A 461,373-nucleotide genomic window follows, 5' to 3' on the forward strand; every position below is an offset into this window, starting at 1 on the left:
TTTACGTGGAAAGCATGGCTGACTATGTCAAGATATTTTTGGAAGACCAGGCCAAGCCGGTGCTGACGCTGATGGCCTTAAAAGTAATGGAGCAGAAACTGCCCGCCACCCACTTTGTGCGCCTGCACCGTTCCTTTATCGTGGCCAAAAATAAAGTGACCGCCGTAACCAAAGCATCCGTGCAGGTTAGCCGGGCTGCCATCCCGGTATCTGAACCTTACCGGGAGGCATTCGGCAATTTTATGAAAAGCTGGCGTCAGCCCGGTTCCTGAATTTATTTGGCCTTTTTAATCACATAACTCATATCGCCCATTGGGCCGCCCTTCATGTAGAGTACGATCTGGTCAGCGTTTTTTACTTTGCCGGTCATTTTAAACTGCTGGTCCATGATGGGCAGAGTAAAGGCAAGGCTGTCGTCCTTGAACCAGCCATCAGTTAATTGAACGGTGTTCCCGTCAGGGCCTTTCGTACTGCCGCTTAACTTTTGTCCGTCCACTTTGAAATCATAGGCAACCTCAATTTGATCATTGACGGAACCTTTCCAATGACCGCTGATATCAGTTGCTGCATAAACGAAAGTTACGATGGCCATAGCCATTAGAGCGAGAATCAGTTTTTTAATTTTCATGGTTTTTAGGGTTTATTGGTAATTATTTGATTGATTTATTCGTATCGCAAAGCCTCTATCGGGTCGAGCCGGGAAGCTTTAAGGGCCGGGTAATAGCCAAAGAAAACCCCGATCAGTGTGCAAAAGCCAAATGCTTCCATAATGGATGTTTTATCAATAATAGGTTCCCAGTGCAGCACGTTAGCGATTACAAATGCCAGGGTTTCGCCGATTAGTATTCCGATGAGCCCTCCGGTAACGCTGATGATAATGGCCTCTGTTAAAAATTGATTGAGGATATCCCTTCCGCGCGCACCGATCGACATGCGCAGGCCGATCTCTTTGGTACGCTCGGTTACCGATACATACATGATATTCATAATGCCAATCCCTCCAATGACCAGCGATATGGCCGCTATGGCGGTCAGTAACGCGGTCAGCAGCGTGGTGATCGAGCTCAGGGTTTGTATGAGTTCTGCCTGTGTACGCACCGTAAAATCATTGTCCTGACTCGGGCGGAGACGGTGCGTTTTACGGAGTATCTTTTCCATTTCATCGGCAGCGGCCTGTGACAGGTTTTCAGATTTCGCCGACGCATTAAAACTGCCGAAATAGATGGATGCGATGATCCGTTTCTGAACGGTGGTATAGGGCGCCAGGATAATATCGTCCTGATCCTGCCCGAAGGTATTTTGCCCTTTTTTGTTCAGTATACCGATGACCTGGAAGGGGATCTTGTTAAAACGGATGATCTTGCCGACCGGATCGACACCTTTTGGGAAAACATTGTCTACCACGGTTTGTCCCAGCAGGCAAACTTTTCCATAGGTGTGCACATCACGGTCGCTGAACATTTTACCGTCTTTGAGCGATATGTTTTTGATGGTAAGATAGTCCTGGTTCACGCCTTCTATGGTGGTCGGCCAGTTAAGCGAACCATTGATTGCCTGTCCTTTGGATTGGGATGAGGGCGATATGGCATTAATATAAGTAGCTTCTTTTTTTAAGGCATCAAGGTCTTTCTCAGTCAGTGTTTCCACGTTGGCGCCCTGCAAACGCGCACCACCCGGCGCATTGCTGTTGGGCATAACCATCACCAGGTTAGAGCCCATGCCGGCGAGTGAATTATGTACGCTGGCGGTGGAGCCAGCCCCGATAGCCCCGATGGTAATCACGGCCGCCACACCAATAATGATACCCAGCATGGTCAGCACGGCCCTGAGCTTGTTGCGCTGCAGGGCCAGTAGTGCGAGCCTGATCAGATTGAATAATTTCATACGTGGTAATCTTCGGTTTCGGGTAAGGCCGCCAGCATCTCTTTGGCTGAACGTACCTGCTGGTTAATTTGATCTTTCACTACGCGGCCATCCCTGAGGGTAATCGTACGACTGCTAAAAGCGGCGATATCAGGTTCGTGGGTCACAAAAACAATAGTTTTGCCCTGGCTTTGATTCAGGTCCTGCATTAAAGCCATAATTTCATAAGAGGTACGGGTATCCAGGTTGCCGGTAGCTTCGTCGGCAAGGATCATCACCGGCTCGTTCACCAACGCACGGGCAATCGCCACACGCTGCTGTTGACCACCCGACATTTCGTTGGGCATGTGATTTATCCGGTCGCCGAGTTTTACAGCTTGCAGAGCAGCCGCTGCCCGATCCCGGCGCTCTGCTGCCGTTACTGTTGGGTTATAAAATAGTGGCAGTTCCACATTTTCCAGGGCTGTGGTACGCGGCAACAGGTTATAGGCCTGAAATACAAAACCGATTTTTTCATTCCTAAGCTTGGCCAGTTGATCCCGGCTCTGCTCACGCACCGATACGCCATCAAGCAGGTAAGTTCCGCTGCTGGGTTTATCCAGGCAGCCCAGGGTATTCAGCAAGGTTGTTTTACCCGAGCCGCTGCTGCCCATAATGGTCACAAACTCGCCGGCAAATACATCAAAGCTTACGCCTTTGAGTGCCCGCACAATTTCCGACCCCATCTGGAATTCCCGCATGATATCATGTAACTCTAAGATCTTTTTCATTACGGCTTTTTGTTTTTATCAGCGCCGCCCGGGCTTGGTAGAATAGATGTGCCTGTTTCCGCCTGCACAGGAACAGGGAGCGATGATACGACGGTATCTTTTACAGATAATCCCGACAGGATCTCGGCGTGGGTATTGTCATCAAGCCCGTAGCGAACCGGCGTTTGTATCAGGTCTTTCCCTTTTTTGAGCCATACGCTTCCCAGCTTACCCGGCCCTTTGGCAGCGTTACCGGCATTAGCCTGCGGCATTGGTTTTAAAGTAAATTGTTTCCTAAGCGAGGAATCGGGCGCAAAGTTCAGCGACTTGGAACTGACCATCAGCGCGTTTTTTACCTCTTTGGTATAAACATTGATATTGGCGGTCATCCCGGGCTTAAGCATCAGGCTATCGTTTGGAGCATAGATGATGGTGGTATAAGTCACCACATTAGAGGTGGATTTAGGGTGCAGACGAATATCGGACACAGTTCCCTTAAACACATCATCGATATAAGCATCCACGGTAAAACTTGCCCGATTACCCTTTTTTACATTGCCGATATCGGCCTCGTCTACATCTGCTTGAACCTGCATTTTTGAAATATCTTTAGCGATCACAAAAAGCGTTGGTGTACTGAATGCGGCCGCAACAGTCTGGCCGAGGCTGACGCTACGTGAAAGCACCACACCGTCTACTGGTGAATAGATATCTGTATAAGACAGATTTTTTTCAGCAGAGCGCAGTGCTGCCGACGCGTTATCGACCGCCGCTTTGGACGAATTAAAATTATTCAAAGCCGATTCATAATCCTGTTTACTGATCGAACCGCTGCTGTACAACAGCTTTTGCCGGTTATAAAAATTCTGGTTATAAACCAGCTGGCTTTGCTGAGTGCGCAAAGTAGCGCCGGCCTGATCGACCGTTGCCTGCAAAAGCGATTTATCCAGCTGCGCCAAAAGTTGCCCCTTTTTTACTTTGGAGTTGAAATCGGCATTGATCACTTTAACGATGCCCGATACCTGGGTACCTACTGCTACAGTATCTACAGGCTGAATGGTACCGGTTGCTGTAACTGTTTGAGCAATGTAACCATAGGTAGGCACCTCGGTAGGCAGTGCAACCGGCTTTTCTTTCTTTTTGGTAGTAATGAACCAAATACCGGCAACCACTATGACGATGGTAGCGATAACGAGCGTTCTTTTTGTATTTTTTTTCATAATGATGGTGCGCGGTTAAAGTTTAACAGGAGTGCCTTTATAGAATTCGTAGATCTCTATGGTAAGGGCGGCGTTGTATTTAGCCTGTATATATTGCTGAAGGGCCTGCGTGTACAAGCTTTTTTGTTGCAGGAAATCTACCATGTTTACAATACCTACTTTCAATTGCTCGTTGGCAACACGGTAAGTTTCCTGATTGTATTTAAAAGCCTCAGCAGCCGCATCGTACTGGTTTTGTGAATTAATCACGTTGATGTAAGCCTTTTCAATGGTAAGGGTGAGAGTTGTTTTGGCGTCTTTTAGCGAGAGCTTCGCCTGATCGATGCTGATCTTCGCTTCTGCCCGGTTCACCTGGTTAACTTTACGTGTAAAAATGGGAATGGACAGGGTAAGGCCAACCTGCTGGTTGAAGCCGTTGCTTAATTGGCTAAAATAACCGCTCCCCGCGCCCCGGTAGCTGCTGCCGGCAAAGCCCGAGGCAGTAAGCGTGGGCAGGTATCCGGAATTGGCCTTTTGCAGCCCAAATTCGGCCGATTTTACATTCAGCTCGCTGTTCTTTATTTCCGGGCGGTCTTTAAGGGCTGTTTGCTGTACGCCAATCAGGTTATCTACCGCCTTTTTAGAAATGATGGTATCCGGTGTGATCACATCGAAGGTTGTAGCGCTCAGTTGCAGGAGCTGTTTCAGGCTGATCAGATCTTGCCGCTGCGCATTTTCGGCAGTAACCAGTGTATACTTATCGTTCGCTAATTGGGCTAAAAGCTGGGCAACGTCCTTTTGTGCTATGCTGCCGGCATCCAGCCGTTTTTTTGCCTGTTCTACCTGAGCCTGTGAAGTAGCGACTACGTTTTGCTGGTAAATGATGGTTTCTTTGTCCAGCAGAATATTGAGGTAATATTGGGTGATCTGCAGGGTTAGGTCATTGACCTGTTGCAGAATGTTCAGGTTGGCACGCTCCACCTCCACGTTCTTTTGCTGGATGTCGCTTTTGATGTAGCCGCCCTGGTAAAGAGTCCAGGATGACGAGAGCCCGTAGTTGCCGGAGCCATAAGCCGCTTCGTTGTGATAATGATTGACATATTGGGTGGCCGAGCCATACAAATTGGGTAAAACAGAGACCCGGGAAAGTATCAGTTCCTGCTGGCTGGTTTGCTGGCTTAGCCGGGCGCTGTTCACTTGGATATTGTTTTTTTGGGCGTAGTCCAGGCAGGTTTGCAGATCCCACTTAACAACGCTCAGGCTGTCCTGGGAAAATGCTGTCGTCCAGCTTATCAGGCAGCTAAAAAATAAGAAAATCACCTTTTTGGTCATGTGCTATGATGCGCTTTAAAGGCACAAATGAATAACATAAAACCCGTAAAAAAACAGAGTGCCGATACTAACCCGATTTGTATCGACGCTTTCCGTATTGCATAAGCAATTGCGTTAAACCCGTTTTGGGGTCATCAAACTAACCAATGCGAGAAATAAATATTATTCAGGTGAAATAGATGCGGATGAATACCGAAAATTTAAATCGGATTGTGATCAAAAAATCAGGCAGTTCGAAGTTCAGCTTGAAGGTGTAGTTTCGGGGGCCATCAAGATTGAAAGAATGCTTAAAAATGCCGTTTCCTGCGTTTTAAAGCTGCTTTTATTGTATAAGAAATATGATGCAGTAGGTAAAAGACAGCTAATTATGTATATTTTTCCTCAAAAATTATACTTCGATGGAACACGTTTTTGAACTGTTTTGCTTAATGAAGCTATCGCTGATATATTATTGATCCACAGTAGTTTATGGTCGAAAAAAAAGCAAGAAAGTAAAAATTTTTTTACTTTCTTGCTGTAGTAGCTGGGAGCAGGATCGAACTGCCGACCTTAGGGTTATGAACCTCAATTTATCAGGAGATCTTATTACCAAAAAAATATTGGTCCAGAAATGTTGACTTCAGACAAGTTCCCCATCTTAAAGTACTAAATACAGCCTGATTTGCTTATTAAATCTCTTTTTCATACTTTTAACCTAAGAAAACGATTTACAGTTACAGGGTGTTTCGGGTTGTCCAGACTCGGGCAGTTGATAACTGATGATATAAATAGGAGAGTGGTTTAGGCGTAATTCTGTGGTATTTTCAAGTTCGCGACAAAATCATGGCAACGTGCAAAGAAAATATTGTAAATGCTTGATTTTTAGTTATAAACATACTATGGTTCGAATCCCTCCCTCACCGCTGATAACTTACTCAAAACACATTAAAAGCCTGTGAATCATTTGATTTACGGGCTTTTAAATTTACGTAAACACTCAAAATATTCCCTTTACGTGGATAAAGCACAGATAATTTGACTCTCGTTGGCCGATTTATACTGACCACCTTTAGTATCCGGCGGCTTTTAATGAAATAAAGTCAACTGGTTAAGAGGGGGCAAGGAAATTGATTTTTCCAGGCTATCAATTGCCTGTGGGTTAGCGCAAACCGACGGGCAAAGTCATTCCGTTGCCCCTGTACAAATAAAGCTGAGAAAGGCTGATGTGCATTACGATCAGTCGCTGGCTGCGGCTCCTAACAATGAACATATGGGAATAGGCCGGATGGTGTAAAACCAAGTGCACATGTACTGGTTATAGGAGCGGACCAATAGGCCGCGGAATAATGGAATAATGCCCGCATTACTGACGCTAAAGTAATTGACATGGACCTTAACACAAAAAGGCTTGAATTTTGCAGGGATGGACTGAAGATAGATCATATTATAAACGTATCGACAGCGGATGCGGCATTGCGACTGGCCGCAATAACGAAAGGAGATATGCCTGAAATGACAGTAGATGCCATCGGCAGCTTAAAAGCAATTAATACCGGGTTTCATTATATGGGCGCATGAAGCAAAGTATTTACTGGTTGGTTCGCAAAAAGAAGATATCGGTGTGAGCCACCCCGAACTTCACAAGCATGAAGCCACTTTAATGAGTAGTTTGAATGTTAAGCGGGAAGATTTTGAACATGTTATTGCATCCATAAAAAAGGCTGGGTGTAACCGTTTGATTGCATTACATGTTGTGTACAATTTGATAAGGTACTGGAAGAGTTTGAAAGCTGGTTTGATCCGGTGATCGGCGTAATTAAAGCAATAATAGAGCTATAGGCTGGAAACGTATTTTTAAACCCTTGTCAATAGGGTACAAATGAATACGGTTCAAGAGATATTATTGAAATTTATCCGCAAGCTCATTGCAAAATGGAGTGTTGGATAAAAGAAGGCAGCACATTGCAAACTTCATAGTATATCCTACAACTGCCGGGGAGTTAATGCAATTTATTAATGGCTTTATTTATAACTCATTATATAGGCTTGTACATTTGATCTATATTTTTATTCATCCCTACCCCTTCCATTTTTTTAAGTTGCTTTAGTTTCACCCCCCGGAATATAACTTCAATTCGGTGTCTTTGAAATGCCGATTTTAACAGTATCCACCAATTACCAGTTGAACCGATATTTATTTTTTGACTTAGTGAACAGCTGAGGCTCAGTTTTAATTTTTATAGATATGTTAAAAAACTTACTAATGAACTGTGATGAGCTTTTTAGCGTTGAAGTTTCGCAATCGATTGCGGGCCTGAAAACGCTAACCAATTTATTTATATCACAAAAAATGCTCTGGTTGCTGCCGATGAAAAGGAGATGCACCCCAATGCGCCACCGGCTTATAACAATCTAACACTTAGGTACCAATCTTCTACATCCAGATATTCTAAACCTTAATAATTAACCAATTTGTTTCACTTAAATTAAAAATTCATGAAAAGAAAATTATTTAACCAACTCCTGATTTTTGTCGGGATAACCTTATCAGCTATCATGATAAGTTTGCCGGGCTTTTCGCAAACGGGGAAAATTACCGGCAAAGTGTCGGATAAGGACGACGGATTACCTCTGCCCGGCGTATCTGTCAAAGTAAAAGGAAAGCCCGAGGTTACGGGTACAAATTCCGAAGGTGTCTATTCCATAAATGCGGCCTCAGGCAGTACACTGATATTCTCTTTTGTTGGTTACGAACAAAAAGAAATTGTTGTGCCTTCATCAGGCGCACTTAATGCGGTTTTATCAAAAAGTACCAGCAACCTGAACGAAGTAGTAGTAATAGGATATGGAACCTCCCGCAAAAAAGACCTGGTAGGTGCTGTTAATGTGGTAAACGCGAAAGATGCCGGCGCCAATACATCACTAAGCCCTGCACAACTGATAATAGGAAAGGCCCCCGGCGTTCAGGTAGTGCCGACAAATGGTGTGCCGGGCTCAACTGCGAAAATTATTGTACGTGGTGTGGGTTCTTTCACGGATGTTAGCCCGTTGTACGTTATTGATGGCATTCAGGGTAATGAAGGCTTGTTCAATAGCATCAGCCCACAGGATATTGAGAACATTACCATATTAAAAGACGCAGCTTCTACAGCAATATATGGTGTTGCCGGTGCTAATGGTGTTGTAATTATTACAACAAAAAAAGGTAAAACAGGAGCTCCTCAAATATCGTTTACCTCGCAGGTAGGTTTTGCAACCATACCTAAAAAGCTTGACCTGTTGAAAGCCGCAGATTATGTAAAGCTCCTTAAAGATATTGATGTTACCAACAATAATCCCACACCGGTAAAACTTACAACACCGTATGTTTTGGTTGACAGAAACGACTGGCAGAACCAAATTTTTAAAACAGCTTTATCAACACAAAATGATATAAGTGTAAGCGGCGGAAGTGATAAGATTACATATAATATGTCGGCGGGATACGTAACACAGCAAGCCACTGTTAAAGATTATCAATTAAAAAGGTTTAATAACCGGTTTACATTAGAGGAAAAATTAGGCCGTTTTCGCTTCGGCCAAACCTTAAATTTGAGGTATACCAAAACGGAGGGAATTATGGCAGGCATAGGTAACGCGCTTCAATATGCGCCTTATCAACCCATATATGATTCTTCAATCCGGGGCGGTTACTCCATCCTTACCAATATAGATGATGACAGCAATGCAGTAAATCCATTAGAAGACTTAGGCGTAAAAACACAAAGCGGCCATGAACTGATATTATTTCCGCAAGTATTTGGAGAAGTAAGAATTATAAATGGTTTAACCTTCAGGTCACAAGCATCAGTACAATATGGCAGCAGTGTGAGCAATTCTTATAATATCCCCTACGTAACCGCCAATAAACTGGCTTTCGACCGGCAAGCGGGCCGCAGTTTTAACGACTACTCCAGTTACACCATTGAAAATTATTTTTCCTATAACCGTACCTTTGGCAAACACAATGTTTCGCTAACAGCAGGTACAAGTTACAAAGACGCGGGCAGCAGTAGCTTTGTTAGTCTAACAGGTACCGGTATGCTGACCGATGAAGTAAGGGACATATCCGTAGCCACAAAAATTACCCCTGCAAGTTCCTCAGGCTATGCCAATGGAGCTGGTATAGAACAGTCTTACTACGGACGTTTGATTTATTCTTACGACGATAAGTATATTCTTTCGGCCAGTTTAAGGCGCGACGGGTCTTCCAACTTTCCTAAAGCAAGCCGTTACGGCAATTTTCCTGGCGCGGGCCTGGCATGGCGCTTCAGTCAGGAAGATTTCATAAAAGCAGCCTTTCCATTCATCAGCGATGGTAAACTTCGCGTAGGATGGGGACGTACCGGTAACAACCGGATATCTCTTACCGCCAGCGATGTGTATACCTTCAATGGATCGACTGCTGGAAACCTGGCGTATTCTTTTGGCAGGAACGAGCAATTTGTTAGCGGCACAACACTTACTACTATCGGAAACGGATTATTACACTGGGAAACAACCGACCAAACCGATGCGGGCATCGATCTGGGTTTTCTCAACAACAGAATAACTTTTAATGCCGATTATTACAACAGAAAAAGCAGTGGGTTATTAGTTAACATACCCGTACCACCAAGTTTAGGTATAGGGATAAATACAGGTGGAAGTTCACAGACTGTTAACGCGGCGGATGCACAAAATAAGGGTTTTGAATTTCAGTTAGGTTACCGTTCTGAGGTTAAAAGTGATTTTAGCTATAACATAAGTGTTAACGGTGCTTTTAATAGTAATAAAACAATATCGTTAGGCACCCAGTCGCCGACTCCAATTGTGGGCGGGACAGGTGTTGCAGAAACCCTGACCCAACCGGGTAGCCCTATCGGGGCATATTATGGTTACAGGGTTGATCACGTAGCCAAAGATCAGGCCGAAATTGATGCGTTAAATGCAAAAGCACAACAGAAAACCGGCAATCAGACTGCGGTTTACCAAAGTGGATTAAAACCCGGCGACTTTATATTTAAGGATCTGACAGGCGACGGAACCGTCGATTCAAAAGACCAGCAGGTTTTGGGGAGCGCAATTCCAAAGTTTATGTATGGAATTAATATAGGTGCCAATTACCATAATTTCGATCTTAATGTAGTGTTGTCAGGAGTGCAGGGCGTGCAAATTGGAAATGATCTGAGGTCCAGTTTGGAGTTCGCAGGAACGGGGCATAACGCCTCAACCGCTATATTAAACAGGTGGCAAAAGCCCGGAGACAATGCCGCTCTTCCACGGGCTGGACAGAATGACAATGGATCCGGAAATTTAAGGCCATCGGATTTCTTTATAGACAACGGCGCCTATTTACGTGCCCGTAACATCACTCTGGGTTATACTTTGAGTAAAGCCACTTTGCAATCGTTTTCAGGTAATGTTTTAAGTAGACTGCGCCTATATATTGCTGCGGAAAATTTATTTACGATAACCGGCTATAAAGGGTATGACCCCGAAATAGGTTCAGATGGGGGCGATCTTATTTTTAACCGCAATATAGATCGCGGCCAGGTTCCGCAACCGCGTACCATTTTATTCGGGATACAAGCAGGATTTTAAGTAACATTTTGAAAGATATAATTATGAAAAGATTTATGAAATTCCTTATGACCGGAGGGTTGTTGGTTCTCTCAATAGGGTGTAAAAAAGATTTGAGTTTGGTTAATAAAAGTGCGTACACTTCTGATACGTATTTTACCAGCGATGTTGCCTTAAATGAGGCCGTTGTAGCTACTTACGCTGGTTTGCTGCATAATGGCATGTGGGCACGTGAGTGGTATTTTACTTTTGACCTGCTGGGTTATGACGCCAAAAATAATCAGCCCTTAGTAGGCGATTTGCTTCAATTGGCACAGTATAATTTTGGACCCGACCAGAACCAGGCAGGGCAAATGTGGTCGGCATTATACCAAATAATAGCCCGTACCAATGTGGTTATCGACCGTACGCAGGTATGGAAACCGGATCCGCTTAAACCTACAGAGGCAACGGACCAAAAGCAATATATTGCCGAGGCTAAATTTCTGCGGGCTTATGCTTATTTTCAATTAGTTAATTTATACGGCCGGGTACCACTCCGCACCCACTACATAACACTGCCAACACCTGCAGATATTAACGCGCCAAGATCACCTATCGCCGCTGTTTGGGCGTTTATTGAACAGGATTTGAAAGATGCTGAAGCAGGCCTACCTCTTTCCTATGCTTCTGAAAGTTACGGGCGTGCTACACAGGGGGCTGCGGTGGCGCTTTTGGGTAAATCATATTTATATGAAAAAAAATGGGCCCAGGCACAAACAGAACTTACCAAGTTAACCAAGGCGCCTTTCAGTTATTCGCTTGCACCGGCTTATAACGATTTGTTTGATGATCCGAAGCAGAATGATGCTGCTGCGAATCCTGAAACCATTTTTCAGGTGATGAATCAGAAATGGACAGATTGGGGTGTTGGTAACCAATATTACGTTTTTGGGGGCCAGGAAACCTGGGGTGGCAAAGCAACACACTCAGATCGTGCGCAGGAATACGGCTTTAATGATTGGAACAATGTACATATAACTACAACCGCTGTTAAGGCTTTTACTTATCCTAACCCACAAAACCCGGCTGCAAATTACGTAGATCCCCGCGCTGCTTTCACCTTTTATGGCGATGCTGCAAGTGGCGGGCAAACACAATATTGTCAGCAATGTTCTGCGGGGCCAGTAGATTTTCCCTTCGCTTCAAAAGGGTACGAGTGGCTTAAATATGAATATTATAACAAACAATCGTCCTTTGGCGGACCGCAAAGTGGTATAAATGGCCAGGTAATACGCTATGCTGATGTTTTGCTTATGCTGGCAGAAAGCTATATACAGCAGGGTAACACAGGTGCCGAGCCATTAGCTTTAATTAACCAGGTACGTAACAGGCCAAGTGTTAAAGCACCACTTTATACCTCGCTGGGTAGCCAGGCAGATGCTATGAACATCCTGATGCGTGAAAGGCAGTTGGAACTAACCGGTGAACAAAGCCGTTATTTTGACTTGATACGTTGGGGCATTGCAAAACAAACAATAAATGCTGAAAGGAAGATTGAAGACGGCACACAGCCGTTTCAAGATAAAAATGTGTTGTTACCAATACCTTTAGCCGAGAAGAATTCTAATTCTGCAGTGGCTAAGGATATTTCAGGGGATTGGAATTAAATTGACTAAAGAGCCTGCGACGGTAATGCCGCAGGCTCTTTACACCGATTTTTACTTTAAACCCTTCAGGTATCTGGCATTTACAGCGGATGCAGGAAATTTTGTCAATTTGAACATTTCGTGCCCTATTTATTCACTTTTGTACCCCTTCATCCATTTTTTCGGTCTATATTTTTGGCTGCCCGATCAATAAACCTGAGCGCGTTTTCAAAGTAATGACAACTATTTTTTTTCCGGATATGGAACGAAGGTGCTGTTATTGAAACGAAGATGATATTATCCGCTATCATTTTTATGGCAGGGAACATAAAACTAATTGCCAATTAAATTATCTATCTAATTCAAGTATCGCCAATATAGTTTTATGCATTTGATGATCATGTAATAAGGCGGCTAAATGGATCTTTTACATCCACGATAGCCTACGCGCATTTCATTTTTATCGCTTTTACAAGAAACCAATTTTACATTAAATATGAGAACACTAAACTATTTTTTCGGCATCGCCATCGTTCTGGTGGCGTCGGGATGTCACAAGCAGGAGACTCCCGGTTCGGCAGTTACGCCATTTGTCAAAACCAGTAAAAAGACGTTGACTGCTACCAGTTATCCGAGTTACAACATTTCGCCACTTCCGCCCGATCAAACAGGGATGACGAGTACGGCAGTTCAGCTCGCTGCAAACATGACATTAGGATACAACATCGGCAACACAATGGAAGCCGCTCCTAATGAAAACGGATGGGGAAACCCCAATATTACCCAGGCGTTAATTGATAAGTTAAAGCAAAGCGGTTTTAATGCCATACGGATTCCTTGTAATTGGAATTGGTCACATGTACCTGATTCAACAACTGCAAAAATAGATCCGGCCTGGCTCGCCCGTGTACAACAGGTTGTTCAATACTGCGTTAACGACGGCATGTATGTGATATTAAATATCCATTGGGACGGTGGATGGTTGGATGCCAATATTACCACGGCCGCGCAAGCTGCAGTTAATGCCAAACAAAAGGCACTTTGGGAGCAAATTGCAACGCAAATGCGTGGTTTTGACCAACATTTGATTTTTGCCAGCGCAAACGAACCTCCTGCTTCAGATGCCACAGGGATGAGCATTCTCCTTTCCTATCATCAAACTTTTATCAACGCGGTCAGATCAACCGGCGGGCATAACAGTTATAGAACTTTGCTTATCCAGGGGCCGAGTACAGATATCGTGAAAACAAACAATCTGATGAACACTCTTCCCTCAGATCCCGCATCCAATCGTTTGATGGTTGAAGTGCATTACTATACCCCTTACAATTTTTGTTTGATGGACGGAGACGCATCATGGGGTAACATGTTTTATTATTGGGGTTCGGGGTATCACTCAACCACCGATCCTACGCGTAATGCCACCTATGGCGAAGAGTCGGACCTGAACGGATATTTCCAGTCGATGAAGACGAAGTTTGTTGACCATGGCATCCCAGTTGTAATGGGCGAATTTGCAGCGGGGCGCCGCTCTCTTACAGGAGATGCGTATGATCTCCATATAGCTTCCAGAGCCTATTGGTATAATTATGTTATGCACCAGGCATTGGCAAACGGAATGCTCCCGTTTCTTTGGGACACCGGTTCGATCATTGACAGGTCGACGTACGCTATAAAAGATCAACAGCAGTTAGCTGCGCTTGTGCAAGGAACACAGACAGCCTCCTCCTCCACAATTCAGGTTGGAAGCGTGTATCAGATAGTTAACAGGTTTAGTTTTAAAGCTTTGGAGATTGGCGGCTGGGCAAGTGCTAACGGAGCAACAGCAGATCAATGGGATTATTTGGGCGGACAAAACCAACAATTTAAAGTGCAAGCCGGGAGCGGCGGCCACTATTTGTTAACGCCTATGCATACAAGCGGGAAGTGTCTGGAGATATATAATTGGTCTGGCGCTAACGGAGGTATTGCCGATATATGGGCTTATACAGGTACGGGCGGTAATAATCAAAATTGGATACTTCAGGCAACTGATAATGGATACTACAAAATTATAAACGTAAATAGTGGGAAAGCCCTCGAAGTTGTTTCATCTTCAACAGCAACTTCACTCAGAAATGGTACCGCGGTTGATCAATCGGACTACACCGGTGCCAAAAATCAGCAGTGGGCGTTTGTGAAAATATGAAGCATAAACGGGTACAAATCCATTTATGCAATGTGTTTAAAAATCGCTGTTAACCCAGTTCAAAAAATTAAAGACATCACAATAATAACTGTGATTTAGTTGAAGAAAGACAGGTCAATGCGTCCGGGGTGCGATACGGACGCATTTTTTAAGAGATCATAATAATATTGTGATTGTAATTGAAAAAAGGCTGGTCAATGCGTCCGGGGTGAGATACGGACGCATTTTTATTTTAATAACCCGTCCTTTGAAAATCGACGTAAAAGTTGACACATGTCCGCTTATTATACAACATTTGTGCTACCTTAGTTTACTAACTTTATAGAAGTTAATCTGTTGATTTTGGGCTTTCGATAATGATCTCCATTCGCGTAAAATATTATTTTTTCCTTTTAGTTACATTAATTTTTGGATGTATAAATGTTTTTGGGCAAAGCAGCCAGTACCGGTTTTCGCACCTCGATATTAGCGATGGCTTATCGCACAACCAGGTTAATTGCATTTTTAAAGATTCGAAGGGCTTTATGTGGTTTGGCACTGCAGCTGGCCTCAACCGCTATGATGGTTACACATTTAAAGTATTTAAGCATGATGTAAATAGTAAAACGTCTGTTAATAATGATTATGTAGACAAAATTTTTGAAGGCCCTAATAAAAAGTTGTGGATATTTAGCCGCAGCGGTTTTTGTTTTTACGATCCCGAAACAGAGCAATTTAGCAGTGATATGCAGCCGTTGCTCCGTTCTTTAAAACTCCCCGCTTCTTCCAATGTTTCTAAAATAGTGTGGTCGGGCCCTGCCGATTTTTGGTTCTTATTCCCCGATGGTATTTACAGATACAATGTTATAACCAGGCAAACCAAACGCTATTATCATAGTGTTAATTCCATGCCATCATTATACGCAAATTCCATTGCCGATATTACCACTGATGCGAAGGGCAATGTATGGATTGTTTACAGTGAGGGCACGGTAGAGATGTTTGATGTTAAGCTCAACAAAATTGGCTACCGCACGGATGTTTTTAATAAGGCAACCAATAATAAAAACGGGGCCTACTCTTTAACGGTCGATAGCGATAATGATTTGTGGTTTTATGCACCATACGGTGGGTATGGTGTGTTTTACTATAAACCTTCAACGGGCATTTTGCGGCATATCGATAGGGAATCGGCCGGGGCAAAGTTAAAAGGGAATGCCATTAGCAGTATTATTCAGGCCGATGACGGCCTGATATGGATTGCCATTGACCACGGTGGTATAAATATACTGGATAAAAAGGACTTTAAAATCACCTACCTGCTTAACCGCGAAGATGACCCCACATCACTAAAGCAAAACAGTGCAATACTCTACAAGGATGTTTCAGGTATTATATGGGCCGGTACCTTCAAAAAGGGGATAAGTTATTATCATAAAAACATCATTAGGTTTCCTCTATACAGGCATTTTGCCTCAGACCCGGGTAGTTTAAGTTTTAACGATGTTTACAAATTTATAGAAGACAAACAGGGAAACTTGTGGATTGGCACCAATGGTGGCGGCCTGATTTATTTTAACCGCAAAACAGGCAAGTTTACCCAATATAAGCACGACCCGGGAAACGCAAATAGTTTGAGTAGTGACATTATTGTTGACCTATGTGTTGATCATGATCAAAAATTATGGATAGGTACCTATTTTGGCGGGTTGGATTGTTTTGACGGAACCACATTTACCCATTACAAACATGATGATAAATTAGCCAACAGTATTGCCGAAGACAAGGTATGGAGCATTTTGGAAGATTCGTCGCACCGTTTATGGATAGGGACGTTTGCAAGCGGGCTTGAAATTTTTGACAGGTCCAAAAATATATTTTACCATCCTTTTAAACAGGGTGAAATAAAGTCACCCATGATAATAACCATGTTTGAGGATAAGCGGGGCAACATATGGACCGGAGGATATTTGGGTATTGATGTAATATTAAAAAATGGCAAAGGAGTAACTCACTACAGCTCAAATGGTAGTAATACCAATAGTTTACTTGACAACATGGTAAACAATATCAATGAGGATAGCCGTGGTTTGATATGGATATCAACGGCAAGTGGGTTAAGCGTTTTCAATCCCAATACAAATACTTTTACATCGCTCACAAAAAAAAATGGGCTCCCGGCGAATTCAATATCGAATACGCTGGAAGATAATAAAGGAACGATGTGGGTAAGCACTTCAAATGGGTTGAGCCATATTACCTTAACACCAAAGGCGACTGGTTTTAATTTCCGGTTCGAAAATTTTGACGAAACGGATGGCTTGCAAGGCCGTGAATTTAATATGAATTCCGCTTTGAAAACGCACTTCGGCGAATTGATATTTGGAGGCGTTGACGGTTTTAATATTTTTGATCCTAAAAATTTAGAACCCAATGTTAATAAGCTACAATTAATATTTACCGATTTTCAGCTATTCAATAAAAGTGTATCAGCCAATGAGGCTATTAACGGGCACGTAGTGCTATCAAAAGTAATATCGTTAACTAACAATATCATACTTAATCACAGCGAAAATATTTTCTCGATAGAATTTGCCGCCCTGGATTTTTTCAACCCCGGTAAAGTAAAATATCAGTATATGCTGGAGGGATTTGATAAAGGTTGGGTAAATGCAGATAGTAGGACACGAAAGGCTAATTATACTAATCTGGATGGGGGGGATTATGTATTTAAGGTACGGGCATCCAATTCTGGGGGCGCTTGGAATCCCAATTATATTTTGTTAAAGATCAAAATATTGCCGCCATTTTGGAAATCAACTTTTGCATATGTTGTTTACGTCGTACTGTTTCTGGGCATCCTTTTGCTTATCCGGCAACGCGGTATACAAAAAATAAAAAGACAATTCACCGCTGAACAGGAAAAGCAGGAAGCAAAATTACTAATCGAACAGGAGCGTAAGGAGGTTAAGCGTATGCAGGAGCTTGACCAACTGAAAACTAAATTTTTAACGAATGTAAGCCACGAATTCAGAACGCCCCTTTCACTGATCATGGCGCCGGTTGATAAAATGCTTACCCGTGCCGACCTGGAACAGAAACAACAACTGGGCATGATAAGAAAGAATGCCAGGCGATTATTAAACCTGGTAAATCAGCTGCTTGATTTTCGTAAGATGGAAGTTCAGGAGTTGAAATTGCATAGCAAGCCCGGCGATATTGTGAAATTCATCAGCGAAATAAGCATGTCATTTACAGATATTGCCGAAGAAAAAGGGATTGATTTTGTCTTCGATACCACGATTGATTCGTTGTTTACCAGCTTTGACCATGATAAGATAGAAAGGATATTGTTTAACCTGCTATCAAATGCCTTTAAATTTACGCCATCCGGCGGCCAGGTAAGCGTTCTGCTCAATGTAGATGGGAAGACCGCTGACGCCCCGCTTGAGATTAAGGTGATTGATACTGGTATTGGTATTCCGCTTGAAAAACAAGGTAAAATTTTCGAGCGTTTTTTTCAACACGATATTCCTGAATCGATGATTAATCAAGGCAGCGGCATCGGCCTGGCAATTACACATGAGTTTGTGAAGATGCATGGAGGAGAAATAACGGTTGAGAGTGTGCCAGATCACGGCAGCTGTTTTATCATTAAACTGCCATTTGTTATTTATGCAGGCCTGGAAACGGATATAGTAGCCGGCGACGAGGCTGATATTGAGAATCCGGGTGAAGATAGCCACAATGAAATTAAAACCGTACCAAAACAGCAACGGGCAAATAAAATGCCGGTGGTTCTTTTAGTTGAGGATAACGATGATTTTCGTTTTTACCTGAAAGACAATTTAAAAGAAATATTCTTTTTAATCGAAGCTTCAAACGGAAGGGAAGGCTGGCAGAAAGCTCTTTCGCAACATCCGGATATTATTGTAAGTGATATCAGTATGCCCGAGATGACAGGAATTGAGTTATGCAAAAAACTAAAGAATGATAAACGTACATCGCACATTCCCGTTGTTTTGCTAACTGCATTAACTGGTGATGAAGAACAAATAAAAGGTTTGGAAATTGGCGCTAATGATTACATGACAAAACCATTTAATTTCGAAATACTTCTTTCAAAAATCAAAAATATCCTAACCCTTCGGGACACCTATAAGCGAACGTACAAAAAGCAAATGGACGTGCAACTGCAGGAAACACCTTTACAAAACGAAGATGAGAAACTGTTAAGGTGTATTGTCGAATATATCGAACTCAATATCTTAAACGAAAGCCTTTCGGTAGAAGAATTGAGCCGTAAAATGAACATGAGCCGCGGATCATTATATAACAAGGTTTTGATGCTTACAGGCAAATCCCCGGTTGAATTTATCCGCTCCATAAGGTTAAAAAAAGCGGTGTATTTACTCGAGAATAGCCAAATGACAATTAGCCAGATTTGCTACGAAGTTGGCTTCAATACCCCCAAATATTTTACAAAGTTATTCAAGGATGAGTATAAGACTCTTCCTTCTGCCTATATCAATTCTGTTCGCCAAAAGAAACTATCCCAAACCGAAGAAGAATAACTTCCATATCGTTTTTGCAACAGATGCTGGTCTATATAGCGTAACGTGCAGTTATGCGAGGGCATACCTGCGAAATCGCTTCCAACAAAAATCGGCTGTAATCTCAGCACGCATAATGTAATATGGTATATTTCATGAATCTTGGCGCCAGCCCTACGCATAGTTGCTTCTTCAAGCTGTGGTCTAAACAATCGGCTATTTTGTGTTTGGTTCCAAATGTTGACCAATAGTTCACTGAAACCTGTGATTCTAAATTATTATTTAATTTTCCATAGTCGGCAAAGCATAATTAGGTCCTGTTTTCGTGTGTAAATACCTTATTTATAATATTTTATGATCTGTTGAACATTTGGTCTATATCTTTGTTCAACTCTGCCACTTCTCCTTTTTTAAGTTATTATAGTTTCATCTCCCAGAATATAGTTCAAGACAACGTATTTAAAAAAGTTGCCTTTGAACAATGTTTTACCAATTACCAATAGGACCAACAGTTAACTTTTTTTGAATTAGTAAGCATGCGTCTGGCTGTACCCGAAGTTTTTTACTGATTGTTCGGACAGTAGTATCATGTGCGGAAACGAAGCCGCGGAGTAGTTTCAAATGGCTTTTTGGGGTATTTATTTGCCCGGGAAAATATGATAACAAAAATAAATTATGAATGAAAGAAAAACCAATTAATCACTAACCAAAAGAGACAATGAACCAATTATCAAACCTTAAAATCCTGTTACCAGATGGATAAAAATTTACAAAGAAGAGTGAAATACCAGTTTTCATTAATTATCGCGGGCATATTCCTTTACATTTCTGCCCATGCACAAACCGTAAATATTACGGGCAAAATAACAAGTGCCGACGATGGTGCACCAATACCAGGAGTAAGCATTAAAATTAAAGGCACAGGCCTCGGAACTGTATCCAGCATTGATGGTAGCTATAATATAGCTGCTGAACCAGGAAAAGTACTTGTTTTTAACTTTTTGGGTTATGCACCTCGCGAGGTAACGGTTAAACAAGCCGGTGCAATTAACGTTAAGCTAAATTTAACCTCCAGCAACTTAAATGAGGTGGTGGTTATTGGTTATGCCAAAGTACCAAGAAAAGACGCTACCGGGTCTATAAGTTCAATATCGGGTACCGAATTGCGCAAAACCCAGCCCACCACTTTTGATCAGGCCCTGCAGGGAAAAGTAGCCGGAGTTGTGGTTCAACAAATATCGGGTCAGCCTGGCGGTGGCGTATCCATTCAAATACGTGGTTTGTCGTCAATAACCGGCTCAAATTCGCCACTGTTTGTAATAGATGGCGTCATTATCCCTCCGGTTTCTGACCCCGGTAGTGGTTCCAATCCATTGAATACCATCAATCCCGCCGAGATAGAATCAATAGATGTATTGAAAGATGCTTCGGCAACAGCCATATACGGTTCGCAGGCAACCAATGGTGTAGTTGTTATTACTACAAAAAGGGGTAAAGCCGGACCACCGCAGATAAATTATGAATTCTATACCGGTTACCAGGAATTACCCAAGCGGCTACCAACAGTAGATTTGCAACAGCTTGCCACTTTCATTAACGCCCGGGCCGCCGTCTGGGGCTTCGATTCGCGGCCCGAATTTGCCAACCCCCAATATTTAGGTAAGGGTACCGATTGGCAAAAAGAATTGTTCCGGAAAGCCCCGATGAACAACCATACGCTAAGAATAAGTGGCGGTGATGCCAGAACCCAATATTTGCTATCAACCACGTTTTTTGACCAAACGGGGATAGCCCTTGGATCTGATTTTAAAAGATATTCAGTACGTCTCAATTTGGATAATAAAACCACAAATTGGCTAAAAATAGGGACCAGCCTTCAATTGGCCCACGTTGATGAAAATGTAGCTGCAACCGGCAGTAGTGTAATTAGAACCGCGTTAGACAATACCCCCGATATTCCGGTAACAAACAGTGACGGCTCCTGGGGGGCCGTTACCAACAACAGCGGTTGGGTGCAACCTTCTGCCAACCCGGTAGCATTGGCCACAATTATAAAAAACTTAAGAAAGAGAAATCAGATATTCGGTAACGTATACGCCGAAGTCCAACTTGCTCAAGGTTTATCGTTGCGAAATGAACTATCTGGTAATTTCGATTTTAGTACAGAAGATCATTTTTCGCCATCTTATACTTTTGGTAAAGGTACTCCCAGCCCCAGCAGCGGCTCTTCAGCCTCCGGCCAAAATTTTTATACAGTAATACGCAATTTTTTAACTTATAACCATAGTTTCAGGAAACTTAAATTCGATGCTTTAGCAGGGCATGAATCGCAGGAAAGTACTTTCGAAAATGTTGGTGGCGGACGACGAAATTTTGCTTCAAACAATGTACAGAGCCTTAATGCCGGGGATCCTACCACGGCCACAAACTCAGGCGATAATTCGCTATCAAACCCCACAGGGGGCTCTGCCCAGGAATCCTGGTTCGGTCGTCTGAATTTTTCCTGGGATGATAAATATCTGCTAACCGGCAATATACGGAACGATGGTTCTTCAAATTTTCCAAGCAGCGATCGTTGGGTTACTACTTATTCAGGTGGATTTGCCTGGAAAATTAATAACGAGGCGTTTTTAAAAGGTATAAAAAGTATTGATGAATTAAAGTTGAGGCTTGGGTATGGGCTTACCAACAATCAAGGCATACCAGGCAATACTTTTGTAACTCAACTTACAACAGTATCTAACAGCCTGTCAGGTACAGCACAATTTCAAAGCAATTTGGCAAATCCGTCTGTGAAGTGGGAAAAAACTAATTATTACAGTGCAGGGATTGACGGAACGTTTTTTAACGGGCGGTTAAGTTTGACATTGGATGTTTATGACCGCGAAACACACGGACTTCTATTAAAGGTACCGCTTCCGTTATATACGGGTACTGCTGCTGGTTATTCGCCGGGAACCATGGTGGCACCCTATGCCAATGTGGGTTCGATGAGCAATAAAGGATTTGATTTCCAAATCAACACTACCAATATTACTTCTAAAAACTTTAATTGGAAAACAGGTTTTACCCTTTCGCGGAATATTAATAAGGTGCTTGATTTAGGTTCCGGTGGAAGCCAGGCTAACTTAAGCCAGTCATTTAATAACGATATAATTCAAACAACCAGGGTAGGCCAGCCCATTGGCGAGTTTTATGGCTATATATTTGACGGGATTTTTTCAAAACCAAGTGATTTTCAAACACATGCCCGCCCTGCTAACTCAAGCGGTACCCCATACCCAATTTCTTCGTCGGGCGGTGGGATCTGGTACGGAGATCGTATGTTTAAAGACTTGAATGGCGACGGTATTATCGACTCAAGAGATGAGACTTATTTAGGATCCCCGAACCCGAAATTCCAGTATGGTATCAATAATACATTTAGCTACAAAAATTTTGAATTGAATATCTTCTTCAGCGGCAACTATGGCAACAAGGTGTTTAATCAAGTGCAAGTGTCGCAAACCGATTCGCAAAACAATACCAACTATTTTACAGAGGTATTAAATTATGCAAAATTGGCTTTGGTAAATCCCAACGGCTCTGCATCCGATATTAACAATGTCTATGTTACCAACCCAAACACAACGGTTGTTGGATTGAGACAAGACAATACCAACGGTAATAATCGTCCTAATAGTTTGTTTATCCAGGATGCTTCATTTCTGCGGTGCAAAAACATCACATTAGGTTATGGCATACCAGAAAATATTTTATCAAAAGTATCTGTACAATCTGTTAAAGTATTTGTCACTGTAGCCAATGCATTTGTAATTACAAAATATAAGGGCACAGATCCTGAAATGGGCTCATGGAACCCTCTTCAGTCGGGCTGGGACAACGGTTATTACGCTCAGCCGAGAGTGTTTACGCTTGGTGCAAACATAACCTTGAAATAAGATACGATCACTGATGTTAAAATATATGTTTATGAAATCAACTAACAAAATTATTATCATCCTGCTACTTGCAGCAGCAATTGCCGGATGTAAAAAGAGTTTTCTGGACCGCCCGTCCAACTCGCAGATCAGTTCAAATAATTTTTACAAAACCACCTCTGATTTACGGCTGGCTACTGCAAGCCTATACGCCGGCGGGGAGTGGGGGCGATGGAACAGAAGCGGCATGCTACCACTTGGCGACGTATTGGCCGGCACTGGTAGTTTCGGTTACAGTAACGATTTAGTACAGCTTTTTACACGCACCATTACAGCGCAAAATAGTTATGTGACAGATGGTTGGACCGGCTTGTACAGTATTGTTGCGCAATGTAATACGGTTATTAACGCCATACAGGCGCAGGCTGCTGCGTCCATCCCCCTGGCAGAAAAAAATGCTGCCATAGCCGAGGCGAAATTTGTGCGTGCCGTGGCTTATTATCATTTGGCCGTGTATTGGGGCGCTGTGCCCATTGTTGAAGATAACAGTAAACTGATAGAAAATCCGTTGCTTCCTCGCAATATTGTTTCGGACGTTTATAAATTCGCTGCCAAGGATCTAACATACGCAGCGCAATACCTTCCCAAAACAGACGAAAAAGGCCGGGTAACTACCTGGTCGGCACAGGGAATGCTGGGCAAAGTATATTTAACAATGGCTGGTTGGGGCAAAAGTGGTTCGCGCGACCAGGCACTGCTTGACAGTGCCAAAAAATATGCGGGTAATGTGTGTAAAAATAGCGGATTGTCGCTGCTTCCTAACTACGCCGACCTTTTCAAGTCTCAAAACAACGATAACCAGGAATCATTATTTGCCCTTCAATGGGCTGCGGGTGCTACTTATGGAAACGGTAACGATCTGCAGACTTGGTATGCGCCAACCAACGAGGTACTTCCTTCAAAGAACGGTGGATGGCAATCATTAGCGCCAAGTTACGATTTATACCGGATGTATTCAGCTAAGGATACAGTAAGGCGCAAAGCCACTATTATGCTCAACGGAGATTTTTATCCCGAGTTGAATCAAGCTGCCGGTGGTTATAAGGCTACCGGTACGGGAATGAAAAAACACGTTATTGGCAACGAAAAAGATAACAATGCGCCAACAATGGATATCTGGTCGTCAGTTGAACACAATTCATATCTTAGATTGGCCGACGTGTATTTGATATATGCTGAAGCTATTTTGGGGAATAATACAGCTACGAGCGATGGTGACGCCCTAACTTATTTTAATAAGGTGCGGGCAAGGGCCGGCGTGGATATAGTGACTGCGATAACCCCGGCTTTGCTGCGTGTTGAGAGAAGAGTAGAGCTTGCTTATGAAGGACAATATTGGATGGACCTTGTTAGGTATTCTTATTATGCCCCGAATGACGCTGTGAAGTTACTTAACGACCAGGATGCCACTCACGGTCGTATCTCGTTTACTTATGATCCTAAAACGCGTATTGCAACAAGAGATACTACTGCCACTCCAACTGCGCTCCCTGCCACTATCAGTTCATTTACGCTACCAATTCCGGCATCAGAGTTGGTAAGTGACCCTAAATTGACACAGCCACCGGTACCATATTATTAATTGAAACATTTTAAATAAATTGTTATGAAAAAGAAATCATACCTAAGCTTGTGTTTTTTGCCGCTTTTATTCATGATTGTGGCTTTATCACCAGCTTGTAAAAAGAATGCTGACGCCAGCGGCGCTGCCCCTGTTGTCAAAAGCGTAAGACTTTATCTTGCCTCACCTAACGATGTTGAAATCAGTAACGGTGATCCTAAAACCAGCGGTGCCATATATTCAAATGGCGGCGTATATGTGGCGATAGTTGGGAATAATTTAAAAAATGCGACAGAAATTGATTTTGATGGAGTTCCTGCTTCCATTAACGCTGCCTTTATTTCGCCGAATAACGCTGTGGTAAAATTGCCAATCATCGATTATACCAAGGTTGATACTACTAAGCTCTATAGTCTGGTTTATAAAACACCTGGAGGGTCAACAACGTTTTGGTTTAAATTGGGTCCTTTGATGCCAACTATAAGTGCTATATCCAATGTATTTGCCAACCCAGGCGATTCGGTTTATGTGTATGGTACAAATTTAGTTTTGGTTCAACAGTTTATATATGGCGGAACCAAGATTTCATCGTTCAAATCAGTTTCTGACGGAAGCTCTCTGGGTTTTCTTATGCCGGCGGCAACGCCCACTACCCAAATAGTGATAACCACTAAGTCCGGTACAGCCGTGGATACGATTAAGGCCACACCAACGATTACACGTATTTCTAACGAAAATGCCAGCCCTGGCGATTCAGTTTATGTTTACGGTACCTATTTGAAGAATATTCAATCGCTAAGTTATGCCGGTGCTGCGATTAATTCCTTTAAAACATCGGCTGATTTAAAGTTTGTCGCTTTTGTTGCGCCTGCAACATCGCAAAGCGGACCTGTATCTGTTACTACAAAGTTTGGCACGGGTACTACTATTTACAAGGTTTATACGCCAACATACCTACAAAACGGTGTTATCGAGAACATGGAAGGCGGATGGAGTTTTAATGGTATGAATGGCTGGTGGGCAGCGGGTAGCGGTGGTATTAATAAAGCCTCAAATGATCCATTCGGCTGGCTTACCCACACCACCGACTTTGATGGTGTATTGGGTACAAACAATTCCATATTTATCTTTTTGAATACTGGTATTTTGAATAGCGGTGATGGGGCATGGTATGGCGGTTCCGGAACCCGCTTATCAAGTAATCAATGGGTGCCGGTGGCTAACCTTAATGACGCACCAGGCAACTGGGCCATAAAATTAGAAATAAGTGTTGCAAAAGGCTGGAACGGTGGTGCACTTGATATTACAACAGATGCAGGTGGTGGATATGTATACAGATGGGAACCATGGAAGACCGGAACCGCATACAAAACAAAGGGCTGGATTACTTTAACCATTCCGTTAACGTCGTTCCGTGCAAGTGATCCAACACTTGGTGAGGGCATGGGAGCTTCCATAAATAAAATTACCGATTTGCTTGGCCCAACAGGAAATACCGCCGCCAACATATATGTGCATAATTATGACGCAGCGAAAACTGCTACAGGCTTTTATGGCGCATTTGATAATATCCGTATTGTAAAAATTAAATAAAAAACGAAAATGAAGATATTGAAAATAGAGACGGCGTATAAAATTCTGGGAGTTTTCTTTGCCATTTTAGTGGTGGTTTCCTGTAAAAAATCGGCAACGCCGGCCGCACAACTAACGCTTTCCAATCTGACAGATGCAATACCCGACGGCGGTGGAACTGTAGAATTGAAATTTACCACTAACGCCGCATGGAGCATTGATACTACCGGTATAAGGTGGCTGCATTTAGACAAAGCATCGGGTAGTAACGGGGATGTGACCATTAAATTAACGGCTGCATCAAATTCATCAGGCAGTACCCGGTCGGTGCTATTAAATCTGAGTTCATCTAATGGTCAAAGCAGGCGAATTACCATAATGCAAAATTCCATAATTTATCCATCATATAACACGTCGGCCAAAGCACCCGATGTAACAGGCATGGGCAGCACCGCTTCGCAGCTCGCCGCAAAGATGACAATGGGATGGAATATTTATAACACTTTGGATGCGCCCGGGTGGGAAACCGGATGGGGAAACCCTAAAGTTACCCAGCAACTGATTGATCTGGTAAAATCAACTGGTATGAATTCCATAAGGATTCCTTGCACCTGGAGTAACCACATAATAAATAACCAAACTCAGGAAATAGACCCACTCTGGCTCGCCCGCGTAAAAGAAGTTGTTCAATATTGCATTAACGACAATATGTATGCGATACTTAATACCCACCACGAAGGTTATATCGACTGCACAGTTACAGGTGCTAAACAGGATACTGTTAATGCCAAGCATAAAGCAATTTGGCAGCAAATAGCCACAGCGATGCGTGATTTTGACGAGCATTTGATATTTGCCAGTGCCAATGAACCCAATGCGAGTGATGTACCCACAACTGTTACCTTAATGCGTTATCACCAATCATTTGTTGATGCGGTGCGCAGTACCGGTGGTAAAAATACTTATCGTACTATAGTTATACAGTCGCCTTCTACGTCACTTGATTTGCTTACTTCTTATCTTGATCCGGCTAATGCGTATAAAACACCGACACTACCTACCGACCCTACCCCTAATAAAATGATGGTAGAGTTTCACTATTATAGCCCGTCGCAATTTTGCATATTAAGTGGCGATGCAAGCTGGGGAAAAGAATTGTATTTCTGGGGAAAAGACTTTCATACAACAAACCCACTCTTCCTGGATCGCAACTGCGTAGCTTCAACAGAAGAAGCTTATATGGATAACGCATTTAAAGACGTTAAAACAAAATTTGTCGATAAGGGTATCCCGGTAGTTATGGGAGAATTTGACGTGCAATATCACGCTGATAAATTAAAAGGATACCCGGCTGATTCGATATTGGCATTAAGATCGGGTTGGCATTACTATGCTTATCTCACAAAGCAAGCCAAAGCACATGGTGTGCTGCCGTTTTTATGGGCCAGCGGTATATTTCAACGGCCAAATACCAGTACACCACAGCCCGCATATATAGGAGACCGGCAGGCATTAGATTCGCTAAAAAAAGGTGCAGGGTTTTAAGCATACCAACAATTGATATAAAACCTTTAGTTAAATTCACCTATTGTAGGTGGTAAATAAGATCATCTGAACAGTATTCTGTTCAGATGATCTTTTAGGTAAAGATTAGGAGAAAATGAAAATTAAGTACTCTTTTAAAATAATAATATCTATAATAATGCTCGCGTCTTTTTCTTCATTAAAAAGCGCGAATGCTTACAATAGGAATGCGAGTTTCCCGCGGCCTGCTATTTATCCTTCTTATAACACCTCGCCAAAGGCCCCCGATTCAGCAGGAATGAAAAGCAATGCCGTTCAGCTCGCCGCTAAAATCAGGTTAGGGTGGAACATCGGCAATACTTTTGAAGCACCCGGCGGTGAAACAGGCTGGGGGAGTCCTATCATTACAGAAGACTATATAAAATTTGTAAAACAGCAGGGGTTTAACGCTATCCGCCTGCCATGCGCCTGGAATTTGACGCATTTAGCTGATAAAGACAAAGCGCGTATAGATACAAATTGGCTTAACAGGGTTAAAGAAGTAATAGGATATTGTGTGGAAAACGATATGTATGTTTTACTCAATATACATTGGGACGAGGGGTGGCTCGAAAACAATTGTACTACTGTTAAAAAAGAGTCTGTTAACGCGAAACAAAAAGCGCTTTGGGAGCAAATTGCAACAGCTATGCGCGATTTTGATGAACACCTGATGTTTGCCAGTGCCAATGAGCCGAATGCAGACAATGCGGAAAAGATGGCGACGCTCGCCAGCTATCATCAAACCTTTGTTAATGCGGTTCGATCCACCGGTGGCAGGAACAGTTACAGGGTGCTGGTAGTTCAGGGCCCTTCAACGGATATCGACAAAACAAACGACTTGATGACTAACCTGCCACTGGACCAGGTGGCAGCGCGGATGATGGTGGAGGTTCATTACTACTCGCCGTATCAACTTTGCCTGATGGACGGCGATGCCAACTGGGGCAAAATGTTCTATTATTGGGGGGCCGGGCACCACTCTGCAATAGAACCCAACCACAATGCCACATGGGGTGAAGAAAATGATGTGAATGCAACTTTCCACAAAATGAAGGCGAAGTTCGCCGACAAAGGGATTCCCGTTTTATTGGGCGAGTATGGTGCCTATAGGCGTAACAACAGCAAACATATCCCTTTAGATTTGGCAACGCATAACGATGCAGTGGATTATTGGCTAACTTATATTACTAAACAAGCTAAAGCTAACGGGATGCTGCCATTTTTCTGGGACACAGGTGGTGCTTTGGACAGGCAAAATTATTCCGTAAAAGATCAACGTACAATTGTAGCGCTTAATGCGGGAGCTAACTAAAATATTACACAGAAAAGGTGCAAATTACATTCGAATAATTGCAGAGTCAATATCACCTGCATCTATAACAAATGACATTATTGATAATGCTGAATGAAATTTATGGTGAAACAACTTAAAATAGCTTCTATAGAAAAGCCCGGGACCTTTTTGATGAGAAAATTAATAACTACAATTATGTTAGGGATCTTAATCCCTTCGGCTGCGCTAAAAGCACAGGAAGCCAGTCGGTTTTTCCCGGAAAAAGATTTGGTAACAACCGGTATCTATTATTACCCCGAACATTGGAGTGAAGCCCAATGGGAAAGGGATATTAAAAAGATATCAGACATGGGATTTGAGTTTGTTCACCTGGCTGAATTTGCCTGGTTCAAAATGGAGCCCGAAGAAGGCCGGTTTGATTTTACCTGGCTTGACAGGGTGGTGGGGCTTTGCACAAAATATCATCTCAAGGTGTTGCTATGCACACCTTCTGCAACCACCCCAACATGGATGCGGATAAACTACCCGGAGACGTTTGTTATGGACGGGCATTATATCCGGGCGGAAAATGGTACACGTGGGTTGGAATCAATGGTCAATCCCAAATTCCGTGGCTTTGTACAAAGAATAGTAGCAGAGATGGCTAAACGATACGGGCAGAACAAAAATGTAATGGGGTGGCAGGTAGATAATGAACCCGGTGCGGTATCTGATTATAGTCCGTCATCGCAGGAAGCATTCAGGGCCTGGCTGAAAAATAAATACAAAACCATTGATGCATTAAATACTGCCTGGGGTGCCGCCTTCTGGAGCCAGTGGTTTAATAGTTTTGATCAGGTTATCATCCCTAATACCAACCTGGTAGGCTGGTGGGGTAACAATCCTCACGCATTACTGGATTTTAAAAGATATTCGGCAGATGCCCAGGCTGAGTTTCTTGATTTTCAGGCGGAAGTTTTACGCAATTACGTTTCAAAGGCGCAATTTGTTACCACCAACTATACTGCCGTTTGCACCAGTTCAGATCCTAACCGTACCGCTAAACTGGATTTTGCAACATACACTGCATATCCAAACGGCGGTACTGATAATCTTGGCGAATCGGGTTTCCGTTTAGGCAATAGCGATGTTGTTCTTTTTGCTTCAGAATATTACAAATCTGTGGGTGGCGTGTCAGGCGTTTTGGAAATTCAGCCGGGCCCAGTTAATTGGGGAAGCTACAACCCCCTGCTTTTGCCGGGTACCGTTAGGCTATGGTTATACCACAGTTTTGTGGCTGGTGGAAAGATTGCCTGTTCGTACCGCTTTCGTCAAATCTTGTACGGTGCAGAGCAATATCATGCCGGTGTGATACAAACGGATGGTGTAACACCCTCGCAGGGCGGTAAAGATTACATGCAGTTTATGAAAGAAATAACAGAACTGAGAAGGAAATTTACCCCAGGCACTAAAATGCCCGCAAAGCTGGCCGCACGGTCAACAGCGCTTTTGTGGAACGTTGAAAATTACTGGAGCATTGACAGGCAAAAGCAGACAGGACAATGGAATACCTGGGATTACCCGGTAAAATTCCTTAAAACGGCAAGATCATTAGGTGCACCTGTTGATGTAATTCAGGAAACGGCAGATTTGTCGAAGTATAAGTGTGTAATCGTTCCCGCTTATGAAATGATTGATTCTGTATTGGTAAAAAAATGGAATGACTATGTAGCCAAAGGCGGCCACCTGGTTATTACCTGCCGCACGGGTACCAAAGATCGCAGAGGGCATTTTTGGGAAGGGGAGACCGCCTTACCAATTTCAAACCTGATTGGCGCCCATATAAGCCAAACCGATATGCTTTCGTCATACGGCAAAGGCGATATATTGATGAATTCAAATCATTACCCATGGCATAGTTGGGCGGATTTGCTTGTGCCAAATGATACTTCCGGTGTGCTGGCCACCTATAATAACCAGTTTTATAAAGGAAAAGCTGCTGTAGTAAAACACCGGATTGGCAAAGGCGATGTAACCTATATCGGTGTAGATACCGATGATGCTAAATTAGAAAAGGATTTGTTGAGGCAGATTTATAAAGATGCCGGCGCTACAACGGAGGATTATCCTCCCGGTGTATTTGTTTATTGGCGCGATGGCTTTTATACAGCATTAAATTACTCATCAGAAAATTACACGGTAAACCTGCCGGAAAAAGCAAAAGTTTTAATTGGGGAAAAAACACTAAAACCATCGGGCGTGCTCGTGTGGACAGAATAATTTTAATAAGAATTAACAAAACAGATGAAAAAAATAATTTGGGTATTGGTGGTTTCGCAATTCGCTTTTCTGGCAAATGTAAAAGGGCAAAGAGCGATTAATGTAGATTTAAACAAGACATCGGGTAAGCTTAATACCATGTTTAATACCTGTGTAGGTGCAGGCCGGGCAAATGAAGGGCTACGTGCCGACTGGCAGCAACAACTGGAATACGTAAGAAAACAATGTGGTTTCCGGTATATCCGCATGCATGGCTTACTTACCGATGATATGGCCGTGTATACCGAAGACTCAAAAGGGAAACCTCAGTATAATTATATGTATGTAGATGTCCTATTTGATTTTCTGCATAAAATTGGGATGAAGCCTTTTGTAGAACTGGGTTTTATGCCTAATGCCCTGGCAAGCGGCAGCCAGACAATTTTTTGGTGGCGTGGTAATGTTACCCCTCCAAAAGATTATAACAAATGGCAGGCGCTCATTACCAACCTTGTTCAGCATTTTACAGAACGATACGGTGCCGAAGAAGTAAAATCCTGGTATTTTGAAGTATGGAATGAGCCTAACTTATCTCCCGGATTCTGGACAGGTACACAAGCCGATTATTTTAAATTATACGATTATTCTGTAAAGGCGGTTAAAAGCGTAAACCCCGAATATAAAGTAGGTGGCCCAGGCACTGCAGGCGCGGCCTGGGTTCCCGAAATGATAAGCCATTGCAGCAAGAATAACATTCCAATCGATTTTGTAAGTACCCATTCTTATGGGGTAAACCAAGGCTTTCTGGATGAGTATGGTAATTCGGGCACGGTATTAAGTAAAGATTCGCTGGCCGTGAGTGGCGATGTGTTGAATTCCCGTAAACAAATCTCTCAATCAGCAAAACCTGGCCTGGAACTGCATTATACAGAATGGAGCGCATCGTACACACCGGCAGATCCCGTGCATGATAGTTATCATGAAGCCGCCTATATCCTGGAAAAATTAAAACAGGCTGGCAATGCGGCCAACTCCATGTCGTACTGGGTTTTTACGGATGTGTTTGAAGAACCAGGCCCACGGTTTACACCTTTTCATGGAGGTTTTGGTTTACTCAACATTCAAGGCATAAACAAACCGGCTTTTTATTCCTATAAGTTTATGAATAAACTTGGAGGAACGGAGTTAGCCAATACCGATAAACGCTCATGGATTTGCAAAAATGATAAAGGGGATATCCAGGCATTATTGTGGGATTATACCTATACTTTACCGGATTCTGTCAATAATCAATCTTATTACATAAAGAATTTGCCCGCCAAACCAAAAGGAAAAGTGAAAATAAATCTATCGCATGTACCTGCCGGAAAATATACTATGGAAATTTATAAAGTAGGGTATAGGGTGAACGATGCATACACTGGCTATGTGGATATGGGCAGGCCCGGACAGTTAAACAGGCAGCAGGTTGAAAAGTTAAAACAAGAAAATGGCTCTCCTGTCGCAAAACGGCAAATTGAAATCAAGCCTAATTCTGTGTATTCCCAAGAGCTTGATATCCGGGAAAATGATGTTATCCTGGTAAACTTTATTAAAAAATCTTAACCCATGAATGTAATGATATTTAAAATAGTGGTAAAAAGATGCTGCGTTATGCTTTCCAGTATGTTGCTGATGGTAGGAGTAACAAAGGCACAGCAAAGTTTGAGTAATAACAATCACGAACAAAAAATCCGTTCCCTCATCAGCCAGATGACATTGCTGGAAAAGGTAAGCCTGTTGCACGCCAATTCCAAGTTTTATGTATCAGGTATTAAAAGGTTAGGTATCCCCGAATTGGCGCTGAGTGATGGGCCGCATGGCGTACGTGCGGAAATTAACAGGAACGACTGGGCTTATTCGGGTTGGACGACTGATTCGGCAACCTGCTTTCCTCCGGGAACAGCCCTTGCGGCAACCTGGAATCCTCAACTGGCCTTAAATCAGGGCCTGGTGTTAGGTGAAGAAGCACGGTTCCGGAAAAAAGATGTACTGCTTGGTCCTGGTATCAACATTATCCGCTCGCCGCTTGGTGGCCGTAACTTCGAATACATGAGCGAAGACCCTTTGCTTATTTCAAGAATGGCCGTTGCCTATATCAAAGCCCTGCAGACCAAAGACGTTGCCGTGAGCGTAAAACACTGGTTGGCCAACAACCAGGAAACACATCGCGACTCTATAGATGTATACATGAGCGAAAGGGCCTTACGCGAGATTTATTTACCTGGCTTTAAAGCCGCTGTCACCGAAGGCGGAGCTTATACCGTTATGGCTGCTTACAATAAATTCAGGGGCGACTGGTGTTCGGAAAACGAATATCTCAACAGACAAATCCTTCGGAAAGAATTTGGATTTAAAGGTATTTTAATGACCGATTGGGCCGCGGCGCATACTACGGTAAAGGCTGCATTAAGCGGGCTCGACCTGGAAATGGGTACCGATATAAAAGATTACAACGAATGGTATTTTGCCAATCCGTTAATAAAAGCGGTAGAAGAAGGAAAAGTACCAGTATCGGTAGTTGATGAAAAAGTAGCGGACGTACTGCGTGTAATGTTCAAAACAAAGATGCTTGATGAAGGTAACCGAGAAAAGGGAAAAATGAATACGCCCGAGCATCAAAAGGCAGCTTATAATTCTGCTGCCGAAGCTGCGGTGTTACTTCAGAACAAGGGCGGTATTCTCCCTATCAATTTTAATAAAATACAATCGATTGCGATTATTGGTGATAATGCTACCCGGAAACATTGCGGGGCGGGACTTAGCTCCGAAATAAAAGCGTTATATGAAATAACGCCGTTACAGGCAATTAAGCAAAAGTTTGGCGCCAACGTAAAAATAAATTTTGCTCAGGGGTATGAAAAACAATCTACTTTTAAAGAAGGCAGCAACAAGGGCCAGGGAAATTCGGATAATGTTGACTGGAAATTGATTCAGGAGGCTGTGAAAATTGCCCGGGAATCAGATGTAGTTATCATTTTCGGCGGTTTAAATCATGATTTTGATACGGAATCTTTTGACAAACAAAATATGGACCTGCCTTATGGGCAGGAAGTTTTGATGCAGGAAGTGGCAAAAGCAAATCCTAACACCATTGTAGTAATGATTGCCGGTTCGCCTGTAAAATTAGCAGGCATTGTTAACCGTGTACCTGCTATTTTATGGTCGTGGTATGGCGGCATGGAGGCAGGCAATGCAGTGGCAGATATATTGAGCGGTAAGGTGAATCCATCCGGAAAATTACCATTTACATTGCCAGTTACGCTTGATCAGTCGCCAGCTCATGCATTGGGCAATTTTCCCGGAAAAGATTTGAAGGTAAATTACGAGGAGGATATTTTGGTGGGATATCGCTGGTTTGATACTAAGAAAATCCAGCCCCAGTTTCCTTTTGGATACGGGCTTTCTTACACTGGTTTCGTACTCAGTAATTTTTCGACAGACAAGAAGATCTATGAAAAGAATGATATCATCCATGCAAAATTCGTGGTTAAAAATATAGGTAGCCGTTATGGTGCCGAGGTTGTACAATTGTATGTAAGCGATCCTGTTAGTTCGGTGTTGCGTCCGGAAAAAGAACTCAAGGCTTTCGAAAAAGTTTTTCTACAACCAGGCGAAACGAAAACAGTTGAACTGGATGTAAAAGTTGGCGATTTAGCTTTTTACGATGAAACAAAAAAAGCTTGGAATGTTGAAGCCGGCGAATTTGTTCTTCAATTGGGTAATTCATCACGCAATATTTTAAAAACAGTAAAAATATCCGTTAAATAAACATCAACCTTGATACTGTCATACTCAGAAGCAATTTCCAATTAATAAACAAATGTCGGTTTTGTATAAAAGAAAGTCCCTTTAAATCAAACATTAGGGCATTCTTTAAGCTAAATTTGACTCACCAATTATCAATTCCTTATAATAAATTAAGTGGAGAACCAACTATTGACTGCGATGTGCCTTTCTGCCTGGATTTGCTAGGGCCTGCTCTACAAATAACAAAGGAATTTATTCTGCTTTAGGTAATTCATCACGTAATATTTCAAAAACGGTAAAAATATCAGTTAAATAAATGAAGATACAAATCAAACAGCTTTTGATAATTTCAACGCTGTTGCTTGCTACCTTGTCGATTAAAGCTCAGGAATTATATGTGGGCACCAACTATCATCCACACGATGATAAAGACCAGGAAAAAATAAAAAAGGACATTGGATTGATGAAGGCTGCCGGATTCAAGGTGGTTAGGATGGGCCACCTGGCCTGGGACAGTTATGAGCCCTCTGAAGGTAAGTTTGATTTTCAATGGTTTGATTTTGTGATGGACATGATGAATAAAGCAGGGATTAAGGTGGTCCTTGACATCGCTATTCGTCCGGCACCTATTTGGTTGCACCATAAATATCCCTCAATTGATGTTACCAGCCCAGCGGGCAATGCGCAATACCCTAACCATCGGTATATGGAAGATGTAGGTGATCCGATGTATCAAAAATACGCTGTGCGTTATGCGGATACACTTACAAAACACTATGCTAAACATCCGGCCCTATTAGCTTTTGGTGTCGATAACGAATCTGGCGACGGCCCTATTTCATACTCAGAAACGGTAAGAAAGAGGTTCGTGGTGTGGTTAATGAAGAAGTATGCTACCATTGACAATTTTAACAAGGCCTGGGCTACGCAACGCTGGTCAAGAAGGATTAACGATTTTGATGAAGTAGGGCTACCTGTAACCGGTGAAAAAAATGGCTCCCCGGAGAAAATATTGGATTTCAGGCGCTTTATATCTGACGAAGTTAACCAGATCTTATTTAAGGTACTCGACAAGGTTAATGCCAATGCACCCAATGCGCTAACTAATACCAATGCCTGGTATTACAGTGCGTTGAAGTATTTTGACTATTCGCAGATTGCTTATTCAGGCAAGATGTCACGGGGAGGGGCGGGCTTTTATCCGGGGAATTCTTTAACTACCAATTGGGGGGTGATGAATGCCTTGTTCGGAATTTCCCGTATTCAGTTTGAAAGTACAAACCCCTTCTGGTGCAGTGAATTTACTACAATGACCGCAGTTCCTAATTCGATCAGGAAATCGGCCTATGCCACGCTGATGTACGGCAATCAGGTGGTTTGCGGATGGACCTGGCAAAGTATGTGGTCGGGCGAAGAACAATACCTGGAAGGGATGCTTGACTGGGACGGAATTCCCAACCGCAAATATGACGAATACAAAAAGATAGCAACAGAGTTTAAAAAGATCGAAAAATACTTTCCTTACAAGGCCAGCCCGGAAGTTGGCTTAGCATTTTCATTCCCAAGTCAGATAGCCAGCAGCTCGTTCCCCGAGGCGCAGGACCAACAGTTACAGAGTTGCTGGAATCTGTTTTATAATCGTAATATGGATGCCAATGTTGTTGAGATCAGTAAAAGCCTATTAAAGTATAAATTACTTTTTGTGCCCGGTGTAACAGTAATGGATGAAACCACCGCCAATAAAATAAGGGATTTTGTAAAAAATGGCGGGACAGTGGTAATGACAAGTAATTCTGCCGTGGTTGACGAAACGGGGAGAGTATTTGCATCTACTCATCCGGGGCGTTTAAGCGATGTATTTGGAATACGGGTAGCCGGTTATGAAGAAACAGAGCCGATGAATGAAGTATCGCGCACATCGTTGAGAGGCAAAAAAATTGAACTAAATTACATAGGGAAAACTGTTGGAACAGAATCAACACGATTTGACGTTGTGGAATCCAAAGGTGCCGAAATTCTTGGAAGCATAACCAGCTTAGATAAAGATTACCCGATCATTACTTCTAACAAATACGGCAAAGGCAGGGCAATTTATGTAGGCTTGCCTGCAGGCGGCGATGTATTGGGCCCATTGCTTGATAAACTGATAGATGAACTGGGGATTAAAAAGGGCCCGCAGGTTCCTACGGGCGTTATGGCAAGGCAAATTGATAAGAACCATTTTTTATACCTGAACGTGACCGGAGAACCTAAAGAAATACCAATGAATGGGAAATCGCAGAGTATTCTGTTCGATAAAAGTTATACCGGCAATTTTACCATTGCACCGTACGAACCTGAGTTTATAGAGATAAAATAGCTTTAGTTTCTGGTATACTGAATAAACAAAAAAGATAATTGAATACATCCTGCAATCGATTGAGTATTATAAAATATTCGGCTAAAAAGGCGCGACTGGGCAATGTCAGCATACGGGGTAATTCTTAAACAGCGTTAAATGCAAAAAGTAAAATATTTAATAGTAACGGTGGTTTTATTCGCTGCGTTTCTGTGGCCGGCCGGCAGCAACGCACAAACCAATTTGTATGTCTCCCTCAGGGGTAATGATAGCAATCCGGGTACGCAAAGTAAGCCTTTTGCTTCTATAAACCGTGCAATGATCACGGCACGGAAAATTCCGGGAGCTATTTTCATCAGGCTTTATGGGGGCACATATCATTTGAGTAAACCTGTGGTATTCAGTCCTGCCGATTCCAGGAAGGATAATGAGCCCCTGACTTTGACGAGCGTTGATCGCCAGGAGGTGATCATAAGCGGCGGCGCTAAATTAGACGGCCTGAATTGGACAGCATACAAAAATGGTATCTGGCAGGCTAAGGTCGGTCATGACTTTGTTTTTGATGAACTGTTTGTGAACGGAAAATTGCAGCATATGGCCCGTTATCCAAACTATGATCCTTCGGCACAGTTTCTTGGTGGCGTAGCAGCCGATGCTATCAGCAAAGAACGGGCTGCAAGGTGGAAGTCGCCCGCGGGTGGGTATGTGCACGCATTGCACAGTGCCAGGTGGGGCGATTTTCATTATGTCATAACCGGGAAGGACAGCAGTGGTAACCCTATATTGGAAGGGGGCTGGCAAAATAACCGGCGTTCGGGTATGCATGAAAAATACCGTTATGTAGAGAATGTTTTTGAAGAGCTTGATACCGTCAACGAATGGTTTTATAACAAGAAAACGAAAATCTTATATTATTTCCCACCTAAAGGCCTTGATTTAAAAACTGCAAAGTTTGAAACGCCTCAGATTGCCCATTTATTTGAATTTAAAGGGACGGAAGAAAAGCCGGTTAAAAACATTGCTATCTCCGGGCTTACATTAACAGGAACGGTACGCACCTTTATGCAGAACAAGGAGCCCTTGCTGCGCAGCGACTGGACAATTTACCGGGGTGGGGCCGTGTTATACGAAGGAGCAGTACATTGCCGTCTGGAAAATTGTGTGCTGCATAATTTGGGCAACAACGCCGTTTTTTTTAGCAAATTCAACCGGGACTGTGAAGTGTCAGGGTGCGGGATTTCCGAAATCGGTGCAAGCGGCATTTGTTTTGTCGGCGACCCGGGTGCGGTGCGTTCGCCCAGCTTTGAATATAACGAGTACATACCACCGACAGAAATAGACCGTACGCCAGGGCCAAAAACAAACAATTACCCAAAAGACTGTAAAGTTTATGATAACCTGATGTTTAACCTCGGTTATGTAGAAAAACAATCAGCGGGGGTGGAGCTCTCCATGTGTCAGGACATTGTTGTAAGCCACAATACCATTTACGATGTACCCCGCGCAGGCATCAACGTAAGCGAAGGAACGTGGGGAGGGCATATCATTGAATATAACGATGTGTTTAATACCGTAAAAGAAACCGGAGACCATGGATCATTTAATTCCTGGGGACGCGATCGTTACTGGCAGGCCGATAAGAAAAAACTTGATTCAATTGTTGCCGAAAATCCCGGCATAGCACTCCTTGATGTGGTAAAGTCGATTATTCTTCGTAACAACCGGTTCCGCTGCGACCATGGTTGGGATATTGACCTGGACGATGGATCCAGTAACTATCTTATTTACAATAACCTGTGCTTAAACGGGGGAATCAAGCTGCGGGAGGGCGTAAATCGTGTTGTTGAAAACAATATCATGGTTAATAACACCTTTCACCCGCATGTATGGTTTAAAAATAGCCAGGATGTATTTCGCTATAATATTGTTGGGACGGGATACCTGCCTATCGGTATCTCTGCGTGGGGAAAAGAAATTGATTATAATACTTTTCCCGATTCTGTTTCACTGGCTGAAGCGCGCTTGCGCGGAACGGATAGTCATTCGGTACATGGCCCCCTAATTTTTGAAAATCCTGAAAAAGGGGATTTTCGCGTAAAAAAGGGCGCTGCCGCCTTGTCTGTCGGTTTCAAAAACTTCGCAATGGATAGTTTCGGTGTGGTTTCCGTGCGGCTGAAGGCCATTGCCAAAAAGCCAATCTTCCCGGCAATTGTAGTCACCGGTAATTTAAGCAAAGATGATACGATAGATTTCATGGGTGCCAGGATTAAAAACCTGAGCACAGCCGGCGAGCAATCTGCAACCGGCATGGATCAGATCAGAGGTGTGTTGGTGCTCTCTGTTGTCCATAGATCGGCCGCATCGGCATTCCTTCAGGCCAATGATGTAATACTGACTTTTAATCGCAGGCAGATTAACAACCTTAAAGATCTGCTGGAAGCCCGGAGTGCGGTTGCCGGGAAAAATACCGAAATAGTGGTCTTTCGCAACCAACACCAGTTGAAGCAAAAGATTGAATTAAAGATGTAATAAATATGAATTTATGAATAGAAATTTTTTCCTGGGAATTGTTTTTTCTTTATGGCCGGCAGTGTTTTGCAGCGCTCAAATCAGTGCGCCTAAACCATTTGGCCCGGTGCCAACCAGTAATCAACTGCGTGTGCAACAAATGGAATCTTATGCATTTGTGCATTTTTCATTGAACACCTATACCGATCAATCCTGGGGATTTGGTAACGAAGATGTGAATTTGTTTAATCCAAAAGATCTGGATTGCCGTCAATGGGCACGCACCTGCAAAGAAGCAGGTATGAAAGGAATCATCATTACCGCAAAACATCACTGCGGCTTTTGCCTTTGGCCATCAAAATATACGGCGTATTCTGTTAAAAATTCGCCATGGAAAAATGGCAAAGGCGATGTAGTGAAAGAAATGGCCGCGGCCTGTAAAGAATATGGTTTGAAACTGGGGATTTATTTATCGCCCTGGGACAGAAACAGCCCTGATTATGGCAAGCCCGAATACATTACCTATTTCAGAAACCAGCTTACTGAGCTGCTAACTAATTACGGGCCTATTTTCGAAGTATGGTTTGATGGTGCTAATGGCGGGTCGGGGTATTACGGCGGTGCTAACGAAACCCGTACCATCGACCGGACAACCTATTATGACTGGAAGAATACTTATGCCCTTATCCATAAACTGCAGCCAAATTGTGTAATCTGGAATGATGGCGGCGAGAGGGGCGATCTTCGTTGGGTAGGAACGGAAGCAGGTTATGTAGGCGAAACCAATTGGAGCCTGCTTAATGCTACTGGCGAAGTAACCTGGAATATGTTGCATCATGGTTTAGAAAACGGTAATGCATGGGTTCCCGCCGAAGTAAATACATCTATCCGGCCAGAGTGGTTTTATCATCCCGGTGAAGACACTAAGGTAAAAACGTTGCCCCAGCTGATGGAGACTTATTATCACTCCATTGGTCGTAATGCCACTTTCCTGCTTAACTTCCCTATCATGCCCAATGGCTTGATCAATGAACGAGATGAAAAAGCAGCCCAGGAATTTGGTAAAGCGGTTAAGGAAGCCTTTGCGGTTGACCTTACTAAAATAAAGAAAACAACCGCTTCCAATATTCGGGGCAACAATAAGGAATTTGGCGCCGGTAAAGCTGTCGATAATAATAAAGACACTTATTGGGCAACAGACGATGATGTAAAAACTGCTTCGTTGACTATCGATTTGGGCAAGCCAACTACATTCAATCGTTTCCTGGTGCAGGAGTACATCCAGCTGGGGCAAAGGGTGAAAGCATTCAAAGTTGAAGCCTTTGTTGATGGTAACTGGAAAGAAGTAGCCAACGCAACAACCATTGGGTACAAACGTATCCTTACTTTCCCGAGTGTGAAGGCAACAAAGATTCGGTTAAATATTACGGATTCAAAAAGTTGTATTGTTATTTCCAATATCGGTGTTTATGATGCGCCGCAGATTTTAACTACTCCTTCTATAATCAGGGACCAATCCGGTAAAATCATTATAACCCCGGCAGATAAGGAATCGGTAGTTTACTACACATTGGATGGAAGTGCACCTACCACGGCTTCAAAAAAATATACCGGGGCGTTTCAAACAGATGGGAAATTGGATGTAAAGGCAATTGCCGGCGACCCTGCCACGGGCAAAAGCAGCCCTGAAGTTGAGGAGAAATTTGACCAACCCCGCACGGATTGGAAAATTTTAGGAGTAAGCGACGAAAAGGCTAACGAGATTTTAGATGGAAATCCTGCTACAGTATGGCACCAGGGTAAGGACAAAAAAATGCCGGTTGATTTGGTGATCGACCTGGGAAAAGAAGAAAGCTTGTCGGGTTTCAGGTATTTGCCTGATCCGGGTTTGTGGGGCCCCGGCATTATCACCACCTATCAATTTTATGTATCTGCCGACAACAAAGAATGGAAACTGGTTGATGAAGGGGAGTTCCCCAATATTAAAAACAACCCGCTGATACAAATTAAAAGCTTTGCGGCCGTAAAAGCACGCTATATTAAATTGAGGGCTTTGAAGAATACGGAAGGCAACGATAATACAGGATATGCCGAAGTGGATGTAATTACAAGCCAACCCTAATGTTATCGTCCGGTCTTTAAGGAGCCGGTTATCTATTTAAATGATGAATACACATAGTCATACTAATAATCAGTTATTTAATATGCTACTGCGGGGGATTGCACTCTTGTTTGCAGCTTTATTAGCGTTAAATGCAACGGCCCAGAACACGCCATCGAAAAGGACAAAAGATAATTTTGACTTCAGCTGGCAGTTTCACAAAGGCGATATCGCTATCAAACGGGCAGTTAAAGCTGCTGGATATGGTGGCTTAACAGATATCAATGTCAAAGTTGAAACAAATAAAGAAGCCATTGTTGCTTATACCGATGTTGATAAAGCAGCAACATTTAAACCCGAAGACTGGAAGGAAGTAAACCTTCCGCACGATTGGTGTGTGGAGGGAACTTTTGTTAACGATAAATCAATCGGGAGTTCGCCTGCTGTCAGCGGATATTTGCCCGGTGGGATAGGTTTTTATAGGAAGGAATTTGAAATACCGGAAACCGATAAAGGAAAAAAAATATCCATTGAATTTGATGGAATTTTCAGGAACAGTACCGTTTGGGTCAATGGTCAGCTTTTAGGCACACACCAAAGTGGCTATACACCTTCAACCTATGATTTGACAGATGTTTTGCGCTACGGCAACGAAGGCAAAAATGTTATTCTTGTAAAGGTTGATGCTACCGAATACGAAGGCTGGTGGTACGAAGGGTGCGGAATTTACCGGCATGTTTGGCTCAATAAAACCGACAAGCTCCATGTTGACCGGTTTGGCACCTACGTTACTACATCTTTAGTTTCACCGGGTGAAGCCGCTGTAAACGTAAAAACCAATATTAAAAACGAATACGGTGTAGTTAAAAACATCACGCTCGTGTCTAAAATTGTAGATAATAAAGGAGCGGTGCTTGACACCAAAACTTCATCTCAGGTAATTGAGCCGTTTAGCACATCCGAACTTTCACAAAAAGCAGTTATTCAAAAACCCTTGCTTTGGGCGCCCGAAACACCAATTCTTTACAAAGTACTCACAGAAGTTTCTGAAAACGGGATTGTCATCGACAATTACGAAACAACTTTTGGGGTTAGGACTATCGAAATAAACCGGAATGGTGTATTTTTAAACGGGAAGCTTTACCCGGTGAAGGGCACTTGCAACCACCAGGATTTTGCCGGGATTGGCGTGGCCCTTCCTGATAAAATAAACGAATACAAATTAAAGTTGCTCAAAGAAATGGGCAGCAATGCTTATCGTTGTTCCCATCATCCGCCCACGCCTGAGCTGCTTGATATGTGCGACAGGATGGGGTTACTTGTATTGGATGAGAATCGTATGTTGTCCAGCTCTGAAGAAGGGGTAGCGGATTTGAAATCGATGTTGTACCGGGATCGCAACCACCCGTCGATATTTATGTGGAGTATGGAAAATGAAGAATGGATTCAAGGCACAGTAACCGGGGCCAGGATACTAAAAACACTGGTGGATGTCACGCATAAAATTGACCCGACCCGGCCTGTCACCGCTGCTATGAATCATGGACGGAACGAAGGTGGGTATAGCGATGTGCTGGATGTTGTGGGATATAACTATGGTGATAAGGGATTGGCGTATGTGAAAGACCATGAAAAATATCCCAACCGGGTTGAGTTTTGTACAGAGTCCACAAGTTTCATTTCAACCCGTGGAGAGTATCAGAACGATTGGGGAAAAGGTTTTGTATCCAACCTTGGGTTATGGCAGCCCAACTGGGGGCCGCTGCCTGGTGAAGACTGGGCGGACATTGTTAAATATCCCTATCTCGGCGGCTTGTTTGTGTGGACCGGTTTTGACTACCGTGGTGAGCCTACGCCATACCAATGGCCATGCGTTACCTCTCATTTCGGGTTTATGGATATATGCGGCTTCCCTAAAGACGGATACTACGCTTACAAAGCAGCCTGGACAAACGAGCCGGTGGTTCATATTTTCCCCCATTGGAACTGGCCCGGCAAAGATGGAGACAGCATAAAGGTACATTGTTACACCAACTGTGACGAAGTTGAACTATTCCTCAACGGAAAAAATATAGGTAAGCAAAAAGCAATTCCCTATACCAAACTGATGTGGAACCTTGTATATAAGCCCGGTAAACTGGAAGCCAGGGGATATAAAGGCGGAAAGTTGGTGACCAAAGACGTTGTTGAAACAACAACAGCGCCTGCCCAGTTAGCCTTGAAGAGCGATTGCGGCATACTTAAAGCAGATGGTACAGATGTGGCTGTTATCCAGGTGGCAATTAAAGATGCCAAGGGAAGGGTAGTTCCTACAGCGGCGAACCTGGTAAAGTTTTCAATTGAAGGCCCGGGAACAATTATTGGCACAGGTAACGGTAACCCCAGCAGCCATGAACCGGATAAAGCCAGCCAGCGGATGGCCTTCAACGGATATTGCCTGGTGCTGGTGCAATCAAATAAACAGGCCGGGGAGATTCGGTTAAAAGCCTCTTCCGAAACCCTTAAAGGAACTGAAGTTGTTATTAAAGTCCAATAAGGTTAAAATATTATTTCTTCAAAGAAATTAAAAATCACTATGAAGTTGCATAAAACTTACCGTATTACCTATCACGTTAAAGCAATGGTTACAGCCATGCTGTTTTTGGCTGTTAGCATTGCGTGCCAGGCTCAAAATTTGGTTAAAATTGAACGAAAACAGCTATTTGATTATAACTGGAAATTTTTTCAGGGAGATACCGCATCGGCAAAATCAAGAGATTTCAACGATAGGAGTTGGCGAAGCCTCGATTTGCCGCACGATTGGAGTATTGAAGGCAAAATAAGTCCTAAAAACCCCATGGGAGGCGCCGGCGGATATTTCCCGGCAGGTATTGGCTGGTACAGGAAAACCTTCAAAGTTCCTGGTGAATGGAAAGGCAAAAAAGTCTCCATTTATTTTGAAGGGGTTTACATGAATTCTGAAGTATTTATCAATGGAAAATCACTTGGAATTTACCCTTATGGCTATTCGTCCTTTAGTTATGACCTTTCGCCTTATTTAGATTTTAATAATGAAAATGTAATAACCGTGCGGGTAGACAATTCGCAACAAGTGAACAGCAGGTGGTACAGTGGTTCTGGCATTTATCGCCATGTTTGGATGAATATTACCGACGCTGTGCATATAGCCAATTGGGGAGTCGCGATTACAACCCCTGACGTGTCTTCCAAAAAAGCAACTGTTCAAATAAAAACATTGGTAAAAAACGAAAGTGATTTGCCTCAAAATATTATTCTAAGCACCTGGTTAAAGGATGCAAATGCTAAAAATGCGGGAAATGGGCAAATAAAAATCGAACTGGCTGCCAATAGTGAGAAAGAGGTTGCCCAATCTATCATTGTAGCAACTCCGCAGCTATGGACACCGGAAACACCCCGTTTATACGATGCTCAAATAAGTATCATCCTAAATAAAAATGTAGTTGACAAAACCGAAACGAGTTTTGGCATACGTTCGATAAAATTTACGCCCGAAAACGGTTTCCAGCTTAATGGCAAAACATTCAAACTCAATGGTGGGTGTGTGCACCATGATAATGGTTGCCTGGGCGCCGCCGCTTTTGACCGGGCGGAAGAACGAAAGATTGAGTTACTCAAAGCAGCAGGCTTTAACGCGGTAAGAACTTCTCATAATCCACCTTCCGAAGCTTTTTTAAATGCTTGCGACAAGTTAGGCCTATTGGTTGTTGATGAATCGTTTGATTGTTGGAGAATGGGCAAAAACAAACAGGACTATGCGCAATATTTCGCCCAATGGTGGAAACGCGACCTGGATGCTATGGTTTTGCGCGATAGTAATCACCCGTCAATTGTTATGTGGAGCATCGGTAACGAAATAGTGGAGAGGGGCAGCCCCGGATCTGTAGAGACCGCCAAAATGCTGGCCTCCGCCATAAAAAAAATAGATCCTGTTCGCCCGGTTACATCGGCCATAGTAGAAAATGGTAAGGAGTGGGCAACGCTTGATTCCCTTATGGCAGCCCATGATATCGCCGGTTATAATTATCATTTGTGGAACGCTCCTGCCGATCATAAACGGGTGCCTTCACGAATGATCGTTCAAACTGAGTCATACCCCAAGGATGCTTTTGCCAATTGGAAGCTGGTAAAAAACAACAATTATGTTCTTGGAGATTTTGTTTGGACAGCTATGGATTATCTCGGAGAATCGGGGATAGGCCGTTGGTATTATTCGGGCGACGTGCCTGGCGAACATTGGGAGCATGATTTTTTTCCCTGGCATGGTGCCTATTGTGGCGATATTGATTTGATTGGATGGAGAAAACCGATTTCGCATTACCGTAACCTGTTATACAATAATACCGAAAAACTCTACGTGGCTGTTCGTGAACCTGAGCCGGATCCTTTGGAAATTAAAACAACGTGGTGGTCAGTATGGCCCACCTGGGAAAGCTGGACCTGGCCCGAGCATTTGGGAAAAGCCATTAAGGTAGAAGTTTATTCAAAGTATCCCAGCGTTCGGCTGTATCTCAACGATAAACTCATTGGCGAAAAGTCAACGACTGATGAACAGGAACATAAAGCGGAATTTACCGTGCCTTATTCACCTGGCCGGCTTAAAGCAATTGGTGTGGATAACGATAAGGAAATTGAATCAACCGTTTTGCAAACCTCCGGCGATGCTGCAAAAATCAAATTAACCGCAGATCGGAAAGAGATATTGGCTAATGGACAGGACTTGTCATATGTTACTATAGAGATAACTGATAAAGACGGGATACTTCAGCCAGATGCAGTGAATCGCCTGCAACTAAAAATTGACGGCCCTGGAATAATTGCCGGAGTAGCCAATGCGGATATGAAAGATACGGACTTTTACGTCGGAAATATGCATAAAGCCTGGCACGGACGTGCTTTGGTTATAATTAAAAGTACTCACGGTGCGGGTGATATTAAATTGACAGTTGGCTCAACTGGTTTATCTGAAGCTAGTTTGAACATCAAAGCATTTTACAGGAAAAGCAACTAAAACAACGCGTGGTGGATAAAGACCTTTTGCATTCGGCCATTTGATAAACCTAAATATGGAAAAATTATTGTGCGAAGACCCACCCGACGCAGATCGGATTTAGATGTTAAATTTCCGTACGGGGTTACGCATGGGATGCGTATCTGCAAAACAGCTTTAGCCCCAACAGAAAAGCCGGCAACCATTACAGTTACCGGCTACATTTAACCAATTTATAAATCTATTATTTATCTGTTTTGTACATCGTCAGTTCGCACAGGTGGAAGTAGTTGCCGCCGCCCCATGTTTCCAGTACTTTAAACCGGATGTAGCGGTATGGCGCTAAATTGGCCGGGAAGGTAAATGGCTCGCCGGCGCGTTCAAACGCCAGATCAGCATCAGTGTTTTGGCCAACCGGCAGGCCCGATGGCTTAACCGAGGTAAAGCTGGCAAGCATTACCCAATTGCTAAAGTCGCCGTTTGAGCTTGGGTTGTTGCTGCCGTAAATTTCGAAGCGCTTTGGATTGCCGTAATTATACAGGCCCGATTCGCGCTGCCAGATTTTCATTTTGGCCAGCGATGCCGATTGCCCCATATCAAAGGTGAACCAGATAGGGAAATTTTGGCCGGGGGTATGAAAACCAGGCTCGCCGGTGCTTTTATCCCACAGGTAATAAGTTTCCCAGCCGTAGGCCGATGGCACATCTGTTGGCAGGTTATAGGCCTTGAACAATGATTTATCGCACTCCACAATGTTGTAAATGGTTGGGAAGCTATCTGCTGTTTTTACCGGAAACGCGTCTACCGCGTCGGGCGTTGGTTTATATGCCGACTGGTAACTTATAGCACTGCCCAGCTTATAATCGGTTAAAGTTACCGAGTTATCATTAGGCCCGAATGATTTTTGAGCAGCAACGCCAAACTTATTGGTATACATCATGGTGGTTGATACGTTACCTGTATCGGCCTTGTTAAAGTTTAACGTTACGGTGCCGTCGTCATTTAACGAATATGGGTTTGACGTGTTATAGCCCCGGTTAAACAGCGCTGAGATGTACGATGGGCCGTATACCCGAACGTTGTTTAAATCCTGCCCTACCGATTTATTGCCATCGTTGTCATGTGCCACAATAGTGAAAGTATATACATACTCCTTCAAATTGGGGATTGATACGGTAATTGAATCGGCCGGACTGTGCGAGGTAGCATTAACAACTACCGAATCGCTACCATTATTCCAGCTTACCACATAATTTTTGATACTTGGATCGGGGCTGGGGTGCCAAACCAGTACGGCCCGCAAATTGCCGGTATGGTAGGTAACCCCGCTGGCCAAGCCAGGATAAGTTACCTCGTGATGATCTAAAAAAGATTTATAGTCTGTATCGTACTTTTTGCAGCCGGCCAGCGACAGGTACAGCAAAAAGAAAACAGCAACCTTGAAATTAATTTTCATTTTCTTAATTTTTAATGTTAACAACACGTTGTATTACAAAGGATTGCCATATAACGATACCTCAATTGCGTTTACATAGTTTAAGCCACCAAATGTGCGCGATACATCCAGCCTGATATATTTGGTAGCCGGCGCAGCAAACGGGATGGCAAAGTTTACACCCGCGGCAACAAAGGCCAGATCTGACGCGTTGGCCTGGTTATTTGGCAAACCCGACGGCGGCGGCGGAAACACGAAGTTGCCCAGGTTAACCCAATCGCCGGATATGGTGCCCGGTGCCGAATTTTTTGGCAGAACGGAATCATGCGGGTTATCAACCGTGGTGCCCCATAGGGTGAAGTTCTGGATGTTTTGGTACGAGTAGATACTGTTAAGCCTTTCCCACAGCACAAAGCGGCTCAGCTTGGCGGTTACACCCAAACCGAATGTACACTGGTTGGTTGGCGCGCCTAAAGTATGCCAGCCCGGCTCATTGGTGCTGCCATCAAACAGGTACTTTAACTCCCAGCCGTAACCAATAGGGCTATCGCTGGCCAGGTGGTATACATAAAACTTGCTTTTATCCAGCAGGGTTTCATACAGTGGTGTTAATGTTTTAAACAAGGTATCTGAGTGGTTGCCAAACCTGTCGGTTGTGTAAACGCCAAACTTGGTGGCTACTGCACTAAAACCACGTACCGAAAAGTTAACGGTATCGGTACTGATATAGTTGGGGTCCTGCTCATCGTACTTGTTGGTTTTGGTGTTAAACGTGAGTACGTGCATGGCAATCGGCGCTTTATTGGGGTTGAGGCCAAAAAAGTTTGCGCCGCCAAAATCGGCAGTAATGTTTAGTGCCGCGTTAACCAGCTGGTAGTTTGGCGTAAGCGGGTTTACCTTTACGGTAACCGGATCGGACATGATATTGGCACGGCTTACGGCATATAGCGTAACCGTGTACTCCTGGGCGCGGGCAAAGCCATCAACCGTAATGGTATCGGTATAATAGCTTGCCTTGGTTTCGCGCACGGTTTTATCGTTGATGGCATATTTGGCCAAAACGTACAGCAGGTTTTTTGAACCGGGTAAGGTATAGGTTAACCTGGCGCTGCCGTTTAAATTGGTTACGTTAACGTTGGTTACAGGCCCCGGTTTGGTAGGATCGTTGGATACCACCTCAATGTTCGACTCGGCTTTTTTACAGGATGCAAAAAGCATCATGAGCAAAACGGGCGCTAACAGCAAACCTGAAAGGTATCTGCGGTTATTGATCTTTTTCATAATTTATATTTTAATATTAATCATTTGAAATTTTTACAGCACCGGTAAACTACCAGTATGGGTTTTGGTTAAGGTTGTTATCCACCACAATATCGCTTGTCTGGATAGGCCATAAATAATCCTTAATGCCAAACACGGGTATAATAACCGTTTGCGGGCGATAGTAATTCGCGGCATCGCCTTCGTTAACATTCCAGCCTTGTATAGGCCTGCTCAGCACATCCTGTAATTCTTTCCAGCGGCGCAAATCCCAACCGGCCTGGCCTTCAAAGCACAGCTCAATCCTTCTTTCGCGGTGAATGATCTCGCGCAGGCCATCTTTGGTATTTGGCTTATCGGGTGTTTTTGAATAGCTGCCCCATGACGCCTGTACGCCGCCCAAGCCTGCCCTTGCCCTTACTTTATCTATGTAAGTAAAAACTTCGGCAACAGGGCCCTGCGATTCATTGAGCGCTTCGGCATACAGCAGGTAAAGGCCCGCCAGGCGCATCCGCGGCATATGAAAATCAACCGCGGTAAAAACCTCATCATAAACCGACAGATAGTTGGCCAATTTTTTTGGCCACATACCGGTAATATTGGTGGCGCTTAAACTTTTAGGCCCCGCTAATGCGTAAGGGCCACGGGCCTGCACATAATAAGCGCTGCTTTCGTCAAGCTTGCCGTTGCCAAACCAGATGCCACCGTCGAAACCAATATTGGCATAAAACCTCAACTCGCGGTTAAAGTGTCCTTTTGCCGTTTGATAGCCCGATTTGATGTACGATCCATTGGCATCATCGCCGGTTTGCGGGGTGTAGCGATTGGCATAATCAAAGGTTTTATCCTCGTTAATGGGCACGCCATTGCTGGTATAATACAGCTCGGCAGTTGCAATGGGCACCGCGAATGTTGATGGATAGGTTGAAGCCAGGCTTTCGGATTTATCCGTCATCCTTGGGATAGTAAAGCCCTGGTATCCAAAACCGTAATTTAGGGCCCAGATCAGTTCGGGGTTTTGCTCCCATTTATCGGTGATCATGGCCTGCAGGGTTAATACCTTTTTCAGCTTATCTGATACATTGCCCACACTTACCGTTGGCGGCGTGTTGTACAGGTGCAGGCCCTGCGCCTCGCACTCGGTTATAGCGGCTTTACAGGCATCGGCAGCCAGTTTCCATTTATTGGCATCGGCGCTTGACGAAAAAAGCAGCTTGCCTGTATTATCCTTAAAATTGACATAGTCGGGGTTGCCGTTAAACAGCGGACTTGCAGCCGTGGTTAAAACCTCGGCCTTTACACTCATGGCAATAAATTTGGTAATGCGGCCAAACTCGGTAGCCTGGCTTTCAATAACAGGCGGCAAATCGGGTATGGCATCATCCAATAACGATACCACGTAGGCGAATGATTCATCAACCGACGAGCGGCTGCGTTTTACATCGGCTGTGCTGGCGTTAACCGGGTTATTGGTTTTTATTAAAATGATGGGGCCGTACAACCTTATCATGTAATAATGATAGTAGGCCTTTAAAAATTTAACCTCGGCAATCCATCGTTTTTTTTCTGATGCGCTTAAATCAATAGGCTTATCAATGTTTTCGAGCATGATGTTGCACCTCCTGATGGCCTGGAACAAATTACTGCCCCCGTTGGTGCCGTCCCAGTAGTTGATACTTGGGTTTGCGGTGGTTTGCAGCCCCCTGATGATGTTAAAACCCACCTCGTTAAAGTAGTGGTCGTTAAGGGTGTTGGGGTACACAATTTCTGACGATGTTGCGAAGCCCGGATCATTTACCACGTTGTTCATCTGCGTCATGGTAGCGTAGCACGAAAACAGGTAGTTTTCGGCCTCGTTACGGTTCCTGAAGGCATATTCAAGCGTGCCCACATTATCGGGGGTAACATCCAGGTATTTTTTACATGAAAGGCTCATGGAACACAGCACAATCACACAAATCAATTTATAATATGACGATTTCATATCTTCTGCTTTTTTCTGTTAATTATAAATTCACGTTTAAGCCTATGTTGTATACTTTTTGTATCGGGTACGCAAAGCCGTTACCACCCTGCTCAGGATCCCATAGTTTGAAGGGGCTCCAGGTAAGCAAATTCAGGCCGTTAAAGTAAATTCTTAAGTTAGATACCCTTAATGATTTGGCTATGCGTGCAGGCAGTGTATAACCAACTTCTAATGATTTAAGGCGCATAAAGCTGCCATCGCGCAGCCACCAGGTGCTTGGCTGCAGGTTGTTTGATATCACGTTTGAGTTAACACCCAGGCGCGGATAGGCTGCATACAAATCCTGGTGCTCTTCGCTCCAGTGGCTGTTGGCAAACTCGCTTAATACCTGTGTATTGCCGTAAACATAAGGATCAGGACTCTGGATAAAAGGGCTTACCCTGGTTGGGTCGACAAAGAACGATACCCTTGCCTGTCCCTGGAAAAATGCCGAAAGGTCAAAGCCTTTATAGCCGGTTGAAAAACCGAAGCCATACACAATTTCGGGTGTTTGCGGATAACCAAGATACGCCTGGTCAAGCACATCAATTTTACCGTCGCCATTTAAATCGCGGTATTTAATATCGCCGCCCTGCGGTTTAATACCGCTGCCGTTAAAGATCTGGGTTGGCGAGTTTGCCGCTTCCTGGTCGTCAACAAACAAACGTTCGGCAACGTAGCCGTAGCCGCGGCTGATGGGCTGGCCAATAGCGTGGCGCCATGGTTCTTTATAGTCGGGCTCCTCAATGTAGCTGTATTTGTTATTGGAGTAGGTAAAGTTACCACGGATTGATGCCCAGGCGCTGTTGCCAAAGTTTTGTTTATAATCCATAGATAAATCGATACCCTTTGAATCAACCACGCCAAGGTTGGCGCTGATTGGTGCCTCCAGACCTTCGCTTACAGGGATGCTGGTACGTTGTTGCAAAATATCGTAGCGGTGGTTTTTATAAAACTCGGCCACGATGTTGAAATTTTTCAAAAGTGTCATTTCAACGGCAACGTTGGTTTGCCTCGAGGTTTCCCAGGTTACATCGGTATTCTCGTAGTTTTGGATGGTTACCCCTTTACGCTCGTACTGGTTATTGATGCCAAACTGCGCGTAATTATAACCCTGATTAAACTGCACTACCGATTGGTAGAAGAAACGCTGCGAACCAATGGCATCGTTACCCACCAGGCCATGGCTGGCGCGGATTTTTAAACGATCGACGATACCCGGTGTCCACCAGTCTTCGTTAGATACTACCCATGATGCACCAATGGTTGGGAAGAAACCATAACGGTGATTGGCCGAAAAGCGTTCTGAGCCGTTATAGCCAAAGTTAAACTCGGCAAAATACCTGCTTTTAAAAGAGTAGGTTACCCTGCCTGCCAAACCAAGGTTACGATACGGCAAGGCCGATAACAAATCGCCGGCATTGGCGTACAGCGTTTGCTGTTGTGTACCAATTAAGGTTGTATTTATGGTATGGCTGCCGAATGATTTGGCATACTCCAACGCTCCCTGTAAATAAATAAAGGTATTTACCTGTGTGCCGCCGGGCGAATAGCTCAGGTATTCCTGCGCTACGTTGTAGCCGGTTGGCTGCGGGTTAAGCCAGGTAAGGGTGTACTTGTTGGTTTCTTTATCGTAGGTATTAACGTTATAGTAAAATGGCGAATAGGCCGATTGTGAGGTAAAATAAGAGTACCTGTTGGTATTAAATAGCCCCCTGAACTTTAAACCATCGGTAATAAACTTAAGGTTTTGGTTTAACTCCAGCTGGGCCGACATCCTTGACTCTGACGAGTTTTTATGCCCCCTTAACAAAGCCGCGTAAGGGTTATTATAGGAGATACTGTTGCTTGTAGAGCCACCTGTTAACCCGGTATTCCCAAACAAGATGTGCTGCGCGTTTAGGTTTGCCGAATCGGCCGGGAAATAAGCCGGGAATAATACGGGGCTGGTATGGATGGCCACGTTATATAAATCGGATGCGAAAGAACCATCGGTAGTAATGGGGCCGTTATATTCGCTAAACGTACCGGATAGCCTTACCACCACCTCGGTGGTTTTAGTCATGTTTACGTTGATGTTTGAACGTAACTGGTAGTTTTTAAACTTAACGTTATTGTTGTTATTGTTGCGGATATCGTTCTTTAATACTCCGTTATCCACATTATATGCTCCTGCTATATAGTAGCGGGCAATATTACCGCCGCCGCTTACGCTAAGGTTATTACGCTCGGTAGTGGCACGTTTTTTAAACAACAGGTTAAGCCAATCCACAGCGGGGTATACATATTGGTTGCTGCCGGGCGTGCCGTTTATGGTATTCTGCGTGTTCCTGATCTTGCTTTCGGGGAAAGGCAGCGGCAATTTAGGGTCGCGGGTTAACGTGGCCTCGTTGTACAGGTTCATGTACTGGATCGGGTCCACAAGGTCCAACGTCTTTGTTGATTGCGAGGATGAGTACTCCGACCGGAAATTGATTTTAGGCGCGCCTTCTTTACCTTCTTTGGTGCTTACCAAAATAACACCGTTTGCACCGCGTGCACCATACAGGGCCGTAGCGCTGGCATCTTTCAGGATAGAGAAGCTGGCAATATCATCCACATTTAAGCGTGCCAGGTCATTGGTGGATAGCTCCACGTTATCAATCAAAATAAGCGGGTCGCGCTTGTAACCGAAGGTAGTTACCCCCCTGATGAAGAAGGAGGCGTTATCCTGCCCCGGCTGGCCACTGCGCTGGTAGGCAATAATACCGGCTGCCTGCCCTGCCAAAGCATTGGTTAAGTTACTTGCCGGTATTTTAAGTTCGCCGGGCTTTATGCTGGTTACCGAACCTACCAGCGCTTCCTTGCGTTCCTTTTTACCAAAGGCTGTTACCACAACTTCTTCGGCAATCAGCTTGTTTTCTTTCAGGATAATGTTGAATATCTTTTTATCGGCAGTAACAATTACGTGCTGCTCGGTAAAACCCACAAAGCTTATACGTAATGATGTACCTACAGGCACATCCAGTACAAAGCGGCCGTTCTCATCCGTCGACGTCGAGATATTTTTAACGTTTTCGGCCAATATGGTAGCACCTTGTATTTTTACGCCAAGGGTATCGGTTACCTTACCTGTAACGGTAACCCTGGTTTGCGAATAGGCACTGCCAAAAAACAGGGTAAGCACAAAAAGGATAGTGCAACGCCCCAGCATAAGGTGCCTGTTATTTTTTGAAAGTAGTTTACTAAAAATGTAAAGTGGCTTCATAAAATTTGGTTCATAATTTGTTATTCATTAATTGGTTTGCGATCAAATATTTGTTTTCAAATGCAGGATCAGTTATTGGCGAAAAAAAAGCAATATCTTTTTAAGGAGCGGGCCTGGGTGTTAATTCGGAAATATGAAAATGGTGTACGCCCACTTTTGGGGACACTTGTCAAATTTCATAAATCACATCAGGCGGATACTTCCCTGGCTTTTTATAATTGGTAGTTCTGCTTTTCTCCCCTGGGGTCAAGAGTCAAAATCTTCACATACTTTATGGGTTTAGTTAATAATTGGTTCTGTAAATGTAGGCGGGGAGCACTCACCAAAAAATGGATTTACTTTCAAATAGGATGGACAATTTTATGATTTTTGGCCATCAAAATGGGTTAGTCCATTAATTGCCTGACCCATGAAAAAACAGCACTTTGGGGAGTGCGAAAAAGTTGATACTTTTTTTGTGTGTTTTGAAAAAAAGTATAGCATTAGTATCTCATTTGTATAAAAAAGTATTGTTTTTTTATACAAAAAGAGCTGTTGATAAAAAAGCAGGGAAAACTTAAGCTACCACACCAAATTTGTACACAATAACCTGGCAAAAGGCTTCGCCAGGGTTTAATATGGCCGATGGAAAATGAGCATGATTGGGGCTATCGGGATAATGCTGGCACTCCAGGCACAAGCCGTCAAAAGGCCGGTATGGCCTTGAATAATTTCCGGGAATTTTGCTTCGGAGATAATCGCCGGTATATACTACTACTGATGGGTAGGAAGTAGCTACTTCAACCTGGCGCCCCGAGGCGTTATCTATAAGCAGCGCGGCAGGTTTCAGGGTATGCCGGGCATCGTTTTGCAGTACAAAGCAATGGTTATAACCGTTGATGGTATCGCCGCCGGCAATCATTTTCTCCCTTAAAACCTCCCCGTTTAAAACCCTTTTACCGGCTGGTTTAACCAGGCCGGTTGGTACGTAGGTGGCATCTACATCCAGCATGTTTTCGGCATAAACCTTAAGGGTATGGTCAAAAATAGTACACTCCCCAGCAGATAGATTGAAGTATGCGTGATTGGTAAAACTGGCCACCGTTTGCTTGTCGGCTGTGGCCTGGTATTTGATTTTCAGTTCATTATCATCAGTCCACTCATAAGTTACTACCAATTTAAGGTCTCCGGGGTAGCCGCCATCACCATCCTTACTCAGCAGGCTAAATGATACGCCGCTTTCGGTTATTTGATAATCAAACACCCGGGTATTAAAGCCGGTATTACCACCATGGTTGGAATTGTTACCATCATTAGCGTCCAGGTGATAAACTGTTCCGTCTAAAGTAAATTCTGCCCCTCCAATCCTGTTGGCAAAACGACCTATGGTGGCGCCTAAATAGCATTCGTCGGCAATATAAGCAGGCAATGAATGGTAGCCCAATATCACGTTTTCCAGGTTGCCCGCCTTATCCGGCACTACTGCCGATACCAGCGTTGCACCATAATTGGTAAGCTCCACATATGCCCCTGAACTGTTTTCGAGCCTGAAAAAGTAAACCTTACACCCAGCATGTTCGCCCCATTCCTGTTGCGATATCCTGTTTTGGCTTTGGATCATGATTTGGTTGGTATTATGGCTCAAGGTAAATTATATTATTGTAATTATAACACATATTTAAGCAAGCTAAAACTATTTAGCGTACTTAAATGATGCATAAGGGCAACACCGGTATGCGTTGCATTGTTTATTTAGCCAGAAGTCTTAAGCCCTAAGTCCCAAATACTACCTGGCATTTTTGACTTAAAACTTAAGACTGCGGACTTAAGACTAAATTAATAGTTTGTCACGTTCAATTGCTGTTTGGTCATCTCTAAATGAGCCTTTGCACCGGCATGGGCACTGTCGAGTTGCAGCACTTTGGTAAACAGGGCCAGCGCTGCATCAAAGTCGTGCAAACCCAGCATTCCTAATCCCTGTAAAAAGTACGTGTGAATGGTGTTGCGCAGGTTTAAATCGTCATCAAAAATGAGCAGGTTGGGTAGAGATACGGCAAAGTAATCTATCTTCACAACATCATTCTCATGGGCTTTGCCATAGGCTATCAGCTTATCAAAAATCTGTTTGGCATGTTGCTGGTCGCCCAGTTTTTTCCAGCTTAGGCCCTGGTAAAAAATCTTATCGGGCTGCTGATCGTTATAAAATATGGCCGCCGACGGTTCATCCAAACCGATGGTCGACTGGGTAAAATAGTGTTTGGCGGCGTCAGCCTGGTTTAAACCTTCATAAGCACGGCCCAGCCAATAATCAATATCGTTTTCCTGTGTACCGTAAAGCTTGCCCTCACCTAAATTATGTGGGTAGCTTTTGGCCATGTTTAAATTGGCAACGGCTTTGTTAAAGTCGCCTTCGTCAATATACTGTTTAGCCAACTGCACCAGGCTAAACACGTATTGGCCCGATGCCTTGCCTTCGCCGCCCTCCCATGGGTGAAATTGCCGTTTCATCAATAAACCAAGTGCCTTATCGTACTCGCCCGACAAGTTGTAAAGCGTTACCCGTTCTAAATAAACGTCGTCGCGTTGTTCGGCAACTTCAAGGTTATCTTCCAGCAACTTCAACCGTTTATCAACAGGATAGTTCAGCCTTTTATAAAGCTGATCCAGCTCCATTAATACGCGGGCATCTGTTTTATCCAGTTCAAAAGCCTTTTCAAAATAGTTTAAGGCTTTTTCGGCATTGTTTTGCTTGTTAAAATAGGCAATAGCCAAATTCCTGAACACCGTAGGAAATGTTTCGTCCAGCTTTGCTGCTTTTTCCCAGCTGCTTACGGCATCATCATACTGGCGTTTATCATAAAACAGGTTGCCTAAATAGTAAGGCGCTTTAGCATCAGCCGGGTTAAGCTCCATGGTGAGCTGAAGGATATTCACCTCATCCAAACGGTTAGGAAAGCACAGGTAAGGGTCGGCTACGGCGGCTTTTTTAAACCATTTCTGGGCTTCGTCCTGTGCGCCGTTTTTATGGCAAAAATAGCCCAGGCTGTAATAAACCATCGGGTTGTTGCCATTATCCTTCAACGCCAGTTGCAATAGCTCACCAGCCTCGGTATATAAACCGGCCGCAGCGTAATCAAGGGCGTATTCAATATAGTTTTGATCATCGTTTCTTGACAGGGCTATCAGCTCATCCAGGCATTTGGCAACCATCTCGGCATTGCCTTCCAGCTTATAAAGCTCATTTTTTTCGAAAATAACCCCAAGGTTAAAGCCATCCCTTTCAAGCGCCACACTGGCCACATTTTGTGCTTTATCCAGCTGTTTCAGGTTGCGCAGGGCAGCCATTTTTATCACATAGGCCTTGCTGTTATTGGCGTTTCTATCCAGCGACTGGTTGATATGATCCAAAGCCAATGCAAAGTGACCGCGGGCGATATCTGTTTTGGCCACCTCAAAAAAGCCGGTATCTTTCCAGGCATTGCTCCAGGTTGATTTGTAAAAAAACGTATAAGCTTCATCGGCCCTGCCTAAATATTTTAAGCATAAGCCCAGGTTGTAATAAGGCTCGCTATCATATGGGTTAGGGTTGCGTTGAATGCTGGTTTCCACAGCCTGCCTTAAAAAGGGCTCGGCTTTGGCAAACTGCCCTTTGCGGATATACCATTTACCCAAAGCGTTGTTGTTGCGGATATCGGTTGGTTCGCGGCGAAGGGCTTCTTCATAGTAAGGTACGGGGCTATAGGTTGCATGACGGTATTGCTCCAGGTGCTGCGCGGTTAAAAACAATTGCTCCATGCTTTCCACATTGGCAGGTTCCAAAGCGGGTTTGGCCGGGATAGGCATTTCGTTCTTTTTGTTTTTGGCCGGCTCGTACCGTAGTACTTCCTGGTTACTGCTATTGGTGATGATAAGCAGCAGCGCATTCTCGTCCAAACCTGCAGCTACCGTCAATTCCTGTACAAAAACAACTTCAGGCACAATTGTACCGGTGTGTGCAAACAGCTCTTCGCCGTTATAGCTAAGGTTGATATGCAGGTTTGTTTGGGTCGATGTTACCTGCACTTTGATGGTTACCTTATCCCCATTTTTGCTTAAAGCTAACAGGATATCCTTCGATGCATTTTTTACCATGCCAAGTTCCCGGTAGGGCAAAAAATACTGGGTGAACGTTTTTTCTTCGTAGGGCATCAGCCAGCTAAAATCGGGCTGATTATCGGTAAATACGCCCGTCATCAGCTCGATATATGGGCCGTCTTCGTCGGTGAGGTTCCTGTCCCAGGCCTGGCCAAAATCGCTGTGGCCCCAGGTCCATTGTTTTTTACCGGGCGATACATGGTGGTTGGCTACGTGCAGTAAACCGGCTTCGGTATCGTGCTCGTACCCACCCACAAAATCATAATCAGAGTTAATGGCCATGTACGATGTGGGTACCGGGATGTTTTTATACATCGAGATATCGGTACCGGGCGAATAATCAACCTTGTAGTAAGTACCTGTAGCTATCGGAAAATCGGATACATCGCGCTTACCGTGGTCAAAAACAGCGTTCACATCCGGCGGAAATACCGATTGGTAATAATCATTCACCTTAACTGCCGGGTTTGCCCACCATAAAAAGGTTTGCGGCAGGGCCGATCGGTTAAAAAGTTTCGCTTTTATTTCGATATATGCCGTATCGGGATGCAGGGTAAAACCCGCCATGCCTTTGGTATGGAACATGCGCTCCACCTCGTTTACCCAAACGGTTTTGCTGCCATCGGCATGCTCTTCCAGCTTGTAATCAACAGGATCAAAGGTGCTTGGCCTGTGGTGCTGCGGCCAGTTAAATTCGATACCGCCCGAAATCCAGGGACCGGTTAAACCAACCAATGCAGGCTTAATTACCTGGTTATGGTAAATAAAATGGCGTTGCTTCACCTTATCAAAAGCTGTTTGAATGCGGCCGCCTAACTGAGGCAGTATCATCACTCTGAGGTATTTATTCTCCAGGAACAGGCCTGTGTATTCCTTATCTTCTTTTTCATCGGCAATTTTCTCAATCACCGGGTTTGGATAAACCACCCCGCTGCTGCCCTGGTAAACCCGTTTCTCAAAAAACATAGGGTTTTTATCGGGCTTGCCAACACTATAAGTGGGGATAATTACTTGCTCTTCCCAAACGGAAACAGTTGAACTTTGCATACTGTGTATTATATTTTAATGTCTTATTAAATTGTCTTCTAACTCTTCTAAAGTTTGGCCTTTGGTTTCTTTCACTTTTGCTTTTACAAACAGGAAGCCGGCAAAACAAATGCCCGCGTATAAGTAAAATGGCCCGTAGGCGCCTAATATTTTGGCCAGGATAGGGAATGTAAATACCAGGATAAAGTAAGCCCCCCAAAGCGATACAATGGCCACCGACGATGCCACGCCACGGATTTTGTTGGGGAAGATCTCGGATATAAGCACCCAGGTAACGGGAGCGAGCGAAATAGCATAGGTACTGATAGCCAGCAACACAAATATAGATACCAGCCCCGCCGGGAAATGGTTTTGCAGCAGAAAGGCGAGTATAATGTACAATACAGATAAGCCCAGCGATCCCCAAAGCATCAGCGGACGGCGGCCCAGTTTATCAACCTGCCACATGGCTAACAAGGTAAATACCAGGTTAACTACACCTATGGCCACGGTCTCGAACAATTGCCGGTTCAGGTTAGCGCCTACTGATTCAAATATGGTAGATGTGTAGTTAAATACCACGTTGATGCCACAAAACTGCTGAAACACAGCCAGCGTAATACCCACCACCACAGCCGGGCGTACGGCTTTTTCAAACACCATGGCGTATGATTGTTTGGTTGATCCTATCAATGATTTTTCTACCGCTTTAAAGGTTGATTCGGCAAAGTCAGGTGAGCCAATTTTGTTGAGGATAACCCTGGCTTTATCAGGCTGACCGGATTTCATGAGCCATCTTGGGCTTTCGGGCAGCCAGGTAACACCTATCAAAAATATGGCAGATGGTACGGCTCCCAAACCAAACATCCAGCGCCATGAATCGGCACCATGATTGGCCAAAAAGTAGTTGACCAGGTTGGTCACCAATATGCCAATCACTACCGTAAGCTGGTTAATGGCCACATTACGGCCACGCACTTCGGCCGGCGAAACTTCAGCAATATACATGGGGCAAAGCATAGATGCCATGCCCACGCCTATGCCGGCGGCAAAGCGGAGGATTAGAAAGTAAGTTAAGGATGCAGAAAACGCTATACCTATAGATGATACCGCGAAAATTAAGGCAGCGATAATAAGCCCCGGTTTACGGCCATATTTATCGGCAATGTTACCGGCCAGCAAACAGCCAACTATGCAGCCTAACGCCAGTGAACCTGTTAAAAACCCCTCCCATACCGGCGTTAACGCAAACTGGGTGCGCAGAAAAGGCAAAGCGCCCGAAATTACCGCAAAATCGAACCCGAACAGGTACCCGCCCAGGGCCGAAATAAAGGAAATACCAATAATATAACTACTGTTAAAGCTTTTTGAACTACTCATTTTTTAGGTTGAATATGGTTAACTGGTTGTGGCATAATATTACAGTTTATTTTTATCATTAATTTAGCGCTACTATTTTTACCAGCAGGGCATCGCCCGTATTGGCGACCATGCTAAATGTTTGGGCGTCAGCTTTAAGTTCACCGATTGCCTTATCGGTCATAAAATCGCGGAATTCGTATTTTTTATGCATATCAAGGCCCAAGGCATGCCTGCTAAACGATTGTTTAAAAGCATTTTTAAGGTCGAAATTGAATAGGGCCAGCATGGTGATATCGCCCGGCAGGTAAAACGACAGTTGCTGATCAAAGCTTTCGCCATCGGCTGTTTTAAGGGGGATAAAAGCTTTAGGATCGCTAAAGAATTTGGCGATGTTTTTATTGTTCAAAAATTCCTGTGCACGGTACGCAGCTATTGGGTTCCTGAAATCAGAGCCATCGCCCAGAATACTGCCCATCACCATCATAGCATACAGGCGCACTTTTATTTCCTGCTCGTTCAGATCCGGGTTTTTCTGAAAGTTTTTCATGATGCTTACATCCAGGTTGGTATAAGGGAACAACGTGCCCTGCACCCAGCCCATATGCGATCCTGTGGCTAACGATGCCTCCGTACTGCCCCAGCTAGGGAAACCTTTCTGATCATCGCGCAGGTGCGAGTATACATCGGTAGATACAAACCTGGTGTGGGTGTATTGATGCGGGAACAGCGGCGAGATAGCCTGGGTGATAAAAACATCCTTACCCATAATAGAATCAACCAGGTGCCGCAACGTTCTCATCCCATAATTGTAAGCCTGTATCCCGGTACGGATCTTTGGATCGTAACGTTTGGTACTCTCCAAAGCACCGGCCGTCAAAAAGTCTATCTTGATAAATTTGGCGTTGATGGCTTTTGCCTTTTTCAACTGCGATACGATAGAAAGCCTGACCGCCGGATGCGTGGGATCCATGGCGTAAGCGCCCCAGTCGCCATCTTTGTACATGATGGCCTTACCGTTTTTATCCTGCAAAAGCACATCCTCAAACATTACATCGGTACCCGGCAGCTTGTGCCCTTTGGTGTCATTCTTCCAGCTCCACATGGCAAATGGCGTAAAATAAAACCCCATCTGCTGGCCGTTTTTCGCGCCATATTCTCCTATTGATTTTAAAACCTCGGTAGAATAAATGTCCTGGTCGTACGAATCGATACTTAAAACTGGTTTGGAGTAAGCGCCAAAGTTGGGCATGGAGTGGATGAAATCCGAGATCTGTTTTACAGCAGGCGGCATCATTACCTTTTCGTAACCCAGCACGCCTTCAACCCCAAAACTGTTCCAGTAAACAGGAGCCGGCCCTTCCCAGGTTTGCTTGCCATTGATGATGGAATTTACCCGTCCATAATCCTTAAAAGCCTCGTGCAGATCATCCGATCCGCAGATATAAACAGTGGCCGAGCTTACGGTTTGGCCAAGCATGGTTCCATGGTCGGCATGGTCATGCGTACCATCCAAACCGCCATAACCTGATTTAAGGGACGGATTATCGGCCGTAGCTACACCGCCAAAAACGTTTAATGAATCAACATAGCCCAATTGGGTTCCGGTTTGATAGGATAAACCTGTTTTCCAAAAATCGTGGCTCACGCTACCTATTACCAGGCCCGAATTCTTAAGCTGATCATAAACAGCTAAAAACTCGTAGCTGATGCCTTTGCTCTGGGGCTCGTTGCTTTTTGGCCAGCTTCGCTCTAAAGTTGGCGTCCAATCGTCGTTATCAAAGGGTACATCCAAAATGCGCGGCCCGGTACCGGGAATAAACAACCTGCCTTTATTGGCCGGCAGGATAGCTATGGGGCTGATATCCCGGGTTTCGATAGGTTTACCCGTGGATGTAGCGCTTACGTTAACAAGCGCATACTGCCTGCCCAGGTAAAGGGTGAAGGATTGCGTGATGCTGATGTTGTGCTTTGCATCGCTGTGCTTCACAACAAGGCTTAAGCCTTTACCTACATTATCATTAACCTGCCGGGTTGTGCAGGCATGGTTAGGAAGATCGGTAGTTGATAAACATCCTGAAGTTAAATCGCGCACGTAAGCCACCGTGTTATCCATGTGCATACCATTGGCAAACACATAGCTAATTGTGCCGGTAGTTTTATTAACCGTAATTTTTACCTGCGGGCTGCTAATAGCGGTATTATCTGCACTTTTTTGGAGTTCCTGCGCGCTCAACACAGTCACGGATAATATCAAAAAAGCTATCAGGCCGGAAGTTTTGATGAAGCTGATTTTATAATTACCTGGTGTTTTTTTAAAGTGCTGCATTGGTGTTGTTATAGTTTTTGTTATCGCGATAACCTTGTCAAATCTTTTGAATCGTGTTTGCCGGTACATCTATTCCTGTTATTATCAGGAATAAAAACTGAACCCTTAACACACTAATATTGCCGGCTTATCTCTTTTATGGAAATAATTAAGAAGCATTTGCTATTGTTGGTATCGCTAATTGGTTACTATGCAAATGTCATGGATAAAACAGGATAAAAGAATAGTTAATATTACGGAAATGATGGACTTTATTACGCTACGCCAATTTCAATTATTTTTATTTTTTACCAATGTTTTGATATTTTTTGTGAATGTTTGTATACGAAGATCAATTAGTTAATACCGAGAACTGATTACAACGGTGTCCAATCAAAAAAATGACTAAAAGTACAGCTATCAGGCGGCGGGACGGTTTTGAAGGGCAAAAGCTTATTGTGCTCCCCAAAAAGATTATCACCAACTTTTTAAGTAAGGATTTGGTTACCAAACAGATTTACATTACCGATATTGGTTATTACCCCAAAGCGCGGCACCATTACGCCGAGCGTCCCAACGGTATTAACCAGCATATCATAATTTATTGTACCGAAGGCTACGGCTGGCTCGAGATCAACAAGAAGAAGGTAGAGGTTTCGCCATCGCAATTTATTGCCATACCAGCCAACACCCCCCATAAATATGCGGCGAACATGGACAAACCATGGACGATATACTGGATTCACTTCAAAGGCGAGATAGCATCTTTTATAGTAGAACTGATCCTGAAAAACTCAGAGAATTACAAGCCATACCTATCTTTTAACGAAGACCGGATAAAACTGTTTGAAGACATTTGTTTTAACCTGGAGAAAGGCTATAGCAGCGATGCGCTGCGTTATGTAAATATGATATTCTCGCATTTCCTATCCTCGCTTATTTACGAGGATAAGTTTAACCATGTTGACGACAAACCTGCCGATAACGATATAGTTGAAAAAACCATTCAATACATGCAAGATCATGTTAATACCATGATAAGGCTTGATGACCTAAGCAGCTTTGCCAAGTTATCCACTTCGCATTTTTCGGCCATTTTCCGGGCAAAAACGGGTTACTCGCCCATCGAGTATTTTAACCAGCTAAAAGTTCAAAAAGCCTGTCAGTATATCTCGTTTACTACAATGTCTATCAAAAATATTGCCCTTACTTTGGGTGTGGAAGACCAATATTATTTCTCAAGGATGTTTACCAAACTGATGGGCACTTCTCCCAACGAGTACAGGAAGAAGGTAAAAGCGAGTAGTTGAAAATATTAAGTTAAACGCTAAATCCGTCCAGCAGATAACGGTTTTAGGCAAAAAAAAGCCTGTAAATCATGCGATTTACAGGCTTTTTTTAGGTGGGGAACAAATGCTTCAAATAAAACCAAAATATTGGTTTGTCAATCGTATAGACAACACTTTTCAAAAAGTATTGACTATACGATTGATTTACCCAATCTGCTGAAGGCGATGATTGATAAAGTAACAGCAGCAGGAATGCAAACTTATTTTACCTCATCCTGCAATATCCCATGCAGATGGAAACCCAGTTCAAAAATGGCGCTTCAAATAAAATAATGACCGAAGCTTTTTCTAATGTAACCACAGTGACCCTTGCAAATAAGGTGTCGACGAAAACTATCAGTAAAATGTTGGGGCATAAATCACTGAAGCAAACGCAACATTATGCAAGGCTATTGCATTAAAGATTAGTGAAGATATGGGGATTTAAAGAGAGACTTATTAAAACCAAATTCATCACCAATATCAAAATAGTACAATATATGAAGGATTAGTTATTCAAACTGATTTTTAATTTCGTACCCCATGTCTTTTAGTAGCTTTTGCTTTTCAAAGAGGGTAATATCGGATGTTACCATATCATTAACCAGCATTTTTAAATCGTATTTAATTTTCCATCCCAGTTTTTCAATAGCTTTAGTTGGATCGCCAATTAATAGTTCCACTTCGGTAGGGCGGAAATAAGCAGGGTCTACCGAGATTATTTCTTTACCAATTTCAATCAGATAATCCATATTGTGGCAAGCCGCTACATATCCTTTTTCGTCGACACCTTCGCCTTCAAACACTATCTCTATACCGAGTTCCTGGAAAGCCATTTTAACAAAATCTCTTACCGTTGTAGTTACTCCTGTTGCAATTACATAGTCTTCTGGTTTATCCTGCTGTAAAATAAGCCACATGGCTTCAACATAGTCCTTGGCATGTCCCCAGTCGCGCCGCGAATCGAGGTTTCCAAGAAATAGTTTATTTTGAAGTCCTAACGCAATTTTTACTGCTGCCCGTGTAATTTTGCGGGTAACAAAAGTTTCACCGCGTAAAGGGCTTTCATGGTTAAAAAGGATGCCATTACACGCAAACATGTTATATGCTTCCCTGTAATTAACAGTTATCCAGTACGCGTACAATTTGGCCACAGCATAAGGCGACCGCGGGTAAAAAGGTGTAGTTTCTGATTGTGGTACGGCTTGTACAAGTCCATATAACTCTGAAGTTGAAGCCTGGTAAATCCTGGTTTTTTTTGTGAGTTGCAAAATTCGTATAGCCTCTAAGAGCCGGAGGGTGCCAATTCCATCAGCATTGGCTGTATACTCTGGGGTATCAAAGCTTACTTTAACGTGAGACATCGCACCCAGATTATAAATTTCGTCCGGCTGAACTTGTTGTATGATGCGTATCAGGTTAGTTGAGTCAGATAAATCGCCATAATGCATAATGAAACGTCTGTCTTCATCATGCGGATCCTGGTATAAATGGTCAATACGCTCGGTGTTAAAAAGTGAGCTTCTTCGTTTTATACCATGAACTTCATAGTCCTTTGATAATAATAATTCGGCCAGGTAGGCGCCGTCCTGGCCCGTTATACCTGTTATTAATGCTTTTTTCTTCATGAAATGTAGCGTTTTATTGATTTAGATTATTGCGCGGGGCAGTTACCTTGTAATTAAACAAAGGGATTTCTTTAACTGGAAATTTCGAGGCTTTTATTTATTTGCTGACGCAATAGGTGGCAATAATGCGAAGTAAATACCAGAGCTAACGATACTGCAGCACAGACTGTTAACGCCGACAAGTTAGCATTGTAAAAAAAGAATGAAAATTAAGTAAGATTAGAATTAAGCCTCTTCTATATGAATAACACTTTTGGGCCTTGAAAAGGAAATTTCGACTTCCTGGTACAGGTAATTTGACGAAGAGTATTCATAAACAGCTGCTTCACTCATGCAAATAGTGAGTATCCCGTTATGCTCGGTTAACGATTTTACTGAACCGAAAAATGTCAGATCACGTTCCATATCGGTAACGTAAGCTTTTTGATTTTGGGACGTAGCCATTACAGAAGCACAAGTTAAGAAAAGTTGCATTTGTTTCGCTCTTTTAATTAACCTTTATACGTGAGGCGCCATCATTGGTTGTGTTTTTTTATTCGTTTTATAATTATTAAAAAAAGTGTTGCCTGTTTGATATGGGAGCAACTATTTTAATTCCAGGTATTCAAGAGGCCGTTTTTCATCAATATCAACAGGCGTTCGGTTTTCTAACTTATTAAAGAGTTTATTAAGTATACTATCCTTGTTTAAATAATTTTCCGCGTATTTGCGTCCGTTGAGCTTTAATATTGAGTTATCTGAAGTACAGAACTTTAAAATAGCGTTTTCGAGAGAGTTTAGATTTTCTGAGGCGATAACAACACCCATTTTGTTATCGTTAACAATTTCAAAAAGGTTTGTACCAGGTTCGGCAGTTATAAGCGCCAGCCCCCCTACTGCCAAAATAGTGGTTAGTTTAGAGGGCATAACCAGGTCGCTTGCACTCTTTTTTTGGAGTACCAGATGAATATCGGCCATGTTAAGAAAATTATTGAATTGGTCTGGCTGTTGTAAGGGCAAAAAATGCACATTGTCAAGTTTTTGCTCTTTAGCCTTTGCTATAAGTTTCTCCTTGTATGGCCCGGTTCCGCAAATGACAAATTTTATAAACGTAGATGACTCCAGGTGTTTTGCTACGGTCAGGATGCTTTCTAATCCCTGTTTTTCTCCTATACTTCCTGAATATAAAACAATTTTATCGTCTTCGTGAAACCCCCACAATATTTTCATTTCTGCGTTGTCATATAACGGGCAATAGGCAGTGGTATCTACCCAATTGGGAAAGAATAATATGTCCTTTACAGTTTTTTTTGAGATCTTTTTAAGCATTCCGGTAGATATAGTACTTACGTAATCCACCTTTTTCATGATTAGCCGTTCCATCGCGAACAGTGCTTTAAAAGCTTTGTCCGATTTAATTATTTGCAGGTCGCGGGCCGCTTCAATTTGCAGGTCCTGTATGTGATAAATGATTTTACCCCCTTTGAAAAATCTGTATATCAATCCCAAAAAACCAAGGTGAAAAGGCGGAGCAATACAAAAAATATAGTCTTTTTTGGGCTTAAAAAGCAGGTAAATTACCATCACAAAAGCGGATACAAAAAAACTAAATTCGTGAATAAGTCTTTTTAAGCCGCTCGGTCGTTTTGGTACATACAGCGGACAACGATAAATATTTAGCTTACCATTCTTTAATGTCTCGCGGCTAAAAAAACGATTTTTATACGGCTTTTGAGTTTGCCAATAAGGATAGTAGGGGAAAGCTGTAACCATTGTGCACAAAAAATTATTTTCGGTTAACCACTCAACCATTTCGCCGGTATATTTTCCAATACCGGTTAGCTCTGGTGAAAAGTTTATCCCTATAATGATAACACTCTTGTTTTTTGAAATTGTCATTTTATATAAGTGCAAATAAAGTTAATGCCTGTGCGTGCTGGTCTTCCAGTCGCCTATGCTAATGGCCGTTGTTATTTATATAATGGCTGATGGACTATTGCTTTTGTAAGGGTTTTTGACCAATAATCGCTTACCTTGCCCATATTCATAGCCAGGTTTATCGGTTTTAAAGACGATATTATTGTAAACCTGTTAAATGAGTTCCAATTCGGGAGATTCTTGTTTACTTATCGCGATAGAATTTTGGCCGATATCTTTAGACGTTTTATGCCTTTGTGATAAAACTTCCCTGGTTTTAATCATAATCATATGCTCATAAAAAGAGAGATTAATAGCATAAATAAGTCCCGGTAAACCTTCAGTAAAGCCCAAACTGAATATGTATGTATATATAAATCTTAATAACGGCCAGCCGGGTACTTTGATCATCCATGATTTTAACGCCGGATTTCGTGTACTTCCATGTTTACTGAATATGTTTTTAAACGGCGGGCATATATCCAGTCGCGCAATTGCTTCCAGTGATGAATAGCGGTTATGTCTTTCAATCCAATGAGACCACCCTTTTGAAAAACCGAAGTGCGTATAAGGCTCTTTTATGTATAAAACATTCCCAATTACCTGGTCTTCTTTTTGACCGTGCCCGAAATCTTTAAAAGTTACCCGGCCTTTGCGCAACAAGCGCAACTGCCATTTGGGGAAGTTGTCGCTTCTTTTAAGCCATATGCCTTCAAGCATCATTTTCCAGCAACAGTAAAAGCCGGCTGTTTCCTCATCGGCGTTATCGATAGCCAACTTAATAGCATTGGCAAATGCGGGGGTACTAACTTCGTCAGCATCTAAAAACAGTACCCAATTATGTTTTAAAACAATATTTTCGAGTGCAAAGTTGCGCTGTTTCCCGAAGCTTTCAAATGCGTTCATGCTAATTTTTGCACCATGTTGCCTGGCAATTTCGCAGGTTTTATCCGTGCTGAAAGAATCCAGAACATGAATGTCATCTGTCCACGTTAACGAATTTAAGCACGAGGGCAGGTCCGTATCTTCGTTTTTTGTAAGTATAATTACCGATATCATTTTTGTAATATTAAAACTCCGGCGTCATTAGCCTCGTGATTATTTTGCAGATTGTTTTGTGATACATCAGTTAAATGGCTTGCCAGTCGTACAGCAAATGCACCTAAAAAAAAGGTTGGATTAGCTTGCCCGGATGTCGGAAAAACCGAACTGCTGCATACATATACATTGCCGGTGCCCCAAAGCTTCAGGTTTTTATCAACCACGCCACTATCAGGAAAGTCGGCTATTCTTGTCGTTCCGGATTGATGTAATCCGTCTTTAGTCATGCTTTTAATTGCGGCAGGCAACTGGTTTTTGTCAAACCAATATTCGAGCTCGCCACAACCGCAATCTCTTAACCACTTATCGAGTACATCGTGCAGTTCAATCACCGACGAAACGTCCTGATCGGTAACTGAATAATTAATTTGTAAGGTTTCACCGTCGGCAGCCAGTTCCATGCAATTGCTTGCAGAAGGTATTTGCTCGGCATGAAAATGTAACGCATAAGTGTTTTTAGGGCTGTAAAGAAATATACCGGGCAGTTTACGTTTAACGCAGTACCTTTTATAGAAAATGGCAGCAGGTTTTAACAGCGAATTTGGTAATCCCTTTATAATATTGCCTATATGTGCGGGTACCCTGGTTACTTTACCTTTGGTAATTGAATGTGCAATTGCCGGCGGCGCCAGTTTTTTGCCAAGTACCGGAGTTATCATTGCCATGTACATAAAAGACATCGCTCCGCTCCGGTGCTTAGGATCAAAGTATAAAGGGTTGTCCAGCCATATAGCTGTGTTTAACAGGTTTTTTGCCTTTAAAAAATCGGTCGAAAACTGAAATCTGCGCCTTGTATAAGTTCCATCAGCATGTTTTATGAAAGAATAGTCTGTTTTTTTGGGATTACCATAAAATTTAACGCTGGCAATTTTTCCCGATAAATGGCCCTGGTAATATTTTCCTAAAGCTTGTGGTGTATTGCCTAAATTATTAAATATCTGTGTGTTACGTAGTAATATCCGGGTGCTTTCCTGGGCGCCTGATGCTATAATAAATGAACCGGCAGATATTTTGAATTCAATTTTGGTAGCTACTTCTCTTACTGTCAGGTACTCAACTATATCATTTTCGTTGGGGGCACAAAAATCCCTTGCTTCAAATCCCTGCAATAAAGTCAGGTTTTTTTGGGCTTTGATATCGTTCTCATAACGTTTGCCAAAACGGGTTGGCATACTGTATCTTTCTAATGTATTGTCGGTTACTATGCCCTGTTTAAACCCTTCGGCTATAGTGTTATATCGCACACCAGGTATGGCCGACAAATTAAAATCGGCATTTCCGCATTCAAAGTATTTGGCGGCTGCCGGTGCGTAGGTTTTAACTTCGTTAAACAACGTGCTATCCCATGTACAGTTGCCGTTTAAAATTGGGCGGTCAATAAAATCGATATCATCATACATCACACAACGGCCTCCCCAGGTTGCAGATGTGCCCCCTAAACCTTTATTCGTACACTCCGAAGGAGCGTGATGATTTTCAACATTGGTTATTGTAATGGAACTATCTAAGCTGTTTTCTGCCGGCTGCCCGCTTACACCGTATTCAAGCAATACAACAGATTTATGAGGGTTTAGCCGCGAATATTCAAGAGCGAGGATAATGCCCGCCGGGCCACTGCCAATGATGCATAGGTCGAAATTAAAAGGGAAATCATGTTTACTCATCCTGATTGCTGTTTAGGTTGTCTAAAAAGTTAGTTCGTTTTTTTAAAGGCAGGGCCGGGTGTCCGCCATATACTGTCCAGGGCTCCAGATCGCGAGATGTTACCGATGCCGCCCCTAACACGCTACCATCCATACAACATACTCCTGGTAACACAACCGCCTTCGAACATATCCAGGAATAGGGGGATATGATTATTTGCTTCATGATATATGTAAAATCGGCTGTGTTATAATCATGGGTAGCGCCACATAGGTAAGCGTTTTGGGAGAGGATTGAATGGTGGCCCAAAAAAACACCACCGGGATTATAAATCTCGACCCCCGGGCCAATGGTAACAATATCCTCCGTTTCCAGTAGCCACGGAGCCCATATCTTGCAATCGGGGTAGATGATATTTTTATCGCCAATTTTGCCACCAAATGCTCTTACAATTAAAACCCGCCATTTATGCAGCGGCTTGGGTGTCCATCTGCACAATAGTGACCAACACAGGTTCCAAATGGCCCTTCGTAGCTTATTAGAAAATGAAAATACGGGCCGTAAGTATCCATCCACACTATCCTTACTATGATAAGAAAACATATTTGCTGTTTGATTATGATTATGTTCGGGCAATTTTGCCCCTGGACTTTTTTAATTGAATAAAACCTCTTGAAAACGATTGATGACTGCATTCACTTCAAAATGTTGGTCGTAGCAACGCCGGGCGTTGACTCCCATTTTTTGTTTTTCTACTAATGATAACTTCTGCCAGGTACTAAGCATATCATAAGTCCCGGTTTTATTATCGTCGGCAACCAATGCACCACCGGCTTCGCATAACTCGCGCCAGATGTTTACCTGGTTTGATATGAGCACCGGCTTATTACATGTTAAAGCTTCCACTACAGCTATTCCAAAGTTTTCCTGATGACTTGGCAGCACAAACGCCTCGCACCCGTAAAATGCTCCCCATTTGGCCTCGCCGGTAAGCATACCTGGAAAATAAACAAGGTTTTTTAGGAGTGTCGATTCGGCAACTGTTTGTTGCATTTGTAGCCCATAATTGCTGTCGAGGCCCGGCCCGGCAATTACAAGTTTAGGTAGGTTGCTAACCTTAGCGTTTATTGAACTTAATTGGCTTTCGGCGATTTGTTTGTATGCATCAATAATTAAATCGACCCCCTTTTTCTCGTGTATCCTGCTGAGAAAAAGTAAATAAGGGCTATCACTCAATCCTGGTACCGAGTTTTTAAAAATATCAGCCATTTTTACATTGTAGGCGGGGGGAGCTATTACCCCCAGGCCAACAACAGTCTCAGATTTTGGTTTATATGGCCAGAAAGGCAGCCGGGCAAGAATTAGCTCAGTTTCGCAGGTAAATAAAATTTTATCTGCGCTATTAATAAGTTTTTTTTCAATTAAGCTCCAATAAATTACATTCCTGATTGCTTTTATCCTCCGGCCTTTTGCCCGTTGAAAATAGGGGTCAAGCATGCCATGAGGCATCACAAATAGTTTTGGTTTAATACCGCTTGTCTTTAACGCGTTAAATGCTTTATAAACGGCGAAACCATGATACAACCAAAGGCCGTGAACTATTACAACATCAAACCGGGTAATATTGGCAGAAAGCCACGGCAATAATAATTTGCTATAATGCCAGGCGTTTGCTGCCGGGCCTAATGCGTGCTGAAGAAAGATGTCTGTTTTGTTAAAAATATCTTCGTCTACACTAACAACTTCGTTTTGTATACCCAGCTTTTGCAAACCGCCTGCGCATATTCTCACCGCTTCACATACGCCACCAGTTTCGGGGTTCATACTGCTAATTACGTGGAGTACTTTCATAATTGTACAGCAGCGGTTAAAATGGACGAAGAAACAGGTGCCTTGTTGTTTAATATTTTAAAAACCGATTGTATTACTTCATCTACGGTGATAGACAGAATGCATTTTTTTTGTTGAACCAAGCAAACCTCAAGTCCGCAACCTGCGCACGCTGGCAGCTTGTAAAGTATTTGGTTATTTTCTCCTCGCGGAAACCATTGGCCGGGTAAGTTGCGTGCAGAGTAGATACCTACACACGGTGTACCCACTCCGGCAGCCAAATGTATTGGGCCACTATCATGGCCAATAAAAGCCTTAGCCTTCTTTAACAATGCTGCCGATACCCGGGGTGTTGTTTTGCCGCACAAATTTATCGACTGATGTTTCCAGGCTGATATAAGTTGTGCCGCCGTTTCTGCTTCGTCCGGAGCTCCTATAATCATCAACTGCCAACCCGGAAGCAAATTTGATAGTTGGCTTAATAACGTTTGCCAGTTGCCAACTTCCCAATCGTTCGATTGATTTTTTGTGCCTGTTGAGATAGCCAGTACGGGAGTATCTTTTATTAATAAAAGCTCATAACTATTGGCAATTTCTAATTCGCTTTCGGTTAAATTCAAATCCCAATTTTTGTCATCTGATAAATCAATTGCACCCAAAAGGCTAATCCTCCTGTCTAATCGTTTAGCTTCCCATTCCATGATGCCTGTTTGTGGATCAACACAAACTTCAAAATCTTCCCTGGCTGCATCAAAACCTACCAAATTTGCAATACCTGCAGCTTTGAAAAACAACTTATCTCTTAACAGGGAATTTTTTGATCGGGTTGGATTGATATTTATTACCGTATCAATTTTTAATGCGCGGATTTGCTTAATCAGATCAAAAAGTACTTTAAGGTTCCTGGTGCCCACCGGGTAATTAATGGTGCGGTTAAAAAAGTAATGGCTGCCTAAAATAGCTTCAATTGCAGCAGCTTTGGCCATTACCGGTTTATTGGTAAGCAAAGTAATATCTGCGTGTGGAAACGAATTTCTTATTTTGTGGAAGCTGGGCAAAGCCATTACTGTATCGCCCAGGCTGCCAAGCCTGTATATAAGTACTTTGTTGTTTTTTGAAATGCTCATAATTAATGGCAATTACCGCAAAGGGGAAGCGAATGAATATTTATTATAGTATACTTTGATATTCCATATCGGCTTTAAGCAGCCAATCTTCAAGCTCCTGGTAATCTATAGGCGCAGTACCTACATGTGCAACTACGCAACCTGCGGCAGCGTTTGCAAAGCGGGCCGCCTCTGCTGCATTGGCGCCACTTGCCAAAGCTGCGGTTAAGGTGGCTATAACGGTATCGCCAGCGCCCGATACATCAAAAACCTGGCGTGCAACCGTTGGTAAATGTTCAACCACTTCGCCGCGGTGACTAATTGCCATTCCGTCGGCCCCTAACGTCACTATCAAAATTTCGGGATTATAAATATCATGTATGCGCCTGCAAATTTTTTCTATCGGATATTTTTCTTCCGGTGCAGGTTCTGGCAGTTCTGCAAGTGCAAGTGCTTCGGCACGGTTTGGAGTTAACAGCCCAACGCCGCGAAATGATAACCTCCGGGCCGGCTTCGGGTCGACAGCTACTAACAAGTCCGGTAAATCGCGGGCTATTTTTAAGATAGAGTCAAGTAACGATTGGGAGATAACACCTTTGGCATAATCAGATACGATCACCGCATCAACATCCGAAAGGGCTTGCCTCAGCATATTTTCAAAACCCGGAGCCGAGTCTATGGTATAACACTCGCGAGTATCCTCACGGTCGATACGGCAAAGTTGCTGTGAATGAACAATAACCCTTGTTTTAACAATAGTAGGTGCCTGGAACAGTAATTCGGGCGGTAGATATTTCACACCTTTACCAGACAGAATTCCTAAAAGCTTTTTACCCGCTTCGTCCATGGTGCAATGCCCCATTATTTTGGTTTTTACCCCCAGGTTTGATAGGTTGATGGCAACGTTGGCAGCACCGCCTGCCGTGTAGGTGTCTTTATTTACCTGTACCACCGGGACAGGAGCCTCCGGAGATATCCGGTGTACATTACCCCAGATGTAATGATCGAGCATTAAATCGCCAATGACCAATACTTTAATGGTGGTTAGCCCTTTTAATAAATAAGATAGGTTCATGAGTTAATAATTTAAGGTGCTCCAGTCTGTTATGTCAAGTTCTTCAAGCCACTGATGCAGGATAAGTGTATGCATTTCCTGAATGCGCGCAGTAGTATTGCTTGGTATGATAATTTCATGATCGCAGGTGCCTTTTATGGTTCCGCCGTTTTTACCCCCGAGGTATATGGTGATGATGTTTTGTTTGCGTGCCTGCGCAAATGCTTCGATGATATTAGGGCTGTTGCCGCTTGTACTAAAACCAACCAGCACGTCGCCCGGCCTGCCGAGTCCTTCCAGTTGCCTTGAATAGATAGCGTCGAAGCCATAATCATTCCCAATACAGGTAATTGCGGTTACATCGGCGTTTAAGCAAATAGCAGGTAGGCTGCGGCGTTCGGCTTTAAAGCGGCCAACAAGTTCTTCAGAAAGGTGAAGGGCATCGGCAGCGCTACCGCCGTTTCCGCAACTGATGAGTTTGCCGCCATTTAAAATTGAGTATTTAATTGCCGAACAGGCCGCTAATACAGATTCCTCAAGTTTTTTGCTTGCCGAGATTACGTTTGTTAGTTCCTCAAGCGATTCGGCAAAAGAAGGGGCAGCCACGTTTAATTGGATTAACATAAAAAAATAAATTGAGGTAAGTTATTGGGTTAAATGGCGCGTTGATTTCCGGTTGGGTTAACAGAATTATCCTGCTCAAGGGTTTTTACCACCCATAGTTTGCGGTTTGGTGTGCGTAATGCGGCAAGTGTAATGCCACCAAGCACCACGTCGAAGCCAAGCGACGTTGGCTGGGCCCATTGCCCCTGCATAATGGCCAAAATGCCAATGCTACATATCATCCATGGTAAAAAGTCGCCGATAGCAAGTTTACGGAAGCTATCGATAGCTAAATTCCACACAAAAACAATTCTTATAAAAATAACGGAGAAGCCCATGATAATACCCATTTCGCCAATCAGGCGGCCCCATTCACCTTCGGATATCAGGTAAACAGTATGATCGCCGGCTATGAGCATGCTGCCGACACTCGTTCCCATCCCAATCCCGTAACCAAAAAATGGTTTTTGCGCCGATTCGATAATAGCACCAATCATGCCGCCTAAGAAACGATCAACAAATACGCCTGATACTCCACCTTCAGTTTCGTTGGCACTGGTAAACCTATGTGTAAATACTTCCAGCGGGGTAGCAAAAACACTGAGCTGGCTTAAGGCGGTAAACGTAATTAGCAGTACTACTATCGCCACCAGCATTTTGCCCAGGTATTTTGGATTGCGCGATATGGCTATCAGCGAAAATAGCGTGCAAGCCAGCACAAGAGACAACAGGCTGCGGCTTATTGATAACGGTATAGCCACCATAACACCCAAAGTTGCACCAATAAGCGCCAATCGGTTTATGCTTTTTGGTGTTAGCCAAAAGTAAAATACATACGCGGCCGAAAAACCAAAAAACAAGGCTGTGCCGTTTGTGAATGAGAATGTAGCCGGTGGACGAAAAAATCCCATAGCTCCGTCAAAACCACCACCTTTTAAATCGCCGCCAACACCGCGGTTAACAAATGCCGATTGCGGGCTATAAAACTGCATAGCTATTAATACGGCCATGGGTATTGTTATCCATATAGTTGCTTTGCCAATTTTGATTACATCATCACGGTCAAATACTTTACCGATAACAAACATGAGCGGAAAATGAAACATCAGGATCCTGGCACCGTAAATGGCCACGGCAAAATTGCCATGTCCGAAAGCAAGGGCGGTAACTATGCCTATTGCGCCAATGGCTATCATTCCATTAACGTATAAATTTGACGGTAACAGGTTGCGCTTCCATGCAAGTAAAACCAGCCAAAGAGCTAATGGATCACGTACAACAAGCAGGGGAGTAGACAGGCCGGGTAATACCCATTTGCGTAACGCTCCCTCAAATATCAGCAGTAAAAAGTAAGCCCAGATGCCCTGCTTTAAAAGAAGGTTAGGGTCTTTACGGTCAACCGGCCGGGCAACGTAAAAGCTTTTTGAAAGTCCCTGAAGCGTGGTCATTGTTGTTTTATTACCAGTCATTATGGTGTTAAATAATTTTGGTACCAGCATTAAGATATATACTCATGAAGCGATTGGGCTATTTTATCTCCATAAGCATCCCATGTGTAACCGGCAGCTTTTTTTTGCGCTTTATATCCCATTTCGGGTATCAGGTTACGGTTATCTAAAAACCAGGAGATTTTTTCGGCTATACTATCGGGCGAGGCTGTTGGTATCAAAAAACCGGTTTCTCCTTCGTCAATCAAATCGGCCCCGCCTGTGTTGGAGGTAATAATTAACGGCAGGCCCTGGCTCATCGCTTCCTGCATTACCAGCGCCCGGCCTTCTGCAATTGATGGAAGGCAAAATACATCGCAGGTGCGCATCAGTTCCAACACTTTATCATGTGATCTGCCACTTTCGTAAGTAAAACCCGATAGTTCATTACGGTAAAACTCAATTGGTGCAAGTAACGAACCCATCACAACCAACTCCACATTTTTGCTGTTTATTTTTTTTATAGCCGCAAACAAATCTGCAAGCCCCTTTCGTTGCCCCATCGACCCGGCAAATAAAACGCGAAGCGGGACATTTGTATTTTTTGGGACATTTAAGCCACCTGGCGTTGTTTCCGGTGATCCAAAGGGCGAAACGATCAGTTTTTTATTTGCCCAAAAGGGCAGCGAATCAATGACAAATGACCCCGGCCCAACTACAACGTCGGCCAGTTCAAGTTCCTGTGTTTTTCTTTCCAGTTTGGCTTCAGAATCGCTGATACCTCCGCCCAGTGTAACAGCCCACTGTGGTAGCCTGGCGGCTTCCTGGTTCATGAGTTTTTTAACTGTTTTCCAGTAGGCAATAGGTAAATCATAAATGCATTTAAGCCCCATTTTTTTTGCCTGTTTAAATGTTTCTAAAGCACCGTCTTCATAGGCATAAACAGCGTCTATCTTATTTTTTGCTGCATTATTTACAAGTTGCCGGGCGTTATACTTGTCAAGATCATGGTATACAGCATCAATGCTTGCCCATCCTTTTTCATGTTCAATGCATTTATTATAGCCCAGCCTGGGCATAGTCATACGGGCAAGTTCAAGAATTGGGCGGGTATGAATACTGGCCCTTGATACCGGGAATGTGCGCCGTAGCCATTCTGTGCGGATATTTTGGGGCATTAACTTAAGCCACAAGGCATCCGCATTGGCCACAAGCGTAGTATTAAAGCCGCCGAGCATATCCGCTTTGGCAAGGCTGGTAATAACGGCCCTCACATTGCGGTTACCAGTAGGATGAGAAATATTTATTTTCATGAAACCTTTGAGTAGTTGTATATAAATGCAAAATGTAATTTAACCGTTTATCCAGCTTTGCATGTCAAGGGCGATAGCTTCCCAACTTCTTGTTAACCAAAACCATTGGTGCAGTAACAGTCGTCTTTTTTCTCCTTCAATGGTAGTTAGCAGTGTTTGGTTGGTCATTAACTCGTGCGGGCGAAATATGGCAACACCCGGGGGCTCGTCTAATGTTACAGGTGCCTCGCAAATTACAGGCACTGCATGTGCAGACAGCGCCGCGAAAGTTCCCGATTTGCGAAGACTATCGGCAGTTTGGCCTACCAACGCTGCTTCTGCAGTTAACATCATTGCCGAAACTTCGCCGGGGTCAAGCGTTCCTGTCTGTATTAAAACACCAGGCCCTAATTGGCCCGATGCCAGGCTAAGTTCTTCATCGGCGTAATGATTGTTTAAGGGCCCAATTGCATAAATTTTTTTTATCAAGCCATTATTATGCAGCTCTTTTATCAGCGGCAGATGTTGTTGAAGTGTCCACAAGCGGGTATGGGCTAAGCCAAATATTACCCATTCGCCTGGCTTCCTGATGCTTGTTAATCCATTTTCTTTATCAACCGGCAAAATATTTGCGCCAACCAAACTCAGTCTTACTTTTTTGCTATTGGTTAGCGATATTATTTTTTCTTTTTGCTCGTTGGTTACTACGGTAATGCCATCGGCCAGTTTGCTCAGTTGTTTTACTGTGTACTTTATAAGTTGATTGCGTAACTTATGGTGTATTCTCAAACCAGCGCTATCGTCCCATGTTTCGTGAAAAAAAATATAAAGGTGATTGTATGGCGACTCTTTTTTAAACTTTTTTAATGCCTGCAGCAATTTAAACGGTAACCCTGTTTTGGAATAACTTGTTGGTGTAAAGTTTAAGAGCAAATCGCCGGGAGTGCTGTTTTTTTCAATTTGCTTAAGCAGACTTTGCCAGTATGCTGTTGTTAAAGTTAGCGGAGTATCCCGTATTACTTCGGGAAAATATTCTACCCCGATTTTAACCGATTTGTAAAATTTGTTTAATGCTAATGCTGTTTTATATGCGTGATCGCTTACTCCGCAAACCCCCGGAGGACAGGTAGGCGCGATGATGATCAACTGCCTGTAGGTGCTCGTGTTCATTGGTAAAATGATTTGTTTTTTTGCTTTAGTTATAAACGGCTTCGGGCTCAGGCAGGTCCTCTGGCTTTGTAAGGGGTGTTGGTACAGTTCGTTTTTTTATGAATCGTTTTTCCCAAAACTCGTATGAAAAATGTGCGGTTACGGTAGTTAAGGCAATTACGATTAATAACTCTAAAATTTTACTTCCGGGGAAGGCATACATTTTGGCACTAAATGCCATTACACTAAATATGATAATTGGATGGTAAACATACATGCCGTAGGATATTTTACCTAAATATTGAAAAAGGCGCAGTTTAGTAAAAGAAAACAGCCACACATCTTTTTGTTCTAAAAGGTTAGCTATTATAGCAGCGCTTGTTAAGTTCAGCACCGAATACCCCCAGATCCATTGATAGCCCTGCGGCAGGTTACCTGGCCAGCCAAAAGAAGACCAATGGTAAGATGGAATGGAGATAACCAGAAGCAAACCCGTAACTACGGTTAAAGTAATACATGAATAAACAACCCTGGCTTTACTCATTATCTCCCTGAAAGGTTTGTTACATAACAAAGCGCCAAATACAAATGCATCCAGATGTGAAAATGGCAGCACATAAGGAGCCAGCGCTTCATCAATTGCATTTCCGTCGAAACCTACAAAGTATTGCAGGTGGTTGCACACTAAATATACTACAACCCTTATAACCATTGCTGCCGGCAACAACCAAAGTAATGTTTTTAAAAAGAGGCTTTCGGGTAATTTCCATAAAAACAAAGGCCAAACCAGGTAAAACTGCCATTCAAGAGATAAACTCCATAAGTGGCCGTATATCATGTGAAACGTGTAGCTATCAAACAACCACCTGAAGTTGAGTGTGTAAGTTAACAACCATGGCCATTCGGTACTTAAAGCCTCAGGCTTGTGTATAAACAGGAAGATAACACCCAGTATTAGCAGGTATCCGTAATAAAGAGGAAACAATCGCAACATCCTGCGTTTGTAAAAGTCCTTAAAAAACGTAATCATGCCTTGAGTTTGGTATTGCTGCTTTCCTTTTAGAACGATGCCCGATATCAAAAAACCGGATAGCACAAAAAAGAATTGAACCCCTATCCATCCGGCCGGGAAAAGAAGATAGTGGTGAGCTATTATTGCCAGTGCCGCCAAAGCACGCATGCTATCCAGTTGCGGATTGTATTTCATCTAATTTTTATTAACGCGGGGAAAACGTTTATTTTTTATATAAACACAATCGATTTATATAAGCCGGTGATTTTTTAGGCTGAAACTTTTGCCCACTCTGCAACTTGTTTTAGCCCATCATCCATGCTGTACTTTGGGGCGAACCCCAATTTTGATATTTTACTGATATCTGCCCGCCAATTTAAGGGGTCGCCTTTGGGTACATTACCGTCAAAAGTTATCTCAACATTAATATTTAAATGCTTTACAAGGCAATTAGCAACCTCGGCTACGGTTGTTTCTACTCCTGAGCCCAAATTATATATCACAAAATTTTCATCCGAAGGATGTTTTAATACAGTAAGCACGGCCTGGCATAGATCCTCGACATATAAAAAATCCCGGCTTTCTGCTCCGGTCCCAAACAACCTGATGGCTGGCTGGCCAATTGCCGCGGCGCGGATGGCACGCATGCTTACATCATAAATAAGCTGTTTCCCGAGTCCCGGACCGTATACAGAGAAAATGCGAAAAATAGTAGCCTTTAGTCCCATTGCCCTGGAATAGTTTGATAACAGCGATTCTGCCAGCGACTTGTGAATACCATACGGCGAAATGGGCTGTAACGCTGTAAATTCGGTTATTGGAAGTGTTTTAGGATTACCGTAAACGGCAGCGCTCGAAAAGAAAAATACCTGGGCTTGTGGCTGGTTTTTAGCAAGGTAAAGTGCAATGCGTGCGGTGCCCGGTAATAAACTTGAAAAATCGCCGTAGGGGTCGTTAACTGAAGATGCCACAGAGGCACCCCCTGCCAAATGACATACCGCTGCTAAAGCATCTCCTTTAATTAATTGATCAAGATCGGCATTTTCCAATGATGAGGTTGCAAAGTCGGCCCATAAATGGGGGCGAAGCGGTGCCCGAAGGTCAATACCAATTAACCTGTAACCCTGTTTTGAAGCGGCATCGGCCAGGTAGGTGCCCAAAAAGCCCGATGCACCTGTTATAAGTATAGTTTTTTGGTTATTCATGAAAAGAAAAGTTTAGGGTTATCAAAACACTGTTGCCAGCGGGCGGCCATTACGGTTGTAGAAAAATGCCGGTCATAATATGCCTTTAATCTTGCGGGGTCAAAGTCATTGGTCTCAATTCTTTTTATCAGTAGGTAAAGGCCGATTGTAATATTGTCAAGGGTTGGCTGTACCAGGATAGAATCTGGATTGTTTTGGCAGCAATCTTTTATAGCGCCGATATTTGTTGCCATAAAGGGTAGCCCGTAGGCCATCGATTCTAATAAAATAAGCGGCAGGCCCTCCATCTCTGTAGATGTTAAAACCAGGCTATCATAAGATGCCATTAATTCTGCTCCCTCTCTGTCGCCGGGATATCCTCCCAAAAAATTGATTTTATGTTTAATCCTTAGGTCTTTTGCAAGCTTTAGTAACTTATCTTCTTCTTCGCCTTTGCCCCATAAATCCAATGAAAAATCACCGTGTGATGGAAGCGATGCAATTGCTTTAAATAGTAATGGTAGTCCTTTGTTGCCGGCAAGCCTGCCGAAATAGGCCAGCTTTATTTTTCCTTTGGTTTTATTGGTGCTTGTTTTTAAAACTCCATCTACAGGCGGCTGCGGGAAACATGGCAGCCAATTCACTCCGCGTGGGTTGGCTAAAGTGGTAGTCCAGTATTCAAGCATTGATGGTGCCTGCACAGCAATGCCGTCGAAATTTGTCCTGGTATCGATCCATATTTGTTCATCCTGCGACCTATTGGCTATGAAATCCTGGGCGATTTTAAAACTGCCGGCTTTGAGAAACCGGGTTATAAAAATGGATGAGTTTGATAGTCCAATACTTACAAATATATCGGGCCCATACAATCTTGCCCTCACGCCCGCTAAAATCAACGCAACGTATTTCTTTATCTTTTGAAACAGGCCGGATACTTTGTGAGCAACTATGCCAATTATAGCTTTATAGCCAAATGGTTGGTCGGCAACGGGCCTATCGGTAATGTTAATTATTTTTAGCGTATAGCCGGCCGTTATGGCAAAGTCAAAAAGTTCTCGATAGGCGGTTTGTGCCCCGCCCAAGCCATCGGTATGGCCCATTAATAATATTTTTTTCGGAGATGATTGTGTCATTATTTACTTCGTTAGCTTGATGTATTTAAGCCTTAGATTTGGCTGATCTGTTAAAGACAAAAAGCTGTGTATGCTTCCGCTGCATTTAAGAGATTATTAGGAGCGGTTAATTGATTTTTTAAGGTATAGGCGCGTAAAATAGCGTTGGGTGAACTTGCCTGGTAGATGCCTTGTTTTTCCATCGGCTTTGCGTGGTAGTTTGTATCGGCCGATGAAATCATAACTGGTATCCCTCTCTCCATCCAGGCTATTGCCGAGCCACTTTTGTCAATGCCATCAACAGGGCTGGTTACAACGCCAATATGTACCAGTTGCATGCTGCGGTTTATCATGGCCGGCGACAGCGGACCGGTTTCCCAATAAAAAATGCCTGGTAATTCCCTGATCATGTTGACTGTTTCGAGTTGCCTGTTGTGGCCAATAAACAGTACGCCCAATTGTAAACCCAAAGATTTTGCTGTGCTAACCCCCATTTTGAGCAGGTTATCGAGCCCGGGACAATTATATGTGGTACCAAAAAAACCGAATATTAACCAATCTTTACGGTTTAAGATTAACGGCAACAGATCGGCCCTGGTTGCCAGATCATCCCAATCAGACTGGCTTCCTGATTCGCTTACCGATATGTTTCCAAAAATCGGAACTACCGCGGCTGTGATGCCAATTTGCTTTAAAAAATGCTGGTATGGCTTAATGCTCGTGAAAACAGTCTCGGGTTTTAATGCAAAAACTAAGATTTTTAAAAAAGTCTTCTGAAGCCGGCCTAAAATTTTTTCTTTAAATCCGGCATTAGCTGCCATCCCGCACCACAATTCGTGGAACATAATATGTAGTTTCCTGGCCCCAATGGCTTTGCCAAGTTTTAGTGAAATATCAATTGGCAGGCCGTATTTATCGAATCCAAACCCTACATATTGTAAACTAACCAGGTCGGGGTTAAATACTGCTATTTTTTTTCGCAGTCTGTCATATCTTTCTGTCGTATTTAAATTGGCCGGTAAACGTTGTACAGCTAACCCAACACCATCGATGCTTTGCACCTCATTTTTAACTTCGAATAAATAGCTATCATTTATAGCTATAGCTTCAACCTGATCGCCTCTTTTTATGATCTCGCATGCCAAACGCCGAACATAGTCGCCTACGCCGTCGCTGCCTGTTTGTAATGAGGCGCAGATAAAAGTGATCTTCATCTTTTGAGTTATTATATTTCAATATTCTATATTGATTTCACATACGTTACAGTGTACCACCCCGTACCTGGGTGTGTCAGGGTGTACCACCCCGTACCAGGGTGTACCAGGGTGTACCAGGGTGTACCAGGGTGTTTCACCCCGTTTCACCATGTACCGGTACACACACTTTATTGGTTATACATAGTACCCAAAAACGGGAAAATCACCTGTTTTTAATCATAAAAGACCGCTACCACTATGTTTAACTTTATACAGAAGTTGAATGTTAACGACTGATTCTTGATTAAATACATTTGCCAAATGTGACGTTAACAGAGTTCTTTGATCAACCTTAAGGTGTTGTTGTTTAGTTTAAACTATGCAGAACGCTTCTTTTAAACTTGGTGAAAAAGTGGCGCGTTTGTAATAAGCCGGGTTTCACAAGGGCCAGGCCTAAATAGCTTGATATCCTGGCTGCAAAACTTTTATCCGCATTTTTATACTCCCAATCGCTGATGTGTTTTTCGGGAAGCAGCTGATACTTAAGTGCCGACTTAAGTTGTTTGGTAAAAGGTTTAAATAGCGGTTCTGCTAAGAGTGTCAGGTAGTAATCAATTAACTCGTTTGCTTTGCTGTCCCTGATTACCAAAGTTTTTGATTCATGATGGTATCTGAAATAAACCAATACGTTGTTGGTATATAAAACTGTTTTAAAGCGAACAAAGTAGGAGGTAAAAAAGATTCTGTCGAAATAATAGGATGAATATTCGGGAAACTTACCCGCTGCTTTAATATTAACCAAATCGCACCAAACACCCGGCTGATGGAATGTGCTTTTGAGCGATATAAAATCGCCCGCCGCGAGGCTCTTGTTTTCGATTATATCTTTAAAAGAAGGGTCATTGTCGTAAAAATTAAACACTTTCCCGGCAATGGTAACGCCTTTTTTATAGATAGAGGCAACGTTACAGAGGGCCTCAGGCGCAAGGTAGTCGTCGCTGTTTATCCAATTAAAAATATCTCCGGTACATTTTGTAATTCCCTTGTTTATTGCATTTGCCTGGCCCGAATCTTTCTCGCTAACCCAAAAGCTAATCCATGGCTCGTATTTTTTTATGATATTAACGGTGTCATCGTTACTGCCGCCATCAATAATAATATACTCCAGGTTGGGATAGTTTTGCAATAAAATCGAGCGGATGGTTTCCTCAATAAATTTACCCTGGTTGTAGCTTGGCGTAACAATTGAAATTTTAGGCCATTGCTTTTTTGACTTGTAAATATCGGCGTTTACTTCTTCAGTCCACGGCCAGCCTTCTTTGCTCTCAATGCGCGGCAGTTTATTCAGTAACGACATAGTTTTGGTTTTTTACTTTATTAATCATAATAAGGCTAAAGACAACGTGCATCACTGCCTCAAAGCCGGCAACGTACAGATTTAGTAGCAAAATGCCCCTAAGTGTCGAGATATCAATGAGTGCCGCACATACGGCAATGGCAGCAATACTCGCCGGAATAAGAATTATTGGTTTTATTGCCCAGCCACGATGGGTATACAATGAGAATGATGAACCAGCAATTAAGGCAACGCAACTGCCCGCAATGTTTAAAACCATCTCGTTTTTAAGGTTTGCATATGATGGGCCGAGCACCCACAAAATAGGCACCGGGAACAGCCACACAATGGCTATAATTAACGCCATCAGCACAAACAACAACAATTGTATTTTAAGGTAATTGCTCATTAACACCCTTTTATTATCGGGCAGGCGTGCAAAACGCGGCGATATTAAAGTTGAGAAAAGGACATTGAATAGCCCCAACACCATTACTAACCTGCCAAGCGCGCCAACTTGTGCAACTGCTGTTGTTGAGCCAAAAATTGATATAAGCCAGATGGTTATTTGCCCCGAGGCGCAATAATAAATTGCGCCTGGCAGAATCCTTTTAACAAATTTCAATATTTCCGCACGAACAAGGGGATCAGGCTGCTGATGAATACGGGCATATTTGTAAGATGTTTTTCGCAGTTGAAGGTTTGCCCATATTTGGGGCAAACCCGAAGCAAGCACCGCTATATACGCCCAGGGGAAAACGAATATGGTAAGGCCGGTAAGTATAAGCCTCAAAACGTTGGTTCCAACCTGTATTTTTTGAAGTGGCGCAATATCCTGCTTTAGCTTGGGGGCAACCTCCAGCAATGTACCGGATAACGACATGAAAAATGCCGGTATAAGGGATAATGTTATTAGTGATGCAAATAACCAACCCGCACCGTGATGTATCAAAAGGTACAACAAAACAGGTACGGCTATTATAAGGCTGCCTGCGGCAAACTTTTTTCTTAGGTCTAAACCGGTGGCTATTACCAAACCTAATTTTTCACGATCCATCCATATTTTGCCCCCTTGCGACATTACGCCGGTTGATATTCCGCCATCGGCTAACAGGATCATTGTGCCAAGCATCGTATTTGCCAAAGTATATAAGGCATATTCTTTTGTGGGCAGTAATCGTATAACAATAATAGCGCTTAGAAAGCCAATTACTTGTATGATTAACTGTGCCGATCCGGTTATGGTTATGAGCTTACCCCATTCAATTGCCTTAGCGTATCTTGAATTAATGTTTAAGTTTTGAGCAATAGCTTTCATAAAAAAATAAGTGCCGGTGTATAAACCGATAGGGTAGTTTGGGGTAGTATTAAACGAAGTTTAACCGTTTGATTTGATGTTGGGGCAATGGCTGAAACCGACCAGACTGAGGAGTTAAGCGTGCTGCTTTTTTAATTTAGGGTTGTTGTAATAACTGTTATCGTAGTTATATCCATAACCATATTTTGTGCGTTGAATGCCATTAAAAATAATATACAGATTGGGAAGCTTGTCTTCTTTAGCCATTTGCTTAATAAATGTAAGTTCAGATTTATTGGTATGGCCTTGTTTTACAACGTACAAGGTAACATCGCAAATTCTTGCCAGTATCAGCGCATCTGTTACCAGGTGAATTGGCGGCGTATCAATTAAAATATCATCGTATTCATCCCTTAATTTATTGATAAGTACGTCAAGTTTAATGCTGTCAAGTAATTCTGATGGATTTTCGGGGATAGCCCCGGCACCGATAATGCTCAGTTGCGGATGCACGCCGGACGGCTGGACTATTTCCGATAGCTCAACTTCGCCGTTCAGGTAATTGCTCAACCCTTTATTTTGCGCTGATAAATTAAAAATGTCGGCTATTTTAGGCCGGCGCATGTCAAGCTCTAAAATGATAACTTTCCGGTTGGTAGCGGCAAGTGCTGCTCCCATATTACTGGTGATAAAACTTTTCCCCTCGCCGGCTACGCTCGAAGTAAATAGGGTTACCCGCCCGCTTTGCCTGTTTTGAAATAATAAAAATAAGTTGGTTCGTAACGATCTGAATTGTTCGGCTATCGCGAAGGCATTCTTTTCGAGTACCACAATCTGATTTTTTCCTTTGTTTTGGTTCAATTCGCAAATTACCTCAACTCCAGTAATTTTTTCGATTTCGGCGCGGTTCAATACTTTGTTTTTCAAGAGGTCGCGGCCATATATGAATGATGCAGGCAACCCTAAGCCAAGTAAAAAGGCAAGCACATAAGGGACCTGTTTTTTTGATTTTGGAGCGATGTAGTAAGGATCTTCTACCGTGCGGATTCCGGTAAGTGTAGAGGCGTAGCTCAATGATACTTCTTCCTTTTTTTGCAATAAATAGATATACAGGTTTTCTTTTATGCTTTGTTGTCTTTTGATACTGATGTACTGCCTTTCCTGGCCTGGGATATTTTTTATTGAGGCTTCAAAACCAGAGTTATTGTTTTGAAGTTCGTGTTGAACCGATAATAAAGAGGCCTTAATGCCACTAACTGTTTCTTTTACAGCTGCTTTAGTTGCCTTTATTTGACGATTTAATGGTTCGAATATTGGGTTTTGCTCGGGAGTAGTGGCTAAAAGCCTGTCGCGTTGCAATTGCAATTTAGATAACTGATCTACCAAACTGATAAGCCCGGGATCGGAAATACCAAGCGTTGCAGGTACGTTACCCGAATTATTTCCTGAATTGGCGTAACGTTCAATGCCTTCAATAACATTCAGCTGTACATTAACGTCATTTAAGCGCGAATCATTTGATTGAACGTTATCAAGATAAAATTTTGATTTGGATGAAATGTCCGTTAACCCAATGCTGCTCTTAAACCCTTCAACATCTTTTTCTACATTGGTTAACTCACCTGTAAGTGATGATAACCTGTCGTCTATAAATTTGAGCGTGCTTTGCGTGGCTTTATTTTTATCCTGGATACTCGAAACTTTATACGCCTTTATAAGCTGTTCTAAAATTTCTTTTCCTCTTTCGGGTACTTCATCCTCCAATTCCATATCAACAATGGGAGCATCTTTATTTAAAGATACCAGTATCGAATTTTGATATTGCGTTACAACATCCTCAGGATTTTGAACATTAACACTGATTGTTTTACCAATATAATTATCAAAACTTTTGGTTTTGGTTAGCATCCATGCACCAATACTATTTTTTAGTACTGTATTAAAACGGTAATCGGGCGATTCCGTGTCATCTGTTTTTATCGAAAATGATTGGGCATCTTTAATAAAAACGGTGAGTGAAAAATCCCGGTTTTCGCCCTGGGCTTGTATCAGCTTAAATTTTACCGGGGTTGTGGCATAAATATCCTTACTGCTATAATTGGCTTTTTCCTTATAACTGGTTTGTAGTTGCAAATCATTAACAACCTGCCTTATCAGTGGCCTCGATTTTATTAGTTCCAACTCACTTTCGATATCTTTTGGCTGACCTACAACATCAATTTCGGCCAGGGCCTCTTTGGCATCCGACGATTTTTTTTCGTCTTTTATGGCCAGTTTGGCTTTAATATCATAAACAGGTTTGGTGTTTTTGATATAAAAATAGGCAATACACAAACTGATTATCAAGCAAATGGCGAATAGAGGCCAGTTGTGCAGGTATTTGCTTAATAATCCGCCAAGATCTTTTTGGGTTGGTTCATCTTTGTCATCAAATGATGAGGATAGAAACAGGCGCTCGTTTTTCATAAAATTAATTTTTTAGAACACTGGTGAGAACAATGGTTATTACGGATAAGGCCGATAGTATTAAACTGATGTTTCGGTAACTTCTATCACCGGAATTTGATTTGGTTTTATCCGGCTGAACATAGATTACATCATTATTTTTAAGATAGTAGTAAGGGGATTTAAAAAGATCGGCAGATGTAAGATCAATATTTATGTATTGTCGCTTACCGTCGAGTTCGCGGATAAGAAGCACATTATTGCGAATGCCTGTTATGTTCAGGTCGCCGGCTAATCCTAAGGCTTCAGTTACGCTAACGCGTTCGTTGGCAATTTGGTAAATATTGGGCCTTGCAACATCACCAATTACAGATATTTTAAAATTGGTGATCCTTACATTGACAGACACCTGTTTCAAATATGTAGAGAGCTTCGATTCTATTTGCTGCCTTAGCACATTGGTAGTAAGCCCCTCAGCTTTTAAAGTTCCAACTAACGGTAATTGTATGTTTCCATCCATATCAACCAGGTAGCCGTTTACTTTATTGTTGTCGTCTTTCCAGGCATCGGGATTTAAACTGCTTACAGCTATACTTAAAATATCCTGTTTCTGAATAGTTAGCGAAGAGTAGTTGTCGATAGTTTCGTTTATAGCAGCCGACCGGTTGACATTTTGAAAATAAGGTATGTTTTTATAAGAGTTGCAGGAACTTGCCATAAAGCAAAATGCAACTGAAATTAACACCAGGCAAATAGTAGTTTTAGTTTTCATGAATTTGGATGACCTTAAAATTTGAGTTAGGTGCGTGAAGAAGGAGTTGTATAGTGTGCTATATATGTGCAGTTATTTTACACTTTCTTTCAGCTTATTGTAAAGCTTCGCCATTTCACTTACAGCGAATGTATTTTTATTAGATATTCAAATTGATTAAATCGTCATGTTTGGCGATGTTTTATATGAATATTTGCATAAAAGTAGGTCTTGTGTTATTAATATCGCAATATTATTGCATCTTGATACAATGTGTGAAGATGTGTATAACAAACAGCACGTAAAATGTGAAAAAGTGAGAAGGGAGGCAAATTCTATAAAAACAGCCGATTTTTAGAGTTGTCTGTCGGTACTTGCCAGTTTAATTGATTGCAAAAAAAACAAATGTTGAAAAAAGCATTTATTACATGATGTAACTACCCACGCTACTCTTATTGTAAAAATATTTTATATTAATATGTATATATTCATTGTGTGAAATAATAAATAATAAAATGTCGGGCTAATTTGCTTGTTTAGACATGGAAAAATAAGCAGAGTTTGTTAATTAAAGGGTAAGGCAAATTAAATGGTACGATAATTTATAAAGAGATATTAAAAAAAACCGTGAACCCGAAAATATTGAAACTTAATAATTCCCCAGAGCACTGGATGGTCATTTATACCAGGTCAAATTTTGAAAGACGAATTGATAAAAGCCTGAAAGAGCAAGGTATTTTAGCATATTGTCCGGTGATTACCTCACGAAATAAGTGGGCTGACCGCATTAAGACGGTAGAAAAACCTTTCTTTCCATCTTATTTATTTGTTAAAGCAAATCCGCTTCAATTAAGTAAGATAAGATATGTGCCAGGTGTGATTGACCTGATCTCGAATAATGGAAAACCGGTGATTATTAGTGATAATGAGATTGAACAAATTAAAATTATCACGCAGTCATATACTGATGTACAAGTAGTTAGTTTAAAAAGCTTAAAGGTTGGAGATAAGGTTAAAGTAAACGACGGCGTACTTTTTAACATTGAGGGTTTGGTAAATAAAATAATGGGTACAAAAGTGCTTATGGTAATTGAGCAGTTGGACTGTGCTGTTATTGTAAAAGTTAACGCCGACCAATTAACGTTGAGTACGGCCATCTAACAAAAAAAAGGTCAATTATTATTTCTTATAATAGTTATAGATTAAAAATAATCGTTACTGCTAATTTTTACAAAAATTGATTGCTTTTATGGATATTCATCATGGACAAATCGTTGAATTAGTTGTTAGGCGTGAGGGATATAACATAAGTGAATTGGCCAGACTTGCCAAGGTTAACAGGAGATCCGTGTACTATTGGTTTAATCAGCAATATCTTAAAACAGAGCTGATTTACCAGATTGGCGTACATATTAAACACGATTTCTCGGTAGAATTTCCTCATTTATTTAAACCTGACGACTTTGCTCAGGTGGATTACCAGAGAGGTCCCAAAAGCGGCAATGAATTATCCCATCAAAACGAAGTTAGTTATTGGAAAGATAAGTATTTGGAGACCCTGGAAAAGTATAATTTGCTTTTAACCAAAATGGCCGAAAAATATACCGCGGAGATAGAATCGGAGATGAAAAACCGATCAGATGAAAAATAATTAAAATCAATTAGTTATTTTGATTTATCAAAATCGTAAATACTCTTTAAATAAAAATTAATTTCCCTGAGAAATTTCAGTTGAGGCCTGATCTCTTCGATAGTTGTATTTTGATTTTCGTTATCAATAATGGCGTCTGAAATTGACCCGAGCATGGTATCAAACCCTTCTTTGCTAATGTCCATAAAAGCTGAGCAATGCTTTAAAAAGTCCTTAAATTCATCAATATTAATTTTAAAATTGATTCCATTAAGACCGAAAGTCTGTTCTTTGTTGTCATCGGATGTTGTCGTTCTTTCCAATACCATCAGCTTGGGCTTTTAAAATTTCGCTATAAAAGAATAAAAAACTATAGGACAGCCGTGTTTTACGATTAAAGAATTATAAAGGTTTCAAATATTATGTTTTATTTTCTTGCTAACGCAATCGTAATGTACATTCAGGAATGAATTTTTTGAATTTTTGCGATCAATGGCGACCCCGAATTGTGTAATCATTTTCTTTTTTTGTGTATAAATATTCCCGGTATAAATTCAGGGATTTGAACCCATATAATATATTCTTTATTGAATTTTGTCACATTTTTGTTAAACAAGTATTTAAAATGATGATATTTTTTTTAAACAATTTGTGTTTATTTGATATTTTTTACAATATGTATTGATTTTTTATTGTATTTATACATATATTATTTATATGTTTTTAATTTTTATATTGATTGTGATATGTGGAAAGTGTGCATGAGCTAATTACGTATAATTCAAAAATACCTCAACGAAATTGGTTTATTGTTAATTTGGTGATGTGAATTGTAGCTAATTTAATGAAAATTGAATTGGTAAGGCGAAAGCTATGCCATTGACAATAAAAACCGGTGGATTCTGACTTATTATTATAAGCTGGTGCGATACATAATGTCGTTAATTGAGAAAAGCAAGCGCTGGTATTTGAAAAAGAAATTTACGCACCAATGGAATAATTGGAACCAAAAAGGGCTCTTTGCGGATTATCTTAAAATAATAATGAACAAGAAAGCGATTTTGAAAGGTGAGAGAGTTGGAAACACTACATAGAGTGGGGGAGATCATCCTGGCTGGCAGCCTAATGACAACAAGTCAAGGATATCGAAAACTATTTAGCAGTCTTGATATGCAAACTGATTTTTGAAGATAATAATTGAGCAGCAAGACCTGAATACGAATGATGAAATTTGTAGATATATGTTTTTGAGGCTGGGTGGCGGAAGAGATTTTATCTAAATCACTCAGTGCCTGCGCAAATGTAGCGCAGGCCCAATTTATCGGTGGTCAAACCACAAATGTATTTACACTACCTAATTTTATACAGGCAAATTTGTATAGAATATCGCTGATAGCGAACCGGTAGTGAGGCGTTGTATCGGTCTAATTTACGCCGCCATTTTGCGCGTGAGCCGCAAAAATGAAAAAGATTATTAATGCTGGAACAATTAGCGCCAGAGAAACATTTCTTAGCTGTATGGCGTCTGCATTACCGTAGATTACTGCTTTGAATGATTTAGTTAAGGTTTTCATTTTGTTTTGATTTAGTTAATTATTCAGGTTACAATGTTGATTGATTATGCTCTCAAAAAGTATTGTTAGGTAAAAGAATAGCATAAAAATATATGAAATTTGTCTCAGGAGAATGTAAAGTTGTAAACTGATACAATGTGGGAAAAAGTGTATAACAATTTCACGATATGGTGGATCGTGGGCTTATAAAGTCAAAGCAGAGTTTATTTTACTGTAAAAACGTGTTGCTTAATGTATTTACAGGGATAGTTTGGTGTATGCAACATATATAATATAGAACCTGATTTACAGAAAGCTGCTTTTACTAATATAATCCACGTATAAATAGGATATTGAAGGGCTTATTCCTATTGTTTTATCTTTAATCGCTAAATTCCTTCTATAATATTGCCTCTACAATTAACCAATCTGCAACAAATTGTATCAATGTTTCGTCAAATAGTATCAATTTGTCCTGTGGCGAAAAGTTAGTGCATTTTTTACCATATTTTTATTTCACAATTATAATAATACTATGCCGGCTTAAAGTGATTGAAAACTTCCGGTTTGTACTAATTAACATTTACCAAATTATGAACACAAAAAAAAATGCTATTATGGCCTTTGCGGCTATGGTCGATTATTACTGCCTGCTCCGGGCGGTCACTCCCAAAACACTTTGTAGTGGTTTAAAATGTTAGGATGTAATCCTGAATATTTATCCCTGCCTGCCTGCAATTAAATCAGTAAATCCTTAAACTAAAATCTATGCCCACAAACCTTACTCAACATCACACTTCCCGGGAAAATGCTTCAGATGCCTAAGCAGCATACCGTCTTCGTGAAGGTATAATCCTTTCCAAATCAATTTTTTATATCATTAATCAAATTATCCATTAATTATGCGATACTTATGGCTGTGCTTTGTAGTTTTTTCAGCAATTACTACAAATGCACCTACTTGCTTAGCTAAAGATAATAGGGGAGAGAGAAGCAAAATCAACTATATTGTGTTTAACAATGACACTACAGTTCGTCGCGATACAACTGTTAAAGACTCGTTGTTAAAGGATAGTAGCAACTTTATAAAAAAGCGTACTATTTATAACTTTTTTGTCGATAGCGTTACTAAAAAACCTTATGAATTATCCTTATTTCCGGCAGTTTCATTACAACAACTTTTAAAAGGGAAATTCGCAGGACTGTACGTCCAGGAACCTTCGGGCGAGCCCGGTTCTGTGCAAAACATGTTTATCAGGGGGGCGCCAATGCCCTTGTTATCGCAAAGAGAGGTTTATCAATCACAGCCGCTTGTGGTACTGGATGGTATTCCGATAATAACCGAGCACCCGTTTGCATTTGATATTCAGCAATATGAGTTTAACAGGCCCGGCCCTGCTACTAACATATTTGCCGGTATTGATATGAACAATATTGCTTCTATAGAAGTGTTGAAAGATTTGGCAGCTACTGCGGTTTATGGACCAAGGGCTGTGAACGGAGTAATTGTTTTATCCTCAAAAACACCGGGCGCCTCAAGAAGCATCACTTTTGATTCGTATATCGGTTTAGCGCAACGGCCGCAGGTGACAACCATAAACGGTAAATACGAAAACGCTTTCAGGCAAAGGTTTTATGACCAGTATACTACCAACGGCAGATATTCTGATGATGAAAATTATCCTATTTATTTAAGCGATTCGCTTAACAATGTATATAGCGGGAAAGCCGACTGGAGTGATCTTTACTACCGCAACGCTTTAGTTTATGGTATCAACTTCGGCATCTCGGGTGGTACAAACCGGGCGAATTTTCGCTTTTCTTTGGGCGATATGAAAAACGAAGGGGTTGCTGATGGAACAGCGCTAAATCGGTATAGCGCCATGTTTAACATCAATATGAAACCTGTAAAGTGGCTTTTGTTTTCAACCATGGTAAATGCCAACAGGTTGGACCGCACCCGTAATAAAAATTTACGCGACAGGTTTGCGCAGATTAATTATTTCCCCGACCTGAGCGCTCCCTTACCTCCCAATAAAGATTATTATGCCAACTATCTTAAAGAGTACCAAAAAGGTTTTGACAATAACAAAACCAACATTATTGACGGGTACGCAAGGATTGGCGTTGAATTTGGCAAATTCAATTTCAGTACCACTTTTGGTGTAGATTATAATGAAGGTTATCGCGATGTGTTTTATGCCCGCACACTTTTGCAGGGTAATAGTTACGCATCAAATTACTTTGGCTTTAACCAAAGATTGATGTTGGATAATAAAGCAACCTATTCTTTTAATCTCAATAAAGTACATGATTTTCAACTGGAGGTTGGACAATCAACCCAATGGAACATTTATAAATACAGCAATGCTTATGCGTATAAAGGGGTAAACGATTTTATCAAAATAAACCTGTTAAACTCAGACCCTAATGATCCTAATTATTTAACCCCGGTTGCATTTCCACGTGAATTAACCTACCGCTTTTTGGATAAAACCAGGGATAACCTGGTGTCGTTTTATGGCAAAGTAGATTACACGCTAAAAGAAAAGTACCTGTTATCTGTTACATTACGTGCTGATGGCTCTTCAAATGCTCAGCCAACAAGCCGATGGTTTTATTCGCCTGTAGTATCTGCCGCATGGAATATAAAAAAAGAAATGCTGAAGGATAACACAACCGTGAATGATCTTTTATTGCGTGTTAGCGCCGGTCGGTTAGGGAGATTGAATGCGTATGATAATTATGCACAGGGCCCGCAGTATACTGCATCGGTAGGTTATACCGGGAATTTAACTGTACCTGGTTATAACGCATTTGGTGTATTAACCAGGCCATACTCAACCGGTTGGATTGGTTACGGCATCCCATGGTCGTATTCAGATCAGCTTAATCTTGGTGTAGATGCCGGTTTACTCCACAACCGTTTACACTTATCTGTTGATTGGTATAATAAAGAAGAAAAGAACCAGCTTATTGGCATCCCTGCCTTTGCCGAATACGGTTATAAGCAATCTATTGAAAGTGGAATGGCCGTAAACAACAGCGGTATAGATGTTTCGATAGCAGCCAATATAATCAATCATAAAAACTTTGGCTGGACATCATCTTTAAACCTTAACCACAACACCAATAAATTAAAAGCACTCCCAAGGGGCTTAAATGAAATTATAATTGGCGATAAACTTTTAAAGGTAGGCCAGCCGGTTGATCAATACTGGCTTTTAGTGAACGATGGTATTTATACCTCAAATGACCAGGTGCCGGTGGTTAACGGACAACCCGCTAAGTATAACGGAATTCCATTGCAGGCCGGCGATCCTAAATGGCGCGATTTGAATGGCGATAACGCTATTGACAATAACGACAAAATACTAACAGGCCATTCGTTGCCCAAAATATCGGGTGGTTTTGATAATAATTTCAGATACGGTAACTGGAGCTTAAATCTCAATTTTTATTTTAACCTGGGCCGTGACCTGATTAACCAGGAGATGGCCAACCGGTTTGATTTTATTAACAGGGAAGGCAATAGTGATGTTAACTCAGTTAAAGAGATTACCTATTGGGAAAAACGGGGAGATTATAGCAAGTACCCTTTGTATAATCCATGGAGCACAGTAATTCCGTACCGTGTTGATCAGAATTTATTTCTTGAAAATGCTTCGTTCCTGAAATTGAGGACGGTGTTAGTTGGTTACGACCTTACCAGAACACTGCGTAGAAAAAGCATAAACGTAACCCGGTTTTACGTGTACGCATCAGTTAATAATGTATTTACCATCACACCGTACACCGGCCAGGACCCCGAGCTGGTAAATTATAACGGGTATGATACAGGCTACGGACTGCCAATACCAAGAACGTACACATTAGGAGTGAAAATGGAATTATAGCATGGAAAAACGAATTACAAAAATGAAAAAGATATTATATATCACGCTTCTGTTTTTTGTGGCCTTAACCGGTTGTAATAAAACACTGGATATAAATTCTGTAAGGGTAGTTGCCGAAGTGAATATGTGGAATAAGCTGGAAGATACCCGTGCCGGCCTGCTGGGGGTTTACGCGCTTACCCGTGCCGCATTATCTGATAACGATAGTCATTGGCTATATGGAGATGTTCGGACAGGCGAGTTTATCAGCCCAAACAGGCCCGACCTGAAGGCCATTGCCGGTAATAAACTAAATGCATCCTACCCAACCGTGGATGCTTTATCCGACTGGACCAGGTTTTATGCCATCGTGAATGCAGCAAATATTTTCCTTGAACGCGTTGGCGATGTAAAAGCGGCTGATAAGCGGTATACAGAAAACAATATGATTGTTGATGTTGCCCAGGCCCGCTTCCTCAGAGCCTTCGCTTACTTCTACATGGTTAGGATATGGGGCGATGTACCTTTCATTATCACATCGCACGATGGTAAGTTTGAAAACAAACCCCGTGAAAATCAGGGTAAAATATTGGTTTGGGCTCAGCAGGAAATGTTAACGGCCGCCGCCGATTTGCCATTTATTTATAGTGGCGGCGATGTGCAGCAACCCGGTAACTATTACAACGAGGACAGAACCAGGTGGGGTGGTGCTTTAGCAACAAAAAATACGGCATACGCTGTTTTGGCTCATTTGGCGGCCTGGCAAGGCAATTATACTGATGTTGCCACCTATACCAAATTTGTTGAGGATAACTATGGCAAAAGTGGCATTGGTTTCCAGAATACCGAGGACCTGACCAAATCAAACGGATTCTTTTTTAATAAAAACACCAGCCAGATGTTTGGTTTCAATTCCGACTGGGGGCATATTGACGGTTCCGGAACAGGCCATATAGAAGAGTTGACCCTGGCCGAACCTGTTTTAAACAAAAAGGTTCCTGATATCTATATGCCCAAAGACACCATTTTAAAAATATTTAATCAGCCAAATGACGAACGCTTTAGTGTTGATACACTTGGACTGCCGCGGTCCGAAAGATATTTCACCAATATAAATGGTAAGTACCCCATTTTTAGTAAGATAAAAGTTATACAAGGAGGTACCACCGACCCCACTTTCAGGTATTTCACCAGCGCTTTAATTTTTACCAGGCTTGAAGATATTGTTTTGTTACGTGCCGAGGCATTAGCTGTTTTAGGTGATCAAAACGGAGCTTTGAACGAGCTGATAAACGTAATGACAAGGCGCGGAATAACAACTATCACCATCAATAGCGGAGAGTTGATTGACCTGATTTTTGAAGAACGGCATCGCGAATTACTGGGCGAGGGGCAACGATGGTATGATTTGGTAAGGTATAATAAAATCAAGCAAAATAATCCCGCTTTTTTAAACCTTATAAACTCCCAGGGAATTTACTGGCCGATATCCCGTAAGCTTATTTCACAAAACAACTTATTAACTCAAAATCCATTTTGGAAATAAACAGACCATATATGAAAAACTTTGAAAAATATATGAGCGCCTTAAAGCTATCAGTAGTTATGGCACTATTGCTGTCTGCCTGTAAAAAAGATGGTGGATACCATAGCACCGCAACCAATAGCCCCAGGTTTGCCGGTAACACCTATGAATATTTAAAAAGCAAACCGGGTGTTTACGATTCGCTGATAGCAGTGATTGACCGAATGGGTCTAAAGCAGACTTTAACCGATAGTAATGTAACCCTGTTTGCCGTTACAAACCCCAGTTTTCAGCTGGCAATTAATAACCTGAACACATTAAGAAGACAAGGGGATAAAGACCCGCTTTTTCTTTCAAATGTTGATGGTGTGCAGCTTGATACAATGGCATCCTACTATATTATGAGGGGAAGCCGCACTACCGACTCTTTAACCTTGCAGGATGGGCTTGACTTGACCAGTGTACGGTTTGGCTATCCGATGCATGGTAAAGTTACCAGGGCATCTTCATCTGGTTTGGTTGATGGTGGCCCGCAGGTAATAGAATTCAGTAACACCAAAAAGAGCAAATTTATCCGCTTTTGGTCAACAACAACAACTGGATCTAATAACATCCTGACCAAAAATGGGGTAGTTCATGTGGTAAGCGCCGACCATATCTTCGGTTTTGATGAGTTTGTTCCCCGGCTCACATTTATCCCGCCGCCACCAAACCTGATATCATTAATAGGAGGTAAGCTATCTGTGTTAAGAGATAATAATGGCGGTCCTGACAATGGCGAGGGATCAAAAAAAGTTATTGACGGAGATGATCATACCAAATTCCTGGCAGAACTACAAGGCAGGTTATGGATCAAATTTGAGCTGAATACGCCGGCAGTATCAGGTGTATACACGCTTACATCGGCAAATGACGCACCCGAAAGAGACCCGAGGGCATGGACTTATGAGGGCTCAAATGACGGACAAACCTGGGTTGAATTGGATAGACGCAGCAATTTCTTTTTTGAAGAACGGTACCAGACAAAAGTTTTCAGTTGCCCTAATACAGTAGCTTATAAATTTTACCGCATTGACATTACCGAACTCAGGGACGGCGGGCTTTTCCAGTTAGCTGAGTGGTCAATAAACAAAGCTAAATAAGTGATGAAAATTCAAAAAATTAATACAATTAACCATAAACAGATGCGAACATATTTTAAAAAAGAGTTCATTTTCTTCTTGTTTGCTATTGCTGTATTAAGCAGTTGTAAAAAGATATTTAATCTGCCAAATGAAAAGGACTATTTAAGTTCAAATGTAAATTACAGTAATAAGATATTTGAACCAATTATTGGCCGCACTACAGTGATAGGCGGCTTTAACGGCGATAATTCAACTCAGCCTATAAAGTTTGAAATTGTTAATGCCCGCTTTGGCGATGGCCGGCCGGTAACAGATCTTTTTCAGAAAAAGGCTACTTACGTTTGGACTTCAGCTTACAATGGCCAGGAAAAAAGTTTGGCCGAAATTGAAGCCAAAAGAAAACTGCAGGAGCATCCATTATTTGAGGTGCTCCCATCCGGCGAATTTATTTTGTGGGCATCGTCAACCAATGAACTTATTGCTCCGAGGCCTGCAGATAGCACAAATTTTCCGCAGGATACGCGTTTTTTTGATGTTAAAATCACTAATACGGGTGGTCATACCATTATTCGCGATTTCCAGATAAGGCCTTTCCGGGAGCGCCCTTATGAACCATCTGACGATTTTAATATTTACTCCGGCGGTCCGGCACCTCATCCCAAAACACCTTATAATCCATTAAGCAGGAATTATATAAGGCCGTTTTTAAATAATGTTATAGGAGCCACTACCGATATACCACTTGAAAGTAATGACGATAAAAAAGACGTAGTGGTTTATATACGGCCATTTACAGGTGGCAACGGCAATTCGCTGAGGTTTAAATTTTTAAACAAAGACTCGGTGGAGATGAACCCTGCTTTATTTAATGAAACAGTATGGGATAAAATAGTGCACGGGTTTAACTTTCAAAAAACGCTTACATACGCGCAGTACGATGTGGCTTACCCGATTCCTTTAGTTGAAATACCAACTGTATATGCTCCAGGCGGTACCCGTGATCATGCCGAATTCAGGTATTCAAGAATTGGTTTTGGTGGTGTTAGGGTAGTGGCAAGTTTCGGGATCGATTTTGCCATATACAGAAAAGGCGACTGGGAAATAGTGTTCCATTTCCTGAAGGATAATCCAAAGTTCGAAAACGAATAATAGCATTTAAAGCCACTGAAATGAGAAAATATATACTATTTTATGTAGTACTGATAGTTTGCATAATCTGCAGTGCAGATACATATGCGCAAACAAAAAATATAACGGTTTCTGGTAAGGTACTTGACAAGCCCGAAAATAAGGTGCTTGTGGGTGTAAATATCTCTATAGACAAAAAGGGAATAGCCCAGACCGATGCCAACGGACGTTTTTCCATTACGGTACCTGTCAATTCTGTAGTTTCATTCTCCTTTATTGGGTTTGTTACTCAAAAGTTAAAGGTTGAGGAAAACCAAAAAGACATAATAATCACATTAAGTGAAGACAAAAAGGGGCTTAATGAAATAGTTATTGTGGGTTATCAAAATCGCAGCAAAGAAACCACAACGGGCGCTTCGGCAATTATTACCAATAAGGATATTGCCGATATCCCGGTATCAAGTTTTGAACAGTTGCTGCAAGGTAAGGTTGCCGGCTTAAACATTCAGAACAATACGGGCGCACCGGGCTTCAGGGGCTCGGTACAGGTGCGTGGCTTGTCAACCCTTAGCGTTAGCGGCAGCGGCAACGAATCATTTTTACAGCCAACATCTCCGCTGTACATTATTGATGGGGTGCCTTTAGATGCCGATAAGGCAGCCGAATTTGGTTTTCAAACCCAGGGCCCTGGGGTTAGCCCATTGTCCTTGATCCCGGTAGAAGACATCCAGAGTATCCAGATCATGAAAGATGCCCAGGCAACTTCTCTTTATGGTTCAAGAGGTGCCTATGGGGTTATCATTATTACCACTAAACGCGGAAATTCAAAGGTGCCAAGGGTGCGTTATACCACTAACTTTTTTGTTAACGCGCCGCCAAAACTGCGCGAAACATTAGGAGGTAACGATGAGCGCCGCGCAAAAATTCAGCAAATATTATCAAATGCAACAACTGTTGATGAGTTAAGAAAAATAGGATTGACAGGCTTTTTGGCCGATAGTTTGAACGCTTATTGGAATAATTCAACCAACTGGCAGTCTATATTTTATGCAACTACCTATAACCAAAGCCATAACCTGGCTTTAGATGGCGGCGATCAGAAATTCAACTACAAGGCAAACGTTGGCTACTACTCAGAAAAAGGGGTAATAAAAAACACCGGATTTGACAGGTATAACCTGAATATGAACATGGAGTTTAAACCAAACGACAAGTTTAGGTTTTTCGGGTCCTTATTTGGCTCGGTAGGTAGCCAGGCTAAAGGCGATGGCCTGGGGCTGCTGCAACAAGGTGTTGCTTCAAACGGCCAGGCATCCACGTTATTGCCGCCTCCATCATTCTACCTGTCGTCAGACGGTGTTACATCAGCCTTGAAAACGTTGAACAGCAACAGTTCAAGAAACATAAGGGCCAATGTAGATGGGCGGTACGAGTTTATTCCCGGGCTCGCGTTATCATCAAGTATCAGTTATGATTATACCTCTGATGCCGAATCAACTTTTACGCCTGCGGCAGCCAACTCGCAATTTGCCCAGGTATATGATTTTGAGGGCCGAAACTACACCTTGTATAACCGTAACGCCATTACTTACGCTAAAACATTAGGCGGTAACCATAATATTTTTGTTAACTTATTTAATGAAATATATAAACAGGGCGGTCAAAGTGGTATCATCAGGCAGGAGCGCACGCCCAACGATCAGCTCCAGGGACCGGTAGGTTACGATTCATATAATTCGCGTGGTGGTGGTGTACTTTCAAATTATAAAAATGCCACTATCGCGTCATTTGCCGGGGCAGTAAGTTATGATTTTCAGCGCAAATACGTGGTTGAACTTTCATACCGGTTAGATGGCACGTCATCAAACGGGTTAGAGAATCCTTACTCCAAAAACCCATCGGTGGGTTTAAAATGGAACTACAGTAAAGAAAACTGGTTTAAAGATCTGTCATGGCTTACTTATGGTGGTATAAGACTAACCTGGGGTCAGAATATTGTGCCTACCGGTAGCCTGCAAAGTATTTATGGTATTTATAACCTGAATGGCAACTTTAACAATAATCCAACTATTGGTATAAATTATGATTTTATTCCCAATCCTACATTAAAACCAACTACCACTACACAATACAATTTAGGATTTGATATCGGACTGTTTCAAAGCCGGGTTGATTTAAACTTTGATACCTATTATAAAAAGGTTGATAATTTATTGTTCGACAGGTTTTTATCAAACACTACCGGCTTTAACCGCCGGGTGAGCAATGATGTAGCTATTGCCGATTATGGTTATGAGTTAACGCTTACGGTACGGCCGGTGATTTCAAAAGATTTTAACTGGAGTATCTCGATGAACGGCGCCATCAACCGTGATGTTTTATTAAAGCTGCCTGCCGAGTATAATGGTCAGTACATCAAGTTTGATAACAGTCCTTATTTACAGCATATTGTTTTTAGGGTAGGTCAAAACACGCTGTCAAACTATTTGCACATCAACCAGGGTGTATATTCAACCGATGCTGAAGTGCCGGTAAACCCCGCAACCGGAAAAAAATATTCGTCTAACGGGGTACCGTTTAAAGCAGGCGATCCTATTTTTAAAGATGTTAACGGCGATTATATATTAGACGACAGAGATTATGAAATAACCGGTAATTCACAACCCTTGGTAACCGGCGGTATATCAACCAATATTATATACAAAAATTTTGGCCTTAACATCTACGCAACATTTACCGCCAAAAGAACTGTTTTGAATAATGCACTGGCAGATCGTTTGGCCATATCACGCAATCCTTATGATTTACTGGCTGTTGTGCCTTTAAGTAATATGGATATCTGGAGGCAGCCCGGCGACCATACAGTTTATCCAAACCCTTACTCGTTTTCCACCTATAACCAGATACAGCCTTTAAGGCCCGATCAAACATTATGGGCCGAAGATGGATCGTATTTTAAAATAAATAACGTAACGCTGTCATACTCATTTGATCGCAAGCTTATTCGTAAGATTGGTTTTAACAACCTAAGGGTGTATTTCTCAACCAATAACCTAACTACGTTTTCAAGCTATAAAGGGCCCAACCCCGAGAACGTAACCACGCTGGGGCGGGATATATCCAGCGGATACCCTGTGCCGCGTACCTATAATATTGGTTTAAACTTAGAACTCAACACAAGTAAATAAAACTTAAAATCATGAAAAAAAGTATTTTATACATTTTAGTAATTACAGGAAGTTTCTGTTTACCTGCCTGTAAAAAGTTTTTGAACATTCAACCTATTGATAAGTTAACGGGCAACAATTTTTACCGCTCAAAAGAGGATGTTATTGCCAATATATATGATCTTTCGCGGCTGTTTTTTGGGAAGATCAACGAAACTCATTTCATAGGCGCTACCGGCGAATACCGCTCCGGCGAGGTAATGCACGAAGCACAATCAGATCTGGGGCCAGCCCGTGAGTATGTTGAAGTATTGGGCAGAAACGATTTGCTGGGCCTTATCAACGGTAACCCGCCATGGAATTTTTACAATTTTTATAAAATTACCAACTGGACAGGTTATTACCAGGTAATACAGGGAGCCAATATCCTGATATCTAAACTGGACGAAGGCATACCCGGAGTATCCACCACTGAGAAAAACCAATTTAAAGGCGAAGCAGCTTTTATACGGTCGCTGGCTTATTTCTTTATGGTACGGCTTTATGGCGATGTGCCTTATTATACCGATGCTTTTCATTCCACTTCGTTACCCCGCGAAAACATGGTTTCGGTTTTAAATAAATGCATTGCCGACCTGAAGATATATAAAGACAACATGCCCTGGACTTACTCGGACCCAGCCCTGAAAGGGGTACGGGCAAGCAGGGGCAGCATCATCGCACTGATGATGAATATGAATATGTGGAATGCCGGTTTTGATAAGGCAAATGCCAATAAGTATTACCAGGAAACTGTCGATCTGGGCCAGGAGCTCATTAAAAGCAATGCTTACAGGTTATTGCCAATTGCAGAATGGGCCACGGTTATTAAAGGGCGTTCGGATGAAAGCCTCTTTGAATTTTACCGCAGCATTAACTATGGCGATGCAAACTCAAACATAGCACCCATTGGCGATATGTTTTTGCATTATCCCTACAAACGGCCGGAGTATACGCACAGGATAAGCTTTGCTTATTTCCGCGGAGAATATATGCAAAAACTATATCCCGGAACTGCAGATAAACGGGCGACAGTATGGTTTAATGAAGACATATATGCCGATAACGGAAAATTCATGATGCTAAAATTTGCTCAGAATGCATTTGCAACGGGCGAAGAAGATAGTAACCCCGATAATACTTTTATGATTTTCAGGTATGCCGGCGAAATTTTACTATGTGCCGAAGCAATGGCCGAATTAGGGCAGGATAATGAGGCAATAGCGTTGGTTAACAAAGTGAGGGACAGGGCCGAAGCTTCGCAATATTCCGGTTCGGGCGGCCAGGATCTGAAGGACTTCATCTTTTTAGAAAGATCACGCGAATTGATGGGCGAAGGGCATCATTATTTCGACCTGGTACGCACCCGCAGGATACTTAGCAGCGAGTGGTCATATAATGTGTTAACGTTAGACAAATTTAACCGCGGTGCCTGGACATGGCCTATCAGCAGCGATGCTTTAACCAATAACCCTTTCATGACACTAAATGCCTATTGGGTAAACGGTGGTAATTAAAACATAGTTAATAGAATAATGATAACAATTATGAGAAATATAATTATTGTTTGTGCCGGTTTATTATTGGCACTTACCGGGTGTAAACGGGATGAGTACTATAGGGATGGAGGGAAAGCCAATCCCGATTATCCCGGAGACATGTTTCAATATTTAGAAGCAAAAGCTGTTCCGTTTGATACCATTGCGCAAATTGTGAAGTTAGCGGGACTTGAGAGTACTTTTCACAAGGCTGATTTTACCTTTTTTGCCCCGGATGACGATGTTATAAAAAGAACAATCGGCAATGCAAAAACCCCGGGCTCGTTAAACCAGTTTCTGTTTGATGTAGGGCGCGACACGGTGAAAAGATTAGCGGATATCGATTCATTAATCTGGCGTAAATACCTGCAGCGCTATATGTTTAAAGGGATAAACCGGCTTAAAGATTATCCGCAGATCGACCTCGATCTTCAAAATCAATATCCCGGCGCCTTGTATTATTCATATAGTGGCGATGTATGCAACATCGGGGTTATTTACGGCGATGCGAACAAGGTTAGGTACATAGGGCCTCGTAGCCTCATCATCAGCTATGTGCTTGATATAAACAATGCCGAAAACGCGGTTTTCCGAACATACATATCGTCATCAGATATTAAACCGAAAAATGGGGTGGTGCACACGTTGCAGTATAACGGGGCATACTTTGGGTTCGATAAAAACGATTTCTTCACTGATGTTTACAATACAGGGCTTCATTCATCCAATTAAAATATTTGCGTTGATGTTTGATTAATAACGAATTGACATATGAAAAAAATCAGATACATAATAATACTTGCCATGGCAGCCTTAGTTATACAAAGCTGCAAAAAGACTAAGGAGACCTTTGAAGCTCCTTATGGCGACGGCAAGCCACCGTTAGGCGTTTCTCTTAGCCGCGATGCATTACCAAGCCCCTCATCGGGCGCGGTAGGTGCCGAAATTACATTTAAAGCAACCGGACTCCTGCCTTATAAGGATAAATTGAAATTTATGTTTAACGGCGAGGAGGGGCAAATTACCGAGGTTACCGCAACAGGTATCAAAGTAAAAGTTCCGCCGTTTGGAAGCAGCGGTATTACCTCAATAGCCATAGATGACCAGTTAGTGCTGGGGCCGTTGTTTAAGGTTAACGGACTTATTAACATCGATCCTTCCTTTAGGGCTACCTTGGGTGCAAATAACTTTGTAAGCCAGATATTTCCATTGGCCGATGGCCGGAACCTGGTAATAGGCCGTTTTACCAATTACGATAACAAGGGAATAATTACGCCGCTTAACCGGATTGTAAGAACATCATCCGATGGCGAGTTTGACCGTACATTCAGAACCGGTAAAGCAGCTAACGGTGCTTTAGCCAGGGTTATGCAGATAAACTCGAAGTTTATTATCGCGGGCGGCTTTAGCGGATATAATCAACGGACAGACAATATTAGTAACATAACCAGTTTAGGCGTTGATGGCAGTGTTGATACTATAGGTATAAAAGTATACCGGAGGCCTACACAAAAAGATACCTCGAGGGACACCACCAAATTTTTTCCGAAATTTAACGGCGGTACAAACGAGTTTATAAACAGGGTTTATAATCATCAAAATAAGATACTGGCGACCGGCAACTTCAGGTACTATGTACACCGCACCTATCAAAAGCCCAATCACGACTTTACAAAAGATACGGTTATTGTAGATAGTACCGAAATAAGGCAGGTGCTCCGCTTTAACCTGGATGGATCATTAGATAAAACATTTCGTTTTAACGTGGCTGCCAATAAAGGCCTGCCGGCAGCAAACGGCCCAATAGATTCATATATGCACACAGATGGCGCGCTGATAGAGAAGCTTGTGGTTTTTGGAAGCTTTACAACATTTGATCAAACCCCGGCAGGCCGTATTGTGAGGTTAAATGCCAATGGTGGCATCGATAACACATTTAAAGCAGGCTTGGGGGCCGATAACGGCATATCATCATTAACCTATAACACCGTTACAAAAAAATATCTCATCACCGGGGTATTCAGAACATATAACGGTAAGCCCGTGATAAGTATGGCATTACTTAACCAGGACGGTAGTCTTGATGAGTCATTTGTTCCAAAAGTATTCGAGGGTGGCTACCCGGCCTTTGCAAGGCAACTGGACGATGGCTTAATAGTAGTTAGCGGCGGTTTTAAAAAATATAATAAGGTAACGCGCAACGGATTTATGGTACTTAACTCCAAAGGCGATCTTGCCGGTAACTATAACACTACAGGTCCGTTTTCGGGTGGTCTGTCAGATATCATTGAAACAAAATCGGCCGACGGAAAAAGGGCGTTATACCTGATAGGTGGATTCGACAGGTTTGACAACCAGCCGGTAAATAACATTATACGGGTAACCATTGAATAAATTAAAAAAGAAATTATAACTATAAAAAGATGGGGCAGAAGAAAAAATACCAGGGAATAGTGTTTGGAATAATGTGTTCCATACTGGCCATTGCGGTAATATCCTGTAATAAAGATTTTTTAAAGGCGTTGCCTGATAAAAATTATAGCGATACCACCAGCGTAGCCTACGGTCAACGCAAAGTGTTGTATTTGATTGTTGATGGGGCAAGGGGCGTATCTGTAAACAGCGCCAATGTGCCTAATATTAAAGCCTTATTGCCAAATTCCATTTACAGTTGGGTAGCATTAAGCGATCCTGATTCAACCAGGGATGTTAGTAATTGGGCCAACATGCTAACCGGAGTAAAAAAAGAAAAGCACTTGGTTTTAAATGACAATTTAACCGGGGCGAATTTGGCAAACTACCCGGTTGTGCTTCAAAGAATAAAGGACGAAAAACCTACCGCCAAAATGGTAGCATTTTCGTCTTCGGCAATCTTTAAAAATAATTTTACCACGGGGGCCACTGTAAGTGAATTGTTTGACACCGATGAGCAGATTAAAACAGCTGTTGTAAATGATATCAATACCGATACTGCAAGCTTGATTTTAGGGCATTTTAATGATATCGACGAGGCCGGCGCCAAATACGGTTATGATAACTCGGCTCCCCAATATAAGGCCGCTATTGAAAAGTTTGATGGCCATGTAGGTGCTATAATGGATGCATTAAAAAAACGCAAGAATTATCAGAATGAAGAGTGGCTGGTAGTTATAGCTTCAAGTGGCGGTGGTAAGTTTGCCATACCGGCAAATCAAAACGACAACACAGTTTTTAGCAATACAGCGGCCAATACCTTTACTATTTATTATAGTACAAGGTATAAGCAACGCGTAATAGGAAAACCATTTACCGGAAACCGTTACTTAGGTAAAACAGTAAGGTTGTATGGCGAATCGGTAAGGGCTGAAATTGATACAGCTGATGTGTTTAACCTTGGCGATACTACCAAATTTACCATTGAGCTAAAGGTTAAGAAAAATGAGGATAAGTTTTTTTGGCCAAGCATTTTGGGAAAAAGGCGCGAGTGGTCAGCCGGGCACCCAAGTGTGGGCTGGGTAATTTACCTGGAAGATGCCTATTGGTACTTTGAAATGAGAGGCACAAAAGATGGCGATTACAGGCAATGCAGGGGAGCCGATTTGCAAAAAGGCAGATGGCATAACTTATCTGTTAAATGCGAGATCCGTGCGGGCAAACGCTTTATCAGAACATATACCGACGGTAATTTTAATAACGAAATGGAAATTACATCATCGGGAAGCCTTGATAATAATAACCCCCTGAAATTGGGTTTTTTAAATGGTAACGGACATGGTACACCAGACGTGTATGTAAGCGATATCAGGTTTTTTAAAGTAGATGTACCGGATGCGGTTATTGGCAATTACGCTTGCGAAACGTCTATTTCAGAAGGGCACCCTTATTACAGTTTTCTTGCTGCCTACTGGCCGGGAACCGACGGGCAGGGCGATAAATTGAAAGATGTTGGCCCGCAGGCCCGTGATTTTCAATTAAAGGGAGATTATAAATGGGAAGATTTTAACGACCTGATATGCCCGCCGCCGGCCGAAGCACTTGCTGTATTTGTGCCGCAAACAACAGATATACCTGCGCAAATAATAAACTGGTTCCGGATTCCTAACAGGCAAAGCTGGGGGCTTGATGGCAGAGTTTGGTTAGATCAGTAAAATTAATACACAATAAATTAATTGATGATGAAAAATTATATATACAGTATATTACTTGGGATAACCCTTATCACTGTTTCCTGTAAGCATAATAACCTTGACGACGTAGGTTTAATTAAAAATAATGCAGTAAGTATTTCTGGTGATGGTGTTGTTGTTGCGGGAGTAACAAAGGATAATGAAACGGTAAAGGTTCCGTTTAAAATATCACTGTCTGCGGCTGCAAGTAAAGCTTTTCAGGTAGGTATTACCCTTAATAGTGACACCGTTAATCAACTAATAGCCAACGGCACTTTAAAAAATACTATAGTATTATCTAATGGGGCTATTGATTATCCAAGTGTAATTAATGTGTCGTATGGTTCAGATAGCGCTACGGGAGTTGCAATAGTAAGGCTTACAGCGCTTGAGGCTAATTATGGTAAAAATGTAGCATTTGCTTTTAAACTTACCGACCCCGGAAAAGGTAACCAGGTTAAAGCGTCCAAATCAAATATTATGGTTGTACTTAATACCAAGCAACTGATAGACGAAAAAGATATCCATTATCTTTCCATTGTAAATGGTGGCACTATTATGAGTGTTGATTATAAAAAGAATTACACTACTTCTCCGGCAGGCATTACCATACCGCTGATAGTCAATTTGTCCGGGCAGGCCGGTACTGCATTTAATGTGCACGTAAAGCTAAATACGGATACCATTAACAAGCTTGTAAGCAGCAAAATATTACCGGCTAATTCCATCAACTTAAGCCCGGCCAATTTTACTATTGATACCTTAATCAGGGTAAATTCAAATTCAAATACGGCTCAAATACGCCTACAGATAGGGTGGCCGGTTTTTGATGCCAATATCACGGCAAACAAAAAATTTGCGTTTGCAATAAGCTTAAGCGCCCCAACAAGGCATATTTTACACCCAACAAGCAGCAAAATAATTGTTTTGGTAGAGCCTACGGTTAATCTCGACAACAATTCATACATAACCGGTAATGGCACTGGCCTGAAAGCCGAGTATTTTTCAAACAATCAGCAACTCGATTTTGATGGGCGGGCGCCATCACTGGTAAGGATAGACGAAACTATTGATTTTGGCGGAGATTGGCTGCCCTCATCCATTGTCAGCAATGATAACTATTCATCAAGATGGACCGGCGAGTTTTTAGCCCCGGTTCGCGGCGAGTATATATTTTATCAAACACGCTGGGATGATGGTGCAAGGTTGTTTATTGATGGTAAAGCGGTTATCGATGATTTTACTACCCAATGGGACCTGCCAAGCAGATTTGCCAAAGTGACCCTCGAACGCGGAAAGCGATACAAGATAGAAGCAGACCACCGCGAAAATGTTGGCGGTCAACAGGCCAGGCTTGAATATGAAGTGCCATCGGCAGGCATAAACGGAAGACGGATTGTACCTAAAAGTCAATTATTTCCAGCACAATAATCATTTATAACGATTAATAAAAATGCAAATGAAAAAGTTATTCAGCATTATATCAGCACTTATACTCATTGTAACGTTGTCGGTAGGATGTAAAAAGGATAAACCGGTAGATACTACCGTAGTTGAAGAACCTGTGCCCTTAACAGGCTTTACCGTGGCGAAGGCAGATAGTGTTGATTTTCTGAAATATCAGTTTACCAACACTTCAACCAATTATAAAGAGTTATTATGGCAATTTGGCGACGATAGCACTTCTATCGAAAAGTCGCCGCTGCACAAATATGCATTTGAGGGCATATACCACGTAGTACTAACATCAAGAAACTCGCAGGGGCTTTCGTCGAGCCGGGAAATAATATTGAACGTAGCGGACCCTAATTTTGACAGAACAAAAGTTGGGGAAAGCTATTTTGCCACTATTGGCGGTACCCTTACTGTTTCGCGCGATAATGGCGGTGGCCCCAACTCAAACGAGGGGTCTTTAAAAGTAGTTGACGGTGATCCCAATTCAAAGTTTTTTCAATCCGGCTTTTCCGGCGACCTGGTGTTGAAGTATGAGCTTAAAACAGCTGCCCTTGCAGGGGCGTACACTTTGATAAGCGGTAATGATTCGCCCGATCGGGATCCTAAAACCTGGATATTACAAGGTTCGGAAGATGGGATAAAATGGATAAACTTACATTCGCGCACAGGGGAGTTGTTTTCTGGCCGCGCCCAGCGTAAATTATATCATTTCAATAATAATGTACCCTACAAGTTTTACAGGTTAAGCATCAAGGCAAATAACGGCAGCCGCGATTTTCAAATGGCCGAATGGACAGTAAATAAAAAGCAACCCTAAGTCTAAATATTTATGGTCGCGTTTTACTGACGCTGGACTTTTAATTTCATCAAACTAAATAAAGCAAAGTTGCGGTTGAAAAAACGGAAAATGCTTTGAGCGGCAAGACATTAAAAAGTGTCATTCTGGTTACGGTTTTTAATTTTTCAGGTATCGGCGTTATGACAGATACAATTTTATTACAGGTTAAAATTGTGTTTATCATAACGCCTAAATCCGGTACTTAGCATTAAGAAATACTTTTGACTTGCAAAAGGCTCGGGCGCTAATTGATAATTTGTTTACCCGAAATGGGTTACTGGAGCCATCTTTTATTGCCGAATCATAACCGTTAATTGTTAAGCATCTATAACCGCTCCGGATACACATCTTACTTAGCGCGGCGGTTAATTATTCATTTTTGAACGATAATAAATTTACAAATACATACCATTTAATGAGGACCGAAATCAATAAAATAAAAATACTTGGCTTTATAGGATGCCTTTTTGCCGGCATGTTGCTCAAAGCACAGGATCGAAAGGCGCCATCTTATCCATTGATCACACATAATACCTATTTTAGCATTTGGTCTAATACTGATAAGTTAAACGAGTCGCCTACAACACATTGGACGGGTGCCGAGCAGTCACTTTTAGGCCTGATAAACGTTGATGGCAATGTTTTCCGTTTTATGGGAATGGAAAGCCCCAATTATATAACCATTCTTCCTGCTTCAGATGAAGGCGCTTACCAGGTGCAGTATACAGAAACGAAGCCCCAGGGAAATTGGAATTCACCTGAATATGCAGCTTCAGATTGGAAAACAGGTTCGGCACCAATTGGGGACGATATTAAAAACGTAAAAACCATTTGGCGCTCAAACGAAATATGGGTGAGAAGGTTGTTCAGGGTTTCCAATATGGCGGCAATTAATAAGCTTTTTTTAAAGATAAACCACGATGATAATATCCAGGTTTTTCTTAACGGGAAAAAGGTATATGTTAAAGAAGGCTGGACAAGTGATTTTCAATATATCGTGCTAAATGATAAAAATGTACTTAAGGACGGCGATAACACTATTGCTATACATTTAATGAATACTGCTGGCGGCAGGCATCTTGATTTTGGATTGGTTGACAGACAAAAAGATAAAGCTGGTAAAGTGCAGGTAGCCAGGCAAAAAAATGTTGATGTAAATGCTACCCAAACCATTTATGATTTTAGCTGCGGTAAAATAGACCTGAAATTAACCTTTACCTCGCCGCTATTGATGAACGACCTGCAACTGTTTGCCAGGCCTGTGTCTTATATTACCTGCCGGGTGAAAGCAAATGATGGCAAAACACACCAGGTTAAGGTTTCCTTAAGCGCATCATCTAATATTGCTGTTTATAATCCGACCCGGGAGGTAACAACTCAAAAATACGCTACCAGTAAATTGTCGATTTTAAAAACGGGAACTATTGAACAACCGGTTTTGCAAAAAGCAGGTGACGACATGCGGATTGATTGGGGCTATTTTTATGTTGCTGCCCCCAAAACAAGCAATGCCATTCAATTTGTTACACCCGGAAAAGATGCCGCCAGCGCTTTTATAAAAGGTAATTATCAATCAACGGCTAAGCAAGGTAAAATGCTGGCATTAAATACCATTATACCTTTTGGTGCAGTTGGTAAAGCCCCGGCCGAAAAATTTCTCGAGTTGGGTTATGATGAGATTTACTCCGTTCAATACTTTAACAATAATTTGAGGCCGTGGTGGAACACTTCGGGAAAAGCAACTATTGAAGGGGAATTAACTGATGCCGCCTTGCAGTACAAAAATGTAATGGGTAAATGCGATGATCTTAATAAATCAATTTATGCCGATGCTTTAAAATCTGGCGGCGTGGAATATGCACACCTGTGTATGTTAAGCTACCGGCAAAGTATCGCTGCACATACGCTGGTTAAAAGTCCGCAAGGTGATCTGTTATGGTTGTCGAAAGAAAACAATAGCGGCGGTTTCATCAATACTGTTGATGTAACGTATCCATCAGCACCGTTATATTTAATTTATAATCCGGTACTATTACAAGGGATGCTCAATGGCATTTTTTATTTTAGTGAAAGCGGAAAATATCCCCATCCATGGGCCGCGCATGATTTAGGAACTTATCCGTTAGCAAACGGCCAAACCTATGGCGAACCGATGCCAATCGAAGAATCTGGAAATATGATTATTTTAACAGCTGCAATTGCAAAAGCCCAGGGTAATGCAAATTATGCAAAGCTGCATTGGAAAACACTTAGCACCTGGGTTGATTATTTAGCAAAAGAAGGGTTAGACCCTAAGATGCAGTTATGTACCGACGATTTTGCGGGCCATTTAGCAAGAAATGCTAATTTATCTGTAAAAGCCATTGTGAGTATTGCCTGTTATGCACAAATGGCAGAAACGCTGGGTTATACCGAAATTGCCGGTAAGTACAGGGCCATTGCTGTTAACATGGTGCCTAAATGGATGGAAATGGCTGACGGGGGCGATCACTATGCATTAACTTTTGATGATAAAAGTACATGGAGCCAAAAATATAATCTGGTTTGGGACAAAGTTTTGAACTTAAACTTGTTCCCGCAAAAAGTATATGATACAGAAGTTAAATACTATTTAACTAAGCAAAATAAATACGGTATTCCGTTGGATAGCAGGAAATCTTATACTAAAAACGACTGGATTTTGTGGACGGCAACTTTTGCACCAACTCAGAATGAATTCCAGGCATTGATTCATCCAGTTTATAAACACGCAATTGAAACACAGTCAAGAGTACCTTTGAACGATTTTTATGACTCAAATACAGGCATCCGCGATAATTTTAAAGCCCGGAGTGTAGTTGGTGGTTTTTATATGAAAATGCTGGCTGATAAACTAAAAATTACAAAAAAGTAAATTGAAATAATAGCAGTAAATGAGATTACTCTTTTTAATCTATTTCATAGGGCAAATGTTCCTGATAATTAATAGGCAAATTTATGCTTGCTAAGGATGGACTGGTCTGCCGATGCTAAAGCGATATTTCGTGTGAGGGTAAAAGACAATAAAACCGGTAATCCCCTGCGAGGTAAATTAGAAGTATTATTTGTGTACAAACGGTAGCCTTCGAGAGGGGCGGAGGGGGGGATACAAGCGAACGCTGGGTAACACACTCTTGCCGTGGCTAAATCCGGAGTACCCTCTCTTCAGAAAGGGCCTCAAACAATCGGATATTCTAACAAGGCGTCTTCACTTATTTTTAGCTGTATCCGGGCCGTAAAAAGTTGTTCCGCCAATTTTGGTGGTTACTTTTAGTTTTTGGGTGGTGGCAACTTTATCTTTTTTTACCAAGGCGAGGTATTTTTTTAAGATTGCCTTTTGTTGCGGCGTTCCTTCTTTTGCTACCCTGGTTAACTGGTCGTGAAAGGCATCTACAAACAGGGTGTCGTTGCCAAAATCTCCAAAACAGGCTATCTTTTTGGCATTAAGGTCGTCGGGCGTGTTTTGCCAGGATAGAATTTCAAGCTTATAAATGTGTTGTTTATTATCCCAAATGTACCCTACCCCAGCGTCGCCTTTTACTAATGGGATATCCGGATTTGCACACCATGCACAATCGCCATCTTTTACAGCCCCGGGAAAAAAGCTGTAAACATAATTAACGTCCAGTCTGTCTGATTCGTCGCCGCTGAACTCAAAGCTTGTGGTTACTGCCTGGTTCATATAAAGCCCCCAGCCATAAATATGAACATCATTAAGCAGGTTAAGGCATTTGTAAACCTTGTTATTTATCAGTTTGTAAAAAGTGTAACCATCTTTAAAAATTCCCGAGCCATGTTCATATACCCGTTTGAAATAAAAAACTTTATTTTTTGAAAAGTTATCCGCGATAGAAAGACTTGGCGATGAATAAAATGTATCGATATCTTCAAGGTAAAGCAGGTACCAGCTGCCATTTATTTGCTTAAAAACACAAAGGTAGGGCGACGTAATATCCCAGCCCAATAAACAAATCATTTCATCGCCCGGTTCGCCATCAAGGTTGGCAAATATTGGGTTAAAAACTCTGCCGTAGCCTTCATCAACATGTTGGGCGTGCGGATTAACAAGTGAATCAGGTTTAATGAAGCCTTCAAACTGGGTTAGCAAAGGCTTAATATTTCGGGTGTAATCAAAATGCCGCACCTTCTCTATCCAGGCCGTTGGTATAGCTATCCTCACATTATAATCATCGTGCCGGCTGGTGTCCCGGTAAATATTTTTCTCCGGCTTTGCGGGATTATTGTCATGACGGCCGCAGCCAAAAAACAAGGGAAACAGAAGCAAAATAATAGCAAAAAAGCGGCGCATGGTTAGGTTGGTATTTGGGTATTAATTTAAGGAATAAGTGCCGCATTTATTTAATAAACCTGAAATATTGCACCATCTGCTAAGCCCTCAACCGGGGCTGTTCTCCTGGGCGTTCCGCTTTAGGTCGTGCTTTCTCCTTATACTTACAAGGGCTAAAGCCACCTGCCCTATATTCGGTACAATCACTAACGTGAAATTGAGTTGATAAATGAACTTTGAGTAAGCTGCTAATTCGGTTTAGCGCAACGGCTGGCTATCACCGGATGTGCTTAGAAGCCATAGATATGGTTGCTAATTCGGTTTAGCATTATAACGCTAAATCCGGAGCACCCCTCTCGAAAGCTACAGCGTGTGCACATCTAAGCTTATAGCGTCAAGAAGATATAAGCATCAAACGATACCTTGTTTTTATTGGCTGATAGTGGTTAAATGATCCAGGTACCAGAGGGACTTGCATTGGCCAACAACAGGCACAAATATTTGGATGCTTCTAAATTGTACGATCAGTTTAATGTTAACCATGTTTAAATTTAAAATACTGACTATAAAATACTTAAAAAAAATAAAATTAAAATGTGTTAAGTTATGTTAACCCAATTAGATGCGTTTGCCCTGTACTTTTAGATCACTTTTTTACAAACTCATCTTTTTCCCTATATTTAATCCCAAAGCCGCCCTACATGAAAAAGCTGATCTTATTCATACTCCTTATCTCTCCATTTTTTGTAAACGCCCAAACATTCAGGGTAAACATCGATCCTTCGCTTGGCGAAAGCAAAGAATTGGATGGCAGGCTGTTATTGTTGTTATCAAAAAACAACAAAGCCGAGCCCCGTTTTCAGGTGAGTGACGGTGCCGAATCGCAGCTGGTTTTTGGGATGGATATCAACGGGTGGCAACCTGGTACCAGCCAATTAATAGATGTACAGGCTTACGGTTATCCGCTGGAGCGTTTGAAGGATGTGCCTGCCGGCGATTATTATGTGCAGGTGCTGTTACATAAATACGAGACCTTTCATCTTAAAACCGGCCAAACCGTAAAGCTGCCGATGGATAGGGGCGAGGGCCAGCATTGGAATATGGCGCCTGGCAATATATATTCGGCCCCGGTCAAAATTTATTTCGACCCGGCTGTTTCTAACGAATTAACGCTTAATATCAGCAAGGTTATCCCGCCTATAGAAGCGCCTAAGGATACTAAATACATCAAACACATCAAAATCCAAAGCAAACTGCTGACCGAATTTTGGGGCAGGCCGATGTATCTTGGTGCAAACATATTGATACCCGCAGGTTTCGACGAGCACCCTAATGTGAAATATCCCCTGGCTATTTTCCACGGGCATTTCCCTGCCGACCTGGAAGGTTTCAGCACCACGCCGCCCGACCCGAATTTGAAACCCGATACTTCGGCACGTTTCCATATCACGGGCTATAACAGGATAGTGCAGCAGGAGGCCTATGATTTTTACAAACAATGGACAGGGCCTGCCTTCCCGCGGGTGCTGGCCATCGAAATTCAGCATGCCAACCCGTATTATGATGATTCATATGCCGTCAACTCGGCCAATCTTGGTCCGTACGGCGATGCGATCACTTACGAATTAATCCCCGAGATTGAGAAGCAATTCAGGGGGATAGGTAAAGGATGGGCCAGGTTTATGTATGGTGGCTCCACAGGTGGCTGGGAAGTACTGGCCGCGCAGGTTTTTTATCCCAACGAGTATAACGGCTGCTACGCGGCCTGCCCCGACCCGGTAGACTTTCACCACTACATGACCATCAACCTTTATGGGGATAAAAACGCCTATTTCCTGTCGTCAGATTTTAAACAAACACCCCGCCCCGAAGAGCGCGACTACCTGGGCCATGTAGGATCGACCATGAAAGAGGTAAACCAAAGCGAACTGGCAATAGGCACACGCAGTCGCAGCGGTGGTCAGTTTGATATCTGGGAGGCCGTATTTTCGCCCATGGATAAGGATGGTTACCCCAAACGCATCTACGATAAAAATACCGGCGCTATAGATACTTCGGTTGCCGCCTACTGGCGCGAGCACTTTGACCTTACGCACATCATCCAACGCGACTGGCCAAAAATCGGCAACAGCCTGAAAGGTAAAATTCATATTTACGTAGGCGATATGGACACCTACTACCTCAACAACGCCGTTTACACCGCCGAAGACATGCTCAAAAAGCTCAATAACCCCAACTGTAACTGCGAAGTTGACTACGGCGACCGTGCCGAACACTGCTGGAACGGCGACCATACCCAACCCAACTACATCAGCCGCCTTCGCTACCACCAAATGTTTATCAAAAAATGGGCCGCTGAAATTAAAACCAGGGCACCAAAAGGGGCCGATTTGAAGAGCTGGAGGTATTAGTATAATAACACATAATTTATCTGATAGCTATGCTTAAACATTCATTACCGGCAATACTATTATTTAGTTTTACTTTTTGTTTGGCGGCCACCTTGCCCAATAAACACAGACACGGTAGCAGGCCATCCGATAACAGCCCTATGGTAAAACCACTGCCCCGGATAGCCATTTGCGGACTGGGTATCGAGTCGAGTACGTTTTCGCCGGCACTAACGGATGAAGCCGCTTTTCATGCCAAATACGGGGCCGAAGTTTTTAGTTCGTACCCATTTATGGCTGCCGACTCGCCTTTGCGCAAGAGTGCGGTTTGGTTCCCGGCTTTGATGGGCAAAAGTCTGCCCGGTGGGGCGGTTACCAGGGCTGCTTATGAGTCGCTGGTTGGTAAAACTTTAGATTCGCTTAAAAAACACCTGCCTTATGACGGGTTGTATTTTGATATTCATGGCGCCATGAGCGTTGTGGGATTGGATGACCCCGAGGGCGACCTAATAACCAGGATAAGGAAAGTAGTGGGCACAAAAACGCTTATCTCCACATCTATGGACCTGCACGGCAATGTTTCCTGGCGGCTGGCCCAAAATACCGACCTGATTACCTGCTACCGCATGGCCCCGCATGAAGATGCCATGCAAACCAAACAGCGGGCTGTTGAAAACCTGATCAGCCGGATTGAAACCGGTAAAGGAAAACCGGCGTTCAAGGCCTATATCTCTATCCCTATTTTACTGCCCGGCGAAAAAACAAGCACCCGGATTGAACCCGGTAAAAGCATATACAAGGCTGTAGCCCCGGCTTCGGTACAGCCGGGCGTCATTGATGCCGCCATTTGGATTGGCTACGCCTGGGCCGATGAGCCGCGCAACCACGCCGTAGTAATGGTAACCGGCGACGATAAAGCCGTAGTAACAGCCGCCGCCGAAAAGCTGGCCCAAAACTTTTGGGATGCCCGCAAAGCCTTTGAATTTGTAGCACCTACAGGTACTTTAGCAGAATGCCTTGATAAGGCCGTAGCCAGCCCAAAGCATCCATTTTACATCAGCGATTCGGGCGATAACCCAACTGCTGGCGGGGCAGGCGATGCCACCTGGACGCTAACCCAGATATTGGCCCGGCCGGAGTTTAAAACCGATGCAGGCCCATCGTTGCTGTATGCATCCATCCCTGCGCCGCAATTGATCAAAAGCGCCATTGCCGCTGGTATAGGCGGCCATGTGGATGGTTTGGCCGGCGCAGCAGTTGATGCCCGTTTTGCACCGCCCGTAAGGCTATCGGGCACGGTAGAATCAATCCAATACGGCGATAAGGATGCCGAGGTGGAGGCTGTGATAAAAGTGGGCAGCGTACACGTGATCGTCACCCAAAAACGCAAGCCATATCACAAAGAAATTGACTTTACCCGCCTGGGCTTAAACCCCCGCACCGCCGGTATTGTGGTAGTGAAAATTGGCTACCTTGAGCCCGAACTATATGCCATGCGCGCCGATTGGCTGCTGGCCATAACCCCCGGCGGGGTTGATCAGAACATCGAACGTTTGCCATACCATCGCATCCAGCGCCCCATGTTCCCGCTGGATAAGGACATGAAAGACCCGGATTTGAAAGCGAAGCTGGTGCCGGCGGCGGGTGAATGAATTGGATATATCTATGAGATAAGTTTTGTATATTTGGTAAAAGATAAACTAAAGATGGAAACGGTTTTGCTTCAGATAAATAACAATAAAGCTTACAAACTGATCGAAGATCTTGAGGCTTTACATATTGTTAAGGTTCTTGAGAAAAGTAGTAAGCCAAAACAAAAACTCTCCGAACGATTTGCCGGCTCACTCAATCTTTCTAAAGAGGAATATAACAACTTTCAAAACTCAATCGAACAAGGTAGAAACGAGTGGGAAAGGGATATTTAATAGATTCTAATGTGGTAATAGGGTATTTAGATAATAAATTACCTGAATCCGGCATGAAATTCATGCATGCAATAGTTGACGAAACTCCAAATATCTCAGTAGTTACTAAAATTGAAGTCCTTAGGTTTAATACGTCTGACGATGTTTATAAGACATTACACGATTTTGTTTCAGAAAGTATCGTTTTTGAAATTAATGATCAGGTTGTAGATAAAACGATAACCATATGTAAAGGCCAGCGCATTAAACTCCCTGATGCTATCATTGCAGCTACAGCCATCGTTGGTGATCTGACATTGATCACACGCAACACCTCTGATTTTAAAAATATTACAGATTTGGAGCTTTTAGATCCATGGAAGCAATAACTTTCATCCCTTGATAATATATGTAACTCAATTCAATGAAAACAACCGTACTCATATCCCGCTTGTTGCTTGGCTTTTTATACCTGGTGTTTGGCCTTGATTATTTCCTGCATTTTATACCGTACCAGCCCTTACATACCGGCGCTGCGGGAGCCTTCATCGCCGGGTTAAAAGGTACCGGGTACTTTTATCCTATTCAAAAAGTAATACAGATAACAGGCGGCCTGTCGCTGCTCACTAATCGTTACGCGCCCTTTTCGGCGGTGGTGCTGTTCCCTATCAGTTTAAATGTGTTGTTGTTTCACACCTTCCTGGTGCCGTCGGGTTGGCTGATGGGCGTTTTCCTGGTAGCCCCAAACCTGCTTTTAGGCTTTGGGTATTGGAAGTACTATAAAGCAATGTTTGTTGCAAAGGCGGTGGTGTAACAGCTTAGCTAATACATTTCATTAAATCGCTTCTAATCAGTAATCTCAGCAGCAAAAAACACGGGCCAATTGCTTGTTTGTATGCATCAAATACGCTAAATTCGTTCATGACCAATAATCGACGCAGTTTCATCAAACAGGCGGCCGTACTTACCGGCGCTTTTTCGGCTACAAGCTTGTTTAACCAGGCGCATGCCGCCGACTGGACATCAGCATTAAACAGGGTAAGCCGTTTAACGCCGCAAGAGGTGGCGCAGGACGAGGATTTTTGGGGCGTTATTCAGCGGTCGTACTCGGTAAGCGCCAATATCATCAACCTGAACAATGGCGGTGTGTCGCCATCGCCAATTGTGGTGCAGCAGGCTGTAGAGCGCTACAATCAGCTTACCAACGAAGGTCCGTCGTACTTTATGTGGCGCATCCTTGACCAGGGACGCGAGCCATTGCGCGAAAAGCTTGCCTTGCTCGCCGGTACCCTGCCCGATGAAATTGCCGTAAACCGTAACGCTACCGAGGCGTTAAATACCATCATCTTTGGCCTGCCCTTAAAAAGCGGCGATGAAGTGATTGGGGCAAGGTTAGATTATCCACACATGGTACAGGCTTATCGCCAGCGTGCACTGCGCGAAGGCATAGTTTACAAACAACTCACTTTCGACTTCCCGATTGAGAATGACGAGCAGATTGTAAAAGCTTACCAGGATGCCATCACCTCCAAAACAAAACTGATACACGTTACGCATATAGTAAACTACGTAGGCCAAATTATGCCTGTACGCAAAATTTGCGATATGGCACATGCCCGGGGCATAGAGGTTATTGTAGACGGGGCCCATTCTTTCGGGCTGCTCGACTTTAAGATTCCCGATTTAAATTGCGATTACTTTGGCACCAGTCTGCATAAATTCCTGTCGGCACCTATAGGCAGCGGCATGATGTGGATTAAAAAAGAAAAGATAAGTAAAGTAATGCCGCTTTTGTGCGATGATAACCCGCAGGGGCCTGATATCCGCAAGTTTGAAAACCTGGGCACCCGTAGCTTCCCGATAGAGCAGGGGATAGGCGAGGCCATCAACTTTCAGTTGGCTATTGGCAGCAAACGTAAGGAGGATCGCATCCGTTATCTTAAAAATTACTGGGCTACCAAAGTACAGCACCTGCCCAAAGTAAAGCTGCATACCTCGCTAAAACCCGAATACTCCTGCGCTATCTGCGGCATATCTATTGATGGCATGACTCCCGCGCAACTGGATGCCGCGTTGTTTAACCAGTATAAAATTCACCAGGTATCTATCGTGTTTGAAAACGTAAGCTGTGTGCGCATAACCCCGCACGTATACACTACCCTTGCCGACCTTGATAAGCTGGTAAAAGCAATTACAGAAATAGCCGGCAAAGCCACCTGATATTAGGTTAATCATGATAGTCCTTAGTCGAAAGTTTTAAGTTCTGAAAGGCTGCCTGAAATTAAAAATCAGGCCGTGGTTGCGAGTGACTACCAGCCCTGGCCGAAAAAAACAGTAATGACGTGTTGGCTTATACATATAATGGGCCTGTCACCCTGAGCCTGTCGAAGGGTCGCGCGTAAAGGCTTTTGCCCACTATGCTTCGACGGGGCTCAGCATGACAGCCCTCTTTTAATATTGATTCTACATAGTATCTTTAAATAGTATTACTCACTTAACAATAACATTTGTCTTGGTGCCGAAAAGGCGGTATAAAAAAACTGCTTAACATTTGCTGTAGAAACTGTAACATTTGTGGCATTAAAAAAAAGGGCAATCGCATAGTTTTACGCCATAAACCGTAATTCCAGGTTGCCAATAATTTAAATGTATCAAATGGCGGTTCCTAATGTGATGCGCGAAACTACGTCCCTGAATATGGGCGATTGTTTTTCGATATTTTCGAAAGTAAAGGAGAAGTTTGATTTTCCTTTACATTACCACAACGAATATGAGTTAAACCTGATCATAAATGCCAAAGGCGCCAAACGCATTATTGGCGATAGTATAGAAACTATTGACGATATTGAGCTGGTGTTTATCGGCCCAAACGTTTACCACGGCTGGTTTACGGGCGAATGTACCAGCGAGGCCATTAACGAGGTTACCATCCAGTTTCATACTGATTTATTTGATGAAAAGTTTTTACAACGCAACCAGTTGTTTTATATCAAAAGCATGTTTGAAAACGCCCGGCGTGGCCTGGTTTTCTCGTATGAAACTACCCGCGATATTACCCGGCGTATATTAAACCTTAGCAATAAGGACGGCTTTAACTCGGTGGTGGAGCTGCTTGCCATACTGCATACCCTATCTACATCCAAAAATATGCGGATGCTATCTGATCCTGGCTTTTCGGACGAAAAATTCAGGTATACCAACGGGCGTGTTGATAAGGTTTTTGATTATATGGAAACCAATTTCGACAAGCGTTTAACACTTGCCGAAGTAGCCACGGTTGCCAACATGCCCGAGGCCTCGTTTTGCCGGTTCCTGAAAAAAAATACCGGCAAATCGTTTATTGAAAGCCTTAACGATATCAGGCTGGGCAATGCATCCCGTATGCTCATAAACACCACGCACTCTATTGCCGAAATTGCCTATCAATGCGGCTTCAATAATATTTCAAACTTCAACCGGATTTTTAAGCGCAATAAGCTATGTGTCCCTAAAGAATTCAGGAAGGCATACACGCTTGGTGCCAGGGTAAGTTAATACCATTTTAATAATTAAATATATTGATGTTAATATAACACTTATTATGTAATTTTATAAATCCTATAAACCGGATTATTAAACCCCGCAATCGATTGTTGGTAATTGCTAAATAATGAGTTTTAAAGTTTATATAACATTTATATTTCTTGTTTTTACCCATCAGTGGCTATCTGGCCAAAGTCGCTTATATAAATTTTCGCGGTTAGATATTACCGATGGCTTATCTGATAATCACGTCAATTGTATTTTTAAAGACGAAAAAGGGTTCATGTGGTTTGGCACAAACTCGGGCCTGAGTAGGTATGACGGGTTTAAATTTAAGGTTTTTAAGCACGAGGCCGATAATCCTAATTCGCTAAGTGAAAGCTTTGTCTCGCGCATCAGCGAGGGGCCTGATAAAAAGCTGTGGATATTTACGCACAGCAACATTAGTATTTATGACCCCGCGACCGAAAATTTTGCTATTAACGTTGCCGATGAGCTTAGGCGTTATAAAATTATAACCAGTGATGTAACACTCATACGAAAGGATAAAGACGGCGGCTTTTGGTTTATTACTAAAAATAAGGGCGTGTACAGGTATAACCCGGCTGATGGTTCTACGTCGTTTTATTGCACATCATCCTTTTCAAAAACCATTTTGCATTCAGATGCCATAATGGATGTGGCGGTCACAAAAAACAATGCCGTTTGGTTAATTTACAGCGATGGTATTATCGACTTGTTAGATACCCGGTTAAATAAGATCATCAAGCGTTTTGATGGGCTGGCTAAGGCTAATTTGTATAAACTGGAATCGTACACGCTGGCAGTTGATAATAAAAGTAACCTGTGGATTTATTCGGCCGCGGGGCCTTTTGGCACCTACTGCTTTAATACCCAAAACTATTCGCTATTACACTTTAGTAAAGATACGCCCGATGGCCGGCTAAACTCCAATATTGTAAATACCGTAATACAGGGCGATGATAACAAAATATGGATAGGCACCGATCATGGTGGCATCAACGTACTTGATCCGGTAACCCATAAAGTAAGCTACCTGGTAAATAAAGAGGATGACCCGCAATCCATCAGCGGTAACAGTGTTTTCTTATACCGGGACGATGCGGGCATTGTTTGGGCAGGTACTTTTAAGCAGGGCATAAGTTATTACCACAAGGCTATTATGCAATTTCCGGTTTACAGGCATTTATTAACAGATAAAAACAGCCTGCCTTATGAGGATATTAATGCTTTTGCCGAAGAACGTAACGGTAATTTATGGATAGGTACAAATGGAGGTGGCCTTATTAATTTTAACCCGGAAACAAAAAAATATACCCAATTCAAGCACGATGCTGCAGATCCTAATAGTTTATCAATCGATATTATCATAAGCTTATACGTTGACCATGAAAATAAACTTTGGATAGGCACCTATTTTGGTGGGCTGGATTGTTTTGACGGTAAAAAGTTTACCCATTACCGCCACAGCGATAAAGATAAAACTACCATTACCGACGACCGGGTTTATACCATAATTGAAGATGCTGCCCGGAATTTATGGGTAGGAACCTTTGCAGGCGGATTGAATGTGCTTGACCGTAAAAGCAATACTTTCCGCCATCCCGAGTATAAAATGGTATCTGATTATACCGCTTTTTTTTACAGGGACAGGCAGCAAAATATTTGGATAGGCCGCGATAAAGGCGTTGATGTGATAGAGAGCAAAACAAACCGGGTGCGGCATTACTATTATCAGCCTAAAAAACCAAACAGCCTTGCAGGCAGCGATGTAAATGTAATTACCCAGGATAGCCGCGGATTAATGTGGATTGGCACAAAAAGTGGTTTAAGCATACTTAATACCCAAACCAACACATTTTTAAATGTAGATAAAGGCATGGGTTGGCCGGTAAACAATGTGTCGAATATTTTGGAAGATAACCAGGGCCGGATGTGGGTAAGTACAACCAATGGTCTTTCAAACATCAGCTTAACGGCGGCAGGCGGTCAATATAAATTCCAGGTTGATAATTATAACGAGGCAGATGGCTTACAGGCCCGTGATTTTAATTTATATGCCGCAACAAAGCTGAGGAACGGGCAAATGGCATTCGGCGGCGCACATGGGTTTAATCTATTTGACCCGGCAGTAATAAACACCCTTAAACCCAATACCAAACTGGTATTTACTGATTTTAGGTTGTTTAACAAAAGCGTAGCCGCCGGCGATTCGGTAAAGGGCAGGGTTGTGCTAAACAAAGCCATAGCAGAAACAGAATGGGTAACCCTTAACCATAATGAAAATGTATTTGATATAGAGTTTGCTGCCAACGAGTATTTTTACCCCAATAAAATAAGTTACCAGTATACCCTTGAAGGCTTTGATAAAGGCTGGATCACGTTCCCGGCCAACAGCCACAGTGTTACCTACACCAATCTTGACGGTGGCGATTATACTTTTAAAGTAAGGGAATTAAATACAGCTAAAGAGATCTCGCTAAAAATTACGGTTCAGCCGCCTTTTTGGAAAACACCAATAGCATACATTGCTTACATGCTGCTTGCCCTTGGGCTGTTGTTTTACATCAGGCACCGCGGTATAACCAAACTGGAGCGGCAATTTGAATTTAAACAGGCCGAGATAGAAGCTGAAAGAAAACTTGCCAGCCAGCGCGAAGAAGCGCAGCGCATGCACCAGCTTGATTTAATGAAGATTAAATTCTTTGTTAACATCAGCCACGAGTTTCGTACGCCGTTGTCATTAATCCTGTCGCCAATTGATGATCTTATTAAGGTATCTGATAACCCCGATCAGCAGCATCATTTAACCATGATTAAGCGCAACAGCAAGCGCTTACTTAACCTGGTTAACCAGTTGATAGATTTCAGGAAAATGGAGCATAACGAATTGAAGCTTAGCTTAAACAAGGGCGATATTATTCAATTTATAAAGGAGGTTTCTTCGTCATTTACAGATGTAGCCCATCAAAAGAAAATTCAATACCTGTTTGAAAGCGAGCTGCACTCTTTTACTACCAAATTTGACCAGGATAAAATAGAAAGGATACTGTTTAACCTGCTATCAAACGCGTTTAAGTTTACGCCGGCAGGCGGCAGCATCAGTGTAATTTTAAATACCCCGCAGGTTGCAAATTTGCCGGCTGATAAAAGGATGCTCGAAATCAGGGTAATTGATACAGGTATCGGGATCACGAAAGAAAACCAGGAGATGATTTTTGAACGGTTTTTTCAGGATAATATTCCCGAAAGCCTGCTAAACCAGGGCAGCGGAATTGGCTTATCAATAACAAAAGAGTTTATAAAGATACATGGCGGAACGATAAGGCTGGAAAGCGAACCCGAATATGGCAGTTGTTTTATTGTAAGTATACCATTTGAGGGCAAAACCGAGAAACTGACGCTTGCGCCTGCAATACAGGAAAATAACACGCTGCCAACGTTAAAAAACACCGAAGGTATACAGGGTTCAAACAAAAAACCAACGGTTTTATTAATTGAGGACGATGACGATATGCGTTTTTACCTGAAAGAAAACCTGAAAGATCATTTCCACATTATTGAGGCCATAAATGGTAAAGAAGGTTGGCAAAAGGCGCTTGCCCTGCATCCCAAATTAATAGTGAGCGATGTAACCATGCCCGAAATGAATGGTTTTGAGTTATCGCGAAAGTTAAAGGGAGATAGCCGTACATCGCACATCCCCGTTATATTGCTAACCGCTATGGCCGGCGAAGATGATCAGCTGGTGGGCTTGGAATGCGGCGCTAACGATTATATTGTTAAACCATTTAACTCGGGCATCCTGCTATCCAAAATCAATAATTTATTGCTGATGCAGCAAACGTTTAAGGAAACCTATCAAAAGCAGGTTGATATTCAATCGCAGGATGTGGTGGTAGTATCTGAAGATGAGAAATTCCTGAAAAACGCGCTTGACTTTATTGAGCAAAATATCACCAAACCCAATTTCTCGGTAGAAGAGCTAGCCAGGCACCTGGCGCTAAGCAGGGTATCCCTTTACCGTAAATTATTGAGCCTTACCGGTAAAACACCGGTTGATTGTATCCGCACCATTCGTTTGCAGCGTGCCGTACAGCTACTGGAGCGAAGCAAGCTAAGCATCGCCAATGTTGCTTACGAAGTTGGTTTTAATAATGCCGCCTATTTTGCAAAAGTGTTTAAAGAGGAGTTTGGTATGCTACCATCTGAATACATTGCCGAGCTGAAGAATAAGGAGCACGAAGATATTTTGGCGTAGCAATAGCACAATTGATACCCTTAATTGATAAAATTGTTAATTTGCGCATCATGAGGATATTTAAAACCGCGTTGCTGGTAACATTATTTTTTAGTTTTTTGCTGACAGCCACTGCGCAAACAAAGGCTGTAAATAATCCCATTGTTAAAGGCTACTACGCCGATCCTACAATAATTAAAGATAAAGGGCTTTTTTATATCTATGCCACCATTGATCCCTGGGGAGGCAACGAGTTGGGGGTATTGGTAACCAAAAATTTTGTGACCTTTAAAACAGAACATATTAACTGGCCTACTAAGCAAGCCTGTACAAGCCCCACCTCCAATAATTCCATGGTATGGGCACCATCCATCCGCAAGGCAGCCAACGGCAAGTATTACCTGTACGTAGCAGTTGGCAGCGAGTTGTGGGTAGGGGTGAGCAGTCACCCGCTTGGCCCGTGGAAAAATGCAAAAGCCGATAATACACCCTTGGTTGCAGGCAATAAATACCCTGGTGTTCATAATATCGATCCCGATTGCTTTATTGACCAGGATGGGCAGGCTTATTTATACTGGGGATCTGGTTTTAAATGGGTAAATGGCCATTGCATGGCCGTAAAGCTTAAAAAAGATATGGTCACTTTTGATGGCGAACCAAAGGATATTACCCCTGCCCATTACTTTGAAGCGCCGCATATGGTTAAGCGCGGCGGCTTGTATTACCTGATGTATTCATACGGTAAAGCCATTGATGCCACTTACCAGGTGCGCTATTCTGTAAGTAAAACGCCCTTTGGCCCGTGGACGGAGGGCCAGTATGATCCTATCCTGGCAACCACACCCGATAGTACCACAATCGGGCCGGGCCATCACACCGTGTTTCAGCAAAACGGCCAGTATTATATTTTATACCACCGTATTCATCCCCAGAATAAAGAATATGTATTGCGCGAGCTTTGTTTAGATAGCCTGAACTTTGATAAGCAAGGCAATATTTTAAAAATTAAGCCATCGGCGTTGAGCCGTTTTTAAGTCTTGAGTCTTGAGTTGAAAGTTCTGAGTCGGAAGTTATTTGAATAATTTAAACTACCGTCATTGGGAGTGACCAACAGGTAAAACCTAAAAAAATGGGGATGACGCTGGCTTATGTATATAATTGGCCTGTCACCCTGAGCCTGTCGAAGGGTCGCGCGGAGAGGCCTTTGCCCGATATGCTTCGACGGGGCTACCCATGACATGTTGTACTTTCGAGGTGTGCAGGCCTGTCACACTGAGTAAGTTTTATTTGCGCACAAATAATGTCATTGCAGATGACAAGCTATTCCCGAATTTTGTAAAAAAGCAACTTATGGCAGTGTAGCAGTTTAGCTCCTGGTGTTTTTTACCCGCCCCTGAGTTTTGCTTCAGGAAATAGCGTAAGCATTTTGGTGATACTGTTAGCAGCAGCATTCCCGTATGGCAGCGTGCCTTTTTTATCTATCGCTCTCCTGAGCCATAAGTTGCTTAATTATTAGATCTTAAAAGCAAAGTTATGGCAAAAGAAACAACTTTTGAAACAGTTCATGAAAACGTTGCGGGTATTGATATCGGCGCGGAACAAATTTTTGTATCCCCGGACGGACAAGAAGTGGTCACCTTTGAAACCTTTACATCGAGCTATTATGCCTGTGCAATATATCTGCGGGAAAAGGGGATAAAAAAGGTTGCGATGGAAGCGACAGGGGTATACTGGATCGCTTTGTACTTTCTATTAGAAGAACTTGGCATGCTGGTATGCCTGGTCAACCCTAAAGAAACAAAACAAGCAAAAGGGAGAAAAACAGACGTAAGGGACTGTCAGTGGATCCAAAAGCTATTTGCAGCCGGCATCCTGCGTCATAGTTTCATTCCACAAGGCAAATTCATGGAACTTCGTCACTTAGTCCGTGAGCGGCTGGATATCATAAGCATGGGCAGTACCTATGTTAATAAAATGCAAAAATGCCTGGAACTGATGAACATCAAGCTTCCGGAAGTCCTTAGCCAGATCCATGGCACCAGCGGGATCAATATGATCAAGGCCATATTATCGGGTAGCCGTGATGCTGCTTATTTGCTTAGTCTTTGTGATGACCGTATCCAAAAGTATAAAGGCGAAAAAGTAATAAAAGCTTTGGAGGGGCGATATAATGATACTTACTTGTTTATGCTTGAGCAGAACCTAAAGCTTTGGGAAATTCATCAGCAACAAATAAAAACGATCGATAAGGAAATAGCTCACTTGCTGGATGAACTAAGTGAAGACAAAGAAGAAGTGGCAGCAGGCAAAGCTAAACCAATACGTCACCATGCACCCAAAATAAAAGGGCTTCATGCTACCATGGCCCGTTTATACGGCGTAGATCTTACCAGTATTCCGGGAATAAATGACTACACAGCATTGCGTTTAATTGGCGAAACAGGAACGGATATGAGTCGTTTTGCTACCGCTAAAAACTTTGTAAACTGGGCGAGCCTATCGCCAAAAAGTCACCGGAGCGGAAAAACGAAAAAAAACGTGAGAGGTATGCCTTGCAATGTTGCCGGACAAATCTTTAAACAGTGTGCTCAATCACTATTGAAAAGTAAAGATAGTGCCATCGGAAGTTTTATGAGAAAGCTTCGCGGCCGGAAAGACTCGGGAATAGCCATAAAAGCAGGTGCCAGAAAGCTGGCTATAGCCTACTACAATACATTAACCAAAGGAACCGCGTACGTAGAAGAGGGAACTAGGCGTTATGAAGAGCAACTAAAGAAGAGAGAAATGGCATCATTGAAAAGATTAGCTAAAAAACACAATTTACAACTGATTGAAAATCAAAATGCTGCCTAATGTGTCAATGGCAGCCTGTCGAAGGGTCGCGCGGAGAGGCCTTTGCCCGCTATGGCTCGACAGGCTCACCATGACAGCCCTTTTACCGATATCATTAACCCTCCAGAATTTCACGAAATTTTACCACTCAGCATGACAGCCTTTTCTAATAGTCATTCTACATCTCGCAGCTTAGCCCCCCGCTATGCGGTCTCTGACCTACCCGGAAATCTACACTTATCTCCCAATCTATTTTAACGCTGTTTTGCCTCAAAACACAGCTATAACACCTGTATCAAAAGTTGTATCGGTTTAATGCTTATGGTATTTTTTTGACCATTAATACTCAGTATTCTGTTTATCTAATTGATAATCATTGCTTTAAATGTGTGTAACATTTGTTGTATCAATTTAAACATAAGTAGTACAATCGATTGAGTGTGTTGCATAGTTTTGGTATCAAGGTTCGGTGAAATTTTGCCGACATGAAAAAAGCTGAACCGCTTCGATCGCAAACCAATTTTCAAAATCTAATAATTAATGTATGAGAGGAAAACTACACATCAAAAAGTTTGTGGCTTTAATCTGGATCAACTTAGCACTTATGCTGGTAAGTATGTCTGGATATGCACAAAGCAAAATTACCGGTAAGGTAACCGGAGCCGATGACGGGCTGCCAATACCGGGCGTTACCGTTAAAGTAAAAGGCGGCACTGCCGTAACGAGTACCAATACCGAAGGTACTTATTCAATTACAGCAGGCAGCAATGCTACACTAATATTCAGCTTTATTGGCTACACCAGCCAGGAAGCGTTAGTTGGCGGTAATGCAACAGTAAACGTAAAATTATCTCCCGAAAATAAAGCACTTAATGAGGTAGTTGTTGTGGGTTACGGTAGTGCCAAACGCAGTGATGTTACCGGCGCAATTAGTTCTGTAAACGCTGCAACCATTGCAAAAGTACCCGTTACATCGTTAGACCAGGCTTTGCAAGGCCGTGCGGCCGGTGTACAGGTTACCAATAATGATGCTTCGCCGGGTAGTAACATTACGGTATTAATACGTGGTACAGGTAGCCTGGCCAGTGGCGGTAACACACCGTTATATGTGGTAGACGGTTATCCTATAAATGCAGGTGGTATCAATAACATTAACCCAAGCGATATTGCATCTATAGATGTACTGAAAGATGCTTCGGCAACAGCTATTTATGGTGTTCGGGCAGCTAACGGCGTGGTTATGGTAACCACCAAAAAAGGAAAAAAAGATGGTGGCGCGCAGGTTGAGTTTAACGCTTACAACGCGTTTCAAAGCAAGCCTAAGCAGTACGATTTGTTAAACGCGCAGCAGTTTGCCACCCTGGCCAACGATGTAGCAGCAAATGATCCTAACAAACACTTTACAACTTTAGCCAACTGGGCCAGCCCATCGTCGTTAACCAATGCCGATTGGCAAAATGCCATTTACCGTAACGGTTTAACCCAAAACTATGATTTGGCTATCCGTGGTGGTAACGAAAAAGTACAATCATCAACATCTATCGGTTATTATGATCAAAAAGGGATTGTACTGGGCTCTTACTTTAAAAGGATCACTGTAGGTACAAATTTAGATTATCAGCCAAAAAAATGGCTTAAATCTGCAACCAGTGCCAAATACTCTTACCAAAATTTAAATAACCCATTCGGTACCGGTAATTTAGGTAATATCAACCAGTTGCCACCAACACTTGATGGCGGTAATAAATTAACCAGCCAGATAAAAGACGCTAATGGTAATTACGGTTTTTTTAACCCTATTTACACTTATGTGGCCAAAAATAACAACCCTATCTACTCAATTGAGACCAATAAGTATAAAAATATAAACAACTACTTTTTGGTTAACTCATCATTAGAAGCCACTATTTTTGACGGCCTTAAATTTAAAACCAACGGCGGTATCACTTATACTGGCTACAACGGTTCTTACTTCCAGCCTTCAGATAGCCGTAAAATTGATCAGTATGGCGCTGCTGCAGGTGCATCGGGTACAGCTTTATATTCGCAGCATATCAACAGCACGTTCGACTGGTTGTGGGAAAATTACCTGTCATACGATAAAACGTTCGGTTCACATACCATCAATTTTGTAGCAGGTGTATCTGAACAGGAAAGCGATTACAACAGTTTAGGTGGTAGTGTTACGCCGCCAAACAACACTATTAAAAGCTTAAGCCAGGGTACCAACCTTATATTGGATGCTAATACCAACGGCGTTGTTAATAACGGCGAAGTAAAACGTTCTTACGCTTCGCAATTTGCAAGGTTGGCATACAATTACGGAAGCAAGTATTATTTAACAGGTACGGTTAGAAGAGATGGTTCATCGCAGTTTGCACCAGGCCATCAGTATGGTACTTTTTATTCAGGTGCTGTAAACTGGAATGTTAAAAAGGAATCTTTTCTTACAAACGTTAACTGGCTTTCGGGTTTAAAATTCAGAGGAAGCTATGGCGAGTTGGGTAACCAGCATGGCATCGGCGACTTTACCTACCAATCGTTATATTCTGCAGGCGCTTCTGCAACCGCCAGTGGTAACCTTGGTTATGCATTTGGTAAAGTAGGTGGCTCAAACGGAACTTACCAGGCAGGTGTGGCTTCAATCCAGCCAGAAAATGATAACATCAGGTGGGAAACTGACTACGTGACCGATATCGGTATGGACGCGTCGTTTTTAAATGGCGAATTGAGCCTTACTGTTGATTATTTTAACAGAAGATCAAAAGACTTCCTGTTAAACATTGCAGCATCACCCCAAACAGGTTATACATCTTTACCTTCAAACGTAGGTTCGATGGTAAATAAAGGCTGGGAGTTTGCATTAAACTATAACCATGCGGTAAACAGCGATTTGCATATCGATTTAGGTTTAACCCTGTCGTTCATTAAAAACAAGCTTACCAGTTTATATTCAGGTACCAATGCCATTTCAAACTTTGGCGGTCTTGGTTTAACAGGTGATGGCTGGACAGAATTTACCCGTACTTACATTGGCCAGCCGGTTGGCGAGTTTTACGGCTATAAAGCAATTGGTATTATCCAAAGCCAGGCCCAGTTAAATACTTTAAATACAGCAGCACAGGCTAAAGGCAACGATTTTTACTACAAAGCAACTACAGGTGTAGGCGATAGGTTATATGCCGATGTTGATGGCAGTGGTAAAGTAACTGCTGATGACAGGGTAGCCCTGGGCAGCCCGCAGCCTAAGTTTTTTGGCGGGTTTAACCTTGGCGGTTCGTACAAAGCATGGGATTTTAACGCTTACTTCTACGGAGTTTACGGCAACAAGATCCTGAACTACCAGGAAAGTAACCTGGAAAGCTTTGCGCAAAGAGGATCGGTAAGTATCGAAAACGTGAGCACACAGTATTACAATAACTACTGGACTCCTTCACGTCCGTCAAACCGTTATGCTGCAGTACATTATGATGATACCGATTATGGTAACCTGTTACCATCAAGCGCCTGGGTTGAAAACGGTAGTTTCCTGAAACTGAAAACCGTTACTGTTGGATACTCATTACCACAGGATTTGGTAAAGAAACTTACCTTATCAAAAATCAGGGTATATGTTTCGTCACAAAACCTGTTCACCATTACCAAATACACAGGTCTTGATCCCGAAATTGGTGCTCAAAACGCCAACCCAACCCAAAACGGAGTTGACAATGGTACTTATCCATCATCAAGGTTTTACACTATCGGCTTAAACGTAGTATTCTAACCAAGGACAAAAAAATTAATGATATGAAAATCAATAAAAAATATTTCACTATAGCGGCCTTGTGTGGGGCTATGCTGATCCCGCTCAGCTGTAAAAAGAATTTCTTAACACAAACCAATACTACAGCATCAAACGCCGATGCAACCTTCGAAAAATCGCAGGATGTAGTAGCGTTGGTAAACAGTATTTATGATGGTTACCAAAACAGCGATTTGCTGAAAAAATCAATCTGGTACTATGCCAATTTTACAACGCATGATTGGTTTAATGATGGTGGTGATATTGCCTGGAACAACTATACCATCAGTCCGACTTTTGGCGCATTGTATACCTTTTGGCAAAATGCTTATTTTGACATCATCAGGGCAAACTCTGCGTTAGAGATTATTGCTACTGCAAAAACAAAAGGTGTAGTAACCGCCGAATTGGGTAACCGCTTATTAGGCGAAGCCTACTTTTTACGGGGCATGAGCTATTATTACCTGGCAGGTAGCTTTGGCGGTGTGCCCTTGGAGTTAAAAGCATCCACAAATGGGTTAACGCCAAGAAATACGCAAGCCGAAGTATTTGCGCAGGTTGTAGCCGATATGAAACAGGCTGAAACCCTGCTGCAATCAAAAACGGTATTACCGGCAACTGAAAAAGGCCGCGCAACTAAAGGCGCCGCGTATGCATACGAAGGTTCGGCGCAAATGTGGTTAGGTAAATATGCTGAAGCTTTGGCCGCGTTTAACAATACTGAATTGACAGCCAATTACCATTTATTGCCAAAATTTATTGATGTACATGAATTTAGCAATCAAAATAACGACGAATCGTTATTTGAAATTCAGTTCGATATCCAGGGCTCACAAAGCTGGGATGGCGGCTGGCAAAATGGTGGCGAAGTTGCCTGGATAGATGACTTTAGCTGGCCACATGAGTTAAGCGGTTTTGGTTACGATTATGGTAACCCCGGTTTAGAATACTCATACCAAACAGGCGATTTACGTAAAAATGCAACTATCATTGGTCCCGGCGATCAAAACATCAGCCCAGGCATTATTGCCAAATGGGGTGGTATAAAAGGTTACCAGGTGGTTATTGACGGTTTCAAAAACGGAACAAAAGATAACTCGGCTCAAAAATATGGATCATTTGTTGGCGATGACGGCAACATTATTAATACCTGCGGTGCCTTAAGGCAGCCATGGTATGGCGATGACCTTACCCGGTCTGGTTACTATTGCGCAAAAAAATGGCGCGATCCAAACCTTACAGGTGCCAACGGTTCATCAACTATATTTGGTTCACAAAACCAAATCCTGATGCGGTATGCCGAAGTTTTGTTGTCAAGGGCCGAGTGTAAAGTGCGTACCGGTGATATTCCTGGTGCCATGGCCGATTTGAAATTGGTTAGAGACAGGGCTTTTGGTGGTTCGGCACCGGCAGTTATGCAGGATGGGCTTACTTATGATGGTAAACCAACTACACCTATAACCGACCCATTGCAAATGGTATTAAGCGAGTACAGGCACGAATTAACCGGCGAGTATTCATTATTTTACTTATTACGTAGGGCAGGTCCTGGTGTGGCTGCCACATTTATTCAAAAAAACTACGGTACCGATGCTACAGTAACCCCGCAGCCTTATCCTTACGGCCCAACTGCTGATGGAAAACTGCATGGCGTTTGGCGCACATCGTTACCTGCAAACCACGACATATTGCCTATACCGCAAACCGCTATAGGGCTTAACCCTAACCTGAAACAAAACCCAGGTTATTAATAAAGGGTTATATAAATTAAAATGAAATAAGTTTAGTTATATAATTGGTTTCCTTGTTTTGGCTTTCTCCTTCGGGAGAAAGCCTTTTTAAATTCTGAGAAGAGCGGAAGGCATGACGTAGCCAAGCGGCGACGACTCACCCCGACGAGGCTGCGCCCGTCTGCCCCTCTCTCCGACTGCGTCGCATAGAGGGGCGAGAAAGGAAAAAAGAAAATAAAGAAAAAAATATTTAAACCCTCTTTGCGGCGCAGCCGAAGAGAGGGTCGGCCAGCGCAGCGTTGCCGGGGTGAGTCGGTGGCCAGCGTTCAAACCAGCATTTAATAAACGTCATGGTTAAGCACCAGTCATCTGTGAAATATTCTATCGGCTATACATGTCGGTAAGCTATCATGAAGAAAACACTAATAGTAACAAGCATATTAATTATCCTATTGGTAGTTATCTACTTCCAGTTTAGGGGTAATAATGCCTATGTCGATCCCCGCGGCCCGTTATACGCTGGTTCAAAAGCCTGTGCCAAATGTCATGGTAAGCTTTATGATTCGTACCTGCACACCGCACACTTTATGGCGTCCTTACCCGCATCGGCAAATACGGTGCACGGCAGTTTTGCGGCAGGCTTTAACGTGTTTAACATCAGCCAAAACCAAAAAATAGTGATGGAGAAACGCGATAGCGGCTTATACCAAACCCTTTACCAGGATGGCAAGGTTAAGCAAAGCAACCGTTTTGATATTGTTTTTGGCGGGGTAAAAGGCGAAAGCTATTTATACTGGAAAAACAACCAGCTTTACCAGCTGCCATTATCTTATTATAATAAACAGGAGCAATGGTCAACCAGTCCAGGCTATCAATTTAATTTTGTCAACTTCAGGTCGATAGGTAAGCGTTGCCTGGAATGCCATGTATCATATGTTGATGAGCTGCCCCAGGAAAACCAGCAGTTAAGCCGCGATGAGCAATTTGATAAAAGCACCATGGTATATGGTATTGATTGCGAACGCTGCCACGGTCCCGGTGCACAGCACGTCGATTTTCAGGCTAACAATCCCGGTGTTAAAACGGCAAAATTTATAGCCCGCTACGCAAATTTAAGCAGGGAGCAAAGGATGGACATGTGTGCGGTATGCCACTCAGGTATCCATACGGCATTGTTAAAAACAACATTTGGCTTTATGCCCGGCGATACCTTTGCCAAATATAAACTTCCCGAATTTCAGCGCACGTTGGATACCAGCCATTTAGATGTGCATGGCAAGCAGTTGCAGCTATTACAAAGCAGCAAGTGCTACATGAACAGTACCATGGATTGCGCAACCTGCCACGATACGCACCAGAATACGCGCGGCAACGATGTTTTGTATACCCAAAAATGCCTCAGCTGCCATAACAAGCCCAATCATGTTTATTGCAAAATGACAGATAAGCTGAGCGTCGGTGTGCTTAAAGATAAGTGCATCAGCTGCCACATGCCCGAATTAACTACCAATGTAATATCTGTGCAAACTGCCGATAAGGCCCCGCCTGTAAGGTTTTTTGTGCACACCCATCATATAGCCATATATCCGAAGGAGGTTAAAAAGATAATGGCATTTGTTAACAAATAATTGAATATCCCCCATATGAATAAGATCCATTTCCCGGTGCTGCTTTTATTGTCGATATGCTTGTTTTCCTGTAAAAAGCATACGTTGTTTCAGCAAATTTCTTCGTCGCATTCGGGCATTCATTTTAATAACCAGATTGTCGAAACCGATACCATTAACCCCATCGATCTCACCAATATTTACAACGGTGGCGGCGTTGGCGTAGGCGATTTTAATAACGATGGCTTACAGGACCTGTACTTTACCGGCAACCTGGTGTCAAACCGGCTTTATCTGAATAAAGGCGATTTTAAATTCGAGGACATTACCGATGTGGCAGGCGTAAATGGCATGGGCCGCTGGGGCAGGGGCGTTGCAGTTGTTGATATAAATAACGATGGCCTGATGGATATTTACGTATGTAATACTATATACCCCGATTCGCTGCGCCGTAAAAATATTTTATACATTAACCAGGGGCTTGATAAGGATGGCATCCCTCATTTTAAAGATGAGGCAAAAGCCTATGGTTTGGAGCTGACCAAGCAATCGACCATGGCCAGCTTTTTTGATTACGATAACGATGGCGACCTGGATATGTACCTCACGGTTAATACCGCGTCATCGGCCTATTACCCCAACGTTTTTGGCAAAGCCACCCGTACCAGCAATAGCAGTACGGGGCAGTTGTACCGTAACGATTGGGACGAAAAACTGCACCATGCCGTTTTTCATAATGTATCGGCACAGGCCGGCATCAATTTAGATGGCTTTGGCCATGCAGCCACAACGATTGATATTAACGGCGACGGCTGGAAAGATATTTATGTATCTGATGATTTTGTATCCAGCAATATCCTGTATATCAACAACCACGATGGTACATTTACAGATCGGTCCAAAGAGTATTTTAAACATACATCCTACAACGCTATGGGGCAGGATATTGTGGATATTAACAACGATGGCCTGGCCGATGTGATAGAGCTGGACATGAACCCCGAGGATAATTATCGTAAAAAAATGATCCTGGGCGCCAACAGCTATCAAACCTTCCAGCTTTTTGATATGTTTAAAACGCAGTATCAATACGTACGCAACACACTGCAGGTTAACCAGGGGCCGCGTTTGGGCCAAAACGGAACCATTGGCAGCCCGGCATTCAGCGAAGTAGGTTTCATGAGTGGCCTATCCCAAACCGACTGGAGTTGGACACCCCTGGTAACCGATTTTAATAACGATGGCTTCCGCGATGTAATTGTAACCAACGGTTTCCCCAAGGATGTATCCGACCGTGATTTTATGACTTACCGCAGCCAGGCCTACGCAGCCGTGCCGAAGAAAAAAGTGCTGGAGCAAATCCCCCAGATCAAGATCCCCAATTATGCTTTTCAAAACAACGGCGATCTTACTTTTCATGATGTAAGCAAAAGCTGGGGACTTAACACACCGTCGTTTTCAAACGGTGCAGTTTACGTCGACCTGGATAATGATGGCACTATGGATATGGTGGTGAACAATATCAACGATGAAGCATCGGTATACCGCAACACTTCAAGGGACGATAAAACCAAATTGGATAGTAGCCACTACCTGCAGATAGCCTTTAAAGGCGACAAAAATAACATCAACGGCCTTGGTGCACTGGCCGAAATTTTTTATGACAAAGGTAAACACCAGGTTTATGAACACGACCCTTACCGGGGATACTTGTCATCAGTGCAAGCCATAGCTCATTTTGGTTTAGGGACTATTAGCAAGGTAGATTCGTTAGTTATAAAATGGCCGGGTGGCAAAAAACAAGTATTACGCGATGTAAAGACTGATCAAAAGATCACCGTAAACATAGCCGATGCCAAGGATAATTATTTATCCACGCTGCCTAAGTTTTATACCAAATCGCTGTTTAAAGAGGTTACAGACTCTCTTGGAATAGGTTATGTAAGCAAGGATGCCACCTTTATCGACTTTAATATTCAAAAACTGTTACCCCATAAACTATCAGAATACTGCCCGGCTTTGGCCGTTGGTGATGTAGATAATAACGGGTTAGACGATGTGGTGATCGGCGGCAACTCCAACTTTCCGGCGCAGGTATTTTTGCAACAGGCCAATGGCAAATTCATCCAGCGCGATCTGGTTAAAAATAATCCGGCACAAGGCCAGGGTAAATACAAAGACGGAGGCTTGCTTTTGTTTGACGCCAATGGCGATGGCAAGCTGGATTTATACGCGGCCGGCGCCGGGTACGAAACGGCAGCCAACAGCCCCGAATACCAGGACAGGCTTTATTTAAACGATGGGAAGGGTAACTTTACCTTGGCGACCGATGCTTTGCCCACAAACTTTACGAGCAAACTGTGCGTACGCGCCTGCGATTATAATAAAGATGGCAAACTTGACCTGTTTGTATCAGGCAGGGTTGAGCCCTGGAAATACCCACAGCCCGTATCAAGCATTATTTTAAGAAACGACAGCCACGATGGGCACATTAAATTTACCGATGTTACTGCGCAGGTTGCCCCAGCATTAAAAAATGCGGGCCTCATCTGCGATGCCTTATTTACCGACTTTGACAACGATGGCTGGCCCGACCTGGTCATGGCCGGCGAATGGATGCCCATTACTTTCCTGAAAAATGACCATGGTAAATTTGTGAACATCACCGCTAAATCGGGCGTTGCCGACAAATTGGGCATGTGGAACACCATTACCGGCGGCGATTTCAGGCATACCGGTCGTACCGATTACATAGTTGGCAATCTTGGCCAAAACAGCCTGTTGCAGGCCAGCGACCAATATCCGATTTACATCACCGCAAAAAACTTTGACGGCAGCGGATACAGCACCATCCCATCCGTGTTTTTCCCGGATGTAAATGGCGAAAAGAAAGAGTTTCCGTTGCACGGGAGGGAAGACCAGCTGAAACAAATGATCAGTCTGAAAAAGAAATATACCAACTACAAATCATTTGCCACCGCCACCCTGCAGGATATGCTTACGCCCGAGCAGCTAAACGGTGCTTTAAGGCTTAAAGCCAACCTGCTTAAATCATGTTACCTGCGCAACGATGGAGGCGGCAAATTTACGCTGATACCGCTACCAATAGAGGCCCAGGTATCCGTCCTCAACGGTATGCAAACCGGCGATTTTGATAGCGATGGCAACCTGGATGTTATCATGAATGGCAACGATTATGGCAGCGATGCATCCGTAGGTCGCTATGATGCCCTGAATGGTTTGATGTTGAAAGGCGATGGCAAAGGCGGCTTTAAGCCAATGAGTATTTTGCAAAGCGGCATTTACATTCCCGGCAACGGCAAAGCCTTGGTGCAGTTACGCGATAAAAATAACCATGTGCTTTTAGCTGCCAGCCAGAACAGGGATAGCCTGAAAGTTTTTAAACAAAATAAAAAGGTTAAAACCATAGCGGTGCAGGAGCGTGATGCATATGCCATCATTAAATATAACGATGGCAGGGTAACCAGGCAGGAATTTTACTATGGCAGTTCGTTCCTGTCGCAATCCGCAAGGTTTATACAGGTTGATGATGGGATAAAGAGTGTGGTTGTTTTTGATGATAAGGGGAATAGGAGGGTGATGAAATAGTGGGGGCATCAGCTAACAGAGTTTTCAAATAACACCCATTGTCATTTCGAATCCCTTGAAGGGTGGAGAAGTGCGGGGAAAGGGTGAGAAATCTTATACGCCTTGCATTCCGAGGGCCTATCGTGATGCAAAGTGTATAGGATTTCTCCTCGTACCTCGTTCGTATGACAACGGTTTTTAATGTTTTTAGAAATCGGAAAAAGATATGTATGCATTACTTAATTTGTATCAAACAAGTTATTCAAATAATTCCGCAATCGATTGTATAATTTATTAAATTGCACGGGTATAAGGCTTAATCATCTTATGCCACATAAACCAAATTATAATTTAAATAAAATGTATTGTATCAAGTATCCTCCTATAACCCTTGGCGGTAAAAAGCTGGTTATGTTGTTGGGCTGCCTGTTGGGTTGCCATCAATTGATGGCACAAAGCACAGTGCCCCTAACCGATCTTTCGGCTTTCCAGGAGCCATCCTCAAACTGGAAACTGGCGGCCGGTGCACAATCCGACCTGGATAAAGACGAAGTTTTAACCACTAAAGATGGTACCGGCATATTGGTTAACCTGCCCGGCAAACAGGGTGCGAAAGACCTTTATACCAAAGCCTCCTACGGCGATATGGACCTGGAGCTGGATTATATGATGGCCAAAGGCTCAAACTCGGGCATCTATTTACAGGGCCGGTACGAAATTCAGCTGCTGGATAGCTGGGGTAAAATTAGTCCCCAATCGGGCGACAACGGCGGTATTTATGAACGTTGGGACGATAGCAAGCCCGATGGCCAGCAGGGCTATGATGGCCACGCGCCAAGGCAAAATGCCAGCAGGGCGCCCGGCTTATGGCAGCACATGCGTATCTCGTTCCAGGCACCACGTTTTGATGCACAGGGTAAAAAAATCGCGAACGCCAAAGTCATTTACGTTTGGTTAAACGGTGTTTTGATACAGGATAATGCAGAACTGGCAGGCCCAACCCGCGGCGCGATGGACAGTAAAGAAACAACCACCGGCCCGCTGCGCATCCAGGGCGATCATGGCGCAGTAGCTTTCCGGAATATCAGCATTACCAGTTTTGATAAAGCGCCGCCTGTTTTAGCTAACCTAAAATATGCGGTTTATAAAGGTGCAGCCACCGCAGTAAATAACGCCAATGTTAAGGCAGTTGCCGAGGGAAATTCGACCATATTATCATCAAACGTAGGTAAACTAACTAACGATTTTGTGATCCACTACACAGGAACCATAAAGATTGCCGAGGCCGGGCAGTATACTTTTAAACTAAGTGTGCCGGGAGGTAAAGGTTCCTTAAAGATAGGCGGCAATGATGCCATAGCGTCGGCCAATAACCGCGGCGATGGCAAAATTCAATTGCAGCCCGGCGATCAGGCTTTTGATCTGTATTATTCCAAAACTGCCGATTGGGCCAAGCCTGCTTTAGGCTTAACCGTTTCGGGTCCCGGCATCCGCGAATATCTGCTTACTGATGCCAACGTAAGTAATAACGACCCGGTCGACCCTATCCTTATTAATGCCACGTCCAACACCATTTTGCGCAGTTTTTCTGACCTGCCTGGAGGCATCCGCGTTACGCATGGCGTAAATGTGGGCAGTGCCGAACAGGTACATTACACTTACGACCTGGATAAAGGGATGATAGTACAGATATGGCGCGGCGGCTTTTTAGATGCCACCCCCATGTGGCACGATAGGGGCGATGGTTCATCGCGCGTAGCAGGTTCGGTACAATACCTGGGCAAGCCGGTACCGGGGATAGAAAAACTGGCCAATGCACAGGTTGCCTGGGCGGCGGATACTACAGGAACAGGATACCGCCCTAAAGGATATGTTTTAAATGCGGATGACAGGCCAACGTTCAGATACATCATCTACGGATCGACGGTAAATGATGCCAGCACCGTTATAGAAGGAGGCCACGGCATCCACCGCGAAATTACTTTGCAAAATCCCGCTGATGGCTTGTTTGCGCACCTGGCTACCGGCAGCAACATCGAGGATCTGGGTAACGGTACTTATATCATTGATGACAAATCATATTATATCAAAATTGAAGATGCCGCAGGGGCCAAACCCATCCTAAGGGATGCGGGCGGTAAGCAAGAGCTCATTATTCCCATCAAAGGAAAATTAACCTATTCAATTATCTTTTAAGCAGCCGTCATCATGAAATACACATTAAAACAAATGATAAACAGGGCCGGCTTATTTACTACACTGATAGTTGGCGCGCTGTTATGTAATACGCAATACACGTTCGCCCAAGCCGAATCGCCTAAGGAGGATGATTTTTTCAAGATCATGAAAGTGCCTGCTCCCGAAGGTACTATACTGGAAGTTGGCGGTTTATGCACCCTGCCTAATGGCACTTTGGCGGTAACTACCCGCAGGGGCGATATTTTTATGGTGGAGAACCCCACCGGCCAGCATCCCTATTTCAGGAAATTCGCATCGGGCCTGCACGAGGTTTTGGGCGCGGCCTGGAAAGATGGCGCTTTATACGTAGTACAACGCGGCGAGTTAACCAAACTGCAGGATACCAACATGGATGGCAAGGCCGATGTATTTGAAACTATTTACGCCTGGCCATTATCGGGCAATTACCACGAATACAGCTTCGGGCCAAAACTGGCACCCGATGGCTCTTTCTTTGTTACGCTTAACCTCGGCTTCCCGCCGGATTGGTGGCACCCCAAAAGCTTTGTGCCTTACCGTGGCTGGGCTTTAAATATCAAGGAAGATGGTACCGTTACCCCATGGGCCGCGGGCTTCCGCTCGCCCTGCGGTATCAGTATGATTGATGGCGAACTGTGGTACTCCGATAACCAGGGCGACTGGGTAGGATCGGGCAGTATCATGAAGATAGAAAAAGGCGCTTTCATGGGCCACCCCTCCAGCCTGGTGTGGACTAATTTGCCAAATTCACCTTTAAAATTAACGCCCGAGCAGTTCTTTGCCAAAAACAACCCACGCATTGAATTTGATAAAGACGGCCAGCCTTTTAAGCCACAGGATATCGTAAACGAAAAATTCAGGACTGAATTTGAGGTTAAAAAAGAAATTCCCGAGTTGACGTTGCCAACCGTTTGGTTACCACATGGCATTTTAGGCATTTCCAATTCCGAAATAGTAAAGATCCCCGAAGATGCCTTTGGCCCCTTTGCCGGCCAGTTGTTGGTTTGCGACCAGGGCCAGAGCATGGTCGACAGGATCTTTTTAGAAAAAGTTAACGGCCAGTACCAGGGAGCAGCATGGGCATTCCGCAGCGGCTTTCAATCGGGCATTGTGCGGCTGGCCTGGTTACCTGATGGTTCCTTAGCCGCCGGCGAAACCAACCGAGGCTGGGGATCAGCAGGTGAGGCTACCATGGGCCTGCAACGTTTGGTATGGAACAATAAAGTACCGTTTGAGATGCGCGCCATCCGCGCCATGCCCGATGGTTTCGAGATTGAATTTACCAAACCTGTTGATAAAAAAGTAGCGGAGGATATTGCTTCATACTCGGTAGAAAGCTACATCTACAAATACCAGGCGGTTTACGGCAGTCCGCCGGTGAATACCGAAAAATGCCCTATCGTTGGGGTTAAGGTATCGGAAGATGGCATGAAGGCCAGATTGATTGTAAATAACCTGCGCCGGTATTACATCCACACCATTACATTGGATGGCATGCGCGATAAGGAGAATTATTTTAACCTTGTCCATCCAACGGCTTATTACACCCTCAACAACATCCCCGAAGGGCAAAAGCTTTCGATGGTGGGGGTAAGTACCATAAATTCGGCTAAAATGGCAAAAACTGCGGCAACAGCAGATGCTAAAAAGGGGGCTTTAGCTAAAGGTGCCGGTGCAAAGACATTGGCTATGGCCAACGTGGTACCTACGTATGACGAGGTAAAACCGCTGTTACTAAAAAACACCTGTTTATCATGCCATAACGCCAATAAGCGCCAGGTTGGTCCGGCGTATGTTGATGTGGCCAAAAAGAAGTACAGCGTGAACGAATTGGTACAACTGATTCACAACCCCAAACCGGAGCACTGGCCCGATTATTCGACACCGATGCCGCCTATGCCGCAGGTGCCTAAAGAAGAGGCCCGGAAAATTGCGCTCTGGATTAAATCACTGGCTAAATAATTTATTAAAACAGATCATCAATAGTTTAAAATGAAAAATGTTATCATATTATCAGCTTTATTAGCTGCTTCGGCAATAGCTGCAAATGCGCAGCAAAAAGGAAAACCAGAGGATACCGAATACTGGACACCGGTACCATCTGTAGTAACACCCGGCCAAAAAATGGGCGAAGCACCATCTGATGCCATTGTTTTGTTTGACGGTAAAAACCTGGACGAGTGGGTTGCCCTTAATGACTCTACCTCCACCCACAAATGGACAGTTGCTGATAAAATCATCACGGTTGATAAAAGCGTAGGCGATATCCGCACAAAAAGAAAATTCATGGATTTTCAATTGCATATTGAGTACCGCATCCCATCCAACATTACCGGCACCAGCCAGGCACGTGGTAACAGCGGTATTTTCCTGGCGGCTTTGCCCTGGGGCGCAGGTGGTTACGAGTTGCAGGTGTTGGACAATTATAAAAACCCAACCTATGTAAACGGCCAGGCCGGCAGTATGTACAAACAATCGCCGCCTTTGGTAAATGCCTGCCGCAAACCCGGCGAATGGCAATATTACGATGTAATTTGGACAGCCCCGCGGTTTAATGAGGATGGTACCTTAAAATCGGCAGCCCGCGCTACGGTTTTGCATAATGGAGTGCTTGTACAAAACAATACTATCCTGAAAGGAGATACCCCTTACATCGGTCAGCCCGAATACCGCAAGCATGGTGCCGAGCCTATTAAGCTACAAGCCCATGGCGATAAAAGCGAGCCTATCAGCTATCGCAATATCTGGGTAAGGGAGCTTTAAAAAACAGCAGGATTAAATAACTCAGGGTGTTTGCTTTTAGTTGATGGTACTACGTACATAAACTTTAGCAAGCACCTTGTTGTTAATGAAGTTTTTAAATACGGTTATTTTTCCTGTACGGATAAGGTAACCGGTGAGTAAGGCTATCAGCATAATTTAATTTATTTAACAATTCCTGCAAAGCGCTGATAAAACGCGGTAGGGCTATCAGCTTTTTTTGGTTCGAATTTGCCCGCGATGATGGGTATGTATATTACCCTGCGCCTGCTTGCCTCGCCGGTTATGGTTGATTGTGCCACACGGTGCCATAAGCGGCCATCGTGTATGGTCAGGTCGCCGGCATTTGGTGTAATTGCTACCTCATTTTCATCAGTATCATGATCCAGGAAATACTTTTTACGGAAAAGCATCTGGTAAAGGTTTTGCCTGTGGGTGCCGGGCAAAATGCGCAATCCTCCGTTTTCGGCTTTTAATGTGCTCAGGTGGATACCTACATTTAGCATAGGGTTTAAACGCTGTCCGTGAAATATATCGCGCAAGCCATCCGTGTGCCAGCCCATTTTGGTAAAGCTGCTTTCGGGGCCGTTAACGTAATGATTAAAAACCATCCCGTCTTTTTCCTCGGTGCCCAGCCTTGCACCATCGCCAATAAGGTTTAACAATACCTGGAATCTTGGGTCGTTGGTAAATTCATTGAGTACGGCATGGTGTTGGTTAATGAACGCGAAGCGTTGTACAATTGGCGAGCCATCCAAATCCTTGCCATATTTAACAGGGACGCCGTTTATCTTTTCTACTTTATTATCTATCCATTGCTGCTGTACCTGTTCAGATGCCTTGATGATATCGGCCACGGTTTCGGGCTTAATAAAATTGGTAAAATGAATGAAACCATGCTGGTTAAAAAAAGCTTGTTGTTCGGCCGTAATTGTTGTGCCTAAGGTGAATTTTTGATATACCGCTGCCATAAAATGGGTAGTTAAAATAATAGATAATTAATGTTGAAAATGGATAAAAGCGCTACGCAACTTTTAAATGGGGGAGCCTTGGGCCGGTGATAATTAACAACAACAGCTACACATCACCCTTTTTGCAAAGGGCATTCGCATGGGGGATGCAAAGAATATATGTTGTGTTTTGTTCAATGTATATAATGTCTATGTATTTTATAGACTATGCAAATGTAGATAAATTGTTTAATCAAACAAATTTTCCTGAAAATATTTTTATCGCTTATATAAACCGGCCGTTATACGCTCAATAAGGCGTTTGGGGCTGTGCCTGGCCGTTGCTGACGATAGCTTATTTAAAAAGCCGGGCACAATTTCGGCTTTGTTGGCAAACATACCGGCGATGCCTATAGCCGCTACATCATCAGGACTCATGTTAAATTTGGCTGCCAGTTCTGCTATGGCATCCATGCCCGCACGGTGCACAAAGTTGGTATCAGTAGGGCCCGGGCACAGGCAACTTACATGTACGGAAGTGTTCTTTAATTCATAGCGCAAGGCCCTGCTAAATGATAAAACAAATACTTTGGCAGCCGCATAAATAGCCATAGTAGGCACAGCCTGGTAGGCTGTGGTGCTGCTTACGTTAAGTATATAAGCTTGTTGCTGTAATTTTAAAAACGGGATAAAATAATGCGATAATTCGACAACGGCATCTATATTAACCCTCATCATGGCCATTTGACCTGGTAATGGCAGTTCATCAAAGTTACCCCATTGGCCGTAGCCCGCATTATTAACCAGTATAGATAGTGGTATAGATAAGCCGGTAAACCAGGCAGCTATATCTGCTGCCGCGCCCGCGTTTGATAAATCGGCCGCGTAATAGTGCACATCAACGTGACAGGCTGATGTGATAGCTACGGATAAAACATTTAATTCGGCCTCCGAGCGGGCAACAAGCAATAAATTATAACCTTTTTGTGCCAATAGCCAGGCTATCGACTTGCCAATACCTTTACTTGCGCCGGTTACTAAAGCATATTTTTTCATCCTGTAATTGTCATTTTAAAACCAAAGCCAAAAAACTCCGCAAGTTAAATAAATACTCTACTAAATTTGTAGACTATTTAAAATGTTATTACGTTTGTATCGGATATGAAAAACACACCCACATGTTTTAATTTTTCAGGTTGTAGCAGCAACTATTGTTGTTGCAGGTAAGCAAGCCGCATATACCGTTTACCAATAAATTACGTTAATACAATATCCATCTAAGCTCCTTTTCATGAATAGCCACCGCATAGCGCAATGTTTTAAAGCGTTTACCATTATAGGTTATCTTTTATATAGTATACCCCTGCATGCCCAGTTATCGGCCGCGGTGCATTATAAACCAATACGGGCAGATACATCTGCAGATGTTATAACCGATTACGATGCTAACAAAGCATCGGTAATAGTAAATAAAACACGCGTACCGGCCGAAGGCAATGTTAATTTCCTGGAGAATATGGAAACACATTTAAGCAGCCGTCAGGAGCGCAAGGCGCTGATGGGCTATTTGAAAGAGTTTTCGACCGGGAGTAACGAAGTAAATTATAACAGGTCGAGGGTTAAGATATACTACAAACTGGCCAATGTATTTGCCCGGTTGCGTATGTATCCGCTGGCCATGAAATGTTTTTTTAAAACTATGCAGTATAAAAAAGAACCAAAATCACCAACCTTGCAAATAAGACCGTTGGCTGATTCGGTATCGGCAGATACATTGAGTGTTGATTCGGGCCTTAGCACACGTTACCTGGCAATTAGTTCAAAAGACGATTCGTTATTTGTGAACGATCCAAAACCTTTGGCAATAAATGATAAAGCCGAAGAGAAAAGTAAGGCTGTTACTTACCAGCGTATTGTAAACACTTTTAACGATGGCAAAAAGGCGGTTGCCTATGCGCTGTTATTTCATGTGAAACAGCCGGTACCCGGTAAACCACGGATTTTTAAGATAGTTAATACCGGCCATACTTTTATTACCCTTATAAAATACAATACCGATTCAACCTCGGTTTCCATATCGTTTGGATTTTATCCTCAAAAAGACAACCTGTTTTCGGCAACGCCCCTTGATCCTTCCTGCTCGGGCACGTTTAAAAACGATAACGGGCATAACTGGGACGAAGTGATGGGTAAGTTTATCTCCAAAAAAAGGTTTGATAAAATTTTGCTGCTCACCAAAAGCTACGATGGGCTTGAATATCATCTATCTAAAAACAACTGTACCGATTTTGCAATTAAAGCTGCTTCATACGCAGGCATCGGCGTGGCCGATACAAAAGGCTCGTGGCCGCTGGGGCATGGGAACAATCCGGGCATAACCGGGCAAAGCATTATATCAGGCGGAGTTTATAATACCGAAGGTAAAGACAGCCTTTTTATTGATTTTGATGCCGCGCTGGGTAAATAAAAGATCTGTTGTTAATACAGTCCCAATTTTATTAACACATTGTTTTGCTCCTTTTTGCGCTTGATCCGTGTTATCCTTTGTTAAGCGGAATGCATAAGGAAAACTCCGCGGATTAGTTCTTATAAAAAATCTGAAGATGTTACCGGGCGGTGAAAAACATTAGGTTTGATCTTATATTTTGCCCTTGAAACCGCGCGATCTCGGCGCAAAAAAAGCCCCTCTTTTTACAGAGGGCTTTTGAGCGAAAGACGAGATTCGAACTCGCGACCCCGACCTTGGCAAGGTCGTGCTCTACCAACTGAGCTACTTTCGCGTTAGTATAGGCTCTCATTTATAACGAAACCCGATACGAAGGTATCAGGTTTGTGTTGCAAAGATACAGATTTAGATCGGTTTGTCAATAATCTGAGATTGCTATTTCTCTTAACTGCATAAAATCAAGGATTTAAAAAAAAATAGAGCGAGGGGTTATCGGATTATTCGGGCGTTGGGGTGCCAATTAAAGTATAGAATAATAAGAAGGCGAAACATAATATTAGATTATAAATATAGTAATGAAAAGCGTAAAGCAAAATTATAAATGTATAATATACACTTTTTATTGAATATCGTAATCGACCGAATGCTCCATGTAATTAGATGATGAATTAGGCTTTATAAAACTAAATGGCAATAAAAACAGGTAATTTATCAATAGAGTCTGAGAAAGTTAAATAGGTGTAATAATTGTACAAAACACAATAGTACGTAATCGTTTACGTAAATATTCTTATCGTAAATAAAAAATCTAACAAATAAAATATTCACTTTTATGATGGTAATATCAAATTACCACCATAACCAATTAACTATAAATAACCTTTTTGTTTTACTAATAACTATTTAATTATGAAGCTTATCCTCAAGATGGAAGTGGATGGTATTGACCCGTCGCCACCTTTTTTTTGCCGCAAACACCAATGTTTTAAACCAACAAACCAATTTATATGAACAAAAATTTACAAAAATCATGAGATTTAACCTAAAACGCAGCAAAGGCACGTGCAAGGCTTTGTTGTTGCTTTTATTGTCATTGACTTTAAATTTGCACAACACTTTTGCTCAACAAGGCACCAATGTTACGGGCCTGGTAACTGATAGCAAAGGGCTTAATATCCCGGGGGCTACCGTTAAGGTAAAAGGGACCCAAAAAGCCGTAGCAACAACAACTAACGGAACATTCAGTATCGCCGCAAATGCCGGAGATGTACTGTTAATTACATCAATTGGCTATAAAGCCCAGGAAGTGACTATCACCGGTGAAAAGCACTATAAAGTACAACTGGCCGAGGATAACACATCTTTAAAGGAGATAGTTGTAGTAGGCTATGGTACCAGCACACGAAAGGCACTTTCAAGCGCCGTAAGTACTGTTAAATCCGAAGACCTTAATAGAGGAGCCATTGCCGATGTGGGCCAATTGCTGCAGGGAAAAGTAGCTGGCTTGAATATCAGCGCCAGCGGCGACCCAAATAAGCCTGCGGCGGTGGTATTGCGTGGAGCCTCTACAATTAATAGCCCCGGCGCACCTTACTACGTGATAGACGGAATACCTGGCGGTGATATTGCCGGCATCGCGCCTAATGATATTGTTACTGTTGATGTGTTGAAAGATGCTGCCGCAACGGCAATTTATGGTAACAGGGCTGCCAACGGCGTAATTATGGTTACTACACGCCGCGGTAAAAAAGGCCAGTCGCAGGTAACTTACAGTGGGTATGTAGGGACCGAAAAGGTTAGTAATAATCTTGACCTGATGAACGCCGATCAGCTAAGGGCATATGTTGCTGCCAATAATAACGCTTTTTCGCCCAATGATGACAAAGGTGCCAATACCGATTGGATGAAAGCTATTGAACGCTCTACCGCTTTCTCACAAAACCACAATCTGTCGCTCAGTGGTGGAGGCGAACATAATACTTACAGCGCAAGCTTGAATTATTTTAAAAAACAGGGTATACTTACCGCAAGCTCACTTGAGCGCTTAATAGGCCGTTTAAATGTCGATCAGTATGCTTTGGGTGATAAGGTTAAATTTAGCCTCAACATATCTAACTCTGAAAGCAACTCAAATAACGAGCCGCTGCAAAATATCGTTTTATTACAAGCGGCAAAGCATATGCCTATATCGCCGGTTACTAATGCAGATGGTACTTATTTCGAAAACTTAAACACAACAGGGTATTTTAACCCGCTTGCAATGGTTAATAATGCCCAGGACAATACAAAGTATCACGTATTGATGGGTGGTTTTGTTACCGAAGTTAAATTACCTTTTGATTTGACGTACAATGTAAACCTATCATATCAAAGGACAACGGCTAACCACGGCGAGTTTTACGGCAGTTACTTCAGCAAATATCCAACGTCGAACTTTTATAACAATCCAGACCCGGGTATTGGTATCGCGCATACATTGATAGGGTCAATATTCGGAACAAACGGGTCGGCTTTGAGAAATGTTTATGAAAATACCTCTAAAACGTTGGAAACCTTTTTATCATGGAATAAAACATTTGGTTTTCATTCTGTTAACGCCGTTTTAGGTTACTCATACCAACAGAATATTGTTGGCGACGGTTTCCAGGCTACAAGCACCAACTTCCCTATTGATAATATAGGCTATTTAAACCTTACTTTAGGCAATCCATATGCCATTTCTTCTTACCGGATAAACCTGGGGAATGATCTTACATACGCCAAAACATTAATGATCTCCGATTTCTTCAGGGTTAACTACAATTATAAAGAAAAGTATCTTTTGCAGGCGTCTATCAGGAGGGATGGCAGTTCTACATTCGGCGTTAATAACCGTTGGGGTTATTTTCCTTCAGTTGGTTTGGCATGGCGTATAACACAAGAAGATTTTATGAAAAACCAAACATTGTTTGACGATTTGAAGCTACGCGCAAGCTATGGTATAACCGGTAATTCATTTGGTATTGGCGCTTACACATCACAGCTGTATTACGGAATCAGTGGCACTTACTACAATAATGGGGTACAGGCTGCGGCGTATGCCCCTGCACAGGGCACTAATCCTGATTTGAAGTGGGAGCGTACTGCTACGAAAAACATTGGTCTCGATTTTTCCATTCTTCATAATAAAGTTTCAGGCTCAGTTGAGGTGTATGATAAAAATACTACCAACATGCTGTACAAATATGCAGTATCATCTTCGCTTGTACCAGGCGGCCAGATATGGGCAAATGGAGGCAGTATCAATAACAAGGGTATCGAGGTTAGTTTGAATGCCACACCGATTTCAACGCAAAAATTCAGCTGGTCGAGCAGTGCAACCGTAACCTTTAATAAAAATAAGATAACGAGTTTGAAAAACCCTTACGCAAATGGCGATTCAATCCGTTATTCTGACCCCGAAGGCCCGGGACAAACCAACGCTACATTGCAAATTCTTAAAGTAGGATATCCGGTAGGAGAGTTCTTTTCACTGAAATATGCCGGTAAAGATGCTAACGGTGCCTCGCTGTTTTATAAAAAAGATGGCACAACAACTACTTCGCCTTCAATAGGAACAGATTATTTTTATTTAGGAAGCCCGCAGCCTAAAGTAATATTAGGATGGAACAATACTTTCAGGTATCATAATTTTGATCTAAATATCTTTTTAAGAGGTACCCTGGGTAACAAAATTTTCAATGCTACCCGTGCCGATCTATCTTATACCGCGGGTGCTACTACCAATAATATTTTGGTTAGCGCAGGGGGCGATAAAATATCCGATACCAAAAACTCCTATTATTCAGACCGCTACATTGAAAGTGGTTCATATGTTCGTTTAGATAATGCTACACTTGGTTATAACTTCAAAAATGTGGTAAAATATGTAAACAACATACGTGTGTATGTTTCAGGAAATAACCTGGCCACAATTACCGGGTATAAAGGTATCGATCCTGAGATCAATCAGGGAGGCATCGCGCCGGGTATAGATTATAATAATTTCTATCCTAAAACGCGCACGCTGTTATTTGGTGTTAACGTATCATTTCAATAATAGAATTAAAGGACATGAAAAAAATATTTTTTGGAATACTTAGCCTCTCAATCGGGGTGATGTTATTCTCGGCATGCCATAAATTGGATGTTCCGGCTTCTTCGGAACTTACGCCTGATGCATATCCACATACCGAAGCACAATTTAGTTCAGCATCGGGCCCTGTTTATATTGCATTGAGGAGTGATTTCGCTGTATCGTACTGGTTTACACAAAGCTGTTCGACTGACGAAGCGGTTCTGGCTACTTTCGGCTCGGATTGGATAGACGGTAATAAATACCTCGAACTGCACCGCCATACATGGACTAAGGATAATGCGTGGGTGAACTCAACATGGGCATATCTTACCAATATGATTGGTATCGCTAACCAAACCATTTCGGTATTTAAATCAGCACCCGCAGGTAGTACTAAAAATACCAGTATTGCCGAATTGAAAACCATGCGTGCGTTGGCCTATTACATGATGATGGACCTGTATGGCAATGTTCCGCTCGATACGTTGTATGGATCGACCGCAGTTAAAACAAACGCTACCCGTTCCCAGGTATTTACCTACGTAGAAAGCGAGCTTAAGGCTTCTATCCCTTATTTGAAGTCGACCACCGGAACAGCTACATATGGAAAACCAACAACGTTTCTTGCTTACTCCATACTGGCAAAAATGTATTTGAACGCAGAAGTTTACACAGGTACTCAACGCTACAACGATTGTATAGCAGCTTGTGACCAGGTTATCAATTCGGGTCTGTATAGTATAGAACCGATGGCAACTTATCTCCAGATGTTTTATCCAACCAATGGGCCGAGTACCAAGGAGTTTATTTTCGCTATTCCATATGATGCTTCCACATCCAACGGCTATATGTTTTATGGCCGTTATGACTTGAACCGCAACCTCGGCATCAGGTACCTTTATTCGGGCTCTACGCCGGGAGGTATTACTGATCCTGTGATGAACCAAAGTACAGGCAGTGGTTTAGTAAATAATAAGCCGAGTGGCCCGCGAATGACTACAAGCGAATTTTACGCCAATTTTAACGACGCTAATGACATCCGCAATAAGCAATGGCTTACAGGTTTGCAATACTGGACAGATGGTAACCCTATTATGGTGAGCACAACCAATGTAGGATATGATCAGTTTTACTCTGGTTCAACTCCGGCAGGCAGCTATGTTTATCAATTAAACCTTACGCCGCTTACTCCTAACTCATCACGTTTGGGTTCAGGTTCTTTTGACCTGGGTAAAGACGAAATAGCATGGAACACAGGGTACCGGAACATTAAATTTTATCCTGACTATACCAACACCATCAGCAGAAACCAGAATAATGATGTGCCGGTTTTCCGTTACTCGGATATTATCCTGATGAAAGCCGAGGCAATTTTGCGTGGTGGCACACCAACTTTGGGTGCTACTGCATTATCGTTGGTTAACACGTTAAGAGCTAACCGTACTACATCGGCTGCTTTAACAAGTCTTACTCTTGATGACATGTACAGCGAACGTTGCCGGGAGTTTACATGGGAAACATGGCACCGCAATGATATGATACGGTTCGGCAAGTTTGAAAATACCTATGGCTTAGGAAAAACAAATACAGATACCTACAGGCGCATCTTTCCGATACCTACGGTAGCTATACAAACAAATAATAAGCTGGTGCAAAACCCTGGTTATTAACTACTTGATTAAACTTTAGAAAGAGGCTGGATCAATATGATCAGCCTCTTTTTTTATTCGTTCAAGTTGGCATTGTCCCCATGTTGCAAAGTGGGGTTGAGTTTTCTCAATATAAATCAACAACAAAGGCACCATGATCCGGTGCCTTTGTTGTTATAACACGATAAAATTGGGGCCATTTACTTAATCCTTCGTAACACATCAAGGAGAATGAACCCAAAATGGCGGTATTTTCCTAAACACTTAAATCAAATCTGTCCAGGTTCATCACTTTGGCCCATGCGGCTACAAAATCGTTTACAAACCTGTCCGTGGCGTCGGAGCTTCCATACACTTCGGCCACAGCCCTCAATTCTGAGTTTGAACCAAAAACAAGGTCTGCTCGGGTTGCTGTCCATTTTACTTCTCCGGTGACGCGATTACTACCTACATAAACTTCCCTGTCAGTAGAGGCAGCTTTCCAGGCCGTGCCCATATCAAGCAGGTTTACAAAGAAATCGTTGCTGAGTACGCCAAGACGCGAAGTGAAAACACCATGTTTGGAGCCATCAAAATTGGTGTTCAATACCCGCAACCCGCCAACAAGCACTGTTAACTCGGGTGCTGTTAGGGTAAGTAATTGCGCTTTATCTATTAATAATTCTTCGGTAGATACTGGTACTTTTGATGTGCGATAGTTGCGGAACCCATCGGCAGCAGGTTCCAGGTAACCGAATGATTCTACATCAGTTTGCTCCTGCGAGGCATCCATACGGCCAGGGGTAAAAGGAACGGTGATGACATGTCCTGCATCTTGAGCCGCTTTTTCAACAGCTGCATTGCCGGCCAGTACGATCAAATCGGCCAGCGAAACTTTTTTACCATCGGCCTGTGCCGCATTAAACTCTTTTTGAATGCCTTCAAGTATGTTCAATACGTTTTGCAATTGTATCGGATTATTCGCCTGCCAGTATTTTTGCGGGGCAAGGCGAATGCGGGCACCATTGGCGCCACCGCGTTTATCGGAGCCACGGAAGGTGGATGCCGAGGCCCATGCCGTTGAAACCAGTTCAGATACGCTTAACCCCGATCCCAATACTTTTGCTTTCAAGGTAGCAATATCATTTTCAGATATCAGTACATGGTTAACTGCCGGGATAGGGTCTTGCCAAAGCAATTGTTCCTGCGGCACCTCTGGCCCCAGGTAGCGCGCGATAGGGCCCATGTCGCGGTGCGTTAATTTAAACCATGCGCGGGCAAAAGCATCAGCAAATGCATCCGGGTTTTCTAAAAAGCGTCTTGATATTTTTTCATAAGCCGGGTCGAACCTTAAAGCGAGGTCGGTAGTAAGCATTGCAGGCTTATGTTTTTTTGCGCTGTCATAGGCATCCGGAATAATGGTGTCATCAGTTTTAGCAACCCATTGTTGCGCGCCGCCGGGGCTTTTTGTAAGTTCCCATTCAAAGCCAAACAGGTTTTCAAAGAAATTATTACTCCATTGGGTTGGTGTTTTGGTCCAGGTTACTTCCAGTCCGCTGGTAATTGTATCCGCGCCCTTGCCGGCTCCATAACTATTGCTCCAGCCAAAGCCCTGCGTTTCGATGCCGGCAGCTTCGGGTTCTTTGCCTACATGGTCGGGAGTTGCAGCGCCATGGGTTTTGCCAAAGCTATGGCCACCGGCTATTAATGCAACTGTTTCCTCATCGTCCATCGCCATACGTCCAAAAGTATCACGAATATCTTTGGCTGCCATCACCGGATCAGGATTGCCGTCTGGTCCTTCGGGGTTCACATAAATGAGCCCCATTTGTACAGCTGCCAATGGTTTTTCCAGGTTACGGGAATGAACGTCACCATCAGCATCATCTTCAGACACCAATACGCCGTGCCCATCAACACCAGGCGAACCATGTGCATAACGCAAATCGCCACCCAGCCAGGTGGTTTCAGAACCCCAATATACAGATTCGTCTGCCTCCCATACATCTTCACGTCCGCCGGCAAAGCCAAAGGTTTTAAAACCCATTGATTCCAGTGCCACGTTACCGGTAAGTATCATCAGGTCGGCCCATGAAATTTTGCGGCCATATTTTTGTTTAATGGGCCAAAGCAGTCTGCGGGCTTTGTCAAGGCTTACATTATCCGGCCAGCTGTTAAGCGGGGCAAAGCGTTGCAGCCCTGCGCCGGCGCCTCCGCGTCCGTCGCCCACACGGTAGGTTCCGGCACTGTGCCATGCCATGCGTATAAATAAACCACCGTAATGACCAAAATCTGCCGGCCACCAGTCTTGCGAGTCGGTCATGAGGGCATAAAGGTCTTTTTTTACTGCTGCAAGGTCAAGGCTTTTAAAAGCTTCGGCATAATTAAAATCTTCGCCCATCGGGTTTGATAAAGAAGAGTGCTGACGCAGGATATTCAGTTTTAGCTGATTAGGCCACCAGTCGCGGTTCCGGGTGCCGCCACCGCCAACATTGTGCTTCATACTGCCGTTGTGAAACGGACATTTACTAATGTCATTTGATTCTCTTTCCATAGTTATAAGTTTATGTATTGAACGTCTGCACCTATCAATTATGCAGCAGTATAAAAGTAGGATATTGAGGTTAACAATCCCAATCGATTAATTCTATCTTTAATAGTTAAAAGCTATTGGATATGGCATATTTGCGGGAAGCCAATATATATTGTAGAGATTAAAGGTATAGATGTTCGTTTTTTTGAAGCTTATTTTAGGCGGAGAAGTGAAAAATCCATTGATTTCTTACATTTGACTATCTGACTATGAAAAAGAATTTATTGCCCGGCGCTGTTTTTTTGGTGTTGTTGTTCTGCGCTTTCGGGCGGCAGGCGCCATTACGCCGTTTCGAACTGAAGGGTTATGCACAGGGCACTACCTATAGTATCGTGTATTACGCAACCGACAGTTTGGTAAGCCTAAACCAAACCGACAGCCTGTTGCAACGGTTCGACCGTTCTGTTTCCCTTTATCAACCCAATTCGCTCATTTGCCGGTTTAACCGTTCGGGAAAAGGTATCCGGATTGATGAAACTTTCAGGATGCTCATCAATCATGCCCTGCAGATCAGCCGCGCTACGGCAGGGCTGGTAGATCCAACTGTAAAGCCCCTGGTTGACGCCTGGGGATTTGGTGTGGTAAAAGCCACACATGAACCTGATAAGGAAGAAGTAGAAAGCTTGCTACGCAATGTAGGAGCCGGTAAGATAGCTTTGAAGGGTAATTTTTTGCATAAGACTAATCCCGGTGTGCAATTGGACCTTAACGGTATCGCCCAGGGTTATTCGGTTGATTTGCTGGCATTGCTATTGGAGCGACACCACATTCACAACTACCTTGTTGAACTTGGGGGCGAATTGCGCGTAAAAGGCCGTAAGCTTGGTAACGAGCCATTTAAGGTAGGCATCGAAGGTATTAGTGGCGACGACCTGGACCCGGCCCCCATGCGTAAAGTGATCGAACCCGGGGATGGTGCCATCACTACCTCCGGCAATTACCGGAAACATCACGCGGCCGGCGGCAAACAGATTTCGCACCTAATGAACCCGCTTACAGGTTACCCTGTGCAAAACGAGATGATTAGCGTTACTGTGTATGCTAAAGATGCCATAACTGCGGACGGTTATGATAATGGTTTTATGGCGATGGGGCTGAAACGAACCCTGAGTTTTTTATCGAAACGGAAGGATATGGGGGCTTATATTGTGTACCGGAGGCCTGATGGCCTTATTGCTGATACGGCTACCACTTTTTTTAACAAATATCAATAACAAACTGAAAAGATGGAGAGAAGAACTTTCTTGAAAAATACCGGCATACTCACTGGTGGACTATTTCTTGACAATAAGCTGAGCGCCTTGCAGATGGGAGACGATCCGGTGAAGATAGGGGTGATCGGTTGTGGCGATCGTGGCACCGGGATTATGAACATCCTTAATGGGATGCCTGATAAGTTCCGCGTTACCTCAATCTGTGATGTGCTTGATTTCAGGCTGGCCACGGCACAAAAGCTGAGCAAATGGGGTGTCGTAAAAACTTATACAGATTATCACCAGCTATTGGATGATAAAGAAGTGGGGGCGGTTATCGTAGCTGTGCCGTTGCACTTGCATTATCCGATAGGGGCGGATGTAATCCGTTCGGGCAGGCATTTATACCTGGAAAAAACGATGACCTATACCATTGAACAGGCGCTTGATTTGGTGGGCCTGGTGAAGGGCCGGGATAACCAAGTGTTGCAGGTAGGCCACCAATACCGATATTCCCCCTTATATTACCGGGTTAAAGAGATGATTAATAAAGGTTATCTTGGGAAGGTAACGCAGGTGGATTGCCGCTGGGACCGCAACGGCAACTGGCGCCGCCCGGTTCCTAATCCGGCCCTGGAACGGGCAATCAACTGGCGGATGTACAAAGAATATTCGGGCGGGCTGGCGGCCGAATTGCTTTCGCACCAGATAGATTTTATTAACTGGGTTTTTGATACCCATCCGCAGGAGTTTTTTGCAACGGGTGGGATAGATGTTTTTAAAGACGGCCGCGAAACTTATGATAACGTTCAGCTGATGTTACGTTACCCGGATCAGGGCCTGATTGGAAATTTCGGCGCGATGTGCGGTAATGCGCATGACGGGTATCTTTTTAAGATCAAAGGTACCCTGGGCACGGTTTCCCTGCTGACCGACCAGGGGATGTTTTACCCGGAGAAAAAGTTGTTGAGCGATAAAGGAACAATTGACGGCGTAACAGGAGCTACACGCATTGTATGGAACAAGGAAGGAGGGACGCCTATTTTGCCCGAACCTACCAAAGACGGCACCTGGTACGCGTTCAACGATTTTTATCAAAAGATCCGGCATAAGGGACTGCCCGACAGTAATGTATTTACCGGCGCCCGAACCGCGATCAGCGTACACCTGTCAAATCAGGCTTTATATAGTAAAACGATTTGTAGCTGGGATAAGGCATATAAGATTGGTTGAAAAAAATGCTTGATATTGTACAAATCTCAAACTATTTCCTGGCCGATTTGCGCTTGGTTGCCGATTTGGGTTTATAAATCCCATTCTTGCGTATTGGTTGCCGATGAGGGGTTTTTAAAGTTATAAAGCAGATTATTAATAACGAACAATATAAAAACCGGACCGGCAGAAACCACATAAAGTAAAGCAACCCATAATAATTTAGCCAAAGTGTTGTATTCCTGAAATAATTTACACATTTGTGTGTTAATGCGTAAATTTAAATACCAGTTATATTAAACAACCAACATTTTGCAAGCTAAGCCATTATATGATCCACAGCACATACGCGACCGGGTAGCGCTGGGTGATGAGCAAGCTTTTGCTTTGTTTTTTAATTACCCCAGCTGTCCGTAGAGTTGCGCTGTTCGAATGTCTCCGACTTCGAACAGCTATGCTTGTAGTTTGTAACTACAGTATTTTCGCTGAACGAATAAGCACCCCCCGGATGTTTTAATTTCATCCGGCTGTTTTTGTATACCCGTAGTTCGCGTTAAGGATTGTAGTGAAAAGCCCACAGCGCGAGCAGGCCGTGGCGGCAAAGGCAAAGTGAGGACTTGTAACCCCACTTTTTCAATAATGAAAACAAGAACGGGGTTGTCATCTACAGATCCGTTTTTTTTGCTTTATGGGTTATTGATCAATAAGCTATTTTCTAAGACTTTACCTATTTCTATAGTTTGATGTTTAAATTCGTCAAAAATCGGATTTTCGATCAATCCAACACTTCAAATCAAACGCATTATGTTTTTACAATGTTTTTTCTAAAATATTAAAGCTTTAATTAACGAGATTTTATTAACTTTCACTCCAAATTAAAATTATTGCCCTTAAGCCTGAGCCGTATATTCGCTATTCTATGTTTTTTGTCAAGAAATACCTCAAACCAAACCCCGAAAGCGCGCTAAAAGCGCTGTCACTCATGGAAATACTGGTTGTACTGATCATCATCGGTATATTAGTATTGTTGGCCCTGCCCAACCTGTTGCCCGTGATTACCCGTGCAAAAACCACCGAAGCTAAGCTGCAACTTGAACACGTATCGATGCTCGAGAAGACTTATTTCTACGAACATTCCAAATATACCAATGACCTGAACGAACTGGGCTTTATCCAGGAAAAGCTAAGTACCGAAGGCAAGGACGCCAGGGCGAACTATAAGATAGAGATTACCAATGCTTCCAATACCGGTTTTACTGCCCGTGCAACTTCGGTTGTTGATTTTAACCAGGACGGTAATTTTAACGTTTGGGAAATGAACCAGGACAAAGTGTTAAAAGAAGTAACCCCGGATTAAAGTGTTGCTGGCTATTCGTTTTGCTTTATTATTGTCCCTGCTCGTCATCCTCCTGCAGGATTTCTGGTTTCGGGCCGTGCATTGGGGGCTGTTTCCGTTGCTGACTATCGGATTGATAAGCCTTAAGTTGCTCGAGGGTAAAGACGCTTCCTTAGCCGGCGAACAGATTGCTGTTAACTTAAGCTTCCTGGTGCTGGTTCTGGCGATATTAACCGGCTACCTTTTTGTGAGCAGGAGGCGATTTATTAACATAACCGAAGGCTTAATGGGCTGGGCCGATATTTTATTTTTGGTAGCTATCGGGTTTTATTTGTCGGCACTCAACTATGTTTTTTTTTATATAGTTAGTATCCCTTTAGTTTTAATATTATGGATATTTTATCAGTTTATAACCGGCAATAGGGGCAAACATATTCCACTGGCCGGGTTACAGTCCTTATTATTTATTGTATTTTTAGCAGGCGACTGGTGGTATTTTCATATCGATATTGCTGATGACTACTGGTTGCTCCGTTACCTTACACCATGGATACAGCAATAAAGATCACATTACTAACCGAGCATATCCATATCCTGTCTAAAGATATGGCATGGCATTACCGTGTGCTGCCCAAAGGCCGCGTTAATGGGCAACTTGCATTGTATTGTGAAGAAAATGCTGATACGGGCAGCCTTGCCGCCGAACTGGAAATCATGCTGGGGCTGGATATTCTCCTGGAACCCATTGCTGTTTCCGAAATTGCCCGGCTGCTGGCTACCTACTATATTAAGGATAATACCACAACCGGAGCACTGCAGGCCAATGTACGCCATGACGAGGATAGCTTTTTGATGAACCTGATTGGCGAAGCAAAAAACCTGAAAAGCAGTGATATTCATATTGAACGTTATGAGAACAAGTGCCGGGTTAGGATCAGGATTGACGGAAACATGGTGGAGCGTTACCTGCTGAAAGAGGACGATTACCCGGCGTTAATCAACAAAGTAAAGATCATGGGCAACCTGGATATTGCCGAAAAACGGCTGCCCCAGGATGGCAGGATCAATTTCAGCCACCAGGGGCACCAGTTCGACATTCGTGCGTCTATCCTGCCCACTCTCTATGGCGAAAAGGTTGTACTTAGGCTCTTAAATAACGATGCTACAGATATTGATTTGAACAGTCTTGGATTTTCGGCATTTGATTTGGATAATTACCTCCAGGGCGCCAAAAGGCCAAACGGGATCCTGCTGATCAGCGGGCCTACCGGTTCCGGTAAGACTACTACGCTGTATGCTACGTTAAAACTGCTGAACAAGGAGACCCGTAATATCCTCACTATAGAAGACCCGGTAGAGTATACGCTGGAAGGGGTTAACCAGGTGCAGCTTAAAGAGGCTATCGGCCTCACTTTCGCCGCCGCCCTCCGTACTTTCCTGCGACAGGACCCGGATGTGATTATGGTTGGCGAAATCCGGGATACCGAGACCGCTAACATGGCTATAAGGGCCGCCCTCACAGGGCACCTTGTATTGTCAACTATCCACACCAATTCCGCCTGGGGAACGGTTTCCCGGTTGATTGATATGGGCATCCCGTCATATATGGTTGCCAATACACTGAATACCACAGTGGCCCAGCGATTGATTCGATTGCTTTGCCCGCATTGTAAGGTGCAAAAGGATTTTGACAAAACGTTGTATCCACGACAGTTTAAGCCTTACCGCGAAGTTTCGGCCCATTATACACCCCGTGGGTGCGAAAAATGCTATTACACCGGCTATAAAGGAAGAAAAGCCGTTTACGAGGTAATACCCGTAGACCTTGACCTGGCCAATGAAATAAAAAGCGGTAATATGCAGGTACAGGCACTTTTAGAAGAACGGGGCATTAAAACCCTTGCCGAAAATGCTTTTGGCCTGTTTGCCGATGGCCAGACATCTATTGACGAGATATACCCGTTGTTATTTAATTATTAAAGTATTATATGTTAAAAAAAATTACCTGCCTTATCATTTGTTTTTACTTGTTTACCGCAGCCATAACGGCCAGCGCCCAACAGCAGGACAGGCTACAGGTTATTAAACAAAAACTGGATGAGCTTGCAACTGATGTTCCCGGGCTTAACCAAAAAGTGCAATTACTGGTTACCGGCGTATCCATTCACGAATACCTGAATGCTATTGCGCGCTCCAATAATTTAAGTATAAGCTCCGATCCGGGGCTTAATTTTAGTATCTCGGATACCTTCACCGGTGTTTCGGCATCCAATATATTGTTATTGCTTGCCCAAAAGTATAACCTGGACATTGCTGTTGTTGGCTCCATTATCAATATCACACCTTACCGGGACCCCAACCAGTTTTTAAAGCCTCCGCCTAAGGAACTGGGCGTAAAATATAATGCGGCAAACAACACCCTCTCACTTTCATTAAATAACGACAGTTTGGCGGCAGCGGCAAAAAGAATAACACAGTTATCCGGCAAAAACATTGTGGTGCCTGGTTCATTGCAAGGCAAAACGGTTACCTCTTATATTGCTGATGCCCCCTTCGAGACGGCTTTGGGCAAGCTGGCTTATGCCAATGAAATAAAAATGGTGCATACGGCAGATGACTTTTACCTTTTTCAACCGCTTGACGAAAACGAGGAAGTGTATGTTAACGGCGATAAAAATACCGGCGTAAGGAAATCCTTCCGTAACATCGCCCAACCAGGCGCTGGCGGTGCCAGCGGTTTATTTGTAAGGCAGGTTAATGGCCAAAAACTGATTTCGGTAGATGCCGTTAACAGTCCTATTATCGATCTGGTTAAACGTGCTTCGCAGGAAACAGGAAAAAACTATTCCATTTACTCTGATATTAAAGGGTCTATAACCCTCCACGTAAATGATGTTAGTTATGACGACCTGCTAACATTGTTATTTAAAAGCACCGAATACACCTTTCATGCCGAAAAAGGCATTTACGTAATTGGCGACCGCAAGCTGGAAGGGTTACGTACCTTTAGGGCTATTCACTTGCAAAACCGTGCAATTGATACCGTTATCACCATGATCCCCTCAGAATGGAAGCGTGGTATCGAGATTAAAGAATTCCGCGAACAAAACACCCTTTTACTTTCCGGGTCGGGGGCCCAGATAGATGAGGTAGAAAGCTTTATTAAACAAATGGACGTGCTTGTTCCGGTGGTACTGATAGAAGTTACCATGATAGATGTTCACAAAACCAGGAGTGTTTCAACCGGTATTTCTGCCGGTGTTTCAGACAGTGTAAAAACGGGGGGCACGGTATTGCCCGGAATAGATTATACTTTTGGCGCCAAAGGCGTTAACGACTTTTTAAACAGTGTGGGCAAAGCTACTTCGCTCAACCTGGGCCACGTGGTGCCTAATTTTTACGTTAGGTTGCAGGCACTGGAGAATAACAATAATATAGATGTGCGCTCGGTGCCTAAGTTAACAGCACTTAACGGCCATTCGGCTACGCTGAGCATTGGCAGCAAACGTTATTATAAAAACACAACGCAAAACGTTATCCCTTCTATCCAAAGCGCGCAATCTATATTCACCAATGTGTACCAGGAAGTAAATGCCGATTTGTCTATCGCCATAAAACCCATCGTGTCTGGCGATGACCAGGTTACCCTTGGCATTAAAATAAACATATCCGATTTTACGGCTATTCCTACCGATGGCTCGCCGCCGCCGCAGGCCATCAGCAAATTTGAAACCAGCCTGCGGGTACACAGCGAGGATACCATTGTTTTGGGCGGCCTGGAGCGTACAGAAACCGACGACAGCGGCTCGGGGATACCCCTGCTCTCCAGGATCCCCATTTTAAAATGGATCTTTAGCAGCCGCACCCGGAGCAAGTCGAAGGTGGTTACTGTGCTGTTTATCAAATCCACCATTATCAGGTAATATTATGGGTATATTATCGCCACATTACCATATTAACCAGGCCGCCGGTATCACCATAGATATTGCGCAGGATGGCTCCTATACCATAAACTGCTGCCAGGTTAGTACCGATCACAAGCAACTTATCATCGAAAAAAAGCTCGGTGTAAAAGAGGATGTCGAGGGGATTGCCAAGCAGCTTGACGCTAAAATTCCCATCGCTTTAAATTTAACAGGCAAAGGCATCTTAACCAAGCAAGTAGTGGCGGCATCCGGCGACGAACAGCAGGATATGGCCAAAATAATCCCGAACCTGAATGTAGCTGATTTTTACCTGCAGCAATTTACATCCAACGATCAGCTGTTTGTGTCCCTGGTAAGGAAAACACTGGCCGACCATTGGATAAACATATTGGAGCAGCAAGGCTTTACCGTGCTGATGCTGAGCCTTGGCCCCTTCGCGGCATCCCACATGTTAAATCAGCTAAATGTTTACGAAAACGATGTGGTGTTTAACGGCATCCAGATAAGCCGGGATGCCGAGCTGAATTGGACGGCGGTAGGATACAGCCCCGCTTTCCAGGCCCCCTTCCCCTTTAAAATCGGGGCCGAACCTATCGACCAGCAATTGATTATGCCTTATGCCGCAGCTTTTCAACTGGTGCTTGCCGATAAACTGGAACCTGTTAAGGCAATAGTTGATGCCACGGATGCCCGGTACCTGCAAATTATAGGGACAAAAAAACTCAAAGTAACGGGCGCCTTAATATTGGGTGTTTTTTTTATCCTTTTGCTCCTCAATTTTGTAACCCTTTCCTGGCTCAATTCAGAAAATAGCCGCCTGGATGGCCAGGTCAGCCTATCGGCAAACAGCAGCAGCGATATGCAGATGCTTACCGAGCAGATTAAAGCAAAAGAAGCGCTTCTGAAAGATATGGGATGGGATGGCGGTTTTAACAAAGCCCGGATTATCGATCAGCTTGCTGCCTTGCTGCCGGGTGAAGTAACCCTGAAGGAAATAGCTATAAACCCGCCCGACATTAACAATAAAGATTCCCGGGGGCAGCATTTTTTAGATCGTAGGATAAAGCTTACAGGGAATTCGCAACAGGTTATCGCTGTAAATGAATGGATAGCGCGCATCAAAACATTAAAATGGGTAAAAGGCGCGGGGTTGGATAACTTCGAATTTGATAACGACCAGAACACGGGGAAGTTTAACATTATCATCAACTATTAGCATGCCGAAAAACCTCAACATTAAAAAGGAATACCTGCTGATAGCCGGATCGGTACTGCTTTTACTGGTATGCTACCGCTTTTCATTCAGCCACACGGTAGACGCCTGGAAACTCCGGCGCCAACTACAGCAAAAAATAGCCCAGGTCGGCGATCTTACCTACCAGCCCGGCTACCTGGAGCGGAAAGATAATAACCTAAACCATATTATCGCCCGGTTTAAAATAGACACTGCCACCATGCGCAGCAACATGATCACCACGATTGCCCTGCAGGCCGAAAAGCTAAACGTGAGGCTATCGAGAGTACCGGTGCAACCCAGCCCGGCTCCCGACGATAAATACATCATCCAGCGGCTGGATTTTGAAGGCGATTTTTTTTCGCTTTGCAAATTATTGCAGCAACTGCAAGCCACAGACGGTACCGGCCTGGTACGTTCGGTTGATTTTGTATCGGGTAAGGTTGTTGGAGGCAATACGGAGGCGAAGGTGCTTGGTATGCGGGTGTTTATTGCGGTTGTTAGGTGATGGCGTTTCGGTAAACGGGCGATTTGTACGTCAAGCGATCTATAGCAGGAAAACTACGCGCTAAATCGTTTAATACGCGGCGGAACGAATATATTACAATACCCATAAATTTATTATCTCAAATCTTTGGATTTATGGTTTTCAAATAATATTTTCGTAAAACTTAAACCAATCGCAGATTTATGAAAAATACTCCCTATAAGTTAGGCTTGCTAAGCAAACAATCATTAAATATCAGTTAAGGTATAGTATTTACCTGTAGCTAATAAACGTTATCCGTTGTTATTTTATTCGCGTGGTTATTAACCGCTGAATGGCCTGTTTAATAAGCCCTGTTCAATGCGGTCAACCTTCAATTACAAATTCAATCTTAAATAAATGAAATCATTTTCTCTTTTGGTATTGGCTGTGCTATTTTCAGCTTTTTCTTCTTTCGCACAAAATACATTCCCGGCTACCGGGAATGTGGGAATTGGCATATCAAACCCTTCAACTCAACTATATATAAATAGTTCTTCGGGCCCTGTATTAACTTTAGATAAAACCGGTGTCCAGGCATGGCGGGTTGATCTATCCCAGGGTGCCGATCTCCGATTTTGGAATCAATCGGTCGGCACTGCTCCTTTAACATTACATTCCTCAGGTAACGTGGGGGTTGGAACAACAAATCCCGGATATAAACTGGACGTTTGGGGAGGGTTAGTATCCTCAGCAAACAACGGGCAAGCAGGCCTTCACATTTACAACGGCGGGGGAAATAGTGAGTGGCTTTTTCAACAAAAGTCTCAGGCAGATCCCAGTTTGTATATTTCAAAACTGGTAAGCGGCACACAATACGATTATATGACTGTTAATAATGCCGGAAATGTTGGAATTGGAACAACTTCGCTGGCAGCTAAATTTAATGTTTATCAATCTACCCCACTTGGTAGTACTATTAAGAATGCTTCGCTTTTAAGTTCCGTAGCAGGGCTATGCGGAACCGGCAACACTTTCCAAAACAACATTTGGTTGGTTCGAAATTCGGCCGGTAGTGACTGGTACTCCACGAGGTTACATGATGGAATATCAGTAGATGTCTCGTTTTTAAATCCTCAAACGAATACCAGAACATGGTGGGAAAGGGATCCCAATCAGAATGTCCAATCGTGGGGTGATGGGGCTAATACTTATATGAGTATAGTTCAAGGAAATGTGGCAATTGGTACTACAGATCCAAAAGGGTATAAACTGGCTGTTAACGGCAACGTCATCGCTACTTCAATGACCGTTAAACTTTACGCCAACTGGCCCGATTACGTTTTCAAGCCATCATACCAACTTCCGTCCCTTACTGATGTAAAAACCTACATCAATCAAAACCAGCATTTACCTGATATGCCATCTCAAGAGCAGGTTGCCAAAGATGGCCTCAACCTGGGCGAGATGAACAAGCTACTACTTAAAAAGATGGAAGAAATGACGCTTTATATGATAGAAGCCAAGGAAGAGATCAACGAATTAAAAAAACAAGTGCAGGATTTAAAGAAACGAGTTAAATAGAAATATGAAAAAAGTTATACTGCTGATTCTGGCCGGTTTAACCAGTGCGCATTTTGCCAAGGCGCAAACCAAAACCGTTACGGTTGATGCTAACGATATATTAAACAATAATACCAAAATAGTAGCACAAACATCACTTGGGCAATCGTTTTTTACGGGGCATCAATTAGGCTCTACCTATTCCTATCCTGGGGCCGGAATTTTCAGGGCCTGGACAGATCAACCCACAGGATCGGCGAACTATTATTATGATGGTTTAACCAACGGTACTATAAACTTCAGTGTAAGAGCCGACGGACAGGGATATTTTGCAGGGAATATGGGTGTAGGTACATCAGCCCCTGTTTCTAAATTACACACACAGGTATCCAATAACGGTTTAAACATTATTGGAGGTTTTCAAAATCTGAATGGAACCCAAACCGGCGGCAATGCTGTGGGCATAGGCTTCCTTAACGAAGCTCTTGGGAGTTGGTGGAAAGCCGCTATCGTTCACGAACGCACAGGCGATTATGGAACAGGTAGCTTAAAATTTTTAGTTAATAATTCGGCAGATAATTCAACAGTCAATTTGGGCGATGTTAAAATGACCATCCTTTCATCTGGTTTTGTTGGTATAGGTACTGCCACTCCGAAAGAGACCCTATCTGTAAATGGCAACATTCGCTCCAAACAAGTAAAAGTAGAAATTGCCAACTGGCCCGATTACGTTTTCAAGCAACAATACCAACTCCCATCCCTCGGCGATGTGAAAACCTACATCGATGAAAATCATCACCTGCCCGAAATACCATCTGAGCAGGAGGTTGCCAAAAACGGCATCAACCTGGGCGAGATGAACAAGCTGCTGCTTAAAAAAGTGGAAGAATTGACGCTGTATTTGATTGAAAAAGACAAAAATGAAAAAGAAAATACAGCTCAACTTAAAATTATGGCGCAAGAAATTGCTAATCTGAAAAAACAAGTTATTCACCGAAACAAAAAACAACTTAAATGAAAAAGTTAATATTCTTATTTGTCGTCCTGATACCGGTATTTGCAAAAGCTCAGTATAGCAATAATATAGTAGGCGATAACTCCGCGATATATGTATATGTAGGCACAATTAATGTTACCTCTTCGGATTTAGGAAATTTCAATAAATTAAAGGTAGACATATTTGGTGGAGCCTGGGAATCCGACACCAATGGCGAAACCACCTTTTATATAGCAAACCGCAATGGCTTAAGTGTAAACCAGGTTACTTTAGGTAGCTCAAACGGTAACAGCTTTACCTTAAAGGCGTACCAAAGCGGAACCTCAACTAATTTTTATGTCGTTACCACAGGTGCCAGGTATAAAGCTTTTTCCATCAAATCGTTCCTGCTCTCACCCGGTAATGCAGCTAATCAGCTGGTAACTTTATCCACTACAACTACGGCACCTGCGAATGAAATTGCATTAAACGTTATCCCGGTTATGTATACAGATCTTAATGGCAACCTGGGCTTAAATACATTAACTCCCGATCCTGCGTACCGCTTATCAGTAAACGGGAAAATAAGGGCTAAGGAAATCAGGGTAGAAACCGGCTGGGCCGACTATGTATTTGGCAAGGACTACCAGTTGCCATCTTTGGAAACATTAAAAAACTACATCGACCAAAACCACCACCTGCCCGAAATTCCATCTGAGCAGGAGGTCGCAAAAAACGGCATCAACCTGGGCGAGATGAACAAGCTGTTGCTTAAGAAGGTAGAGGAATTGACTTTGTATTTGATTGAGAAGGATAAAGAGGTGAAAGCGCAATCGCAAAATAATTATACTCTTGAGACAAAACTAAAAATACAGCAGGAACAAATTGATAGGTTAAACAAGAAAATGGAGTTGCTTGCCGACAAAATCAAATAAAGTCATGTATCTATCATGAACTTAAACCAATTAACCGTTATCGATAATTCTTCACAACATGTTGATTTAATAAAATACAACGATGGCAATTAGCAACATGATTTTTTACATAATAAAGCCTTTCCACTCACTTTAACCTAATAACTATGTTTTACCGTTTATTGCTGGTACTGTTTTTTACCTCATTCATAGGGGGAGCCCTCCAGGCTCAATCTGATTATACGCATAACTTTAGCATGCATTCGCCGAATGCGTATGCATTCAGCAAGATTGACAATATACCGATGAATAACTTCACAGGGATGGCGAATATAGATTTGCCGCTATATGAAAAGAAAATGTCCGTTTTAAATTTCAGCATGCGGCTGGTTTATACTGGTGCCGGCGGTATTAAAGCGAATGAGCCTACTAATATAACAGGAAGGGGCTGGCTGCTTCGTGCTGGCGGCACTATTGTAAGGCACACAAGAGGTATTCCCGATGATTATCAAACCAATGAAACTTCATCAGATGGAACCCCGATTACCAAGTGGAATGGTGTTTTATACAACAATGGCATAACATACAAGCCAGATGGCGACGGCAGAATAAACAATGTTGATCCAACCTTTAATTATGCTGATGGGACTGCAGATTCCCAGCATGATATTTTTGAATTTAGTATTCCGGGGAAATCTGGCAAGTTTTATATTGGTAAAGACAAGCAGGTGATAGTAGTGACTGATAGTAAAGTGAAAATAATCCCCAATTTTACCAGCAGCACGCAATTTAAATTAGCCTCGTTCCTGATAATTGATGAAGCTGGAATAAAATATTACTTTAATCAGACCGAGGTAACTGAAGAATATGATCCTAATCCGGGCCTGACTCCTACGGCTGTCTATTATATGAAGGAGTACCCATCATCCTGGTTATTAACTAAAATAGAAGCGCCGTTTAGCGAAGAATCTATAACCTATCAATACATAGTTAGGCAAACATGGACAGGTGGTGCAGCATCAATGGGCGTGTATAGTAAACGATCAGACATGCCATTCGGGAACACATCAACTTCTGTGGGAATTGGGGCAAAAGGAGCGGACCTCCAGAGTATTACTTTTTCAGATCAAACTAAAATTAATTTAAATTACTTTTTGGATGGAACTGATCCAATTACATCTCCTTTGTTAAAATCGATAGATATTCTTAACACCCAGCAAGAAGTTGTAAAAAGTTATTATTTGAAATATCTATACTGGGGCTCTGGCGCCAAGGCCACTTATACCAATACACAACCCACGACAAATACATATTTTGCTACAAAAGGGAATGATTATTTAAATGCCGTTGATCTGGTTAGCAGCAATAATAATCATCAGACAATGTATGCGTTCGATTACTTTTTAGATCAAAACTTAAATGAAATTAATGTGCCACACAGCTATTCGGTGAATAGTTCGTCCATAGTAGAAGCTGGTTTGGATTTTTGGGGTTATTACAATGGAAAAACAAATGCTACTGCTTCAACAAATGCTACCGCTTTTGTGATACCCACTGAACAGGGACCGGCTGCAGATAGAACACCTGATTTGAATTATGCGAAATTAGGTATTATAAAGAGAATCATCTATCCAACCGGAGGTTCAGAAGAGTTTGAATACGAACTTAACGATAAACGTGGAACAAGCGGCAATGTTACCGTTGCCGGATTACGTATAAAGAAACGGACGCTGCATGACGGCATAACTCCGCAGAATGATATCGTTAAACAATATAATTATGTGGAGACTGACGGCTTGTCTTCCGGCTTTATAGGCGAAGAGCCGGAATTTACATTTGTTAAGAATGGTTACTATGATGATGGAGGATGGCCATCTAACCCCCATGTAAAATATACGATGACAACTTCTTTTACAAATCCTGCAAATCCGATATCCAATATCGACGGCAGTTTTGCCGGTTACCGGCGTGTAGAAGAAGTGCTGCAAAATGGCAGCAATAACAACGGCAAGATAGTATATGAGTACTCTGACCTGAGCTATACCACTTTTTGGAGTCCGAAGGACTATTATCCTTACCGGCCGGTAGACCAACCTTACTGGGCTGTGGGCCTGCCGCTGACAACTACTTATTTTTCCTCAACCGGCGCGATGACTAAGCGAACCGTAAATGAGTATAACATATTTCAGCAACAAAAGATTGATGACAACTATAGATCATTATATATGTCAAAAGATGGGGAAGTTGATGTTTTGGGAACTAATGGAAGTTCTGACCCGTATGCTATCAGATTTATATATAAATTCAATAACTATTATCCTATAATAGGGAGAGCGGAATTAAAAGCTACACATGAATATAACTACCCGTCAACTGGCGCAGTTACGCCGAAAGAAGTACTTACACAAAATACTTATGATGCCAATTATTACATGCTCCGTATATCTTCACAACTTAACTCCGATGGTAACACTTTAAAAAAGTATTTTTATTATCCTTTTGATTATAATTTGAGTGGTTCGTTATCTACACTTGTTACCAATAATATAATTAATCAACCGGTATTAACAGAATCGTGGCTAACCAAGTCTTCTGGCAGTTTTCTGGTACAATCAAGCGTAACAGAATATCAAACGCTAAACAGCGGTATTATCAGACCACTTAAAGTTTACACGGCGCGGCTAACACAACCTTTGTCAGGAACACCGGGTTCATTCTCCGGTACCGTTTTATTACCGGCAGATCATAACTTTAAACCTGTTTTAGTGTGTAATACTTATGACGACAAGAGCCGCCTTGTTGAATTTGAAAACCAGGGAGGCATTAAAACTGCTATTATTTTAGATAAATCGGGAAATACTTTGGCTAAAGCCGATAATGCATCGTTTGGTACAATTGCATACTCCGGATTTGAAACGGACGATTTAGGTAACTGGACTTATGCGTTAGGCGGCATTTCATCGTCTTCAAGTAAATCGGGCTCAAAAAGCTATAGTGGCTCTATAACTAAAAGCGGTTTATTATCCGGTAACTACAATGTAAGCTTATGGGCAAAAGGAAGCGGATCGGTAACGGTAAATGGCGTAAGTACTGCTATCAATAGTAATTGGAGCCTATACAAATGGGCGCTAACCGGCGTTACTGCTATAAGCATTAATACCAATGGTAATTTAGTTGACCAGGTAGCGTTAAGCCCGCAAACCGCACAAATGGCAACCGCCAATTATTACAAAGGAGTTGAAGTTGAAAGCACAACCGATGCCAATTACAAAAACAGCTATTTTGAATACGATGAGTTTATACGACTTATAAACGTTAAAGATCAAAATGGTAGTATTGTAAAAAACTACGCATATAATTATGCTACACCGTTTTTAAATACTACACAGTCTGCCAGCTTTTTGAAGAATGATTGCCCAACGGGAAATTACATACCTGGTCCTCCGGTAACCTATACAGTTCCTGCCGGTAAGTACACATCTTTAATATCCCAGGCAGATGCAAATGCGCAAGCTGTTAGTGAGATGTATGATGGGCAGTCGGCATCTTCATATGGTCAGGCATATGCTAATGCAAACGGCACCTGTATCCTGAAATATTATAATTCGGCTTTATCTACCCTTTTTACGAAAAATAACTGTGCCGCCGGTACCACGCCGGGCCAGGTATATTATGTTGTACCTGCCCAAACCTATAGCTCGGTTATTTCACAGGCCGATGCCGATAATCAGGCTCAAAACGAAGTTAATGCCAACGGTCAAAATTATGCAAATGCCAATTGTATATGTGCCGCAGCAGTAACGGTTACATTTAATAATTCTACATCGGATTCCATTGGGATGAATTTTACAACGGGATTAAATTTTTCTGCAGGTACCGGGAATGCCAGAAGTTATGTATGCCCTCCGGGTTCGTCTACGCTTGTATTACCTGCCGGAATTTATAGTGTATCTTTTTCCACCATTGGTTCAAGCAACAGCCATAACTGTTATGTGGGTGCCAGGGCAGCGGTTGCAGGGAACCATGTTACATTTACTAATGTAAATATCAATAGCGGTACCGGAGGAGAAAGAAATGTTGGAATTTATTAAAATAACAGGCTTCCATTACCAGGGATACTAAATTAAAGCGTTAACCTTAAACCACTATCATATGGCCATTTTCCATATCACCATAAAATCAAAACTAAAGCCATTACTTTTAGCTTTCAGCATTTTGCTGTCGGCTATATATTCAAAGGCGCAAACATATGTAAATGCCGCCATGACGGGCACACCTGTAGCGGGCTCCTATTACAGCAATACCAGTATAGTGCTTAATCCCACCTTTAGCTTTGCGGCAGCAAGCAGCAGCAGCCTGAGCTTGTATATTGTTGGCCCAGATTGCGTACCGCAAACCACGGCTTTAAGTGCCAATAAAAATTATATATTAACATCGACACCTCGCGTTGGCGGCATCAATACAGCTGCGGGTTTAGCCAACCGCAGCACCTGCGAACTGATGCAAACAGTACAATACTTTGACGGATTGGGCAGACAGCTGCAAAGCATCCAGATAAAAGGCTCGCCACTGGATAAAGATTTGGTGCAGCTTTTTGTATATGATGTTTTTGGCAGGGAAGCACAAAAATACCTGCCCTATGCAGCAACTACAGCTGATGGCGGCTACAAAACAGATGCCCTAACAGCAGGTGCCGGTGTGCTGAATTTTTATTACCCCGCCGGTAGTACAGCAGCTTCCGGCGCCCAGCAAACCAACGGCATAGTTTATAACCCCAAACCTTTTGCGGTAACCAACTTTGAACCGTCGCCATTGAACCGGGCAACAGAACAGGGTGCGCCGGGTACCGACTGGCAACCTGTAGCCGGTAATGCTACCGGGCACACCAAAAAAATGGTTTACACCATTAATAATGCAACAACAATAACGGATACCGCTAACACGTTGGTTGCTGCGCTTTATGGGGTAATAATAAATACAGACGGGAGCCGCACACTTACCAGGGCAGCAGGGGTCAATGCCAATTACGTGGCCGCGCAACTTGATGTTAGCATTGCCAAAGATGAAAACTGGAAAAGCGGCCGGGGGGGCACAACAGAAACATATAAAGATAATGAAGGGCACGTGGTACTGAAACGCACATTTAATTACAGTGGTACAACCCTGCAGATCCTATCTACCTATTATGTATATGACGACCTGGGCAACCTGGCTTTTGTGCTGCCACCAATGAGTAATGCTGATAATGTTCTGCCTGCACAAACTGTTCTTGATAACCTGTGCTACCAATACAGTTACGATGAGCAGAACCGGTTAAATCGGAAAAAATTACCTGGCAAGGGCTGGGAATACGTGGTATACAATAAGCTGGACCAACCGGTACTTACCCAGGATGCTATCCAACGGTTAACCAACCAATGGACAGTGACCAAATACGATGCTTTAGGCAAGGTAGTGATGACTGGATTGTGGAATGCTGGCGCTATTATAGCACAATCTACTTTACAGGCCAATATTTATGCAGCTGCCCAATGGGATACCCGCGATAAAAGTGACGTAAATATAGGATATTTCGTCGGCAATAATCCTGCTGTCAACAGCTATCCAGCCATGAGCAGTTACCTGAGTATAAACTATTACGATGACTACAGTTTCAGCAATATTACCGGGCTGCCTTCGGTGTTTAATACCATGCCATCGGGGGCAAGCAGCCAGACCACAGGCCTGCTTACCGGCAGTAAAATAAACATACTGGGCACAGCCAACATGCTTTGGACTGTAAGCTATTATGATGACCTCGGCCGCAATATCCAAACCTACAAACAGCACTACCTTGGTGGCGGCACACCAAATGTAAATAACTATGACGTAATAACCAACAGTTATGATTTTACCAATACGGTAACTGCTACTACCCGTAAACATTATAACACCACCAGTACAACGGCCCCGGTGTTAACCGCAGCCAACACTTACGTTTACGACCACATGGCCCGCAAAACGCAGACCTTTGAACAAATTAACGACGGGGTTAATGTATTGCTAAGCCAGGTGGATTATAATGAGGTTGGTCAGCTAAAGGTAAAGCACCTGCACAGCACCAACACTGGTGCATCGTTTTTACAAAACACAAGCTATGCTTATAATGAACGCGGCTGGCTTTCTAAGATCAATGACCCTAATGTGGTGCCCACCGCCGATAAGCTGTTTAGCATGGCGCTTAATTACAATACACCGGTGCCGGCAAATAACGGAAGCCCGCAGTATAATGGCAACATTGCCGAACAATTATATAACAAGGGCACTGTAGGACAAAAGTTTGTCACCTATAATTACGATCAACTCAACCGTTTAACGGCGGGTAATTCGGCAGAGGCATTCAGTGAAAACAGTATCACGTACGATACGAACGGCAATATACAAGGCATGACCCGTTTTGGGCCAAACACCGGCATCCTCAGTTATGTTTATAGCGGCAACCAGTTGCAAGCGGTTACCAGTAATAACAACAGCGTAGCCCGGAGCTATGGCTATGATGTTAACGGCAATGCCACCAGTGATGGCCAGGGGAATACGATTAACTACAACCTGCTGAATTTGCCGGCCGTTATACCCGGCAAAAGCTTAACCTACACCTATGATGCTGCCGGTAATAAACTCAGAAAAATAAGCAACGGGGCATCAACCGATTACATTGACGGGATTCAGTACAAGGTGGATGGCACGATAGACTTTATTCAAACCGATGAAGGTCGGGCGATCAAGACCGGCGCCAACTATATTTATGAGTACGCACTGAGCGATCACCTGGGTAACAACCGGGTAACATTTGACCAAACAAACGGTAAAGTTGGCGAGGATGATTATTACCCCTTTGGCCTAAATGTACACCGCCAGCAAAATGCTGGAAATAAGTATCTTTACAACGGCAAAGAGATGCAGGATGAGTTGAACGAATACGATTACGGTGCTCGGTTCTATGACCCGGTGATTGCAAGATGGAATTCGATTGATCCGCTGGCTGAGAAAAGCAGGAGATGGTCGCCATATAATTACGTGGAGAATAACCCGATCAGAAATATTGACATTGACGGAATGCTTACCTATGATTATAATACCGGGAGTTATAGAGACGCTAATGGACAAGAGGTACCCACTTATGAGGCAATGGAACAGATAGAGGGAATGGCCTCAGCTACTTTTGTGACACCTACAAACGCTTACCAACAAACTCAAACTACACTTGGCCAAGTCATAGCTAATGACGCAAAAAATGCATTGAAAAATAATCCTCACGATTGGGATTTTGATAGACAGAAAGATAACTATGACCCAGGAACCGATAAATGTAACAAATTTGTTTATGATATGCTTAAGAAGGCTGGCATTGATCTCGGTACGCCTAATGGAAATTTTTTAAAACGAATGTTCGGATACGGATCGCCGCCAACAGCTCAACAATGGGCAGATCCTAATGTAAGTATACCTGGTTGGAGAGTATTAGGTCCAAATGAAACCCCTCAGGCGGGGGACGTAGTGGCGGAGCATATAAATTATGGCTCGCACCCGGCAACAGGTCATGTTGGTATTGTGAGTGGTACCAATAAGACGATAAGTGTGGCCGAAGTAGGAAATGGACATCCAGGAGAGATATTAAAAGAAAATGATTTTGGCTTTCGTGCGACTACAAATAGCGCGCAACATATGGGAGAACGAGCCTCCTGTGTATTTAGAAGGTATGTGGGTAAGTGATACTATGTTTTCTCCGTATAGCCCAGTATCACCTTCATACTTGTTTTTGAAGATATTTTAACATTTTATATGGTCGAAGAATTGATAAATATGAAAAATCAAGCTAATATAAAACAGATTCTATACCGTTTTTTTCTATTTGCAACCGCGTGTATGATTTTATTTGCCTGTACCAACAATAAACAGAACTTAAATAATGAGAATTTCTCATCATCGAGGCAAAAACAAACCTTATATAAAAAGAAAAATTTTGACACCCTAATTCAGACTATTATAAAGCAAACGCCCAGGCAAATGGATGTGTTAGAACAATACTTGGATAATAAAGCATTTGTGGAGGTTTTTGATCATAGTTTAAGTTATTTTCCCGATGTAAAAAAACTTTTGGCGACTAGGCATTTTAGTGCTGAACAAGCTTTCGTTTGCATTCTTGCTATGCAAAACTTATGCATCCATGACTATTTGGAATTATGTAATATTTATTTAGCACTATATGATGATCATATGGTTTCTGAACAAATGTTAGAAGCGGTTATCGCTCCCAATTTTTTGAACAAAATCATACTCAAGGAAAATAATGACAATCCAGATGTACTAAATTTTTTGAATTCGGTGCTTCATAGAAACATTTCTATTAAATTTAGAAAATTGATTGAAGAATTAAAATAGTATTTGCAGATACCCCCAAGCTGGCGCACGCGTGTCGCGTGTGGCCCGCTGATAGGTAAACGCCATGCTAAGTAATGAATATGCAACACCCGGATGATTAATTTCATCCGGGTGTTTTTGTATCCCCGCAGTTCGCGTTAAGGATTGCAGTGAAAAGCCCACAGCGCGGGCTGGCCAGGGCGGCAAAGGCAAAGCGGGGACTTGTAATGTAAAGCCTGCCCGCCGTTGCCGCGGGTTTGTAACTCATAGTATAACAATTGGGTTAACATGTAAATCGTGGTGTTTTATAATGTATTTATAATCAAATATTTATAAAAATATTTTTTGAATTATGTTAAGTTATGTTAACCCAATTTTTTTGCCGACATGCTTCGTAGCTGGCATTCAGCATACTCCCGCTGCCGCCTACAGTCGCCGCTTCTATTGAAACGTATTGCCCATCTGGAACATCGGCAGGTACATAGCAATCATGATTACCCCCACCAGGAAACCCACTACGATGATAAAAAGAGGTTCCATGATACTGCTGAGGGAGGCCGTCTGGTATTCTACTTCCTCGCCGTACTGCTCGGCTATCTTGGCAAAAAAGTAGTCCAGCTTGTTTGATTCTTCGCCAATCCTTACCAACTGAATCATTTTGGACGGGTAGATCTTGAACTGCTGTAAGCTCTGGTGCAGCGATTTACCGTTCAGGATATCGTCTTCCACCTTTTGCAGGGAAGATTCAATGGGGTACCAGCCCACCATTTGCCTGCTTAAAGCAATGGCCCTCAACAACGGCACGTGCGAGCCCGTAAGTAACCGCATGGAATTGCAGAACCTGCCCAGGTATATCTTTTTAACCAGGTTACCCGCTACAGGTACCCTCAATACCAAACCGGAAGAAATTTTACGATAACTTACCGTTTTGCGTACCCGGAAAAGGAAAACGACGATAGCGGTAATCAAGAGGAAGGCGGGCAGAAAATAGGTTTCCATTCCTTTGGATATCGTGATCACGAGTTCGGTGATCCAGGGCAGCTGCCCCCCGAAGCGTTTGAGCACATCGGCAAACATGGGTACCACCACCTTCAGCATAAAATACACCGCGCCAAATGACGAAAGCAGCACCATACATGGATAGGAAAGCGTGGAAACTATTTTGCGCCTTTGTTTTATCCTGCCCTGGTAATATTTAGCCAGATCCTGCAGAACCATGGCCAGTTGGCCGGTTTCCTCGCCAATTTGAATACTGTATACCTCGTACAAGGAAAACTTACCCGATTTTTCCAGGGCTTTGGAAAGAGCTATACCATTATTCAATACGCTATCCTGTATGGCTGCAAACAGTTTTTTGTCGCTTTCCTTTTCCTGTTCGGCGGTTACCAACTCCAGGCTGGTTTTTAAATTGATGCCGGCCAACAGGAGCGAGCTTAGCTCCAGGTATAGGTATTCCTTTTTTTTATCGTTAAGTTCTTTGCTGCCAAAACTGATGTCACGGTTTAAAAACGCAATAATGCCGCCCTCGCCTTCCTGTTTTGCAGGTTTGGGCGTTTTCTTTTTTTCGTATTGGCTTAGGTCAATTGCCGGCATGGGTATCCTGTTCAAAAAGGTTAGCAGAACTGTATTGTTTATAATAGTAAAAGGTCATTTTATTGTTATGTAATAGCAAATCAAGTTCCAGTTCGTCAACCCTGCTATTTAAAGCATCGGGCCCGGTTTCAACGGGTTGTTGTTCAAAAAGCATATTGGTACGGGTTGTTTTAAACTTAAAAGTGTCTGTTATGCCATTGGTACGCACAATATAATCACTATTAAGCACGTATCTTATACCGCCGTTATTATTCTTAAAAAACAAACCGGAATCGGTTTTTTCGATCAGATCGGCGCGCCGGAAATCGCGGCTGAGCAAAAGATCGAGTTGTGCCAGATCAGCCGATTCCACGTTTTTGAGCACAAACGCATGGTATGAATTGTTTACAACCGCAAATGCCACATAAACGATAGCGATCAGTATCCCCGACACCAATAGTGCAATGGTTACTTCCATAATGGTAAAAGCCTTTAGTTTATGGTTTAATATTGTCATTATTGATCATTATTTCCGAAACCTTTGCTATCTCCTGTTGGTTTTCATCATAAGCGGCCAAATGAAACTCGCTAAGGCCTGGTCCGCCTTCAAACGGTTTAATCACCGGTATAATCCTGAAGCCATCCTGGTTAAAGGCCTCTTGCGGCAATTGCCGCGATTGTTCTGCTTTAAGCAGGATATTCCTGAGCACAGCCGTCGCCCGTATTTTTTTTGCGGATATTGCCTGTTGTGTTACATTGGCAAATATCATCATGGCCATACCAAACACTACAACAATAATCACCAGGGCTATAACCACTTCTACAATGGTAGCAGCCTCCAGCATCCCGTTTTTTTTTATTTTGCCTCCAGCCATTGCAGTATTTTTTTTTCGGATGAGGCTACGGGAGTAAGGTCGCTGGTCAGGTAATATGCTGATAAAGCGGGGGCATCTATTTTTAGGTTTATCAGGTAGTTTTCATACCGGCTAAATGCCGTTTGGTACATAAATCGCGTGGTAAAAACGCTTCCTTTAACCGCAGCGTTGTCTTTGGTCGAAAGAATATGTTGCGCATAAACCTGGCCGTTCACCAGGGCCCCTTTGTCCAAACTGATGGTTGCCGGCAAGGCAGAAGCTTCTTTTTCGTAAGTGAATATAACACCATTGATCTGAGCGTTTTGACCAATGTTAACTTGTGGCGGAAAACCAATCGTAGGCGACTTGTAACGCAGTAAGCCCAAACACGAAGGATACTCCAGGCGGCAATTTTTTTCGATACTTATAGAATCAGAAGCAAAGAGCTGGCAACTGCCATGGAAACCACTTTTAACAACGATGGCCTTTGCAAATACCAGCACATTATTCAATATCGCGGTACTATCTATAGTAAGCAGCGTATCTGCATACAGGATGATATTACCCGATAGTCTGATGTTTTTTAGAGTATAAGGGCTGTTGCCCAGGTTAACAATATTGGCAGGGCGGCGAAATGAACCAGCCAGTGTGTCTACATGCCAGTTCTTACTGACTGTCCCCCCCGGATTATTAAACTGCTGTGCTAAATTGTTTAGGCGAATGTCATTCAACGGGGGCAGGTTACGCTGGCTGTCACGAATGTTGCCGATAACAAGCCTTTTGTCGCCTTCATAGGCTTTATTGTTCACATATGCTGCCTTTACGCCGGCCTTTGGCAGGTATGCGTCACCGCGTATCGTAGTCTTTCCGCTTACCGAGACTGATCTGTCTTCGTCGATCAGGTATATAGCAGCCCATTTGGACGAATCGATCCCAAAAGCGGTCGAAAATACTTTAATTAATGTGTCTTGCTGCTTGAATGCTTCCACAATGCCAATGTCATAAATACCCCACGGGATATTTTTAAGCCGTACGGAATCATCGCCATTGGTGAACAAATTCAAGGTCTTCCCTTGTAAATAGGCTGGGTCTTTTGTACGCAGCAGGATATGTATGCCTGACGAAAGGTTATCCTGTAGGCGGTCAAATCGCGACTTTACAAGGTATTGCCCCCTAAAAAAATAAGCTGCCAGCACAAGGGCAGAGCATATTAAGGCAATTACCAGGCTGATAATAATGACAATATAAAGCGCCGAGCCTTTAAGCATGACCCTTACCCGGCTTGGGCTTCTTTTTAAAAATATTGACTTTGTCAAAAAGCGAACGCGGCTTTCCTTCCAAAGCCTTGCCATTGTTATAATAGACTTTCCGTGAAGAATCGCGACTTTCGTGAAATACTACAGGACCATCCAATTCGTTTTTGCGATATTCCCCGCTTTCTTTCAGGCTGCCATCCGGGTTAAAAAAACTAAAGATGCCCGAACGTATTCCATTGCGCCAGTTGACTACTTGTATCAGGTTTCCACGCTCATCCCAATCCTTCCAGGTTCCGTCCTTGAGGCCTTTTTTAAAGGTGCCTTGAGTTCGGTTGTTGTGGTTCAGGTATGTTTCGATGTAGGCGCCGTTTAATAAGCGGCCACTAAAGCCGCCCTGAAGGGTATGTACTTTGTTAGTTGCATACCAGTAATAAGTAAGCGTGCTTTGCACATCCGGATTTGAATTAACAGGTATAATTTCTGCCAATATCGTACGGTCGGTATCCGTAATTCTTACCTTGTGCAAACCATAATCGGGTATTTTCTGCCCAAATGAGTTGCAGTAAACAAAAATTAAAAAGGTTGTATAAATGAACTTCATTAAATTGCAGGTTGGATATGAATATATTTGGTTTTACCTCCGCTCTTAACTAATACAGAATCTTTCATATTCCGAATCAGTTTGAATTGCCCTACTGTCTCTCCCTCACTCATCATCGCTTCTTTGCCGTTTACTTTCATAAAAGCAATCAGTTTTTTAGACCCTGGATTTTTTATATATCCGGAATATCGTATAATATCCCAGTTAAAAGACGGTACCATGTTCAACCTCGCAATTCCGGCGTTCGGCCGATTCCTGGCCGGCAGTTTTACGGTGTCTTTCTTTACAACAATCCCAAAAGGATCGCGGTAATTCAGCAAGAGGCGAGCCGTGTCTTTGGGCACCGCATAATCATTAAAAACCTCTTTAGGTGCTACCGGTGGCACATAACTTTCATCATGACCGCCGCTGTATGCAATAACTATCCGGTAGATGATGATTCCCCACACCAGCAATACAACCACAATCAGTACATATGTTAGTGCCTTATTTTTTTTGACCATGACCCATTGGCTTAAAACAGTACAAAATTTCTAAGTACACTGGCTTTCCCTTCCTTGCCCGAAGCGTTCAGCGCACTTACTTTCCAATATATCTTCTCGCCGGTAACGCCTAGATTAAAACTATAACCGGTAGAATTGACCGTAACTGGAAAACTATTACTATAAAGCGTGGTCGAATCGCTTTTAAATACATATAATTTGTAACCTGGTACTCCTGTGACTGAATTCCAACTTAGTTGCACGGGTAAGCTAACACTGCTTCCAGCCGCGGGCGACACCAGGCTAACCTGGGCAGGCAGCGGCAATTGGTAGGTTACATAATTGATAGCAGACCATTTGGATTGTTCGGTCTCGTTTTCTGCCCTTACCCGCCAGCCATAAACCTGATCCTTTGGAAAGGTAAAATTAACCTGGAGCCCAGGGACAACCTGGTTATAAACCAACGCATCTTCATTGGCAAAGTTATTTGTATCAATCTCTACCTGGTATTTCGTTGCGCCGTATAAACTGTTCCATTTAAAAAGGGCTGCATTTACGCTTGTTGACGTATTATTGGACGGTGACGAAAGGGTGACGGTTTGATTGGTTAGCGATGATTGTTCAATAATAAAGCTTCTGGCGGGCGAATAAGCTGTCTGCGAGCTCCCGTTTTCTGCCCTTACCCGCCACTGATAGTTTCCCGGCTCAAGAGTCGAGGTGAATTTAATGTCCTTAACCAGTGTATCCAGAATCAGGCCGCCAATGGAATCAAAGCCGGGGGTAACTACCTGTAACCGGTAAGCCAATGCATCCTCCACGCCGTCCCACCAAAAATTTATAGTGTATTTGGTGCTCTGATACAGGTTTGCAGGTGCTTCAAGCGTCACTTGCCTTTTTGCAATCGAAGGTTCGATAAACTCTTTACAGGCCGAAAGCAATACGTTTGAGGCTAAAAAGGCGGGAAAAATATAAAATAAGTGTTTAAGTTTCATTCCGCACTAATTTAGGAATAAGTCTGAATTATTGGAAATAATATCTTTCCTATAGAAAATTTCAAAGTTAAGTCTTGTGATTTGAAAGTTCACGATGTTTAAGTCCAAAAAAAAACGTTTCCGAATGAATCGATAGCAAACAAGTAGGTTCCATATTATATAGTTTTCGTTTATTTATGTTATATTTACATTTCCCAGGGAAATAGCTTTTAACTTTTTGAAAGAGGAAAAAATGTGTTATATTTAGGATATAAATGATTAAGGTCAAAAAAATGGCCTTATCAAATCCCAAATATCAAGCCCACGAATTTTTTTGTCCTTATTTTTCCAGCATGAAAGACCCGCGCAGAACGAACAAAGGGCATCATCTTTATCCGCTGGAAGAAATCCTGTTTTTATGTATATCTGCCGTGGTCAGCGGGATGGACGACTGGACCTCGATCAATATGTTCGGTCATTTAAAGCTATCCTGGCTCCGGCAGTATTTGCCTTACAAACACGGTATACCCTCACACGATGTGCTGGGGAAGGTTTTCGCGGTGCTCGATCCGGTACAGTTCAGTGCATGTTTTAGGGACTGGGTGGATTCTATGGCAGAATTCACAGGTGGGGAAGTGATTGCCATAGATGGAAAGACGATCTGCGGATCTGACGATAAAGCCGTGGGCAAATCCGCATTGCATGTGGTGTCTGCCTATGCATCGGGGAGCCGGTTATGCCTTGGGCAAGAGGCCGTTGCCGAAAAAAGCAACGAGATTACAGCAATCCCCGCTTTGCTCAAGTTACTTACTGTTAAAGATTGCATTATCACGATCGATGCCATGGGCTGTCAGAAAGCTATTGCGGGGACTATTATTGAGAAAGAAGCCGACTATATACTGATGGTCAAAGACAACCAGCAGGAGCTGAGGGAACAGGTTGAGAAAGTATTTACCATGAACCCTAAAGTAGAAGCCGATATCACTATAGATGCCGGACATGGGAGAATAGAACAACGTACCTGCCAGGCTATAGATAACCTTACTTTTTTAGATGACAAAGAGGACTGGCCGGGCCTGAAAAGTATCGCAAAGGTCATCTCGGAACGGACAGACAAACGCAACGGAACGACATCCAGGGAAACGAGATATTATATATCTTCCCTTTCGGCCAAGCCAAAAGTAATCGGGCAGGCCATCCGTAGCCATTGGGCTATCGAAAACAACCTTCACTGGACACTGGATATGGTTTTCAAAGAGGACTATTCGCTCAAAAAGAAAGGAAACTCGGCCTTGAACTACAATATCATCGCAAAAATGGCCTTAAATATCATCGAACGGGAAACAGAATCTAAAAGCAGTAAACCTCAAAAAAGAAAACGGGCTGCTTTGGACGATGAGTTTAGAAGCAAGCTGCTCGCTAGTTAAAAAAGTTAAAAGCGATTTCCCTAAAATTGATTCTTAATCACTACTTGCCTAATCAAAGGTTTCATTATATTTGCTATCCAGGGTATCAGATAAAACGCCGCTCCCTAAAAAACACAAGCTTATATTTATGTCACAATCATTTACTGCAAAGGGTAAGGTATCTTCTTTTTTCTCGGTTTTAAAACAGGCAATAAAGGGTCAGGAAGTTGATTTGACCTCCATCAGCATAAAAAGGGCAATTGTTTTATTAGCTATCCCCATGATGCTGGAAATGGCCATGGAATCTGTTTTTGCACTGGTCGACCTTTATTTTGTAGGCCATTTAAAAAACAGCAGTCACGCTATTCAAACAGTGGGTTTAACCGAATCTGTTTTAACCGTAATATATTCGCTGGCCATAGGTTTAAGTATGGCTGCAACGGCAGTTGTTGCCCGCCGTATTGGCGAAAAAAATCCTGAAGCCGCATCAAAAGCCGGAATGCAAACCATCATCATAGCGGTACTTATTAATCTGGGCATAAGTATTTTTGGCTTTTTACATGCCCGGGGGCTGCTTTTGATTATGGGCGCTTCTGCAGAAACGGCAGATCATGGAACTCCATTCGTTCGCATTATGATGGGGGGTAGCATCATCATTGTATTGTTGTTTTTGATTAACGGGATTTTCAGAGGTGCCGGTAATGCAGCTATAGCCATGCGTAGCTTGTGGATTGCCAATATGGCAAACATTATTTTATGTCCTATTTTTATCAGGGGGCTTGGGCCAATTCCTGCTTTTGGATTAACAGGAGCAGCCATAGCCACCAGCATTGGCCGTGGTTTAGGCGTTACTTACCAGGTTTACAATTTATTTAATGGCAAAAATGCCTTAAAAATCCGCATAAGCTATTTTATACCCGATTGGCAACAGATTAAGGCGATTATAAAAATTGCTGCGCCGGGTATTTTACAATTTGTAATAGCCAGTTGCAGCTGGATATTTTTGGCACAATTGGTTGCCACAACAGGGGGAGACCATGGCTCTGCCGGTTATCAAACATCGCTCCGGCTGATGATGTTTTTCCTGCTGCCCGCCTGGGGTTTGAGCAATGCGGCCGCAACATTGGTTGGGCAAAATTTGGGGGCCGGGCATCTGGAGAGGGCAGAACAATCGGTATTTCAAACTATAAAATATACGGTTGTGTTTTTAGGCATCGTGAGCATCCTGTTTTTAACCTGCGGACATTTGTTTGCCTCATTTTTTACAGACGATGAAGAGGTTAAGAAGATAGCCACCCGCTCTTTGCAAATTTTAAGCGGGGGCTTTATTATTTATGGTGTTGGTATGGTTTTAACCAGCGCGTTTAACGGCGCCGGCGATACCTGGACACCAACAAAAATTAACGTTTTTACATTTTGGTTATTCCAAATTCCTTTCGCTTATTTAATGGCTAAGTATTTTGAAATGGGTCCAACGGGCGTTTTTGTAACCATCCCCATTTCTGAAATAGGATTGACCATAGCCGCTTACATATTATTTAAACGTGGGAAATGGAAGAAAACCATGGTGTAGCGCTTAATCTTTTAGATTTGAATAAGCGGTTTTTCTAAAAGGCGTGTTGTGCTTCATTAACTTAGACTAAATCAGGTCTCTGCGTAATTCAATCGGCTTCATTGTAATAGTAATATGTTTATTTTAAAAATAAATAATTTATATTAGCCTTGAACATTAATCATTGTCACAATTATATATGCCTGAATTAGTCGAAGTTCTTGAGTTTTTAGATAACTCGGGAAGTGTAATGGTAAAGCGGGTTCCGGATAACGGACCTACAGAAATCAAATGGGGCGCGCAACTGACTGTACGCGAAACACAGGAAGCAATTTTTTTTAGGGATGGCCAGGTAGTAGACGTTTTTGCGGCGGGGCGTTATCTGCTGGAAACGCATAATTTTCCGGTGATTACAAAATGGGTTACGAGTTTTGCTTATGGCCCTAATTCACCGTTCCGCGCCGAGGTTTATTTCACCAATAAAAAACTATTTACCAATCTGAAGTGGGGCACGCAAGAACCAATTTTGTTTGCTGACCGAGATCTGAAAATGGTACGATTACGTGCTTTTGGTAATTACACCATCCAGATATCAGATTCCCGCGTGTTTGTAAATCAAATAGTAGGCACAATGGGCATGTACCAGGATGCCGATATTGCCGATTACTTAAAAAATATTATTGTATCTAAACTAACCGGGATACTTGGAAAACAAGCACAATCGGTTATGGATTTGCCCTCGGCTTATGATACCATTAACGAAAATGTAAAAGCAGCGCTAGAGCCCGACTTTCAGAATCTGGGTTTATCACTGCACAATTTTTACATTGGCTCAATTTCCGTGCCCGAAGAAGTTCAGGAGATGATCGATCAACGATCGGGCATGTCGGCCCTGGGTAATATGGATGAGTTTATGAAATACAAAATGGCCATGTCGATTCAGGATGCTGCAAATAACGTCAACGGAATTGCAGGACAAACCGTAGGCGGTGGGGTTGGGCTGGGGATGGGTTTTATGATGCCGCAAATGGTTCAGCAGGCTATGGCGCCAACTATACAGCCAGGTACTTCGATGCCCGAACAGAAATCGCCTATCGAAAAACTCAAGGATCTTAAAAGCCTTTTGGATTTGGGGATTATTACCCAAGCTGAGTTTGATCAAAAGAAAGCACAATTGTTAAGTCTTATATAACCTTATCCACTTATGACGAATAGTCATCCATATGAATTGTTTGCTGCAGCCAGCCAACTGGTTCAGCAACAATTACTATTTGACGCCATGCGGCAATTCATGGACATTACCCGGCTTTATCCAGATCATGAACTGGCGGATGATGCCTTGTATAATGCCGGACTTTGTCATTTTCACATGAACTCCTTTAAGTCCGCCATTCTTATCTTTCGCGAACTCATTCAGAACTATCCGGATGCCACAATTTATCAGGATGATAATACCAGGGAATTCGGCCGTACGGCCGCTAAAGCTCATTATTCCATCATCAACTGCTACCTGGGATTGAACGAGGTCGAGGAAGCAAAAGCGGAATTGGCCATGCTCAGTAATTTTGAAGATGCATATGTTTTCTCTGCAATGAACGAAACTATCAGCTACAAAAACCTGGGCCTGATTGCGATACAAACATTTGAACAGCTTAAATAAATGGAACCGGCTACCACACAACCCGTCAGCGGCAGCAATGCCTGTAGTAATTGCGGCGCAAACCTCGAATACGATTTCACAACAAATACTAATAAATGCCCCTATTGCGGAAGCGCTTTTAAGACGAATAAATCAACTGAGCATTCAATAACCGGGCCGGCACCTGATGCGGGCTGCATTCGTTTCAGGAATGACCTTTCAAAATTCAGAGATGCGGTAATTAAGTTTCTCAGCAGCGGCGATAAAACGCCCGTCAACCTGTTATTCGAAGCGGAGTTCCTGCCCGTCGAGCAGATATATGTTCCGTTTTACCAGTTTAGTGGTACTTATACTGGTTATTATAACACGATTGATAATAACGGAAAAGTACTTAGTCAGAACACTCCGCTTAGTGGCAATTTTTCAGTTTCGGTTTACGGCGGTGAAAGTAAGGCGGAGGGAGAAAACATGGCGGTCTTTGTCAATCGTGTCGACAAAAAGCTAATAATTCCAGTTAATGCTATCCAAACAGACGGTATTAAATTAACTGATAGCCAACCGGAACAAAAAGCCTGGGATAATTTGGGCCAGTTACAAGCGGCTAACCAGGTTTATAGCGAACTTACTAGTACTGATTCGGCGCATAAACATCAACACTATTTAAAATATGACACTAAATCGGCCAGTAAATTTTATTACCCCGGCTGGCGGGCAGTATATTATTACCATGGGAATGACTACGCCATTTACATGGACGATGTGACCGGGGAACTAAACGGCAGGAGACCGGCTGATGCCAGTTTCGAACCTCCTCAACAATCGACTGTTTATAAAAAATATCTGTTAATCGGCTTAGGGCTTTGGTTTGGTGTCCTGGTTTTACGCGCTGCATTGACAGCATTTGCCGGAGATTATTTTGACTTCAAGAATCACTCTTTAAATAACATCATTTTTAGTGAGCCTGTAGGGTTTTATTGGTTGTTACGCGGTGCGTTTTTTCTGGGCTTGCTCCCGCTATTGATGGTAAAAGTACTGTATAAAAAGACTGTTGCAGACTATTATGCCGCGCTTGCCCGGGTACGGAGCGGTAACCTCGACCTTTTAGCATCAGGGAGGAAATCTATCAAATTTCGCCAAATACGTTAAAGTTCATGGATCCCCTGAAATTAAGTAAATGTAGTAATTGCGGTGCCGAACTGGAATCCGCGGCTAATACAACTATAAAATGTGCTTACTGCGGCAGCATATTTGAAACTGCGATAAGTGAGGTGTCGCCCTCCGCCACGCCGTTAAGCGAGGATGAAGAAGCCTTTCAACCTGTTGAAACTTCACGAGCGAGTCCTGGCGTTAGTCAAGAAAAAAATAGCAGTTCTGGAGCAATCATCATCACCATCTGCGTGTTGGTGTTAATAGGGCTGATAACCACAATCCATAATTACACCATTGAAAATACCACTAACAATACAGCCGATTCGGTTGCTATTGACAGCGTTGCGTCGATCAATAAGGCAAAAAAAGACAGCGCCGGTGTAATTAGTAATGAGGCAAAGCAAGGTGCATCGTCGAAATCTGCACTCAAAGAATTGTCTTCAATTGTAGTGGATGCCGCAACGTTCAGAAAACTTTATCGCAATGCGCGCAAAAAACATGATCAGTTTTCGGGCAATACATTTATCTATGATCAAAGCTCCCCACGTTATGTGAATATCAATGGCATATTCGCCTATATTAGTACGGAGGACAGTAGTTACGCACTCCGGTTTACCACTCAATACACCTCAAAGGATTGGTTATTCATTAAAAATATGACTTTCAATGCCGGTGGCGAAAATTTTGATTACGCGCCTGATTTTAAAAGAGATAATGGCGACGGTGCAACATGGGAATGGAGCGACGAAGAAGTCCCTGAGGCAAACCTTTCCATGCTGGTAAGGATAGCCATTTCCAAAAAAGCAAAAGTTAGATACGATGGCGATAAATACTATGATGTTGTAACGGTAACCCGCACGCAACAGGCAGCGCTAAAAAGGCAGCTTCAAATTTATAAAGGGCTACTTTTAGGCTACGATAGGCCGGCCAAAAAATAAAACATAGCCATCGGCATCTGTTACTTCAAAACCACGCAACCCGTCGCTATTGTTGTGGATGGGTTGCCGGAAGCTTATGCCGGCCCGGCTGAATTCCTCAAATAAAGCATCAGGATCTTCGGTAGAAATGTATGCATCCCAGGCGGCCCATTCGTGTCGGGTAGGATTGGGGATGGGTTTTATGTCGGCTGTAATGGCCTTTAGCATTAAGGAAACGGGTCCGCGGCCCACCATAGCAAAAAACGGATCGCCCTCGGGCCCCATGTACCGAACTTCAAACCCAAGTTTAGTTACATAGAAATCAACCGAATCGGTTAAATCGGAAACAATAAAAAAAGGCGAAATAAAATTAAGCTTTGACATTATTTTACATTTCTACAATATGACAAACTGCCTCATCAGGACAGTTTATAACTCATCTGCGCTACAAAAACTTACTTACAGCCCCGTTATAATTACAAATTGCTTAAGGCCTCATTGATTAACGCTAACCCATTTTCCGAATAAGGCAATTGTAATGCGAACTGATGCCCGTGCCCGTCCATTTTTAATAATGATTTCCGAAGGATATTAATTATTTTCTCCGGTTCCTGCTCGTATTTTTTCCTGAATTCTTCATATTGTAATTGCAGGAATACCAGGCAAAGCGCATTCTCCATGGTCTGCACATCAGCATCAACCTTAATTCGTTTCTTCAGGATGATTTGTTTAACACGATCCGATGTTTCGTCGTTATAACCCGCATCTTTCATTAAACGGTCTGCAATGGCAGCATGATGCAAGGCCAGGTCTTTGCGCCATTTCAGGTATGGCTCACGTCCCTCCGGGTAATCTTCACGCGGAATTTCCCATCGCCCAATGTGCTGACTTCTGGATGCCAATAATAATTCTTCACCAGCGTCCGGAGTTAATTTTAAAACCCATTCATATAATTTAACAGCAAAAAAGTATTCTTGCGGCTCAGTTACACCTTCCCATGTAAAACTGCGTGGATCTTGCTTATTATAAGCATCAAAAAGCTCAAATGCCTTACTTAGTTTACTCATAGGTTGAAAATAAGTTAAATATTTATAATGCCATCATAGTTTTTTTAATTGGCACAAATTCCGGCAGCTTACTAATCCAAATTTAACTACTGAACCTAAATAGTCTTGCTTGAAATCACAAATATCCAATAGATTTGTTTGTTATCCATCTAACCAATAATCTTATGAGTACATCTACAGCAAATTTAGTTGAAGCCAGGGCCAATGAGTTTAAAATGCTGCATCAAAGGACTGGTATTTTTGTAGTTCCTAATCCCTGGGATGCGGGGTCGGCAATGATTTTGGAATCGTTGGGGTTCAAGGCGCTTGCTACAACAAGCGCGGGGGTTGCCTTCTCTTTGGGTAAGCCTGATGGGCATGCTTCCATTACACGGGAGGAGACGTTGCAGAATGTGAAAAATATCATTGCGGCAACCAGTTTGCCGGTATCTGCCGACCTGGAAAATGGCTATGCCGACGACCCTATGGTTTGTGCCGAAACGATTAACCTTGCTGCAAATATCGGTTTAGCAGGAGGCTCTATTGAAGATGCCACCGGGAATCCGGCCGATCCCATTTACCCGTTTGAATTGGCTGTTGAACGGGTGAAGGCTGCCGTACAAGCGGCCGGTGATAGCCCGTATCCGTTTACATTAACTGCCAGGGCCGAAAATTTGATATATGGCAGGCCCGATTTAAAAGATACCATTAAACGGCTTGTGGCCTTTGCCGATGCCGGAGCCGATGTGTTATTTGCACCCGGCCTTAAAACGCGCCAGGAAATTGAGGCAGTGGTTAAGGCTGTAGCGCCGCGCCCGGTTAATGTAGTTATGGGCCTTTCGGGTAGCGATTTTTCGTTGAATATGCTCGCAGATATTGGCGTGAAGCGTGTAAGTATTGGCTCATCGCTCATCCGGGCAGCTTACGGGGCGGTTTTTAGGGCGGCAGAAGAGATACTTCAAAACGGTACTTTTAGCTATGCAGACCATGCGAAGCCGTATGGTAATTTGAATAAGTTATTCGGAGGGCATTAAAAAAAAACTGTTAAGCAACAAAACCCGGCGTTAGCCAGGTTTTGTTGTAAAGTATGATAAAATAAATGCGTGCTAAAAAACACTAATTTTTAGCAACAAGATGCTCCGTTGCCACTACTTTTCCGGGATACACCTTCAAAGCCTCCTCCAAACAAATCATGGCGCTTTTTAAGTCGTCGTTGTTAAGTACATAGGCCATGCGTACTTCATTTATCCCGGCGCCCGGCGTGCTGTAAAAGCCCGTTGCCGGTGCCATCATTACAGTTTGATTATTGTAGTCGAAACTTTCCAGCATCCATTGGCAAAACTTATCGGCATCGTCAATTGGGAGTTGGGCAACCACATAAAAAGCGCCTCCGGGATTGGGGCAATAAACCCCATCTATGTTATTTAATGCGGTTACCAGGGTGTTTCGCCTGCTGGTATACTCTTTATTTACAGCTTCAAAATATTCATCGGGCGTATCAACGGCTGCCTCGCCGGCAATTTGTTCAACCATGCCTGCACTCAAACGGGCCTGGGCAAATTTTAACGCCGCTGTGCGTAATGCTGCATTTTTAGTAATCAGGCAGCCTAAACGGGCACCGCATGCGCTGTAACGCTTGCTTACGGTATCCATAACCACCACGTTATCGTCCAGTCCATCTAAATGCATCGGCGAAATAAATTTACGGCCATCGTAGCAAAACTCGCGGTAAGCCTCGTCTGAAAACAAGTACAGATCGTATTTTAAACACAATGCCCTTAAAGCCTCCAATTCTTCCTGCGAATACAGGTACCCTGTTGGATTGTTAGGATTGCAAATGATAATAGCCTTGGTTTTATCAGTAATCAGCTTTTCAAATTCGCTGATAGGGGGCAGGGCAAATCCGTTATCAATGTATGATAAGATAGGTTTTACCACAATATCGCTCTGGCTGGCAAAACCATTGTAATTGGCATAAAAAGGTTCAGGGATTATTACTTCATCACCAGAATCTAAACAGGCCATCATAGCTATGGTAATGGCTTCAGACCCGCCGGTGGTTACAATGATGTTATCCGGCGTAATATTGTAGCCTAATTTGTTATAGTATTGTGTAAGCTTTTTACGATAGCTCAAAGTACCCTCGGATGGGGTATAGGCCCAAACTTTAAAATCAATGTTTTTAATGGCATTTAACATTCCTTCAGGCGTTTGAATATCCGGTTGCCCAATATTTAAATGGTACACTTTTTTGCCGTCCAGCTTAGCCTGGTCAGCATAAGGTGTTAATTTACGAATAGGAGATGCGGGCATTCGCTGCCCTTTCTGAGATATTTTTGGCATGTGCAAAATTACAAAAAAATTATCCGGCTCTGAAAACAGTTGCCCTGGTTAAAATCCGGATTCATTATAATGATTGTCAAATGAATTTCAAAAAAAAACACCGCGTCGCGGTGTTCAATATTTTATTTAAGCCTCCCTTCCGGGGAGGGTTTGGCTGGCGTTTATTTACTTGAGGCCGGTTTGGCAATAACTTCACCTATAATATTTAAATATTTTTCGGGTGTAACCGCGTTTGATTTAACCACGATAGTTTTGTTAAAAGGGGCAGCCACTGCAGCGTTATAAGTGATTTTAATTAAACCTTTATCACCGCTTTTTACAGGGGTTTTGGTATAATCTGCAATAGTGCAACCGCAGGTTGGCCTTACTTCGGTAAGTATAAGTGGCTCTTTACCAATGTTTGTAAATTCAAAAACGGTAGTAACAGGTGTACCCTGGGGTACTTTCCCAAAGTCGTGCTTCTCTTCGTTGAATTTAAACTCGGCTTTTTGGTTATCTTGTGCCGATGCAGTGAAGGCAAAACCTAAAACCACTGCGCAGATCATTAATATCTTTTTCATATACTATATTTGATTAATACAAATATAAAAGGTTTAACGTAATAACAAAACTATTAGCAATACTTCATGTTTTAAGTGTTACTATACCAAATACAAAATAGAATTTTATAATTTTACCGTCTAAACGAAATTTTATATGCCTGGAACTGCAATTCGTGCCACCAGTAAATTTGATACCGCAGAGCTTAGTTTTGATGATTTTAAAAAGATCGTTATTGAAGATTATCGTATTGGTTATGAGAGCAGACAAGCCAGTATTATAGGCCGCAAAGAGGTATTAACGGGCAAGGCCAAGTTTGGTATTTTTGGCGATGGCAAAGAGGTTGCACAACTGGCTATGGCCAAAGCCTTCCGCGCCGGCGATTGGCGCGCAGGCTATTACCGCGACCAAACTTTTATGTTTGCCACGGGCATGAGCAACCTGAGGGAATTTTTTGCCCAGCTTTATGCCCATCCTGATGTAGAAAAAGATCCTGCCTCAGCCGGCCGGCAAATGAACTGCCACTATGCTACCCGCTTTATTAATGCCGATGGCAGTTGGATAAACCAGGCCGATACAATGAATTGCTCATCGGATATATCAACCACAGGTGGTCATATGCCACGTTTGCTGGGTTTGGCTTATGCATCAAAACTATATCGTCAGAATAAAGAATTAGAATATCTTAAACAGTTTTCGGTTAATGGTAACGAAGTTGCCTTTGGGAGTATTGGTAATGGTGCCACATCCGAAGGTGTATTTTTTGAATGCTTCAACGCAGCGGGCGTGCTACAGGTGCCGATGGCCATATCCATCTGGGACGATGCCTATGCTATTTCGGTGCCGGCTAAACTCCAAACTACCAAAGAAGATATTTCTGAAATATTAAAAGGTTTTCAGCGCGAAAATGGCTCAAATGGCTTCGAGATTTTTAAAGTAAAAGGCTGGGATTATATAGCACTTTGCGAAACCTACGCCCGTGCCATTACTTTATGCCGCGAAGAACATGTTCCGGTACTGATCCACGTTACCGAGATGACACAGCCACAAGGCCATTCAACGTCGGGTTCACACGAACGATATAAATCAAAAGATCGCCTGGCCTGGGAGGATGAGCACGATTGTTTGATAAAAATGCGCCAATGGATGATTGCTTCGGCCATCTCAACCGAACAAGAGCTGGATGAATTAGAAGCAGAGGCCAAAAAATATGTACGCGACTGCCAGCGTGAAGCAGCAGGGGAGTTAGTAACCCTGATAAATGCCGAACTGGAAGAAGCGGCCAAAATGATTGAACAATTTGCCGAAGGTGTTTCTGTTAAACAACAATTGACAGAAATAGTAGCCGAATTGCATAAAAGTTATGACGCCGGCCGCAAAGAAATTGTCTCTGCTGTAAGGAAAACTTTGAGGGCTACCGCTAAGGAGGACTCGGCTGAAAGGCAAATACTCGTAAACTGGTTAAATACTGAAAAGGAAAAAAATAACGAAAGATACAACACAAAGTTATTTTCAAATACACCACAATCACCTCTTTATGTGCCCGTTGTTCCTGCAACCTACAGTGATGATGCGCGCTCAATTGATGGCCGTGAAGTTTTAAACGCTTGTTTCGACGCCAATTTTGCAAGGGATAAAACCATTGTCGCATTCGGTGAAGACGTAGGCGCTATAGGAGATGTAAACCAGGGGTTTGCCGGCCTGCAAAGCAAGTATGGCGATTTGCGGATAACTGATACCGGTATCCGTGAAACCTCCATTATTGGGCAGGGTATGGGTTTGGCTATGCGTGGCTTAAAGCCGATTGCCGAAATTCAATATCTTGATTACCTGATATATGCTATGACGGTTATCTGCGATGATATTGGTAGCCTGAGTTACCGTACTTTCGGCGGGCAAAAAGCACCGTTAATTATACGCACCCGCGGGCACCGCCTGGAAGGTATCTGGCATTCGGGCTCACCATTAGGGATGATATTAGGCTCCATGCGCGGGTTTCATATCTGCGTGCCACGTAACATGACCCAGGCCGCAGGTATGTACAACACTTTGCTGCGCGGTGATGAACCAGCATTGGTTATCGAAAGCCTTAACGGCTACCGCCTGAAAGAAAAACTCCCTGCAAACGTTGGCGAGTTTACCGTTCCGCTGGGTAAGGCCGAGATTATGCGGGAGGGGGCCGATGTTACCGTGGTATCATACGGCTCAACGTTGCGTATCGTTTTAGAGGCTGCCGAAGAGTTGGAAAAAATGGGTATTAACATTGAAGTTATCGACCCGCAAACTTTATATCCGTTTGATAAAGAGAACCTTTGTGGCACTTCGTTGAAGAAAACAAATAAGCTGCTGGTTGTTGACGAGGATGTTCCGGGCGCGGCATCGGCTTATATTATTCAGCAAATAGTTGAGGCCCAAAAAGGATATTATTCGTTAGATAGCCAGCCGCGTACATTAACTGCGAAAGAGCACCGCCCGCCGTATGGTTCAGATGGCGATTACTTTAGCAAACCATCTCTTGATGATATTGTTGAGGCTGTTTATGCGATTGTAAGTGAAGCAAACCCAGGCAAATTTCCGCCGATCTTTTAAGTATCAAGTAGTTAGTATCAAGTATCAAGATTTTTTAAAAGACGCTATGATATTTACTTGATACTAACTACCTGATACTATGTACTAAATTTAAAACCATGGATTCTAATTCTTTTGCTGCCGTTGCCAGCGTTATAAAAACTCGTCGTTCGGTTAAACCAAATATGATGAACGGGCACAAGGCACCAAATGGTCATGTTGCTGCCCTGCTTGAACTTGCTGATTGGGCGCCAACACACGGTTTTACCGAGCCGTGGCGCTTTATTGTATATGAAGATCCCACTAAGTTTTGCCAAATTCATGCTGACGTTTATAAGCAAGGGATAAACGCCGAAGAATTTAATGAAACTGTTTACAGCAACCTCCAACACCAGGGTGATAAATCATCTCATGTTATTATTGCCATTATGGAGAGGGGGAACCTGTTAAAAATCCCCGCGTTTGAGGAGGTAGCTGCAGTTTCCAGCGCTATTCAAAACATCCTGCTTGGCGCTACAGCCTTAAGTATGGCTTCATTCTGGAGTACAGGTGGTGCAATATTAAAACCAGGTTTTAAAGAATTTTTACAGTTGCGTGAAGAGGATCAGGTAATGGGCGTATTGTACCTCGGTTATGCTGATCAAAATCCCGAAGGAAAAAGAACCGTTCCCCTCGAAAATAAAGTTAAATGGATTAAATAAATAATCCTAACCTTTCCATTATTTCCACCGTATAAACTTGTATTAAAGTTTCTTTTATTGAAATAAAATTTCACAATAACTAAAAATATGTTAAAATGATTTTTTAATTAGATTGAAATTTATACATTTGTAATTGTCCGGTTCCTAATACCGGTCAATTTATCAATTCTAAGCCTTCACTAATTTAACTTATTGATTAAAAATTAAACTCAACACAAGTATGAGGAAATGTTTTTGGGGCTTAATATTGGCGATTTTTTTATTTTCTGCAACGGTTATTAGCTGGAGATCGCCAAATGCTAACAAATCAAACGGAGGGGTAAATTCTGGTCTTGCTGCCAAGGAATTATTTAATCAGTACGTCAATAGCCTTTATGTGGCTACAGGGTTGCAAGGATCGGGGTTGGCTTTTGATGTATTTGAAAAAGCCTTTACCGGTTATACCAATCTGAAATTATCACATAAAATACCAGAAAACAGCGCGGTGTTAACCATAGTCGATTTCAGTAAATCAAGTCGCGAAAAACGCATGTGGATTGTCAATTTATTTAGTAAGCAACTGTTGTTAAATACCTGGGTGGCCCACGGATCTGGAAGCGGAATGGAAATGGCCGAGCACTTTTCTGATCGTAACGATTCGCACCAAAGCAGTTTAGGTTTTTATCTTACCGATAATGTTTACATAGGCAAACATGGCCGGTCGTTGCATTTGGATGGATTGGATTCTGGTTTTAATGCCAGTGCCCGTTTTCGTGATATTGTTGTTCATGCAGCAAAATACGTAGGCCAAAGTGCCATTGATCAGCAGGGACGTTTAGGCCGTAGTTTCGGCTGCCCGGCTGTAGCACCCAATGTCGTTAATTTTGTGATCGACAACATCCAGGGTAAATCGGTACTTTTTATCAATGGTAATGATGATACCTACACTTCAAAATATCTTGATGAAACAGCACTTTTAAACCAGGTAGCGGCCGATTCTACATCTTTTGATATAGCAAAGCTATAAAATATAGCCTATCCAATTATAAATCTGAATGCCCGGCCTAACCAAGCCGGGCATTTTTTTTATTTGCTCAGAAATTTTTTCAGGTGAGCATATAGCACAATGTCCAGTCCATATACATCTTGCCTAAATTGTAATGTGCCAGTTTCGTCAGCCCAACAGGTAACGTATGTGATATAAATAGGTGTTTTTTTAGGCAGCGCTATGCTGGTAGGGTCTGGATTGTCAGAAGCCATGTCTTTTGCAATGGTATCAAATTCTTCGCCCTCTCCAAAAAGGTTTTTTGCCAGCGCCTGAGGATCTCCAAGGCGCACACAACCATGGCTCACGGCCCGCATGGCTTTTCCGAATGCAGATTTTGCCGGGGTATCATGCAGGTAAACACTGCTTTTGTTTTTAAACAGGAATTTTATCTTGCCTAAAGAGTTATCCTCCCCGGGCCGCTGTTTAAAATCATAGTCCAGGTTGTCTTTGGTAACAGTACTCCAGTCAACATCTTCGGGGTTATCAATCAGGTTTCCGTCTTTGTAAACATCAATATTTTTGTTGGATAGGTAATACCTGTCTTTGGCGGCCTCTATTATAATTTCTTTGGTGGCTATGCTTCGTGGTATGTTCCATACGGGGTTTACATCAACGCTATGAATTAAGCTGCTCAACTGCGGCGTTTCACGCGCGAATGGTTTATCAATTGCACAGGTATCATCATATTTAATCAGGCTGTTTTGCGCATTCATATTTCGGCCCTGGCCAACACAAACTTTCATATTTAATACAGATTTGCCATTTTCAAAAACATCAAGCCTGTAATCCGGGATATTTACATATACATATTTGGGCTCATAAGGCTTGTTTCGCCAGCGCAAACGTTCCATATTAACCAACAGATACCGTTGGGCTTCTTCTTTTGATAAGCCATCAAACGTATCACCGTGCAGGTATGCATTTTGCAAGGCAATATACTGTGGGTCTTTAGGTTGGATGCTATCCAGGTACGCCCTTGTATCTGTGGCCATAAGCACAGCTTTCATCGATGTACTGTCTGGCCGTTTGGTGACGGTAAAATACCTCGAATAGATTTTTTTTGGATTAAGTAAGCCAAACTGCATGGCACTGGCATATTTTGTTAATGAGCTGGTTGCCAGTAATTCCAATTTTGCCAGGTCGGCATAAGCTTCATCTGTAGTTTTGATGCTGTTTACATCATGAAACTTAGCAATCATAGCTTTTAGTTCCGTGGTGCTAAATAGCTTTGGATCGATGCCATGGTCAGTTGCTTTGTCGTAAAAATCAGGTATGGCATCCAGGTCGCCGTTGGCAAGGTGGTTCATTACAAATACCGGCAGGTAATTATTTGCTTTGTAAAAGGCTTCAACAACAGGTTCGTTGGATAGTTTTAATTTTTCATTCTCCAGTTCTTTTTTAAACGCAACGACATATGCATCGTCATCAAAATCTTTGAAGACTTTGTTTTTAGTTATTTTGAAAAGATTGTTGGCTATTTTGTCATGCTTTTCTTTGCAGCTTTGAAAAGTTAATAATAAAGCAAATGACGAAATAAGGATAAGGGAAATTGAGAGTTTATTTTTCGTGACGGGAGGCATATCTATAAAAATCTGTTAAATATAGCTTATTAATAGCAATAGCCATACCACAAAGGCTGTAAGTTTTTAATTAAATTTGAAATCAGACAATTTATCAGGAATATTTGACTAATCGCCTCAATAGGCCGCTTAATGAAAAGACAGTTATTAATTATAGCAGCAACTCTTCTGCCATTTGTGGCCGCTGCCCAGGGTTTTAAGCCGGTGAACAAAAATGCATCGCCCGAAGTGGTTAAATTACTATCCTTTTTATATCAAATAAAGGGCAGGCATGTCCTGTCTGGTCAGCAGAATTACAATAGCGATTTGAATACGTTTTCGGATAGTGCTTACGCCATTACCGGGAAATATCCTGCATTATGGGGTTCTGATTTTATGTTGTGGGGCGATAAAGACCTCGGGCAGAAGCTTGTATACGAAGCTCAAAAGAAATGGCATGATGGTTACCTGGTTACCATTATGTGGCACCAGGGCCGGCCAACCGATGATGCGCCATACGATTGGAAAACAAGTATACAGGGCAAACTTACCGATGCCGAATGGACAGAGCTAACTACACCAAATACGCCCTTGAATAAAAGATGGCTTGCCGATATAGATAAAAAAGCGGTCTATCTAAAACAGTTACGGGATTCGCATGTGCCGGTTTTGTGGCGACCTTACCACGAAATGAATGGCGTATGGTTTTGGTGGGGCGATAAAAAAGGTAAAAACGGGATCCAAAAACTTTGGAAAATGATGTACGACAGGTACACCAATTATCATAAGCTAAATAACCTGATTTGGGTATGGGGCGCAAACGGCTTGCGGGATATACCAAAAGATGAAGCGTACGATTATAAACTATATTACCCTGGTGCTGATTATGTTGATATCCTGGGTGCGGACGTTTATCACTTTGACTATGAGCAAAAGGATTACAACGAACTGCTAAGCCTGGCCAACGGTAAAATTATAGTGCTTGGCGAAACCGGCGAACTGCCCAGACCAGAGGTATTGGCAGCCCAACCCGAATGGGCCTGGTTTATGGTATGGACAAGCTGGCTATGGACGGATAATACCCATGAGCGGGTAAAGGAAATTTATAACCTGCCACAAACCCTTAACCACGATGAAGTAAAAGCCATGCTGCAAAAATAATGATTGATAAAGTTAAACTACCCGAAGTTTGGTTGCGCGGTCCATTAAATGATATCCCGGCGTTGCTGCAGCCCGTGGCACATGCTTTATTGCAGGCCAGGGAAGAGTTGAATGAGCTGATGGTCGATTTCCCGGACCCATTGTTGTGGGATAAAGTTGCTGGGCTGGCATCGCCTGGTTTTCATTTACAGCATTTGGCAGGTGTGCTCGACAGGCTTTTTACCTATGCAAAAGGCGAGGGGCTCTCCGCAGACCAATTGACCTATTTAGCCGCCGAGGGTACGCCCGCTGAAACCATTGGTTCAACTGCATTAGTTAAGCGATTTAATTTGCAGGTTGATAGCGCTGTGAAACAATTGGCCAATACCAATCAATCTACTTTAACCGATAAAAGAGGTGTGGGGCGGGCGCAGGTGCCATCAACTGTTATTGGCCTGTATGTACATGCTGCGGAGCATACTATGCGCCATTTGGGCCAATTGCTTGTTACTGTTAAGGTTTTGAAACAAGAATTGTAGAACTTACTATTCTGTGAAATGTGAAACGACGGATAGTTTCTGGTCTCAGATCTAAGTAAAAAGGTATAAGTGTGGTGTCTGCAATTATTAATAATCTTTTTACGGGTTTCTGGTTTGCCCGTTACCCTTAACAATCCATTTGTAACTGGTAAGCTCCTCGAGACCCATAGGCCCCCGTGCATGGAGTTTTTGGGTACTGATGCCAATCTCGGCGCCTAAGCCAAATTGTGCGCCGTCTGTGAAGGCTGTGGATGCATTGGCGTAAACCGCTGCCGCATCAACATCATTTAAAAAGGTGGCAATATTTTCGGCGTCCTCAGATATGATAGCCTCGCTGTGTTTAGAACTATTAATGGCGATATATTCAAGTGCCGCTTCAAAACTATCAACCGTTTTGATAGCCATCTTCATCGATAAAAATTCGGTGCCAAAATGCTCAGGCTGCGCTTTATGTAATAAAGCGTCAGGATAACTGGCTTTTAATGCTTCGTAAGCCCTTTCATCAGCAAATAACTCAACTTCTTTCTCACTGAGTACATAACTTAACCGGGGCAAGTCACTTAATCTTTCGGCATGAATAATCAGGCAATCAAGGGCGTTACATACGCTCACCCTGCGGGTCTTGGCATTGGCAATAATCTCCGCACCTTTTTCAAGGTCGCCGGTTAAATCAAAATAAGTATGAACAATACCTGCACCGGTTTCAATAACCGGTACTTTACTATTATCCCGCACAAAATCAATAAGCGACTGGCTGCCGCGTGGTATCAATACGTCAACATATCCAATGGCATTTAGTAAAGCCGCCGTAGCCTCTCGTTCTGCAGGTAACAGGGTTACCACGTTGGTATCTATGTGGTGCTTATTTAACACGTTATGAATTATGCCGATAATGGCACGGTTAGAGTAGTCGGCATCACTGCCGCCTTTTAAAATACTGATGTTGCCCGTTTTAAAGCAGAGGGCGAATACATCAAAAGTAACATTGGGCCTGGCTTCATAAATTACACCAACAACACCTAATGGTACGCGCACTTTGGAAATAGACAGGCCATTGGGCATCTGCGCTTCTGAAAGCTGCTTGCCTAATGGGCTATCCAATTTTGCAACACTGATCATATCGGCAGCAATAGCTTCAATACGGGCTGCCGTGAGTTTCAACCTGTCATATTTAGGATCTTTCGGATCCATCAAATCAAGATCTTTTTGGTTTTCGGCTAATATCAAGGTGGTTTGGGCAATGGCTTCGGCGGCCACGTCCAATAAAACCTGGTTAATAAGGGCAGGGGCGAGGGTAGGTTTGCGGCCTGCAACCCGTGCGTTCTCGAAATATATATTGTAACTCATTGTTAACCTTGTAAATAAAGATAATCATAATGCACCAAAGGCTTTTGGTTTTTTTGCCCGATGCGTTCTTTGGCTTTGTCCGATCCGTATTCGGCGATTCCAAGGCCTATCAGCTTTTGGTTTTCATCCATTAGCTTAATAATATCGCCCTTTTTAAAGTCGGTTATTACTGCTGCAATTCCAACGGGCAGCAAACTTGTGGCCTTGCTGGATATCAACGCGGCTTTGGCACCCGCGTTAACTAAAACTACACCTGTGGCCGATTTTTCGGAATGGGCTATCCATTTTTTTTTGCCCGATGCTGTTTTATTAGGGATAAACCGGGTATGGATCACTTTATTCTCCAATACATCAGTTAATATATTGTCGCGTTTGCCATTGGCAATGTGCACTGCGATACCCAACTGTGCCGTTTTTTGCGACATGGTTGATTTGGTGATCATCCCCCCGCGGCCAAACTGCGATTTTCCTGAAGAAACAAAGGCTGCAAAATCAACTACCGAACCTGCCACCTCTTCAATGACGGCCGAGCCCGGCGCTTTAGGGTCACCGTTATATATGCCATCAACATTGGTTAGCACAATTAACGCCTGCGCGTTCAGCATAGATGCAATTAATCCGGCCAGTTCATCATTATCCGTAAACATCAGTTCGGTTACCGATACCACATCATTTTCGTTAACCACCGGTACAACCTGGTGCTGTAGCAGCAGGTCGAGGCAGTTTTTCATATTCAAATAATGCATCCTGTCCCTGAAATCCTCTTTGGTAACCAATACCTGCGAGCAAAGGATATCAAATCGTTCAAACAGCTGCGAATAAGTATTGATTAATTTTACCTGCCCTATAGAGGCTAAAAGCTGCCTTGCGGCAATAGCATCATATTTTTCGGATATGGTGATCAAACTCCGGCCGGAAGCGACAGCGCCTGATGATACCAGGATCACTTCTTTTCCTTGTTTTTTGATAGCGGCTATCTGGCCAACCAGATGTTCGATACGTTGCAGGTCGGGCAAGCCGTTTTCCTGGGTAAAAACATTGGAACCGATTTTGATGATGATACGCTGGTAATTGAAAGACATTATAAATTAGTACGGGTTGAGCCGCCAATATTACAAAATTGGGAGGGAAGAGGGCGAGATTATTTGAAAATATATCCACTAAAACAGTAGATATTATAGAAAAATATGAATTGAGCCTTGACACCGGTGAAAAAAATTCTATTTTTGTCGACTAATTCAATAGACTATGTATAATATTTACTCTTTTACTACTATCTCCCCTTTAAAAACGCAGTTAAATGTCATGTGTTGCTGTTGATAGCCCCAACCTTAAAGCTATTTCAACGGATAAAACAACAAACAGACATTAAATTATACTGATCCTTTTCATGAAAACACTTATAAATTCATTTAAACTTATAGCACTTTTTGTACTCCTCGTCCCGGCGATAAGCCATGCCCAGCTTAATGGTTCATACATCATCAGCGGAGTTGTAAAAGATGACCATGGCCAACCGTTAATAGGTACAACAGTTAGTATTAAAGGTACAACCAACAGCACTGCATCTGATAGTACCGGTAAATTCTCGTTAACCACCAGCGCTAAACTACCCTATACGTTAGTTTTTACGGCTGTGGGCTTTCAGCCGCAGGAATTTTTCGTTAAAAGCGCCAACAGTGCACTAAATATCCAGTTAAGCAGTCAATCGTTATTGATTAATGAGGTGGTAGTAACCGCATCCCGTAAAGAAGAAAAGCTTTTACGTTCGCCGGTTGCTATCGAAAAGCTGAGTATTAACGCGCTTAAACAGTCGCCCGGCCCAAGCTTTTACGATGCTTTGGAAAACGTTAAGGGCGTGCAGATGACAACCACCAGTATAACACTTAAAGTGCCTAACACACGCGGTTTTAACAGCCCGAACAACTTCAGGTTTATGCAGCTGGTTGATGGTGTTGACATGCAATCGGCTACTTTAGGTGTTCCGCTGGGTAATGCCATTGGCCCAACCGAATTGGATATTGCCAGTATAGAAATTACACCTGGTGCGGCAGCAGCACTGTATGGCACAAATGCCATAAACGGGTTATCAAACTTAATAACTAAAGATCCTTTTAGATACCAGGGCTTAAGTGTTTATCACCGCGAGGGTTTAAACCATGTGGGCAATGACAGGTTAGGTGCAAGCGCCCTTAATGAAACCGCTGTACGTTATGCCAAAGCATTTAACAATAAGTTCGCTTTTAAAGTAAACTTTAGCTACATGCAGGGTAAAGACTGGCAGTCTGATACCCGTAACGATCAAAACCCGTACTATTTAAAAACCGCCAACCCCGGTTTCCCGGCCTTAACGGGCACCAGCAACGCTGCTTATGACGGCTGGAACAAATATGGAGATGATGCCCTTGCCGGTAGCAATACTGTATCAATAAAAGGACTTACAGTTGATGGTAAAGCAATGCCAAATCTTACAGTTGCCCGTACAGGATACAACGAGGTTGATTTGGTTGATCCGAAAGTTACCAACCTGAAACTGGATGGTACATTATCTTATAAATTAACGCCTAATACTATACTGTCTTACACTTACCGTTACGGCAGGCTCGACGGTGTATTTCAACGAGGCAATAAAATATCGCTGCAGGGCGCAACGGTGCAAAACCATAAAGTTGAGCTAAAAGGAAAAGAATTTCTGGTTCGCGCTTACGAATCGATAGAAAATACCGGTAACTCATTCAATGTAAAACCGCTGGCAGATAACCTGGATTTGAACCATGCCAGTAACTCGGCCTGGGGCACCACTTTTAAAAACGCGTTAAACGCCTACGGTTCTGCAAATGGAGGCTTAACATCTGCAAACCTGGCCGCTGCCGAGCAAGCCGCAAGAGCTGCCGCAGATAAAGGCAGGGTAGAACCGGGTACGCCGGAATTTGATGCTTTGAGAAAAACCATCATAGGCATCAACAACTGGGATATTAAATCGAGCCTGATACCAAACGCACCGGTAACCGGTGGCGCGGCACTGGTGCAAAAAAGCCATATGTACAATGCCGAAGCGCAATGGGATTTAACAAGCCGGGTTAAGGTAGTTGACCTGTTGGTTGGTGGTGATGTGCGGGTATATGCCATTACCCCGGATGGTAACAACTTTGTCGATTTTAGTCGCCCGATTGCCGATAGGAACACGCCTTTGGCTGATGGCAGCTTTGGTAAAGATGTGATCTACAAAAAGTATGGCGCGTTTACCCAGGTGACTAAAACGTTCTTCGACGAAAAATTGAAGCTATTTGGATCGGTTAGATGGGATTATAACCCTTATTTTGATCCTAAATTTACGCCTCGTTTAGCGGCTGTTTATACTTTGAATGAGAACCATAATTTCAGGTTCACGTTCCAGAATGGTTACCGCTTTCCTTCATTATTCGAGGCCCTGTCGTATGTAAACAACGGACGTGTTAAACGTGTAGGCAGTTTGCCGTTCATTAACGATGGTTTGGGTTATTTGGGCAATAGCTATACTCAAACTTCGGTAGCAAATTTTAACTCAGTTGTTAACGCGGCCGGCGGTACCGACCAGGTTGCGCTGGCCAACAGGAACCTGTTGAAAGTGGCCGATTTGCCACCTGCACGGCCTGAGCAGATTACTTCATACGAAGTAGGCTACAAAGGAATTGTATTGGACAATAAAGTGTTTATTGATATTGATGCCTACACCAACCGTTACGACGGATTTTTGGGCCAGGTACAGGTATTTGTACCAAATAGCACAACAGTGGGTACAGACGCCGCTGTATTAGCCATGCTTGATATTAACCGCGATCCAACAACAGGCACGTCCAGCAACGCTGCAAGCCAGGGGCAAAGCAGGTATCGCGTTTATACCAATGCTAAAAACATTTACCATAACTATGGTTCATCGGCAGGTATTAGTTATAACTTTTATAAAAGATATACCGTATCCGGTAACGTAAGTTTCAATAAACTAAAAGCCCAAACTACATCAGATATTTTTGTGACCGGTTTCAATACCCCTGAATGGTCGGGCAACCTATCGTTCGGTAACCGCGAAGTGGCCAAAAATGTAGGCTTTAATATCGTTTACAAATGGCAAGAGTCATTCCTGTGGGAAAGCCCGTTGGTGACAGGCAAGGTGCCTGCAATTGGCACATTTGATGCCCAGGTTACTTATCGCGTTCCCGCTTACTACGCTACCTTTAAAGTTGGTGCAACCGATATTTTTAACAAACGTTATTATCAGTATGCCGGCGGCCCAACTATCGGTGGCTTATATTATGTATCGGTTACGCTTGATGGATTGCTTGCCGGTAAATAAGGAACGAATTTTAGTATAATAAGCAAAAAGCGGATGAAGGCAAGCCCATCCGCTTTTACTTTGAAAATGCCTGCCAAATCAATCGGCTATCACCTTTACTTCAATATTACCTCTTGTTGCTTTTGAATACGGACAACCCTTATGTGCAGCATCAGCCAGTTTTTGGGCCACATCCCAATCAACGCCAGGGATATGTACATGAAGCTCGGCAGATAAAGCATATGATGAAGCTCCTTCCTTGTTAAAAGTAATATGCACATCAACCGTAGCCTGCGTAACGTTTATACCATCTCTGATGCCTACCGAACCAAGCGCGCCCAGGTAACAAGCGCCCCATGCACCTGCAAACAATAATTCGGGGTTAGGATAACCATCTTCGCCTCCCATAGCCGCAGGAGCTTTTAGCTCCATATCAATTACGCCGTCTTCAGATTTTATATGACCGTCCCGGCCGCCTTTTGCTGTTACTACAGCTGTATATACTTTTTCCATGATTCAAAACTCTTTTTAAAACCAACGAAGAACAGGTTGTTATGTTTGGAGAAATTGAGATTAGTCTGGACCGGGATTTAACAGATTTATTGATTTTTTCGGCTTTTTTAAAAAACTTGAAAGTAAATTCCAAATCAACTTAATGTTTGCTAAAATTATTAGTATTTTTGAATTGATATGAATGCAGAAAGGATAACAGAGAAGTTGAATATTTTGGCTGATGCCGCTAAATATGATGTGTCATGCGCCTCGAGCGGTAGCAAGCGTAAAAATGATAATAAAGGCCTCGGCAATGCCAGCAACGGTATTTGCCATAGTTATACAGAGGATGGGCGATGTGTATCGTTACTTAAAATACTGCTTACCAATCACTGCATTTTTGACTGCGCGTATTGCGTGTCACGCAAAAACAACGATATCAAACGGGCAGCATTTACGGTTCAGGAAGTTGTTGACCTTACTATTAATTTTTATCGGCGAAATTATATCGAGGGCCTGTTTTTAAGTTCGGGTATTTTTAAAGACGCCGATTATACCATGGAGCGCTTGGTAAGGGTAGCTAAAAAGCTTCGCATCGAAAATAACTTTAACGGGTACATACATCTAAAATCCATCCCCGGCGCAAGTGACGAGTTGATGCGCGAGGCTGGTTTGTATGCCGATAGGTTGAGTGTAAACCTGGAAATGCCTACCGAAGCCGGATTGAAATTGTTGGCTCCGGAAAAGAACCGGCAGGATATGATAAACCCGATGAATTTCCTGAAAAACGAGATCATCCTGCGGACTGAAGAAAAGAAACTTTTTAAAAGAGCGCCGCTGTTTGCGCCTGCCGGTCAAAGTACCCAGGTAATTATCGGCGCTACCCCCGAAAGTGATCAGCAGGTGTTACAATCGGCCAGTTATTTTTATAAAAGTTTCAACCTAAAGCGTGTTTATTATTCGGGTTATGTGCCTGTGTTGGCCGATAAGCGTTTACCAGACCTGAATACATCGGTGCCACTGGTGCGTGAGAACCGGCTTTACCAGGCGGATTGGCTAATGCGTCTTTACGGTTTTCATGTTAATGAAATAGTAAACAACCAAAATCCCTTGCTCGATCTGGATATCGACCCTAAATTGAGTTGGGCTATCCGTAATATGCAGGCTTTTCCTGTCGACATCAATAAAGCCGATGTGCAAATGATTTTACGTGTGCCGGGTATCGGGTTGCTATCGGCGCAGAAAATAGTTAGCGCGCGCAAGTTTGCCAAGTTGAGCTGGGAACAATTGAAAAAGATAGGAGTGGCCGTTAACCGGGCCCGCTACTTTATTGTTTGTAAAAGCAATGAGTTTGAACGCCGTGATTTAACGGGTAACAACATCAAACAATTTATCCTGGCCGAATCGCAAAGCAAATACAATAAAAATACGCAAACCCAACTTAACCTGTTTTGACGATGTACACTCTTGTTTACGATGGAACATTTGAAGGTTTGCTTACCGCCGTATTTGAAATATACGATCGCAAACTGTTTCACGTAAAGCTTATAAAAGGAGAGTGGCGCACCAGTGCCATGTTTGAAGAAGTGTTACAGGTAACAACTGACGGGCATCGCGCCAACAGGGTGTTGATGGGCTTAAGAAAAAAACTCTCGGCTGCGGGGATTCAACGCCTGTACATTGCTCATATGGCCGAAATGGAAAATGAAGAGAGCGCCATTGTTGGGTTTATCAGGTATGTTTTTGATACAGATGTAAATGTTGAAGAAGATTACGGCAATAAATACGTGATGCGCCTATCGGAGATTTTGAAGATGGTGAGGCGCGAAAAACATAGGATGGAAGCTTTTATCCGTTTCCAGAAACTAAAAGATGAAACTTACTATGCCGCCATTGAGCCTGATTTTAACGTACTTCCCTTAATTATCAGGCATTTTAAAAACCGGTATACCGACCAAAAATGGATCATTTACGATATTAAACGCCGGTACGGCATTCATTATGATTTACACGATACACAGTATATCACGCTGGATTTTTCGGAAGTTAACAAATCTGCAGATGTTATAAGTGCTTTTACCGAAGACGAAAAAATATATCAGCAACTTTGGAAAAGCTACTTTACCAGTGTAAATATTGTAGCCAGGAAGAATACCAGGCTACATTTAAGACATATTCCCAAAAGATATTGGCGGCATTTAACTGAAAAAATTTAGCGTTTTGGTGATTTTACGCTTTTTACAATTATGTTAAAGTGACTTTTTTTTGATTTTTGTTAATAAGTTTTATGTTGATAACCTCAATTGTCAATTGGTTTTAACTAATTAAGGTGTTATTAATCAGGACTTTATAATTTATTTTTTATTAACAAGCGTTGTTAATAACGTGTCTATAACAAATTTATTTTTTACTTGACAAAGGTGCTTTTTAGTCCCTATATTGTAATCATCAAGAACGACGTACTTTGACAACCTTTCAGGAAAACAGAAGTTGAATCGGGTGAATCTTCGGAGGAACTAAAGATCAAAAGAAGTTCACTGAGTCATATGAAAGAATTGAACTTACGAAAGTTTGTTCGAAGAAAGATTGTGACTAAATAAGGTACCAGGAACGATGCGGAACTCTACGGAGATCCAAAACAGAACTGGTGATATCGCGGTAGTAGATGGTTTGCAAAAACTATATACGAAGGCATATCGGTCATAGATACACAAAACTTGATGCCGCTGGGAAGCTACGGTTGAACAGGGGTTTGGAAACGGGAGTTCAAATCGAAAGAGGAGGCTCCCGTTTTCGCTTTTATAAGGTTTTTTTATTTTCAGAGTGCTTTTTCATTTTGAACAAACGTTAAAAAACCTAATTTAGTAGGATATGAATAAGGACGGCCAGCGTAACCAAAAGAAAATTTTCGTTTTAGATACCTCTGTGATCCTTTATGATCACAACGCCTTTCAAAACTTCCAGGAGCATGATGTAGCCATACCCATCCAGGTACTGGAAGAACTGGACAATAAAAAAAACGGCAACGATACCCGGAACTTCGAAGCCAGAAGTTTCATCCGGCTGATGGACGATCTGTCAAAAAACAACCTGGTAAATGAGTGGATTCCCTTGAACGGGAAAAGTAAAGGTAGTTTTAAAGTGGCTATGGATGTGAAAACCACAGCTACCGATGCCGAAGAAGTTTTTGGGTCGGACAAAATAGACCACCGCATATTAAACGTTGCCTTAGGCCTTCAGGAAGAATACCCGGCAAAAAAAGTGGTGCTGGTATCAAAAGATATCTGCCTGCGGCTTAAAGCCAAGTCGCTTAACTTGCATGCCGAGGACTACGAAACAGGTAAAATTAAAAACCTGGCCGAGCTATACACAGGTAAAACCGATGTAGATAAGGTTACCGAAAAAATTATTTCTCAGTTCAATAAGCAGGAAAATCTGTCTGCCGAAAGCTTGAGTGTACCACAGTACACCAATAATCATTTTTACATACTAAAGAGCAAAAAGAGCGATGTATCGGGGTTCTATAACGCGCAAACCCAACAACTGGAAAAAGTTACTGAGCAACCTGTATTTAATATTTTTCCCCGTAACATTGAGCAGGCTTTCGCCATTCATGCCTTGCTGCATCCGGATATTAAGTTGGTAACTATACAAGGCAATGCAGGCACAGGTAAAACTTTGCTGGCACTGGCCAGCGCATTGGAGCAGCGTAAATATTACCGCCAGATTTTTGTTACCCGCCCTATAGTACCGCTCAGTAATAAGGATATTGGCTTTTTACCTGGCGACATCAAATCCAAGATTGATCCGTATATGGCCCCCATTTGGGATAACCTAAAATTTATAAAAGATCAGTTTGCCGATGATGATAAAATGCAGGCTAAAATTGATGAACTCGTGAGTAATGATAAAATATCTATAGCCCCGCTGGCCTTTATCCGTGGCCGAACGTTGAGTAAGATATTCTTTATCGTAGACGAAGCTCAAAACCTTACCCCGCACGAGGTGAAAACAATCATATCGCGCGCAGGCGAGAACAGTAAGTTTGTATTTACAGGCGATATTTACCAGATTGATACACCTTACCTTGATGCCGAGAGTAACGGCTTATCATACCTGATTGATAAGGCCAAAGGGCACCCGCTTTACGCGCACATCACGTTGCAAAAAGGCGAACGGAGCGAACTGGCAAACTTGGCTACAGAATTGTTGTAAAAAGCCGTATATCACGCCGAAGCAAGTCTCGAAACGCAAATGGGCCATATAAGTCGCCCGACAACATTCGGAGATATCGTACCGGCTTTTTTTTTTAATAACTGACTGTTGATGCTGATTTTTTAACATATAGCAAATCCGATAAAAATATATGGCGGTATGCATAGTTTGTCGTGTTACCCTATGCTAACAATGCCATTTATACATATCTGAGAAGATAACACCCCCCCTAAAGTATGTACGTTACATCCTTCTCCGGTACAGTAACTATATACCCTTCATCTTCCAGGGAAGCAGCCAGCAGCTTCATGCTTTCTCCCTCGCCATGTACCAGGAATACGTTCTTCAGTTTTGTTTTATCCTGTTGTTTTACATTATCTAAAAGGTCCTGGTGATCGCCGTGGGCACTTAGTACATCGGTTTGTTTGATAGTGGCATAAACGGCTAATTCGCGGTCTTTAATGTGAACGATAGGATCACCCCGCAATAAACGGTGCCCCAGGGTTCCTTTGGCGCAATAGCCAATGAACAGGATGGTGCAGTAGTAATTTTGAATATTGTAAAATAAATGGTCCTGGATGCGGCCGCCCTCCAGCATTCCTGCTGAAGAAATGATGATACAGGGTTCCCAGTAATTAGAAATCTGGCGGCTATCTTTCAGGGTTTCTACATAAGTAAGGTTATCAAATTCAAACTCATCACCTTTATCTTTATAAAAATCCTGAGCTTCCTGGTTTACCAGGCTATGATATTTACGGAAAATACCGGTTGCCATGGTTGCCATCGGGCTATCTACAAATACTTTTACGGCTGGTAATAGTCCTTCGGTAAATATCTTGTTTAACGAATATACTAATGACTGTGTACGTCCTATGCTGAAAGCCGGGATAATTAAACGGCCTTGTTCTTTAATACATGCCTTTTCAATAACTTCTACAAGGGTTTCCTCTACCGATTTTCCTTTGGTGTGATAACGGCCGCCATACGTTGATTCTGATACCAGGAAGTCAACAGCTGGCAATTGCTGAGGATCATTTAATACGGGGTAATTTTTTCGGCCGATATCGCCGGTAAAAGCAATTGATTTTTCTTCGCCATTTTCGGTTACTTTTAAAACAGCAGATGCCGCCCCCAACAGGTGGCCAACCGGAATAAAAGTAAGCTCGATATCGCCATTAATCCTGAACGGGCGATTAAAGCCAATGGTAACAAAACGTTCCACCGTATCCATCACGTGCTTTTGCAGATAAAGCGGCTGTGGGCCACCGCCCGAATTGAATTTACTTTTACCGCGTTTACGGTTGCCCTTGCCTGCCTTATTCATGAAAATGCTTACCGAATCGAGCAATAATAGCTCGGTCAAATCGGCGGTAGGGGGAGTGCATAATATTTGGCCGTTAAAGCCAAGCCTTACCAGTGTAGGTAAATTACCGGAGTGATCGATATGGGCATGTGTAAGTATTACCACGTCGATCTCTTCCGGCCGGAAAGGAAAGTTTTCATTTGATTGTATGCTGCGGTCCTTCTCATAATCTAACCCGCAATCCACTAATATTTTGTATTGGCCTACCTGCAGCAAATGCATGCTGCCGGTTACCTGTCGGGCCGCCCCGTGTATGGTTAATTTCATTTTTATTGGTCGATGGACCATGGACGATAGACCATAGTCTCTGCAAATCTTTTGCAGTGGTAATATATTAAAATAATCGCTACGGTCAATGGTTTATGGACTATCGACGATGGATTAACTGGTTTGTGTTTCAAACTGTAGCTGGCTTAAATAACGATACAGCCCTTGTTCGTTGCCAATGAGTTCCTGGTGACTGCCACTTTCGATAATCTCGCCTTTTTCCAGAACGATGATCTTATCAGCTTCACGAATAGTTGATAAACGGTGGGCGATAATGATAGACGTACGATCTTTCATTAACTCTTCCAAAGCTTCCTGTACCAGGCGTTCCGATTCAGAATCTAAGGATGAGGTTGCCTCATCCAATATCAAAATGGATGGATTTTTAAGCAATGCCCTTGCTATGGCAATGCGCTGGCGCTGCCCGCCTGAAAGTTTTACCCCACGCTCGCCAACAATGGTTTCATAACCCTCGGGGAACGATAGTATAAACTGGTGCGCGTTTGCCCGTTTGGCTGCTTGTATAATATCTTCTTTTGATGCATTCAAGCGGCCATAAGCAATATTCTCTAATATCGATCCGCCGAAAAGCAACACATCCTGCGGTACTATGGCCACCTGGTTACGGATATCGGTTATTGAGTATTCGTCAGCCGTGCGGCCATCAAATAAAATAGTACCGCTTTGCGGATGGTAAAATTGCAGTATTAACGAGGCCATTGTAGATTTACCCGAGCCGCTTGGCCCAACAATGGCCACTTTTTGCCCGGCTGCAGCATCAAAGGAAATGCCTTTCAGGATAGTTAGCTCAGACCGGGATGGATAGGCAAATACCACATTATCAAATGACAAATCGCCTTTAATAGGTTGGTCTATTTTGTTATTGCTTTCTACCATCGAAATGTCTTCGCCTTTTTCGGCAAGTATCTCTAACACACGCTCGCTTGCGCCAACTGCTTTTTGCAGGTTGGCATACAAGTCGGGGAAACTGCCCATGGCGGCGCCCACAAATATGGAATACATGATAAACGTGGTTAAATCGCCCACAAGGATCTCGCCATGGCTAACCAATACCGACCCATACCAAATTACCCCGACAAAAGTCCCGAATAAGCAAAATACGATGAATGATGCAAAAATGCCGCGAAATTTGGCCCCTTTAACGGCGATATCAACTACGTTACGTAAAATTTTATCATACCGGGTAGCTTCGTAAGCCTCATTTACAAATGCTTTAACATTAGCTATACCCTGCAAAGTTTCTTCAACAATTGTATTTGACTCCGCTAACTTATCCTGCGCCTGGCGTGAAAGTTTGCGAATGAACTTGCCAAAAAAAACGGCAAAAGCCACAAGAAAAGGCAGTATTGCCAATAAGGCAAGTGTTAACTTGATAGATACTATAGCTAATAAAATAACGCTCCCCACCATAATTACCAATTGCCTGATAATCTCGGCGATAGTGGTTGTCAAAGTATCCTGAATTTGCGAAAGATCGGCAGAAATGCGGCTATTTAATTCACCAACGCGCCGGTTGGCAAAAAAATTCATAGGCAGCGTTATCAGCTTAAAATAAGTATCCCTGCGTATATCGGCCAAGGAACGCTCTGCAACCTGCACAAACCACACCACCCTAAAAAATGATATGAACGCCTGGCCGAACAGTATAATGAATCCGGCTATCGCTATGGCGTTTAAACTATGTGGTAAGTAGGGGTATTTATATTTACCTTGCGCCGCATCTATTAAAGCTCCCAGTATTGCCGGGAAAGCAAGGCCTACCAGACTGGAGATGAATAGGAACAATATTCCCGCTATAAATTTCCCCCGGTATGGTTTAATATAAGTGAGCAGTTTACGAATATTTTGGATGCTCTGCCTGTTGATTTTTGCTTTGGGTAGTTCGGCTTCTGCTTTAGCGCCACTGTTCAGTCTTCCTCGTGCCATTTATAGTTTTAAGTAGTTACCGGCGCGAAATTACACCTTCCGTTTGTTTTTTTGGTAAAGCAAATACAAAATTGACGCAAGCATGAGCACAATTACCGTAATATAAATGGGCCTTGAACTGTTTGTTTGCTCTTTGTTTTTAGCAGCCTCGGCTTTTAGCAGCGCGTTCTGTTGCCTTAACTTGCTTATAGTAAGCAGGAAATTATGGTTTATTGTCTCGGCCTCTTTGCTGTGACTTTGAATTTGCCTTTGTTGGAATGCGCTGTATTCAAATAGTATTTTCAGTTCTTTAAAAATGGCATCGTCAGTGCGGGCTATGTCCATCAAGATACTGTTTGATCTGCGGATATCATTTTTTGTTTGCAAACCAAAAATGCCGGTATGTTGGCTTAAACTTTGATCGTACTGGCCAAATTTGGCTTTACGCGCTGCCAGCATCGTGTTAATTTTTTTTCGCTGAAGCTGATAGGCTACAGAATCGGAGTTAGCCTGCGATTGGGCCAACACATCACCCAGGGCAAAAAAACAGAGCAATCCAAATAGTAACAGTTTTTTCATAGGTTAAATTTACTGAAATTCGATAATCACCTTATCGTTAAGGTTTAAACCTAATAAGCCACTGGCGTTACCTTTATTAATGGCAATCTCCAGGTGATCGCTGATGCCAAACAGGCAAAGTTTTTCGCCAATGGGCACCTCGTTATAGTGCCAGCTTAAATGATTGATAGTTTCGTTGCGTTTAAAATTAAGTACAAATTTACGGCCCTGCTGCACGCTGTTAAAAAATTCCTTGGTAATGTTGGTTATCACATTTTGAAACGAATCGATATAAATCACCACACCTTTAATCAGGTTTTTTTCGATAACAGGCTGTAGGTTCATTTTGTTTTCAATGTCATGCACCGGCAGGCCAATTTCGCTCAGTTTGCCGCCTTTGGCCAGGTGGCAGGCGGCTTTAACAAAGATATCTGCCAGCGGAAAATGCAGGAACTTTAAATCCTGCATAATGTTTATTTCCACAATTTCTTCCGGGTCGGTATCAAACATCAATGAAAAAATTCCGTTATCGGCACCCACAAAATAATGTTTTTTGTACCTTACCGCCAGGTACTTGGTATGATCGCTGTAAACAGTATCAATACCTATAAGGTGTACTGTATCTTCGGGGAAGTAATAAAAACTGTTCTTTAATATAAATGCGGCCTGCTGCACATTAAAAGCCGCCACGCTGTTGGTAATATCAACTATATTAACTGTGGGCAACAATTTGTAGATGCTACCCTTAAGCGCAGCCTGGTAAATGTCCTTATCGCCCAAATCAGTAGTTAATGTTATTATTGCCATTAATTTTATAAATATTTATTGCTAATCTTGTAATAGCATTTGAAGCTACAAATATTCAATTTTTAATTCATAAAAATCCGTAACTAAAAAATCAATTAGTATTGAACGAACTTAAGCTATCAATTGAAAACGTAAATCCAGCCGTATTGTGGGGGCCCAATAATGATCATTTTGAGATCATTAAGAAACAATATCCCAAGCTTAAAATTGTTGCACGAGGCAGCGAAGTAAAAGTTTTGGGTGATGATCACGAACTCAATGTTTTCCAGGAAAAATTCTCGCACCTGCTTGCTCATGTTGAAAAATTCGAGAACCTGAACATTACCGATCTTGAACGTATTTTAGGATCAAAAGTATCTTCAAATTCATCGTCGGAACCTGTAACTGATAAATTTGCCAGTGGCGAAGTTATTGTTTTCGGCCCGAATGGGGTAATGGTGAAAGCCCGTACCGCCAACCAGCGCAAAATGGTTGATAGCATAAACCAAAGCGACATTTTGTTTGCTATTGGCCCTGCAGGTACCGGGAAAACCTACACCGCGGTTGCATTGGCCGTGCGTGCTTTAAAGAACAAAGAAATTAAACGCATTATTTTAACCCGCCCGGCGGTTGAAGCGGGAGAAAACCTTGGCTTTTTACCCGGCGATTTAAAAGAAAAAATCGACCCATACCTGAGGCCGTTGTATGATGCGCTTGATGACATGATCCCGGCAGAGAAATTGAAATTTTACCTGGAAAACCGTACCATCGAGATTGCACCGCTGGCATTTATGCGTGGCCGTACGCTGGATAATTGCTTTGTGATATTGGATGAGGCCCAAAATGCTACCGATATGCAATTAAAGATGTTCCTGACACGTATGGGGCCATCGGCCAAATTTATTGTTACCGGCGACGTAACACAGATAGATTTGCCCAAAAAACAACAATCGGGCCTGCACACCGCCCTGCGCATATTAACAGATATAAAAGGAATAGAAATAGTATACCTAAGCGGAGAAGACGTTGTACGCCATAAACTGGTACGCAAAATATTAGCAGCTTACGGGGATATACAGTAAGAAGGTAGTATCAAGTAGTTAGTATCAAGTATCAAGATGCATTGCATATTTGATACTTGTTCTGTCTTTTAAATCGGGCAAAATACTTGCTACTTGATACTTACTACTTGATACTAAAATTATGAATTCAATAAAAGAAACACATTTTAACTTTCCGGGCCAGACTGGCTTTTATAAGGGGAAGGTACGTGATGTATATACGATAGATAATAAGTACCTGGCCATGGTAGTATCCGACAGGATCTCGGCCTTTGATGTGGTATTACCCGAGGCTATCCCTTACAAGGGGCAGGTGCTTAACCAAATAGCCGCCCGTTTTTTAAAGGCTACCAGCGATATTGTACCCAATTGGGTAATATCTGTGCCCGACCCAAGTGTTACCATTGGCCGCATTTGTGAGCCCTTTAAGGTGGAGATGGTGATACGGGGATATTTGGCTGGCCATGCTGCCCGTGAATACGCGGCAGGCCGCAGGCAGGTTTGCGGTGAAGCGCTGCCTGAAGGGTTAAAGGAAAATGATATCCTGCCCGAGCCAATAATTACACCTACTACCAAAGCATCGGTAGGGCATGATGAAGATATTTCAAAAGCGGATATACTGGCCAAGGGTATTGTATCTGCCGAAGATTATGCCCAACTGGAGGCCTATACCAAAGCGTTGTTTAAACGCGGTACCGAAATTGCTGCCAAACAAGGCTTAATACTGGTTGATACCAAATATGAGTTTGGTAAGGTTGATGGCGTTATTTATTTAATAGATGAAATCCATACCCCCGACTCTTCAAGATATTTTTATAAGGAAGGTTATGAGGAACGCCAGCAAAAAGGTGAACCGCAAAAACAGCTCTCGAAAGAGTTTGTACGCAAATGGCTGATTGAAAACGGTTTTCAGGGTAAGGAAGGCCAGGTTGTTCCGGTAATGACCGAAGAGATTGTAGCATCGATATCTGAACGTTATATCGAACTTTATGAAAAGATCATAGGTGAAACGTTTGTGAAATCGGATACAGGAAGTGTGTTAAACAGGGTTGAAACCGCTATAAACAATGCGCTTAGTATTATGTAATTTTTAATTACACATAAATTAATCATATCTTAGCTTATTAATTTTTATAAGAATGAAATTTGCTGTCGATAAACACGAGAAATACATTTTAGTGAAGCTTAACGAATCAAAATTGAATTCGTTAGTAACGCCTCAATTAAAATCTGAACTGATATTGATCAATACGGAAGGACAAAGAAACATCATTCTTGACCTTTCACAAGTGAAATTTGCCGATTCATCCGGTTTAAGCAGCTTGTTGGTTGGTCACCGTTTGTGCAAAAACGCATCGGGGGTATTTATATTGTGCGGATTGAACGATGCTGTGGCACGTTTAATTACTATTTCGCAACTGGATAACGTACTTACAGTTGTACCTACCGCCGAAGAAGGTGTCGATCTTATTTTTATGGAAGAGATCGAGAAAGAATTGAAAAAAGAATCAAGATAATCTGTACATTGTTATCCCATTATGAAATTTGAGGTAACAATACTTGGAAGCAGTTCGGCAACACCCATTTTTAACAGAAATCCTACAGCACAAGTGCTCAATATCAACGAGCACTTGTACTTAATTGACTGCGGCGAGGGTACCCAGCAGCAAATGTTGCGTTTTGACATTAAAGCCAGCAGGATAGATTATATATTTATCAGTCACCTGCATGGTGATCATTATCTCGGCCTTGTTGGCCTGCTATCGTCGATGCACCTTAACGGGCGTAAAAAAACGCTTTATCTTTTTGGGCCACCGCATTTAATGGAGATTATTGATCTGCAGCTTAAATATTCAGAAACCACCCTGCATTTCCCTTTAGAATTTAAACAAACCCATAACCAACACCCCGAAGTAATCGTAAGCAACAATGACATCATTGTAGAAACAATCCCCCTCAACCATAGGATTGATACTACAGGATTTATCTTCCGCGAAAAAAAGCGCCTGCGCAAACTTCGTAAGGAGGTAATTGAGTATTTGCAAATCCCGGTGCCTTACTTTACCGCGTTAAAAAAAGGAGCCGATTATACCGCACCAAACGGACAGGTATACAAAAATGACGATCTGACCATCGATTCGGATCAACCCAAATCATACGCCTACTGCTCTGATACGCTTTACGGTGAACAGTATTTTGAACAAATAGCCAACGCCACGTTGCTTTATCACGAAGCCACATTTTTAAATGAGATGCTGGATAGGGCTAATGATACTTTCCATACAACAGCGCTGCAGGCCGCCGACGTAGCGCTAAAAACAAACGCGAAAAGATTGCTGATCGGCCATTTTTCGGCGCGTTACAAAACCTTGACTGAGTTGCTGGATGAAGCTAAAAGCATATTCCCCGCAACTGAACTCGCCGTTGAAGGGCGCACTTTTTATATAGAATAAGTTGTAATAATGGACACGATTGGTGGCTTTTGTGTGATTACGCTGGAATATATTGATTTATACAGGTTGTTGCCGGGAACGAAGTACTTCGTTGATATAATTATTAAACATTTCACGATTTAGCATATTGGAGATTGCGTCGTTCCCTGACATCGTCGTGGTTGGGCCTTAAAGCCAACATGCCAGTTCCTTTTTTAGGATTATCCTATGGGTAGATGTCCGGTAATTCGATGGTATCATCGCTCAAAACTTTATATAACAGGTGTTGTTAAAATTTAAACACGATAGTCAAATCGTGCAGAACTATAATACTACTATGAAAATCACTAAATACCTACATTCCTGCCTTGTATTTGAGTTGGATGAGTATAAGCTATTATTTGACCCTGGTAAATTTTCGTTTGCAGAAGGCGAGGTTACTGCGCAAATGTTTGCTGATGTAAAAGCCATCGTTATAACGCACATTCACCCCGACCATTACGAACTTCAAATTTTAAAGAGCATCCTCGATTTAAGCGGGGCTATCGTGATAACCAATAGCCAGATAGGCAAAGAATTGGACAAGGCCGGGATTATATATACTTTATTTGAAGAGGGTACGGCAAATTTTGGGCCGTTTATTTTGAAAGCCATCCCGGTTATGCATGAACCAATTATGGATAATCCATTGCCACAGATGACGGGATTCATCATCAATGACCAGGTACTACACCCAGTTGATTCGATGGAAGATAAGTTACTTGAATATAAAGGAATTGAATTATTGTTAATGGTTACCATGGCGCCGTTTGCCAATGAAATACGGATTTCGGGCTTTGCAGATAAGTTACTACCGAAGCAAATCCTGCCGGTTCATGATGGTTATGCTAAAGAGTTTTTCATAAAACAACGCTACGCGGCTTATGTAAAACACTTTGATAAGCTCGGTATTAAGTTTCACGAGGTTTACAAAGTTGGAGATAGTATAACTATTTGATTGTCAAAAATTTAGTTGTAAAACAAAAAAGTCCCCGCTTGTTACGGCGGAGACCTCTATGGAACCAACCTCCTGCTAAGCTGGCCCACATTAACCTTATCACATTTCAAAAGTGTAGATTAATAATGAAGAAAGTATGAACTTCGTTTTTATACCTAAGCTTAATTTTACATCTTAGCAAAAAAGCCGGATAATTTGTATGCAGAAGCCCGATAGCCTTATTTTTGACATGGATGGAACCCTTTGGGACGCTGTTGACACGTACACCAATTCATGGAATCTAACTTTTGAAAAACTTGATATAAACAGGATAATAAACCGCACTGAGTTATTGGGCCTTATCGGAATGGAGGGTAAAAAACTAACCAGGGCTTTATTGCCCGAACTTGACGACGATATAGCCCAGGGAATTTACATGGATGTAAATGAAACCCGGAGGCAAATATTACCGCAAAGCGGTGGTAATATGTACGAAGGCGTTATCGAAGGGATAAAACTATTGGCAACAAAATATAAAATTTTTGTCCTGAGTAATTGTGCGGTCGGTATTATCCCGTTATTTATATCGTGGGCAAACATTGACGATTATGTTACCGATTATATAGCATATGGGGAAAACAGTATGCCCAAGCATTACAACATGCATCTGTTGATAGATAAACATGGGCTTAAAGCCCCGGTATATGTGGGCGATACACAAGGTGACGCGGAGCAGACACGCATAGCAGGCATACCTTTTATATTTGTGAGTTACGGATTTGGAAAAACAGAGGATTATGAACACAAGTTTAATGACTTTCCATCGTTAACATCCTATTATATGGGTTTGTAAGCAAAGCCATATTCCATAAATATAATTAAATGGTAAAACACGGGTTTTTGTTATTTGCATTTATTATTGTTTTTGGCGAATTGCACGCCCAAAAAGTACAATTGGATTCTATCCGGTGGATTAATAAAGACCTCGGACACTTATATTTCGAGAACGGCCGTGTTAATTTCAATTTTATTGGAAATGATAAATTCAAAAGTCATTATTCCATTGTGAAGGATACTTTGATCATGACGGATATTTACACTTCAAGCGTCGATAATTTTAAGGTTAAACATAAAATTAACTTTAAATTTTTGATCAGGGACCTTACCAAAAACCGCCTTTACATTAAAGCTGTAGATTCAAATGCCATTAAACTTGCTGGCCCCGACACTTATGAATTTACAAATTTAAAAAATAGCTATGATAAGGATATTAAACTATCTGCTGTGCGTTTTTTATCTTCCACCTGTCATAGAGATTGTCCGCAACTTGAAATATTAATTGGGGCCGACGGCGATTATCATTTAAGAGGAGGGGAGTACGCCGATCCTTTTAAAGGTGAGTTTACAGGGAAATTATCAAAACCACAACTTGATACACTAAACTATTGGCTTAAACATAGCGAACTTAAAAAAATGTACAACTGGCGACAGCAAGACCAGGTTATTGATATGCCTAATTATTATTTTGAGTTTGATTTTGAAAATAATAAAAAAAAGCTGAGCGTAACAACAAATCAACCACCATTAAACATGACCGGCCTGGTGGAATTTATGTTATCATCCTATAAAAAAGTAAAATTAACACCGGTAAAATAACTGTGCAGGTGTTATGCTGGGATGCTAAAATAAAAAGTTGAGCCTACACCTTCTGTGCTTTCAACCCATACTTTGCCTTTATGACATTGTATAATCTCGGTGGATAGGTAAAGGCCAATGCCAAAACCCGAAACGTTTTTGATTTTTTCATTGTCTACCCGGTAAAAACGATAAAACACCTTCTTCTGATCTTTTAGCTTAATACCCACCCCTTCATCAGTAACGGATACAACAACATATCCGTCGTTAATAGTGCATTTGACAATGATTTTCGTCTCTTTGGCCGAATATTTTACAGCGTTGCTTAGAAAATTACCGATAACCTGGCCAAGTTTTTCCCTGTCGCCGGTAACGTTTAAGTTGCCTGGGTTGTTAAAAATAACGATATGGCTATAGGTGGATTGCAGTAATTCAGAAATGCAATCTTCTATAAGTTTATTGATATCGAACAATTCGGGCTTTAGTTGCAGCTTTCCTGATTCCAGTTTAGAGAGGTCAAGAAAGCCATGAATCAGGTCGGTCATTTTGTTAACCTGGTTATTGGCTTTGCTCAACACGTTGTTAATAAAAGCATCATTATCTGAAGCCAGTTTTTTTGATAGTATCTGAATATATGATTTAATTGAAGTTAGCGGGGTTTTTAACTCATGGCTGGCCATGGCTATAAAATCGTTTTTCCTGATTTCATCCCGTTTAATTTCGGTTACGTCAATCACAGTACCCAGCATCCTGATTGGTTTTTGTCGCTCGTCAATAACAAGTTTACCTTTGATACTCAGCCAGTGGATGCTATTATCCGGCCAAACAACCCGTACATCGTATGCATAAATGCCACTTTTTTTTGCTTCTTGATATGCATCCGCAATTACCTGCTGATCTTCGGGTAATACCTGTTTTTGAAATACATCTACTGATGATAGCCTGCTGTCTGCAGGATGGCCAAACAACTCGGCTAATTGTGGCGAACATAACCGTACTTCGTCTTTAAAGTCCCAGTCAAATGTCGCAAAACCGGTAGCTTCGGCGGCAAGGCGTAACCTGTTTTCGCTTTCGATAGCGGCTTCTTTTGCATTTACCTCACCTGTTATTTCGGCAATTGTATTTAAAATATAAGCAACCTTACCATCAGGCCCATTAAACGGAACATTACTGCATGACCAATACCTGATCTTATAATCCCCGGTTTCGGGGTCGCGGGTATCGTAACGGTAGGTGGGTATATCAATTTTGAGGCCTGTTTGCACTACTTTAGTAAATGTTTTACGGGCGCCGCTTTCATCAGATGGGTCATCATCATCATCAGGAAAAACCTGGAAAAAACCTTTGCCGATAATTATTTCACGGGTAGCATTTGTTATGTTAAGGTACGCCTCGTTTGCAGCCATAATGGTAAAATGTGGTGCATCGGCCTTTACCAACAGTGAGCCCGGCGATTTTTCAAATATAATTTTGAAAATCTCATCTGGCAAAACAGGCGATAGTTCGGAGGGCATTTTTATTATTTTAGGTAAACTTAGATAAAGTTAGGGTTTAAACTTAATATGGGTAATTATTAATAATATTTTTTATTTAACCTTTAGGAAACTAATTGCAAATCATATGTTCTTTTTATTTGAATTATCGTTCTGCTTGGCACCAACTTTTTGTAGCTTTAGATAATTAAAAATACCATCTATGAAAACCAAAACCAGGCTAATTCTTTTATCAATTGTATTATTATTACTTGCGGGCTTTTTTTACTACCGGTTTTACTTTGTTTTTGGTGAGGGCGCTAAAGCAGGTACTATGAATTATTTTGTAAAAAAGGGTTATATTTTTAAAACTTATGAGGGCAGGCTGATACAGAATGGTATACGTACACAAACGCAAGGCAATATTGCTTCAAATGAGTTTATGTTTTCGGTAACAAATGAAAAAGTGGCTCAGCAGTTAAACAACAATGCCGGTTCGTACCTGGAATTACATTATAAAGAATACCTGCACACATTGCCTTGGAGAGGGGTTAGTGTATTTGTTGTTGATAGTATAATTTCGGCTAAACCAATAAACCCGGTTAATCCTTAAAAAAGACTATCGGCTTTACCGGAGTTAGGTTCTGTAATCTTACTTAAATTAAAGGCCAGTTGACCGCCAATATTGTTGGCTTTTATCAAGCCTTTATCAAACAGGTAGTTAAGTATATCGTCGGCATTTTTTTGGTGGGTGCCGGGGTTAGTGCCCGGTTCAAGCAGGCTTAGTTTTGCTGCAACTTCGCCCGCTGTTGCTTCACCTAACTGGGCAAGTGCAAATACAACATTATTTTGCACGCAAGCCGAGGGCGAATATTCATGCGGCACGTGTAATGGTTTGTAGTCATCAAAGAATGAATGATCGGCGCTATTCATGGTAATACAATTAAATATTTACAGCTTCGCGTAATGTCTTAACAGTTTCATGCGATGTTTTGAACCCCTCCAATTGCCATGCTAAAAGGTTTACAACCTTATCATCTTCCCAAATAAGCTCTTTATCGTCCTGTGCTTTCCTGTATGCTTTGATGATCACATCTTCTCCATACTCACAATCGGCCAGTATGCCCTGCCTGTCTTTATTGATAAGTACGGCTTTCAGGTTAACCCAGGTGTGATAAAATTTGCCCGATAATGTAGTGCCGTCGGTTGGGTGGCCACCTAAAAACAGGATATATTCTTTTAACTCGCTGACGTTATTTTTACTTTGATCAACATATTCATTAAATAGCAAAACCAGGTCACTTTCTGTTGAATCTTCAAGGGCCTTTTGATAACCTGCTATACGGTCGTTATTTATTTTGATCAAATCGTTAAGTGCCGAGATCTGGTGTTGGATATGCTGTAATACTCCCATGGCTTTATTTATATAATATAAACACAACATACTATGGGAGTTAATGTTTTGCGGATGTGTTAAGTAACTGAAATCAGGTATTCGGATTTTTGGATAGAGAGATATAATTAACGGAAAATTAAAACTTGTTACTCCTTCCCCTCTGCAGGTAAAGCAAAGCAAAAAGTAGATCCTTTTCCTTCCACACTGTTTACCCACATTCTGCCACCTTCACGTTTAATTATTTCCGACGATATGTATAACCCCAAACCCAAACCCGGGAAAGTATGTTGCTTGTCGCCACTAACCCTATAAAATTGTTCAAATACTCTATCTTTTTTATCATCAGGAATGCCAATGCCAAAGTCCTGCACACAAGCAATGGCTTCTTTATTTTTTAATCGGGTGCTCACAATTATCTGATCAGTATGTGGCGAGTATTTTATTGCATTAGTTATCAGGTTGGTAATTACCTGGCTTATGCGGTCTTTATCCGAATAAATCTGGCCGGTTTCGGTGAAATCAGCCACCAACTTATGTTTTTGCGTGGTATGCTGCAAATCATCTATGGTTTCTTTAATTACCTGGTTAAAATCAAACCACACTTTGTTAAATTGTAACCTGCCCGAGTTTATTTTCGTAACATCTAACAAATCGCCAATTAAATTAGTAAGCCGGTTTACCTGGGCGTCCATTCTGTTTACCATTTCGGCCTTTTTAGTTTCTCCTTCCCGGGTAAGCATGGCACCAAGTACCTGCGCATAGGCTTTTATACTGGTTACCGGCGTTTTCAACTCATGACTGGCGATGCCTAAAAAATCATCTTTTTGACGCTGCAACTGTTTTTGCTCGTCTATATCGGTATTGGTACCAAACCATTTAACAATCTTCCCGTCGTTAACAAAAGGAAATGCCTGGGCAAGGTGCCATTTATAAACCCGGTTTTTATCGAGCAGCCTAAACTCATATTGGTATATATCTCCGGTTTTTATCGATGATGTCCATGCTGCAACACATCCATCAGCATCTTCGGGATGTACCATGTTTAACCATGCTGTGCCAATTATCTGCTCCTGGCTTGTTCCAAAATAATCTGTTGCACGTTGGTTTACATAATCTATGTTACCATCTGTAGTCGCTGTCCATAATTGTACGGGCATAAAATCGGTAACAAACTCAAACTGCTTAATCTGGTCGTTTAGTTCCTGTCTGTCGGCAATTTCCCGGCGCATATCACGTGCTATTGTAGCGCGGCCTTGTGGTTTACCAGTAACCGAATCATACACCAGCATTGTTGTTCCATAAACAGGTATGGCGTCGCCGGTTTCAAAATGCTTGAAATTAATTTCACCCGACCATTTGCCATCTTTCATCAGCCCCTTGTTTACTTTATTAACCAGTTTAGCTAATTCGGACTTCGTTAAATACTCGCTGTTGTGTCGTTCCAGTTCGTGCTGGCTTTTTATGCCTAACATAACACGCCCGGCCGCATTAACATAACTTACATTGCCGTCCAGGTCAGACAGGCTAACAAAGTCAGAACTGTGATCAATAAGCGTTAATAACTTATATTGTTCATTATGTGCTTTTTTTTCAGGCCTCAGGTCGCGGGCAACAGTAGCCAGTCCAATGGCGTTATCCGAATAATCATCATTAATTCGGAACGAATTTACGTATACAGGTATCGGTTCGCCCGTTTTAAAATGCCTGTATCTTATTTCGCCACTCCATTTACCGTTTTCCTGTATAGCAGGTAATATTTTATCGGTTACAATTTGTCTGTCATCTTCATGGAAGTAATTAAATCCGGGTGTTAATGTATCGGCTGTGTCATTTATCCCCAATAAATTAAAACCAGACTTATTTAGGTAACTAACCTCGGCAGATGCGTTACCCAGTATAACGGTATCAGCAGTGTTTTCAACCAGGGCTATCAACTTTTGTTGCTCCTGCCTGTATAGTTGTTCGCGGGTAGCGTCCCTTATGATACCGGCAAAACGCCAAAGCTCGTTATTCAACCCGAAATATGCCTTGCCTTTACATTGAATCCAATGTTTCAGGCTCCCGTCCTTATTGATTGTTCTGAATGTAATATCATAATTGCCATCCGACGATGGATTGTACGCATTCTGGACAGCCTCCCTCACCCGAAACTCGTCTTCGGGATGGATGTACCTGAAAATATCGTTGTAAGTTATTTCATCGCCCGCCGAAAAACCGCATAGCTCTTTGCAGCGATCATCCCAAATCACAATTTTCTGGGGTGGGTAAAGATCCCATGTGCCTATTTCTGCTGCATGTAAAGTAAATTGTTTACGTTCCTCGCTTTCTTTTAATTTTTGGCGGGTTAATACCAATTCGGTAACATCTGCTGCTGTATTTAAAACTCCCCAAACCTGGCCATCGCTGTTCTTTATTGGGGTAAATACAAAGTTAAAGTAAAATGTTTCAAGGCACTCATTTACAACTATATCAACACGCGCTTCTGTTGCCTCATAAGCTACCCCTGTATTATAAACATTGTTAAGGATATCAAAAACCGGTTGTGTTTTTAGTTCGGGCAATAATTCAAAATAAGGTTTACCAATAACATCATTGCCTTTTGCAAATATTTTGATGATGGCTTTATTGGCAATTTTTATCTGCATATCCCGCCCTACATAAAGACCAACCGGACTTGGCGATTCTTCGATTAACGTGCGAAAGATGTTTTCGTTATTGAGTAAACTTTGTTCTGTAGTGTTGGTCATTTACCTGGAAAAGTATGTAATAAAGCCTTTTAATTTATTGGTAATAAACTAAAAAAGCAGTAATGTGTTTTAATGGATTTTGATATGCTGTTATTGGAAATATCTGTAAGTTAGTTGTTTTTAGCCATATAAAGCTGGTTTTATAAACAATTAATTATCGGGCCATTGATGTAAATTATTTAAGTGATAACGGGCTAACGCTACATTTAGCAAACTAAAAAGCTGCTTCAATTTAATAAATAAATTCCCCCAGATAAAACAAATTATACCCGTATCGCATTATTAACCAATTAAATTGCAAATACATGTGCGTTTATAAAATGTACGAAGTAAAACGCTATTCACGATGAGTATAGTAAAAAAAGAAGAAAAGGGGAATTTTCCCACGTTACCTAAAAGCCAAACTGGTATAACAGGCTTAGATGAAATAACTGGCGGTGGGCTACCTAAAGGCCGCCCCACCTTAATATGTGGCGAAGCTGGCTGCGGTAAAACTTTAATGTCGCTTGAATTTATTATTCGCGGCGCAACGGAGTTTGGCGAGCCAGGTGTATTTATGGCGTTTGAGGAGAAGGCCGAGGAGTTGGCCATGAACGTAGCTTCATTAGGTTTTGACCTTATAAAGTTGCAAACCGATAACATGGTAAAGATTGATCATGTTCATATTGATCGTAGTGAGATTGAAGAAACCGGCGAATATGACCTGGAGGGCCTTTTTATAAGATTGGGCTATTCCATAGATGCAATTGGCGCTAAAAGGGTGGTGTTAGACACACTTGAAAATTTATTTTCGGGCCTAACCGATCAAACTATTCTTCGGGCCGAACTACGCAGGTTATTTGGCTTTTTGAAAGGCAAAGGTGTTACTGCCATAATAACCGGCGAAAAAGGCGAAGGCCCATCTTTAACCCGGCAGGGCCTGGAAGAATATGTTTCTGATTGCGTTATCCTGCTTGACCACCGCGTTATAAACCAGATTTCTACCCGCAGGTTACGGGTTATCAAGTATCGCGGATCGCAACACGGCACTAACGAATATCCTTTTTTAATAGACGAGGACGGTATTTCTGTTTTACCGGTAACATCTTTAAAACTGGGAAAAGATGTGTCGTCGCAAAGAGTTTCTTCGGGTATTCCGGCTCTTGATAACATGCTGGGCGGGCGCGGTTTTTTCAAAGGTAGCAGCGTTTTAGTTTCAGGCACAGCCGGCACAGGAAAAACCAGTATAGCTGCATACTTTGCCAACGAAACCTGTAATAGCGGTAACAGATGTTTGTACTTCGCGTTCGAGGAGTCGCCAAAACAAATTATCAGAAATATGAAATCTATCAATGTGGATATGCAAAAACACATTGACAATAACCTGCTGCAATTTTATGCATCCAGGCCTACTTTGTATGGCCTTGAAATGCACCTGGTGGCCATTTATAAACTTATTAAAAAATTTAAACCCGCTGCCGTTGTGCTTGACCCCATAACCAACCTCATCACTGTTGGCTCGGTAAGTGAAGTAAAATCAATGCTGATAAGGCTGATAGATTTTTTGCAGGAAGAACAAATTACGGTAATGTTTACGGCCCTCACCCTTAATACTATAATCAGCGACCAAACCGACGAAGGTGTTTCCTCGCTTGTTGATGCATGGCTATTGGTGCGTGATATTGAATATAACGGAGAGCGGAACAGAGGCATGTACATCATGAAATCGCGTGGTATGAAACATAGTAACCAGGTGCGTGAGTTTGTTATTACAGACAACGGGCTCGATCTGGTAGATGTATATCTTGGGCCTGATGGCGTACTTACCGGCTCGGCACGTGAAGCCGAAAAACTAAAAGAAAAAACCGGGCTTGCATTGAGAGATTTTGCTGTATCGCGTAAAGACAAAGAGATTATGCGCAAGCGAATGATGTTGGAATCAAAAATAACTAACCTAAAAGCAGAGTACGAATCAATTGAAGACGAGTTGAATAAAATTTATTTAGAGGAAGAACTAAAGCAACAGATAATAGAAAAGAACCGGGAAGAAATTACGAGGATGCGCAGAGGGACAACTGGTGCTGATAAGAACAAGAGCTAAAATACAATGGAAGAAGAAATAGTAAAATATGAATTGAGGTTGTATGTTGCCGGCAAAACAGCCAAATCTGTCGCCGCGCTTGCCAACCTGAAAAAATATTGCGAAGAGTACTTAAAAGGCCAGTACGCAATTGAGGTAATAGATTTATTGGTGCAGCCCCAACTTGCCGAAGGCGACCAGATATTTGCAATACCTACCCTGGTAAGAAAGGTGCCTGAACCTATCAGGAAAATCATTGGCGATTTATCAAACGAAGAAAAAGTGCTGGTGGGTTTAAATATCAGGCCACGCTAAAGAAAATATAATGTCTGAACAAGATCAACTGCCACCTTTGGCCCGGAATTTAAACCTTGATGATGGGAGTGTTTTTCAGTTACGCTTGTTTGTAGCCGGAGCCTCGCCAAATTCAACGCGTGCTATATCCAATTTAAAGGGTATTTGCGAACAGTATTTAAAGGGTAATTATGAATTGGTAATTATAGACGTTTACCAACAGCCATTAATTGCCGAAAGTGAACAGATTATTGCCTTGCCGCTGCTAATTAAAAAAGCGCCAGGCGCCGAGCGCCGATTAATAGGCGACATGAGTAATATCGCCAAAGTACTTCGCGGGCTTGGTTTATATACTGATTATTAATATGAATCCTGCTAAATTGACATACGACGAGCTATTACAAGAGTTTCGGGAGCTTCAGCTTCAATTGGATGAAGCAAACGATACTATTGACGCCATACGAAATGGCCAGGTTGATGCACTTATTGTTAAAGATGATACCGGGCATCAATTATATACGCTTAAAACAGCCGACCAGACATACCGGGTTTTTATTGAAAAAATGAACGAGGGGGCTGTTACCCTGAACAGGGAAGGGGTAATCCTTTACAGTAATTCGCGTTTTGCAACGATGATGAACATGCCCTTAGAGCGGGTAATTGGATTAAGGTTTGAAACTTTTATACCCGAAATTTCTCAGGAAAGGTTTAATTATATGATTAATAATGGCTGGGAAGAAGATTGCAAAGGGGAGATTTTGTTAGCAGATAAAAGTGGCCATTTAACCCCTTGTTTGTTATCATGCACAACACTCAGTCTTGACGAAGGCTTGTCGCTTAGTTTGATACTTACCGATTTAACTACTCAAAAAGAAGCCGAATGGGAACTCAAAGTAAAAAATGACCAGCTTATTGCAGCACAGGAAGAAACTAAAAAATTGAATAATGAACTTGAGGATACAGTAAAGGAGCGTACGAAAGACTTACTGATAAGCAGGGAGCATTTTAAGCTGCTAAGCGACAATATTCCACAGATGAGCTGGACAAACCTGCCCAATGGCGAAATTGATTTTTTTAATCAGCAATGGTATAATTATACAGGCTTACGATTTAGTGAGACCGCAGGTTGGGGGTGGCAACGCATAGTCCATCCGGATGACCTTGCGATAACCATGGATAAATATGTACATTCATTGAAAACCGGGGTTGTTTTTGAGGTAGAAAACCGCTATCTGCGTTGGGATGGAAAATACCGCTGGCATTTGAACAGGGCCATGCCCTTGAAAGGTGATAATGGAGAAATTGTTTTTTGGGTGGGCACAGCTACTGATATTGAAGATCAGAAACAGGAAATGGAACGTAAAGATGAATTTATAGGTGTAGCCAGCCATGAACTTAAAACACCGCTAACCAGCTTAAAAGGCTACATTCAACTCATCAGCGGCTATAATAAGGAACACGTGCCGCCGGTTGTTAAACAATATATTGAAAAAGCAGCGATTGCTGTAAATAAACTACAACGCCTGATAAATGACTTACTTGACGTGAGCAAAATACATGCGGGCAGGCTTGAATATGCGATCGAAGAAGTTAACTTGCGCGATTTGGTCGTAACATCGCTTGAGAACGCGCAGCACATGTATCCCCAGCATGAGTTTGATAACCTGGCCACATCCCCTTTTAAAATTATTGGAAATGCTGAAAGGTTAGAACAAGTAGTTATGAATTTTATAAATAACGCCGTAAAATACTCGCAGGTAAACAAAAAGATAATTATTAAAACCGAAATCAACGAAAGCGTGGTGCGCCTATCTGTTACCGATTTTGGAATTGGGTTATCTGCCGGGCAGATTGAGCGTATATTTGAACGTTTTTACCGCGTTGAAGATCAAAAATTCATGGCGAGTGGCCTGGGCATGGGGCTTTATATCAGCACCGAAATTATAAATAATCACAACGGCAAGATAGGAGTAGAGAGTGAATTGGGCAAAGGCGCAACCTTTTATTTTGAGTTGCCAATAATTGCTTAATATTTGGCCGTCAAATTATTTTAGGCTAAAATTGCGGTTACATTAATTACTTCTGATATTGGAGGTAAAATGGTTTGGTTAGCAAATCAATATATATATCATAAACATGTCGGCCATCGATAACGGAAATGTATCAAGCGTAATAAGTACCAATGGTGCGGCTACTATTAGTTTCTATCACCCATCCCAAAATTCACTCCCATCTCATTTACTGCAAAAGCTGGCTAAAAGTATCCGGGAGGCAGGCGTCGATGACGCTGTAAAAGTGATTATATTAAAAAGTGAGGGCGATCGTACATTTTGTGCCGGCGCCAGTTTTGATGAACTGATGCAGATAAAGGATAAGGAACAAGGCTGCAAATTTTTTACAGGCTTTGCTGATGTAATTAACGCGTGCCGCAAATCGCCCAAGCTAATTGTTGCCCGGGTGCAGGGGAAAGCCGTTGGCGGAGGAGTAGGCTTGGCAGCAGCATCAGATTATTGTGTGGCTACCCAATTCGCCGCGATAAAGCTAAGCGAGCTTGCAATAGGGATAGGGCCATTTGTGATATCGCCGGCGGTGATACGTAAAGTTGGGTTACCGGCATTTTCGCAATTGACTTTTCAGGCAACTGAATTCCAAACTGCGCAATGGGCAAAAGAAAAGGGCTTGTATAACGAAGTATATGACGATATAACCTCTCTCGATTTTGCTGTTAATGAGTTAGTAAACAAACTTGTGTCGTATAATCCCGCGGCCTTAACTGCCCTTAAACAACTATTATGGGAAGGAACCAACGATTGGGATTCGTTATTAGCTGGTAGGGCGGCAATTAGTGGCGAACTTGTATTATCCGATTTTACCCAGCAGGCACTTCAGGTTTTTTTAACCTCAAAAAAATGAGTAGCTGTTAGTTTAATCAATAGGTTTTGATTTTTTTATGTACTAATCAAAATAGTTATTACCCACTGAATACATCATCTATTAAAATTAGCTTTGGGCTGATTTTGTTATAACTTTATCAGGATAAATTTACAGCCCAAACTACATCCTGATTAAAGCGAAATATTTGGTAAATTATATAGCTTGCAGGAATATTTTATTTTAAATGTACTGTCCTCAAAAAAGCAAATTTATAACCTTTGTAAGCTTATTCACCATATTGGCAGGTGTATTAGTTATCTGTGGGTGGCTTTTGAACATAGACGCACTTAAAACACTCATACCCCAATATGTGACGGTGAAATTTAGCACTGCAATGTGCCTGTGTTTTTTGGGAGTAACTACTTTATTAACCCAACAATCTCCCAAAAAGAATATCAGGTTTGCATTAATTACACTATCAATCATCGTTGCGTTGTTTGGCTTATTTGGTTTATTGCAGGACCTGCTGCAGTTTCACGTCGTTACTGATCAATTTTTTAATGGCGGCAATGATACATTAACCAATACCAACTACTCTTATAATAGCTATGCAACCATAAACACTTCTATTTGTACCTTGTTGTTAGGTTTGGCCTTTTTGCTGCTTGGTTACAAGCAACAGAAAATACAACTGATGGGGCAGTATATGCTTCATGTTGTTACACTTATTTCAACTGTTGCCATCATCGGTTATTTATATGGCCTGTCGCTGTTTTATAAGTTCAGCTATGTGAGTTCGATGCCGGTGCATACCGCATCGTTGTTTTTTGGGATTTCAATAGCAGCCGCGCTTTTGCATCCCCAATACGGCTTAACCAATCTGTTTACCGGTAGCAGGGTTGGTAATCAAATGGCCCGTAAGTTATTTTTACCGTTGGAACTGATATTTGTTGTTTTGGGTTTTCTTAGGTTTAAAACACAATATAACCACCTGGTTACACTTGAGGTTAGTATATATATGCTACCCCTCATCATGCTTGTCATTTGCCTTACCATAGTTGCTTTAACCGCAATATGGCTTAACCGCATAGATGAAAAACGCTCTGCTGCGGAAAATGAAGTTATTTCAATTAACAGTTCGCTTGAGAAAAGGGTAGCAGAACGATCTGTTGAACTAACAGCGCTGGTAGACAAACTTGGCGAAAGTGAACGCCGGTACCGTTTGCTTATTGAACATGCTTCAGATGCCATATATGTGCTTAATTTCGACAATAATTTTACCGAAGTAAACGCCAGCATGTGCAAAATGACCGGTTACTCGCGTGAAGAACTTTTACAACTTAATTTAGTAAACCTGATTGAGCCCGGGCATCTTAAAATTGACCCCATCGTCTTGAGCCCGGATGAATTGGCTGAGGCAGTTATTAAAGAACGTCGTTTTCTGAAGAAAGACGGCACCAGTTTTGACGTAGAAGTAAACGTAAAAAAATTTTCAGACGACCGCATCCTGGTTATAGCCCGCGATATTACAGCACGTAAGGCAATGGAAACCGAGCTAAGACTTGCGGAACTAAAATTCAGAACTTTGGCCGAAAAATCAATGGTGGGCATCTACATTGTTCAAAAGAGGAAATTCACCTATGTAAATCCACGTTTTGCACAGGTTTTTGGATATAGCCAGGAAGAGCTTATTAATGCCCCATCTGCAGCAATGGTTGTTAGCGAGCAACACAGGGACATCGCGTTAGAGCACATCCGTGCCCGGTTAGCAGGAGAGATTGACAGTATCGATTACGAGGCAATTGGCCAACGGGCAGATGGATCATTAAACTGGGTAGAGTTTTATGGTAACATGGTAACTATTGATGGTGAACCCACCATTATAGGATCAATGATAGATATAACAGAAAGGAAAGAGGCTGAGGAATTGCTGCGCCAATCTGAACTGAAATATAAATTGCTGTTTGATAGCAACCCATTACCCATGTGGATGATCTCGAAAGACGATCTTTCGATAATTGCTGCAAATAAAGCTGCAACAAGACACTACGGGTATACCATTGATGAGTTTTTACAGATGAATGCCAGGGATCTTAGGATTGAAGAGGATTGGAGCGCCATGGTTGATAGCTTTAATAAAAACACTTCTGACTCAGGAGATCAGGGTATTTTTAAACATCAAAGGAAAGATGGATCGATAATTAATGTTCAGATCATTACACAGGATATTGTATTTAATGGGCGGCCGGTGAGGCTATCATTGGCTAACGATATTACTGAAAAAATTAAGTCGGAAGAGTTACTGCGCAAATCAGAAGCTAACCTTCAAACAATTTTAAATACCACAGATTCTGCTTATGCGCTGTTTGATAAAAACCTGCGTGTACTGGCATATAATACGATGGCTGCGAAGTTTATAAAAACGCAATATAAGCACGAACAGGATGGCGCTGATTTGCCTGCAGATTATTTTCCCATTGAACGGTTTCCTCAGCTTGAAAAGTTTGCCGGCCAGGTGTTAACCGGACATCATGTAAGTTATGAAATTGATTACCAGCAGCCCAATGGTGATACGATGTGGTATGACGTAAGGTTGTTGCCAATTATTGACAGCAATGATCTGATATTGGGGCTTATGATATCGCTTTATGACATTACCGAAAGAAAGAATGCCGAAAGCGATCTGAAAGCTGCTTATGAACGGATTCATGCTCAGATAAACAGCATAAAAACGATGGCCTGGAAGCAATCTCACTTTATGCGCAGCCCTGTTGCTAATTTAAAGGGACTTGCAGCAATGCTTAAAGATGATCCGGGGGATGCCACCGCTTTAGCTTATGTTATGTTTGAACTTGACCGTCTTGACGCTGTGATAATTGAAATGGCAAATGATGCAGCCATTCACGAGGACTAAATGGTTTTAATATTCAAAACGAAAGTCTATCCGGTATTGCAGGATGGGTTTCATTTTGAATATTTTTTATTTACGTATTACCAGCGGCGGTGGCCATGAAATGGCCTATAATATGCCCTGTGATAGTACGGTCTGCAATAGCTTACGGAAGTGTAATATCGTGGTCTGCCGTAATAAACACTTCTACGATAGTAAACGGGTTCGGGGTAGTAAGGACGATAATCATCGGCTATAATAACCCGGTGATGTGGGTAGCGATATCCAAATGACGCGGCAATGGATATACTTTGAGCTTTGGCAAATTGAAATGAAAATAATATGGCCAGGGTTATTATCGAAATTTTAATCAGTTTCATGGCTTTAAAAATTTATTAGTTAATATTGAACTCCAAATTTTTTTTGGGGGGGGTAGGGTATCTCAAGTGTTGAATATCCTCAATCGGAATTTGCAGAAGACCATCAAAGCCGATATTTTCTCCTAATGAAAATACGATCAACCGCAGTCCATTTCGGATTAAAACATGGGTTAATTCCGGTCTGAAATAACATAACACTGAAATAACCCATGTAAAAAAACACCTGCTGACCTTGTTCTACTTCGTCACATCAACCCACTGTCCTTTAATTAAACTGTTTATCGAGCTGTTGTACATCGCCTCGCAATAAACGGCAGGCAGGTAATAGTGCCCCGCGTAGGCTGCATTCAGCATTACGTAGTAGGTAACCTCGCGGCCTTCCGGCAGGCTAAAATAAGTATTCACCCGGTCGTCACGAATATCGCGGTAATCGGATGGTGATGATTTAAAGGCCTCATCGTTATTCATCATCCGGCTGTTCAAAATTTCCCAGCCCGAAGGGAAGATCTGGGTTAGCGCCAAATTATCATACCGGCCGCGTTTGCCCGGGTTTTTGATGTTTACCTGGGCCACAAAATCGGTACCCTGCCTTAATGATGATGGGTCTATCTGCTTACCGGATAACGTAAAGTAACCTACGCGCATCTGCAATATCCTCGGGTCGATAAAGGTTTTTACATCAAGCCCCGATGATGGTTGTCCTTTTTGTATTAACCTTACATACAGCTTGTTGCCGCCATTGTTTTTAAGGCTTACTTTACCGCCACCCGCAGCTAAAACGCTTTGCCAGATATACGATTGCGAGTTAACAGCGCCACCCTGGAAACTGAATGTCATTTTACCTGACGATTTGTTTTGCCCGCAATATTGCGCAATAGCTATCAGCGAGTAGGCTGTTGTTTGCGTACTATACCAGTCATCCTGCGATAACTTTGCAGCTACTGTTCGTAACTGTGCCGCGGCGCGCGTCTGCTGGCCAAGCAAGGTTAATGTTTCCAGTATCATGGCCTCATCCCTTAAGTCAGACCCATAGGTGCCAAACATGGTGTAATAAGGCTTAATAACGGTTGGCAAGCCTGCAATCATCCGTGAACCTATCTCGGGCTGCCCCGCCAGCTTATAGGCTGCTGCAAGCCGCCATTTGGCTTCGATGCTGATGTACTTAAACTCGCGCAGGCGGTTCATGGCACCCAGCTCGGGCGAACGGGCAAGGGCCAGCAGGTACAGGCGGTAGGCCTGGTTCAGGTCGTCGCCATAAAAACTGTGGCTATCCGGCGACCAGCTTAACGCCTTCTGTTTCTGGAATTTTTTCCATTGTTCCATAAAGCCCAACGGCATACTATAGCCTTTAGCTTGCGCGGCCAGCATAAAGTGTCCCGCGTAATTGGTTCCCCATTCATCAGCACTACCGCCATCGGGCCAGTAGCTTAAGCCGCCGCCAGGAACCTGGAAACCGTTTAGCCTTGCTATGGTAGCCTTAATATTCCGTTCAGATTCGGCTTTTTGCCTTGGCGAAAGGTCGAGCAATTGCCCTAAATACAGTTGCGGGAATGCAGCCGAGGTGGTTTGCTCCACACATCCGTGCGGATAATCAATCAGGTAATCCAAACGTTTGCCCAAATTAAGGGGTGGGATGGATGCTATCTCCAGCGTATTTTTATTGGTACCGCTGATGCCTACGGCCTGGTAAGCTATGTTCCAGGCTTCGCCGGTAGCAAGCTCTTTCTCCAATATGCGGGTAACCGGTGGGTTAGGGTTACGCACGTTTAGTTCAACGTCATAAGCCGCTGTTTCTGAACCGCTTTTGGCAATTACTTTCACCTTGCCTATGCCCACAAAATCCTTAACGTTCAGATCGAAGGTTACCATCTGGTCGCCGGTTTTGGCAAAAGTGAGGGTTTGGGTATTATTACCTTCCAGGTTACTGAAGGCGTTGCTTTGTACCGATACCGTAACCGTTTTAATGTTAGGCTCCATGGCAAAAACCGTAACCGGCAACTGCACCTTTTCTGATGGCCCCAATACACGTGGCAATGTAGCCAATATCATCAATGGCTTTTTAACAACAACGGCTTTTTCGGCTATACCATAAGCACCATCGTGCCCGGCAACAACCATGGCTTTAACCGAGCCTACGTATTGCGGCAATTTAAAGCCCGTGGTTTGCTTTTCTCCTGCCCCGAGGTGGAACGGCCCCATAAATTTCACAACGGGCTTAAACCGGTTTACAGATACGTTTCTGTTGTTGCCCAGGCTACCATCGCCACCTATGCTCAGTATCCGGTTAAGGCCGCCGCCATACGCGCCAATTACATAATCAAACAAATCCCAGGTTTTAACACCCAGCGCTTCCTTGGCGTAAAATGTATTGTGCGGATCGGGGAGTTTGTAACTGGTAATATCCAGCAGGCCTTCATCAACAATAGCAATGGTGTAGGTCATCTCCTTGCCGGTGGCTTCCGATACTGTAATGGCCGATTGGGTTTCGGGCCTGATCTTATCGGGCATCGCGATCACCGGTTTTAATATTGTGGCCGGGTTGTTAACGATAAGCGGTATCACTCCGTACATGCGGATAGGCAAATCATTTACGGTTTGCGAATGGTGCTGCAGCATGGTGACATTTACAAAAACATTGGGCGCCATATCCGGCTCAACTGTAAAGCTGTATTGGGTTTGGCCTTTTTTAGTATCAATCCAGGTGGTTTTTAAAATCTTGCTGCCATTTTCAAAGCTGATCAATGCCCGGCCATCTGCCGCGGTAGGGATGGTTAATGTGGCCTGTTCGCCAACATTATAGGCTTGTTTATCAGATGTAAACGAAAGCATGGCTGCTTCGGTAGGATTGCTTTGCTGTAACCTTTCCGACCAATTTGGCCAGTCTACATAAATAATTTTACCGGTGCTATGGCCTGTCTGTTCATCTTTTACCTTAATCAGGTACCGGCCCCAGTCGGCTTTGGGTACACGCAGCGTCCATTTGCCACGCCCATTTGTCAAAGAAATACTTTGGGTTTTAATCAGCTTGTTGTATTTACCCTGGGTAAAGTTGGTCATTTCATTGCCGGTTTCGTCCCACCACCAGCGCCATTGTATTTTATACAACTCCAGCTGCACATTGCGGGTACCTGCAAGGGCCTTGCCGTTTACATCTACATCGGCAATATCAATCTGCTGGTCTTTATCGGTAACCAGCATCCCTGATAGGGCACTGCCTTCAGGCGTTTTGATACCCACATAACCGGGGTAAACGTTGTATGGCAAACTAACCTGCTGAACGCTGAAGTTGCCTCCCGGTTCAAACACTTTTACCAAAAAGTTGGCCTTTAGCTGCCCGGGGGCTTGTTTTTCAATATTGATATTGGCATCCACATCGGCATTGCCTTCGGCGCTCAGCTTGCCATCAAAAACGGTTTGCGTTTGCATGTTAAAAGCCAGCGTAGGATCGTCAAAAACATAATCCTTATAATTTTTAAACGTGGTTGTTTGCGCCGATAAAAAGGCATCAACCTTGGCCTTTAAATTTTGCGCCGCCCCGCCAAACAGCCAGCGGGCGGTTAACTTGCCGTTGGCATTATTGCCCTTGGTTAATTCTTCGACACCGCCAAAGGTTAGGCCCAACTTTAAGCGGTTAGGCATAATGGTTTCAACCTTTATTTTCTTTTCAAAGGTAGCGCCGCCAACTTTTACGGTAGCTGTCCAGTTACCGGTAGGCGACGAGGTTTCGGTAGCGGTATGGAAACTGTAAAAGCCATCAACAGATTTAGTGTTTGTAATCCGTTTATACAATTTATCGTTGGGATCTTTCAGTTCAAACTCTACCGGGTGGTCGGCCGGCAAGGTCTTTAGTTTATCTTCCAGTATAAAGGTAATGAATATGCTGTCACCTGGCCGCCAAACGCCACGTTCGCCATAAATAAAACCTTTCAATCCGCTTTGTACTTCGTCGCCGCCAACGTTAAAACGGGTAAGCGGGAGGGTATTACCATCATCAAGTTTTAAATAACCACGTTGGTTTCCTTTTTTGGCCACCAGCAAATAAGGCTTACGCTTTAAGTCGAAACTTGCCTGGCCATCGCTACCCGAGGTGGTCTTGAGCAACACCTGCTTTTGGTAATCCAGCAGTTGCAGTTCAACGCCCTGCATCGGTTTGGCATTCATAATATCGGTAACCGCAATAAGCATATTGTTATTATTGCCCCGTTTCGCAATCAGCCCAATGTTTGATGCAATAATGTTGCGGGTAGCCCAGCGGGTTTTGGTGTAGTAGGATGGGGTGCAGGCATTATCCTTCTCCTGCCAGTCATAACCTTCGGGATAATAGCTGTCATATCTCGACCAAAAGTCGTTATCCTCATCATCTACCTTGCCGGTGTTACCGCCATAAATATAATCGCCGTCGCCATATTCGTCATCATCGGCGCCGCTTTTTTTACCTGCACCAGGTACACTGCAGTTGTATAAGGAGTATTCCTGCCTGAAACCGATGATAACCCGGTAAATTGCTCCCGGTTCGGTGCGGATCATCTGATCAAGATCAAGCATAAAGCGGTTTTTCTTATTCAGGTTAAGCCCTTTATCGTTATCCAGCCTGATGGTTTTTTGTAAAATAGGCCTGCCTACCTGCCGTAGCTCTTGGCCGCCGTTAAAATCATTGTTTTGAAAATATTGCGGAACATTACTTTCATATATTTTAATTACCGATACATCAACCGCTTTAAGGTTAACGGCCTCAAAAGGCATCATCAGCTTGCCCGAATCGGGGAGGATAACGCCCTTGCCTGGTATAGTAACGCCGGGCAGCCTGTTCTCAAAAAACACATTGGCTGTATAGGTTTTGGTGATTTTTTTATGCGATATGTTTTCTACCCCTTCATTTACAAATACACTGTAATCGCCTTCAAGTCTTTCGGGAGCGTAAATTTTTACGGTACTGCCTTCAATGGCATATGCCGGATCGGTTACATTGTTAATGCCGATTAGCCCTGCCAATTCCTGCCCAACCATAATGGCATCTGAAAATTGTACCAGTACATACTGGTCATTATCCTGTACGGCACGAACGTTCAGCACTTTAAAATCGCCAATTGCCGGTACATCAAAATGTTGCTCGCCTTTTTTATCAACGTTGATGCTGCTGCCGTCCCAATTAATGGTTAGTGCCGCAACTTCGCCTTTTTGACGTTTTAAACCGGTTATTTTGAAGGTGTGGGTTTTTGTGGCGATGTTATGCTCCCAGCTAATCTTCACAGGTAGCATATAGTTTACAGTAATTACTTTTTCGATAAGGGCAGGGTCCTCGGTATCGGCCGTTTGTACTGATCCTTCCATCTTCATCTCGTCGGTAGATGTACTGGTAGCTGTTTGCAGCCCGTTAAAAGCAACGTTAAAATCGGGCTTAACTACCTGGAAGTTAAACTTAAACCTGTTAAATCTGGAAGGCACATCAATCAATTTGCCCAGTTTAAATTCGGCATTGTAGGTTTTATCAGGGTCGAGTTTTTTATCCGGCCGGAATTCAATGGTGCGCGAATCTGTCCAGTAAGCTTTGCCTTTTACCGATGGTGAGAAATCAAACAGGTTGTTATCAACCTCTTCGTTTTGTTGATGGGTAATTTGCACTGTGCTGGCCATGCGAATGGTAATAGGGCTTGCTTTGGAAATTACCCCTGTTGTGTACGACTCAATGTACTTGCTAAAGGCAGGGTCGACCACATTTTTCTTTTGGCCATTAACAATAAGATAAGCGATGATTAATAGCACTGCAAGTGCCGAACCGAATGTAATTAGGCTTTTACGTTTGCGGAACCTGGTATATCCGTTCTCCATGGAATAGGTTTATTTATTCCATGAATGTATAAAATTTATAACAACAAATAATTAATTGAGAAATATTTATGTGGTGGGTGGTTGACAGGGTTAAGTGGTTGATTGAGTGGGATTAAGTTGATTAAGTTAAGTGGTTGATTAGGTTGATTGGGGTGAGTAGTTTGTAGCAGAGAAAAAAATATCTAACTTAATTTACAACTAACTCAATCAACTTAATCCAACTCAATCAACTAAATCTAACTTAATCAACCACTCACTACTACAATATCATAACACCAGGCTTATTCAGTACCGGAAGTTTGATGAAATTCATCTCTACGATGCTCTCAGGCAGGAAAATGAACTTTTTATCATAAATGTTACCGCCGATGTAATAGCTTAGCCAATACTCATTATTAAGGCCGAAAGTTTGCTCGTCAATAGGTTCGATAAGCTTGTATCCTTTACTGTCAACTACCGGGATCATGTGGCGTAAAACGGAAGTTTTTACCTGCTCGCCATTTTTTTCGCCGTACCCCTTCGAGGTGATCAGGACATTCTCGATAGGCTCATTTTTAAGGTTGATGAGGTACACGTACCAAATTTTGCTCTCCACACTTTCGCGCTCCAGCGCTACCGCTATGGCAATATCTTTAACGTTATTTTCGGGGAGGTCCTTGATCATTTTGTTGATAAGTTAAGCGGTTGATTAGGTTGATTGAGTTAAGTGGTTTGTGGCCGAGAAAAATCTATTTAACTTATTCAACTTAATCCAACTCAATCAACCAATTACTTACTTCTTCTTAGCCGGCGCTTTTTTCTTGGCGGGGGCTTTTTTGGCCGCAGGTTTTGCGGCTGCTACCGTTTTACCAAAGCGGCCTTTTTTGGTGTCCTTAGGCATGGCATCAGCCAGGGCCTTGCACTCTTCATAAGTTAAGGTCAAGGGATCTTTATCCTTGGGTATCTTAACGTTAAGTTTGCCAAATTCAATATAGGGCCCCCAGCGGCCGTTCAATACTTTTACTTCCGGGTCTTCTTCAAACGCTTTAATCAGTCTCTCGGCATCTTTTTTACGTTTTTCGTTAATCAGCTCAATCGCTTTTTCTTCGGTAACATCATGCGGATCGATATCCTTTGGCAACGATACGAACGCGCTGTTATGGCTAATGTACGGCCCGAAACGGCCGATAGCCACTTTCATTACCTTACCTTCATATTCTCCAACAACTTTAGGAAGCTTAAATAATTCCAGGGCTTCATCAATAGTGATAGTTTCAATGCTTTGGCCGGTCCTTAAACTGGCATATAACGGCTTTTCTTCATTCTCCTCGGTAGCACTTTCGCCAACCTGCACAAAGGGGCCGTAGCGGCCAATACGTACAGATATTTTCTTGCCATTTTCAGGATGCACACCCAATTCACGTTCACCGGTTGCTTTATCAGCCGTTTCAATAGTGCTTTGCACACCTTTATGGAACGGGTTATAAAAATCGTGCAGCATGGCGGTCCAGTCTTTTAACCCCTGGGCTATCTCGTCAAATTGCTTTTCAACGCTGGCTGTAAAGTTAAAATCTACAATTTCTTTAAAGTATTGTACCAAAAAGTCGTTTACAACCGCGCCAATATCAGTGGGGAATAACTTGCCGCGCTCGGCACCGGTATTCTCCGTTTTTTGTTCTTTAACAATCTGGCCATCTTTCAGCACCATTAGCCTGAAATTGCGCACTTTACCTTCGCGCTCTTCCTTAACCACATAACCACGGTTTTGGATGGTAGATATGGTAGGGGCGTAGGTAGATGGGCGGCCGATACCCAACTCCTCTAACTTTTTCACCAGGCTGGCCTCAGTATACCTTGCCGGCGGACGCGAGAAGCGTTCTGTTGCCGACATTTCCTGTAGCGCCAAACGCAGGCCACGGGTTAAAGGTGGCAGCATCGCGTTTTCGCCGTCCTGTTGCGGTTCATCCTCGTCGTCGCTTGATTCAAGGTAAACTTTCAGGAAACCATCAAACTTCATCACCTCGCCGTTGGCTGTTAAATCCTCTTTACGGGTTGATATACTGATTTTTGCGGTGGTTTTCTCAAATTGCGCTTCACTCATTTGTGAGGCTATGGCACGTTTCCAGATCAGTTCATAAAGGCGTTTCTCGTTCGATTCGCCATTGATAGTATGGTTGTTGAAATAGGTTGGCCTGATAGCTTCGTGAGCTTCCTGCGCGCTTGCATTTTTGGTTTTATATTTTCTTAGCTGATGGTATTTTTCGCCATAAGCCGATATAATTTCACTTTGTGCGGCATTTAACGCGGTATCCGATAAGTTTACCGAGTCGGTACGCATATAGGTAATATATCCAGCCTCGTACAAACGTTGGGCTACCTGCATGGTGCGGGCTACCGAGTAGCCCAGTTTCCTGCTGGCTTCCTGTTGTAGGGTAGATGTGGTAAACGGTGCAGCAGGTGAGCGTTTGGCCGGTTTGGTTTCCAGCGAGCGTACGTCAAAATCGGCACCGATACAATCCTGTAAAAATTTCTCGGCATCTTCAGGTTTGGCATAACGTTCGGCCAGCTCGGCTTTAAAAGCATCTTTGCCCTTACCAAATATGGCCACTATTTTGAAAGCAGCTTCGGCTGTAAATTTATTTACTTCGCGTTCCCTGTCAACAATCAATCGCACTGCCACTGATTGTACACGGCCTGCAGATAGCGATGGCTTAACCTTTTTCCACAAAACAGGCGAAAGTTCAAAACCCACCAGCCTGTCTAATACACGGCGTGCCTGCTGTGCATTTACCAAATTGTAGTCAATTTTACGCGGCGTATCAATTGCCTTTAAAATGGCTGGTTTGGTTATTTCGTGAAAAACGATGCGTTTGGTGGTAGCATCTTTCAATCCTAACGTATCAAATAAGTGCCATGATATGGCTTCTCCCTCGCGGTCCTCATCCGATGCCAGCCAAACCATTTCTGCTTCTTTAGCTAATTTCTTCAACTCGCTCACTACCTGTTTTTTATCGGCAGGAACCTCATATTTTTGAGCGAAGTTGTTACCTATATCTATCGCATCTTCAGACTTTACCAAATCGCGGATATGCCCGTAGCTCGACTTTACAATAAAGTCTTTCCCAAGGTAACCCTCGATGGTTTTGGCTTTCGCCGGAGATTCAACTATCAGTAAATTTTTGGCCATTTAAGCAGTTATTTTTTGCAAATAAAACATAAAGAAAGCGAAACGCCAATTAGTTTTGCTAAAAACGTTGGAATATTAGCTGTGAAGATTGTACGAATGCCTCAATTTTGAAAGAATGTAGTATCGTTTCAACGACGATTTTAAAGGCTGTTTTTTTGATGTTTTGACCCTGTTATGTACCCGGCTAAACACCGTCGATTTTACACTATTTGACCCTCAAAATGAAACTACATTAAAAATCCGCCGCCCAAAAGGTCGTTGCCTTCATAAAAAACGGCCGACTGCCCGGGCGCGATACCGGATACATTATGGTGAAAATCAACCTTCATGTGCTCGCCCATTTGTACAATGCTGCTGGTGGTACCGGCATCTTTATAACGAATTTTGGTAATAGCTTCGATAGGTTCGGTAATGCTGGCGTATTTAACCAGGTTTAGGTTTTTAACCCAGGCCTGTTTGCGTTCCAATTCATCGGCAGTGCCTAATACTACGGTATTGGTGTTAGGATCAATACTGGTTACAAACATAGGTTGCCCCAGCGCAATGCCTAATCCCTTACGCTGCCCAATGGTATAAAAGGGATAACCCTGGTGTTTGCCCACTACGGTGCCATTGGTAAGTACAAAGTTGCCGCCGGCAACACGTTCTTCCAGATCTTCAACTTTATGCCTTAAAAACGATCTGTAGTCGTTATCGGGCACAAAGCAAATCTCGTAGCTTTCACTTTTACCGGCAAGCTCAATCTGCCCCATATCCATAGCCATTTGCCTGATTTCGGGCTTCGAAAAACTGCCTAAGGGGAATTTGGTACGTGCCAGGTTTTTTTGAGATACTCCCCAAAGCACGTACGACTGATCTTTATTTTCGTCTTTACCTTTTGAAATTACGTAACGGCCATTATCCTGTAAACGGATATTGGCATAATGTCCTGTAGCTATAAATTCGCAATCCAGTTTATCGGCGCGTTTTAATAAAGCTTCCCATTTAATGTGGGTATTACATAACACACAGGGGTTAGGGGTGCGGCCGGCCAGGTACTCGTCAACAAAGTTATCAATAACGAAATCGCCAAACTCATTGCGGATGTCCAGGATATAATGAGGAAAACCATAGCCAACGGCCAAAGCACGCGCATCGTTAATACTATCAAGGCTGCAGCATCCCGTTTCTTTCGAGCTTCCGCCCGATGATGCATAGTCCCAGGTTTTCATGGTGAGCCCAATAACTTCATAGCCCTGCTCATGCAACATAACTGCTGCTACCGAACTATCAACGCCACCGCTCATTGCCACTAAGATCCTGCCATGCTTACTCATAATGGGCGCAAAGATACGCTTTTGTGTTTTATATTGATATAGGGGTTAGGTCAGGGTAGGGCAATAATTTAGTATCAAGTAGTAAGTATCAAGTATCAAGACTTTTTTGGTTCACTTGTTCATTAGTTCATTGGTCTTTTCTGGTGGGATTGCCAGATAGATAGGAGGTATTCAGCCAAGAAGCTATTTGTCTGCCATGCCCGCGTTCCAATGAACCAATGAACCAATGAACCAATGAATCAATGAACCAATGAACCAATGAACTACCTGTAATGATAAAATATTCCCCTGTCAAAAGGCGTCCACATGCAGGCGGTTTGGCCGCAGGCTTTAAGGGCGTTATTGGCCCAGGTATTGCAGGTATAAAACATATTGTATTTGCGGTTGGCTTCGTAAAACGCGTCGCTGGTGCCGTAGTTGGCATTTGTTTTTATGTTGATGACATTTCCGGCACTGTCTCGTTTAAAACTGTCGTTAATAAAAGCTATCAGCCTTTTGTACTGATCATTGCTGATCATGATTTTTTTACAATTGTTATTCTCCGGCATTGCCCGGTAGTAAGTAGCATGAATGGCCGAAGTACTTAAAGCGAAGGCCGCCCTAAACGCCGTACTAAACTTTAATTGCGACCAGGTAGGAGTGTTGAGGTAAAACCCCTTATCGCCCCAGCCAACTGCCAGGTATTTTGCCGTGGTATCGCGGCCCGTTGTATTTTGATACGGCATCTCTTTGCTCCAATCTGTAACCTGACTTTTTACGGGAACTACAATGTCGGTGTGGTCGCCATTGGTAAGGATATATATGGCCACGTCGGCCGAAGTGCCGGATTCTTTTTACAGTCCATATCGAAAGTAAAAAAGCCGCCGGCAGGAAAAGCGCTACAAATACTACAAGGCCCAATACAGTTCCTAAAAATATTTTCAGGATCTTTTTTATAATTATCATAATTGGCGATTGAGGTTGGGTTTGGTGTTACTATAATAACCCGAATAGTTATTGCAATACTCATAATTACCCTTTTATTCTTGTTAATTATTGGTTAATTTATATTGATAATAAGAATTTTATATATTTTATATAAAGTGTAAATTTATGTAGGCATAAGAGACGTATTTTTAACGTGACCAAATACCGCCAACATAAAAGCCCGTTGAATAAACAACAGGCTTTTACTTTTAGGTTAATGTAGGCGTATTAGCCGACACTCATCGGGCCAATTTAAGGGCTACCCCTTTTTATTAAGCCATTGCTTAATACGCGAATTGAGCAATATACCTGCAATGGTGCAGGCCACTAAAAGGTATACAATCATGATGTGCTTTGGCATTTTATTTTGGTTTATAATCTGCAATAAATGTAACGGGGATGATACATTTATTGCAAGTGTTTATGAAAATAAATATCTAACCGGTTGAGAAAAAAAGTCAAATACTTAAACAAAACTAACACTTTGATATGATGTAGTTTCACTGGCCCGATTCAGCGTTTTATAATATAAAATTTGCGTTTATTTAAAATGAACAAAAAAACGCGTAAAAAAACATTTTTATAGCCAAAAAACGACAGTTTAACGTAGTGTTACGCTAACACTATTTCAATGTTAAAACTAATTTATTGCTATTTTTTTAAAGAATAAATGTGCAGTTGACGATTCTAAAAGTTTTATAACTATTTATTAAAATAAACGTAAAAATGAAAATACCTCTTGTAACATTCGGTTTACAATATAAATTTGCTTTACCCTAATTAATTTAAAATGATAAGCCAATTAACGTTAGAACAAAAGCTTCAGGGCGTGATCTTAATGATCATTTGCTTTATTGCCGTAGCGAACTATTTAATTAAGTGAGTGCCGACAGAGAGAAGAGAAAATTAAGGTGCCTTTTTGGAGGCGCCTTTTTTTATGGAATAAACTTTGAGCCGATTTTCTGGGAGAGGTGCATAGTTACATTTTCAATAACAAATTCAGATTTAAGACACAACAAGTACTTATGGCTTAAAACGGCAGCCTCGGTTTACATAAATATAGCTAACGCATCCTTAAGGCTTTTTGACGAATGGGTTACAACAGCACCTGTGTGCCTGTCTTCCGGGTCAAACAGAAAGGTATCGATACCCAATGAACCCGCCGCCTTTATTTCAGACTCAGGATCATCGCCGATGACCAGCAGCTCTTCCGGCTGATAGTTATTGTTGTTCATAATCATCGTGAAGATATCCTTTTTAGTTTCGGGCGATACCTGCGGATCGACAATATGAATCGCTTTAAAATCTCCCTCGATGCCTAACAACCTTATTTTACTCCATTGCAGTTTGGTAAAGCCCGTTGTTACCAGGTACTTATCTATCGGGGTTGCGCTGATATATTTATACTCCTCGTAGGGCTGCATCGGCAGCGCATACTCAAGGTCTTTAAGCAAATCAAGGCCCTTATTTTTCGCCGCCTCGCTAAAGTTGAATTTTTCGGCAACCTGCTGGTAAGGTCGGCGCTGCATTTCTGCCTTCACCTTCTCTATTTCTTGGGTACCAATTTCTTCGGCCAGGCTGTCTACAAATTCAAACACCACGCTAAAAAGATTTTCAGAAATTGAACTAACCGGGTAAATGGTGTTATCCAGGTCTAAAATGATGGCTTTTTTCATAATATATTGTCAACACGAGTTACCGCAATTGGTTCGTTTTTCTTAATGAGTTTTTTAAGGATATGATACCCGGTTGACACAAATAAACAGGTACCGGCAAATACCCACCACAAGCTATCAAAGCCACCTGCCGTAATAATCCGGGCACCAACTGCAGGAGCAATAATTTGTGCAGCCGACCACGACATGCCATAAATAGCGGCATAGGAGCCCCGGTTACTATTGTTGGTTCGGCTTACCCAAAACGAGTTCATGAATGGCATGGCGATGATTTCGCCAAAAGTTATCATTACTACTATCAAAACGGCTATCCAGGCGTTATGCGGGAGTATGTTCAAAAAAACAAATGTAATGCCCGTTAACAGCACCCCAGCGCTGATATAAGTTAAAGGGTGCCTTTTGCCATCAAGTTTATGAACAAGTACCATTTCGACAGCTACAATCAAAATTCCGTTTAAGGCCATTAAAAAACCGATAAAACGCGGGCCGAGGTGCCATTGTATAGTATAAAACACCGGTTGGGTTATAAAAAACTCAAAGAAGCAGCAAGAGAAAAGTGTGTTTAAAATGATGAATATTAAAAACACACCATCGGTATGGGCCGCTGCCGATTTTGCTTCTTTCAACACATCCTTCACTGATTTCCTGATTTGCGAGCGGGGCATCAGTTTCAGCAAAAGTATTGCAGCCAAAATATTGGTGCAGCCGTCAACCCAAAACAGCAAGTGGTAATTAATTGAAGCTAAAAATCCGCCTAAACCACCTCCAACCGCCCAACCAAGGTTAACAGCCAGTCGGTTTAACGAATAGGATCGTGTTCTGGTGGTCTCATCAGCATAATGCGCAATTGCCGCCGAGTTTGCCGGCCTGAAAGATTCATTACAAATGCTGAGTACAAACGTAAGAATGCTGATACTGATAAAGGAATGCTGATAGCCTAAAATGATAAACTGGATGCCACCTAAAAGCAAGGCCCCAACCTGCACATCATAAAAACCTATTTTATCGGTTAGCTTCCCGCCTAAAAACGCTCCCCCAAACGCACCAATGCCAAAAAATGCCATTACCCAACCCGACTGGATTACCGTAAAGTGCAGTTTTTGGATGGTATAAACGCTCATAAACGGAACCACCATAGTACCGCTCCGGTTAATAAGCATTACCAGGCTCAGGTACCAGCTGTTTTTAGATAGTCCGTAATAAGCGTTTTTGTAGGATTGGATAACAGGAGTTAGCATGGTTAAACAAAGATAGCTTTTAAGGCTAAAAGCAGAAAGCCCAAGGCCCAAAGGAATAAAAGCTTTCTGCCTTAGGTCTTCGGCTTTTAGCTTAACCTCGAATTGCGGTTACGCAACCAATGATCGGCCAAAACCAATGCGGCCATCGCCTCAACAATGGGTACCGCGCGTGGCACCACGCAAGGGTCATGGCGGCCTTTGCCCGATATTTCGGCAGCGTTACCTTCGCTATCAATAGTGGCCTGGTTTTTCATGATGGTGGCAACCGGTTTAAAGGCTACTTTAAATTCGATAGGCATTCCATTGCTGATGCCGCCCTGGATACCGCCCGAATAATTGGTAATAGTTGTTATATCGCCTAAATGCGACTTTACAAAAATATCGTTATGCTCAGATCCCCGCATTTCGCTGCCGGCAAAGCCCGATCCAAATTCAAAGCCGTGTACGGCGTTGATGCTTAGCATGGCTTTACCTAAATCGGCATGTAGTTTGTCAAATACAGGGTCGCCTAAACCTACAGGGCAATTTTTTATGTAACAGCTCACTTTGCCGCCAACGGTATCTCCGTCTTTGCGCACGCTGTCAATAAATTCTATCATTTCTTCTGCTGTTGCCGGGTCGGCACATCGCACGATGTTTTTCTCGCGCTCATCAATAAATTCCTGAACGTTTTTAATTTCAACGTTTGGTGCATCTATTTTGCCAACACTGCTTACATGGGCTGCAATCTCGATGCCCTGGGTTTTGAGCAATAGCTTGGCCAGAGCACCCGCAGCAACACGCGCTGCGGTTTCGCGGGCCGAGGAACGGCCACCGCCACGGTGGTCGCGAATGCCATATTTGGTTTGGTAAGTATAATCGGCGTGGGAGGGACGGAACACATCAACATTATGGGTATAATCCTTTGATCGCTGATCTTCATTCGGGATCAGCATAGCAATGGGCGTGCCCGTGGTTTTACCTTCAAATACGCCGGATAAAATCCGTACCGTATCTGCCTCTTTACGTTGTGTGGTAATCTTCGACTGACCTGGTTTGCGTTTATCCAGCTCGCCTTGTATATAATCGGTATCAACTACCAATTGTGCCGGGCAGCCATCTATTATTACCCCAATTGCCTCGCCATGTGATTCGCCAAAAGTGGTTATCCTGAATACTTGCCCGAATGAATTGCCTGCCATTGTTTTAGATGTTAGATATGAGATTTGAGAAAACTCAAATGTCAGAATTTAATTCTAATTAAACCGTCATTGCGAGGTACGAAGCAATCCCCTACATGCTAAGTCCCACATTGTTCGGGATTGCTTCGTACCTCGCAATGACGGGCGTTTTGTTGTTTTTTTAAGGTTGTAAATTTCACTATGTCATTGCGAGCGTAGCACGGCAATCTCGTTATCTGCATGGTTGTCTTGCATAGTTCGCGATTGCTTCGTGCCTCGCAATGACATAGTTTGGCGCCGGATTCGCCTTTTTCCCTTTCGCCTTTAACCTTCTACCGTTTCCACTGCAAACCCTTGCTTCTCCAGATCATCCCAAAATGCAGGATATGATTTGTCGACTACCGGGCCGTTTTCAAATTCCAGTTGAGGAACAACAAGGGCCAATGGTGCAAAAGCCATAGCCATACGGTGATCATGGTAGGTGTTGATGAACATACGCTCCGGGATAAACTTTTCGCTGCAATCCAGTTTATAAACCTGGCCTTTTTCAATGAGTTTAACGCCCATTTTGGCAAGTTCGGTTTGTAAAGCTAAAACCCTGTCGGTTTCTTTGATCTTCAGCGTTTCTAACCCGGTGAAAGTTGCTTCGTGACCTAATGCCGCGCATACTACAATTACTGTTTGTGCCAAATCCGGGCATTCTTTCATGTCGAAGATTTTGCGGCTTAAAGGTTTGGCCTCTTTTAGTAAATGTACACCGCCATCTTTAAATTGAGATGTGATACCAAAGTTGGCCATTATCTCGGTTATCACGCTGTCGCCCTGCAGGCTGTAAGCGGTTAAACCGGTCAGGAATATTTCTGCTTCATCGGCCAGGGCGGCAATAGCATACCAGTACGATGCCGCGCTCCAGTCTGGTTCAATGTATAATGATGTTGTGGCAAAATCCTGGTTGACTATGGTAATCACATTATCAGTCCAAGAGTGCTGGATACCGGCTGTTTGTAACATAGCCAATGTCATTTCTACATAAGGGCGCGACGTTAGTTCGCCTTCAATATGGAGTTCCAAACCAAGCGGCAACCGGGCTGCAATTAGCAAAAGTGCGGTAATGTACTGACTGCTGATGTTACCTTTGATACTGATTTGACGGCTTAGCTGCTCAAAACCACCTTTTAATTTAATAGGAGGGTAGCCATCTTGCTCTTCAAAACCTATATGGGCACCCAATTGCCTCAAGGCATCAACCAAAACACCTATCGGCCTTTCCTTCATGCGCTGGCTGCCGGTTAAAATCACCTCGTAATCCTGTATGGCATAATAAGCCGTTAAAAAACGCATCGCCGTACCGGCAGGGCCGATGTCGACAGTGGTGAGTGGCGAATCGTGAGTAGTGAGTGCTTCCCCGCTGCTAACTGCCAACTGACCACAGCCAACTGACGACCTCAAGATGCCTGCTAACAACACAGAATCGGCGGAATCGGATACATTATCTACCTTAACCTTACCGTTGCTCAGCGCTTCGATAATGAGGGCGCGGTTACATTCACTTTTTGAACCGGTGAGGTTAACCGTGCCTTTTATATACTTATTACTTTTACTCAGGATGATGTTTTGCATCGTTTGGTTAGTCTTAAGTTCTAAGTCGATAGTCTGAAGTCAAAAGCCAATAGATTAAACCACTTTTGACTTTTGACTTTTAACTTTTGACTTAAAATTACGCGTGTGTTAGTTTTTCTGCTGCCTGGCCTGCTTCGCTGGCGTTCATGATGGCTGTTTGCCTGCTGATAGATTCGGCGTGTAAAAGCTCCAGTAATTTTTCGGTAAATTCGCTGCCTAATTTTAATGCTTTAGCGTAGTTAGTACGTTTTTGCAGGATTTCGTCCCAACGGCCAACCTGTAAAATAGTAATGCCATTATCTTTTTTATGCTGACCGATTTTATCGGCAATCAACATACGCTCGGCAATTTTCTGGATAACTAAATCGTCAATTTTATCAATCTGGTTGCGCAATTCGTGCAGTTTATCGTTAACCTCGGCATTGCGTACTTCTGGTTTACGTAAAGCCAAATGATCGATGATGTCGGCAAGTGCAGCAGGGGTAACCTGTTGTTTAGCATCTGTCCAGGCTACGCTTGGATCGATGTGCGATTCGATCATTAAACCTTGCATATCCAAATCCAAAGCTTTTTGTGAAATGTAACCAATAAGGTCGCGGTTACCTGATATGTGGCTTGGATCGTTAATGATAGGCAATTCAGGGGCTAAAGTTTTTAAAGCAATAGCGATATCCCACATTGGCTCGTTACGGAAAGCAGATTTTTCGTAAGATGAAAAACCGCGGTGGATAGCAGCAAGTTTAGTGATACCGGCGTTGTTGATACGCTCTAAAGCGCCAATCCATAAAGAAAGATCGGGGTTTACCGGGTTTTTAACCATTACCGGTACATCAACACCGCGCAAAGCATCAGCAATTTCCTGTACAGTAAAAGGGTTTACTGTTGAACGTGCACCAACCCAAAGGATATCAACACCTGCTTTTAAAGCTTCTTCAACGTGTTTACCGGTAGCTACTTCAATAGCGGTTGGCAGGCCGGTTTCGGCTTTGGCGCGTTTTAACCACTCCAAACCAATTGAGCCAATACCTTCAAACTCTCCCGGGCGGGTACGTGGTTTCCAGATACCTGCACGTAAGGCAGAAATTTTACCGGTTTGGGCTAATAAATGAGCGGTTGCTACCAGCTGATCTTCAGTTTCGGCGCTGCAGGGGCCAGCAATTACCAATGGTTCTTTACCGGTCTTAATCCAGGTATGAAGCGGCTGTATGTTTAAATTTAGTTTCATTGTGTTTGTTATTTGTTCCGGCTGTTTGTTTTTTAAACCGGGGGTGTTTTATGTTTTAATTTTTTGATTTCCTGTTTATCTGATAATCTGCGGGATCATCTCTTTTTGTTTAAACGTTGCGGCGAATGTTGATATATCGCCTGCCGCGGTCAATTCGTTGGGGTTTGGGTGCTACTGATGGTTCGTCATCGTGTCTTTCATATTCGCCAAGTATGTTAAAGTTTTGTGTGTATTTAAGTATCTGCCGGATAGCGCTATCGTAGTGTTTCTGCTCGTCCCATTCCACATCTACATAAAAATTATATTCGTTGCGCTTTCCAAGTATGGGCATTGATTGAATTTTGCTCATGTTTAAACCCTCTTCGGCAAAAATATTAAGCACTTTGGCCAAAGCCCCAACCTTATTGCTCACCTGGAAACAAAGCGACGCTTTATTGGCCGTCTTTTTATCCATGTTTTCATGATGGGTGAGGATTAAAAAGCGGGTAAAGTTCCTTTTGTTTGATTCGATGCGGCGTTCTAAAACATCCAGTCCATACAGTGTTGCAGCCAATGAATTGGCGATAGCTACTGTATCCGTTAATTGTTCATCGCGGATGCGTTTGGCACAGGCTGCGGTATCGCTGCTCTCCACAATTTTAAGATGCGGGTACTCGTCAAAAAAATCGACACATTGGCGCAGGGCAATAGGGTGCGAGGTTACGTATTTTACATCCTCAAACTTTACACCTGGCAAAGCCATCAGGTGTAATTGAATGGGCAGGTAAATTTCGCCTACAACAGGGAAGCCATAATCTAACAGTAAGGTGTAGTTGGGCAATATGCTGCCGGCAATGCTGTTTTCAATAGCCATTACCACATAATCGGCCTCGCGTTTTTTTAAACTTTCAAAAGTTTGTTTAAAAGAGTTGCACTCAATCATCTGAGCGTTTTCGCCAAAATAACGCAGGCCGGCTTCTTCGTGGAAGGAGGCGCGGATCCCCTGGATGGCAACTCTTGGTTTTTCTATTTTCATGACCCCTGTTAATGCAAAAAGTCCCGGCATTTTGTGCCGGGACTTTTTAAATTTTTATGTGTGTTTAGTACATATTAGTCCCGGCTCTTACTGGTAAAGTAAAAGTAGTAACCATAAAAATATGCACTGTTAAATTTCATTTGTTTTTTATTACGTTGTAAATGTACGGTAAAAAATGATTCTGTCAATAGAAAATTTTATTTTTTGATAAAAAAAGTAGGTGAACCAAATTTTATATTGTCAAAATTGATTCAACTTGTTTTTAAAGACTCCGCGATGGGTGTAAATAACAGGAATGCCTAATTTTTCATCAAACTTATTAAAAAATACATCTCCAGACAGCAGCGCTCCCGACAGAGTAATTGTCTCGCCGTTGTTAAATACTATTTCACATTTATCGAGTATGCCGCTACGGTTGCGGCTATTTTGGTTATATAAAATTACTCTTATATCAGTTTTATCGTAAACAATAATATGTTGTTCATCAACACCATACGAAAATTTATTGTTCCCCTTAGAGATCTGAATGTATTGATGACGCCCCTTTAAATTTGTGGCTACAAAATATGAAATTGCAGCTATTGATATTACCATCATTAGTATTGGAAAAACCTCGAGCCAACGCCCCTCCGTTATTTTTAAGAACAGCAAAGAGAAAACTGCAGTATATGCTAATAAGGATAGTGAAAGTGCCACTATTTTTCCGACTTTTACGTGATATTCAAACTTATTGGTGACAAAGTGAGGTTGGTTGCCAATATTAAAAAAGTACTTTTCAAAAACGCGGAGATCAAACATTTGATTGAAGAAATCGGCAACAAGCTTTTCTACAGCCTCGATATCAGCAGCGTGGTAATCATACAAATGATTATTCTTGTCAAGGTAATAAACACAAAATTTACCACCGAAATAAAGTCCCAGTTTTAAATAGTTAATACCATCGTCTTGTATAGTAACCGATGGGCCGGTTAATTGAATGTCAGTTAAGGGGCGCTCCAAATCCCAGGGAAAGTCTTTTATTAGTTGAATGGTTTCATCTAAATTTCTTGGCTGCTCGTCAGAAAATTCGCCCTTTTCGTAAGTGTTATGTTGTAGTTTGGATATAAATTGAGGCATAGGTTATATAGGGTAATGCTTGTTTGCTTATACTTCAAATATAGCATCGATACCTATACGGTTTGCAATAAAATTAAGCGGTTTGTTTTTGCTCGATGAGGGGCGAAATATGCTGAATTTCATACTCCTGCTGCATTACCCTTGCAGTTTGCGTACTGCCGTCATGACTCCAGCCCGGCGGGTTAAATAAATACCCCATTTTATTTTTAAAACCCGGCGCGTGTTTAACATCGTGTATCAACGCCTTCCATTCGTGAAATATAACATTTACCGGACCCATATCATCAGGTTGTTTGGTAATGCCGTATTTAACAGGCTCGGGCAAATCCTCGTCGCGGAAGGTGCCAAACATCCTGTCCCATAAAATTAATACCATGCCCATGTTTTTGTCCAGGTAGGGGATGTTTGATGCATGGTGCACACGATGATGTGCAGGCGTTACAAAAATCCACCCATACCATTTTGGCAGCGGAATTTTATATTGTGTATGTACCAGGTTGCCGTAAAACTGCGTAACCAGGTAGGCATATAAAATATCTAAAGCACTAAAGCCAAATAACGCCAGCGGCAAATAAAAAAATACCCTATACAACGGCTCAAACACCGTTGAACGGAAACCGGTAGTGAAGTTGAAATGTTCTGACGAATGGTGGGTTACGTGTATGGCCCAAAAAACGCGGCAATAATGGCCAATGTAATGCAGCAGCCAGTACAAAAAATCCTGTGCAACAATCAGTACAAACCAATACAGCCAAACATTATGGATTTGAAATAACCGATACCTGTAAGTAAAGCTCAGGATGATAAATGTGCTGCCTTTTACAATAAGGTTTGTTACAACAGCAAGCGAGGTAAGATAAATATTGGTAAAAGTATCGCGCGTTTCGTAGTAATGCCTGTCCTCCCAATAACTTAAACCCATTTCTACAAGGGTTAAAATAACTAAAAGGCAAAGTATTACAATGGCGCTTATTTCCGCTTTATCTAAGTGGTGCATTTACAAATTAATATAATACAATAAACTCTCACAAAGTTCGGCTTCTGTGCAGATATTATCAATATTACATTGACCAATGTTGGTCAGCAGGGTGCAATTTATATTACCGCTCTGGTTCTTTTTATCCTTTTTCATATACTCGAACAACGTATTGAAGCTTGATTCGTGGATGGTATAACGCGGATAAAGGTTATTAAGTGTATCAGTTATCTCTTGCAGTTCTTCGGCAGGCAGACCTGTTTTTTTATGCGCCAGGTAGGCCTCGCAAATCATGCCTATTGCAATGGCCTCGCCATGCGATAAATGATCTTCATCATTGATCAGTGAATAGGTTTCAACTGCATGGCCGATTGTGTGCCCAAAGTTTAAAGCCTTGCGGATCCCTTTTTCGTGCGGGTCTTCAATGGTGATCTTGTTTTTTATGGCTACAGACCGGTGTACCAGTTCGGCTGATGGCTTGCTCAGGTCGCTGGTTTTTAACTGGTTCCAGTAAGCGGCGTCCTGGATAAGCCCGTGTTTCAGCATTTCGGCCAGGCCCGATAGGATTTGTTTTGGAGGCAGGGTATCTAAAAAGCCCAATTCAATAAATACAGCTTTGGGTTGTGTAAAGGTACCTATGATGTTTTTAATACTATCGATATCGATCCCGGTTTTACCGCCTACTGACGCATCTACCTGCGACAATAGGGTAGTGGGTACGTGTACAAAATCAATCCCGCGTTTAAATGTAGACGCGGCAAAGCCACCCAGATCGCTGATAACGCCGCCACCAAGGTTAATAAGCAGGCTTTTACGATCGGCTCCAAAGTCTATTAGCATTTTCCAGATGCCAATGCAAAAGTCAATGTCCTTACTTTCTTCGCCTGCGTTTATCTCAATGATATCAAAGTTGTCCTGATCTTCTATTTTGCTTTTTACAAGGGGCAGGCAATGCTCGGCGGTATTTTCGTCGGTTAAAATAAAAAAACGCGAATAGTGGCCTTGTTTTACAAAATTGGCCAGTTCATCAATACTATTTTCAAAAAAAATGGGGTAATTATCGCTCTGAATGGTGTCCATAATTTAAATAACCATGATTTTATTTCCTCTGAATTCAACCAGGTCGCCTCGTTTTACTTTAAGGCGTTTGCGGTAATCAACCTGTCCGTTATAGCTTACTTCGCCTTCTGTTACAGCTATTTGAGCTTCGCCGCCGGTTGGTACCAGGCCAGCTGCTTTTAGTAGTTGTATCATCGGGATAAAATCGCCGTTTAACTTAAATTCAATCATGGTGGGCAAAAATAAACTATTCATGGAATAATGAGTTATCATTTTTATAATTTTGCGGATGCTTTCTAACGAAACTAATAATACTTCCAAACACGGTAAGCCCTCTTTTGAAAATACAGAAATAGCTTTTCGTCATTCATCTAATGCTGATCTTAGTCGGGCTTACTGGCTATTCAGAATCATAAATGTTAATTTTTTGGTAAAGATAGGACCGCCGGTGACCAACTTTGCTATTAAAATAGGACTGCCGATCAAAGGCCTTATCAAGGCGACTATATTTAAACACTTTTGCGGCGGCGAAACTATTGCCGAGTGTGATAATACCATCAAAAACTTATATAGTGGGGGGGTAGGTACCATTTTAGATTATTCGATAGAAGGCGAGGACGATGAAGCCGTTTTTGATAGTACCAGGGACGAGATCATCCGCACCATAGTACGGGCCTCAAAAGATAAAGCAATCCCATTGACCGTATTTAAAATTACCGGGGTTGGCCGTTTTGCTTTGTTAGAGAAACTGGACGCCCGCCTGCCACTTACACCCGATGAAGAAAGCGAATGGCAAAGGGTGCAAAGCCGGGTATTGGCTATTTGCGATAAAGCATATAAAAGTAACGTGCCCGTGATGATTGATGCCGAAGAAAGCTGGATACAGGAAACTATTGACCTGCTGGCTTTAACCATGATGACGCAGTTTAACACTAAACAGCCCATTGTTTATAACACTTACCAAATGTATCGCCATGATAAACTGGCATCGATATTAAACGACCACGAGATTGCCAAAGGCGAGGGTTTTATATTAGGAGCAAAAATTGTGCGCGGCGCTTACATGGAAAAAGAGCGTAAGCGTGCCCTTGAAATGGGTTACAACTCGCCAATTCAGCCCGATAAAAAATCAACAGACCTGGATTATGATTCGGCATTGGATTATTGTACCAGCCATATCAACGAAATAGCTTTTATAGCCGGTACGCACAACGAGGAAAGTTGCCGCCTGCTGGCCGAGCTTTTGGATAACAAGGGTATCGATCATAAACACCCGCACGTTTATTTTTCGCAGTTGCTGGGCATGAGCGATAACCTGAGCTTTAACCTGGCCGATGCGCAATATAACGTGGCCAAATACGTGCCCTATGGGCCAATAAAAGCAGTGCTGCCATACTTGTTCCGTCGCGCACAGGAAAATACCGCCATTGCGGGCCAAATGAGCCGAGAATTGAGTTTGATAGTGAAGGAACGGGCGCGAAGAAACGAGAACTGAGAGTCAAGAATCAAGGCAGAAAAAATATGGGCCGCTAAAATTTAGCGGCTTTTTTTATGGCGTTATTTTTGAAGAGCGCTGTTCGATAGCGTTTGGTTGTTGTTATGAGAGGGGACTGACCTGTGATTCACAAATATGATGGTGAATTACCGCTAATAAAAAGACGTGATTTGCAGGAAAACAATAAAAAAATTTGCATTTTTATATCAGGCATTATCATATGCCACCCTAAATTATGAAAAATGCATTTGTAACAGGTTTAATCCTGGGTATCCTTAGTGGTACCTGGTTGTTCATCATGCGGTCATTTGGGTATAACAGTACCGGGAACCACGTAAGCCCGGTTGAGTATTTATCATTACTAATACCCTTTTGCGGTGTTTATTTTGGGGTGAAACGTTACCGTGAGGATGATAAGCAAGGCGAGATTGGTTTTTTTGACGCCTTATTTCAAAGCTTTAGGATTTTGCTTATAGGTGGACTGTTTGCCTGCCTGGCAGGCATTGTTTACATTAACTATTTTGATATGGCGAGCAACCTTTTTGCTTTTTCGGGCAGGTTATTCGGCGGGCTGGTTATTGGTATTTTAATTTGTTTAGGGGTGTCTGCAGCATTAATGAATAAATCGAGCAAACTGAACTGACAGGAGCGTGGTCGTATTGATGACTTATAGGTCATAAACCATCATCGATAGCTGCGAATGATACAAATTAAAAGAATATTTAACGTCAAATATGCGCTAATGAAGAAGTTAACATTTTGCCTGAAATTTAATTGAAAAAAAGTTTTGCAACTTGATTAAAAATCCTACTTTTGCCAACCCAATCGGGAACGGGATGTAGCGTAGCCCGGTATCGCGCCACATTTGGGATGTGGAGGCCGCAGGTTCGAATCCTGCCATCCCGACAAAAGCGATACCAGTAAGTATCAAAAAGCCTTTAAATCTATGATTTAAGGGCTTTTTTGATTTACCACGATCGGTTTGGGCCTTGCCAGAAAGATTATTTCTTGATCTCATGTTTCCAGGGAATTTTTAATGATTTGTATTTTAGAGGGTTATATTTATATTGAACATTTTTAACAGGAAGGGTTGATTATTTGATTTTTAAATTTTACCTTCGCCAACCCAATCGGGAACGGGATGTAGCGTAGCCCGGTATCGCGCCACATTTGGGATGTGGAGGCCGCAGGTTCGAATCCTGCCATCCCGACAAATGCGATACCAATCAAGTCGAAAGCCCCTTAAATCACATGATTTAAGGGGCTTTTCTTTTATTTCAACACCAGCAGGCTTATCGGGTAGTTGATATTACCCGTCACCAAGCCCTCTTTAATCCTGAAATTACAAGCCGGCTAAGAAGATTATATCGGTTTACAAGCTTACAGCAACTGCGTATTTGTTAAGCGTGCTCAATAGCATGCTTCAAAGCCGCGTTGTGCCTGTACCGGAATACAAATGGGAAAATAACAGCTATCACTAAAGCATAACCGGCAAAGCTAAGCCAGATACCATGCCAGTCTTTACTTTGGTCGGCATGTGTGAAGAATTTATCAATCACGATGCCACTTATACGGCTGCCAAAAAAAGCGCCAAAACCGTTTACCATCATCATAAATAAGCCCTGCGCACTTCCGCGTATTTCTGGCGCTGCCTGGGTTTCGACAAATAGCGATCCCGATATATTAAAGAAATCAAATGCCATACCGTATACAATACATGATAAAACTATCATCCATAAGCCTCCGGCGGGATCGCCAAACGCAAATAAACCAAACCGTAAAACCCAGGCCAGCATGCTAAAAAGCATTACATACTTAATGCCGAATTTGCGCAGAAAGAAGGGGATAGCCAGAATAAACAATGTTTCGGAGATTTGCGATATCGACATAATAATAGCCGGATACTTAACAGCTATCGAATCTTTATAAACAGGTACTTTGGCGAAATCATGAATAAAGGTATCGCCATAAGCGTTGGTAAGCTGTAATGCAGCACCTAACAGCATGGAAAAGGTGAAAAAGATAACAAACTTGGGGTCTTTGAATAAAGCAAACGCATTTAACCCCAACGAGTTGGCAAATGATTTTTTTTCGGTTTTGGCAGATAGTGGCGGGCACTTGGGTAGGGTGAAAGAATATAAACCTAATACCAATGCTACCGCACCAGCTATGTAAAATTGATTCGCCGAAATTTCGCTATGCGTTAAACTTACTGTCCATAATGCTGCAATAAAACCTATAGTACCCCAAATCCTGATAGGTGGGAAATCTTTAACAACATCAATATTGTTACTTTTTAACGCAGAATAAGATACAGTGATGGATAGTGACAATGTGGGCATGTAAAACATCATATTCAGCAAAATCACCCAAAAAAAAGCTGAGGGGTTGGTAACAAGAGGCAAGCTGAATAAGGTTAGTGCCCCAAGGATATGCATTATGCCGTATAGCTTCTCTGCATTTATAAACCTGTCTGATATAATGCCGGTGATTGCAGGCATAAAGATTGATGAAATGCCCATTGTTGAAAAAATAGCACCGAATTGTGCCCCTGACCAGTGTTTGTTTTGAAACCAATACGCGCCGATAGTAAGCAACCAAGCTCCCCACACAAAAAATTGCATAAAATTCATCAGTATTAAGCGGAACTTAATATTCATACGGTACTGGGTTTAAATAATTTTAGTCAGTGTTAAATTAAAAACGGGAAAGTAGCGAAATAAACGCAAATCAAAAAGCTAAGGGAGGTAGAATTTAGCAAAATGATCCTAAATGTTATGCTTTGTTAACGAGTTTACAAAAATGGCTTTATTTGACAGGTGTGGATAATAGAATTTGAGAATTTCGGTACAGGTTTATTTACTAAATCCGAAATCGAAATTCTCAAACCCATAATCAGGACGCTTTTCGTTTATTCAGTTCGTCGCGGATTTTGGCGGCCTTTTCATATGATTCTTCGGCAAGGGCTTCCTGCAATTTTGTTTTTAGCTCGTCAACGCTTAACGAAGCAAAGCCACTGCCTACTGTTGATGTGTTAACCGTTTTTTCTTCCTGCGTTTCGTTGATATTTTCAAGGTAAACAAAGTCGTTGCCTTCAATTACTATTCCGGCTGTCGACAGGATAAATTCGTAAGTAAAAATAGGGCAATCAAATCTGACTGCTATGGCGATGGCATCTGATGTACGGGCATCAATTTCAACCGGGCGTTTACCATCGCTACAAATTAACTTGGAATAAAAAATACCATCAACCAGGTTGTATATGATAATCTCCTGCACCTCTATCTGGTACGCCTGCGCAAAACTTTTAAAAAGATCATGTGTAAGCGGGCGGCTCGGTGTCATCTTTTCTATTTCGATAGCTATAGCCTGTGCCTCAAAACTACCTATAATAATAGGCAGCCTGCGCCTGCCACTTACCTCGCCTAAAACTAAAGCATAAGCGCCGGATTGTGTTTGGCTGTATGACAAGCCTACAATATCCAGCTTAATTTTTTTCATGTTATTACCCATCGCACCTAATATTTACGCTGAAGCTTTATATTCTTTTACTGCCGCTATTAATTGTGGCACCACTTCAAAAGCATCGCCAACTATCCCGTAATCTGCCACTTTAAAAAACGGCGCTTCCGGGTCTTTATTGATAACCACTATTACCTTTGAAGAACTGATACCTGCCAGGTGCTGAATAGCACCTGAAATTCCTATCGCAATATACAAATTTGGACTGACAGCTATACCAGTTTGTCCAACATGTTCGCTATGTGGCCTCCAACCTGCGTCAGATACCGGTTTTGAACAAGCTGTAGCTGCGCCAAGCAAATTGGCCAGTTCCTCTATCATACCCCAGTTTTCGGGGCCTTTTAACCCACGTCCGGCAGATACAACTATTTCGGCATCAGGCAACGAAACTTTATCAGTAGCACGAACAATCTCTTTAATTATCGCCTTAAAATCCGATTCTTTGGTTGCTGCCGCAAAATCTTCCACTTGCGCGGTGCCGCCGGTTTCTACAACTTTATAAGAGTTTGGAATAAGGGCGATAATCTTATTTGCCGATGTTAACTCAACTATCGCGAAAGCCTTACCCGAAAAAGCTGTTTTTTTAACCCTGAATTTTCCATCATTTTGATCCGGAAGGGCCACAGCGCCATCGGCAACACCGGCTTCCAGTTTAACGCCTAAACGCGGCGCCAAACCACGGCCCGAAAAAGTGTTTGATAGTACTACAACATCGGCACCCTCTTTTTTTGCGGCTTCGGCTATGATAGAAGCGTAGGCTTGGTTTATGAAGTTTTTTAGCTTATCGCCCGATACATTAAGCACTTTTTTTGCACCGTACTTGCCAAGGGAGGCTAATCCAGCAGCATCTACGTCGCCAACAGAGATGGCTATCAGATCGGTATTATTTTGATCGGCAATGGCTTTGGCATAGCTTACTGCTTCAAAAATTGATTTTTTGAATGTGCCGCCGGCATTTTCCGCATATATTAAAACTGACATATATAATGAGTTTCGTAAAAAACGATTTGAATTAAATTAGATAACGCGTGCTTCGGTATGTAAAAGATTAACTAGTTTGGCCACGTCATCTGCGGCTACCAATGTAACCTGTCCGCGCGGGGCCGGTGTTTCATAACTGATGATTTCCGAAAATGTTTTTACCTCAACAGGTTCAACCACAACTAAAGATTTGGTACGTGCCGACATAATGCCGCGCATGTTGGGGATCCGGGGCTCGGCAACACCCTCGGCAGTTCCGGCAACAAAAGGGAACGGAATGGTTAAAATTTCTTTGCCGCCTTCTATTTCCCGCTCAACTGTCGCCTCATTATCTCCTGCATCCAGCTTTTTAATGATAGATACCGAGGGAATATCTAAAAGCTCGCCCAGCATCCCGGCAACTTTTGATCCGTTATAATCAATAGACTCGCGACCCGTCAGGATGAGGTCGAAAGCGTTAGTTTTTGCATATCGAGCAACCTGGTAAGCTACATACCACGCATCATGTGGCTTCGCGTTAATCCGTACCGCATCGGTGGCCCCAATAGCCAACGCTTTGCGAATTGTAGCCTCGGTGCTTACTTCGCCAACATTGATAACTGTTACTGTGCCTTTACCGCCGTCGGTTAATTCGATAGCCCGTGAAAGTGCTATCTCGTCGTAAGGATTTAATATAAATTGAACACCGTTGGTATTAAATTGGGTGTTGTTATCAGTAAAAGTTATTTTTGTGGTGGTATCGGGAACGTTACTTATACATACCAAAATCTTCATAACAATAGGTTTTGGCAAATTTAACTAAAAAACATAGAGTTTAAAATGGAGTTGAGCAGATTAGATAAGCTATTGGAATTTATTAAAAATGAACCTAACGACGAGTTTTTAAAATACGCGCTCGCTACCGAATATCTGCGTCTTAATCAGGTAGATAAGTCGCTTGAATATTATGAAGACCTGGTAAATAACCACCCCGGTTATACCGGCACCTATTACCACTTAGGTAAACTTTATGAGGCCCTGAACCGCAAAGATGATGCTATTGCCACCTACGAAAACGGCATGAAAATCACCAAAGCCAAGCGCGATAACCATGCATTTTCGGAATTGCAGGCTGTTTACCGGCAGGCAATGGGTATTGAGGAAGATGATGACGATTATTGATTTTGCCTATAGTTCATAGCAACTTCATTTTATTAAAAAAAACTATCATCAAATTAGCCCTGAATTAACAATCAACGATGTATAATATTTTGCTTGTAGTTGAAGGTTCATAGTTCATGGTAGCTTCATTGGATTTTAAATAACTATTGCCAAATTAGCCGTGAACTTACCATGAACAATGATCTATGAACCATGAACTAACACAATGACCAAACGCCATCTATTATTTCTTCGCGATGTTTTGATGTACACCTTTACGGCTTTTGGCGGGCCACAGGCCCATATAGCTGTTTTGCTGCGCGAATTTGTGCAAAAGCGCCGTTATATTACCGAGGAGGAATTAATGGAACTGAACGCCTTATCGCAGGTATTGCCCGGCCCTTCATCAACTCAAACACTGGTAGGTATAGCCTGGAAAGTTGGCGGCTTACAATTGGCGCTGATAACTTTTTTTATCTGGATTTTGCCCTCGGCCACCATAATGGGGATGGCTGCTATCAGCTATAAAATGTTTGCCAACCAGGCTAAGTTTAACCATGTGGTAAGTTATGTACAGCCTGTAGCAGTGGGTATTGTTGCTTACGCTACTTACAGTTTTGCACAAAAGTTTTTGAAAACAAGGGTAAGCACCATGCTGGCTATTGGGTCGTTAATTGCCACGCTGATATTACAAAGCGCCTATGCTTTTCCGTTGTTGATTTTGGTAGGTGGTATCCTGTCGTCGGCGATGGAGACGCAACCACAGGAAAACGAGCTGAGGGTAAAGCTCTACTCAAATGTAAACCCTAATAAGGTAGCTTACTTCATTGGTATCCTATTGTTTTTTGCGGCCCTTGGCGCCGTTATCAACCAAACGTCGCCCTTCAGTTTGCCCATCCGCCTGTTCGAAAATTTTTACCGTAACGGCATCCTCACATTTGGTGGAGGGCAGGTAATGGTACCCTTGCTTTATACCGAATTTGTTGAGGTGAAGCATTACCTGAGCAGTTCGGAGTTTCTTTCGGGTTATGCCTTGCAACAGGCGTTACCGGGGCCTACGTTTTCATTTACTTCCTTTTTGGGAGGGATAACTTTAGGTAACAAAGGATATGGCGTTGGCGGGCAAATAGTTGGTAGCCTGGTTGCGGTAATAGGCGTAAACACCCCCGGGCTAATTCTGATACTTTTCATCGTGCCTTTTTGGGAAGATCTTAAAAAAATAACACGTATCAAAAATTCGTTAAGCGGCATCAATGCAGTAGCTGTAGGCTTTATGGCAACAGCGTTTATCCTGTTGGTACGCCCTTTCGGCGGTAACTGGGTGGCTTATTTGTTAATGGCTTGTACGTTTGTGCTATTGAAATTTACCAAAATTAAAGCACCGTTGATTATAGTTTTTGGGGTGATTTTAGGATTGATAGTTTAAACCTTTGGCGTGGTGCAGCTGAAAGCTGCAATCATTGATAACCACGAGCTGAAAGCTCGCGGCAGCTATCAAAAACAAATCCGAAATCGAACATCCCAAATCCGAAATTAAAATGGCGGCTCATCATCAATATCATCCATCCTCGACGGGCGGATTATAAAATTACTTTGCTTTTCAAAATCCTGCGATGGTGCAAGGCCGCTAAATGCGTTACCGGCAATAGGGGGGAAACTGTCCATGCCTTCTTCAAGGTTGGCAAATTTTACATATTTACCTACAAATTTAAGCCTTACGGTGCCGGTTTCACCGTTACGGTGTTTAGCGATAATAACCTCGCCTACACCCTGGGTCGGGTTGCCGTCTTCGTCTTCGGTTAGGCCATAATATTCAGGGCGGTAAAGGAACAAAACCATATCCGCATCCTGCTCGATAGAGCCCGACTCACGTAAATCCGATAACATTGGTCGTTTAGCGTTACCCGGCCTGGTTTCTACAGCGCGGCTTAACTGCGATAGCGCGATAACCGGTACGTTTAATTCTTTGGCTACTGATTTAAGCGCGCGCGAGATACTACCAATTTCCTGCTCACGGTTACCACCGCCTTTGCCGTCTGATGATTTACCATGCATCAGCTGCAGGTAATCGATGATGATTAACTGGATGTCGTGCTGCGATTTCAGACGGCGGCATTTGGCCCTGAACTCAAATATATTTAACGCGGGGGTATCATCAATAATAAAAGTAGCTTTTTCCAGGCGGCCGATTTTTGAGTGGATCTGTTGCCATTCCCATTCTTCTAACGTTCCTTTACGGATCTTTTCCTGCTCAATTTCGGCCTCGCCTGCAATCAAACGATTTACCAACTGGACTGACGACATCTCGAGCGAGAACACTACAACCGGTTTGTCAAAATCAACCGCGGCGTTACGGGCACAGCTTAACACAAAGGCTGTTTTACCCATTGCGGGGCGGGCAGCTATAATTACCAGGTCGGATTTTTGCCAGCCCGAAGTCATACGGTCAAGCCCGGTAAACCCGGATGCCACGCCGGTTAAGCCATCTTTCTTATCTTTTAGCGATTCGATATCACGCAGGGCCTCCTGTACCAGGTCGTCCATTTTACGGGCGTCACGGCGTAAATTGCTTTGGGCTATCTCAAACAGGTTTTTCTCCGCTTTATCCAACAGGTCAAGCACGTCGCTGGTATCCTCATAGGCGCTGTTGATGGTTTCTGTAGAGATGCGGATCAGCTCGCGCTGAATATATTTTTGAATGATAATACGCGAGTGGAACTCGATATTGGCGGCAGACGCTACGCGGCTGGTTAGTTCGGTAATATAGTATGCCCCACCAATCATTTCCAGGTCGCCTTGTTTGCGTAACTGGGCGGTAACAGTAAGGATATCTATCGGTTGCGATTTTTCGAAAAGCTCCTTAATGGCAGCAAATATTTTCTGGTGATTGTCGCGGTAAAAAACTTCGGATTTTAGTACGTCGATAACAGATGACAGCGCATCCTTTTCCAGCATCAGCGCACCTAAAACCGCCTCCTCCAGGTCTGTAGCTTGCGGGGGTAACTTGCCCATTCCGGTATACGGAGTTGGGTTGGTAATTCGGCTGCGGCGTTCGTTTGTATTAGGCTTGTACTGATTCTCGTTCTCAAAACTCATAAGGCAACAAAAATATACAAAAAATAGTTTACCGATGCTACTATTCCATCCACATAGTGTATTGAGGTTTTAAAGCAATCATTCTCAATTTAATAATTTATAGTGTTGAATGCTTTTGATATTAACACACAATTGTTAGTAAGATGTTAGTTTGGATATTAAATAGCTCATTGATAGTTACTTAAAACGGTGTTAATAAAGTTTGAAAATGTTAGTTGTAATGGTGTGAACCAAAATGTCAATTGAGTTCAATAACCGCTTAATCAATTAATATAGCTATTTTTGCCAAAATATACCATATCAAAAATGACATTTAATTCAAGACCTCAGCGCGAAAGTAACCAGATGGTGTTTGGCATCAGGGCTATCATGGAAGCCATCACTTCGGGCAAAGAGATTGAGGCATTATATATACAACGGGGTGCGGCCGGCGGCTTATCGCACGAACTAAAAGCCCTGCTTACCGAATATAATATTACAGCACAGCAAGTGCCTATTGAAAAGCTCAACAGGCTCACGGCCAAAAACCACCAGGGCGCTGTTGCTTTTATTTCGCCAATTGTTTATCAAAAAATAGAGAACATTATTCCTGATGTTTTTGAAAAAGGCGAGGTGCCGCTGATATTGGTTTTGGATTCTATTACCGATGTACGCAACATGGGTGCTATAGCGCGTACTGCTGAATGCGCAGGTGTACATGCCATAGTTATCCCAGCGAAAGGATCGGCTCAGATTAACCCCGATGCTATAAAAACCTCGGCCGGTGCACTGTATAAGATACCGGTTTGTCGCCATGATAATTTTATGCAAACTGTTAGGTTTTTGCAGGAATCGGGCCTGCAGCTGGTTTGTTGTACCGAAAAAACCAAAGAAGATATTTACGTGCCAGATTATACCGCCCCGACAGCCATCATCATGGGATCGGAAGAAGATGGCATCCGCAACGAGATCATCCGCATAGCCGACCACCTGGCTAAAATCCCGATGTTTGGCGAGATTGAATCGTTAAATGTATCGGTATCAACCGGGGTTATTTTATATGAGGCGATAAGGCAGCGCGGGTTGATTAAGTGAGTAGTTGATTAGGTGAATGGTTGTTCGTGATTTTTAACCGATCAACCCGATCAGTCATGCCACAGGCTATAAAATATAGTTTGTGGCCAATTTGCCATGCTCCGGTAACAACCACAAACCGCCGGGCGAATAACTTATATTCCATATCGGGAAGCTTTGTTTTGCTAATTTGATGCACTGCCAGTTGACCTCAACATAAATATTTTTTTTGGAGAATATCGGCTAAAAACTATTTTCCGTCTCACAATAATGGCATAATCGTTTTTTTGCCCAGCCACTGTTTAAAGAATTTTAATTCGGTTTAGCAGGTATAAAAATGGATAATAATCTGTTATTTATCACTGAAATAAAACTAAATAGTTACCGGGTGAATTTGATAACCGTTTAAATAGTTTAAGCAGACAAATTGTTTTTCATTTAATAATCATATTTGATTAAAATTAAAAAGTAAATCCATCGTTTATTCATAAAATTTTGTTACTTTAAACTTTTAAATCGGACTTTAAGATTATTTAAGATAATGATAGAAACTAAGAAGTCGCTATTTGATAACCTTCAGAATTTTTTCGGATTCGACAACTTTAAGGGGGAGCAGGAAGCGATAATCACTAATATCCTGGCGGGTAACGATACTTTTGTTATTATGCCTACAGGTGGTGGTAAATCCATGTGTTATCAGTTACCGGCGCTAATGAGCGATGGTACTGCAATTGTAATTTCGCCATTGATAGCCCTGATGAAAAACCAGGTAGATCAGTTAAGGGCCTTCGGAGGCTCGGATAGTATAGCTCATTTTTTAAATTCGTCGCTTACCAAAGCAGATATTGGCCGGGTTAAAGAGGATGTATTAGCTGGTAAAACCAAGCTATTATATGTAGCTCCTGAGTCATTAACCAAACAAGAAAATATTGATTTTTTACGCCTTAACCAGGTATCATTTGTAGCCGTTGACGAAGCGCACTGTATCTCGGAGTGGGGACACGATTTTCGCCCCGAATACCGTAAGATACGGCAGGTGATCAGTAATATTGGGGATAATATTCCAATTATTGCGTTAACAGCTACGGCAACGCCAAAAGTTCAGCAGGATATTCAAAAAAACCTGCAAATGAACAATGCTACCATTTACAAATCATCATTTAACCGGTCGAACCTTTTTTACGAAGTACGTGCCAAGCGTAACGTGATTAAGGAGATTGTAAAGTTTGTAAAACAAAACCAGGGTAAATCGGGCATTATTTATTGCCTCAGTCGTAAAAAAGTTGAAGAGGTTGCCGAAGCCCTTAACCTGAACGGTGTTAAAGCCCTGCCATACCATGCTGGGTTAGATCCTAAGGTGCGCGCCGATACACAAGACAAATTCCTGATGGAAGATGTTGACGTTATTGTGGCTACCATTGCCTTTGGGATGGGTATTGACAAACCGGATGTGAGATATGTAATTCACCATGATGTGCCTAAGAGCATGGAAGGCTATTACCAGGAAACGGGTAGGGCAGGCCGCGATGGCGGCGAAGGCGTTTGCGTTGCTTTTTACTCTGAAAAGGATATTGACAAGCTGCAAAAATTCATGAAGGATAAGCCTGTTGCCGAACGCGAGATTGGTACACAGATATTGAAGGAAGTTATTGACTATTGCGAATCGTCGGTTTGCCGCCGTAAGCAGTTGCTGCATTATTTTGGCGAGAACTTTAACGAGGCCGGCTGTAATAACATGTGTGATAACTGCTGCGGCCATAAAGAACACTTTGACGGTGAAGAGCATTTACATAAAGCCCTGAGTTTGATTAAACACATTGGCGAGAAGTTTGACGATCATCACATCATCAGCATCCTGATGGGGGAGGAAAACGCGCAAATTAAAAACTACGAGCACGACACCCTTGAGTACTATGGATCGGGCAAGGAGCAGGGTAAAAACCTGTGGAATTCATTGCTGCGCCAGGCGTTGCTAAGCAATTATTTATCAAAAGATATCGACCAGTATGGTTTGCTTAGGTTAACCAAGCTTGGGAATTCGTTTATTGAGAACCCGCACAGCATCCGTTTTGTGATGAACCATGTTATAGAGGGGACAGATGACGATGATGAAGCAGACGGCCCTAAACAAGGCGGTGGTGCCTTGGATACCCAGTTGCTGCAAATGCTGAAAGACTTGCGTAAAAAGCTTGCCAAACAAAAAGGATTGCCTCCTTTTGTTATTTTCCAGGATCCATCACTGGAAGAAATGTGTACGCATTACCCTGTAAATACCGAAGAACTGAAACAAATTTCGGGGGTGGGTGCCGGTAAGGCTTTAAAGTTTGGTAAACCTTTTACCGATCTGATTCAGAAGTATGTAGACGACAATGATATTGACCGCCCTGTTGATATGGTGATTAAAAGTGCCGCCAACAAATCGGCCCTTAAAGTTTTCATTATTCAAAACATCGATCGTCATTTAAACCTGGATGATATTGCCGCTTCAAAAGGGCTTACCTACGAAGAGATCTTGAAAGAAGTTGAAACCATAGTTAACTCGGGCACCAAACTTAACCTTAACTATTACATTGATGAGGTTATTGATGAGGATAAGCAGGAAGAGGTGTTTGATTACTTCCGCACCGCCGAAGCCGATTCGATAGACGATGCCCTTGCCGAATTAGGTAATGATGATTACACCCGTGAAGAGGTACAATTGATGAGGATTAAGTTCCTATCCGAAATGGGGAATTAATATAAAACGATATAGTAAAAAAAGGGAAGCAATCATTGTTTCCCTTTTTTATTGGCCAAAAATCTTAATTTTAATATTCAACTTTAAATCAATTGGCAAAGGCTTTAAAACTGATCGCAATAATTTTGATTTTTGGAATATTGACGATATTGACTCAAATAGGCGGGGTTGTGTATCTGTTGTCGTTTTTAACGCATGCTATTATTAAAAAGAAATTTGTCAACCGATACGCCATATTTGTTATAAAAACTACTACATTCCTTGTTCTTTATATTACATGCACATTTTTAATTGTACCTCCGTTGGCCAAATTATTGGGGCGGGTGCCTTTGCCGATGACAAGCACCAATAGCCTTCAACCGCTCAATATCCTGACATGTATTTTTAATCGTAACTATGTCCGGCCACAACTAAAAGATGTCGCTTTTAACGCCGCCAGGCAAATGAATGAAAGATATCCCGGTACGGTTATAAACTATTTGGATGCCAGTTTTCCGTTTATCAATAGGTTTCCGTTATTTCCTCACCTAAGCCACAATGATGGCAAAAAGCTTGATTTTGCCTTTTGTTATCTCGATAGTAAAACAGCAAAAGCTACAAATCTTGCGCCCTCACCCATAGGCTATGGCATTAGCGAAACCCCGCAGCCAGATGAAATAAATACGGCTGCTTTTTGCAGCGAGCAGGGGTATTGGCAGTATAGTTTCCTGATGAAGATCGTCCCTCAAAAAAACAAAGCGAATTTTATATTTGATGGCAACCGTACCAAAAAATTGGTTGAAATACTTGCCTCAGAAAAATCAGTAGGTAAAATATTCATTGAACCTCATTTAAAGGCAAGATTGAATCTCACTACAAGTAAAATACGATTTCATGGTTGCAGGGCCGTTCGGCATGACGATCATATCCACGTTCAACTTATTTAAAGTCTAAATAATCCAGGTTCATATTACCATTAGCAACAATGTGAAGTTTTAGCACATGTACACCTTTGGTTAAAGTTATTGAGCCGATAGAGTTTGATCCGTTCCAATGATGCCATTGCCGCCATGCAATAGTATCCTGGTTATCGTGGGTTGATGCTATTTTCATGGGGCCGGTGGCATCTTTACCGTCAACATCTATAGAGATAGCACCATCACCATTTGATGTATATAAAACGCCTATAGCATAAGTTCCTGATTTGGTTACTTTAACCGTATAGTTAATCCATTCGCCGGGTTGTGTCCAGCCAACATAAAATTTGTTCATGTCACGCGGCACCTTGTTGTACGGATTATCGTCAATATGGTCATGGGCTTTGGTGTACGATATATCAACACCTTCTTTCATCCTGAACTCATTTAAAAAAGTTCCGTTGGCGGGGTTAAGCTTGCCGCTGCCGTTATTGGTGCTGTCGCTGTCATGATAGGCTACACCCTCGCCACCGGTATTGTAAAATTCGCACTCCAGCCTGCCGGGCAGTTCCTGCATTTTATTTTGCCAGGGTTTGCCGGCACCAGTTTGCTTAAATGTAAAGGCATAGCAAAAAAACGCCATACCGAACAAGGACAACAGAATCATTTTCATTTTTGAGGCTATAGTTGGTTGGCGTAAGGTACCAAAATCAACATAGATTTAACAACAACCGTTTTATTTCGCAATAATCATAAACTCTGTACGCCTGTTTTTGGCCTTGTTTTCATCGGTAGTATTTGGTGCAATGGGCTGGGTTTCGCCATAGCCTTTATAAACAAGGCGGGCAGCGGGTATTCCGTTGGTAACAAGATACTGGTAAACCGATTTCGCCCGGTTTTCTGATAGTGTTTGATTAAATTGAACCGCGCCAACGTTATCTGTATGGCCTGATATTTCGATATGAACAGTTGGGTTTACGTTTAAAAATTCAACCAGTTTTAACAGTTCTGCTTTTGAGTCGCTCTGCAGGTCGAATTTGTTTGTATCAAAGAAAATATTTTTCAGGATCACTTTATTGCCAACCTCTATTGGAGATAATAACGCTTTAATATGGAAAGGTTTCTGCTCTTTGTAACCAACCAGCGAGAAATTATCTGAGTAAAACAAATAACCACTTTTCGAAATATTCAACCCGTAATTTTTGCCCGATGTTATAGTAGCTAAAAAGTCGCCCTCGTTGGCACTACTGTAGTCCTGGTAAACTGGCGTGTTATTTTGCAGGTCAATAATCTCAACGGCGGCTTCCAGCGGCTCATGGGTTTTTATATCGTTTACATTGCCTTTTACATAAGTTACAATATGGGGTCTTAAGCTTGCGGGTAGTTCAAATGTATAAATATCGTACCCCCCGAAGCCATTAAGGTTATCTGAGGCAAAAAAGGCGTAGTTTCCGTAAGCTGTAAGTGTAAGGCCGTTTTCATCGCCATTGGTATTAATTGGATAGCCCAGGTTTTGAGGCTTTTGCCATTTGCCGTCTTTGCCAAGCCTGCTTACAAATAAATCTTTGTTGCCTAAGCCCGGCCAGCCATTTGAACAAAAATAAAAAGTACTGTCATCGGCATGAATAAACGGCGATTGCTCGTCATAGGAGGTATTGATATTGGGCCCCATATTTTCGGGCTCGCCCCAGCCTTTGTCTGTCAGCGACGATTTCCATATATCGTAGCCGCCGTACCCTCCTTTTTTATTGCTTACAAAATACAGCGTACGCCCGTCTGCGCTTATTGATGGCTGCGATTCCCAGCCCGAGGTATTTATGGGCGGACTCAGGTCGAATGGTTTGCCCCAATCATCTCCTCGTTTTTGTGCAATATAAATATCACAACGGCCGCGGCCGTCGGGGCGATTACAGCCCGTAAAAAAAAGGTATTTACCATCCTGCGATATGGATTGCGCCCCCTCGTTGTATTGATCGGTGTTAATGCGGTTGCTCAGGTAAGTGGCGGTATCCCATTTGCCGTTCACTTTCAGGCTTTTATAAAAGTCTTCGTTTTTGTTTATTTTACGGGTAAAAATGAGCATGCTTTCATCTGCCGTAGCCACCGGCAGGTATTCATCATCGGCGGTATTTATATTGGCACCCATATTAATGGGTTTAAACGGTACAGGATGTTGTAGAGCCTGTACGCTAAACTTTGTATCGGCTATTAGCTTTTGGGCTAATGCATTATTCTGGGGCGTTAAATCAGGATAGGTGAGGTATTTTTCCAGGTGCTGTTGTGCCTGTGTGTACTTAGCTTCAAAAATTTCCGTTTCGCCAATTCGCAGGTAAATGGAACGGTTAAATTCAGGATTTAACTGTATTACTTTAAGATATTCATCAATTGCCTGCTTGTAAAGGTGCCGCATCTTTAATACATCGGCAAGCTGCGCATGAGCCTCCACAAATTTGGAATCTTCGTTGATTGCCTTTTGCAGGTTTTCGATAGCATCATCGTAATAATGCTCATCAAGGTTTTGACCAGCCTGGGCAAAATATTTTATTGCCTCACTGTTTTTGGTGGAATATTGCCTTTGCTGAGACCATCCAGCAACAGAAAAGAACAAAAACAGGGCGAAGACGATTACAACTCTCATCTGTAACAATACGATATATTTATATCGTAAGTTACAAATATTACGGGATATTCAGGTATTTATGCGTTTGTAACGAAATTTCCCATTGAGGATTATTCATCACATAGTCAACAATAAGCGGGGTCATTTCTTTTGATTTTGACCATTCGGGTTGTAAATACAGTTTACAATCGGGTGATACCATTTTGGCGTGATACTCGGCCCATTCAAAATCCGATTTGTTAAATACAATCACTTTTAATTCGTGGGCGTGCTCGGCAACCTGTTGCGTTGGCGCTTTGAACTTTTTTGGCGACAGGCAAATCCAATCCCAATCGCCTGATAGCGGGTATGCACCGGATGTTTCAATAAAAGTTTTTATACCCCGGTCATGCAATTGTGTGGTCAGATAATCAAGATTGTAAATAAGCGGCTCGCCACCGGTTACCACAACAGCCTTTGAAGGATGTATGGATGCATTGGCAACAATCTGATCGGCAGCGGTAAGCGGATGCAGTTCGGCGTCCCAACTTTCCTTTACGTCGCACCAATGGCAGCCAACATCACAGCCGCCAAGACGGATAAAATAAGCGGCTTTGCCGGTGTTGTATCCTTCGCCCTGTATTGTATAAAACTCTTCCATTAAAGGAAGCAGCGTGCCATCGTCTGGAATTTGGTGTGCCATAATATTTTGCAAAAGTACCTAAATAAGCCGAAAGCATGAAGCTGAATGGTAAACGCAGGGTAAAACGTTTATCCGTTTTGTACATCCGGCATGTCCGGCATATCGTTGTGAGCGGTTATTATTAAATAAACAATATTTAAGTACCTGTATCACTGCAATAATTGGTTTTGAATTGTAAATTAGCGTCATGAAATCATAATTAATCTATAAAACAATTGTTGTCATGAAAAAACTATACGTTCCAATTATCTTTTTGGCTTTGTTATGTTTTAGCTCATGTGTTGACATTGAAGAGCATTATGACTTTAAAAGCGACGGCAGCTGCAACGTAGCGTATGGTTTTGACATGAGCAAAGCTGTTTCGGTGTTGGTAAACCTCGTATCCGATTCGTTGAAACAAACACCTCAGTTTAGTTTGATTAAGGATACTACGCTCAATTTTTACAGTGCTATGCCCGATAGTACCCAGCAAAAAATGAATGCCTCCGAAATTGAACTGGCAAAAAGCAGCGACCTTACTGTGCATATGAACCTGAAGAAAAGCATTATGAAAGTTGCTATTAATCATAAAGCCAAAGATGCTGCCGATCTTAAATATTACCTTCAAAACGTATCAAAAATAGCGCTGAACAGTCAAATCAGTGCTTTATCAACCGGGGAGAACAATAGTAAAACTCTTGATGCTAAACAAATGGTTGCCGGGCAGGACTATTACTCGTACGAGATAACGCCGCACCGGTTTTACCGGATAGTTGATAAGATAAAGTTTAACGCGTTTTTAAAGAAAACAAAATCAACTTTTATGATGGCAAAAGCTATGCTGATAGATATGCCCTACAAGGTAGTGTTGAATTTTGCTAAACCGATAAAAAAACTCAATAACCCTAAAGCTGTACTCTCGGCCGACAGGCGAAGCATTACGCTGGTAACTAATATGGACGAGGTAATTAAAAATCCCTCGGTAATGAATTTGAAGATCGATTTTTAGTAAATGACCTGGTATAAAATCGCCGAAATAAAAAATACTCCTGAGCCATTCATCAAAAAAGTAAAAGCCGGAAATAGAAGCATTTGCCTGATAGGCTTTGAGGGCAAGATTTACGCAACTGCAATTAACTGTCCGCATGCCGGGTTTGACCTAAGTGAGGGTTTGTGCGTTAAAGGGAAGATTGTTTGCCCTTATCATCGCTACACCTATAATCTAACCACCGGCAAGGGTGGGGAAGGGCAGAATGATTATTTGGAGACTTACCCTGTCGACATCAGGGGCGATGATATTTACGTTGGTATTAATTCTTTTTGGGATAAGGTAAAGCAGGTGTTTAAGCCACAGGTTGATTAAGCTTGATTTGGTTGATTATAATTGATGGATTCGGTTTGTGTGCGATACTATGTATTGCCAACAAACTGTGTGTACCACCTGATAATGAAACACCCAGATACACCCTGGTACAGGCTGAAACACCCTGGTACGGGCTGAAACACCCTGGTACGGGCTGAGACACCCTGGTACGGGATGGTACAGTATGTCTATCTGATATTATTGCTGCTAACTTAATCTAACTTACTCACCCCAGTCAACTTACTCAACCTAATTATACACTTCTTTATTGGCCGAAGCTAAAGTGTTTTTCAGTAGTCCAATAATGGTCATTAAGCCAACGCCACCAGGTACGGGAGTAATCCACGATGCTTTGGGCGCCACATTATCAAAATCAACATCGCCATAAAGTTTAAAGCCCGATTTTGTTAGTGCCGATGTTTCGCGGTTCATGCCTACATCAATAACTACAACGCCATCTTTTACCATATCGGCAGTGATGAAATTCTTTTTGCCAATGGCCACAATCAAAATATCGGCATCTAAGGTAAATTTTTTGATATCCGGTGTACGGCTATGGCAAATAGTTACTGTACAATTGCCGGGAGTAGTATTCCGCGCCATTAATATACTCATAGGGGAGCCAACAATGTTACTGCGGCCAACTACTACGCAATGCTTACCAGCGGTTTCAATGCCATATTCTTTCAGCATTAATGTAATGCCATAAGGCGTAGCAGGGATAAACGATGGCAGGTTGCGCTGCATCCGGCCCAGATTTACCGGGTGAAATCCATCCACATCTTTCCTATGGTCAATACGTTCTGTTACTTTCTCCGGATCGATGTGTTTTGGTAACGGGAGCTGCACAATAATGCCGTCTATATCGGCATCAGCATTTAGTTCTTCTACTTTCAATAGCAGTTCATCTTCGGTAACATCGTCTTCAAAACGCACCAGGGTTGATTTAAACCCAACCTTTTCGCAATTTTTGATCTTACTGGCTACATAAGTTTCGCTTCCGCCATCATGGCCAACTAATACTGCAACCAAATGTGGCTGCCTGCCGGTTTCATTTAATATTTTAGCTGCCGCTTCGGCAATTTCAACCTTAAGTTTTTCTGATAAGTATTTTCCGTCGAGTAATTGCATTTTTATCGAAGATATGAGATATGAGATATGAGATATGAGAAAGGTTTAAGAGTTTTAATCTCAAATCTCATATCTAACATCTCAAATCTAAATTAATCTAATTTCAAAACCGCCATAAATGCCGATTGAGGTATCTCTACGTTACCTACCTGGCGCATGCGTTTTTTACCTTTTTTCTGTTTTTCCAATAGTTTACGTTTACGCGAAATATCACCGCCGTAACATTTGGCGGTAACATCTTTACGTAACGCTTTCACCGTTTCGCGCGCGATGATCTTGGCGCCAATAGAAGCCTGGATTATGATTTCAAATTGCTGGCGGGGTAAAAGTTCCTTCAGTTTTTCGCATATTTTTTTACCAAAATCATATGAATTACCCCTGAATATCAACGATGATAAGGCATCAACAGGCTCGGCATTTAAACGAATATCCAAACGTACAAGATCCGACTGACGATAACCTATCTGGTGATAGTCAAAAGATGCATAACCCTTTGATATCGTTTTTAGCTTATCATAAAAGTCAAATACAATCTCGCCCATTGGCATCTCAAAAACAAGCTCCACGCGGTCAGATGTTAAATATGACTGATTGGTAATACTTCCTCGTTTTTGGATACATAGAGACATTACCGGTCCAACAAATTCAGATTTGGTGATGATTGTGGCCTTAATATACGGCTCTTCAACAAAATCAATTTTACTTGGATCGGGCAAATCAGATGGATTGTTTACTATAATGGGTTCCCCTTTGGTGGTATGGGCAATATACGATACGTTAGGTACGGTAGTAATTACCGTCATGTTAAACTCGCGCTCTAATCGCTCCTGGATAATCTCCATGTGCAGCATACCCAGGAAACCGCAACGGAAACCAAAGCCCAAAGCAGCCGACGATTCCGGTTCAAAAACCAGGGATGCATCGTTAAGCTGTAATTTAGCCATTGATTCACGTAGTTCTTCATAATCCTCGGTATCAACCGGGTAAATGCCGGCAAACACCATTGGTTTCACCTCTTCAAAGCCCTGGATACCAACTTCGCAAGGCCTATCAACATGTGTAATTGTATCACCAACTTTTACCTCTCGCGCCTCCTTAATACCCGATATAATGTAGCCTACATCGCCGGTTTTTATGACATCTTTAGCAAGCGGGCGAAGTTTTAACGTACCTACCTCATCAGCCAGGTATTGTTTTTCCGTAGCAACAAATTTTACTTTTTCGCCTTTTCTAATCTCGCCGTTAACCACCTTAAAATAGGCTATAATGCCGCGAAACGAGTTGAATACCGAATCGAAGATTAACGCCTGTAGTGGTGCTTTAGGATCGCCAACCGGAGCGGGGACACGCTCTACTATAGCCCGCAGAATATCATGAACGCCCATGCCGGTTTTACCCGAAGCAGCAAGAATTTCTTCGCGCTTACATCCAATCAGGTCAACAATCTGGTCTTTAACCTCCTCGGGCATAGCGCCGGGAAGATCCATTTTATTAAGTACCGGGATAATTTCCAGGTCGTTTTCCAAAGCCAGGTATAGGTTGGATATGGTTTGCGCCTGGATGCCCTGCGCCGCATCAACAATAAGCAAAGCTCCTTCGCAGGCAGCAATGGAACGTGATACCTCGTATGAGAAATCTACGTGGCCGGGGGTATCTATCAGGTTGAGCGTGTATTTTTGACCATCAAGTACATAATCCATCTGGATTGCATGACTTTTTATGGTAATACCCCGCTCGCGTTCCAAATCCATATCGTCAAGCAATTGCGCCTGCGATTCGCGTTGGGTTATAGTGTTAGTGTATTCTAATAACCTATCGGCAAGTGTGCTTTTACCGTGGTCGATGTGCGCGATGATACAAAAATTACGAATATGCTCCATTGAACCGCAAAAATAACTTTTTAAACCGATAATTGCATAAGGCTAATAAATTAACTGGTTCAACGTTAAATTAAGTATCCTAAAATAATGCCGATTGCAGAAAGACTTATACAAGACATTGAAATTAAGCTGGGTAAATCCATTATCAATATTACTCCTTTAAGCGGCGGAAGCATTAATCGAGTTTACAGCCTGCAAACCGCTATGGAGCGTTTTGTACTTAAGGTTAACAATCGTTTTAATTTTCCCGGCATGTTTAACCTTGAAGCGCAAGGCCTGGAAATTATCTGTAGTACCCAAACCATAGCCGTACCAGAAGTTCTGATACAAAGCGAGACGGATACGGAGAGCTATTTATTGATGGAATGGATAACACCCGGGAATACCACGCAAAAGGCATCAGAAGCATTGGGTGAGCAACTTGCCCAAATGCACAGGCATACATCACATAGTTTTGGCTTTTATACCGACAATTATATGGGCTCACTTCGGCAAAGCAATCAGTTGCATGAGCGTTGGAGCGATTTTTTTATAGATGAGCGTTTAAAACCTATGGTAAGGATAGCTCAAACAAAACAGCTGCTTACAAATAATGATTTGCGTTTATTTGAATTATTGTATCAAAAACTGCCCGGTTTGTTTACCGAAGAACCTCCGGCGCTTGTTCACGGCGATTTATGGAGCGGTAATTACATGATAGATGCTCATGAAAAACCTTACCTGATTGATCCGGCAGATAGTTATAGTAACCGGGAATTTGATATCGCCATGACTACGCTGTTTGGCGGTTTCGACAAAACTTTTTACGATGCTTACCACGCAAGCTATCCATTGCAAACAGGCTGGCAGCGGCGACTTAAACTATGGAACCTTTATCCCTTACTTGTTCATGTTAACCTTTTTGGAGGCACTTATACCAACCAGTTACGTGAGTGTTTAGCCAGCTTTGTTTAATTTACCTGGTTAGTACCCTCAACAAATACGGGGGTTTCCGTTACATTAACAGTTAATTTACCGGCCACGGTTGCCACCTGGGTTTTTACCGCCGAAGCTACGCCTGGTTTTAAATTGTAAATATTTGCTCTTGAAGTTCCCAAATTAAGTATGTAAGTACCTGTGCGCCCTTTCGAGTCGGGAATCGTCAATACATACATTGCTTTTTTACCATTTACATATTTGTCAACCAAGGGGTCGCTATTAATAGTCGATTTATAGGTGTAATTACCCATTAATGTATTGGTTTGTAATATAAAATCGGCGGCAGGGCGGCGTTTACCGTTTTCTGACAGGCCGGCGGTGGCATACTGAACACTGCTAAAGGGTTTATCATCCTGCAACTGGTAATAAAATACCCTTTTGATCCCGTGCCTCATATACAGTAGCGATGTTCTTAATATCCAATCGCCTTGTGTATCCAGGGCTGATTTATTGCCGATGTAGGCGGCTTTCTGATAACTGTACAGATTGATATCATACCCAGACTCGGTAACCCACACTTCCGGTGGCTTGCTTAATGAATTAGATAGTTTTACAAACGAATCGGCAATTTGCCCCGCCATTGAAAGTTCGGGTGCAACGCCGGTTGTTGCGCGTTCATGCTTAAGTATGTCGCCATTATTGTTATAAAAATGGTAATTGATTACATCAAAACACAAGTTGATGCTGCCATCTGCACGGTAGCCCCGGTTAACTTTGCACCAGTTTATCATTCGTTGTACAAAGTTAACATCGCAGCTTGCAAGGCCGCCCATTACTACCTGCATAGCCGGATCGGCTGTTTTTACACCTGCATTGGGGCCGAGTTTTCCTTTATTGCCATCATAAAAGGCCGACATGTTGGCTGCATACTCTTCTGGGCTTTGCTGCGTGGCAGGGCCTTTCCACCATTTATCGCGTTCGTTATCACATTCCATAAATTTGATAAGGCCCATCCCGATTTTAACAACATTCACCTCGTCATTATTCCAGCGCGGACGGCTATCAACTTTTACCAAAGCCTTATCTATAGCGGTGTTATATCCATATCTGGCGGCAAATTGGAATGCAGTTCGTGCCTGGTCGGCGTATGACGCCGGATCGCTTTTATCCAAACCGTATGGCGCGGGTACGTTTTCGTTGTCGCGCATCCCGGTAGGGTAGGTGGCTTCCATCCAGTTGGGGCAGTTTTTAAGATCGGCAAGTACTAAAATCCCATCTTGTTTACAACGTGTATACATCAAATCGTAATCCCAGCTACCGTTGTTTGTAGGGTTATAGGTGTAGTTTCCCCTGGTATTTTCCAGCTTATTCCAGTTCATATAATGCCGTACCGAACTGAACGATTTAATGACAGCCATGTTGGCTTCGTAAATTGTATGGTGCAAGTTAATGTTTGCCGGGTCCTGTAAAAAATTCCATTCGTAGGCGTTAATGCCAAACATGTTTTTTAAGGCTATAGCATTTGGCTTTGCAGAGTTATCGCTAAGTATAAGTTTACTTATCTTCACGCTGTCCCTTGTATCCGCTTTTTTATCTTTTTCGGCATGGCAGTTGCCAAAAAACGATGTAACAGTAACAATGAGCATCAGGTACTTGTAATGAAATAATATATTCATCGTTTTTGCCGATTTTTTTTTTGCCGATAAGCTACAAATTTAAGTTTAAATTAATCAGAGGGCAGGGGAATTGAAGTGTTTACGACCTGTGTATCTTCAAAGTTGCATAGTTCAGCATTATACCTGTATTTAAAATACAAATTATTGTTTGTCAGAATATTGAAATCACCTGTGATGATGTTTTATAGATAGCGAAATAAATAAGGCCGAAAGATATTTCGGCCTTATATTTAACAATTAATATAAAGTGTTATTTAACTTTAACATAAGTTTCAATGATAATATGGTCTATTTTCAGGCTATCTATTTTTTCAATGCCGGTTTGTATAAGCGTATCACCTTTAAATTGAACAGTAAATTTAAAATCCCTGTTTTCCCAATCACGGGCATCACAATAAGCCAGGTGTTCGGCATAATCATTCCCGGCAAGGGTATAAGTACCGCTACCCGAACTATAAACAGGCTTGGCGGTTTTGCCGTGCGCCAAATCATGAGTAAAGAAGGCGAAATTAGTTGCATTAAAAATTTTGACCATTTCTTCATCTTTTGATGGGGTAGTTGTCACGGTATCGCCTTTTGTAATGGCTTTGCTGTTGATCAAATGCCAGGTGCCAATTAAAGGCTGATCTGGTTTTGGATCTGCTTTGGTCTCTTTTTGCTTACATGATGATAGTACAGCTGCGCAGATTAATACGGTATAATAAAGCTTCATAATAATGGTTGGTTTGCACAATATTACTATTAAATGCCGAACAAAAAAAGCAGCTTACATTACTGTTCGCTGCTCAAAAAACATTGTTTATTTTGTTACTCTCCCCGCTTTAAACCAAACTTCTCAATCTTACTGTACAGGTGACTGCGCTGAATATCAATATCATCGGCAGTTTTTGATACGTTCCAATTGTTTTTTTCCAACTTGAATTTAATGTATTCCCGCTCGGCAAAGTCCTTATACTCCTGGAAATTATTGAACTGGTCGAAATCTGTTTGTGGTGCTGCATGGCTATCTGCTACTGCTGCTGCCGGCGCCGATGGATTGGCAAATGCCCTTACGTCATTGTCGGTAATGGTTTTATCGCTCAAAATAATCAAACGCTCAACCATGTTTCGCAACTCACGAATGTTTCCTGTCCAGGGTAATGCTTTAAGGGCATCAATCGCAGCGTCCGAGATCTTTTTAACCGGCATGCCGTATTCATTACAAATCTCGTCAAGGAAACTTTGTGTAAGCAAGCCAATATCGTCTTTCCGGTCGGCCAACGGTGGTACGTGAATTAATATAACACTAAGACGATGGTAAAGGTCCATACGGAAGTTGCCGGCTTCAATTTCTTTCAATAAATCTTTGTTGGTAGCCGCAACAACGCGCACATCAACATCAATTTCTTTTTCGCCGCCTACACGCGTAATCTTACTTTCCTGCAGGGCGCGTAATACTTTGGCCTGTGCCGATTGGCTCATGTCGCCTATTTCATCAAGGAAAAGTGTACCTCCGTTTGCCGATTCAAATTTGCCAATACGTTGTTTTATAGCCGACGTAAATGAGCCTTTCTCGTGCCCAAACAATTCGCTCTCAATTAATTCAGATGGGATGGCGGCGCAGTTAACTTCGATGATGGGTGCATTTGAGCGGTGCGATTTTTCATGCAGCCAACGGGCCACTAATTCTTTACCGCTGCCGTTTGCGCCGGTTACCAGCACGCGGGCGTCTGTTGGGGCAACACGATCAATAGTTTCTTTTATTTTGAGTATGGCCTGGGAATTACCTAATATGGGGCGAACCTTGGATACTTTCCGTTTTAATACTTTGGCTTCCACAACCAAACTTCCGCGGTCGAGCGCGTTGCGTACAGTTATAAGCAGGCGGTTTAAATCAGGTGGTTTCGATATAAAATCAAAGGCGCCTTTTTTGCTGGCTTCAACGGCAGTTTCAACGGTGCCGTGACCGCTTATCATGATGAACGGTAAATCGGGTTTCAGCGCCAAACCTTCGGTAAGCACTTCCATGCCATCCATCCGGTTCATTTTTATATCGCAAAGTACCAGGTCAAAATCTTTCTTTTCAATTAATTGCAGGCCGTCAATACCGTTATCTACGTCCTCAACCTCGTAATCTTCATACTCCAGAATTTCCCGCAAAGTACTGCGTATTGCCCGTTCATCATCAATAATTAAAATTTTTGCCATGTTTTATATATGTAATAGGTTGTAATTGTTCTGTCGCTAATATATCGTTTTGTATAGAAAAACAAACACTTTTGCTTGTAAACAAAAATAACCCCTTCCTGTTTGCAGGAAAGGGTTATATAATTCAGCAGCAAATCTGTAAGCCGGGTTCTGTATTGCCCCTAAAGGCAACTTCTATCATTAATCTGGCCCTGCCATTGCTGACAGGTTTAAACAACCTACCCATCTTAACGTCGCCAACAAGTTGGCGAGCGGGAGCGAGCAGCCCCACTTTCAAGACCTATTTGGTTTTTCAACTCCTGAGGTTTACCGTCATCTCCGGTCGCCCGGAAAAGCCGTGAGCTCTTACCTCACGTTTTCACCCTTACCCCGGTTTGCACCGTGGCGGTATTTTCTCTGTGGCACTTTGCTGTCGCCGGCTGCCGGCGCCTTCCCGTTAGGAAGCAGGATGCTCTGTGTTGCCCGGACTTTCCTCCGCTAATAAAGCTAATAAATTAGCAGCGATAGAACGTTTTGCAGGTACAAAGGTAGCAGTTTTAGTTCATAGTTGATGGTTCATAGTTCATAGTCTGACCAGGAATCTATTGTTTAGCTAACGTGCAGCGCCAATTACCTATTTACATTTCTCCAAATCGCCCTGCACTTGTTGCAGGTTTATAGTGCCTAATTTATTGCCGAATGAGTTGGTAACATAAGTAAGTACCTTGGCAATTTCAATGGGGGCAAGGCTATCAGCAGGCATTTCTCCCTCAAAAGTTTTGTTATTGATATTAATTTGTCCCTTAAGCCCTTTTTTAAGAAAGCAGGCCAAGGCGTTTTTATTCTTTTTAAGATAGGCTGAATCTGTAAGCGGTGGTATCAGTGCCTGCAAACCCTCGCCTTTGGTGCCGTGGCAGTTTGCGCAGCGGGTAAGGTAAATGACGCTGCCACCAGAGTAATAGCGGTTAAATTCAAGCTGCCCATCGTTCTGGCATGAAAAAAAAATGACTATCAACAGTAATAAAATACCCCCTGTTACTTTGAATTTCATTTGGCTGCGGCTTGGTCTGGTTCGGCCTTTAGTATTTTGATGTCGGCTATCATTTTGTCCACTTCTTTGGGGTCGGTACCTTCGTACGTTCCGCGGATGCGTTTTTGTTTGTCTATCAATATAAAAAAACCATCATGTATATATTGCCCCGCGGGATTTTTTTCCTGTACTGTTTGCAGGTAGCTTTTGGCTATGGTATAAGTGCTGCCTTTATCGCCATGCAAAAGCCACCAGTTGTTACCACTAAGCCCCATTTTATCGGCATAGCGTTTAAGTACCTGAACGGTATCATATTTAGGGTCGATGGTGTGTGATATGATCCGGAAATTATCGTCGGCCTTAAACTCCTTATACACATTGAGCATGTTGCGGTGCATTACCGGGCAGATAGAAGGGCAGGTGGTAAAAAAGAAATCGGCCACATATATTTTGCCATCAAGGTTTTTTTGTGTTATAGTATCGCCATACTGGTTCACAAATTTAAAATCGGGAATAGTGGCGTAGGCTGTATCCACAACCGATTTTCCATCCACCGTTTTAGTAACAGGCTCTCGGTTGCCTAAAATAGGCAGTTTGCTTTGTTTATTGTTACAGGCATTTAACACCGATAATACGATAACGCCCAAAATTAATTTGCGCATTTATTTTTTATTTGGAGTAAGATATTTGTCAGATTCGGTTATCGCATTGCTGATTTGAACGTCGATAGCCGCGATTTTCTTTTTTTGATCGCGCAGGTAGTCGATGATTTCCTGGTGCGATTTACCTTTGTTTTCCACGTCAAAGTTGTGCATCCAATCGCTCATGGCGCCATCTGCGTCATCAACCAGCTTAAGGCAAACTTTTGCCGAATCGTTAATGTTGGGTACGTTTTTAACCAGGCTATCCAGCAACATTTTGTTTTTCATCAGGTGCTCGTCATTAGCCATTACCTTGTCGTGCACGGCGATAACGCTATCCAGTAGCAATTTTTCCTGTTTTTTATTGTCGGCACATCCCGATAAAATGGCAAGGCTTAATACAATCCCGATATACTTTTTCATGGTTGCGTTTTGTATTGGCAAATATTGTAAATAAAGCTATTAATGTTAACTATTTAGTTGTCTTAAATAATAAACATAATCGGTAATGGGTAAGGTTTCTGTGCCGGAAAGTTTCAACTGCTGGCCGGCCTGCGCCCGGGTATGAGTGCCATGATTTATTACATGTGTAAGAATATCGCTTACAGATGTTTGATTATTACCCAGGGCGTTTTGATAAATGATAACTTTATTCAAATCTTCTTCGGTAACTCGTTCAAGGAAGCCAAGCCACTCTTCATTGTATTCGTTTACCAGGTGGGTACAATGCTCAATGGTATACTCTTTGGGCCATAATTCGGCATTGGGATAAGGTTCCACATCATTTACCCTGTCCAGCCACCGGCGTTCGGCAGCAAGCAAATGCGACATCAACTTTATAGGGCCCCTGGGATTGCCGGCATCGGTAATGGCTTTTAATAAAGCGCAGTTAGCGAAGTGGCTGTATTTGAACATTTTTATAAAATAGCTTTTCATATAACACGAATTTATAAACACGAATGTCTCGAATTGAATCGAATTTCACGAATTGAATGGACACGAATGTCTCCAATTGAGTTGAATTTCACTGATTAGGGTGGGTGGTTAACGCAGATAAAAAGTTGGTTAAATAATAAACTATGCCTTTATAGTTCGTGGAATTGGCCTTAATTCGGGATATTCGTGTTAGTGAAATTCGTGTTTAACAATTTGATAATACAGTTGTTACAATTATGTTATATCCCCATGGTACCTTTAGATAATTAAAAAACAAGGCTATGAAATTTATCAATGTGTTTTCAAGGCTTATTAGTGGTATAAGGGAATGGATGATGTTAAAAAGCATGAAATCATCCTTCATTCATTAATAATAAAACTTTATACCCCGGTTTCGTAAATAATATTGCAATTTTGGACCCTCGTAGTCCATTTAATGAAATTCACTCCACAGCATACAGCTCTGAACAGAGAACTTTTTGGCCCCGATTTTAATTGGGGCGTATCTACTGCTGCATTCCAGATTGAGGGTGCTCATGATGCCGATGGCAAAGGCGAATCTGTTTGGGACAATTTTACAACGAAAAAAGGTAAAATATTAAATGACGATCATGCCCGCACCGCCTGCGATTTTTACAACAGGTACCAGGAGGACATCGATCTTATTAAAAAATTGAATATTCCTAATTTCCGGTTCTCGATATCGTGGACACGTTTGTTACCCAATGGTACGGGTGCAGTTAACCAGGCTGGTATTGATTATTACAACCGCGTTATTGATTATTGCCTCGAGCAAGGTGTAGAACCCTGGGTAACTATTTACCACTGGGATTTGCCATTAGTGCTTGAGCAAAAAGGAGGATGGGCCAATCGTGATGTAATTACCTGGTTTAGTGAATTTACCACCTTATGTGCTCAAAACTTTGGCGACAGGGTAAAACATTGGATGGTAATGAACGAACCTGTGGTTTTTACAGGCGCCGGTTATTTTTTTGGTATCCATGCTCCGGGACGTAGTGGTATCAGGAGTTTTACATCGGTAATTCACCATGTTGTTTTAAGCATAGTTGCCGGGGCAAAAATATTGCGTAAACTGGTACCCAATTCGCAAATTGGCAACACATTTTCTTGTTCGCAGGTTGAGCCTTTAACCAATAAGCCGCGCGATGTGGCAGCAGCTGTTCGGGTTGATGCCCTGATAAACCGCCTTTTTATCGAACCGCTTTTAGGAATGGGCTACCCGATTAAAGATTTACCCGCTTTAAAGGGAATACAAAAATACATTTTGCCGGGCGATGAGGACAACATGAAGTTTGATTTCGATTTTATCGGAGTGCAAAATTATACCCGCGAGATTGTTCAATATTCCTTTTTTACGCCTTACGTAAACGCACGCATTGTTAAAGCCGAAAACCGCAAGGTCGAATTAACAGCAATGCGCTGGGAAATTCATCCCCCGGCTATTTATCATATGATAAAAAAGTTTGCCGCTTATCCGCAAATAAAGAACATCATTATTACTGAAAACGGCTCGGCCTTTCCTGACGAGGTTACCGACGGCGAAGTGAACGATCCCAAGCGCCTCCAATACCTGCAGGATTATTTGAGCCAGGTTTTAAAAGCAAAAAATGAAGGTTGTAATGTTAACGGCTATTTTGTTTGGACGCTTACCGATAATTTTGAATGGGCCGAAGGATATCACCCGCGGTTTGGTTTAGTCCACGTAGACCATACTACGCAAAAACGGATTATAAAGGCATCGGGTAAATGGTTCGCGGAGTTTTTAAAAAAGCCCGTTAAACACGAAGAGTTTACTTTGGAAGCGAGAAGTAGAATGTAGTACCGTGTTCGGTATCGCTTTGAAACCAAATACGCCCATTATGCTTTTCGATGATTTGCCGGCATATTGAAAGGCCCAGTCCAAATGATTTTTCACCTTCGGTACCAGGGCGCTTTGCATCTGTAAACATATTAAAAACCTGGCTTTTAAGTTTGTCTGGGATGCCAATGCCACTATCTTTTACCGAAATTTGCACTTCCCGTTCAAAAACTTCAACCTTAACAAATATTGGCGCACCGGCCGGGCTGAATTTTATAGCATTGCTAATTAAATTACTTACTACACGCCATATTTTTTCGCGGCTTATCATAAGCTCAAGGGGGCTGGGTAATAATTCAAGGCTGATGGTTTGGCTTTTCTCTGCAGCTTTAAAGCGTAGCAGTTCAACACTGTTGGTAAGCAGGCCGTTAATTTCAACTTGCTCAAGATTTAATCCGGTATTGGCCGAATTTGTTGCTTCCAATATCTCATTTATCAGTTCTAATGAGTTAAAGGAGGTTTCTTTGATCAGGTTGAGCATTTCTTTTTGCTCATCAGTGTAATCATCTTCGCCCATTACAGAAGTTAGCGATGCTATGCCGCCAATAGGGTTACGCAGGTCATGAGCTACAGTACGTAAAATTCTGTCTTTCTCCCGGCTGTTTAATTTAAGTTCGTTCAAAGCATGTTCAAGATGGGTGTTTTGTTCGTTTATCTGTTGGTTTAGCGTTCCAAGTGTTTGAATGTTCTTTTTTGATTTCTGCCAATTCAGGAATACCAGCGAAATGATCATAACCAGCATCACCACAAAAACTATGGTTACATTAAGATAAATATTTTGTTGCTGACTGTTCTTTTTAAGTTTGTCAAACTCATTACCCTTTTCAAGGCGCTTTATTTGTTCGGCTATGTCCGCTTCCTTAAGCGCCTTGTTTTTTTGATTGATGGAATCTTTTAAAGCATCATACTGTATAAAATATTTAATCGCTTCGTCCGGCTTACTTTTTTTCACCAAATATTCCGACATTAAGTAATTCCAATCCGCCCTGGCATCCTGCTGGTGTAAATATTCAAACTGTTTTTTTATTACATTTAATATGTTTAGCAGCGAATCTGCCTGGTTTAGATTATTGTACACGGCGGCCAGCTTTAATTCTGCATATTGGGCATCCTGGTTGTCGTTACCTTTCCGCAAATTAATACGGATGCTTTTTTTTAGCAAAGCTTTAGCCTGCCTATACTTTTTAAGGCCAATATACACATTGGCAAGGTTGCCGTAAATAACACCGCGGGCCATATCAAGCATTTCTCTTCGGTCGCGATATTGTATTTGGTGCTGGTCAATGTAGTCGAGTGCTTTGTTATAAAAAAAAAGAGCGCTATCGGTTAAGTTTACCGCACTATAACTTAAGCCTATATTATCCGTCAATTCCTGCGTACGGTAAAACGCGCCGAAATTGCCAGCACACCCGGCGCTTTCTTTTGCACTGTTTTTAAAGTATGCTGCCGCCAGCCGGTAGTGTTCTTGTTTATACATGATCATACCCATCCGGTAGCTATAGTCGCTCAAAACGCACTCATCTAAATTATTGTTACCAATTATTTTGCCGTGATAAAAGTTTTCGTACGCCTCGTTATACCTGTTTTGGTCAAATAAAACATCGCCTTTATAAAAATATGATTGCCCGTACTCGGTAGCATATCTTGACTTTTTATCAGGTGTGTTAAACAGATAGAGCATGCTATCTGCATATAACAGAGAGGTGTTTTTATCGCCCTTTACAGAATAAAAGTAGTTGTAATTAAACCGGTAATAGCTATAAGTTTGAAGCAGGTTAAGGTTTTTTGAATGGCGATACGCCGAATTCAGGTAATGCATGGCTTCTTCTTTTTTGCCGCCATCGTTCATATTGCTTACTGAATCAAGTACCTTGTTAAACGCCGACGACGAAAAAAACGAATTTGCAGCCCGGTTGCAGGAAAAAATTATGATAACGAAGCAAATGTAAAGCAAGCTCGTCAGCATGTTGATGTGAAGCCCGTTTCGGAGTATGCTTTTATAGTTGAACATTAATTTTAATAACCAGGGAATTGGGGTTATGCGTTTTAAATACTTCCTAAACTTAAATAAAATATCTCAGCAGCAAATTTTTAACGATAATTTTGTCATTCACAAAGGCTGGTGTCTGCATATTGTGTTATAAAACTAAACCGCCGCGGCCTCAAAAGGCAAAAAAACGTAAAAAGTTGTGCCATCGGTTGGATTACTTTGCAACCAAATTTTTCCATTGTGCTTTTCTATAATTTGCTGGCATATGGAAAGGCCCAGGCCGAATGATTTCTCACCGGCTGTGCCAATCCGCTTGGCATCGGTAAACATATTAAAAACCTGTTGTTTTAGCTTATCGGGGATGCCTATCCCATTGTCGTTTACTGTTATCTCAACACCGCTTTCGTGATTTTTTAAGCCTACTGTTATACTGCCACCATCGTAGCTGAATTTAATAGCATTGGTGACCAGGTTGCTGATAACGCGCCAAATTTTTTCCCGGCTTATAAATACCTGCGCCGGATTTTCGGGCAGGTGGAGTTTTATAGACTGGTGTTTTTCGGCAGCTTTAAAGCGCAATAATTCTACACTGTTGGTTGTCAGCGCGTTAATATCAACCCATTCCTTCCTGATAGGCGCGGTGGCTGAATTGGTAGCTTCTAATATCTCGTTAATAAGGTCGAGCGAATTGTAAGAGGTATCTTTTATCAGACTAAGCATTTCCAGCTGATCAGGCGTATAATCTTCGGTTGCCATGACCGCCGAAAGCGACGCGATGCCACCAAGCGGGTTTCTGAGGTCATGTGCCACGGTTCTTAATATGCGGTCTTTTTCCCGGCTTGCGCCGTGCAGTTCATTAAGGGTATGCACCAGGTTTTCTTTTTGATAGTTTATTTGTTCATTTAACGTCTTGATAGCCAGCATATCCCTTTTTGATTGTTTCATATTTCTGAAAATCAGGAATATAATTATTACCGCCATAACAGATAATAAAACAGCAATGTAAATGAATATTAGCTGTCGTTTATTGTTGTTTTTCAGGCTGTCTATCTCGCTTTGCTTGTCGTAATTGGCTTGCTGCGTTGTTACATCGGTACGCTTAAGTGAATTGGCCAGCTTTACTAATGAATCCTTTTGTGCCGAGTACTTTTTTAAATAAGTTAGTGCCGCAGTGTTATCATTATTTTGCTGGCTGTATTTACTCATTAAATAATTCCAACCGGCTTCTGCATCGTTATTAGGAAGGCTGTCTAATTGAGTGCGCAGATTTTTAAGTAGCAGGTAAAGATCCTTTTGCCGGTTTAATTTAAGGTACAGGCGTGCAAGCTTTATTTCAGTTAATTGCGCGTCTTTGTTATCATTACCCTTTTTAAAATTTATGGCGATGCTGCTTTTAAGCATCTGTTCGGCCAGTGTATAGTTGCCTGTTATCAAAGCCATATCCCCCTGGTTGCCATAAACCACCCCACGGGCAGTCTCCAGCATTCCGGCCAGGTTGCTAAATCTTGCATTATTGCTATCGATATATTCAAGTGTTTTTTTGAAGTAGACAGATGCGCTATCTGCTTTTCCCGCGTTTTTATAACTTTCGCCAATATTATCCAGCAGCTCCTGTCGTTGATAAAATGCCCTGAAATCATCTTTATAAGCCCGGCTTTGGCTATAACTAAGCTTAAAAAAATTGGCCGCATCCAGGTAGTGCGCCTGTTTAAACATCACCATGCCCATCCGGTAGGTGTATTCGGCCAGTATTTGGTTGCTAATCAGCCTTTTGCCAATATAATATCCCTGGTAAAAGCATTTATAGGCGTTGCTGAACTGCGAAAGGTCAAAATAAGCATCGCCGAGGGCGAAATTGGCCTCGGCATAATTAACCTGGTATTGGCGCCGCGTTACGCTTTGTTTGGCCATAGCCAGCATACTATCCGCATAAGCAAGGGCTTTTTTTGAATTATGGGCAGCTTTTCTTTCGTAAACAAAATGAAAACTATAAAAGCGGAACCTATCATTTACAAAAGGATTTTTAAGCCTTTTAAAAGCGGAATCGAGATATCGCGTGCCGACAAGCTGCCGTTTTGTTAGCTGATGGTAGTTATTAATAGTGTCGTAAATGGCGTTAAACTGCTTTGAATAGTTACCGTCATCTTTATTGTTATAGTTACAAGCTCCAAAAAGTAAGGCACAAAAAAAAGCTATGCATAACATTAAATTATGCGAATAACTTTTACCGCAGAAAACAATAGGTTTAATCGAACACATTAACTGTATAGCAGCAACAAATATAGTGTTTGGAAAACGCCAATACTATATTTCGGAACTTAAATAATTGCTGCCTATACTATTTAAATGCATCAAGGCCAGTAATATCCATTCCTGTTATCAACAAGTGAATGTCATGTGTGCCTTCATAAGTAATTACCGATTCAAGGTTCATCATATGCCGCATAATAGGGTACTCGCCGATGATGCCCATGCCGCCCAGTATTTGCCGGGCTTCGCGGGCTATATTGATGGCGGTTTCTACACTGTTACGCTTGGCCATCGAAATTTGAGCAGCAGTGGCCCTGTTCTCATTTTTGAGCACACCTAAACGCCAAACCAATAACTGGGCTTTAGTTATCTCGGTTATCATCTCGGCCAATTTTTTTTGCTGCAGCTGAAATGCCGCTATTGGTTTCCCAAACTGAACACGCTCTTTCGAATATCTTAAAGCGGTATCATAACAATCCATAGCGGCACCTAATGCACCCCAGGCAATACCGTAGCGTGCCTGGTTAAGACAACCGAGCGGACCTTTTAAACCGATAGCATTGGGCAATAAGTTTTCCTTTGGTACTTTAACATTATCAAAAACCAATTCGCCGGTAGCCGATGCTCTTAACGACCATTTGTTATGCGTTGTAGGAGTAGTAAAACCCTCCATACCGCGCTCAACTATTAATCCTCGTACCTTCTTATTCTCGTCGCGAGCCCAAACAACAGCAATATCGGCAAATGGAGCGTTGGAGATCCACATTTTGGCGCCATTCAGGATATAATGATCGCCGGCATCTTTTATATTGGTTGTCATTCCGCCAGGGTTTGATCCGTGATCGGGCTCGGTGAGCCCAAAACAGCCCATGATTTCGCCGGATGCTAAGCGGGGCAGGTATTTTTTACGTTGTTCTTCAGAGCCGTAGGCATAAATAGGGTACATTACCAATGAGCCTTGCACAGATGATGCCGACCGAATGCCAGAATCGCCACGCTCAATTTCCTGCATAATGATACCGTAAGCCATATAATCCAGGCCTGCACCGCCATACTCAACCGGAATTGTCGGGCCAAATGCGCCAATTTCGGCAAGGCCTTTTACAAGCTGCATCGGGAACTCTGCTTTTTGGGCATAATCTTCAATTATCGGGCTTAATTCCTTTTTTACCCAATCGCGTACCGACGAGCGGATAAGCTTATGTTCTTCGGTAAGCAATTCATCTAATTGATAATAATCGGGCGATTCGTACAGATCTGTTTTAGCCATAATGTTATACTTGGTGGGCAAATATATAGCATTTAAAGTGGACTTATTTAATCCAAAAATGCTGTTTTTAGATACTACAAGCCACTTTATATCAAAAACTATGTTTAGATAGTTTAAACATGGTTTTTGACGAAATTATTTTTTTTGAAAAAAAATCAGGCATAAAAAAATATGCGTTTTATGTACCGGTTTTGCCACAAAACGTTTTAAAATCAATTGGTAAATAAAGCACAAAAAGAGCTAAAAAACTGCACTTTTTAGTTGGTAATTTTCAATTCATATCAAGTTTTGTGCAAGTTTTTGACAAATAAATCAATTTTTAAACCAACAAAATCTGCTACTTTTGAACCATGACTACTATTGCCCTGCAGGGTGCAGAATTTTTTGCATACCATGGATTTTATCCCGAAGAACAAAAAATAGGCTGCCGTTTCCTGGTAGATATAACAGTTGATTTTATACCCCAGACTGAACCAGCCGACGACGAGCTTAAACACACTGTTGATTACGAAAAGGTTTATTATATGGCCTGCGAGGAAATGAAACATCCCCGCAAACTGATAGAAACCGTAGCACAAGCTATCTTAGACAGAATAAAAAGAAAATACCCATACGTAGACAGCATTAGTGTGGAAATAAAAAAGTTAAACCCACCGTTGTTGGGTAAGGTAACTCACTCGGCTGTTACTGTTAACTATAACAAGCAGTAAAATGGAATATAATAAAATAACACCATCGATATTAGATGCCATTATAGCTATTGTTGGCGCCGGCAACGTTATCAGCCGGCATGACGAGCTTGAAAAATATAGTCACGACGAAACGGAAGACCTGGTTTATTACCCGGAAGTAGTTGCTCGCCCGCAAATGCCCGGGGAGGTTTCGGCATTAATGAAACTTTGTTATGACAACCTGATCCCTGTTACCCCTCGTGGTGCCGGTACTGGCTTAAGCGGCGGCGCCCTGGCTATTAAAGGCGGTTTGCTGATAGCGATGGAACGCTTTAATAAGGTTCTGGAGATTGATGAGGCTAATTTACAGGCCACGGTTGAGCCAGGGGTTATTACCGAAGAGTTTATGAACCAGGCTGCTGCTAAAGGCCTGCTTTACCCTGTTGACCCCGCAAGCAAAGGAAGTTGCTTTATAGGGGGCAATGTGTCCCATGGCTCGGGTGGACCAAGGGTGGTTAAGTATGGTACCATTCGCGAATATATATTGAACCTGCAGGTGGTTTTACCATCAGGTGAAATTATCTGGACAGGGGCAAATACGCTTAAGTACGCGTCGGGTTATAATTTAACCCAATTATTCATCGGTTCGGAAGGTACGCTGGGGATTATTACCAAAATTGTGGTGAAGCTGATTCCATTGCCTACGTTGGACGCCTTGATGCTGGCCTCATTTGCAACTAATGAAGCTGCCTGCGCGGCTGTTTCTGCCATATTTCGTGCCGGTATTGTGCCATCGGCATTGGAGTTTATGGAGCGGAGAGGAGTGGAGTGGGTGAAAGAGCATGATGATATCGCGTTTGATTTACAAGATGATATCCAGGCTTTTTTGCTGATTGAAGTAGATGGAAATAACCAGGACGTGATTTTTGCCGACTGCGAAAAAATTAACGCCGTGTTAGAAGCGTATGATTGCAAAGATGTGCTCTTTGCCGATTCATCGGCCCAAAAAGAGGAGTTATGGCGGTTGCGCCGGACTATGGCCGTGTCGGTAAAATCAAACTCGGTTTATAAAGAAGAAGATACCGTAGTGCCCCGCGCCGAATTGCCACAACTGATTAAAGGAATAAAAGAGATTGGCGGCAAATATGGCTTTGAATCAGTATGTTATGGCCACGCAGGTGATGGGAACCTGCATGTAAATATCATTAAGGCCAACATGAGCGACGAGGATTGGAACAGCAAACTCAAATTCGGCATCAAAGAGATTTTCGAACTTACAGTTGGGCTGGGCGGCACCTTGTCCGGTGAACATGGCATCGGTTTGGTGCAAAAGGATTTTATGCCGATAAAGTACTCGGAGGTGCATTTTGCCCTTTGGCGCGGTATCAAGAGCATATTTGACCCGAAGGGAATTTTAAATCCGGGGAAGATTTTTTAATTTGAGAATTTGAAGATTTGAAAATGGTAAAACCGAAGAAAACTAATTTTCAAATTCTCAAATTATTTTTAAATTACTATCCCTGTGTTCAAATCAACTGTATAAGCCGTGCCATTGTAAGTTATTTTAACTTTCCAGTTTCCTAAAAACTCAACAGTTCCTGTATATTTATCGGTATTGTAAGATGCCGAACCGCCATCGTAAACATGCTCGCCGCTAAAATCGGCTGTGCCCTCATATATATTGGGGCTTATTACCTTGGGATCTGTTCCGGTGTTGAATTTTACCCCTTTAAGAATGTAATTGGTTGAAAAGGAATTGTATTTAACCGTCTTGCTGCCGTTCAGCGGATAATCTGACGTTTTAAAACTTGATTTACCATTTAACGAAAATTGGGTATAAGCTAAATCGATACCATATACAGCAAAATGCTGGGTAGCCACCCTGGTAAAGCCAAAAGTTGGTGTTTTGCCAATAATTGTAGTGCTGTCGTCAAAGGTATAACCGCGTAGTAAGCTGGCGGTTTTACATAACGAAGTGAATTTAATTTTATCAGTAAGCGTAGTTATGCTGTCTCCTCTGCTCCAATCGAAAGAAACAGTAGTATCCATCATTAGCCCGCATTCGCCAACATAAAAGGAGTTAACAGCAAGCTTACTATTCTTTTTATTTATATTACTATAGGCGTTCAGTCCGTTTTGTATGTTCGCTCCACCGTTACTGCCACTTAGCGATTTATATAGGTTTATGGCAATCTGTGCGGCTATTTTGGAGTCAGTTTTTTTGTCAGCAGATGTGTTTTCTTTTTTACAAGCCTGGTAAACAATGCTCACAAATACGGATAAGATCAATAGGTTTTTAACGGTATATTTCATTTTTTATGTACTGATAAGGTTGTAAAGCGCCTTAAAAGTACGTATTTTATCAAAAATAAATTAAATGAAAGTAAATTTATTTTCATAAATGTGAATTGGCTGTATTCCGGAACAATTGTTCCGGAATTACATCGTGCATCGTGTGAAAATATGATTGATGTTATTTGATTTAGAACGATGGTTCTGAAATATAGCAGATAGCTGGAAACCTAAATTACTCTACTGCCTTCATGCTATCAATGATAACCTGAATCTGGTGATTGTAATAATTCATATCCGCATTATACTTGTCTGTGTTTTCGTCGACTGCCTTGTACATTATCTCAAAACTTTTAATCCGCAGATCAAGGTATTGCTTTAGTTTTTTATCGCGCATTTTTATTGGTTCAGGAACACTCAGTTTATCTACTCTTTCTAATATTTTAATATCTTCATTCCAATAACCGATACCCTTTTTTATTGCTGTAAGTACCTTTGGGCGTGGTGCACCTTTCATATTGTAAACCTCTAAAGCCCTGGTCTCATTGCTGGTAAACATCTCCATCCCTTTATCATAATCTCCAATATCATTAGGCATAGCTTTATATATCCAGCCACATGTTATAAGCGTAATTATAGTTAATATGGCTATTAACGAATGTTTTAACCGGATGTCGGCGGGCTTTTTGAGGCTCAGGGTAAAACAATAGCCAATTATTAAACCGCCTACCAGGCCACCTATATGGGCGGCGTTGTCGACTCCGCTTTTTAGGCCATTAAGTAAATTATAGCCAACAAACACAGCTATGCTGGTAAGTAAGGCACGGCGGGTAGATTTTTCGATCAAATCTGTTGTAAGCATGGCTAAAAATACCCCATACATGCCAAAAATAGCACCCGAAGCACCTGCGCTCACCGTATTTTCGTGCCACCAGAGGCTGGTAATGCTGGCAAGCAACCCGGTTAACAAGTAAGCGGTAATAAACCTTAGCTTACCCAAGTGCGGTTCTAAAAGTAGACCTATGTAAACAAGTGCGTACATGTTGAGCAGTAAATGCAAAATGCCTATGTGTAAAAACACATTGGTTAGCAACCGCCACCATTGGCCATCTAATGTTAAAGGCTTGAAATTGGCCCCCCATTGTAATAGATCTGCAACGGTGGGCGATAGAATATCTACACCCTTTATGGCCATAAGTATAAACACCAGGATATTTAAATTAAATAGTACAGGCGTTACAAAATAGCCCGGTTGCGGTTTAAATATAGTGAGGAACCCATTTATTTGTTCAGCAGTACCCTGTGGCGGCAGTTTTAAATAATCGTCGCCGGCCGGCGGAAAGTTTGCAGATAACTGCAGGTGTTTTTCTTCAATGTCTTCGGCAGAAAGTTTGCTTTTAAATTCATCTATAGCTTCAACCAGGCTCTTTACCGCTTTTTTATTACGGCCAAAGTCAAACATCTCACTCCCGGCCGAGGAACTTTTTACAGTTGCCGTGTCGTTTTCAATAGTGATGCGGATGATGGCGTTCCAGCCAAAAACACCATTAGCTGTGTAAGCTATAATGCCGGTTGGACTTACATAACTGGTTTCCCAGCCCAGGTCGTTAACCGATTCGTGGACAATTACCAGGAATTGAGCTGTCGACAAATTGTCAAGAGGATATTCCTCTACAAACTTTGGTGTAAATCCTACAGCCATATGATAAATAAGGTTTGGTTTAACGATTTATAATGTAGTCTTATTAATTAAGCAAGGCAATTCCGTATAATCTGCATATCAATTTGTATTCAATATCAATCTCGGCTCATCATATGCAATCATACTCCTGCGTTCATCCGGCGGGATTGAAACTGATTTATTGGCGGCGTAATCATAGCTGATGCAAACTGTTTTGCCGGTTGTTACAATTTCTTCGCCCTGCGGGGTTATTTTTACCAATACATGCATCACGTCAAAGCTGCTGTTGCCTATGCGTATGGTGCGCACGTAGCAGGCTATTTTATCCTGAACAGTAATTTGTTTTAGATAATTGATCTCTGAGCGGCCTATAATAATGCCGGCATTATTCCAATCCCAACCTATGGCGTCTTTCCAATAGTTGGTCCTTGCTATTTCAAAGTAAGTTAAATATATGGCGTTGTTAACGTGTCCTAATGAATCAATATCCGAAAAACGGATAGGTATGTCAGTTTTAAATTTGTAATCGCTGAGTTTTTCGGCCATTTGTGTCATTTTGTCGGTAAGAAATCTTTATCAATGACAAATAGTCATATAAAATATTGATTTTCCCTGTTGGTATAACAGTTGATTAATACTTCACGAAGTTAACAAAAACAAAAACTTATAAATATACATATCATGACTTTAGTAAAATTTAACAACGGATTAAAAAACAACGCGAGAGGCCCATTCTTTAACGATGTATTCGATTCAATTTTAAACGATTCGTTCCTTGGCGATAAACTGGTAGCCCGCATACCTGCCGTAAACATCAGCGAAACTGAAAATGAATTCCAGGTTGAATTGGCTGTGCCAGGCTTAAAGAAAGAAGATTTGAAGATCAGTTTAGATAAAAACGTATTAACCGTGGCAGCCGAAAAGAAAACTGAAAACGTTGAAGAAGGTAAAAAATTCAGCAAACGCGAATACAGCTATAATTCTTTCAGCAGGTCATTTACCTTGCCCGAAAGTGCTGATCATTCAAAAATCGAAGCAGACTATACCGATGGTATCCTGACTTTGACCATTACCAAAAAAGAAGAAGCTAAATTTCAATCGAGAGAAATAGCTGTAAAATAATTAAAGACTGTTTTCATAAAGTAGTTAGTTTGGTTTGAAGGCCGTTCCCGCAAGGGGCGGCCTTTTTTTTGGGCTTGAAAAGCTGCTTAAATTGGTGTTAGTTTTAATATTTTATTGTATTTTACGCTGTGTGACAGTCGCTGCGTACCTGCAAACGCGTACATCAAAAAAAGGCACGTCACCGCGTTATGCAATAAATATATTTTCAACATGATTAAAAAGCTACTTACCATTCTTTTAATTTCAATTACCGGTTTATCCTATGCCCAAAACAAAATTGTGGTTTTCCAATCCGATTTTGGCGTAAAAGATGGCGCTGTCTCGGCCATGAAGGGCGTTGCCACCGGTGTTTCTGCCGATTTAAAACTTTATGATCTCACACATGAGATTCCTGCCTATAACATCTGGGAAGCATCATACCGCCTCTATCAAACTGTAAATTACTGGCCTGCCGGTACCGTATTTGTTTCGGTAGTTGACCCAGGGGTGGGTACTGCCCGCAAATCTGTTGTGCTGAAAACCAAAACCGGCCAATATATTGTTACGCCGGATAATGGCACCTTGACGCTGATAGCAGAATCGCTGGGAATAGCCGAAATCAGGCAAATTGATGAGGCGCGCAATCGTCGTAAAGGGTCCGAAAAATCATACACCTTTCATGGCCGCGATGTATATGCCTACACAGCCGCACGCCTGGCAGCCGGCGTTATTACTTATGAACAGGTTGGTCCCGAACTGCCTAAACAGGTGGTGAAAATTCCGTACCAAAAAGCAATATTGGAAGGCGGAACCCTGAAAGGTACCATTGATATCCTTGATATTCAATATGGCAACCTGTGGACAAACATAGGCGACGACCTGGTAAAACAACTGAACGTTAAGGTAGGAGATATCCTTCACCTGGTAATTTACCAAAATGGCGAAAAGAAATTTGAGGGAGATGCTCCATACAGCGATACTTTTGGCGAGGTAGCAAAAGGTAAGCCTTTGGCGTATATGAATAGTTTAATGCAATTATCTTTTGCCTTAAACCAGGGCAGTTTTGCCGACATTTATAAAATAGGCAGCGGAAGCGACTGGAGTGTGGTAGTGAGCAAGAAGTAGTAGTGGCCTTGGTCAGTTGTGAGTGGTGAATAGTGAGTGAGAGCTTTGAATAGGGATTTTTAATAAACACAAAATGCGCATCTTTAGATGCGCATTTTGTGTTTATTTCCACTGACCACTGACCACTGACCACTGACCACTGACCACTGACCACTGACCACTGACCACTGACCACTGACCACTGACCACTGACCACTGACCACTGACCACTGACCACTGACCACTGACCACTACGCCATCTCCCGGCTTCGCTTCATTTCTTCGGCCATTTTTATTCCTTGCTTTCTCACCTGTTCTGTTCGTACGTAACGTTTATCTGCGCCCAAATTGGGCTTGGTAATAAAATCATAAAACATGCGCGTCCAGGAGTGGGTGGAATCCAGGTGCTGGTAAAACTCTTTGGTAATTTTGTAATACTTAGGCAAAAACCTGCCCGGTATGTTCATAATATCGTGGTGTTCATTATGGTAGCCTACATTAAAACAAACCCAGTTGAGCCAGCCATAGTACGAGTTGGTTTCCTGTCCTTCTTCAAATATAAAATGCTCATGAATAAAATGCCCGGCCGCGGGATGCAGGCTGAATCCCCATAAGGTGGATAGGAAGAGGTAGATAATGGCAATTTTCCCTAAAAACACAAATATCAATACATCGGTAATAATCAGCGTAACGATGTTGGCCCATTCCCATTTGGTTGGTTTGGTAGCAAATCCCCTCACCAAAAACAGGAAGAATATGTAAAAAAACAGCCAGATGAATTTCCTGATGCCCGATTTTCCTACCATTTTCACTTCCCAATGGCTCGGGAAATCATTATCAACATGCTCGATGCCCAGGTGGGAGTGATGCTTCATATGGTGGGTACGAAAGGCGATAGCGCCCGGCACCAAAACCGGGATATTGGCAAATATGGCCAGCGCCTTATTTTGTGCAGGCGTTTTCAGCATTAGGTTATGTGCCATTTCGTGTACGGCCATGGCCGACCAATGGTTCATCGTGCCGCCCACCACGTATGATAGCAGGATAATTTGCCACCAATATGTTCCAAACGAAGGAAACCATATACTAACACCCCATGCAAAGCTAATTTGCCCTGCCACAATGAAAAATGTAAGCACTGCGGCCCATGGATCGTAGCCCATTAATTGTTTTACTTCCGGGTGTTTTTTTAATACTTCTATCCGGCGCAAAAAATGTATATCCGGCGTTTCAATTGGTTCAAAAGGAGTATCGGTTTTCATGTTGATGTGTTTTAGGATTATTGCTAAATAACATAATCAGCTTTAAATTACTCCCGGTAGTTGTACGTATTTAGCTGCGTAGAATTACTTAAATATTAATAAAAACACTGCGATTAATCCGAAATAAACATTGGGGTAATATATAAGGCGTCTTAACTTAATAATACTTATCCAGGCAATTTCCCGTTCTAACTGGCAGTTAAGGATCATGCGCATGCCAAACAAATTGTCATTTAAATCCTTTTTTTAATAATGCCGTATGGGCATTAAAGCCATGTGGCAAATATTTTTTTATGTTTACCGAAAAATCAAAACCAACTATGAAGTTTTTAAAAGCCCCTTTATTTTTATCGCTTATTGCTTTAGTAGCCGTCACTTTTCCTGCTTGTAAAGCCAAGAAATTAGCCGAAAAACCTGCTCCTGTTGAAACCGAGAAAATGTACGCGCCGGCACCGAAGCCAACCCCGCCGCCTGCTGCTGCACCTGCGCCAACCCCGCCGCCTGCACCTGCTAAGCCAAATTATAATTTTACCAATATCCAGTTTGAATTTAATTCGGCAGTGTTAAAAACCGCGTCATACCAGGCGCTTGACCAGGCTGTTATAGAAATGAAGAAAGATCCATCGGCAAAATTCGTTTTAAATGGAAATTCATCTGCCGAAGGTACCGACGAACGTAATATGGAATTATCTGTTCAGCGTGCCAACTCGGTTAAAACCTACCTGGCAAATAGCGGCATCAGTGCAGATAACTTAACAGTTAAGGGCTATGGCGAAAGCAAACCCATTGCCGATAACACAACCGAAGAAGGCCGTGTTTTGAACCGCAGGGTGGAGATTAAGCTTGTGCAATAGTTCGAAGTCTTGAGTTCTAAGTCTGAAGTCTGAAATGTCATTTTTAACTTAAGACTTCAGACTTAGGACTCAAGACATAACACACGGGCAACCATTACCCATCCTATGCCGTAATGATGAAGTACTAAAATACTTTATCATTACGGCATTTTGAAACACGTTTTTAAGGGAATTCTTTCGCTGCTTAGCGTAACCGAAAAAAACAGGTTGTACAGGCTTATCCTGCTCGATCTGCTTATCAGCGTGCTTGATATTGCCTTTTTAGGGGCATTGCTTATCATCATAGGGCTTTATACCTCGGGCACGCCTGTTCAACATCATTTATTACAGCTTAACTGGCTTAAACAGCAATCTATAGTGCCAATCGGTTTATTTATGTTGCTGTATTGCGGCAAAAACTGGCTGGGCTACCTGATTACCAGGTTTCAGCATCATTTTTTTTACGGAGTAGCGTCGCGATTGTCGAAAAGGAATATCCTTCACTACCTGAAAGATGATTATATCAAATTTATTAATGTCGATTCATCTGTACACATCCGCCAGGTAAGTCAGCAGCCTATCGAATTTAGCCATTACATCCTCAATAATGTACAGCAAATTATATCGCAAAGCCTGCTCATTTCATTTACCATCGGCGCTATATTGATTTACCAGCCATTGCTGTTTTTTTTATTGCTGCTGGTGCTGTTACCGCCCATAATTATCCTGGCGTATTTTATCAAACGGAAATCGAAACAGGTGCGCGAACAAACAAAAATAACGAGCGAAAAAAGTATCCAGTATCTACAGGAGTCGTTAGCCGGGTTTATAGAAGGAAACATTTACGATAAGCGCACTTTCCTGGCCGATAGGTACGCAGGTTACCAGGAGCAGCTTAATAACAATATTGCGGCCCAACAAACGTTGCAGGGGCTGCCTGCAAGATTGGTAGAGATTTTTGCCATTTTTGGTTTTTTTATCCTGGTGCTGGTTAACAGATGGGCGGCACGTGGGGCAGTGGTTGATGTGCTTACTATTGGCGTTTTTATTACAGCTGCCTACAAAATCATCCCCGGTATTATCAAAATCCTGAACAGTATGGGGCAAATAAAAACCTATGAATTTACCCTGAATGATTTACTTGCTGTAAAAGAACCCGACGCGTTGCAAAAAGCAGGCACACTTAATATTGTTGAACCCATTAGCTCTATCCGTTTTCACAACGTCTGTTTTAGTTATGTAGACCAACCGGTAGTGGCCGGCATTAGCTTCGATGTTTACGCAGGCGATTTTGTTGGCTTATCGGCAGCCTCGGGCAGTGGCAAAACAACCATCATTAATTTATTGCTTGGTTTTTTGACGCCTCAGTCGGGTTATATTTATATAGATGGGAAACAAACTGATACCCATAAAAGACAGCAGTACTGGAAAAAAATAGCTTATGTAAAACAACAGAACTATTTTATTCACGATACCATCCTTAAAAACATTACGCTTACTGATGATCAGGAATATGATACCGCGAAACTGGAGGAGGCCATATCCTTTTGCGGACTTGCCCCCTTGCTGGCCGGCTATCCCGAAGGCATAAATAAAATAGTGCGCGAAAATGGCAAAAACCTGAGCGGCGGACAAAGGCAACGCATAGCCCTGGCAAGGGCCTTGTACCACGATTTTGATGTGCTGATCATGGACGAACCATTTGGCGAAATGGACCAACAGGCAGAGGAGGCTATACTTACCCAACTAAAGCAGTTAACAGCCCAGGGCAAGATCATATTTTTTATAACACACAACATTGCAAGCCTGAGCCATTGCAACAAAATAATCCCTTTAATAAATGAGTAAGCCTGAAGCATTGGTCATATTAACGCCGGGTTTCCCTGCCAACGTTAACGATACCACCTGGGTACCGCCTATGCAGGGTTTTGTCAGGACTTTAAAACAGCATAATCCAAACTTGCATATCGTTGTTATCAGTTTTCAGTACCCTAATACAGCTTCAACATATAACTGGTACGGGGTCGAAGTTATAGCCATTGCGGGCAGGGGCAGGGGGCAGGTATTCAGGTTAATAACCTGGCAACGGGTATGGCAAAACTTAAAAAAGCTTCATGCCAGTTACAAACTTATTGGTTTATTAAGCTTTTGGATGGGGGAGTGCTCCTTTATGGGCAACCGCTTTGCAAAAAAATACGGTTTGCCGCATTATGCATGGCTGCTCGGGCAGGATGCGAAAGCCGGTAATGATTATGTTAACAGGATAAAACCCGACGGCAGTTCGATAATCGCGATATCAGATTTTGTGGCAAAAGAGTTCAGGTTAAATTATGGCATTCAACCGGCGCATGTTATCCCTACAGGTATTGATGTAACGCTTTTTGGAGCCGGTGCAGCCCATCGCGACATCGATATTATGGGTGCAGGTTCGCTTATTCCGCTTAAGCAATATGATCTTTTTGTAAAAGTGATCAAAAGCCTGGTTACCGAATTTCCGGGATTAAAAACGGTGATATGTGGCAACGGCCCTGAAATGGATAATTTGAAAAAACAAATAAGCAGGCTTGGGCTGGAGAATAACATCGAACTAAAAGGCGAGTTGCCACACCCGGAAGTATTGGCCATGATGCAACGTTCCAAAATATTTTTGCATACATCGCGCTATGAAGGTTACAGCACCGTTTTAAGCGAGGCTTTATACGCGGGCTGCCAGGTGTTGAGCCTGGTTAATGGAATGAATACAAGGCCATCTCAGCACCTCGTACCCGATAATGTCGAAGACTTACCGCTTATTATTAAAAAACTGTTAAACGATAAAGAATTAAAGCACGAACCTGTGCTAATTTACACTACCGAAACAATAGCGGCCCGCATTACCAGCTTATTTATCCATTAATTGGTGACAAATATCAACCAGGTCGTCGGCTATGGTTTTAAAGCTTAGCCTTTGGGTAAAATGGCTTAATACAGCTGCTGAGAGTTTTTGCCGGTCTACCCCCTCAAGCCCCTTAAGGGTTTCGCCTAATGCTCCGGCATTCCCCGGTGGATATAAAAATCCATATTGGCCATTTAAGGTGATTTTTTTATACGATGGGATGGTGGTAACAACAGGGATGCAGCCGCAGGCCATAGCTTCTAACAAGGCGTAGCCGCTGCCTTCTTTATGACTGCCCGATATATAATAATCTGCTGCGCTAAACCAGTAAGGCAAGTCGGTATTAGCTACCTGACCCACTAAAGTGACCGAATTTGATAGCAGGGCAGAAGATGTTATTAACTGCTTTATATCATTTAACAGTGCATCGGTTTGGTAAATCATGTACAACTTTGCAGCGGGATTAACGTGCAGATAATCATGAAAACCGTTTAAAGCGGTTAAAGGGGCTTTATTTTTATTCAGGTGACCCACCCAAATGAAGTTTGCTTTACCGGCAATGCCGGTATGTTGTTTTGCCAGGGCTTTATCAATAGGTTTAAAAACGGTAGAAGCTTCTAATAATTCAAATATACGGGCATCAGGTTTAATAATGTTTTTTTTCTTCCAGGCATCCGCATTGCCGGCCGAAGTGAAAAGGAAGGCATCGGTCATATTGCAGGCTATCTTTTGCAGCCGGCCTTTTAAGCCATCCGAGGGCAATTCGCCATGGTGCTGTATAACCAGTTTGAAGTTGTTGCCACAAAACAATTTTAAAAACATTACTTGTAAAGGGAATACCAGGCCTTGTACCAGCACAATATCAGGCTTTAATTTCCGGATAAGAACATGGGTTTTTATAGTGAGAGACCAGAACCTGTTGCGGCCTTTAAAAAAATAATAGGGTACGCCGTTCATTACAATATCCTGTTCAAATGTTGTATGCTTTACGAAAGCAAAATCAAGCCTGTCCTTAAGGTATATAGCAAAGGTGAGCGCCGGGGCATGGTTTTCTGTTACCTGCTGCGGACGGGTATAATTTAGATGGGAATAATAAACAAGATCGATCAGCTTTATCAATTTCAGATAATTTGATGTTGTATAAAGGTAACCGGGAAAACAACACCTGGCAAGTACGATTGAATGGAGGCCATCAACTCCCCGATATTTCCTTCGACATATTTATAGGACTCACCCACCTTTATCAAACTGAACGATTTTCCTTTTAATGCACCGGCCAGCACAGGCAACAGTTCCTGGTCAAAGAACCTGATGTTCCCTTTCTGGATCACTATTTGGATGTTTGTTGGCCGTGTAGCAAAAAAGGCGTCATAACGGCCAGCGCCATGGTTTGCTTTCGCGATAACCAGGTCGGCCTGCCTGCCGGCAGCAATTTCGCCGGTATTAATTGCCCATGTTTTTGCTGCAGTTTTATTGAGCGATTGGTATAGTTCCTCGTCGGTAAGCATCCCTATGCTACGGGCCATACTAACGTGGTCCCACATATTCCAGTTACCTGTAAGGGTGGAATCTGACCCGAAAAGAATATCAGCAAACGCTTTTAGTTTATGTATATCTGCCGTTTTGTTCAACAGGTAAAAGTTCGATTCGGGGCACCAAACAATGGCCTTAAAATAAGGGGCCTGTTCTTTGCTCATAGCTACAGCGTGAACGCCAACCAAAGCACGTCCTAATTTATTCCAGCCAATCAGTTCATCTATTTCGCGGGTGGCCAGTTCATCTGTCCCTTCACCCGTATGGATAACTACCGGTAGTTTGCGTTTTAATGGATTGTTGAGCCTAAGCTTCCAAAATTTTTCGAGCGCTGCGGAGTGCAGGTCATGCGTTTCCTCAAATATGTTAATCAGGGCATTATCAACATGTACTTGTTGCCCGTGATTTACAACGGTAGTAACGCCGCACAGTAAATTTTTATAGATTCCCCAAAGTATACGCTGGTGTCGGGGGATATTGAGCACCGCAGCAATTTCGGCTTTAAACTCCTGGTGAATATGTGCTCCCCATTCAATATAGTTATTATAAATGTGATTGCCCAGTTGCGGGAAGAGGTCAAAATCAAGATGATCGTGCGAGTTAATCAGGCCGGGTAAAATGATGGAGTGTTCAAAATACAGCGATAGCTTATCATTGGCGTTTATCATCGATAAACTAACCTGATCAATCTTTTCGCCTTCAATTTTGATATCAACTGCCCGCCCGCCATCAGCCGGTTTTACATTCCTCAGTATCATTTACGCTCTTTTTAAATAAATGCCATAAATAACCGGGAAGCCAACGTATTTTTCGTAAACATGCAGGGCGTTGGCATCGGCGTAAAATTGTTTCATGGTTTCATCAATTTTTATTTCCTGCTGTGTTATCAGGTTAAAACCATTGTTTGATAGCGCTTGCTTTATGGTAAATATAGGATGTAAATAGTTACGCACAGCTATTAATGCATTACCATGTTTAAAGGTACGCTTACCACCAAGTGCCAGCATATGCGGGTGAAAATCGGTGATGATGATTTCGCCACCCGGTTTAAGCAAACGGCACCAGGCATGCAGGGCTTCGTCTATATCTTCAATATGGGCAACGGTAAGTGTTGACACTATCATATCGAAAGAAGCATCCGGGATATCAGAAAATAAATTATCGGCAATTTTTAAGGTACTTGCCTTTGGATATTTTTCTTTTAATTTTTTTAACATTCCGGCCGATAAATCAAAGCCTGTTAGCGTCGCCGGCTGTTTATTAAATATAGCGGGCCATTGCCTGCCGGTACCACAGCCTATATCAGCTATAAATTTGCCTTTCAGCTCCAATCCTTCCAACAGGCCTTTAAAAAGTCTTTCGTCAAGGTGCAGCATTAAGTTGCCCGGCTGCATATCGTGGTCAGACGCCCACAGGTCGTAAGCCTCTACAACGCCTTTTTCGGTTACAGGGGGGGCTATTTTGCTTTTTATATAGTTTTTGGCGGTTGCCAGCATCGCACGCGTTTTTATAACAATAACGGGTACCGGGGCTTTAGGGTTGCCCCGCCCTTTTTATTTTGCCACAGGCAACCCCGGCAGTTTGGCTGTCGTAATATATGATGAATGGTTTAATTATCAATCTGGGTTGGCAGTGGTGGGAGTGAAGCCCATCGCTGCTGTTTAACTGCGAATGCTACATGAATAAGATATTACTTTATAGCCCTAAAAGCACCAATACAGGCGCCGCGTACAAAACTATATTTTAAACTTAGCCCAATAACAATTGAACGCTGAAAGAAACGATATTGCTATAAACCAGAGTCCGATAGCTAATGATGCATTTGAGGCCATGTACGTTGCTGTGCGCGATAAAGAAGGCAGGCTGTATAGCGATAAACAAGTAACGCGCCTGCCGGATGTTGATTCCGGCCACCGGTATTATAAAGAATGGAAAATGAGAAAGCATTCTGCCGGACAGCTAATCGCTTTCCTTAAAAAACAACGGGGCCCATTGGATATCCTGGAGGTTGGTTGCGGCAATGGCTGGCTTTCGGCGAAACTCGCTGACATCCCCAAAGCTAAAGTAACCGGGATAGACCCTAACAGGATAGAGATTGAGCAGGCCAATAGGGTTTTTAAAAAAAGGAACCTTAAATTTATCCATGCCCCGTTCAGCGGCACTGCGTTTAACGAAGGAATTAAATTTGACGTGATTATTTTTGCCGCATCCATCCAATACTTTCCATCGCTTAAGGAAGTTATGAATAATGCATTTGGTTTGCTGACCTCCACCGGGCGGGTACATGTACTCGATACCCATTTTTATCATTCGGGTGAAGTTGAAACAGCAGCCGAAAGGAGTATGGATTATTTTACATCAATAGGTTTTCCGGAAATGGCGCAGTGTTATTTTCATCATCCTTTGAAACAGGTAATGCATCTTAAGCACAAGGTAATGTTTAATCCTACTGCGTTTTTTAATAGGATATTCAAAAAAAGTGTTTTTTACTGGATAAAAATAAAATCCTGACTAATGAACAGCCAAAGTGTATTACAAACTTTTCAGGGTAATGAAAATCAAAAGCAGCTTACCAAAGTAAAACTTGTTTGCTCGCTTAACCTGTCGCCATTAACCCGTCTATCTTAATTTTATGGACCAGCTAAATAATATATTGTTCACTCATTCCTACTTTTTACGGTTCGATCCCAAGCAATGGGCAATAGGGCAGCCGTACGCACCGCTGGGTACACTATATGCCGCATCCAATATGCGGATGCATGGTTACAATGTGTCGTTTTTTGATAACATGTTTTCGTATACGGCGCATGATGTTGTGCCCGCCATAGCGCAAAATAAACCCGGTTTTTTTGTGATTTATGACGATGGGTTCAACTATCTCACCAAAATGTGTCTCACCAATATGCGCGAGGCCGCGTTTAAAATGTGCAAGCTGGCCAAAAAGTATGGTTGCATCGTAATTGTCTCCAGTTCCGACTCGACAGACCGTTATAAGGAATATTTGAACGAAGGCGCCGATTTTGTAATCATAGGCGAGGCTGAACAAACACTGTTGGAACTTACCAACGCCATCAAAAGTGGTATTGAAGATATTGCACAAATACAGGGACTTGCCTATATCAAAAACGGCCTGCCTTTTAAAACCATTGCAAGGCCAGTACTCAAAGACCTTGATACACTGCCGCTACCCGCCTGGGATTTGGTTGATATTACCCCTTACCGCGAAAGCTGGCTTAAACATGCGGGATATTTCTCGATGAACGTTGGTACTACCCGTGGCTGCCCTTTTAAATGCAACTGGTGCGCTAAACCGATTTATGGAAACCGCTACAACTCGCGCAGTGCCGAAAATGTGATTGCCGAGCTTAAGCTTTTAAAAACCATGTTCAACATGGACCATATTTGGTTTTGCGACGACATTTTTGGATTGAAACCAGGTTGGGTAAAACAGTTTGCCCAACTGGTAAAAACGGAGGGGCTACAGTTCAGGTACAAGCTCCAATCACGGGCGGATTTGTTGCTGGATGATGAAGATGTGGCCGCGCTGGCCGCATCCGGCTGCGAAAATGTATGGATAGGCGCCGAGAGCGGTTCGCAAAAGATACTGGACGCGATGGATAAAGGCACCAGTATTGAACAGATAGCGACAGCCACAAAACTGATGAAAAAACATGGCATCAGGCCATCCTTCTTTATTCAGTTTGGCTACCCCGGCGAAACAAAAGATGATATCGCCCTTACTATCAATATGATCAATAACCTGTTGCCTCATGAAATCGGGATATCTGTATCGTATCCATTGCCAGGGACTTTATTTTATGAAAAAGTAAAAGCCGACCTGCGCCAAAAAACAAACTGGACAGACTCCGACGAGATGGCGCTGATGTTTAGCAACACGTTTAGCGCTGCGTATTATAAACAATTACACCGTTACGTGCATCAAAATTACCATGCCCACCTGGCCAAAAACAGCCTGGTAAAACTCCTGAAAAATCCATTTAAACCCAGTTTAAAACGTATCAGGAAGGCCGCGTCGTTTATTTACCATGCCCCGGCAACTTTGATAGAAGGGTTTAAACTTCAAAAATTGGAGAACACGGTATGAGCCAAATCAGCTTTGTAAATAATGAAGCAAACGCATCTGATGCCTTTAGCAGGCAATCTGCGGTATTTGACGAAATTTATTCGGGCAATACCATTATCAATTACAAAAGGGCAAGGGTAAGGGAACATGTACTTCAATATTTAAAACCGGAGGGCAGCATACTCGAATTGAACAGCGGGACAGGGGAGGATGCCATTTTTTTTGCCCAACAAGGGTATCGCGTTCATGCTACAGATATATCAACAGGGATGCAACACGAGCTTCGGCAAAAAGCAATGCCCTATAAAAACCGTATAAGCACCGAAATTTGCTCATTTACCCAACTGGATCAATTAAAACAAAGAGGCCCGTATGATCATATCTTTTCCAACTTTGGCGGCCTGAACTGTACTGGTGAACTGGAAAAAGTTTTATTATCATTTGATAGTCTTTTAAAACCCGGCGGTAAGGTAACGTTAGTTATCATATCGCCATTTTGCCTATGGGAAACATTGCTTGTTTTTAAAGGACGGTTCAAAACCGCGTTCCGGCGATTTTTTAGCAGCAAAGGAAGATCTGCCCATATTGAAGGTGCTTACTTTAAGTGTTTTTATTATAAGCCATCATTCATTATCAATACTTTACAAAATTCATTTAAAGTATTAGGTATTGAAGGCCTGTGTGCAATAGTGCCACCATCATACATAGAGGGTTTTGCCGAAAAGCACCCTAAAGCATATAAATTCCTGAGCAGCAAAGAAGACCGGCTAAAAAGCGCCTGGCCCTGGAAGTATATCGGCGATTACTTTATTATTTCGCTGGAGAAAAAATAATGACTTTAATTGGCTCGACTAAGCTTTGTATGGGTTGATCTATTTCAATTAACTTCTACATAACTCTCTTCCTAAGGGCCATCGGCCCGACACATATTGTAGCCACGGGTTTCAACCCGTGGATGATTGGCCAAAACATGAAAAGAGTGCCATCGGCACGGCTCATATTTTGGTGTAAATCCAAGTATTTTCATTTTGTTAAAACGACACATACGCATTACTCATATGGATCGAACCTCTCCATCGTTTTCTTCGTTTTTTTCCGCGGGTTAAAACCCGCGGCTACAAAATTGGCCGGGGCTACGCCTCTGATTCGTGTTCAACAAGCTCCGATGTGTCAATAAATATATCTTTAGAAACTAATCGGCAACCTGTATCTGTGTTACCCACACAAGCCGTCAACCATTTTATTTGCGTTAAGAACTGCCCAAAACAATAAATTCATTGCGATATAAACCTGCGAACTTTTATACAGGTTAAACGTTTTAATGATGACACCATTGTTTACCGGACATTTAAACCGGTGATCCCCACAAATCATAAGAATTAATTTATTTATTATCAATTCATTACTTTTACCCAATTAACCAGGCTGTTAAAAACCGTAATAAATACAGTTGTTATATTGTACTTTATTTATAATTTTATAAACTTTAATTACTTAGGCGTAGCCTTTTAAAAACTTTAACTCTTATATTGTTGAATGGAACTCGAAAATAAAGGTGTGAAGGGCAGTCAGCTCAAAAATATGATCATCAAAAGACTTTATTTTAATAAAGCGATGTCATGTGCCGGACTGAGCGACTTGTTTGATAAAAGCATTCCGTCAATAGCCAAGGCCATCAATGAACTGATGCATGAAGGCTTCGTGGTTGAGCATGGTTACGCCCCTTCAAGCGGTGGCCGCCGCCCGCTCATGTATTCTGTTAAGGCCAACGCCATGTATATACTGGCCGTCGCACTCGATCAGCTTACCGCACGCATCCAGCTGTTCGATTTGCAAAACAGCCCTGTGGCCGATATGCTTACGTTTGAGCTTAAACTGCTCAACAACCCCAATGCGTTAACCATACTTACTAACCAGATTAATAGCTACATCAAAACATCGGGTGTAGCCAAGGGCAAAATTGCGGGCATCGGTATCGGTATGCCTGGCTTTATCAATGTAACCCAAGGCATTAATTATACTTACCTTGACGCCAACGGCAGCCTTACCGCTTACCTTACCGAACATACCGGTATTACCACCTATATTGATAACGATTCGAGCCTGATAGCGCTTGCCGAGCAAAAGTTTGGTATAGCAAAGGCGCAAACCGAAGTAATGGTAATTAACCTGGGCTGGGGTATTGGTTTAGGGATGATTGTGAACGGGAAATTGTTCCGCGGCCATACTGGTTTTGCGGGTGAATTAAGCCATATCCCGCTATCGGAAGATGGCTCATTATGCGAGTGCGGTAAACGCGGTTGCCTGGAGGCCGAAGCATCAATGCTGGTGGTGGCCCGTAAAGCCATAGAAGGTATTCAGCAGGGCCGTATAACCAGTTTAAAACACAATACCAACGATCACTCCAAACTTATGGGCGATGCCCTGCTGGATGCTGCCAATAACGGCGACCAGTTTGCCATAGAATTGTTATCAGATGCCGGTTACAAAATAGGGAAGGCCCTGGCTATCCTTATCCATATCATGAACCCGGCTATTATCGTACTAAGCGGCCGCGGAGCAAAAGTTGCCAAAATATTGATGGCGCCCATACAACAGGCCCTGCACAAATACTGTATCCCCCGTTTATCTGCCGGTACCGAATTACTGGTATCCGAACTCGGCTTTGATGCCGAACTGATTGGCGCCGCAGTATTGGTGATGGAAAATTTTGATAAATCCGTGAAGGCAAAAGTGGCGAAGGCTGTTGCCTGATGTGCAGATTTCAGATTTCAAATGTGCAGATGTTAGATTTGTATATCGGAAAATACTAAATGTTCTTGCGATTCGGAAATTAAGCGTTAGGGGTAGCAGCGGATACAGGCCTGCGCCTAAGGCCATGTGCACGTATGAGCGGATGACCCGGGCCGCAGGCAACGCCCAACATCTAAAATCATCGCTTTTTCATCTGCACACCTGCACATCTGAAATCTGCACATCTACAAGAACACCCTCCCCGAATATTCCATTGCTTCCCGGAATTTGTCCATATTAAGCCCTGTGGGCTCTTTTTTGCTTTCAAGGTATCCTATTAGGTTTTCGGTAGCAATGTTGCCTGTAAGGTCATCTGCGGCCATGGGGCAGCCGCCGTAGCCTTTAATGGCAGTGTCAAACCTTTTGCAGCCGCTTTGGTAAGCAGCTTCTATTTTGGGTTGCCAGGTATCAGGTGTGCTGTGCAGGTGGATGCCGAATTCGGCATTTGGAAATGCCAGGCAGAGTTCGGGATAAATGCTCCTGATCTGGTCAGCTTCCGAAATGCCGATAGTATCGGCCAGGGCTATGTTATTAATTCCTTCTTTTACCAGTTTTTTTGTCCATTCATGAATAATGCCGGTGTTCCATTCGTCGCCGTAGGGGTTACCAAACCCCATAGATAGGTAAACAAGCAGTTTTTTATTACTGGCTACGGATAATTCCTGCATCCGTTTTACATTGTCGAAAGCCTGGGATAGGGTAGTATTGGTATTGCGTAGCTGAAATGTTTCTGAAATTGAAAACGGATAGCCCAGGTAAGTTATTTCCGGGTGCTTTGTAGCTTCCTCGGCACCACGGTAATTGGCAATAATGGCCAATAGTTTTGACTGTGTATTGCTTAAATCTAATTTACTTAACACCTCGGCAGTGTCCTGTAATTGCGGAATGGCTTTTGCCGACACAAAACTTCCGAAATCAATAGTATCAAAGCCCACCTGCAAGAGCAGGTTGATATAAGCTGCCTTTACATCGGTAGGGATAAAATGCACTATCCCCTGCATAGCATCGCGGGGGCACTCAGTTATTTTTATAGTCATTGATTGGTGAGTTGTGAATGGTGAGCAGTGAGTAGTTAATTGATTGTTAAATTTGCCCTTTTATATGCAAGCTTAAAACTTTTATTAATAATTATCAACTCGCCCATTCACCACTCACAATTCACCACTCACAATTCACCACTCACTAATCTACCGTCTCCGGCAAATGCTGTTCGTTGGTTAGTCCTTCACGTTCAAACTTGCGGATAATGAGCCTGGTGCCGCCGTTGTAGTTAATATAGCTGGATACCCAGTTGATGAAAACAATTACCTTGTTACGGCCACCCAAAAGCGATATCAGGTGCACAAACATCCAAACCAGCCATGCAAAAAATCCCTGGAACCTGATCTTACCTAAATCGGCGACGGCCTTGTTGCGGCCAATGGTAGCTAACGATCCTTTGTCGAAATATTTAAACGGAGTGGTAGGCTCATGGTTAATGAGCTGCATAATGGTTTTGCCCACATGCGCACCCATTTGTATAGCTACCTGTGCCACACCGGGATGTCCTTTAGGGGTTTCGTCGGTTATCATGGCTGCCACATCGCCAATGGCGAAGATGTTTTCGGTACCCACCATGCGGCAAATGTTGTCAACCTTTATCCTGTTACCACGTTCAATATTGCCTTTTTCGATGCCTTCGGGTACCACGCCCATAACCCCGGCGCTCCAGATCACGTTTTTGGTGCGGATGGTTTTGCCACCCTCAAATTTTATCTCCTTACCGTCATAGCTTTCTACCTTTACACCTAACAATACTTCTACGCCCATTTTGGTAAGGAAATCTTTGGCCGCATTTGACGCTTGATCCGAGAATGGCCCCAGCACCTTTGGCAAAAAATCTACCAGGTAAACCTTCATATCCTCTTTTTTAAGTTCGGGATAATCTTTGGTCAGCACATGGTTTCGCAGTTCGGCTAATGAGCCCGAAAGCTCAACGCCGGTAGGGCCGGCACCTACCAACACAAACGTGAGCAGTGCTTCGCGCTCATCTTTAGATGTTTTAAGCAGGGCTTCTTCAATGTTCTGGAGTACAGAGTATCGTAAGTTTAATGCCTCCGGGATTGACTTCATCGGCATCGAAAACTTTTCGATATCGTGATTGCCAAAAAAGTTGGTGGTTGATCCGGTGGCAATCACGAGGTAATCATAAGCTATCGGGCCAATGGTGGTATCAATGGTATTGTTTTCGGCATTTACCTTTAATACCTCGGCTATTCTGAAACGGAAATTTTTTTGGCCCGAAAAGTTTTTACGCAGGGAGAAGGCGATCGATTCGGATTCCAGGCCTCCCATGGCTACCTGGTATAACAATGGTTGAAAAGTGTGGTAATTATGCTTATCAAGCATCAGCACGTCAACAGGCTTATCTGCCAGTTTTTTGGCTACCTGCAAGCCGCCAAAGCCACCACCAACTATTACTACTAAAGGGAATTTTGAACTATCTGATGTGTTCATGTGAGGGGTTATTTGTGTTCCTGTTTTAAAGTGCAAGCTTTGCACTTCTGTCTGTTTTGGCAGACGCGAAGGGGCGTCTGTCTATTTTATAGCCAACAGCACAATACCCATGCCGATGGCAATGTTTGTTATTGTTTTATGATGCAATTATACTTCATTGTAACCAATCTGCAACCCCATCCGTCGGCCTTTTTTGGTTGGGGTAGGGCTAAAAAAAAGGCCCCAAATGTTCTTTGGAGCCTTTTAAATAATGTCAGATTATTTTATTTCAGGTCTTTTTTTCCAAAGTCAACTATCACCGGTGTTGCCACGCAGATAGACGAGTATGTACCGAAAATAACCCCGATTAATAATGCGAACGAGAAGCCTTTGATAACATCGCCACCAAATATAAACAACACAATCAGTACGAAGATTACCGTTAATGCGGTAATAATGGTACGGCTTAATGTACTGTTGATAGCGCGGTTAATAACATCTTCCGTTTGTTCATCTTTTGTTTTATGGTCAAGGAACTCGCGGATCCTGTCAAACACCACTACGGTATCGTTAATAGAGTAACCGATTACCGTTAAGATAGCGGCGATGAACGCCTGGTCGATATCCAGCGAGAATGGTAATATGCCATTGAATAACGAGAAGAAGGATAATACCAGCAATGCATCATGCGCTGTTGCAACCATCGCGCCCAAGCTAAACTGCCATTTACGGAAACGGATAAAGATGTATGCCGAGATCACGAGGATGGCTATCAATACTGTGTAAACAGCCGATGTTTTTAATTCCTCGGCAATGGTAGCACTCACTTTTGATTGCCCCTGGATATCGCTATCGCTTATTTTAGTTTCTGGTTTGGTTGCCAGTGCTTCAATCAACGTTTTTCTTACCTGTACATCAACCGCAGGGGTATTTTGCTGGATAAGGTAATTTGTAGTGATGCTGATTTTATCGGCATTTACAGTTTTAACCTCGGTACCGCGACCTAATAAAGATGGATCAACAACGCTGTGAATTTGTTCGGTTGTTATGTTTTTATTAGGGAACGTAATTATAAAGTTACGGCCGCCCTCAAAATCAACACCGTAGCTAAAGCCACGCACAAATATCGAAATAATACCGGCAATTATAAACGTACCTGAGAAAATGTAAAACTTGAAGCGATTTTTAACAAACGCGTAGTTAGCATTTTTGAAGGTATGTGAACTCCATGGGTTGCTGAATTTAATATCCCAGCCTTTTTCAAGCATCCACTCAAATATAACCCTTGAGATTAACAGCGAACAAAACAGTGAAGTGATAATACCAATCATCAAGGTAGTTGCAAAACCCTGGATAGGGCCCGAACCGAAGATGAACAGGATTAAACCGGTAAGGAACGTACTGATCTGTGAATCAAGAATAGACGGCAGCGCGTGTTTGAAACCATCGGCTATAGCTATTTTTAATGATTTACCCAAAGCAAGCTCTTCACGTACACGCTCGTACACCAACACGTTGGCATCTACCGCTATACCTAAGGTAAGTACGATACCCGCTACACCAGGTACGGTTAACACCGCACCCAAGCTGGTTAAAACACCCATCAGGAAAAATATGTTGATGATAACCGCAACCACCGCAACAGTACCTGCACGGTTATAGTAAGCAATCATGAAAACAAGTACTACTACCAAACCCAGTACGCATGATAGCAAACTGGCGGCGATAGCTTGTTTACCTAACGATGGACCTACAACATCTTCGGATACGATGTGTGCAGGAGCAGGTAAACGACCGGCCTTTAACACGTTGGCCAAATCCCTCGTATCTTCCTGTGTAAAGCTACCTTCAATGGATGATACACCACCCGAAATTTCGTTTTGAACGTTAGGGGCCGAGTATACGTTATCATCCAGTACAATGGCAATAGCTCGCTTGTTAGTTGCAGCTGCCGCCTCGGCAGTAACGGCACGCCATTTTTGGGCACCTTCCGAGTTCATGATCATTACAACCTCAGGGCTGCCTTTTTGGTTAACATCGGCTCTTGCATCGGTAATTACAGCACCAGAAAGTACCGGGCCGTTTTCGGCGCCGCTTAATTTAATGGCGTACAAAGCAAAAGCTTTTTGTTTAGCATCCTTCATCGGCTTTACATCCCAAAGGAATTTCATGTTGCGTGGGATAGCTGATTGGGCAAGTTTGCTATGCAGATAGCTATTAACCTTGGCGGTATCTTTTAACAAAGCATAACCAACAACAGGACCGATACCTAATTGCTGCTGACCGTTTTGACCTGGATATAGGTTTAACGACATTACAGACAATAACGGATGTTGCGCAGCTAATTGCGATTTGCCGGCCAAAGCATTTGCCGAAGTATCTTTTTCAGCACTTTTTTGAACCTTGCTTAACAACGATCCTGCTTTTTTAGCAGTATCGGTTTTAGCGGCGGCGGTTGCTGTAGATGGTGTTTTTGTCGAATCGGCTTTAGCGGCAGTTTTGTTTTTGGCACCAAGCAGGTTATCAACGGCTATAATGGTTTGGTAAGCTTCACTATTATCAAATGTTTGATAAAATTCCAGCTTTGCAGTTCCTGATAACAGTTTACGAACGCGATCTGGTTCTTTAACACCAGGCAGCTCAATTAGGATGCGGTTTGAACTTGCCTCTAACTGAATGTTAGGCTGGGTTACGCCAAACTGGTTGATACGGGTATTTAAAACCGTGAACGATTGTTTTACGGCGGTGCTGGCCAAATCCCTCAGATAAGCTTCAACTTCGCTGTTGGTGGCGTTGAACTTTAAGTGGTCCTGGTTATCTTTTGTTGAAAAGATAGCGGCCAGCTTACCATCCGGATTCAATTTCTCATACTCGCTTACAAACAGCGCGATATAATCTTTCTGGCTGGTTTTAGCGTCAGCCTGAAGTTTATCGGCGTTTGCCAAAGCCTGGTTGAATGTTGCATCGGGGTTGTCGTTCGCAATTTTGCGTACCAGCTCATCAAGCTGTATCTGCATCGTAACGTTCATACCACCTTTAAGGTCCAAACCTAATGCAAGTTCCCTTTGCAATACAAAAGCGTAAGTGTGTTTGAATATCGGATATACCGGTTGTGTAGACATTGAGTCCAGGTAAGCCTTCTCTTTTTCAGCATTCCCCTTTGCGTATGCCTTGGCATCACTCTCAACTTTTTGGGCCACCCATGTAAAAGACAGCTGGTAGATACACACAACTGCCAGCAGAATGGCGAAAAATTTAATAACCCCTTTACCTTGCATCGAATTTGTAATATGTAATTAATTAGTTTATAAGCTATTTTTAATAAGACGGCAAATCTAATAAAATTTCGCAAGCAGAAAATTTTAAATTAAAACAAATTGATGACAAAAAATGTTAGCGACGTTCCAGTGTGATAAACGAATAGCTATACTTGTTTTTGTCATCAGGCTCAAAATTTTCACGTTGCGTTTCCTGCCAGTCCTCTGTGTTTAACTCAGGAAAAAAGGTATCTCCTTCAAATTCCTGGTCAATTATGGTGAGATATATGCGGCCTGTTAGCGGGATGGCCTGCCTGTAAATTTCGGCACCACCTACAATAAATACTTCATCCTCCCCGGCACAAAGCGCTAATGCCGCTTCAATTGATTTTACAACTTCGCACCCTTCAATGCTGATATCCTGGCGGGTAATTACAATGTTGCGCCGTTTTGGTAGCGGTTTACCCACCGAATCGAATGTTTTGCGGCCCATGATAACGGTATGCCCGGTGGTAACCTCTTTAAAATGCTTCAGGTCGTTTGGTAAATACCAAAGTAATTTATTGTCTTTGCCTATTGCACGGTTTTTGGCGATAGCCACTATGATAGATGTAATCATTAGTTCATTTGTTCACCGGTTCATCAGATGAACCAGATAATTATAAAATCGTCATTGCGAGGTACGAAGCAATCCTCGATACGTTAAGTCCCACATAGTTCTGGGTTGCTTCGTACCTCGCAATGACGGTAGTTTAGGAAATTTATTTATATTTCGTTGCACGCGTCATACAGGTCAGCAAATTCTGAGAATTATTTAAATTTTGAAAATCCTGATTCAGACATTATCATTTGGCTAAGCGCTCCAATAAACCTTTATCCTCGCTCATGATCTTTTTTAAATTATTATCGAGGGTTGATTGATCAAACGGATGTGTTTGAAATTGCTTCACAAAATTTAAAACATCGGCTAATGCCGTTTCTGGCATATCATTCAATGCTTTTTGTATTTCTTCTTTTATCTGAACCGCAGTCATAGTCAAATCTACAAATTTTTAATTTCTCAATCCATCCAAACAATCCCACGCCTCAAAAATTCTCACCAATGACCAATGACCAATGACCAATGACTATACCGCCACCACACCCTTAATATGCGGATGCGGGTCATAATTTTCCAACGTGAAGTCTTCAAATTTAAAGCTGAAAATATCCTTCACATCCGGGTTAATTTTCATAGTTGGCAGCGGGCGGGGTTCGCGGCTCAATTGCAGGTTAACCTGTTCCAGGTGATTGTTGTACAGGTGGGCATCGCCAAGAGTGTGGATAAAATCGCCATAATCCAGGTCGCATACCTGTGCTACCATCATGGTGAGCAGGGCGTATGATGCGATGTTGAAAGGTACACCTAAAAATATATCGGCACTGCGCTGGTATAACTGGCAGGATAATTTTCCTTTAGTTTCGCCTTTCGCTTTATCAGCGGGCTCCACATAAAACTGGAACAGGCTATGGCAAGGTGGCAAAGCCATCTGGTTTACTTCTGCTACGTTCCATGCAGAAACAATCATGCGGCGCGAATCCGGGTTGTTTTTAATTTGGTTAACTACCTGGGCTATTTGGTCAATATGGCCGCCATCAGGTGTTGGCCAGCTTCGCCATTGCACACCGTATACAGGGCCAAGGTTGCCGTCGGCATCCGCCCATTCGTCCCAAATGCGTACACCGTTTTCTTTCAGGTAACGGATATTGCTATCGCCGCTTAAAAACCAGATCAATTCATGGATGATTGATTTAAGGTGCAGCTTTTTAGTGGTCACCATCGGGAAACCATCTTTAAGGTTGAAACGCATCTGGTAGCCAAACACACTTACTGTACCGGTACCCGTCCTGTCGTGCTTTTGCGCGCCGGTTTCCAATACATGCTTCATCAAATCGAGATACTGTTTCATTTTTTAGTTCATTAGTTCAGTGGTTCATTAGTTCATTGGTCTTGTCTGGTGGTTTGCTGTGGCGTTCGTTTGGTATAATCGGGTTAAAAAAATGGCTATTTAAAAATCAACCATGCAAATTAAACGCTGTGCTACCAATGAACTAATGAACCAGTAAACCAATGAACCAACCACAAAGAAAAATAATCTGTGTTAACTATCCTAAATATGTGTAAAAATACACGTTTGTTAATCATTCCGAATCAATAGGAAGATGATAACTTTGCTGCGGTTGGTTGATTAGGTGAGTGGTTGATTAAGTTAGATGAGGGGTAAAAAAATCTTTGAAAACTACAAAACAAGATCGGGGTTAATTGTCTTGGCAACTTAATCAACTTAATCAACTTAATCAACTTAATCAACTTAATCAACTTAATCAACTTAATCAACTTAATCAACTTAATCAACTTAATCAACCACTCGCCTAATCAACCCAATCAACCACTCACTAAAAATATGATCCTTTTTCCCAACGCAAAAATAAACATAGGCCTTAATATTACCGAACGCCGCCCGGATGGTTACCATAACCTGGAAACCATTTTTTATCCTGTTAACATTAAAGATGCGCTGGAAGTGGTTGTGAGTGATGAACTTAGTTTTACTTCATCCGGACTTGATATTCCGGGCAGAATAGAAGATAACCTTTGTGTAAAAGGATATCACATGCTTAAAAAAGATTTCGATTTACCGCCCGTAAGCATTCATCTGCATAAAAACATTCCGATAGGGGCCGGATTGGGCGGCGGCTCGGCAGATGCCGCTTTTTTTATCAGGTTGATGAACGAGCGGTTTAACCTTTGCCTGTCGGTAGATGAAATGACAGGCTATGCCCGCCGCCTGGGCGCCGATTGTGCTTTTTTTATTGAAAACAAACCGGTGTTCGCGTTTGAGCGGGGAGACGAATTTGAAACAATAAAACTCGACTTATCAGCTTACAAAATTGTACTGGTAATGCCCGATATTCATATTTCTACTTCAGAGGCCTTCAACGGCATAAAACCAACCCCGGTTAAAGATTCCCTGCTGGAGCTAATTACCGAACCCATTACCGAATGGAAAAAACACATCAAAAACGATTTTGAAACCTCCATTTTTAAAAATCATATCGAGATTCGCGGCGTTAAAGCGGCCCTTTATGAGGCTGGTGCAATTTACGCCAGCATGAGTGGCAGCGGGGCCTCGGTATTTGGAATATTTGACCAGACGCCTGATCTGGGGTTTTTAGAGGCGGATAATGAAGTGTTTTATTTATGATTTAAATAGATAGGAATCAAGGTTTTTTTTCTGACTCTTGATTCCTATCTATACCTTTTAAAGTACTATTCGCCTGCCTTCTTTTATCGATCTTTTGGCTGCATCCAATATCTGCATCACTATCATATTATATCTTAATGATGACCGGTCGTTATGCGATTTAACGGGGTTTTTAAGCGCGGCAGTAAAATAGGGCACAGGCGCATCGGTTGGCGCGGGCAAAGCCGGTGCTTTAAAGCTGCGCACACTGTTGTTAACTCTTACTTCAACGCTATCTTTATCAAAGGTGTGGATATAGCCTTTGGCGCCAAATATCTCCATGTCTTTGATGCCGTATGGCCAGTTCCATGATGCTTCTATCATGCCGGTGGCGTTAGGGTATTCAACAATAATGGTGGCATCGTCTTCAACCTTAGGGTATACCGATGGTTTGTAATGCCTGGCCACCGCAGTAACTGCTATTGGCCTTTGCCCCTGCATCAGCCAGGTCATCATGTTGGCGCCATAGCAGCCAAAATCGTTTAGTGCACCGGCGCCGTTAAGTATGGGATCTGTTAGCCAGCTCAAAAAATCTTCGCTGCAGCCAATCTCGCGCGGACCCTGGTGGCCATCATGAAACACCATTTTACGGATCATTCCCACACTATCTGCCCGTACAGTATTATAAGCATCTTGTACCGATGGGTACCAGGTAGTTTCATAATTGGTAAGCAGGTTGATGTAATATTTAAGCGCCAGGAACTCCATACGCCGGGCTTGTTCAAGCGTGGCGGCCAAAGGCTTCTCAACCATTACCGAAATGTGCAGCGGTGCGCAGGTTTCTACCACATCTATATGTTTGCCAACCGCATTGTAACCTAAAACTATTACTGGTTTGCGGGCCAGGCACATGGTTTTTAAATCTTCAAAAAACAACGAATCGGGTACGCCATACATTTTGCCATATTTGGCCCACAGTTTTTTATCGGGTTCGGCAATGCCAACAATATTAACGTTGCCGTTGCGGTATTCGTTTAGGATCAGGTGTATATGGTCGTGGTTTAGGCCGGCTATGCCCACTTTTGGCCCGGTGGCTATTTTTTTCACCGGGACGGTGTCCTTTTTTATTAATGTGGTATCCTTTCCAAGCTTTTTTGCTGTATCTGGAGGCAAGGCTTCGGGCTTATTGGGCACCATAGGTGTAGTAGGAGTGGGAATGGTTGTTTGCGCCAGGGTAATACCTGCGCAACTAACAAAAAGCAGGGTTAAAAATAATTTAGCCCCGTGTTTAAAATATGTTTTCATAGTAGTAGATAGAAAATTGTTCACAAACTTATTAAAGCCCCCTCTAAATCTCCCCCGGAAGGGGAGACTTTAGCTTCACCTCCAATCAAACTCCGAAGGTGAAGATCTGAAATTAAAATAACGATGGGTTGCCCCCAAGTTTTATTTTGCCCAAGTGTTTATAAGCGCTCTCGGTGCACTCGCGGCCGCGGGCTGTGCGCATTAAAAAGCCTTCCTGTATTAAAAATGGTTCGTAAACTTCTTCAATGGTACCCTCATCTTCACCAACGGCAGTCGCTATGGTTTTTAACCCAACGGGGCCGCCTTTAAATTTATCAATAATGGTGCTTAATATTTTATTGTCCATTTCATCCAGGCCATGCTCATCAACATTAAGGGCATTAAGGGCATATTTGGCTATGGAGGTATCAATATTACCGTCGCCTTTTATCTGCGCAAAATCGCGTGTGCGGCGCAACAGCGCATTGGCTATACGGGGCGTACCGCGACTGCGGCGGGCAATTTCATAAGCCCCCTCATCGGTAATAGGCGTTTTAAGTATGGATGATGACCGCAGTACAATAGTGGTAAGCAGTTTGGCATCATAATACTCCAGCCGGGCATTAATACCAAACCGGGCCCTTAAAGGCGCGGTAAGCAGGCCCGAACGGGTGGTGGCCCCTACCAGGGTGAATGGGTTAAGTGATATTTGTACCGAGCGGGCGTTAGGGCCGCTTTCCAGCATAATATCTATCTTAAAGTCTTCCATTGCCGAGTATAAATACTCTTCAACCAGGGGGCTTAAACGGTGTATCTCGTCAATGAAAAGAATATCGCCTGTTTCCAGGTTGGTAAGCAGGCCCGCAAGATCGCCAGGTTTATCCAGTACAGGGCCCGATGTTATTTTGATGCCTACGCTCATTTCGTTGGCGATGATGTGCGATAGCGTGGTTTTGCCCAGTCCCGGAGGGCCGTGCAGCAACACGTGATCAAGCGCCTCGCCACGCTGCCGGGCTGCCTGTACAAATATTTTTAAGTTAGCTAATATTTTATGCTGACCGGTAAAATCCTCAAACTGTTGCGGGCGTAAAACTTTTTCGATATCACGCTCGGTATTGCTGAGGCGTTCCGGTGCCGGATCAAGGTGCTCGTTCATTACCAACGAAATTAGCTTTTTTTAGCTGAAAGCGAAAGAATTTTTAGGTGAAAGGCTAAACGTGAAAGGTCAAAGGTTTGTTTTATAGTAGCCGACAGATAAAAGCTCAAAGGCGGGCAGCGCCGTTTAATAGCGTGAAGCTTAAAAAACGAAGCATTGGGTTTTGCCTTGGTTGTTCACCTTTCACCTTTCACCTTTCACCTTTCACCTTTCACCTTTCACCTTTCACCTTTCACCTTTCACCTTTCACCTCAAGATCATCCCTCCGGGTATTTCCTGAAAATGCTGTTGAGTTTCATTTTTATTACACCAAAAATAGCTTCGCCAAATATGCCCGACGACATTTTGGATGTGCCAAGGGTGCGGTTGATGAATATAATAGGTACTTCTACCAGTTTAAAGCCGTGTTTAACGGTAGTGTATTTCATCTCGATCTGGAAGGCGTAGCCTACAAATTTTATTTTATCAAGCTCGATGGTTTCCAATACCTTACGTTTGTAGCACATAAATCCGGCTGTCGAATCGGCAACGTCTATCCCGGTAATAAAACGAACGTATACCGATGCAAAATAACTCATCAGTACACGGCTCATAGGCCAGTTTACCACGTTTACCCCTGTGCTGTAGCGCGAGCCGATAGCAGCATCGGCACCGTCAATACAGGCTTGCCGCAGCTTTAGCAAATCGTCGGGATTGTGCGAAAAATCAGCATCCATTTCAAAAATATAGTCGTAATGGCGCTCAATAGCCCATTTAAAACCGTGGATATAGGCAGTGCCTAAGCCCTGTTTTCCCGCCCGCTCTACTATAAAAAGCTGCTCGGGATATACGTTCATTAAATTTTTTACAATGGTGGAGGTACCATCCGGCGATCCGTCATCGATGATAAGCAAATGAAAATCATGCGGAAGGGAAAATATTTTGCGGATCATCCGCTCAATATTCTCCTTCTCGTTATAAGTAGGTATAATTATAATACTATCTGGCACGCGCTATTTCTGATGTTTGATGAAATAAAACACAAAACAACGGATTTTATTATACAATCGGGTTATCAGGATGAATTGGAGTTACTTTATCGTCGTGAATATCCAGTCCTTTTGCCAATACCTCATCTACCAAATAAGCTTTTTCCTTTAATCTTGGGCTTACAAAAAGGAATACCACAAAAAAGCCAAGACAGATGCCCGTGAAAAGCCAAAAGAAAGATGCACCGGTAAAACGGGCGAAATAACCATGGTTTGCGATGCTGTTGTTAACAATGGTGTTGAAGAATGAACCTACCGAATAAGTAAAATACCAGATAGCAGTCATGGTACTTTTCATAGATACAGGCGATTGGGTATACGCATATTCCAGCCCAACTAATGAAACCAATACCTCGCCAGCTGATAATATCGCGTAAGCGAAAATTTGCCACCAAACGGAAGGATGCAGCCCTTTATCAACCTTTTCCTGCAATAATGCAATGATTAAAAAGCTGCCAGCCGTAACCAGTAAACCAAAGCCTATTTTACGAAGCGGGGTTAACTTTAACCCAAGTTTTGTGGCCAGCGGATACAAAAAGAAATTGAAAAGGGGTATCATTGCCAACAGGAAAACAGCGTTTACTGTTTGTATTTGAGATGGCAAAATCTTCCATCCAAAAACACCTAAGTTTAAATCGAGGTGAACAGATTGTAACACCCATTCGGCACTGTTCATATCCCATAACGACCAAAATACAGGGATAAAAGCAAATACAGCCATGATACGCCAAACGGCTTTAATGCCATCAACTTTATCATATCCGTATTTAGCTTCTGCTTGTTCCCATGCTGTTCCGGGCGCTTTTGGGCTCAATTTACACATCAGCGCGTAAAAGCTTACCGATACAAAATTATCTTTATTAATACCTTTTGCGGGTAGCTTTACATAACTTTTACTACCCGAGAAGAATATCAGGGTAGCCAGAGCCATTAATATGCCCGGTACACCAAATGCCCAGGCGGCGCCAAATTTATCGTAAATTAAAGGGATCAGGAACAAACTAACCATAGATCCTGCATTGATACTGAAGTAAAACCAGCTGTAAATGGTACTCATGAGGTGCTGGTTGCTATGGTCAAACTGGTCGCCAACATTGGCAGATACACACGATTTGATGGCGCCTGCAGAAAATGCTATAATAATTAAGCCGGTTTGGAAGCCGGCCAGGTTGGTATCAAACATTGATAAAAGGAAGTGCCCGATGGTATAAATAAGCGACCCAATGAGGATAACGCGGTACTTGCCAAAAAACCAGTCGGCAAGGATAGCGCCGAGCAGGGGGGTAGCATAAACCAGGGTAGAAAACATGTGGTTGATACTGTTGGAGTGGGCATTGGCTTCAACCGAATTTTCATGGCTGAAAAACTGGTGAACTAAAAAAACAGCCAGGATACTCCGCATTCCGTAAAAACTGAAACGCTCTGCAAATTCATTGCCTATAATAAATGGTACTGCCCTTGGAATTTTACCTATCGATCGTGATTGTGCTGCTGTTTTTTCCTGCATTTATTTGTCAACTTAAAGTTTTGCTAAAGTAGTATAAATCTTTTAAATCAAAATTTTATACCGAAAGTGTTACAAGCTATCTGTGGATTGTTTTGATTATTAGCCGGTAAGGTGGCTATAATTCTAAAATTAATGTGATGTTGGAACAAGTTTTTTATCGCGTAGCGCTTGTTTTTTGGGGTCGATATACTGAGGATCGACGGTATTGCTGGTATTATCAGGCACGTTGCGCATATCCAGCTGTTCAACATACACCCAACGGCCATTCTTTAATTTATAGCCATCGTAAGTTAGGTCGGGTCCAAAGGTTTCGGGTTTGTTTTTTTCTTTGGCATCAGGCGGGGCGAGGTGGTCAAACACAATAAGGTTTTGTTCGGGTACATACCTTAGCAGCATAGAGGCCTGGCGGGCATACTCAAATACTACACGTTTGCGGGTTTTGCCGTTGCCATCAAATACCGGCATGCCAAATACCGGCCCGGCATCATTAAATGAAAGCACGTCAATTACTTTCTTGGTCGATTTTACCGTGTTGCCCTTCCAGCCTAACAAAATGTAGTAGGTTTTGGCGGCATAAACAGGCACTATTTTATAATATTGCGCGCCCAGCCATTTACGGTTGTTAACAACAGAATCCTCGGGGGCCTTAAAAAAAGGCGAGTAATCTTCTAAAGGGTACATTTTTAAAAAGCCTCCGGTATTCATTTGTATGGTGCCGTAAAAACGGTAGCTGCCATCCTCGTTCATAATAGGCCATGTAAAAATACGGAACCGGTTATCGGGCGAGTTGATGATGCTGATGGTTTTAACAGAATCAAAATGATACAGGAACGAGTTGGGCGTTTTTAAGGCGCTCACCATCGTTTTAATAAATTTATAGTTGGCGTTTTTACGTGCGAGGTCGTTTTCGTCGTTAATGAAGGTTTTACCTAAGTTTTTTAGGGTGTCTTCGTAAAGTTTTAGCTGTTTAATATGCGCGTTCTCGTCAGAGTGCTGGGCATAGGTATGGATACAAAGCAGGATGGATACGAGGGATGTTAAAAGCTTTTTAATCACGATGCCGGGGTAATTTTATTCTAAATATAATTATATTTTATAATATCCGTCATTGCCGGCGCTAAGAATCGACGATTTGCATAACCGCTCCAAAATAGGGGATTGATCCCTGCCTTGCAATGATTTGGATTTGAATAACTAACGTAAATTTTCGATAACCATTGCGCTGGCGCCGCCGCCGCCGTTACAAATTCCGGCGGCCCCAAATTTGCCGTGGTTTTGTTGTAATACGTTAATTAGTGTAACAATGATTCGTGCACCCGATGCCCCGAGGGGATGCCCTAATGAAACAGCACCGCCGTTTACGTTAACTTTTGCAGGGTCGAGCTTTAACAATTGATTGTTGGCGATGGCTACAACAGAGAATGCCTCGTTTATCTCAAAAAAATCAATTTGATCTGATGACAAACCAGCTTTGTGTAATGCCAATGGGATGGCTTTTGATGGGGCGGTGGTAAACCATTCCGGCGCCTGCTGTGCATCGGCATAAGATACAATACGGGCAAGTGGTTTAATGCCCAGTTCATCAGCTTTTTCGCGGCTCATTAATACCAAAGCCGCCGCGCCATCATTTAGTGTTGATGCATTGGCAGCCGTTACAGTGCCATCTTTTTTAAATACGGGCTTTAATGAAGGGATTTTGTCAAACTTAACGGCTTTAGGTTCCTCGTCATCTGTAAACATCGTGACATCGCCTTTTTTATCTTTTAGTTCAACAGGGCTTATTTCATCCTTGAACTTGCCAGCTGCCTGGGCTTTTTGTGCGCGATTGTATGATTCAATGGCAAATGCATCCTGGTCTTCGCGGCTGATGTTACAATCAACGGCGCAAAGTTCGGCTGCCGAGCCCATGTGGTAATCATTATATACATCCCAAAGGCCATCTTTTACCAGGCCATCAATAATTTGCCCGTTGCCTAAGCGATAGCCGTTGCGGGCTTTATCCAGGTAATAGGGTACGTTGCTCATGCTCTCCATTCCCCCGGCAACCACAATGTCGTTTTGGCCAAGGTCTATGCTTTGTGCAGCAAGCATAATAGCTTTCATGCCCGAGGCGCAAACTTTATTAACCGTAGTGGCAGGTAAATAGGGTAGGCCGGCAAATATAGCTGCCTGGGTAGCCGGCGCCTGGCCTAAATTGGCCGACATTACATTACCCATATAAACTTCTTGTATCTGATCTGGCTTTAACCCGGCCTTTTCAACTGCCGATTTGATAACCAGCGCCCCAAGTTGCGTGGCGCCTATAGTGGCTAAGCTACCACCGAAACTACCTATAGGCGTACGGGTGGCGGCTATTATTACTACTTCTTTCATGTGTCCCTCATTAAAATTGGTTGGGCAAATTTAGTTATTTTGAGGAGAGTTGAAAGCTATGCATGCATAATAATAGTTTAGTAAGAACTCTGCTTTCTTCTGCCTTTAAGAATCAAAAGATGCTGCGCAAGAAAACTAAGTAACGTGATTTTCTCTTCGGTAATATCATCATCAATAACAGTAATAGTGTTTGTCATGGAAAATAGGGCATTTTTTATATGAATCAAAACGCCTGAAATATTTGATTTCCATTGATAAGTATTCGACGATATATCAGCTTTCGAAAAAATAGCTGTAAATCCATCTGTCATAGCTAACGATGGTGGTTGATGCAGGTAGTTATAACCAACAATTATTTCCCCCAAAAACAAATCGGTGTTATCGTAAATCATGATCTGAGCGTTTCCGAATGGTTCAAAATCATAACCTAATCTCCAGTCGCCATAATATGAACCTATTTCTGCTGTTTCCCGCGCCAGGCCGTCGTAAGTTAATTTACCAAAATTATTCTGGTGATCTGTTAAAACATATTCGCCATTAAACAAATCTTGTCTGATTAAATATAAAGTCTTGCGATCTTTTATTTTTTGAAATTCCATTACTCCTTTTTCTTCTTCGCCCCTTTTTTACGTGTAAGCAGTGCCTGTTGCATCAGGTATTCTATTTGCCCGTTGGTGCTTCTGAATTCTTCGGCAGCCCAGGCTTCCAGTTCCTTTAATACATCGGGATTAATGCGTAATACAAATGCCTTTTTCTCAGCCATATCAACTCCCCGCCGCGGCGGCGGCCTGCGCTTGTTTTATCAAAATTAAATTTACCCCCAAAAGTACCAGCAACGGCATATCGGGAATGCTTTTCAGCTTATCCAGGTCTATCGATACTTCAAATGGCTTTTTAAAGCCCCACACAGCTGTTTTTACACTTAAAATGTCGCCATATTGATCGTTTGTTAAGCTAAACGTGCGGGTAAAAATCTTCTTGTAGGCATACACAGCTTCAAAACCATTGTTCATGCTCAGTTTTACCTTACGGGATAATATCTCGGGGGTTATAGCTCCCAATTCTATTTCGTTAACATCCTTTATCAATAAAGTGCGGCTAAAAATGGCCTTGCGTTTTATGATCCACGTTTTTTGTGCCGATTCCAATATCATCGTGGTTTTCCAGATGTTGCCGTAGCTTAGTTTGCCATAGCTGAACTGCCCGTCGCTAAGCTCAAAGGACGGCCTGAAAAAGCCATTCCTGATGATGATAAGCTGGTTGGTGCGTAGCTGGTCAAAACTTCTAAATTGCTCCATGTTATTAATGATATAACGTGCCTGTGTTTACAACGGGGTTAACGCTCCTGTCGCCGCATAGCACAACCAGCAGGTTGCTAACCATGGCCGCCTTCTTTTCTTCGTCAAGTTCCACTATGTTTTTTTCTGATAGTTTATTCAGCGCCATCTCCACCATCCCTACAGCACCTTCAACAATTAGCCTGCGGGCGGCAATAATGGCCGAAGCCTGTTGTACCTGTAACATGGAGTGTGCAATCTCCGGCGCGTAGGCCAGGTGCGATATCCTTGCTTCCAATACTTCAATACCGGCGCGATCGAGCCTTTCATTTAATTCTTTTTCCAGCAAAAGGCTTACCTGCTCGGCACCTCCGCGTAAGGTAATGGTGGCGGTTTCGTCCTCCAGGTTATCATAAGGGAACGAATTGGCCAGGTGCCTTACGGCAGCTTCGCTTTGTATGTTTACATACTGGATATAATTTTCGACCGCGAATACGGCGCTGGCAGTGTCCTTTATCTGCCACACAATAACAGCAGCAATTTCAATAGGATTGCCAATGCTGTCGTTTACTTTTAATTGCTGCCCGTTAAGGTTAAATGCCCTTAACGAAACTTTTCTTTTTACGGTAAAAGGGTTTACCCAAAAAAAGCCGTCTTTTTTTACGGTACCCACATATTTACCAAAAAGGGTAAGCACTTTTGATTCGTTGGGGTTTACTATAACCAGCCCGGGCAGTATAAAAATAAAACCCAGTATACCTAATATGGAACCTATTGGCTCTTCGCCAATAAATAAGCAAACGGCAGCTACGGCCAATACAACAAGCAGTAAGGCAAAAGCTGCAAAGCCAGATGGTGGGTTGATGGTTTTTTCGGAGTCCATGGTGATTTATTTTGATTTTAAAATGATATCACAAAGATATCAGAATTAAAATCAAAAAATCAAAAAAAACAGGCAAATAATTAACAGTCCGAGGATTAACGACGGAATATCAATTTAACAAAGCTGTATCGAGCTCGGTTAACGATGAAAATTAATGTAACAACAGATAAGTGAAGTATCTTGATTATAGCTTCCTGGCTCTTTTTTTAATTGCCTGTTTTAAACAATCGTCCCCAAAGCCTGCCAAAGAAACCTTTTTCGCCCATAGGGATGTAGCTTGAATTCATGGGGTGCTCAATTACGGCACCAAATTTCAACGAAAAACCCAGAAATATATCCATACCCGAGTAGGTGCCAATATGATCTATTTGTGTTTGGTTGCCCAGCGCGGCAAAAGCAAGCCTGCCCGTGTTAATAAGCCTCTCGGAGCCTCCGTAAACTTCAAAATTGGGGGTTTTATACATCAGTTGGGCGCCTACGTTAAATAACTTCATATCATCGTAACTGGCAGTAATTGTGGCGGTATAGTTTTGATACTGCACGTGGTTAACCAATGCAGCGGTAAACCCGGTAAACCAAAACTCTTTGGAGCCTATAAGGGTTGGCGTGTATTTAAAATTATTATCGTAATCTATCCAATATGTTTTTGATGCGCTCAATTCGCCCCTGGCATTTGTTTTTGTGGTAAATGAGCCGATTTTTGACATCGCTTCGGTGCTTCGGAACAGCTTAATTACTGCGTTGTAAATGCTGTCTTCCCGCCGGCCTGACCCTAATCCGGTGATGGTTGTAGTGTTATCAAAATCAGCGGCAAGCGAACGGCTGCTCCAATGGATAAAACCTAAATCTTTAATATTGGCCTGTATGGTTATTTTATCGTCGGTTATATACGATGTTCCAATGGTTATAGAGGCACCCGGGTTTCGAAAGGTAGGCAGGTAATCATGTGCAGATGGCTGGCCTGGTATGTAGCTTGAATAATAGCGGCCGCGCATGCTTAGGGTTGCTGCGTTGTTAACCGAATCAAACACTGCGTGCGAACCTGTAATATCAAATTTTGAGTATTTTATACCTAACAGCGCACTCAGTTTAAAACCAAAGGCAAACTGCTTATCAATCCGTTCGCGGTACGAATAGCTGATCTGGTTATAAGTTTGCATTTGAAAATGATCGTTAAAAATATCGTCGTAAGGATTGTCTTTAAAATTACGTACATCGTCAAACAAAGCAATCGTTTCATCAGATACAAGGCCGCGGCTTTCTGCTTTTAATTGGTATGAGAAGCCCATTTCCACATCGCCGTTAAGGCTGGTGAATGATTTAAGCATAATGCCATAAGCATTTACATTAGCATTAAAGTGGTTGTACTTGCTTTTACCGATTTGAAGTGCGTTTGCTTTGTACTTGGGATCGGAAGCAAATAAACGGTTTTTAAGTGCCTGCTGTACATCTCCCGTTACGTAAGCATTGGCATTAAAGTTGGGTATGAAAAAATTAAATGCATATTGCCTGCTTGAGTCGGGTATAAATGATCTTACCGATGGGTTTTCGAACGAATCATAAAGCGTGCCAGTGTTATACTGAGAAAATTGCTGGGCCGAGGCCGAGAAAGAAATGAGCAAAAAGAAAAAAACGATGTAAATTTTATTCATATTATATCTCGCGAGCCTTAGTCCGTTTTGATTTTTTAAAGATAAAATTCAAAACTGGTTATCTGTAAAAAAGGGTAAAATAATCAAGCTTTTTAACGCATTTTGGCATAAATTGGTTGTGAACCCGCCAAATTAATTTTTTTTAGTAAACGCCGCGGTGTCAATATTGTTTATTTTCATGCAAAAATTGGTGTAAAAGTTCCTGTCAGACGCTGTAAATTGATAAGCCGCCCCGTAAAAATCTTTCCAGCCGGGGTGGTTGTTTTCAAAGGCGTCATAAAATGGGTTTTTAAGGTCGCGCTTTAATATCGGCTGTGCGTTTTTAAAGTTGATAAAAAAAGCAACATTGCTTCGCTCGGCCAGCAAATTGTCAAACTCGTTATACTGCCCGGTTTTGCTGATGAATTTACGGTTGATATAGGTATCGGTATAGCTGCTTAGTTCTGATGGCGACGCAGCCAGCACCAAGTAGTTATCTATGACCATGAAATAAGGTTTTCTGAAAATGCTAAAAGCATCGCCCAGTAAAAAAAAAGGTATTTTTTCGTAATTAAACTGCCCTATACCATCGCTTATCATGGTGCTGATATTAGTCATCAAAGGCAATAGCTTTGAACCATCTTTAACCGAAATAATGGCAAACTTTTCCTGATACCGGGTTGTCACCACCGCAAATTCATTACTTAATAAGGGCTCAAATTCGTTTTTTAACAACAGGCCGGTTTCCTGTTTAATTTTACGGAAAAGTTTATCCTTTTCGGCGTTTACACCTGCCTTAAAGTGCCATTGGGACAAATCGGCTTCAAATTTTTGCGGGTCGGATACGGCAAAGCAAATGCTATAGGCCGTAGTTGCGGGGAACATATCTTTCAAGCGATTGTCAACAGGCTGCTGCTTGGTAAACAGGTTTAAATAGCTATAGGTGTGATTGTTTAAACTGGTTATCCCGTTAAACATTAAAGCGTCGTTTTTATAATTTATGCTCAGGGCGGCAACGGCCGGCAATAAACGGAAGCTTTTGAAAATATCGGTATTATTGTTTTTAAAAACCTCATCAAACAGGGGCGACAACTGGCCGTAATTGATGTATAAGTTGGCCAGCGAGTTGGCGTTTTGCTGATCGGGCAGAGGGACAAATATGGTTTTGCTTTTGTCGCTTTTGTATAATGCGCTTAAATCTATCAACGCTTTTGAAAAACTGCCTACAAAAATATTATCTTCTTTTTTAATGATATAAAAATGCTTGTTGATACCTTTTATCAAAATATCGTATTCGGGCCCGATAGCATTGTGGTTAATAGTAATTGAAAGCGCTCCTTTTGATTGCCCCGTTATCTGGTTAAATGAGTTTGGATCAAAACCAACAGATGCCGTTGTGGTTACCAATAATCCTATATCGCCGGTATCTGACGGATGAACGGAGATAAATACATTTTGGCCCGAAAAAAACTGATCAGACAGCGGGGACAACATAAGCAACCTGCGTATGGTATCCAAATCGCTTAATTTTTGTTTGCCAACAGTTGCGGCTAACAGCTGGTTGCCATTAAAAATATCATAAAAGCCTTTTTCGTTGTTAAATTCAAACACTGCAACCGCGTTATCTGGAATGCTTTGCATTACCTGGTTATTGCGTACCCCTGGCGGGTTTAAATTTTTAAAATATACAACCGTTATAAATACAGTGGCAGCCAGTAAAATTATGGTGGTTACTATCAGTCGTCTCATAGCAGTTTGCTTTACAAAGATAGAATTTTACCCTGCGGCATTAAAGTAATACTTTCAATTGGTTAACTTAGCTTTTTATATCTGCATGAACAAAAAAATAATCGTCACCGCTTCGCTTTTAGGAATGCTCGCTGTAATAACCGGTGCTTTTGGGGCGCATGGGCTTAAAGCAGTTTTGCAACCCAGCCAGTTAGAGGTTTGGCACACCGCCGTACAATATAATTTTTACCACGTATTTGCCCTGCTTTTTCTATCTACCTTTAAAGAACCAAAAGGGAAGCTGATTAAAGCCGCTTATTACCTGTTTACCTTCGGGATAATATTTTTTTCAGGGTCATTATACCTGTTAAGCTGCCGCGGCATTATAGGTTGGAACTGGCTGATATACATGGGCCCGGTAACACCATTGGGCGGCTTGCTGTTTATTTTAGGCTGGCTGATGATGGCGATAGCTGCCTTGGGCGATAGGGAAATTAAATAAGAATCAAGAGTTAAGAATCAAGAGTCAAGACGGAAAATTGGTAACCATTTTTGAATTCTAACTCTCGATCAATTTTAACATGCAAAATTTAAAAGTTCACCATCAGGGATTTAGACGGGAAATAGACCAGCGTTGTCTTAATTCTTGACTCTTAATTCTTGACTCTGCTAAAAACAAATGTTAGAGTTTACCGAATTTGAGCACACCGATCGTAAGACGCTTTTTGTAGAAGTGATTTTGCCGCTGTCTATCTCAAAAAATTACACTTACCGCGTACCTTTTGAAATGAACGATGCTATTGCCATTGGCAAAAGGGTAGTAGTGCAGTTTGGTAAAAGCAAGCTTTATACTGCGGTTGTTAAAGACATCAGCGAACTGGCGCCTGAAAAATACGAGGCCAAGTATATTATTGACATATTGGATAACCTGCCGGTGGTTACGCCCCACCAATTGCATTTTTGGCAATGGGTGGCCGATTATTATATGTGCAACGTAGGCGAGGTAATGAATGCTGCACTGCCCGCGGCCTTGAAACTGGCCAGCGAAACCAAAATAGAACTTAATAAGGAATTTGATATAGACCGGAGCGCCCTGCACGATAAGGAATTTTTAATTGTGGAGGCGCTGGATATTCAGCCCGAGTTAACCATAAGCGATATAGCTAAACTGTTAGGCCAAAAAACGGTTATGCCTATTTTGAAGCTGATGTTTGAGAAAAACCTCATTCACATCAGCGAAGAAGTGAGCGAACGTTATAAACCCCGCAAACGTACGTTTATTACCTTAAATCCGGTTTATAACAATCCCGATAACCTTCGCGAACTATTTCCGATACTGGAAAAACGCGCGCCTAAACAAGCTGATGCCTTGCTGGCATACATCAAACTATCGCGTACCCAAAAGGCTGTCACCAAAAATGAACTGATTGAGGAGAGTGGGGCCGGGGAATCGAGTATAAAATCGCTTATAGAAAAAGAAATCTTATTTGCGGTTGAAAAAAACGTAAGCCGGCTTCATTTTGAAGAAGATTTGGATGCTATTACCAATTTTGATTTGAGCAACCAGCAAACGGAAGTGCTGGAAAGCATTGGGCGGCAATTCCTTGAAAAAGATGTTACGTTGCTTCACGGAGTAACTTCGTCTGGTAAAACGCAGCTTTATATCAGGCTGATAGAGGAGATGATGCGCAACGACAGGCAGGTGCTTTACCTGTTGCCCGAGATTGCGCTTACCACCCACATCATAGAACGGTTGCGCATCTATTTTGGCGCCGACATTGGTGTGTACCACTCCCGTTTTAATGATAATGAGCGGGTAGAGGTTTGGCAAAAAGTACTCAACAACGATTATAAGGTGATATTGGGTGCCCGGTCATCCCTGTTTTTACCATTTAATGACCTTGGGTTGATTATTGTTGACGAAGAGCACGAAACATCGTACAAACAGTTTGATCCTGCTCCCCGTTACAACGCCCGTGATGCTGCCATATTTTTAGCCAACATGCATCATGGCAAAGTTTTGTTAGGTTCGGCTACGCCCTCATTTGAAAGTTATCATAATGCGAAAACCGGAAAATATGGTTTTGCAGAACTTACAGAGCGTTTTGGTGGGGTAGAGTTGCCCGATGTGGAAGTTGTGAGTATCGCTACGGAAACGAAGCAAAAGACAATTCAATCGCATTTTACCAGCGTGTTGATGGCCGGTATAACCGAAGCATTGGCTAATAAAGAGCAGGTTATCCTGTTTCAGAACCGGCGTGGCTATGCCCCGGTGCTCATGTGCAAAATTTGCGCCTTTACGCCCAAATGTATCAATTGCGATGTAAGCCTTACTTATCATAAAAGCAGCGGCAAGCTGCATTGCCATTACTGCGGTTATAAGGAAGATTCGCCATCTATTTGCCCGGCCTGCGGATCCACACACCTGGAATACAAGGGTTTTGGTACCGAGAAAATTGAGGACGAGTTAAGCCTGCTGTTGCCCGATGCACGTATTGCCCGTATGGACCTGGATACCACACGTGCGCGTAACTCGCTGCAAACCATATTGAACGACCTGGAGGAAAAAAAGATAGATATACTGGTAGGTACCCAAATGGTAGCCAAGGGGCTCGATTTTAGCGACGTTACCTTAATCGGGATCATTAATGCCGATAGTTTGCTCAAGTTTCCGGACTACCGCGCCAATGAGCGCAGTTTCCAGATGCTTGCCCAGGTAAGCGGCAGGGCAGGCCGCAGGGGCAAGCAGGGAAAGGTGGTGATACAAACTTATGATCCGTTCCATCGCGTTATTAAACAGGTAATTGCTAATGATTACAGCGATTTGTACTACACAGAAATGGCCGAGCGTAAAAGCTTCAAATACCCGCCGTTCTACCGTATTATTAATTTAGACATCAAGCATAAAAATCCCGAAATACTGTATAACCAGTCGGTTTACCTGGCCAATGAGTTGCGTAAGCACTTTGGTGAAAGAGTAATTGGCCCCGAGTCGCCGTTGATTAGCCGCATTCGTAATTTTTATATCAAATCCATCATGTTAAAGTTTGAGAAGGATGGGATTTCGATTGTAAAGGCAAAGGCGATACTAAAGGATGTGATTGTACAGTTTCAGACCACTAAGCTGAGTAAAGGGAGTATTGTACAGCCGGATGTGGATCCGTACTAAATAATATTTCCCTTTTGTCATTCTGAGCGGTAAAATCCGCGGATTCTGAAGGGAAGATAACACTCAAAAATAAAAGACTGTCATCCTGAGGTACGAAGGATCTATTCACGAACTTTTCTATCAGTCATGCACGACTGATAGATCCCTCGTACCTCAGGATGACAAACGGGAAATTTACTGGTTAACACATAAGTGTTTACGATTTGCTGTTCAATTCCCCTCCCAAAATCACCAAAATCCTGCTAACTTTACTGTGTAATGGCTCAAAAGTACATCGATAATTATCGCGAAAAAGGTGCCCGTAAGCGGCTGGTTGATTTGTTGGAAAAAAAAGGCATCCAGGACCAGGAAGTGTTAAAAGCAATTGGTACCGTACCCCGCCACTACTTTTTTGCTGAAACTTTCTGGAACCAGGCCTACAAAGATATCGCCTTCCCGATAGGCGAGGGGCAAACCATTTCGCAGCCGTACACAGTAGCCTATCAAACAGAGCTGCTCCACATCCGTAAGGGCGATAAGGTACTGGAAATTGGAACAGGATCGGGTTATCAAACCTGTGTTTTGTTAGAGATGGGCGCTACCGTTTACACCATTGAACGGCAGGAGAAACTCTACGAAAAAACAAAATATGTATTGCCCGAAAAAATGGGTTATAAAGCCAACTTTTTTTGTGGCGATGGCTCTATTGGTATAGCCCAGCACGCTCCATATGATAAAATTATTGTAACTGCCGGCGCGCCAACCGTCCCCGAAATTTTACTTAAACAATTAAAAATAGGCGGCATTTTGGTAATCCCTGTTGGCGATGAAGATACCCAAAAAATGGTAACCATCCTGAAAGTGGCTGAGCACGATTATGAAAAAATTGTGCTGGATACTTTTAGGTTTGTACCGCTGGTAGGGGATAAGGCCTGGTAAATAGATGTGCAGATTTCAGGTGTGCAAATGTGCAGATGAAAAAAGAATTAGATAATCGTTAAATTGATTGATATGATGATTCATTTCAAATCATCTGCACATCTGAAATTTGCATATCTGCACATCAAAATTTACCTTTTCATCACCCTGTCCATCTCAATTTTAGTATCCCGTTCTTTCATGGTTTCGCGCTTGTCAAAAGTCTTTTTACCTTGAGCTAAACCGATTTCCAGTTTGGCAAAACCGCGTTCGCTGATGAACAGCGCAAGAGGGATAATGGTTAATCCTTTTTCTTCGCCGCGGGTAAGCAGTTTTTTAAGCTCTTTTTTGTTGAGCAGCAGCACACGGTCGCGTTTTGCTTCGTGGTTGTAGAATGAGCCATACGAGTATTCGGATATGTGCAGATTACGCACATATAGCTGCCCGTTAATGAAGGTACAAAATGCATCATTAATATTGGCCTTGCCTTCGCGGATGGATTTAATTTCGGTACCCAGCAATTTTATGCCGGCCGTGTATTTATCCAGTACGTGGTATTCAAAGTAAGCTTTTTTGTTTTTGATGTATATTTTATCCTCGGCCATTGTATTCAGATGTAAAGCTTGCAAACTTACAAAAAAATAACCCGCTCTCTACCTTGCTTAAATAGCGAAAGCTTTTGCTGTATTTTATTAAATCCTATCCTGAAGGAGATGATTATTCGCAATTTTATTTTTTATAGGCGCTCATGAAAGCTCTGCTATTTAGGTGGGGCTACGCCTTTTGTGGCTTCACAATCAATACCGGCACATTAACCTTATGCCGTACCGAGTTTACGGTCGTTCCAAATATGAGGTCTTTTAAAGCTTTGTGCCCGTGCGAACCCATCACAATAAAATCTATCCCGTTTTTGTTTACTATCCCGGCAATTGCATCCGCGGGGTTACCAAAGCCAATTTCGCCTTCGGCCTTGTAGCCTAATTTTTTCATGGCCTGCACGTATTTATCCAGGTTGTCAAAATCGCTTTGGGTTTCGCTGTCCATTACCTGGCCGCCGTAATAACGGGCCCCGGCGGTTTCTACCACGTGTATAAGGGTATAGGTAGCGTGTTTGCCACCCTGCATAATGGCATGGCGCATACAATCATTGTCGTTTTTCGAAAAATCGATGGTGATGGCCAGGTGTTTATATATAACAGCGTCCAGCTCGTTAATGGAATTTGCAATACCATGCGGCACGTAGATAGGTTTATCGGTATGTTTATAAAGCATCGGTCTTAAAAATACATAAACCAGCAACAATGCTATCCCGATAACTATTGGTATAACAAAAATATAAATGTATAAATCAGCTTGTGGGTTGCCTTTCAGCCAATCGCCAATTTGGTCATAAACCAGTTTGGCATTTAGGCCAACTATAAGTATTGCGCTTGCCCAGGCTAATATTTTTACTTTAAGGCTGATGGCGAAATTTCCCATCCGCTTTTTATCGGATGTAAAATGGATTAACGGAATAACCGCGAAACCAAGCTGAAGGCTTAATACCACCTGGCTTAAAATAATCAGGCTGCCCAAAGCATCTTCTCCGAAGTATATGATGGTGAATACTGCCGGTACTATAGCTAATACCCGCGTAAGCAATCGCCGAAGCCATGGTTCAATACGCAGGTTAATATGGCCCTCCATAATGATTTGGCCGGCAAGGGTACCAGTAATGGTTGAACTTTGCCCCGATGCAATAAGGGCGATAGCAAACAATACGGGTGCTATACGGCCAAATATGTGTTCCAGCAGTTTGTAGGCATCCTGTATTTCGGCAACTTGAAAATAACCGTTTTTAAAAAAAGCGGTAGCCGCCAGGATCAATATGGCTGCGTTTACAAAAAAAGCAAGGTTTAGCGCGATAACGGTATCAAACAGGTTGAATTTTATGGCCGATTTAAAGCCCTCTTCGGTACGGGTAATTTTTCGGGTTTGTACCAGCGACGAGTGCAGGTAAAGGTTATGCGGCATTACCGTAGCACCTATAATGCCAATAGCGATGTATAACATCTGTTGGCTCACTGCATCATTTTTAAACAGGTTGCTGGGGATAAACCCCTTTGCAACATCCAGTACCTGCGGCCCCACAATAAACATCTCTACCAGGAACGAAACGCCGATGATGAAGATCATTGATATAATAAAACCTTCCAGCTTGCGCATGCCTTTGTTCATCAAATAAAGCATCAGCACAGTATCCGTTATAGTAAGCGATACACCCCAGATGAGTGGTAAATGAAATAAGAGCTTTAAGCCGATAGCCATACCGATGATCTCGGCCAGATCGCAGGCTATAATGGCAACCTGGGCCAATATATACAGGCAAAAATTTACAAAACGAGGGTAGGCATTCTTAGAGGCCTGTGCCAGGTCCAGCCCACGCACTATGCCCAGCCGGGCGGCCAGCGATTGTAGCAATAACGCAATGAGATTTGAAGCAAACAAAACCCAGATGAGTTTATAACCAAAGGCGCTGCCTCCGGCAATATCGGTTGCCCAGTTGCCGGGATCCATGTAGCCCACGCTAACCAGGTAGGCCGGGCCTAAAAAGGCCATAATTTTACGCCACCCGGTTAAACTCTCGGGGTTAACCGAACTGTGTACGTTACCTAAAGAATGATTATCATTTGTATTGTTTTTGCTCATAGGGCTATCAGTAAATTATTGGCAACCTCGCGGCTGATGTGTACTTCTTTATCTGTATCGAGCTTTAATGCCACCGAATGATCATATTCGATGATATCGGTAATGGTTATTTTTTTGCCAATGGTAAGCTGCTGCTTTTCCAGGTATTGTAAGAATGGCGATGTATGATCACGTACTCCCGAAATAACCCCGCAATCGTTAATTGTTAATGCCGAAACCGGCTTAAGCTCGGCCGATTTAAATTTGCCGTTACAATCTGGTATCGGGTCGCCATGCGGGTCGTGCTTTGGATGGCCCATAAATTCGTCGAGCCGGTCAATTAATTCTTCCGAAGAGATGTGTTCCATCTCTTCGGCCATATCATGTACCTGGTCCCATTTAAAGTTCAGCTTCTCAACCAAAAAATACTCCCACAGCCTATGCTTACGAATAATGCCAATGGCTATCCTCTCGCCTGCAGCCGTAAGACTTACGCCCTGGTAACGGGTATAGTTAATCAGGGCTTTATCTGCCAGCTTTTTCAGCATATCTGTTACCGATGAAGCCTTGGTATTTAATGATGCTGCAATTTGATTGGTGCTGGCCATTCCGGCGCCTGTTGCCAGGTGGTAAATGCATTTTAAATAGTTTTCCTCGGCTAACGTGTTCATTTATACAAATCTAATAAAAAATTTAGACTAATCTAAAATATGAAGAGTAGAGAAATATATTTTTGTTTTACTCGTTTTAATTAAAATTTAATTTCGTGAAATGCGGAATATATTATATTTGCAACACTATGGGCGCTGAATTAGATAAAATAGACTTACAGATACTAAAGATATTACAGGAAAATGGAAGGATAACCAACCTTCAATTGTCCAACGAAATTGGCCTTTCGCCGGCACCAACGCTTGAGCGTGTGCGTAAGCTGGAAAATGCCGAATACATTAAAAGTTATCATGCGCTGGTTGATGAAGAAAAACTGGGCCTGGGTATCAAAACTTTTATCCAGATTTCGTTGGATTTTCATCAAAAAAACACCATCCAAACTTTTTTAGATGAGATAAAAAACATCAAAGAAGTAACCGAGTGCCATCACGTAACCGGCCAGTGCGATTTTTTACTGAAGTGCTACGTGCGCGACATTAAATCATACGAGCAATTAATCATGGAAAAAATAAGCCGCATTACGGTTGTAAAAACTTTCCAAACTATGATGATCATGTCGACCAGTAAAAAGGAGCCGATAGTACCATTGGAATACTAATTAATTTGAGAATTTGAAGATTTGAGAATTTGAAAATTATTTAACGCCGACCATTTTCAAATCTTCAAATTCTCAAATCTTCAAATTACCTGATTTGCCAATCAATCTCTTTTTTTCCTTCTTTCCTCAATATTTCGTTGGTTTTTGAGAATGGCTTGCTGTCAAAAAAGCCCCTGTCGGCCGAGAAGGGCGAAGGATGGGCGCTTTTGATAATGAAGTGTTTTTTTTCGTCTATCAATACTGCTTTTGATTGGGCAAAGGCTCCCCAGAGTATAAATACGATACCTTGTTTTTTATCGGATATGGTTTTGATAACCTCGTCGGTAAATTCTTCCCAGCCCTGTTTTTGGTGCGAGCCTGGTGTGCTTGCCCTAACGGTTAACGTGGCGTTCAATAGCAATACGCCTTGCTTGGCCCATTCCTCCAGGTTTCCGTGTGTTGGGATGGTAAAGCCCGGGATATCGGTTTTTAATTCCTTGTAAATATTGGATAACGACCGCGGTATAGCAATTCCTTTTTGAACCGAAAATGATAGTCCGTGTGCCTGGTGTGCGCCATGGTAAGGATCCTGGCCCAGGATAACCACTTTAACATCATCAAAATGAGTGGTATTAAAGGCGTTAAAAATGTCGGCGTTTTTGGGGTAAACTATTTGTCCCGATTCTTTTTCCTTTAGCAGAAATTGTTTCAGTTTTACCATGTAAGGTTTGTCAAATTCGGATTGTAAAACTGCCTGCCATGATGGGTCTAATGAATTAGCCATAAATATTTTTATAGATGTTGATTTAGCGTACAAATAAACAGATATTTGCGCTTAATATATAGTAAAGCAAATTATGTCAAATATCGTTCGGTTAGTAGTAGCGTGTGTATTCTTTGGCGCAGCCGTTGCGCTTTGTGCTTTTAGCTTTTGGGGCTGGGGGATTTTAGTATTGTTATTTGGTGGCATTGTACTGTTAAGTTTCTTTTTTAACGAAAATATGATCCTGGCGCAATATTTTTTGCGCAAAGAGAATTCTGAAAAAGCTGAAACCTGGTTGTTGAAAATTACCGACTACGAAAAGCAATTGCATAAAAATCAGCATGGTTATTATAACTTGCTGATCGGTTTGATCGAATCGCGCAAGGCGCCGATGAAATCTGAAAAGTATTTTAAGAAATCATTGCAACTGGGCATGAAAATGTCGCACAATATTGCATTGGCTAAATTGAGCCTGGCAGGTATCTCCATGGCAAAACGCAACAAACGCGAAGCGCAGATGTATTTATCTGAAGCATCAAAAGACGATAAGAATAAATTACTTACCGAACAGATAAAAATGATGAAAGGCCAGTTGGCCCAAATGGATAAACAGGTAGTAAGAGGCGGATATCGCCAGTTTTAATCCGGATTATAAACAGATGCAATAAAATCAAAGGAAAAAAGATAAAAAATAAAAGAGACCCAAAACCGGGTCTCTTTTATTTTTCGTCAATAGCGCTAAAATAGTCGGCTGTGGCGGAGTGGTTTTGATAAGGGTGGATTATGCGGTCGCTATAAGAAAACTCGCTTTCGTCGCTTGGGTTGGCCACTTCAACCATCTTTAATAAACTCCTGATGAACGACAGGTTGAAATTGCTCCTGTTTAGCTTTATCAGGTATTCGTTTTCGGTGATCTCCAGAATTGAATTGGTCATGATGTTTGTATATTATGTTTATTACAATTATAGCCAATATTATTAAGTTTTAGATTTTATTTGCTTTAAGCTTTCATTAACAAATTGTTATGGTAACTGGCCGGCGAAATTTTATACGGCTGAGTTTAGGGGGTGATATATTTATAAAGACTTTTTATCTTTATATATAAATGACCAAATCGGAACTTATTGAGCGAATAACCGGCATTATAGGCAAACCCAAGGTGCTTGAACTAAGCCGTATATTAAAGGCGCAGCAATTTGCATTGCATGATTTGATTGATACTACCTTTCACCCCGATAAAGCTGTCGCCTTTAGGGCCGTGTGGATCCTGGAAAACGTTTTTTTAACCGCCCCGGAAAGTTATCTGCCCGATCTGGAATACATGATATCGCGCATTAAGGAAGTAAAACACCCAGGCTGCATGCGGCATTACGCCAAAATAATTATGCACATAACTGACGCAAAGGCACCGGAGTCGCTACAATTAAAGCTACAGGAAATCAACTTTGAACCGGTGGTTGAGCAACTGTTTGACTGGATGATAAACCCCAGGACAAAAGTTGCTGTAAAAATATTTGCAGCTTACGCTTTATTCAATTTAAAGGATTCATTCCCCTGGGTTAAAGAAGAACTTACCGCCCAAATGGAATTTTTAATGCGTAACGGCAGCGCAGCCATACAGGCAGGCGGGAAAAAAATATTGAAGAGCTTGTAGATGTGCAGATTTCAGATGTGCAAATTTCAGATTTCAGATGATTGAGCTGCGGATGTGCAGGTATGCCACAGATTCCAGATGATGAGCTTTAGGATGTACAAATATGCAGATGATTATCAAAAGGCTTCATTTGCACATTTGAAATCTGCACATCTGAAATCTGCACATCCGCATATCTAATTACGCATGCGGCCTGTCCTCTCCGTGCAAATTATGGCTCACCTGGCCGTGGCGTAGTTTAGCGTGTATGGCAGATGAACTATCATCGGCATAGGTACCATAGGCATTCACTAATACGCCTTTAAGGTTATATTTTGGTGATGACACCGCATATACTATTGACATATCATCGGGATTGCTGGCGCCTTCAAAACGGTAAAACTCGTCAATTATAAAATCGTCGGCACCCATGTGAATCGCCTGGGATTTATCATCTATTGTGTCGCCTTCGAGGCTAAGGTTAGCTGTATATCCGCGTTTGAAAAGATCATTGGTGGCATCAAGTAAGCTTTCGTAATTTTTCATGGTGGTGATGTTTTGTTTAAGTAATAGCAATTGACAATGCGTGTATTTGTGTAACCAATGAACTATTGATGTTGTTTTGATTTAATGAATAATAAGAGTCCTTTGAGCACTATACAAAACAAAATGTCTCATTACATTTAAGTAACAAGACATTTTGTTTATTTAAGGTACTCCATTTTTGAAGAGGTTTAGGTGAGGCTAATTACTGCGCCTTAGCCAGCCACAGCGAGGCGTTTAAATGCAAAGCAGGGTGCGAAGTATACCCCGATGGCGCATCGCCCGACCAGCCGTTAAATAAGCTGTCGTTAGTATCGCCTGTGCCGTCATCGGCAGGTGAGCTATCACCAATAAATACAATCCTGCCGCTGCCGTATGTTGCTAAAAGCGCCATTGCATTGGCAGTACCGCCATTAGTAGCACTGTTGCGCCAGAATAAGCCCTGTACGCTTGAATTATTTGCGGGGTACAAGGTAGCGGTTGAGCCGTTGTAGAAAGCCAGTTTTGAAGCCGTACCGGCCGCGCCGTTTAATACTATCTGCGCATTGGTATTGGTGCCTGTATAAACGTTGGTTGAAGGCCCTTCGCTGATATCAACATAATTGATATTGAAACCAAAAGGATTGTTGTTATTGATGCCGTTGTTGGTCATCAAATCGTTCCAGACACGGGGCGAATCGTAACCGTCGCCATCCCTGTCAGACGGGTTGTAGCCATTGGCATCGGTACCGGCAGTTGTAGCCGCGGTGTGGTCGGCTATCATAAATAAGCCGCCACCGTTGGCAACAAAGTTCATTAAAGCGGTTTTTTCTGCAGCAGTGAATAAACGGTTAGGCTCAACAACCACAAATACATCATAATTGCTCAAATCCTGCGCGTTTGCTGTACCATAGGTAATGGTCGATCCGCTTGGCAATGATTCTACCAACTCGCCGCGTTTCACCAGTTCAACAGCCCATGACGAAATAGCGCCTTTCCAATAGGTTTCCGCAGTACTTGATGTTATGCCTGTATAAGATGGGGTAGGGATACTTTGGGCTTTTGTTTCTACAGTGGTACCACCGGTGTAAATTGGTACACTTTCAGTGCCATCGGCATCAATTTGCCAATCGGCGCTGCCTGCATTTTCAAGATGGCTTGCATCAAACAGGAATTTTTTGCCTGTAAGTACAGTGCCGCCACCACCGGTGCCTCCATTATCGTTTATGGTAATGTCATCAATATCTATACGGTTTGTACCACCGCTTAGTTTGCGGATTTCTATACGCGCCGTGCCGGTTACACCGGTGATTGTAAAAGTTGATAAGGTTAAGGTTGAAGTACTGGTAATGGTTGATCCGGCCTGTGTATAGCTGCTGCCGCCGTTTACTGAGTAAAATAAGCCCCAGGTGCTGGCGCCATCACTGCCGTAAGTGCCGCTTTTAATGGTAACCGTGCTGATGCCTGTGGTAACATCAAACAACATGGTAATTTTACCTGTATTGCGGATGCGTGCTGCCCATGAGCCCGCCTTTAAATCGCCCGATAAGTTGCCAATTAAGGCATCATACAAATTCCATGAGTTGCCCGATAGTGTAACGTTGTCGCCGCTGCTTGAGCCTGTAGGCGATACATCATAAGCCGTTTTAGGACTGGTTGCTCCTACTTCGAAGCCCTGGGTAAGTGATACCGCCTGGATTTTAAGCTTTGTTACCGATGCTGTTTGGTTGTCAGCAGCATTTTGAACCGGCTGGTTTGCGTTTTTTTGACAGCCCGAAGCCAATGCTCCGGCCAAAGCTAAGGCAGCAAAAAGCAGCCTCGGATTTGTAAATTTTAGCATAGTGTGTTTTTTAGGTGATTAATGTATAAGTATATGTTTATTAACTGTGTGTCAAACTTGGTGATTATTATGTAATTAACTATTGCTAATATATTAACTTATTGTTAAATGTGGTTGATTAAGTTAGCGGTTGATTAAGTTGGATTGGGTTGATTGAGTGAATGGTTGATTAAGTTGGACGAGTGTCGTGTCAACGATAAATTGACGGATAGTCTTTAGCCCAAAGTCTTAAGTTCTAAGCAAAAAAAAGAAAAAATTCAACTTTAGACTTACGACTTAGTACTGTTGACTTAACACCAGGTTGTTTATCTTGAATTTCGCCAGATATTACAACCTGCCTGTTTTTAGTTGGCCCGACACGCATTTAAGTTATCATTTACTATATTTATCCATGTTTAACCACGAAATCTCAATCAGCATAAAAAATAAGGCCAGGCATGGTTTGCTGGCATTTACTTTGTTGTTGAGTTTTTTTGCAATTTCGGGTTATATAAACAATAACCGACCGACAACAGGGCAGGTAAATAGCGAGACTCCGGCTGTTAGAGATGTTGCAGGTCGGCGGGGCATAAGCTACAAAAGGGCTTCCCTGGCTTTTTGTAGCAGAACAGCGGTTCATTTAGCTGTAAAAGACAACCGGGCCGCCCGGATTTCTGTTCATAATAAACTCATTGCCGGTAGATATGTGCATTTAATGCATCTTTTTTTAAAGCATAAAAGCATTAGCAATTTTCAATTTATCCCGTTTTTATATCCCGTCGATCAGGAATATCCCGCTATCGCTTAGTGCCTTCCCGTTTATCCATTTAATGGAATAAGTAAAAATTTCTTACCCGCCTAACACGCCTCGGCGTTTGTTGAGCACATTGCTATATGCATGAAAAAGCTAAAAAAGCTCCTCAGGCTTGTTTGCCTGGGCCTGTTTTTATTATTGGCTGTAACCGGTATTTCAATTGCCGGTGCAGCCCCCGTACTTGCCAAAAACGAAGAACGTTTTAATGATAACGAAACCCTGATTGAAATGGTTGACGAGAAAAAGGAGGATGAGGAGAAGTAGTGAGTAGTGAGTAGTGAGTAGTGAGTTGTGAGTTGTGAGTTGTGAGTTGTGAGTAAAATAGTCATCAAGTTAATCAAAATCCTGAAATTTGATGAGTCTGTTTAGCAATTCTGGTTCAGATAAATTGGCGAACAAGGCAGGCAATTCTGAAAATTCTTGAATTCTGTAAATTCTGATTCAGACAAAATTGCGTTAGGGATTGGCGTGGATACCGGCCAACGAGCGTAATGCCTGCAGGCGTATGAACAAAAAGCCCGGGCCGCAAGCAACGCCAGGATTAGTATCAAGTGGTGAGTATCAAGTATCAAGATTTTTTAGTCGGTATCAGTTAGCGAATACCAACTAAAAAAATAGCCACCCGAAAACCGGAGGGCTATTTTTAATATAATGGATTGGATCAACTCAATCAACCACTCACTCAATCAACTACTTCACCAACTTTAGGCGTATTTAAAAATACAAAGTTGTTGTCAAACATATCCACCTTAATGGTGCTGTCTTTATCTACTTTGCCGGCCAGGATCTGTTTGGATAGTTCGTTCAGGATCTTTTTCTGGATGACACGTTTTAACGGACGGGCACCAAATTGCGGATCGTAACCTAACTGGGCCAGCCAGTCCAATGCTTCTTCGCTTGCTTCCATCGTGATGCCCATTTCGGCCAGGGTATGTTGTACCTGGGCAAACTGTAGTTTCACAATGTCCTGTATCTCGTTGCGGCTTAGCGGTGTAAACATAATGATCTCATCTATCCTGTTTAAAAACTCGGGGCGGATGGTTGCCCTTAACAGGTTAAATAACTCATTTTTGGTTTTGGCTATCAGTTCATCGCGGTTACTATCTTCCAAAGTCTGGAAGTTTTCCTGGATGATGTTTGAGCCAATATTGCTGGTCATGATGATGATGGTATTTTTAAAGTTTACCACCCGGCCTTTATTATCGGTTAAGCGGCCATCGTCCAATACCTGCAGCAAAATGTTAAATACATCCGGGTGCGCTTTTTCAATCTCATCTAATAGTACCACGCTGTACGGCTTCCTGCGCACGGCTTCGGTTAATTGGCCGCCTTCATCATAACCTACATAGCCCGGAGGCGCTCCTATAAGCCTTGAAACAGCATGGCGTTCCTGGTATTCGCTCATATCTATGCGCACCAGGGCGCCTTCGTCATTAAACAGGTATTCGGCCAGGGCCTTGGCCAGTTCGGTTTTACCCACACCTGTTGTGCCTAAAAATATGAATGACCCTATTGGTTTGCGCTTGTCCTGTAAACCGGCGCGGCTGCGGCGTATAGCATCACTTATCGCCTCTATCGCTTCCTCCTGCCCGGCAACACGCTTGTGCAGCTCGCCTTCCAGGTTTAACAGTTTTTCTCTTTCGCTTTGTATCATTTTGCTCACCGGGATGCCTGTCCAGCGGGCTACCACGCCGGCAATATCATCGGCGGTAACTTCCTCTTTCAGCATGCGGCTATCGCTTTGGTTTTCCAAAAGGGCGGCTTTCAGTTTTTCAACCTCGGCCTGGGCCTGTACAATGGTACCGTAGCGTAATTCGGCTACTTTGCCATAATCACCGGCACGTTCGGCCTGTTCGGCTTCCAGCTTATAATTTTCAATCAGTTCAACCTTAATGTTTATGCCGTCGACCAAATCTTTTTCTCCCTGCCATTTGGCGCGGAGCGAATCGCGCTCGGCCGACAGGTTGGCAATTTCCTCGCTCAGGTCAGTTACCTTACGGTCGTCACGTTCGCGTTTAATAGCCTCGCGCTCAATTTCCAGCTGCATAATGCGGCGTTCCAGCTCGTCAACCACTTCCGGTACCGAATCCATTTCCAGGCGCAGTTTTGATGCGGCTTCATCCATCAAATCGATAGCTTTATCCGGCAAAAACCTGTCGGCTATGTACCGCTGCGACATTTCTACAGCGGCAATAATGGCTTCGTCTTTAATCCGCACCTTATGATGAGTTTCGTAACGTTCTTTTAAACCACGTAATATCGATATGGCATCGGCGGCATCCGGTTCTTCAACCATTACCTTCTGAAAACGGCGTTCCAGCGCTTTATCTTTTTCTAAATATTTTTGGTATTCGTTAAGGGTAGTCGCGCCTATCGACCGTAATTCGCCACGGGCCAGGGCTGGTTTTAAAATGTTGGCAGCATCCATAGCGCCTTCGCCACCACCTGCGCCAACCAGCGTATGTATCTCATCTATAAATAAAATGATCTCGCCATCGCTTTGCGTAACTTCTTTTATAACGGCTTTTAGGCGTTCTTCAAACTCACCTTTATATTTGGCGCCTGCAATTAATGCGCCCATATCTAACGAGTAAACTGTTTTTGTTTTTAGGCTTTCGGGTACATCGCCTTTGATTATCCTGAAAGCAATACCTTCGGCAATGGCAGTTTTACCAACACCCGGCTCGCCAACCAATATCGGGTTGTTTTTGGTACGGCGGGATAGGATTTGGATAACACGCCTAATCTCGTCGTCGCGGCCAATAACAGGGTCAAGCTTGCCGCTTTCGGCATACTCGTTCAGGTTACGGGCATATTTATTGAGGGCATTGTAGGTTGCTTCGGCATTTTGGTCGGTTACTTTGCTATCGCCGCGTAAAGCGATAATGGCTTTTTTAAGATCCTTTTCATTTACACCAAAATCTTTAAGCGCGCCGCTTACTTTGCCACCGGCTGCCAGCAGACCCAACAGGATATGCTCAACCGATACAAATTCATCTTTAAATTCTTTTAAGTATCCTTGCGCTTTTTGCAGTGCCGAGTTACTATCTGACGATAAGTAAACGTTGCTGCCACTAACCTTCGGGAACGATGTTATCTGGGTATCCAGTACCTCGTTCAGGCGGTTAAGGTTAACATTAAGCTTTTTTAGTAAATAGGAAATAACATTTTCATCAACCAGCAGTAAACCTTTTAACAGGTGCGCCGGCTCAATTGCCTGCTGCTGATTACCGGTAGCAATTTCAGAGGCTTTTTGTACAGCCTCCTGTGCTTTTATTGTAAAGTTGTTAAAATTCATAGTGATTTAGTGTTATGAGTTGTATTAGTCAAATCCCTTGCCAGTTGGCCAAACATGATAAAAAGTCACGTAAAAAAAAGATTAAGCGTCATTTTGTCGCGGCCTATAATAATTGTAGCATTTTTAATACTTTTATCCGTTTGGTAAATATCAACTCATGTTGAATACGCGTTTTTTTTTCAATAGCCTGCCTGTTAAGTACAGATCATTGTACAAAGATTTTTACACGTACCAGAATTTGATTGCTGTACGGGCAGCCAGTATCATATTTTTATTGTTGAATATCATTATAAGGTTGCTGTATGTTGTTTTCCCGGCAAGCCTTACCAAAGCGCAAAACTTTCCCGAATTTAACACAAGCAACTGGGTGTTCCTGATAATAACCCCGTTTTTCCTGATAGCTGCCAACCTGCTGATACTGGAATATAAAAGGCAAAAAAAAAGCACCCAGCTTATGGCGTTTACGGTATTTTTATTTTCGTTGTACATTATTACCTGTGGCATGTATTCCAGCTTTATAGCCACGTCCGATCCAAGCAATTCGCTTACACTTTACCTGATAGCTTTATGCCTCATAAGCGCGACCGTAGTATTTGAGTATTACGAATCGATTATCCTTATTATAGGCGTAGAGTTGTTTTTTACTGCTTTGTTGCTTTATAGCCAAACATCGCCCACGCAAATGGTTTATAATCAGTTAATTTCAGTGGTGTTATTGTCTGCTTTTTATTTAACCTCCCGGTACTTTTTTACTTACAAAGCCAATAGTTACCAGCAGGTTTTACAAATAAGTGAAAAAAATGAACTGATAGAAGGGGCCAATGTATTTAAAAACCAGGTGCTGGGTATGGTAGCTCATGATTTGCGCAACCCTATTGCCTCGGTTGAATCGATAGCGATGATGATGGAACTTGATGAGGTGACCGAGGATACGCAGGATAATTTAAATATGATTAAGGAGTCGTGCGCCAAAGCCCGGTCGATCATTGACGACCTGCTGGATGCCGCCCGCAATGAAAACGGGAGACCTATTGAAACCGAAAGAACAGAATTAAATCAGCTGCTTAAAACCGCTGTAGATTCCTGGCGGACCCAGGGCAGACTGAACGTTGATGTTATTTTTATCAGCAGTGTAAACCCCGCTTATGCACTGATTAATAAAGAAAGGTTTTCCCGCGTGATTGACAACCTGGTGAGTAATGCCGTGAAATTTTCAAAGGATAACAGCCGTGTTGACGTGCGGTTAAGCCAGGTTAATAAGGATGTGATTATTGAGGTTCAGGATTATGGCATGGGGATTCCTGAGGCTATGCTGCCCGAAATATTCAACCGCTTTACCAAGGCCGGCCGCACCGGCGTGCGTGGCGAAAAATCAACAGGTTTGGGGCTCAGTATTGTACGCCAGATAGTTGAAAGCCATAAGGGTACTATCCACGTGGAAAGTACAGAAGGCAAAGGGTCTGTTTTTGTAGTGAAATTGCCGGTTAGTTAGTTCATTTCGCTTCGCTGTCATTGGTCATTGTCGCTGTGCTTGTCATTAGTCATTTCGCTTCGCTGTCATTAGTCATTGGTAGTCGTAAAATTTCGCGAAACTCTGAAGGGGGAATGACATCGTAAAAAAGGGCTGTCATGGTGAGCTTGTCGAACCATAGCGGGTAAAGGCCTCTCCGCGCGACCCTTCGACAGGCTGCCATTGACACATTTATAACTTACTGATTATCAATTGCAAAAAAAGTGTCATTTGCAATGCGATCATTTGTGCTCAAATAAAGGTTACTCAGGGTGACAGGCCAACGCACCTCGAAAAGAAAAGATATCAGGGGTAGATTTATTAGAAAAATTAAAACAATCGTTAGCCCAATCAAACTTGCCCTTAAATGACCAATGACTATTGACCGAAAACTGATTTTGCTTTTTCCATTGTTTTCTCCAAATCAATTGCCTTTCCTAATACCCCTTTAAACAAATCACCTTCAACTTTTAGCCTGTCTATCGAATTAAATATGGTAAAGTCCTTCATGGTGAGGCCTGGTTTTACTTCGTCCCAATGCAGGGGCATAGATACGGTAGCGCCAATTTTGGGGCGGAGTGAGTAGGGGCCTGCTATGGTAGCGCCGGGTCGGTTTTGTAAAAAGTCAAGGTACATTTTGCCATCACGCTTTGCCACCATCCGTTCCACGGTAGTGTAATCGGGAATTTGTTTGTGAACAATGTTTACAACAATACGTGCAAACAGCTGGGTTTGATCATAACTATACCTGGCATCGGTTGGGATATATATATGCATGCCGGTTGAGCCGGAAGTTTTGCAGTAGGAGGGAACATCAATGGCATCCAATATTTTTTTTACCTCCAGCGCTGCGGCGATTACCTGGTCGAACGTGTTTTTGTCGGGGTCAAGGTCTATCACGCAATAGTCCGGGTTATCCGGCGATTGGATACGACTGAACCAGGGGTTCATCTCGATGCAGCCTAATGATGCCATCCATAATAGACTTGCCTCATCGGTGCCCACCAAATATTCTTTGTGTTCGCCTTCACCGTTGGTATACGGAAATGTTTTTACCCAATCGGGCGCTTTGCCTTTTACATCTTTTTGGTAAAAACTTGGGCCGTGAATACCGCTGGGAAACCGGTTAAGCGACATGGGGCGATCTTTCAGGTAAGGCAAAATGTACTCGGCTACCTGGTAATAGTAGTTAAACATATCGCGCTTGGTTACCTTATCCTCGGGCCAGTAAATTTTACTCAGGTGGGTAAACTTTAAATCGTGGCCGCAAATTTTGCGCACCTGGGTTTCGTCGGTTGGGTTTAGCAAGGTTTTTCTTCCTTTCTCTTTTGGCGGTTTTATGGCCGAAGTATGGTTATCTTCATGTTTTTCTTCCGCTTGTTCAATAGCTGTCCCGATAGGTTCTGCAACTTCGCGAACTACCTCTGTTGCCTTTTTATCAACGCGCATACCCTGGAATGACGGGTGACGGAACACGCCGTCGCTGGTAACTTCGCTAAAAGCTACTTCGCAAACCAGTTGGGGCTTTAGCCAGGTTGCCTTGGCTTTGGGTGGATTAAGCCTGAAACGCGATGGTTTGTTTACATCAGGAATAGTGTCAAAAGGACTTTTATCAGTTATTAAAGGCTTAAATTGTACCATCATTTCCTTTTGTACTTTATCCGAAAAGCCTGTTCCCACTTTACCTACATATTGCAGGTTTTTATCTTCATAAACACCCAGCAGCAATGAACTGAACTGTTTAGACGTATCCTCGTTTTTGGTAAAGCCGGCTATCACAACTTCCTGCCGTTTGTGTACTTTAATCTTCAGCCATTCCTTTGAGCGCGTATCTGAAGCGTAGGTGCTATTGGCTTTTTTTGCGATAATGCCTTCTAAGCCCATCCGCTCGGCCGCCTTAAAAAAATCAATGCCGCTGGCGTCAAACACTTTACTGGTGCGCACGCGGTCATCGTTGGTTGGTAAAACCTGTTTGAGTATGGCTTGCCGTTGCGATAAGGGCAAATTCACCAGGTTTTTGCCATCGTACCATAAAATATCAAAAACATAATAAACCAGTTCGCCATCGGCTTCGCTGCGCCAGTTTTGTAGGTTGCCGAAGTTGGAGATGCCTTTGTCGTTCAAAACCAGGATCTCGCCATCCAACACGGCGTTAGTCTTCCAACCCTGTAGCAGTTTGTAGATAGGGTAAAACTTTTGGTTAAACGTTTTATTGTTGCGGGATAATAGCTCCACCTCTCCCTTGTTCACGAAAGCAAGTGCGCGGTAACCATCCCATTTTACCTCGTAAACCCAATCAGGGTCGTCAAAAGGTTCATCAACCAAAGTGGCCAGCATAGGTTTTATCCCGGTTGGCATTTTAGCTTTGGGGGCTTTTTTTAATATCGCGGTAATGTCAATATCTTCCTGTTCAGCCACGCTTTCCTTGGGCTCGGTTGCTTCAATCACTTTTTTTGTTGATGCGGCCTTCTTCGGCTTTTCAATGTTTTTTTCATGTCCGTTTTGCCAAACCTTGTCACCGGTTTTTTCCATTGCTTCAATGGTTTTGCCCGATATTACGGATTTATCTTCTTTGGTAATATCTTTTTTTGATGCAAAATCGTCATCGTGTTTTATAAGCAGCCACGCATTATCGCCCATGCCGTGGGTTTTTACAAGGGCAAACTCGCCTTCCAGCTTTTCGCCATGAAGCTTTATTTTTAATGATCCGGATTTAAGTTCTTTCAACAGGTGCTTTTCCTGCTCTTTTTTGCCTTTAATTTTTTCGATGGGTTCATAGGTGCCTTCGTCCCAAACGATAACCGTACCGCCGCCATATTCGCCTTCGGGGATGATGCCCTCAAAGTTGCGGTAATCATAAGGATGATCTTCTACCATCATAGCCAGCCTTTTGGTTTTTGGATCGGTTGACGGCCCTTTGGGCACCGCCCAGCTTTTGAGTACGCCATCCATCTCCAGCCTGAAATCGTAATGCAGCCGTGAAGCATCGTGCTTTTGTATCACAAAAGTCAGGCTGTTTTTATCCTTGCTTTTACCGGCTTTTGGTTCGGCTGTTTTGGTAAAGTCGCGCTTTTTGGCATATGTTTCCAGGCTCATGGTGCTGATGTTTGATTATTAGGATAACATCATGAGTGAGAAGAAGGTTTTAGGTTAGTTCATTGGTTCATTAGTTCATTGGCATTTCGGTTGGTGCCAACACAGGAGCGGAACAGGTGTGTCACCCGTACCAGGGTGTCTCAGGGTGTTTCACCCCGTACCAGGGTGTTTCAGGGTGTTTCACCCCGTACCAGGGTGTTTCTGAGTGTTTCATTTACGGGTGGTACACACACTTTGTTGGTTATGCATAGTACCGAAAAAGGCTTGTTTTTTTAACCGGGACATTGTTCATTATTATTTAAACCAATACGGCAAAAATCAGTCATACCATAAAAAAATATAAACTATGAAAAAGATATTCATGATGATAGCTTTTATAGCAGGGCTGGGCTTATTTGCACACGCCCAGGAAAAAGTAAAGGCGACGCCGGCGTTAAGGGCTGCAAAACAAACTAAAGTATTAACCAAACAGCTTAACCTGAGCAACAGCCAGATAACCCAGGTAAACGCGGTGCTGCTGGAGCAGGGTAGAGGACTTGATAGTTTGAAGGCCCTTAAAGGTACAAATGATAAAAAAGAACAACGGTATTCACATAAACAGATCCGTGACAACGCGCAAACTAAACTGGAGGCCATTTTTACTGCCGAACAAAAAACAAAATACCTCGCTTTTGTAGAAGCCCAAAAACAAAAAAAGGCCGCCAGGAAAGAAGCGAAGACATCGCCGGAGCCGCAGAACTAACTAATTGTATTTTTAGGAAAGGATTTAACCCCCGCACCATAATAAGCCGCTTTGATATGCCAGGGCGGCTTTGTTTTGTGCGCCACGGCGAAAATTTTCCCAATTTGATGCCCTTCGTACTTCATTAAGAATTATTTGTGCTGCTTAAAATACAAAAGCATTCTGCCTTGAAGCAGGAGGGTTACAGTTTTTTATCTAATAAAGGCGCGTTTTTTAATAAATCGCATCAAAATCTGCAAAAGTCATCAACATAACCAATAAATAATCAAAATATTTTAATCGTAGGGCACTATTGGTATTATTATTGCGTTAAATAAACATATTGATATACAGGCAGATAATGTGTTTAAATGACAATTATTTATTTATCAATATCGCACTTAAATGCTTGCTGTATTATTAAATTGTTAATAGTTAACTTTTTTACTTAAAATATTTGCAAAATAAAAGATGTGTAGTATATTTGCAGTGTAGTATTTGTAAGGCGCTGAACGGCAGCACCAGAAGGTTCGAGACCTCCCTTACAGCTCTTCTCATAATTTAGGTTTATAATTGGTTAGAACGCGCCCCTGCCCATCAGAGGGCGCTTCTTGTTTCTATAGGTTTTTAAAACTTTCAAAACCGAATCTGAAAGCATCCAACCTATCTAAAGGTTGTTTGATGAATTTGGATGATTACCCGTTGATTACTGGGCAGTTTATGAAATTCGGTAAAAAAAGCGCTCAAATGATTTGAGTTATCTTTATTTGCTTAACCTGCGTTATTCAATAAAACTACGCCAATGATTCTTCCAATAATGCTTCAAAATAAAATCGATATGTTTACCTGTTGAAACAGGCGTCTCACCGTTAATCCGCACTTTCCATTTTTTTATAAAAACACGCTTTTGACCGTTGAGTTTATAAAACGAAATGCCATAGTCACCGTTATCGTCATACTCAATATTGCCCACGTTGATGATCTTTGAAGCAGTAATGTAAAAAAGGTTGCTGCTCCAAACTCTTCCCATACAGCAATCCTTGTAACTATAGTAAAATTTTGTTGTTGGTATCCTTTCCGCATTTGAACAATCGCCGGCTAATTTGAATGTGTTTGATTTTACGTCGTAAATAATCAGGTCCTGTGCACCCGAATCTACTCCCCTTAGTTCTACGGTGATATCTTTATAGTCATCTCCATTAAAATCAATGAATTTAAAATAAACCACTTCGTCATCGGCGGTTGCTTTATAAACTATTTTGCCGCTTTTATCTTTTATATAAAACCTGCCAGGGCTAACGCCATCACCAAAGGTATTTATCGCAGTATAACTAATACCGTTTATAATTTCGGTTTTACTTTGTCGGACTGAATCTTTTTTTGAGGTTGACGGTGTTAAAACCGGCTTCAAGTTGAAATGTAAATGCAATTGCACGACATTAGACAACGTTAAAAAAAGCGATATTTTACCAATAAAATTCATTAATGTAATATAATAAATGACTTACCAATTTACATTTTTTAATACAAAAAAATAGTTTTTGCCTGCTTTAAATGAAGGTTAAAAATCGCTGATTTGGGAATAAAGAAGAATGGGAAAGAGTTAGGTGTCTTTTTTCCTTGTTGTCAAAAAATATTTATACTTTTCTGCAGTTATCCGCATAAATGAAATAAGTTCTGTAACGGATTGAGTACAATTGTATGGATTAAACACCGAAAACCGGGTTCTATGTTTTATCAGGTAAATATGTTTTTTCGATTTAACTTAATTTGTCACATCCGCTTTAAATTGTACCTGCCAATTTTAACCATCCACAATAACCATCATAGAGCCATAAAACAAAATACTTATACTACTGTATTAATCTAACAAAACCACTTGCTTATGAAAAATCCGGTCTACGCAGATTTAAAGCATGCCGACGGCAGTTTACGAAATATTATCATTGAACCGGTATTGGAACATAACCTTGCGGATACGGGGGTATATAAAATTTACAAAACTTCGGTAGACAATGAGTCAATGCTGTTTACGGAAGAAATGGAGATTGATGGCGACGGCCCCTCTTTAGCCGATGAAGATAATCCCGATTATTTGGGCACCATATATTTCCCCCAGTCGGGACCCTGGCACTACGAAGGCGAACTGCTCAGCAACGGCGAGCAGCAGCAAATTATATCTATATTACAACAGAAAGCATAGTGCTGTAGTCTATAGTCGAAAGCTTTAAACTTAAAGTCAAAAGAACTAAATCCGACTTAAGACTTGCGACTTAATTAGTCCCTTTTACTTTCATTTGAAAAGTATACACCGCTTTTGACGCCGTTATAAATAATACATCCCGGTTTTTACCGCTAAAACAAATGTTGGCTGTCCAGGGTTCATCAATATCAATGTGGCCAATTTTTTCGCCTTTCGGGTTAAAAATAGTTACGCCCTTACCGGTAAGGTATATGTTGCCCAGTTCGTCAATCGTCATCCCGTCTGATCCCATCGCCACAAAAAGCATTTTGTTGGTTAATGAACCGTCTTTATTAATATCGTAGCGATAGGTTTTGTTATCCCCTATATCGGCAACAAAAAGATGTTTGCCATCGGCAGTGCCAACTATGCCATTAGGCCTTACAAATTTATCATCAACCATAACGGCTTCATGTTTACCTTTTGGCAGGTAGTAAAGCTTTTGGCCATCAAGCTCGGGCTTTTTGTGCGTCCAATAGTCGCGTTGGTAATAGGGGTCGGTTATATATAGCCCACCATCCGGCCTTACCCAAACATCATTAGGTCCGTTAAATATTTGCCCTTTATAGCCGGTAAGTAATACTTCTATTTTTCCTTTCGGGCTGATAGACCAAAGTTCGTTTTTACCATCGGCACAGCTTATGAGGTTGCCCTTACTGTCAAAATCCATTCCGTTGCTGCGGCCGGCGCTATCCATAAAAACAGAAAGTTTGCCATCCGTGCTATACTTCCAGATCTTATTATTGGGCTGATCCGTAAAAAATACATTGCCTTTTTTGTCAACAGCAGGCCCTTCGGTGAATGCGAATTGTTTGGCAATTAACACTGCTTTGGTGCCGGCACTGTAAAGGTTGGTGGTATCCTGCGCAAATGCGCTATATGATAATGTTAATAAGCACGAAATCAACAACGGTAGTTTTTTCACGATATCAGATAATTGGTTTGCTAATGTATGTTGTTTTTGAGTTAGAAAAAAGGTTTTCGTTGTAGAGACGCAATATTTTGCGTCTCCGATATGCAAATAAATCATGCAAATGGAATTCTGTAAATTTCCCCATCTGGCGGGAGACGCAAAATATTGCGTCTCTACGGTCTTAAGAAACCATTAAAAACGCTATTTTTGCACCTTTATTAAAAATACCGTTCAAAACATGAGTATTGCACTATCCGAGCAGGAAATTATCCGCCGCGAATCTTTACAAAAATTAAGGGAACTGGGCATAAACCCGTACCCCGCCGAAGCATTTGATATTAACGCCTGGGCACAGGATATTACCGATAATTTTGCAATAAAACCCGAGGCCTACCAAAATGTACTTATCGCAGGCCGTATCATGACCCGCCGTATCATGGGCAACGCATCATTTGCCGAGTTGCAGGATTCAACCGGCCGGATCCAGATCTACCTGAAACGCGATGATATTTGTCCTGATGAGGATAAAACTTTATACAATACCGTATTTAAAAAACTACTTGATATCGGCGATTACATTGGTATTAAAGGTTATGTATTTTTAACCCAAACCGGCGAGATCTCGGTTCACGTTCGTGAATTGATTGTTCTTTCTAAATCGCTTAAACCGCTACCTGTTGTTAAGCGCGAGGACGACGGAACCATTCATGATGGCTTTACCGATCCTGAGCTACGCTATCGCCAGCGTTATGTTGACTTAACTGTTAACCCGGCCTACAAACAAATATTTATCAACCGGTCGAAAGTGATCAGCAGCATGCGCAATTATTTTAACGCGCAGGGCTGGATGGAGGTAGAAACTCCCATATTGCAGCCGGTACATGGCGGCGCAGCGGCGCGTCCGTTTGCCACGCACCACAATACGCTGGATATGCCTTTGTTTTTGCGCATAGCCAATGAACTTTACCTGAAACGCCTTATTGTTGCAGGTTTTGATGGTGTATATGAATTTGGTAAAATGTTCCGTAACGAGGGTATGGACCGTACACACAACCCGGAATTTACAGCCATGGAAATTTATGTAGCCTATAAAGACTATATATGGATGATGGCCATGGTTGAAGAATGTTTGGAAACTGTTGCAAAAGCTGTTCACGGTATTCCCGTGGTTCAGGTGGGCAGCAACGAGATCAACTTTGCCGGTCCGTACGAAAAATTATCCATGTACGATTCTATCCTGAAATATACAGGGATAGATGTATCGGCCATGGATGAGGCCGCTTTGCGCGAAACCTGTGCCGAGCTGAAAATAGAAGTTAACCCAACCATGGGTAAAGGCAAACTGATTGACGAGATCTTCAGCGCCAAGGTTGAGCATAACCTAATCCAACCAACTTATATTACCGATTACCCAATCGAAATGACCCCGCTTGCCAAAAAACATCGTACCAAAGATGGCCTGGTAGAGCGTTTTGAGTTGTTTGTAAATGGTAAAGAGATAGCCAACGCTTACTCGGAGTTAAATGACCCGATTGACCAGCGCGAACGTTTAGAGGAGCAGTTGGTACTTGCAGGCAGGGGCGACGACGAAGCCATGGCCATGGACGACGACTTTTTACGCGCCCTGGAATACGGTATGCCGCCAACATCGGGCCTGGGTATCGGTATCGACAGGTTGGTGATGCTGATGACCAATCAGAGCACTATCCAGGAAGTATTATTCTTCCCGCAGATGCGCCCCGAGAAAAAAGCTAAAGTTGTTACTGCTGACGACTTTATAAATATAGGTGTTAAGGCCGAGTGGGTACCCGTGCTTAATGCAATGGGGTTTAATGCGGTAGATGAACTAAAAGCCGCCAACCCCAACAAAGTATTTAATGATCTTGGCGGCATGCGCAAAAAATTGAAGCTGGATATTACCATGCCTACCAAAGACGAGGTGATGGCCTGGTTTAAATAATATACAAGAAAACTAACGTTACCTTTTACAACGACCGCGAAGTGCCTTATTTAAAGGCACTTCGCGGTCGTTTTTTTATTAATTAATGGCGCTTTTTGAGACCGTTGCTGAGTGCCAGTTTTCTTCCGTCTTGATTCTTGACTCTTAATTCTTGACTCTCCGCTCCGATTGTCGTCAAAAGTTTTACATTTGCTTTGTTAAAATAAGAACTATCCATGGTTAAATTCAACCGGTTTACACTGGATAATGGCCTCCGGGTTATTGTTCATGAAGATAATACCACGCCTATGGCAGTGCTCAACATTCTGTATGATGTTGGTGCACGCGACGAAGATCCCGAGCAAACGGGCTTTGCTCATTTGTTTGAGCACCTGATGTTCGGCGGATCTGTAAATATTCCAAGCTACGATGAGCCACTGCAAAGGGTAGGAGGCGAAAACAATGCTTTTACCAGTAACGATATCACCAACTATTACATCACCCTGCCATCGGCCAATATCGAAACAGCATTTTGGCTCGAGAGCGATCGCATGTTAAACCTCGCCTTTAGCGAAAAAAGTCTTGAGGTGCAGCGTAACGTGGTAATTGAGGAGTTTAAGCAGCGTTACCTTAACCAGCCTTACGGCGATGTTTGGCTAAAACTGCGCCCGCTGGTTTATAAACAGCACGCTTACCGTTGGGCTACCATTGGTAAAACCATCAAGCACATCGAGGATGCCAAAATTGAGGATGTGAAAGCATTCTTTAAAAAACATTATAACCCGCAAAATGCCATTATGGTAGTTGGGGGCAATATCACAACCGAAGAGGTTAAAAAGCTCTCCGAAAAATGGTTTGGCCCAATCCCCGCAGGCGATAAATACACACGCAACCTGCCGCAGGAGCCCGAACAGCATGACGAACGCCGCGAAACCGTTACCGCCAAAGTACCGTTGAACGATGTGTACATCGCGTTCCAGATGGGAGCAAGGCTGGATGATGATTATTACCCGGTGGAATTACTGAGTGATATCTTGTCGCGTGGGCACTCCTCACGGTTGTACCGCAGCTTGGTACAGGATAAGCAAATTTTTAGCGAGGTACATGCCTATATTACCGGCAGCCTGGATAAAGGTATGTTTGTGTTAGAAGGCAAACCCCTGGAAAACGTTAGTATTGAGCAGGCCGAAGCCGCGTTTTGGGACGAGCTGGAAAAAGTAAAAGCCACGGAGATTCCGGCTGATGAGTTGACCAAGGTGCAAAACAAGACCGAATCGACCATGGTGTTTTCTGAAATGTCGTTGTTGGATAAAGCCATGAACCTGGCCTCGTTTGAACTGCTGGGCAATGCCGACCTGCTGAACCAGGAAACCGCCAAATACCTGGCGGTAACTCCTGCGCAGATCAAAGAAGCCGCCAACAAGATATTCAGGAAAGATAATTCATCAACGCTGATATACCTGGCCGAGAAAGCAGAAGTTTCTGAATCAGAATTTTCAGAATTAGAGAATTAACAGAATTGGAATTTGTCTGAACCACGATTTTTCAGATTAACGGATTTACAGGATTAGTCTAATCAAATCCAAAAAATCTGATTAATCTGCTTAATCCGGGTTCAGAAAAAAGAATTACTGACCAATGACCAACTTAGATAGAACATTAGCCCCTGATTTTAAGGCTATCGATAATATAAACCTGATACGGCCCGCGCATAAAAAGCTCGGTAACGGCTGTAATATATTTTGCTTTAACTCCGGCGACCAGGAATTGGTACGTATAGAATGGATTTTTGGCAACCTGCGTTTTAACCCGGCGCTGCCGCTGTTGAACATGGCCGTAAATACTATGCTCACCGAAGGTACCAGTACATTAACCGCGGCCCAGATTGCCGATAAGGTTGATTTTTACGGCGCCTTTTTGCAGGTGGAATACGGGTACGAAAACTCGCAGGTTGTATTGTACAGCCTTAATAAGCACCTGCACCATACCTTGCCGGTTATTGTTGATATTTTAACCAATTCAACCTTCCCCGAGAAAGAATTGGAAACTTTTAAACGTAACCAGCAGCAAAAACTACAGGTTAGCCTGCAAAAAAATGATGTTGTTGGCCGCCGCAATTTTAACAAGGCGGTTTATGGCGATACCATATACGGAGTGGGTGCAAGCTTTGATAATTATAAAGCCCTGCAGCGCGATGAATTGGTTGCACACTATAAAGAGCAATACCAGCCATCAAACTGCACCATTATCATTTCAGGGAAAATTGAACCGGAAACTTTGACCCTTATTACTGATACGTTTGATAAAGGCTGGGTTAATGGCAACAAACCCGCCGATACTACCCAACCCGAAATTGTACCGGCTACAGAGTTATTTTACTTTACCGAGAAGCCAGAAGCCCTGCAATCGGCCATAAGGATAGGTACACCGATGATTAACCGCAGCCACCCGGACTTTCAGCAACTACAGGTGTTGAATACGGTTTTGGGCGGCTATTTCGGGTCGAGGCTGATGGCCAACATTCGCGAGGATAAAGGTTATACGTATGGCATCGGCTCGGGGCTGGGCTCGTTTAAACAGGCCGGGTCCTTCTTTGTAGCTACCGAGGTAGGGGCAGATGTGTGCAAACCGGCCCTTGCCGAAATTGAAAAGGAAATCAATATCCTGAAAGCCGAACTTATCCCCGACGAAGAGCTTTCATTGGTACGCAACTACATGTTAGGCTCGCTGTTGGGTAGCCTGGAGAATGTTTTTTCGCATGCCGATAAATTCAAGAGCATCTATTTTGCCGGTTTGGATTATGATTATTACGACAGGTATGCAGCTACAGTAAAAAGTGTCGATTCTGCAAGGTTATTGGAATTAGCCAATGAATATTTCCATTTTGAGCGTTTTTATAAAGTGATAGTAGGAAAGTATTAATTTTTGATTTGGGATTTCGGATGTTCGATTTCGGATTTGGTCTTTAATTCCGAAATTGAACATCCGAAATCCCAAATTTCCCAAATATCACAGAAAGGCAATTTTTAAATAATTCCGAAATCGAACATCCGAAATCCGAAATAAAAAGTTAGCTTTGCCCGGCAAATAATAACTCCAAAATAATTATTTGCTATGCAGTTAGACCCATCTAAATTTGTTGCCGAAGGATTAACTTACGACGACGTTTTACTACTCCCCGCTTATTCAGAAGTATTACCGCGCGATGTTAATACCAGCAGCTGGTTAACCAAAAACATCCGTTTAAACATTCCCATCATTTCGGCAGCTATGGATACTGTTACCGAAGCTGGCCTGGCTATTGCGATTGCCCAGGCGGGTGGTATAGGTATGCTGCATAAAAACATGACCATACAGGCCCAGGCCGATGAAGTTCGTAAAGTTAAACGATCTGAAAGCGGCATGATCCAGGACCCGGTTACCTTGCTGGAAGATGCCCTGCTTGCAGATGCATTCCAGATCATGAAGGAGTTTAGCATAGGTGGTATCCCGGTAATTGATGCCGATCATCGCCTTAAAGGCATTATCACCAACCGCGATTTGCGTTTCCAAAAAGATATGAGCGTTCCGGTTAGTACCGTAATGACTAAAACAAACCTGATCACAGCTCCCGAAGGTACCACACTTACCGAGGCTGCTGCGATACTGCAAAGCAATAAAATTGAAAAATTACCAGTTGTAAACACCAATGGTAAACTGGTAGGTTTAATTACATACAAAGACATTCAGAAGGTTAAAAACTTCCCCAACGCCTGTAAAGACGAGTTTGGCCGCCTGCGTGTAGGTGCCGCCGTTGGCGTTGCGGCTGATAATATCGACCGCGTTACAGCCCTTGTAAACGCCGGTGTTGATGTGGTTACGGTTGATACAGCCCACGGCCACAGCAAAGGGGTTATTGATATGGTGAAAGCCATTAAAGCTTTACATCCAAACCTGCAGGTTATTGCCGGTAACATTGCTACAGGCGATGCAGCCATTGCCCTTGCAGATGCCGGCGCCGATGCTGTTAAAGTGGGTATTGGTCCGGGTTCAATTTGTACTACCCGTATTATTGCGGGTGTGGGTGTACCACAACTATACGCCGTTTACGAGTGCGCTAAAGCATTAGAAGGCCGTGGCATCCCGGTTATTGCCGATGGTGGTATCAAACAAACAGGCGACATTGTAAAGGCTATTGCAGCCGGTGCAAGCTCTATCATGGCAGGCTCACTGTTTGCAGGTGTAGAAGAATCACCGGGTGAAACCATCATATACGAAGGCCGTAAGTTTAAATCGTACCGCGGTATGGGTTCTGTTGAAGCAATGGCAAAAGGATCAAAAGATCGTTATTTCCAGGATGAAACAGATGTGGTAACTAAATTGGTTCCTGAAGGTATTGTAGGCCGTGTGCCATTTAAGGGCAATATGGGCGAAGTGATTTTCCAGTACATCGGCGGTTTACGCGCCGGTATGCACTACTGTGGTGCTGCCAACATTGAAGATCTGCAACGCGCCAAGTTTGTACGCATAACAGCAGCCGGTATGCGCGAAAGCCACCCGCACGATATTACCATTACTAAAGAAGCTCCTAATTATACAAGCAGGTAAGCAATTATTGAATTATTGAATGACTGAATTATTGATTTAAATACAGTAATTCAATAATTCGGTAAATCTATAATTCAGTAATTAAAAAACTAAAGAAGCGCTTAATTATACAAGCAGGTAGTTTTTGGTTGATTAGGTGAGCGGTTGGATTTTCTCCGGATAATAAAAAAGCCAGTATGGTTGTAAGTAAAACTTATAACCTTACTGGCTTCTCTTTTGGCAGCTATTTACTGGCCGTTAATAGACGCCGACTTTGGGATAATGCTGTTTGATGTTATTATTTTTAAAGCCTGGTCGTTGGTAAAGCCCTCTTTGGTAAGCGCATCAAAATACTCTTTATTTAGTTTTGCTATCTCGGCTATTTTGCCTGGCTGTTGGTAGTAAGTAAATTGTGCGTCAAGCAAGCTTTTTACCATGGATGTATACATGGGACCCATTCCACCCATGGCATTTGCCAACATGTTAGCCCCGTCTAAAGGTTGCCCTGTCCCATTTACCGGTGGCGGTGGCAATAATTCCACGTTGGTTATTTTTACGCCCTTATCCCCGGGCGATGAGTGTATAACATCAACATTGTAAAAATTAAAATAAGTTATTCCGTCGTTCCGTTTTCCGGCGCGTTCAATAATATCGATGCTTTTGGTATTGGCGGGAATCTTTTTAAAATAAACTTTAAACTCCAGCTTATCATTTGTTTTTTTTAAGGTGTTCCGAGTCTCGGGCGCTACGGCAATCCCTTCCGATTTTACGTACCCGTAGTGTTTATTATCAACATCTGTTTGAATATAAATTTCCCTGTTAAGCACAGCCCAGGCGTTGTCGCTGCCGGCATAATGTCTAAAACTTACTACGGTATACTGTTGATCTGTCTCAATTTTAGTGATGGTGCTTGTCGGGCTGTCAGTACTTTCAATATCGGGATTGGTAACAGTTTGGGCAAAAGAACTTTTAAGGCCGATTGTAAATAATACAGCTGCAAGTATTAGGGCTTTTTTCATATGGGTGTTTGGTTTATAAGGTTTGGTAAATGTAATTATGTAATAATACGTATTAAATGGATAAACGGCTAAAGTTAATGGATTATACTATCGTAACCTGTAAAGTGGTTACTGTAAATTTTATATTTGCGCCATGAAATCCATTTCCGTATTCTGCGGCGCCAACTTTAACGGCGATCCTTTATTAAAACAAGCTATAGAACAGTTAGCCGAAGTTATGGTAAACCGCGATATTACCCTGGTATTTGGCGGTGGAAAGGTTGGCGTAATGGGGCTTATAGCCGATGCCATTTTAAGTCGCGGCGGTAAGGCAATAGGGGTGATACCCCAATTTTTGATGGATAAAGAAGTGGGGCACACGGGGTTAACCGAGCTGCACATTGTAGATAACATGCACCAGCGCAAGCAAATGATGAATGATTTGTGCGATGGCATCATCACCCTGCCCGGCGGACTTGGTACCCTCGAGGAGTTTTTTGAAGTACTTACCTGGCTGCAGTTAGGCCTGCACAACCACCCGATAGGGCTGCTTAATACCGGCGGGTATTACGATTCGTTGTTAAAGCAACTGGATGTAATGGTTGAGGAAAAATTCCTGAAACCCACCAACCGCGAACTGGTGATTACCTCCGGCGACCCAATTGAATTGGTAAACCTGATGGACAGCTTCAACGCCAAGCCCGATGAAGTTTGGTTTAAGGACAGAAATCTGACATAGTTTGTTGTTTGCAGTTTATATATATTTTGATTACATAACGCCATTACTTTGGCATAGCCGGTTGTAATATCCTACAAAACTACAGCAAGTATCACACCACAACCAAACGGGTTATTCGATACAATCAGGATTTGTGGTTAATTAATCCGAAACTGATTTTACTAATACGAAGATCGATAATTTAGTACAATGGCATAATTATTTTAAGCGCGTTTTATAACACTATTTATCGGTGTATAATCCATCGTTTTAAAAGGTTTATCCATTTTTTGAAGTGCAATTAGCTTATATATTTACCCCAACCAATAATAACAGATCGGGTAGATGCTGCATCTTTTAACACGTGCACATGGCCGTGTTATGGCCTGTTTAAAAATACTATGTTCACAAAAGCCGCGAAGTGCATAAACACCTTTGCCCGAATTGTAATGTTAAAACCTATGTCAAAATTAAAACACGCTGTTTTTTTATTACTGTTAACAACCCTTTTTATTAATGCAGATGCACAAAGCAAGGCCAACTTATGGAAAGGCTTTGAAAGAATACAACTGAAATTTGCCGACCGGGATGCTTACTACGTTAAGCCCGCGCATCCGTTGCCTGGCAATCCCTGGGTTTGGCGCACATCTTTCCCCGATTGGCATACCGATATAGACAGTATTTTGCTTGCAAAAGGGTTTTATATAGCCTTTATCAATGTTGACAACCAGTATGGTGCACCATCGGCAATGAAGTTTTATGATGTATTTTACACTTATTTAACTACTCAGCTTGCCTTTGCACCAAAGGTAGCACTCGAAGCTGTGAGCAGGGGAGGCCTGTATGCTTATGCCTGGGCCAAACGCAATCCCGATAAGGTAACCTGTATTTATGCGGAAACGCCGGTTTGTGATATTAAAAGCTGGCCCGGAGGAAAGTTGAAGGGGGCCGGAGATGCAGGTGCCTGGAACGAACTAAAACAGGTTTATCATTTTACCGAAGAACAGGCTATTGCCTACAACGATAACCCAATTGATAACCTGGAAGGCCTGGCTTCGTTCCGTGTGCCCATTTTACATACCATAGGACTCGACGATAAACTTGCCCCGCCTGCCGAGAATAGCGATGTGCTGGCCAAACGCTATATTGCTTTGGGCGGTCCCATTAGCATCCATCCCGTAACACAGGGGCCAATGGAGTTACAGGGGCATCATTTTACGGTAGATCGCCCGGCTTATTACGCCGAATTTATATACAATAACTCATACCCGGTACAAAAAATACTGCCTTACACAGATTATGTCAAAACGGCCGGCGGCTTAAATAATTTTTACTACGCTGCTACAGTAAATAAAAAAAAAAAAAAAAAAAAAAAAAAAAAAATTTTTTTTTTTTTTTTTTTTTTTTTTTTTTTTTTTTTTTTTTTTTTTTTTTTTTTTTTTTTTTTTTTTTTTTTTTTTTTTTTTTTTTTTTTTTTTTTTTTTTTTTTTTTTTTTTTTTTTTTTTTTTTTTTTTTTTTTTTTTTTTTTTTTTTTTTTTTTTTTTTTTTTTTTTTTTTTTTTTTTTTTTTTTTTTTTTTTTTTTTTTTTTTTTTTTTTTTTTTTTTTTTTTTTTTTTTTTTTTTTTTTTTTTTTTTTTTTTTTTTTTTTTTTTTTTTTTTTTTTTTTTTTTTTTTTTTTTTTTTTTTTTTTTTTTTTTTTTTTTTTTTTTTTTTTTTTTTTTTTTTTTTTTTTTTTTTTTTTTTTTTTTTTTTTTTTTTTTTTTTTTTTTTTTTTTTTTTTTTTTTTTTTTTTTTTTTTTTTTTTTTTTTTTTTTTTTTTTTTTTTTTTTTTTTTTTTTTTTTTTTTTTTTTTTTTTTTTTTTTTTTTTTTTTTTTTTTTTTTTTTTTTTTTTTTTTTTTTTTTTTTTTTTTTTTTTTTTTTTTTTTTTTTTTTTTTTTTTTTTTTTTTTTTTTTTTTTTTTTTTTTTTTTTTTTTAACCCGCCCGGGTTTTGTTGATGTACCCATGTTACAGGCTACCGAACCAGGTGGCGAACTCACCCTGCCATTTAAAGGCACAGCTGTTGGTATTGCGGTGGTGGCTGGGCCCGATGCGGGCATTATATCTTACTCAATTGATGGTGGCGCTTATAAAGATCTGGATTTATTGACTGAATATTATAGCTGGATTCATCTTGGGGTTTACCATATATTGGGCGATAAGCTGAACAATGGCAACCATACTTTAAAAATTAAAATAAGCGATAAAAAGAACAATTTGAGTAAGGGCCATGCCTGCCGCATTGTTAACTTTTTTGTAAACAATAAATAAGTGATTGGTTGATTAGGCTTAATAAGTGAGTGGTTTTTAAAACCAAACCAACCTAATCCAACTCAATCAACCTAATTAAACCCAATCCAACTCAGTCTAACCAAAAAATAATTAAACTATACTATGAAAAGAAAAGCAGGACTATTGGGAGTCCTTTTATTAAGTACGTGTTTAGCTATCGCTCAGCAGGCAACAAGTTCAATTCCGGTTAAAACTCCCAAAGCGGTCATGGATCAGTTTATGGATAAACGTTTCGGTATGTTTATTCATTTTGGCCCGGTAACCCAGCGTGGTACCGAAATTGGCTGGAGCCGCAACGACCAGGTGTCTGAGGACGATTACGATAACCTTTACCATGAATTTAACCCGGTATTATTTAATGCCGATGCCTGGGTAAAGGCTGCTAAGGATGCCGGTATGAAATATCTCACCATAACAGCCAAACATCACGATGGCTTCCTGTTGTGGCCAAGTGCTTATTCGGATTATAATATTTCCAAATCGCCTTTTAAAAGAGATCTGGTTGGGGAGTTGGCCAAAGCCTGTAAAAAACAAGGCATTCCCTTTTGTATCTATATGACTGTGCTCGACTGGCATGACCAGGATTACCCGATAGATAACCCTCATCACCCCGAAATAAATGCCAGGAAAGGAGATATGACTGCTTTTAAAACCCGCATGAAAAACGAGTTGAAAGAAGTGATTACCAAATACCATCCGTTTATGCTTTGGTTTGATGGCTATTGGGAAAAACCATGGACAACAGAAGATGGCAAAGAAATTTACAGTTACATTAAAAGCGTTGATGCTAATGTAGTTATAAACAACAGGCTTGGGAAAATAAGCGATAAGCTTGGCGGCGATGCAGTAGGTGACTTTTTAACCCCTGAACAAACGATAGGCAAACTTAATATGGATGAACCATGGGAAAGTTGCATTACCATTTGCAACCAATGGGCCTGGAAACCAAATGATGGGATGAAATCACTAAAACAGTGCATCCAAACTTTGGTAACATCAGCATCGGGTAATGGCAACCTGTTATTTAACGTTGGCCCGGCGATGGATGGCCATATAGAAGCCCGGCAGGTAGCCCGTTTAAAAGAAATGGGGGCCTGGTTAAGGCAAAACGGTGAAGCGATTTATGGCACAAAAGGTGGCCCATACGCACCAACCGCCGAATATGGTGCAACGCGCTTGGGCAATAAAATTTATATCAATATTTTTCAACGTAAGGATAGCACACTAAATATTCCATTGCTGCCCAATGCCAAAATCCTGAAATCATACTTTTTGAACGGCAATGCGGTTGCAATCCGATCGGACAGTAAAGGCTATAAGATAGAGTTGCCGGCCACTTTACCTGATGAAAATTGCTCGGTAATTGTATTGGAGCTCGACGTGAATGCTATGGATATACCGGTAATAAAATTATAACCCGCACTAAATGAATTTTACAAAAAATATAACTATTTCGACTGTTCTTTTATTGCTGTCTACGTTTTCTTTCGCCCAAAAAAAGGCGCTTAAGTTACTTTACGATAAGCCCGCATCGCGCTGGGAAGAGACCCTTGCCCTGGGTAACGGCCGTTTAGGCATGATGCCTGATGGGGGAGTGAGCGAGGAGAAAATTGTACTTAATGACATTACACTCTGGTCGGGATCGGTACAGGATGCCAATAATTATGATGCCTATAAAAAACTGCCCGAAATAAAGGCATTGTTGTTGGCCGGTAAAAACGTGGAAGCACAGGCCTTGATTGATAAGGACTTTGTATGCAAAGGGCCCGGATCAGGAGGCAAACAATGGGGCTGTTTTCAAACGCTGGGCGATTTAAACCTGAAGTTTGATTATAATGGTGCAGATGCTTCAAAATTTACCAACTATCAGCGGGAGTTGTCGTTGGATAATGCATTAGCGAAAAGTACTTATACTGTTAACGGCGTTACCTATAAACGGGAGTATTTCACCAGTTTTGGCAATGATGTTGATATTATCAGACTTACTGCCGATAAGCCCGGCCAACTGAATTTCAGTATTGGCATTAGCCGCCCGGAGCGCTCAAAAACCACCACAGTTGGCAATACGCTGCAAATGGAAGGCCGGTTGGATAATGGCACCGATGGGAACGGTATGCAATACATTGCCAATGTGAAAGCCAAACTCACCGGCGGTACGTTAACCGCCACAGATAATAGCCTGGTTATAAAAAATGCTACCGAGGTTATTATCTACATTTCGGCAACTACCGATTTTAAGGGTCCCAATTTTAAGATTAAAATGGCTAAGAATTTAACTGATGCTATGTTAAAGCCCTATGCCTTAGAAAAGCAGGAACATACCAGGAAGTTTCAAAAGCTGTTTAACCGTGTAAGCATCAATTTAGGTGATGATAACCCTACAGAAACTACCGATCAGCGGCTTATTAGCTTCCATAAAGCACCTGCTGATGATAAAGGCTTGCCGGTATTGTTTTACCAGTTTGGGCGCTATTTAAGTATTTGCAGTACAAGGGTAGGCTTGTTGCCGCCCAACCTGCAAGGACTATGGGCCAACGAAATACACACCCCATGGAACGGCGATTACCACCTGGATGTAAACGTACAAATGAACCATTTCCCGGTTGAGGTTTCCAACTTGTCTGAACTAAACCTGCCATTGGTTGAGTTGGTGCGCGGCATGGTAAAAAATGGCGAGCGTACAGCTAAAGCTTATTACAACGCCGATGGCTGGGTTGCCCACGTTATCACCAACGTTTGGGGATGGACTGAGCCTGGCGAGAGTGCCTCATGGGGCGTAACTAAGGCTGGTTCGGGTTGGTTGTGCAGCAATATCTGGGATCATTATGCTTTTACAAATGATAAAAACTACCTAAAAAGTATTTACCCCATTTTAAAGGGTTCGGCCCAGTTTTATAACAGCATATTGGTAAAAGACCCTAAAAGCGGCTATATGGTTACTGCGCCGTCATCATCGCCCGAAAATAGCTTTATTATGCCCGATGGCAGCGGCAATCACGCCAGTATCTGCATCGGTGCAACTATTGATAATCAAATAATGCGCGAGTTATTTACCAATGTAATTACCGCTTCGGAAACTTTAGGTATTGATGCCGCTTTTCGTGCTCAATTAAAAAAACGGTTAACAGAAATTCCGCCCGCCGGTATCATCAGCAAGGATGGCCGCATACAGGAGTGGCTGGAAGATTACAAGGAAACCGAGCCACAGCACAGGCACATCTCGCATCTGTATGGCATTTACCCGGCATCCGAAATTACAGCGGACGGCACGCCCGAACTGGCAGCCGCAGCTAAGAAAACCCTGGATGTACGCGGTGACGATGGCCCAAGCTGGTCTATCGCCTACAAACTCTTATTCTGGGCGAGACTGCACGATGGTAACCGGGCCTATAAATTATTCACCGAGATCATGAAGCCGACTACAAGCACAGGTATTAATTATGGTGCGGGTGGCGGTATTTATCCAAACCTGTTATCAGCCGGTCCGCCGTTCCAGATAGATGGAAACTTTGGCACAACTGCCGGTATTGCCGAAATGCTGATCCAAAGCCATGAAGGCTATATCAACCTGATACCGGCAATTCCCGATAGCTGGAAAGCATCCGGCGATGTGAAAGGGTTACGTGCCCGGGGCAATTTTACTGTCGATTTTAAATGGAAAGATGGTAAGGTTATTAACTACCGCGTTACATCAACCACGCCGCGTAAAGTAAAAATAAAGGTTAACGGGGTGATGAAAGAGGTGATGGCGCAAAAGGTGTAGTTAAATCAACGTACTAAACTACCGTCATTGCGAGGCACGAAGCAATCCCAAACTATGTGGGACTTAGCATATCGAGGATTGCTTCGTGCCTCGCAATGACGCTGTATTATTAAAAAATGCCAATCAATGAAAATATACTATAAAATAATTTTTACCCTGTCGTTAGCCATGCAATCACTGTTTAGTATTGCATCAGCCAAACAAACGAGTATCGTAATAATCCCATACGGTAAAGGCAATAGCATTGTTTATGATCTTAAAACCGGTATCTATAATGTTTATCATGGCAAAACAACCTTGTTTTCTAATGTAACATCCACTTTCAAAATAAAAGATGCAGCCGTAGCTACCACTGATAATTTATATCGTAGGTATGCCTCAACACCCATAACTGATGGTTTTGGCAAAGGCGAAAAATACGTAGTAACACTTACCGGCAGCGGCTTGCCAAAAATTGAACAGGTATTTTACGTTTATCCGGGTCGGGAATTTTTTCTGACCCAGGTTGTATTAACAGGAAAAAAAATATCCAGCAATTCCATTATTCCGTTTTCCGGGAATATTCCGGCTGTTACGGGCGATGCGCGCAGCGTTTTTGTGCCCTTTGATAACGATACGTTTATCCGCTACAATGCCAAAGAGTTCAAGGCCCCGTTCAGCAATACCAGTGCCGAAGTAGGTTCCATATATGACAACGCCAGCCGCAACGGTTACATAGCTGGTTCTGTTGAGCACGAGGTTTGGAAAACCGGGGTTCGCAGCACCGCTACGGGCGAAAGTAACCGCATGGTTGTTTGGAGCGGCTATACCGAAGAAAGCGTAACCCGTGATAATATTGAACATGGCGATGTTAAAGGTGATATAGTGCAGTCGCCCAAGATATTTATTGGTTACTACAATGACTGGCGAACCGGTATGGAAGAATATGCTAAAGCCAACCGCATTGCCGAACCTCCGTTTGTTTTTAACTGGACAAAACCTACGCCTGTTGGATGGAATAGCTGGGGCGTGATGCAGGAAAAACTAACCTACGAGAAAGCCACAAAAGTGGCCGATTTTTTTGCCGATAGCCTGTCAACCTTCCGCACCGGTAAGACTGCTTTTATCGATTTGGATTCCTATTGGGATTTTATGCTGAAGGGCGGCTTAGAAGGAGATTACAGCAGGCTGAAGGAGTTTGCCGACTATTGCAAAAGCAAGGGATTGCAACCCGGAGTTTATTGGGCGCCATTTACCGATTGGGGCTGGAAAGATGGTCCCGACAGAAAAGTAGCCGGCACTAATTATACCTACGGCGAAACCTGGACAAAAGTTGGTAAAGGCTACCACGATATTGATGGCGCAAGGGCTGTTGATCCTACACACCCCGCAACGCTGCAACATATTGATTTGGTGATTGGCAAGTTGAAGGAATGCGGCTTTAAGATGATTAAAATAGATTTCCTGGGCCACGCTACAGCTGAATCTACTCATTTTTATGATCCCGCCATAACTACAGGAATGCAGGCTTATCGTAAAGGGATGGAATACCTGGTAGGCAAATTGGGCGATCAGATGCTTATTTACGCCGCTATATCGCCAAGTTTGGCATCGGGCCGCTATGTGCATACCCGCCGCATTGCCTGCGATGCTTTTAAAAGTATCGATAATACGCAGTACACTTTAAACAGTGTAAGCTATGGCTGGTGGCAAACCTATTTGTACAATTTTGTTGATGCCGATCATGTGGTGTTAAACAACGAAACTGAAGGGGCCAACCGCGCCCGGATGCTTTCGGGCATAGTTACCGGTACGTTTATTACCGGCGACGATTTTTCCGTACACGGACAGTGGAGCTCAAGGGCTATAGCGTGGTATCAAAATCCGGAGATTTTAACGGTTATTAAAAATGGTAAATCCTTTAAACCGGTTGAGGGTAATACCGGCGAAAACGCGTCTGAACTGTTCACTCAAAAAATCGGGAATGCGTATTATGTGGCCGTATTTAATTACTCGGATACCCCCAAAGCGTTTGTATTGGATTTTAAAAGGTTAGGCCTGCCCCTGCAAAAATATAAAGTTACCGAAATACTGAAAGTCACGAATACAGATTTGAATGTAAAATTGCCTGCCGCTGATGCTGTATTATATAAATTTGAGTTCAAGAACTAATAATCAATAAATTTAACCTTATTTGTACCTGATTAATAACCTATAAAAAATTGAGAAAGACGTTTACAAACAAAGCATTGCCATTTGGTGTGGTGCTTGTAAGTTCGATGGTGATGGCTATGGGAAGCTACGCCCAAACTGTTACCATCCCGGTAGAAACACAAAATAATGCCCTGGTGCTGCAAACCGGAGGCGATAAAACCCTTAAAATGGTTTACTTCGGCAGTAAGCTGGGTAACGCCAAAGAATACGAACATATTGGCAAAATGTACCGCCAGGCCGATGACTCGGGTGTGTTAACTGAAGCCTACATGGCATCGGGCTCGCAAAGCCTGGCCGAACCGGCAATAACCGTGACGCATACCGATGGTAATAAATCCCTCAACCTGGTTTATGTAAGCCACACCGTTACCAAAGTTGACGAGGATATAAGCCTGCTTACCGTTAACCTGAAAGATCCTGCCTACCCGTTTGAAGTAACATTATATTATAAAACCTATTTTAAAGAGGACGTTACCGAACAATGGTCGGTAATAAAACATAACGAAAAGGGTGAAGTGACGCTGAACAAATATGCATCGGCCAATCTTAATTTAAAAGGTAATGGCTTTTGGCTAAAACAATACCATGGTAATTGGGCGCTGGAAATGCAACCCGAAGAAGCTAGATTAACCCATGGTATTAAAACTATTGATAGCAAACTGGGCACCCGCGCTAATTTGTATGAGCCATCTATGTTCATGGTATCTATGGATAAACCGGCTACCGAGGATGAAGGTAAAGTAATGCTTGGCGCGCTGGAATGGTCGGGCAATTTTAAAATCGATCTGGAGTTGGATGTATCCAATAACTTAAGGGTTATTGCCGGTATTAACAATGCTGCGGCCGAATATCATCTTAAACCTGCACAGGAGTTTACTACGCCGGCGTTTGTCTATACTTATTCAGATCATGGTAAGGGAGATGCCAGCCGTAAGCTGCAACGTTGGGCACGCCAATATAAAATTGTTGATGGCCAGGGTGATAGACTTACTTTGCTGAACAACTGGGAATCGACCTATTTTGATTTTAACGAAAGCAAACTGTTTGGTTTATTAAAAGATACCAAAAAATTAGGCGTCGATTTGTTTTTGTTAGATGATGGTTGGTTTGGCAACAAATTTCCACGTAATGATGATCATGCCGGTTTAGGCGATTGGCAGGAAAACAAATTGAAATTACCTAATGGCATTGGTTCGTTGGTAAAGGAAGCAACTGCCGATGGCGTGAAATTCGGCATTTGGATTGAGCCCGAAATGGTTAACCCCAAAAGTGAACTTTACGGCAAACATCCGGATTGGGTGATAAAGCAACCAAACCGGCCCGAAAAGTATTTCCGTAACCAGTTGGTGTTGGATCTTGCTAATCCTAAAGTTCAGGATTTTGTATTTGGCATAGTGGATGACCTGTTTACCAAAAACCCAACCCTGGCCTATATTAAATGGGATTGTAACGCGGTGATTTATAATGCATATTCAGCTTATCTGAAAAAAGATCAATCGCATTTGTATACCGACTATGTTTTCGGTTTGTATAAAGTATTGGAACGTGTCAGGGCAAAATATCCCAAAGTACCTTTGATGCTATGCTCTGGCGGCGGTGGCCGTGTTGACTACGGCGCACTCAAATACTTTACCGAGTTTTGGCCAAGTGATAATACCGAACCGCTGGAAAGGGTGTTTATCCAATGGGAGTATTCCTATTTTTATCCTGCCATCACCAGTTCAAACCACGTTACCGACTGGGGTAAACAGCCTATAAAATTCCGCACAGATGTGGCTATGATGGGTAAGCTTGGGTTTGATATTGTAGTAAGCAAACTAACTGAGCAAGACCTTACCTATGTGCATGATGCGCTTAAAAACTATGAATACCTGAAAGATGCCATCTGGCACGGCGATCAATATCGCCTGCAATCGCCGTGGGATAACGATGCCGCATCTATTATGTATGTTAATGAAAGCAAATCAAAAGCAGTTGTATTTAACTATTTGGTTAATAATCGTTACAATGCCGGAACAAAGGTGCCTATCCGCCTGAAAGGCCTCGATCCGCAAAAAAAATACCTGGTTAAAGAGATTAACCTTTATGCAGGCTCCAACTCATCCATCGAAAATAACCTGGTTTTAACAGGCGATTTTTTAATGACCGTAGGCATCAACCCCGATGTTAACAGCGGCAGAACAAGTGTTGTTTTGCAGCTCGAAGAAAGCAAGTAACAAGGATGTTATGTAACAAGGCTGCAACAGTTTAAAATAAACCGTTGCGGCCTTGTATTTTTAGCCGGATTAATTCCTGTCAACTTTACAAGTTTTAAATTGATAGCCTCAAGTTATAAGTCAGCTTGCTACTTATAACTTCTGGCTCAGGACTTTTAACTCAGGACTTAACCCAGCTACATCCGCCTTACCATGAAAAAAACTTTACTCTGTTTATTTATATTGACGTTTGCCGCCATAGGCTATGCCCAAAACCGCCGGGGAGGTGGTAACGGTAATGGAAACAACGGCGCGGGTAACTTCGGGAGGCAACGTGGTACAAAAGATCAAAAAGGTCCTTTGCCTTTCAGGGAAGTTTATGGGGTAGTGAAGGATACTACAAATAAAAAACTGGAAGGGGCAACCATTAAACTGATATCGGTTACAGACAGCATGGTTACCAGTACCGGCCCGACAGGTAAGTTCAGGTTTGGGAAGGTTAAATCGGCTACTTTTGTTATCACTGTTACCAGCGTGGGGTTCCAAACGGTTGTCCGCAAGATGTTGAATAACGACGAATCGCGCAGTTTAGAACTTGATGCTTTTGTCTTGAAGCCGCAGCAACACATGCTGGGCGAGGTAGTGATAAATGGCGAGCCAAGTGTTACTTACAAAACCGATACGGTTGAGTATCGTGCCAGCGACTATAAAGTACGCCCGAACGCTACTGTTGACGAACTGATTAAAAAAATGGAGGGTGTGGAAGTTGCCAAAGACGGAACGGTTACCCACCAGGGCCAGGCCGTAGTAAAGGCCCGGCTGAATGGTAAAGATTATATTGGGGGAGATGTTGCCCAGGCAATTAAAAATTTGCCTGCCGATATAGTTGATAAAGTACAGATAATTGACGACTACGGCGACCAGGCGGCCCGTACCGGCATCAAAGATGGCGACCCGCAAAAAGTGTTGAATATTACCACAAGGGCCGATAGATCGGTAGGTAATGTTGGTCGATTAAGCGCGGGTGTAGGCAGTGACGACCGTTATGATAACCGCCTGTTTTTTCAGAGGATAAACGGCAACGAGCAGATAGGGGTGATAGGCAGTTTTGTAAACACCGTAAATGGTGTTTCGGGCGGAACCGGTGGCGGCAGTGGCGGTACTACCAAAACAGGTGGGCCTAATATCAGTTACCGGAGTTATCTCACCAAAAAAATCCAGATAAATACCAGCTACAACTATAATTTTCGGGATGTTAATTCAATTAACCATAGCGATGGTCAACAGTTTAGCACATTGGGTACCACTAATTTTATCAGGAACTCCAATTCACAAAATAATAACAAAACTCATAATGTAAACCTGGAACTGGAATATAATATCGATAGCGCTAATTACCTGAAAGTGACTCCCAGTTTTAGCTACTCGGGCGTAAACTCAACAAACACATCTCAAAGTTTCAAAACCGGTCTCATTCACCAGGATATTTTGGGGCTAACCGGTAGCAATAATACCGTGCCCACCTGGGGGGCTATTGTATTTTATCAGCATTTGTTTAAAAAACCAAAACGCAACCTATCGCTGCAGGTAAGCTACAACCGGGTGGATAATGAAACCGTTAATGAGCAGGATAATAACATCATCTACTACCAGGATTCTACTAATCATGTTTTAAAAGATTCACTGGTGAACCGCCACATCAGCCGCAGTAACCTGAGTAAAAGCTTCAGGACGAGTTTTACCTACGTTGAGCCCCTTACCGATGTGTCGCAACTTGAGTTTAACGCCCAGGTAAATTCGCGAAGTTATGATAACCAGGCCTATACCTATAATATCGATTCGCTGGGCAGGCGCAGTCTTGTCGATTCATTGAGCAATGTTTTTAAATACTCATTTACCGAAACCCGCCTTGCACTTAATTATCGCATTAATCAAAAAAAATACAATGTATCAATAGGTGTAACCGGTGTGCCAACCGTTTTGGACGGAACAAAAGTAACCGGTGGGGTGGTAAGTACGCACCGCACTAATTTTAATCTGATCCCGATAGCGCGTTTTCAGTACGTATGGTCAAAGCAGGAGCGTTTTTCGGTTAACTATTCTGGCAGCCCGCAAGAGCCTTCATTTAACCAGATTCAGCCTGTGCGCGATGAGTCTAATCCGCAAAACCCGGTTGTGGGTAACCCCGATTTGAAACCATCATTCAGGAATTCCATCAATTTGCAATACAATAACTACATAGTCGATTCAAAGTTCAATGTATCCGCCAACGCCAACGTGAGCTTTATTAAAAACCAAATTGTTACCAATACGGTGCAGATAGCCGATACTCTTGGCGCTTTAAAAAACGAAACACACTATATTAACTTAAATGGCAGCTATACAATAGGCGGTAACTACAATATTTCGAAACAACTGGACAATAGGAAATATAACCTGTCGCTTAACGGCACCATCAATTACGGCCATGGTGTGTCAATGAGTAACAACGTTCAAAACTTTACCACTACCTGGCATTTTAACGAACGTTTAGGCCCACAAATAAACCCAAGCGAATCGGTAGAAATTAACCCGTACGTTTCCTATGACGTGGCAAAATCATATTTCACGCTACCGCATTCGGTAAATACCAATATCAGCACAACGGCTTTAGCCATTGATGGTAAGTTTTATTTCCTTACCGGGCGTACTGCTACCTTTGGCTACAGTGCTAATAAAAACTTCGTAAAAGGGATATCGCAAAACCTTACCCGTAATCCTTTGGTCATTAACGCATACATTGAACAGCAGTTTTTTAAGCGCCGCAACCTTACGCTCACATTCCAGGTATTTGATATATTAAAGCAAAACAACTTTGTTAACCAGGTAACTACCGAAAACTCGGTAACCAACACCCTCAGTAACGCCCAAAGCCGCTACTTCATGTTCAGCGCCAAACTAAACCTGCAAAAATGGACGGGCTCGCCAATGCGTCATGGGCAACGGATGAAAAGGAGAGGGGACGGAAGTTTTATTGAATAATATAAACCTCTTTCAATTATATCGTCGGTTTCTTTGTAGATCAAATGAATACATCAGCAAATTTGGCAGCCAAAAAACTAAAAAATTGACCGGTGATTTTTCTGCAACCCAATGCTAATATCATACAATAGTCTGAAAAAATGTTACAGTAAATGATACAGCCACAATGCTACATTTGTTAATACAATTTTAAACCATAATATAAACTTTTACCGTTCAACCCGTTCCAAACATGAAAATGTTACCCGTGGTCGATTTTGCCGTTATAGGTATTTACCTTATTGCCATGGTATTAATCGGCTTTTATTTTTCGCGGAAGAATAAGAATGCCGAGCAATTTACCACCGGCTCGGGTTTGATACCGGGCTGGGCTATAGGGCTATCCATATATGCCACATTTTTAAGCAGCAACACTTTTTTGGGCGTGCCGGGTAAAGCCTATGGCGGTAACTGGAGCGCTTTTGTATTCAGCCTGTCTATGCCTCTGGCGGCGTGGATAGCGGTTAAATATTTTATACCATTTTACCGTAACAGTGGCGAAGTATCAGCCTATACCCATTTCGAAAAACGTTTTGGGGCATGGGCGCGTACTTATGCGGTTATTTGTTTTTTACTTACACAGCTGGCGCGTATGGGCTCGGTGTTTTTTGGTATTGCATTAAGCCTGCAGGCGCTTACAGGGGTGTCTATGAAACTGATAATGCTTGTTATGGGTATTGCTATTATCATCTACACAGTATCGGGAGGTATAAAAGCGGTTATCTGGACGGAGGTAGTACAAGCCATTATAAAAACACTGGGAGCAGTGCTTATTATTTACCTGGTGGTAACCAATGTGTCAGGCGGTTTTGCCCAAATACTGTCCATAGGTAAAATAGCCGATAAGTTTAGCCTGGGCAGTTTCTCGTTAAATTTTACACAGCCCACGTTTTGGGTAATATTGTTTTACGGTTTTTTTATAAACCTTAACAATTTTGGGATGGACCAAAATTATATACAACGGTATCATGCGGCAAAATCAACCAGGCAGGCAGCAAAATCGGTGTGGCTTTGTGTGCTGATATATATCCCGGCATCGTTCCTTTTTTTTGCGATAGGATCCTGCCTGTATGCCTACTATAGCCAGCATCCCGGTTTACTTTTGAGTATAAAGCACCAGGTAGCTGCGGAACGGCTTCCGTTAACGGCTACCCCCGGCCAGGTAAACGCCCTGATGGCCACATTAACGCCTGCCGATTATGGCGATAAAATTATGCCTCATTTTATGGTAACCCGTATTCCAACAGGGTTGGTGGGCATTATTGTTGCGGCAATTTTATCGGCAGCAATGAGTACCATCAGCTCGGGGATGAATGCATCGGCTACCGTTTTTGCAATTGATATTTATAAACGGTATTTTAAACCGAAGCTTAATGGCAAGCAGACACTTTTTTTATTACATATTGGCACCGTAGTATTCGGCTTTGCCGGTATGGGCGTGGGTATAGCCATGATAGGGGCAAAAAGTATTCTTGATTTATGGTGGCAGCTTTCGGGCATATTTGCCGCGGGCATGCTGGGCTTGTTTTTATTAGGCATCATCAGCAGGCAAACTAACAATCACGAGGCAATTATAGCCACCATTATAGGTGTTATAGTTATCATATGGCTTACATTTCCGGCCATTATTCCAGATCAGTACGCGTCGCTTCGCAGTACTTTCAATACTAATATGATTATTGTGGTGGGTACGCTCTCCATTTTTCTTACGGGCATACTTTTAACAAAAGCAAGGCGGCAAACGGTTTAATTACTCATTTAAATTCAATTCAAAAACAAATGGAACAGGCGAAAAAAGGCTTTATACCGGTAATGTTGACACCTTTTAAAAGCGACGGCGGTATTGATTATGACGCACTTACACAACTTACAGAGATGTATTTGCAGGCAGGCGCCGCCGGCGTATTTGCCAATTGCTTATCCAGCGAGATGTTTGAACTCAAGGAAGATGAGCGGCTGCAACTTATCAGACACGTTATACAAGTGGTGAATGGCGCCGTACCTGTAGTAGCCACAGGCACCTTTGGTGGCACTGTTACACAGCAAGCCGATTTTATAAAAAAAGTGCATGATACAGGTACAGCAGCGGTAATTGCCATTACAAGTTTACTGGCAGATGTTAACGAGGGAGATGAAGTTTTGAACGACCGCGTATTTGACTTATTTGAACAAACTACAGGTATTCCGCTGGGTTTTTACGAATGCCCGGTACCTTATAAAAGGCTGTTATCACCACAGCAGCTTATTGATTTTGTAGCCACTGGCAGGGTAATTTATCATAAAGACACCTGTCTCGATATTAACCAGGTAAAGCAAAAATTGGCTGCCCAGGACGTAAACCCGGCCTTTGGTTTATACGATGCATATATGGGGCACGCCGTTGAAACTTTAAAAGCAGGTTCGGCCGGCCTGTCATGTATCCAGGGGAATTTTTTTCCGGAGCTAATTGTATGGTTGTGTAATAATTATGCCAATGAGGCTTTGCAGCACGAGGTAAATATGGTACAAGAGTTTTTAACAGATAATATGGTTGTGATGCATAATGTATACCCGGTTATAGCTAAATATTATTTAACCAGGCGCGGATTAAAAATTTCGACAGTTACAAGGCGTAACGTGGGGCAATTTTCGGCTTCGGTGCGTAACCAGATGGAAGATTTGTATAGCAGTTATACTTTACTGCAAAATAATATCGGTATTTTGTAATAGCTAAAAGCCGACTTGTTAATTATAATATATAAATCAATTAGCTATGCCACAGCAGCCTTTTGTCCTTTAATATATCGCCTCTTGTACTCCAGCGGGGTCATGTTGGTAACCCGTTTAAAATGCCGGTAAAAATTTGAAATATTATTGTAGCCGCACTCAAAACATAGTACCTCGGTAGGCAGCTTATCCTCAATTAAAAACCGGCAGGCGTGGCTGATCCTTATCTCCGTTAAAAAATCAAAATACGTTTTCTTGGTCATCAGCTTAAAATACCTGCAAAACGAGGTAACGCTTAAATTACCTATAGCTGCTATTTTTTCGAGGCTGATTTCCTGTTTATAGTTGGCAAGTGTGTATGAGCACACTTTATTCAGCCGGATGGTATCCGATTCGTTTGACTGGTGAAATTCGCTGTGTGAGAGAATGATCGGGGCAAACTCTTCAGTTTCGGCCAGTATTTTCAAAATAGATAGCAACACAATGATGCGTTCGAGGTTGGTTGCCTCAACCGCCTGGCGCATTAACCCAGCCAGCTTTTCCCTGGCTTCGCCTTTTATCACCATGCCGCTTTTAGCCTTTTCAAATAGTTTTGGCAGTAGGTAAGTTTCGGGCAAATTCAATAAATATTTGCCCAAACAATCCGGTAAAAAGTGAATTACAATAACCTCTACGTTCAAGCCAGAATCGGGTAAAAAGTATTCGTCCTTGCAGCGCCAGCAGTGGGGTAAGGCCTCGCCAAGTAAGGTGATCTCGCCGGGCGAAAAATTGCTGATATTATCACCAATAAAACGCACACCTTCGCCTTTAATTACGTAATGCAGCTCCAGTTCGGGATGATAATGCCAGATACCCCGGAAGGTTGGCAAAATATCATGCCTGATGCTGAAAGAGTTCTGTGGTTTTACAGCAACCTTAAGGAAATGAGGCTTCATTTTAAAAAATCAATATACTGGTTATAAAATAAACAGTTTGAACACTGCTTTCTATATGGCTTACAATATTTAAAATTATAAAAATTAATGCAAAAGATGTTTATAAAATGGTAACAATTCTTTGACGTTTGTTACATCAGCTGTGAAATTAAGGTTATGATAGGATCGTACAATAAATTGATAAATACAGGTAGAAATTGCACTCCCTAATATTTGATATTTGTTTAAGCATCCTGTAAAACAGTTTGCTGCAGCCAAGTTTATAAACCCCAATAAGGTAACCAACATACAGTGTTTAATTAAGGTATTAGTAATATATATCCACTTGTTTTATTTTGTAAATACGATTGAAATAAAGTAAAATATATCACAATAGTTATTTAATATGTTGATTTTCAGTTGTTTGGTTTTTTATAAGGAGTTAAATGTTTGAATCAGGAGAAAAAATTATGAAAAAATATATTGTTATGTTAATGTTACTGTGTGGAGGGTATTCAGCCGCACTGGCGCAACCGGCGCCGGCAAATGCCGGGAGCGATAATTACACGCAGGTAATTACCCAACGTGCAGCAAAAATTGTGGATGTGTTAAATATTAGCGACTCGGCAAAATATAAAAAGGTACGTGATATTATTGTTGGCCAATACCGCGGCCTTAATGATATATATAACGACCGGAACGCAAAAAACAAACATATTAAAGAACAACTTGCCAATGATAAACCCGCGGCTGCAACCAGGATGGCCGATGTTGACAGCGCTGTTGTTAAACAGGTGAAAGCGCTGCATGCACAATACCTTTCGAAATTAACTGCCGAATTAAATGCCGACCAGGTGGATAAAGTTAAGGACGGGATGACCTACCGGATTTACCCGATAACGTACACCGCTTATTTAGATGAAATACCCAGCCTGACCAATTTGCAAAAAGACAAAATCAAAGGCTGGTTACTGGAAGCGCGCGAAAATGCCATAGATGCAGAATCGTCGGAAAAAAAGCATGCCTGGTTTGGCAAATTTAAGGGCCGTATTAATAACTACCTATCTGCGCAGGGCTACGATATGAAGAAGGAAGGCGAAGAATGGCAAAAGCGGATTAAAGAAAGGGCTGCGGCAAACAAATAAAAAAAGTAGGGTTGATAAAGTGAGAAGTATTACCTGAACATCAATTATAACCAATTAATTAACAGAATTATGAAATTCAATTCCATGACTTTATGAGAAAATTTTTCCTCTTATTTTCGGTACTGCTCCTGCTTAGCAGTACTTTGATGGCCCAAACCCGAACCGTAACAGGCAAGGTGGTGAGCAGTGACAAAAACGAACCTTTGATAGGCGTTTCTGTACAGGTGAAAGGGAGCACTGCCGGCACAACTACCGATACCAGCGGCAGGTATTCTATTAAAGTTACCAACCTGCAAAGTGTGGTAATCAAAGTACAATACATTGGTTACGCTTTCCAGGAGAAAACATTAAATGTTGGCGAAATGAACGCCGATTTTAGAATGGTACCCACATCAAGTAATCTTGATGAGGTGGTGATAGTTGGCTACGGAAGCCAAAAAAGAAGCCACCTAACCGGCGCTGTGGAAACTGTAGATATGACAAAGATCCAGGACATCCCAACAACCAACCTTGCTGCCGCATTAAGGGGTACCAACGCCGCGGTTGGCGTATCCGGTGGTACAGCCAGGCCAGGGCAAAATGCCTCTATCACTATTCGTAACCCTATTTTCCTGGCAAAAGATGGTGGCAGCACCGATCCTTTATACATTATTGACGGAGCCAAGCGCACACTATCAGACTTTAACCTGCTGGATCAGAGCGAGGTTGAAAATATCTCGATTTTGAAAGACGCCGCGGCCGCCATTTACGGTATCGAGGGAGCCAATGGCGTAATCATTGTAAAAACAAAACGGGGTCACTCCGGTCAGCCAAAAATAAGCTTTAGCGCGTCGGCAGGTTCGGCAGATGCGGTTCAATTGCCTAAAATGATGTCGGGCCTACAACTGGCAACCTGGTTAAATGATTATGAACAAGGCCTGAACGGGTTTAACATAACCCCTGATGGCTATATAGGCGGAGATTTAACAAAAAAAGACCTCAACTATTATACTCCTGATGAACTGGCCTATTTTGCCGATAACAACAACAACTTTTTAAAACAGGCGTTCCACCCGGCCTTAGTTGAGCGTGGAGCAGTTAACGTTAGTGGCGGTAACGATAAGGTTACTTATTTTGCCGGCGCAAATTACGTTAATCAAAACTCCAACTTCTCGGGTGTTAATACCAACCGTTTTGGTTTTCGCGGTAGTGTTGATGCAAAACTGGCGCAAGGCTTAAAGCTTAGCTTATCGCTAAGCGAAGATGTATCCAAGAGCAAAAGCTATTGGTACAAACTGTCTGGCACATCCGAAAGCCTTGACAACGACTTTTTATCACTAAACCAGGCACCGCCATGGCAGCAATATTTTATAGATGGCCATCCGGTATACCTCAGCTCAAGAACAGCTACCGATAATATTAACTTTTTTGCAGTACAAAACTCAAATAATTATACCAGTAGTAATAATTACATTATGAATGCGCTGGCTAACTTAAGCTACGATATTCCGGGTGTAAAAGGCCTATCTGCAAATGTAAGTTATAACAGGAATATCAATAATAACTTCAGTAAGCAATACGGTACAAGCTTCGTTTATTACCAATACTCGGGTACCGGTTCCAACAACCATATACCGGGCGGCACAATTGTAGGCACGCCTACTATAAAAAACGGGGACAGGGTAAGGTTAACGCCAAGCATTACGGATAATTACCAGTTTAACGCCAGCCTTAACTATAACCGTATTTTTGGCAAGCACGAGATATCATTTATTGCCCTATACGAACAATATGAAACCAGTTTTGAAGGCGTAAACGCCGAAGCTGATGGCGTTATACTCAACGGTAAAGACAATCAGAACTTTACAACCGGGGCACAATCATCAAACCAGGCATCCTCTATTAGTGAAGGTGGTAAACAGGCTTACGCAGCCCGTTTAAATTATGGTTATGCGGATAAATACCTGGTTGAATTATCGTTAAGGGCCGATGCCAATACCAATTTTCCTCCCGGAAACCAATGGGGGTATTTTCCGTCGGGTTCTGTTGGATGGGTGGTATCCAAAGAAGATTTCTTTAAAAATGTTTCTTTTGTCGATTTCTTCAAGCTAAGGGCTTCCGTGGGTTCGTTGGGGAGTTATAACACAAAAGCATACCAATACGCTGTAAATTACAAAATTGGTACCGGAAGCGGCGGTGGCGCCGTGTTTGGCGGCAACAACGCCGATAAAGGTATAGGCTTAACAACCAACATTGCTATTGCCAATCCTGATTATACCTGGGACCACGACACCAAAACGAACTACGGGATCGACCTTCGTTTCCTCAACAATCGTTTATCGGCCACTGCCGATTATTTCTGGGACCATCACTATAATATGCTGGCCAGTTTAAACTCATCGGTTCCGGTTACAGTTGGGGCCACGCCTTCAACAGAAAACTACGGCAGCATCAACACTTTCGGTTACGAGGTGAGTGTATCCTGGAAAGACCATATAGGTAAAAACTGGACCTACAATGTTAGCCCGTTTTTTACCTGGAGCGATAATAAATACCTGAAATATGACCTGTCTTCGGGATTGGCAGGTACCTTCCAGGATTTAACTAATAAATCAGGAGATCAGGGTACATTGGGTTATAAATCATTAGGCATTATCAGGACACAGGCCGATGCCGATGCGATTATTGCAGAACGTGCAACCGCGGCAGGCGGAGCTGGTAACGTAACTATCATGTCGCAGGCGGTTAAGCCTGGTATGTTAAACTTCCAGGATTTGAATGGCGATGGTATAATTGATTCGAAAGATTTACAGTTCCTTGGTCATAAATCCAATAATCATTATTCCATGGGCTTTAACTTCGGCGGCTCCTATAAATCACTAAGTTTAAATGTGATCATGGGTTTATCATGGGGCGGCACAGCATCAATTGAAGGAGCGGCAACCAAACAGGCTACCGCTTCAGAAAATCGCCCGGTTTTCTGGGCTGATCACTGGACACCAACCAACACTGAAGCAAAATATCCGGCGCCGTATTATTATCAAACTTATGCCGTAACAACCGATTTTTGGTTTGTGAGCCCGGTTACCTGGAATATTTCGAGCGCTAATTTAAGCTATGCTTTGCCCGATAATATTTCAAAAAAACTTGGTATGGCCAGTGTAAGGGCATATGTAGTAGCAACTAATCCGGTTTCGTTTTTAAATCCGTATCCAAACAGTTACCGAAGCCAGTCGACGCCATTTACTTCATATCCCAACCTTCGTACAATATCTTTTGGTTTAAACTTAGGTTTTTAAATCTTAAAAAAATGAAAACATTAAAATCACTAAATATAATATCGGCAATTGTTTTAGTAACGTTATCCGTGCTGCTAACAAATTGCAAGAAGGTTCTTATGAAAGAGGATCTGCAGTATACCACACCCACCGAAGTTTTTAACGATTCGACGCTGGCTATATTAAATATCAATTATATATACTCGGCAAATCAGCCGGCATGGTTTGGCAGTACCGGTGGCGCTTTGGGCGGCGGTGGCGCCATGTGCGATGAATTTTACGGCGATAACGCCTTCGTTAAGGGCACCGTGAATATTGAAACCGTTGGCGATATTGGTACTGCTGTATCGGTAAGTAATAATTACGGCAAAATAAGGGTTATCAATACCACGCTGGCCAGCCTTGCAACAAGTACATTACCGCAAGGGACAAAAAACAGGTACCGTGCCCAGGTTTTATTTTGGAGAGCTTTCAGATATTTTGACCTTGTCAGGTTATATGGTGGCGTGCCATTGGTGCTAACGCCCCTGCAGGCCATAGGCGCCGAGGCCAAGAATGCGGCTTTGCTGCCACGCAACAGCACGTCAGAATGTTTTAAGCAAATAGTGAGCGATTTGGATACCTGCATAAAATATTTGCCGGGCAAATGGACAGGTTCTGATTACGGTCGTATTACTTCGGGTGCGGTTGCGGCTTTTAAAGGCAGGGTGTTGTTAACCTACGCCAGCCCGCAGTTTAACCCTTCAAATGACCCAACCCGCTGGCAGGCAGCAAAAGTAGCCAATGATGCAGCCATCCAAACGCTTACTACAAACGGATACGGGCTTTATCCCTCGTATGATGGCTTATGGTTTGTAAAGGGAGTAGCCAACACCGAAGCCGTAATGGTTACCGAATATAATAATCAAACAGATGATAATGGCACAAACCCCAATGGATACGATAATGCTACCAGGCCGGCATACTTGGGCACAAAAGGCGGCTCAAATCAGCCAACATGGGATATGGTGAAAAGTTATCCAATGCTTGATGGAGCTGCCCCGGGTGCTTCAGCAAAGTATATCTATTCTGATAATACGTTTTTTGATAACCGCGACCCGCGGTTTAACCTTACGATAGCTTACAATGGCTGCAAATGGCCACTTTTGGGCAACACCAATTACAGGCTGTGGACATACTTTTACTACAGCAATGCCGCCGGTACAAGTACGAAATCTACAGAGCCTACGTCGCCAACCGGAAGCGGTTTTTACTTGCGCAAAGCTATTGATCCTTCAATTTCATTAAGTAACACGCAATATATTGGTACCGACTGGATTGAGATACGCTATGCCGAGGTATTGCTTAACCAGGCCGAATGCGCGGCTGCTTTAGGCGATGTTACCACAGCTTATACCAATTTGGTTGCCTTAAGGAAAAGGGCTGGTGTTGAAGCGGGCGCCGATAATTTGTACGGCCTGCAGGCAGGTATGGGCGCCGATCAAATGATAAGCGCTATCATGACCGAGCGACAAATTGAATTGGCCTTTGAGGGTAAAAGATACTGGGATTTGCGCCGCAGGAAATTACTGGAAAGTACTTTAAATGGCAAAAAGAGAACGGGCGTTACTATCACACTAAATAATACAGGCACAGGTAAGGACTACCTGCTATTAACCCGCGATGCTTTGGCAAATACATCTTTAGATGATCTTTATACCACATCGTTTACCGTTAAATCAAAAACGCTGGATACTTATAACCTTGCAGTACAATCTGCCGATTATTATTTTGGCATACCTACGGCAGCGCTGCAAAACAATTCAAATTTATTGCAAACCAATACCTGGGGCGGCGCATTTGACCCTTTGAAATAAGATACATAAATGGACGCTCATTTAAAGAGCCCTATTTTTAAGATAATATCAATTAAATATGAAAAAACACACAGCCTTATTTATAGTTGTGGCAGCGTTGGGGTTTGCAAAGCCCGCGTTTGCCCAATACCCGGAGGTCCCTCAGAAGGTAAAAGACGAGAGTGAAGCATTAATGAAAGAGGCTACCCGCCGTTCAGACTCGGCCTGGCAAATTGCGTTGCCCATAATTAAAGCCGATCAAAGGCGGGGTAAGGTTTATGTGCCCTGGGCAGGAAGGCCGACTGATTTGCCACAGGCAAAAATCCCGGCGTTCCCCGGGGCCGAAGGCGGCGGCAAATTTACCTATGGCGGTCGTGGCGGTAAGGTGTATGTGGTTACCAGCCTTGAAGATAGCGGCCCCGGCACCTTGCGGGAAGCCTGCGAAAAAGGTGGTGCGCGTATAGTAGTATTTAATGTTGCAGGTATTATCCGTATAAAAACGCCCATTATAGTGAGGGCGCCATACATCACTATTGAAGGGCAAACTGCGCCCGGTGACGGTGTTTGTATTGCCGGCGAATCATTTTGGGTAAATACCCACGATGTAATTATCCGTTACATGCGTTTCCGCCGTGGCGAAACAAACGTTGGGCGCAGGGATGATGCATTGGGCGGTAATCCTGTAGGTAATATTATTGCCGATCACGTATCTGCGAGCTGGGGGCTTGATGAAAACTTTTCGATGTACAGGCACATGTTTGATCCGGGCGATGGTTCAAAAGAAGAAAAGTTGGGTACGGTGAATATCACCATCCAAAACTGTATCTATTCTGAATCGTTGGATTATTGGAACCATGCTTTTGGCAGCACTACAGGCGGCGAAAATAGCTCCTTGATGCGTAACCTTTGGGCCGATAACACCGGCCGCAACCCATCGGTGGGTTGGAATGGGGTTTATAATTTTGTAAACAATGTGGTATTTAACTGGCACCACCGCTCGATGGATGGCGGCGATTATACTACAAACTATAACGTTATCAATAACTACTTTAAACCCGGCCCGGTGACACCCAAAAACGAACCTGTCGGGCACAGGATACTGAAACCCGAATCGGGCAGGAGCAAACTGAAGGAGAAATTTTTTGGCAGGGTATACGCTGTGGGTAACATCATGGAAGGCTATCCTGAGGTAACTAAAGATCCATGGAACGGTGGTATCCAGGTTGAAGGGCCGGGAGGTAAGGAGTTACCTGATGCAGGTGAGTATAAAGATTACATGAAATCGGATGTTCCGTTCCCAATGCCGTCTTTAACTATCATGTCGGCTACGGATGCCTATAAATTTGTGATTGCTAATGCGGGCGCCACACTTCCCAAACGCGACCCGGTTGATGTACGCATTACAGAACAGGCGCGTACCGGAAAAATTGTATATAAAGAGGTGGAAACCGATACCGCTTTCCAGTTTAAAGTGCGCAAGTTACCTAAGGATTCTTATAAATTAGGCATCATCACTGCTCCATGGCAGGTTGGCGGATATCCCGACTATAAAGGTACGCCATACAAAGATTCGGATAACGACGGTTTACCTGATGCCTGGGAAATTGCACATGGCCTTAACCCTAAAGATGGCGGCGATTCGGCTTTGCCGGCAAAAAATGGCGGTGGTTATACCAATATAGAGGTATATTTAAATACGGTGGCGCTTAAAGGAGAAAAGAAACTGGCTGCGTTAAAATAATTATAATATAGTAATGTTAAGATTTTGGGTAAGTAGGTTTATATTTATGTTGGTTGGAGGTATGCTTTTGCATGCCTCCTTATTTGCTCAAAAAAAGAAACAAAACAAACCACAGTCACCTGTTGTTGCCGAAAAAAAGGGCAAGCTTGTTTATGCAGTAGCCCCTAATGGCGACCGTATTCCAGATTATTCATACTGCGGCTATATGGCTTCTGAACAGGCCATACCTAATGTGCCTGTACGTATTGTAGTGCCACTAAAGCCCGGCGATGCAACGCTCAGAATTCAGTCGGCAATTGATTTTGTAGCCGCTTTACCGGCCGATAAAGAAGGTATCCGTGGTGCGGTGTTGCTAAATAAAGGTGTATATCAGGTTAAGGGCAGTTTAAACATTAAAGCCTCGGGTGTTGTTTTACGCGGAAGCGGTATAGGCGCTAATGGCACCACATTGTTTGCCGCTGGTACGGATAGGGAAACATTTATCCGGGTTGCCGGCGCTAAGGACAGGCAAACATCAAAAGAAATTAAAATTACAGATGCTTACGTACCTGTAAACGCGTCCGTTTTTCATATTGCCGATGGTGGTGCAATTAAAGCGTGCGATATGATCCTGGTACATCGCCCCAGCACGCAAGCCTGGATAAACACCATAAAAACCGACCATTTTGGTGGTGGCTTAACAGCGCTTGCCTGGAAACCCGGCGAGCGTGATATTTACTGGGACCGTAAGGTAACAGCAGTTAATGGTAATACAATTACCATCGATGCTCCGCTTACTACTGCCTTAGATAGCGCGTTTGGCGGTGGCCTTATATCAGCTTACACATGGCCAGGCCGCATCGCACAGGTTGGTATCGAAAACCTCGAACTGCAGTCGGCCTATGATCCCTCAAACCCTAAAGATGAAGCTCACCGCTGGATGGCGGTAACTATGGAAAATGTAACAGATGCCTGGGTAAGGCAGGTGACATTCAGGCATTTTGCCGGTTCGGCGGTATTTGTTTTGCCTACCGGTAACCGTATTACTGTTGAGGATTGTAAATCATTGGCGCCGGTATCAGAAATTGGCGGGCAGCGACGTAATACATTTTTAACCATGGGCGGCCAAACGCTGTTTCAGCGCCTGTACACCGAAAATGGCTTTCACGATTTTGCCACAGGTTATTGCGCGCCCGGTCCTAACGCATTTGTGCAATGTATGGCGGTTCAATCAAATAGTTTTAGCGGCAGTATAGATAGCTGGGCTTCAGGTGTTTTATTTGATATTGCCAATATAGATGGGCAACCTTTAAGCTACCTTAACCGCGGCCAGGATGGGCAGGGAGCAGGATGGAATGCGGCAAACAGCCTGTTTTGGAATTGTACTGCTGCCCGGGTTGATTGCTATCAGCCGCCAACAGCGCAAAACTGGGCTTTTGGCACCTGGGCGCAATTTGCCGGCGATGGCTATTGGGAAGAATCAAACAGTTCTATTAACCCGCGCAGCTTTTATTATGCTCAATTGGCCAACAGGCTAAATAAAGATGTGAGCAACCAGGCCAATATTTTATATCCGGCGACAGAACCATCAAGCAGCCCAACTGTTGAGCAGGCGGCCGAATTAATGGCCGCTGCCCGGAAACCAGCTGTTACCATTAACGAATGGATTGATGAGGCCCCTAAAAGAAATCCCATCAATATTTCATCAACAGGAATAAAAAACATTGATCAGGTAGGGTATAAGCCGTCAGTTGGCGCCACGCCGGCCCCAAAAATGACGGTGCTTAACGGCTGGCTGGTACGTGGGAACACGGTATTGGCAGGTAAACATTTTGAAACACCCTGGTGGAACGGCACTGTCCATCCCGATTATACCGATAAGGAAGCCAAACCGGCCATTGCCCGTTGGGTGCCCGGCCAGACCGGGACAGGACTTACCGACGATTTAAACGATGTAGCTGGCTGGATGCTTCATGACAACATTATAACATTTGAGCATAATTATGGCTTATGGTATGATCGCCGCCGCGATGATCATGAACGCATCCGCAGGATGGACGGTGACGTTTGGGCGCCATTTTATGAACTGCCGTTTGCCCGCAGCGGTAAAGAGTTAGCCTACGATGGTTTAAGCAAGTATGATTTAACCAAATATAACACCTGGTACTGGAGCCGCTTAAAACAATTTGCCGACCTGGCCGATCTGAAAGGTTTGGTACTGGTGCATCAAAATTATTTTCAGCACAATATTATCGAAGCCGGGGCACATTACACCGACTTTCCGTGGCGCACTGCCAACAACATCAACGGTAGCGGTTTCCCCGAACCAGTTCCTTACGCGGGTGATAAACGCCAGTTTATGGCCGAGCAGTTTTATGATGAAACCAACCCTGCAAGGCGTAAGTTGCACCAGGCTTATATTAACAAATGCATGGATAATTTTGCGGGCAATAACGGTGTAATTCAGTTGATTGGAGCTGAGTTCACCGGCCCGCTCCATTTTATGCAGTTTTGGGTAGAAACCGTTAAGCAATGGGAAACTACCCGTAAACACAAAGAAATTATTGGCCTTAGCGCCACCAAGGATGTGCAGGATGCCATCCTTGCCGATCCTTCAAAAGTATCGGTTATAAATGTGATCGACATTCGTTACTGGTATTACCAGGCCAACGGCGCGGCATATGAACCCATTGGCGGCCAAAGCCTTGCCCCGCGCCAGCAGGCCCGCATTTTAAAACCCAAAGCAACATCTTTTGAGCAGGTTTATCGTGCAGTGCATGAATATCGCACCAAATACCCTAATAAGGCTGTGCTATTTTCTGCTGATGGCTATGACCATTTTGGCTGGGCTGTATTTATAGCCGGCGGATCATTACCGGTATTACCTGCGGGTACAGATAAGCAGTTTTTAACCGCGGCAAGCAGCATGAAGCCCGCCGAATTGCCCGGTGCGCCAAAAGACCAATGGGCATTAAGTTCGGCCAAAGGATACATTGTTTACACCAATGCTGATAAGGCCGTTCGTTTGGATCTGCCTGCCAATACCATTTATAAAGCGCAATGGATAGATCCCCAAACCGGCCAGGTCTTGCCGGGCGACCAGGAGGTAAACGGAGGTAACGGAACCGAAATAAAAAACCCTAACGTTGGTGCAGCCATTTTATGGCTAACATGTAACTAAATAATTATGTTAAAAAAGGCTGTTTTAATTGGCGTTATCTCTTGTTTGCTTTTCTCGTTCAAAAGTAATGAAACAGCTATGCCTGTTTTAAAAATAGCGGCAAATCAACGGTACTTTACAGCAGCGGGCAAACCTTTTTTCTGGTTGGGCGATACCGGCTGGCTGCTGTTTTCGAAAATGAACCGCAAGGAGACTGAACAATACCTGGATACCCGGAGCAAGCAGGGTTTTAACGTGATACAGGTTATGGTGATCCATAGCATTAATGAAACAAACGCCTATGGCGACTCAGCTTTGGTCAACAAAAATTTGGCTATGCCCCAAATTACAGAGGGCAGTACTTTTGGTAATGGCAACAAATATGACTACTGGGACCATATTGACTGGGTAATTGGTAAAGCCGCAGAAAAGGGGCTGTACATTGCATTGGTACCCGTTTGGGGATCGGTAGTAAAAGAGAACCATGTAGGTCCGGCCGCAGCCAGAGCATATGCGGAGTTTTTAGCCAGAAGGTATAGCGGCCACTCCAATATAATATGGATGAACGGAGGCGATATAGCCGGCACCGATTCCATGAAAACATGGAACGCCATTGGCAACACGCTCCGCAGCCTCGATACAACGCATCTGATTACATACCACCCGCGCGGTCGTACACAATCATCTACCTGGTTTCATGAGCAGTCCTGGTTAAGTTTCAATTGCTTTCAATCCGGTCATCGCACCTATGCGCAGGATACTTCAAAGAAGGACCTCAAATATGGTGAAGACAACTGGAAATACGCGCAGGCAGATTATGCCAAGCTCCCCATAAAGCCTACACTGGATGCCGAGCCATCCTACGAAAAAATTCCTTATGGCCTGCATGATATCAAACTGCCTGTGTGGACAGCCGCCGATGTAAGGCGCTACGGTTACTGGTCGGTTTTTGCCGGTGGTTGCGGGTACACCTACGGCGATAACGATGTGATGCAGATGCATAAACCAACAGACAAAGGCAGCGCATATGGATCAAAAGGATATTGGTACAACTCTATTAACGATCCCGGTGCCAGGCAAATGATCTACCTGAAAAAGCTGATGCTTTCGCGGCCCTACTTTGACCGTATACCAGATCAGCATTTGATTGCAGGCCTGCAAGGCGAAAAATATAACAGGCTGATAGCTACCCGGGGCAAAAACTATGCATTTGTTTATACTTATACGGGCAGAGAGATGAGCATCAATCCCGAAAAATTAGCTGGATCAAAAATAAAAGCTTCGTGGTTTAATCCCCGTAACGGACAAGTTACAGCTATTGGGACCATGGCAAAAGCAAAAACACTTAAATTTAATCCTCCCGGCAGGAAGGCAAACGGCAACGATTGGGTGCTCATTCTCGACTCCATATAAAACCTATTGAAAACACACGTGAAACGGCTATTTACATATATATTACTATTGTTTGCTTCTGCTATAATATCATGCAAGGCGAGTAAAAGCGTGTATATGTTTACGTCGTTTCATGAACCGGCAAATGAAGGGCTCCGTTTGTTGTACAGTTATGATGCCATACATTGGACAGACCTAAACCGAACATTTATAAAACCCGAAGCCGGTGAAGCAAAAATTATGCGCGACCCATCCATCGCCCAGGGCCCCGATGGTGTTTACCACCTGGTATGGACAACCGGCTGGAAAGATGATAAGGGAATAGGCTACGCCAGTTCAAAAGATTTGATTCATTGGTCGGCCCAGCAACATCTTAACGTGATGGGTTACGAGCCGACGGCAGTAAATGCCTGGGCACCGGAGTTGTTTTATGACGACGAGGCAGGCAGGTTTATTATCGTATGGGCATCAACAGTGCCAAATCGTTTTGCAAAAGGGCAGGAGGATGAAAACAATAACCACCGGCTTTACTATACCACTACTGCCGATTTTAAAATTTTTACGCCAACCAAATTATTCCTGGATCCTGGCTTTAGTGTAATTGACGCCGAAATTGTAAAGCGGGGCAAAAACGATTATATCCTGGTAATGAAGGATAATACCCGGCCTAACCGTAATATCCTGGTAGCTTTTAGTAATAATGCCCTGGGGCCTTACAGCAACTATACCAAACGCTTTACCGAAACGTACAGCGAAGGTCCGTCTATGACCAAAACCGGTAAAAACTGGTTTATTTATTACGATTCGTACCGGTTAAAAAGATATGGCGCTATGCGCACAACCGATTTTAAAACCTTTACCGATATAGCCGACAGTATAAGTGTGCCCACAGGGCATAAACACGGAACTATATTTAAAGTAACCCAAAAGCAACTGAACTTACTGTTAAAAGATTCGGTGGCTGTTAAAGCTAATCAACAATGAACAGGACTATCTATATATTACTTTTTACCATTATTGCTTTTTGCGCCAGGGCACAGGATACCGTGCACTACAGCGGCAATACGGTAGTAAATGTTGATTATCACCACGGGCAGTTAATCCCGGCTATAGGTGTTCACAGCAAGCAGATATTCAGGGCCAACCGGGAGCATCCGGAATTGGCCGATGGCTTTGGGTTTACTTATAACCATGCGCCTATGCTGGCGTACTGGAACAATACTTTTTATGTAGAGTACCTGAGCGATAAAGTGGGCGAGAGTGTACCGCCGGGGCAAACATTGGTGATCTCATCTGCCGACGGGCAAAACTGGTCGAAACCAACATTGGTTTTTCCACCTTACAAAATACCCGATGGTACTACAAAAGAAGGGCATCCCGGCGTGGCAAACAACCTGTATTCGGTAATGCACCAGCGCATGGGCTTTTATACCGCCAAATCAAAACGCTTGCTGGTATTGGGTTTTTATGGCATTTGTTTGGATGGGCACGATGACCCCAATGATGGGCAGGGCATAGGGCGTGTGGTGCGCGAGGTTTTACCAAACGGAAAATATGGGCCCATCTACTTTATCCATTACAACCCCAAATGGAACGAGAAAAACACAAGCTATCCCTTTTATAAAACCAGTAAAGACAAGGGTTTTGTACAGGCCTGCGATGAGTTGATGGCTAACCCCTTAATGATGATGCAGTGGGTAGAAGAAACCGATAAAAAAGACCCTTTAATCCCGTTGCATAAAGATTATAAGGCTTTCAATTTTTATCACCTGCCCGATGGCCGGGTAGTAGGCTTATGGAAATACGCGCTGACAGCCATTAGCACCGATAATGGTAAAACCTGGCCTGCAAATGCTGCACGTGCGCCACGCTTTGTAAACAGCAATGCCAAGATATGGGGGCAGCGCACATCCGATGGTAAATATGCAACAGTTTATAATCCTTCCGAATTCAGGTGGCCCTTAGCTGTTTCGGTTAGTGATGATGGGCTCAATTATAAAAATCTGTTACTGGTTAACGGCGAAATTTCGGCCATGCGGTATGGCGGCGCTTATAAATCATATGGGCCGCAATATGTGCGCGGGATAGAAGAAGGCAACGGTACACCACCCGATGGTAAGCTGTGGGTAACCTACAGCATGAATAAGGAGGACATATGGGTATCATCAATATCTGTACCCCTAACCGAAATAGCAGGTGCGCATGCCAATGAAGTATTTAATGAGATGCCCGCCGGTAAAGAGCTGGCGCTGTGGAATACTTACAGCCCGCAATGGGCGCCTGTGGCTATTGAAAAAGCCCCTGACGGCGAAAAAAGCCTTACCCTGAAGGATAGCGATCCTTTTGATTATGCCAAAGCAGAGCGCGTGGTGCCTGTATCTAAAAAATTAATGGCCGATTTTACCATCATCCCCAGGCAAAATAATACCGGAATGTTGGATATAGAGTTCCAGGATGAAAAGGGCAGTGCTGCTATCAGGCTTACGCTCGATTCGGCGGGGCAGTTTAGGACCAAGGCGGGATACCGTGATAAAAACATTATGAAGTATGAGGCAGGCAGGCCTTATCATATCATCCTGAAACTAAACACCAATACCCGTTTTTATACCATGAATGTAAACGGAAAAGATGTACTGATGGCATTATTTTTTGCCCCGGTATTAAGCGTTAACCGTGTTGTTTTCCGCACAGGCGAGGTACGGCGTTTTCCCGACACGGACACACCAACGGATCAAAACTACGACCTGCCAAAAGCGGGGGAATCTACCAGGTCCGCGGTTTATTACATTAAATCATTTAAAACAGGCAATTATTAAAAATGGGTAGCAGAGCGATATTTTGCTGTTTGATTATGAGCTTGTTCTGTTTTACAGGCAGCATAGCCCAGGTTGTTTTGCCTAAAATATTAGGCAACGGCATGGTATTGCAGCGCAATCAGCCTGTACCAATTTGGGGTACCGCTACAGCTGGCGAAAAGGTAACAGTTAAGTTTAACGGCCAAACCAAAACAACTATTGCTGATGATGCCGGTAAATGGATAGTAACGCTTAAACCGATGCCTGCTTCGGTAAATCCATCCACGTTAATCATCACGGGCACCAATACTATAAAGCTTACAGATATCCTGGTAGGTGAGGTGTGGCTGTGCTCGGGCCAGTCGAACATGCAGTATGAAATGCGCAAGAACAGCAAAGTAAAAAAGCCCGATACCAGTACAGTAAATTCGCCTGTTGATGAACTTGACCGTGCACATAACCCACAGATCAGGATCTTTTTGGTCACCCAAAAAAACCTGCAAAAGCCCGATTCTACGCATTCCGGCTGGAGCATCGCGGAGGATTCAGCTTTGCGTGCTTTTTCAGCGGTGGGGTATTTCTTCGCCCAAAATCTTAATCACGATCTGAAAGTACCTGTTGGCATCATTTCAGCGGCAGTAAGCGGCAGCCGCATTGAGCCTTGGGCGCCTCAGGAAGCTTTTGATGCTATCCCGTATTTTAAAGCCAATAACATTAAAATTGAGGGCGACCCCGGTAAATTCTACGCCAAAATGATTGCACCACTGGTACCATTTGCGCTTAAAGGTTTTTTATGGTACCAGGGCGAAAGCAACTGTTACCTGGGCGAAACCATTAGTTACACCTATAAAATGGAGGCGCTCATCAACAACTGGCGTAAAAGCTGGAACAACAAAAGCCTGCCATTTTATTACGTGCAGATCGCTCCCTTTTACTATTCGCAAAGCAAAGGAGCAGTGCCGTATACAGAGTTTACCGAACCTGAATTAAGAGAAGCCCAAACCATGGCTTTACAGATCCCGCATACAGGTATGGTTATCACCACCGATTTGAACGATGATCTTAAAAATATTCACCCGCCATTTAAGTGGGAGGTTGGCCGCCGGCTGGAATTACAGGCATTAGCCAATACTTACAGACAGAAAAAGCTTGTTTTCTGCGGACCGATGTATAAAAGCATGAAAATCATCGCTAATAAGATCATCCTGAGTTTTAATTATGCAGGTAATGGATTGGTTAGTTCTGATAGTAAACCGCTTACCGATTTCACTGTAGCCGGCAAAGATGGCAAATTTGTACCCGCCATTGCTGCCATCAAAGGTAATACGGTTGAGGTTTCGGCGGATGGCGTAGATGCTCCTGTAGTCGCACGTTTTGCCTGGTCGGAAGCCGCCCAGCCCAATTTCTATAATAAGAACGGATTACCTGCCGCGCCATTCCGAACGGATAACCCGCTAAAATTTACACCTACTACAAACTGATTACCATGAGATCTGCCTGTTTTAAAATATGTACCTATACCCTGTTACTGCTAAGCGGAATAATTGCCCGCGCGCAGGAAACACAAAAGGTATATTTATCGGGCACGGGCAGCGACCACACCGTTAACTGGCAGTTTTTTTGTACCGAAGGCCGCAATTCGGGCAAATGGACAACCATTCCCGTTCCTTCTAACTGGGAATTACAGGGCTTTGGTAAATACAATTACGGGCTTGCAAAGGATAGCCTGAAGGGAAAGGAGCAGGGCTTATACAAATATGAGTTCACAGTTCCCGCTGCCTGGCAGGGTAAAAGCATCAATATAGTTTTTGATGGCTCCATGACCGATACTGAAGTGAAACTGAATGGCAGATCTGCAGGGGCAATTCACCAGGGATCGTTCTATCGTTTTAAATATGATATCAGCAGTTTGCTTAATTATGGCAAACCCAACCTGTTGGAGGTAACCGTTTCCAAGCAATCGGCCAATGCATCCGTAAATGCGGCCGAAAGAAAAGGCGACTTTTGGGTATTCGGTGGTATTTTCAGGCCGGTGTTTCTGGAGGCTTTCTCCAAAGCTCACATTGAACATTATGCCATCGACGCCAAAGCCGATGGCAAGCTAACAGCCGCGATAAAGTTATCATCAGTTAAAGCGGGAGCAATAATAGGGCAGGTATATGATCTTAAGGGGCAAAAAGTTGGTGCCGTTTTCAAAACTAATGTAAATACCGGCGATACCCTGGTGAATCTCACCGCCAGGATCGCGTCACCGCTGTTATGGTCGCCCGAGTTTCCTCACCTGTACAACGTGGTATTCACGTTAAATCAGGGTGGTAAGGCAGTGCATACGGTAAAGCAGCGGTTTGGTTTCAGAACTGTGGAGTTGCGCCAGCACGATGGCATTTATGTAAACAATGTAAAGATTAAATTTAAGGGTGTTAACCGCCACTCTTTCTGGCCTAAAACCGGCAGGGCCATGAACAAAAAGCAAAGCATTGACGATATCGCGCTCATGAAGGATATGAACATGAATGCCGTGCGCATGTCGCATTACCCGCCCGATGATCATTTCTTGGATGCCTGCGATTCGCTTGGTCTTTTTGTTTTGGATGAGCTTACCGGCTGGCATGGTCATTATGATACGGAAGTGGGTTCTAAGCTGGCGAAGGAAATGATAGCGAAGGATGTAAACCATCCGTCGATAGTTATTTGGGATAATGGGAATGAAGGGGGCTTTAATTTTGATCTCGACCATTTTTTTGATGACCTGGATATCCAGAAGCGGCCGCTCATCCACCCATGGGCAGTTTTCAGGGGCACAAATACGCAGCATTATATCAACTATGATTATGGTACCGGCACCAATTTACACGGGCACGATGTGGCTTTCCCCACCGAGTTTTTGCATGGCCTTTACGATGGAGGTGCTGGCGCTGGTTTGGATGACTTTTGGGAACTGATGTACCATACGCCGCTCTCGGCCGGTGGGTTTATCTGGGATTTTGCCGATGAAGATGTGGTGCGTACCGATAAAAATAATGAGCTTGACTCGGACGGTGATCATGCTGCGGATGGCATTGTGGGGCCGTACCACGAAAAGGAGGGAAGCTATTACACCATCAAGGAGATCTGGTGCCCTGTGCGCCTGGAGCCGCGGGAGATTACCCCTGCATTTAACGGTAACCTGAGATTGGAGAACAGGTATTTGTATACCAATTTAAAGCAGTGCACTTTTAGCTATAAGCTGGTTAAGTTTAACGATCCATGGCGGCACCCCCAGCCGCAGGCCACCTCGCAAACCGGACCGATAACTTCACCCAATGTAGCACCCGGCCAATACGGCAATTTACAATTTGATTTGCCTAAAAACTGGCAGGATTACGAGGTATTATACATAACTGCTATTGATCCGCACAAAAAAGAATTGTTTACCTGGAGTTTCCCCATAAAAATGCCCCATGATTTTGTTGGGCGTATTGTATATAAACCTGATCGTCATAAAATAACCGTCACCGAAACCGATTCAGCTTACAAAGTGGCCAATGGCAATGGCATTCAACTGGAGTTTAACCGTAACTCGGGTGTATTGAAAAAGGTAAGTAACAGCCGGGGCGAAATACCATTTAATAACGGCCCCATATTGGCAGAAGGTGGAGAAAAAACAGGCTTTAAAAAGCTAAGCTACCATTATGATGGCGATACCCTAATAGTTGAAGCAGCTTTTGAACCCAAAGCCAATATGGCAAAACTAAAGTGGACCTTGTACCCATCCGGTTGGGTAAAGCTGGATGTAAAATACTGGCCCATTGGCGAAGAAGGTAACCTGTTGGGTGTAAGCTTTTCCTATCCCGAAAAGGATGTTAAAGGTGTGCAATACATGGGTAGCGGCCCTTACCGTGTTTGGAAGAACCGGCTAAAAGGTACTTCATTGGGTGTTTGGGAAAAACAGTATAACAATACCATAACCGGTGAGCCAAAAATTGAGTACCCCGAATTTAAGGGATATTATGCCAACCTGTATTGGATGAGGCTAAACGCCAATACCGGCCCAATTACTGTTGTTTGTGATAACCGCGATGTATTTATGCGCCTGTTTACCCCCGGTAATCCTAAAAAAGTGTACAACACGGCGCCTGCGTTCCCATCGGGTGATATATCCTTTATGCATGGCATCAGTCCGATTGGCACTAAATCTCAAAAGCCCGATAAATTAGGTGCACAGGGCTTTCCCAACAAATACTTTGACTATTACAAGGATATAGATATGGCTTTGCCGTTAACGTTATACTTTGATTTTTCGGGCAAATGAGTAAGCGCGCACATATCGCCCTGCTGATATTTATACTCTCATCGTATAAGTGCCTGGCCGGTATTGCCACGCAAAACCTGCGCTGCGAAATGCTGCACAATCCGCTGGGTATTGAAACTATCCATCCAAGGTTAAGCTGGCAGATAACAGGAGAGGGACGTAATATTAATCAAACTGCTTACCAGGTGTTGGTTGCATCAACCCCGACAAAACTGGCCGCCAATGAGGGTGATCTTTGGGATTCGCATCGTGTAAATTCGGGCGAATCTATCATGATTAATTACGCAGGTAAGACATTGATTACTCGTACAACTTGTTACTGGAAAGTTAAAGTATGGACCAATAAGGGCGAAAGCCAGTGGAGCCAACCCGCCATGTGGAGCGAAGGTTTGCTAAATACTACCGACTGGAAAGCCCGCTGGATAGGCCATGATGGCGGCTTCCCCTGGGATAGTGTTTCTAAATTCTCCCGCCTGTCGGCACGTTACTACCATAAACAGTTTGATGTAAAGCAAGAGGTAAAAAAAGCAACCATATATATCATTGGTTTAGGTCATTATGAACTTTATATAAATGGTAACATCATAGGCGACCAGGTGCTCGCCGGACCGCCTACGGATTATACCCAATCTGTTAAGTACAACACTTTTGACGTTACAAATGCAATAAAGCAAGGAGCAAACGCTGTTGCAACGGTATTGGGTAACGGCAGGTTTTTTACAATGCGCCCCAAATACAAACGCAAAAAAATTAAGGAATTTGGTTTCCCCAAAATGCTGCTGCAGTTAGAGGTGGAGTATACTGATGGTACCCGGCAATTAATTGTGAGCGATAACAGCTGGAAGTTTACTGCTGATGGCCCCATCCGTACCAATAACGAATACGATGGCGAAGAGTACGATGCCACCAAAGAGATGCCCGGATGGAACAACACCGGCTTTGACGACAGCAAATGGCTAAAGGCCGAGCTGGTGGAAGCGCCCGGAGGCAGGGTAGAGGCCCAGGTGAATGAACTCATTAAGGTTATGGATACGGTAAAGCCTGTCACTATAAATCAGCTTAAACCGGGCACTTGGATTATAGATATGGGGCAGAATTTTGCTGGTTGGATAAAAATGCATGTAAAAGGCAAACGTGGCGATAAAGTAACTCTGCGTTATGCGGAAACGCTACAGCCCAATGGCGAACTGTACGTAGCCAACCTGCGCGATGCTAAAGTAACGGATGTTTATACCCTGAAAGGCGGCGAAGACGAAAGCTGGCGCCCGGCATTTGTATACCATGGCTTCAGGTATGTAGAGATCAGCGGTTACCCCGGGAGGCCCGAATTGGCCGATTTTGAAGGAGAGGTAGTTTATGATGCCATGGCTACAACCGGGCATTTTGAAACATCCAACCCGCTCATTAACCAGGTTTATCATAACGCTTACTGGGGTATATTAAGCAATTACAAAGGTATGCCGGTTGATTGCCCGCAGCGTAACGAACGGATGCCCTGGCTTGGCGACCGCGCGGTTGGCTCCCTTGGCGAAAGCTTTGTATTTGCCAATGGTAACCTGTATGCCAAATGGCTGGATGATATTGCCCAATCGCAAAAGCCGGATGGCGCTATCCCCGATGTTGCCCCGGCCTATTGGAATTATTACAGCGATAACATGACCTGGCCCGGTACATACATCCTGGTGGCCGATATGCTTTACCGCCAGTTTGCCGATAAGGCGCCCATTGAAAAGCATTATGTCTCCATGAAAAAATGGATGGATTATATGCGTGTAAAATACATGAAGGATTACATAGTGACCAAAGATAAATATGGCGACTGGTGCGTGCCACCCGAATCGCCGGAATTGATTCACTCCAAAGATTCTTCCCGCAATACCAACGGGCAGCTCATCGCGACAGCATATTATTATCACCTGTCGGGATTGATGCAAAAGTTTGCCAAACTGCTCAATAAACCCGCCGATGCACAGGCCTTTGCTGCCTTGAAACTGAGGGTAGGCAATGCTTTCAACCAAAAATATCTTGATAAAAAAAGCTTTCGATATGCTAACAATACCGTCACCGCCAATTTGCTGCCATTATATTTTGGCATCACCCCTGCAGCAAGCAGCAAAACGGTTTTTAAAAACATAGTTGATAAGATTGAGAATGATGCAAACGGCCACATCAGCACAGGGGTTATTGGTACACAATGGCTTATGCGTGGCCTTACCGAATACGGACGGCCCGATCTTGCATATCGTATAGCATCTAACGATGATTACCCGAGCTGGGGTTACATGGTTAAACATGGCGCCACCACCATATGGGAGCTATGGAACGGCGATACCGCCAACCCTGCCATGAATTCGCATAACCACATTATGCTGCTTGGCGACCTGGTGGCATGGTTTTACCAGGACCTGGCCGGTATTAAAACTGTTAACGTGGGCTTTAAAGAAATGGTGATGGTACCTCCGGTAATAAGTCAGTTGAGTACTGTAAATGCTTCATATGAAACGCCATATGGTGTAGTTAAAAGTAGCTGGACAAGCAATAATGGCCATTTTACCTGGCATATAACCATACCGCCCAACAGTAAAGCTTTAGTATACGTACCGGCAGGCACCGGCAAGGCTGTAACTGAATCGGGGCAGGCAGTAAACACCATAAAAGATATTAAACTGGTAAAAATGGAAGGCGGCCGGGCTATTTTCCGGATAGGATCCGGCAGTTACAATTTTGAAGTTAAAAGTTAAATCTACCTATCTAATGAGTATAAACATGAAAATATTAAACATTGCTGGTATGGCATTCGTCGTATTGTTCATCACATCAACCCTAAGTAAGGCGCAGGATCAAACAGCGGTAAAGCAAGTCCCATCGCCGGAAGCACAGGCTAAAGCTGATGCAGAGATTGATAAAAAAGCAAATGAATGGGTAAGCTCCCTCACCTTGAATGATACTGCGAAAGCTTCACGGGTAAAAACCGTTGTTGCTACGCACCTGAAAGCTATCCGGGATTGGAACAATAGCCACTCGTACGAATCTGTACCTGCCGGGATTGATCCGGCTACCGGCAAGCCATTGAGCACAATGGACAGGCAGATCATCATCAATTCATCCCTGCCAAAATCGGTTCACGAAAACCTGATGACCGGCCTGCGTAAAGATCTTAATGAAGAACAGGTTGAAGCGATACTGGATAAATATACCATCGGCAAGGTGGCTTTTACGCTGGCGGGTTATAAAGCCATAGTTACTGATCTGACCCCGGTTGAGGAAGCAACCATATTGGCCAATTTAAAGCAGGCCCGCGAGCAGGCGGTTGATTTTAAAAATATTAAACAGATCTCGGCCATTTTTGAGATCTACAAAACCAAAAACGAGCAATACCTCAACAATAATGGGCGTAACTGGCACCAGTTATTTAAAGCTTATGTAGATGCTGTTAAAGCTAAAAAAGCGGCTGATGCTGCAAGGAAACCAACTCAATAATATCGTGACTATGTATAAGAAAATATTGCAGATCATATTAGCTGCCTGTGGAATAGCCGGCCAAACAGTGGCCCAAACTAACCCCATGCGCAAAGGCATTGTAAAGGATGAATTTATTTACGACAAAGCGCCTTACCCCGAATGCCATGCGGCCACCATTGCCGAAACACCCAAAGGTTTGGTAGCATCCTGGTTTGGTGGCACAAAAGAACGTAACCCCGATGTATGCATCTGGGTGAGCCGGTTTGTTAACGGCAAATGGACTGAAGGCATTAATGTAGCCAACGGCATCCAGAATGATACGTTGCGCTACGCCTGTTGGAACCCTGTGCTTTACCAGGTTCCGGGTGGTAAGCTGCTTTTATTTTATAAAATAGGCCCAAGCCCTGCAAAGTGGAGGGGGTATATGAAAACATCAGACGATGGAGGGATTAGTTGGTCGGCGCAAATTGCTTTGCCGGATGGCTTTCTGGGCCCGATTAAAAACAAACCGGTTTTGCTGAAGGATGGCACATTGCTAAGCCCGGTAAGTACCGAGGGTAAAGCCTGGCAGGTGCATTTTGAAGCCAGCCATGATTTTGGTAAAACCTGGACAATGATAGGCCCTATCAGTGATGATAAAGAGCTGAAAGCTATCCAGCCCAGTATCCTGATCCATAAAGATGGCAGGCTGCAGGTACTTTGCCGCAGCCAGAACAGGGCGATACTCACGGCCTGGTCAAAAGACAAGGGGCAAACCTGGTCGCCGCTCGAAAAAACAACTTTGCCCAACAACAACTCAGGCACCGATGCGGTGACGTTAAAGGACGGCAGGCAGCTTTTGGTTTATAATCATGTATTACCGCCGGGGACACTGGCAAAAGGCGCCCGTACGCCTTTAAACGTGGCTGTATCAAAAGATGGAGTTAACTGGTATGCTGCCGCGATACTGGAAGATTCGCCAATCAGTCAGTATTCTTATCCATCGGTGATCCAATCGGCAGATGGGCTGGTGCATGTGGTTTATACGTGGCGCAGACAAAAAATAAAGCATGTAGTGATAGATCCCCAAAAGCTGGATCTTAAAGAAATAAAAGACGGTTTGTGGCCCAAGGTTGATGGGTACACAGCGCCTGTGGCAACAACAGGAGAGACTAAAGATCTTTAAAGGAGAAACGTGATGAAAAAATTAACCGGTATACTCATAGCCTGCTTTACACTGCTGTTTTATACAGCCGGTGCCCAGCAAACCACGGATGGTTTGTACAAAAAATCATTAAAGGAAGTACTTGATGAGATCCAGGACAGGTATCAGGTAAAGATTAAATACACCGATGCCCAGGTTCAGGATAAATGGGTAAACTATGCGGAGTGGCGTTTCCGGCCAGATGTGGATACCACGCTGGCTAATGTGCTTACCCCGCTCGATCTGAAGGTGAATAAAGAAGGCCCCGGCAGGTATAAGCTAAAGGAGTACGAATATTACCGCTGGGCGGTTACTGATGGCTGGAAAGAGTTGGACCGTATTGCATCGCAGTATCATGATAAAGCAAGCTGGGAGCAACGCAAAGCTTTGCTTAAGCCACAACTATATAAAGCTTTGGAGTTATGGCCTTTACCTGCAAAACCTGCCTCAAAACCTATCATCACCCCAAAAAGAATATTTGATGGTTATACGGTAGAGAACGTAGCTATTGAAGTTTTACCGGGTTTATACATCAACGGATCGTTATATAAACCATCAAAAATAAAAGGTAAGAGCCCGGTAGTATTAAGTCCAGACGGGCATTGGGAGCACCAGCGCTACCGTGCCGATTGCCAGTTGCGTTGTGCCACACTGGCCCGCATGGGTGTTATGGCCTACAGCTACGACCTTTTTGCGTGGGGCGAATCGCTGTTGCAGTTTAAAGAGGAAGATCATCGCCGCAGCCTTGCGCAAAGCATTCAAATTTTAGGAGCTATCAGGATATTGGATTATGTATCATCATTAAAAGAAACGGACACTGCAAGAATAGGAATCAGCGGTGGGTCCGGCGGCGGCAGCCATACCGTATTAATGACCGCGCTGGACGACAGGATTAAGCTAAGCGCACCGGTAGTTTCCGTATCATCCTATTTTTACGGGGGCTGCCCATGCGAAAGCGGGATGCCCGTACACCAGTGCGGAGGCGGAACCGATAATGTAGAGCTTGCCGCTATGGCCGCCCCAAAACCGCAATTGCTGGTATCTGACGGGCAGGACTGGACAGCCAATATGCCCGAACATGATTTTCCTTATCTCAAAAAAATGTATGGTTATTATGGTGCCAAAAATATGGTAGAGAATGTACATCTATCCAATGAAGGTCACGATTTTGGGCCATCCAAAAGGTTTCCTTTATACAGGTTCATTGCCAAAAACTTCCACCTCAATATCAACGCTATTCAAGATAAGAGCGGCAATATCGATGAATCAAAAGTAACTATTGAAAAAGAACCGGCTATGTATGTGTTTGGCGATAAAGGCGAAAAATTGCCTGCCGGCGCCATAAAAGGGTTTAATCAACTGCAAAAAGTTTTCGCGGCAGCTATAAACAAATAGAGGATATGAAAAGCAGGTTAATATTGGTTTTGGGTGTTGTGCTATTTACAATAGGGGTGGCACAACAGGTTATAGCGCAAATGCCATCGGCGAAGCAGCGGTACAAGGTAGCGGTAGTTGACCTCATGATAATCAAAAGGCAAAAAATTGGTGCTTTCCAGCTTGCCAAAGACATAAGCGCAGATGGGGTTGAAGTAGACATGGGCGGCCTTGGCGATCGCGAGACATTTGATAATCAACTGGCAAAAGATTCGATACGGGAACTGTTTTTAAATAAAGCTAAAGAGCTGGGCCTTGAAATACCCTCATTGGGAATGACCGGTTTTTTTGCACAATCATTTGCCGAACGGCCCACCGCTGTTAAGGCTGTTGAAGATTGCATCAATACCATGAAGCAAATGAATGTAAAAGTTGGCTTTTTGCCGCTGGGTATTAAAGGCGACCTGGTTAAATACCCAAACCTGCGCCCCGCAATAGTTGCCCGCTTAAAAGAAGTGGGTAAAATAGCCGAAAAAGCGGGTGTAGTAATTGGTATTGAAACTTCACTGGACGCCAGGAATGAGTTGCAGTTATTAAAAGATATAGGTTCGCCGGCTATAAAAAGTTATTTCAACTTTCAAAACGCACTTGATAATGGCCGCGACCTGGAAAAGGAATTGCAGATACTGGGCAAGATGAATATTGTAATGATACACTGTACCAATACTGATGGCCAATGGCTGCAGAACGACCCTGAAATAAACATGGAACGGGTAAAGGCAACTTTAGATAAAATGGGCTGGAGCGGCTGGCTGGTGATTGAGCGGTCGAGAGATACTAAAGATGTGCATAATGTTAAATGGAACTTTAGCGCCAATGCCACTTACATAAAATCAATTTTTCAAACATCAAACCAATAATTGTTAATGAACATCTGCCGCATATTTATTGTCGCTTTGCTGCTAATTGTTGCTTTAACAGGCAGCGTTTTAGCGGCAGAAATATGGGTATCGCCAAAAGGATCAGACAAAAATACGGGTACGCAACAGCAGCCATTGGCTACGGTAGCCATGGCGCTGAAAAAGGCGCGCGAACTGCGCCGTCTGAATGATGGATCCATAAAAGGAGGGATCCGTATTGTGGTGGAGAAGGGACTTTATCAATTATCCGAACCTTTGTTTATCCGCCCCGAAGATTCGGGTGCGGCCGATAGCCCCACCATTATTGAAGGTGCTGACAAAGGCGAGACTATTTTTAGTGGCGGCATCCATATAAACGGCTGGAAAAAGCTGGAAGGAAATATCCCTGGTTTACCCTTGAATGTTGCCGGGAAAGTATGGGTTGCCAACGCACCCTTAATTGGTGATGAAGTAGTGAATTTCAGGCAATTATGGGTTGGTAACACTAAAGCCACCCCGGCAAGGGAAGCAGATGCACCATTAATGAGTCGTATTTTATCATGGGATCATCAAACCCAATCCTGTTGGATTCCTAAACCCGCGGCCTTTGATACCCTGCACATTAAGGGTATGGAAATGTTTATACACCAGTGGTGGGCTATCGCTATACTAAGGGTTAAATCGGCAAAAGTGGCGGGTGATAGTGTAAGGTTATCTTTTTACCAGCCTGAAAGCCGCATCCAATCGGAACATCCCTGGCCAGCGCCCTGGATCTCCAAAAAAACGGGTAACTCTGCCTTTTATCTCAGCAGATCGGTGCAGTTTTTAAACCAGCCCGGTGAGTGGTACCTGGATATGGAGCATCGTAAAATATACTACATACCGCGCCCCGGTGAAGATCTGTCCACAGCCACTGCAACTGTTCCTGTCCTTGAGAATATTGTAAAAATTGAGGGGACGATAGATCACCCCGTAAGTTATTTCAGTTTTAAAAATATTGGTTTTCAGCATAGCAGCTGGCTCCGGCCTTCAAAAGCTGGTTTGGTGCCGCACCAGGATGGTATGTATATGCTGGATGCCTACAAGCTAAAAATACCCGGTACGCCGGATAAAAAAGGGCTGGAAAACCAGGCATGGGTTGGCCGTCCTGCCGCTGCTGTTGAGGTAGCTTACGCCGCCCATACCACCTTTGAAGGCTGCCGTTTTGAGCACCTGGCCTCAACAGGCCTGGATTATCAGCGGGGAACACACGATGATGAAATAAAAGGTAACTTGTTTAAAGACATCGGCGGAACAGCCATCCTCGCTGGGGTTTATTCGGATGAGGCGCAGGAAGTTCATTTACCCTATAACCCAACCGATAAACGCGAAATATGTACCAACGACCGCATTGAAAACAACCTAATAACCGATGCCACCAATGAAGACTGGGGATGCGTGGGTATTGGCGCAGGATATGTAAAAGGCATTACCATAGCCCATAACGAGGTTTGCGATGTAAACTATACCGGCATCAGTATGGGCTGGGGATGGACAAAAAGTATCAACGCCATGAGTGACAACCATATTACAGCCAATAAGATTCACCACTATGCGCGTAATATGTACGATGTGGCAGGTATTTATACCTTATCGGCACAACCAGGTTCAGTGATCAGTAATAACTACGTGGATAGTATTTATAAAGCGCCCTACGCACATGATCCGCAACACTGGTTTTACTTATATACTGACGAGGGTTCATCATACATCACCATTAAAAACAATTGGTGCCCTGCAGAAAAATCTCTGAAAAATGCAAACGGCCCTGGTAATGTATGGGAAAATAATGGCCGGCAGGTGGCAAACGAAATTAAAAAAGCGGCAGGGGTGGAGCCGGCTTATCAATACCTGCTTAAATACAAAACAGTTAACCGGGAGGGCCAGCCCATTAATTATAAGTCGGAATGAGAGCCTTAATTATACACATCAACCGGAAAAGTTTAGGATTAATGATGGTCCTGGTATTGCTGCTTAAAACAGCTGATGCAAGGGTAATTGGCAACCCTTATGCTGCTGTTGAAATTACCGCACCAGTTGGGAAAACTATAGATCACCGGCCCTTATTGAGCCTGATTAAAAAGCAAAACTTGCCATTTTCGTCAATTTATGAGTGGAGTAACCATTTAGTTATTTACGGTAAAAATCTGAATATAAACAAATTATATAATTTAACTAAAGGATTGTACCCCGGATTGACGATTAGGACATATAGGCATCCCTTTTATGCTTTCAATAAGCAACAATGTTGCGTTAACTCTGTCATAGCGCCCGAATGGGACAACATTATACTAACGGCCAATTTGGTGAAAGATCCCAAACTGCAGCAGGAATATTTAAACTACCATGCTACCCAGTTCCAGAAATGGCCTGAGGTTTCCAAAGGTTTTTGCAACGCCAATTTTCAGCAACTGCTGGTTTTTAAAAATGGACGGCAGTTGATGTTAGTCATCAGTATTCCAAAAGGCGAAAGCCTGGATAAGCTGAATCCCAAAACAACAGAAAACAACCCAAGGGTAAACGAATGGAATAAGCTGATGAAAAAATACCAGGAAGGCATTCCCGGTACAAAGCCCGGTGAAGTTTGGGTGTTTTTTAAGCCATTAAAAATTCAATGATTCAATAACTCAATAATTCAGTAATTCAATAATTAAAAATGAAGGTAGGAATATTAGGATTAGGCGAAGGCCGCAGTACCATGTCGGCAGTATTACAGAGCAACAAGCTGGAATTGAAAATGGTATGCGATACGAGTATTGAAATTTGCAAGCGCCGTGCAGCGGAGTTTAACTTTCATAACTACACCACCAATTACCAGCACATGCTGGATGATGCAGACATTGATATTATTGCCATTTATACGCCCGACCACCTGCATGCCGAACATGTAAAACAAGCCCTGCATTATGGCAAGCATGTAGTATGTACCAAACCCTTTATTGATGACCTTAGCAAAGCCGCCGAATTACTGGACCTGGTTGAAAAAAGCGGCAGAAGGGTGTTTGTTGGCCAAAGTTCCCGTTTTTTTGAGCCGATGAAAAAGCAGCGCCGGGATTATGAAGCAGGTCTGGTTGGCGACCTGATCACCATTGAGGCATATTATCATGCAGATCATCGCTGGTTTTTAGATAAGCCATGGTCATTACAAAATGCTTTTAAATGGCTTTATGGGGGTTTAAGTCATCCCACAGATTTTATTCGCTGGTACCTGCCCAATATTGAGGAAGTAATGGGATACGGCATGTTAAGCTCAAACGGGGCAAAGGGCGGATTGAAAAACCCAGATACGATGCATTTTATATTTAAAGCAACCGATGGGCGCATTGCCAGGGTAAGCGGCTGCTATACCGGGCCGGTACAACCTGCTACCCGCGACAGCGAGATGAGCTGCATTTTAAGAGGTACCGAAGGCTGCAGCCAGGGCGATTATATGGACCTGCGCTATGCCATAACCGATAACACCGGCGAAGAAAGGATCATTACCTGGGAACATAAGCTGAAACATTATTTTCGCTTTGAAGGCAAAAGCCATCACGCCGGCGAATACCAGAATTATCTTGAATATTTTGCCGACAGCATTACCGAAGGCTTTACGGCTTATCCCGATATTAAAGAAGGTGTAGGCACCATTGCGCTGCTGCAGACTATGGATCGTTCCCTGCAAACAGGCAGGCCGGTTAAAGTTGGCGACATTTTGGCTGAATATCTTTTAACCGCTAATCAACTTAGCGCATGATCATCGCAATGAGCAATATTGTATCGCGCTTAACAGCTCTGGATTACGGGGTGGTGGCTGTTTACCTGGTGGTCTTATTGGTGATTGGCTACCGTGCCAGTTTTAGCAATAAAAACAAAACAGACGAAACACTTTTCCTTGCCAATAAATCATTGGGGTGGCCAAGTATAGGTTTCAATATGTGGGGTACCAACGTGGGGCCGTCCATGCTGCTGGCTTTTGCCAGTATTGGTTATAGCACAGGCATCGTAGCTGTAAATTTTGATTGGTATGCCTTTGTATTCCTGATGCTGCTGGCCCTGGTTTTCGCGCCCAAATATATTGCTGCCAAAGTATCTACCATGCCCGAGTTTATGGGCAACCGTTACGGCGACTCGACACGGAACATCCTGGCCTGGTATGCACTCATTAAAATGCTCATTTCCTGGCTGTCATTAGGTTTGTTCGCCGGTGGCTTTTTGGTAAGGCAGATATTGGGGATACCTATGTGGCAATCGGTTATTGTGTTGGTTTCATTTGCGGGGCTGTTTGCATTTGCGGGGGGCTTAAAAGCCATTGCCAAAGTGAATGTATTCCAGATGTTGTTGCTAATCGGTGTATCATTAACCTTAACGGTTTTAGGTATAAACAAGGCGGGCGGTCTTTTGGCAGTATTTCATAAAGTGCCCGGCAATTACTGGAACCTTATACATCCGGCCAGCGACATTAAATACCCCTGGTATGCTATATTGCTGGGTTACCCGGTATCGGCCATCGCGTTTTTTTGTACCGATCAGGCAATGGTACAATCTGTGCTGGGCGCTAAAAACCTGGAGCAGGGCCAGCTTGGTGTTAACTTTATAGGCTGGCTCAAGATCCTGTCGCTGCCGCTATTTATCCTTACGGGTATTTTGTGCTTTATTCTCTATCCGCATTTGGATGATCCTGCATTGGCCTATATGACCATGGTAACCAACCTGTTTCCTCCTGGTATGAACGGGTTGGTGATAGTAGTGCTGATAGCCGTTTTGGTAGGTACTATCGGCTCGTCATTAAACTCGTTAAGCACGGTGTTTACCATTGATATTTATGCCGAAAAAATTAACCGGGACGCCAGTAACCAGGACTTAATCAGGATTGGCCGGTGGGTGGTTGTTGCAGGCTGCCTGTTTGCAATAGGTATGGCACTGGCTATTGATAGCATTAAAGGGCTTAACCTTTTCGATGTATTTCAGTCGGTGCTGGGCTTTATAGCCCCGCCGCTGGCAGTTGTGTTCCTGCTTACAGTTTATTGGAAACGCACTACACGCAAGGCCGTGAATACCGTCCTTTCGGCAGGTTCGGCTTTTAGTTTGGGTACGGGAGTAGTTTACCTGTGGGTGCTGCCATCTGCCAGGTACCATTTCTGGCCGCATTACCTGCTGCTGTCTTTTTACATTTTTGTTTTTCTTGCTGCACTGGCTGTTGCCATTTCCTTACTGGATGCCTCGCCCGAAATTTATAAACCGGATGCTTCGGAAATCAGCCGGATAGCCAAGCCAACCAAACGGGTAAAATTAGCCTGGACATTGCTTACCATAGTAATGATTGTTTTATACCTCATTTTTAACGGACACTAAATGAAAAACACGACAACCGGGTTTGCACTCCAGGGAAATCTTATTGAGCCAAAATCTGGCTATATAGTGTATAGTAAGTAATGATGAAAAGATTGATCTATATTTTATTTGTTTTTGGATTAGCGCCTTTTACGCTTCACGCTCAATTGGTTGATAAAACCCCCGCGCCCATACCCAATGTGCCGGTGGTTTATGATACCGAACCCTGGGAAAATCCATTGGTTGATGGCATAAACCGCGACCCGGCCAGGGCTACAGCTTATTCATACAGCAGTATCAAAGACGCGCTTGCGGGCGACCGTGAAAAATCGGGCAGGATGATGTCTTTAAACGGCTACTGGGATTTTAGCTATGCCGTTAAACCGGGCGATGCGCCAAAAGATTTTTACAAAGGCCGGGTAAGCGGCTGGAAAAAGATCATCGTGCCCTCCAGTATCGAGATGCAGGGCTATGATAAGCCTATTTATAAAAGTGCAGTTTACCCGTTCAGGCCGGTTAACCCGCCGCATGTACCGCAGGATTATAATGGCGTGGGCAGCTATCAGCGTACTTTTACCCTGCCTCAAAACTGGAAGGATCTGAATATCACCCTGCATTTTGGCGGTGTAAGCTCGGGTTTTAAGGTATGGCTTAACGGCAAATTTTTAGGTTATGGCGAGGATAGCTTTCTGCCGTCTGAGTTTAATATCACGCCTTATTTGCAGGCCGGTGAAAACGTAGTATCTGTACAGGTGATCCGCTGGAGCGATGGCTATTTTTTAGAAGACCAGGACCAGTGGCGCATGAGCGGCATCCATCGCGAAGTATTGCTGCTGGCCGAGCCTAAACTGAGGATTGCCGATTTTGAGTGGCAGGCTAAGCTGGATAAGCAATATAAAAATGCGGTGTTCAGTATCCGCCCAAGGATGGAGAACCTTACAGGCAAAGCTGTTCCCGGGTATAAAATTGAGGCCCGGCTTTTCGACAAAAACAACAGGGAAGTATTTCAAAAACCGCTGGAACGCAGTGTTGAGAGTATGATCAACGAGATCTACCCCCGGCTGGATAATGTAAAGTTTGGTTTGCTGGAAACCACGCTGAAAAATCCCGCTAAATGGAGCGATGATCAGCCTAACCTTTATACACTTACGCTGTCGCTGCTGGATAACGCCGGGCAAACTGTGGAAGTTAAGAGCTGCAAGGTCGGCATCAGGAGTATTGAGTTTGGCAAGGATGATGGTAAATTACTCATCAACGGAAAAGTTACCTACCTGTACGGCGTAAACCGGCCCGATCATGACCCGGTAAAAGGCAAGGCATTATCCCGAGATGATATTTTAAATGATGTGCGCACCATTAAGCGCTTTAATTTTAACTGTATCCGCACAAGCCATTACCCAATGGACCCCTACCTGTATGACCTGTGCGATGAATATGGCATTTTGGTAATTGACGAAGCCAACCTGGAAACCCATGGCCTCGGCTCTAAATTAAGCAACGACCCTATGTGGACGGGCGCTTATCTTGATCGTGCCACCCGCATGGTGATGCGCGATAAAAACCACCCCAGCATTATCACCTGGAGTTTAGGGAACGAGGCAGGCCGTGGGCCAAACCATGCGGCTATGGCCGCTTGGATCCATGATTTTGATATTACCCGCCCGGTGCATTATGAACCCGCCCAGGGAACCCCGCAGGCCGACGGTTATATAGATCCTACAGATTCGCGCTATCCCAAAACAAACGATCACTCACACCGGCTGCAAAATCCAATTGATCAGCCTTATGTAGATATTGTGAGCCGCATGTACCCAGGTTTATACACGGCGCCATTATTGGCCAATCAGCAAAATGGCGATAACCGGCCGATATTTTTTGTGGAATACTCGCACGCTATGGGTAACTCCAACGGCAACCTGAAAGAATTTTGGGACCAATGGCGATCAACCAAACGCATCATAGGCGGGGCCATATGGGAATTTAAAGACCAGGGACTGTTAAAAAAAGATTCTGCCGGGGTATCATACTACGCCTACGGCGGCGACTATGGCGAACGTTACTTTGATAACTTTACCATCAAAGGTATTGTTGCATCAGACGGGCGACCCAAACCGGCTATTTACGAATGCAAGCATGTTTTTCAGCCTGCAGAATGTACGCTGGCGGATGCAGGTAAAGGATTGATCAAAATTAAAAACTGGAATAGTACGGCTTCATTGAGTCAATACGATGTGTACATCCAGGTGCGGGAAGATGGTAATATTATTGCCAAAAAACAATTACCGCATATTGATTTGGCTGCGGGTAAGGATACCATTATCAGCATAAAACAATACCTGTCCCGGTTTAAAACGGACCACGAGTACTTAGCCGATATCCATTTTACACTTGCCGAAGATAAACCCTGGGCTGCAAAAGGATATGAAATTGCGGAAGATCAGTTTGTGCTGACCAGTTTGCCGGCAACAAAGCCAGTAAACCAATATTATCCGTCGTTAAAGGTTACAGATATAGATCATTTTTCTGCTTTGGGTATTAGCGGGAACGGGTTTGATGTCACTTTTAATAAAAAAGATGGGGCGCTGAATTCCTATATGCTGAACGGTAAGCAACAGGTATTTGCTCCTTTACTACCTCACTTCAGTCGACCTGTTACAGATAATGATCATCGGGGGTGGAAGGCTGATAAGAAGCTTAAACAATGGTTTACCGCTAAACCCCAACTAAAAAATTTCGGTATTGATCAATCGCAAAAAGGAGTGGTGAAGGTTAATAGTACGTATACTTTGATCGGCGATAGTGCAATAATAAAAGTAACGTATACCATAAACGGAAAAGGTGCTATCAAGGTTGATTACAGCCTGGCCGCTGATAAAAACCTGCCCGACCTTCCCAAAGTAGGTATGCAAATGGGAATTTTGCGGGCCGATAGCAATATCGCCTATTATGGCCGTGGGCCTTACGAAAACTATACAGACAGGCGTACAGCGTCCGAAGCCGGTATTTACAACCAGGCTATAAGTCAGTTTATGGAGCCTTATGTGGTACCACAGGAAAACGGTAACCGGACCGATGTACGCTGGATACTGCTGCATAATAAAACTAATGGCCTGCTGGTAACAGCCGATAGCCTGCTCAGTATGAGCGCCTGGCCTTATACCGAGGATAATATTCTGCAGGCTAAACATACCAACAAGCTAAAAGACGCGGGCTTTATAACCCTTAATATCGACCTGGTACAAATGGGCGTAGGCGGAAATGATAGCTGGTCGGAAGTGGCGGCGCCGTTGGAACAATATCGTATACCTGCTAAGGAATACCATTATACCTTTTACATCGCGCCATATAATGGAGTTGCTGACAAAGCGGGAGAGGCGGCCCGTGAAATAAAATTTAACTGATGTTTATGAAAAGGTTCATCCTGATACTACATATAGGTATTTGTTGCATCGCTTTGCAGGGCAGCGCCCAGGTGCGGCGTGTTCCTGGTACAAAGGATGAATTAAAACAAGCCTTTTTGCACCCTAACGAGGCCGCGAAGCCCTGGGTGTTCTGGTACTGGATGCAAGCAGCCGTAACCCGTGAGGGTGTCACTGCCGATCTGCAGGCTATGAAGCAGGCAGGCATTGGCGGCGCTTATCTTATGCCTATAAAAGGGGCCGCAAATCCGCCATACTTAACCCCGCCGGTTGAACAGCTGACACCCGAATGGTGGGCCATGGTGAAATTTACCATGCAGGAGGCCGACAGGATTGGTGTTAAACTGGCTATGCATGATTGTGATGGTTTCGCGCTTGCAGGCGGGCCATGGATCACACCAGAATTATCGATGCAAAAGGTGGTTTGGTCGAAAGTTAAAGTAGCGGGTGGTAAAGTTTATGGGGATACTTTACCAACTCCGTCACATTACAAAAATTACTATAAGGATATTGAGGTACTGGCCTATCCGTCTCCGCAGGGTGAGGGCATCAGCAGTTATGATGCTGAACCTAAAGTAAGCACCAGTATTGCCAATACCGATGTTCAATATCTTGCGGAGAAAGGCAATAAAAAGAGTTTTACAAGCAATGAGCCCTGTTGGATCCAGCTGGAGTTTCAAAAACCTTTTACCTGCCGCTCACTTGTTATCCATACCGCAGCCAGCAATTACCAGGCAGAACGTTTGCTTATCGAGGTTAGTGATGATGGTAAAAACTTCAAGTCCTTAGGCAGGCTTAATCCTCCCCGGCATGGCTGGCAGGATGGGGATTCGGAGATCACCAACGGAATACCTGTTACTACAGCCAAATACTTCAGGTTTATTTATGATAAAGCGGGATCAGAGCCCGGTGCCGAGGACCTTGACTTTGCCAAATGGAAACCCACCTTAAAATTATTGGGTATTGAATTATCATCCGAAGCGCGGATCCATCAGTATGAAAGCAAAACCGGCGAAGTATGGCGCGTAAGTAAAAGAACCACAGCAGCACAATTACCCGGTGAACTTTGTGTTGACAGAAGCAGGATCATTAACCTAACCGATAAATTAGGCCCCGATGGTAAGCTCAACTGGAACATACCGGCAGGCGAATGGACAATACTACGCATAGGCCACACCTCAACAGGTCATACCAATGCTACAGGTGGTGCAGGCAGCGGTTTGGAGTGCGATAAGTTTAATCCAGAAGCAGCCAAAGTACAATTTGACCATTGGTTTGGCGAGGCCATTAGGCAGGGCGGGCCCGATCTTGCAAAAAAGGTGTTAAAGATCTTTCATGTCGATAGCTGGGAATGTGGCAGCCAAAACTGGTCGCCCGTTTTTGCCGGGGAGTTTAAAAAGCGCCGGGGATATGATCTGTTGCCTTACCTGCCGGTAATGGCGGGTGTGCCTATGCAAAGCGCCGACGTATCTGAAAAAGTATTAGGCGATATAAGGCAAACCGTTGCCGAATTACTGGTTGATAATTTTTACGGCACCATGGCCAAACTGGCCCATGAAAAAGGCTGTGAATTTACTGCCGAAAGTGTGGCACCAACCATGGTAAGCGATGGTATGCTGCACTATAGCAAGGCTGATATCCCGATGGGCGAGTTTTGGTTCCGCAGCCCTACGCATGATAAGCCTAATGATATGCTGGACGCGATATCCGGGGGGCATATTTATGGTAAAAATATTATCCAGGCCGAGGCATTTACTGAGTTGAGGTTATTATGGGATGAGCACCCGGCTATGCTGAAAACGATGGCCGACCGTAATTTTGCCCTGGGTATTAACCGCCTGGTGTTCCATGTAAATGTGCATAATCCCTGGCCCGACCGTAAACCGGGGATGACCCTGGATGGCATCGGGGTGTTTTTTCAGCGCGACCAAACCTGGTGGAAACCCGGTAAGGCATGGTTCAACTACCTTCAGCGTTGCCAGGCATTATTGCAATTGGGGCATCCTGTTATCGATTTAGCTATATTTACCGGTGAAGAAACACCACGCCGGGCTATTTTGCCTGATAGACTGGTAGGCACCTTGCCGGGCATCTTTGGCGCCGAAAGAGTAAAACAGGAAGCCGGGAGGCTGGCCAACAAAGGCGAGCCGATTGCGAACAGCATTACAGATGCCAGCCACTCGGCCAACATGGCCCTGCCCGAAAACTGGATGGATCCTTTACGTGGTTATGCCTATGATTCTTTTAACCGGGACGCCTTGCTGCGTTTAGCCACCGTGAAAAATGGCAGGATTGAGCTTCCCGGTGGGGCAAGCTACGCCATGCTGGTAATTCCGGGCGCGCACCCTATGTCGCCCGATCCGGGTTTAACGTCGCCTGAAGTTGTGAAAAAATTGCAGCAATTGGTTAATGATGGCGCAACTATACTAATTAATGACAAACCTTTAAATGCTAATGGCATGACCGGTGACCAGCAGGTGAAACAAGCCGGCGAAGCATTATGGGCATCAGCTAAAGACAAAACCACCCGGGGTAAAGTGTTAACCGGGCCATATCAGGAGGATACTTTTGATAAGATAGGCATATCGCGTGATGTGATCATAAAAGACCCCGCCGGGAACTATGCTGATGGTATCGCCTGGACACATCGCAGCGCGCCAGGCTTTGATATTTATTTTATATCCAACCAGCAGGAGCAGCAACGGACGATTGAATTATCGCTGAGAACAACAAAAGGGCCGCCGGAGCTGTGGGATGCTTTAAGTTGCAAAAACGTTTTAGCAAATGATTGGAAAATAACTAAAAGCCGAACCGTTTTGTCTTTGCAGCTCGCAGCAAACGGGTCGGTATTTGTTATCCTTCAAAAAAATAATTCCTTACCTAAAGAGGTTCATCATCATAAAACAGAAACAATTACCCCTTTACAAACTGGTAAACCACAGTGGGAGGTTAGCTTTGACCCTAAATTTGGCGGCCCTGCAACGCCTGTTGTGTTTGATAAACTGGATAGCTGGCCCGAACGGCCGGAGGAGGGTATTAAATATTATTCGGGTACAGCCATCTATAAGCAAACTTTTATCAGTAAAAGTGTCGTTGCCGAAACATGGCTTGACCTGGGGACTGTCGCCAATATGGCTCAAGTTTATTTAAATGGAATTGATTGCGGCGTGGCATGGACTTACCCTTACCGCGTAAATATAACTAAGGCGTTAAAGCCAGGCACTAACAAGCTGAGCATCGAAGTAACCAATACCTGGGCCAACCGCCTGATGGGCGATCATGCCAAACCCGAAAAAGATAGAATTACGTGGACAAACGCACCATACCGTTTAGAAGGGAAAGCTTTGTTGCCAGCAGGTTTATTAGGGCCTGTGAGGTTGGTATGGGTACGATAATAGAAGGAAATGCGTAAGGCGTACAGCGTGTAGCTGGAACGCAGGCTACGACTCACCCCGGCTACGTTGCGCTGGCCGACCCTCCGGCTGCGCCGCAAAGAGGGTTGGGGAGTATTTTTAAAATTTTCAACCCCTCTATGCGCGAAGCGGAGAGAGGGGTGACGGGCGTAGCCTCGTCGGGGTGAGTCGACTCGGCAGTATATTAAAAAGGAATAAAATATCGAATATGAAAAATATATGGAAATGTGCAGGGATTTTGTTGTGCCTGGCATCAGCGGTTAAAATATCCTATGCTCAAAATAAATCGCTTGTTAATACCACCAAAAGCCCCTTTGCTCAATTGAGTAGTGTGGATATGGGTAATGTAACCTGGACGAACGGCTTCTGGGCAGACAGGTTTAAAGTTTGCCGCGATACCATGATCCCCAACCTGTGGCGCGTTTATACCGATCCGAAGATCAGCCACGCTTACCGGAATTTTGAGATAGCTGCCGGGCTGGATACCGGCTCGCATGAAGGGCCGCCTTTTCATGATGGGGATTTTTACAAACTGTTTGAGGCGGTTGCCAGCATGTATGCCTCAACGCGCGATGCTAAATTAGATGAGCTGATGGATAAAACCATTACCGTGATTGCTAAAGCACAGCGTGCGGATGGCTACATTCATACACCTACAATTATTGAGGAGCGCAAGCACACCGGCAAGGAAAAAGCATTTAATGACAGGCTCAACTTCGAAACCTACAACCTGGGCCATTTAATGACTGCTGCCTGCGTACATTACCGGGCAACAGGTAAAACCACTTTATTAAAAGTAGCCATAAAGGCAACGGATTACCTTTACAAATTTTACAAAACAGCATCCCCGGAACTGGCGCGGAATGCTATTTGTCCATCGCATTATATGGGGGTGATTGAGATGTTCCGCACTACGCGCGATCCCAAATATCTTGAGCTGGCTAAAAGTCTGATCAATATCAGGGGCCTGATGGAGAACGGTACCGATGATAACCAGGACAGGATCCCTTTCAGGCAGCAAACCCAGGCTATGGGCCATGCGGTGCGGGCCAATTACCTTTTTGCCGGCGCTGCCGATGTGTATGCAGAAACAGGTGATACAACCCTGATGCATACTTTAAACCTGATGTGGAACGATGTGGTAAACCGCAAAATGTATATAACAGGAGGCTGCGGCTCGTTGTACGATGGCGTATCGCCCGATGGTACATCCTATAACCCCAATGATGTGCAGAAAGTGCACCAGGCCTACGGGCGCGATTACCAGCTGCCAAACTTTACCGCGCATAACGAAACCTGCGCCAATATAGGCAACGTGTTATGGAACTGGCGGATGCTGCAAATTACCGGCAAAGCCCAATATGCCGATGTGATGGAGCTGGCGCTGTACAACAGCGTACTATCGGGTATCAGTTTAAGCGGGCGGAATTTCCTGTACACTAATCCGCTGAACTATTCGGATGATTTGCCCTTTAGCCAGCGATGGTCGAAGGATAGGGTGGGGTATATCAGGCTTTCCAATTGCTGCCCACCGAATGTGGTGCGGACAATAGCCGAGGTGAGCGATTATGCCTATAGTGTATCCGACAAGGGCCTGTGGTTTAACCTGTATGGAGGCAACACTTTATCAGCCAGGTTAAAAGATGGCACCCCAATTAAGCTTACACAAACTACCAATTACCCCTGGGATGGCAAAATTACTATCCGTTTGGATGAGGTGCCGGGCGATAAAGCATTTTCCATTTTTCTGCGGATACCGGGTTGGTGTAAGGGGGCCGGCATTAAAATGGCAGGGCAGCCGGTACCGCAGCTGGACACATCGCCAGGTGCATACTCGCAATTAAATGCAGTATGGCGAAAAGGCATGGTAATAGAACTTAACCTGCCCATGCCGGTAACCATGATGGAAGCTAACCCACTGGTTGAGGAAACCCGCAACCAGGTAGCCGTGAAACGTGGACCCGTGGTGTATTGCCTGGAGTCGGCCGATCTGGCCAAAGGGCAAAAACTATTCAATATTGCTTTATCGGCCCAAAACGAACTGAAACCAGAAATGATGATGATTGATAACAGCAATATCATGAGCCTTACCGGCAAAGCCGACGTGCGCAACGAGGCCAATTGGAAAAACCAGCTTTATAAGGAAGTATCAACCCCAAAACGAAACGCGGTGGATGTAAGGCTGATCCCTTACTTTGCCTGGGGCAATAGGGGCCACGTAGGTATGGAAACATGGCTCCCGCTGGACAGGTAGTTTTTTAGTTTTTAGGTGAAAGGTAAAAGGTTTTATGCAGTTTCGGGGACGGCGATTTAAAACTTGCGAAGTTTTTGAAACTTCGCAAGTTTAATTGGTACATTTTCAAAGCTAATGGCTTCGCGAAAATATCAGCATCAAACGATGCGGTGTTTTTATTGCCCGATCTTTATTAAAAGATACAGATCTCTTTGGTACCTGTGTTGGCCAACAACAGACACAAATTTTTGGATGCGCCTGAATTGCACGATACATCAGTTTAGTGTTAACCTTGTTAAAAACTCAAGATATTGATTGTCAATGAATTGTATTGTGTTTTATCTGAAATGTGTTAAGTTATGTTAACCCAATTAGATGTGTTTGCCCTGTCAAGGCCGATGTTTAACTGCGGTACCGCGAGCTTTCTTTCGTAGATATACGATTGCGCTTTTAGTTTTCAAGCATCAGTACAATATCCTTCTTCCTTTCCTCCGGGACGACCTTTAAATTTGCCACTTTTCCGTTCTTCAAAACACCCTCAACTGTGGTATTGTAAGGTGCGTGCAGCTTAAAATGTACATCCCAATCCTTTGGCCAGGCCGGGAAGAGGTAGATCTTTCTATCGTCAACCTGCATCAGCATCTCCTGCAGGCCAATCATGCCCGAACCTCCCCAATTATGGTCGGGCGTCCAATCGAAACCTGGTCCCCAAAAAGCCGGGAAACGCCTGCCGGAATCTTTGAGTTTAAAGGTGGTTAGTTCAGCGGCTTCTTTGGTCAGCCCTAACCGCGCTGCAAATATATTATCCTGTTTCCAGCCCATACCACTCCTGAATTTGATGGCAAGGGTGTCATATTTCCAGCTGTTAAGGGCTATGTCCAACCCCGGTTTGCCAATGCCGTGTATACCCCAGGGAAAAACAGTATAAAATTGCGTACTCTCCACATTGTTAACGCGTTCCCATGACTTTGCCGGAGTAAGCACCTTATGCCCGCCAATTTCATTATAAGTAAAAGGAGGGATGCGTTTTAAAAATCCGGTTAGTTTTAATCGTTCATCTTTGTCTAAATAATTATCGGGCAAAGCCAACAGGCGCCGGGTAATCATTTGTAAAGCCGCAATAGTAGAATTGGAGTTATAGGCCATTTTAAACGTCTCGGCTCCTGATCCGGGGTACAATACCAAATGGCCGTCGCCATCCAATGGCTTGCTGCCGCGTTCAAGGGCGAGGTACTGGTAATGCTCATCAAAAAAGGTTAAGCAGCTCTCAATAAAAGGAATGTACTGATGGATGTCTTTACCTGCATAACGTTCGGTTTCCAGCATCATGAGGCAAAACTCAAAAACGGTATCCCAGGTATATTCCAGCCATTGGTTGTATTCCAATCCTTTGTCAAAACCGGCGGGGCGTTTCCAATTATACTCGGCGCTGTTGGGTAGTCCGAAATTCTCCAGTTGCTCGGTAAAAGCAGCTCCTTTATGCCCCCAGTAAACCTGGCTGCGCAGTTCGGCGTTATGTAAGGAGCGCAGGTAGAAATCGAACTGCGCCTTCATCATATCGATATCCCCGCTCTTGAGCATCGGGAAATAAACCAGCCGCTGGTTTTGGGCTGTCATCAAACCGCCGCCCCAGTTACGGAAATCGGGTGTGTAACTGGTTTTCTCACTTACAAATACCGGGTCGTAGGTGAAAAGTCCGCCATTAAATTTTGTGGGATATTGCCCGTAAGCATTACAGCCCAGCATATACCTGAACAACTGGTAATTTTTGCCGGTTTGCCATGCAGCGGTGTCCTGGTTGCTTTTAGGGTTGATGTAGACAAAGCTTCTGTCCCAATATTGCTGCCACCAATTGGCTGTATGCTGCCAGGCGGTTTTGTTATGGGCATTGGCTTCAAGAATAACTTTTTGAAGGTTATTTTTCCATTCGGAAACAGCTGCTGTTTGCGTGGTATTAAGATAGATTGCTATGTTTTGGGCGCGGGTAGCACTAATGCTTTGCAGTTTCCAGCCCTCAAAATCAGTATCCATATACTTACCGCTATAAGTGCTGGCGGCTTTAAGGTTTTTACCCAACATTAAGCCGCCGAAAGTGAGGTTTTTAAGCGGGTTAAACAGCTGATTTTTCACCGCATCCATACCCTGCTGCTTCACAGTTACATCAAATATGGTAGAATCAAGATTATGGTGGTAAAACACAATACCGCCATCCCGGAAAGCGATTGAGTCCTTTAGCGTTTTAACATTACCATGCGCTCCAAATTTCCAGGAGCCCTGGTTGTTTTCAACACCTTTTACAAGTCTGTCTTTATATCGCCAGCTTTCAAAGGCTGCCTCTGTTTTTATGGCTTTATTGCTGTTGATCTCCAGGTGGATCACCGGCCGGTATACATCAACCCAAAGTTTTATAGCGACTTTAATATCGCCGTTTTTGCCGCTGATAGATATGGCACCATTTTGGAGTGTTAACTGTTGTTTAAATTCGGTGCCCTCAAAAGGATTTGGGGAGAGTTTTACCCTTACACGGCCAGGTTTGAGCATAGCATTATTTTCATCGAACGTGCCGCTGCGCGCTATATAAAAAAACAGTTGGCCTTTTTCAACCCATACGTTTAAGCCTATATCACCACCGCCGCAAGGCATGGATTGGCCGGAGTTTTGGCTTTGAATTGCCCAGGTAACGTTGTACTGCTCAATTCCCTTATCGGTTTGTGCGAGGGCGACATTACTCCATAACAAAAATATAAACGGCCATAATTTTTTCATATTACCAATCGTCTGTTCTGAATGAAGATGCCGGCAGCCCGTTAGTACCAAACAAATCGCCCACTACAAAATCTTTGAAGGCATAGCGAACAGCGACGGGCTCTTTAACTGATGGTGAAGATACCACAATTGTACTGCCCGAAATAGTGGCCTGAGCCGGGTAAAACATTTTATCTTTACCTGCAATTTCAAAACACTGCATTGGCTTAGTGAACGAGGTTAACCCATTTTCGGCATGATCAAACCGGATTACGGCCCTGTTGCCTTCAATAGCTATAGATTTATAAATCGGGCTCGCATAGTCAAACCCCTTGATGTTATAAGTTTGCGCAAGGGCAAGATAAGCCAGGCGCGTACCTGCCAGTTCTTTCCGTGGAGGGTGAATAGTTGCCTGTTCGCCTACATCAAGCAGTACAGCCATACCGCTATTGGGGATTATATTTAATGATTTTCGCTGGGCATCGCGCAGGTAAGCCGAATTGTATTTGCCGCCCGAATTGTACGGCGGAAGCTGGGTATAATCATAGGGCGCTATCTGTATATAATAAAAAGGGAAATCGCCTTGCTGCCATAATTGGCGCCAGCGTTTCACCATGGCCGGGAAGAGCTTTTCATACTGATCGGGGCGTTCGTAGTTTGATTCGCCCTGGTACCAGATACAGCCTTTAATGCCGTAACCAATAACCGGGTTAAGCATGCCATTGAATAGCGTTGTTGGCGTGCGTGATACCGCTTTAATGGAGTCGGTTTTGGCTGGGATCTTTATTTCAGGAAAGTCTTTTAACCCTTCAGCATCCATCCAGGCCTCGGCGCTTGAACCTCCATAGCAATCGCTGATAAGGCCTATGGGGATATGCAATATATCATTAAGCAGGCGGCCAAAATAATAACCTGTGGCGCTAAAATTAGCCACAAACTCCGGCGAGGCTACATGCCATTCGGACGGTTTACTGTTTTCCTGCGTTTCGGTTACAGATGAACGGGGAACTGTGTAGATATGGATATTGCTGTTTGCCGATCTTAATATGGCATCAGCCGAACCGCTGATGGGCTGGCTTTTATACCCCTTCATCGGGATTTCCATGTTTGATTGCCCTGTGCAAAGCCAAACCTCGCCGATGAGTACATTATCAAGCCTGATGGTATTACCTCCACTGATGGTTACCGTATACGGGCCGCCATAAACGGGCGTGGTAATTTTTACCATCCATTTACCGCCGGCGTTTGCCCTGGTTTTATAGCTTTTTTTATTCCATGAGGTGTTTACTGTTACGCTGGAACCGGGTTTGTCCCATCCCCAGATAGGCACATTACTTTGTTGTTGTAATACCATGTTACTGGTAAACACAGAAGCCAATTTTACCTGTGCGTTTGCAGCGGCATATAAAAATAGGATAGGCGCAAACAGAACTATTAATTTTTTCATTCGTGTTGTTTTAGTTACCCAGTTTACCGGTGCGTTTCGCCTCGAGCCATCCACTGAAAAGCAGATTTTTGTTGATATCGGGCTTAGGCCAAAACAGGCTTGCTACCGAGCCAACAATAATCACAACCAGGTGGCTGTAAACGCCCAGCATGTATTTATGCTGATTAAAGTTGTACTTACCCAGATCGACCAAAATGTGTTTATCAGTACCTAAGCCAATTTTGGTAGATGTTAAAAAGGCATATGCCGTAAATACGATACAGGCTGCTATCCCGATATTAAGCCCCTGCCGGTTGGCACGGCTGCTAAACAATCCTAACAAAAATATACCTGCAATCCCTCCCGAAAATATGGCATACAAGGTGAATACGATGCCTAAAGCCCCTTCATCACCTGCAAGGAGGTAAAGCGAAGCAATCATGATGGCGCCGATGCCTGCAATTACTACTATCCACCTGCCCGCTTTAAGGTATTCTTTATCCGTTTTATTTGGCCTGAACTTTTTGTAATAATCCTCGACCCCGATAGCCGAAAGGCAGTTTAAATCTGCGCCAAGACTTGATATAGCAGCTGATATTAACGCGGCTAATATCAGGCCAACTACGCCTGTAGGCAGCTTGCTCATAATAAAATAAGGGAAAACCGCATCCGCTTTAATGCCTGCCGGTAAGGGGTTTTGCTGGTAAAAAGCAAACAAGGCCGTGCCTATAAACATAAATAGCGCCCACAGCGGAACGGTAAGTGCCACACCCATTATGGAGGCCCGGATGGCTGCCTTATCAGTTTTGGCTGTTAAGTAACGTTGCACCATGGTTTGATCGGTGCCGTATTTTTGTATAGCGTAAAATGCTCCATTAATGGCCATGACTATAAAAGTGAGCTTTTTGAAATCCCAGGTATAGGGGCCAAAATTGTTTTTATGATTGATGCTGGCAATATGCCAAAGCTGGGGCAGGCCGCCTTTTATAGAGCAGATGAGTATAATAAATGATACAATGCCGCCACCTATCAGCAGGAAACCCTGTACCACATCGGCCCATATTACCGCTTCTATACCGCCAATGAGGGTGATAACGATAATAACAAAGCCGATAATCCAGATGATTGCGTAGGTATTGGTATCTGTCATATTGGCCAACGCCAAGGCTAACAGGAAAAAGACAGTGCCCATTTTTGAAAAATGAGTTAAAACAAAACTTATTGAACTATAAAAGCGTGCAAAAGAGCCAAAACGCTTTTCGAAATATTCATAGGTGCTTACACCAATAACTTCGCGGTAAAGCGGAACGATAAACCACACGATAAGAAGCAACACCACAGGTACCATTAAACCCTGTACAAGCAGGATCCAGTTTGATGAAAAACCTTCGCCAGGGTAGGCCAGGAATGTTACGCTGCTGATGAGCGTAGCCATAAGCGACATGCCAATTGCCCAGGCGGGTAGCGAACCGCGCGATACAAAATATTTTTTGGTTGAATTTTGTCCTTTTGAAAACCTAATACCAATGGTTAATGAAATTGCCAGCGCTAATAGTATAATAATATAATCTGCCAGGTGCAGGGTTTCATGTTTCATAATCAGGTATAATTAATTGGTTGCCCAAATTGGAGCAGGCCACTCATAACTGCCGGGCTTTAAAGTTACATATAATCGGGTATCGCCGGGCATGCTCATACGGATCACACCCGGAGCTAACTGGTTAACAGGCTGTAATTTTTTAACATTTAACCGATTTAAAACCGACCATGCAGTTGCACCGCCTTCAATTAACAATTCATTTAGGTTAGTATACTGAATTACCTGTTTTACAATGGCCGCTATTTTATGGCTTAATAAAACGGGATCGATTTTTAAGCCGCTGAAAGATCCAGGATTTATGGCGATTATAGCATTGTTTTGCTTAATAATACTTGTGGCAACGTGACTGGCAAACAGAAAAATTATTTGCTTGTCATCATCGCCGCAAATGATGGCGGCGGGCACATAATGTACGGCTATATTGTTCATGAAGCCATTATTAGCCGCAAGTTTGCCCTGGTAAAACGTGCTGCCAAATACAAACAAACGCCGGCCTTGCAAGCCAGGATATGAATAACCAACCGGTTGTGCAGGGAACAGATGTTGCATCAGGTTGTTAAATAAACCTGATGCACCTGCTAAAAGCGTATCGCCATCAGCTTGTTCAACCCAATAGTTTAAATCAATTTCATCACATACCTCACCAACCATAATGCCGGTTTCCGGTAATTCTTCCCCGGTTTTTAATAAGTTTATGGGGTTGGCGGCCCTTAGCATTTCTTTAACATTTGATGTTGTTGCGGGAAATACCGGATCATTGGCATAATCACTAAGGTGTATCGGCTCATCTTTATAATAATAAATGCCGTCAACAATCTTTTTTTCATGTAGTGGATTGCCCGGAATAATTAATGTCCTTTTTAATCCGGAAACAGCTAACTGGCTTTCAATTTCATTTAAAATATGGCCGCGTAAAACAGAATCTATCTTTTTAAAGATAAGCTTTGGTTTAAGCAACATCAATTGAATGGTGAGGGCGGCCATGATGTGGCTGGCTTCAGCTTCGGGCAATGAACGTGTATTGGTTGCAATGATAAGCAGGTCGGCTTTACTGTTTGGATCAACAACGGTACTAACCTCGGTTTTTAGTTGATAACCAAGGCCAATACCGGCAAGTTCTGCTGCTCCTGTTAAATCATCTGCAATTACGGCTATCATGCGTTTTGCGTTATCCTGTTTTTGCTAAGCTGTACGGCCGATTCAATAGCCAATATCATTGCATCACTGCTGGCTACTCCCTTTCCTGCTATTTCGAAAGCCGTACCATGATCAACCGAAGTGCGTATAATAGGCAATCCCATGGTAATATTCACTCCTTTTACACTGTCCATCTGTTGTTTTTGCGCGTTCCATTTAAAGCCGGTAAGCTTAAAGGGGATATGCCCCTGATCGTGATACATGGCCACTACGCCGCCGTAATATCCTGTTGAAGCTTTTGAAAACAGGGTATCTGCAGGTACAGGGCCTTCTACATCGTAACCGACTTTAAGGGCTTCCAGTACGGCTGGCAGTATTTCCTCGTCGTCCTCCGTTCCAAATAAGCCGGAATCGCCCGCGTGAGGGTTAAGACCGGCAATTCCAATTTTGAGGTTGGTTTCGCCTAATTGAATTAAACCATTGTGCAGCAGTTCAATTACCTGTACAATGCGGTCTTTTTTTACCAGGTCGCAAGCCTGCCTTAACGATACATGGGTTGAAACGTGGATCACTTTCATATTATCCTCAACCAGCAGCATGGCGTATTTTTTTGTACCGGTAAAATGCGCGTATATTTCTGTATGGCCCGCAAAATGGTGCCCGGCCTCGTTTACCGATTTCTTATTGATAGGCCCGGTAACAGTGGCATCAACCTCCCCAGCAAGGGCAAGATCAATCACTTTTTTTACGGCCTCAAAAGACGCGTTGCCGGCCATAGCCGATATTTCGCCAAAACGGAGCTGGCTCATATCAACATTTTGAAGGTCATACACATCAGGCTCACCGTAAATAAAGGTGGCATCCTTTATGTTTTTTATAGGGTTGATGGTGGCCTGCATATCAAGCCTTTTAACAATATCATTAAAAACAGCGGCATCGCCAATAATTACAGGGTTGCATATATCAAACAATCGTTTGGTAAGCAGGGCCTTTATAGCTATTTCGGGCCCTATACTCGCAGGGTCGCCCATAGTAATGCCTATAATTGGTTTTTTACTGATCATTGGTAAATTGGTAAATTAAGGTTTTCGCGGGTAACAATTTTTTGGAGCCCTTCCCGTAGCTGAGCTGCATTTTCGGCACTTACCTTTTGTAACGGCGGCATTAAAACAGACCGGCACAAACCAGCGCTTTCCATTAAAGATTTTAGCGCAGCCAACGATTCACCTAACAAACGCTTTCCCTGGTATAAATCGCCCACAAGATTGGAATGTTTTTGCAGCCTTAATGCCGATGGCTCGTCGTTGTTATCGGCAGCAACAATCATTTTATAATAGATATCAGGAAACAGGTTTCCTGTGCTTGGCACCAGGCCGTCGCCGCCGGTGAACAAAGCATGAGCTGATTGCGCTCCCCATCCCAAAAAATGACTAAAGTCAGCCCGGTTAGACCATAACTTAATTGATTGCTGCAACCTATCGTAATTTCGTTCAGAGTCCTTAGTACCAACAATATTTTCGTGATAGCTTAAATCGTTAAGCAGGTTTAGCTGGATAGACACATCGGTTGTTGCCGGTATGTTGTATATAATAAGCGGCAAAGGAATGCTATTAGCCAGGGTTTCAAAATATTTTTTTATTTCGTACTCCGTTAACGTAAAATATGCAGGTACGTGAGCTACCGCAACATCAATTCCCTCATCGGCGCATTTTTTTGCCATTTCAATGGATTCGGCAAGGCAGTTTGATGAAATACCTGCGTAAATAAGTTTGTTAGGCTGTTTAAGCCTGGCTGCAAGTTTTATGAAATCAATTTTTACATCGTCAGGCAGGGATGGCGCTTCGCCGGTGGTACCCAATATAAATGGCACACCGCCATAGTTGAAAATATTGTCAAAAATCTTTTCGACTGCTTCATGATCGAGCTTGTAGTTTTCGGTTAACGGTGTTATAGTTGGCACTACTAAGCCATTGTATTTCTTTTTTTGTTTCATTTTATTTCAATAAGCTTCCTCATAAATATTTATCGCGTCGCTAATGGTTATGGCTCGGGGATTGTTTTTAAGTAACCGGGTAATTTTCATTGCATCGGCTGCCATGGCGGGGATGGCAGACCTGGGTACACCCACGTCACTCAACTTTTCGGGGAGATGGCATTGTTTAATAAGCCCGCGTACCTTGTCAACACCGGCATATGCTGTTTCTAAGTCGGTGCCCAGGCTATTGCAGCCCAATGCTCTTGCAATAGCTGCATAGCGCGCAGGTGCAGATATAATATTATAGCGCATAACATAAGGCAACAGCAATGCATTTGACAATCCGTGGGCTACGTGAAACATGCTGCCCAAGGGATAGGCGAGGGCATGTACCCCGGCGGTATTTACCGGCCCCAGGCAAAAGCCGCCAAGCATGCTGCCAATGGCCAACTGGGCGCGTGCGTTTTCATCTGCGCCGTCACTAACCGCTTTTGCAAGGTTGGCAGCAATAAGCCTAATGCCTTCAAAAGCGTACATATCAATAAAAGGATGTGCAAATAGGTTAGTGTAAGCTTCAAGGCAATGGGTAAGGGCATCAAGGCCTGTAGCTGCCGTAATATCCGGCGGTAAATTATAAGTTAATGCCGGGTCAATTATCACGGTATCCGGAACAAGGTATGGGCTGATTATCCCTTTTTTTTGATTATCAGTATCGTCAATCAATATGGCATTCGGCGATACTTCGCTGCCGGTACCGGCAGTAGTAGGTATGCATATCAATTTAACGCCCCGTTTTTTGAGCAGGCCATTACCTGTTATTTCATTTATGGTTTGATCATTTTTTATTTGCGCAGCTATCACCTTGACTGCATCCAACACACTACCGCCGCCAATGCCAATAACTGCATCAACGGGCTGGCCTGATGCGGTTATTAATAAACTGTAGATATCGGCATAAGAGGGTTCGCGGGTTATCGATGTATTTACCTGTACCTTGATGTCTTTTTGTTGTAACTGCTTAATAACCGGGCCAATGGTTGTTAAAAGTACATCAATTGTAACAATTAATACATGAACGTGCCCTGCACCAATAATTTCGTCGGCAAGTTCAATTATTGAATTTTTTCCAATAATAATTTGCCCCGGAAATCTTACCTTTATGTTCCTGAGGGCACTATCTGTTTGTATCATTATATAGATATACGCTGTTGAAAATTGATAACCACACTCTTGAAAGTACCGGACTGATTGTATACTTGGTATGAAACAAAGATGTGTAAAGGCGCATATGGTTTTTATCTATCTGTTATCAAATTATTGTACGATCTTATCTAAAGATAATAACGCCTGGTTGAGAAATAGGGCCGGGATATTTGAACTTTAAGTATAAAAGTTACTGGACAGCCTGGAACGCATCGGCGTAGAAGAATTTGAGTTCTAAGACAGTGCATGACAGTTGTGCTTTGGTCTCCAATTACCTTAGTAAAAAGGTTTTTAGATAGTTATAGCAATAAATAGCTAATTGCAGGCTGGCGCATTAAGGTAGTCGGCGCCACCAATTTTAACTTTTACCTGCGACACTGCTTTGTGCACAAAGAGTGTCTTTATTTTTAAAACTAAAAACAATCTATATGAAGACAGTAAAAACGTTAGGGCAATTTATTATAGAGAAGCAGGCCGATTTTCCGTATGCCAAAGGCGAACTTTCGCGGCTTTTACGCGATTTAGGTATCGCAGCAAAAATTGTAAACCGCGAAATTAATAAGGCCGGGCTGATTGATATCATTGGCGAAACAGGCGAAACCAATTCACACGGGGAGCACCAGAAAAAAATGGATATATATGCAAACGAACAGTTCATTTCGGCATTGCAAAGCGGCGGCGAATGTTGTATTGTTGTTTCTGAAGAGAATGAAGAGCATATTTATATCGACTCTGAAATATCAAAAAACGCCAAATATATTGTGGCTATTGATCCTCTGGATGGTTCATCTAATATTGATGTAAATGTAAGTGTTGGTACCATATTTTCTATCTACCGCAGAAAATCAAACGAAGGTAAAGCAACGCTTCAGGATGTTTTGCAGAATGGTACCGAACAAGTAGCAGCGGGATATGTAATTTATGGCTCATCCACTATGTTGGTATATACCACAGGTAAGGGGGTAAACGGTTTTACACTTGATCCCTCAATCGGAGAGTTTTGCTTGTCGCACCCCGAAATGAGTATTCCTGCCGAAGGTAATACTTATTCTATAAACGAAGGATACTACACCCATTTGCCCGAAGGTGTTAAAAAATATATTAAATATTGCCAGGTAGAAGATGATATCACCAATAGGCCGTATACTTCAAGGTACACCGGATCGATGATTGCAGATATTCACCGGAATTTAATAAAGGGGGGCATATTTATTTACCCAACCACAGCACAGTATAAAAATGGAAAACTTCGCCTGGTTTACGAGTGCAACCCGATGGCGTTTATTGTGGAGCAGGCAGGTGGTTTGGCTACTAACGGATACGACAGAATTTTGGATATTGAAGTAGAGCAGCTCCATCAGCGTTCGGCTATATTTATAGGATCGAAGTTAATGGTAAAAAGAGCGCAGGAGTTTATGAATTCTTTTTCACCTAAAAGTGCAGTTGCCTTGGTTTAGGGTAAATTGGCTGTTTAGGATGCTATATTAACAACCTGCACGTAAAGAAAGCCATCATATTAATCGCATAAACTTATTCATAAAGCATCTTCCTTTAATGGAGGGTGCTTTTTTATTATGTTGCCTTACCGCTTATGCCACAATAAATAATCCGGTTAACAGTTTAATCTATAAGGTAAATCCTTGAGAGATTTACCAAGTACCAGCTGTTTCCGGACTCAATTTCCGCGGCATTATCCTAAATGGTAGATAGTTGACCGCATGGACTCTTCAATATTATCAAGACTACTCTTTGGCGCGGCGTATGCCTGTTTTTATGTTTTTTTCTCCTCATTGGTGGATGTTTTTGTTATTGCCCATACATTTTATGATAAGGGCCCATGGTGCTATTGTTAACGGGTGTGGCCATAAGTATGGGTACAGGAATTTTGACAATGATGATAAATCAAAAAATACAACACCATTTGATTTTTTGATGCTGGGCGAGTTGTTCCAGAACAACCACCATAAGCACCCAAATAGTGCCAATTTTGGGAAAAAATGGTTTGAGATAGACCCGGTTTACCCGGTTATGAAGCTAATGCACTGGATGCGCATCATCACCTTAAGAAAAGCATGAGGTAGTGCCGGCCCGAACTAAATAAGATCAATAATACACAGTGTCAGGCCGGAAGACAACCTAAGGTAAAGCAGATTGCCGGTATCAAAAGCTCAGCCAACGAAAAGCACTATCGTGGTTACCATGTCATATTAAATACCTCCCAAATTACCCTTCTACCTGCGTTATTGTCCAAAAGTCATCTGCAAGGTCAGTACTGGTAATGTAATCATAGGGCATTAAAAAATAGCCTTTTTGTCCCCAGGCATCGCCCCAGCTGTTGCGGATAATGAATGCTTTTTTACTATCGTCGTACCCGGCAGCCATAACCGCGTGGCCACCCAAAACACTTTCGGTTTTTGAAGGCATGGGTAGTACGCCGGTTTGTGCAACTGTAGCACTTTCAAAGCTTTGGTACACCGTAAACCCAAAAACAAAAGGATTTCCGGTAGCGAGGCACGATTTGAGCTCGCTGATATTCATATTATTTAGACGGGTATATTGCAGGGCCTGACTTTTTTTTGCCTTTGTAAATGATGTTTTTGTTGGCTTTTTGGCAAACTTCTTGATGTTGTACGGCCAAAGTTTTTCGTCGCAAACACCCAGTGTGGCTACCGATTTTATGCCATCGCGCAGCTGGGCCCCGCTGTCCTGGCTTACAGTGCCTTCCAGCACCCGTTCGTTATAATAAATAAACAGGCGCGATGGATTAAAAACCGGCAATTTTTGCCTCATGAGTTCAAACTGAAAAGCGCCGCCTATGGCATTGGCCGTACATGAACCTAATTGGCCCTGATCATAAACAGGCGGGCATTGTAGCCGCATGTCAACCATTGGGGGTAGCGGCTTGGCTAAAGCTTCGGGTCTAACTATGGCATATCTTAAATCGCGGTGATCGGGCAGGTCGGGTGTCCAGCCGTAGTGTTGAGTTTTTTGTATCATGACAGATGGGGCTAAGTAATTGTGAAGTAAAGCTATATGGATTCAGGTAAATATATATACGTGTTTTTACGCTATTTTAAGCGTAGTGCTACTGGTTTGTCATTGGCCATTGGTCACTAGTCATTGACGCTGCGCTGTCATTAGTCATTGGTAGATTTATTAAAAAAATTAAAACAATCGTTGCCAATCAAACTTGCCCTTAAATGACCAATGACCAATGACCAATGACCAATGACCAATGACCAATGACCAATGACCAATGACCAATGACCAATGACCAATGACCAATGACCAATGACCAATGACCAATGACCAATGACCAATGACCAATGACCAATGACCAATGACCAATGACCAAATGAAAACTAAAAATTATCTTTACAACGGTAATTATCCCTAAATTACGTTTTCTATTATATACCAATTATGGATCTGTCATTCAATATAAATGAAGATATAAACAAGCAGCTTGTTTATGAGCTTAAAACCCGGCTTAAAAAAGTTTACCTGGGTGGTGGCGAAAAGGCTGCTTTGAAACAAAAAGAAAAAGGCAAAATGCTGGCGCGCGAGCGGGTGGCCTATTTGATAGATAAAGATAAACCCTGGCTGGAGGTTGGCGCGTTTACCGCCGATGGCATGTATGCCGAGCATGGCGGCTGCCCGTCTGGTGGTGTTATTTGCGGTATTGGCTATGTATCGGGCAGGCAATGTGTAATTGTGGCCAATGATGCCACGGTAAAGGCCGGCGCCTGGTTCCCGATAACCGCAAAGAAAAATTTACGCGCGCAGGAAATAGCTATGGAAAACCGGCTGCCTATCATTTACCTGGTAGATTCGGCAGGAGTGTATTTGCCTTTGCAGGATGAGATATTCCCGGATAAAGAACATTTCGGCCGCATTTTCAGGAATAATGCCATGATGAGCAGTATGGGTATCGTCCAGATTTCGGCCATTATGGGCTCATGCGTGGCCGGTGGCGCGTATTTACCTATCATGAGCGATGAGGCTATGATTGTAGAGGGCACCGGATCGGTTTTCCTGGCAGGATCGTACCTGGTAAAATCGGCCATAGGCGAGGATGTGGATAACGAAACCCTGGGCGGCGCTACCACGCATTGCGAAATTTCGGGCGTTACCGATTATAAACAACCTAACGACCAGGCTTGCCTCGATTCTATCCGTAATATCATGAGCATGGTGGGCGACTATAACAAGGCCGGGTTCGACAGGATTAAGCCGGTTGCACCAAAGTTAGACCCCAAAGATATTTACGGCATTTTGCCCGATAACCGCGAGAAGGCTTACGATATGCGCGAGATCATATTACGGTTACTGGACGATTCGGCTTTTGAAGAATATAAGGAAGGTTATGGCCAATCTATCATTTGCGGCCTGGGCCGGGTTGATGGCTGGGCGGTGGGCATTGTGGCTAACCAGCGCAAGGTGATTAAATCGAAAAAAGGAGAAATGCAGTTTGGCGGCGTCATTTATTCCGACTCGGCCGATAAGGCAACCCGCTTTATTATGAACTGCAACCAAAAGAAAATTCCGCTGGTATTTTTGCAGGATGTTACCGGTTTTATGGTAGGCAGCCGCAGCGAACAGGGAGGCATTATAAAAGATGGGGCCAAAATGGTAAACGCGGTTGCCAATTCTGTAGTGCCCAAGTTTACCATAGTTATAGGCAACTCGTACGGTGCGGGTAACTACGCCATGTGCGGCAAGGCCTATGATCCTCGGCTGATATATGCCTGGCCATCTGCAAAAATAGCCGTTATGGGCGGCGCGCAGGCAGCCAAGGTGCTGGTGCAAATGCAGTCGGCAGGGTTAAAAGCAAAAGGGGAGTTGGTGGATGAAGTGAAAGAGCAGGAATTGTTAAAACAAACCACCGACAGGTATAACAACCAAACCACGCCATACTACGCAGCTGCACGGCTTTGGGTTGATGGCATTATCGATCCGCTGGAAACCCGTAAGGTAATATCCATGGGGATAGAAGCGGCTAACCACGCGCCCATTGAGAAGGCGTTTAATGTGGGGGTGATACAGACGTAGTTGTGAGTTGTGGGTTTGTCTTAGTTCTTGATTCACAGTTCTCAATTCTTTTTCGCTACTTTTATCTTATCAATGGAAACCAAAAATAACAAGAAAACCATCCGGGCTTGGGCATTTTTTGATTGGGCCAACTCGGCCTATAACCTGGTCATCACCTCAACAATTTTTCCGGCATATTATGTGGCCATCACAGCTAACGCTAAAAATGGCGATAGGGTAATGTTCTTCGGTAAAAGCTTTGTGAATACCGCATTGTCAGATTATGCCCTTGCTGCTGCCTATATGGTGATGGTTTTGCTGCTGCCCATATTATCCTCTATTGCCGATTACAAGGGCAACAAGAAAATATTTATGCAGTTTTTTACCTGTATCGGCGCGTTATCCTGCTGTAGTTTGTTTTTTTTTACAAAAGATACTTTGGAGATGGGCATTATCGCCTTTGCACTGGCGGCCATTGGTTATAGCGGTGGTTTTGTGTTCTACAATTCTTATTTGCCGGAGATAGCTACCATTGATATGCAGGATAACGTGAGTGCCAAAGGTTTTACCTATGGTTACATTGGCAGCGTGTTATTGCAGCTAATCTGTTTTCTTTTTGTATTAAAACCAGAATGGTTTGGAATATTAGATAAAAGCTTCCCGGCAAGGTTATCATTTCTGCTGGTAGGTTTGTGGTGGATAGGTTTCGCTCTGATTCCTTTTTCTGTATTGCCCAAAGGTAGCCCGAATGCGGTGAGCCATGAGCACAATATTATCAAAGGAGGTTTTATTGAATTAGGCAACGTGTGGAAAAAAGTGAAGGGCATGCCACTGCTAAAAAGATTTTTGCCCGCGTTTTTCTTTTACTCCATGGGGTTACAAACTGTTATGCTTGTGGCAACGGGTTTTGCTGCAAAAGTGCTGCATATGGGTACGGCAGCACTCATTTCAATCATCCTGATTATACAACTGGTGGCCATAGGCGGCGCTACTTTAATGTCGAGGCTGTCGGGCATTTTTGGTAACGTGCGGGTACTTATCGGTACAGTAATTATCTGGATAGGTGTATGTGTAGCCGCATATTTTACAACTACCGATACCCAGTTTTATTTGGTTGCCGTTGTTGTGGGGCTGGTAATGGGGGGCATACAATCTATGTCAAGGTCTACCTATTCAAAATACCTTCCGGAAAATATTCCCGATACGGCCTCATTCTTCAGTTTTTATGATGTTACCGAAAAGCTGGCTATAGTTGCCGGGGTGTTTAGCTTCGGTTTTATTGAAGAATTAACCGGCAGTCCGCGCAATTCAGTATTGGTGTTAGGATTATTTTTTATCGTTGGATTGTTTTTATTGTTTTCTTTGCTGAAAGCCGAAAAAAACAATGAAAATAATACGGAATTTAGCGCCGAATAATTTGTGCCGATGAAGATAGAGCTGTTTGTACCATGTTTTGTAGATCAATTATTTCCTGATACTGCTTTTAATACCATAAAAGTGCTGGAAAAGGCAGGCTGTAAGGTTAGCTTTAATCCAAACCAAACCTGCTGCGGGCAACCGGCATTTAACGCCGGTTTTTGGGATGATGCCAAAGCAGTGGGCAGTAAATTCCTGAATGATTTTTCGGAAGATAGCGTCATCGTTACGCCATCGGCGTCGTGTACGGGCATGGTGAAAAATTACTATAACGATTTATTTACCAATACAGCCCTGCACAATAAATGCCGGGCCATACAGGGTAATATTTACGAGCTGTCGGATTTCCTGGTCAACATCCTCCAGTTTGATTACTTCGGCGCCGAGCTGGATGGCAAAGCCGTTTACCACGATAGCTGCGCCGCCCTGCGCGAGTGCAAGATTAGAACCGAGCCGCGGCAACTCCTCTCCAAAGTATTAGGACTGGAACTGCTTGAACTAAAAGATAACGAAACCTGTTGCGGCTTCGGCGGTACATTTGCCGTTAAGTTCGAAGCTATTTCTACCGCGATGGCGCAGCAAAAAGTAGATAATGCTTTAGCCGCCGGTGCAGAATATATTATCTCGACAGATGCGTCTTGTTTAATGCAGCTGCAAACGTATATCGATAAAAATAGCCTGCTTATCAAAACTATTCATCTTGCTGATGTGTTGGCTTTGGGTTGGGGGAATGTGTGATTTTTAATAATTAATGTCAGCTTAGAAATAATACTTTTAACCTAAACCCACATGGCTATTAAACACTTGATTCAAAAAGGATGGGATGTGAAAAATATGATCACTATTAAGAGCGATCATATAAACTTTCAAAAGAAAAGCCTAAAAGAAGACCTGGAATATAACGTTAAATTTGAGGAGGTCGGTTTTGATATAATCAGAAAGATTAACAGGCAAGGGAACTTTGCTTTTTATATCTTTTTGGGTTTTACCCTGTTACCGGTATATGAAGTGATCTATGGGGTTTATACACACATTCCATTATCTGAAATATTAGGTTGGTGCCTGGGTATCGCGTTTTTTGGTGGGCTATGCTTTTCAATGTTTATGCAACGCAACCAGGAAACAATTTTTTTAAGCGGAGGAAAAAGAACGCTGGAATTAATAGCCGATAAGCCTGATAAACAAACAGTATTGGATTTTATTGATGAAATACATAACGCCATTCGCGCCTATTATAAAGACAAATATCTGAATTTTGATGAAGATACGCCATACGAAGATATAGTGTACATATTAAAATTTCTTAAAGATATAATGTCTATTACTACTGAAGAGTTCGACGTGTTAATCGCAAAATATAAAACCGAAAATATTATCGGATTTAATCGTAACAAAGATATTTAGTAAAAGAGAATTAACCCGAACCTTATGACTTCCAAACAATTAATTCAAAAAACAAGATCGTTTAAAAATGAAGTTCATATTAAAAACGGTCATTTAGCCGTTAAAAAGAAAGCCATCAACGAGGAGTTGGAATACCTCATTAAATTTGAAGAACTTGGTTTTGAAATAGTGAAAAAGGTAGACAAATCGTCTAATAATGCTTTTAATGTTCTTTTGATTTTCAATGCAATATCTGTGTATGGAATAACTCGGGGAGTGTATAAGCACTACGACTTGGGCAATCTTTTAATTCAGTGTTTTTGCTTTGCATTATTTGTTTTTTTAAGTTTTTATGCATTTAGGCGGCGTAACAAAGAAATTATTTACCTAAGCGGCGGGAGCAAGGTATTGGAATTACTGGCTGCAGAACCGGATAAGGAAACCGTATCTACATTTATAGAAGAGGTTCACGATGCCATACGTACTTATTATAAAAATAAATACACAAACTTTGATGAGGGCATGCCGTATGAGGATAAAGTATCGATTTTAAAATGGCTTAAAGAGATAGGATCTATCACAGATAAAGAATTTGACCAGCTAATTACCACTCGCAAAGCAGAAAATATTATCGGCTTTAATTGTAAAGATAATAATTATCTGCAATAAGTACTATATCTGCATAGGTATCAGGCTGGAGGGATGTATGGCACCAGTTCTAATTTCTTTCAACATCCAATATCTGCTCTTTTTTATCCATTAGTTTCAAATCGGCGGTACTTATGCCATCTTCTTCGGTTTCAAACTCCTTACTTTTCAAGTCATCAATACCCGATTCCAAATTAGTTTGATACTTATTGGCAACACAATATATGCTGTCGCCAACAACTCTGTTAACCTTAATCAGGGTGTACGCACTATCCTTTAGTTTAATTTGCAGTATATCATCCTTTTTGAGCGAAGTAATCATGCTGCTCACCTTTTTAGCCGTTTGCCTGCTGGAAATAGTTACGCCTACTGCTATCAGGCAGATAATAAAAACGCCAGAAAATGTCCACACAGGCACCGCGGTATGCTTTTTAATATTGTAATAGCTCATTTTTAGCGAAGGTGTCATCTGGTCGAATTTTAACACCTGTTTGCAATTGGTACATTGCGAAACACCGGTTTTACCGATTGGGAAAAACGGTATCCAGTACACATGAGCGTACCGTTGAAATACGTTCATCTGCATTACATTACCTGCGCCGCAGGCCGGGCATGCATCTGCAATAAAATCGGTTTTTCGAAGGGTAGCTTTGGTGCCGTAGATGATCATTGTTTGGTGTGATAAAGGTTATGGAAATGAAGTTGATTAAACGATTTGAAAATAATCAAAAATTCAATCTAAAAAAATAATAGTTGATATCTTGATGCTATGTGGCGCTATGTGTTTACTTACCACTTTGTTCAAATCCGAAATCGAAATTCCCAATTCCGAAATCCTAAAAATAATCCTATTTTTGCACCTCAAAATATACAATCACTTTGTAGGTGATTGTGCAAACGTAATTTTATAAACTTTAAATCATAGTTGTAGATGATTAGTATTACACTTCCCGATGGTTCCGTTCGTCAGTACGACAAGGGGATCACTTCCGCCCAGATCGCGTTGTCGATCTCCGAAGGATTAGCACGTAACGTTTTAGCAGCCGAAGTTGATGGCGAGGTTTGGGATTCCAGCCGCCCTATCGAAAAAGACTCGCACGTTAAATTATTAACCTGGAACGATGCTTCAGGTAAATCAACCTTCTGGCATTCATCAGCCCACTTATTGGCCGAGGCTTTGGAGGCGCTTTATCCAGGTACCAAATTTGGTATAGGTCCGGCTATCGAAACCGGGTTTTATTATGATGTAGACTTTGGTGATCGTGAATTTTCGTCAGATGAGTTCAAAAAGATCGAAGATAAAATTATTGAGTTAGCCAAAACCAAAGAGGAGTACATTCGCAAACCGGTTAGTAAAGCCGATGCTATTGAGTATTTTACTGATAAAGGGGATGAGTATAAACTCGACCTCATCAAAGATCTGCCCGATGGCGCCATTACATTTTACACACAAGGTAACTTTACCGACTTGTGCCGCGGGCCGCATATCCCCAACACCGGTTTTATAAAAGCTGTTAAACTCATGAGCGTTGCCGGTGCTTACTGGCGCGGCGATGAAACACGCAAGCAGTTAACCCGGATATATGCTGTAACGTTCCCTAAAGCCAGCGAGCTTACCGAATACCTGCACATGATTGAAGAAGCCAAAAAGCGCGATCACAGGAAATTAGGTAAGGAGTTGGAACTGTTCGCTTTTTCCGAAAAAGTGGGTATGGGCTTGCCGCTGTGGTTGCCTAAAGGTACTGCACTACGCGAGCGTTTAACTAACTTTTTACAAAAAGCACAGGTTAAAGCTGGTTACGAACAGGTAATTACACCACATATCGGCCATAAAAATCTATACGTAACATCTGGTCACTATGAAAAATATGGTGCCGATTCGTTTCAGCCTATAAAAACCCCGCAGGAGGGAGAGGAGTTCTTTTTAAAACCAATGAACTGCCCGCACCACTGCGAAATTTATAAAACAAAACCACGATCATACAAAGATCTTCCGGTCCGTTTGGCTGAGTTTGGTACTGTATATCGTTACGAACAAAGCGGCGAGCTGCACGGCTTAACCCGGGTACGTGGCTTTACTCAGGACGACGCCCACTTATTTTGCCGTCCCGACCAGGTAAAGGATGAGTTTAAAAAAGTAATTGACCTGGTATTATACGTGTTTAAGGCCCTGGGCTTCGAAAACTATACCGCGCAGGTATCGTTACGTGATCCGGATAATAAAGCCAAATACATCGGTACCGACGAGAACTGGGCGCTGGCTGAGTCGGCTATTATTGAAGCGGCAGACGAGAAAGGCCTAACTACCGTTGTAGAATATGGCGAAGCGGCATTTTATGGCCCTAAACTCGATTTTATGGTGCGTGATGCCCTGGGCCGTAAATGGCAATTGGGTACCATCCAGGTAGATTATAACCTGCCCGAGCGTTTTGAACTGGAATACACCGGCAGCGACAACTTAAAACATCGCCCGGTTATGATCCACAGGGCGCCATTTGGATCGATGGAACGCTTTATTGCTGTGTTAATTGAGCATTGCGCAGGTAATTTTCCGCTGTGGTTATCGCCTGAGCAATTTATTATCCTGCCGATATCAGAAAAATACGAGGAATATGCAAAAAAACTTTCTGATGTGTTAAAAGATTCCGATATTTGCGGGCTGATTGATTTCAGGGACGAGAAGATAGGGCGTAAGATACGCGATGCTGAAGTCAAAAAGATCCCTTATATGTTGATAGTGGGTGAAAAAGAAGCTGCCGAAGGCATGGTTTCTGTAAGGAAACATGGTTTGGGCGACTTGGGAAGTATGAGCATAGAAGATTTTAAAGAACAAATAATTAAAGAAATAAAAGTATAACTTGGCATTAAACAAACCTTTCAATAGAGGACCAAGGCTTCCTTTTAAGAAAAAAGAAGCTGAACACAACATCAATCAATTCATTAGGGCTCAGGAAGTTCGCCTTGTAGGTGATAACGTAGAGCAAGGTATTTTTTCATTAAGAGATGCCCTTGCTATAGCGCAGGAGCAGGAACTTGACCTGGTTGAAATATCTCCAAACGCCGTACCTCCGGTTTGTAAAGTAACGGACTATAACAAGTTCATTTACGAACAGAAGAAAAAGCTAAAAGAGATAAAAAGCAATGCCAAGCAAACTGTTATAAAGGAAATTCGTTTCGGGCCTAATACTGATGACCATGACTTTGAATTTAAATTAAAGCATGCCATTAAGTTTTTGGAAGCCGGCGAAAAGGTGAGGGCTTACGTACACTTTAAAGGCCGTGCCATTGTTTACAAAGAGCAAGGCGAGATATTACTACTTCGTTTTGCACAGGCATTGGAGGATGTAGGTAAAGTGGAGCAATTACCAAAGCTTGAAGGTAAAAGGATGTTTTTAACCCTTGCACCTAAAGCGGCAAAAAAATAATTTTAAATGTGCGAATTTCAGATGTGCAGATGTGCAGATGAAAAAAGCATTAAAGATCAAACCCGCGGGTGTAATGATTTGCACATTTGCATATCTGCACATCTGCACATATAATTAAATAGTTATGCCAAAAATGAAAACCAATTCCAGTGCTAAAAAGCGCTTTAAGCTTACTGGAACAGGTAAAATCACTCGGAAGAATGCATTCAAAAGCCACATCTTAACTAAGATGTCGACTAAACGTAAGCGTAACCTTGGCCACACCAGCTTAGTTTCTAAAGCTGATAGTGGAAATGTTAAACGCATGCTTTGCATCGGAAAGTAATTCACAATTTTTTTTAACCAGGTATTAGAGTTTTAAGTTCGGCTGTAAAGGCAGGCACTCACTACCAAAATCAAACAACATGCCACGTTCAGTTAACGCAGTAGCGTCGAGAAGACGCCGGAAAAGGATCATGAACCTCGCCAAAGGTTATTGGGGTTCACGCAGCAAGGTTTATACCGTTGCAAAAAACACAGTAGAAAAAGGTTTACAGTACGCTTATCGTGACCGTAAAACCAAGAAAAGAGAGTTCAGGGCTTTATGGATCCAGCGTATCAACGCCGGTGCCCGCCAGCACGGAATTTCTTACTCTCAATTAATAGGTAAATTAGCAGCAAAAGAAATCGGTTTAAACCGTAAAGTATTAGCCGATTTAGCAATGAATCATCCTGACGCTTTCAAAGCCGTTATTGATGCAGTAAAATAATAACATTCACCGGCGTTGCCATTGAATTTAAAAGCCGCCTTGCATATTGCAAGGCGGCTTTTTTTAATGCTTTTAAGAAGCTGTCTAAAATTAAAAAAGCAGACCGTCATTGTATCTTTAAGGTAAACTGAAAAAATCGTTATGACGTGCAAAGAATATAGTTGAACGGAGGTCTTAAACTACCGTCATTGCGAGTGAACACAAGCTTACGCTGAAAAAAATAGCAATGACATGGCAGCGAATGGGGCTATTGTAGAGGCGCATAATTGCGTCTCCCGCAGGACATTCAGAATTTGCAAGCTCAATTGCAAGGTCGATTTGCATGTGTGATTTGCATGCGGGAGACGCAATTATGCGTCTCTACGTCAAAAAACAGCCTTGGTAATCAATGTCTTACAAACACGTCATTATAAGGTACGAAGCAATCCCGAACTATTTGGGACTTCGCATGCAGGGGATTGCTTAGTACCTTATAATGACGCATGCATATGTGCTTCATGAGAAATATAAAACCATTGATAAATCAAATTTAGACAGTCTTTAAGATATAATAATAACCTCCGGCGTATCAAAAGATGCTTCGAATCCGTTATCAAGATCCATATACTGTTTAAAGTTTTGTACGTCTTTATCAACCATGTTTTTAAATAATGGGTTCAATACCTGCGCTATACCTGCGCCTATGCCTCCTGCGGGTGGTTGGTAACTAATCACAATATCAACTACGGTGCCTGTGCCGTCAACCGTATCCTGGAAACGTACCTTGCCCGCATTATTAATGGCCGAATCGGGTAGCGAACTCCAGCCTATCATTTCGTTTGGCTCATCCTTCACAATTTCGGCATGCCAGCTTACGGTTGCCATATCGGCAGGTAGTTTTAAAACCCAATAAGAATATTTAGAGTCGATAATTTCCACGCTTTCCAGGTGTTTCATAAACAAGGGCAGGTTATCCAGCTTTCGCCAAAAATTATAAACCTTATGCCTTGGTTGGTTTACCGTGAATGACGACCGGATATTAACGTTTATAGGACTGGTAGAAAGTTTGCCAATGCGCTTATAAAGCTCACAATGCCCTGTAAGGCCGCGGTTTAACAGGTAACCACCCGCGCCAATTTTTAAAACACTTGAAAATGGGCTCGAGAAAATGTTCTTAAAGCCCGACCAGCCGAGTTTTACACCACCAATGATAGATGTATAACGTTCCGGCCAGTTCAGGTTTACCCTGTCATCGCCATAAAGTATGGGAAAATTATCTTTGTATTCGATTATGGTAGTTGCCATGTGCTTGTTTAAATGGTGCTAAAGCTAAACAACACATGGCATGGTAAGTTTTATTGAATCGTATTTTATTTAACCGTATGGTAATTAAATTTAAATTTGGTTAAATCCGGGAGGTGTTTCTTAAGTCGGTGCAATTCATGCTGATAGATTACCTGCCCAAGGTTTTTCAAAAAGGGGAGGCATACCGTAGCGTACTCGTACTTATTATCGTTGTAAATACCATCCTCATTTGATTGAACAACGGCGGTAAGTAAAAACTCCACGTTATTTTTAAAATCAACTATATAAGCGTTGTCAATGTTGTAGCCATAGCTGTCGCCGTATTTATTAAAAATTCTGATGTTTGCATCGGGCGCCGCGGTACTATCAGCACCATAAAACAACAGTTTGCTCATAACAGGATAATTTTGTGGCCGGTTATAGGTGGGTTTAGTACTTTCTGAGGGGAACATGCTCATATACTTGTAGATAAGCCGATAATCTGCCGGTGTTAAATTGAAGCGTTGCGCTTTGTCGAACGTTTCGGGGAAAAGCAACCGTTTTAAAACCATCTGCTGATCTGCAATGGTATAAACGTTTTTCTGGCTAAAGTCAAAAGGTTGCATTACCAGTTTATCATTCTTATCCAGGTAGCCTTTTCCTTGAACCATGTTATCCAGCTGCATGGGGTAGTCATTGCCATCAAACAAGGCTGGTTTTTGGTAAACCAGCTTATCGCCATTGTAAAAATCAATAGGGTTGGTGTGTTTGGTACCCTCGCCGGTATCATTTATCGCCAACCGGCCAATAATGCGGGTATTGTTAAGCTGGTATTTTTTTAGTTTTTGGTTAATCTCTTCGCGTCCAACAAACTCATACAGCCGGTTATAGGCATCGTTATCGCTTACCAGCAGTATCTTTTTTATGTAGTTTTCTATCGATGGCAAGCCATTGGCCGACGATGTATCTGTTTTAACTTTAGTTTGTCCTGCAAAAGCACTGTCGGTTATCATTGCCGAACTTTTTGTAAAGGCTTTAATTTTAAGCTCGTTAATTTTTTCGAGCGCGAAAATGCAGGTTGGCAGCTTTACAGTACTTGCCGGATAAAAATATCGCTTTGGATTAAGCCGGTAACTGAATGATTTAAAATGTGGTACGTTGTTTTTATCGCGATCAATCTGCGTATACAGGATCTGTACTTCGTTTTGTGTTGGATGGTTGAGGATGCCTTTAAACAACTCCGGGTGAGATTGCAGCAGATTTTTTAGGAAGACGGTATCTGGTTGTTGGGCTAAGGTTTTTAAACCGGTTACAATCATTATTAACAGGATGCAATATTGTTTCATTATGATAAATATACGCTATGTAAACAAGTTTACCGGCATAATAACACAAATGGCCCCGTAGGAGCCATTTGTTATAAAAAACCGATAATTTGCCGGTGCAGCAGCGGCGCCCGTTATTAAACGAATTATACCTTTTTAGGGGGTAAATCAAAAGCGATTGCATCATGCTCAAAATGACCTTTATGCGACCCATCACAAAATGGTTTGTTGGCCGATAAACCACAACGGCAGATAGAAACGATTGTTCTGCCCTGTAAGCCATAGTTATTGCCCTGCATATCTACAATTTCAAAATCGCCATCGATTTTTACAGATCCATTGTTATTAATAGTAAGTTTAGTTGTTGCCATAAGTTAAATTTTGGCGCAAAGTTAACCAATGCAATGGCCTTTAAAGGTGCTATTTGCTATTTAGAAGGGTTCCTGATTGGGGCTGCGAATAGAATCAGGAGTCAAGAATCAAGACAAAGACAGCGCATAACCTGGCCTTTTATTTTTGCTGGCCACAAATGACAAAATGATGATGCGCAATATCCGCGCTACAGAGACAGATGTTTTAGTTTTGTTATATGCGATAAAGGCTTACGGCCTTTTGCTTTAAACTTTCTGCTTAAAATTACACTATGGAATACAGACAATTAGGAGCATCTGGATTGAGGGTGCCCGTATTAAGTTTCGGAACGGCCACGTTTGGCGGCGGCAACGAATTTTTTAAAGCCTGGGGCAATACACAGGTTGATGATGCCAAAGAACTAATTAATTTATGCCTTGATGCCGGCGTCAATTTTTTTGATACCGCGAATATATACTCAAAGGGTTTATCGGAAGAGATATTAGGCAAGGCATTGGAAGGGCTGCGTAACGAGGTACTCATCAGCACAAAGGCCACACTTCCTATGGGCGATGGTGTTAACGATTATGGTTCATCGCGCCTGCATTTAATAAAGCAGGCAGAAGATAGCCTTAAACGCCTGCAAACCGACCATATAGATATTTACCACATGCATAGCTTTGATGCCACAACCCCGGTGGAAGAAACCTTGCGCGCGCTTGATGACCTGGTAACCAGCGGCAAGGTACGTTATATTGCCTGTTCAAACTTTTCGGGCTGGCATTTAATGAAATCGCTGTCGGTATCTGAACGTTATGGCTGGAGCAGGTACATTGCCAACCAGGCTTATTATTCGTTGTTAGACCGGGAATTTGAATGGGAGCTGATGCCTTTAGCTATTGATCAAAATGTGAGTACCATAGTTTGGAGCCCGTTGGCATCGGGCAAAGTGAGCGGTAAATTCAGGAGGGGGCAACCCATACCGGCAGATTCCAGAACCGTACAAGGTGGCGCTCATGGCCCGGCAACCAACTTCGATCGCTTGTACAATATTGTTGATGTTTTGGATGAAGTGGCCGAAGAAACAGGTAAATCTGTAGCACAAGTTTCAATTAACTGGCTGTTGCAACGGCCAACCGTTGCCAATATCATCATAGGCGCACGTAACCAGGAACAGCTAAAACAGAACCTGGGTGCCATTGGCTGGAATTTGACTACTGACCAGGTTAAAAAGCTGGATGCCGCCAGCGATTTGACTCCAATATATCCGTATTGGCACCAGCGCCAAAATCCAAAACTCATACCTCCGCCAATACAATACTAATATAATTATCTATTTAAGCATCTATAGCGGCAGGTTTTAAACCTGTAGCTATAGATGTGAAAGTCACGCGTTTTTTTACGTAAAAACACGTGTAGGAATTACTCAAATACCGTGTTTCTACTAACCTTATAACAACAGGGGATGTCTATTTTTACAAAGTAGACAGTTAATAGTTAATAATTTAATGCTCCTAAACACTATCCTTTAAAAACAAGCCACTTTTCTGCCGGCTTGTTTTTTTGTTTTTAGGCAAGCCGATTAGGTTAGCAACGTATTGACGTAACAGCTAAATTACAATGGTATTCAAAAAAAACAGTCTGTTTTCTTCGAAGCTTTACAAAACTTAACTAATTTGCCCGCCTGCCCCATGGGCAGTTACAGTAAACCAATTTAGCTGTTACCTATGCTTAACCGAAGACAGTTCATTCAGAATACGTCAGTTGCCGGTACAAGTTTTTTACTTGCGCCCCAACTTTCAAAGGCAGCCGGTTTTTTCAAAGGGTCGCCCAACGAAAAAGTAGTTTTAGGCTCTATGGGCACCAATAGCCGCGGCCTTTACCTGGCACAGAGCTATGCTAAAATTCCTAACGTAGAGATAGGATATATCTGCGATGTGGACTCCAAAGTAGTGGACAGAACCATTGAAGAGATTTATAAAATAACAGGCAAACGGCCAAAGGGAATTACCGATATCCGCAAAATGCTGGAAATAAAAGATATCGACGCCGTTGTTATTGCCCCGCCCGATCATTGGCACGCCCCGGCAACCATTATGGCCTGCCAGGCCGGCAAACATGTTTATGTTGAAAAGCCCTGCAGCCATAACCCACACGAAGGCGAGATGGCTGTTGAGGCCGCAAAAAAATACAATCGGCTGGTGCAAATGGGTAGTCAGCGGCGCTCGTTCTCCAACGTGCAGGCCATGGTAAAGGAATTGCATGACGGTGTTATTGGTCGTGCCTATTACGCCAAAGGCTGGTATACCAACCACAGGTTAAGCATTGGGCATGGCAAGCAAGTGCTCGTGCCGGCAAATTTAAATTACGACCTGTGGCAGGGCCCGGCCCCACGGAAGCCCTACCAGGATAACCTGATACACTATAATTGGCACTGGTTTTGGAACTGGGGAACCGGCGAGGCGTTGAACAACGGTACCCACGAACTGGATGTGATCCGCTGGGGTTTGGGGGTTGATTATCCTAACAAAGTAGTATCCACCGGCGGCCGCTTCCATTTTAATGACGATTGGCAAACGCCCGATACGCAGAATATCCTGTATAATTTCCCCAACAATACGGCTGCCGAGTGGGAAAGCCGGAGTAGTAATGGTTTTAATATCGAGCAGTTAAGCCGCGGGGTGGTATTTTATGGCGATAAAGGTACCCTGTTTTACGGCAGCGGCAATGGCTACCAGGTTTACGATGGCGATAACAAGCTGGTGAAGGAAGTTAAAGATGATACCAAAGTTGATGGTACCAACAAAGTTAGCCCTACCGAGGCGCTTGATGGTTTTCACCTGAAGAATTTTATCGATGGTATAAGGGGAGTAGCGGCGCTGAACTGCCCCATCGAAATTGGTTTTAAATCAACCTTGTTGCCGCAGTTAGGCAATATATCATACCGCGTTGACCGTGTG

Annotated in this window: 332 protein-coding genes, 3 tRNA genes and 1 other RNA gene (2 of these 336 cut by a window edge); 182 read left to right on the forward strand and 154 right to left on the reverse strand. The window is 42.8% G+C overall.

Going from position 1 to position 461,373, the window contains the following annotated elements; genetic code table 11:
* Positions 1–272 carry the final stretch of a LytR/AlgR family response regulator transcription factor gene (locus tag ACFGVS_RS01105; RefSeq protein ID WP_439697108.1) on the forward strand. It extends 457 nt beyond the left edge of the window, so the window shows 272 of its 729 coding nt (coding positions 458–729); the start codon falls outside the window, past its left edge; it ends in the stop codon at positions 270–272.
* Between the two features lie 2 nt (positions 273–274).
* Here ACFGVS_RS01105 and ACFGVS_RS01110 read toward each other — a convergent pair whose 3' ends face one another.
* The 5 genes from ACFGVS_RS01110 to ACFGVS_RS01130 are packed head-to-tail and all read right to left on the reverse strand — an operon-like array spanning position 275 to position 5,143.
* Entirely contained in the window at positions 275–628 is a 354-nt protein-coding gene (locus ACFGVS_RS01110; RefSeq protein WP_439697109.1) for a hypothetical protein, read from the reverse strand.
* Between the two features lie 35 nt (positions 629–663).
* A complete protein-coding gene (locus tag ACFGVS_RS01115; protein WP_439697110.1) occupies positions 664–1,884 on the reverse strand; it encodes an ABC transporter permease in 1,221 nt (406 codons plus the stop codon).
* On the reverse strand, positions 1,881–2,633 hold the full coding sequence (locus tag ACFGVS_RS01120; RefSeq protein WP_439697111.1) for an ABC transporter ATP-binding protein: 753 nt from the start codon (positions 2,631–2,633) through the stop codon (positions 1,881–1,883). Before ACFGVS_RS01120 ends, ACFGVS_RS01115 begins: the two co-directional genes overlap by 4 nt.
* Positions 2,633–3,832 carry an efflux RND transporter periplasmic adaptor subunit gene (locus ACFGVS_RS01125; protein WP_439697112.1) on the reverse strand — a complete coding sequence of 400 codons (1,200 nt, stop codon included), beginning with the start codon at positions 3,830–3,832 and terminating at the stop codon, positions 2,633–2,635. The genes ACFGVS_RS01120 and ACFGVS_RS01125 overlap by 1 nt, the downstream gene beginning before the upstream one ends.
* A gap of 15 nt (positions 3,833–3,847) precedes the next feature.
* The gene (locus ACFGVS_RS01130) at positions 3,848–5,143 is read right to left on the reverse strand and encodes a TolC family protein (RefSeq protein WP_439697113.1); all 1,296 of its coding nucleotides are present in this window, start codon (positions 5,141–5,143) and stop codon (positions 3,848–3,850) included.
* A 1,365-nt stretch (positions 5,144–6,508) separates the two neighbouring features.
* Here ACFGVS_RS01130 and ACFGVS_RS01135 point away from each other — a divergent pair.
* The 18 genes from ACFGVS_RS01135 to ACFGVS_RS01220 all read left to right on the forward strand — a co-directional run bounded on the left by ACFGVS_RS01135 (position 6,509) and on the right by ACFGVS_RS01220 (position 47,047).
* Positions 6,509–6,700 (forward strand): hypothetical protein, encoded by a 192-nt coding sequence (locus ACFGVS_RS01135; RefSeq protein WP_439697114.1) that lies wholly within the window; start codon positions 6,509–6,511, stop codon positions 6,698–6,700.
* A 918-nt stretch (positions 6,701–7,618) separates the two neighbouring features.
* Entirely contained in the window at positions 7,619–10,744 is a 3,126-nt protein-coding gene (locus ACFGVS_RS01140; protein ID WP_439697115.1) for a SusC/RagA family TonB-linked outer membrane protein, read from the forward strand.
* 35 nt (positions 10,745–10,779) lie between these two features.
* Positions 10,780–12,372, forward strand: coding sequence for a RagB/SusD family nutrient uptake outer membrane protein (locus tag ACFGVS_RS01145; RefSeq protein ID WP_439697116.1), 1,593 nt, complete (start codon positions 10,780–10,782; stop codon positions 12,370–12,372).
* Between the two features lie 475 nt (positions 12,373–12,847).
* On the forward strand, positions 12,848–14,539 hold the full coding sequence (locus tag ACFGVS_RS01150; RefSeq protein ID WP_090652967.1) for a cellulase family glycosylhydrolase: 1,692 nt from the start codon (positions 12,848–12,850) through the stop codon (positions 14,537–14,539).
* A 356-nt stretch (positions 14,540–14,895) separates the two neighbouring features.
* Positions 14,896–19,092, forward strand: a complete 4,197-nt coding sequence (locus tag ACFGVS_RS01155; protein WP_439697117.1) for a two-component regulator propeller domain-containing protein — start codon at positions 14,896–14,898, stop codon at positions 19,090–19,092.
* A gap of 734 nt (positions 19,093–19,826) precedes the next feature.
* Positions 19,827–23,012: a SusC/RagA family TonB-linked outer membrane protein gene (locus ACFGVS_RS01160; RefSeq protein WP_439697118.1), complete on the forward strand. Its 3,186-nt coding sequence runs from the start codon at positions 19,827–19,829 to the stop codon at positions 23,010–23,012.
* A 31-nt stretch (positions 23,013–23,043) separates the two neighbouring features.
* Positions 23,044–24,633 (forward strand): RagB/SusD family nutrient uptake outer membrane protein, encoded by a 1,590-nt coding sequence (locus ACFGVS_RS01165; protein ID WP_439697120.1) that lies wholly within the window; start codon positions 23,044–23,046, stop codon positions 24,631–24,633.
* Between the two features lie 24 nt (positions 24,634–24,657).
* Complete coding sequence (locus ACFGVS_RS01170) at positions 24,658–26,205, forward strand: glycan-binding surface protein (protein ID WP_439697121.1); 1,548 nt, start codon at positions 24,658–24,660, stop codon at positions 26,203–26,205.
* Between the two features lie 9 nt (positions 26,206–26,214).
* Positions 26,215–27,729, forward strand: a complete 1,515-nt coding sequence (locus tag ACFGVS_RS01175; RefSeq protein ID WP_274208699.1) for a cellulase family glycosylhydrolase — start codon at positions 26,215–26,217, stop codon at positions 27,727–27,729.
* Between the two features lie 157 nt (positions 27,730–27,886).
* Positions 27,887–29,062, forward strand: a complete 1,176-nt coding sequence (locus ACFGVS_RS01180; protein WP_274208698.1) for a glycoside hydrolase family 5 protein — start codon at positions 27,887–27,889, stop codon at positions 29,060–29,062.
* 177 nt (positions 29,063–29,239) lie between these two features.
* Complete coding sequence (locus ACFGVS_RS01185; RefSeq protein ID WP_439697122.1) at positions 29,240–31,303, forward strand: beta-galactosidase; 2,064 nt, start codon at positions 29,240–29,242, stop codon at positions 31,301–31,303.
* Between the two features lie 24 nt (positions 31,304–31,327).
* Complete coding sequence (locus tag ACFGVS_RS01190) at positions 31,328–32,887, forward strand: GH39 family glycosyl hydrolase (RefSeq protein ID WP_439697123.1); 1,560 nt, start codon at positions 31,328–31,330, stop codon at positions 32,885–32,887.
* Between the two features lie 3 nt (positions 32,888–32,890).
* Complete coding sequence (locus ACFGVS_RS01195) at positions 32,891–35,092, forward strand: glycoside hydrolase family 3 C-terminal domain-containing protein (RefSeq protein WP_439697124.1); 2,202 nt, start codon at positions 32,891–32,893, stop codon at positions 35,090–35,092.
* Positions 35,093–35,387: 295 nt separating this feature from the next.
* Positions 35,388–37,430 carry a beta-galactosidase gene (locus ACFGVS_RS01200; protein ID WP_274208694.1) on the forward strand — a complete coding sequence of 681 codons (2,043 nt, stop codon included), beginning with the start codon at positions 35,388–35,390 and terminating at the stop codon, positions 37,428–37,430.
* A 138-nt stretch (positions 37,431–37,568) separates the two neighbouring features.
* Complete coding sequence (locus ACFGVS_RS01205) at positions 37,569–39,938, forward strand: right-handed parallel beta-helix repeat-containing protein (RefSeq protein ID WP_439697125.1); 2,370 nt, start codon at positions 37,569–37,571, stop codon at positions 39,936–39,938.
* Between the two features lie 13 nt (positions 39,939–39,951).
* Positions 39,952–42,039, forward strand: a complete 2,088-nt coding sequence (locus tag ACFGVS_RS01210; RefSeq protein WP_439697126.1) for a discoidin domain-containing protein — start codon at positions 39,952–39,954, stop codon at positions 42,037–42,039.
* A gap of 82 nt (positions 42,040–42,121) precedes the next feature.
* Positions 42,122–44,554 carry a beta-galactosidase GalA gene (galA, locus tag ACFGVS_RS01215; protein WP_439697128.1) on the forward strand — a complete coding sequence of 811 codons (2,433 nt, stop codon included), beginning with the start codon at positions 42,122–42,124 and terminating at the stop codon, positions 44,552–44,554.
* 39 nt (positions 44,555–44,593) lie between these two features.
* On the forward strand, positions 44,594–47,047 hold the full coding sequence (locus ACFGVS_RS01220) for a glycoside hydrolase family 2 TIM barrel-domain containing protein (protein ID WP_439697129.1): 2,454 nt from the start codon (positions 44,594–44,596) through the stop codon (positions 47,045–47,047).
* A gap of 223 nt (positions 47,048–47,270) precedes the next feature.
* On the opposite strand, the gene ACFGVS_RS01225 is transcribed toward ACFGVS_RS01220, so the two are convergent.
* The 8 genes from ACFGVS_RS01225 to ACFGVS_RS01260 all read right to left on the reverse strand — a co-directional run bounded on the left by ACFGVS_RS01225 (position 47,271) and on the right by ACFGVS_RS01260 (position 63,800).
* Entirely contained in the window at positions 47,271–48,482 is a 1,212-nt protein-coding gene (locus ACFGVS_RS01225; RefSeq protein ID WP_274208689.1) for a DUF4998 domain-containing protein, read from the reverse strand.
* A gap of 33 nt (positions 48,483–48,515) precedes the next feature.
* Positions 48,516–49,742, reverse strand: a complete 1,227-nt coding sequence (locus tag ACFGVS_RS01230) for a DUF4959 domain-containing protein (RefSeq protein ID WP_274208688.1) — start codon at positions 49,740–49,742, stop codon at positions 48,516–48,518.
* Between the two features lie 49 nt (positions 49,743–49,791).
* Entirely contained in the window at positions 49,792–51,705 is a 1,914-nt protein-coding gene (locus ACFGVS_RS01235; RefSeq protein WP_274208687.1) for a RagB/SusD family nutrient uptake outer membrane protein, read from the reverse strand.
* Positions 51,706–51,727: 22 nt separating this feature from the next.
* Positions 51,728–54,973, reverse strand: a complete 3,246-nt coding sequence (locus ACFGVS_RS01240; RefSeq protein ID WP_274208686.1) for a SusC/RagA family TonB-linked outer membrane protein — start codon at positions 54,971–54,973, stop codon at positions 51,728–51,730.
* A 556-nt stretch (positions 54,974–55,529) separates the two neighbouring features.
* Positions 55,530–56,573: an aldose epimerase family protein gene (locus ACFGVS_RS01245; protein ID WP_274208685.1), complete on the reverse strand. Its 1,044-nt coding sequence runs from the start codon at positions 56,571–56,573 to the stop codon at positions 55,530–55,532.
* A gap of 215 nt (positions 56,574–56,788) precedes the next feature.
* Positions 56,789–60,133 (reverse strand): DUF5107 domain-containing protein, encoded by a 3,345-nt coding sequence (locus tag ACFGVS_RS01250; RefSeq protein ID WP_439697130.1) that lies wholly within the window; start codon positions 60,131–60,133, stop codon positions 56,789–56,791.
* A gap of 15 nt (positions 60,134–60,148) precedes the next feature.
* A complete protein-coding gene (locus tag ACFGVS_RS01255) occupies positions 60,149–61,492 on the reverse strand; it encodes a sugar porter family MFS transporter (protein WP_439697131.1) in 1,344 nt (447 codons plus the stop codon).
* A 58-nt stretch (positions 61,493–61,550) separates the two neighbouring features.
* On the reverse strand, positions 61,551–63,800 hold the full coding sequence (locus tag ACFGVS_RS01260; protein WP_439697132.1) for a hypothetical protein: 2,250 nt from the start codon (positions 63,798–63,800) through the stop codon (positions 61,551–61,553).
* A gap of 380 nt (positions 63,801–64,180) precedes the next feature.
* Between ACFGVS_RS01260 and ACFGVS_RS01265 the strand changes: the two genes are divergently transcribed.
* Positions 64,181–65,089, forward strand: coding sequence for an AraC family transcriptional regulator (locus tag ACFGVS_RS01265; RefSeq protein ID WP_439697133.1), 909 nt, complete (start codon positions 64,181–64,183; stop codon positions 65,087–65,089).
* Between the two features lie 530 nt (positions 65,090–65,619).
* On the opposite strand, the gene gmd is transcribed toward ACFGVS_RS01265, so the two are convergent.
* From gmd to ACFGVS_RS01370, 21 genes are all read right to left on the reverse strand, one after another.
* A complete protein-coding gene (gmd, locus tag ACFGVS_RS01270) occupies positions 65,620–66,735 on the reverse strand; it encodes a GDP-mannose 4,6-dehydratase (protein ID WP_439697134.1) in 1,116 nt (371 codons plus the stop codon).
* Positions 66,736–66,960: 225 nt separating this feature from the next.
* Entirely contained in the window at positions 66,961–67,209 is a 249-nt protein-coding gene (locus ACFGVS_RS01275; RefSeq protein WP_090652552.1) for a hypothetical protein, read from the reverse strand.
* 111 nt (positions 67,210–67,320) lie between these two features.
* Positions 67,321–68,613 carry a WcaI family glycosyltransferase gene (locus ACFGVS_RS01280; RefSeq protein ID WP_439697135.1) on the reverse strand — a complete coding sequence of 431 codons (1,293 nt, stop codon included), beginning with the start codon at positions 68,611–68,613 and terminating at the stop codon, positions 67,321–67,323.
* Positions 68,614–68,805: 192 nt separating this feature from the next.
* Entirely contained in the window at positions 68,806–69,690 is an 885-nt protein-coding gene (locus tag ACFGVS_RS01285) for a glycosyltransferase family 2 protein (protein ID WP_439697137.1), read from the reverse strand.
* Complete coding sequence (locus ACFGVS_RS01290) at positions 69,687–71,396, reverse strand: GMC family oxidoreductase (protein WP_439697138.1); 1,710 nt, start codon at positions 71,394–71,396, stop codon at positions 69,687–69,689. Before ACFGVS_RS01290 ends, ACFGVS_RS01285 begins: the two co-directional genes overlap by 4 nt.
* Positions 71,389–71,979: a putative colanic acid biosynthesis acetyltransferase gene (locus ACFGVS_RS01295; RefSeq protein WP_439697139.1), complete on the reverse strand. Its 591-nt coding sequence runs from the start codon at positions 71,977–71,979 to the stop codon at positions 71,389–71,391. Before ACFGVS_RS01295 ends, ACFGVS_RS01290 begins: the two co-directional genes overlap by 8 nt.
* A 51-nt stretch (positions 71,980–72,030) precedes the next feature.
* Positions 72,031–73,227, reverse strand: a complete 1,197-nt coding sequence (locus ACFGVS_RS01300; RefSeq protein ID WP_439697140.1) for a glycosyltransferase — start codon at positions 73,225–73,227, stop codon at positions 72,031–72,033.
* The gene (locus tag ACFGVS_RS01305; RefSeq protein ID WP_439697141.1) at positions 73,224–74,333 is read right to left on the reverse strand and encodes a glycosyltransferase family 9 protein; all 1,110 of its coding nucleotides are present in this window, start codon (positions 74,331–74,333) and stop codon (positions 73,224–73,226) included. Before ACFGVS_RS01305 ends, ACFGVS_RS01300 begins: the two co-directional genes overlap by 4 nt.
* Before the next feature lie 43 nt (positions 74,334–74,376).
* Positions 74,377–75,387, reverse strand: a complete 1,011-nt coding sequence (locus tag ACFGVS_RS01310; protein ID WP_439697142.1) for a bifunctional heptose 7-phosphate kinase/heptose 1-phosphate adenyltransferase — start codon at positions 75,385–75,387, stop codon at positions 74,377–74,379.
* 3 nt (positions 75,388–75,390) lie between these two features.
* On the reverse strand, positions 75,391–75,990 hold the full coding sequence (locus tag ACFGVS_RS01315; protein ID WP_274208671.1) for a D-sedoheptulose-7-phosphate isomerase: 600 nt from the start codon (positions 75,988–75,990) through the stop codon (positions 75,391–75,393).
* A gap of 29 nt (positions 75,991–76,019) precedes the next feature.
* Positions 76,020–77,438: a hypothetical protein gene (locus ACFGVS_RS01320; protein ID WP_274208670.1), complete on the reverse strand. Its 1,419-nt coding sequence runs from the start codon at positions 77,436–77,438 to the stop codon at positions 76,020–76,022.
* A 29-nt stretch (positions 77,439–77,467) separates the two neighbouring features.
* Entirely contained in the window at positions 77,468–78,709 is a 1,242-nt protein-coding gene (locus tag ACFGVS_RS01325; RefSeq protein WP_439697143.1) for a glycosyltransferase family 4 protein, read from the reverse strand.
* Between the two features lie 39 nt (positions 78,710–78,748).
* On the reverse strand, positions 78,749–79,858 hold the full coding sequence (locus ACFGVS_RS01330) for a hypothetical protein (protein ID WP_439697144.1): 1,110 nt from the start codon (positions 79,856–79,858) through the stop codon (positions 78,749–78,751).
* A gap of 25 nt (positions 79,859–79,883) precedes the next feature.
* On the reverse strand, positions 79,884–81,044 hold the full coding sequence (locus tag ACFGVS_RS01335; protein ID WP_439697145.1) for an acyltransferase family protein: 1,161 nt from the start codon (positions 81,042–81,044) through the stop codon (positions 79,884–79,886).
* Between the two features lie 74 nt (positions 81,045–81,118).
* Positions 81,119–82,054 (reverse strand): NAD-dependent epimerase/dehydratase family protein, encoded by a 936-nt coding sequence (locus tag ACFGVS_RS01340; protein ID WP_439697146.1) that lies wholly within the window; start codon positions 82,052–82,054, stop codon positions 81,119–81,121.
* Entirely contained in the window at positions 82,051–83,166 is a 1,116-nt protein-coding gene (locus ACFGVS_RS01345) for a glycosyltransferase (protein ID WP_439697147.1), read from the reverse strand. The genes ACFGVS_RS01340 and ACFGVS_RS01345 overlap by 4 nt, the downstream gene beginning before the upstream one ends.
* A gap of 50 nt (positions 83,167–83,216) precedes the next feature.
* A complete protein-coding gene (locus ACFGVS_RS01350; RefSeq protein ID WP_274208664.1) occupies positions 83,217–84,359 on the reverse strand; it encodes a glycosyltransferase in 1,143 nt (380 codons plus the stop codon).
* Between the two features lie 349 nt (positions 84,360–84,708).
* The gene (locus tag ACFGVS_RS01355) at positions 84,709–85,698 is read right to left on the reverse strand and encodes a glycosyltransferase family 2 protein (RefSeq protein ID WP_439697148.1); all 990 of its coding nucleotides are present in this window, start codon (positions 85,696–85,698) and stop codon (positions 84,709–84,711) included.
* On the reverse strand, positions 85,682–86,995 hold the full coding sequence (locus tag ACFGVS_RS01360) for a polysaccharide biosynthesis protein (protein WP_274208662.1): 1,314 nt from the start codon (positions 86,993–86,995) through the stop codon (positions 85,682–85,684). Before ACFGVS_RS01360 ends, ACFGVS_RS01355 begins: the two co-directional genes overlap by 17 nt.
* A 114-nt stretch (positions 86,996–87,109) precedes the next feature.
* On the reverse strand, positions 87,110–89,440 hold the full coding sequence (locus tag ACFGVS_RS01365; RefSeq protein WP_439697149.1) for a GumC family protein: 2,331 nt from the start codon (positions 89,438–89,440) through the stop codon (positions 87,110–87,112).
* 4 nt (positions 89,441–89,444) lie between these two features.
* Positions 89,445–90,191 (reverse strand): polysaccharide biosynthesis/export family protein, encoded by a 747-nt coding sequence (locus ACFGVS_RS01370; protein ID WP_439697150.1) that lies wholly within the window; start codon positions 90,189–90,191, stop codon positions 89,445–89,447.
* A 606-nt stretch (positions 90,192–90,797) separates the two neighbouring features.
* Here ACFGVS_RS01370 and ACFGVS_RS01375 point away from each other — a divergent pair.
* Both ACFGVS_RS01375 and ACFGVS_RS01380 read left to right on the forward strand, forming a co-directional pair.
* The gene (locus ACFGVS_RS01375; protein WP_439697151.1) at positions 90,798–91,331 is read left to right on the forward strand and encodes a UpxY family transcription antiterminator; all 534 of its coding nucleotides are present in this window, start codon (positions 90,798–90,800) and stop codon (positions 91,329–91,331) included.
* A gap of 154 nt (positions 91,332–91,485) precedes the next feature.
* Complete coding sequence (locus ACFGVS_RS01380) at positions 91,486–91,821, forward strand: hypothetical protein (protein ID WP_369829653.1); 336 nt, start codon at positions 91,486–91,488, stop codon at positions 91,819–91,821.
* 14 nt (positions 91,822–91,835) lie between these two features.
* Here ACFGVS_RS01380 and ACFGVS_RS01385 read toward each other — a convergent pair whose 3' ends face one another.
* Together ACFGVS_RS01385 and ACFGVS_RS01390 are read right to left on the reverse strand one after the other, a co-directional pair.
* Entirely contained in the window at positions 91,836–92,129 is a 294-nt protein-coding gene (locus ACFGVS_RS01385) for a hypothetical protein (RefSeq protein ID WP_090652531.1), read from the reverse strand.
* Between the two features lie 1,095 nt (positions 92,130–93,224).
* Positions 93,225–93,374: a hypothetical protein gene (locus ACFGVS_RS01390; protein WP_274208658.1), complete on the reverse strand. Its 150-nt coding sequence runs from the start codon at positions 93,372–93,374 to the stop codon at positions 93,225–93,227.
* 989 nt (positions 93,375–94,363) lie between these two features.
* Here ACFGVS_RS01390 and ACFGVS_RS01395 point away from each other — a divergent pair.
* The 12 genes from ACFGVS_RS01395 (at position 94,364) to ACFGVS_RS01450 (ending at position 115,080) form a co-directional block, all read left to right on the forward strand.
* On the forward strand, positions 94,364–97,249 hold the full coding sequence (locus tag ACFGVS_RS01395) for a SusC/RagA family TonB-linked outer membrane protein (protein ID WP_439697152.1): 2,886 nt from the start codon (positions 94,364–94,366) through the stop codon (positions 97,247–97,249).
* 22 nt (positions 97,250–97,271) lie between these two features.
* The gene (locus ACFGVS_RS01400; RefSeq protein ID WP_439697153.1) at positions 97,272–98,774 is read left to right on the forward strand and encodes a RagB/SusD family nutrient uptake outer membrane protein; all 1,503 of its coding nucleotides are present in this window, start codon (positions 97,272–97,274) and stop codon (positions 98,772–98,774) included.
* 11 nt (positions 98,775–98,785) lie between these two features.
* On the forward strand, positions 98,786–99,895 hold the full coding sequence (locus tag ACFGVS_RS01405; RefSeq protein ID WP_090652881.1) for a discoidin domain-containing protein: 1,110 nt from the start codon (positions 98,786–98,788) through the stop codon (positions 99,893–99,895).
* A gap of 42 nt (positions 99,896–99,937) precedes the next feature.
* On the forward strand, positions 99,938–101,026 hold the full coding sequence (locus ACFGVS_RS01410) for a DUF5007 domain-containing protein (RefSeq protein ID WP_090652928.1): 1,089 nt from the start codon (positions 99,938–99,940) through the stop codon (positions 101,024–101,026).
* A gap of 20 nt (positions 101,027–101,046) precedes the next feature.
* On the forward strand, positions 101,047–104,193 hold the full coding sequence (locus tag ACFGVS_RS01415) for a SusC/RagA family TonB-linked outer membrane protein (RefSeq protein ID WP_439697154.1): 3,147 nt from the start codon (positions 101,047–101,049) through the stop codon (positions 104,191–104,193).
* 11 nt (positions 104,194–104,204) lie between these two features.
* Complete coding sequence (locus tag ACFGVS_RS01420) at positions 104,205–105,728, forward strand: RagB/SusD family nutrient uptake outer membrane protein (RefSeq protein WP_090652883.1); 1,524 nt, start codon at positions 104,205–104,207, stop codon at positions 105,726–105,728.
* 30 nt (positions 105,729–105,758) lie between these two features.
* A complete protein-coding gene (locus ACFGVS_RS01425; RefSeq protein ID WP_439697155.1) occupies positions 105,759–106,481 on the forward strand; it encodes a hypothetical protein in 723 nt (240 codons plus the stop codon).
* A 39-nt stretch (positions 106,482–106,520) separates the two neighbouring features.
* Positions 106,521–108,143 (forward strand): DUF5008 domain-containing protein, encoded by a 1,623-nt coding sequence (locus tag ACFGVS_RS01430; protein WP_439697156.1) that lies wholly within the window; start codon positions 106,521–106,523, stop codon positions 108,141–108,143.
* 29 nt (positions 108,144–108,172) lie between these two features.
* The gene (locus ACFGVS_RS01435) at positions 108,173–109,876 is read left to right on the forward strand and encodes an alkaline phosphatase family protein (protein WP_439697157.1); all 1,704 of its coding nucleotides are present in this window, start codon (positions 108,173–108,175) and stop codon (positions 109,874–109,876) included.
* 24 nt (positions 109,877–109,900) lie between these two features.
* Positions 109,901–111,325, forward strand: coding sequence for a PA14 domain-containing protein (locus tag ACFGVS_RS01440; protein ID WP_439697158.1), 1,425 nt, complete (start codon positions 109,901–109,903; stop codon positions 111,323–111,325).
* Positions 111,326–111,353: 28 nt separating this feature from the next.
* Entirely contained in the window at positions 111,354–112,166 is an 813-nt protein-coding gene (locus tag ACFGVS_RS01445; protein ID WP_439697159.1) for a PKD domain-containing protein, read from the forward strand.
* 436 nt (positions 112,167–112,602) lie between these two features.
* Positions 112,603–115,080 carry a glutaminase domain-containing protein gene (locus tag ACFGVS_RS01450; RefSeq protein WP_439697160.1) on the forward strand — a complete coding sequence of 826 codons (2,478 nt, stop codon included), beginning with the start codon at positions 112,603–112,605 and terminating at the stop codon, positions 115,078–115,080.
* Between the two features lie 333 nt (positions 115,081–115,413).
* Here the strand turns inward: ACFGVS_RS01450 and ACFGVS_RS01455 are convergent, their stop codons facing one another.
* Positions 115,414–116,514: a hypothetical protein gene (locus ACFGVS_RS01455; protein WP_439697161.1), complete on the reverse strand. Its 1,101-nt coding sequence runs from the start codon at positions 116,512–116,514 to the stop codon at positions 115,414–115,416.
* Positions 116,515–117,194: 680 nt separating this feature from the next.
* On the opposite strand from ACFGVS_RS01455, the gene ACFGVS_RS01460 reads away from it, so the two are divergent.
* From ACFGVS_RS01460 to ACFGVS_RS01540, 17 genes are all read left to right on the forward strand, one after another.
* Positions 117,195–118,904, forward strand: a complete 1,710-nt coding sequence (locus ACFGVS_RS01460; RefSeq protein ID WP_439697162.1) for a hypothetical protein — start codon at positions 117,195–117,197, stop codon at positions 118,902–118,904.
* A 29-nt stretch (positions 118,905–118,933) separates the two neighbouring features.
* Positions 118,934–120,535: a M81 family metallopeptidase gene (locus ACFGVS_RS01465; RefSeq protein ID WP_439697163.1), complete on the forward strand. Its 1,602-nt coding sequence runs from the start codon at positions 118,934–118,936 to the stop codon at positions 120,533–120,535.
* A gap of 54 nt (positions 120,536–120,589) precedes the next feature.
* Positions 120,590–120,808, forward strand: coding sequence for a hypothetical protein (locus tag ACFGVS_RS01470; RefSeq protein ID WP_090652892.1), 219 nt, complete (start codon positions 120,590–120,592; stop codon positions 120,806–120,808).
* Complete coding sequence (locus ACFGVS_RS01475; protein WP_439697164.1) at positions 120,790–121,176, forward strand: type II toxin-antitoxin system VapC family toxin; 387 nt, start codon at positions 120,790–120,792, stop codon at positions 121,174–121,176. The genes ACFGVS_RS01470 and ACFGVS_RS01475 overlap by 19 nt, the downstream gene beginning before the upstream one ends.
* A 35-nt stretch (positions 121,177–121,211) precedes the next feature.
* On the forward strand, positions 121,212–121,601 hold the full coding sequence (locus tag ACFGVS_RS01480; protein WP_439697165.1) for a hypothetical protein: 390 nt from the start codon (positions 121,212–121,214) through the stop codon (positions 121,599–121,601).
* Between the two features lie 107 nt (positions 121,602–121,708).
* Positions 121,709–123,007: an aminotransferase class V-fold PLP-dependent enzyme gene (locus tag ACFGVS_RS01485; RefSeq protein WP_439697166.1), complete on the forward strand. Its 1,299-nt coding sequence runs from the start codon at positions 121,709–121,711 to the stop codon at positions 123,005–123,007.
* Between the two features lie 435 nt (positions 123,008–123,442).
* Positions 123,443–124,321, forward strand: coding sequence for an AraC family transcriptional regulator (locus tag ACFGVS_RS01490; protein WP_439697167.1), 879 nt, complete (start codon positions 123,443–123,445; stop codon positions 124,319–124,321).
* Positions 124,322–124,436: 115 nt separating this feature from the next.
* Positions 124,437–128,591, forward strand: a complete 4,155-nt coding sequence (locus tag ACFGVS_RS01495) for a hybrid sensor histidine kinase/response regulator transcription factor (protein WP_439697168.1) — start codon at positions 124,437–124,439, stop codon at positions 128,589–128,591.
* A 50-nt stretch (positions 128,592–128,641) separates the two neighbouring features.
* Positions 128,642–129,604, forward strand: coding sequence for a family 43 glycosylhydrolase (locus ACFGVS_RS01500; RefSeq protein ID WP_439697169.1), 963 nt, complete (start codon positions 128,642–128,644; stop codon positions 129,602–129,604).
* A gap of 499 nt (positions 129,605–130,103) precedes the next feature.
* The gene (locus ACFGVS_RS01505) at positions 130,104–131,423 is read left to right on the forward strand and encodes an IS110 family transposase (RefSeq protein WP_439697170.1); all 1,320 of its coding nucleotides are present in this window, start codon (positions 130,104–130,106) and stop codon (positions 131,421–131,423) included.
* A gap of 523 nt (positions 131,424–131,946) precedes the next feature.
* Positions 131,947–135,168, forward strand: a complete 3,222-nt coding sequence (locus tag ACFGVS_RS01510) for a SusC/RagA family TonB-linked outer membrane protein (protein WP_439697171.1) — start codon at positions 131,947–131,949, stop codon at positions 135,166–135,168.
* Positions 135,169–135,191: 23 nt separating this feature from the next.
* Positions 135,192–136,937 (forward strand): RagB/SusD family nutrient uptake outer membrane protein, encoded by a 1,746-nt coding sequence (locus ACFGVS_RS01515; RefSeq protein ID WP_439697172.1) that lies wholly within the window; start codon positions 135,192–135,194, stop codon positions 136,935–136,937.
* 389 nt (positions 136,938–137,326) lie between these two features.
* The gene (locus ACFGVS_RS01520) at positions 137,327–138,544 is read left to right on the forward strand and encodes a multiheme c-type cytochrome (RefSeq protein ID WP_439697173.1); all 1,218 of its coding nucleotides are present in this window, start codon (positions 137,327–137,329) and stop codon (positions 138,542–138,544) included.
* A 15-nt stretch (positions 138,545–138,559) separates the two neighbouring features.
* Positions 138,560–142,132 carry a VCBS repeat-containing protein gene (locus tag ACFGVS_RS01525; protein ID WP_439697174.1) on the forward strand — a complete coding sequence of 1,191 codons (3,573 nt, stop codon included), beginning with the start codon at positions 138,560–138,562 and terminating at the stop codon, positions 142,130–142,132.
* A 339-nt stretch (positions 142,133–142,471) separates the two neighbouring features.
* Entirely contained in the window at positions 142,472–144,307 is a 1,836-nt protein-coding gene (locus ACFGVS_RS01530) for a family 16 glycoside hydrolase (RefSeq protein ID WP_439697175.1), read from the forward strand.
* 12 nt (positions 144,308–144,319) lie between these two features.
* On the forward strand, positions 144,320–146,290 hold the full coding sequence (locus ACFGVS_RS01535; protein WP_439697176.1) for a c-type cytochrome: 1,971 nt from the start codon (positions 144,320–144,322) through the stop codon (positions 146,288–146,290).
* Positions 146,291–146,320: 30 nt separating this feature from the next.
* On the forward strand, positions 146,321–147,091 hold the full coding sequence (locus tag ACFGVS_RS01540; protein ID WP_439697177.1) for a 3-keto-disaccharide hydrolase: 771 nt from the start codon (positions 146,321–146,323) through the stop codon (positions 147,089–147,091).
* A 161-nt stretch (positions 147,092–147,252) separates the two neighbouring features.
* Here the strand turns inward: ACFGVS_RS01540 and ACFGVS_RS01545 are convergent, their stop codons facing one another.
* Together ACFGVS_RS01545 and ACFGVS_RS01550 are read right to left on the reverse strand one after the other, a co-directional pair.
* Positions 147,253–148,059, reverse strand: a complete 807-nt coding sequence (locus ACFGVS_RS01545) for a phytanoyl-CoA dioxygenase family protein (RefSeq protein ID WP_439697178.1) — start codon at positions 148,057–148,059, stop codon at positions 147,253–147,255.
* A gap of 258 nt (positions 148,060–148,317) precedes the next feature.
* On the reverse strand, positions 148,318–149,094 hold the full coding sequence (locus ACFGVS_RS01550) for an SDR family NAD(P)-dependent oxidoreductase (protein ID WP_439697179.1): 777 nt from the start codon (positions 149,092–149,094) through the stop codon (positions 148,318–148,320).
* Between the two features lie 235 nt (positions 149,095–149,329).
* On the opposite strand from ACFGVS_RS01550, the gene ACFGVS_RS01555 reads away from it, so the two are divergent.
* Positions 149,330–150,505 carry a hypothetical protein gene (locus tag ACFGVS_RS01555; RefSeq protein WP_439697180.1) on the forward strand — a complete coding sequence of 392 codons (1,176 nt, stop codon included), beginning with the start codon at positions 149,330–149,332 and terminating at the stop codon, positions 150,503–150,505.
* A gap of 240 nt (positions 150,506–150,745) precedes the next feature.
* Here ACFGVS_RS01555 and ACFGVS_RS01560 read toward each other — a convergent pair.
* Positions 150,746–150,818 (reverse strand) — tRNA-Gly (locus ACFGVS_RS01560).
* A gap of 696 nt (positions 150,819–151,514) precedes the next feature.
* On the opposite strand from ACFGVS_RS01560, the gene ACFGVS_RS01565 reads away from it, so the two are divergent.
* Both ACFGVS_RS01565 and ACFGVS_RS01570 read left to right on the forward strand, forming a co-directional pair.
* Positions 151,515–154,562 (forward strand): SusC/RagA family TonB-linked outer membrane protein, encoded by a 3,048-nt coding sequence (locus tag ACFGVS_RS01565; protein ID WP_439697181.1) that lies wholly within the window; start codon positions 151,515–151,517, stop codon positions 154,560–154,562.
* Between the two features lie 14 nt (positions 154,563–154,576).
* Entirely contained in the window at positions 154,577–156,250 is a 1,674-nt protein-coding gene (locus tag ACFGVS_RS01570) for a RagB/SusD family nutrient uptake outer membrane protein (RefSeq protein ID WP_090652906.1), read from the forward strand.
* Between the two features lie 235 nt (positions 156,251–156,485).
* Here ACFGVS_RS01570 and katG read toward each other — a convergent pair whose 3' ends face one another.
* Positions 156,486–158,762: a catalase/peroxidase HPI gene (gene katG / locus ACFGVS_RS01575; RefSeq protein ID WP_439697182.1), complete on the reverse strand. Its 2,277-nt coding sequence runs from the start codon at positions 158,760–158,762 to the stop codon at positions 156,486–156,488.
* 248 nt (positions 158,763–159,010) lie between these two features.
* Here katG and ACFGVS_RS01580 point away from each other — a divergent pair, with 248 nt between their 5' ends.
* Positions 159,011–160,015: an FAD:protein FMN transferase gene (locus ACFGVS_RS01580; RefSeq protein WP_439697183.1), complete on the forward strand. Its 1,005-nt coding sequence runs from the start codon at positions 159,011–159,013 to the stop codon at positions 160,013–160,015.
* 12 nt (positions 160,016–160,027) lie between these two features.
* Positions 160,028–161,227 carry a Gfo/Idh/MocA family protein gene (locus ACFGVS_RS01585; RefSeq protein WP_439697184.1) on the forward strand — a complete coding sequence of 400 codons (1,200 nt, stop codon included), beginning with the start codon at positions 160,028–160,030 and terminating at the stop codon, positions 161,225–161,227.
* A 71-nt stretch (positions 161,228–161,298) separates the two neighbouring features.
* On the opposite strand, the gene ACFGVS_RS01590 is transcribed toward ACFGVS_RS01585, so the two are convergent.
* Complete coding sequence (locus tag ACFGVS_RS01590) at positions 161,299–161,466, reverse strand: hypothetical protein (protein ID WP_439697185.1); 168 nt, start codon at positions 161,464–161,466, stop codon at positions 161,299–161,301.
* Positions 161,467–162,188: 722 nt separating this feature from the next.
* Between ACFGVS_RS01590 and ACFGVS_RS01595 the strand changes: the two genes are divergently transcribed.
* The 12 genes from ACFGVS_RS01595 to ACFGVS_RS01650 all read left to right on the forward strand — a co-directional run bounded on the left by ACFGVS_RS01595 (position 162,189) and on the right by ACFGVS_RS01650 (position 180,042).
* A complete protein-coding gene (locus tag ACFGVS_RS01595) occupies positions 162,189–162,563 on the forward strand; it encodes a type IV pilin protein (RefSeq protein ID WP_255369745.1) in 375 nt (124 codons plus the stop codon).
* Position 162,564: 1 nt separating this feature from the next.
* On the forward strand, positions 162,565–163,104 hold the full coding sequence (locus ACFGVS_RS01600; RefSeq protein ID WP_439697186.1) for a hypothetical protein: 540 nt from the start codon (positions 162,565–162,567) through the stop codon (positions 163,102–163,104).
* The gene (locus ACFGVS_RS01605) at positions 163,089–164,522 is read left to right on the forward strand and encodes a GspE/PulE family protein (RefSeq protein ID WP_439697187.1); all 1,434 of its coding nucleotides are present in this window, start codon (positions 163,089–163,091) and stop codon (positions 164,520–164,522) included. Before ACFGVS_RS01600 ends, ACFGVS_RS01605 begins: the two co-directional genes overlap by 16 nt.
* 8 nt (positions 164,523–164,530) lie before the next feature.
* Positions 164,531–166,465, forward strand: coding sequence for a type II secretion system protein GspD (locus ACFGVS_RS01610; protein WP_439697188.1), 1,935 nt, complete (start codon positions 164,531–164,533; stop codon positions 166,463–166,465).
* Between the two features lie 4 nt (positions 166,466–166,469).
* Positions 166,470–167,684: a hypothetical protein gene (locus ACFGVS_RS01615; RefSeq protein WP_439697189.1), complete on the forward strand. Its 1,215-nt coding sequence runs from the start codon at positions 166,470–166,472 to the stop codon at positions 167,682–167,684.
* 1 nt (position 167,685) lies between these two features.
* On the forward strand, positions 167,686–168,210 hold the full coding sequence (locus tag ACFGVS_RS01620; protein ID WP_439697190.1) for a hypothetical protein: 525 nt from the start codon (positions 167,686–167,688) through the stop codon (positions 168,208–168,210).
* Between the two features lie 378 nt (positions 168,211–168,588).
* Complete coding sequence (locus ACFGVS_RS01625) at positions 168,589–169,752, forward strand: hypothetical protein (protein ID WP_439697191.1); 1,164 nt, start codon at positions 168,589–168,591, stop codon at positions 169,750–169,752.
* A 4-nt stretch (positions 169,753–169,756) separates the two neighbouring features.
* On the forward strand, positions 169,757–170,749 hold the full coding sequence (locus ACFGVS_RS01630) for a hypothetical protein (RefSeq protein WP_439697192.1): 993 nt from the start codon (positions 169,757–169,759) through the stop codon (positions 170,747–170,749).
* Complete coding sequence (locus ACFGVS_RS01635; protein ID WP_439697193.1) at positions 170,746–171,642, forward strand: hypothetical protein; 897 nt, start codon at positions 170,746–170,748, stop codon at positions 171,640–171,642. Before ACFGVS_RS01630 ends, ACFGVS_RS01635 begins: the two co-directional genes overlap by 4 nt.
* Positions 171,643–171,788: 146 nt before the next feature.
* Positions 171,789–175,712, forward strand: a complete 3,924-nt coding sequence (locus ACFGVS_RS01640; protein WP_439697194.1) for a DUF5977 domain-containing protein — start codon at positions 171,789–171,791, stop codon at positions 175,710–175,712.
* 61 nt (positions 175,713–175,773) lie between these two features.
* Complete coding sequence (locus tag ACFGVS_RS01645; RefSeq protein ID WP_439697195.1) at positions 175,774–179,373, forward strand: DUF6443 domain-containing protein; 3,600 nt, start codon at positions 175,774–175,776, stop codon at positions 179,371–179,373.
* 90 nt (positions 179,374–179,463) lie between these two features.
* Positions 179,464–180,042, forward strand: coding sequence for a hypothetical protein (locus ACFGVS_RS01650; protein WP_439697196.1), 579 nt, complete (start codon positions 179,464–179,466; stop codon positions 180,040–180,042).
* Positions 180,043–180,462: 420 nt separating this feature from the next.
* On the opposite strand, the gene ACFGVS_RS01655 is transcribed toward ACFGVS_RS01650, so the two are convergent.
* From ACFGVS_RS01655 to ACFGVS_RS01685, 7 genes are read right to left on the reverse strand one after another with little or no spacing between them, the layout of a single operon-like run.
* Complete coding sequence (locus ACFGVS_RS01655) at positions 180,463–181,614, reverse strand: type II secretion system F family protein (protein WP_439697197.1); 1,152 nt, start codon at positions 181,612–181,614, stop codon at positions 180,463–180,465.
* A complete protein-coding gene (locus tag ACFGVS_RS01660) occupies positions 181,601–182,110 on the reverse strand; it encodes a PulJ/GspJ family protein (RefSeq protein WP_439697198.1) in 510 nt (169 codons plus the stop codon). The genes ACFGVS_RS01655 and ACFGVS_RS01660 overlap by 14 nt, the downstream gene beginning before the upstream one ends.
* Positions 182,091–182,468: a hypothetical protein gene (locus tag ACFGVS_RS01665; RefSeq protein WP_439697199.1), complete on the reverse strand. Its 378-nt coding sequence runs from the start codon at positions 182,466–182,468 to the stop codon at positions 182,091–182,093. Before ACFGVS_RS01665 ends, ACFGVS_RS01660 begins: the two co-directional genes overlap by 20 nt.
* A complete protein-coding gene (locus ACFGVS_RS01670; protein ID WP_439697200.1) occupies positions 182,450–183,715 on the reverse strand; it encodes a hypothetical protein in 1,266 nt (421 codons plus the stop codon). Before ACFGVS_RS01670 ends, ACFGVS_RS01665 begins: the two co-directional genes overlap by 19 nt.
* Positions 183,708–184,304, reverse strand: coding sequence for a toxin-antitoxin system YwqK family antitoxin (locus tag ACFGVS_RS01675; protein WP_439697201.1), 597 nt, complete (start codon positions 184,302–184,304; stop codon positions 183,708–183,710). The genes ACFGVS_RS01670 and ACFGVS_RS01675 overlap by 8 nt, the downstream gene beginning before the upstream one ends.
* Complete coding sequence (locus ACFGVS_RS01680) at positions 184,304–184,807, reverse strand: hypothetical protein (RefSeq protein WP_090639494.1); 504 nt, start codon at positions 184,805–184,807, stop codon at positions 184,304–184,306. Before ACFGVS_RS01680 ends, ACFGVS_RS01675 begins: the two co-directional genes overlap by 1 nt.
* Positions 184,808–184,818: 11 nt before the next feature.
* Positions 184,819–185,778, reverse strand: coding sequence for a hypothetical protein (locus ACFGVS_RS01685; protein ID WP_439697202.1), 960 nt, complete (start codon positions 185,776–185,778; stop codon positions 184,819–184,821).
* Between the two features lie 254 nt (positions 185,779–186,032).
* Here ACFGVS_RS01685 and ACFGVS_RS01690 point away from each other — a divergent pair, with 254 nt between their 5' ends.
* The 6 genes from ACFGVS_RS01690 to ACFGVS_RS01715 all read left to right on the forward strand — a co-directional run bounded on the left by ACFGVS_RS01690 (position 186,033) and on the right by ACFGVS_RS01715 (position 192,441).
* Positions 186,033–187,184, forward strand: coding sequence for an ISAs1 family transposase (locus ACFGVS_RS01690; RefSeq protein ID WP_439697203.1), 1,152 nt, complete (start codon positions 186,033–186,035; stop codon positions 187,182–187,184).
* A gap of 127 nt (positions 187,185–187,311) precedes the next feature.
* Positions 187,312–188,736 carry an MATE family efflux transporter gene (locus ACFGVS_RS01695; RefSeq protein ID WP_090650446.1) on the forward strand — a complete coding sequence of 475 codons (1,425 nt, stop codon included), beginning with the start codon at positions 187,312–187,314 and terminating at the stop codon, positions 188,734–188,736.
* A gap of 178 nt (positions 188,737–188,914) precedes the next feature.
* On the forward strand, positions 188,915–189,907 hold the full coding sequence (locus tag ACFGVS_RS01700; protein WP_439697204.1) for an SPFH domain-containing protein: 993 nt from the start codon (positions 188,915–188,917) through the stop codon (positions 189,905–189,907).
* A gap of 12 nt (positions 189,908–189,919) precedes the next feature.
* A complete protein-coding gene (locus ACFGVS_RS01705) occupies positions 189,920–190,375 on the forward strand; it encodes a tetratricopeptide repeat protein (protein WP_090650014.1) in 456 nt (151 codons plus the stop codon).
* Positions 190,376–191,500 (forward strand): hypothetical protein, encoded by a 1,125-nt coding sequence (locus tag ACFGVS_RS01710; RefSeq protein WP_439697205.1) that lies wholly within the window; start codon positions 190,376–190,378, stop codon positions 191,498–191,500.
* A gap of 5 nt (positions 191,501–191,505) precedes the next feature.
* Positions 191,506–192,441 (forward strand): hypothetical protein, encoded by a 936-nt coding sequence (locus ACFGVS_RS01715; protein ID WP_439697206.1) that lies wholly within the window; start codon positions 191,506–191,508, stop codon positions 192,439–192,441.
* Here ACFGVS_RS01715 and ACFGVS_RS01720 read toward each other — a convergent pair.
* Together ACFGVS_RS01720 and ACFGVS_RS01725 are read right to left on the reverse strand one after the other, a co-directional pair.
* Positions 192,412–192,804, reverse strand: a complete 393-nt coding sequence (locus ACFGVS_RS01720; RefSeq protein WP_439697207.1) for a VOC family protein — start codon at positions 192,802–192,804, stop codon at positions 192,412–192,414. The two genes, ACFGVS_RS01715 and ACFGVS_RS01720, sit on opposite strands and share 30 nt — an antisense overlap.
* A 92-nt stretch (positions 192,805–192,896) precedes the next feature.
* A complete protein-coding gene (locus ACFGVS_RS01725; RefSeq protein WP_439697208.1) occupies positions 192,897–193,487 on the reverse strand; it encodes a DUF4202 domain-containing protein in 591 nt (196 codons plus the stop codon).
* A 164-nt stretch (positions 193,488–193,651) separates the two neighbouring features.
* Here ACFGVS_RS01725 and ACFGVS_RS01730 point away from each other — a divergent pair, with 164 nt between their 5' ends.
* The gene (locus ACFGVS_RS01730) at positions 193,652–194,500 is read left to right on the forward strand and encodes an isocitrate lyase/PEP mutase family protein (RefSeq protein WP_439697209.1); all 849 of its coding nucleotides are present in this window, start codon (positions 193,652–193,654) and stop codon (positions 194,498–194,500) included.
* Positions 194,501–194,582: 82 nt separating this feature from the next.
* Here ACFGVS_RS01730 and ACFGVS_RS01735 read toward each other — a convergent pair whose 3' ends face one another.
* Both ACFGVS_RS01735 and ACFGVS_RS01740 read right to left on the reverse strand, forming a co-directional pair.
* Positions 194,583–195,809: a pyridoxal phosphate-dependent aminotransferase gene (locus ACFGVS_RS01735; protein WP_439697210.1), complete on the reverse strand. Its 1,227-nt coding sequence runs from the start codon at positions 195,807–195,809 to the stop codon at positions 194,583–194,585.
* 161 nt (positions 195,810–195,970) lie between these two features.
* Positions 195,971–196,369, reverse strand: coding sequence for a DUF1573 domain-containing protein (locus ACFGVS_RS01740; RefSeq protein ID WP_090650036.1), 399 nt, complete (start codon positions 196,367–196,369; stop codon positions 195,971–195,973).
* 136 nt (positions 196,370–196,505) lie between these two features.
* On the opposite strand from ACFGVS_RS01740, the gene ACFGVS_RS01745 reads away from it, so the two are divergent.
* The 3 genes from ACFGVS_RS01745 (at position 196,506) to ACFGVS_RS01755 (ending at position 200,624) form a co-directional block, all read left to right on the forward strand.
* Entirely contained in the window at positions 196,506–198,938 is a 2,433-nt protein-coding gene (locus tag ACFGVS_RS01745; RefSeq protein WP_439697211.1) for a thiamine pyrophosphate-dependent enzyme, read from the forward strand.
* 98 nt (positions 198,939–199,036) lie between these two features.
* Positions 199,037–199,618: a nitroreductase family protein gene (locus ACFGVS_RS01750; protein ID WP_439697212.1), complete on the forward strand. Its 582-nt coding sequence runs from the start codon at positions 199,037–199,039 to the stop codon at positions 199,616–199,618.
* A 220-nt stretch (positions 199,619–199,838) separates the two neighbouring features.
* Positions 199,839–200,624, forward strand: coding sequence for a murein L,D-transpeptidase catalytic domain family protein (locus tag ACFGVS_RS01755; RefSeq protein ID WP_090650046.1), 786 nt, complete (start codon positions 199,839–199,841; stop codon positions 200,622–200,624).
* Positions 200,625–200,683: 59 nt separating this feature from the next.
* Here the strand turns inward: ACFGVS_RS01755 and ACFGVS_RS01760 are convergent, their stop codons facing one another.
* Positions 200,684–202,225 carry a L,D-transpeptidase family protein gene (locus ACFGVS_RS01760; protein WP_439697213.1) on the reverse strand — a complete coding sequence of 514 codons (1,542 nt, stop codon included), beginning with the start codon at positions 202,223–202,225 and terminating at the stop codon, positions 200,684–200,686.
* Between the two features lie 132 nt (positions 202,226–202,357).
* Here ACFGVS_RS01760 and ACFGVS_RS01765 point away from each other — a divergent pair, with 132 nt between their 5' ends.
* Both ACFGVS_RS01765 and ACFGVS_RS01770 read left to right on the forward strand, forming a co-directional pair.
* Complete coding sequence (locus ACFGVS_RS01765; RefSeq protein WP_439697214.1) at positions 202,358–203,365, forward strand: glycosyl hydrolase; 1,008 nt, start codon at positions 202,358–202,360, stop codon at positions 203,363–203,365.
* Positions 203,365–203,883 (forward strand): DinB family protein, encoded by a 519-nt coding sequence (locus ACFGVS_RS01770; RefSeq protein ID WP_439697215.1) that lies wholly within the window; start codon positions 203,365–203,367, stop codon positions 203,881–203,883. The genes ACFGVS_RS01765 and ACFGVS_RS01770 overlap by 1 nt, the downstream gene beginning before the upstream one ends.
* A gap of 99 nt (positions 203,884–203,982) precedes the next feature.
* On the opposite strand, the gene ACFGVS_RS01775 is transcribed toward ACFGVS_RS01770, so the two are convergent.
* A complete protein-coding gene (locus ACFGVS_RS01775) occupies positions 203,983–205,230 on the reverse strand; it encodes a glutamate-5-semialdehyde dehydrogenase (protein WP_439697216.1) in 1,248 nt (415 codons plus the stop codon).
* Between the two features lie 2 nt (positions 205,231–205,232).
* A complete protein-coding gene (proB, locus tag ACFGVS_RS01780; RefSeq protein WP_439697217.1) occupies positions 205,233–206,312 on the reverse strand; it encodes a glutamate 5-kinase in 1,080 nt (359 codons plus the stop codon).
* A gap of 308 nt (positions 206,313–206,620) precedes the next feature.
* Between proB and ACFGVS_RS01785 the strand changes: the two genes are divergently transcribed.
* Complete coding sequence (locus ACFGVS_RS01785; protein ID WP_439697218.1) at positions 206,621–209,563, forward strand: TonB-dependent receptor; 2,943 nt, start codon at positions 206,621–206,623, stop codon at positions 209,561–209,563.
* A 78-nt stretch (positions 209,564–209,641) separates the two neighbouring features.
* Here ACFGVS_RS01785 and ACFGVS_RS01790 read toward each other — a convergent pair whose 3' ends face one another.
* Positions 209,642–210,055, reverse strand: a complete 414-nt coding sequence (locus tag ACFGVS_RS01790; RefSeq protein WP_439697219.1) for an Ohr family peroxiredoxin — start codon at positions 210,053–210,055, stop codon at positions 209,642–209,644.
* A gap of 177 nt (positions 210,056–210,232) precedes the next feature.
* Between ACFGVS_RS01790 and ACFGVS_RS01795 the strand changes: the two genes are divergently transcribed.
* The 3 genes from ACFGVS_RS01795 to ACFGVS_RS01805 all read left to right on the forward strand — a co-directional run bounded on the left by ACFGVS_RS01795 (position 210,233) and on the right by ACFGVS_RS01805 (position 214,249).
* Complete coding sequence (locus tag ACFGVS_RS01795; RefSeq protein ID WP_439697220.1) at positions 210,233–211,489, forward strand: putative DNA modification/repair radical SAM protein; 1,257 nt, start codon at positions 210,233–210,235, stop codon at positions 211,487–211,489.
* 2 nt (positions 211,490–211,491) lie between these two features.
* On the forward strand, positions 211,492–212,250 hold the full coding sequence (locus tag ACFGVS_RS01800) for a TIGR03915 family putative DNA repair protein (protein WP_439697221.1): 759 nt from the start codon (positions 211,492–211,494) through the stop codon (positions 212,248–212,250).
* Positions 212,251–212,905: 655 nt separating this feature from the next.
* Entirely contained in the window at positions 212,906–214,249 is a 1,344-nt protein-coding gene (locus ACFGVS_RS01805) for a PhoH family protein (protein WP_090650684.1), read from the forward strand.
* Between the two features lie 229 nt (positions 214,250–214,478).
* Here the strand turns inward: ACFGVS_RS01805 and ACFGVS_RS01810 are convergent, their stop codons facing one another.
* The 4 genes from ACFGVS_RS01810 to ACFGVS_RS01825 all read right to left on the reverse strand — a co-directional run bounded on the left by ACFGVS_RS01810 (position 214,479) and on the right by ACFGVS_RS01825 (position 219,170).
* A complete protein-coding gene (locus tag ACFGVS_RS01810; RefSeq protein WP_439697222.1) occupies positions 214,479–215,879 on the reverse strand; it encodes an MBL fold metallo-hydrolase in 1,401 nt (466 codons plus the stop codon).
* 114 nt (positions 215,880–215,993) lie between these two features.
* Entirely contained in the window at positions 215,994–217,826 is a 1,833-nt protein-coding gene (locus tag ACFGVS_RS01815) for an ABC transporter ATP-binding protein (RefSeq protein ID WP_439697223.1), read from the reverse strand.
* A gap of 30 nt (positions 217,827–217,856) precedes the next feature.
* Positions 217,857–218,384, reverse strand: coding sequence for a hypothetical protein (locus tag ACFGVS_RS01820; RefSeq protein WP_439697224.1), 528 nt, complete (start codon positions 218,382–218,384; stop codon positions 217,857–217,859).
* A gap of 9 nt (positions 218,385–218,393) precedes the next feature.
* Positions 218,394–219,170: an SAM hydrolase/SAM-dependent halogenase family protein gene (locus tag ACFGVS_RS01825; RefSeq protein ID WP_090650692.1), complete on the reverse strand. Its 777-nt coding sequence runs from the start codon at positions 219,168–219,170 to the stop codon at positions 218,394–218,396.
* Positions 219,171–219,271: 101 nt separating this feature from the next.
* On the opposite strand from ACFGVS_RS01825, the gene ACFGVS_RS01830 reads away from it, so the two are divergent.
* From ACFGVS_RS01830 to ACFGVS_RS01860, 7 genes are all read left to right on the forward strand, one after another.
* Entirely contained in the window at positions 219,272–220,231 is a 960-nt protein-coding gene (locus ACFGVS_RS01830; protein WP_147060646.1) for a PhoH family protein, read from the forward strand.
* A 121-nt stretch (positions 220,232–220,352) separates the two neighbouring features.
* Complete coding sequence (locus tag ACFGVS_RS01835) at positions 220,353–221,297, forward strand: phosphoribosylaminoimidazolesuccinocarboxamide synthase (RefSeq protein ID WP_439697225.1); 945 nt, start codon at positions 220,353–220,355, stop codon at positions 221,295–221,297.
* Between the two features lie 52 nt (positions 221,298–221,349).
* Positions 221,350–221,727 (forward strand): STAS domain-containing protein, encoded by a 378-nt coding sequence (locus tag ACFGVS_RS01840; protein WP_090650699.1) that lies wholly within the window; start codon positions 221,350–221,352, stop codon positions 221,725–221,727.
* Between the two features lie 21 nt (positions 221,728–221,748).
* Positions 221,749–222,663, forward strand: a complete 915-nt coding sequence (locus ACFGVS_RS01845; protein WP_439697226.1) for a ribonuclease Z — start codon at positions 221,749–221,751, stop codon at positions 222,661–222,663.
* A 316-nt stretch (positions 222,664–222,979) separates the two neighbouring features.
* A complete protein-coding gene (locus ACFGVS_RS01850) occupies positions 222,980–223,639 on the forward strand; it encodes an MBL fold metallo-hydrolase (RefSeq protein ID WP_090651067.1) in 660 nt (219 codons plus the stop codon).
* Between the two features lie 199 nt (positions 223,640–223,838).
* The gene (locus ACFGVS_RS01855; RefSeq protein ID WP_439697227.1) at positions 223,839–224,471 is read left to right on the forward strand and encodes an HAD family hydrolase; all 633 of its coding nucleotides are present in this window, start codon (positions 223,839–223,841) and stop codon (positions 224,469–224,471) included.
* Positions 224,472–224,500: 29 nt separating this feature from the next.
* Positions 224,501–225,274 (forward strand): DUF6438 domain-containing protein, encoded by a 774-nt coding sequence (locus tag ACFGVS_RS01860; RefSeq protein WP_439697228.1) that lies wholly within the window; start codon positions 224,501–224,503, stop codon positions 225,272–225,274.
* A gap of 11 nt (positions 225,275–225,285) precedes the next feature.
* Here ACFGVS_RS01860 and ACFGVS_RS01865 read toward each other — a convergent pair whose 3' ends face one another.
* The gene (locus tag ACFGVS_RS01865) at positions 225,286–226,767 is read right to left on the reverse strand and encodes a PAS domain-containing sensor histidine kinase (RefSeq protein WP_439697229.1); all 1,482 of its coding nucleotides are present in this window, start codon (positions 226,765–226,767) and stop codon (positions 225,286–225,288) included.
* Between the two features lie 181 nt (positions 226,768–226,948).
* Here ACFGVS_RS01865 and ACFGVS_RS01870 point away from each other — a divergent pair, with 181 nt between their 5' ends.
* The gene (locus ACFGVS_RS01870) at positions 226,949–227,338 is read left to right on the forward strand and encodes a hypothetical protein (RefSeq protein WP_274213106.1); all 390 of its coding nucleotides are present in this window, start codon (positions 226,949–226,951) and stop codon (positions 227,336–227,338) included.
* Here ACFGVS_RS01870 and ACFGVS_RS01875 read toward each other — a convergent pair.
* The 3 genes from ACFGVS_RS01875 to ACFGVS_RS01885 all read right to left on the reverse strand — a co-directional run bounded on the left by ACFGVS_RS01875 (position 227,335) and on the right by ACFGVS_RS01885 (position 230,868).
* Entirely contained in the window at positions 227,335–227,658 is a 324-nt protein-coding gene (locus tag ACFGVS_RS01875) for a hypothetical protein (RefSeq protein ID WP_274213107.1), read from the reverse strand. The two genes, ACFGVS_RS01870 and ACFGVS_RS01875, sit on opposite strands and share 4 nt — an antisense overlap.
* A 10-nt stretch (positions 227,659–227,668) precedes the next feature.
* A complete protein-coding gene (locus ACFGVS_RS01880; RefSeq protein ID WP_177183843.1) occupies positions 227,669–228,139 on the reverse strand; it encodes a ferritin-like domain-containing protein in 471 nt (156 codons plus the stop codon).
* 128 nt (positions 228,140–228,267) lie between these two features.
* Positions 228,268–230,868: a PAS domain S-box protein gene (locus tag ACFGVS_RS01885; protein ID WP_274213108.1), complete on the reverse strand. Its 2,601-nt coding sequence runs from the start codon at positions 230,866–230,868 to the stop codon at positions 228,268–228,270.
* 346 nt (positions 230,869–231,214) lie between these two features.
* Between ACFGVS_RS01885 and kaiC the strand changes: the two genes are divergently transcribed.
* The 6 genes from kaiC to ACFGVS_RS01915 all read left to right on the forward strand — a co-directional run bounded on the left by kaiC (position 231,215) and on the right by ACFGVS_RS01915 (position 239,009).
* Positions 231,215–232,948 carry a circadian clock protein KaiC gene (gene kaiC / locus ACFGVS_RS01890; protein WP_439697230.1) on the forward strand — a complete coding sequence of 578 codons (1,734 nt, stop codon included), beginning with the start codon at positions 231,215–231,217 and terminating at the stop codon, positions 232,946–232,948.
* Between the two features lie 6 nt (positions 232,949–232,954).
* Positions 232,955–233,242 carry a circadian clock KaiB family protein gene (locus ACFGVS_RS01895; RefSeq protein ID WP_090650727.1) on the forward strand — a complete coding sequence of 96 codons (288 nt, stop codon included), beginning with the start codon at positions 232,955–232,957 and terminating at the stop codon, positions 233,240–233,242.
* Between the two features lie 10 nt (positions 233,243–233,252).
* Entirely contained in the window at positions 233,253–233,585 is a 333-nt protein-coding gene (locus tag ACFGVS_RS01900) for a circadian clock KaiB family protein (protein WP_274213110.1), read from the forward strand.
* 1 nt (position 233,586) lies between these two features.
* Entirely contained in the window at positions 233,587–235,251 is a 1,665-nt protein-coding gene (locus ACFGVS_RS01905; protein WP_439697231.1) for a PAS domain-containing sensor histidine kinase, read from the forward strand.
* Between the two features lie 106 nt (positions 235,252–235,357).
* Positions 235,358–236,134 (forward strand): enoyl-CoA hydratase/isomerase family protein, encoded by a 777-nt coding sequence (locus ACFGVS_RS01910; protein ID WP_439697232.1) that lies wholly within the window; start codon positions 235,358–235,360, stop codon positions 236,132–236,134.
* Positions 236,135–236,471: 337 nt separating this feature from the next.
* Complete coding sequence (locus ACFGVS_RS01915; protein WP_439697233.1) at positions 236,472–239,009, forward strand: PAS domain-containing protein; 2,538 nt, start codon at positions 236,472–236,474, stop codon at positions 239,007–239,009.
* A 77-nt stretch (positions 239,010–239,086) separates the two neighbouring features.
* Here ACFGVS_RS01915 and ACFGVS_RS01920 read toward each other — a convergent pair whose 3' ends face one another.
* The 16 genes from ACFGVS_RS01920 to ACFGVS_RS01995 all read right to left on the reverse strand — a co-directional run bounded on the left by ACFGVS_RS01920 (position 239,087) and on the right by ACFGVS_RS01995 (position 261,958).
* A complete protein-coding gene (locus ACFGVS_RS01920) occupies positions 239,087–239,365 on the reverse strand; it encodes a hypothetical protein (RefSeq protein WP_143065461.1) in 279 nt (92 codons plus the stop codon).
* A 237-nt stretch (positions 239,366–239,602) separates the two neighbouring features.
* Positions 239,603–245,194: an alpha-2-macroglobulin family protein gene (locus ACFGVS_RS01925; protein WP_439697234.1), complete on the reverse strand. Its 5,592-nt coding sequence runs from the start codon at positions 245,192–245,194 to the stop codon at positions 239,603–239,605.
* 259 nt (positions 245,195–245,453) lie between these two features.
* A complete protein-coding gene (locus ACFGVS_RS01930; protein ID WP_274213291.1) occupies positions 245,454–245,858 on the reverse strand; it encodes a hypothetical protein in 405 nt (134 codons plus the stop codon).
* Positions 245,859–245,966: 108 nt separating this feature from the next.
* Positions 245,967–248,360, reverse strand: a complete 2,394-nt coding sequence (gene topA / locus ACFGVS_RS01935; RefSeq protein ID WP_274213292.1) for a type I DNA topoisomerase — start codon at positions 248,358–248,360, stop codon at positions 245,967–245,969.
* A 227-nt stretch (positions 248,361–248,587) separates the two neighbouring features.
* The gene (gene mnmA, locus ACFGVS_RS01940; protein ID WP_439697235.1) at positions 248,588–249,676 is read right to left on the reverse strand and encodes a tRNA 2-thiouridine(34) synthase MnmA; all 1,089 of its coding nucleotides are present in this window, start codon (positions 249,674–249,676) and stop codon (positions 248,588–248,590) included.
* A gap of 263 nt (positions 249,677–249,939) precedes the next feature.
* A complete protein-coding gene (locus tag ACFGVS_RS01945; protein WP_274213293.1) occupies positions 249,940–250,485 on the reverse strand; it encodes a TIGR02117 family protein in 546 nt (181 codons plus the stop codon).
* 1,206 nt (positions 250,486–251,691) lie between these two features.
* On the reverse strand, positions 251,692–252,318 hold the full coding sequence (locus tag ACFGVS_RS01950; RefSeq protein WP_274213294.1) for an HAD family hydrolase: 627 nt from the start codon (positions 252,316–252,318) through the stop codon (positions 251,692–251,694).
* The gene (locus tag ACFGVS_RS01955) at positions 252,315–253,556 is read right to left on the reverse strand and encodes an MFS transporter (RefSeq protein ID WP_439697236.1); all 1,242 of its coding nucleotides are present in this window, start codon (positions 253,554–253,556) and stop codon (positions 252,315–252,317) included. Before ACFGVS_RS01955 ends, ACFGVS_RS01950 begins: the two co-directional genes overlap by 4 nt.
* Positions 253,557–253,642: 86 nt before the next feature.
* The gene (gene aroC / locus ACFGVS_RS01960) at positions 253,643–254,737 is read right to left on the reverse strand and encodes a chorismate synthase (RefSeq protein ID WP_274213297.1); all 1,095 of its coding nucleotides are present in this window, start codon (positions 254,735–254,737) and stop codon (positions 253,643–253,645) included.
* 303 nt (positions 254,738–255,040) lie between these two features.
* Positions 255,041–256,336 carry a 3-phosphoshikimate 1-carboxyvinyltransferase gene (gene aroA / locus ACFGVS_RS01965; protein ID WP_439697237.1) on the reverse strand — a complete coding sequence of 432 codons (1,296 nt, stop codon included), beginning with the start codon at positions 256,334–256,336 and terminating at the stop codon, positions 255,041–255,043.
* 97 nt (positions 256,337–256,433) lie between these two features.
* Positions 256,434–257,561: a chorismate mutase gene (locus tag ACFGVS_RS01970; RefSeq protein WP_090650066.1), complete on the reverse strand. Its 1,128-nt coding sequence runs from the start codon at positions 257,559–257,561 to the stop codon at positions 256,434–256,436.
* Positions 257,562–257,670: 109 nt separating this feature from the next.
* Positions 257,671–258,576: a prephenate dehydratase gene (locus ACFGVS_RS01975; protein ID WP_090650068.1), complete on the reverse strand. Its 906-nt coding sequence runs from the start codon at positions 258,574–258,576 to the stop codon at positions 257,671–257,673.
* 240 nt (positions 258,577–258,816) lie between these two features.
* Positions 258,817–259,692 (reverse strand): hypothetical protein, encoded by an 876-nt coding sequence (locus ACFGVS_RS01980; protein ID WP_439697238.1) that lies wholly within the window; start codon positions 259,690–259,692, stop codon positions 258,817–258,819.
* 73 nt (positions 259,693–259,765) lie between these two features.
* Entirely contained in the window at positions 259,766–260,689 is a 924-nt protein-coding gene (locus ACFGVS_RS01985; protein ID WP_090650073.1) for a sterol desaturase family protein, read from the reverse strand.
* Complete coding sequence (gene aroB / locus ACFGVS_RS01990) at positions 260,690–261,748, reverse strand: 3-dehydroquinate synthase (RefSeq protein ID WP_439697239.1); 1,059 nt, start codon at positions 261,746–261,748, stop codon at positions 260,690–260,692. It lies immediately after the preceding gene.
* Positions 261,749–261,751: 3 nt separating this feature from the next.
* Positions 261,752–261,958, reverse strand: coding sequence for an RNA-binding S4 domain-containing protein (locus tag ACFGVS_RS01995; protein ID WP_439699230.1), 207 nt, complete (start codon positions 261,956–261,958; stop codon positions 261,752–261,754).
* 58 nt (positions 261,959–262,016) lie between these two features.
* Between ACFGVS_RS01995 and ACFGVS_RS02000 the strand changes: the two genes are divergently transcribed.
* The 4 genes from ACFGVS_RS02000 (at position 262,017) to ACFGVS_RS02015 (ending at position 264,433) form a co-directional block, all read left to right on the forward strand.
* Complete coding sequence (locus tag ACFGVS_RS02000) at positions 262,017–263,222, forward strand: proline dehydrogenase family protein (protein WP_439697240.1); 1,206 nt, start codon at positions 262,017–262,019, stop codon at positions 263,220–263,222.
* Positions 263,223–263,457: 235 nt separating this feature from the next.
* Complete coding sequence (locus ACFGVS_RS02005) at positions 263,458–263,865, forward strand: DUF4199 domain-containing protein (RefSeq protein ID WP_090650085.1); 408 nt, start codon at positions 263,458–263,460, stop codon at positions 263,863–263,865.
* A gap of 189 nt (positions 263,866–264,054) precedes the next feature.
* Positions 264,055–264,128, forward strand: a tRNA-Pro gene (locus ACFGVS_RS02010).
* Positions 264,129–264,359: 231 nt separating this feature from the next.
* A tRNA-Pro gene (locus ACFGVS_RS02015) sits at positions 264,360–264,433 on the forward strand.
* A gap of 189 nt (positions 264,434–264,622) precedes the next feature.
* On the opposite strand, the gene ACFGVS_RS02020 is transcribed toward ACFGVS_RS02015, so the two are convergent.
* From ACFGVS_RS02020 to ACFGVS_RS02035, 4 genes are all read right to left on the reverse strand, one after another.
* A complete protein-coding gene (locus ACFGVS_RS02020; RefSeq protein WP_090650088.1) occupies positions 264,623–265,882 on the reverse strand; it encodes a nucleoside permease in 1,260 nt (419 codons plus the stop codon).
* A gap of 235 nt (positions 265,883–266,117) precedes the next feature.
* On the reverse strand, positions 266,118–266,723 hold the full coding sequence (locus ACFGVS_RS02025; RefSeq protein ID WP_090650448.1) for a bifunctional nuclease family protein: 606 nt from the start codon (positions 266,721–266,723) through the stop codon (positions 266,118–266,120).
* Positions 266,724–266,747: 24 nt separating this feature from the next.
* Positions 266,748–267,725 (reverse strand): electron transfer flavoprotein subunit alpha/FixB family protein, encoded by a 978-nt coding sequence (locus ACFGVS_RS02030; RefSeq protein ID WP_439697241.1) that lies wholly within the window; start codon positions 267,723–267,725, stop codon positions 266,748–266,750.
* Positions 267,726–267,761: 36 nt separating this feature from the next.
* Positions 267,762–268,499, reverse strand: coding sequence for an electron transfer flavoprotein subunit beta/FixA family protein (locus tag ACFGVS_RS02035; protein ID WP_439697242.1), 738 nt, complete (start codon positions 268,497–268,499; stop codon positions 267,762–267,764).
* 45 nt (positions 268,500–268,544) lie between these two features.
* On the opposite strand from ACFGVS_RS02035, the gene ACFGVS_RS02040 reads away from it, so the two are divergent.
* Both ACFGVS_RS02040 and chrA read left to right on the forward strand, forming a co-directional pair.
* Positions 268,545–268,886 (forward strand): tetratricopeptide repeat protein, encoded by a 342-nt coding sequence (locus ACFGVS_RS02040; RefSeq protein WP_090650097.1) that lies wholly within the window; start codon positions 268,545–268,547, stop codon positions 268,884–268,886.
* A gap of 205 nt (positions 268,887–269,091) precedes the next feature.
* The gene (chrA, locus tag ACFGVS_RS02045) at positions 269,092–270,291 is read left to right on the forward strand and encodes a chromate efflux transporter (protein ID WP_439697243.1); all 1,200 of its coding nucleotides are present in this window, start codon (positions 269,092–269,094) and stop codon (positions 270,289–270,291) included.
* 107 nt (positions 270,292–270,398) lie between these two features.
* Here chrA and dnaB read toward each other — a convergent pair whose 3' ends face one another.
* Entirely contained in the window at positions 270,399–271,961 is a 1,563-nt protein-coding gene (gene dnaB / locus ACFGVS_RS02050) for a replicative DNA helicase (protein ID WP_090650103.1), read from the reverse strand.
* 306 nt (positions 271,962–272,267) lie between these two features.
* On the opposite strand from dnaB, the gene rlmB reads away from it, so the two are divergent.
* From rlmB to ACFGVS_RS02065, 3 genes are all read left to right on the forward strand, one after another.
* Positions 272,268–273,035 carry a 23S rRNA (guanosine(2251)-2'-O)-methyltransferase RlmB gene (gene rlmB / locus ACFGVS_RS02055; protein WP_090650107.1) on the forward strand — a complete coding sequence of 256 codons (768 nt, stop codon included), beginning with the start codon at positions 272,268–272,270 and terminating at the stop codon, positions 273,033–273,035.
* Between the two features lie 523 nt (positions 273,036–273,558).
* The gene (gene recQ / locus ACFGVS_RS02060; protein WP_090650451.1) at positions 273,559–275,751 is read left to right on the forward strand and encodes a DNA helicase RecQ; all 2,193 of its coding nucleotides are present in this window, start codon (positions 273,559–273,561) and stop codon (positions 275,749–275,751) included.
* Positions 275,752–276,194: 443 nt separating this feature from the next.
* Complete coding sequence (locus ACFGVS_RS02065; RefSeq protein ID WP_439697244.1) at positions 276,195–276,677, forward strand: hypothetical protein; 483 nt, start codon at positions 276,195–276,197, stop codon at positions 276,675–276,677.
* Here the strand turns inward: ACFGVS_RS02065 and ACFGVS_RS02070 are convergent.
* The 3 genes from ACFGVS_RS02070 to ACFGVS_RS02080 all read right to left on the reverse strand — a co-directional run bounded on the left by ACFGVS_RS02070 (position 276,670) and on the right by ACFGVS_RS02080 (position 279,949).
* Positions 276,670–277,320: a carbohydrate-binding protein gene (locus ACFGVS_RS02070; RefSeq protein WP_439697245.1), complete on the reverse strand. Its 651-nt coding sequence runs from the start codon at positions 277,318–277,320 to the stop codon at positions 276,670–276,672. The two genes, ACFGVS_RS02065 and ACFGVS_RS02070, sit on opposite strands and share 8 nt — an antisense overlap.
* Positions 277,321–277,383: 63 nt before the next feature.
* Positions 277,384–279,285: an OmpA family protein gene (locus ACFGVS_RS02075; protein WP_439697246.1), complete on the reverse strand. Its 1,902-nt coding sequence runs from the start codon at positions 279,283–279,285 to the stop codon at positions 277,384–277,386.
* Between the two features lie 40 nt (positions 279,286–279,325).
* Positions 279,326–279,949, reverse strand: coding sequence for a 7-carboxy-7-deazaguanine synthase QueE (locus ACFGVS_RS02080; RefSeq protein WP_274213311.1), 624 nt, complete (start codon positions 279,947–279,949; stop codon positions 279,326–279,328).
* A 223-nt stretch (positions 279,950–280,172) separates the two neighbouring features.
* Between ACFGVS_RS02080 and ACFGVS_RS02085 the strand changes: the two genes are divergently transcribed.
* On the forward strand, positions 280,173–280,937 hold the full coding sequence (locus tag ACFGVS_RS02085; RefSeq protein WP_274213312.1) for a hypothetical protein: 765 nt from the start codon (positions 280,173–280,175) through the stop codon (positions 280,935–280,937).
* 3 nt (positions 280,938–280,940) lie between these two features.
* Entirely contained in the window at positions 280,941–281,291 is a 351-nt protein-coding gene (locus ACFGVS_RS02090; RefSeq protein WP_439697247.1) for a Rieske (2Fe-2S) protein, read from the forward strand.
* Between the two features lie 249 nt (positions 281,292–281,540).
* Here the strand turns inward: ACFGVS_RS02090 and ACFGVS_RS02095 are convergent, their stop codons facing one another.
* Together ACFGVS_RS02095 and lepA are read right to left on the reverse strand one after the other, a co-directional pair.
* Positions 281,541–282,422, reverse strand: coding sequence for a bifunctional 5,10-methylenetetrahydrofolate dehydrogenase/5,10-methenyltetrahydrofolate cyclohydrolase (locus ACFGVS_RS02095; protein ID WP_439697248.1), 882 nt, complete (start codon positions 282,420–282,422; stop codon positions 281,541–281,543).
* A gap of 92 nt (positions 282,423–282,514) precedes the next feature.
* Positions 282,515–284,302 (reverse strand): translation elongation factor 4, encoded by a 1,788-nt coding sequence (lepA, locus tag ACFGVS_RS02100; RefSeq protein WP_090650127.1) that lies wholly within the window; start codon positions 284,300–284,302, stop codon positions 282,515–282,517.
* Between the two features lie 87 nt (positions 284,303–284,389).
* On the opposite strand from lepA, the gene ACFGVS_RS02105 reads away from it, so the two are divergent.
* A complete protein-coding gene (locus ACFGVS_RS02105) occupies positions 284,390–285,256 on the forward strand; it encodes a fructosamine kinase family protein (protein WP_439697249.1) in 867 nt (288 codons plus the stop codon).
* Here the strand turns inward: ACFGVS_RS02105 and ACFGVS_RS02110 are convergent.
* From ACFGVS_RS02110 to ACFGVS_RS02145, 8 genes are all read right to left on the reverse strand, one after another.
* Positions 285,253–286,896: a hypothetical protein gene (locus tag ACFGVS_RS02110; RefSeq protein ID WP_439697250.1), complete on the reverse strand. Its 1,644-nt coding sequence runs from the start codon at positions 286,894–286,896 to the stop codon at positions 285,253–285,255. The two genes, ACFGVS_RS02105 and ACFGVS_RS02110, sit on opposite strands and share 4 nt — an antisense overlap.
* 250 nt (positions 286,897–287,146) lie before the next feature.
* Complete coding sequence (locus ACFGVS_RS02115) at positions 287,147–287,608, reverse strand: hypothetical protein (protein ID WP_439697251.1); 462 nt, start codon at positions 287,606–287,608, stop codon at positions 287,147–287,149.
* Positions 287,609–287,703: 95 nt separating this feature from the next.
* A complete protein-coding gene (locus ACFGVS_RS02120) occupies positions 287,704–289,083 on the reverse strand; it encodes a sigma-54-dependent transcriptional regulator (RefSeq protein ID WP_439697252.1) in 1,380 nt (459 codons plus the stop codon).
* A gap of 123 nt (positions 289,084–289,206) precedes the next feature.
* Positions 289,207–289,603: RNase P RNA component class A (gene rnpB, locus ACFGVS_RS02125), an RNA gene on the reverse strand.
* 93 nt (positions 289,604–289,696) lie between these two features.
* Positions 289,697–290,113: a c-type cytochrome gene (locus ACFGVS_RS02130; protein ID WP_439697253.1), complete on the reverse strand. Its 417-nt coding sequence runs from the start codon at positions 290,111–290,113 to the stop codon at positions 289,697–289,699.
* Positions 290,110–290,754 (reverse strand): SCO family protein, encoded by a 645-nt coding sequence (locus ACFGVS_RS02135; protein ID WP_439697254.1) that lies wholly within the window; start codon positions 290,752–290,754, stop codon positions 290,110–290,112. Before ACFGVS_RS02135 ends, ACFGVS_RS02130 begins: the two co-directional genes overlap by 4 nt.
* Positions 290,755–291,156: a hypothetical protein gene (locus tag ACFGVS_RS02140; protein WP_439697255.1), complete on the reverse strand. Its 402-nt coding sequence runs from the start codon at positions 291,154–291,156 to the stop codon at positions 290,755–290,757.
* Positions 291,157–291,201: 45 nt separating this feature from the next.
* The gene (locus tag ACFGVS_RS02145; RefSeq protein ID WP_439697256.1) at positions 291,202–291,669 is read right to left on the reverse strand and encodes a DinB family protein; all 468 of its coding nucleotides are present in this window, start codon (positions 291,667–291,669) and stop codon (positions 291,202–291,204) included.
* Positions 291,670–292,105: 436 nt separating this feature from the next.
* Here ACFGVS_RS02145 and ACFGVS_RS02150 point away from each other — a divergent pair, with 436 nt between their 5' ends.
* The gene (locus ACFGVS_RS02150) at positions 292,106–293,509 is read left to right on the forward strand and encodes a GH1 family beta-glucosidase (RefSeq protein WP_439697257.1); all 1,404 of its coding nucleotides are present in this window, start codon (positions 292,106–292,108) and stop codon (positions 293,507–293,509) included.
* Here ACFGVS_RS02150 and ACFGVS_RS02155 read toward each other — a convergent pair.
* The 3 genes from ACFGVS_RS02155 to ACFGVS_RS02165 form a co-directional block, all read right to left on the reverse strand.
* On the reverse strand, positions 293,481–295,559 hold the full coding sequence (locus ACFGVS_RS02155; RefSeq protein WP_439697258.1) for a tetratricopeptide repeat-containing sensor histidine kinase: 2,079 nt from the start codon (positions 295,557–295,559) through the stop codon (positions 293,481–293,483). The two genes, ACFGVS_RS02150 and ACFGVS_RS02155, sit on opposite strands and share 29 nt — an antisense overlap.
* Before the next feature lie 135 nt (positions 295,560–295,694).
* The gene (locus tag ACFGVS_RS02160; RefSeq protein WP_439697259.1) at positions 295,695–297,743 is read right to left on the reverse strand and encodes a tetratricopeptide repeat-containing sensor histidine kinase; all 2,049 of its coding nucleotides are present in this window, start codon (positions 297,741–297,743) and stop codon (positions 295,695–295,697) included.
* A 133-nt stretch (positions 297,744–297,876) separates the two neighbouring features.
* Positions 297,877–299,058: an acyl-CoA dehydrogenase family protein gene (locus ACFGVS_RS02165; protein ID WP_439697260.1), complete on the reverse strand. Its 1,182-nt coding sequence runs from the start codon at positions 299,056–299,058 to the stop codon at positions 297,877–297,879.
* A gap of 350 nt (positions 299,059–299,408) precedes the next feature.
* Between ACFGVS_RS02165 and folB the strand changes: the two genes are divergently transcribed.
* Together folB and ACFGVS_RS02175 are read left to right on the forward strand one after the other, a co-directional pair.
* Positions 299,409–299,768 carry a dihydroneopterin aldolase gene (folB, locus tag ACFGVS_RS02170; RefSeq protein ID WP_439697261.1) on the forward strand — a complete coding sequence of 120 codons (360 nt, stop codon included), beginning with the start codon at positions 299,409–299,411 and terminating at the stop codon, positions 299,766–299,768.
* A 1-nt stretch (position 299,769) separates the two neighbouring features.
* On the forward strand, positions 299,770–301,167 hold the full coding sequence (locus tag ACFGVS_RS02175) for an FAD-binding oxidoreductase (protein ID WP_274213326.1): 1,398 nt from the start codon (positions 299,770–299,772) through the stop codon (positions 301,165–301,167).
* Between the two features lie 68 nt (positions 301,168–301,235).
* Here ACFGVS_RS02175 and ACFGVS_RS02180 read toward each other — a convergent pair whose 3' ends face one another.
* The 3 genes from ACFGVS_RS02180 to ACFGVS_RS02190 all read right to left on the reverse strand — a co-directional run bounded on the left by ACFGVS_RS02180 (position 301,236) and on the right by ACFGVS_RS02190 (position 304,248).
* Positions 301,236–302,042, reverse strand: coding sequence for a hypothetical protein (locus ACFGVS_RS02180; protein WP_439697262.1), 807 nt, complete (start codon positions 302,040–302,042; stop codon positions 301,236–301,238).
* 214 nt (positions 302,043–302,256) lie between these two features.
* Positions 302,257–303,723 carry a rhomboid family intramembrane serine protease gene (locus ACFGVS_RS02185; protein WP_439697263.1) on the reverse strand — a complete coding sequence of 489 codons (1,467 nt, stop codon included), beginning with the start codon at positions 303,721–303,723 and terminating at the stop codon, positions 302,257–302,259.
* A 78-nt stretch (positions 303,724–303,801) separates the two neighbouring features.
* Entirely contained in the window at positions 303,802–304,248 is a 447-nt protein-coding gene (locus ACFGVS_RS02190) for an acyl-CoA thioesterase (protein ID WP_090650463.1), read from the reverse strand.
* A 135-nt stretch (positions 304,249–304,383) separates the two neighbouring features.
* Between ACFGVS_RS02190 and ACFGVS_RS02195 the strand changes: the two genes are divergently transcribed.
* Complete coding sequence (locus tag ACFGVS_RS02195; RefSeq protein WP_090650170.1) at positions 304,384–304,824, forward strand: Hsp20/alpha crystallin family protein; 441 nt, start codon at positions 304,384–304,386, stop codon at positions 304,822–304,824.
* Positions 304,825–305,034: 210 nt separating this feature from the next.
* Positions 305,035–305,928 (forward strand): SAM hydrolase/SAM-dependent halogenase family protein, encoded by an 894-nt coding sequence (locus ACFGVS_RS02200; protein ID WP_439697264.1) that lies wholly within the window; start codon positions 305,035–305,037, stop codon positions 305,926–305,928.
* A 102-nt stretch (positions 305,929–306,030) separates the two neighbouring features.
* On the opposite strand, the gene ACFGVS_RS02205 is transcribed toward ACFGVS_RS02200, so the two are convergent.
* Positions 306,031–306,159, reverse strand: a complete 129-nt coding sequence (locus ACFGVS_RS02205; RefSeq protein WP_439697265.1) for a hypothetical protein — start codon at positions 306,157–306,159, stop codon at positions 306,031–306,033.
* Positions 306,159–307,169, reverse strand: a complete 1,011-nt coding sequence (locus tag ACFGVS_RS02210) for a fatty acid desaturase (protein WP_439697266.1) — start codon at positions 307,167–307,169, stop codon at positions 306,159–306,161. The genes ACFGVS_RS02205 and ACFGVS_RS02210 overlap by 1 nt, the downstream gene beginning before the upstream one ends.
* Before the next feature lie 320 nt (positions 307,170–307,489).
* Between ACFGVS_RS02210 and ACFGVS_RS02215 the strand changes: the two genes are divergently transcribed.
* The 3 genes from ACFGVS_RS02215 to ACFGVS_RS02225 all read left to right on the forward strand — a co-directional run bounded on the left by ACFGVS_RS02215 (position 307,490) and on the right by ACFGVS_RS02225 (position 310,898).
* Positions 307,490–308,023 carry an OmpA family protein gene (locus ACFGVS_RS02215; protein ID WP_090650465.1) on the forward strand — a complete coding sequence of 178 codons (534 nt, stop codon included), beginning with the start codon at positions 307,490–307,492 and terminating at the stop codon, positions 308,021–308,023.
* 150 nt (positions 308,024–308,173) lie between these two features.
* Positions 308,174–309,850 (forward strand): ATP-binding cassette domain-containing protein, encoded by a 1,677-nt coding sequence (locus ACFGVS_RS02220; RefSeq protein ID WP_439697267.1) that lies wholly within the window; start codon positions 308,174–308,176, stop codon positions 309,848–309,850.
* Positions 309,843–310,898: a glycosyltransferase family 1 protein gene (locus ACFGVS_RS02225; protein WP_439697268.1), complete on the forward strand. Its 1,056-nt coding sequence runs from the start codon at positions 309,843–309,845 to the stop codon at positions 310,896–310,898. Before ACFGVS_RS02220 ends, ACFGVS_RS02225 begins: the two co-directional genes overlap by 8 nt.
* On the opposite strand, the gene ACFGVS_RS02230 is transcribed toward ACFGVS_RS02225, so the two are convergent.
* Genes ACFGVS_RS02230 through ACFGVS_RS02240 form a run of 3 tightly spaced genes read right to left on the reverse strand, consistent with a single transcriptional unit; the run spans position 310,884 to position 313,906 of the window.
* The gene (locus ACFGVS_RS02230) at positions 310,884–311,996 is read right to left on the reverse strand and encodes a glycosyltransferase family 4 protein (protein WP_439697269.1); all 1,113 of its coding nucleotides are present in this window, start codon (positions 311,994–311,996) and stop codon (positions 310,884–310,886) included. The genes ACFGVS_RS02225 and ACFGVS_RS02230 overlap by 15 nt on opposite strands.
* A gap of 2 nt (positions 311,997–311,998) precedes the next feature.
* Positions 311,999–313,168: an amidohydrolase family protein gene (locus ACFGVS_RS02235; protein WP_439697270.1), complete on the reverse strand. Its 1,170-nt coding sequence runs from the start codon at positions 313,166–313,168 to the stop codon at positions 311,999–312,001.
* Positions 313,169–313,906: a class I SAM-dependent methyltransferase gene (locus tag ACFGVS_RS02240; protein WP_439697271.1), complete on the reverse strand. Its 738-nt coding sequence runs from the start codon at positions 313,904–313,906 to the stop codon at positions 313,169–313,171.
* Between the two features lie 268 nt (positions 313,907–314,174).
* Here ACFGVS_RS02240 and ACFGVS_RS02245 point away from each other — a divergent pair, with 268 nt between their 5' ends.
* The 4 genes from ACFGVS_RS02245 to ACFGVS_RS02260 all read left to right on the forward strand — a co-directional run bounded on the left by ACFGVS_RS02245 (position 314,175) and on the right by ACFGVS_RS02260 (position 319,248).
* Entirely contained in the window at positions 314,175–314,921 is a 747-nt protein-coding gene (locus ACFGVS_RS02245) for a class I SAM-dependent methyltransferase (protein ID WP_439697272.1), read from the forward strand.
* A 121-nt stretch (positions 314,922–315,042) separates the two neighbouring features.
* Positions 315,043–316,515, forward strand: coding sequence for a B12-binding domain-containing radical SAM protein (locus tag ACFGVS_RS02250; protein ID WP_439697273.1), 1,473 nt, complete (start codon positions 315,043–315,045; stop codon positions 316,513–316,515).
* Positions 316,512–317,327: a class I SAM-dependent methyltransferase gene (locus ACFGVS_RS02255; protein WP_439697274.1), complete on the forward strand. Its 816-nt coding sequence runs from the start codon at positions 316,512–316,514 to the stop codon at positions 317,325–317,327. The genes ACFGVS_RS02250 and ACFGVS_RS02255 overlap by 4 nt, the downstream gene beginning before the upstream one ends.
* Positions 317,328–318,030: 703 nt before the next feature.
* A complete protein-coding gene (locus tag ACFGVS_RS02260) occupies positions 318,031–319,248 on the forward strand; it encodes an ROK family protein (RefSeq protein WP_274208511.1) in 1,218 nt (405 codons plus the stop codon).
* A 224-nt stretch (positions 319,249–319,472) separates the two neighbouring features.
* On the opposite strand, the gene ACFGVS_RS02265 is transcribed toward ACFGVS_RS02260, so the two are convergent.
* From ACFGVS_RS02265 to ACFGVS_RS02290, 6 genes are all read right to left on the reverse strand, one after another.
* The gene (locus ACFGVS_RS02265) at positions 319,473–320,324 is read right to left on the reverse strand and encodes a hydroxymethylglutaryl-CoA lyase (RefSeq protein WP_274208510.1); all 852 of its coding nucleotides are present in this window, start codon (positions 320,322–320,324) and stop codon (positions 319,473–319,475) included.
* A 145-nt stretch (positions 320,325–320,469) separates the two neighbouring features.
* On the reverse strand, positions 320,470–321,783 hold the full coding sequence (locus ACFGVS_RS02270; RefSeq protein WP_274208509.1) for an NAD(P)/FAD-dependent oxidoreductase: 1,314 nt from the start codon (positions 321,781–321,783) through the stop codon (positions 320,470–320,472).
* A 263-nt stretch (positions 321,784–322,046) separates the two neighbouring features.
* Positions 322,047–325,040, reverse strand: a complete 2,994-nt coding sequence (secDF, locus tag ACFGVS_RS02275; protein ID WP_439697275.1) for a protein translocase subunit SecDF — start codon at positions 325,038–325,040, stop codon at positions 322,047–322,049.
* Between the two features lie 115 nt (positions 325,041–325,155).
* Positions 325,156–325,638 carry a dihydrofolate reductase gene (locus ACFGVS_RS02280; protein WP_439697276.1) on the reverse strand — a complete coding sequence of 161 codons (483 nt, stop codon included), beginning with the start codon at positions 325,636–325,638 and terminating at the stop codon, positions 325,156–325,158.
* A gap of 226 nt (positions 325,639–325,864) precedes the next feature.
* Positions 325,865–326,053 (reverse strand): hypothetical protein, encoded by a 189-nt coding sequence (locus tag ACFGVS_RS02285; RefSeq protein ID WP_147052422.1) that lies wholly within the window; start codon positions 326,051–326,053, stop codon positions 325,865–325,867.
* A 93-nt stretch (positions 326,054–326,146) separates the two neighbouring features.
* Positions 326,147–326,968, reverse strand: a complete 822-nt coding sequence (locus ACFGVS_RS02290) for a thymidylate synthase (protein ID WP_274208505.1) — start codon at positions 326,966–326,968, stop codon at positions 326,147–326,149.
* Positions 326,969–327,463: 495 nt separating this feature from the next.
* Here ACFGVS_RS02290 and ispE point away from each other — a divergent pair, with 495 nt between their 5' ends.
* Positions 327,464–328,264, forward strand: a complete 801-nt coding sequence (gene ispE / locus ACFGVS_RS02295) for a 4-(cytidine 5'-diphospho)-2-C-methyl-D-erythritol kinase (protein ID WP_439697277.1) — start codon at positions 327,464–327,466, stop codon at positions 328,262–328,264.
* 57 nt (positions 328,265–328,321) lie between these two features.
* Here the strand turns inward: ispE and ACFGVS_RS02300 are convergent, their stop codons facing one another.
* The 12 genes from ACFGVS_RS02300 to ACFGVS_RS02355 form a co-directional block, all read right to left on the reverse strand.
* Positions 328,322–329,548, reverse strand: coding sequence for a Gfo/Idh/MocA family protein (locus ACFGVS_RS02300; protein ID WP_439697278.1), 1,227 nt, complete (start codon positions 329,546–329,548; stop codon positions 328,322–328,324).
* A gap of 112 nt (positions 329,549–329,660) precedes the next feature.
* Positions 329,661–330,683 (reverse strand): Holliday junction branch migration DNA helicase RuvB, encoded by a 1,023-nt coding sequence (ruvB, locus tag ACFGVS_RS02305; RefSeq protein WP_090650437.1) that lies wholly within the window; start codon positions 330,681–330,683, stop codon positions 329,661–329,663.
* Positions 330,684–330,940: 257 nt separating this feature from the next.
* Positions 330,941–331,672: a polyprenol monophosphomannose synthase gene (locus ACFGVS_RS02310; RefSeq protein WP_090649874.1), complete on the reverse strand. Its 732-nt coding sequence runs from the start codon at positions 331,670–331,672 to the stop codon at positions 330,941–330,943.
* A 49-nt stretch (positions 331,673–331,721) separates the two neighbouring features.
* Positions 331,722–333,218 carry a POT-type proton-dependent oligopeptide transporter gene (locus ACFGVS_RS02315; protein WP_439697279.1) on the reverse strand — a complete coding sequence of 499 codons (1,497 nt, stop codon included), beginning with the start codon at positions 333,216–333,218 and terminating at the stop codon, positions 331,722–331,724.
* Between the two features lie 129 nt (positions 333,219–333,347).
* Positions 333,348–334,274: a hypothetical protein gene (locus ACFGVS_RS02320; protein ID WP_439697280.1), complete on the reverse strand. Its 927-nt coding sequence runs from the start codon at positions 334,272–334,274 to the stop codon at positions 333,348–333,350.
* A gap of 138 nt (positions 334,275–334,412) precedes the next feature.
* Positions 334,413–335,591, reverse strand: coding sequence for an acetyl-CoA C-acyltransferase (locus ACFGVS_RS02325; protein ID WP_439697281.1), 1,179 nt, complete (start codon positions 335,589–335,591; stop codon positions 334,413–334,415).
* Between the two features lie 77 nt (positions 335,592–335,668).
* A complete protein-coding gene (locus tag ACFGVS_RS02330; RefSeq protein ID WP_274208498.1) occupies positions 335,669–336,190 on the reverse strand; it encodes a hypothetical protein in 522 nt (173 codons plus the stop codon).
* Positions 336,190–336,354, reverse strand: coding sequence for a ribbon-helix-helix domain-containing protein (locus tag ACFGVS_RS02335; RefSeq protein WP_274208497.1), 165 nt, complete (start codon positions 336,352–336,354; stop codon positions 336,190–336,192). The genes ACFGVS_RS02330 and ACFGVS_RS02335 overlap by 1 nt, the downstream gene beginning before the upstream one ends.
* Position 336,355: 1 nt before the next feature.
* Positions 336,356–336,889 carry a hypothetical protein gene (locus tag ACFGVS_RS02340; protein ID WP_274208496.1) on the reverse strand — a complete coding sequence of 178 codons (534 nt, stop codon included), beginning with the start codon at positions 336,887–336,889 and terminating at the stop codon, positions 336,356–336,358.
* Between the two features lie 4 nt (positions 336,890–336,893).
* Positions 336,894–337,751, reverse strand: a complete 858-nt coding sequence (locus ACFGVS_RS02345; RefSeq protein ID WP_090649890.1) for an SPFH domain-containing protein — start codon at positions 337,749–337,751, stop codon at positions 336,894–336,896.
* A 206-nt stretch (positions 337,752–337,957) separates the two neighbouring features.
* Entirely contained in the window at positions 337,958–339,403 is a 1,446-nt protein-coding gene (locus tag ACFGVS_RS02350; protein WP_439697282.1) for a DUF5723 family protein, read from the reverse strand.
* Between the two features lie 132 nt (positions 339,404–339,535).
* Entirely contained in the window at positions 339,536–341,131 is a 1,596-nt protein-coding gene (locus ACFGVS_RS02355) for a hypothetical protein (RefSeq protein WP_439697283.1), read from the reverse strand.
* Positions 341,132–341,216: 85 nt separating this feature from the next.
* Between ACFGVS_RS02355 and ACFGVS_RS02360 the strand changes: the two genes are divergently transcribed.
* The 3 genes from ACFGVS_RS02360 to ACFGVS_RS02370 all read left to right on the forward strand — a co-directional run bounded on the left by ACFGVS_RS02360 (position 341,217) and on the right by ACFGVS_RS02370 (position 345,197).
* Complete coding sequence (locus ACFGVS_RS02360; protein ID WP_274213799.1) at positions 341,217–341,612, forward strand: DUF423 domain-containing protein; 396 nt, start codon at positions 341,217–341,219, stop codon at positions 341,610–341,612.
* Between the two features lie 177 nt (positions 341,613–341,789).
* The gene (gene priA / locus ACFGVS_RS02365; RefSeq protein ID WP_439697284.1) at positions 341,790–344,279 is read left to right on the forward strand and encodes a replication restart helicase PriA; all 2,490 of its coding nucleotides are present in this window, start codon (positions 341,790–341,792) and stop codon (positions 344,277–344,279) included.
* 258 nt (positions 344,280–344,537) lie between these two features.
* Complete coding sequence (locus ACFGVS_RS02370; RefSeq protein ID WP_439697285.1) at positions 344,538–345,197, forward strand: protein-L-isoaspartate(D-aspartate) O-methyltransferase; 660 nt, start codon at positions 344,538–344,540, stop codon at positions 345,195–345,197.
* Positions 345,198–345,328: 131 nt separating this feature from the next.
* Here the strand turns inward: ACFGVS_RS02370 and smpB are convergent, their stop codons facing one another.
* The 3 genes from smpB to ACFGVS_RS02385 all read right to left on the reverse strand — a co-directional run bounded on the left by smpB (position 345,329) and on the right by ACFGVS_RS02385 (position 348,514).
* Positions 345,329–345,781, reverse strand: coding sequence for an SsrA-binding protein SmpB (gene smpB, locus ACFGVS_RS02375; RefSeq protein ID WP_147059360.1), 453 nt, complete (start codon positions 345,779–345,781; stop codon positions 345,329–345,331).
* A 169-nt stretch (positions 345,782–345,950) separates the two neighbouring features.
* Positions 345,951–347,864 carry an Nramp family divalent metal transporter gene (locus tag ACFGVS_RS02380; RefSeq protein ID WP_274213794.1) on the reverse strand — a complete coding sequence of 638 codons (1,914 nt, stop codon included), beginning with the start codon at positions 347,862–347,864 and terminating at the stop codon, positions 345,951–345,953.
* On the reverse strand, positions 347,861–348,514 hold the full coding sequence (locus ACFGVS_RS02385; RefSeq protein WP_090649913.1) for a metal-dependent transcriptional regulator: 654 nt from the start codon (positions 348,512–348,514) through the stop codon (positions 347,861–347,863). Before ACFGVS_RS02385 ends, ACFGVS_RS02380 begins: the two co-directional genes overlap by 4 nt.
* Before the next feature lie 128 nt (positions 348,515–348,642).
* Here ACFGVS_RS02385 and ACFGVS_RS02390 point away from each other — a divergent pair, with 128 nt between their 5' ends.
* Positions 348,643–349,113, forward strand: coding sequence for an Lrp/AsnC family transcriptional regulator (locus ACFGVS_RS02390; protein WP_090649916.1), 471 nt, complete (start codon positions 348,643–348,645; stop codon positions 349,111–349,113).
* An 85-nt stretch (positions 349,114–349,198) separates the two neighbouring features.
* Here the strand turns inward: ACFGVS_RS02390 and ung are convergent, their stop codons facing one another.
* Positions 349,199–349,876, reverse strand: coding sequence for a uracil-DNA glycosylase (gene ung / locus ACFGVS_RS02395; RefSeq protein ID WP_439697286.1), 678 nt, complete (start codon positions 349,874–349,876; stop codon positions 349,199–349,201).
* A gap of 73 nt (positions 349,877–349,949) precedes the next feature.
* On the opposite strand from ung, the gene ACFGVS_RS02400 reads away from it, so the two are divergent.
* The gene (locus tag ACFGVS_RS02400) at positions 349,950–350,498 is read left to right on the forward strand and encodes a hypothetical protein (protein ID WP_090649920.1); all 549 of its coding nucleotides are present in this window, start codon (positions 349,950–349,952) and stop codon (positions 350,496–350,498) included.
* A 76-nt stretch (positions 350,499–350,574) separates the two neighbouring features.
* Here ACFGVS_RS02400 and ACFGVS_RS02405 read toward each other — a convergent pair whose 3' ends face one another.
* Positions 350,575–350,790 (reverse strand): hypothetical protein, encoded by a 216-nt coding sequence (locus tag ACFGVS_RS02405; RefSeq protein WP_090649923.1) that lies wholly within the window; start codon positions 350,788–350,790, stop codon positions 350,575–350,577.
* 170 nt (positions 350,791–350,960) lie between these two features.
* Here ACFGVS_RS02405 and ACFGVS_RS02410 point away from each other — a divergent pair, with 170 nt between their 5' ends.
* Complete coding sequence (locus tag ACFGVS_RS02410) at positions 350,961–351,509, forward strand: hypothetical protein (RefSeq protein ID WP_439697287.1); 549 nt, start codon at positions 350,961–350,963, stop codon at positions 351,507–351,509.
* Between the two features lie 180 nt (positions 351,510–351,689).
* Here ACFGVS_RS02410 and ACFGVS_RS02415 read toward each other — a convergent pair whose 3' ends face one another.
* Both ACFGVS_RS02415 and ACFGVS_RS02420 read right to left on the reverse strand, forming a co-directional pair.
* On the reverse strand, positions 351,690–352,034 hold the full coding sequence (locus ACFGVS_RS02415) for a phosphoribosylpyrophosphate synthetase (RefSeq protein ID WP_274213788.1): 345 nt from the start codon (positions 352,032–352,034) through the stop codon (positions 351,690–351,692).
* 202 nt (positions 352,035–352,236) lie between these two features.
* On the reverse strand, positions 352,237–353,850 hold the full coding sequence (locus ACFGVS_RS02420; RefSeq protein WP_439697288.1) for a hypothetical protein: 1,614 nt from the start codon (positions 353,848–353,850) through the stop codon (positions 352,237–352,239).
* A gap of 391 nt (positions 353,851–354,241) precedes the next feature.
* Between ACFGVS_RS02420 and ACFGVS_RS02425 the strand changes: the two genes are divergently transcribed.
* Together ACFGVS_RS02425 and ACFGVS_RS02430 are read left to right on the forward strand one after the other, a co-directional pair.
* Positions 354,242–354,637 carry a hypothetical protein gene (locus ACFGVS_RS02425; RefSeq protein WP_439697289.1) on the forward strand — a complete coding sequence of 132 codons (396 nt, stop codon included), beginning with the start codon at positions 354,242–354,244 and terminating at the stop codon, positions 354,635–354,637.
* Between the two features lie 90 nt (positions 354,638–354,727).
* Positions 354,728–354,907, forward strand: a complete 180-nt coding sequence (locus ACFGVS_RS02430; RefSeq protein WP_439697290.1) for a hypothetical protein — start codon at positions 354,728–354,730, stop codon at positions 354,905–354,907.
* Between the two features lie 418 nt (positions 354,908–355,325).
* On the opposite strand, the gene clpB is transcribed toward ACFGVS_RS02430, so the two are convergent.
* Positions 355,326–357,941, reverse strand: a complete 2,616-nt coding sequence (gene clpB / locus ACFGVS_RS02435; protein WP_439697291.1) for an ATP-dependent chaperone ClpB — start codon at positions 357,939–357,941, stop codon at positions 355,326–355,328.
* Between the two features lie 157 nt (positions 357,942–358,098).
* On the opposite strand from clpB, the gene ACFGVS_RS02440 reads away from it, so the two are divergent.
* Entirely contained in the window at positions 358,099–359,433 is a 1,335-nt protein-coding gene (locus tag ACFGVS_RS02440; RefSeq protein ID WP_439697292.1) for a sensor histidine kinase, read from the forward strand.
* Between the two features lie 396 nt (positions 359,434–359,829).
* Here ACFGVS_RS02440 and ligD read toward each other — a convergent pair whose 3' ends face one another.
* Positions 359,830–362,547: a DNA ligase D gene (ligD, locus tag ACFGVS_RS02445; RefSeq protein WP_439697293.1), complete on the reverse strand. Its 2,718-nt coding sequence runs from the start codon at positions 362,545–362,547 to the stop codon at positions 359,830–359,832.
* Positions 362,548–362,893: 346 nt separating this feature from the next.
* Between ligD and ACFGVS_RS02450 the strand changes: the two genes are divergently transcribed.
* On the forward strand, positions 362,894–363,289 hold the full coding sequence (locus ACFGVS_RS02450; RefSeq protein WP_439697294.1) for a hypothetical protein: 396 nt from the start codon (positions 362,894–362,896) through the stop codon (positions 363,287–363,289).
* Positions 363,290–364,049: 760 nt separating this feature from the next.
* Here ACFGVS_RS02450 and ACFGVS_RS02455 read toward each other — a convergent pair.
* Entirely contained in the window at positions 364,050–364,679 is a 630-nt protein-coding gene (locus tag ACFGVS_RS02455) for a hypothetical protein (protein WP_439697295.1), read from the reverse strand.
* A 474-nt stretch (positions 364,680–365,153) separates the two neighbouring features.
* On the opposite strand from ACFGVS_RS02455, the gene ACFGVS_RS02460 reads away from it, so the two are divergent.
* Positions 365,154–365,471, forward strand: a complete 318-nt coding sequence (locus tag ACFGVS_RS02460) for a hypothetical protein (RefSeq protein ID WP_274213778.1) — start codon at positions 365,154–365,156, stop codon at positions 365,469–365,471.
* A gap of 70 nt (positions 365,472–365,541) precedes the next feature.
* Here ACFGVS_RS02460 and ACFGVS_RS02465 read toward each other — a convergent pair whose 3' ends face one another.
* Positions 365,542–366,435, reverse strand: a complete 894-nt coding sequence (locus tag ACFGVS_RS02465; protein ID WP_439697296.1) for an SMP-30/gluconolactonase/LRE family protein — start codon at positions 366,433–366,435, stop codon at positions 365,542–365,544.
* Positions 366,436–366,661: 226 nt separating this feature from the next.
* Here ACFGVS_RS02465 and lysS point away from each other — a divergent pair, with 226 nt between their 5' ends.
* From lysS to guaB, 4 genes are all read left to right on the forward strand, one after another.
* Positions 366,662–368,383, forward strand: a complete 1,722-nt coding sequence (gene lysS, locus ACFGVS_RS02470) for a lysine--tRNA ligase (RefSeq protein WP_439697297.1) — start codon at positions 366,662–366,664, stop codon at positions 368,381–368,383.
* A gap of 215 nt (positions 368,384–368,598) precedes the next feature.
* Positions 368,599–369,876 (forward strand): M16 family metallopeptidase, encoded by a 1,278-nt coding sequence (locus ACFGVS_RS02475; protein WP_439697298.1) that lies wholly within the window; start codon positions 368,599–368,601, stop codon positions 369,874–369,876.
* Positions 369,877–370,000: 124 nt separating this feature from the next.
* Positions 370,001–371,284 carry a M16 family metallopeptidase gene (locus ACFGVS_RS02480; RefSeq protein WP_439697299.1) on the forward strand — a complete coding sequence of 428 codons (1,284 nt, stop codon included), beginning with the start codon at positions 370,001–370,003 and terminating at the stop codon, positions 371,282–371,284.
* A 192-nt stretch (positions 371,285–371,476) separates the two neighbouring features.
* Entirely contained in the window at positions 371,477–372,949 is a 1,473-nt protein-coding gene (gene guaB, locus ACFGVS_RS02485; RefSeq protein ID WP_439697300.1) for an IMP dehydrogenase, read from the forward strand.
* Positions 372,950–373,176: 227 nt separating this feature from the next.
* Here guaB and ACFGVS_RS02490 read toward each other — a convergent pair whose 3' ends face one another.
* The gene (locus tag ACFGVS_RS02490; protein ID WP_439697301.1) at positions 373,177–373,947 is read right to left on the reverse strand and encodes a hypothetical protein; all 771 of its coding nucleotides are present in this window, start codon (positions 373,945–373,947) and stop codon (positions 373,177–373,179) included.
* 133 nt (positions 373,948–374,080) lie between these two features.
* Between ACFGVS_RS02490 and ACFGVS_RS02495 the strand changes: the two genes are divergently transcribed.
* On the forward strand, positions 374,081–374,665 hold the full coding sequence (locus tag ACFGVS_RS02495; protein ID WP_439697302.1) for a TIGR00730 family Rossman fold protein: 585 nt from the start codon (positions 374,081–374,083) through the stop codon (positions 374,663–374,665).
* 1,298 nt (positions 374,666–375,963) lie between these two features.
* Here the strand turns inward: ACFGVS_RS02495 and ACFGVS_RS02500 are convergent.
* On the reverse strand, positions 375,964–376,650 hold the full coding sequence (locus ACFGVS_RS02500; protein WP_439697303.1) for a hypothetical protein: 687 nt from the start codon (positions 376,648–376,650) through the stop codon (positions 375,964–375,966).
* On the opposite strand from ACFGVS_RS02500, the gene ACFGVS_RS02505 reads away from it, so the two are divergent.
* The 8 genes from ACFGVS_RS02505 (at position 376,649) to ACFGVS_RS02540 (ending at position 390,892) form a co-directional block, all read left to right on the forward strand.
* On the forward strand, positions 376,649–376,954 hold the full coding sequence (locus ACFGVS_RS02505) for a hypothetical protein (protein WP_439697304.1): 306 nt from the start codon (positions 376,649–376,651) through the stop codon (positions 376,952–376,954). The two genes, ACFGVS_RS02500 and ACFGVS_RS02505, sit on opposite strands and share 2 nt — an antisense overlap.
* 123 nt (positions 376,955–377,077) lie before the next feature.
* Entirely contained in the window at positions 377,078–378,391 is a 1,314-nt protein-coding gene (locus ACFGVS_RS02510; RefSeq protein WP_439697305.1) for an alpha-L-fucosidase, read from the forward strand.
* A gap of 10 nt (positions 378,392–378,401) precedes the next feature.
* Positions 378,402–380,738, forward strand: coding sequence for a glycoside hydrolase family 95 protein (locus ACFGVS_RS02515; protein ID WP_439697306.1), 2,337 nt, complete (start codon positions 378,402–378,404; stop codon positions 380,736–380,738).
* Between the two features lie 126 nt (positions 380,739–380,864).
* Positions 380,865–382,889: an alpha-galactosidase gene (locus tag ACFGVS_RS02520; protein ID WP_439697307.1), complete on the forward strand. Its 2,025-nt coding sequence runs from the start codon at positions 380,865–380,867 to the stop codon at positions 382,887–382,889.
* A gap of 50 nt (positions 382,890–382,939) precedes the next feature.
* Positions 382,940–385,147: an alpha-galactosidase gene (locus ACFGVS_RS02525; RefSeq protein WP_439697308.1), complete on the forward strand. Its 2,208-nt coding sequence runs from the start codon at positions 382,940–382,942 to the stop codon at positions 385,145–385,147.
* A 192-nt stretch (positions 385,148–385,339) separates the two neighbouring features.
* The gene (locus ACFGVS_RS02530) at positions 385,340–388,147 is read left to right on the forward strand and encodes an outer membrane beta-barrel family protein (protein ID WP_439697309.1); all 2,808 of its coding nucleotides are present in this window, start codon (positions 385,340–385,342) and stop codon (positions 388,145–388,147) included.
* Positions 388,148–388,379: 232 nt separating this feature from the next.
* A complete protein-coding gene (locus tag ACFGVS_RS02535) occupies positions 388,380–389,936 on the forward strand; it encodes a sodium:solute symporter (RefSeq protein ID WP_439697310.1) in 1,557 nt (518 codons plus the stop codon).
* 29 nt (positions 389,937–389,965) lie between these two features.
* The gene (locus ACFGVS_RS02540; protein WP_439697311.1) at positions 389,966–390,892 is read left to right on the forward strand and encodes a dihydrodipicolinate synthase family protein; all 927 of its coding nucleotides are present in this window, start codon (positions 389,966–389,968) and stop codon (positions 390,890–390,892) included.
* A 44-nt stretch (positions 390,893–390,936) separates the two neighbouring features.
* On the opposite strand, the gene ACFGVS_RS02545 is transcribed toward ACFGVS_RS02540, so the two are convergent.
* The gene (locus ACFGVS_RS02545; protein ID WP_090647882.1) at positions 390,937–391,827 is read right to left on the reverse strand and encodes an AraC family transcriptional regulator; all 891 of its coding nucleotides are present in this window, start codon (positions 391,825–391,827) and stop codon (positions 390,937–390,939) included.
* Positions 391,828–392,276: 449 nt separating this feature from the next.
* On the opposite strand from ACFGVS_RS02545, the gene ACFGVS_RS02550 reads away from it, so the two are divergent.
* From ACFGVS_RS02550 to ACFGVS_RS02655, 22 genes are all read left to right on the forward strand, one after another.
* The gene (locus ACFGVS_RS02550; RefSeq protein ID WP_439697312.1) at positions 392,277–392,951 is read left to right on the forward strand and encodes a DUF3826 domain-containing protein; all 675 of its coding nucleotides are present in this window, start codon (positions 392,277–392,279) and stop codon (positions 392,949–392,951) included.
* 92 nt (positions 392,952–393,043) lie between these two features.
* Entirely contained in the window at positions 393,044–396,229 is a 3,186-nt protein-coding gene (locus ACFGVS_RS02555; RefSeq protein ID WP_439697313.1) for a SusC/RagA family TonB-linked outer membrane protein, read from the forward strand.
* 98 nt (positions 396,230–396,327) lie between these two features.
* Positions 396,328–398,064 carry a RagB/SusD family nutrient uptake outer membrane protein gene (locus tag ACFGVS_RS02560; protein WP_439697314.1) on the forward strand — a complete coding sequence of 579 codons (1,737 nt, stop codon included), beginning with the start codon at positions 396,328–396,330 and terminating at the stop codon, positions 398,062–398,064.
* 58 nt (positions 398,065–398,122) lie between these two features.
* A complete protein-coding gene (locus ACFGVS_RS02565) occupies positions 398,123–399,784 on the forward strand; it encodes a polysaccharide lyase (RefSeq protein ID WP_274213757.1) in 1,662 nt (553 codons plus the stop codon).
* Positions 399,785–399,797: 13 nt separating this feature from the next.
* Entirely contained in the window at positions 399,798–402,944 is a 3,147-nt protein-coding gene (locus ACFGVS_RS02570; RefSeq protein ID WP_439697315.1) for a DUF6298 domain-containing protein, read from the forward strand.
* Positions 402,945–402,950: 6 nt separating this feature from the next.
* The gene (locus tag ACFGVS_RS02575; protein WP_439697316.1) at positions 402,951–404,336 is read left to right on the forward strand and encodes a glycoside hydrolase family 140 protein; all 1,386 of its coding nucleotides are present in this window, start codon (positions 402,951–402,953) and stop codon (positions 404,334–404,336) included.
* An 18-nt stretch (positions 404,337–404,354) separates the two neighbouring features.
* Positions 404,355–405,299, forward strand: coding sequence for a glycoside hydrolase family 43 protein (locus tag ACFGVS_RS02580; RefSeq protein WP_439697317.1), 945 nt, complete (start codon positions 404,355–404,357; stop codon positions 405,297–405,299).
* On the forward strand, positions 405,296–407,131 hold the full coding sequence (locus tag ACFGVS_RS02585; protein ID WP_439697318.1) for an exo-alpha-sialidase: 1,836 nt from the start codon (positions 405,296–405,298) through the stop codon (positions 407,129–407,131). Before ACFGVS_RS02580 ends, ACFGVS_RS02585 begins: the two co-directional genes overlap by 4 nt.
* A gap of 35 nt (positions 407,132–407,166) precedes the next feature.
* Positions 407,167–408,591 (forward strand): sialate O-acetylesterase, encoded by a 1,425-nt coding sequence (locus tag ACFGVS_RS02590; RefSeq protein WP_439697319.1) that lies wholly within the window; start codon positions 407,167–407,169, stop codon positions 408,589–408,591.
* A 5-nt stretch (positions 408,592–408,596) separates the two neighbouring features.
* Positions 408,597–411,401: a glycoside hydrolase family 2 TIM barrel-domain containing protein gene (locus ACFGVS_RS02595; protein WP_439697320.1), complete on the forward strand. Its 2,805-nt coding sequence runs from the start codon at positions 408,597–408,599 to the stop codon at positions 411,399–411,401.
* A complete protein-coding gene (locus ACFGVS_RS02600) occupies positions 411,398–414,142 on the forward strand; it encodes a family 78 glycoside hydrolase catalytic domain (RefSeq protein WP_439697321.1) in 2,745 nt (914 codons plus the stop codon). The genes ACFGVS_RS02595 and ACFGVS_RS02600 overlap by 4 nt, the downstream gene beginning before the upstream one ends.
* A gap of 25 nt (positions 414,143–414,167) precedes the next feature.
* Positions 414,168–414,881 (forward strand): DUF3826 domain-containing protein, encoded by a 714-nt coding sequence (locus ACFGVS_RS02605; RefSeq protein WP_439697322.1) that lies wholly within the window; start codon positions 414,168–414,170, stop codon positions 414,879–414,881.
* A gap of 10 nt (positions 414,882–414,891) precedes the next feature.
* A complete protein-coding gene (locus ACFGVS_RS02610; protein WP_439697323.1) occupies positions 414,892–416,028 on the forward strand; it encodes a sialidase family protein in 1,137 nt (378 codons plus the stop codon).
* A gap of 12 nt (positions 416,029–416,040) precedes the next feature.
* Entirely contained in the window at positions 416,041–417,441 is a 1,401-nt protein-coding gene (locus tag ACFGVS_RS02615; protein ID WP_439697324.1) for an acetylxylan esterase, read from the forward strand.
* A gap of 5 nt (positions 417,442–417,446) precedes the next feature.
* Entirely contained in the window at positions 417,447–418,340 is an 894-nt protein-coding gene (locus ACFGVS_RS02620; RefSeq protein WP_439697325.1) for a sugar phosphate isomerase/epimerase family protein, read from the forward strand.
* Positions 418,341–418,346: 6 nt separating this feature from the next.
* Positions 418,347–420,269 carry a hypothetical protein gene (locus ACFGVS_RS02625; RefSeq protein WP_439697326.1) on the forward strand — a complete coding sequence of 641 codons (1,923 nt, stop codon included), beginning with the start codon at positions 418,347–418,349 and terminating at the stop codon, positions 420,267–420,269.
* Positions 420,266–420,976, forward strand: coding sequence for an L-rhamnose mutarotase (locus ACFGVS_RS02630; RefSeq protein ID WP_439697327.1), 711 nt, complete (start codon positions 420,266–420,268; stop codon positions 420,974–420,976). Before ACFGVS_RS02625 ends, ACFGVS_RS02630 begins: the two co-directional genes overlap by 4 nt.
* 38 nt (positions 420,977–421,014) lie before the next feature.
* A complete protein-coding gene (locus tag ACFGVS_RS02635; protein WP_439697328.1) occupies positions 421,015–422,094 on the forward strand; it encodes a Gfo/Idh/MocA family protein in 1,080 nt (359 codons plus the stop codon).
* Positions 422,091–423,692, forward strand: a complete 1,602-nt coding sequence (locus ACFGVS_RS02640) for a sodium:solute symporter family transporter (protein WP_439697329.1) — start codon at positions 422,091–422,093, stop codon at positions 423,690–423,692. The genes ACFGVS_RS02635 and ACFGVS_RS02640 overlap by 4 nt, the downstream gene beginning before the upstream one ends.
* Positions 423,693–423,772: 80 nt before the next feature.
* Positions 423,773–427,072 (forward strand): glycoside hydrolase family 2 TIM barrel-domain containing protein, encoded by a 3,300-nt coding sequence (locus ACFGVS_RS02645; protein ID WP_439697330.1) that lies wholly within the window; start codon positions 423,773–423,775, stop codon positions 427,070–427,072.
* Between the two features lie 5 nt (positions 427,073–427,077).
* Positions 427,078–430,485 (forward strand): glycosyl hydrolase, encoded by a 3,408-nt coding sequence (locus ACFGVS_RS02650; protein ID WP_439697331.1) that lies wholly within the window; start codon positions 427,078–427,080, stop codon positions 430,483–430,485.
* A 226-nt stretch (positions 430,486–430,711) separates the two neighbouring features.
* Complete coding sequence (locus ACFGVS_RS02655; protein ID WP_439697332.1) at positions 430,712–432,757, forward strand: aceric acid hydrolase; 2,046 nt, start codon at positions 430,712–430,714, stop codon at positions 432,755–432,757.
* A gap of 429 nt (positions 432,758–433,186) precedes the next feature.
* On the opposite strand, the gene ACFGVS_RS02660 is transcribed toward ACFGVS_RS02655, so the two are convergent.
* From ACFGVS_RS02660 to ACFGVS_RS02690, 7 genes are read right to left on the reverse strand one after another with little or no spacing between them, the layout of a single operon-like run.
* Positions 433,187–435,502 (reverse strand): DUF5703 domain-containing protein, encoded by a 2,316-nt coding sequence (locus ACFGVS_RS02660; protein ID WP_439697333.1) that lies wholly within the window; start codon positions 435,500–435,502, stop codon positions 433,187–433,189.
* Between the two features lies 1 nt (position 435,503).
* Entirely contained in the window at positions 435,504–436,928 is a 1,425-nt protein-coding gene (locus ACFGVS_RS02665) for a sialate O-acetylesterase (protein WP_439697334.1), read from the reverse strand.
* A gap of 10 nt (positions 436,929–436,938) precedes the next feature.
* Positions 436,939–438,504 (reverse strand): sodium:solute symporter, encoded by a 1,566-nt coding sequence (locus tag ACFGVS_RS02670; RefSeq protein WP_439697335.1) that lies wholly within the window; start codon positions 438,502–438,504, stop codon positions 436,939–436,941.
* A 12-nt stretch (positions 438,505–438,516) separates the two neighbouring features.
* The gene (locus ACFGVS_RS02675; protein WP_439697336.1) at positions 438,517–439,665 is read right to left on the reverse strand and encodes a four-carbon acid sugar kinase family protein; all 1,149 of its coding nucleotides are present in this window, start codon (positions 439,663–439,665) and stop codon (positions 438,517–438,519) included.
* Entirely contained in the window at positions 439,662–440,708 is a 1,047-nt protein-coding gene (pdxA, locus tag ACFGVS_RS02680) for a 4-hydroxythreonine-4-phosphate dehydrogenase PdxA (RefSeq protein WP_439697337.1), read from the reverse strand. Before pdxA ends, ACFGVS_RS02675 begins: the two co-directional genes overlap by 4 nt.
* Positions 440,705–441,637, reverse strand: coding sequence for a dihydrodipicolinate synthase family protein (locus ACFGVS_RS02685; protein ID WP_439697338.1), 933 nt, complete (start codon positions 441,635–441,637; stop codon positions 440,705–440,707). Before ACFGVS_RS02685 ends, pdxA begins: the two co-directional genes overlap by 4 nt.
* A gap of 6 nt (positions 441,638–441,643) precedes the next feature.
* Positions 441,644–442,810: an iron-containing alcohol dehydrogenase gene (locus tag ACFGVS_RS02690; RefSeq protein ID WP_439697339.1), complete on the reverse strand. Its 1,167-nt coding sequence runs from the start codon at positions 442,808–442,810 to the stop codon at positions 441,644–441,646.
* 440 nt (positions 442,811–443,250) lie between these two features.
* Between ACFGVS_RS02690 and fbp the strand changes: the two genes are divergently transcribed.
* Positions 443,251–444,279, forward strand: coding sequence for a class 1 fructose-bisphosphatase (gene fbp / locus ACFGVS_RS02695; RefSeq protein WP_274213731.1), 1,029 nt, complete (start codon positions 443,251–443,253; stop codon positions 444,277–444,279).
* A 367-nt stretch (positions 444,280–444,646) separates the two neighbouring features.
* The gene (locus tag ACFGVS_RS02700) at positions 444,647–444,898 is read left to right on the forward strand and encodes a hypothetical protein (RefSeq protein WP_439697340.1); all 252 of its coding nucleotides are present in this window, start codon (positions 444,647–444,649) and stop codon (positions 444,896–444,898) included.
* Positions 444,899–445,045: 147 nt separating this feature from the next.
* Here the strand turns inward: ACFGVS_RS02700 and ACFGVS_RS02705 are convergent, their stop codons facing one another.
* Positions 445,046–445,819, reverse strand: a complete 774-nt coding sequence (locus ACFGVS_RS02705; RefSeq protein WP_274213729.1) for a C1 family peptidase — start codon at positions 445,817–445,819, stop codon at positions 445,046–445,048.
* 426 nt (positions 445,820–446,245) lie between these two features.
* Here ACFGVS_RS02705 and ACFGVS_RS02710 point away from each other — a divergent pair, with 426 nt between their 5' ends.
* The 5 genes from ACFGVS_RS02710 to ACFGVS_RS02730 all read left to right on the forward strand — a co-directional run bounded on the left by ACFGVS_RS02710 (position 446,246) and on the right by ACFGVS_RS02730 (position 451,321).
* Positions 446,246–447,874, forward strand: a complete 1,629-nt coding sequence (locus ACFGVS_RS02710; protein WP_439697341.1) for an acyl-CoA carboxylase subunit beta — start codon at positions 446,246–446,248, stop codon at positions 447,872–447,874.
* A gap of 72 nt (positions 447,875–447,946) precedes the next feature.
* On the forward strand, positions 447,947–449,269 hold the full coding sequence (locus ACFGVS_RS02715; RefSeq protein ID WP_439697342.1) for an MFS transporter: 1,323 nt from the start codon (positions 447,947–447,949) through the stop codon (positions 449,267–449,269).
* Between the two features lie 9 nt (positions 449,270–449,278).
* Positions 449,279–450,007 (forward strand): (Fe-S)-binding protein, encoded by a 729-nt coding sequence (locus tag ACFGVS_RS02720; protein ID WP_439697343.1) that lies wholly within the window; start codon positions 449,279–449,281, stop codon positions 450,005–450,007.
* Between the two features lie 51 nt (positions 450,008–450,058).
* The gene (locus ACFGVS_RS02725) at positions 450,059–450,673 is read left to right on the forward strand and encodes a hypothetical protein (protein ID WP_439697344.1); all 615 of its coding nucleotides are present in this window, start codon (positions 450,059–450,061) and stop codon (positions 450,671–450,673) included.
* Positions 450,674–450,697: 24 nt separating this feature from the next.
* Positions 450,698–451,321 (forward strand): hypothetical protein, encoded by a 624-nt coding sequence (locus tag ACFGVS_RS02730; RefSeq protein WP_439697345.1) that lies wholly within the window; start codon positions 450,698–450,700, stop codon positions 451,319–451,321.
* A gap of 49 nt (positions 451,322–451,370) precedes the next feature.
* Here ACFGVS_RS02730 and ACFGVS_RS02735 read toward each other — a convergent pair whose 3' ends face one another.
* Positions 451,371–451,970 (reverse strand): hypothetical protein, encoded by a 600-nt coding sequence (locus tag ACFGVS_RS02735; RefSeq protein WP_439697346.1) that lies wholly within the window; start codon positions 451,968–451,970, stop codon positions 451,371–451,373.
* Positions 451,971–452,231: 261 nt separating this feature from the next.
* On the opposite strand from ACFGVS_RS02735, the gene thrS reads away from it, so the two are divergent.
* From thrS to rplT, 4 genes are all read left to right on the forward strand, one after another.
* Positions 452,232–454,157 (forward strand): threonine--tRNA ligase, encoded by a 1,926-nt coding sequence (gene thrS / locus ACFGVS_RS02740; protein ID WP_439697347.1) that lies wholly within the window; start codon positions 452,232–452,234, stop codon positions 454,155–454,157.
* Between the two features lies 1 nt (position 454,158).
* A complete protein-coding gene (infC, locus tag ACFGVS_RS02745) occupies positions 454,159–454,725 on the forward strand; it encodes a translation initiation factor IF-3 (RefSeq protein ID WP_090647343.1) in 567 nt (188 codons plus the stop codon).
* Between the two features lie 124 nt (positions 454,726–454,849).
* Positions 454,850–455,050 (forward strand): 50S ribosomal protein L35, encoded by a 201-nt coding sequence (gene rpmI / locus ACFGVS_RS02750; protein ID WP_090647347.1) that lies wholly within the window; start codon positions 454,850–454,852, stop codon positions 455,048–455,050.
* Between the two features lie 79 nt (positions 455,051–455,129).
* Positions 455,130–455,474: a 50S ribosomal protein L20 gene (gene rplT, locus ACFGVS_RS02755; protein WP_076369188.1), complete on the forward strand. Its 345-nt coding sequence runs from the start codon at positions 455,130–455,132 to the stop codon at positions 455,472–455,474.
* A gap of 540 nt (positions 455,475–456,014) precedes the next feature.
* On the opposite strand, the gene ACFGVS_RS02760 is transcribed toward rplT, so the two are convergent.
* From ACFGVS_RS02760 to ACFGVS_RS02770, 3 genes are all read right to left on the reverse strand, one after another.
* A complete protein-coding gene (locus tag ACFGVS_RS02760; RefSeq protein ID WP_274212963.1) occupies positions 456,015–456,758 on the reverse strand; it encodes an SRPBCC family protein in 744 nt (247 codons plus the stop codon).
* A gap of 65 nt (positions 456,759–456,823) precedes the next feature.
* Positions 456,824–458,083 (reverse strand): serine hydrolase, encoded by a 1,260-nt coding sequence (locus ACFGVS_RS02765; RefSeq protein ID WP_439697348.1) that lies wholly within the window; start codon positions 458,081–458,083, stop codon positions 456,824–456,826.
* Between the two features lie 125 nt (positions 458,084–458,208).
* Complete coding sequence (locus ACFGVS_RS02770) at positions 458,209–458,433, reverse strand: CDGSH iron-sulfur domain-containing protein (protein ID WP_090647357.1); 225 nt, start codon at positions 458,431–458,433, stop codon at positions 458,209–458,211.
* 272 nt (positions 458,434–458,705) lie between these two features.
* On the opposite strand from ACFGVS_RS02770, the gene ACFGVS_RS02775 reads away from it, so the two are divergent.
* Positions 458,706–459,737 carry an aldo/keto reductase gene (locus ACFGVS_RS02775; RefSeq protein WP_090647363.1) on the forward strand — a complete coding sequence of 344 codons (1,032 nt, stop codon included), beginning with the start codon at positions 458,706–458,708 and terminating at the stop codon, positions 459,735–459,737.
* 403 nt (positions 459,738–460,140) lie between these two features.
* A protein-coding gene (locus ACFGVS_RS02780) for a Gfo/Idh/MocA family protein (protein WP_439697349.1) crosses the window boundary here: on the forward strand, positions 460,141–461,373 show its 5' portion. 99 nt of this gene lie beyond the right edge of the window; 1,233 of the gene's 1,332 nt are visible here — the first part of the coding sequence; the start codon lies at positions 460,141–460,143; its stop codon lies beyond the right edge, outside the window.

The sequence above is a fragment of the Mucilaginibacter sediminis genome, from assembly GCF_051903035.1.
In the GTDB taxonomy this organism is placed as follows: domain Bacteria; phylum Bacteroidota; class Bacteroidia; order Sphingobacteriales; family Sphingobacteriaceae; genus Mucilaginibacter.

Bases quoted from the DNA above. Each gene is read 5' to 3' on its own strand.
- ACFGVS_RS01110 (WP_439697109.1), bottom strand. From the start codon at position 628: ATGAAAATTAAAAAACTGATTCTCGCTCTAATGGCTATGGCCATCGTA.
- ACFGVS_RS01115 (WP_439697110.1), bottom strand. From the start codon at position 1,884: ATGAAATTATTCAATCTGATCAGGCTCGCACTACTGGCCCTGCAGCGC.
- ACFGVS_RS01120 (WP_439697111.1), bottom strand. From the start codon at position 2,633: ATGAAAAAGATCTTAGAGTTACATGATATCATGCGGGAATTCCAGATG.
- ACFGVS_RS01125 (WP_439697112.1), bottom strand. From the start codon at position 3,832: ATGAAAAAAAATACAAAAAGAACGCTCGTTATCGCTACCATCGTCATA.
- ACFGVS_RS01130 (WP_439697113.1), bottom strand. From the start codon at position 5,143: ATGACCAAAAAGGTGATTTTCTTATTTTTTAGCTGCCTGATAAGCTGG.
- ACFGVS_RS01135 (WP_439697114.1), top strand. From the start codon at position 6,509: ATGGACCTTAACACAAAAAGGCTTGAATTTTGCAGGGATGGACTGAAG.
- ACFGVS_RS01140 (WP_439697115.1), top strand. From the start codon at position 7,619: ATGAAAAGAAAATTATTTAACCAACTCCTGATTTTTGTCGGGATAACC.
- ACFGVS_RS01145 (WP_439697116.1), top strand. From the start codon at position 10,780: ATGAAATTCCTTATGACCGGAGGGTTGTTGGTTCTCTCAATAGGGTGT.
- ACFGVS_RS01150 (WP_090652967.1), top strand. From the start codon at position 12,848: ATGAGAACACTAAACTATTTTTTCGGCATCGCCATCGTTCTGGTGGCG.
- ACFGVS_RS01155 (WP_439697117.1), top strand. From the start codon at position 14,896: ATGATCTCCATTCGCGTAAAATATTATTTTTTCCTTTTAGTTACATTA.
- ACFGVS_RS01160 (WP_439697118.1), top strand. From the start codon at position 19,827: ATGGATAAAAATTTACAAAGAAGAGTGAAATACCAGTTTTCATTAATT.
- ACFGVS_RS01165 (WP_439697120.1), top strand. From the start codon at position 23,044: ATGAAATCAACTAACAAAATTATTATCATCCTGCTACTTGCAGCAGCA.
- ACFGVS_RS01170 (WP_439697121.1), top strand. From the start codon at position 24,658: ATGAAAAAGAAATCATACCTAAGCTTGTGTTTTTTGCCGCTTTTATTC.
- ACFGVS_RS01175 (WP_274208699.1), top strand. From the start codon at position 26,215: ATGAAGATATTGAAAATAGAGACGGCGTATAAAATTCTGGGAGTTTTC.
- ACFGVS_RS01180 (WP_274208698.1), top strand. From the start codon at position 27,887: ATGCTCGCGTCTTTTTCTTCATTAAAAAGCGCGAATGCTTACAATAGG.
- ACFGVS_RS01185 (WP_439697122.1), top strand. From the start codon at position 29,240: ATGTTAGGGATCTTAATCCCTTCGGCTGCGCTAAAAGCACAGGAAGCC.
- ACFGVS_RS01190 (WP_439697123.1), top strand. From the start codon at position 31,328: ATGAAAAAAATAATTTGGGTATTGGTGGTTTCGCAATTCGCTTTTCTG.
- ACFGVS_RS01195 (WP_439697124.1), top strand. From the start codon at position 32,891: ATGAATGTAATGATATTTAAAATAGTGGTAAAAAGATGCTGCGTTATG.
- ACFGVS_RS01200 (WP_274208694.1), top strand. From the start codon at position 35,388: ATGAAGATACAAATCAAACAGCTTTTGATAATTTCAACGCTGTTGCTT.
- ACFGVS_RS01205 (WP_439697125.1), top strand. From the start codon at position 37,569: ATGCAAAAAGTAAAATATTTAATAGTAACGGTGGTTTTATTCGCTGCG.
- ACFGVS_RS01210 (WP_439697126.1), top strand. From the start codon at position 39,952: ATGAATAGAAATTTTTTCCTGGGAATTGTTTTTTCTTTATGGCCGGCA.
- galA (WP_439697128.1), top strand. From the start codon at position 42,122: ATGCTACTGCGGGGGATTGCACTCTTGTTTGCAGCTTTATTAGCGTTA.
- ACFGVS_RS01220 (WP_439697129.1), top strand. From the start codon at position 44,594: ATGAAGTTGCATAAAACTTACCGTATTACCTATCACGTTAAAGCAATG.
- ACFGVS_RS01225 (WP_274208689.1), bottom strand. From the start codon at position 48,482: ATGAAAATTAATTTCAAGGTTGCTGTTTTCTTTTTGCTGTACCTGTCG.
- ACFGVS_RS01230 (WP_274208688.1), bottom strand. From the start codon at position 49,742: ATGAAAAAGATCAATAACCGCAGATACCTTTCAGGTTTGCTGTTAGCG.
- ACFGVS_RS01235 (WP_274208687.1), bottom strand. From the start codon at position 51,705: ATGAAATCGTCATATTATAAATTGATTTGTGTGATTGTGCTGTGTTCC.
- ACFGVS_RS01240 (WP_274208686.1), bottom strand. From the start codon at position 54,973: ATGAAGCCACTTTACATTTTTAGTAAACTACTTTCAAAAAATAACAGG.
- ACFGVS_RS01245 (WP_274208685.1), bottom strand. From the start codon at position 56,573: ATGATCCAAAGCCAAAACAGGATATCGCAACAGGAATGGGGCGAACAT.
- ACFGVS_RS01250 (WP_439697130.1), bottom strand. From the start codon at position 60,133: ATGCAAAGTTCAACTGTTTCCGTTTGGGAAGAGCAAGTAATTATCCCC.
- ACFGVS_RS01255 (WP_439697131.1), bottom strand. From the start codon at position 61,492: ATGAGTAGTTCAAAAAGCTTTAACAGTAGTTATATTATTGGTATTTCC.
- ACFGVS_RS01260 (WP_439697132.1), bottom strand. From the start codon at position 63,800: ATGCAGCACTTTAAAAAAACACCAGGTAATTATAAAATCAGCTTCATC.
- ACFGVS_RS01265 (WP_439697133.1), top strand. From the start codon at position 64,181: ATGACTAAAAGTACAGCTATCAGGCGGCGGGACGGTTTTGAAGGGCAA.
- gmd (WP_439697134.1), bottom strand. From the start codon at position 66,735: ATGAAGAAAAAAGCATTAATAACAGGTATAACGGGCCAGGACGGCGCC.
- ACFGVS_RS01275 (WP_090652552.1), bottom strand. From the start codon at position 67,209: ATGCAACTTTTCTTAACTTGTGCTTCTGTAATGGCTACGTCCCAAAAT.
- ACFGVS_RS01280 (WP_439697135.1), bottom strand. From the start codon at position 68,613: ATGACAATTTCAAAAAACAAGAGTGTTATCATTATAGGGATAAACTTT.
- ACFGVS_RS01285 (WP_439697137.1), bottom strand. From the start codon at position 69,690: ATGATATCGGTAATTATACTTACAAAAAACGAAGATACGGACCTGCCC.
- ACFGVS_RS01290 (WP_439697138.1), bottom strand. From the start codon at position 71,396: ATGAGTAAACATGATTTCCCTTTTAATTTCGACCTATGCATCATTGGC.
- ACFGVS_RS01295 (WP_439697139.1), bottom strand. From the start codon at position 71,979: ATGTTTTCTTATCATAGTAAGGATAGTGTGGATGGATACTTACGGCCC.
- ACFGVS_RS01300 (WP_439697140.1), bottom strand. From the start codon at position 73,227: ATGAAAGTACTCCACGTAATTAGCAGTATGAACCCCGAAACTGGTGGC.
- ACFGVS_RS01305 (WP_439697141.1), bottom strand. From the start codon at position 74,333: ATGAGCATTTCAAAAAACAACAAAGTACTTATATACAGGCTTGGCAGC.
- ACFGVS_RS01310 (WP_439697142.1), bottom strand. From the start codon at position 75,387: ATGAACCTATCTTATTTATTAAAAGGGCTAACCACCATTAAAGTATTG.
- ACFGVS_RS01315 (WP_274208671.1), bottom strand. From the start codon at position 75,990: ATGTTAATCCAATTAAACGTGGCTGCCCCTTCTTTTGCCGAATCGCTT.
- ACFGVS_RS01320 (WP_274208670.1), bottom strand. From the start codon at position 77,438: ATGACTGGTAATAAAACAACAATGACCACGCTTCAGGGACTTTCAAAA.
- ACFGVS_RS01325 (WP_439697143.1), bottom strand. From the start codon at position 78,709: ATGAAAATAAATATTTCTCATCCTACTGGTAACCGCAATGTGAGGGCC.
- ACFGVS_RS01330 (WP_439697144.1), bottom strand. From the start codon at position 79,858: ATGAACACGAGCACCTACAGGCAGTTGATCATCATCGCGCCTACCTGT.
- ACFGVS_RS01335 (WP_439697145.1), bottom strand. From the start codon at position 81,044: ATGAAATACAATCCGCAACTGGATAGCATGCGTGCTTTGGCGGCACTG.
- ACFGVS_RS01340 (WP_439697146.1), bottom strand. From the start codon at position 82,054: ATGAATAACCAAAAAACTATACTTATAACAGGTGCATCGGGCTTTTTG.
- ACFGVS_RS01345 (WP_439697147.1), bottom strand. From the start codon at position 83,166: ATGACACAATCATCTCCGAAAAAAATATTATTAATGGGCCATACCGAT.
- ACFGVS_RS01350 (WP_274208664.1), bottom strand. From the start codon at position 84,359: ATGAAGATCACTTTTATCTGCGCCTCATTACAAACAGGCAGCGACGGC.
- ACFGVS_RS01355 (WP_439697148.1), bottom strand. From the start codon at position 85,698: ATGTCGTTACTGAATAAACTGCCGCGCATTGAGAGCAAAGAAGGCTGG.
- ACFGVS_RS01360 (WP_274208662.1), bottom strand. From the start codon at position 86,995: ATGAAAGCTATTGCTCAAAACTTAAACATTAATTCAAGATACGCTAAG.
- ACFGVS_RS01365 (WP_439697149.1), bottom strand. From the start codon at position 89,440: ATGAAAAACGAGCGCCTGTTTCTATCCTCATCATTTGATGACAAAGAT.
- ACFGVS_RS01370 (WP_439697150.1), bottom strand. From the start codon at position 90,191: ATGAAAACTAAAACTACTATTTGCCTGGTGTTAATTTCAGTTGCATTT.
- ACFGVS_RS01385 (WP_090652531.1), bottom strand. From the start codon at position 92,129: ATGGTATTGGAAAGAACGACAACATCCGATGACAACAAAGAACAGACT.
- ACFGVS_RS01390 (WP_274208658.1), bottom strand. From the start codon at position 93,374: ATGAAAACCTTAACTAAATCATTCAAAGCAGTAATCTACGGTAATGCA.
- ACFGVS_RS01400 (WP_439697153.1), top strand. From the start codon at position 97,272: ATGAAAAAGATATTATATATCACGCTTCTGTTTTTTGTGGCCTTAACC.
- ACFGVS_RS01405 (WP_090652881.1), top strand. From the start codon at position 98,786: ATGAAAAACTTTGAAAAATATATGAGCGCCTTAAAGCTATCAGTAGTT.
- ACFGVS_RS01410 (WP_090652928.1), top strand. From the start codon at position 99,938: ATGCGAACATATTTTAAAAAAGAGTTCATTTTCTTCTTGTTTGCTATT.
- ACFGVS_RS01415 (WP_439697154.1), top strand. From the start codon at position 101,047: ATGAGAAAATATATACTATTTTATGTAGTACTGATAGTTTGCATAATC.
- ACFGVS_RS01420 (WP_090652883.1), top strand. From the start codon at position 104,205: ATGAAAAAAAGTATTTTATACATTTTAGTAATTACAGGAAGTTTCTGT.
- ACFGVS_RS01425 (WP_439697155.1), top strand. From the start codon at position 105,759: ATGAGAAATATAATTATTGTTTGTGCCGGTTTATTATTGGCACTTACC.
- ACFGVS_RS01430 (WP_439697156.1), top strand. From the start codon at position 106,521: ATGAAAAAAATCAGATACATAATAATACTTGCCATGGCAGCCTTAGTT.
- ACFGVS_RS01435 (WP_439697157.1), top strand. From the start codon at position 108,173: ATGGGGCAGAAGAAAAAATACCAGGGAATAGTGTTTGGAATAATGTGT.
- ACFGVS_RS01440 (WP_439697158.1), top strand. From the start codon at position 109,901: ATGATGAAAAATTATATATACAGTATATTACTTGGGATAACCCTTATC.
- ACFGVS_RS01445 (WP_439697159.1), top strand. From the start codon at position 111,354: ATGAAAAAGTTATTCAGCATTATATCAGCACTTATACTCATTGTAACG.
- ACFGVS_RS01450 (WP_439697160.1), top strand. From the start codon at position 112,603: ATGAGGACCGAAATCAATAAAATAAAAATACTTGGCTTTATAGGATGC.
- ACFGVS_RS01455 (WP_439697161.1), bottom strand. From the start codon at position 116,514: ATGCGCCGCTTTTTTGCTATTATTTTGCTTCTGTTTCCCTTGTTTTTT.
- ACFGVS_RS01460 (WP_439697162.1), top strand. From the start codon at position 117,195: ATGAAAAAGCTGATCTTATTCATACTCCTTATCTCTCCATTTTTTGTA.
- ACFGVS_RS01465 (WP_439697163.1), top strand. From the start codon at position 118,934: ATGCTTAAACATTCATTACCGGCAATACTATTATTTAGTTTTACTTTT.
- ACFGVS_RS01470 (WP_090652892.1), top strand. From the start codon at position 120,590: ATGGAAACGGTTTTGCTTCAGATAAATAACAATAAAGCTTACAAACTG.
- ACFGVS_RS01480 (WP_439697165.1), top strand. From the start codon at position 121,212: ATGAAAACAACCGTACTCATATCCCGCTTGTTGCTTGGCTTTTTATAC.
- ACFGVS_RS01485 (WP_439697166.1), top strand. From the start codon at position 121,709: ATGACCAATAATCGACGCAGTTTCATCAAACAGGCGGCCGTACTTACC.
- ACFGVS_RS01490 (WP_439697167.1), top strand. From the start codon at position 123,443: ATGGCGGTTCCTAATGTGATGCGCGAAACTACGTCCCTGAATATGGGC.
- ACFGVS_RS01495 (WP_439697168.1), top strand. From the start codon at position 124,437: ATGAGTTTTAAAGTTTATATAACATTTATATTTCTTGTTTTTACCCAT.
- ACFGVS_RS01500 (WP_439697169.1), top strand. From the start codon at position 128,642: ATGAGGATATTTAAAACCGCGTTGCTGGTAACATTATTTTTTAGTTTT.
- ACFGVS_RS01505 (WP_439697170.1), top strand. From the start codon at position 130,104: ATGGCAAAAGAAACAACTTTTGAAACAGTTCATGAAAACGTTGCGGGT.
- ACFGVS_RS01510 (WP_439697171.1), top strand. From the start codon at position 131,947: ATGAGAGGAAAACTACACATCAAAAAGTTTGTGGCTTTAATCTGGATC.
- ACFGVS_RS01515 (WP_439697172.1), top strand. From the start codon at position 135,192: ATGAAAATCAATAAAAAATATTTCACTATAGCGGCCTTGTGTGGGGCT.
- ACFGVS_RS01520 (WP_439697173.1), top strand. From the start codon at position 137,327: ATGAAGAAAACACTAATAGTAACAAGCATATTAATTATCCTATTGGTA.
- ACFGVS_RS01525 (WP_439697174.1), top strand. From the start codon at position 138,560: ATGAATAAGATCCATTTCCCGGTGCTGCTTTTATTGTCGATATGCTTG.
- ACFGVS_RS01530 (WP_439697175.1), top strand. From the start codon at position 142,472: ATGTATTGTATCAAGTATCCTCCTATAACCCTTGGCGGTAAAAAGCTG.
- ACFGVS_RS01535 (WP_439697176.1), top strand. From the start codon at position 144,320: ATGAAATACACATTAAAACAAATGATAAACAGGGCCGGCTTATTTACT.
- ACFGVS_RS01540 (WP_439697177.1), top strand. From the start codon at position 146,321: ATGAAAAATGTTATCATATTATCAGCTTTATTAGCTGCTTCGGCAATA.
- ACFGVS_RS01545 (WP_439697178.1), bottom strand. From the start codon at position 148,059: ATGGCAGCGGTATATCAAAAATTCACCTTAGGCACAACAATTACGGCC.
- ACFGVS_RS01550 (WP_439697179.1), bottom strand. From the start codon at position 149,094: ATGAAAAAATATGCTTTAGTAACCGGCGCAAGTAAAGGTATTGGCAAG.
- ACFGVS_RS01555 (WP_439697180.1), top strand. From the start codon at position 149,330: ATGAATAGCCACCGCATAGCGCAATGTTTTAAAGCGTTTACCATTATA.
- ACFGVS_RS01565 (WP_439697181.1), top strand. From the start codon at position 151,515: ATGAGATTTAACCTAAAACGCAGCAAAGGCACGTGCAAGGCTTTGTTG.
- ACFGVS_RS01570 (WP_090652906.1), top strand. From the start codon at position 154,577: ATGAAAAAAATATTTTTTGGAATACTTAGCCTCTCAATCGGGGTGATG.
- katG (WP_439697182.1), bottom strand. From the start codon at position 158,762: ATGGAAAGAGAATCAAATGACATTAGTAAATGTCCGTTTCACAACGGC.
- ACFGVS_RS01580 (WP_439697183.1), top strand. From the start codon at position 159,011: ATGAAAAAGAATTTATTGCCCGGCGCTGTTTTTTTGGTGTTGTTGTTC.
- ACFGVS_RS01585 (WP_439697184.1), top strand. From the start codon at position 160,028: ATGGAGAGAAGAACTTTCTTGAAAAATACCGGCATACTCACTGGTGGA.
- ACFGVS_RS01590 (WP_439697185.1), bottom strand. From the start codon at position 161,466: ATGTGTAAATTATTTCAGGAATACAACACTTTGGCTAAATTATTATGG.
- ACFGVS_RS01595 (WP_255369745.1), top strand. From the start codon at position 162,189: ATGGAAATACTGGTTGTACTGATCATCATCGGTATATTAGTATTGTTG.
- ACFGVS_RS01605 (WP_439697187.1), top strand. From the start codon at position 163,089: ATGGATACAGCAATAAAGATCACATTACTAACCGAGCATATCCATATC.
- ACFGVS_RS01610 (WP_439697188.1), top strand. From the start codon at position 164,531: ATGTTAAAAAAAATTACCTGCCTTATCATTTGTTTTTACTTGTTTACC.
- ACFGVS_RS01615 (WP_439697189.1), top strand. From the start codon at position 166,470: ATGGGTATATTATCGCCACATTACCATATTAACCAGGCCGCCGGTATC.
- ACFGVS_RS01620 (WP_439697190.1), top strand. From the start codon at position 167,686: ATGCCGAAAAACCTCAACATTAAAAAGGAATACCTGCTGATAGCCGGA.
- ACFGVS_RS01625 (WP_439697191.1), top strand. From the start codon at position 168,589: ATGAAATCATTTTCTCTTTTGGTATTGGCTGTGCTATTTTCAGCTTTT.
- ACFGVS_RS01630 (WP_439697192.1), top strand. From the start codon at position 169,757: ATGAAAAAAGTTATACTGCTGATTCTGGCCGGTTTAACCAGTGCGCAT.
- ACFGVS_RS01635 (WP_439697193.1), top strand. From the start codon at position 170,746: ATGAAAAAGTTAATATTCTTATTTGTCGTCCTGATACCGGTATTTGCA.
- ACFGVS_RS01640 (WP_439697194.1), top strand. From the start codon at position 171,789: ATGTTTTACCGTTTATTGCTGGTACTGTTTTTTACCTCATTCATAGGG.
- ACFGVS_RS01645 (WP_439697195.1), top strand. From the start codon at position 175,774: ATGGCCATTTTCCATATCACCATAAAATCAAAACTAAAGCCATTACTT.
- ACFGVS_RS01650 (WP_439697196.1), top strand. From the start codon at position 179,464: ATGAAAAATCAAGCTAATATAAAACAGATTCTATACCGTTTTTTTCTA.
- ACFGVS_RS01655 (WP_439697197.1), bottom strand. From the start codon at position 181,614: ATGCCGGCAATTGACCTAAGCCAATACGAAAAAAAGAAAACGCCCAAA.
- ACFGVS_RS01660 (WP_439697198.1), bottom strand. From the start codon at position 182,110: ATGACAATATTAAACCATAAACTAAAGGCTTTTACCATTATGGAAGTA.
- ACFGVS_RS01665 (WP_439697199.1), bottom strand. From the start codon at position 182,468: ATGGCTGGAGGCAAAATAAAAAAAAACGGGATGCTGGAGGCTGCTACC.
- ACFGVS_RS01670 (WP_439697200.1), bottom strand. From the start codon at position 183,715: ATGCTTAAAGGCTCGGCGCTTTATATTGTCATTATTATCAGCCTGGTA.
- ACFGVS_RS01675 (WP_439697201.1), bottom strand. From the start codon at position 184,304: ATGAAGTTCATTTATACAACCTTTTTAATTTTTGTTTACTGCAACTCA.
- ACFGVS_RS01680 (WP_090639494.1), bottom strand. From the start codon at position 184,807: ATGGTCAAAAAAAATAAGGCACTAACATATGTACTGATTGTGGTTGTA.
- ACFGVS_RS01685 (WP_439697202.1), bottom strand. From the start codon at position 185,778: ATGAAACTTAAACACTTATTTTATATTTTTCCCGCCTTTTTAGCCTCA.
- ACFGVS_RS01690 (WP_439697203.1), top strand. From the start codon at position 186,033: ATGATTAAGGTCAAAAAAATGGCCTTATCAAATCCCAAATATCAAGCC.
- ACFGVS_RS01695 (WP_090650446.1), top strand. From the start codon at position 187,312: ATGTCACAATCATTTACTGCAAAGGGTAAGGTATCTTCTTTTTTCTCG.
- ACFGVS_RS01700 (WP_439697204.1), top strand. From the start codon at position 188,915: ATGCCTGAATTAGTCGAAGTTCTTGAGTTTTTAGATAACTCGGGAAGT.
- ACFGVS_RS01705 (WP_090650014.1), top strand. From the start codon at position 189,920: ATGACGAATAGTCATCCATATGAATTGTTTGCTGCAGCCAGCCAACTG.
- ACFGVS_RS01710 (WP_439697205.1), top strand. From the start codon at position 190,376: ATGGAACCGGCTACCACACAACCCGTCAGCGGCAGCAATGCCTGTAGT.
- ACFGVS_RS01715 (WP_439697206.1), top strand. From the start codon at position 191,506: ATGGATCCCCTGAAATTAAGTAAATGTAGTAATTGCGGTGCCGAACTG.
- ACFGVS_RS01720 (WP_439697207.1), bottom strand. From the start codon at position 192,804: ATGTCAAAGCTTAATTTTATTTCGCCTTTTTTTATTGTTTCCGATTTA.
- ACFGVS_RS01725 (WP_439697208.1), bottom strand. From the start codon at position 193,487: ATGAGTAAACTAAGTAAGGCATTTGAGCTTTTTGATGCTTATAATAAG.
- ACFGVS_RS01730 (WP_439697209.1), top strand. From the start codon at position 193,652: ATGAGTACATCTACAGCAAATTTAGTTGAAGCCAGGGCCAATGAGTTT.
- ACFGVS_RS01735 (WP_439697210.1), bottom strand. From the start codon at position 195,809: ATGCCAAAAATATCTCAGAAAGGGCAGCGAATGCCCGCATCTCCTATT.
- ACFGVS_RS01740 (WP_090650036.1), bottom strand. From the start codon at position 196,369: ATGAAAAAGATATTAATGATCTGCGCAGTGGTTTTAGGTTTTGCCTTC.
- ACFGVS_RS01745 (WP_439697211.1), top strand. From the start codon at position 196,506: ATGCCTGGAACTGCAATTCGTGCCACCAGTAAATTTGATACCGCAGAG.
- ACFGVS_RS01750 (WP_439697212.1), top strand. From the start codon at position 199,037: ATGGATTCTAATTCTTTTGCTGCCGTTGCCAGCGTTATAAAAACTCGT.
- ACFGVS_RS01755 (WP_090650046.1), top strand. From the start codon at position 199,839: ATGAGGAAATGTTTTTGGGGCTTAATATTGGCGATTTTTTTATTTTCT.
- ACFGVS_RS01760 (WP_439697213.1), bottom strand. From the start codon at position 202,225: ATGCCTCCCGTCACGAAAAATAAACTCTCAATTTCCCTTATCCTTATT.
- ACFGVS_RS01765 (WP_439697214.1), top strand. From the start codon at position 202,358: ATGAAAAGACAGTTATTAATTATAGCAGCAACTCTTCTGCCATTTGTG.
- ACFGVS_RS01770 (WP_439697215.1), top strand. From the start codon at position 203,365: ATGATTGATAAAGTTAAACTACCCGAAGTTTGGTTGCGCGGTCCATTA.
- ACFGVS_RS01775 (WP_439697216.1), bottom strand. From the start codon at position 205,230: ATGAGTTACAATATATATTTCGAGAACGCACGGGTTGCAGGCCGCAAA.
- proB (WP_439697217.1), bottom strand. From the start codon at position 206,312: ATGTCTTTCAATTACCAGCGTATCATCATCAAAATCGGTTCCAATGTT.
- ACFGVS_RS01785 (WP_439697218.1), top strand. From the start codon at position 206,621: ATGAAAACACTTATAAATTCATTTAAACTTATAGCACTTTTTGTACTC.
- ACFGVS_RS01790 (WP_439697219.1), bottom strand. From the start codon at position 210,055: ATGGAAAAAGTATATACAGCTGTAGTAACAGCAAAAGGCGGCCGGGAC.
- ACFGVS_RS01795 (WP_439697220.1), top strand. From the start codon at position 210,233: ATGAATGCAGAAAGGATAACAGAGAAGTTGAATATTTTGGCTGATGCC.
- ACFGVS_RS01800 (WP_439697221.1), top strand. From the start codon at position 211,492: ATGTACACTCTTGTTTACGATGGAACATTTGAAGGTTTGCTTACCGCC.
- ACFGVS_RS01805 (WP_090650684.1), top strand. From the start codon at position 212,906: ATGAATAAGGACGGCCAGCGTAACCAAAAGAAAATTTTCGTTTTAGAT.
- ACFGVS_RS01810 (WP_439697222.1), bottom strand. From the start codon at position 215,879: ATGAAATTAACCATACACGGGGCGGCCCGACAGGTAACCGGCAGCATG.
- ACFGVS_RS01815 (WP_439697223.1), bottom strand. From the start codon at position 217,826: ATGGCACGAGGAAGACTGAACAGTGGCGCTAAAGCAGAAGCCGAACTA.
- ACFGVS_RS01820 (WP_439697224.1), bottom strand. From the start codon at position 218,384: ATGAAAAAACTGTTACTATTTGGATTGCTCTGTTTTTTTGCCCTGGGT.
- ACFGVS_RS01825 (WP_090650692.1), bottom strand. From the start codon at position 219,170: ATGGCAATAATAACATTAACTACTGATTTGGGCGATAAGGACATTTAC.
- ACFGVS_RS01835 (WP_439697225.1), top strand. From the start codon at position 220,353: ATGAATTCAATAAAAGAAACACATTTTAACTTTCCGGGCCAGACTGGC.
- ACFGVS_RS01840 (WP_090650699.1), top strand. From the start codon at position 221,350: ATGAAATTTGCTGTCGATAAACACGAGAAATACATTTTAGTGAAGCTT.
- ACFGVS_RS01845 (WP_439697226.1), top strand. From the start codon at position 221,749: ATGAAATTTGAGGTAACAATACTTGGAAGCAGTTCGGCAACACCCATT.
- ACFGVS_RS01850 (WP_090651067.1), top strand. From the start codon at position 222,980: ATGAAAATCACTAAATACCTACATTCCTGCCTTGTATTTGAGTTGGAT.
- ACFGVS_RS01855 (WP_439697227.1), top strand. From the start codon at position 223,839: ATGCAGAAGCCCGATAGCCTTATTTTTGACATGGATGGAACCCTTTGG.
- ACFGVS_RS01860 (WP_439697228.1), top strand. From the start codon at position 224,501: ATGGTAAAACACGGGTTTTTGTTATTTGCATTTATTATTGTTTTTGGC.
- ACFGVS_RS01865 (WP_439697229.1), bottom strand. From the start codon at position 226,767: ATGCCCTCCGAACTATCGCCTGTTTTGCCAGATGAGATTTTCAAAATT.
- ACFGVS_RS01870 (WP_274213106.1), top strand. From the start codon at position 226,949: ATGAAAACCAAAACCAGGCTAATTCTTTTATCAATTGTATTATTATTA.
- ACFGVS_RS01875 (WP_274213107.1), bottom strand. From the start codon at position 227,658: ATGAATAGCGCCGATCATTCATTCTTTGATGACTACAAACCATTACAC.
- ACFGVS_RS01880 (WP_177183843.1), bottom strand. From the start codon at position 228,139: ATGGGAGTATTACAGCATATCCAACACCAGATCTCGGCACTTAACGAT.
- ACFGVS_RS01885 (WP_274213108.1), bottom strand. From the start codon at position 230,868: ATGACCAACACTACAGAACAAAGTTTACTCAATAACGAAAACATCTTT.
- kaiC (WP_439697230.1), top strand. From the start codon at position 231,215: ATGAGTATAGTAAAAAAAGAAGAAAAGGGGAATTTTCCCACGTTACCT.
- ACFGVS_RS01895 (WP_090650727.1), top strand. From the start codon at position 232,955: ATGGAAGAAGAAATAGTAAAATATGAATTGAGGTTGTATGTTGCCGGC.
- ACFGVS_RS01900 (WP_274213110.1), top strand. From the start codon at position 233,253: ATGTCTGAACAAGATCAACTGCCACCTTTGGCCCGGAATTTAAACCTT.
- ACFGVS_RS01905 (WP_439697231.1), top strand. From the start codon at position 233,587: ATGAATCCTGCTAAATTGACATACGACGAGCTATTACAAGAGTTTCGG.
- ACFGVS_RS01910 (WP_439697232.1), top strand. From the start codon at position 235,358: ATGTCGGCCATCGATAACGGAAATGTATCAAGCGTAATAAGTACCAAT.
- ACFGVS_RS01920 (WP_143065461.1), bottom strand. From the start codon at position 239,365: ATGAAACTGATTAAAATTTCGATAATAACCCTGGCCATATTATTTTCA.
- ACFGVS_RS01925 (WP_439697234.1), bottom strand. From the start codon at position 245,194: ATGGAGAACGGATATACCAGGTTCCGCAAACGTAAAAGCCTAATTACA.
- ACFGVS_RS01930 (WP_274213291.1), bottom strand. From the start codon at position 245,858: ATGATCAAGGACCTCCCCGAAAATAACGTTAAAGATATTGCCATAGCG.
- topA (WP_274213292.1), bottom strand. From the start codon at position 248,360: ATGGCCAAAAATTTACTGATAGTTGAATCTCCGGCGAAAGCCAAAACC.
- mnmA (WP_439697235.1), bottom strand. From the start codon at position 249,676: ATGAGTAAGCATGGCAGGATCTTAGTGGCAATGAGCGGTGGCGTTGAT.
- ACFGVS_RS01950 (WP_274213294.1), bottom strand. From the start codon at position 252,318: ATGAAAAAAGCCATCATTTTAGACCTGGATAACACCATTTACCCGGTT.
- ACFGVS_RS01955 (WP_439697236.1), bottom strand. From the start codon at position 253,556: ATGCTAACTCCTGTTATCCAATCCTACAAAAACGCTTATTACGGACTA.
- aroC (WP_274213297.1), bottom strand. From the start codon at position 254,737: ATGGCAGGCAATTCATTCGGGCAAGTATTCAGGATAACCACTTTTGGC.
- aroA (WP_439697237.1), bottom strand. From the start codon at position 256,336: ATGCAAAACATCATCCTGAGTAAAAGTAATAAGTATATAAAAGGCACG.
- ACFGVS_RS01970 (WP_090650066.1), bottom strand. From the start codon at position 257,561: ATGAAACTAAATTTAAACATACAGCCGCTTCATACCTGGATTAAGACC.
- ACFGVS_RS01975 (WP_090650068.1), bottom strand. From the start codon at position 258,576: ATGAAAATAGAAAAACCAAGAGTTGCCATCCAGGGGATCCGCGCCTCC.
- ACFGVS_RS01980 (WP_439697238.1), bottom strand. From the start codon at position 259,692: ATGCCTCAATTTATATCCAAACTACAACATAACACTTACGAAAAGGGC.
- ACFGVS_RS01985 (WP_090650073.1), bottom strand. From the start codon at position 260,689: ATGCACCACTTAGATAAAGCGGAAATAAGCGCCATTGTAATACTTTGC.
- aroB (WP_439697239.1), bottom strand. From the start codon at position 261,748: ATGGACACCATTCAGAGCGATAATTACCCCATTTTTTTTGAAAATAGT.
- ACFGVS_RS01995 (WP_439699230.1), bottom strand. From the start codon at position 261,958: ATGATTGAATTTAAGTTAAACGGCGATTTTATCCCGATGATACAACTA.
- ACFGVS_RS02000 (WP_439697240.1), top strand. From the start codon at position 262,017: ATGCTTTCTAACGAAACTAATAATACTTCCAAACACGGTAAGCCCTCT.
- ACFGVS_RS02005 (WP_090650085.1), top strand. From the start codon at position 263,458: ATGAAAAATGCATTTGTAACAGGTTTAATCCTGGGTATCCTTAGTGGT.
- ACFGVS_RS02020 (WP_090650088.1), bottom strand. From the start codon at position 265,882: ATGAATATTAAGTTCCGCTTAATACTGATGAATTTTATGCAATTTTTT.
- ACFGVS_RS02025 (WP_090650448.1), bottom strand. From the start codon at position 266,723: ATGAAAAAAATTAAGCTGGATATTGTAGGCTTGTCATACAGCCAAACA.
- ACFGVS_RS02030 (WP_439697241.1), bottom strand. From the start codon at position 267,725: ATGTCAGTTTTAATATATGCGGAAAATGCCGGCGGCACATTCAAAAAA.
- ACFGVS_RS02035 (WP_439697242.1), bottom strand. From the start codon at position 268,499: ATGAAGATTTTGGTATGTATAAGTAACGTTCCCGATACCACCACAAAA.
- ACFGVS_RS02040 (WP_090650097.1), top strand. From the start codon at position 268,545: ATGGAGTTGAGCAGATTAGATAAGCTATTGGAATTTATTAAAAATGAA.
- chrA (WP_439697243.1), top strand. From the start codon at position 269,092: ATGACCAAACGCCATCTATTATTTCTTCGCGATGTTTTGATGTACACC.
- dnaB (WP_090650103.1), bottom strand. From the start codon at position 271,961: ATGAGTTTTGAGAACGAGAATCAGTACAAGCCTAATACAAACGAACGC.
- rlmB (WP_090650107.1), top strand. From the start codon at position 272,268: ATGACATTTAATTCAAGACCTCAGCGCGAAAGTAACCAGATGGTGTTT.
- ACFGVS_RS02065 (WP_439697244.1), top strand. From the start codon at position 276,195: ATGAATGAAAGATATCCCGGTACGGTTATAAACTATTTGGATGCCAGT.
- ACFGVS_RS02070 (WP_439697245.1), bottom strand. From the start codon at position 277,320: ATGAAAATGATTCTGTTGTCCTTGTTCGGTATGGCGTTTTTTTGCTAT.
- ACFGVS_RS02075 (WP_439697246.1), bottom strand. From the start codon at position 279,285: ATGAGAGTTGTAATCGTCTTCGCCCTGTTTTTGTTCTTTTCTGTTGCT.
- ACFGVS_RS02080 (WP_274213311.1), bottom strand. From the start codon at position 279,949: ATGGCACACCAAATTCCAGACGATGGCACGCTGCTTCCTTTAATGGAA.
- ACFGVS_RS02085 (WP_274213312.1), top strand. From the start codon at position 280,173: ATGAAAAAACTATACGTTCCAATTATCTTTTTGGCTTTGTTATGTTTT.
- ACFGVS_RS02090 (WP_439697247.1), top strand. From the start codon at position 280,941: ATGACCTGGTATAAAATCGCCGAAATAAAAAATACTCCTGAGCCATTC.
- ACFGVS_RS02095 (WP_439697248.1), bottom strand. From the start codon at position 282,422: ATGCAATTACTCGACGGAAAATACTTATCAGAAAAACTTAAGGTTGAA.
- lepA (WP_090650127.1), bottom strand. From the start codon at position 284,302: ATGGAGCATATTCGTAATTTTTGTATCATCGCGCACATCGACCACGGT.
- ACFGVS_RS02105 (WP_439697249.1), top strand. From the start codon at position 284,390: ATGCCGATTGCAGAAAGACTTATACAAGACATTGAAATTAAGCTGGGT.
- ACFGVS_RS02110 (WP_439697250.1), bottom strand. From the start codon at position 286,896: ATGAATATATTATTTCATTACAAGTACCTGATGCTCATTGTTACTGTT.
- ACFGVS_RS02115 (WP_439697251.1), bottom strand. From the start codon at position 287,608: ATGAAGCTTTATTATACCGTATTAATCTGCGCAGCTGTACTATCATCA.
- ACFGVS_RS02120 (WP_439697252.1), bottom strand. From the start codon at position 289,083: ATGGCAAAAATTTTAATTATTGATGATGAACGGGCAATACGCAGTACT.
- ACFGVS_RS02130 (WP_439697253.1), bottom strand. From the start codon at position 290,113: ATGAAATTCAAAGTAACAGGGGGTATTTTATTACTGTTGATAGTCATT.
- ACFGVS_RS02135 (WP_439697254.1), bottom strand. From the start codon at position 290,754: ATGCGCAAATTAATTTTGGGCGTTATCGTATTATCGGTGTTAAATGCC.
- ACFGVS_RS02140 (WP_439697255.1), bottom strand. From the start codon at position 291,156: ATGAAAAAGTATATCGGGATTGTATTAAGCCTTGCCATTTTATCGGGA.
- ACFGVS_RS02145 (WP_439697256.1), bottom strand. From the start codon at position 291,669: ATGAAAAGCTATTTTATAAAAATGTTCAAATACAGCCACTTCGCTAAC.
- ACFGVS_RS02150 (WP_439697257.1), top strand. From the start codon at position 292,106: ATGAAATTCACTCCACAGCATACAGCTCTGAACAGAGAACTTTTTGGC.
- ACFGVS_RS02155 (WP_439697258.1), bottom strand. From the start codon at position 295,559: ATGTTCAACTATAAAAGCATACTCCGAAACGGGCTTCACATCAACATG.
- ACFGVS_RS02160 (WP_439697259.1), bottom strand. From the start codon at position 297,743: ATGTTATGCATAGCTTTTTTTTGTGCCTTACTTTTTGGAGCTTGTAAC.
- ACFGVS_RS02165 (WP_439697260.1), bottom strand. From the start codon at position 299,058: ATGGCTAAAACAGATCTGTACGAATCGCCCGATTATTATCAATTAGAT.
- folB (WP_439697261.1), top strand. From the start codon at position 299,409: ATGACTACTATTGCCCTGCAGGGTGCAGAATTTTTTGCATACCATGGA.
- ACFGVS_RS02175 (WP_274213326.1), top strand. From the start codon at position 299,770: ATGGAATATAATAAAATAACACCATCGATATTAGATGCCATTATAGCT.
- ACFGVS_RS02180 (WP_439697262.1), bottom strand. From the start codon at position 302,042: ATGAAATATACCGTTAAAAACCTATTGATCTTATCCGTATTTGTGAGC.
- ACFGVS_RS02185 (WP_439697263.1), bottom strand. From the start codon at position 303,723: ATGGCTGTAGGATTTACACCAAAGTTTGTAGAGGAATATCCTCTTGAC.
- ACFGVS_RS02190 (WP_090650463.1), bottom strand. From the start codon at position 304,248: ATGGCCGAAAAACTCAGCGATTACAAATTTAAAACTGACATACCTATC.
- ACFGVS_RS02195 (WP_090650170.1), top strand. From the start codon at position 304,384: ATGACTTTAGTAAAATTTAACAACGGATTAAAAAACAACGCGAGAGGC.
- ACFGVS_RS02200 (WP_439697264.1), top strand. From the start codon at position 305,035: ATGATTAAAAAGCTACTTACCATTCTTTTAATTTCAATTACCGGTTTA.
- ACFGVS_RS02210 (WP_439697266.1), bottom strand. From the start codon at position 307,169: ATGAAAACCGATACTCCTTTTGAACCAATTGAAACGCCGGATATACAT.
- ACFGVS_RS02215 (WP_090650465.1), top strand. From the start codon at position 307,490: ATGAAGTTTTTAAAAGCCCCTTTATTTTTATCGCTTATTGCTTTAGTA.
- ACFGVS_RS02225 (WP_439697268.1), top strand. From the start codon at position 309,843: ATGAGTAAGCCTGAAGCATTGGTCATATTAACGCCGGGTTTCCCTGCC.
- ACFGVS_RS02235 (WP_439697270.1), bottom strand. From the start codon at position 313,168: ATGATACTGAGGAATGTAAAACCGGCTGATGGCGGGCGGGCAGTTGAT.
- ACFGVS_RS02240 (WP_439697271.1), bottom strand. From the start codon at position 313,906: ATGCTGGCAACCGCCAAAAACTATATAAAAAGCAAAATAGCCCCCCCT.
- ACFGVS_RS02250 (WP_439697273.1), top strand. From the start codon at position 315,043: ATGGACCAGCTAAATAATATATTGTTCACTCATTCCTACTTTTTACGG.
- ACFGVS_RS02255 (WP_439697274.1), top strand. From the start codon at position 316,512: ATGAGCCAAATCAGCTTTGTAAATAATGAAGCAAACGCATCTGATGCC.
- ACFGVS_RS02260 (WP_274208511.1), top strand. From the start codon at position 318,031: ATGGAACTCGAAAATAAAGGTGTGAAGGGCAGTCAGCTCAAAAATATG.
- ACFGVS_RS02265 (WP_274208510.1), bottom strand. From the start codon at position 320,324: ATGACTATAAAAATAACTGAGTGCCCCCGCGATGCTATGCAGGGGATA.
- ACFGVS_RS02270 (WP_274208509.1), bottom strand. From the start codon at position 321,783: ATGAACACATCAGATAGTTCAAAATTCCCTTTAGTAGTAATAGTTGGT.
- secDF (WP_439697275.1), bottom strand. From the start codon at position 325,040: ATGCAAGGTAAAGGGGTTATTAAATTTTTCGCCATTCTGCTGGCAGTT.
- ACFGVS_RS02280 (WP_439697276.1), bottom strand. From the start codon at position 325,638: ATGATTACATCTATCATAGTGGCTATCGCCAAAAACCGTGCAATAGGC.
- ACFGVS_RS02285 (WP_147052422.1), bottom strand. From the start codon at position 326,053: ATGACTGCGGTTCAGATAAAAGAAGAAATACAAAAAGCATTGAATGAT.
- ACFGVS_RS02290 (WP_274208505.1), bottom strand. From the start codon at position 326,968: ATGAAACAGTATCTCGATTTGATGAAGCATGTATTGGAAACCGGCGCG.
- ispE (WP_439697277.1), top strand. From the start codon at position 327,464: ATGATCCTTTTTCCCAACGCAAAAATAAACATAGGCCTTAATATTACC.
- ACFGVS_RS02300 (WP_439697278.1), bottom strand. From the start codon at position 329,548: ATGAAAACATATTTTAAACACGGGGCTAAATTATTTTTAACCCTGCTT.
- ruvB (WP_090650437.1), bottom strand. From the start codon at position 330,683: ATGAACGAGCACCTTGATCCGGCACCGGAACGCCTCAGCAATACCGAG.
- ACFGVS_RS02315 (WP_439697279.1), bottom strand. From the start codon at position 333,218: ATGCAGGAAAAAACAGCAGCACAATCACGATCGATAGGTAAAATTCCA.
- ACFGVS_RS02325 (WP_439697281.1), bottom strand. From the start codon at position 335,591: ATGAAAGAAGTAGTAATAATAGCCGCCACCCGTACGCCTATAGGTAGT.
- ACFGVS_RS02330 (WP_274208498.1), bottom strand. From the start codon at position 336,190: ATGGAATTTCAAAAAATAAAAGATCGCAAGACTTTATATTTAATCAGA.
- ACFGVS_RS02335 (WP_274208497.1), bottom strand. From the start codon at position 336,354: ATGGCTGAGAAAAAGGCATTTGTATTACGCATTAATCCCGATGTATTA.
- ACFGVS_RS02340 (WP_274208496.1), bottom strand. From the start codon at position 336,889: ATGGAGCAATTTAGAAGTTTTGACCAGCTACGCACCAACCAGCTTATC.
- ACFGVS_RS02345 (WP_090649890.1), bottom strand. From the start codon at position 337,751: ATGGACTCCGAAAAAACCATCAACCCACCATCTGGCTTTGCAGCTTTT.
- ACFGVS_RS02350 (WP_439697282.1), bottom strand. From the start codon at position 339,403: ATGAATAAAATTTACATCGTTTTTTTCTTTTTGCTCATTTCTTTCTCG.
- ACFGVS_RS02355 (WP_439697283.1), bottom strand. From the start codon at position 341,131: ATGAGACGACTGATAGTAACCACCATAATTTTACTGGCTGCCACTGTA.
- ACFGVS_RS02360 (WP_274213799.1), top strand. From the start codon at position 341,217: ATGAACAAAAAAATAATCGTCACCGCTTCGCTTTTAGGAATGCTCGCT.
- priA (WP_439697284.1), top strand. From the start codon at position 341,790: ATGTTAGAGTTTACCGAATTTGAGCACACCGATCGTAAGACGCTTTTT.
- ACFGVS_RS02370 (WP_439697285.1), top strand. From the start codon at position 344,538: ATGGCTCAAAAGTACATCGATAATTATCGCGAAAAAGGTGCCCGTAAG.
- smpB (WP_147059360.1), bottom strand. From the start codon at position 345,781: ATGGCCGAGGATAAAATATACATCAAAAACAAAAAAGCTTACTTTGAA.
- ACFGVS_RS02380 (WP_274213794.1), bottom strand. From the start codon at position 347,864: ATGAGCAAAAACAATACAAATGATAATCATTCTTTAGGTAACGTACAC.
- ACFGVS_RS02385 (WP_090649913.1), bottom strand. From the start codon at position 348,514: ATGAACACGTTAGCCGAGGAAAACTATTTAAAATGCATTTACCACCTG.
- ACFGVS_RS02390 (WP_090649916.1), top strand. From the start codon at position 348,643: ATGGGCGCTGAATTAGATAAAATAGACTTACAGATACTAAAGATATTA.
- ung (WP_439697286.1), bottom strand. From the start codon at position 349,876: ATGGCTAATTCATTAGACCCATCATGGCAGGCAGTTTTACAATCCGAA.
- ACFGVS_RS02400 (WP_090649920.1), top strand. From the start codon at position 349,950: ATGTCAAATATCGTTCGGTTAGTAGTAGCGTGTGTATTCTTTGGCGCA.
- ACFGVS_RS02405 (WP_090649923.1), bottom strand. From the start codon at position 350,790: ATGACCAATTCAATTCTGGAGATCACCGAAAACGAATACCTGATAAAG.
- ACFGVS_RS02410 (WP_439697287.1), top strand. From the start codon at position 350,961: ATGACCAAATCGGAACTTATTGAGCGAATAACCGGCATTATAGGCAAA.
- ACFGVS_RS02415 (WP_274213788.1), bottom strand. From the start codon at position 352,034: ATGAAAAATTACGAAAGCTTACTTGATGCCACCAATGATCTTTTCAAA.
- ACFGVS_RS02420 (WP_439697288.1), bottom strand. From the start codon at position 353,850: ATGCTAAAATTTACAAATCCGAGGCTGCTTTTTGCTGCCTTAGCTTTG.
- ACFGVS_RS02425 (WP_439697289.1), top strand. From the start codon at position 354,242: ATGTTTAACCACGAAATCTCAATCAGCATAAAAAATAAGGCCAGGCAT.
- ACFGVS_RS02430 (WP_439697290.1), top strand. From the start codon at position 354,728: ATGAAAAAGCTAAAAAAGCTCCTCAGGCTTGTTTGCCTGGGCCTGTTT.
- clpB (WP_439697291.1), bottom strand. From the start codon at position 357,941: ATGAATTTTAACAACTTTACAATAAAAGCACAGGAGGCTGTACAAAAA.
- ACFGVS_RS02440 (WP_439697292.1), top strand. From the start codon at position 358,099: ATGTTGAATACGCGTTTTTTTTTCAATAGCCTGCCTGTTAAGTACAGA.
- ligD (WP_439697293.1), bottom strand. From the start codon at position 362,547: ATGAGCCTGGAAACATATGCCAAAAAGCGCGACTTTACCAAAACAGCC.
- ACFGVS_RS02450 (WP_439697294.1), top strand. From the start codon at position 362,894: ATGAAAAAGATATTCATGATGATAGCTTTTATAGCAGGGCTGGGCTTA.
- ACFGVS_RS02460 (WP_274213778.1), top strand. From the start codon at position 365,154: ATGAAAAATCCGGTCTACGCAGATTTAAAGCATGCCGACGGCAGTTTA.
- lysS (WP_439697297.1), top strand. From the start codon at position 366,662: ATGAGTATTGCACTATCCGAGCAGGAAATTATCCGCCGCGAATCTTTA.
- ACFGVS_RS02475 (WP_439697298.1), top strand. From the start codon at position 368,599: ATGGTTAAATTCAACCGGTTTACACTGGATAATGGCCTCCGGGTTATT.
- ACFGVS_RS02480 (WP_439697299.1), top strand. From the start codon at position 370,001: ATGACCAACTTAGATAGAACATTAGCCCCTGATTTTAAGGCTATCGAT.
- guaB (WP_439697300.1), top strand. From the start codon at position 371,477: ATGCAGTTAGACCCATCTAAATTTGTTGCCGAAGGATTAACTTACGAC.
- ACFGVS_RS02490 (WP_439697301.1), bottom strand. From the start codon at position 373,947: ATGAAAAAAGCCCTAATACTTGCAGCTGTATTATTTACAATCGGCCTT.
- ACFGVS_RS02495 (WP_439697302.1), top strand. From the start codon at position 374,081: ATGAAATCCATTTCCGTATTCTGCGGCGCCAACTTTAACGGCGATCCT.
- ACFGVS_RS02505 (WP_439697304.1), top strand. From the start codon at position 376,649: ATGTTACAGGCTACCGAACCAGGTGGCGAACTCACCCTGCCATTTAAA.
- ACFGVS_RS02500 (WP_439697303.1), bottom strand. From the start codon at position 376,650: ATGGGTACATCAACAAAACCCGGGCGGGTTAAAAAAAAAAAAAAAAAA.
- ACFGVS_RS02510 (WP_439697305.1), top strand. From the start codon at position 377,078: ATGAAAAGAAAAGCAGGACTATTGGGAGTCCTTTTATTAAGTACGTGT.
- ACFGVS_RS02515 (WP_439697306.1), top strand. From the start codon at position 378,402: ATGAATTTTACAAAAAATATAACTATTTCGACTGTTCTTTTATTGCTG.
- ACFGVS_RS02520 (WP_439697307.1), top strand. From the start codon at position 380,865: ATGAAAATATACTATAAAATAATTTTTACCCTGTCGTTAGCCATGCAA.
- ACFGVS_RS02530 (WP_439697309.1), top strand. From the start codon at position 385,340: ATGAAAAAAACTTTACTCTGTTTATTTATATTGACGTTTGCCGCCATA.
- ACFGVS_RS02535 (WP_439697310.1), top strand. From the start codon at position 388,380: ATGAAAATGTTACCCGTGGTCGATTTTGCCGTTATAGGTATTTACCTT.
- ACFGVS_RS02540 (WP_439697311.1), top strand. From the start codon at position 389,966: ATGGAACAGGCGAAAAAAGGCTTTATACCGGTAATGTTGACACCTTTT.
- ACFGVS_RS02545 (WP_090647882.1), bottom strand. From the start codon at position 391,827: ATGAAGCCTCATTTCCTTAAGGTTGCTGTAAAACCACAGAACTCTTTC.
- ACFGVS_RS02550 (WP_439697312.1), top strand. From the start codon at position 392,277: ATGAAAAAATATATTGTTATGTTAATGTTACTGTGTGGAGGGTATTCA.
- ACFGVS_RS02555 (WP_439697313.1), top strand. From the start codon at position 393,044: ATGAGAAAATTTTTCCTCTTATTTTCGGTACTGCTCCTGCTTAGCAGT.
- ACFGVS_RS02560 (WP_439697314.1), top strand. From the start codon at position 396,328: ATGAAAGAGGATCTGCAGTATACCACACCCACCGAAGTTTTTAACGAT.
- ACFGVS_RS02565 (WP_274213757.1), top strand. From the start codon at position 398,123: ATGAAAAAACACACAGCCTTATTTATAGTTGTGGCAGCGTTGGGGTTT.
- ACFGVS_RS02570 (WP_439697315.1), top strand. From the start codon at position 399,798: ATGTTAAGATTTTGGGTAAGTAGGTTTATATTTATGTTGGTTGGAGGT.
- ACFGVS_RS02575 (WP_439697316.1), top strand. From the start codon at position 402,951: ATGTTAAAAAAGGCTGTTTTAATTGGCGTTATCTCTTGTTTGCTTTTC.
- ACFGVS_RS02585 (WP_439697318.1), top strand. From the start codon at position 405,296: ATGAACAGGACTATCTATATATTACTTTTTACCATTATTGCTTTTTGC.
- ACFGVS_RS02590 (WP_439697319.1), top strand. From the start codon at position 407,167: ATGAGCTTGTTCTGTTTTACAGGCAGCATAGCCCAGGTTGTTTTGCCT.
- ACFGVS_RS02595 (WP_439697320.1), top strand. From the start codon at position 408,597: ATGAGATCTGCCTGTTTTAAAATATGTACCTATACCCTGTTACTGCTA.
- ACFGVS_RS02600 (WP_439697321.1), top strand. From the start codon at position 411,398: ATGAGTAAGCGCGCACATATCGCCCTGCTGATATTTATACTCTCATCG.
- ACFGVS_RS02605 (WP_439697322.1), top strand. From the start codon at position 414,168: ATGAAAATATTAAACATTGCTGGTATGGCATTCGTCGTATTGTTCATC.
- ACFGVS_RS02610 (WP_439697323.1), top strand. From the start codon at position 414,892: ATGTATAAGAAAATATTGCAGATCATATTAGCTGCCTGTGGAATAGCC.
- ACFGVS_RS02615 (WP_439697324.1), top strand. From the start codon at position 416,041: ATGAAAAAATTAACCGGTATACTCATAGCCTGCTTTACACTGCTGTTT.
- ACFGVS_RS02620 (WP_439697325.1), top strand. From the start codon at position 417,447: ATGAAAAGCAGGTTAATATTGGTTTTGGGTGTTGTGCTATTTACAATA.
- ACFGVS_RS02625 (WP_439697326.1), top strand. From the start codon at position 418,347: ATGAACATCTGCCGCATATTTATTGTCGCTTTGCTGCTAATTGTTGCT.
- ACFGVS_RS02630 (WP_439697327.1), top strand. From the start codon at position 420,266: ATGAGAGCCTTAATTATACACATCAACCGGAAAAGTTTAGGATTAATG.
- ACFGVS_RS02635 (WP_439697328.1), top strand. From the start codon at position 421,015: ATGAAGGTAGGAATATTAGGATTAGGCGAAGGCCGCAGTACCATGTCG.
- ACFGVS_RS02640 (WP_439697329.1), top strand. From the start codon at position 422,091: ATGATCATCGCAATGAGCAATATTGTATCGCGCTTAACAGCTCTGGAT.
- ACFGVS_RS02645 (WP_439697330.1), top strand. From the start codon at position 423,773: ATGATGAAAAGATTGATCTATATTTTATTTGTTTTTGGATTAGCGCCT.
- ACFGVS_RS02650 (WP_439697331.1), top strand. From the start codon at position 427,078: ATGAAAAGGTTCATCCTGATACTACATATAGGTATTTGTTGCATCGCT.
- ACFGVS_RS02655 (WP_439697332.1), top strand. From the start codon at position 430,712: ATGAAAAATATATGGAAATGTGCAGGGATTTTGTTGTGCCTGGCATCA.
- ACFGVS_RS02660 (WP_439697333.1), bottom strand. From the start codon at position 435,502: ATGAAAAAATTATGGCCGTTTATATTTTTGTTATGGAGTAATGTCGCC.
- ACFGVS_RS02665 (WP_439697334.1), bottom strand. From the start codon at position 436,928: ATGAAAAAATTAATAGTTCTGTTTGCGCCTATCCTATTTTTATATGCC.
- ACFGVS_RS02670 (WP_439697335.1), bottom strand. From the start codon at position 438,504: ATGAAACATGAAACCCTGCACCTGGCAGATTATATTATTATACTATTA.
- ACFGVS_RS02675 (WP_439697336.1), bottom strand. From the start codon at position 439,665: ATGATAGCCGTAATTGCAGATGATTTAACAGGAGCAGCAGAACTTGCC.
- pdxA (WP_439697337.1), bottom strand. From the start codon at position 440,708: ATGATCAGTAAAAAACCAATTATAGGCATTACTATGGGCGACCCTGCG.
- ACFGVS_RS02685 (WP_439697338.1), bottom strand. From the start codon at position 441,637: ATGAAACAAAAAAAGAAATACAATGGCTTAGTAGTGCCAACTATAACA.
- ACFGVS_RS02690 (WP_439697339.1), bottom strand. From the start codon at position 442,810: ATGATACAAACAGATAGTGCCCTCAGGAACATAAAGGTAAGATTTCCG.
- fbp (WP_274213731.1), top strand. From the start codon at position 443,251: ATGAAGACAGTAAAAACGTTAGGGCAATTTATTATAGAGAAGCAGGCC.
- ACFGVS_RS02700 (WP_439697340.1), top strand. From the start codon at position 444,647: ATGATAAGGGCCCATGGTGCTATTGTTAACGGGTGTGGCCATAAGTAT.
- ACFGVS_RS02705 (WP_274213729.1), bottom strand. From the start codon at position 445,819: ATGATACAAAAAACTCAACACTACGGCTGGACACCCGACCTGCCCGAT.
- ACFGVS_RS02710 (WP_439697341.1), top strand. From the start codon at position 446,246: ATGGATCTGTCATTCAATATAAATGAAGATATAAACAAGCAGCTTGTT.
- ACFGVS_RS02715 (WP_439697342.1), top strand. From the start codon at position 447,947: ATGGAAACCAAAAATAACAAGAAAACCATCCGGGCTTGGGCATTTTTT.
- ACFGVS_RS02720 (WP_439697343.1), top strand. From the start codon at position 449,279: ATGAAGATAGAGCTGTTTGTACCATGTTTTGTAGATCAATTATTTCCT.
- ACFGVS_RS02725 (WP_439697344.1), top strand. From the start codon at position 450,059: ATGGCTATTAAACACTTGATTCAAAAAGGATGGGATGTGAAAAATATG.
- ACFGVS_RS02730 (WP_439697345.1), top strand. From the start codon at position 450,698: ATGACTTCCAAACAATTAATTCAAAAAACAAGATCGTTTAAAAATGAA.
- ACFGVS_RS02735 (WP_439697346.1), bottom strand. From the start codon at position 451,970: ATGATCATCTACGGCACCAAAGCTACCCTTCGAAAAACCGATTTTATT.
- thrS (WP_439697347.1), top strand. From the start codon at position 452,232: ATGATTAGTATTACACTTCCCGATGGTTCCGTTCGTCAGTACGACAAG.
- rpmI (WP_090647347.1), top strand. From the start codon at position 454,850: ATGCCAAAAATGAAAACCAATTCCAGTGCTAAAAAGCGCTTTAAGCTT.
- rplT (WP_076369188.1), top strand. From the start codon at position 455,130: ATGCCACGTTCAGTTAACGCAGTAGCGTCGAGAAGACGCCGGAAAAGG.
- ACFGVS_RS02760 (WP_274212963.1), bottom strand. From the start codon at position 456,758: ATGGCAACTACCATAATCGAATACAAAGATAATTTTCCCATACTTTAT.
- ACFGVS_RS02765 (WP_439697348.1), bottom strand. From the start codon at position 458,083: ATGAAACAATATTGCATCCTGTTAATAATGATTGTAACCGGTTTAAAA.
- ACFGVS_RS02770 (WP_090647357.1), bottom strand. From the start codon at position 458,433: ATGGCAACAACTAAACTTACTATTAATAACAATGGATCTGTAAAAATC.
- ACFGVS_RS02775 (WP_090647363.1), top strand. From the start codon at position 458,706: ATGGAATACAGACAATTAGGAGCATCTGGATTGAGGGTGCCCGTATTA.